Origin of the sequence: uncultured Roseobacter sp. (assembly GCF_947492555.1) — a bacterium.
In the GTDB taxonomy this organism is placed as follows: domain Bacteria; phylum Pseudomonadota; class Alphaproteobacteria; order Rhodobacterales; family Rhodobacteraceae; genus Roseobacter.
This window is the reverse complement of the sequence record NZ_CANLNE010000002.1, coordinates 682551-1139909: the sequence shown is the minus strand read 5'-3', so window position 1 is coordinate 1139909 and position 457359 is coordinate 682551. Positions and strand designations below refer to the sequence as shown.

The 457359-nt window shown below is 59.8% G+C and carries 446 protein-coding genes, 5 tRNA genes, 1 pseudogene and 5 riboswitches (2 of these 457 running past the window's edge); of the genes and pseudogenes, 186 read left to right on the top strand and 266 right to left on the bottom strand.

From position 1 onward, the window contains the following. The 5 genes from Q1A07_RS12635 to lpdA form a co-directional block, all read left to right on the top strand. Positions 1-779: the 3' portion of a 2-oxoglutarate dehydrogenase E1 component gene (locus tag Q1A07_RS12635; protein ID WP_299781206.1), read on the top strand. 2179 nt of this gene lie to the left of the window's left edge; only the last 779 of its 2958 coding nucleotides appear in the window; its start codon lies off the left edge, out of view; its stop codon occupies positions 777-779. 21 nt (positions 780-800) lie between these two features. Next, the gene (gene odhB / locus Q1A07_RS12630; RefSeq protein WP_299781204.1) at positions 801-2312 is read left to right on the top strand and encodes a 2-oxoglutarate dehydrogenase complex dihydrolipoyllysine-residue succinyltransferase; all 1512 of its coding nucleotides are present in this window, start codon (positions 801-803) and stop codon (positions 2310-2312) included. Positions 2313-2947: 635 nt separating this feature from the next. After that, positions 2948-3331, top strand: a complete 384-nt coding sequence (locus Q1A07_RS12625; RefSeq protein WP_299781202.1) for an MAPEG family protein — start codon at positions 2948-2950, stop codon at positions 3329-3331. Continuing rightward, positions 3328-3738 carry an MAPEG family protein gene (locus Q1A07_RS12620; protein ID WP_299781200.1) on the top strand — a complete coding sequence of 137 codons (411 nt, stop codon included), beginning with the start codon at positions 3328-3330 and terminating at the stop codon, positions 3736-3738. The genes Q1A07_RS12625 and Q1A07_RS12620 overlap by 4 nt, the downstream gene beginning before the upstream one ends. Positions 3739-3812: 74 nt before the next feature. Further along, positions 3813-5201, top strand: coding sequence for a dihydrolipoyl dehydrogenase (gene lpdA / locus Q1A07_RS12615; RefSeq protein WP_299781198.1), 1389 nt, complete (start codon positions 3813-3815; stop codon positions 5199-5201). Between the two features lie 85 nt (positions 5202-5286). Here the strand turns inward: lpdA and Q1A07_RS12610 are convergent, their stop codons facing one another. The 4 genes from Q1A07_RS12610 to Q1A07_RS12595 are packed head-to-tail and all read right to left on the bottom strand — an operon-like array spanning position 5287 to position 8198. Continuing rightward, the gene (locus tag Q1A07_RS12610) at positions 5287-5904 is read right to left on the bottom strand and encodes a pyridoxamine 5'-phosphate oxidase family protein (RefSeq protein ID WP_299781196.1); all 618 of its coding nucleotides are present in this window, start codon (positions 5902-5904) and stop codon (positions 5287-5289) included. After that, on the bottom strand, positions 5879-6619 hold the full coding sequence (locus Q1A07_RS12605) for a 1-acyl-sn-glycerol-3-phosphate acyltransferase (RefSeq protein WP_299781194.1): 741 nt from the start codon (positions 6617-6619) through the stop codon (positions 5879-5881). The genes Q1A07_RS12610 and Q1A07_RS12605 overlap by 26 nt, the downstream gene beginning before the upstream one ends. After that, positions 6619-7524: an FtsX-like permease family protein gene (locus Q1A07_RS12600; protein ID WP_299781192.1), complete on the bottom strand. Its 906-nt coding sequence runs from the start codon at positions 7522-7524 to the stop codon at positions 6619-6621. The genes Q1A07_RS12605 and Q1A07_RS12600 overlap by 1 nt, the downstream gene beginning before the upstream one ends. Beyond that, positions 7521-8198 carry an ATP-binding cassette domain-containing protein gene (locus tag Q1A07_RS12595; RefSeq protein ID WP_299781190.1) on the bottom strand — a complete coding sequence of 226 codons (678 nt, stop codon included), beginning with the start codon at positions 8196-8198 and terminating at the stop codon, positions 7521-7523. Before Q1A07_RS12595 ends, Q1A07_RS12600 begins: the two co-directional genes overlap by 4 nt. A gap of 165 nt (positions 8199-8363) precedes the next feature. Here Q1A07_RS12595 and Q1A07_RS12590 point away from each other — a divergent pair, with 165 nt between their 5' ends. After that, positions 8364-9260: a zinc-ribbon domain-containing protein gene (locus Q1A07_RS12590; protein ID WP_299781188.1), complete on the top strand. Its 897-nt coding sequence runs from the start codon at positions 8364-8366 to the stop codon at positions 9258-9260. Positions 9261-9269: 9 nt separating this feature from the next. On the opposite strand, the gene Q1A07_RS12585 is transcribed toward Q1A07_RS12590, so the two are convergent. The 7 genes from Q1A07_RS12585 to argH all read right to left on the bottom strand — a co-directional run bounded on the left by Q1A07_RS12585 (position 9270) and on the right by argH (position 16294). Further along, positions 9270-11882 carry a TIGR02302 family protein gene (locus Q1A07_RS12585; RefSeq protein WP_299781186.1) on the bottom strand — a complete coding sequence of 871 codons (2613 nt, stop codon included), beginning with the start codon at positions 11880-11882 and terminating at the stop codon, positions 9270-9272. A 40-nt stretch (positions 11883-11922) separates the two neighbouring features. Then, a complete protein-coding gene (gene lysA, locus Q1A07_RS12580; RefSeq protein ID WP_299781184.1) occupies positions 11923-13188 on the bottom strand; it encodes a diaminopimelate decarboxylase in 1266 nt (421 codons plus the stop codon). Between the two features lie 135 nt (positions 13189-13323). Next, positions 13324-14058, bottom strand: a complete 735-nt coding sequence (locus Q1A07_RS12575) for a VPLPA-CTERM sorting domain-containing protein (protein ID WP_299781183.1) — start codon at positions 14056-14058, stop codon at positions 13324-13326. 176 nt (positions 14059-14234) lie between these two features. Next, a complete protein-coding gene (locus Q1A07_RS12570) occupies positions 14235-14543 on the bottom strand; it encodes a DUF2834 domain-containing protein (protein ID WP_299781991.1) in 309 nt (102 codons plus the stop codon). Positions 14544-14553: 10 nt separating this feature from the next. Continuing rightward, a complete protein-coding gene (locus Q1A07_RS12565) occupies positions 14554-14712 on the bottom strand; it encodes a hypothetical protein (protein ID WP_299781181.1) in 159 nt (52 codons plus the stop codon). Continuing rightward, the gene (locus Q1A07_RS12560; RefSeq protein WP_299781179.1) at positions 14712-14885 is read right to left on the bottom strand and encodes a hypothetical protein; all 174 of its coding nucleotides are present in this window, start codon (positions 14883-14885) and stop codon (positions 14712-14714) included. Before Q1A07_RS12560 ends, Q1A07_RS12565 begins: the two co-directional genes overlap by 1 nt. After that, on the bottom strand, positions 14882-16294 hold the full coding sequence (gene argH, locus Q1A07_RS12555) for an argininosuccinate lyase (RefSeq protein ID WP_299781177.1): 1413 nt from the start codon (positions 16292-16294) through the stop codon (positions 14882-14884). Before argH ends, Q1A07_RS12560 begins: the two co-directional genes overlap by 4 nt. Before the next feature lie 24 nt (positions 16295-16318). Between argH and Q1A07_RS12550 the strand changes: the two genes are divergently transcribed. After that, positions 16319-16894, top strand: a complete 576-nt coding sequence (locus Q1A07_RS12550) for a TlpA disulfide reductase family protein (RefSeq protein ID WP_299781175.1) — start codon at positions 16319-16321, stop codon at positions 16892-16894. Between the two features lie 6 nt (positions 16895-16900). Here the strand turns inward: Q1A07_RS12550 and Q1A07_RS12545 are convergent, their stop codons facing one another. Then, on the bottom strand, positions 16901-17968 hold the full coding sequence (locus Q1A07_RS12545; protein WP_299781173.1) for a Hint domain-containing protein: 1068 nt from the start codon (positions 17966-17968) through the stop codon (positions 16901-16903). A 644-nt stretch (positions 17969-18612) separates the two neighbouring features. Between Q1A07_RS12545 and Q1A07_RS12540 the strand changes: the two genes are divergently transcribed. Next, positions 18613-19359 carry a penicillin-binding transpeptidase domain-containing protein gene (locus tag Q1A07_RS12540; RefSeq protein ID WP_299781171.1) on the top strand — a complete coding sequence of 249 codons (747 nt, stop codon included), beginning with the start codon at positions 18613-18615 and terminating at the stop codon, positions 19357-19359. A gap of 62 nt (positions 19360-19421) precedes the next feature. Next, the gene (locus Q1A07_RS12535) at positions 19422-20159 is read left to right on the top strand and encodes a MipA/OmpV family protein (protein WP_299781169.1); all 738 of its coding nucleotides are present in this window, start codon (positions 19422-19424) and stop codon (positions 20157-20159) included. A gap of 202 nt (positions 20160-20361) precedes the next feature. Here Q1A07_RS12535 and Q1A07_RS12530 read toward each other — a convergent pair whose 3' ends face one another. Then, on the bottom strand, positions 20362-21033 hold the full coding sequence (locus tag Q1A07_RS12530; protein ID WP_299781167.1) for a hypothetical protein: 672 nt from the start codon (positions 21031-21033) through the stop codon (positions 20362-20364). Positions 21034-21326: 293 nt separating this feature from the next. Between Q1A07_RS12530 and Q1A07_RS12525 the strand changes: the two genes are divergently transcribed. Together Q1A07_RS12525 and Q1A07_RS12520 are read left to right on the top strand one after the other, a co-directional pair. Then, complete coding sequence (locus Q1A07_RS12525; protein WP_299781165.1) at positions 21327-22544, top strand: AraC family transcriptional regulator; 1218 nt, start codon at positions 21327-21329, stop codon at positions 22542-22544. A 519-nt stretch (positions 22545-23063) separates the two neighbouring features. After that, positions 23064-23453: a hypothetical protein gene (locus tag Q1A07_RS12520; protein WP_299781163.1), complete on the top strand. Its 390-nt coding sequence runs from the start codon at positions 23064-23066 to the stop codon at positions 23451-23453. A gap of 464 nt (positions 23454-23917) precedes the next feature. Here the strand turns inward: Q1A07_RS12520 and Q1A07_RS12515 are convergent, their stop codons facing one another. Beyond that, positions 23918-24625: a TetR/AcrR family transcriptional regulator gene (locus Q1A07_RS12515; protein ID WP_299781162.1), complete on the bottom strand. Its 708-nt coding sequence runs from the start codon at positions 24623-24625 to the stop codon at positions 23918-23920. 126 nt (positions 24626-24751) lie between these two features. Between Q1A07_RS12515 and Q1A07_RS12510 the strand changes: the two genes are divergently transcribed. Both Q1A07_RS12510 and Q1A07_RS12505 read left to right on the top strand, forming a co-directional pair. Next, positions 24752-25858, top strand: coding sequence for an efflux RND transporter periplasmic adaptor subunit (locus tag Q1A07_RS12510; protein WP_299781161.1), 1107 nt, complete (start codon positions 24752-24754; stop codon positions 25856-25858). A gap of 2 nt (positions 25859-25860) precedes the next feature. Next, positions 25861-28932, top strand: coding sequence for an efflux RND transporter permease subunit (locus tag Q1A07_RS12505; protein WP_299781159.1), 3072 nt, complete (start codon positions 25861-25863; stop codon positions 28930-28932). 47 nt (positions 28933-28979) lie between these two features. Here Q1A07_RS12505 and Q1A07_RS12500 read toward each other — a convergent pair whose 3' ends face one another. Then, positions 28980-29945: a hypothetical protein gene (locus tag Q1A07_RS12500; protein WP_299781157.1), complete on the bottom strand. Its 966-nt coding sequence runs from the start codon at positions 29943-29945 to the stop codon at positions 28980-28982. 220 nt (positions 29946-30165) lie between these two features. Here Q1A07_RS12500 and Q1A07_RS12495 point away from each other — a divergent pair, with 220 nt between their 5' ends. Then, a complete protein-coding gene (locus Q1A07_RS12495; protein WP_299781155.1) occupies positions 30166-30891 on the top strand; it encodes a LuxR C-terminal-related transcriptional regulator in 726 nt (241 codons plus the stop codon). A gap of 497 nt (positions 30892-31388) precedes the next feature. Here the strand turns inward: Q1A07_RS12495 and Q1A07_RS12490 are convergent, their stop codons facing one another. Continuing rightward, the gene (locus tag Q1A07_RS12490) at positions 31389-31823 is read right to left on the bottom strand and encodes a YHS domain-containing (seleno)protein (RefSeq protein WP_366944094.1); all 435 of its coding nucleotides are present in this window, start codon (positions 31821-31823) and stop codon (positions 31389-31391) included. Positions 31824-32131: 308 nt separating this feature from the next. Between Q1A07_RS12490 and Q1A07_RS12485 the strand changes: the two genes are divergently transcribed. Continuing rightward, positions 32132-33421 (top strand): HAMP domain-containing sensor histidine kinase, encoded by a 1290-nt coding sequence (locus tag Q1A07_RS12485; protein ID WP_299781151.1) that lies wholly within the window; start codon positions 32132-32134, stop codon positions 33419-33421. Positions 33422-34000: 579 nt separating this feature from the next. Here Q1A07_RS12485 and Q1A07_RS12480 read toward each other — a convergent pair. The 4 genes from Q1A07_RS12480 to Q1A07_RS12465 all read right to left on the bottom strand — a co-directional run bounded on the left by Q1A07_RS12480 (position 34001) and on the right by Q1A07_RS12465 (position 40361). Then, complete coding sequence (locus Q1A07_RS12480) at positions 34001-34432, bottom strand: YHS domain-containing (seleno)protein (RefSeq protein ID WP_299781149.1); 432 nt, start codon at positions 34430-34432, stop codon at positions 34001-34003. 196 nt (positions 34433-34628) lie between these two features. Beyond that, positions 34629-35513, bottom strand: coding sequence for a LysR family transcriptional regulator (locus tag Q1A07_RS12475; protein WP_299781147.1), 885 nt, complete (start codon positions 35511-35513; stop codon positions 34629-34631). 892 nt (positions 35514-36405) lie between these two features. Next, entirely contained in the window at positions 36406-39117 is a 2712-nt protein-coding gene (locus tag Q1A07_RS12470) for a hypothetical protein (protein ID WP_299781145.1), read from the bottom strand. A gap of 452 nt (positions 39118-39569) precedes the next feature. Beyond that, positions 39570-40361, bottom strand: coding sequence for a helix-turn-helix transcriptional regulator (locus tag Q1A07_RS12465; protein ID WP_299781143.1), 792 nt, complete (start codon positions 40359-40361; stop codon positions 39570-39572). Between the two features lie 110 nt (positions 40362-40471). On the opposite strand from Q1A07_RS12465, the gene Q1A07_RS12460 reads away from it, so the two are divergent. The 8 genes from Q1A07_RS12460 to Q1A07_RS12425 are packed head-to-tail and all read left to right on the top strand — an operon-like array spanning position 40472 to position 50955. Continuing rightward, positions 40472-42451 (top strand): CocE/NonD family hydrolase, encoded by a 1980-nt coding sequence (locus tag Q1A07_RS12460; RefSeq protein WP_299781141.1) that lies wholly within the window; start codon positions 40472-40474, stop codon positions 42449-42451. Positions 42452-42472: 21 nt separating this feature from the next. Further along, complete coding sequence (locus Q1A07_RS12455; protein ID WP_299781139.1) at positions 42473-44035, top strand: ABC transporter substrate-binding protein; 1563 nt, start codon at positions 42473-42475, stop codon at positions 44033-44035. A gap of 18 nt (positions 44036-44053) precedes the next feature. Continuing rightward, positions 44054-44992, top strand: a complete 939-nt coding sequence (locus Q1A07_RS12450) for an ABC transporter permease (RefSeq protein WP_299781137.1) — start codon at positions 44054-44056, stop codon at positions 44990-44992. A gap of 13 nt (positions 44993-45005) precedes the next feature. Next, on the top strand, positions 45006-45884 hold the full coding sequence (locus tag Q1A07_RS12445; RefSeq protein ID WP_299781134.1) for an ABC transporter permease: 879 nt from the start codon (positions 45006-45008) through the stop codon (positions 45882-45884). After that, the gene (locus tag Q1A07_RS12440; RefSeq protein WP_299781132.1) at positions 45881-46858 is read left to right on the top strand and encodes an ABC transporter ATP-binding protein; all 978 of its coding nucleotides are present in this window, start codon (positions 45881-45883) and stop codon (positions 46856-46858) included. Before Q1A07_RS12445 ends, Q1A07_RS12440 begins: the two co-directional genes overlap by 4 nt. Beyond that, entirely contained in the window at positions 46855-47784 is a 930-nt protein-coding gene (locus Q1A07_RS12435) for an ABC transporter ATP-binding protein (RefSeq protein WP_299781130.1), read from the top strand. Before Q1A07_RS12440 ends, Q1A07_RS12435 begins: the two co-directional genes overlap by 4 nt. 10 nt (positions 47785-47794) lie before the next feature. Further along, positions 47795-49423 (top strand): amidohydrolase, encoded by a 1629-nt coding sequence (locus tag Q1A07_RS12430; protein ID WP_299781128.1) that lies wholly within the window; start codon positions 47795-47797, stop codon positions 49421-49423. Between the two features lie 5 nt (positions 49424-49428). Beyond that, positions 49429-50955 (top strand): M81 family metallopeptidase, encoded by a 1527-nt coding sequence (locus Q1A07_RS12425; protein ID WP_299781126.1) that lies wholly within the window; start codon positions 49429-49431, stop codon positions 50953-50955. Positions 50956-51440: 485 nt separating this feature from the next. Here Q1A07_RS12425 and Q1A07_RS12420 read toward each other — a convergent pair whose 3' ends face one another. The 3 genes from Q1A07_RS12420 to Q1A07_RS12410 all read right to left on the bottom strand — a co-directional run bounded on the left by Q1A07_RS12420 (position 51441) and on the right by Q1A07_RS12410 (position 54974). Continuing rightward, positions 51441-51776, bottom strand: a complete 336-nt coding sequence (locus tag Q1A07_RS12420) for a DUF1992 domain-containing protein (protein ID WP_299781124.1) — start codon at positions 51774-51776, stop codon at positions 51441-51443. A gap of 234 nt (positions 51777-52010) precedes the next feature. Beyond that, positions 52011-53813, bottom strand: coding sequence for a calcium-binding protein (locus Q1A07_RS12415; protein ID WP_299781121.1), 1803 nt, complete (start codon positions 53811-53813; stop codon positions 52011-52013). 426 nt (positions 53814-54239) lie between these two features. Continuing rightward, the gene (locus tag Q1A07_RS12410) at positions 54240-54974 is read right to left on the bottom strand and encodes a VPLPA-CTERM sorting domain-containing protein (protein WP_299781119.1); all 735 of its coding nucleotides are present in this window, start codon (positions 54972-54974) and stop codon (positions 54240-54242) included. A gap of 446 nt (positions 54975-55420) precedes the next feature. On the opposite strand from Q1A07_RS12410, the gene Q1A07_RS12405 reads away from it, so the two are divergent. Beyond that, a complete protein-coding gene (locus Q1A07_RS12405; RefSeq protein ID WP_299781117.1) occupies positions 55421-55864 on the top strand; it encodes a MarR family transcriptional regulator in 444 nt (147 codons plus the stop codon). A gap of 494 nt (positions 55865-56358) precedes the next feature. Here the strand turns inward: Q1A07_RS12405 and Q1A07_RS12400 are convergent, their stop codons facing one another. Then, the gene (locus Q1A07_RS12400; RefSeq protein WP_299781115.1) at positions 56359-56823 is read right to left on the bottom strand and encodes a hypothetical protein; all 465 of its coding nucleotides are present in this window, start codon (positions 56821-56823) and stop codon (positions 56359-56361) included. Positions 56824-57234: 411 nt separating this feature from the next. On the opposite strand from Q1A07_RS12400, the gene Q1A07_RS21935 reads away from it, so the two are divergent. Further along, positions 57235-57588, top strand: coding sequence for an EamA family transporter (locus Q1A07_RS21935; RefSeq protein ID WP_366944096.1), 354 nt, complete (start codon positions 57235-57237; stop codon positions 57586-57588). A gap of 323 nt (positions 57589-57911) precedes the next feature. Here Q1A07_RS21935 and Q1A07_RS21930 read toward each other — a convergent pair. The 5 genes and pseudogenes from Q1A07_RS21930 to Q1A07_RS12375 all read right to left on the bottom strand — a co-directional run. After that, positions 57912-58985, bottom strand: a pseudogene (locus tag Q1A07_RS21930) (ABC transporter ATP-binding protein); the annotation flags it as partial. Between the two features lie 894 nt (positions 58986-59879). Next, positions 59880-59956, bottom strand: a tRNA-Arg gene (locus Q1A07_RS12390). A gap of 124 nt (positions 59957-60080) precedes the next feature. Next, complete coding sequence (locus Q1A07_RS12385; protein ID WP_299781111.1) at positions 60081-61508, bottom strand: HAMP domain-containing sensor histidine kinase; 1428 nt, start codon at positions 61506-61508, stop codon at positions 60081-60083. Between the two features lie 13 nt (positions 61509-61521). After that, the gene (locus Q1A07_RS12380; protein WP_299781109.1) at positions 61522-62940 is read right to left on the bottom strand and encodes an FAD-dependent oxidoreductase; all 1419 of its coding nucleotides are present in this window, start codon (positions 62938-62940) and stop codon (positions 61522-61524) included. Between the two features lie 3 nt (positions 62941-62943). After that, positions 62944-63687, bottom strand: a complete 744-nt coding sequence (locus Q1A07_RS12375) for a VTT domain-containing protein (protein ID WP_299781107.1) — start codon at positions 63685-63687, stop codon at positions 62944-62946. A 311-nt stretch (positions 63688-63998) separates the two neighbouring features. Here Q1A07_RS12375 and rpmH point away from each other — a divergent pair, with 311 nt between their 5' ends. From rpmH to yidD, 3 genes are read left to right on the top strand one after another with little or no spacing between them, the layout of a single operon-like run. Further along, positions 63999-64133, top strand: coding sequence for a 50S ribosomal protein L34 (rpmH, locus tag Q1A07_RS12370; protein WP_037911188.1), 135 nt, complete (start codon positions 63999-64001; stop codon positions 64131-64133). A gap of 25 nt (positions 64134-64158) precedes the next feature. Further along, on the top strand, positions 64159-64572 hold the full coding sequence (gene rnpA / locus Q1A07_RS12365) for a ribonuclease P protein component (protein WP_299781105.1): 414 nt from the start codon (positions 64159-64161) through the stop codon (positions 64570-64572). After that, positions 64569-64811, top strand: a complete 243-nt coding sequence (gene yidD, locus Q1A07_RS12360) for a membrane protein insertion efficiency factor YidD (protein WP_299781103.1) — start codon at positions 64569-64571, stop codon at positions 64809-64811. The genes rnpA and yidD overlap by 4 nt, the downstream gene beginning before the upstream one ends. A gap of 8 nt (positions 64812-64819) precedes the next feature. On the opposite strand, the gene Q1A07_RS12355 is transcribed toward yidD, so the two are convergent. Then, on the bottom strand, positions 64820-65356 hold the full coding sequence (locus tag Q1A07_RS12355) for a DUF3833 domain-containing protein (RefSeq protein ID WP_299781101.1): 537 nt from the start codon (positions 65354-65356) through the stop codon (positions 64820-64822). 98 nt (positions 65357-65454) lie between these two features. On the opposite strand from Q1A07_RS12355, the gene ttcA reads away from it, so the two are divergent. The 9 genes from ttcA (at position 65455) to Q1A07_RS12310 (ending at position 74219) form a co-directional block, all read left to right on the top strand. After that, on the top strand, positions 65455-66279 hold the full coding sequence (gene ttcA, locus Q1A07_RS12350) for a tRNA 2-thiocytidine(32) synthetase TtcA (protein ID WP_299781099.1): 825 nt from the start codon (positions 65455-65457) through the stop codon (positions 66277-66279). A 117-nt stretch (positions 66280-66396) separates the two neighbouring features. After that, complete coding sequence (locus Q1A07_RS12345) at positions 66397-67941, top strand: bifunctional diguanylate cyclase/phosphodiesterase (RefSeq protein WP_299781097.1); 1545 nt, start codon at positions 66397-66399, stop codon at positions 67939-67941. A gap of 155 nt (positions 67942-68096) precedes the next feature. After that, positions 68097-69920, top strand: coding sequence for a membrane protein insertase YidC (gene yidC, locus Q1A07_RS12340; protein WP_299781095.1), 1824 nt, complete (start codon positions 68097-68099; stop codon positions 69918-69920). Beyond that, positions 69917-70648: an MOSC N-terminal beta barrel domain-containing protein gene (locus tag Q1A07_RS12335; protein WP_299781093.1), complete on the top strand. Its 732-nt coding sequence runs from the start codon at positions 69917-69919 to the stop codon at positions 70646-70648. The genes yidC and Q1A07_RS12335 overlap by 4 nt, the downstream gene beginning before the upstream one ends. Beyond that, on the top strand, positions 70645-71298 hold the full coding sequence (yihA, locus tag Q1A07_RS12330) for a ribosome biogenesis GTP-binding protein YihA/YsxC (RefSeq protein ID WP_299781091.1): 654 nt from the start codon (positions 70645-70647) through the stop codon (positions 71296-71298). The genes Q1A07_RS12335 and yihA overlap by 4 nt, the downstream gene beginning before the upstream one ends. A gap of 59 nt (positions 71299-71357) precedes the next feature. Further along, a complete protein-coding gene (gene argB / locus Q1A07_RS12325) occupies positions 71358-72221 on the top strand; it encodes an acetylglutamate kinase (protein WP_195819769.1) in 864 nt (287 codons plus the stop codon). A gap of 57 nt (positions 72222-72278) precedes the next feature. Beyond that, positions 72279-73073 (top strand): sterol desaturase family protein, encoded by a 795-nt coding sequence (locus tag Q1A07_RS12320; RefSeq protein WP_299781087.1) that lies wholly within the window; start codon positions 72279-72281, stop codon positions 73071-73073. Continuing rightward, on the top strand, positions 73070-73720 hold the full coding sequence (locus Q1A07_RS12315; RefSeq protein WP_299781085.1) for a ferredoxin: 651 nt from the start codon (positions 73070-73072) through the stop codon (positions 73718-73720). The genes Q1A07_RS12320 and Q1A07_RS12315 overlap by 4 nt, the downstream gene beginning before the upstream one ends. A 4-nt stretch (positions 73721-73724) precedes the next feature. Continuing rightward, positions 73725-74219: a histidine phosphatase family protein gene (locus tag Q1A07_RS12310; RefSeq protein WP_299781083.1), complete on the top strand. Its 495-nt coding sequence runs from the start codon at positions 73725-73727 to the stop codon at positions 74217-74219. Positions 74220-74246: 27 nt separating this feature from the next. Here Q1A07_RS12310 and Q1A07_RS12305 read toward each other — a convergent pair whose 3' ends face one another. The 14 genes from Q1A07_RS12305 to rpsM all read right to left on the bottom strand — a co-directional run bounded on the left by Q1A07_RS12305 (position 74247) and on the right by rpsM (position 87055). Beyond that, complete coding sequence (locus Q1A07_RS12305) at positions 74247-75017, bottom strand: amino acid ABC transporter ATP-binding protein (RefSeq protein WP_195819765.1); 771 nt, start codon at positions 75015-75017, stop codon at positions 74247-74249. 53 nt (positions 75018-75070) lie between these two features. Next, the gene (locus Q1A07_RS12300; RefSeq protein ID WP_299781080.1) at positions 75071-76369 is read right to left on the bottom strand and encodes an amino acid ABC transporter permease; all 1299 of its coding nucleotides are present in this window, start codon (positions 76367-76369) and stop codon (positions 75071-75073) included. Between the two features lie 5 nt (positions 76370-76374). Then, positions 76375-77589: an ABC transporter permease subunit gene (locus Q1A07_RS12295; RefSeq protein WP_299781078.1), complete on the bottom strand. Its 1215-nt coding sequence runs from the start codon at positions 77587-77589 to the stop codon at positions 76375-76377. 132 nt (positions 77590-77721) lie between these two features. Then, positions 77722-78738, bottom strand: a complete 1017-nt coding sequence (locus tag Q1A07_RS12290) for an amino acid ABC transporter substrate-binding protein (RefSeq protein ID WP_299781076.1) — start codon at positions 78736-78738, stop codon at positions 77722-77724. A gap of 204 nt (positions 78739-78942) precedes the next feature. Beyond that, the gene (locus Q1A07_RS12285; RefSeq protein ID WP_299781074.1) at positions 78943-79647 is read right to left on the bottom strand and encodes an ATP12 family chaperone protein; all 705 of its coding nucleotides are present in this window, start codon (positions 79645-79647) and stop codon (positions 78943-78945) included. Then, complete coding sequence (locus Q1A07_RS12280; RefSeq protein WP_299781072.1) at positions 79644-80318, bottom strand: HAD-IA family hydrolase; 675 nt, start codon at positions 80316-80318, stop codon at positions 79644-79646. Before Q1A07_RS12280 ends, Q1A07_RS12285 begins: the two co-directional genes overlap by 4 nt. Further along, entirely contained in the window at positions 80315-81358 is a 1044-nt protein-coding gene (locus tag Q1A07_RS12275; RefSeq protein WP_195819759.1) for an RluA family pseudouridine synthase, read from the bottom strand. Before Q1A07_RS12275 ends, Q1A07_RS12280 begins: the two co-directional genes overlap by 4 nt. Then, positions 81355-81735 (bottom strand): fluoride efflux transporter CrcB, encoded by a 381-nt coding sequence (gene crcB / locus Q1A07_RS12270; protein WP_299781070.1) that lies wholly within the window; start codon positions 81733-81735, stop codon positions 81355-81357. The genes Q1A07_RS12275 and crcB overlap by 4 nt, the downstream gene beginning before the upstream one ends. A gap of 31 nt (positions 81736-81766) precedes the next feature. Continuing rightward, positions 81767-83074: a replication-associated recombination protein A gene (locus tag Q1A07_RS12265; RefSeq protein ID WP_299781068.1), complete on the bottom strand. Its 1308-nt coding sequence runs from the start codon at positions 83072-83074 to the stop codon at positions 81767-81769. Between the two features lies 1 nt (position 83075). Next, positions 83076-84458, bottom strand: a complete 1383-nt coding sequence (locus tag Q1A07_RS12260; RefSeq protein ID WP_299781066.1) for a trypsin-like peptidase domain-containing protein — start codon at positions 84456-84458, stop codon at positions 83076-83078. A gap of 118 nt (positions 84459-84576) precedes the next feature. Then, positions 84577-84996, bottom strand: a complete 420-nt coding sequence (gene rplQ / locus Q1A07_RS12255; protein ID WP_299781065.1) for a 50S ribosomal protein L17 — start codon at positions 84994-84996, stop codon at positions 84577-84579. Between the two features lie 155 nt (positions 84997-85151). After that, positions 85152-86168, bottom strand: coding sequence for a DNA-directed RNA polymerase subunit alpha (locus tag Q1A07_RS12250; RefSeq protein WP_195819754.1), 1017 nt, complete (start codon positions 86166-86168; stop codon positions 85152-85154). Positions 86169-86281: 113 nt separating this feature from the next. After that, positions 86282-86671 carry a 30S ribosomal protein S11 gene (rpsK, locus tag Q1A07_RS12245; protein ID WP_159974560.1) on the bottom strand — a complete coding sequence of 130 codons (390 nt, stop codon included), beginning with the start codon at positions 86669-86671 and terminating at the stop codon, positions 86282-86284. A gap of 15 nt (positions 86672-86686) precedes the next feature. After that, positions 86687-87055: a 30S ribosomal protein S13 gene (gene rpsM / locus Q1A07_RS12240; RefSeq protein ID WP_195819753.1), complete on the bottom strand. Its 369-nt coding sequence runs from the start codon at positions 87053-87055 to the stop codon at positions 86687-86689. Between the two features lie 443 nt (positions 87056-87498). Between rpsM and Q1A07_RS12235 the strand changes: the two genes are divergently transcribed. Next, on the top strand, positions 87499-88305 hold the full coding sequence (locus Q1A07_RS12235; protein WP_299781064.1) for a hypothetical protein: 807 nt from the start codon (positions 87499-87501) through the stop codon (positions 88303-88305). A gap of 29 nt (positions 88306-88334) precedes the next feature. On the opposite strand, the gene Q1A07_RS12230 is transcribed toward Q1A07_RS12235, so the two are convergent. The 3 genes from Q1A07_RS12230 to rplO form a co-directional block, all read right to left on the bottom strand. After that, on the bottom strand, positions 88335-88982 hold the full coding sequence (locus Q1A07_RS12230; protein ID WP_299781062.1) for an adenylate kinase: 648 nt from the start codon (positions 88980-88982) through the stop codon (positions 88335-88337). After that, on the bottom strand, positions 88979-90346 hold the full coding sequence (secY, locus tag Q1A07_RS12225) for a preprotein translocase subunit SecY (protein WP_299781060.1): 1368 nt from the start codon (positions 90344-90346) through the stop codon (positions 88979-88981). The genes Q1A07_RS12230 and secY overlap by 4 nt, the downstream gene beginning before the upstream one ends. Before the next feature lie 121 nt (positions 90347-90467). Next, entirely contained in the window at positions 90468-90950 is a 483-nt protein-coding gene (gene rplO / locus Q1A07_RS12220; protein ID WP_299781057.1) for a 50S ribosomal protein L15, read from the bottom strand. Between the two features lie 365 nt (positions 90951-91315). Here rplO and Q1A07_RS12215 point away from each other — a divergent pair, with 365 nt between their 5' ends. Beyond that, complete coding sequence (locus tag Q1A07_RS12215; RefSeq protein ID WP_299781055.1) at positions 91316-91903, top strand: hypothetical protein; 588 nt, start codon at positions 91316-91318, stop codon at positions 91901-91903. 54 nt (positions 91904-91957) lie between these two features. Here the strand turns inward: Q1A07_RS12215 and rpmD are convergent, their stop codons facing one another. From rpmD to rpmC, 11 genes are all read right to left on the bottom strand, one after another. Then, on the bottom strand, positions 91958-92146 hold the full coding sequence (rpmD, locus tag Q1A07_RS12210; RefSeq protein ID WP_299734790.1) for a 50S ribosomal protein L30: 189 nt from the start codon (positions 92144-92146) through the stop codon (positions 91958-91960). Between the two features lie 2 nt (positions 92147-92148). Next, positions 92149-92727, bottom strand: coding sequence for a 30S ribosomal protein S5 (rpsE, locus tag Q1A07_RS12205; protein WP_299781053.1), 579 nt, complete (start codon positions 92725-92727; stop codon positions 92149-92151). Between the two features lie 173 nt (positions 92728-92900). After that, the gene (gene rplR / locus Q1A07_RS12200) at positions 92901-93260 is read right to left on the bottom strand and encodes a 50S ribosomal protein L18 (protein ID WP_299781051.1); all 360 of its coding nucleotides are present in this window, start codon (positions 93258-93260) and stop codon (positions 92901-92903) included. 11 nt (positions 93261-93271) lie between these two features. Continuing rightward, entirely contained in the window at positions 93272-93805 is a 534-nt protein-coding gene (gene rplF / locus Q1A07_RS12195) for a 50S ribosomal protein L6 (RefSeq protein WP_299781049.1), read from the bottom strand. Positions 93806-93815: 10 nt separating this feature from the next. Then, complete coding sequence (gene rpsH, locus Q1A07_RS12190) at positions 93816-94208, bottom strand: 30S ribosomal protein S8 (RefSeq protein WP_195819744.1); 393 nt, start codon at positions 94206-94208, stop codon at positions 93816-93818. A 12-nt stretch (positions 94209-94220) separates the two neighbouring features. Beyond that, entirely contained in the window at positions 94221-94526 is a 306-nt protein-coding gene (rpsN, locus tag Q1A07_RS12185; RefSeq protein ID WP_219505940.1) for a 30S ribosomal protein S14, read from the bottom strand. A 16-nt stretch (positions 94527-94542) separates the two neighbouring features. Continuing rightward, positions 94543-95106 (bottom strand): 50S ribosomal protein L5, encoded by a 564-nt coding sequence (gene rplE, locus Q1A07_RS12180; protein ID WP_299781045.1) that lies wholly within the window; start codon positions 95104-95106, stop codon positions 94543-94545. Further along, positions 95099-95410 (bottom strand): 50S ribosomal protein L24, encoded by a 312-nt coding sequence (gene rplX / locus Q1A07_RS12175; protein ID WP_299781043.1) that lies wholly within the window; start codon positions 95408-95410, stop codon positions 95099-95101. Before rplX ends, rplE begins: the two co-directional genes overlap by 8 nt. Positions 95411-95412: 2 nt before the next feature. Beyond that, positions 95413-95781 carry a 50S ribosomal protein L14 gene (rplN, locus tag Q1A07_RS12170; protein WP_011567679.1) on the bottom strand — a complete coding sequence of 123 codons (369 nt, stop codon included), beginning with the start codon at positions 95779-95781 and terminating at the stop codon, positions 95413-95415. 72 nt (positions 95782-95853) lie between these two features. Next, positions 95854-96093 carry a 30S ribosomal protein S17 gene (gene rpsQ / locus Q1A07_RS12165; RefSeq protein ID WP_195819740.1) on the bottom strand — a complete coding sequence of 80 codons (240 nt, stop codon included), beginning with the start codon at positions 96091-96093 and terminating at the stop codon, positions 95854-95856. Between the two features lie 11 nt (positions 96094-96104). Then, positions 96105-96311: a 50S ribosomal protein L29 gene (gene rpmC, locus Q1A07_RS12160; protein ID WP_195819739.1), complete on the bottom strand. Its 207-nt coding sequence runs from the start codon at positions 96309-96311 to the stop codon at positions 96105-96107. Between the two features lie 354 nt (positions 96312-96665). Here rpmC and Q1A07_RS12155 point away from each other — a divergent pair, with 354 nt between their 5' ends. From Q1A07_RS12155 to Q1A07_RS12145, 3 genes are all read left to right on the top strand, one after another. Continuing rightward, positions 96666-97154 (top strand): GNAT family N-acetyltransferase, encoded by a 489-nt coding sequence (locus Q1A07_RS12155; RefSeq protein WP_299781039.1) that lies wholly within the window; start codon positions 96666-96668, stop codon positions 97152-97154. A gap of 257 nt (positions 97155-97411) precedes the next feature. Further along, positions 97412-98032: a 2OG-Fe(II) oxygenase family protein gene (locus tag Q1A07_RS12150; protein ID WP_299781037.1), complete on the top strand. Its 621-nt coding sequence runs from the start codon at positions 97412-97414 to the stop codon at positions 98030-98032. Between the two features lie 43 nt (positions 98033-98075). Further along, complete coding sequence (locus Q1A07_RS12145) at positions 98076-98594, top strand: hypothetical protein (protein ID WP_299781035.1); 519 nt, start codon at positions 98076-98078, stop codon at positions 98592-98594. Positions 98595-98761: 167 nt separating this feature from the next. Here the strand turns inward: Q1A07_RS12145 and rplP are convergent, their stop codons facing one another. From rplP to rplB, 5 genes are read right to left on the bottom strand one after another with little or no spacing between them, the layout of a single operon-like run. Continuing rightward, positions 98762-99175, bottom strand: a complete 414-nt coding sequence (rplP, locus tag Q1A07_RS12140; RefSeq protein WP_219499988.1) for a 50S ribosomal protein L16 — start codon at positions 99173-99175, stop codon at positions 98762-98764. A gap of 13 nt (positions 99176-99188) precedes the next feature. Continuing rightward, the gene (gene rpsC / locus Q1A07_RS12135; protein WP_195819735.1) at positions 99189-99896 is read right to left on the bottom strand and encodes a 30S ribosomal protein S3; all 708 of its coding nucleotides are present in this window, start codon (positions 99894-99896) and stop codon (positions 99189-99191) included. Beyond that, complete coding sequence (gene rplV / locus Q1A07_RS12130) at positions 99896-100276, bottom strand: 50S ribosomal protein L22 (RefSeq protein ID WP_195819734.1); 381 nt, start codon at positions 100274-100276, stop codon at positions 99896-99898. Before rplV ends, rpsC begins: the two co-directional genes overlap by 1 nt. A gap of 3 nt (positions 100277-100279) precedes the next feature. Beyond that, entirely contained in the window at positions 100280-100558 is a 279-nt protein-coding gene (gene rpsS / locus Q1A07_RS12125; protein ID WP_067296663.1) for a 30S ribosomal protein S19, read from the bottom strand. Positions 100559-100561: 3 nt separating this feature from the next. Beyond that, positions 100562-101404: a 50S ribosomal protein L2 gene (gene rplB / locus Q1A07_RS12120; RefSeq protein ID WP_299781033.1), complete on the bottom strand. Its 843-nt coding sequence runs from the start codon at positions 101402-101404 to the stop codon at positions 100562-100564. Positions 101405-101717: 313 nt separating this feature from the next. On the opposite strand from rplB, the gene Q1A07_RS12115 reads away from it, so the two are divergent. Then, the gene (locus Q1A07_RS12115) at positions 101718-102434 is read left to right on the top strand and encodes a DUF533 domain-containing protein (protein ID WP_299781031.1); all 717 of its coding nucleotides are present in this window, start codon (positions 101718-101720) and stop codon (positions 102432-102434) included. 241 nt (positions 102435-102675) lie between these two features. Here Q1A07_RS12115 and Q1A07_RS12110 read toward each other — a convergent pair whose 3' ends face one another. From Q1A07_RS12110 to rpsJ, 5 genes are all read right to left on the bottom strand, one after another. After that, entirely contained in the window at positions 102676-103704 is a 1029-nt protein-coding gene (locus Q1A07_RS12110) for a hypothetical protein (protein WP_299781029.1), read from the bottom strand. 346 nt (positions 103705-104050) lie between these two features. After that, positions 104051-104347, bottom strand: a complete 297-nt coding sequence (locus Q1A07_RS12105; RefSeq protein ID WP_298974888.1) for a 50S ribosomal protein L23 — start codon at positions 104345-104347, stop codon at positions 104051-104053. Then, positions 104344-104961, bottom strand: coding sequence for a 50S ribosomal protein L4 (rplD, locus tag Q1A07_RS12100; protein WP_299781027.1), 618 nt, complete (start codon positions 104959-104961; stop codon positions 104344-104346). The genes Q1A07_RS12105 and rplD overlap by 4 nt, the downstream gene beginning before the upstream one ends. Then, positions 104958-105833, bottom strand: coding sequence for a 50S ribosomal protein L3 (rplC, locus tag Q1A07_RS12095; RefSeq protein WP_299781025.1), 876 nt, complete (start codon positions 105831-105833; stop codon positions 104958-104960). The genes rplD and rplC overlap by 4 nt, the downstream gene beginning before the upstream one ends. 18 nt (positions 105834-105851) lie before the next feature. Then, positions 105852-106172, bottom strand: coding sequence for a 30S ribosomal protein S10 (rpsJ, locus tag Q1A07_RS12090; RefSeq protein WP_195819727.1), 321 nt, complete (start codon positions 106170-106172; stop codon positions 105852-105854). Between rpsJ and Q1A07_RS12085 the strand changes: the two genes are divergently transcribed. Together Q1A07_RS12085 and Q1A07_RS12080 are read left to right on the top strand one after the other, a co-directional pair. Further along, a complete protein-coding gene (locus tag Q1A07_RS12085) occupies positions 106171-106824 on the top strand; it encodes a hypothetical protein (protein WP_299781023.1) in 654 nt (217 codons plus the stop codon). The two genes, rpsJ and Q1A07_RS12085, sit on opposite strands and share 2 nt — an antisense overlap. Before the next feature lie 195 nt (positions 106825-107019). Beyond that, positions 107020-107361: a hypothetical protein gene (locus Q1A07_RS12080; RefSeq protein ID WP_299781021.1), complete on the top strand. Its 342-nt coding sequence runs from the start codon at positions 107020-107022 to the stop codon at positions 107359-107361. A gap of 146 nt (positions 107362-107507) precedes the next feature. Here the strand turns inward: Q1A07_RS12080 and tuf (Q1A07_RS12075) are convergent, their stop codons facing one another. The 21 genes from tuf (Q1A07_RS12075) to Q1A07_RS11975 all read right to left on the bottom strand — a co-directional run bounded on the left by tuf (Q1A07_RS12075) (position 107508) and on the right by Q1A07_RS11975 (position 131210). Next, entirely contained in the window at positions 107508-108683 is a 1176-nt protein-coding gene (gene tuf, locus Q1A07_RS12075; RefSeq protein WP_299780988.1) for an elongation factor Tu, read from the bottom strand. 78 nt (positions 108684-108761) lie between these two features. After that, positions 108762-110879 carry an elongation factor G gene (gene fusA, locus Q1A07_RS12070; RefSeq protein WP_299781018.1) on the bottom strand — a complete coding sequence of 706 codons (2118 nt, stop codon included), beginning with the start codon at positions 110877-110879 and terminating at the stop codon, positions 108762-108764. 66 nt (positions 110880-110945) lie between these two features. Continuing rightward, the gene (gene rpsG, locus Q1A07_RS12065) at positions 110946-111416 is read right to left on the bottom strand and encodes a 30S ribosomal protein S7 (protein WP_195819724.1); all 471 of its coding nucleotides are present in this window, start codon (positions 111414-111416) and stop codon (positions 110946-110948) included. A 12-nt stretch (positions 111417-111428) separates the two neighbouring features. Continuing rightward, on the bottom strand, positions 111429-111800 hold the full coding sequence (rpsL, locus tag Q1A07_RS12060) for a 30S ribosomal protein S12 (protein ID WP_011570072.1): 372 nt from the start codon (positions 111798-111800) through the stop codon (positions 111429-111431). A 116-nt stretch (positions 111801-111916) separates the two neighbouring features. Beyond that, positions 111917-112099 (bottom strand): hypothetical protein, encoded by a 183-nt coding sequence (locus Q1A07_RS12055; protein ID WP_299781016.1) that lies wholly within the window; start codon positions 112097-112099, stop codon positions 111917-111919. Positions 112100-112216: 117 nt separating this feature from the next. Then, the gene (locus Q1A07_RS12050) at positions 112217-113083 is read right to left on the bottom strand and encodes a DMT family transporter (protein ID WP_299781014.1); all 867 of its coding nucleotides are present in this window, start codon (positions 113081-113083) and stop codon (positions 112217-112219) included. Between the two features lie 70 nt (positions 113084-113153). After that, positions 113154-114386 (bottom strand): biotin/lipoyl-binding protein, encoded by a 1233-nt coding sequence (locus tag Q1A07_RS12045; RefSeq protein WP_299781012.1) that lies wholly within the window; start codon positions 114384-114386, stop codon positions 113154-113156. A gap of 3 nt (positions 114387-114389) precedes the next feature. After that, positions 114390-114740 (bottom strand): hypothetical protein, encoded by a 351-nt coding sequence (locus tag Q1A07_RS12040; RefSeq protein WP_299781010.1) that lies wholly within the window; start codon positions 114738-114740, stop codon positions 114390-114392. A 197-nt stretch (positions 114741-114937) separates the two neighbouring features. Then, positions 114938-119182, bottom strand: a complete 4245-nt coding sequence (gene rpoC / locus Q1A07_RS12035; RefSeq protein ID WP_299781008.1) for a DNA-directed RNA polymerase subunit beta' — start codon at positions 119180-119182, stop codon at positions 114938-114940. 89 nt (positions 119183-119271) lie between these two features. After that, positions 119272-123408 carry a DNA-directed RNA polymerase subunit beta gene (rpoB, locus tag Q1A07_RS12030; protein ID WP_299781006.1) on the bottom strand — a complete coding sequence of 1379 codons (4137 nt, stop codon included), beginning with the start codon at positions 123406-123408 and terminating at the stop codon, positions 119272-119274. 285 nt (positions 123409-123693) lie between these two features. After that, complete coding sequence (gene rplL, locus Q1A07_RS12025; RefSeq protein ID WP_195819717.1) at positions 123694-124068, bottom strand: 50S ribosomal protein L7/L12; 375 nt, start codon at positions 124066-124068, stop codon at positions 123694-123696. A 73-nt stretch (positions 124069-124141) separates the two neighbouring features. Beyond that, complete coding sequence (gene rplJ / locus Q1A07_RS12020; protein WP_299781000.1) at positions 124142-124657, bottom strand: 50S ribosomal protein L10; 516 nt, start codon at positions 124655-124657, stop codon at positions 124142-124144. A 238-nt stretch (positions 124658-124895) separates the two neighbouring features. Beyond that, positions 124896-125594 (bottom strand): 50S ribosomal protein L1, encoded by a 699-nt coding sequence (rplA, locus tag Q1A07_RS12015; RefSeq protein ID WP_299780998.1) that lies wholly within the window; start codon positions 125592-125594, stop codon positions 124896-124898. Between the two features lies 1 nt (position 125595). Continuing rightward, complete coding sequence (gene rplK, locus Q1A07_RS12010) at positions 125596-126021, bottom strand: 50S ribosomal protein L11 (protein ID WP_299780995.1); 426 nt, start codon at positions 126019-126021, stop codon at positions 125596-125598. Between the two features lie 123 nt (positions 126022-126144). Further along, positions 126145-126678, bottom strand: coding sequence for a transcription termination/antitermination protein NusG (gene nusG / locus Q1A07_RS12005; protein WP_159978217.1), 534 nt, complete (start codon positions 126676-126678; stop codon positions 126145-126147). A gap of 209 nt (positions 126679-126887) precedes the next feature. Next, a complete protein-coding gene (gene secE, locus Q1A07_RS12000; RefSeq protein WP_195819712.1) occupies positions 126888-127085 on the bottom strand; it encodes a preprotein translocase subunit SecE in 198 nt (65 codons plus the stop codon). A 77-nt stretch (positions 127086-127162) separates the two neighbouring features. Then, entirely contained in the window at positions 127163-127726 is a 564-nt protein-coding gene (locus Q1A07_RS11995) for a hypothetical protein (RefSeq protein WP_299780993.1), read from the bottom strand. Positions 127727-127869: 143 nt separating this feature from the next. Continuing rightward, a tRNA-Trp gene (locus Q1A07_RS11990) sits at positions 127870-127945 on the bottom strand. A gap of 80 nt (positions 127946-128025) precedes the next feature. After that, a complete protein-coding gene (locus Q1A07_RS11985; protein ID WP_299780991.1) occupies positions 128026-128682 on the bottom strand; it encodes a CatB-related O-acetyltransferase in 657 nt (218 codons plus the stop codon). Positions 128683-129304: 622 nt separating this feature from the next. Continuing rightward, a complete protein-coding gene (gene tuf / locus Q1A07_RS11980; protein WP_299780988.1) occupies positions 129305-130480 on the bottom strand; it encodes an elongation factor Tu in 1176 nt (391 codons plus the stop codon). Positions 130481-130589: 109 nt separating this feature from the next. Beyond that, a complete protein-coding gene (locus Q1A07_RS11975; RefSeq protein ID WP_299780986.1) occupies positions 130590-131210 on the bottom strand; it encodes a hypothetical protein in 621 nt (206 codons plus the stop codon). 112 nt (positions 131211-131322) lie between these two features. On the opposite strand from Q1A07_RS11975, the gene Q1A07_RS11970 reads away from it, so the two are divergent. Next, on the top strand, positions 131323-132702 hold the full coding sequence (locus Q1A07_RS11970) for a cytochrome P450 (protein ID WP_299780984.1): 1380 nt from the start codon (positions 131323-131325) through the stop codon (positions 132700-132702). Positions 132703-132798: 96 nt separating this feature from the next. On the opposite strand, the gene parC is transcribed toward Q1A07_RS11970, so the two are convergent. Next, positions 132799-135102 (bottom strand): DNA topoisomerase IV subunit A, encoded by a 2304-nt coding sequence (gene parC / locus Q1A07_RS11965; protein WP_299780982.1) that lies wholly within the window; start codon positions 135100-135102, stop codon positions 132799-132801. Between the two features lie 204 nt (positions 135103-135306). Between parC and Q1A07_RS11960 the strand changes: the two genes are divergently transcribed. From Q1A07_RS11960 to Q1A07_RS11935, 6 genes are all read left to right on the top strand, one after another. Next, the gene (locus Q1A07_RS11960) at positions 135307-135909 is read left to right on the top strand and encodes an SH3 domain-containing protein (protein WP_299780980.1); all 603 of its coding nucleotides are present in this window, start codon (positions 135307-135309) and stop codon (positions 135907-135909) included. A gap of 58 nt (positions 135910-135967) precedes the next feature. Further along, positions 135968-136798, top strand: coding sequence for an SDR family NAD(P)-dependent oxidoreductase (locus Q1A07_RS11955; protein ID WP_299780978.1), 831 nt, complete (start codon positions 135968-135970; stop codon positions 136796-136798). Positions 136799-136878: 80 nt separating this feature from the next. Next, a complete protein-coding gene (locus tag Q1A07_RS11950) occupies positions 136879-137070 on the top strand; it encodes a twin transmembrane helix small protein (protein WP_299780976.1) in 192 nt (63 codons plus the stop codon). 18 nt (positions 137071-137088) lie between these two features. Then, positions 137089-137661, top strand: coding sequence for a cob(I)yrinic acid a,c-diamide adenosyltransferase (locus Q1A07_RS11945; RefSeq protein WP_299780974.1), 573 nt, complete (start codon positions 137089-137091; stop codon positions 137659-137661). A gap of 291 nt (positions 137662-137952) precedes the next feature. Further along, positions 137953-138711 (top strand): electron transfer flavoprotein subunit beta/FixA family protein, encoded by a 759-nt coding sequence (locus Q1A07_RS11940; RefSeq protein WP_299780972.1) that lies wholly within the window; start codon positions 137953-137955, stop codon positions 138709-138711. After that, the gene (locus Q1A07_RS11935) at positions 138711-139637 is read left to right on the top strand and encodes an FAD-binding protein (RefSeq protein ID WP_299780970.1); all 927 of its coding nucleotides are present in this window, start codon (positions 138711-138713) and stop codon (positions 139635-139637) included. The genes Q1A07_RS11940 and Q1A07_RS11935 overlap by 1 nt, the downstream gene beginning before the upstream one ends. A 63-nt stretch (positions 139638-139700) precedes the next feature. Here Q1A07_RS11935 and Q1A07_RS11930 read toward each other — a convergent pair whose 3' ends face one another. Then, entirely contained in the window at positions 139701-140537 is an 837-nt protein-coding gene (locus Q1A07_RS11930; protein ID WP_299780968.1) for a DUF6473 family protein, read from the bottom strand. Between the two features lie 157 nt (positions 140538-140694). Between Q1A07_RS11930 and Q1A07_RS11925 the strand changes: the two genes are divergently transcribed. Further along, on the top strand, positions 140695-141570 hold the full coding sequence (locus Q1A07_RS11925; RefSeq protein ID WP_299781989.1) for a 3-hydroxybutyryl-CoA dehydrogenase: 876 nt from the start codon (positions 140695-140697) through the stop codon (positions 141568-141570). Positions 141571-141574: 4 nt separating this feature from the next. Here the strand turns inward: Q1A07_RS11925 and Q1A07_RS11920 are convergent, their stop codons facing one another. Genes Q1A07_RS11920 through Q1A07_RS11890 form a run of 7 tightly spaced genes read right to left on the bottom strand, consistent with a single transcriptional unit; the run spans position 141575 to position 146960 of the window. Then, the gene (locus Q1A07_RS11920; protein WP_299780966.1) at positions 141575-142456 is read right to left on the bottom strand and encodes a lysophospholipid acyltransferase family protein; all 882 of its coding nucleotides are present in this window, start codon (positions 142454-142456) and stop codon (positions 141575-141577) included. Positions 142457-142498: 42 nt separating this feature from the next. Next, positions 142499-142768: an HPr family phosphocarrier protein gene (locus Q1A07_RS11915; RefSeq protein ID WP_299780964.1), complete on the bottom strand. Its 270-nt coding sequence runs from the start codon at positions 142766-142768 to the stop codon at positions 142499-142501. Then, complete coding sequence (locus Q1A07_RS11910) at positions 142765-143178, bottom strand: PTS fructose transporter subunit IIA (RefSeq protein WP_299780962.1); 414 nt, start codon at positions 143176-143178, stop codon at positions 142765-142767. The genes Q1A07_RS11915 and Q1A07_RS11910 overlap by 4 nt, the downstream gene beginning before the upstream one ends. A 4-nt stretch (positions 143179-143182) precedes the next feature. Next, positions 143183-144070 (bottom strand): RNase adapter RapZ, encoded by an 888-nt coding sequence (rapZ, locus tag Q1A07_RS11905; RefSeq protein WP_299780960.1) that lies wholly within the window; start codon positions 144068-144070, stop codon positions 143183-143185. Next, positions 144067-144525, bottom strand: a complete 459-nt coding sequence (locus tag Q1A07_RS11900) for an aldolase (protein WP_299780958.1) — start codon at positions 144523-144525, stop codon at positions 144067-144069. Before Q1A07_RS11900 ends, rapZ begins: the two co-directional genes overlap by 4 nt. 3 nt (positions 144526-144528) lie before the next feature. Beyond that, positions 144529-146217: a sensor histidine kinase gene (locus Q1A07_RS11895; RefSeq protein ID WP_299780956.1), complete on the bottom strand. Its 1689-nt coding sequence runs from the start codon at positions 146215-146217 to the stop codon at positions 144529-144531. A gap of 41 nt (positions 146218-146258) precedes the next feature. After that, entirely contained in the window at positions 146259-146960 is a 702-nt protein-coding gene (locus tag Q1A07_RS11890; protein ID WP_195819692.1) for a response regulator transcription factor, read from the bottom strand. Between the two features lie 324 nt (positions 146961-147284). Between Q1A07_RS11890 and Q1A07_RS11885 the strand changes: the two genes are divergently transcribed. Continuing rightward, positions 147285-148883: a phosphoenolpyruvate carboxykinase gene (locus Q1A07_RS11885; protein ID WP_299780953.1), complete on the top strand. Its 1599-nt coding sequence runs from the start codon at positions 147285-147287 to the stop codon at positions 148881-148883. A gap of 44 nt (positions 148884-148927) precedes the next feature. Here Q1A07_RS11885 and Q1A07_RS11880 read toward each other — a convergent pair whose 3' ends face one another. Next, complete coding sequence (locus tag Q1A07_RS11880) at positions 148928-149659, bottom strand: hypothetical protein (protein ID WP_299780951.1); 732 nt, start codon at positions 149657-149659, stop codon at positions 148928-148930. Positions 149660-149713: 54 nt separating this feature from the next. Continuing rightward, on the bottom strand, positions 149714-150646 hold the full coding sequence (locus Q1A07_RS11875; protein WP_299780949.1) for a LysR family transcriptional regulator: 933 nt from the start codon (positions 150644-150646) through the stop codon (positions 149714-149716). A gap of 154 nt (positions 150647-150800) precedes the next feature. Here Q1A07_RS11875 and Q1A07_RS11870 point away from each other — a divergent pair, with 154 nt between their 5' ends. The 5 genes from Q1A07_RS11870 (at position 150801) to Q1A07_RS11850 (ending at position 154208) form a co-directional block, all read left to right on the top strand. Next, a complete protein-coding gene (locus Q1A07_RS11870; RefSeq protein ID WP_195819689.1) occupies positions 150801-151160 on the top strand; it encodes a helix-turn-helix transcriptional regulator in 360 nt (119 codons plus the stop codon). A 117-nt stretch (positions 151161-151277) separates the two neighbouring features. Further along, a complete protein-coding gene (locus Q1A07_RS11865; protein ID WP_299780945.1) occupies positions 151278-151448 on the top strand; it encodes a hypothetical protein in 171 nt (56 codons plus the stop codon). Positions 151449-151459: 11 nt separating this feature from the next. Then, positions 151460-153145, top strand: a complete 1686-nt coding sequence (locus tag Q1A07_RS11860) for an acyl-CoA dehydrogenase family protein (protein WP_299781987.1) — start codon at positions 151460-151462, stop codon at positions 153143-153145. 137 nt (positions 153146-153282) lie between these two features. Beyond that, positions 153283-153804 carry a TetR/AcrR family transcriptional regulator gene (locus Q1A07_RS11855; protein WP_299780943.1) on the top strand — a complete coding sequence of 174 codons (522 nt, stop codon included), beginning with the start codon at positions 153283-153285 and terminating at the stop codon, positions 153802-153804. Continuing rightward, the gene (locus Q1A07_RS11850; RefSeq protein ID WP_299780941.1) at positions 153801-154208 is read left to right on the top strand and encodes an META domain-containing protein; all 408 of its coding nucleotides are present in this window, start codon (positions 153801-153803) and stop codon (positions 154206-154208) included. The genes Q1A07_RS11855 and Q1A07_RS11850 overlap by 4 nt, the downstream gene beginning before the upstream one ends. Here Q1A07_RS11850 and recO read toward each other — a convergent pair. From recO to folK, 12 genes are all read right to left on the bottom strand, one after another. Beyond that, positions 154192-154917: a DNA repair protein RecO gene (gene recO / locus Q1A07_RS11845; protein WP_299780939.1), complete on the bottom strand. Its 726-nt coding sequence runs from the start codon at positions 154915-154917 to the stop codon at positions 154192-154194. The two genes, Q1A07_RS11850 and recO, sit on opposite strands and share 17 nt — an antisense overlap. Beyond that, positions 154917-155246, bottom strand: coding sequence for a DUF1491 family protein (locus Q1A07_RS11840; protein WP_299780938.1), 330 nt, complete (start codon positions 155244-155246; stop codon positions 154917-154919). Before Q1A07_RS11840 ends, recO begins: the two co-directional genes overlap by 1 nt. 63 nt (positions 155247-155309) lie before the next feature. After that, positions 155310-156218 carry a GTPase Era gene (gene era, locus Q1A07_RS11835; protein ID WP_299780936.1) on the bottom strand — a complete coding sequence of 303 codons (909 nt, stop codon included), beginning with the start codon at positions 156216-156218 and terminating at the stop codon, positions 155310-155312. Next, positions 156215-156901, bottom strand: coding sequence for a ribonuclease III (gene rnc / locus Q1A07_RS11830; protein ID WP_299780934.1), 687 nt, complete (start codon positions 156899-156901; stop codon positions 156215-156217). Before rnc ends, era begins: the two co-directional genes overlap by 4 nt. Continuing rightward, positions 156898-157737 (bottom strand): signal peptidase I, encoded by an 840-nt coding sequence (lepB, locus tag Q1A07_RS11825; RefSeq protein ID WP_299780932.1) that lies wholly within the window; start codon positions 157735-157737, stop codon positions 156898-156900. The genes rnc and lepB overlap by 4 nt, the downstream gene beginning before the upstream one ends. Before the next feature lie 119 nt (positions 157738-157856). After that, positions 157857-158264 (bottom strand): holo-ACP synthase, encoded by a 408-nt coding sequence (gene acpS / locus Q1A07_RS11820; RefSeq protein ID WP_299780930.1) that lies wholly within the window; start codon positions 158262-158264, stop codon positions 157857-157859. Further along, positions 158261-158884, bottom strand: a complete 624-nt coding sequence (locus tag Q1A07_RS11815; RefSeq protein ID WP_299780928.1) for a LysE family transporter — start codon at positions 158882-158884, stop codon at positions 158261-158263. The genes acpS and Q1A07_RS11815 overlap by 4 nt, the downstream gene beginning before the upstream one ends. Continuing rightward, positions 158881-159630 carry a pyridoxine 5'-phosphate synthase gene (locus tag Q1A07_RS11810; RefSeq protein WP_299780926.1) on the bottom strand — a complete coding sequence of 250 codons (750 nt, stop codon included), beginning with the start codon at positions 159628-159630 and terminating at the stop codon, positions 158881-158883. The genes Q1A07_RS11815 and Q1A07_RS11810 overlap by 4 nt, the downstream gene beginning before the upstream one ends. Positions 159631-159644: 14 nt before the next feature. Continuing rightward, positions 159645-160316 carry a DUF2062 domain-containing protein gene (locus tag Q1A07_RS11805; protein WP_299780924.1) on the bottom strand — a complete coding sequence of 224 codons (672 nt, stop codon included), beginning with the start codon at positions 160314-160316 and terminating at the stop codon, positions 159645-159647. Between the two features lie 88 nt (positions 160317-160404). Then, positions 160405-162564 carry a bifunctional (p)ppGpp synthetase/guanosine-3',5'-bis(diphosphate) 3'-pyrophosphohydrolase gene (locus tag Q1A07_RS11800; protein WP_299780922.1) on the bottom strand — a complete coding sequence of 720 codons (2160 nt, stop codon included), beginning with the start codon at positions 162562-162564 and terminating at the stop codon, positions 160405-160407. A 32-nt stretch (positions 162565-162596) separates the two neighbouring features. Continuing rightward, positions 162597-162950 carry a DNA-directed RNA polymerase subunit omega gene (gene rpoZ / locus Q1A07_RS11795; RefSeq protein ID WP_195819676.1) on the bottom strand — a complete coding sequence of 118 codons (354 nt, stop codon included), beginning with the start codon at positions 162948-162950 and terminating at the stop codon, positions 162597-162599. A 98-nt stretch (positions 162951-163048) separates the two neighbouring features. Next, the gene (gene folK, locus Q1A07_RS11790) at positions 163049-163597 is read right to left on the bottom strand and encodes a 2-amino-4-hydroxy-6-hydroxymethyldihydropteridine diphosphokinase (protein WP_366944088.1); all 549 of its coding nucleotides are present in this window, start codon (positions 163595-163597) and stop codon (positions 163049-163051) included. 157 nt (positions 163598-163754) lie between these two features. Here folK and Q1A07_RS11785 point away from each other — a divergent pair, with 157 nt between their 5' ends. The 8 genes from Q1A07_RS11785 to Q1A07_RS11750 all read left to right on the top strand — a co-directional run bounded on the left by Q1A07_RS11785 (position 163755) and on the right by Q1A07_RS11750 (position 168796). Next, positions 163755-164309 (top strand): NYN domain-containing protein, encoded by a 555-nt coding sequence (locus Q1A07_RS11785; protein ID WP_299780919.1) that lies wholly within the window; start codon positions 163755-163757, stop codon positions 164307-164309. Positions 164310-164439: 130 nt separating this feature from the next. Further along, on the top strand, positions 164440-165390 hold the full coding sequence (gene ispH, locus Q1A07_RS11780) for a 4-hydroxy-3-methylbut-2-enyl diphosphate reductase (RefSeq protein WP_299780917.1): 951 nt from the start codon (positions 164440-164442) through the stop codon (positions 165388-165390). Beyond that, positions 165387-166001, top strand: coding sequence for a LysE family translocator (locus Q1A07_RS11775; protein WP_299780915.1), 615 nt, complete (start codon positions 165387-165389; stop codon positions 165999-166001). The genes ispH and Q1A07_RS11775 overlap by 4 nt, the downstream gene beginning before the upstream one ends. Beyond that, positions 165998-166654 (top strand): glutathione S-transferase family protein, encoded by a 657-nt coding sequence (locus Q1A07_RS11770; RefSeq protein WP_299780913.1) that lies wholly within the window; start codon positions 165998-166000, stop codon positions 166652-166654. The genes Q1A07_RS11775 and Q1A07_RS11770 overlap by 4 nt, the downstream gene beginning before the upstream one ends. 31 nt (positions 166655-166685) lie before the next feature. Beyond that, entirely contained in the window at positions 166686-167138 is a 453-nt protein-coding gene (locus Q1A07_RS11765; protein WP_299780911.1) for a DUF3429 domain-containing protein, read from the top strand. After that, a complete protein-coding gene (locus Q1A07_RS11760; RefSeq protein ID WP_299780909.1) occupies positions 167135-167728 on the top strand; it encodes a bifunctional 2-polyprenyl-6-hydroxyphenol methylase/3-demethylubiquinol 3-O-methyltransferase UbiG in 594 nt (197 codons plus the stop codon). Before Q1A07_RS11765 ends, Q1A07_RS11760 begins: the two co-directional genes overlap by 4 nt. After that, the gene (gene rnhA / locus Q1A07_RS11755) at positions 167721-168176 is read left to right on the top strand and encodes a ribonuclease HI (RefSeq protein WP_299780907.1); all 456 of its coding nucleotides are present in this window, start codon (positions 167721-167723) and stop codon (positions 168174-168176) included. Before Q1A07_RS11760 ends, rnhA begins: the two co-directional genes overlap by 8 nt. Continuing rightward, the gene (locus Q1A07_RS11750) at positions 168173-168796 is read left to right on the top strand and encodes a trimeric intracellular cation channel family protein (RefSeq protein ID WP_299780905.1); all 624 of its coding nucleotides are present in this window, start codon (positions 168173-168175) and stop codon (positions 168794-168796) included. The genes rnhA and Q1A07_RS11750 overlap by 4 nt, the downstream gene beginning before the upstream one ends. 395 nt (positions 168797-169191) lie before the next feature. Here the strand turns inward: Q1A07_RS11750 and Q1A07_RS11745 are convergent, their stop codons facing one another. From Q1A07_RS11745 to Q1A07_RS11735, 3 genes are read right to left on the bottom strand one after another with little or no spacing between them, the layout of a single operon-like run. Beyond that, a complete protein-coding gene (locus Q1A07_RS11745) occupies positions 169192-170214 on the bottom strand; it encodes a substrate-binding domain-containing protein (protein WP_299780903.1) in 1023 nt (340 codons plus the stop codon). Further along, the gene (locus Q1A07_RS11740) at positions 170184-171560 is read right to left on the bottom strand and encodes a sensor histidine kinase (protein ID WP_299780901.1); all 1377 of its coding nucleotides are present in this window, start codon (positions 171558-171560) and stop codon (positions 170184-170186) included. The genes Q1A07_RS11745 and Q1A07_RS11740 overlap by 31 nt, the downstream gene beginning before the upstream one ends. Continuing rightward, positions 171557-172225 carry a response regulator transcription factor gene (locus Q1A07_RS11735; RefSeq protein ID WP_299780899.1) on the bottom strand — a complete coding sequence of 223 codons (669 nt, stop codon included), beginning with the start codon at positions 172223-172225 and terminating at the stop codon, positions 171557-171559. Before Q1A07_RS11735 ends, Q1A07_RS11740 begins: the two co-directional genes overlap by 4 nt. 104 nt (positions 172226-172329) lie before the next feature. Here Q1A07_RS11735 and Q1A07_RS11730 point away from each other — a divergent pair, with 104 nt between their 5' ends. From Q1A07_RS11730 to Q1A07_RS11675, 12 genes are all read left to right on the top strand, one after another. Then, positions 172330-173298 carry a tripartite tricarboxylate transporter substrate-binding protein gene (locus Q1A07_RS11730; RefSeq protein ID WP_299780897.1) on the top strand — a complete coding sequence of 323 codons (969 nt, stop codon included), beginning with the start codon at positions 172330-172332 and terminating at the stop codon, positions 173296-173298. Beyond that, the gene (locus tag Q1A07_RS11725; RefSeq protein WP_299780895.1) at positions 173298-173786 is read left to right on the top strand and encodes a tripartite tricarboxylate transporter TctB family protein; all 489 of its coding nucleotides are present in this window, start codon (positions 173298-173300) and stop codon (positions 173784-173786) included. Before Q1A07_RS11730 ends, Q1A07_RS11725 begins: the two co-directional genes overlap by 1 nt. Before the next feature lies 1 nt (position 173787). Continuing rightward, complete coding sequence (locus Q1A07_RS11720) at positions 173788-175293, top strand: tripartite tricarboxylate transporter permease (RefSeq protein WP_299780893.1); 1506 nt, start codon at positions 173788-173790, stop codon at positions 175291-175293. A gap of 121 nt (positions 175294-175414) precedes the next feature. Continuing rightward, on the top strand, positions 175415-176770 hold the full coding sequence (locus Q1A07_RS11715) for an acyclic terpene utilization AtuA family protein (protein ID WP_299780891.1): 1356 nt from the start codon (positions 175415-175417) through the stop codon (positions 176768-176770). Continuing rightward, a complete protein-coding gene (locus tag Q1A07_RS11710; RefSeq protein ID WP_299780889.1) occupies positions 176763-177062 on the top strand; it encodes a DUF4387 family protein in 300 nt (99 codons plus the stop codon). The genes Q1A07_RS11715 and Q1A07_RS11710 overlap by 8 nt, the downstream gene beginning before the upstream one ends. Positions 177063-177220: 158 nt before the next feature. Beyond that, positions 177221-178171, top strand: a complete 951-nt coding sequence (locus Q1A07_RS11705; protein WP_299781983.1) for a glycosyltransferase family 2 protein — start codon at positions 177221-177223, stop codon at positions 178169-178171. Further along, positions 178171-178560, top strand: a complete 390-nt coding sequence (locus Q1A07_RS11700; RefSeq protein ID WP_299780887.1) for a GtrA family protein — start codon at positions 178171-178173, stop codon at positions 178558-178560. Before Q1A07_RS11705 ends, Q1A07_RS11700 begins: the two co-directional genes overlap by 1 nt. Further along, on the top strand, positions 178557-179330 hold the full coding sequence (locus Q1A07_RS11695; RefSeq protein WP_299780885.1) for a methyltransferase domain-containing protein: 774 nt from the start codon (positions 178557-178559) through the stop codon (positions 179328-179330). Before Q1A07_RS11700 ends, Q1A07_RS11695 begins: the two co-directional genes overlap by 4 nt. Positions 179331-179350: 20 nt before the next feature. Continuing rightward, complete coding sequence (locus tag Q1A07_RS11690) at positions 179351-180808, top strand: hypothetical protein (RefSeq protein ID WP_299780883.1); 1458 nt, start codon at positions 179351-179353, stop codon at positions 180806-180808. A 110-nt stretch (positions 180809-180918) separates the two neighbouring features. After that, entirely contained in the window at positions 180919-181887 is a 969-nt protein-coding gene (locus tag Q1A07_RS11685; protein WP_299780881.1) for an endonuclease/exonuclease/phosphatase family protein, read from the top strand. Positions 181888-182112: 225 nt separating this feature from the next. Beyond that, complete coding sequence (locus Q1A07_RS11680; protein WP_299780879.1) at positions 182113-182994, top strand: AEC family transporter; 882 nt, start codon at positions 182113-182115, stop codon at positions 182992-182994. A gap of 192 nt (positions 182995-183186) precedes the next feature. After that, a complete protein-coding gene (locus Q1A07_RS11675; protein ID WP_299780878.1) occupies positions 183187-183327 on the top strand; it encodes a hypothetical protein in 141 nt (46 codons plus the stop codon). 60 nt (positions 183328-183387) lie between these two features. On the opposite strand, the gene Q1A07_RS11670 is transcribed toward Q1A07_RS11675, so the two are convergent. The 3 genes from Q1A07_RS11670 to Q1A07_RS11660 form a co-directional block, all read right to left on the bottom strand. Next, positions 183388-183464 (bottom strand) — tRNA-Arg (locus Q1A07_RS11670). A gap of 42 nt (positions 183465-183506) precedes the next feature. After that, a complete protein-coding gene (locus Q1A07_RS11665; protein WP_299780875.1) occupies positions 183507-183977 on the bottom strand; it encodes a GNAT family N-acetyltransferase in 471 nt (156 codons plus the stop codon). After that, entirely contained in the window at positions 183965-184276 is a 312-nt protein-coding gene (locus Q1A07_RS11660) for an ETC complex I subunit (protein ID WP_299780873.1), read from the bottom strand. The genes Q1A07_RS11665 and Q1A07_RS11660 overlap by 13 nt, the downstream gene beginning before the upstream one ends. A gap of 197 nt (positions 184277-184473) precedes the next feature. On the opposite strand from Q1A07_RS11660, the gene radC reads away from it, so the two are divergent. The 5 genes from radC to Q1A07_RS11635 all read left to right on the top strand — a co-directional run bounded on the left by radC (position 184474) and on the right by Q1A07_RS11635 (position 189687). Continuing rightward, on the top strand, positions 184474-185268 hold the full coding sequence (gene radC, locus Q1A07_RS11655; protein WP_366523738.1) for a DNA repair protein RadC: 795 nt from the start codon (positions 184474-184476) through the stop codon (positions 185266-185268). A gap of 95 nt (positions 185269-185363) precedes the next feature. Beyond that, positions 185364-186092, top strand: coding sequence for a VWA domain-containing protein (locus Q1A07_RS11650; protein ID WP_299780851.1), 729 nt, complete (start codon positions 185364-185366; stop codon positions 186090-186092). An 81-nt stretch (positions 186093-186173) separates the two neighbouring features. After that, on the top strand, positions 186174-188381 hold the full coding sequence (gene uvrB, locus Q1A07_RS11645) for an excinuclease ABC subunit UvrB (RefSeq protein WP_299780849.1): 2208 nt from the start codon (positions 186174-186176) through the stop codon (positions 188379-188381). Beyond that, entirely contained in the window at positions 188382-189131 is a 750-nt protein-coding gene (locus Q1A07_RS11640; protein ID WP_299780847.1) for a hypothetical protein, read from the top strand. It abuts the gene before it with no gap. A 217-nt stretch (positions 189132-189348) separates the two neighbouring features. Continuing rightward, positions 189349-189687 carry an EamA family transporter gene (locus Q1A07_RS11635; RefSeq protein ID WP_299780845.1) on the top strand — a complete coding sequence of 113 codons (339 nt, stop codon included), beginning with the start codon at positions 189349-189351 and terminating at the stop codon, positions 189685-189687. Between the two features lie 17 nt (positions 189688-189704). Here the strand turns inward: Q1A07_RS11635 and Q1A07_RS11630 are convergent, their stop codons facing one another. Continuing rightward, positions 189705-189944, bottom strand: coding sequence for a zf-TFIIB domain-containing protein (locus Q1A07_RS11630; RefSeq protein WP_299780843.1), 240 nt, complete (start codon positions 189942-189944; stop codon positions 189705-189707). Between the two features lie 124 nt (positions 189945-190068). On the opposite strand from Q1A07_RS11630, the gene Q1A07_RS11625 reads away from it, so the two are divergent. Next, a complete protein-coding gene (locus Q1A07_RS11625) occupies positions 190069-190497 on the top strand; it encodes a hypothetical protein (RefSeq protein WP_299780841.1) in 429 nt (142 codons plus the stop codon). Positions 190498-190604: 107 nt separating this feature from the next. Continuing rightward, the gene (locus Q1A07_RS11620; RefSeq protein ID WP_299780839.1) at positions 190605-191276 is read left to right on the top strand and encodes a hypothetical protein; all 672 of its coding nucleotides are present in this window, start codon (positions 190605-190607) and stop codon (positions 191274-191276) included. 21 nt (positions 191277-191297) lie between these two features. Here Q1A07_RS11620 and Q1A07_RS11615 read toward each other — a convergent pair whose 3' ends face one another. The 3 genes from Q1A07_RS11615 to Q1A07_RS11605 form a co-directional block, all read right to left on the bottom strand. Continuing rightward, the gene (locus Q1A07_RS11615; RefSeq protein WP_299780838.1) at positions 191298-193022 is read right to left on the bottom strand and encodes a right-handed parallel beta-helix repeat-containing protein; all 1725 of its coding nucleotides are present in this window, start codon (positions 193020-193022) and stop codon (positions 191298-191300) included. An 86-nt stretch (positions 193023-193108) separates the two neighbouring features. Further along, a complete protein-coding gene (locus Q1A07_RS11610) occupies positions 193109-193510 on the bottom strand; it encodes a DUF4864 domain-containing protein (RefSeq protein ID WP_299780837.1) in 402 nt (133 codons plus the stop codon). 60 nt (positions 193511-193570) lie between these two features. After that, the gene (locus tag Q1A07_RS11605; RefSeq protein WP_299780836.1) at positions 193571-195154 is read right to left on the bottom strand and encodes a lysine--tRNA ligase; all 1584 of its coding nucleotides are present in this window, start codon (positions 195152-195154) and stop codon (positions 193571-193573) included. Positions 195155-195273: 119 nt separating this feature from the next. Here Q1A07_RS11605 and Q1A07_RS11600 point away from each other — a divergent pair, with 119 nt between their 5' ends. Continuing rightward, positions 195274-195696 carry a tellurite resistance TerB family protein gene (locus Q1A07_RS11600; RefSeq protein WP_195821663.1) on the top strand — a complete coding sequence of 141 codons (423 nt, stop codon included), beginning with the start codon at positions 195274-195276 and terminating at the stop codon, positions 195694-195696. A gap of 263 nt (positions 195697-195959) precedes the next feature. Then, positions 195960-196871, top strand: coding sequence for a VPLPA-CTERM sorting domain-containing protein (locus Q1A07_RS11595; RefSeq protein WP_299780833.1), 912 nt, complete (start codon positions 195960-195962; stop codon positions 196869-196871). A 72-nt stretch (positions 196872-196943) separates the two neighbouring features. Here Q1A07_RS11595 and dacB read toward each other — a convergent pair whose 3' ends face one another. The 5 genes from dacB to Q1A07_RS11570 all read right to left on the bottom strand — a co-directional run bounded on the left by dacB (position 196944) and on the right by Q1A07_RS11570 (position 201673). Further along, complete coding sequence (gene dacB, locus Q1A07_RS11590; RefSeq protein ID WP_299780831.1) at positions 196944-198482, bottom strand: D-alanyl-D-alanine carboxypeptidase/D-alanyl-D-alanine-endopeptidase; 1539 nt, start codon at positions 198480-198482, stop codon at positions 196944-196946. A gap of 89 nt (positions 198483-198571) precedes the next feature. After that, entirely contained in the window at positions 198572-199168 is a 597-nt protein-coding gene (locus Q1A07_RS11585) for a nicotinate-nucleotide adenylyltransferase (protein WP_299780830.1), read from the bottom strand. Positions 199169-199247: 79 nt separating this feature from the next. Then, a complete protein-coding gene (locus tag Q1A07_RS11580) occupies positions 199248-199712 on the bottom strand; it encodes an MOSC domain-containing protein (RefSeq protein ID WP_299780828.1) in 465 nt (154 codons plus the stop codon). 8 nt (positions 199713-199720) lie between these two features. Then, entirely contained in the window at positions 199721-201010 is a 1290-nt protein-coding gene (locus Q1A07_RS11575; RefSeq protein ID WP_299780826.1) for an alpha/beta hydrolase, read from the bottom strand. A 207-nt stretch (positions 201011-201217) separates the two neighbouring features. Next, complete coding sequence (locus Q1A07_RS11570) at positions 201218-201673, bottom strand: GNAT family N-acetyltransferase (RefSeq protein ID WP_299780824.1); 456 nt, start codon at positions 201671-201673, stop codon at positions 201218-201220. A 218-nt stretch (positions 201674-201891) separates the two neighbouring features. On the opposite strand from Q1A07_RS11570, the gene ettA reads away from it, so the two are divergent. The 3 genes from ettA (at position 201892) to cutA (ending at position 205053) form a co-directional block, all read left to right on the top strand. Beyond that, complete coding sequence (gene ettA, locus Q1A07_RS11565; protein ID WP_299780822.1) at positions 201892-203547, top strand: energy-dependent translational throttle protein EttA; 1656 nt, start codon at positions 201892-201894, stop codon at positions 203545-203547. A gap of 93 nt (positions 203548-203640) precedes the next feature. After that, positions 203641-204411 carry a DUF4145 domain-containing protein gene (locus Q1A07_RS11560; RefSeq protein ID WP_299780820.1) on the top strand — a complete coding sequence of 257 codons (771 nt, stop codon included), beginning with the start codon at positions 203641-203643 and terminating at the stop codon, positions 204409-204411. A 321-nt stretch (positions 204412-204732) separates the two neighbouring features. After that, complete coding sequence (gene cutA, locus Q1A07_RS11555) at positions 204733-205053, top strand: divalent-cation tolerance protein CutA (RefSeq protein WP_299780818.1); 321 nt, start codon at positions 204733-204735, stop codon at positions 205051-205053. A 73-nt stretch (positions 205054-205126) separates the two neighbouring features. On the opposite strand, the gene Q1A07_RS11550 is transcribed toward cutA, so the two are convergent. Further along, on the bottom strand, positions 205127-205603 hold the full coding sequence (locus Q1A07_RS11550; RefSeq protein ID WP_299780816.1) for a DUF2938 domain-containing protein: 477 nt from the start codon (positions 205601-205603) through the stop codon (positions 205127-205129). A 518-nt stretch (positions 205604-206121) separates the two neighbouring features. On the opposite strand from Q1A07_RS11550, the gene Q1A07_RS11545 reads away from it, so the two are divergent. The 3 genes from Q1A07_RS11545 (at position 206122) to Q1A07_RS11535 (ending at position 207607) form a co-directional block, all read left to right on the top strand. Next, positions 206122-206607: a histidine phosphatase family protein gene (locus Q1A07_RS11545; protein WP_299780814.1), complete on the top strand. Its 486-nt coding sequence runs from the start codon at positions 206122-206124 to the stop codon at positions 206605-206607. Between the two features lie 315 nt (positions 206608-206922). Then, entirely contained in the window at positions 206923-207177 is a 255-nt protein-coding gene (locus Q1A07_RS11540; protein WP_299780812.1) for a hypothetical protein, read from the top strand. Positions 207178-207400: 223 nt separating this feature from the next. Next, positions 207401-207607: a cold-shock protein gene (locus Q1A07_RS11535; RefSeq protein ID WP_007117950.1), complete on the top strand. Its 207-nt coding sequence runs from the start codon at positions 207401-207403 to the stop codon at positions 207605-207607. Positions 207608-207750: 143 nt separating this feature from the next. Here Q1A07_RS11535 and Q1A07_RS11530 read toward each other — a convergent pair whose 3' ends face one another. From Q1A07_RS11530 to Q1A07_RS11495, 8 genes are all read right to left on the bottom strand, one after another. Next, positions 207751-208005, bottom strand: coding sequence for a hypothetical protein (locus Q1A07_RS11530; protein ID WP_299781981.1), 255 nt, complete (start codon positions 208003-208005; stop codon positions 207751-207753). 129 nt (positions 208006-208134) lie between these two features. Continuing rightward, on the bottom strand, positions 208135-209124 hold the full coding sequence (locus Q1A07_RS11525; protein WP_299780810.1) for an ABC transporter substrate-binding protein: 990 nt from the start codon (positions 209122-209124) through the stop codon (positions 208135-208137). 22 nt (positions 209125-209146) lie between these two features. Beyond that, on the bottom strand, positions 209147-209989 hold the full coding sequence (locus Q1A07_RS11520; protein ID WP_299780808.1) for an ABC transporter permease: 843 nt from the start codon (positions 209987-209989) through the stop codon (positions 209147-209149). Then, positions 209986-210849 (bottom strand): ABC transporter permease, encoded by an 864-nt coding sequence (locus Q1A07_RS11515; RefSeq protein ID WP_299780807.1) that lies wholly within the window; start codon positions 210847-210849, stop codon positions 209986-209988. The genes Q1A07_RS11520 and Q1A07_RS11515 overlap by 4 nt, the downstream gene beginning before the upstream one ends. 237 nt (positions 210850-211086) lie before the next feature. Next, positions 211087-211881, bottom strand: coding sequence for an ABC transporter ATP-binding protein (locus Q1A07_RS11510; RefSeq protein ID WP_299781979.1), 795 nt, complete (start codon positions 211879-211881; stop codon positions 211087-211089). Positions 211882-211908: 27 nt separating this feature from the next. Beyond that, positions 211909-213369, bottom strand: a complete 1461-nt coding sequence (gene hydA / locus Q1A07_RS11505; protein ID WP_299780806.1) for a dihydropyrimidinase — start codon at positions 213367-213369, stop codon at positions 211909-211911. A gap of 83 nt (positions 213370-213452) precedes the next feature. After that, complete coding sequence (locus tag Q1A07_RS11500; RefSeq protein ID WP_299780805.1) at positions 213453-213776, bottom strand: hypothetical protein; 324 nt, start codon at positions 213774-213776, stop codon at positions 213453-213455. Next, positions 213773-215023, bottom strand: coding sequence for a Zn-dependent hydrolase (locus Q1A07_RS11495; RefSeq protein ID WP_299780804.1), 1251 nt, complete (start codon positions 215021-215023; stop codon positions 213773-213775). Before Q1A07_RS11495 ends, Q1A07_RS11500 begins: the two co-directional genes overlap by 4 nt. A 182-nt stretch (positions 215024-215205) precedes the next feature. On the opposite strand from Q1A07_RS11495, the gene Q1A07_RS11490 reads away from it, so the two are divergent. After that, positions 215206-215823 (top strand): TetR family transcriptional regulator C-terminal domain-containing protein, encoded by a 618-nt coding sequence (locus tag Q1A07_RS11490; RefSeq protein ID WP_299780803.1) that lies wholly within the window; start codon positions 215206-215208, stop codon positions 215821-215823. A gap of 116 nt (positions 215824-215939) precedes the next feature. Further along, positions 215940-216413, top strand: a complete 474-nt coding sequence (locus Q1A07_RS11485) for a hypothetical protein (protein ID WP_299780801.1) — start codon at positions 215940-215942, stop codon at positions 216411-216413. A gap of 14 nt (positions 216414-216427) precedes the next feature. Here the strand turns inward: Q1A07_RS11485 and preA are convergent, their stop codons facing one another. Then, entirely contained in the window at positions 216428-217729 is a 1302-nt protein-coding gene (gene preA / locus Q1A07_RS11480; RefSeq protein ID WP_299780798.1) for an NAD-dependent dihydropyrimidine dehydrogenase subunit PreA, read from the bottom strand. A 24-nt stretch (positions 217730-217753) separates the two neighbouring features. Continuing rightward, positions 217754-219085, bottom strand: a complete 1332-nt coding sequence (locus tag Q1A07_RS11475) for an NAD(P)-dependent oxidoreductase (RefSeq protein ID WP_299780796.1) — start codon at positions 219083-219085, stop codon at positions 217754-217756. 325 nt (positions 219086-219410) lie between these two features. Between Q1A07_RS11475 and Q1A07_RS11470 the strand changes: the two genes are divergently transcribed. Further along, on the top strand, positions 219411-219617 hold the full coding sequence (locus Q1A07_RS11470; protein ID WP_159977586.1) for a cold-shock protein: 207 nt from the start codon (positions 219411-219413) through the stop codon (positions 219615-219617). A gap of 55 nt (positions 219618-219672) precedes the next feature. Here Q1A07_RS11470 and Q1A07_RS11465 read toward each other — a convergent pair whose 3' ends face one another. Then, positions 219673-220290: an SOS response-associated peptidase gene (locus Q1A07_RS11465; protein WP_299780794.1), complete on the bottom strand. Its 618-nt coding sequence runs from the start codon at positions 220288-220290 to the stop codon at positions 219673-219675. A 1-nt stretch (position 220291) separates the two neighbouring features. Next, entirely contained in the window at positions 220292-220927 is a 636-nt protein-coding gene (locus Q1A07_RS11460) for an arylesterase (RefSeq protein ID WP_299781977.1), read from the bottom strand. Positions 220928-220979: 52 nt separating this feature from the next. On the opposite strand from Q1A07_RS11460, the gene Q1A07_RS11455 reads away from it, so the two are divergent. After that, positions 220980-221669, top strand: a complete 690-nt coding sequence (locus tag Q1A07_RS11455; RefSeq protein WP_299780792.1) for an ATP-binding cassette domain-containing protein — start codon at positions 220980-220982, stop codon at positions 221667-221669. Next, entirely contained in the window at positions 221666-224194 is a 2529-nt protein-coding gene (locus tag Q1A07_RS11450) for an FtsX-like permease family protein (RefSeq protein WP_299780790.1), read from the top strand. The genes Q1A07_RS11455 and Q1A07_RS11450 overlap by 4 nt, the downstream gene beginning before the upstream one ends. Before the next feature lie 221 nt (positions 224195-224415). On the opposite strand, the gene gcvP is transcribed toward Q1A07_RS11450, so the two are convergent. The 3 genes from gcvP to gcvT all read right to left on the bottom strand — a co-directional run bounded on the left by gcvP (position 224416) and on the right by gcvT (position 228833). Next, positions 224416-227259 (bottom strand): aminomethyl-transferring glycine dehydrogenase, encoded by a 2844-nt coding sequence (gene gcvP, locus Q1A07_RS11445; protein ID WP_299780788.1) that lies wholly within the window; start codon positions 227257-227259, stop codon positions 224416-224418. Positions 227260-227330: 71 nt separating this feature from the next. After that, positions 227331-227690 carry a glycine cleavage system protein GcvH gene (gene gcvH, locus Q1A07_RS11440; protein ID WP_299780786.1) on the bottom strand — a complete coding sequence of 120 codons (360 nt, stop codon included), beginning with the start codon at positions 227688-227690 and terminating at the stop codon, positions 227331-227333. 18 nt (positions 227691-227708) lie between these two features. Then, positions 227709-228833 carry a glycine cleavage system aminomethyltransferase GcvT gene (gene gcvT, locus Q1A07_RS11435; RefSeq protein ID WP_299780784.1) on the bottom strand — a complete coding sequence of 375 codons (1125 nt, stop codon included), beginning with the start codon at positions 228831-228833 and terminating at the stop codon, positions 227709-227711. 149 nt (positions 228834-228982) lie between these two features. After that, positions 228983-229071, bottom strand: a riboswitch (glycine riboswitch). Positions 229072-229168: 97 nt separating this feature from the next. On the opposite strand from gcvT, the gene Q1A07_RS11430 reads away from it, so the two are divergent. After that, complete coding sequence (locus Q1A07_RS11430; RefSeq protein WP_299780782.1) at positions 229169-229759, top strand: gamma-glutamylcyclotransferase family protein; 591 nt, start codon at positions 229169-229171, stop codon at positions 229757-229759. Here the strand turns inward: Q1A07_RS11430 and Q1A07_RS11425 are convergent. The 3 genes from Q1A07_RS11425 to Q1A07_RS11415 all read right to left on the bottom strand — a co-directional run bounded on the left by Q1A07_RS11425 (position 229706) and on the right by Q1A07_RS11415 (position 232972). Then, positions 229706-231106 carry an MATE family efflux transporter gene (locus Q1A07_RS11425; protein ID WP_299780780.1) on the bottom strand — a complete coding sequence of 467 codons (1401 nt, stop codon included), beginning with the start codon at positions 231104-231106 and terminating at the stop codon, positions 229706-229708. The two genes, Q1A07_RS11430 and Q1A07_RS11425, sit on opposite strands and share 54 nt — an antisense overlap. 68 nt (positions 231107-231174) lie before the next feature. Beyond that, positions 231175-232500, bottom strand: a complete 1326-nt coding sequence (gene gltX / locus Q1A07_RS11420) for a glutamate--tRNA ligase (RefSeq protein WP_299780778.1) — start codon at positions 232498-232500, stop codon at positions 231175-231177. Positions 232501-232561: 61 nt separating this feature from the next. Beyond that, positions 232562-232972, bottom strand: coding sequence for a DUF1801 domain-containing protein (locus tag Q1A07_RS11415; protein ID WP_299780776.1), 411 nt, complete (start codon positions 232970-232972; stop codon positions 232562-232564). Positions 232973-233075: 103 nt separating this feature from the next. Here Q1A07_RS11415 and Q1A07_RS11410 point away from each other — a divergent pair, with 103 nt between their 5' ends. Beyond that, entirely contained in the window at positions 233076-234002 is a 927-nt protein-coding gene (locus Q1A07_RS11410; RefSeq protein WP_299780774.1) for an MBL fold metallo-hydrolase, read from the top strand. Between the two features lie 42 nt (positions 234003-234044). On the opposite strand, the gene Q1A07_RS11405 is transcribed toward Q1A07_RS11410, so the two are convergent. Together Q1A07_RS11405 and Q1A07_RS11400 are read right to left on the bottom strand one after the other, a co-directional pair. Continuing rightward, positions 234045-234854 carry a prolyl oligopeptidase family serine peptidase gene (locus tag Q1A07_RS11405; protein ID WP_299780772.1) on the bottom strand — a complete coding sequence of 270 codons (810 nt, stop codon included), beginning with the start codon at positions 234852-234854 and terminating at the stop codon, positions 234045-234047. Positions 234855-234989: 135 nt separating this feature from the next. Beyond that, the gene (locus tag Q1A07_RS11400; RefSeq protein WP_299780770.1) at positions 234990-236648 is read right to left on the bottom strand and encodes an NAD+ synthase; all 1659 of its coding nucleotides are present in this window, start codon (positions 236646-236648) and stop codon (positions 234990-234992) included. A 183-nt stretch (positions 236649-236831) separates the two neighbouring features. Between Q1A07_RS11400 and Q1A07_RS11395 the strand changes: the two genes are divergently transcribed. Together Q1A07_RS11395 and Q1A07_RS11390 are read left to right on the top strand one after the other, a co-directional pair. Beyond that, positions 236832-238217, top strand: coding sequence for a 2-isopropylmalate synthase (locus Q1A07_RS11395; protein ID WP_299780768.1), 1386 nt, complete (start codon positions 236832-236834; stop codon positions 238215-238217). Positions 238218-238480: 263 nt separating this feature from the next. Then, the gene (locus Q1A07_RS11390; RefSeq protein ID WP_299780766.1) at positions 238481-240100 is read left to right on the top strand and encodes an EAL domain-containing protein; all 1620 of its coding nucleotides are present in this window, start codon (positions 238481-238483) and stop codon (positions 240098-240100) included. A gap of 396 nt (positions 240101-240496) precedes the next feature. On the opposite strand, the gene Q1A07_RS11385 is transcribed toward Q1A07_RS11390, so the two are convergent. Both Q1A07_RS11385 and Q1A07_RS11380 read right to left on the bottom strand, forming a co-directional pair. Further along, entirely contained in the window at positions 240497-242026 is a 1530-nt protein-coding gene (locus Q1A07_RS11385; RefSeq protein ID WP_299780764.1) for a cryptochrome/photolyase family protein, read from the bottom strand. Continuing rightward, positions 242020-242685, bottom strand: coding sequence for an SDR family NAD(P)-dependent oxidoreductase (locus Q1A07_RS11380; RefSeq protein WP_299780762.1), 666 nt, complete (start codon positions 242683-242685; stop codon positions 242020-242022). The genes Q1A07_RS11385 and Q1A07_RS11380 overlap by 7 nt, the downstream gene beginning before the upstream one ends. 286 nt (positions 242686-242971) lie before the next feature. Here Q1A07_RS11380 and Q1A07_RS11375 point away from each other — a divergent pair, with 286 nt between their 5' ends. The 7 genes from Q1A07_RS11375 (at position 242972) to Q1A07_RS11345 (ending at position 251425) form a co-directional block, all read left to right on the top strand. Beyond that, complete coding sequence (locus Q1A07_RS11375; RefSeq protein WP_299780760.1) at positions 242972-244540, top strand: 2-isopropylmalate synthase; 1569 nt, start codon at positions 242972-242974, stop codon at positions 244538-244540. Between the two features lie 278 nt (positions 244541-244818). After that, positions 244819-245859: a rod shape-determining protein gene (locus Q1A07_RS11370; protein WP_195819615.1), complete on the top strand. Its 1041-nt coding sequence runs from the start codon at positions 244819-244821 to the stop codon at positions 245857-245859. A gap of 73 nt (positions 245860-245932) precedes the next feature. Beyond that, a complete protein-coding gene (mreC, locus tag Q1A07_RS11365; RefSeq protein WP_299780758.1) occupies positions 245933-246835 on the top strand; it encodes a rod shape-determining protein MreC in 903 nt (300 codons plus the stop codon). Next, positions 246832-247371 carry a rod shape-determining protein MreD gene (locus Q1A07_RS11360; RefSeq protein WP_299780756.1) on the top strand — a complete coding sequence of 180 codons (540 nt, stop codon included), beginning with the start codon at positions 246832-246834 and terminating at the stop codon, positions 247369-247371. The genes mreC and Q1A07_RS11360 overlap by 4 nt, the downstream gene beginning before the upstream one ends. Before the next feature lie 31 nt (positions 247372-247402). Next, positions 247403-249346 carry a penicillin-binding protein 2 gene (gene mrdA, locus Q1A07_RS11355; protein ID WP_195819613.1) on the top strand — a complete coding sequence of 648 codons (1944 nt, stop codon included), beginning with the start codon at positions 247403-247405 and terminating at the stop codon, positions 249344-249346. Further along, a complete protein-coding gene (gene rodA / locus Q1A07_RS11350; RefSeq protein ID WP_299780751.1) occupies positions 249343-250482 on the top strand; it encodes a rod shape-determining protein RodA in 1140 nt (379 codons plus the stop codon). The genes mrdA and rodA overlap by 4 nt, the downstream gene beginning before the upstream one ends. Positions 250483-250492: 10 nt before the next feature. Next, a complete protein-coding gene (locus Q1A07_RS11345; protein WP_299780749.1) occupies positions 250493-251425 on the top strand; it encodes a glyoxylate/hydroxypyruvate reductase A in 933 nt (310 codons plus the stop codon). 1 nt (position 251426) lies between these two features. Here Q1A07_RS11345 and Q1A07_RS11340 read toward each other — a convergent pair whose 3' ends face one another. From Q1A07_RS11340 to Q1A07_RS11315, 6 genes are all read right to left on the bottom strand, one after another. Further along, complete coding sequence (locus Q1A07_RS11340; protein WP_299780747.1) at positions 251427-253442, bottom strand: M3 family metallopeptidase; 2016 nt, start codon at positions 253440-253442, stop codon at positions 251427-251429. 84 nt (positions 253443-253526) lie between these two features. Further along, positions 253527-254582 (bottom strand): molybdopterin-synthase adenylyltransferase MoeB, encoded by a 1056-nt coding sequence (gene moeB, locus Q1A07_RS11335; protein WP_299780745.1) that lies wholly within the window; start codon positions 254580-254582, stop codon positions 253527-253529. Next, entirely contained in the window at positions 254582-255034 is a 453-nt protein-coding gene (gene dut / locus Q1A07_RS11330) for a dUTP diphosphatase (RefSeq protein ID WP_299781975.1), read from the bottom strand. Before dut ends, moeB begins: the two co-directional genes overlap by 1 nt. Positions 255035-255056: 22 nt before the next feature. After that, positions 255057-256250 (bottom strand): bifunctional phosphopantothenoylcysteine decarboxylase/phosphopantothenate--cysteine ligase CoaBC, encoded by a 1194-nt coding sequence (gene coaBC, locus Q1A07_RS11325; protein WP_299781973.1) that lies wholly within the window; start codon positions 256248-256250, stop codon positions 255057-255059. Positions 256251-256321: 71 nt separating this feature from the next. Next, entirely contained in the window at positions 256322-257062 is a 741-nt protein-coding gene (locus Q1A07_RS11320; RefSeq protein ID WP_299780743.1) for a ChaN family lipoprotein, read from the bottom strand. A gap of 71 nt (positions 257063-257133) precedes the next feature. After that, complete coding sequence (locus Q1A07_RS11315; protein ID WP_195819608.1) at positions 257134-258012, bottom strand: RNA polymerase factor sigma-32; 879 nt, start codon at positions 258010-258012, stop codon at positions 257134-257136. Positions 258013-258031: 19 nt separating this feature from the next. Between Q1A07_RS11315 and cobU the strand changes: the two genes are divergently transcribed. The 4 genes from cobU (at position 258032) to Q1A07_RS11295 (ending at position 261542) form a co-directional block, all read left to right on the top strand. Beyond that, positions 258032-258631 carry a bifunctional adenosylcobinamide kinase/adenosylcobinamide-phosphate guanylyltransferase gene (gene cobU, locus Q1A07_RS11310; protein WP_366944086.1) on the top strand — a complete coding sequence of 200 codons (600 nt, stop codon included), beginning with the start codon at positions 258032-258034 and terminating at the stop codon, positions 258629-258631. Next, positions 258628-259209, top strand: coding sequence for a histidine phosphatase family protein (locus Q1A07_RS11305; protein WP_299780741.1), 582 nt, complete (start codon positions 258628-258630; stop codon positions 259207-259209). Before cobU ends, Q1A07_RS11305 begins: the two co-directional genes overlap by 4 nt. A gap of 60 nt (positions 259210-259269) precedes the next feature. Beyond that, positions 259270-259950, top strand: coding sequence for a glutathione S-transferase (locus Q1A07_RS11300; RefSeq protein ID WP_299780739.1), 681 nt, complete (start codon positions 259270-259272; stop codon positions 259948-259950). Between the two features lie 77 nt (positions 259951-260027). After that, the gene (locus Q1A07_RS11295) at positions 260028-261542 is read left to right on the top strand and encodes a YifB family Mg chelatase-like AAA ATPase (RefSeq protein WP_299780737.1); all 1515 of its coding nucleotides are present in this window, start codon (positions 260028-260030) and stop codon (positions 261540-261542) included. Here the strand turns inward: Q1A07_RS11295 and gshB are convergent. The 3 genes from gshB to rsmI all read right to left on the bottom strand — a co-directional run bounded on the left by gshB (position 261539) and on the right by rsmI (position 263789). Then, positions 261539-262474 (bottom strand): glutathione synthase, encoded by a 936-nt coding sequence (gshB, locus tag Q1A07_RS11290; protein WP_299780735.1) that lies wholly within the window; start codon positions 262472-262474, stop codon positions 261539-261541. The genes Q1A07_RS11295 and gshB overlap by 4 nt on opposite strands. Before the next feature lie 72 nt (positions 262475-262546). Next, a complete protein-coding gene (locus Q1A07_RS11285; RefSeq protein WP_299780733.1) occupies positions 262547-262927 on the bottom strand; it encodes a YraN family protein in 381 nt (126 codons plus the stop codon). Positions 262928-262931: 4 nt separating this feature from the next. After that, positions 262932-263789 carry a 16S rRNA (cytidine(1402)-2'-O)-methyltransferase gene (gene rsmI, locus Q1A07_RS11280; protein WP_299780731.1) on the bottom strand — a complete coding sequence of 286 codons (858 nt, stop codon included), beginning with the start codon at positions 263787-263789 and terminating at the stop codon, positions 262932-262934. Positions 263790-263873: 84 nt separating this feature from the next. Between rsmI and Q1A07_RS11275 the strand changes: the two genes are divergently transcribed. From Q1A07_RS11275 to murJ, 3 genes are read left to right on the top strand one after another with little or no spacing between them, the layout of a single operon-like run. Further along, the gene (locus Q1A07_RS11275; protein WP_299781968.1) at positions 263874-265055 is read left to right on the top strand and encodes a penicillin-binding protein activator; all 1182 of its coding nucleotides are present in this window, start codon (positions 263874-263876) and stop codon (positions 265053-265055) included. A 9-nt stretch (positions 265056-265064) separates the two neighbouring features. After that, entirely contained in the window at positions 265065-267842 is a 2778-nt protein-coding gene (locus Q1A07_RS11270; RefSeq protein WP_299780730.1) for a [protein-PII] uridylyltransferase, read from the top strand. Beyond that, positions 267839-269392, top strand: coding sequence for a murein biosynthesis integral membrane protein MurJ (murJ, locus tag Q1A07_RS11265; protein WP_299780728.1), 1554 nt, complete (start codon positions 267839-267841; stop codon positions 269390-269392). Before Q1A07_RS11270 ends, murJ begins: the two co-directional genes overlap by 4 nt. Here the strand turns inward: murJ and Q1A07_RS11260 are convergent, their stop codons facing one another. Further along, positions 269393-270079 (bottom strand): rhomboid family intramembrane serine protease, encoded by a 687-nt coding sequence (locus tag Q1A07_RS11260; protein ID WP_299780726.1) that lies wholly within the window; start codon positions 270077-270079, stop codon positions 269393-269395. A gap of 77 nt (positions 270080-270156) precedes the next feature. Here Q1A07_RS11260 and trpS point away from each other — a divergent pair, with 77 nt between their 5' ends. Then, a complete protein-coding gene (trpS, locus tag Q1A07_RS11255; protein WP_299780724.1) occupies positions 270157-271173 on the top strand; it encodes a tryptophan--tRNA ligase in 1017 nt (338 codons plus the stop codon). Here trpS and Q1A07_RS11250 read toward each other — a convergent pair. After that, a complete protein-coding gene (locus Q1A07_RS11250) occupies positions 271170-271712 on the bottom strand; it encodes a hypothetical protein (RefSeq protein ID WP_299780723.1) in 543 nt (180 codons plus the stop codon). The two genes, trpS and Q1A07_RS11250, sit on opposite strands and share 4 nt — an antisense overlap. A gap of 194 nt (positions 271713-271906) precedes the next feature. On the opposite strand from Q1A07_RS11250, the gene Q1A07_RS11245 reads away from it, so the two are divergent. The 4 genes from Q1A07_RS11245 (at position 271907) to Q1A07_RS11230 (ending at position 274896) form a co-directional block, all read left to right on the top strand. Beyond that, entirely contained in the window at positions 271907-272386 is a 480-nt protein-coding gene (locus Q1A07_RS11245) for a VOC family protein (protein WP_299780721.1), read from the top strand. Between the two features lie 98 nt (positions 272387-272484). Then, positions 272485-273585 (top strand): class II histone deacetylase, encoded by a 1101-nt coding sequence (locus tag Q1A07_RS11240; RefSeq protein WP_299780719.1) that lies wholly within the window; start codon positions 272485-272487, stop codon positions 273583-273585. A 16-nt stretch (positions 273586-273601) separates the two neighbouring features. Beyond that, positions 273602-274180 carry a nitroreductase gene (locus Q1A07_RS11235; RefSeq protein WP_299780717.1) on the top strand — a complete coding sequence of 193 codons (579 nt, stop codon included), beginning with the start codon at positions 273602-273604 and terminating at the stop codon, positions 274178-274180. Beyond that, entirely contained in the window at positions 274177-274896 is a 720-nt protein-coding gene (locus tag Q1A07_RS11230; protein WP_299780715.1) for an EI24 domain-containing protein, read from the top strand. Before Q1A07_RS11235 ends, Q1A07_RS11230 begins: the two co-directional genes overlap by 4 nt. On the opposite strand, the gene Q1A07_RS11225 is transcribed toward Q1A07_RS11230, so the two are convergent. Together Q1A07_RS11225 and mce are read right to left on the bottom strand one after the other, a co-directional pair. Beyond that, positions 274850-275146 carry a DUF1467 family protein gene (locus tag Q1A07_RS11225; RefSeq protein WP_195819591.1) on the bottom strand — a complete coding sequence of 99 codons (297 nt, stop codon included), beginning with the start codon at positions 275144-275146 and terminating at the stop codon, positions 274850-274852. The two genes, Q1A07_RS11230 and Q1A07_RS11225, sit on opposite strands and share 47 nt — an antisense overlap. A gap of 6 nt (positions 275147-275152) precedes the next feature. Next, complete coding sequence (mce, locus tag Q1A07_RS11220; protein ID WP_299780710.1) at positions 275153-275557, bottom strand: methylmalonyl-CoA epimerase; 405 nt, start codon at positions 275555-275557, stop codon at positions 275153-275155. 155 nt (positions 275558-275712) lie between these two features. Between mce and Q1A07_RS11215 the strand changes: the two genes are divergently transcribed. Beyond that, positions 275713-276432, top strand: coding sequence for a response regulator (locus tag Q1A07_RS11215; protein WP_299780708.1), 720 nt, complete (start codon positions 275713-275715; stop codon positions 276430-276432). 6 nt (positions 276433-276438) lie between these two features. On the opposite strand, the gene Q1A07_RS11210 is transcribed toward Q1A07_RS11215, so the two are convergent. The 7 genes from Q1A07_RS11210 to Q1A07_RS11180 form a co-directional block, all read right to left on the bottom strand. Further along, positions 276439-277164, bottom strand: a complete 726-nt coding sequence (locus Q1A07_RS11210) for a GNAT family protein (RefSeq protein ID WP_299780706.1) — start codon at positions 277162-277164, stop codon at positions 276439-276441. 51 nt (positions 277165-277215) lie between these two features. Next, complete coding sequence (gene aspS / locus Q1A07_RS11205) at positions 277216-278991, bottom strand: aspartate--tRNA ligase (RefSeq protein ID WP_299780703.1); 1776 nt, start codon at positions 278989-278991, stop codon at positions 277216-277218. A gap of 126 nt (positions 278992-279117) precedes the next feature. Beyond that, positions 279118-279987, bottom strand: a complete 870-nt coding sequence (locus tag Q1A07_RS11200) for a glycosyltransferase family 2 protein (RefSeq protein WP_299780701.1) — start codon at positions 279985-279987, stop codon at positions 279118-279120. 77 nt (positions 279988-280064) lie between these two features. Further along, a complete protein-coding gene (locus tag Q1A07_RS11195) occupies positions 280065-280790 on the bottom strand; it encodes a GntR family transcriptional regulator (RefSeq protein WP_299780699.1) in 726 nt (241 codons plus the stop codon). 66 nt (positions 280791-280856) lie between these two features. Next, the gene (locus Q1A07_RS11190) at positions 280857-282212 is read right to left on the bottom strand and encodes a tetratricopeptide repeat protein (RefSeq protein WP_299780697.1); all 1356 of its coding nucleotides are present in this window, start codon (positions 282210-282212) and stop codon (positions 280857-280859) included. A 188-nt stretch (positions 282213-282400) separates the two neighbouring features. Further along, positions 282401-283636, bottom strand: coding sequence for a 3-sulfinopropanoyl-CoA desulfinase (gene acdA / locus Q1A07_RS11185; RefSeq protein ID WP_299780695.1), 1236 nt, complete (start codon positions 283634-283636; stop codon positions 282401-282403). A gap of 95 nt (positions 283637-283731) precedes the next feature. Then, positions 283732-284580: a LysR family transcriptional regulator gene (locus tag Q1A07_RS11180; protein ID WP_299780693.1), complete on the bottom strand. Its 849-nt coding sequence runs from the start codon at positions 284578-284580 to the stop codon at positions 283732-283734. 272 nt (positions 284581-284852) lie between these two features. Between Q1A07_RS11180 and Q1A07_RS11175 the strand changes: the two genes are divergently transcribed. The 6 genes from Q1A07_RS11175 to Q1A07_RS11150 are packed head-to-tail and all read left to right on the top strand — an operon-like array spanning position 284853 to position 290815. Then, positions 284853-287723: a monovalent cation/H+ antiporter subunit A gene (locus Q1A07_RS11175; protein ID WP_299780691.1), complete on the top strand. Its 2871-nt coding sequence runs from the start codon at positions 284853-284855 to the stop codon at positions 287721-287723. 1 nt (position 287724) lies between these two features. Further along, complete coding sequence (locus Q1A07_RS11170; RefSeq protein WP_299780689.1) at positions 287725-288081, top strand: Na+/H+ antiporter subunit C; 357 nt, start codon at positions 287725-287727, stop codon at positions 288079-288081. Continuing rightward, the gene (locus Q1A07_RS11165; RefSeq protein ID WP_299780687.1) at positions 288078-289631 is read left to right on the top strand and encodes a monovalent cation/H+ antiporter subunit D; all 1554 of its coding nucleotides are present in this window, start codon (positions 288078-288080) and stop codon (positions 289629-289631) included. Before Q1A07_RS11170 ends, Q1A07_RS11165 begins: the two co-directional genes overlap by 4 nt. 1 nt (position 289632) lies before the next feature. Continuing rightward, positions 289633-290133: a Na+/H+ antiporter subunit E gene (locus Q1A07_RS11160; RefSeq protein ID WP_195819579.1), complete on the top strand. Its 501-nt coding sequence runs from the start codon at positions 289633-289635 to the stop codon at positions 290131-290133. Continuing rightward, complete coding sequence (locus Q1A07_RS11155) at positions 290130-290417, top strand: K+/H+ antiporter subunit F (protein WP_195819578.1); 288 nt, start codon at positions 290130-290132, stop codon at positions 290415-290417. Before Q1A07_RS11160 ends, Q1A07_RS11155 begins: the two co-directional genes overlap by 4 nt. Further along, the gene (locus tag Q1A07_RS11150; protein WP_299780683.1) at positions 290414-290815 is read left to right on the top strand and encodes a Na+/H+ antiporter subunit G; all 402 of its coding nucleotides are present in this window, start codon (positions 290414-290416) and stop codon (positions 290813-290815) included. Before Q1A07_RS11155 ends, Q1A07_RS11150 begins: the two co-directional genes overlap by 4 nt. 9 nt (positions 290816-290824) lie before the next feature. Here Q1A07_RS11150 and Q1A07_RS11145 read toward each other — a convergent pair whose 3' ends face one another. After that, complete coding sequence (locus tag Q1A07_RS11145; RefSeq protein WP_195819576.1) at positions 290825-291748, bottom strand: LysR family transcriptional regulator; 924 nt, start codon at positions 291746-291748, stop codon at positions 290825-290827. Positions 291749-291884: 136 nt separating this feature from the next. On the opposite strand from Q1A07_RS11145, the gene Q1A07_RS11140 reads away from it, so the two are divergent. Beyond that, positions 291885-293573 carry a BCCT family transporter gene (locus Q1A07_RS11140; protein WP_299780680.1) on the top strand — a complete coding sequence of 563 codons (1689 nt, stop codon included), beginning with the start codon at positions 291885-291887 and terminating at the stop codon, positions 293571-293573. Positions 293574-293642: 69 nt separating this feature from the next. Here Q1A07_RS11140 and Q1A07_RS11135 read toward each other — a convergent pair whose 3' ends face one another. From Q1A07_RS11135 to cbiE, 11 genes are all read right to left on the bottom strand, one after another. Beyond that, on the bottom strand, positions 293643-294491 hold the full coding sequence (locus tag Q1A07_RS11135; RefSeq protein WP_299780678.1) for a metal ABC transporter permease: 849 nt from the start codon (positions 294489-294491) through the stop codon (positions 293643-293645). Continuing rightward, positions 294491-295372: a metal ABC transporter permease gene (locus Q1A07_RS11130; RefSeq protein ID WP_299781965.1), complete on the bottom strand. Its 882-nt coding sequence runs from the start codon at positions 295370-295372 to the stop codon at positions 294491-294493. Before Q1A07_RS11130 ends, Q1A07_RS11135 begins: the two co-directional genes overlap by 1 nt. After that, the gene (locus tag Q1A07_RS11125; RefSeq protein ID WP_299781963.1) at positions 295372-296208 is read right to left on the bottom strand and encodes a manganese/iron ABC transporter ATP-binding protein; all 837 of its coding nucleotides are present in this window, start codon (positions 296206-296208) and stop codon (positions 295372-295374) included. The genes Q1A07_RS11130 and Q1A07_RS11125 overlap by 1 nt, the downstream gene beginning before the upstream one ends. Positions 296209-296362: 154 nt before the next feature. Then, complete coding sequence (locus tag Q1A07_RS11120; protein WP_299780676.1) at positions 296363-297265, bottom strand: metal ABC transporter substrate-binding protein; 903 nt, start codon at positions 297263-297265, stop codon at positions 296363-296365. Between the two features lie 103 nt (positions 297266-297368). Continuing rightward, positions 297369-298118 (bottom strand): precorrin-6A synthase (deacetylating), encoded by a 750-nt coding sequence (cobF, locus tag Q1A07_RS11115; protein ID WP_299780675.1) that lies wholly within the window; start codon positions 298116-298118, stop codon positions 297369-297371. A gap of 63 nt (positions 298119-298181) precedes the next feature. After that, positions 298182-298859 carry an energy-coupling factor ABC transporter permease gene (locus Q1A07_RS11110; protein ID WP_299780674.1) on the bottom strand — a complete coding sequence of 226 codons (678 nt, stop codon included), beginning with the start codon at positions 298857-298859 and terminating at the stop codon, positions 298182-298184. Positions 298860-298908: 49 nt separating this feature from the next. Further along, a riboswitch (cobalamin riboswitch) is annotated at positions 298909-299091 on the bottom strand. 35 nt (positions 299092-299126) lie between these two features. Next, positions 299127-299846 carry a uroporphyrinogen-III C-methyltransferase gene (gene cobA / locus Q1A07_RS11105; RefSeq protein ID WP_299780673.1) on the bottom strand — a complete coding sequence of 240 codons (720 nt, stop codon included), beginning with the start codon at positions 299844-299846 and terminating at the stop codon, positions 299127-299129. After that, positions 299843-301162: a cobyrinate a,c-diamide synthase gene (locus tag Q1A07_RS11100; protein ID WP_299780672.1), complete on the bottom strand. Its 1320-nt coding sequence runs from the start codon at positions 301160-301162 to the stop codon at positions 299843-299845. Before Q1A07_RS11100 ends, cobA begins: the two co-directional genes overlap by 4 nt. Beyond that, on the bottom strand, positions 301155-301949 hold the full coding sequence (gene cobM / locus Q1A07_RS11095) for a precorrin-4 C(11)-methyltransferase (protein WP_299780670.1): 795 nt from the start codon (positions 301947-301949) through the stop codon (positions 301155-301157). The genes Q1A07_RS11100 and cobM overlap by 8 nt, the downstream gene beginning before the upstream one ends. After that, positions 301946-302314: a cobalamin biosynthesis protein gene (locus Q1A07_RS11090; protein WP_299780668.1), complete on the bottom strand. Its 369-nt coding sequence runs from the start codon at positions 302312-302314 to the stop codon at positions 301946-301948. Before Q1A07_RS11090 ends, cobM begins: the two co-directional genes overlap by 4 nt. After that, positions 302311-303510: a precorrin-6y C5,15-methyltransferase (decarboxylating) subunit CbiE gene (cbiE, locus tag Q1A07_RS11085; RefSeq protein WP_299780666.1), complete on the bottom strand. Its 1200-nt coding sequence runs from the start codon at positions 303508-303510 to the stop codon at positions 302311-302313. The genes Q1A07_RS11090 and cbiE overlap by 4 nt, the downstream gene beginning before the upstream one ends. Here cbiE and Q1A07_RS11080 point away from each other — a divergent pair. Further along, on the top strand, positions 303509-304264 hold the full coding sequence (locus Q1A07_RS11080) for a cobalt-precorrin-6A reductase (RefSeq protein WP_299780664.1): 756 nt from the start codon (positions 303509-303511) through the stop codon (positions 304262-304264). The two genes, cbiE and Q1A07_RS11080, sit on opposite strands and share 2 nt — an antisense overlap. On the opposite strand, the gene cobJ is transcribed toward Q1A07_RS11080, so the two are convergent. The 8 genes from cobJ to Q1A07_RS11040 form a co-directional block, all read right to left on the bottom strand. Continuing rightward, on the bottom strand, positions 304237-304989 hold the full coding sequence (cobJ, locus tag Q1A07_RS11075) for a precorrin-3B C(17)-methyltransferase (protein ID WP_299780662.1): 753 nt from the start codon (positions 304987-304989) through the stop codon (positions 304237-304239). The two genes, Q1A07_RS11080 and cobJ, sit on opposite strands and share 28 nt — an antisense overlap. Continuing rightward, the gene (gene cobI / locus Q1A07_RS11070) at positions 304986-305714 is read right to left on the bottom strand and encodes a precorrin-2 C(20)-methyltransferase (protein WP_299780660.1); all 729 of its coding nucleotides are present in this window, start codon (positions 305712-305714) and stop codon (positions 304986-304988) included. Before cobI ends, cobJ begins: the two co-directional genes overlap by 4 nt. After that, positions 305711-306340 carry a precorrin-8X methylmutase gene (locus Q1A07_RS11065; RefSeq protein ID WP_299780658.1) on the bottom strand — a complete coding sequence of 210 codons (630 nt, stop codon included), beginning with the start codon at positions 306338-306340 and terminating at the stop codon, positions 305711-305713. Before Q1A07_RS11065 ends, cobI begins: the two co-directional genes overlap by 4 nt. Then, positions 306340-307473, bottom strand: coding sequence for a precorrin-3B synthase (gene cobG, locus Q1A07_RS11060; protein WP_299780656.1), 1134 nt, complete (start codon positions 307471-307473; stop codon positions 306340-306342). The genes Q1A07_RS11065 and cobG overlap by 1 nt, the downstream gene beginning before the upstream one ends. Then, positions 307470-310763: a cobaltochelatase subunit CobN gene (cobN, locus tag Q1A07_RS11055; RefSeq protein ID WP_299780654.1), complete on the bottom strand. Its 3294-nt coding sequence runs from the start codon at positions 310761-310763 to the stop codon at positions 307470-307472. The genes cobG and cobN overlap by 4 nt, the downstream gene beginning before the upstream one ends. Before the next feature lie 6 nt (positions 310764-310769). Continuing rightward, complete coding sequence (gene cobW, locus Q1A07_RS11050) at positions 310770-311828, bottom strand: cobalamin biosynthesis protein CobW (protein ID WP_299780652.1); 1059 nt, start codon at positions 311826-311828, stop codon at positions 310770-310772. Continuing rightward, positions 311821-312219, bottom strand: a complete 399-nt coding sequence (locus Q1A07_RS11045) for a DUF1636 domain-containing protein (RefSeq protein WP_299780650.1) — start codon at positions 312217-312219, stop codon at positions 311821-311823. Before Q1A07_RS11045 ends, cobW begins: the two co-directional genes overlap by 8 nt. 94 nt (positions 312220-312313) lie before the next feature. Beyond that, positions 312314-312522, bottom strand: a riboswitch (cobalamin riboswitch). Positions 312523-312592: 70 nt separating this feature from the next. Next, positions 312593-313054 (bottom strand): helix-turn-helix transcriptional regulator, encoded by a 462-nt coding sequence (locus Q1A07_RS11040; protein WP_299780648.1) that lies wholly within the window; start codon positions 313052-313054, stop codon positions 312593-312595. A 153-nt stretch (positions 313055-313207) separates the two neighbouring features. Between Q1A07_RS11040 and Q1A07_RS11035 the strand changes: the two genes are divergently transcribed. Both Q1A07_RS11035 and Q1A07_RS11030 read left to right on the top strand, forming a co-directional pair. Next, positions 313208-313879: a YqiJ family protein gene (locus tag Q1A07_RS11035; RefSeq protein WP_195819555.1), complete on the top strand. Its 672-nt coding sequence runs from the start codon at positions 313208-313210 to the stop codon at positions 313877-313879. A gap of 45 nt (positions 313880-313924) precedes the next feature. Continuing rightward, positions 313925-315634, top strand: a complete 1710-nt coding sequence (locus tag Q1A07_RS11030) for a flotillin domain-containing protein (RefSeq protein ID WP_299780645.1) — start codon at positions 313925-313927, stop codon at positions 315632-315634. Between the two features lie 109 nt (positions 315635-315743). Here Q1A07_RS11030 and Q1A07_RS11025 read toward each other — a convergent pair. Further along, a tRNA-Arg gene (locus tag Q1A07_RS11025) sits at positions 315744-315820 on the bottom strand. Positions 315821-315941: 121 nt separating this feature from the next. Between Q1A07_RS11025 and Q1A07_RS11020 the strand changes: the two genes are divergently transcribed. Next, the gene (locus Q1A07_RS11020; RefSeq protein ID WP_299780643.1) at positions 315942-316985 is read left to right on the top strand and encodes a LacI family DNA-binding transcriptional regulator; all 1044 of its coding nucleotides are present in this window, start codon (positions 315942-315944) and stop codon (positions 316983-316985) included. Further along, positions 316982-318196: a crosslink repair DNA glycosylase YcaQ family protein gene (locus Q1A07_RS11015; protein ID WP_299780641.1), complete on the top strand. Its 1215-nt coding sequence runs from the start codon at positions 316982-316984 to the stop codon at positions 318194-318196. Before Q1A07_RS11020 ends, Q1A07_RS11015 begins: the two co-directional genes overlap by 4 nt. Here Q1A07_RS11015 and Q1A07_RS11010 read toward each other — a convergent pair. After that, a complete protein-coding gene (locus Q1A07_RS11010; RefSeq protein ID WP_299780639.1) occupies positions 318190-318705 on the bottom strand; it encodes a winged helix DNA-binding protein in 516 nt (171 codons plus the stop codon). The two genes, Q1A07_RS11015 and Q1A07_RS11010, sit on opposite strands and share 7 nt — an antisense overlap. Before the next feature lie 204 nt (positions 318706-318909). On the opposite strand from Q1A07_RS11010, the gene Q1A07_RS11005 reads away from it, so the two are divergent. The 7 genes from Q1A07_RS11005 (at position 318910) to Q1A07_RS10975 (ending at position 325253) form a co-directional block, all read left to right on the top strand. Further along, positions 318910-319890 carry a TRAP transporter substrate-binding protein gene (locus tag Q1A07_RS11005; protein WP_299780637.1) on the top strand — a complete coding sequence of 327 codons (981 nt, stop codon included), beginning with the start codon at positions 318910-318912 and terminating at the stop codon, positions 319888-319890. 69 nt (positions 319891-319959) lie between these two features. After that, positions 319960-320484: a TRAP transporter small permease gene (locus Q1A07_RS11000; protein WP_299780635.1), complete on the top strand. Its 525-nt coding sequence runs from the start codon at positions 319960-319962 to the stop codon at positions 320482-320484. A 4-nt stretch (positions 320485-320488) separates the two neighbouring features. Continuing rightward, positions 320489-321796 (top strand): TRAP transporter large permease subunit, encoded by a 1308-nt coding sequence (locus tag Q1A07_RS10995; protein WP_299780633.1) that lies wholly within the window; start codon positions 320489-320491, stop codon positions 321794-321796. Further along, complete coding sequence (locus Q1A07_RS10990; protein WP_299780631.1) at positions 321797-322723, top strand: hypothetical protein; 927 nt, start codon at positions 321797-321799, stop codon at positions 322721-322723. Position 322724: 1 nt separating this feature from the next. Next, positions 322725-323456 carry a carboxyltransferase domain-containing protein gene (locus Q1A07_RS10985; protein WP_299780629.1) on the top strand — a complete coding sequence of 244 codons (732 nt, stop codon included), beginning with the start codon at positions 322725-322727 and terminating at the stop codon, positions 323454-323456. Further along, the gene (locus tag Q1A07_RS10980; protein WP_299780627.1) at positions 323453-324475 is read left to right on the top strand and encodes a biotin-dependent carboxyltransferase family protein; all 1023 of its coding nucleotides are present in this window, start codon (positions 323453-323455) and stop codon (positions 324473-324475) included. Before Q1A07_RS10985 ends, Q1A07_RS10980 begins: the two co-directional genes overlap by 4 nt. Positions 324476-324485: 10 nt before the next feature. Then, positions 324486-325253 carry a 5-oxoprolinase subunit PxpA gene (locus Q1A07_RS10975; RefSeq protein ID WP_299780625.1) on the top strand — a complete coding sequence of 256 codons (768 nt, stop codon included), beginning with the start codon at positions 324486-324488 and terminating at the stop codon, positions 325251-325253. An 18-nt stretch (positions 325254-325271) separates the two neighbouring features. Here Q1A07_RS10975 and Q1A07_RS10970 read toward each other — a convergent pair whose 3' ends face one another. After that, complete coding sequence (locus Q1A07_RS10970) at positions 325272-326813, bottom strand: ankyrin repeat domain-containing protein (RefSeq protein WP_299780623.1); 1542 nt, start codon at positions 326811-326813, stop codon at positions 325272-325274. 332 nt (positions 326814-327145) lie between these two features. Between Q1A07_RS10970 and Q1A07_RS10965 the strand changes: the two genes are divergently transcribed. Both Q1A07_RS10965 and Q1A07_RS10960 read left to right on the top strand, forming a co-directional pair. Continuing rightward, a complete protein-coding gene (locus Q1A07_RS10965; RefSeq protein WP_299780621.1) occupies positions 327146-329566 on the top strand; it encodes a methyl-accepting chemotaxis protein in 2421 nt (806 codons plus the stop codon). Positions 329567-329954: 388 nt separating this feature from the next. Further along, on the top strand, positions 329955-330257 hold the full coding sequence (locus Q1A07_RS10960; RefSeq protein WP_299781960.1) for a chorismate mutase: 303 nt from the start codon (positions 329955-329957) through the stop codon (positions 330255-330257). Between the two features lie 89 nt (positions 330258-330346). Here Q1A07_RS10960 and Q1A07_RS10955 read toward each other — a convergent pair whose 3' ends face one another. After that, on the bottom strand, positions 330347-331558 hold the full coding sequence (locus Q1A07_RS10955; RefSeq protein ID WP_299780619.1) for a serine hydrolase: 1212 nt from the start codon (positions 331556-331558) through the stop codon (positions 330347-330349). A gap of 93 nt (positions 331559-331651) precedes the next feature. Between Q1A07_RS10955 and Q1A07_RS10950 the strand changes: the two genes are divergently transcribed. Beyond that, positions 331652-332431, top strand: a complete 780-nt coding sequence (locus Q1A07_RS10950) for a LytTR family DNA-binding domain-containing protein (protein ID WP_299780617.1) — start codon at positions 331652-331654, stop codon at positions 332429-332431. Positions 332432-332507: 76 nt separating this feature from the next. On the opposite strand, the gene Q1A07_RS10945 is transcribed toward Q1A07_RS10950, so the two are convergent. The 5 genes from Q1A07_RS10945 to Q1A07_RS10925 all read right to left on the bottom strand — a co-directional run bounded on the left by Q1A07_RS10945 (position 332508) and on the right by Q1A07_RS10925 (position 336261). Then, positions 332508-332789: a hypothetical protein gene (locus Q1A07_RS10945; protein WP_299780615.1), complete on the bottom strand. Its 282-nt coding sequence runs from the start codon at positions 332787-332789 to the stop codon at positions 332508-332510. Beyond that, positions 332779-333825: a hypothetical protein gene (locus Q1A07_RS10940; RefSeq protein WP_366944084.1), complete on the bottom strand. Its 1047-nt coding sequence runs from the start codon at positions 333823-333825 to the stop codon at positions 332779-332781. The genes Q1A07_RS10945 and Q1A07_RS10940 overlap by 11 nt, the downstream gene beginning before the upstream one ends. Further along, positions 333822-334226 carry a hypothetical protein gene (locus Q1A07_RS10935; protein WP_299780614.1) on the bottom strand — a complete coding sequence of 135 codons (405 nt, stop codon included), beginning with the start codon at positions 334224-334226 and terminating at the stop codon, positions 333822-333824. Before Q1A07_RS10935 ends, Q1A07_RS10940 begins: the two co-directional genes overlap by 4 nt. After that, the gene (locus Q1A07_RS10930) at positions 334223-335710 is read right to left on the bottom strand and encodes an FAD-dependent oxidoreductase (RefSeq protein WP_299780613.1); all 1488 of its coding nucleotides are present in this window, start codon (positions 335708-335710) and stop codon (positions 334223-334225) included. The genes Q1A07_RS10935 and Q1A07_RS10930 overlap by 4 nt, the downstream gene beginning before the upstream one ends. Before the next feature lie 173 nt (positions 335711-335883). Continuing rightward, positions 335884-336261, bottom strand: a complete 378-nt coding sequence (locus tag Q1A07_RS10925; RefSeq protein WP_299780611.1) for a response regulator — start codon at positions 336259-336261, stop codon at positions 335884-335886. A 183-nt stretch (positions 336262-336444) separates the two neighbouring features. Between Q1A07_RS10925 and Q1A07_RS10920 the strand changes: the two genes are divergently transcribed. Continuing rightward, the gene (locus Q1A07_RS10920; protein WP_299780609.1) at positions 336445-338979 is read left to right on the top strand and encodes an HWE histidine kinase domain-containing protein; all 2535 of its coding nucleotides are present in this window, start codon (positions 336445-336447) and stop codon (positions 338977-338979) included. 22 nt (positions 338980-339001) lie between these two features. Here the strand turns inward: Q1A07_RS10920 and rpoN are convergent, their stop codons facing one another. The 14 genes from rpoN to Q1A07_RS10850 form a co-directional block, all read right to left on the bottom strand. Beyond that, a complete protein-coding gene (rpoN, locus tag Q1A07_RS10915; protein ID WP_299780607.1) occupies positions 339002-340255 on the bottom strand; it encodes an RNA polymerase factor sigma-54 in 1254 nt (417 codons plus the stop codon). A 64-nt stretch (positions 340256-340319) separates the two neighbouring features. After that, on the bottom strand, positions 340320-341780 hold the full coding sequence (locus Q1A07_RS10910) for a hypothetical protein (protein ID WP_299780605.1): 1461 nt from the start codon (positions 341778-341780) through the stop codon (positions 340320-340322). 4 nt (positions 341781-341784) lie between these two features. After that, complete coding sequence (locus Q1A07_RS10905) at positions 341785-342816, bottom strand: hypothetical protein (protein WP_299780603.1); 1032 nt, start codon at positions 342814-342816, stop codon at positions 341785-341787. Beyond that, positions 342816-344042 carry a hypothetical protein gene (locus Q1A07_RS10900; RefSeq protein WP_299780601.1) on the bottom strand — a complete coding sequence of 409 codons (1227 nt, stop codon included), beginning with the start codon at positions 344040-344042 and terminating at the stop codon, positions 342816-342818. The genes Q1A07_RS10905 and Q1A07_RS10900 overlap by 1 nt, the downstream gene beginning before the upstream one ends. Positions 344043-344054: 12 nt before the next feature. After that, positions 344055-345434 (bottom strand): hypothetical protein, encoded by a 1380-nt coding sequence (locus tag Q1A07_RS10895; protein ID WP_299780599.1) that lies wholly within the window; start codon positions 345432-345434, stop codon positions 344055-344057. A gap of 17 nt (positions 345435-345451) precedes the next feature. Continuing rightward, complete coding sequence (locus tag Q1A07_RS10890) at positions 345452-346483, bottom strand: hypothetical protein (RefSeq protein ID WP_299780597.1); 1032 nt, start codon at positions 346481-346483, stop codon at positions 345452-345454. A 21-nt stretch (positions 346484-346504) separates the two neighbouring features. Continuing rightward, positions 346505-348256 (bottom strand): hypothetical protein, encoded by a 1752-nt coding sequence (locus tag Q1A07_RS10885; protein WP_299780595.1) that lies wholly within the window; start codon positions 348254-348256, stop codon positions 346505-346507. A gap of 56 nt (positions 348257-348312) precedes the next feature. Next, a complete protein-coding gene (locus Q1A07_RS10880) occupies positions 348313-349761 on the bottom strand; it encodes a S8 family serine peptidase (protein WP_299780593.1) in 1449 nt (482 codons plus the stop codon). Next, entirely contained in the window at positions 349758-350585 is an 828-nt protein-coding gene (locus Q1A07_RS10875) for a hypothetical protein (protein ID WP_299780591.1), read from the bottom strand. Before Q1A07_RS10875 ends, Q1A07_RS10880 begins: the two co-directional genes overlap by 4 nt. Next, positions 350582-350830: a hypothetical protein gene (locus Q1A07_RS10870; protein WP_299780589.1), complete on the bottom strand. Its 249-nt coding sequence runs from the start codon at positions 350828-350830 to the stop codon at positions 350582-350584. The genes Q1A07_RS10875 and Q1A07_RS10870 overlap by 4 nt, the downstream gene beginning before the upstream one ends. Beyond that, the gene (locus tag Q1A07_RS10865; RefSeq protein ID WP_299780586.1) at positions 350827-351918 is read right to left on the bottom strand and encodes a hypothetical protein; all 1092 of its coding nucleotides are present in this window, start codon (positions 351916-351918) and stop codon (positions 350827-350829) included. The genes Q1A07_RS10870 and Q1A07_RS10865 overlap by 4 nt, the downstream gene beginning before the upstream one ends. 12 nt (positions 351919-351930) lie before the next feature. Further along, entirely contained in the window at positions 351931-356712 is a 4782-nt protein-coding gene (locus Q1A07_RS10860; RefSeq protein WP_299780584.1) for a papain-like cysteine protease family protein, read from the bottom strand. A 5-nt stretch (positions 356713-356717) separates the two neighbouring features. After that, positions 356718-357092, bottom strand: a complete 375-nt coding sequence (locus Q1A07_RS10855; RefSeq protein ID WP_299780582.1) for a DUF3467 domain-containing protein — start codon at positions 357090-357092, stop codon at positions 356718-356720. A 238-nt stretch (positions 357093-357330) separates the two neighbouring features. Continuing rightward, on the bottom strand, positions 357331-358269 hold the full coding sequence (locus Q1A07_RS10850) for a sigma 54-interacting transcriptional regulator (RefSeq protein ID WP_299780580.1): 939 nt from the start codon (positions 358267-358269) through the stop codon (positions 357331-357333). Positions 358270-358669: 400 nt separating this feature from the next. On the opposite strand from Q1A07_RS10850, the gene Q1A07_RS10845 reads away from it, so the two are divergent. The 9 genes from Q1A07_RS10845 (at position 358670) to cysG (ending at position 371771) form a co-directional block, all read left to right on the top strand. Continuing rightward, the gene (locus Q1A07_RS10845; protein ID WP_195819510.1) at positions 358670-359257 is read left to right on the top strand and encodes an ANTAR domain-containing protein; all 588 of its coding nucleotides are present in this window, start codon (positions 358670-358672) and stop codon (positions 359255-359257) included. Continuing rightward, positions 359254-360423, top strand: coding sequence for a CmpA/NrtA family ABC transporter substrate-binding protein (locus Q1A07_RS10840; protein ID WP_299780576.1), 1170 nt, complete (start codon positions 359254-359256; stop codon positions 360421-360423). Before Q1A07_RS10845 ends, Q1A07_RS10840 begins: the two co-directional genes overlap by 4 nt. Positions 360424-360692: 269 nt before the next feature. Then, positions 360693-362060 carry a CmpA/NrtA family ABC transporter substrate-binding protein gene (locus tag Q1A07_RS10835; RefSeq protein WP_299780574.1) on the top strand — a complete coding sequence of 456 codons (1368 nt, stop codon included), beginning with the start codon at positions 360693-360695 and terminating at the stop codon, positions 362058-362060. A 72-nt stretch (positions 362061-362132) separates the two neighbouring features. Beyond that, positions 362133-363215 (top strand): ABC transporter permease, encoded by a 1083-nt coding sequence (locus tag Q1A07_RS10830; RefSeq protein ID WP_299780572.1) that lies wholly within the window; start codon positions 362133-362135, stop codon positions 363213-363215. 5 nt (positions 363216-363220) lie between these two features. Then, the gene (locus tag Q1A07_RS10825) at positions 363221-364933 is read left to right on the top strand and encodes a nitrate ABC transporter ATP-binding protein (protein WP_299780570.1); all 1713 of its coding nucleotides are present in this window, start codon (positions 363221-363223) and stop codon (positions 364931-364933) included. Positions 364934-364938: 5 nt separating this feature from the next. Then, positions 364939-367371 (top strand): nitrite reductase large subunit NirB, encoded by a 2433-nt coding sequence (nirB, locus tag Q1A07_RS10820; protein ID WP_299780568.1) that lies wholly within the window; start codon positions 364939-364941, stop codon positions 367369-367371. Further along, a complete protein-coding gene (gene nirD, locus Q1A07_RS10815) occupies positions 367368-367697 on the top strand; it encodes a nitrite reductase small subunit NirD (protein ID WP_299780566.1) in 330 nt (109 codons plus the stop codon). Before nirB ends, nirD begins: the two co-directional genes overlap by 4 nt. Beyond that, the gene (locus Q1A07_RS10810) at positions 367697-370327 is read left to right on the top strand and encodes a nitrate reductase (RefSeq protein ID WP_299780564.1); all 2631 of its coding nucleotides are present in this window, start codon (positions 367697-367699) and stop codon (positions 370325-370327) included. Before nirD ends, Q1A07_RS10810 begins: the two co-directional genes overlap by 1 nt. A gap of 22 nt (positions 370328-370349) precedes the next feature. Further along, positions 370350-371771, top strand: coding sequence for a siroheme synthase CysG (gene cysG / locus Q1A07_RS10805; protein WP_299780562.1), 1422 nt, complete (start codon positions 370350-370352; stop codon positions 371769-371771). Between the two features lie 30 nt (positions 371772-371801). On the opposite strand, the gene Q1A07_RS10800 is transcribed toward cysG, so the two are convergent. After that, entirely contained in the window at positions 371802-371933 is a 132-nt protein-coding gene (locus tag Q1A07_RS10800; protein ID WP_299780560.1) for a hypothetical protein, read from the bottom strand. Between the two features lie 271 nt (positions 371934-372204). Here Q1A07_RS10800 and egtB point away from each other — a divergent pair, with 271 nt between their 5' ends. Both egtB and egtD read left to right on the top strand, forming a co-directional pair. Next, the gene (gene egtB, locus Q1A07_RS10795) at positions 372205-373464 is read left to right on the top strand and encodes an ergothioneine biosynthesis protein EgtB (RefSeq protein WP_299780558.1); all 1260 of its coding nucleotides are present in this window, start codon (positions 372205-372207) and stop codon (positions 373462-373464) included. A gap of 2 nt (positions 373465-373466) precedes the next feature. Beyond that, positions 373467-374432 (top strand): L-histidine N(alpha)-methyltransferase, encoded by a 966-nt coding sequence (gene egtD / locus Q1A07_RS10790; RefSeq protein WP_299780556.1) that lies wholly within the window; start codon positions 373467-373469, stop codon positions 374430-374432. A gap of 36 nt (positions 374433-374468) precedes the next feature. On the opposite strand, the gene Q1A07_RS10785 is transcribed toward egtD, so the two are convergent. After that, complete coding sequence (locus Q1A07_RS10785) at positions 374469-375383, bottom strand: LysR family transcriptional regulator (RefSeq protein ID WP_299780554.1); 915 nt, start codon at positions 375381-375383, stop codon at positions 374469-374471. Positions 375384-375470: 87 nt separating this feature from the next. Here Q1A07_RS10785 and Q1A07_RS10780 point away from each other — a divergent pair, with 87 nt between their 5' ends. Further along, entirely contained in the window at positions 375471-376454 is a 984-nt protein-coding gene (locus Q1A07_RS10780) for an aldo/keto reductase (RefSeq protein WP_299780552.1), read from the top strand. Between the two features lie 88 nt (positions 376455-376542). Here the strand turns inward: Q1A07_RS10780 and Q1A07_RS10775 are convergent, their stop codons facing one another. The 4 genes from Q1A07_RS10775 to Q1A07_RS10760 form a co-directional block, all read right to left on the bottom strand. After that, complete coding sequence (locus tag Q1A07_RS10775; RefSeq protein ID WP_299780550.1) at positions 376543-377316, bottom strand: hypothetical protein; 774 nt, start codon at positions 377314-377316, stop codon at positions 376543-376545. 148 nt (positions 377317-377464) lie between these two features. Beyond that, positions 377465-378991: a cytochrome c peroxidase gene (locus Q1A07_RS10770; RefSeq protein WP_299780548.1), complete on the bottom strand. Its 1527-nt coding sequence runs from the start codon at positions 378989-378991 to the stop codon at positions 377465-377467. A 129-nt stretch (positions 378992-379120) separates the two neighbouring features. Beyond that, complete coding sequence (locus Q1A07_RS10765; protein ID WP_299780546.1) at positions 379121-380446, bottom strand: NAD(P)/FAD-dependent oxidoreductase; 1326 nt, start codon at positions 380444-380446, stop codon at positions 379121-379123. Positions 380447-380473: 27 nt separating this feature from the next. Then, a complete protein-coding gene (locus tag Q1A07_RS10760) occupies positions 380474-381556 on the bottom strand; it encodes a methyltransferase domain-containing protein (RefSeq protein WP_299780544.1) in 1083 nt (360 codons plus the stop codon). A gap of 116 nt (positions 381557-381672) precedes the next feature. Between Q1A07_RS10760 and Q1A07_RS10755 the strand changes: the two genes are divergently transcribed. After that, positions 381673-382710: a helix-turn-helix domain-containing protein gene (locus tag Q1A07_RS10755; RefSeq protein WP_299780542.1), complete on the top strand. Its 1038-nt coding sequence runs from the start codon at positions 381673-381675 to the stop codon at positions 382708-382710. A gap of 35 nt (positions 382711-382745) precedes the next feature. Here the strand turns inward: Q1A07_RS10755 and Q1A07_RS10750 are convergent, their stop codons facing one another. Further along, positions 382746-383912: a hypothetical protein gene (locus tag Q1A07_RS10750; protein WP_299780540.1), complete on the bottom strand. Its 1167-nt coding sequence runs from the start codon at positions 383910-383912 to the stop codon at positions 382746-382748. 146 nt (positions 383913-384058) lie between these two features. Between Q1A07_RS10750 and Q1A07_RS10745 the strand changes: the two genes are divergently transcribed. Genes Q1A07_RS10745 through Q1A07_RS10720 form a run of 6 tightly spaced genes read left to right on the top strand, consistent with a single transcriptional unit; the run spans position 384059 to position 390605 of the window. Then, positions 384059-385240 carry a thiolase family protein gene (locus Q1A07_RS10745; protein WP_299780538.1) on the top strand — a complete coding sequence of 394 codons (1182 nt, stop codon included), beginning with the start codon at positions 384059-384061 and terminating at the stop codon, positions 385238-385240. Further along, positions 385237-385617 (top strand): hypothetical protein, encoded by a 381-nt coding sequence (locus tag Q1A07_RS10740; protein WP_299780536.1) that lies wholly within the window; start codon positions 385237-385239, stop codon positions 385615-385617. Before Q1A07_RS10745 ends, Q1A07_RS10740 begins: the two co-directional genes overlap by 4 nt. Further along, positions 385614-387284 carry an AMP-binding protein gene (locus Q1A07_RS10735; RefSeq protein ID WP_299780534.1) on the top strand — a complete coding sequence of 557 codons (1671 nt, stop codon included), beginning with the start codon at positions 385614-385616 and terminating at the stop codon, positions 387282-387284. The genes Q1A07_RS10740 and Q1A07_RS10735 overlap by 4 nt, the downstream gene beginning before the upstream one ends. Continuing rightward, a complete protein-coding gene (locus tag Q1A07_RS10730) occupies positions 387281-388753 on the top strand; it encodes an aldehyde dehydrogenase family protein (RefSeq protein ID WP_299780532.1) in 1473 nt (490 codons plus the stop codon). The genes Q1A07_RS10735 and Q1A07_RS10730 overlap by 4 nt, the downstream gene beginning before the upstream one ends. A 13-nt stretch (positions 388754-388766) precedes the next feature. Further along, complete coding sequence (locus Q1A07_RS10725; protein ID WP_299780530.1) at positions 388767-389513, top strand: GntR family transcriptional regulator; 747 nt, start codon at positions 388767-388769, stop codon at positions 389511-389513. 12 nt (positions 389514-389525) lie between these two features. Beyond that, positions 389526-390605: a nucleoside hydrolase gene (locus Q1A07_RS10720; protein ID WP_299780528.1), complete on the top strand. Its 1080-nt coding sequence runs from the start codon at positions 389526-389528 to the stop codon at positions 390603-390605. Here Q1A07_RS10720 and Q1A07_RS10715 read toward each other — a convergent pair. The 20 genes from Q1A07_RS10715 to Q1A07_RS10620 all read right to left on the bottom strand — a co-directional run bounded on the left by Q1A07_RS10715 (position 390598) and on the right by Q1A07_RS10620 (position 410771). Then, positions 390598-392019 carry a hypothetical protein gene (locus Q1A07_RS10715; RefSeq protein ID WP_299780526.1) on the bottom strand — a complete coding sequence of 474 codons (1422 nt, stop codon included), beginning with the start codon at positions 392017-392019 and terminating at the stop codon, positions 390598-390600. The two genes, Q1A07_RS10720 and Q1A07_RS10715, sit on opposite strands and share 8 nt — an antisense overlap. 10 nt (positions 392020-392029) lie before the next feature. Beyond that, positions 392030-392794 carry an SDR family oxidoreductase gene (locus Q1A07_RS10710; protein WP_299780524.1) on the bottom strand — a complete coding sequence of 255 codons (765 nt, stop codon included), beginning with the start codon at positions 392792-392794 and terminating at the stop codon, positions 392030-392032. Further along, positions 392795-393697: a tagatose 1,6-diphosphate aldolase gene (locus tag Q1A07_RS10705; protein ID WP_299780522.1), complete on the bottom strand. Its 903-nt coding sequence runs from the start codon at positions 393695-393697 to the stop codon at positions 392795-392797. 3 nt (positions 393698-393700) lie between these two features. Beyond that, complete coding sequence (locus Q1A07_RS10700; RefSeq protein WP_299780520.1) at positions 393701-394717, bottom strand: dihydroxyacetone kinase subunit DhaK; 1017 nt, start codon at positions 394715-394717, stop codon at positions 393701-393703. Beyond that, positions 394714-395235, bottom strand: coding sequence for a DAK2 domain-containing protein (locus Q1A07_RS10695; protein ID WP_299780518.1), 522 nt, complete (start codon positions 395233-395235; stop codon positions 394714-394716). Before Q1A07_RS10695 ends, Q1A07_RS10700 begins: the two co-directional genes overlap by 4 nt. Beyond that, positions 395232-396068 (bottom strand): sugar phosphate isomerase/epimerase, encoded by an 837-nt coding sequence (locus Q1A07_RS10690; RefSeq protein ID WP_299780517.1) that lies wholly within the window; start codon positions 396066-396068, stop codon positions 395232-395234. The genes Q1A07_RS10695 and Q1A07_RS10690 overlap by 4 nt, the downstream gene beginning before the upstream one ends. Continuing rightward, complete coding sequence (locus Q1A07_RS10685; protein WP_299780515.1) at positions 396065-396826, bottom strand: hypothetical protein; 762 nt, start codon at positions 396824-396826, stop codon at positions 396065-396067. Before Q1A07_RS10685 ends, Q1A07_RS10690 begins: the two co-directional genes overlap by 4 nt. Next, complete coding sequence (locus Q1A07_RS10680; protein WP_299780513.1) at positions 396826-397863, bottom strand: ABC transporter ATP-binding protein; 1038 nt, start codon at positions 397861-397863, stop codon at positions 396826-396828. The genes Q1A07_RS10685 and Q1A07_RS10680 overlap by 1 nt, the downstream gene beginning before the upstream one ends. Further along, entirely contained in the window at positions 397860-398684 is an 825-nt protein-coding gene (locus tag Q1A07_RS10675) for an ABC transporter permease (RefSeq protein WP_229884161.1), read from the bottom strand. Before Q1A07_RS10675 ends, Q1A07_RS10680 begins: the two co-directional genes overlap by 4 nt. A 3-nt stretch (positions 398685-398687) precedes the next feature. Beyond that, positions 398688-399545, bottom strand: coding sequence for an ABC transporter permease (locus tag Q1A07_RS10670; protein ID WP_299780509.1), 858 nt, complete (start codon positions 399543-399545; stop codon positions 398688-398690). 79 nt (positions 399546-399624) lie between these two features. After that, entirely contained in the window at positions 399625-400857 is a 1233-nt protein-coding gene (locus Q1A07_RS10665) for an ABC transporter substrate-binding protein (RefSeq protein WP_299780508.1), read from the bottom strand. Positions 400858-401638: 781 nt separating this feature from the next. Then, a complete protein-coding gene (locus tag Q1A07_RS10660; protein WP_299780506.1) occupies positions 401639-402088 on the bottom strand; it encodes a CoxG family protein in 450 nt (149 codons plus the stop codon). Between the two features lie 111 nt (positions 402089-402199). After that, on the bottom strand, positions 402200-402805 hold the full coding sequence (locus Q1A07_RS10655; RefSeq protein WP_299780504.1) for a nucleotidyltransferase family protein: 606 nt from the start codon (positions 402803-402805) through the stop codon (positions 402200-402202). Beyond that, on the bottom strand, positions 402798-403598 hold the full coding sequence (locus Q1A07_RS10650) for an XdhC family protein (protein WP_299780502.1): 801 nt from the start codon (positions 403596-403598) through the stop codon (positions 402798-402800). Before Q1A07_RS10650 ends, Q1A07_RS10655 begins: the two co-directional genes overlap by 8 nt. Further along, positions 403595-404776 (bottom strand): VWA domain-containing protein, encoded by a 1182-nt coding sequence (locus Q1A07_RS10645; RefSeq protein WP_299780501.1) that lies wholly within the window; start codon positions 404774-404776, stop codon positions 403595-403597. The genes Q1A07_RS10650 and Q1A07_RS10645 overlap by 4 nt, the downstream gene beginning before the upstream one ends. Further along, positions 404773-405648, bottom strand: a complete 876-nt coding sequence (locus Q1A07_RS10640) for a MoxR family ATPase (RefSeq protein ID WP_299780500.1) — start codon at positions 405646-405648, stop codon at positions 404773-404775. The genes Q1A07_RS10645 and Q1A07_RS10640 overlap by 4 nt, the downstream gene beginning before the upstream one ends. 48 nt (positions 405649-405696) lie before the next feature. Beyond that, a complete protein-coding gene (locus Q1A07_RS10635) occupies positions 405697-408126 on the bottom strand; it encodes an aerobic carbon-monoxide dehydrogenase large subunit (protein ID WP_299780499.1) in 2430 nt (809 codons plus the stop codon). Beyond that, positions 408123-408617: a (2Fe-2S)-binding protein gene (locus Q1A07_RS10630; protein WP_195819455.1), complete on the bottom strand. Its 495-nt coding sequence runs from the start codon at positions 408615-408617 to the stop codon at positions 408123-408125. The genes Q1A07_RS10635 and Q1A07_RS10630 overlap by 4 nt, the downstream gene beginning before the upstream one ends. 44 nt (positions 408618-408661) lie before the next feature. Beyond that, positions 408662-409516 carry a xanthine dehydrogenase family protein subunit M gene (locus Q1A07_RS10625; protein WP_299780498.1) on the bottom strand — a complete coding sequence of 285 codons (855 nt, stop codon included), beginning with the start codon at positions 409514-409516 and terminating at the stop codon, positions 408662-408664. 136 nt (positions 409517-409652) lie between these two features. After that, positions 409653-410771: an MHYT domain-containing protein gene (locus Q1A07_RS10620; protein ID WP_299780497.1), complete on the bottom strand. Its 1119-nt coding sequence runs from the start codon at positions 410769-410771 to the stop codon at positions 409653-409655. 335 nt (positions 410772-411106) lie between these two features. On the opposite strand from Q1A07_RS10620, the gene Q1A07_RS10615 reads away from it, so the two are divergent. Genes Q1A07_RS10615 through Q1A07_RS10595 form a run of 5 tightly spaced genes read left to right on the top strand, consistent with a single transcriptional unit; the run spans position 411107 to position 416626 of the window. After that, positions 411107-412732: a peptide ABC transporter substrate-binding protein gene (locus Q1A07_RS10615; protein ID WP_299780495.1), complete on the top strand. Its 1626-nt coding sequence runs from the start codon at positions 411107-411109 to the stop codon at positions 412730-412732. Positions 412733-412781: 49 nt separating this feature from the next. Beyond that, on the top strand, positions 412782-413705 hold the full coding sequence (gene oppB, locus Q1A07_RS10610) for an oligopeptide ABC transporter permease OppB (protein ID WP_299780493.1): 924 nt from the start codon (positions 412782-412784) through the stop codon (positions 413703-413705). A 4-nt stretch (positions 413706-413709) separates the two neighbouring features. Beyond that, positions 413710-414627 (top strand): ABC transporter permease subunit, encoded by a 918-nt coding sequence (locus Q1A07_RS10605; protein ID WP_299780491.1) that lies wholly within the window; start codon positions 413710-413712, stop codon positions 414625-414627. 29 nt (positions 414628-414656) lie between these two features. Further along, positions 414657-415625 carry an oligopeptide/dipeptide ABC transporter ATP-binding protein gene (locus Q1A07_RS10600; protein WP_299780489.1) on the top strand — a complete coding sequence of 323 codons (969 nt, stop codon included), beginning with the start codon at positions 414657-414659 and terminating at the stop codon, positions 415623-415625. After that, positions 415622-416626: an oligopeptide/dipeptide ABC transporter ATP-binding protein gene (locus tag Q1A07_RS10595; protein WP_299780487.1), complete on the top strand. Its 1005-nt coding sequence runs from the start codon at positions 415622-415624 to the stop codon at positions 416624-416626. The genes Q1A07_RS10600 and Q1A07_RS10595 overlap by 4 nt, the downstream gene beginning before the upstream one ends. A gap of 156 nt (positions 416627-416782) precedes the next feature. Here Q1A07_RS10595 and Q1A07_RS10590 read toward each other — a convergent pair whose 3' ends face one another. Continuing rightward, complete coding sequence (locus Q1A07_RS10590) at positions 416783-417331, bottom strand: heme NO-binding domain-containing protein (RefSeq protein ID WP_299780485.1); 549 nt, start codon at positions 417329-417331, stop codon at positions 416783-416785. A gap of 229 nt (positions 417332-417560) precedes the next feature. Between Q1A07_RS10590 and Q1A07_RS10585 the strand changes: the two genes are divergently transcribed. Then, a complete protein-coding gene (locus Q1A07_RS10585; RefSeq protein WP_299780483.1) occupies positions 417561-418325 on the top strand; it encodes a LysE family translocator in 765 nt (254 codons plus the stop codon). 193 nt (positions 418326-418518) lie between these two features. On the opposite strand, the gene Q1A07_RS10580 is transcribed toward Q1A07_RS10585, so the two are convergent. After that, positions 418519-420570 (bottom strand): NADH:flavin oxidoreductase, encoded by a 2052-nt coding sequence (locus Q1A07_RS10580; RefSeq protein WP_299780481.1) that lies wholly within the window; start codon positions 420568-420570, stop codon positions 418519-418521. 18 nt (positions 420571-420588) lie between these two features. Continuing rightward, complete coding sequence (locus Q1A07_RS10575; protein WP_299780479.1) at positions 420589-421401, bottom strand: alpha/beta hydrolase; 813 nt, start codon at positions 421399-421401, stop codon at positions 420589-420591. Between the two features lie 25 nt (positions 421402-421426). Between Q1A07_RS10575 and Q1A07_RS10570 the strand changes: the two genes are divergently transcribed. Together Q1A07_RS10570 and Q1A07_RS10565 are read left to right on the top strand one after the other, a co-directional pair. Continuing rightward, a complete protein-coding gene (locus Q1A07_RS10570; protein ID WP_299780477.1) occupies positions 421427-422068 on the top strand; it encodes an ABATE domain-containing protein in 642 nt (213 codons plus the stop codon). Between the two features lie 6 nt (positions 422069-422074). Continuing rightward, a complete protein-coding gene (locus tag Q1A07_RS10565) occupies positions 422075-423106 on the top strand; it encodes a GlxA family transcriptional regulator (RefSeq protein WP_299780475.1) in 1032 nt (343 codons plus the stop codon). A 236-nt stretch (positions 423107-423342) separates the two neighbouring features. Here Q1A07_RS10565 and Q1A07_RS10560 read toward each other — a convergent pair whose 3' ends face one another. Continuing rightward, positions 423343-423720: a VOC family protein gene (locus Q1A07_RS10560; protein ID WP_299780474.1), complete on the bottom strand. Its 378-nt coding sequence runs from the start codon at positions 423718-423720 to the stop codon at positions 423343-423345. 38 nt (positions 423721-423758) lie between these two features. Here Q1A07_RS10560 and Q1A07_RS10555 point away from each other — a divergent pair, with 38 nt between their 5' ends. Together Q1A07_RS10555 and Q1A07_RS10550 are read left to right on the top strand one after the other, a co-directional pair. Further along, positions 423759-424307, top strand: a complete 549-nt coding sequence (locus Q1A07_RS10555) for a winged helix-turn-helix transcriptional regulator (RefSeq protein ID WP_299780473.1) — start codon at positions 423759-423761, stop codon at positions 424305-424307. Between the two features lie 518 nt (positions 424308-424825). Next, positions 424826-426136 (top strand): phosphodiester glycosidase family protein, encoded by a 1311-nt coding sequence (locus tag Q1A07_RS10550; RefSeq protein ID WP_299780472.1) that lies wholly within the window; start codon positions 424826-424828, stop codon positions 426134-426136. A 320-nt stretch (positions 426137-426456) separates the two neighbouring features. On the opposite strand, the gene Q1A07_RS10545 is transcribed toward Q1A07_RS10550, so the two are convergent. The 10 genes from Q1A07_RS10545 to Q1A07_RS10500 form a co-directional block, all read right to left on the bottom strand. Beyond that, the gene (locus Q1A07_RS10545; protein ID WP_299780471.1) at positions 426457-427542 is read right to left on the bottom strand and encodes an ABC transporter ATP-binding protein; all 1086 of its coding nucleotides are present in this window, start codon (positions 427540-427542) and stop codon (positions 426457-426459) included. Then, positions 427539-428330, bottom strand: coding sequence for an ABC transporter permease (locus Q1A07_RS10540; protein ID WP_299780470.1), 792 nt, complete (start codon positions 428328-428330; stop codon positions 427539-427541). The genes Q1A07_RS10545 and Q1A07_RS10540 overlap by 4 nt, the downstream gene beginning before the upstream one ends. Then, positions 428327-429313 (bottom strand): ABC transporter permease, encoded by a 987-nt coding sequence (locus Q1A07_RS10535; protein ID WP_299780469.1) that lies wholly within the window; start codon positions 429311-429313, stop codon positions 428327-428329. The genes Q1A07_RS10540 and Q1A07_RS10535 overlap by 4 nt, the downstream gene beginning before the upstream one ends. Positions 429314-429392: 79 nt before the next feature. Continuing rightward, positions 429393-430499 (bottom strand): extracellular solute-binding protein, encoded by a 1107-nt coding sequence (locus tag Q1A07_RS10530; RefSeq protein ID WP_299780467.1) that lies wholly within the window; start codon positions 430497-430499, stop codon positions 429393-429395. A gap of 59 nt (positions 430500-430558) precedes the next feature. Continuing rightward, entirely contained in the window at positions 430559-431653 is a 1095-nt protein-coding gene (locus Q1A07_RS10525) for an NAD/NADP octopine/nopaline dehydrogenase family protein (protein ID WP_299780465.1), read from the bottom strand. After that, positions 431650-432237 carry a peroxidase-related enzyme gene (locus tag Q1A07_RS10520; protein ID WP_299780463.1) on the bottom strand — a complete coding sequence of 196 codons (588 nt, stop codon included), beginning with the start codon at positions 432235-432237 and terminating at the stop codon, positions 431650-431652. Before Q1A07_RS10520 ends, Q1A07_RS10525 begins: the two co-directional genes overlap by 4 nt. Then, positions 432234-432710: a hypothetical protein gene (locus tag Q1A07_RS10515; protein ID WP_299780461.1), complete on the bottom strand. Its 477-nt coding sequence runs from the start codon at positions 432708-432710 to the stop codon at positions 432234-432236. Before Q1A07_RS10515 ends, Q1A07_RS10520 begins: the two co-directional genes overlap by 4 nt. Next, positions 432707-434179: an NAD(P)/FAD-dependent oxidoreductase gene (locus Q1A07_RS10510; protein WP_299780458.1), complete on the bottom strand. Its 1473-nt coding sequence runs from the start codon at positions 434177-434179 to the stop codon at positions 432707-432709. The genes Q1A07_RS10515 and Q1A07_RS10510 overlap by 4 nt, the downstream gene beginning before the upstream one ends. A 37-nt stretch (positions 434180-434216) precedes the next feature. Beyond that, on the bottom strand, positions 434217-435554 hold the full coding sequence (locus Q1A07_RS10505) for an MFS transporter (protein WP_299780456.1): 1338 nt from the start codon (positions 435552-435554) through the stop codon (positions 434217-434219). Beyond that, the gene (locus tag Q1A07_RS10500) at positions 435551-437008 is read right to left on the bottom strand and encodes an aminotransferase class V-fold PLP-dependent enzyme (protein ID WP_299780454.1); all 1458 of its coding nucleotides are present in this window, start codon (positions 437006-437008) and stop codon (positions 435551-435553) included. Before Q1A07_RS10500 ends, Q1A07_RS10505 begins: the two co-directional genes overlap by 4 nt. A 107-nt stretch (positions 437009-437115) precedes the next feature. Here Q1A07_RS10500 and Q1A07_RS10495 point away from each other — a divergent pair, with 107 nt between their 5' ends. After that, on the top strand, positions 437116-437580 hold the full coding sequence (locus Q1A07_RS10495) for an Lrp/AsnC family transcriptional regulator (protein WP_299780452.1): 465 nt from the start codon (positions 437116-437118) through the stop codon (positions 437578-437580). Positions 437581-437825: 245 nt separating this feature from the next. Here Q1A07_RS10495 and Q1A07_RS10490 read toward each other — a convergent pair. Further along, positions 437826-437901: transfer RNA gene (locus Q1A07_RS10490), tRNA-Lys, on the bottom strand. Between the two features lie 106 nt (positions 437902-438007). On the opposite strand from Q1A07_RS10490, the gene dapF reads away from it, so the two are divergent. The 4 genes from dapF (at position 438008) to Q1A07_RS10470 (ending at position 441366) form a co-directional block, all read left to right on the top strand. Beyond that, a complete protein-coding gene (gene dapF / locus Q1A07_RS10485; protein WP_299780450.1) occupies positions 438008-438841 on the top strand; it encodes a diaminopimelate epimerase in 834 nt (277 codons plus the stop codon). Further along, the gene (gene mtaB, locus Q1A07_RS10480; RefSeq protein ID WP_299780448.1) at positions 438838-440091 is read left to right on the top strand and encodes a tRNA (N(6)-L-threonylcarbamoyladenosine(37)-C(2))-methylthiotransferase MtaB; all 1254 of its coding nucleotides are present in this window, start codon (positions 438838-438840) and stop codon (positions 440089-440091) included. The genes dapF and mtaB overlap by 4 nt, the downstream gene beginning before the upstream one ends. A 91-nt stretch (positions 440092-440182) precedes the next feature. Further along, entirely contained in the window at positions 440183-440545 is a 363-nt protein-coding gene (locus Q1A07_RS10475; protein ID WP_299780446.1) for an antibiotic biosynthesis monooxygenase, read from the top strand. A 146-nt stretch (positions 440546-440691) separates the two neighbouring features. Continuing rightward, positions 440692-441366 carry a Crp/Fnr family transcriptional regulator gene (locus tag Q1A07_RS10470; RefSeq protein ID WP_299780444.1) on the top strand — a complete coding sequence of 225 codons (675 nt, stop codon included), beginning with the start codon at positions 440692-440694 and terminating at the stop codon, positions 441364-441366. A 713-nt stretch (positions 441367-442079) separates the two neighbouring features. On the opposite strand, the gene Q1A07_RS10465 is transcribed toward Q1A07_RS10470, so the two are convergent. The 5 genes from Q1A07_RS10465 to Q1A07_RS10445 form a co-directional block, all read right to left on the bottom strand. After that, the gene (locus Q1A07_RS10465; RefSeq protein WP_299780442.1) at positions 442080-442868 is read right to left on the bottom strand and encodes a cytochrome c1; all 789 of its coding nucleotides are present in this window, start codon (positions 442866-442868) and stop codon (positions 442080-442082) included. 13 nt (positions 442869-442881) lie between these two features. Continuing rightward, positions 442882-444210, bottom strand: a complete 1329-nt coding sequence (gene petB, locus Q1A07_RS10460; RefSeq protein ID WP_299780440.1) for a cytochrome b — start codon at positions 444208-444210, stop codon at positions 442882-442884. 12 nt (positions 444211-444222) lie between these two features. Beyond that, a complete protein-coding gene (petA, locus tag Q1A07_RS10455) occupies positions 444223-444783 on the bottom strand; it encodes a ubiquinol-cytochrome c reductase iron-sulfur subunit (protein WP_195821297.1) in 561 nt (186 codons plus the stop codon). Between the two features lie 199 nt (positions 444784-444982). Then, complete coding sequence (locus tag Q1A07_RS10450) at positions 444983-445594, bottom strand: glutathione S-transferase (RefSeq protein WP_299780437.1); 612 nt, start codon at positions 445592-445594, stop codon at positions 444983-444985. 38 nt (positions 445595-445632) lie between these two features. Continuing rightward, positions 445633-446265 (bottom strand): FMN-binding negative transcriptional regulator, encoded by a 633-nt coding sequence (locus Q1A07_RS10445; RefSeq protein WP_299780435.1) that lies wholly within the window; start codon positions 446263-446265, stop codon positions 445633-445635. A 64-nt stretch (positions 446266-446329) separates the two neighbouring features. Next, positions 446330-446488, top strand: a riboswitch (FMN riboswitch). 82 nt (positions 446489-446570) lie between these two features. On the opposite strand from Q1A07_RS10445, the gene Q1A07_RS10440 reads away from it, so the two are divergent. Further along, the gene (locus tag Q1A07_RS10440) at positions 446571-447014 is read left to right on the top strand and encodes a 6,7-dimethyl-8-ribityllumazine synthase (RefSeq protein ID WP_299780433.1); all 444 of its coding nucleotides are present in this window, start codon (positions 446571-446573) and stop codon (positions 447012-447014) included. Between the two features lie 112 nt (positions 447015-447126). Here Q1A07_RS10440 and Q1A07_RS10435 read toward each other — a convergent pair whose 3' ends face one another. The 3 genes from Q1A07_RS10435 to Q1A07_RS10425 are packed head-to-tail and all read right to left on the bottom strand — an operon-like array spanning position 447127 to position 450315. Then, positions 447127-447819: an ATP-binding cassette domain-containing protein gene (locus tag Q1A07_RS10435; RefSeq protein ID WP_299780431.1), complete on the bottom strand. Its 693-nt coding sequence runs from the start codon at positions 447817-447819 to the stop codon at positions 447127-447129. After that, positions 447806-449362 (bottom strand): thiamine/thiamine pyrophosphate ABC transporter permease ThiP, encoded by a 1557-nt coding sequence (locus Q1A07_RS10430; RefSeq protein ID WP_299780429.1) that lies wholly within the window; start codon positions 449360-449362, stop codon positions 447806-447808. The genes Q1A07_RS10435 and Q1A07_RS10430 overlap by 14 nt, the downstream gene beginning before the upstream one ends. Next, entirely contained in the window at positions 449338-450315 is a 978-nt protein-coding gene (locus Q1A07_RS10425) for a thiamine ABC transporter substrate binding subunit (protein ID WP_299780427.1), read from the bottom strand. Before Q1A07_RS10425 ends, Q1A07_RS10430 begins: the two co-directional genes overlap by 25 nt. A 34-nt stretch (positions 450316-450349) precedes the next feature. Then, positions 450350-450451, bottom strand: a riboswitch (TPP riboswitch). Positions 450452-450543: 92 nt separating this feature from the next. Between Q1A07_RS10425 and aroC the strand changes: the two genes are divergently transcribed. Then, positions 450544-451644, top strand: coding sequence for a chorismate synthase (gene aroC / locus Q1A07_RS10420; RefSeq protein ID WP_299780426.1), 1101 nt, complete (start codon positions 450544-450546; stop codon positions 451642-451644). Positions 451645-451651: 7 nt separating this feature from the next. On the opposite strand, the gene Q1A07_RS10415 is transcribed toward aroC, so the two are convergent. After that, entirely contained in the window at positions 451652-452245 is a 594-nt protein-coding gene (locus Q1A07_RS10415) for a TetR/AcrR family transcriptional regulator (RefSeq protein ID WP_299780424.1), read from the bottom strand. A gap of 138 nt (positions 452246-452383) precedes the next feature. Here Q1A07_RS10415 and Q1A07_RS10410 point away from each other — a divergent pair, with 138 nt between their 5' ends. The 4 genes from Q1A07_RS10410 (at position 452384) to Q1A07_RS10395 (ending at position 455086) form a co-directional block, all read left to right on the top strand. Continuing rightward, the gene (locus Q1A07_RS10410; RefSeq protein WP_299780422.1) at positions 452384-452770 is read left to right on the top strand and encodes a DM13 domain-containing protein; all 387 of its coding nucleotides are present in this window, start codon (positions 452384-452386) and stop codon (positions 452768-452770) included. Between the two features lie 72 nt (positions 452771-452842). After that, positions 452843-453817, top strand: a complete 975-nt coding sequence (locus Q1A07_RS10405) for a DMT family transporter (protein ID WP_299781956.1) — start codon at positions 452843-452845, stop codon at positions 453815-453817. 17 nt (positions 453818-453834) lie between these two features. Further along, positions 453835-454434 (top strand): cob(I)yrinic acid a,c-diamide adenosyltransferase, encoded by a 600-nt coding sequence (gene cobO / locus Q1A07_RS10400; RefSeq protein WP_299780420.1) that lies wholly within the window; start codon positions 453835-453837, stop codon positions 454432-454434. A 40-nt stretch (positions 454435-454474) separates the two neighbouring features. Beyond that, positions 454475-455086, top strand: a complete 612-nt coding sequence (locus tag Q1A07_RS10395) for a DUF6434 domain-containing protein (protein ID WP_299780418.1) — start codon at positions 454475-454477, stop codon at positions 455084-455086. Here Q1A07_RS10395 and Q1A07_RS10390 read toward each other — a convergent pair whose 3' ends face one another. Further along, a complete protein-coding gene (locus Q1A07_RS10390; protein WP_299780416.1) occupies positions 455087-456655 on the bottom strand; it encodes an alkaline phosphatase D family protein in 1569 nt (522 codons plus the stop codon). It lies immediately after the preceding gene. Between the two features lie 134 nt (positions 456656-456789). Next, positions 456790-457359, bottom strand: partial view of a branched-chain amino acid aminotransferase gene (locus Q1A07_RS10385; protein WP_299780414.1) — the 3' portion only. The gene runs 300 nt beyond the window's last position; only the last 570 of its 870 coding nucleotides appear in the window; the start codon falls outside the window, past its right edge; the stop codon is at positions 456790-456792.

The window sequence follows — 457359 nt, the reverse complement described above, 5'->3', positions numbered from 1 at the left end:
ATTTCGCCAATGGTGCGCAGATCATGTTTGACCAGTTCATCTCCTCGGGTGAATCGAAATGGTTGCGCATGTCAGGGCTTGTCTGCCTGTTGCCGCATGGCTTCGAAGGGCAAGGACCGGAACACTCCTCCGCCCGGCTGGAACGGTTCCTGCAAATGTGCGGGCAGGACAACTGGATCGTGGCGAACTGCACCACGCCGGCGAATTATTTCCACCTCCTGCGGCGGCAGATCCACCGATCCTTCCGAAAGCCGTTGATCCTGATGACGCCAAAGTCGCTCTTGCGCCACAAACTGGCGATCAGCAAGGCGGAAGAATTCACCACCGGGTCGAGCTTTCACCGGTTGATCTGGGATGACGCGCAGCAGGGCAATTCAGACACCAAGCTGGTGGCTGACAACAAGATCAAGCGCGTGGTGATGTGTTCAGGCAAGGTCTATTACGATCTCCTGGAAGAACGCGACGCGCGTGGCATCGACGACATCTACCTGCTGCGCCTCGAACAGTTCTATCCCTTCCCCGCACAATCCGCGGTCAAGGAGCTGGAACGGTTCAAGCAGGCCGAGGTTGTCTGGTGCCAGGAAGAGCCCAAGAACCAGGGCGCCTGGACCTTCATCGAACCCAACATTGAATGGGTGCTGGGCCGCATAAAATCCAAGCACCCACGCCCGATCTATGCAGGCCGCGCCACGTCGGCCTCGCCTGCCACGGGTCTGGCCAGCCAGCACAAAGCACAACAAGCAGCGCTCGTGGACGATGCGTTGACGATCAAGAAATAAGCGCCGAAGGGAATAAGAGAAATGACCACCGAAGTTCGCGTCCCCACGCTGGGCGAATCCGTAACAGAGGCCACTGTGGCCACATGGTTCAAGAAACCCGGCGATAGTGTCGCCGTCGATGAAATGCTCTGCGAGCTGGAAACCGACAAAGTGACGGTGGAGGTGCCTTCACCCACCGCAGGCACGCTGGCCGAGATTGTCGCCGCAGAAGGGGAAACCGTTGGCGTGGACGCGCTGCTTGCCTCCATTTCTGAGGGAGAAGGCGCAGGTGCCGGGAGCGCTGCTCCCGCCGCTGCGCCGGCTGCGACCGCTGACGCGCCCGCAGCCACAGGCGGCACCGTCGACGTGATGGTACCAACGCTTGGCGAAAGCGTGACCGAAGCGACCGTCAGCACGTGGTTCAAGGCGGTTGGGGACACCGTGGCAGCCGACGAGATGCTGTGCGAGTTGGAAACTGACAAGGTTTCCGTGGAAGTGCCCGCCCCCGCTGCCGGAACACTGACCGAGATTCTGGCGCCCGAAGGCACCACGGTGGACGCGAGTGCAAAACTGGCCGTGATGACCCAAGGCGAAGGCGCGTCAGCGCCGACCACCCAGGCTCCGACCCCCACCGCCGCCGCAGCAGCACCTGCCAGCGACGGCAAGGACGTGGAAGACGCGCCTTCAGCCAAGAAAGCGATGGCCGAAGCGGGGCTGAGCCGCGATCAGGTCACCGGATCTGGCCGCGACGGGCGGGTCATGAAAGAAGACGTGACCGCCGCGATTGCCGCGGCCAGCACCGCACCTACTTCTGCTGCAGCCGCGCCGCGTGCGCCTGTGGCTGCGGATGATGCCGCCCGCGAGGAACGGGTTAAGATGACGCGCCTGCGCCAGACCATCGCCAAGCGCCTGAAGGACAGCCAGAATACCGCAGCCATGCTCACCACCTACAACGAGGTGGACATGACCGAGGTCATGGCGTTGCGCAATGAGTACAAAGACCTGTTCCTGAAAAAGCATGGGGTGAAGCTGGGCTTCATGTCTTTCTTCACCAAGGCCTGCTGCCACGCGCTGAAAGAGGTGCCCGAGGTCAATGCCGAGATTGATGGAACGGACATCGTTTACAAAAACTTTGTGCATATGGGTATCGCGGCGGGCACGCCCACGGGCCTCGTGGTGCCGGTCATTCGCGACGCCGATGCGATGAGCTTCCACGCGATTGAGCAGGCGATCGCCGAGAAAGGCGCGCGGGCGCGGGACGGCAAGCTCAGCATGGCCGAGATGCAGGGCGGCACCTTCACCATCTCTAACGGCGGGGTCTATGGCTCGCTGATGTCCTCGCCGATCCTGAACCCGCCGCAGTCGGGCATCCTCGGAATGCACAAGATCCAGGACCGCCCGATGGTCGTGAACGGCGAGATCGTGATCCGCCCGATGATGTATCTGGCGCTCTCGTATGACCACCGGATCGTCGACGGCAAGGGCGCTGTGACCTTCCTCGTCCGCGTGAAAGAGGCGCTGGAAGATCCGCGGCGTTTGTTGATGGATTTGTAACCATAAAACTGAGTGGTTTAACCACCATGGCAAGCCTTTCCGAACGCCAAAGAAGACATGGCCGGCTCGTGCAGTCCGATAAGTGGAAGAGGGCGCGTTTTTACTACGCTTGGCGCGGTCTTCTCTTTCTGTTTGGTTTCTTGCTGGTAGTCGGCGCCACTATTCCTGGCTGGGCTTTTACTGCAGGCATCACATCAGTGTTTTCGGGGCTATTCCTGGTTGTCTCATTCTGCATTGCGTATTGGTTCTCGAAACCAGTGTGGCTCGCGGCATTTGTGCGCCCCGAGAGAGACCGGTCTGTCCGCTCCGTACAGTTTTTCGGATTGTTCTGTGCAGCCGCTTACGCCGCGGAGAGTTGGAACTATTTGGATCCCACGCTGGCTCGATTGGTAATCGCGCTATCCGGTGGGGGCTTCTTTTTGGTACTAATGGTAGGTGCAGCGCGGGCTTTAGTGAATCCAACCGTTGGCTTACACATGCTAACACTGGCTCAAACCGCCAAAGCAGTGGACGTGGAAAGTGACAAGAGGCCTGCGATCCAACCACCGGACAAATAATTCACGAAGCTCCATCTTTCTCGCAACCAAACGCATTCCGCGTCGAGGAAACGCAATTTAACAAAAGAGCAGCTAGACATGACCGAAATCCAAATCCTCGCCCTCTACGGCCTTCTGGTCATCCTGACCCTGATCCTGCAGGCGACCGGCGGCCTCACGCAGCTCGGCATGGGCTACCTGCTGGGCTCCCGCGATGAGAACCGCACCGTCAAAGGCATCGCCGGGCGGCTCGAACGTGCGCTCAACAACTCCGTCACCGCCATGGTGCTCTTTGCCCCTGCCATTCTGCTGATCCACGTCACCGACAGCAGTACCAATGAAACGCTGCTCGCGGCACAGGCCTTTCTGATCGCGCGCCTCGTCTACCTGCCCTCCTACGCCTTCGGCATCGTCGGCCTGCGCAGTCTCGCGTGGACGGTTGGCATCGTGGCGACCATCGCGCTTTACCTGCTGGCACTGTGACGACCGAGCTCACCGTTCTGGCGCTCGCGGCGCTGTTGCAGGCCGTGCAATTCGTCCTGATGGCCGTGCCTGCCAATCTGGAACTGGCCCCCGGCCAGACCCTCAGCCCGCGCGACCGCGACCGCATGGGCGGCGACCTCGTCGACAAGCTTTCGCCCCGCACCGCCCGGCTCTACCGCGCGCTTACCAACCATTTCGAAGCGCTGATCCTCTTCACCATCGCCGTTCTGGTGGTAACGCTGGGCGCGCAATCCTCACCCCTCACCCAGACCTGTGCCTGGGTTTATCTGGGCGCCCGCATCCTCTACGTCCCGGCCTATGCCTTCGGTTGGGTGCCCTGGCGCTCGCTGATCTGGTTCGTGGGCTTCGGGGCGACCGTTCTGATGCTGCTTGCAGCTTTGGTCTAGGCGGGGCAACTATGGCGGGACCATTTTGCAAAAACCGACGTGATACAGACGTTACATTCTGAAGGATCTGACCCATGGCCAACTACGACGTGATCATCATCGGCTCCGGCCCCGGCGGCTATGTCTGCGCCATCCGATGCGCACAGCTGGGGCTGAAAGTGGCCTGTGTCGAGGGGCGCGAGACGCTGGGCGGCACCTGCCTGAACGTGGGCTGTATCCCGTCGAAAGCGCTGCTGCACGCGAGCCATATGCTTCATGAGGCCGAGCATAATTTCGCGGCCATGGGCCTGAAGGGCAAGAGCCCATCGGTCGACTGGAAGCAGATGCTCGCCTACAAGGAAAAAACCATCGGTCAAAATACCAGCGGCATCGAATTTCTGTTCAAGAAGAACAAGATCGACTGGTTGAAGGGGTGGGGCTCGATTCCAGAAGCGGGCAAGGTCAAAGTCGGGGATGATGTGCATGGTGCCAAGAATATCATCATCGCATCCGGGTCCGAGCCCGCATCTCTGCCCGGCGTCGAAGTGGACGAAAAGGTCGTGGTGACATCGACCGGCGCGCTGGAGCTTGGCAAGGTGCCAAAGAAGATGGTGGTGATCGGTGCGGGCGTGATCGGCCTGGAGCTTGGGTCGGTCTATGCTCGGTTGGGCTCGGAGGTAACGGTGGTGGAATTCCTGGATGTCGTCACGCCGGGGATGGATGCCGAAATCCAGAAAACCTTCCAGCGCACCTTGAAAAAGCAGGGGCTGACCTTCGTTATGGGCGCTGCCGTGCAAAAGACCGACGCATCGAAAACCAAGGCGAAGGTGACCTACAAACTGCGCAAGGATGACAGCGAACACGTGATCGATGCCGACGTTGTTCTGGTCGCAACCGGCCGCAAACCTTACACCGAGGGGCTTGGCCTCGATGCGGTCGGCGTCAAAATGACGGAGCGCGGCCAGATCGCGGTAAACGGAAAGTGGGAAACCAACGTGCCCGGCATCTATGCCATTGGCGACGTGATAGAAGGTCCAATGCTGGCCCACAAGGCCGAGGACGAGGGCATGGCGGCAGCAGAACAGGTGGCTGGCAAACATGGACATGTGAACTATGGCGTGATCCCCGGTGTCATCTACACACATCCGGAGGTCGCCAATGTCGGCGCAACCGAAGAGGAACTGAAAGAGCAAGGGCGCAACTATAAAGTCGGCAAATTCTCCTTCATGGGGAACGGGCGCGCCAAAGCGAATTTTGCCGGGGACGGTTTTGTAAAAATCTTGGCGGACAAAGACACGGACCGAATTCTTGGCGCTCATATCATCGGCCCGGCGGCGGGCGATCTGATCCACGAGATTTGCGTTGCCATGGAGTTCGGCGCGTCCGCCGAAGATCTGGCGATGACCTGCCATGCGCACCCAACCTACTCGGAAGCAGTGCGCGAAGCTGCATTGGCTTGTGGCGACGGTCCCATTCATATGTGACGAAGAGGTGGCCTGAAGCCCACCTTACCTGCTGGCAGCACCTTTTCGTCTGGCAGGTAAGGTGGGCTTCAGGCCACCTTCTGGCTCACCACATCGTTTTGGCGGCCCGTGCGCCCCAAGCCGCGTCATAGGGGGCTCCCCCCTCCTCGCCATTTGACACTTCGGCAAGTATCTGTCCGACCGTCGGTAAGTCGGGCGCCGCAGCTTTCGTTTCCCACACAGCGGCACGCATCAACGCACGAGCGCATTGCGTGTAGATTTCTTTGATCTCGACTATGATGACAGTCGTGGGCAGTCTGCGGTCTTTTTCAAAACGTTCCCGCATATCCATATCTGCGGTCAGATATGCACGCCCATTGATCCGAACCACATTGTTTGATCCCGGAACAATGAACATCAGCGAAACACGGCCATCCGCAACAATGTTGCGCAGTGAATCCAAGCGGTTGTTGCCGCGCCAGTCCGGCAGGGCCAGTGTGCTCGGATCAATCTCCTGTACCACGGGTCCGTCATCTCCCCGAGGGCTGCCATCTGTCCCCTCCGGGCCAACGGTGCTGAGCACGCAGAGCTTTGAGGACATGATCCATTTTCGGTAGAGCGGCGTCATGACAGGTGCGACCTTGCGCAGGGATGCCGCGCCCGGTGTGCCGTAAAGCGCCAACAGCGCCTCAAGCGTTTCAATCCGCGTGACTGTGTCCGTCATATGTGAACCCCGCTTCCGCCATCAAGGCATCCGACTTTTCTTCCACCATGGTTTCCAGTGTTGTCATGAAGGCGTCGCGGGTTTGCCCCGGCTCTATCACAGGCAGGAATTCCACCACTGCAACGCCGGGTTTTCGCAGCATGCCCCTTTTCGGCCACAGCACGCCCACGTTCGTTGCAACGGGCACGCAGGGCTGGCCCAGTTGCTCGTAGAGCACGGCAGTGCCGACCTTGTAGGGCAATCTGGCGCCTGGCGCGACGCGGGTGCCCTGTGAATAGATGATCAGTTGCCCGGCCTCCGCACGGCCCGCATTCACGTCCGACACCATCTTTTCAATCGCGGCGCCACGCTTACCCCGATCCACGGCAACACATCCCAACCGCCTTGCGTATTGCCCGATGATGGGCGTCATCAGGATTTCCTTCTTCATGATGAACTTGGCCGCGGGTAGCGCTGTGAAGATCATCATGATGTCCAGAAACGACTGATGCTTGGCCGCGATCAGTGCTTCCCCCTGCGGAACGGTGCCCCGGACTTCGCAGCGCATACCGACCATCCAACTGGCAGTCCAAAACACATAACGCGAGTAGGTTTTACACGCCGCATACGCCCCCCGGCGGCTGAACATCGCCCAGGGTGCAAATCCCAGACCGATGATGGGCATGGCGATGTACATTTGGGTGATGAAAATGACCGATCGAATATATTGGATCATCAGGCCAACCTTTTCAAAGCACGGTTTGCTGCGGTTCCCGTCGCGACAAAGGCCACGAAGGCCGAAAGCAGGGGGATCAGGAAGGGCAAAAACCAATGCCAGCCCTGGAACCCGAGACCTGTGAGGAATCCGGCTGTGTCAGAAGCTTTGGGCAGTAGGGAAACCGTCCCCATGGCAAGGACGGTGCCAATGATCGCACCCCCGAAGGCCCGAAGGGTAAAGCGGCGAATGAAGGCTTGTGCGATGTAGCGATCCGTGGCCCCCACCAGACGCAAGACCGCAATGACTTGCGCATTTGCAGCCAACGCAGTGTTCGCGGCCAACGTCACCATGACCGCCACGCTGGCGCCCAGAAGCACGGCGGAAATCCAGCCCAGGAGGCGCAGTCTGTTCGCAGCGGCGACCAGAGGTGCACGCCACCGGCTGTGGTCATCGAGAACAGCGCCTGGCACCTCCGCCGCCAACCGCAACCGCAACCCGGCCGCGTCAAAGCCGCTGTCTTCTTCGATCACCTCGATCAACTGGGGAACCGGGAGCGCCTGCAAGTCCAGCTCTGCGCCAAACCAGGGGGCCAGCAACGCCTGTTGTTCGGCATCGTCCAGGGCGCGCGCATAGGCCACACCCGCGGTGGTTTCGAGAATGCTCAGGGCTGCCTCGGTCTGGACCGGCCGCTGGTCCAGCGGCGCCACGATCCGAATGGTCGAGGACCGCGCAAGCTCATCTCCCCACCGGGCCGCAAGGCGACCGGATGCCAGCGAGAGTGCCATGGCAAAAACAGCCAGAAAAGCCATCGCGGCAGCGGCAAAAATCGTCAACTGCGCCGTGAAACCGGACGGCGGCACCACGCGATCGGCCTGCTTGTCACCAAGAACGAGGCGTTTGAGAGCGATGCGGGTCACCTTCACAGATCCGCGCCAGCGAGCTGTACACGACCGTTTGCTATGCGCAGAACCCGCGCTTGAATCTGGCTTTTGGCGGCTCGGATCAAGCTGAGATCGTGGGTGGCAATCAGCACGGTTTTGCCCATCTTGTTGAGTTCGACCAAAAGGCGCAGAAGCCTCTGCGACATCTCCCAGTCCACGTTACCGGTGGGTTCATCTGCCAGGACGACATCCGGCGACATGATCACCGCACGGGCAAGGGCGGCGCGCTGACGCTCTCCCCCCGAAAGCTCAGGCGGCACAGCCTCAGCACGGTGGGTCAGTCCCACCCAGGCCATGAGTTCGGTCAGATCATCCTGCCCGGCGCTCGTGGGGCGCCCGGACACGGTAAGCGGTAATGCGATGTTTTCCGAAACCGTCAGATGATCCAGAAATCGGCAATCCTGATGCACGACCCCCATGCGCCGACGCAACAGCGCGATGTCATCCCGCTCCAACCGGGAGACATCATCACCGAACAGCGTGACATCGCCGGAGGTCGGCAATAACGCGCCGTAACACAGCTTGAGCAAGGTGGTCTTGCCCGCACCGGAGGGTCCGGTCAGAAAGTGAAACGAACCCGGCGCCAGCTTGAGTGAAATCTCAGATAAAAGCGCGCCGCCCCCATAGCTGTAGGCGACATTTTCCAGCTCAAGCACGCGGCCCCCGTTTTTTTGTTGCGCTTTTGTGCCCCAGTGGCGGTCTGGTTTCAATGCATCACTTGCAAGCTTTGTGCACAGTTAACACTTTTCGCACGACCGGGATGTCAATATGGTGCAGAAAAACAATAAACGAAGCGGGGTAACCATGAAGCAGGACCTGACATGCGCTTGATTTGTCCGAATTGCGATGCGCAATACGAAGTGCCCGATGACGTCATGCCGCCGGACGGGCGGGACGTGCAGTGTTCAAACTGTGGCCAGACATGGTTTCAGGCGCATCCGGACGCAGAGCAGGAAGAACAGGAAGCGCTGAGCAAGACAGCCGAGGAAGATGAAGAAGTTGTCTTCCCTGAAGAAGACAACGCCCCGGAACCTGAGCCAGAGCCGGAACCAGCGCCCGAGGAAGTTACCTCCTCAGAGGACAATCCACCACCATCAGAGTCCAAACCTGAGGCGGAGTTCGACGAGATACCGCCATCCCCGACGCGCAAACCACTGGACCCCGCTGTAGCAGACGTTCTGCGAGAAGAAGCCGAACTCGAGAAAAAAGCGCGGTCAAATGAAACAGCCGGAGGTGTAGAGAGTCAGCCTGATCTTGGGCTGACGGATGCCGATGGCAGTGACGAAGCGCGCAAACGCGCGCGTGAAACCCGCGACCGGATGGCACGCATGCGGGGCGAACCGCCATCGCTGCCGGTGGTAGAAGCCACCGCCGTCTCCGGCTCTCGTCGGGACTTGCTACCTGATATCGAAGAAATAAATTCGACGCTACGATCCAACAATGAAAGATCTCCGGGCGATGACCCCGGGCAAACAGCCCAGGTCGAAGCCCGTGAAAAACGCAGCTTTGGGCGTGGTTTCGTCTTGATGGTGCTCTTGGCCGCCATTCTCGCCTTGCTCTATGTTTTTGCACCGCAACTGGCCGAAGCCGTGCCACAAGCCGATCCGTGGCTCAGCGCTTACGTCGGGATCGTGGATCAATGGCGGATGTGGCTCGACACCAAGGTCGAGGCTGTGTTGGGATGGCTGGATGCTACCGCTGCTTCCAGCGGACAGTAATGAGTGGCCCTAGAACCGGTCCAAAAGACGCTTGAGATAGTTGCGTTCTTCTTCGGGACGTGCGGTTTCACCTGACCGACGACGGATTTCATCCAGAAGCTCCCGCGCACGACCATAGGCATCATCGTTCAGCGCAAGCGGCCCGGTGTCCCCATCCGCACCGGAATTTCCGGATTCGCGCCCCAGCGGGTCGCGGTTGTCTGCCCTGCGATCCGACTGCTGTGTACCTTGCCCCGGCTGTTGGTTCTGTTGCTGTTGCGCCATCATGTCGCCAAGCGCGCGCATACCTTCACGCAGCGCTTCCATCGCCTGGCCCTGATTGTCGATGGCTTCGGCCAGGTCATTGTCGCGCAGAGCGTCCTCGGCCCCTTCCATCGCACGTCCGGCCCGGTCCAACGCGTCCCGTGCGGCATCGCCTTCCGGCGTACCCGCACCCGGCAGATTGCCCTGCTGGCGGCGCAACTCATCGCGCAAGGCCTGCTGACGATCGGCGATTGAACCTTCGCTGCCCGGTCGCGGATCACCTGCGGATCCATCACCGCGTTCCTGCGGTTGACCCTGTTGCTCTCCGCCACCCTCGCCCTGACCAGACTGACCCTCGTGGCTCTGGCCACGGCCCTGCCCGCCGTTGCGCCCCTCGTTACCCTGGCTCTCGCCTGCCTGGGCACCGGGGTTGAATTGCTCCTGCAGATCGCGGAAGGCCTGATCGGACAGACCTTGTTGTTCGCGCAGTGTCTCGGACAGGCCTTCCATCGCCTGCTCGCCGGGGCTCTGCCCGCCCTGCCCTTGCTGGCCTTGGGTGACGCGCATGTTCTCCATCATCTGCTGAAGCTCTTGCAGCGCCTGCTGCGCTTCAGCCATGCGGCCCTGTTCCATCAGTTCCTGAATGCGGTCCATCATGCGCTGCAGGTCATCCTGCGTCATGGTCATGGTGTTTTCGTTTTGCGGGCCGCCGTTTTCGTCGTTTTGCTGACGTTGGCGCTCGGCCTGCCGCATCATTTGCTGCAGATAATCGTCCGTGGCGCGGCGCAACTCCTGCATCAGTTCCGCAATCTCCTCATCCGACGCGCCATTGCGGATCGCCTCGTTCAGCCGTTCCTGCGCCCGGCGCATGCGTTCGGCGGCATCGGCCAGATCACCTTCTTCGAGGATGATCGCCAGATCCCACATCTCCTGTGCGAGATCCTCCTGCATGTCATCGCTGAGCCCGTATTTGGCAAAGGTCTCCAACTGGCGAATGACCTTGCGCAGCCGCAGCGCATCGGTCTGCTTGCGGAATAATTCCTCGGGCAGATAGGCCGCAGCGCGCAGGATCTGGCTAATCCGCTTGTTGTTCTCACGCGACCAGAGCAGATCACGGCGTTGTTCGATCACCGCAGCCGCGACCGGATCAAAGAAACGCCGACCGGGCAGCACCATCGCGCGCGGCTCTGTCTCATAGGTCTGTTCCGCGCCATCCAGCGCGGACAGGCGCACGAACACCGGCAAGTTGGCCCATGGGTGCTCCGAGAAGTCCTCAATCAGATTTTCTTCGAACGCCCGGCGGTCCCCGGCTATGGGAGTGGGCAAGGGCACGATCAGATCGGGGCGTGTCTCGGGCGCGATGGTCAGGCCATGATGGCGAGTGACTGCGGCGAGATCGAGTGTGAACCGTGCCTCGCCGGCCTCGACCCCATAATCGTCGCGGGCCTCGAACGGCAGTGTCGTTTCTCCAAGAGCAGAGGCGGAAGGATCCTCCAGCACGGCAATCTGGGGCGGGCTGTCCGGGATGACTTCAACTTGCCAGCTGCGCCCACCGGGGCCGTTGATCGCGACCGTGCCGTCCTGCACCACGGTGAAATCCTGTGCCGGATCGGACGCCGGTGGCACCTCTGTCCGGCCGGAGACGGTTTCAGAAAGGGTCAGGGCGCCGACCTCACCGTAAAGGCGCAGGGTGATCAGACTGCCAACAGGCACGCGGAGCGCGCCTTCGGGAATATCATTGAGGTAGATCGTTGGCCGACCGGTGTATCTGGGACTTTCCGCCCAGCCTTCCCAGACCGGACCAGCGGCAAGCCCGCCACCGCCGGGCGTCATATCCGTCACCGACCCTACCCGCCAGATGGAGCCAAAGAGCAGGGCGATCCCAAAGAGCAAAACCGCCAGATAGCGCAGAGCGTAGGGATCACGGTAGGCAACACGCAGATCTGCGGGTACCGGCTCGGCCTCGGCGGCGCGGGCGGCCATACGTGCCTGATGCGCCCGCCAGACGGCGGTGGAGGCGGCATCCGCGGCCCCGATGGTCTGCGTATCCAGCAGGGCCTGCAACGGACGTCCCGGCAGGCTGGCATCCAATCGGGCAATGGCCTGGTCCCGTGTCGGCAGCCGGAACCGCATGAAGGCATATCCAAGCGTCGTCAGCGCACTGATACCGGCGAGAACGGCCAGGCCCCAGACGACTTCGATAGCAACCGTGTCCTGCAGGCCCAGCATGAGTGCGGCCAGCACAAACAGGCACACCGTCATCAGCGGCCAGAGGCTCTGCACGAAAGCTTCGGCGATCATGCCCAATCGGGTCAGCCGAAGGGGCCAGCGCACGGCCCTGAGGCTGCGGTCCGCATCGTGCCGGGAAAATGACGCCATCGGTTTCACTCCGCTTGTCTTCAATCCCGGGGATACGGGGTCAAAGCCATTCTGGAATGGTATCGCGATTTATCATTTCGTCAAAGGTCGGACGTCGGCGAATAACCGCAAATTGATCCTTATTCACCAGAACTTCGGGAATCAGGGGGCGGGAGTTGTATTCGCTGCTCATAACGGCGCCATAAGCACCCGCCGAGCGGAACGCGACAAGCTCTCCTTCGGCCACTGGTGGCATGTCCCGCTGCTTGGCAAAAGTGTCCCCGGATTCGCAAACCGGCCCCACAATGTCATAGGTCGCCTGCTCGGCGCCAGGCACCGGCTCAACAACCGGGATGATGTCATGGTAGGCCTCATACATGGCCGGGCGGATCAGATCGTTCATCGCGCCGTCGATGATCAGGAAATCGCGGCCCTCGCCGGATTTCACATAAATCACCTCGGACACCATGAGCCCGGCGTTTCCAGCGATCAGCCGCCCCGGTTCGATCTCGATTTCGCAGCCCAGATGACCCAGGGTGCGCTTGACCAGCGCGCCATAGTCCACGGGCAGCGGCGGCGCCTGATTGTCGCGCGCATAGGGAATGCCCAACCCGCCGCCCAGATCGAGGCGGCGAATGGCATGCCCATCGGCGCGCAGCACCTCGGTCAGCTCGGCGACTTTCTGATAGGCCAGCTCAAAGGGTGCAAGATCGGTCAACTGGCTGCCGATGTGCACATCGATGCCGATCACTTCCAGACCCGGTAGCGAGGCCGCAAGCGCATAGACCTCGCGGGCCCGTGATATCGGGATGCCGAACTTGTTTTCAGATTTGCCTGTCGCAATCTTCGCGTGGGTCTTGGCATCCACGTCCGGATTGACCCGGATCGTGATCGGCGCAACCTTGCCCATCGCGACGGCGGTGGCGTTCAGCACCTCCATCTCGGGTTCAGACTCCACATTGAACTGGCGGATACCGCCTTCGAGCGCGAGCCGAATTTCAGCGGCAGTCTTACCTACGCCGGAGAACACAATGCGGTCACCGGGCACGCCTGCGGCCTTGGCACGCCTGTATTCGCCCCCGGAGACAACGTCCATGCCCGCGCCGGCTTGTGCAAGGGTTTTCAAGATAGCCTGATTGCTGGCGGCCTTCATCGCATAGCAGACCAGATGGTCGATTCCGTCCAAAGCATCATCGAAAAGATGAAAATGCCGCAATAATGTGGCTGTCGAATAGACATAGAACGGCGTGCCAACCGCTTTTGCAATGTCGCTCACCGGCACATCTTCGGCATAAAGCGCACCATCGCGGTAGAGGAAGTGGTCCATGTCTTTGCCCTTGTTGAACGAGCATGCCTCATACCAGACGCTTCAGTTTACGCAATCACCTCGGGGCAAAACGCGTGTAGAGACAAAAAAAGGGCGGCATCCGCCGCCCTCTTCCCTTTGGCTCAGCGCCTTGGGTCAGTTTTTGCGCAATTTGCGACGGCGCGCGACCAGGCCGAAGCCACCAAGACCGGCAAGCATCAGCGGCAGCGCCGCGGGCACCGGAACCGCCGTCATACCATCGTCGAAGACCAATCGATCAACCGCACCCGACCCTTCAAAGAGGATCGAGAAGGAATCGTTTTGCTGAAGAAACGGTGATTGCGTCGCGAAGGTAAGCTGTGCCGCTTCGCTGTCCGCAAGACCGGCGATCACACCCAGGACGAAGTCACCTTCGCTGCTGGTGCTTGAAGAAAACGAGAAACGCCCGTCATCGATAGCAGAGGCGCCAAGCCAGGACAGCGGTCCACCCGACAACAGAGTGAATGTGATGGACCCGGTATTGGCCCTGTCATTGGCAAGATCACCATCCGCGTCGCTATTGCGTTGGCGGATCAGAACGTTGCCGCTCACGCCATTTGAACTGCTTCCGGCCACACCGCCCGGTACGATGTCTTCGTCGTTCCCGCAGTCGCTCGTCGCGTTCGAACCGACAGGACAGTTCGTGTCGAAGATGTTCGCACCCTCGGTGCTTCCACCCGACCAAGAGATACCAAATGTCCGACCAGCAAACTCATAAGACGTCCACGCGCCACCATTGCCAAGGTTCGCTTCGAGGTCTTCAAAGTCCATAACGAGGGATGCGGCGCTTGCTGTCTGCGCACCCGTAATTGCCAAAACCGCGACCGCAGCCGCCCTGAAAAATCCGTTCATCCCCAACTCCTTTAGAATCACTCGAAAAACACATCGGCCAAAATTGACCAGTCACCCAGTTTCGGCGAATTTTTGCCACATTTTAACAAAGATTAACAGAGTCCAACGACTTCAAGATGAGAACAATTTGTAGTATTTTTGGAAACAACCCTTTTAAACAACACGTTAGGCGGGAATTAACTCTCCCGCCCGGATCTCAGGAAGAGGTACAACGGCAGGCCGCAGCTTACGCCGATGCAAAAAGTAGCCGGAATCGCCAGCAGGTCCAACCAGCGGCGGCGACTGATGGCCTCCCAAAGCACCCATATCGTCAGGGTCGCAGCTGCGATCGTCAGATCCCACACCAACCCGCTTGATGCCGCGTTCGCGTGCCAGGCATTGACCATCGCCATCAGGTCATAGCCGTTTTCGTTAAACCATTGCAGGAAATAACTCATCGGGTGGATCGTGCCCCAGATCGCCAGCGCAAGCCAGATAAGGCGCAAAGGGGTCACCCTATTGGTCCTTTACATAGCCGATGATCGCCGTGCCGGAGAGGCGGATGCTTGCGTTGCTGTCCTGGGGTTCCGAGGCCGCAGGTTTCGCCGCTTGATTATGAGAGCCGGTACAAGCCGCCAAGGCAAAGACACATCCCAGAATTGCAGTGCAGCGCATCACAGCCCTAACCAGACTGAGATCGGGCCTTTACCGACGCCAACAGAGGCGCTGGGATAGATGCCGTTTTGATTGATGGTCACACCTCCGTTGACCTGCGGCGTGACCGGCTCGCCATCGGCCCCGCAAGCCGCAAGCGCCGTACACAGCAACAAAAGCGTCAGGCGGGTCATGCGATCTTCTCCTTCCAGCGGGCGATCTGAATACGCACCTGCTCCGGTGCGGTACCTCCATAAGAGGTACGGCTATTGACGGAATTTTCAACCCCGAGCACATCGAAGACCTCGGCCGTAATCCCGGCATGTACCGATGCCATATCGTCGAGAGTCAGGTCCGGCAAATCGCAGCCCTTGCTTTCGGCCATAGCGACAAGGCTGCCGGTGATGTGATGCGCATCGCGGAACGGCAGACCGAGGACGCGTACCAGCCAATCGGCCAGATCGGTTGCCGTAGAAAAGCCTGATCCGGCAGCGGCGGCAAGGCTGTCGCGATTGGCGGTCATGTCGGATACCATGCCGGTCATCGCCGCCAGCGACAGCATCAGGTTGTCGGCGGCGTCAAAGACCTGCTCCTTATCTTCCTGCATGTCCTTGGAATAGGTCAGCGGCAGCCCTTTCATCACCATCATCAGCGCAGTATTGGCGCCGAAAATCCGCCCGACCTTAGCGCGGATCAGCTCGGCAGCATCAGGGTTCTTTTTTTGCGGCATGATGGAGGAGCCGGTGGAAAACCGGTCACTCAGGGTTACAAAGCGGAATTGCGCCGAGGACCAGATCACCAGTTCTTCGGCAAAGCGGCTCAGGTGAACCGCGCAAATGCTCGCGGCTCCCAGAAACTCCAGGGCGAAATCCCGGTCGCTGACGGCATCCAGCGAGTTTGCCGCGGGGCTATCAAACCCAAGCGCCTCTGCCGTCATGTGCCGATCAATCGGGAAAGAGGTCCCCGCCAGCGCCGCAGCCCCCAGAGGCGAGGTGTTCATCCGCGCCCGCGCATCCCGCATGCGGCTCAGGTCGCGGCCAAACATCTCGACATAGGCCATCATGTGGTGGCCCCATGTGACCGGCTGCGCGGTCTGCAAGTGCGTAAACCCCGGCATGACCCAATCCGCGCCCGCCTCGGCCTGCGCCAGCAGCGCCGTGATCAGCGCAATCAACCCGCCTTCGGCGGCATCCAACTGGTCACGCACCCAAAGCTTGAAATCGGTTGCCACTTGATCGTTGCGGCTGCGCCCGGTGTGCAACCGCCCGGCAGGTTCGCCGATGATCTCTTTCAAACGCGCTTCGACATTCATATGGATGTCTTCAAGTGCTGTGGAAAACTGAAACGTGCCGGCCTCGATTTCTGACAAGACTGTGAGCAGGCCTTCCCGAATGGCCTCAACATCGCTAGCTTCCAAAATGCCGGTTGCCCCGAGCATCGCGGCATGCGCACGTGAGCCCGCAATGTCCTGTGCTGCCATACGTTTGTCGAAGCCAATGGAGGCGTTGATCGCCTCCATGATCGCATCCGGACCGGCAGCAAAACGACCGCCCCACATCTGGTTCGAGGTGTTGGCGGCACTGGAAGCGGGTGTGTCTGTCATCGGTCTGAACCCTTCGGAGGGGAAATGAAAAGAATATTTGCTGCGCTCGTTTATACGGCCCTTGGCGCAGGCGCAATCTTGGCTCCGGTGATGGCGCAGGCGGATCTGGCCGAAGCCGCACTTTTGCGTGACGGCGATATGAAAAAACTGGTCTTTCATGAGGTCCCCGAGGCGACTTCAGATGCCGCGTATCAATTGGCTGACGGCGCGGGCGAAGAGACTCTGGAGGCCTACAAGGGTAAGTACATCCTGCTGAATTTCTGGGCCACATGGTGCGCACCCTGCCGCAAGGAAATGCCGCAGCTCTCAGAGTTGCAGGCAGAATTTGGTGGAGAAGATTTCGAGGTGGTCACTATCGCAACTGGACGGAATTCCCCCGAGGGCATCAAAAAATTCTTTGCGGAAATCGGTGTCGACAACCTGCCGCGCCATCAAGACCCGCGCCAGTCTCTGGCCAGCCAGATGGGCATCTTTGGATTGCCAATTACCGTGCTGATTGACCGCGAAGGCCGCGAAGTCGCCCGCCTCCGTGGTGATGCCGACTGGTCCAGTGACAGCGCCAAGGCGGTAATCGCAGCCGTCCTTGCTGCAGGCGGCTAGGCCTTTTCAGGCGGCGTGCTGCAGTATCGCCGCCTCTGACGTGGTGAGGTTGCGTCGCACGTATCCGCCGTAGGTATGCGGATCAAAGGCCAAATCGGGATGACGGGCCAGCAGCCGCGCCTTGTCCGAGCTTTCCAGGGTGTGAAACGCCGCATTCGCCGGATGGAAGCTTTCCGTCGCCACGCCATTGGCCCAAACCACATTGTGGGAGGGCAGCAGCAGATGGATATAGGTCACATCGCGCACATTCAGATCAGTTGAGATACGCTGCCCGTCGATCAGGTCCTTGGCTGCAACCAGGACTTCAGGCGTGTTGAACAGATCATCTGCAACGGCACCGGTGATCAACATCCGGTGCTCCGGCGATACCAGCAGTTCCTGATCGGGCCGCTCGACACCCAATGCACCCGTGCGTATGCGTACAGGACGCAGTCTCGGCATTGCGAACAACCGCGCGCCGGTCATGCGCCGACTGCCGATCCACTCTATGGGCTGCGGGCCATTGTCCTTTGTCAGAATGTGATCACCGACCCGCAAGTCTTCCACCAATTGCGGACCAGCAGGCGTGTTGATGCGCGTACCTTCGGTAAAACAGATGACACCGCCGCTATCAGCTTCGCGCCCGAATGCCGGTTTCACCCCAAGCGTGTGGTGCACAATCCACAAATCCGTACCCCGTGGCGGGAGTTCATCGAGAAACATCAGCAAGGGCTGCGCGCCCCGTCCGATGTTGATCACCGTCACGGTATAACTCTGTGCGCCGTCGGTGACGACAAAACTGCTATCTGCAAGCTTGCTGGTATCGGTATCCCGCGTGGGATCATCCACCGGGCTCGCCTCCAGCGCGGCACCAACCAGCCTGTGCACCATCTTGGCTGCGCGCCTGCGCAATGTTTGAGATCCGTCTGCCCGGTCCAGCCGTAGTACGCCGGATGGACCGTCCACCTGCACCGCATCCCCCCGCCATGCCCAGGCTGCACCTACACTCAAGGATTGTACCGGTGCTGCCTCTAGACCATCGACTTCTGTTTGCGACCAGGAGATGACGAACGTGCCTCGAAAGCCCGTTTTCATTTGCCTGTCTGCCTGCCTTTTTATTCTTGCGATTTTGGTACCAAGCAGACGACAGCCTGTGAACAATAATTTTTACGAGATTCCAGAGTGTTGCAATTCGATCTCCATTGAAAACACTCACAGGTAGTTCAATTAAACACACTACTCTCAATGCGGGAATTCGGCACCTCAACGCCTCCCATTTCAGCATTTTGTGGCAAGCACGGACAGGTCCCACGCAGCCAGCCCATTCATTTCAGTGTCCGCGCCCATTGGATCGGACGACCACGCGTACCGTTCTCACTTACCAGCAATTCATGCAGGGGCTTTCGTTCAAGGCGCCGGATTAGAGCAGGAGAAAACGGATGAGGCGAAGGGCAGTTGCAATTCCAATAGTTAAAATCACCGCGTGGCGGGAGCGTTTTCTTGCACCACATCGTGCATGTACTTGAGATGCTTTTTCCCAAACGACAGCGATTTGCTGCGGCAGGCAATGGGTGGGAGCGCCCAGCCTCGCCAACCCTTTCATCTGTGAGGCCGCGCAGCCAGTCACAGTCAAGATTTGGCGGCGCAACTCTGCGTAAAAGCAAAAGGTCAGGTTCAGTAAAATGGTAGTGTGTACAACGCTGACATCCGCATCACCGGCATCCGACAAGACAACGGATTTGTGTGACACCCTCTGGGACTTTGGAGTTAACATACGGGCATCGACGATCTTGGTCCGTCGCATAGGGGATGAGCACTTATGGATCAGTAATCCGGAGCGCGCCAGGCAGGGATTTGTTCCGGCGGCGACATCGGATATCCCGCATACTCTTGTCGCCTTGGAAACTGGGATAGCCGCACCTGATACGGCTGTTTCATGGGATGGCGTCACAGGGTTTGCCGACGCCTGGAACAGGGATCAGACCCTGACAGCAGCATTCAAGAGTTCTTCGGTCCGGGTGTATCAGGACATCGTTAGATCAGTTGGCCATGCAGAAATGACGTGGTGGTTGAGAGAACTGAGTTACGGGAACCAGATGACCGGAGCCCCCTCGGACCTGACAACCTACTGGTTGCGTGGTCCGCTGGAAATCTCAGCCCTTGAGCAGATCGCATTCCTGTCACGGCTTGTTTCGGGCGACCTCCCTTTGTCCCCGCGCACGTTCGCACAAGCCAAGGAGGTTATGCTCGCAGAGAGCAGACCTGGCTGCAAAGTCTTTGCCAAAACAGGGTGGGGTCTGCGCGGCAGGGTTCCTGATATCGGTTGGTGCGTCGGCTGGGTGGAACGGGACAGACCCAAAACTGAAACCTACGTCTTCGCGTTCAACCTGGACATGATCAGTCAGACAGATTGGCGCAAGCGGGAAGAGACTGTGCAACACGTCCTGACAAAGATTGGGGCCCTTCCAAAAAACTCGTGGCGCTAGCCAGTCAGCGGCACGTCAGACATCCAACAAAAATCATCAAAACACATCATTGGAACACCACTATGAAAAACAGCAAGATGCTGATTGCACAGGTATGTGCCGTCTTTGGTTTCACCTCGGCAGCAATGGCGGAGGGCAATTGGACCATCGGTTTTGGCCTCGGCACGGAAACGGAATTGTATCGAGACGATGACACCAGTCTCAGCGGATTTCCCTTTATCGCCTATGATACGGAGACGTTTCACATCGGATTTGACGGCCTGGCCTACAAGGTGGTCAATACCAGCAGATTTGGCTTCAATCTGAACCTTAGCCCGCGGGGAGGACCGGATTTCCCAGATACAGCTCTCTTTCAAGGGCTGGATCGCGATACGGCAATCGAAATCGGGTTTTCGGCCCGCCAAACCTTTGCAAATGATGTATACGTGCAGGCAGCGTTTCTGCACGATGTGTCATCAGCCCATGAGGGCTACGAAGCGCAAGCGCACCTCGGCACAAGCTTCTCTTCAGGATCGGTCAATTTCGATGCTTCCGTGGGCGTGAGATACCGCAACGACGACATGAATGCCTACCTCGTCGGCGTGTCCGGCGCCGAAGCCAACGGGTCACGCAGTGCCTACGCGCCTGGATCGACGCTGAGCCCCCTCGCCCAGTTTTCGGCAACCGTTCCGGTCTCGGATCGGGCGGCAGTCGTCGGCTCGCTGTCATATGAAAGATTTGGCGGTTCGTATGACAACAGCCCGTTGACGAAGAAGGGCAGCCAGGCGTCGGCAGGCGTCGCGATCATCTACAAGTTCTGACGTCAATGGCGCGGGGTGGCATGGCTTGCACGGCTGCCTCGTGCCGTTTCATACTCCTTGGAGCGGTAAAGGCCCCTCCCCTCTGCCCCTTTGCGTGAGCCGAGCCCGGTTTGCGAAGGCCCGCATCATGCTCGATCAAGTCTTTCGCCATGGGGGTTCGGCCGGTTGGCTGTACTAACCGCGCACAACCGGCCGACATCGATCAAGACGTCACGGGATCGCCAGCCTGTTCACAATACGCACCCGAGCGAACAGCGCCGTAGGCGATCAGCGAATAGCCAAGCAGTTCAAGACCTTCCTGCACAACCGTTTTGAAGGAGGTGTCGTATCCCTCGCCCATAACCGGTTGCCACAGCGAGCCTGTTCCAAAAAGGCGACTGAACACCAGCAACACCAGGAGACCAATGAAGATGAAGGTCGTTTCGCGAGTTTCGAAGTGATGCATAAACGGCTCTTTAATGCTGTCTCTCCAGAAATAGGCTGAAAAGCCGCCAAGCAGTGCAACGACCGCTACAGGAATAATCCAGAAGCCATGCTGAACATGATCGAGCATCCCATCGTTCTCTCTAATGAACATGCAGGCGAACAGTGTCGCACCGATAACCAGATACCCGCGTGATCTGGTCTCCCGCCGAGCGCGCATCGCGAAAACAAGCGCTGAAAAGATGACAAGCGCGCCTTGAAAAAACTCTGTCACGGAGTTCTCAGGCAGGGTGTTTCCCAGTAGCCTCACGTCGATCTGGATAACGAGGACAACTGCGACGACCAGCGCCACCGGCGCAAGGAACTCCGTTAGCAGGAAAAAGGGCGACCGCGTTTCGATGCTTTCACTAGCGTTGAACGTGGTGGGGACCGACGTGTTGATTGTATTCACTTCTACTGCTCCGGTTCTTATGATTTGCTTGAGTTCGGACACCCGAACCGGAGAAAGTATTCGCACTCATAAGGAATGCAGTCGTCCGCCCGTGTCGGTAAAAACAATTCGCGAACGCCCCACAGACGGCAGCAATTCTGACGGAAAACACCGACAAGAGGAGCGCTGTAATCCTGCCTTGCAGCCACTGTGACCGACGCCGCCTGGTTCTTGCCTGTACGCGAAAACCATTTACAGGGTGAGCAGCGCCCATACGACCGATATGAAGCTTTTACCTGTTAGAGGTCCAACGCATGTCCAGTGAAGAGTTACTCTATTTCGGCTTTTGCAGCTTCCTGCTGGGAGTGTCGCTCTTTTGCGCGAACGTTCTGCTTTTGAAAAAACAGCACCGACAGATCTATTGGCCGCTTGGCTTGTTCTTTGTCGCCGAAGCCGCATCCTCCGCTCCAACAATTCTGAATACAATCGGGACAGGGCATGGCTTCGATGGTCTGATCAAATTCCTGCTTCCGCTCAACTTGCCGTTTTCGATGATGTTGGCCCCCTTGTTCTGGCTCTATGTGCGTGGGCTCACAACCGAAGGCAGCTTTTCCGATCTCAGGTACAAGGTTTTGCATGCCATACCCGCCATCTACGGTGTATGCGTCGCGGTCTTGTTCCTGATCCTGCCAAACAGTGTCTACGAAGCATTGGAGGCCGAGGAGACGACGGATCATGCCCTGGTCCCGGTGATCATCTTTGCGATATGGGCGCTTACGATCCTCTTTTATTGCCAGGTTGGCTTTTATCTTGTCCTGATTATCCGGTTGCTCACCTCTTACAACACACGCCTGAAAGACCTGTTTTCGAGCACAGAGCACAGGGAACTCTATTGGGTCTGGTGGATCAGCATCGTTTGTGCCTGCTTCCTGATTTTCAATGTAGCAAACGTCATCGTGCAACTGTTCGGCGTACATCTTTTGCCGACCAGTGTTCTGGAGCAACCGCTTGTCGACGTGTTGGTCAATACTGCCGTTATCTGGGTTCTGGCGCTTTGGGGGTTCCGGCAAAAACCCGGTCTGGTCCGCGAAACCACATCCGATACACGCGATGAACAACCATCGGTCGTACTTGGGCAAAAATACGAACGATCCGCCCTTTCCGACGAACAGGCGCAGCGACTGGCCCGCAAGATCAGAGCGGCAATGCAGAATAGCCTGTTGTACCGCGACCCCAATCTGTCTCTTTGGGACCTGTCCAAGCACATCGGGGTTACGTCGAATTATCTTTCGCAGACATTGAACGAAACCATCGGCAGTAATTTCTTTGACTATGTGAACCGTTGGCGCATCGAAGACGCCGTCGAGCGAATAGAGAATTCCGAAGAGACCGTTCTGGCCATAGCCTATGATGTCGGCTTCAACTCGAAATCGTCTTTCTACAAGGCATTCAAGAAACAGGTGGGTATGACACCGTCGGCCTTGAGACGTTCGCGGACCAGCAACGAAAATGTCGCGGTAAAGATCACATAGGGACACGGGTTGGCATTGTAGGCGACCGGACAGGTATTTCACCCAATCAAGACGGGGCATGCTGCGGGTTAATGCCACCGGATATTGAGCGACTGCGGCGGGTGTCCGACCCGCCACATTCTTGAAGCCGAGGCAAGAGATTGTGTGCAGTTGCAGCTCCATCTTAAATCGTTCCTTTACGCTCCGGTCTCTTCGAATACGTTCAGGCGTCCGATCGTTTCGCCAAGGTCGGGGGCCGTTGATGAAATTCTCAGCACGCGCGGTAGTTGAAAAGTCCTTGCTGGGTTTGACCTCCACGGTGGCCTGTATCCGATCACCGGAAAGCTCAAAATCGTAGATCGGGGTGTCCGGATCGCCTGTTGGCTCTTCAATCGCGCCCCCACACAGACCGGCGACGCCGGTCTGGATAGGTCCGATACGAATATCCTGACAATTAAACGCTCTACACCGTGCAGCGCTCAGATGTTACGATGATGGACTGGATGAAAGGGAACGCCGCAAAGGAGAAGGAATACTTCCATGAGACAACTATTTTTGGCCGCATTGACTTGTGTTCTGACAACACAACCCGCGTTTGCCACCGGAGATGTCTACTGTACCGCTGTGGATGGATCAGACGCGACATTCGGTTATGGGTTTGGCCGTGTTCCGGGTCTCGCGATTATCAGCGCGACGATTTCGGTGGGGGGACAAGAATGGAGTATGGTTGAAGAGAAGGATGCTATCCCGATCAGAGTTGCACAAGGTGCGCATGACGGGCCACATACAATCATCGATTTCACAGATCTGGAGTATAGTGAGATCATTGCCTCAGTGCGCATCATCTCGGCAGTTGTGGGGGACGACTATCGCGCTGTCGGTCTGTTGCGGGTCCCCAATGTCGGCGTCTTTGGCATGACATGTGAGTGACGAGGCGCGGAGCCGGAAGGAAGGCGAAAGGCGGTTCAGTCCGCTGCCCCCCCAAAGGCCACCTCAGGTCAATGTCTGCTTCGGGCTGGCACCCGTCAACCGACCTAAACCGTGAGATTACCGCAGAGAGCCCAACCTATGAATTCGGTTTTCGCGCTGCGTGCGCTCGCAGCTTCAAAAATACTGCACGAGCAAAAAATCTGATGCCACCTGTGATGGAAAAGCCGCCATTCGTCCACCGATCAAGCTGGGGCAAATTCACAGGTTGCGCACAAACCGAGCTTTCGTTGCGTTTTTTGTTAAGGTCCGCTTTGCGCGGTTTGCGACAGCGGCAAAAAGTACCTCTACGGTAAGAGCGGCGCGACAATCCAATCCGGAGGTGGCAAACAAGTCGCCCTATTCTGCGCAATCATACCGTACAAGGCCGGTGCGATCCGGATGCGGACATCCAGGAATTCGACCGGCTATCTTTCCGCAAGCAATCCAAAAGTGACAGTGTCCAGATAGTCGTCGATCAGTTTGTCAGCGTCTAAGGTTTGCAGGTCGTCAAATAGGATATTCCAAACGCTGGTGTAAATCGGAGCGCCTACAAAGACGAGCGGATCGATGTCCTTCACGGTCTCACGGAACTCACCGGTCTTCACGCCATGATCCAACGTGGCTTTTATGTGTTCGGTACCCAGTTGGACAACTTTCTCGTAGTAAAATCTGACAACGGGCTGATGTTGGCGACCGCCTGAAATCATGTGTCGGAGAAGAATTGCCATTTCGGGTGAGGCCATACGCCTGGCGGCAATCCGCATCTGTCGCGCCAGACGCTCCCGCGCGGAACCAACATCGGCGTCTGCTGCGTCGCCGATCTTCTGAAGCGCAGGTAGGATGGTGGACACGATGACACCCTCCATCAGATCGGCCTTGGTGTCAAAATACAGATACAATGTGCCCTTTGCGACACCGGCTTCGTCGGCGATGTCTGCCATCTTCGCTGCTTCAAAACCGTCTCGATCAAAGATCTTAAGCGCGGCGTGAACAATGTCATCGTGCCGCCTTTGCTGTGACCGCGTCAAAGCCTTGGTTACTTTAGGCAGTTCTTCCAGTTCCGTTCTCCCCCGGCTCAGCATTCGCGTCAGAAAGAGATGCACAATCCACTGCGTCTCGGCAAGCGTTGACACTTGATGACCCATCGGTCAATTAATGACCAATTGGTCATTTTATGACTCGAAGGTCACTGAGCCTCCAACGGATACCCCCGTGCCGACCTCTGAACGGAGCCGTGCACAAAAAGACGGACGCCATCAATGCGCATTTTTTTACTCGTTTCGGTTTTGATGGCCCTTGGCGCCTGCAAAGAAGAAGAACAAGCGGGAGCACCGCCAATTCGCGGACTAAAGACGCACCTGGTTGCAGATTCAAAGGACTCCACCGTGCGCCGCTTCCCGGCTGTTCTCGAACCCACCTCCCTGAATACGCTATCCTTTGAAGTGGCCGGGAAACTCGAAAGCGTCACACTTGAGGTCGGCCAACGCGTCGCGCAAGGTGAGGTGCTGTTGAACCTCGATACGACTGCGTTCCAGATTCAGTTGGACAATGCCGAAGCCGGAATCAGGGAGGCCGAAGCCGCGCGGAACAATGCAGCCGACAATCTGGCGCGACAGGAGAAACTGTTTGAACAGGGAACGACGACAAAGGTTGTTCTCGACAACGCACGAACCGAAGCCGTTGCGAGCGAGGCGCGTTTAGAACAGGCCACGAAGGCAAGGGACAGTGCCCGCGAGACTTTGGAAAAGACATCCATCGCCTCCCCGGTGGATGGGATCATCAATTCGGTAGAGGCCGTGAGTTTCAGCACGGTATCGCCGGGTGTTCCCATGGTCTCGCTCTATTCTCCGGACGCGTTCGAAATCTCTTTCAGCGTCAATTTCGACACCGCATCCCAGTTGGTGGTCGGCACTCCTGCTTCTGTGCGCTTGGCTGACCTGCCTTCTGTAGCACTAGAGGCTGTCGTCAGTGAATTGGGCGCACGTGCTGATGCGGTATCCAGCTTCCCGGTCGTCTTGAGCTTGAAAGAGACAGACCCGGTCCTGAAGGCGGGTATGGCGGTTGAGGCCTCCATCGAGCTTCCGCTGCCCGCTGATCGCGGGTTCACTCTGCCGCTGAGCGCGATCCTCAAGAAAGGACAGATCGGCGTGCAGTCCGATCGCCCGGACGGTCCGGGGATCGCCCGGGTCTATGTCTATGATCCTGAGACTGAAACGGTCGCCGAACGTGAAATAGGTATCGGGGGCATCCGCGAAAACGCAGTTATCGTTGTTGAGGGGCTGGAGCCTGGTGATCTTGTCGCGTCGGCAGGTGTGTCCTTCCTTCGTGAGGGCATGCAGGTCAAGCTTCTGGATAGCAGCGAGTAGACATGGAGCAGTTGACGCGTTTCGGGCTCGAAAAGTCCCGCCTCACCATTCTTGTCATGATCGGCCTGCTGCTGATGGGGACCCTGACGTATATCGGGATCCCCAAGCGGGAGAACCCAGCCATCACTGTGCGCACGGCCATTGTCGCAGCCGAATTTCCCGGCATGGCGCCCGAACGTGTCGAGGACCTCATCGCCGTTCCTCTGGAGCGTGCCGCGCGCGAGATAGGAGAAGTTGAAGATATCGAAACCCGCGTCCTGACCGGAGCAGCCGTTCTGAAGCTGCATATCTATGATGCCGTGCCCGAAGACATGCTGGAGCAGGTTTTTCAGGATATTCGCAATAAGATGGGCGACAGCGCCGGAGAATTGCCCCAAGGCACGCTTGGCCCCTTGGTGAACACGAACTTCGGCGATGTGGCCATCGCAACGATTGCTGTGACGGGTGAAGATTTCACCTACGCCGAGATTTTTGACGCAGCCGACGACCTGCGCACCGGGCTCTACACGGTAGACGGCGTGACCAAAGTATCGATCTACGGCGAACAGGAAGAGCGGATCTGGCTGGAGATTGACACGCGCCGTCTGGCTGCCGTCGGTGTTCAGTTGGAACGTGTTCTCGGGGACTTGCAGGCACAGAACGTCATCTTGCCCGCGGGCGAGTTGAATTCAGCGGGCACCAACATCACGATGGAGGCGAACGGTGATCTCAGAACCATCGACGAGATTGAAGATGTTCTGACCAAGGTCCCAGGCCTCAACGGGTTCGTGCGGCTCAAGGATATCATGACTGTGCGGCGGGGCTTTGTGGACCCGCCAGAAAAGCCGGTCTACTTCAACACCCAGCCTGCTTTGATGGTCACGGTCGAGATGGCGAACGACCGCGACATCCAGCAGCTCGGGCGTGTCCTGAAAAAACGCATCACCGAGCTTGAGGGACAGCAACCAATTGGCATCAGCTACAATGTTTCGACCTTTCAGGAGACAAATGTCACGGTGGCAGTAAACGCCGCACTCTCCAATGTAGGGCAGACCTTTACGGTCGTTTTTGCGGTGATGATGATCTTTCTTGGACTCCGGCCCGCGCTTATTATTGCCAGCATCGTGCCCTTCACCGTGATGTTCGCGCTGTTGGTCATGATCAACATGGGCATCGATATTCAACAGGTCTCCATCGCGGCGGTGATCATCTCCCTTGGGCTGTTGGTCGACAATGGTCTGGTGGTCGTTGAAGACATACAGACAAAAGTTGACAAGGGGATGACGCCCCATGATGCGGCCATTGCCTCTTGCGGGCAGTTCTTCATTCCATTGGCAGTTGCCTCACTGACCACCATCGCAGCCTTCATTCCGATGTTGATCCTTGACGGCACCGAGGGTCAGTTTGCCTTCGCCATGGGATCGGTGGTGGCCTCGATGCTGACGGGCTCGTGGCTCGTGGCGCATTACATCTTGCCCTTCCTCGCGGCACGTCTGGTAACGCCAAAGAAGAAAAAGCAGAAAAATGCCGAGGCTGAAGGGGTCATGGTCCGCGTCTATGGCACGGTCACGCGCAGGTTGCTGCCCTTTGGCCTGCCTATCATTGTCGTCTGCTATGGGCTGGTTTTCGGCGCCGCAACAGTGTTTTCGCAACTGAAAGCCGAACTGTTCCCGCTGAGCCAGCGGTCCGATTTCCTCGTCTACCTCGACATGCCCAAGGGGACCGCGATTGAGGAAACACGGGCGCAGGCGCTTGCTGTTGAACAATGGCTGCTGGACACAACGGCTAACCCCGAGATCAGGGACACCACGATCTATGTCGGTGATGGTGGTCCGCGTTTCTATCTGGGCTTGGACCCGGCAGAAGCAGATCCTGCAAGCGCCTTCTTTGTGGTGAACACTGAAAGCCCCGAAGGTGCGGTCGCAATGGAAAAACGCGCCCGGCGCTACATTGCCGAGAATTTCCCAGCTGCACGGGCGCGGCTGACGCGGCTATCCATGGGTGGCAACGAGTCCGGTATTGTTGAGATCGAGATCACCGGACCTGATGCGGAGGTGCTTTTGGCTGCGGCAGAAAAGGTGAAGGCGGGATTTTCAGGCGTGCCCAACCTTGTTCGAAACGAGGATGATTGGGGCAACAAAACCGTCAAGATCATCATTGATGTCGCGCAGGACAAGGCGCGCGAACTCGGGATCACCTCGCAGGATATCTCGCGCGTGATGGATACGTTTTTTAACGGCTCGACCTATTCGACTTTCCGCGAAGGGACTGACGCGATCCCCATTGTGGCGCGGGCGCAAAGCTCTTTCCGCGACAGCTTGGAAGATCTCGCTAATCTTTCAGTACCTGCCAACGGCGGGCTGATCTCGCTGAACCAAGTCGCGGAATTCCGACCCAAGCTGGAATACGCGCAAATCCGTCGAGAGAACCAGGAGCGCATGATCACCATTTCGGGCAAAAGCGAAACGCTCGGCGCCACACAGGTCGAAGACATCCTTGCGCCAACACTTGCATCGCTCGACCTATCACAGGACTACAAAGTGACGATTGCAGGTGAAAGCGAACAAGGCGCGGAAATTCGCGGAAAACTTGCCGCCGGTGTTCCGTTTGCGTTGGCCGTCATGCTGGCCGCGCTGACCTTCCAGTTCAACTCAGCCCGTCGTGTGACCCTGACTTTCATGACAATCCCGCTCATCGTCGTGGGCGCACCGCTGGCACTGTCCGTTGCCGGAAGGCCGCTGTCGTTCTTCGCCATCCTGGGTCTGTTGTCCCTAATGGGTATCATCATCAACAACGCTATCGTGTTGATCGACCAGATCGACATCGAAAAACGGACCCACAGCCTCGACGACGCCATCGTGATTGCTGCCAAGAAGCGTGTAACGCCCGTAATGCTCGCCTCCCTGACCACAGTTCTCGGGCTGGTGCCCATGGCTTTGAACGGCGGGTCCTTGTTCGAGCCGATGGCGACACTCATGCTGGGCGGGCTTCTCCTTGCGTCGCCCCTAACCCTCTTCTTCGTGCCGCCAGTCTATCGCTTGTTATTCAGGCGCGAGCTGCAGAAGCGTCCAACGCAACCACAACCATCAACCTAACCGATGCGCTTATGTCGTGTACTTTCCGGCACATTGCCCGTCGAGGATCAGATTTTTGCAGCAAGTTCTGGCAATCGCTGAAATTCCTTTGCGCGCCTAAGGAGAGTTTCAACTGGTCTCGCAGCCCGCCTAGGATTGCCACGTACGGCAGAAAAAAAAGCATCCTTGGCGTGTGTTAGATACCATACTTCCGAGCAATGATCTTTCAGTACGGATGCTAAGCGATCAAAAACTTCCTCAGAAGCTCTTAGTTTTACTGCCCGATCAAGACGTTCGAACTCAATGTCCATCTTGCTGGCAAGATCACGTTCTCCCGAAAGTGCCTGCGTAAGCTCGGTTACGACTTCATTCGATTTCTTGGTGAGTGCCCCTAATGAGGTACGAGCACGCTCGATAAGTAGTCGGAAGTCGCGATCATGTCGCTTCATCCACTCATCGTCGCCGGAGAGTTGCGAACCTTGCCAATACTCCATTTCGGCGAGCGCGCAATGGATGTCGGAAAATGCCAACAACATGCCTTCGATTGCGCCGTCTGCGGCCGTGGCAACGGTCGTATCGCCCTTTATTTGGTCGACATTCAATAATGGGATTGAAAACCTTTTGTAGTCCAGCCGAGGCGGATCGCTCCAAAAGTACTGGATTCCTTTGCCGACAGCGAACATCCCGGCGCCGAGCAAAGCGACAACAAATCCCTCAAATGCTAGTGCACCTCCCCCGACCATCCCACTGATAGATGCGGCAAGGCCAATACCTGTCGGACCGGTCGAGATTAAGCTAACACCAACGCCCAATACGGAAATGCCGATACCCAAAATCGCAAGTCCGACTCCCAAGACGATCCCACCCCAGTCCTGAAGCTCATTTCCGAGGTCTTGCATTGAAAAGGCGCCGGAACTTCCCAAGAATCCGCCGGGACCCGGTTGGGTGACTGCAGGTTCACCATCTATGAGGGAAATTGGTGCAAATTCGATATCTTCGGGCGCGGAGGGTCCGGAGTACACTGGCAGCCCCATCGAAGTGAGCGCAAACAGGCTTGTACCGCCAAGGATTACGCTTCTACGACCTCTCAAATCGAAGTTCCGAGTCATTCTTGATCCATTCATAAAGCATATACTCTGAGATTTGAGTCAGAGCTTACCATACAGCCCGGGTCGGACCTCCCAGCCTCTTCGGAATTCCGAAGTCTTTGCTATGTTGGATTCCGAATTGTACTCATGGTAGTCTAACAAGGGTATGAAAGCCGCTGATCTCTTGCGTGAAATTTCTGCAGAGCAGGAAACGCTCGAAGAGTGCCTGTTCGAGCTGCGAGACCGCATGCGGCTAGGATGTACACACATCCTCATCTATGGATTTTTCGCTAGCTTAAAGGCGCGAAGCCGGAACGATTGCGTTATGTCTTCAACCGGGGGACCAGGACTCCTCAAGGCATTTCAAGCTATGGGCGGATCGGCATCGGATGTAATTGCAACCAACCTGGAGAATTTTACAGAAGTTAAGTCCTATGACATGCTGGCGATCAGCAAAGTCATGCACAAGCGGGGAGACTCTCGTCGAAGTTTCGGAGACCTGCTAATCTCGGCAGGTGCACGCATAGGCTGGATCTGTCCAGTTAATACTCGCGAATTAGTGGGCTATGCCGCCCTAAATCATTTCGTTGGTGCTGACACACCGAGATCCGTGATGCACAATGGTTTTCTACAAGAGCTTGCTTCAGGTTTTCATGCTGAGATGATCAAAGGAGGGCAACTGGCAAAAGAACTCAGCCTTACATCAAAAGAAATAGAGGCACTCACGTTGGTTGCGGGCGGCAAAACAGCGGCTGAGATTTCACTGCTAATCGACCTATCACAACGTGCGGTTGAAATGCGCTTGCAGTCTGCGCGCACCAAATTGCGCTCTCGAACTTCAGCTGAGGCGATCTTCAAAGCAATGGCATACGGAGCGATACCCAAACACTGAAGCCTTTCGGGATATCCCTGAGTAGTGAGGTATCCCATTTGGGTCAGTTTGCAATTTATCCTGTTTGGAATGCCAAATCATGTCATCAACTTTGCCATCGCCCCAATGCGGCGGGTAGTTGTCACGCAGGTCTTCGGCGAACTCGGCCGTGAGCAAAGCCCCCTCGGTGCTTTGTGTGAGCACGACGGAATCCGGTGATGGCGGTGTTGTCAGGATGGCAACAGATAGACGCGAAGGACAAAGCCGCTAGCGAGCATGGCAGTGTGCGCGCCGGCCAGGAACAGGATACGTTTCACGATTGGGTGTTCCTTCATGTTGTTGGACAAATTGCTCAGAGAGTTTCGAGAATCCGCACGATTGAATGGAAAGACGATGGACGCTTGGCGCGCTTAGCATGAAAGGGTAAGAGGTGAGCAATCCATCTTTCTGCACACCGGCATCCCCGGGTGCACAGAACATTTGCGATTGCAGCGCGCCGATCCCGGCGACATCAACGCTTACTCCAGCACCGAAGGCCAGTTCGCATCTGCCGAAGAAATTCGTCCGGGAATATCCCGCTCCCATCGACGTTGGATGCGACGCGAATAGTTCAAATAGAGCTTGCCATCAACGATTTTCCACGCGGTCGGGGTGGTTGATGCAGTATAGCCTTCGCTGATCGCATAGGCGCAGTATCCGCCGTATTGCGGCGCGTAGGAGTCCGGGTTGGCCGCAAAAGCTGCGCGGTTCTCCTCAGTCGAAAACTGCCAGGTGACACCCTTCCACACATGCGTCAGCGTTGGCTTGCCAGCAACCGGGCGGCCTTCGGTGAAATATGCGACGGCGTCGGTGCCGTCGATGGCAATCCCATCGTTGGCATAGACAGCAGGTGTCGTCGCAAAAGCCGCCGACGAAAGAACTGTAAAGGCAGGCAGTGCCGCGGCAAAGGTCAAGAATGAACGTTTAGTAACATGCATAGAAAACTCCGGAATAATTGCTGAATTCAGATTATGATTTAGTGGACTCTTGTGCCGATACTACAGCCCAAACAAAGTTGTCATTTGAACGTTATCTGCATACTTGGTTTCAAGGCCGAGTCACTAGGATGGTTTGCTTCTGCGAGGTGCACTAGGCCGTTTCAGATGAATAGAATGCCAAGCAATATATGAACGTTAGGCATGAAAGCGATTACTTTAGGTAACTAGATAGTTGCCAGTTGGCCACTAGGTGTAATCTCATAGGAAAAGTATGGGGATTGCGCATGCTAGATACGGACAATTCTGAAAATCAGAAGTTCGATTTCGACCTGTTTCGAAGCCTTTACGAAGCCATCGCAGGGGAGTTTGGAGAAGTCTTCATTGAGCGGCTTGTCCGTGCTCTGAACGATACACTGGATGCGGAGTTTGTCGCGGTCACGCGTGGCGAAGGCGACCCTATCAACCGAGTACGAACCATTTTTGCATGGGACAACGGCGGGTTTCGGTCCGATGTTTCTTACAAGCTCGAGCACACTCCATGCGCAGCCGTCTTTCAAGGTAGAGAGGTGGTAATTCCGTGTGACCTTGCAGCCCTTTTTCCGGGTGAAGATGGCCTTGAGAGTTATGTTGGAGTACCTCTTAGATCTTCAGCTGGGCACGTGTCTGGCCACCTGATGGTGGTTTCAGCGACCAAGCTCGGAAACAGTGAAGCCGCCGCCTCCATCCTACGTGTTTTTGCGAAGCGTGCTGAAGTAGAGTTGCAGCGCATCGACTATGAAGACGAACGCCAGAGAATGATCGGCGATTTGCAGTTTCAAACTGATCGCCTCCAGACTCTGTATAGGGCTGCACATGATGCAAATCTTTTCAAGACGCGACTGGTTGGTCTGATTGCGCACGATCTACGCGGCCCGCTCAGCACAATATCCGCGCAAGCAGAACTAGCGCAGGCCTTTATGCTACGCGATACCCCTGACAGCACCGCAAAAACGATCCGGGCTTGCGAAAAGATCAACCGCAATGTCGAGCGGATGTCCGAACAGATCGACGCTACTTTGGATCGTGTGCGCTCCGAATGCAGGATGATGAAGCCAAAGATAAAGTCAGGCGATATTGTGGAGATTGCGCGTTCTGTACTGGAGGCGAACAAGTGTGACGCCAAGAAAAAGTCAATCTCATTGCTGTTTCGCGCACCGCAGTCTTTGCGCGCGGCATTTGACGAAGCCCTCTTGTTTTCGGCCATCGATAATCTCGTAACCAATGCGATCAAATATACGCACCCCGGTGGATCAGCGACGCTAGAGGTGCGGGTTGACCAGCGTGGTGAAACCATCCTGGAAGTTGCCGATACGGGACAGGGTCTGTCGCGCGAGGATTGCGCTCGTGCCTTCCAAGACTTCCAGACGCTTTCAGCTAAACCAACCGGAAGCGAGAGTAGCACCGGCATGGGGCTCGCCAGTGTCAAAGCCATTGCGGAGGCTCATGACGGACGCGTAGCTGTGACCAGCGAGGGGATTGGATGTGGCGCATCGTTCAGCATCGTTATTCCGGACCGCTTCCATTCTCTAACATAGACAAGGCGGAGCAGATGTTGACAAGAAAACTCCTGATTGCCACCCCGATACTGCTTTGTGGTTGTGCAGAAATTATTCACGAAACGAATACCAGCGAGACCCTCCAAGGTGGCTTTGAAAGTGGTGCGACGTTTCAAGTCAGAACCCGTCTACTTCAGGATGATGACGGAGAATATACAGAAACATCAGCCGTTTATCGGGGTCGTGCCAGGGAGTGTTTGCCGGACCATCCTACAGATTGTGCGGACAGAGCCCGCGAGCTTGTGCGAGAGCATCAAAGAAGTGGAAATTGATTGGTCCCGAACACAAGATGATTTTCTAGGCGCCAAACAAAATGATATAGCAATCGAGCGTGAAATCATATCCGTTCAAGACAATCACTTAACTTAGGAGAAAGCCTATCGGTTGCGCTGCTTTTACGCGGATTACACAGTGAAGCTGCGAAGGATTTGCAATCAAATTCCACAAATTGTAGTCGCTTAAACCTGATTATTCTCTTCAGACGTTGCAACAGTTACTAGGTGAGTGTTTGGGAACCATCTGTACGACAGTTCCCATACTTTCCGTTGTCCGTCTGGTTCAAAACGGATGAATTCGGGGCCAGTTTTCATCACCTGAGACGATATGTGCCGGAATGTCGGCCTGCCACAACTCCTGGGCACGTTGGTGCACTTGAACATAAAGCGTCCCATCGACAATCTGCCAGAAATTCGGATCACCCGGCGCTTTGTACCCCTGGCTCGCCGCCCAAGAGCAATAACCGTCATATGCAGGGGCATAGTTCGCCGGATTTTCAGCGAATTTATCCCGATTTTCAGTTGTAGCAAAATACCAGATTGCGCCGTTCCAGAAATGGTTGACGCGTGCCTCGCCGACTGTTGGTGTTCCTTCGTGAAAGGATACAGCATCATATCCACTCAAACCGACAGCGAGCTGATTTCCCGCCTGTGCCGGCAGTGTGAGAAGGGCAATGCCAACAACGAACGCCCATACCGCCAATAGTTTTTTCATGAGGTGATTTCTCCAATCTGTTTAGATGTCCGCACGTGCGGATAATCTAATTTCTATAACAACTTAGATGATAAGACACATCACAAGATCGATGGCTTTTGTCATGACTTTTGAAGATCTTTCGTGCGGTTGAAATACGCAGTTATGCGCGCTTCTATGACCTTTGGACATGATAATTCACCAGCCAAAAAAACTATTAGAAAGGCGGGTTTCGCCACTGGTGCTTCTTGCACAGGCGGACAAAAAAATCAGTGGCCGGCGCATGTTTCCGGCCGCGTCTCGTCACGATGGAGATCGTCCGATAGACCTGTGGATCTACAAGTGGCCGTGTGTGCATTTCGGGTCTCTGAGCGAGGCCTTCAGGCATGATTGCGCAACCAAGTCCAGCAACAACCATGGCCTGCACCCAAGATTCATGCTCAGTTTCGAAACGATCATCTGTATCAATGCCGCCCTCAAATCCAGCTGCGTGAAAGATATCCAAATACTCGCAATTTATTCGATTAAGATACTGTTCGCCTGAAAGTTCTGCGACCGGCACCTCATCCATTTCACGAAATCGGTGATTTCTCGGAAACGCGACGACATAGCGTTCTTGAAACAGCCGATGGGCTGAAAATTCGTCGGGAATAGTCGGTAAAGCGGTAATCGCGGCATCAAGTTCGCCATTGAGTAATTTATGGGCAACCTCCCGGCCAGGCCCGTCATGGATGATCAAATTGAGTTGCGGGGCGTTCGTCGCGAATACTTCGATCAGGCTGATAAGGCACGCGGGCGCAATTGTGCACATACACCCCAGATCAAGCTTCGCTTTCTGAAGCTTTGCAAAATCCAAGGCTTCTTCCTGCGCAATCTCGGTGAGGGCCAGGATATCTTCGAACCTTGGATGCACGATGCGACCCAATTCCGTCAGATGAGTCAGTCGGCCTTCTCGTCTGAACAACGGGCCACCAAGATTTTTCTCGAGTTTGTGAATCGCTCTCGTCATCGCAGGTTGGGTAATCCCACAGCGCTCGGCAGCACGGGTGAAGTTTAGTTCGCGGGACATCGCCATGAAGTACTTGATCTGATGCAATTCCATAGGTGCCCTCTTGGCTTCTTGCTTCCAGTCAGTGCTTGTATATGATCCCACAAATTCCGGAAGTAACATGCAGAATGTTTATTGAAGCCATAACCATCGCTGTCTGTATTCGGGATGTAAGATCGCGATTATGGTGGGAAAAAATCCAAATTTTATCGGGCAGAAGTGCATCTAATCACGCCCCAAGTTCTGCGTCAGACTAAGGTCATCATGGCCAGCTTTCGAAGCAGATTGGGAAAGTTTTTTCGGACTGGTTTCCGCCTGGACGTGTTTGGCCTTCTATACAGCGCCTTGATTCCCATGACCTTCGTGGGCATGGTCATGTGAAGCCGCTCAGCAGTGACCCCCTTCTGTCAAGCTAGGTTATCCCTCTCCAAATGACCGGTTCTCTCGCTGCGCGGCGGCACTAAAGCTGTCGCCTACGTAACATTTCTTTTGCTGGATGCGCACGCAGGGAAAATAGCAATAGCGGAATTGAGCTCTCTGCAGACATCGGATGCGGCGCGGCATCATTGGGGATCGGCTCAGATCGCATCGACGAGAACGGCCCATGGACTAAGCCGCTCGCACGGCAATGGCGCTTGTCGTGAGTGTTTCGAGTGATACCAGATCTGGCCGCGTTTTGAGAGCTGCCAAACCTGTCTGAAGATTGAGGTTTCTCAATCTGATGACAGGAGAAACGCGACCTTTAGTCCATCGTCAGGTGCCGCGGCGCAGCTTAATCAGATCAGACATTCGCTACAGGCGCAAAGTCAGTCGATCAGCGAATTCATTGAACCCAACACCAACAGTGGTCGCACTCCCAATTTCAAGCAGCAGTTGGTGCAAAAACCTAAACAAACTAGAGCGTCTGGGGAATGGGAGCCCGCAGTCAGGGAGCCGCAGGGGGCCTTCACCGTGCATTGGGCCCGCAAAGAGGCTGGTCCTCTCCACCATAAGGATACGTCAGCGCATCAATGGCTAAAAAGGTCGATTGGGCAAGACGCCAACTTACCGTGAAATTAATGCGGGCAAGCCCGTCGATTTTTTCCTGTGAAGCGGAAAGGCCCTTTTTAGTTAGATCCAACGCTACCACACGGGGCTCAACCTGCAGACCAGGATTGCGATGTACCCAGCGTTCGCAGAACCGACTAACCGTAAGGTTCCGTCGCTGGTTGGTCGCCCGGACAACGCCTTTGAGCGGCGCACTCAGCGTTCCTGAGAGCGCTTCGGGTTCCGGGTCAGTCCGCACATCATAAGCCAGAACTTCAACAACGATGTTACGTCCTGCAATTTCCGGGTCACTCTCCATCGCCGTGAGAATATCGGAAATCGTTTCAAGCCCCGTATTGTCGAAATACCCCCCATCCGCAACCTGCCGCAACGACGTGTGGTGGCAAGCGGGATCAGTGCATAGGTGATAGCGCGCCGGAGGCGAGACTATGGGAAACCGTGCTGAAATGACCGTCGCATCCCCTACCGAAAGATCGCGGTTGTGACCGCTGCTGCTGGCTATGGACACACGCGTATCCGGTAACCCGTTGCGAGCAGAGTTCCGAGGTAGAAATGCAGTCAGTGGCGAGTGGATCACCCGCTCTCCAGTCGTTAGATCAGTCGTGTTGAAGAACAGCAAAGGCGTGCTCGCATCTCCGTCCCAGCTTTCCCGCAAGCCAAGAGAAAGTAGTTGATTGCGTTCTGTGCGCCGCGAGTTGATGATACGGATCAGGTCCAAGTACTCAGAAAAACTAAAGTTCTCTAGATCGAATGCCCCGGCCTCAGACTGCGAAATGCGTGACGTCAAATGCGTCGAACGCGTAATAGCATCGCTCAAGCGGTCTTGGAGTGTTGCGCCACGGTCGGTTGGTTTCGACCAGATCGCGGATAGAGGAAAGAACCCGTCGAAGTTGTCCTGAAAAAGAAGGTCATCCAAAACGGCGGACAAATAGTCACGGCCAAGGATTTCATGTGTCGTTTTCGCAAAACAAGCCGTTCCGGGCGTAGCTTCCCGGCAAGCTCCGCTTTTGCGAATAGCCCAAAAGGTAGTCGCCCCAACGGACCCACCCGACACCCCGCTAACGGCAAAAACGGACGCAGCAAAACCCGGATTCTCGAAATCATCTGCGCGTTTTGCCAGATCCATAGCCGCGAAATAGGCCGTAAAAAGACCACCCCCTGGGGAGGCAATCAACCGCACCCGCTCTGGTTCTTGATCATGGGTGGTTAACCAAGCTGAAAAGGCGGCCGGAACCGATTGATGTGAAGCGGCCACAGCATTTGGTGTGGGGGCGACCCCTTGAACAATGTGGCACCCTGTCAGCGTCGGACAATTATGAGACATCGCCTGATACAGTCCAGCCGATGCAGCCAACAGCCCGACTACAAACAGTAGCCTCCGAGTAACGAGCCTACCTGGAGCAATCCGACCCAATAGAAAGCCGCCTCCAGCGAACGCAAGTGCAGCTACCAGCGCAGACACCCAACCCGACCCGATAAGCCCGACTAGGAGGATACACACAGTGAGCGGAAAGTGCCCCGGGATCCGCTTGGATAAGACCGTCAGGTAGGCCAGAATGAAACAGGACCCAATTGCGAAGAAGGATGTGATGGTGATCGGGCCAACGAGTTCCGCGGCGATATCGCCTGCATGAAAAAAAGGGATAAACTCGCACAGCCAGATTAAGACATACCCAAACGCGATGCCATTCCCGAAGGGAGCAGCCCGCAGAAAGAAAGTTGCCTCCAGGGCACGGACTGAGCCAAGCCCTTGCGGTATACCGGCTGTCTCAATGATACTATCCAAAGTAACGGATTTGGTCCTGAACGCGAAGAATGCCAGAAGGCAAAAGGCAGCAAGGCCAATAAGAATAACAGCCTCCCGCAGTCCCGCCTCCTCTCCGAGTGCGGTACTCAGCAAGCCGACAAATGCGCCGAAAATTGGCAGCCGCCCGACCATGTAGAGCAGCCCACCATCAATATTGGCGGCGTTGGGCGTGAGGCGCACCGGCTTGGGCGCTGATTGCCGCCAGCCCGGACTGCGTAAACTACGAAGCGCTAATGCGGTGGATTGAAACAACGCAATAGGAACAAAGAAAAAGGACACGATGCTGAGGACAATCTGCAGCGGCAACCCAAGAGAAACTGCGCGCTGCTGCATATCCTTCAGATCAGCGGGAACCTCCGTGCCGTATCGTTCCGCGACGCTGATCCACAGACCCGGTCGTGTGATGTCATAGTTTAGGGACAACATCAAAAGTACAAAAAAAGTCAACGCGCCGCCAAAAGCAAAGAGGACAAGCCGCTGCGTTTGAAGGTCGCTGATTAGCCCTGCCAGCAGAGGGACAATAACCGTCGCAAGCGCTACAAAAACGACAACCAACACCAGATCGTTAGGAGAACTTAGCGTAAGCGCGATATCACTTGCTAGTCCCAACATAATCTCATGGGCTTGGTCTGCCAGTCCTAAAAATAGCGCAAAGATGACGGAAACTAGCAGCGGGCCGTACACATGCTCTATTGTGTCGACAAACTCCTGCCGGAACGAGTCTCCGTCGACAGTCGGCGTCGTTGGAACATCATAGCCGTGAATATCTGCCTTAGCCTTTGTAGTGCTTCGGTCGCCATTCATAAGATGTCCTCAGCAATTCAATTTGACTATACTGAAATTAACGCGAACCCCTTACTGTTTTTCGCTGCTGTCGCAAAGCGTGCAAATGCGGCCGTTCGTTCCGTGAGTGGCAACGGCAGGAAAGTCCGGTGTCCGCCGCCCGTTCTTCCGACTCATGGTTCAATGCTGCGTGTGTTACGATGGCAGCTCCGAGCCCATAGTGCGTGATGCTGCATCGTGCACAAACAACAGGGAACTGCAAAATACGGACATTGGGGTGCCCGTTGAGCCTAACATCGATTGCGAATCCGTTGACTGGATCGCGGTAGTGTTGCTTGCGCGGACGCATCCGGCAACGATTGAGGTGGCAAAACTCGCCCAACAGTCAAAACGCCTATAGGTTGCGAGGCATAAAGAACGGGCCTTGAAATATCAGAAGCCAACATTGCTCCTTTATTCATGGGAAAGGTCCGCTACTCCTCTCCCGTAAGGCCCGACTTTTCGAGTAGAAAGTTGCGCACGGTGGGATCAATGGCTTTATCGTCTATCCGATATACGCCACATTTTGCGAGAATTTCGCTCGCCATAGAAGTGGCTTCCGCGCGCTTCCAGATGACACGCGCGGAATAGGGCATGCGACGGGGCCGCCAGGATATGCCCATCGTCATGCCGCGCAAATAGGTGCGCTGTTGCCGGTGCGAGGGATACAGGATCATCTCGGTCAGGGACCCGTCCTGATCGCGTTCAAACTCAACAAGAAATATCCGGCTTCCGTGATAGCTTGCCTTACCATCATATCTGGTGCGCTGAAGCAGTTCCCGTTCCGGCCCGAGGCCGCGCTCAATGGTGCGGGTCATGATTTGCCCGTCTTGTTCATCCAGAAATGTTGCCCCGATCATCACGTTTCCTTGCCAGGATGGTGACAGGAAATGGATGTGATAGGCCCCCACAAAACCCCGCAACCGGGCAAGATCGCCGGGAAACGCGTTCGCAAAGGGATCTTTGCGTTGCGGTGATGCATCTTTGTTCAATTGTCCACGCAACGCCCTGAATGTCTTGTTGTCGGTCAGCAAGTCCTGTTCGTCGACATCAAAGTACAGGCAAATCCGGCGCAGGTTATGCGCCGATGGCATGCCCGCCCCAGACAAGTATCGATTGAACTGCTGCGGATTGATTCCAATTTCGCGGCACACCTGCGCGACCGACACGCGCTCAGCGCAGATGTAGCGGAGATTTTTGGAAAACTCAGAGCGTTCTTGGTTCATTTATAAGCGACCTTACGCAACATCGTACAATTTCGCTAAGATTAGCGTAATCTCGATTAATTGTCATGGCCCAGTGTTCCAGCTCAGACTTTCGTATCTTTGGGGGCCATGTGACACACATCACTGTAATAGAAAACGAATGGATCGTATTGCCGGACGGGCGACGTCTGGCGGCGCGCATCTGGGTTCCTGCGGGCCCTGGTCCGTTTCCTGCCATCCTTGAATACCTGCCCTATCGGAAGCGCGACGTCACCGCGCCGCGTGATCAGACGACCCATGGGATATTCGCTGCGGCGGGCTATGCCTGCGTGCGGGTCGACATTGCCGGAACCGGCGACTCAGACGGAGTATTCGATGATGAATATTCCGAGCAGGAGTTGAGCGACGGCGAAGCCGTGCTGGCCTGGATCGCAGCCCAGGATTGGTGCGATGCCAATATTGGCATGATCGGCATTTCATGGGGCGGGTTCAACAGCCTGCAATTGGCATATCGGCAGCCCCCCGCATTGAAGGCCGTGGTCAGCGTGGCTTCAACCACGGATCGCTATGCCGACGACATCCATTTCATGGGCGGGTGCCTGCTGAGCGACAACGCCAATTGGGCGGGCCAGATGTTTGCCTATCAATCGCGTCCGCCCGACCCATTGCTGCGCAGCGATTGGCGCGAGGTCTGGCTCGAACGGATGGAAAACCTGCCGTTCATGGCCGCCGACTGGCTGGCCCATCCAAGCCGGGATGGGTTCTGGAAACATGGTTCGGTCTGCGAGGAGTATGCGCGGATCAAGGTGCCGGTGCTGGCCACCACCGGCTGGGCGGACGCCTATGTGAATGCGCCGTCCCAACTGGCCGCAAATCTGAACGGCCCTGCCAAGGCACTTTTGGGACCATGGGAGCACCGCTATGCCCATATGTCAAAGCTGGGCGCGTCGGACTTCCATTCCGAGGTTCTGGGCTGGTTCGACCGCTGGCTCAAGGGCGAGGAAAACGGCGCAGAGGATCTGCCCGACTACCGCGTCTTCATGCAGGAGCATTTTGACCCCACCCAGACCAACAAACCGCGCAAGGGGCGCTGGATTGCGGAACAAGTCTGGCCGTCCGCGCATGTCGCGCCCAAAACCGTTTGGCTGGGTCAGGACGGATTGGCAGCGGCACCCGATGACGGGCAGCTAGATGTCTCGACACCGGCTCATGTCGGTCGGGCGAGCGGCGTGTTCTGTCCCGGCATGCGCATCGACAATGAGCTTGCTGGTGATCAGAGCGGCGATGACGCGCTCTCGGTTTGCTTTGATCTACCGCTGGATACCCCGATGGAACTACTGGGCCGTGCGGTGCTTAAGCTTTCGATTACTGTCGACAAGCCTGCCGCCCAGATTGTTGCGCGGCTGTGTGACGTGTCCCCGGGTGGCGTGTCGCAAAGGATCAGCTACCGCGCCTTCAATCTGACCCATCACGCCGGGCATGACCGGCCAGAAGCACTGGTGCCGGGCCAACGCTACGAGGTGGAATTTGCCCTGAACGAATGTGCGCACCATCTGCGCGCCGGTCACAAGCTGCGGCTTGCGCTGTCCAACAGCTATTGGCCGATTGTCTGGCCCGCCCCTACACAAACAACAATCAACCTTGAGTTGGCTGAATGTGCGCTTGCGCTGCCTGTGCGGTCTGTCACGGATGAGATTGACCCCTGTGCACCGGGCGCGCCGCAACCGGGGCTAACGTCTCATAGTGAAACTTTGCGCGCCGCCGATGCCAAGGCGTCAACGGTTACCCAAGCGGATGGCACCATAGTTCAGGAAACCTTTGACGATTTTGGCGCGACGCGCGATCCCGATCACGGGATGGAGGTCGGGAGCCACGTCACGACCCGTTACGCCATTCATCCATACGACCCGGCCACGGCCAATTTTCAATCGGCTTGGAATTTCGCGTTCAGACGCGAGGGCTGGCAGGTCGAAATCGACACCGAAAACACCATGACCTGCGATGCGCAAAATTTCTACGTGCATCGCAAGCTGCGCGCCACAGAGGGCGCTACCCGAAGCGAGGTTCTGACAAAGGAATGGTCGCAAACCATTCCCCGCGGACATCTATGAGCAACTCAAAGGAGAAACGAGATGAGAATTGAATGGAAAAAGGCACCCGTCGGAAGACGTGGTTTCCTGAAAGGGGCCACCGCACTGGGGGCCGCCGCCGCGCTGCCCATGGGCTTCGCCGGACGCGCAATGGCGCAATCCGATGGCGTTTTGCGGGTGCGCAACTACGGCGATCTCAGCACCATGGACCCCGCACATAGCGTTGGTGTCGTTGACGAGACCATCCACGCCGCCGTCTACAACAAGCTGATTCAGTACACGCCCGGCACCGAATGGGGCTGGAAACTGGACGCCGCAGCGATGATCGAACAGGCCGACCCAACCCACATCAAATTCGCCCTGCGCGATGACATCGGGTTCACCAATGGTCACGGCGCGATGACGGCAGAGGACGTGAAATTCTCGTTCGAACGCATCATCGCAGACGCCACTGAATCGCCCAACAAACCCGACATGGGACCACTCAGCCATGTTGAGGTCACCGGAGAGCGTGAAGGCACGATCGTGCTGAACGATCCCTTTGCTCCGCTCTGGACCATCGCGCTGCCCTATATCACGGGCAACATCGTATCCAAAGCCGCAACCGAAGCTGCCGGTGGCCGCATCGGCGTTGATCCCGTGGCCGAATCCGGCCCCTATCTGCGCACCAGCTGGGCCGCCAAGGAAAAGACAGTCCTGTCGCGCAACCCGGATTGGAAGGGTGAAGCACCTGTATGGGATACCATCGAAATCCTGCCGATTGACGATGAAAGCACCGCTGAAATCGCATTCGATTCAGGCGAGATTGATCTGACCCGCGTGTCGCTCGGTTCGGTTGAGCGGTATCGTTCAGACGTCCCGAACGGCGGGACATTGGTGGAAAACCCATCGCTGTTCTACGTCTGGCTGGGCATGAACCTGGATCACCCAAAGCTGCAGAACCAAAAGCTGCGTCAGGCCATTCAGCATGCGATTGACGTGCCGTCGATCCTTCAGGCGGCGTACTTCGGCGCGGTTGAACCCTCCACCGGCATCGTTGCGCCGGGCCTTGCGGGCAACCGCCCTGCCAGCCTTGTGCCACCGGCGGCGGACTTCGCGAAGGCGGCGGAACTGCTGGCGGAATCCGGGGAAACCAATGTCACCCTGATGTTGGATGTGCTGAACAAGAACGAGTTCACCACCGCCGCGCAAGTCATTCAGGCCACGCTGGCCTCCATTGGCATCACGGTCGAGATCAACCTGCTGGAATCCGGCGCGTTCTGGTCCAGCGGAGACAACGACGACCTGCAGCTTGTACTCAACCGGTTCTCCATGGCGCCCGACCCATCCTATGCGACAGCATGGTTCATCACCGAACAGGCGGGCATCTGGAACTGGGAACGCTTCAGCAACGAAGAGTTTGACAAGATCCACGCCATGGCCTCGCAGGAAACCGATCTTGAGGCCCGTGGCGAGATGTATCGCCGCGCGCAGGACCTGATGGAAGAAAGCGGGGCCTACCGCTTTATCACCCACGAAGCCACGCCGGTGGTTCATTCAGCGCGCATCACTCCGGGCCTGCGGCCTGATGGTCTGATGCTGCTGCGTGACTTTGGCAAAGCGTAAACAAACAGGAGCGTCGCAATGTTGAAATTCACTCTCAAACGTTTCGCCCTTGCGGCGCTCATCCTTGTAGTGGCTGTCACCATCATGTTCCTGATGATCCGTGCGGTCCCTGGTGATCCGGTGTCGATCATGCTGGGGCCACGGGCCACCCCTGAACTCAAGGAACGTCTGATCGCGGAAATGGCGCTGGACCAGTCGATCCCCAAACAGTTGCTGCTGTTTTTCGGAGGGCTTCTGCGCGGTGATCTTGGCGTTGATGTGTTCTCGGGGCGCGCTGTCTCCGAGATTGTCTTTGAACAACTGCCGCACACGCTCAAGCTGATCTTCTCAGCCATCGCATGGTCGGCCATTCTGGGTATCGCATTGGGCTGCTATGCGGCGGCCCACCCCAACACATGGATTGACCGCGTCACAGCGACGCTTTCGGTTAGCTGCATCGCGGCGCCCGCCTTTGTGGTCGCTCTGTTGTCGCTGCTAATCTTTGCGGTGCAGTTGCAATGGTTCCCGGCCATCGGCGTCGGCGAAGGGTTCTGGGATACGGCCTGGCACCTTGTATTGCCCTCCTTCGCCATCGGGCTCAGTTGGGTAGGCTATATCGCCCGCCTCGTGCGGGCCTCCATGCTGGAGGTCATGGGTGAAAGCCACATCCGCACCGCCCGCGCTTTTGGACTGAGCGAGCGCCGCATCATCAGCGTCTACGCATTGCGCATCGCGATCCTGCCGGTGGTCACCGTGATCGGTGTGGGCATGGGCTTCCTGCTCAGTTCCGCCGTATTCACCGAAATCGTCTTTGCCCGCCCCGGTCTGGGCAAGCTGGTAATCGACAGTATCACCACCCGAAACTATCCCATCGTGATGGGCGCAGTGCTGGTGTCCACCGGGCTGTTCGTCGTCTCAACCGCATTGGCCGATCTGATCAATGCACTACTAGATCCGCGCGCGCGGACGGCCACATAAGGGAGCCCTGATCATGACAGATGCAACAGCAGTCCCCACCAAAAGCAAATCCGAACTGGCCATCATCATCGCAGGCGTCGCGCGCGATCCCTTAGGATTGATGGGCCTGATCATCGTGGGTGCCATCGTTTTTTCCGCCATCTTCGCGTCCTGGATCGTACCCTATGATCCGGTTGCGATGAATATTCAGGATCGGATGCAGGGGCCGTCCGCCGCGTACCTGCTGGGCACCGACCAGCTGGGCCGTGATACCTTTTCGCGAGTGATCATGGGTGGGCAGGTCGCGCTTAAAGTTGCCCTGCCTGCGATCTTTGGCGCGATGGCGATTGGCCTGACGCTGGGCACGATTGCAGGCTACGGCCCGAAATGGCTCGATAACTTCCTGATGCTGCTCTTTGATACGATCCGGTCGTTTCCAACGGTGATGTTCGCCCTTGCGGTTGTCGCCCTTGTCGGCCCCAGCCTGCAAACGGTGGTGTTTGTCGTCATGGCCACCTCGATCCCGACCTATGGCCGGGTTGCGCGCACCCAGACGCTGACCCTGCGCAACAGTGAATTCATTCTGGCCGAACGCGCCATGGGGGCCAGCATGGCCCGCATTCTGGGGGTGCATATGCTGCCCAACATCATCGGTGTTCTCGCGGTGCTGGTAGCGATGGATAATCCCACCGTGATCGCTCTTGAGGCGGGCCTGAGCTTTCTGGGCCTTGGCGTGAAACCACCAACCCCGAGCTGGGGCGCGCTGTTGAAAGATGGCTATGCGCTGATCCGCCAGACCCCATGGCTGGTCGTGGGCGGCGGTCTGCCCATCGTGATCGCAACCCTTGGCTTTACCTTCCTGGGCGAAAGCCTGCGCGACGTGGTCGACCCAAAACTGAGGAAGAACAGATGACAGAGAAATTGCTCGAAATTGATAACCTCAGCGTTGATTATGAAACAGCACGAGGCGACCTGAAGGCCCTGCGCAACATCACCTTTGATGTGAACAAGCGCGAGATTGTCGGCATCGTGGGCGAAAGCGGATGTGGGAAATCTACGCTGATCTCGGCCATCTTGCGGCTGATTGCTCCCAACACACGGTTTCGCAACGGCGAAGTGCGGTTCAAGGGCGAGGACCTGCTGACCGCGTCGGAACGCCACATCCGTGATTTGCGCGGGGATGATATCTCTATCGTGTTTCAGGACCCGATGCAGACCCATAATCCGGTGATCTCCATCGGGCAGCAGATGGTGGATATTCAGCATCGTTCCAAGGCAAGCAAGGCAGAGAAACTGGCAACAGCGGCCAAGATGTTGGGGGCCGTGGGCATCCCCGATCCCGAAGCACGGCTGAGCCAGTTCCCGCATGAGTTTTCCGGCGGGATGCGGCAGCGGATTGCCATTGCCATGGCGCTGATGTCCGAGCCGGATTTGTTGATTGCGGATGAGCCGACAACCGCCCTTGATGCCACGCTGGAGGTGCAGATTATCGAGCGGCTCAAAGACCTGCAAAGTGACTTTGGCTGCGCGATCCTGTTCATCTCGCACCATCTGGGCGTCATCGCGGAGCTTTGTGACCGTGTCGTGGTTATGTACGCAGGCGCGGTTGTGGAAAGCGGCACCGTGCGTGAGATTTTCCACCATCCGAAACACCCCTACACCCGCCGTCTGATCGAATGTGACCCCGGCCACATCAAAGAACGCGCGCGCGTCTTGCCCACGATCCCCGGCGAAGTGCCCGATCTGACAGCCCTGCCCAAGGGCTGCATCTTCCGCGACCGCTGCGATCAGGCCTTTGCACGTTGCGCCGAAGTGCCGCCGCTGATGCGTCTGAGCGAGGGACAGAATGCCGCCTGTTGGCTGAACCATGCGGAGGAACCAGCATGAGCCCGATCCTGGATGTCGAAGACCTGCAAACCAGCTATGGCCGGGTGAATGTTCTGGCCGGTGTCAGCTTCTCCGTGGAACAGGGAGAAACCTATGCCATGGTGGGCGAAAGCGGATCGGGCAAGACAACCGTGATCCGCGCCATCGCCGGTCTCGCGCCCGCGCAGGCGGGGTCCGTCAAGTTCGACGGGCAGGAAATCCGCGGCATGAGCGAAAAGAACCTGCGCCCGCTGCGAAAGGACATCGCGATGATGTTTCAGGACCCCACCGGGTCTCTGTCGCCACGCTTGACAATCCGCAACCTGATCACCGAGCCCTACAGGATTCAGGGCATGAAGGATCGCGATCTGGATGCCGAGGCGAAACGCCTGCTAGAACTGGTGAACCTGCCCGCGCATTTCGCGGATCGTTATCCGTATCAACTCTCCGGCGGTCAGGCCCGCCGTGTCGGTGTCGCCCGTGCTTTGGCACTGGAGCCAAAGCTGATTCTGGCGGATGAACCCACGGCGGGGCTGGATGTGTCGGTGCAGGGCGAATTGCTGAACCTTCTGAATGACCTGCGCGAAAGGTTGGGCCTGTCGATGGTGATCATCACCCACAACTTGAACGTCGTGCGCCACGTGGCGGACCGCATGGGCATCCTCTATCTGGGCCGTCTGGTCGAGGAAGGCACTACGGAGGCGATCTTTGATCAGCCGCGCCATCCCTACACCAACTGCCTGCTCAGCGCGAACCCCGAACCCGACCCCGACGCGCGTCTGGAACGCATCGCCCTCAAAGGCGAGCCGCCCAGCCTGATCAAGCGCCCCTCGGGCTGCGAGTTCCGCGACCGGTGCCCTGTTGCCAGCGATATCTGCACGCAGGTGCCGCAATTCGAGGTAACAGATGGCCATGCGGTCCGATGTTTGACACCTTTGCACGTGTGAAGCTGCCTGCATGACCACCTCAACGCTGTACTTCAACGGCCTGATCCTGAGCATGGATGCGCAAGATTCCAATCCAGAGGCCGTGCTGACCGAAGGTGAGACGATTGTGGCCGTTGGACGCGAAGCTGATCTGCGCGCCCAGATGCCCGAGGGCACGGAGCTGGTCGATTTGCAGGGTCAGACGATGATCCCGGCGTTCATTGACCCGCATGGGCATTTCCCGGATTCCGGGTTTATCGACCTGTTTCGGGTCAACCTGTCGTCACCCCCCCTTGGCACATGCGTGGACATGGAAACCGCCCTGCGACGGTTGCGCGACCGTGCGGAAACCACACCAAAGGGCGAATGGATCATGGGCGTCGCCTTTGACAACACCGCTATCGCAGAGGCCCGCATGCCCACGCGCATGGAGTTGGACAGCGCGTCGTGCGATCATCCGATTTGGGTGATCCACGCTTCGGGTCACAACGGGGTGGCCAATTCCATGGCGTTGGAGCGGCAAGGGATTACCGCGGCAACGCCCGACCCTTTGGGCGGTCGTTTTGACCGTGATCCGGAGACAGGCGCGCTTACCGGGTTGATCGAAGGCATTTCCGCCATGGGTCCCTTGGGGGACACCACGTTTCTGATAGATGAATCACAATTTTGGCACGGGTTCGCCGCATCGAGGGACGAATACCTTTCACACGGCGTGACCTATGGTCAAAATGCCTGGGCGAACGCAGAATTGCTGTGCCGCTTTGACGGATTTCCCGCTGACAAGGACCCCGGGTTTGATTTGACCATCCTTCCGATTGCGGAACTGGAGCCCGACCTCAGTCAGGGCCCGGACGCGATGGCGGATTTAGAAAACCCCCATTTCACACTGGGCCCCCGCAAGCTGTTCTCGGATGGTGCGTTTCAACTTCAAACCGCCTTTCTGCGTGAGGAGTATCACCGGCCGATTGCCCCGGATACACCGCGCGGTGTGCCTTATGCGGCTGCGGAACACCTGACCGCCGAGGTTCGCAAACTGCACGATTTGGGGTTTCAAATCCATTGCCATTGCAACGGCGATGCCGGGTCCGACCTGTTTCTGGATGCGGTGGAAGCCGCTCAGAGTGCCAACCCGCGCACCGATCACCGCCATACGATCATCCACGGTCAAGTGCTGCATGAGGATCAGTTCGAACGCATGGCGCGGCTGGGCGTCACGGTCAGTTTCTTTTCGGCCCACATCTATTACTGGGGTGATCGCCATCGCGACACATTCCTCGGCCCGGACCGCGCCGCACGACTTTCTGCTGCTGCCTCCGCCCTGCGTCACGGTATCCGGTTTACCCTGCACAATGACGCCTCTGTCACGCCAACGCGGCCCATTCATCTGGCCCATTGCGCCGTCAATAGGCTGACCGCAACAGGGGACATGCTGGGAGAAGATCAGAAGATATCCGTTCTCTCAGCCCTGCGCGCGCAGACCATCGACGCCGCCTGGCAGGTCTTTCAGGAAGGGCGGCGCGGGTCCATTGAGGCCGGAAAGCTTGCGGATATGACGATCCTGTCGCGCAGCCCGCTCAAAGACCCGGCCCGCCTGCTGGATACGAAAGTCACGAAGACGATCCGCCGTGGCAAGCGCGTATTTCAATCCTCCGATGAGTAACTGAGATGAAACGACCAAGAATAGCAATTGCAGGGTTTCAGCATGAAACCAATTGCCATGGTCTGACACAGGCAGGATTGGCCGAATTCGAAATGGCAGATTCCTGGCCAGGAATGCTGCAAGGCCAACAGGTCCTTGCCCAGACGCGGGGCATGAATTTGCCCATCGCGGGATTTGCATCCGCGGCGGACGCTGCGGGTTATGAGGTCATCCCCGTTCTGTGGTGCGCCGCCGAACCTTCGGCCCATGTGACCGATCATGCATTCGAGACAATCGCGGGCATGATCCTGGATGGCCTGCACGCTGCCGGCCCGCTGGATGGCGTCTATCTTGACCTGCACGGCGCGATGGTCACCGAAAGCCTCGCGGATGGCGAAGGGGAACTGTTGCGCCGGGTGCGCGCCCAGATTGGGGAAGACACCCCGCTCGTGGTCAGCCTTGATCTCCATGCCAATGTCTCCGCCGAGATGTGCGCGCACGCCGACTATCTGGCGATTTTCCGAACCTACCCGCATCTTGATATGGCCGAGACTGGCGCGCGCTGTCTGCCTGTGCTGGTCCGGCTGCTGCGCGGCAAGGATCTGCACAAGGCCTTTCGCACTGTGCCCTATCTGATCCCTCTGCACGCGCAATATACCGGCACGCCGCCTTTCAGCACGCTGTACGGCTACCTGCCAGACTTGCAACAGCAGGGTGTTGAGGCAGATATCGCCCTTGGCTTCACGGCGGCAGATTTCCCAGACACCGGGCCGTCCTGCGTTGCCTACGCGAAAACCACAGCACAGGCCGAGGCTGCGGCAGATACAATCCTGTCGCACTTTCTGACCATAGAGGACCGCATAGATCGCACGCTGCTGTCACTGGACGCGGCGGTCCAACTATCCCATGAGCGCAGAGACAAACCTTTGATCCTCGCTGACGTTCAGGACAATCCCGGCGCGGGCGGCACGTCGGATACCACGGGGCTGCTAAGGGCTTTGATTGATGGCAAAGGCCGCGAAGTTCTAAGCGGCATGTTCCACGATCCTGAACTTGCACAAAAAGCGCATGCCGCCGGACCTTCCGCCCGGTTTCAGGGTGCACTTGGGGGCAAATCCGGCGTCCCGGGGCAGGCCCCGGTGACCGGATCGTTCGAGGTTCTGTCCCTCAGCGACGGCGACTGCCCCTACACCGGAGAAATGTACGGCGGCGGTATTGCGACCCTTGGGAAAAGTGCCGCCCTCAGGATCGTTGACGCCGATGCGCAGATCGATGTGGTCGTCACAAGCATCAGGAACCAATGCCTTGATCTGGCGCATTTCACGCATTTTGGACTGGATCCTGCCAATTACAAAACCCTCTGCGTCAAAAGCACTGTGCATTACCGGGCCGCTTTTGATCCGATCGCCAGCGAAGTGCGGTCTGTCGCATCACCCGGCGTATTTGCATGTGACCTCAAAAACGCAGACTATCATAACTTGCCCTCCGGAAAGAGAGTTGAAGCGTATGACAAATACCTAGTAATTCGGAAAACCGGAGGTGGCTCAAGCTAGGGATTTTCGGTTCTTGATCGTCTCTACAGCACGCAAATTAGCCTCTTCGCCGAAGGGTGCAGAATGAGTTGCTCATATGCGTTAGCCAAGATTGAGCCCTTGGACCAGTAACGAAAGCGCCGGCATTCAAAATTTACAGAAGACTGCAACGAATCAGCAGCGGAAGTTCGCTTCCACGCGCTGTGCTTTTCGCGGAGGTTGCAAAGCGGGCCAAGTGAGCCAAGTGAGCCAGCAGCGCAACGGCAACTTCGTCCCACAGGTCAGACCTCCAATAAACCCGAAATCGAGCGAGAGCAGCGAACGGCGGCTATGCGGGCTGCGACCGCAGCATCTGAAGGCCCCGCTCAAGGTCGGCTTTGGGCCGTTTTCAATAGGTATTGCTCGGTTTGAGTTTGGTTAGAAAATTCACCTTGAAAAACACCATTGGCTGTTCTCTGCTTACCCTTGAACAGGACGTGGGGGGCTAAACAGGACAAGACCGTTTGCTAGTGCCTCATAAACCTCTGCCGCGCTTCTCGGGCGATGTTGTAGCGAAGATCCAACCGCGAGATTTCTTTCATGACCTCCTGCCTTTCGTCTTCATCTACGATCGTCCGCAGGCGGGTAAAAAGCGCGTCTATCTTCTTCTTGATCTCGAACTCCTGGGGCAGGACGCCTGCCTGAGCCATAATGCGGAAACCCGCGGCTTCTGCGGCGTCTGTTTGCGTTTCCGCGGTTCTGTCAGGTAACGGTTTTCCTTCGCCTTCAAGGTTGTCCAACTGGCCCTGCAACTTCGCTTTCTGGATTTGACGCTCGATCAGGCTTCGAAAACTTCGGGTCATGTGTCAGACCTTTCATCGGGTGTGAGTGGTGGCTGGACTTAACTCGACCAGGTTGAAATCGTCCCGGGATGCCTGTCTTTGGGATTATGGCATTCCGGGATAAAATAAAATGCACTCTTTACGCACTGGAACTATTTGAACTGGCTGCTTGAGATGGCGGATTGTCTGCCATCTCAAGATTTAGTTGTTGATTGTTGGGTCGAGGTAAGCGTTTGCGCGTGTTCTCATAGACTCCTAGAAATGGAAGTTTTCTTCTACCAAAAGATAGGTATCTTGGATCGTGACCGCGCCCTCGGCAAAATTCATCACCAAGTCTTCGCCAACCCGCTCTATTTCGTCATCTGCAGCGCTTACGAAGCCATCTCCATTTGAGTCAAAATCGTCAAATGAGTCGTAGAGACCACCCGAGCCAACCCGATGTACGCCAATAAACCAAAGGTTATCCGCGGCTGATTTATTGTTGCTCACCATAAAGTCGGTGATGGTGTCATGGTCGAAATCCCCATTCTTGGCGTTGAAAACGAAGTAATCAGCGCCCTGTCCACCTTCGAGAAGATCATTGCCGCCTTCACCTGCGATATTGTCGACGTGCTCACTTCCGTATATCGAGTCTTCACCATCGCCCGCTCTGATCACCATTCGGCTTTCTGATTGCGCATTGCCGATAAAAATATCGTCGTGATCCGAGCCTTGCACCAACGACCCTGTATTGACATAGACAGTATCGGCACCGTGATAAAGACCATCGGCATCGTCGGCATACCAGACCACGTATCCATGGCTGTCGCTATCCAAAAACACATTCGCGTTTTCGACATAAAGCAATTCGTCCATTACTCCTGACTTGGAGATGTGGACGTTATCGCTCCCCTTGCCGCCGTAAATCTCTCCGGACGTGTTGGAGACATGGAACACATCCTTTCCATTCCCGCCATAGAACTTGCCGCTGGCATTGTGCAGGCTGAAGGTGTCGTTGCCATCGTCTCCGCTTAGCAACAGGTTTTGGCCCGATGCTATGAGCATATCATGCCCACCTTTGGCATAAACCGTCAGATCATTCATGTAGGGAATTCTGAAAGTTTCAGCGGATTCCGAGCCCAGGAAAACCTCGATATTCTTAAACTTCAGGAGAGCATCATCACCGATATACCCTTTACCTTCCTTCAACTCATATCTATCGATTTTGACCCCGTTTTTTGAAAGATCGAGCGTATCTTTGCCGCGCCCGCCATTGATCACATCGTTGAACCCAGCCACGATCATATCGTCACCACGCTCTAGATTGATTTGCTGGCGTACATGGTCCGAGCTGTCCACAATGTCGTCACCATGCGTCAGGTCAAACCGCTCGATGCCCTGAAACCGGTTGAACCCGATATCCAACTCCCCGCCGCGTGATTGCAAAGTGCCCTTTGTCACATCAAGCCATGCACCCTTGCCATCGGCAGGATCATAGTAATCGAGCATTAGCTTATCGAACCCGGCGCCGCCGCTGTAGAAATCATTTCCAGCACCTTCGATGAAAGTGTCATAGCCTTCGCCACCATAGGCTTTGTCATGTCCGCCACGCAGTCGGAAATAGTCATTACCACCCCCGCCATAGGCCGTGTTGGACGACGAATTGCCATACACGACATCCCGGTGGTTCGAGCCGATCACATTTTCGATGTAGTTGATCGTGTTGTTGCCGATATTGGCGCGATTATCTGTGGTTGAACGGACAAATCCAGCATTCAGGTCTACCGTCACGCTGTCTTCTGCATAGGCGAGGGAGACGTAATCTGACCCTGTGCCACCATGCAAATAGTCGTCGCCCGCAGACAGCACAAGGTTATCGTCGCCGCCACCACCGTAGACAGTGTCATCACCTCTGCCGGTGTAGATGACATCATTTCCGTAATAGCCGTAGATCAGATCGCCATAGTTGCTACCGACAACCTCGTCATTGCCGGAACCGGCGTGGATGTAGTGACTTCCCGGGAGCCAGGCACGCAGAAAATCGTGCCCGGATGTTCCTCTGAGTGTGTAGTCTGTCATGTCTAAATCTTTCACGTGTTAAAGGAGGTCTGCTCTGAGGCAGGCGTCAGGTTGGGAGCGGTGCAGCAAGGCGGTCCTCAGCCGTGACCGGGCTTTGGTTGGCCGGGGTCAAAGCACTGGATGCAAAGCTGCGTTTTTAGCAGGGACGATTTGAAACCGCGGTATCTTGATCTCGGGGGCAGGATGTCCGTTGTGCATCCCCAAACATGCCTGCACGCCGAAAACTGTCGTCGACCAGCGCGTTGTAATCGCTTCCCGGCATTTGCCGATCTGCCTTTGGTGACAGCGGCCGCGTCTCAAACCCTGCGTGTTTGACTCTGTCTACAATCAGATTCACGTCGTCCGGATCCACTTTGGCGTTTTGCGCCTCCGACAAGACTGCACCGCAGATGCAGAGGAACAGGGCGGAATTGATCACAAGGAGTTTCATGCTGCTTTCCGGTCTTGTGAGCTGGGGGAATTTAGATGATTTGATGCGCACGCCTTGAGCCGCCGAACGACGGCCAGCCCGCCCAGACCGGCCAGCAACAAGGGCAAACCTGCGGGGAGCGGAACAACCGATGGTGCCGATGCGGAAAAGACCTCGGTGCTGAAATCGAGGACGTATTCTCCTTCAAAGTTCTGAGTGGCATCGCCAGCCTCGTCCCCGATTAGACCCAGAATCCGTGACGTTGGCGTCGAGAGAATTCCATCGTCGTTGTTGAATATCCCGTTCGATCCTGTGGCCGCGTCAGCAGCAGTTTCGAATGCTGCGATATTGTTATCTCCCACACCTATAAAATATGTGCCGGCTACGAGGTCCAACGTCAGACATGCGTCGACCCGGCCAATTGGGTAAACAGTTTCGCAAGAAGAATCTCGGTTGTCGTTACCCGCAAGCCCTTGGCCTAAAATATTAAACAGCAACAAATTGGAATTGAAATCCACAGACAAGGCTCGCATCGTAAGGCGGGTTTGTTTGACCAGCCGGAAACTATAGAGGTCTACGTCCGAGATGGCGGTGTTTTCGATACGGCCGTTGATCGCGGTCGTGCCATCCTGGACATCATAGGCGGTCGCCATGGACCGCCCGGCATCGGTTAGTTCAGTAATAGTGCTCGCCGAAGCGACACTCGTGGACGCAGCAATCAGCGTTGCTGCTGCGATGGTGCAAAAGTTCATAATCTTAACTCTTTCGTTTCTGGTGTCAGAAACCCGCCGCCTGCGGTCTTAGCTTTCGATGTGTGCGGGAGAGGTCTCTGGATTGGGTGATGGTTTAGGGTTGCGTCTGACCACGTGCGCTGATGCCCGAGCCGCAGCCAGGCCGAGCACCCCTGTGCGATCGCATATGGATGCGGTGCCCGAGGCGCGGAGGTATTGAGAGCGGGCGCCAGCTGCTTTTGAAGGCCAAGACACAGCGGTACATTTTGTGTTCCTTCTGATCCTCTAACGAATTCATCAAATCGTGGATTTCGAGTTCAATTTTGGTTCTTGGATAGCTGATCAATTTGTCAACTAAGTTGACGTTTAGGTGATTCTAAACATTATGTCAACTGAGTTGACGATAACGACTTGCCTTACCCCTCAAGTACCTGCACCCTGTTGGAAAATTGGTAAGGACGTCCAAAGTGACCAATCTGACATCACAAGAGAAGCTCTATGCGGGCATTCAGATGACCCGCCCCTTGCTGAGATACATCACGTCACGCGTAGAAACGGATTTGAAAGGCACGGGCATCAGCGTGGGGCAGCGTGCAATTCTGGAGGTGTTGTTCGCCGTTGGCAAAGCCACGGCCCCGGAAATCACACGGTATCTGGATGTGAAACGACAATTCGTTGGTCGGGAAGTCAAGGAAATGGAGAACCTTGGCCTTGTCGATAGCGAGCCCAATCCAAACCACAAAAGCTCAAAGATCTACACACTGACCGCAAAAAGCCGCCCCATCATCGAGAGTATCCGTGCGCGGGAGGTCACTCAGATAGGAGCCTTTGCGGAACGCTTCTCAAAGGCTGAAATCAGCGCATTCCACAAAATTCAATCCGCGCTGCTGGCAGAATTTTCGCCCGATTGAATTTTGAGATTTGCGGAGCCCACACCTCCACAGCCTGCTTCCGTCGCCAAAAGCGAAATTTTGGCAAGCGCCACTTGTGGGTAGAAAATCTGTCGCGTGCCGCCATTAGTGCGCTTGCGATCAAAGTTCACTTTGTCCGCGATCTGTGAGTTCGACACTTCATTGGTTTTGCGTTCGCAGCGAATGGCCGGTAAGCGAGCTGCGTCCGCTGCATTCGGAGACCGTGCTCAAGGTCTGGTATGGGCCGTCCTCTTCGCTGCACGCTGTCGAATGGGTAAGCTGGGCTCTCAGCCGCCGACTACTGACGCAGCAAAGCCCTTGGCGCTGTCGTCACGGAACTGGTTGTCGATAGATCGAGCCAAGTCTTTGAAATTTTGCCGCTTCACTCAACGCGCGGTCGTTCACAAATCAGGAGTCGATGTTCGTGCTTCAGGCGGCGAAACCGGGCTGCGAGCCCAAGGCGGTTATTAAAGGTTTTTGAAGCGTAGCTTTGCTTATCGGCTTTCCGGAGCAGGTCCTACTGTCAGTATTCTGCCGTTGTTCCAAACAAGCGCTTCATAGCAGACCTCAGCGCCTGAACCGCCACACCAGCCACCATCGCGACCGATCAATAGAATCTGATCGGGACCCCATTCGATGAGCCTCCAGCCAGTTGCCTGCCACGCTCTGACCGTTCCGTCCACAATCAAATTTAGCATACAGCCGACGGTACCGCAGTAAAGTGAAGCAGCGGAAGAACAGGCATATTTGCTTTCATCAACAAGCTCCGCTTCTACGGTACCGAATTGCGAGCTAAGCCCTATCTCGGTCACCGCATCGCCCGCGTCAAACTCGCCATTTTCGAATGACCGGCAATCTGTAGCTGCGCGGTCGATCAACTCTTGCGCCTCAGGTGAGGCTGCGAATGCAAAAGTGGTGCTTAAGAAAACTGAAATAAATGCGCCAACCACTGCTCGCATTACGACTACCTCCTTGAAGAACTCTACCGTCATGTTGAGGCGGGTCTGCTACGAGCGCAAGTCTTGCGTCAGTCCCGGCCCGTCGCAGCGCCAGACCGGCGGGCCATATACTAAGTGTCTACCTGGTCCCGCAGATCACCAGTTCGCTGCCGGCTCGATTTCGCGGGTGCAGCGAAAGCCCGGTCTGACGGGCGGCACTGCGGCGTGGCCGGACCCGGTGAATGTCTCGTAGGGGCCAATCTCAACTGCGCAATTGAACCGATAGCTTACGATGCCGCGCTGCAGTTTTAGGTCTAGAAAGAGCCAAAGGTAGTGGTCAGGCCAATAGATGGCGCCAGCCTCGGTGCCAGGGCTGGCGGCCGACATGCAAACGGCTCATAAGGACAACAATCCCCAACCGATTGCCAAGATATGACAGAAGCCGCCCACAATACACCCACCCTCCGCAACTGGGCGGCCCTTTTGTTCCTCAGCTTCGTGTGGGGAGGCGCGTTCATGTCAATGGCTGTGGCGTTGGAGCAATACGGCCCATTCACCGTCGCAGCTGGACGCATCGGTATTGGCGCGCTAGCGCTTCTGGCAGTCGTCGCCGTCACTCGCCCCGCAGATCTGGCGATCAACGACCAGAAAACCCTGTGTTTCATCCTGCTTTTGGGTGTTCTGAACTTCGCTTTACCTTTCAGCCTTCTGGCCTGGGGGATACAGCGGGTATCCGCCAGCGGTGACCAGCTGTCGATATCGTGCGAAATCTCCTTGAGTCTTTGAAATCTAACCCATTCAGCGGCAAGATCATGTTCGAACACTATTCGGTTTCGGTGGTTCTTTCTTAAGGGTAAATACTGAGTCTTCTGCTGGAAAATTTGCGCGTCGGTGGCATCTAATTCACTTATCGCAAAGCTACGCTCAAAATTGGCCTCTCGCTCTGCAAGGCGGATTAAGAGGTTTTGTGGACCAACTTGACCTTCTGTCCAAAATTGCCAGATACCGTCGACAAACGCAGTGGGTATAGTTAGCTCATCATTGGCCTCATCAAACACTCCAGCCGCTCTCATTACCCAGCTTATTGTTTGCAGGTTGGTGAGAGCGGAAACTGCTTCCTCTCGGAACGAGAGCCATCTTAGCTCAGCGCTAGAACGAAGAGCTTCCTTGACTTCAGCTGGTTGAATCGTTGCTAAGGGGAGCGTGGTTTTGGAGTACTGTTTCAACTCCATTTGAACCCGCTCGCGCCAGGCTTCTGTCTGACAGACAACCACAATGCGCCAGAAGTCCCTTGGTTCACGTTCTGCTTGGTTCAAAAGCTCACCGATGAGCTTATTAGCGCGTGACAATGCATCCAGATCGAGTTTTTCGATCGCATCCAAAACCAGCACGTTGGCTCGGCTTCGTGCCGCCGTAAGGACACTGGCCAGATCGTGGACGACGCCCATTTTCCTGCGTCCCACTTCCGAAGTGAGTGCTTTGACATGCTCAGGGCCAAGCCATATCTGACTAGCGGTGGGGAATTTCTCATCAAGCGTACTTTTTACAAGGGCTGATTTTCCCGTTCCGGAATCTCCAACAACCACGGTCACTCGATGGGTTGCCAATAGGTCTCTAAGAGCGTCCTTTGCTACCGAACGTGGTAAGGAAAGGCCGGAGGGTAACTCACTTTGTATCCCGGCTTGGCTGTCTCGGGATAAGGCTCTCAACGAATCCCAAGAGCTTTCAAAGTTGGGAAGATCTTTCAGATCGTAGCTGAGACGAAACTTGTTCCAGACTTCACCGATGGCAATCGTTCCAGTGCCCACTCGAGTTTCCTCAGCGATCTGGACTAGTGCCTTCCAGACATCTTCTGCCTCTTGTTGTGTGCCGCTTTGAATTAACTGACGGCAACGGCTAACTGCCTCCGCCTCCGACGATGAATGATCCAGCTGGAAATCAAGTGGCACCACTGTTATCCGCTGTACCAATCGAAGCGTTTCATGATCTGTTGCCACAGCTGAACCGTTCGGGCTTTTGATACTGTCAAAAATGCTTGAGTGTATGCTGGTGGCTCTTATTCTAGACAGAGCGAGTTCCTCATCGGAGCTTTTCGCCCAGTTGGTAATATCTGCCCAAACAGGATCGAATGCGGGATGCCTCCCCCTAGTTACAAGACCCAAGCAGTCCGTGTTTCTTTGCATTAAGCCGTCGCCATTACTCCATTGTTTCCAGGCGAGCTCCACAAAATCCTTTGGCAATCCATTGCGCGACACTTGAACGTTACTCTTGCATGAGATTGCAAGATGACTGGCCCCGTCTTGAGTCGAAACCAAAAGGTCATCGATGATCCAGCCATTGAACTCGTCTGAGACTGCAAAATTGCGCCTTCCGTCCCGACACCTTGAAGCCTTTGTCCGAGCAACATCTTAGAAATTAACCAAGCAGAAGTTAGATCTTCGAAGTTGAAGCCCGGTCCGGCGGTTTGACGTGTGGTCGCAGGCATTGATGATCTCAACTTCTTACAAGTTCGTTCGAAAGGGCGAGTTAGCCTTTATGATAAAGTGCCCGACGTCGAAGCGCCATCAATCAGAGTAACTTGGTTCCCAAAATCAGATGGTTTCAGGATGCTGAATCAAACGTGTTCGATGTCGGCTTTTTCACTAAAACTGATCAGGATTGCCAACGCAGCGAACGTCCGCAATCCGCCCTCCGGACAGATTCTGTCGAGCCGATCTCAAGTGCAAGCAGCAGGCTCAGGGGATTTGGACAAGCCAAACGCCCTTCGCCGTTAGGGTGGAGGCGCAGCCTCCCCCCTCGGACAAGACAAATAGACAAGGCCGTGTCCTCGGCTTCGCCTGCGGGCCGCACCAACCTTGTCGATTTGTCCTGTCTCGCCCCCCTCCGCGTTCGCCACGTGGCAGATTTGCAGGAGCAGGCGGCTTCGCCGTCTGACCTTCAAATCACCCCCGATTTTCCGGTTAGGAAACGGGGTTAAGCGAAACAAGCGAGCCTACGGATGGGAAGCGGAGAACTTCAAAATAGGAAAGAGTTTGGCGCAATAGGAAAAACTATGTGTCGCCTCACAAAAATTAAAATGGCGGACCGAGGAGGATTCGAACCCCCGACCCCTTGATTCGTAGTCAAGTACTCTATCCAGCTGAGCTATCGGTCCACTGTCGCGCGGTTTAGTGCCGTGGGCCGGTTTATGCAAGCCCAATCAGTAGAAAATTCAGTTCACGTAGAGTTATGATTTCAGACATCGCTGGTCTTTACAAACGCACACCATCTCGGCAGCTCTAGGCGATGACTTCGGATTGCGCCTCTACCTTACCACTTGACGTCATCGTCCCGTCGCCTTTCGGCAGGCAAATCGTGAAACAGGTGCCATCCTGTCCGGTTCTGGCAAGCTCCAATGTCCCGCCGTGCCCGCGGATCAATTCCGCAGAAATCGCAAGACCGAGACCGGAGCCACCTTTGCGGGCGCCCCCCTGAAATGGCGTAAAGAGGTGCTCCTGCGCCTTTGCGGGCAATCCCGGCCCCGTGTCGGTGACATCAATCCACCAGGCTTCGTCATCTTCGCGCGCATCCACGCTGATCTCTCCAGCTGTCCCTGTTGACACCAAGGCCTGACGGGCGTTGCGGATGAGATTGGCCAGAACACGGTACAACTGTTCCGGATCCGCGCGCACCATCATTCCGAAAGGCACGGCACAAGCGAAACTGACATCGGCCTCGCCCACGGCGAGCCGTTCACTGTCGATCACCTCTTCGACCAGATCCGCCAGGGGCAACATGGTCAATGTGGGGCTTGGCTCTTCGGCTTTGCCGAAGGCAAGAGTACTTTCGCACAGATGCACGGCCCTCGTAATGCTGCTGACCAGCTTCGGAGCCATGCGTTTGACCGTCGGGTCTTCACTCATTTCGATCCGATCGGTGAAAAGCTGTGCGGAGGTAAGGATATTACGCAGGTCGTGACTGATCTTGCTGACGGCACTGCCCAGTTGCGCCAGCCGGTCTTTCTGCCGCAATGCCTGGGTCAGGTCGGTCTCCAGTGTTTGCAAGGCCTCTTCCGCCTCACGCAGTTCCGTCACGCTCGCCGACGGTGTAATGATCCGGCGCGCATCTTCCGGCGCTTGGGCATAGTTCTGCATGTGTCCAACCACGCCCTTGATGGGCTTCAGCAGCAAGGCACGCATCGCAATGAACAGCAAAAAGGCCGTGAAGATCGAAATCACCGCCGACAGGATCAGAATACGGATGCCGTAGTCGATCATCGCTTCCCGCAGGGGGGTGGTTTCCATCGTGATCTCGATCAGCAGCCCGGCATCGCGGACCGGCGCGCCAATCACGCGGATGACTTCGTTCTCGGGGGCGACAAAGCGGGTCAATGCATCGCGGATCAGAACGGCGGCCCCGTCCTCGCGCATGTCAAAGGTCTGTGAGATCGGTTGCGGCAGTTGCGAGGCGAGCATGAGTTGCCGCACCTGGTCACGGCGCAGCACTACGTTGAAGACGCCCGCGTTTTCCAGCAGCTCAGCCTCCAGCTCGCGGTCGATCATGTCGTCGGCCAACAGGGCCAATGATGCAATCTGTGCCCGTTCCAGCCGGTTCATCAGGTAGTCTTCGCGGAACCGTGCAATCGACGGCACGAAGATCAGGACCTCGGCCAACATCACGAAGATGGTGGTCAAGATAACCAGACGTCCTGAGAGCGAATTGAACATAGGCGTTAGCGTTTCACGGCACGAGGCGTTGAACAAGCCCTACAATCCGTTTGACCATGGGGCTGTCAAAGAGCCGCGGGCTGAAATAGGCCCCTGCGGCGCGCTTGTTGATCTCTCCGATCGTGGGATAGGGCGCGACCATCGCGGCGATCTGGCTCATCTTCATGCCGTTGGCCAGGGCAAGGGCCCAGAGGTTGATCAATTCACCTGCCTGATATCCGACGATGGAGGCCCCCACCGGGCGCCCCTTGACCACCATCACCTTGATGAACCCCTTGGTCTTGCGCTCGGCAATCGCCCGGTCGTTGTGATCGTAGTGAAAGCGCACAACCTCCAGCTTGCTGCCGTGCGCCTTCTTGGCGTCGGCTTCGGTCATGCCGACTTGCGCCAGTTCAGGATCGGTATAGGTCGCCCAAGGGATATGCGCCGTCTTGGCCCTGGAGGGCAAGGCAAACAGCATCGACCGGATGATGACCCCTGCGTGGTACCCCGCGACATGGGTGAACTGCAGACCGCCTGCCGCGTCCCCGATGGCATAGACCTTGCGGTTGGTCGTGCGCAGGCTGGCATCCACCTTCACGCCGGTTTTTGTGGTCTTTATGCCCGCCGCGTCGAGATTCAGCTTGTCGGTGTTGGTCTTGCGCCCCACCGCCATCAGCAGGTGGGTGCCCTTGATCCGGCGGCCGTCCTCCGTCACCACCTCGATGGCGCCGGGTTTGCCCCTGATCTCGGCGGCTTTCGCGTTTTCTTCGATCACGACGCCTTCGTCGCGCAGGCTGCTCAGCACCACCGCTGCCAGTTCAGGGTCGTCTTTCCCAAGCGCCTTGGCGCCTTCGATCACGGTGACCTTGCTGCCCAGGCGCACATGGGCCTGCGCCATTTCCATCCCGATCGGACCACCGCCGATGATCAGCAGGTGTTCGGGGGGCTCGCGCAGGTCAAACAACGTCTCATTGGTCTCATATGGCACATTTTCCAATCCGGGGATCGGCGGGACCAGCGGTGAGGACCCGGTCGCAATCACGATACGCCGCGCCGTGATCACCGTGTCGCCCGCCTGCACTTCGTTGGAGGAGATAAAATGCCCGAATTCCCGTATGACCTTGACGCCAAGCCCCTCGAACCGCTCCTGGCTGTCCACGGGTTCGATCTGTGCAATCACGTCGGCCACGTGATCCTTGGCCGCCGCATAGTCCGCCGCACCGGGCGCGTTCGCCACACCATACTGTTCGGCGTGGCGCTGCGCATAGGCGGCCTTGCCGCTCGCAATCAGCGCTTTGGACGGCACACAGCCATAGTTGAGGCAATCGCCCCCCATCTTATGACCCTCAAGCAAGACCACGTCGGCGCCCATCTGCACGGCACCGGCAGCAACCGAAAGCCCACCGGACCCCGCGCCAATGATCAGGATATCTGTCTTGAGACGGGTCATGGGTCAGAGGTCTTTCTTGCCGGTCACGGCCTTGATCATTACGGGCAGCAGGGACAACAGGCAAAGTCCCAGAATGGGCAGTAGGATGTGCGGTTCGAAGATGACGCCGAGGTTGGGGCTTTCCCCCCGCTCAAACACCGCCCCCAACCCGGCACCGACCGAAGAGTAGACCAGCGACCCCGGAATGATGCCCAGGAACGTGGAGATCACGTAGCGGTGCAGCGGCACAGCCAGAAACGCCGGCACCAGATTGGCAACGAAGAAGGGCACTACTGGTACGAGGCGCAGGAAAAAGAGCATCGACCACTGGTTCTCATCAATGCCCTCCTTGATTTTGCGCACTGTGCCCTGCGAGGCATCCATGCGCGCCTTGAGCTTCTCGCCCAGCCCGTAGCGCGCGGCCAGAAAGATCACCGTGGCACCAATGGTTGCCGCCGTCACACTCAGAGCGGAGCCGCCAAAGGTACCAAAGAGGAACCCACCGGTAAGGGTCGCGATCAGCGCCCCCGGCAGGGAAAACGCCACTATCACGATATAGGCCGCGAGAAAGCTCAGGGTCGTCAGCACAAAGTGGCTGTCGCGAAAGGCAATCAGCGCTTCGCGGTTGTCACGCAAGGCGTCGAAACTGATGTAGTCTTTCAGTGTGAATGCCCCGACTGCGGCAACACCGAGGATCACGATCAGGGGCAGATTGCGCATCAGTCCTGATTTGGACCCGGATTTGGGATTGTCCGTCATATCTGACATTACACTGTCCTCTCAGAGCGCGTGTTTCAATTCAATTGCTAGATGACGGCTTATGGCGCGTGGCGATAGGCCCATCACGGGCGCTTGATCGGCTGTGACGGTTTCGCCGCCCTAACCCCGCGAAACGGCTCTATTTGAAACAAGTTGATGCCTCCTTACCCTGCCTGGTCCAAAATTATTGCAATCTGCGGCAATATTCCCGCCTTCGGGGTTTGACTTGGGGCCAAGAGCGCTTTAGAGCACGGGCTTCGAATGACACCGGGCAGCCGCGCGATTCCGCGCCGCCGGGCAGCAGACATGGAGACGGAGCGATGAAACGCACCTATCAACCTTCCAACCTCGTGCGCAAGCGGCGCCACGGTTTCCGCGCGCGCATGGCCACCAAAGCCGGTCGCAAGATCATTAATGCGCGCCGCGCCCAGGGCCGGAAATCGCTGAGCGCCTGATCGCGCTACGGACAAGGTCGGGAACATGACACCGCCGCAAGCGTCTCCACCGGGCACAACCGCCTCCGGAGACCTGCTTCCGGCGGTTTCTTTACGTCTGGAGACGCTCAGGAAACGTGCGGACTTCCAGCGCGCGGCGCGGGCCAGGCGAATTGCGATGCCGGGCTTTATCCTGCAGATGCGCAAACGTCCTGACGGGGACGCGCAGGGTATACGGGTCGGGTACACCTGCTCCAAGAAGGTCGGCAACGCGGTGGCACGGAACCGCGCCAAGCGTCGGTTACGCGAAGCTGCACGGCTGGTCCTGACGCATCAGGGTCGCGACGGGATGGATTACGTGTTGATCGGGCGGCGCGAGCACACGACCGCCCTGCCCTTTGACAAGTTGCGGGCTGACCTCGAAACCGCCCTGCGCAAACTGCATGGTCCGGCCAGATGACACTCATGGCGCAGATCATGGCGCTGCCGATACGGGCCTACCGGCTGCTTTTCAGCCCTTGGGTCGGGCACAACTGCCGCTATCAACCGACCTGCAGTGCATATGCACTGGGCTGTCTGGAAAAGCACGGTGCGGTGAGAGGAGGCTGGCTGACGCTCCGGCGTATCGGGCGATGTCATCCCGGGGGCGCCAGCGGATATGATCCGGTACCAGAGACAAAATCAAAGGATGCTGGATAGACCCGCCGTCAGGATTGCTTTTCGAAAGTGATGATGACCTCTCCGATATCGATGCCATATCTCTTCATATACGCACGATTGAGCAGGCGGGTGTCGCTCAGCAACCACATCCAGTCATCGAAACGCACCCGCAACGCGCCATCCGGCACCGGCACCGGCAGGTCGATGGTGTATTGCCAGTTAAAGGTATCGCCCCGCTCCTCGCCCGTGGCATCGCCGATCACCCCCGGGGCGGTGCCGCGCCATGTCTCTGGTCCGGTCTTCTGCAGCCTCCAGACCCGCTGTTCCGTACTGCCATCTTCATAGGTAAAGTCCTCCACCAGTTTCAGCGTCTCTCCATCCCATGTGCCCTCAATTTGAACATCAAAGCGGCGTCGGACGGTCCCAAAGATATCCTGAAACTGGCCATATGCCACAACGCGTCCCTCAAAGAACTCTTCCAGGTTCAGTTGCCGGGACGACAGCGGCTCATCCTCCAGAGCGGGCTTTCCCACGCATGCGGACAACAGCCCGGCAAATGAAAGCGCGATAACAAGTCGGATCATGACGGCCTCCTCACCTGCAATTGAGTACGCGCAACAGGCGCTTTTGGTTCAACCACAATGCCGGTATAGAGGCACAAAACCCGATCAGGACGGCTTGCATGCTGGATACACCTCAGGACATTCATCCGCTTTTCAACGGCGCGCCGTCGACCACCGAGTTCAAGAAGTTGCGCAAGCGTATTGTGCGCGCGACCCGCGAAGCCATTGAACAATATGGCATGATCGAACCCGGCACGCGTTGGCTGGTTTGCCTGTCGGGTGGCAAAGACAGTTATACACTGCTGGCAGTGCTCTATGAACTGAAATGGCGTGGTCTACTGCCCGTCGAACTGCTCGCCTGCAATCTCGACCAGGGTCAACCGGGCTTCCCCGCGACGGTATTGCCGGCGTTTTTGGAGAAAATGGGTGTACCGCACCGCATTGAATATCAGGACACCTACTCCATCGTCATGGACAAAATTCCACAGGGTCGTACCTTTTGCGCACTCTGTTCACGCTTGCGCCGGGGTCATCTTTACAGGATCGCGCGCGAAGAAGGCTGCAGCGCGGTTGTTCTTGGCCACCATCGCGACGATATCCTGGAAACCTTTTTCATGAATCTCTTTCACGGCGGGCGTTTAGCAACGATGCCGCCCAAACTGGTAAATGAAGAAGGAGATCTGTTCCTGTACCGCCCCCTCGCCCATGTGGCCGAAGCCGATTGTGAGAAATTCGCCAAGGCAATGAACTATCCGATCATCCCCTGCGATCTTTGCGGCAGCCAGGACGGTCTTCAGCGTCAGCAAGTCAAAGCGATCCTCGATGGTTGGGAGAAAAACAGCCCCGGTCGCAGACAGGTCATGTTCCGCGCCCTTATGAACGCGCGCCCGTCTCATCTGTTAGATCCAAAGCTCTTCGATTTCGAAGGCCTGAGCCTGAAATAGACAGAATTTTAGTCAATCCCGCTACAATCAGTGTTTCTTTGTTAACGGGCGGGTCATGGGTACCAGCATATCTTGCACGGCAATGTGCTTTGTGCACGGGTCTGAAAGGTACGCAATATGGCAGGGGTCTTTGCCAAGAAAGCTGCGGGGATGCGCAGCAAGATTGCCGGAATTTTGACACGCCCCTTGGCGCTGGCCTGTCTACCCGCAATCTCCCTGGTCGTTTACTGGCTCGGCGGGGACACGGCGTTAATTGCGGTCGCTGTTGCAATGCCTCTTGTTTATGTCCTCATTGGCGGGAATGGCGCAGCCTCCCGGGCACCTAAAAATACCAGTCGCTCACCCTTGCAGGACAGGGACGCATTCGAGGAAACCGTGGCGCGTGTCTTCAAGCAGGTTCGCGAAACCTCACACTTTTCAGCGATTTTTAAAGTTGAGATCGACGAGACGGACGGCATCGTCGACCGGTATGGTCAAGCAGCAACTGATTTGATCGTCGCGCGCGCAGGCGAGCGTGTCGCATCCGTACTGCGCGATGGCGATGCGATTGCCCGAACCGGGGACTACAAATTCACCGCTTGCCTGAAACCGGTCAAGCAGCTCGACCTCGAACTCTGCATTCAACTGGCAGGTCGGCTGCAAACAGCGCTTGAGGAACCGATTTCCATTGACGGTACAACCGTGTACATCACTACATCCGTTGGGTTCTGCCAGCACACACGTGTGATCAACAAATCACCGCGCGCCTGGATTGAAGCTGCCCGCACAGCACTCCGCGAGGCGCAAGCTCACGGGCCCAATGCGATCCGTGCCTATTCCGATGAAATGAAGCGCCGAACCGAAACGCGCGCCGAATTGCGTCAGGAAGTCGCCAACGCGCTGGAGAATGGCGACATCAGACCTTGGTTCCAGCCCCAGATTTCGACGGATACCGGTCGCGTAACGGGATTTGAAGCGCTGGCACGCTGGAATCACCCCCAGCGCGGCATGATCTCACCCGCTGATTTTCTGCCTGCAGTCGAACAGTCCGACATGCTGGAGCGCTTGGCTGAGGTCATGATGTTCCACGCCTTTACCGCCATGAAAGCATGGGATGACGCAGGGGCCTCTGTCCCCCAGATCGGTGTAAACTTTGCAGGCCCGGAACTGCGCAACCCGCGACTCATCGACAAAGTCAAATGGGAACTTGACCGCTTTCACCTGACCCCGGAACGTCTGGCCGTCGAAGTGCTGGAAACCGTTGTCTCGAACGCGCCAGATGACATCATTGCACGCAATATCAATGGGTTGGGCGAACTGGGCTGCCGCATAGATCTGGATGACTTTGGCACGGGCCATGCCTCCATTGCCTCCATCCGCCGCTTCTCGGTCAGCAGGATCAAAATTGACCGATCCTTTGTGATGAAAGCCGACCGTGACCCCGAACAGCAACGCATGATCAGCGCCATCCTGACCATGGCCGAGCGTCTGTGTGTCGAAACGCTGGCGGAAGGTGTGGAAACTGTTGGCGAACACGCGTTGCTTGCGCAGCTTGGATGCGATCATGTTCAGGGCTTCGGGATCGGAAAGCCCATGCCCTTTGACGAAACACTCACATGGATTGCGAACCACAACACCAAGCTTAAGGATGTGCCGCGCATCTTGGGCAATCGCGCCAACTGACCTGAAAAGGGTACCACTAGCGTCGCAGCTGAAATGCCCCATCCATCTCTGTCTACCTGAGTGAAAACAGCCCAAAGACCCCGAATCCGCTTGACCTTTGGGGCTGCACTCTGTTGAACCCACGCTGATACAAACAGATCAGGTGGCTGTCCCAGATGGACGATCAAAACAAGAACCTTATTCTTGCAACAGCACTCAGTTTCCTCGTGATCCTGGTCTGGTTTATCCTGTTCCCCCCCCCTGAACCGGAGGTGCCGCTGGAAAGTCCATCAGCGGCACAAACCACGGGATCAGAGGGCACGGCTATTGCGACCGTCCCCTCTTCAACGGCTGAAACGCAGGCGGCGCCTGAAACGGAAACCCGTGAGGATGCCCTGGCCGACGCACCACGCGTCCCCGTCCTGACAGACCGGGTCAGCGGCTCCGTCTCCCTGCTTGGCGGGCGGATCGACGATCTGTCTCTTAATGACTACCGGGTCACCCAGGAAGAAGGCGCCGAAATCGTCAAGATGCTCTCTCCTGTGGGCACAGCCGACGCTTACTATGCGCTTTATGGCTGGGCGCCGGGTGCCGGGATGGATCCGTCTTCAGTGCCGGGGCCCAATACACTCTGGGCACTGGCCAGCGGTGAAACCCTGACAGTTGACAACCCGATTACGCTGACATGGGACAACGGTGCCGGCCAGCTCTTCACGCGCACGATTGCCATTGATGCCGACTATCTGTTCACGGTCACACAATCCGTTGCCAACACCGGCGCAGGACCCGTCAGCATGGCCCCCTACGGCGTTCTGGCACGCCACGGTGAACCTTCGGATCTGAAGAACTTCTTCATCCTTCATGAGGGTGTCGTCGCCATGGCAGATGGCGAATTGACCGAAACCGATTGGTCGGACATGCCTGATTTCGAATTCGCAGAACGCGAAGGCGCGCGTGCTGAGATCACACAGGTCGCCCAAAATGGCTGGATCGGGTTCACCGACCACTTCTGGATGTCCACGCTGATCCCCGCACCGGGCAGCGCCTTCAAGTCGGTCGCCAAATACGATGAGCGTCGCGATATCTACCAGGCGGAAACGGTGCAGCCGACCCAAACCGTGGCCCCCGGCACCTCCGTCACTGTGACCAGCCAGCTGTTCGCGGGCGCCAAGGAATGGGAAACCATCCGCAACTACCAGTCCGCGGGCGTTGAAGGGTTCATCGACAGCATCGACTGGGGGTGGTTCTTCTTCCTGACGAAACCCATATTCTGGCTGCTGCACGAATTGAACCAGCTGATCGGCAATATGGGCTGGGCGATCATCGGGCTGACCCTGATCATCAAGGCGCTGCTCTTCCCGCTGGCCTACAAATCCTATGTCTCCATGGCCAAGATGAAAGAGCTCCAGCCGCAGATGGAGAAACTGAAGGAAGAGGCGGGCGACGACCGGCAGAAGATGCAGCAGGGCATGATGGAGCTCTACAAGCGCGAAAAGGTGAACCCCGCCGCGGGCTGTCTGCCCATCCTCTTGCAGATTCCGATTTTCTTCTCGCTCTACAAGGTGATCTTCGTTACCATCGAATTGCGGCACGCGCCTTTCTTCGGTCCCTTTCAGGACCTCAGCGCCCCCGACCCCACCTCGATCATGAACCTCTTTGGCCTTCTGCCTTTCGCGGGTCCCGAACCGACCTCAATCATGGCACTGATCTTCATCGGTATCCTGCCGCTGCTGCTGGGTATTTCCATGTGGCTGCAGCAAAAACTGAACCCCGCGCCCACGGACCCGACGCAACAGATGATCTTTGCCTGGATGCCCTGGGTCTTCATGTTCATGCTGGGCAGCTTTGCCAGCGGTCTTGTGGTCTACTGGATTGCGAACAACACGATCACCTTCACGCAACAGTACCTGATCATGCGCAGCCAAGGCTACTCGCCTGATGTCTTCGGCAACATCAAGAGCAGTTTCAAACGCAAAGCTGCCGAGGACGCGGACAAGTGACCGTGATCCTCGCCCATATCTGGCGACACCCCCTCAAGGGTCTTGGCAGTGAGGCGGTGGAGCGGGTCGATCTCGACCCTGAACAAGCGGTTGTGGGGGATCGTGCCTGGGCTTTGCTGAATGCGGAAGCTGAGGACACTGACGAGTGGCAACCCCGGCGCAACTTTCTGCAGGTTGCCTCCGGTCCGCGATTGTCAGCCATCACCGCCGCAGAAACACCCGGTGGCGTGCGGCTGACACATCCGGATCGCGCACCGCTGGACTTCAGCCCGGCAAGCGGCACGGGCGTGCTGGCAGACTGGATCGGCGATCTATGGCCAGACAATCGCCCCGGTCCCGCCCGGCTGGTCAAAGCACCGGCTCAGGGCATGACCGATGTATCCTACGCCTCCGTCTCCATCGGCAATCTGGCCTCACTGCGTGCGCTCAGCCAGAAGGCGGGGATGGACGTCGATATGCGCCGTTTTCGGATCAACCTATGGCTCGACGGCCTTGCGCCCTGGGAAGAGATCGATCTGTTGAAATCCGACATCACGCTGGGCACCGCAACGCTCAGCCCGGTGGAACCCATCGAGCGGTGTCGCGCACCGGACGCGAACCCGGTGAAAGGCAGCCGTGATCTGGGCATGCTGCGGCTGTTGGAAGACGGATGGAATACACGGGACTTTGGCGTCTATTTCAAGGTGAGCAAAGCAGGCTCCGCCGGTGTCGGTGACGCACTGACATGAGTGCACTGCCCTTCCCCATTGCCGAGGAGCCCGATCCCCAAACGCTCGAAACCGGGCGGCTGCTCTTTGCAGGCGACACCGAATTCGTCAAAGGCGTGGTTGCGATGTCGGGCTTGCCGGAGCCTGACCGGCTGGAGGTGTGTTTTGCCGGGCGCTCCAACGTCGGGAAATCCTCACTGATCAATGCGCTGACCGGCCGCAAGGGATTGGCACGGGCCTCGAACACGCCGGGCCGCACGCAGGAGATCAACTTTTTCACCGCCGGTGAAGAGCACTATCTGGTCGATTTGCCGGGCTACGGTTTCGCCAATGCGCCGGTGCCGGTTGTCGAGAAATGGCAGCGGCTGCTGAAACAATATCTGTCGGGGCGTCAGACCCTGCGCCGCGCCTTTGTGCTGATCGACGCGCGCCACGGCGTCAAGAAAGTGGATGATGAGATCCTGAGCCTGCTCGACAGCGCCGCGGTCACCTTCCATGTGGTCCTGACCAAAGCGGACAAGGTGAAGGAAGCGGAACGCGCCAAGGTCCTGGATCAGGTGCGTGCCGCATTGGCCAAACATCCCGCCGCCTACCCGGAGATCATCGTGACCTCCAGCGAAAAGGGCTGGGGCATCCCGACTTTGCGATCTATCATCGCGACACTCGAGTAGACGGGCCCCTTGCGCGACGGCGGGCACGCAATCATAACGCCGCAACGGATGGCCCAAAGATGAAGACCCAAGACATGAACCGTGACTGGATCGCAACCGCAAGCACCCTCAACAAGGCCCTGCCGTACCTGCAGCGCTATGCCAATGCGACGGTGGTGATCAAACTCGGTGGTCACGCCATGGGCAGCGATGCTGCGATGGAAGAGTTTGCGCGTGACGTCGTCTTGATGCGGCAGGTCGGCGTGAACCCGGTGATCGTGCACGGTGGTGGGCCGATGATCAACGCGATGCTGGAAAAGCTGCAGATCAAATCGGACTTCGTGAACGGCAAGCGGGTCACGGATGCGGCAACCATGGATGTGGTGGAAATGGTGCTCGCCGGTCTCGTGAACAAGCGGATCGTGCAGGCGATTAACCGTCAGGGCGGGCGCGCCGTGGGGCTGTCGGGCAAGGATGCAGGAATGATCACCTGCACGCAAGCGGACCCGGATCTAGGGTTTGTCGGCGCGCCGCAAGAGGTCAATCCAAGGCTGCTGCGCGATCTGACAGAGAAGGAATACATCCCCGTCATTGCCCCGCTTGGCATGGGTCGTGAGGGCGAAACCTTCAACATCAACGGCGATACGGCGGCGGGCGCCGTGGCCGCCGCACTCAAGGCCGACCGGCTCTTGCTGCTCACCGACGTCGCCGGCGTGAAAAACGAAAGCGGCGAGGTGGTCACCGAGCTCAGCGCCGATCAGATCCGCGAGATGACCAGCGCCGGGACCATCGCTGGCGGTATGATCCCCAAGACAGAGACCGCGTTGGAGGCCATCGAGGGCGGCGTCCGGGCGGCGGTCATCCTCGATGGGCGTGCGCCCAATGCCTGCCTGCTGGAGCTTTTTACCGAGCATGGCGCGGGGTCGATCATCCGCGCGGGCTAACGCAGATGTGTCAAGCTGTCGCTTGGTCTGGACCGTGCGCTGCAGTACATGTGTGCCATGGAAAACGAAGTTGTCATCCGCCTGAGCATCTTTCTGGGCCTTTTCGCCGTTCTGGCCACGCTTGAGGCACTGGCGCCACGGCGTGTTCGCAGCCAGACAAGGCGTCGGCGCTGGACCACGAACTGGGGCATCACCATCGCCAACACGCTGACGCTGCGGGCGCTGGCTTTTGCGATGCCGCTGCTTGCCGTCGGGGCTGCCGTGGATGCGCAGGCCCAGGGCTGGGGTCTGTTCAATGCCCTTGGCTGGCCGGACTGGTTGGAGATCGGCATCGCCATTCTGGTGCTCGACTTCGCGATCTGGCTGCAACATCTGATCACTCACAAGGTGCCGATCCTCTGGCGGCTGCACCGCGTGCACCATGCCGATGTGGATATGGATGTGACCACGGCGATCCGATTTCACCCGGTGGAGATTGCCCTTTCCATGCTTTTGAAAATCGGCCTGGTCTACCTGCTGGGCCCGGCGGCCATTGCCGTCATCCTTTTCGAGATCCTGCTGAACGGCACGGCGATGTTCAATCATGCCAACATCCGCCTGCCGCTTTGGCTCGACGCGATTGTGCGGCGCGTGCTGGTCACGCCGGATATGCACCGGGTGCATCATTCCGTGCATCGTTCCGAGCACGACAGCAACTACGGGTTCGCCCTGTCAATCTGGGACCAGATGTTCGGCACCTATATCGCGCAGCCAGCGGCCGGGCATGATGACATGGAAGTTGGGCTGGAGTGGCAGGATGACCGGCCCAGCCGGTTCGGGTGGTCCATCGCCCTGCCCTTCGCCAGGAAATGACCCTGGAGGATATCTCAAGACTGGCAGCGCCCTTCGGGCTCTTTGTCATGGGCGCGAGACATGGAACACGGTCTGACACTGGCGACGCTGGCGAAACGCTGGTGCTGCTGGGGGCGGGCCGTGACTGCTGGGCTCATTTCACTGCCGCTGCGGAGTACCGCGACAACCGGCCGAACCCGCTGGATCGGTGGTCAAAGCGTGTAATCGGCGAGATTGCAAAGACGCTGGGTGGCGCGGCGGTTTTCCCTTCTGATGGCCCGCCCTACGCACCTTTCATCCGCTGGGCATTGGACACGGGACGCTTTTTTCAGAGCCCGACCGGCATGATGATCCATGACGACGCCGGGTTGATGATCTCCATCCGCGGGGCGCTGTGGATCGACGCAGTGTTGGACATCCCCGCCGCTGTCGCACCAAGCCCGTGCGACAGCTGTTCCGATCAACCCTGCACAACCGCTTGTCCGGTTGACGCCCTTGCGGCCACCCATGCCTACGATGTACCGAAGTGCAAAAGTTATCTGGAAACGGACCCGGGCCAGGATTGCATGCTGCAAGGGTGCAGGGTTCGGCGCGCTTGCCCCGTTTCGCAACGCTTTGGCCGCGCCCCGGCACAATCGGCCTTCCACATGGCCGCCTTCAAAGGATGACCCCGTGCTCAGACTGATCCTCATGCGTCACGCAAAATCGGACTGGAATCATCCGCATCTGAGTGATCACGACCGCCCGTTGAACACGCGCGGGCTGGCCTCTGCCAAGGCCCTTGGAAACTGGTTACGTACCAAGGGCTACCGGCCAGATCAGGTGTTGAGCTCGTCCTCCGAGCGGACAGGGCAGACGGTGCTGGGGCTCGCGGTGCCGGATGACGTACCTGTTACGTTCACCCGGGCACTCTACCTGGCCGAACCGGAGACCATGCTGGACGTCCTGCACACGGCAACGGGTCGCTGCGTTCTAATGCTGGGTCACAATGCAGGCATTGCCGAGATGGCAGAGCGGATCGTTGAGGTGCCACCCCAGCATAACCGGTTTGCCGATTTTCCAACCGGGGCAACACTGGTCGTTGATTTCGATGCAGAAGGCTGGAAGGCAATCGGCTGGCACGAAGGCCAGCCGATTGATTTCGTGATTCCGCGGGAGCTGGTGTAAAGGTGGCCTGAAAGCCCACCCTACCTGTCAGTGGCCCAGGATCTGGCTGAGGAACAGCTGTGTGCGCGGGCTTTGCGGGTTGTTGAAGAAGGCCTCTGGCTCGTTCTGTTCCACGATCTGGCCGGCATCCATAAAGATGACGCGGTTCGCCACCTGACGGGCAAAGCCCATTTCGTGGGTCACGCAGAGCATGGTCATGCCCTCTTCGGCGAGCTCGATCATGGTGTCGAGCACCTCCTTGATCATCTCCGGATCAAGGGCCGAGGTCGGCTCATCAAAGAGCATGATGCGCGGGCGCATGCACAAGGAGCGCGCAATCGCCACCCGCTGCTGCTGACCACCCGAAAGCTGGCCGGGATACTTCATCGCCTGATCGGGGATTTTGACCTTCTCAAGGAAGTGCATCGCCGTCTCTTCGGCTTCCTTCTTGGGCGTCTTGCGCACCCAGATCGGCGCCAGTGTGCAGTTTTCCAGGATCGTCAGATGCGGGAAGAGGTTGAAGTGCTGAAAGCACATGCCGACTTCGGAGCGGATCTTGTCGATGTTTTTCAGATCCGAGGACAGCAGCGTACCATCGACCTCAATCGACCCCTGCTGGTGCTCTTCCAGTGCGTTGATGCAGCGGATGAGCGTGGATTTCCCCGAGCCCGAGGGGCCGCAGATGACGATACGTTCACCGCGATTGACCGTGAGGTCGATGTCGCGCAGCACGTGAAACGTGCCGTACCATTTGTTCATCTTGGAGATGGTGATGGCGATCTCATCCGAGACCTGCATTTGAGTTGCGTGTTCAGCCATTGGTCAGGCCTTTCTTTTCTATTTCCCTGCCGCTTTCGCGAGGTGAGGGAAGATTAACGGTGGTCGGTCGCGAGGCGACGTTCGAGCCATTGCGAGTATTGCGAGATGCCGTAGCAGACGACAAAGAACAGCAGCGACGCAAAGCCCAAGAGCTCCCAGTAGACGCCATTCCACTCGGTCGAGGCGAGGATCGGCCCGCGGATCATGCCGAGAAGGTCGAACATGGAAATCACGGATACCAGGACAGTATCCTTGAAAAGCCCCACCGCCACGTTCACGATACCGGGGATGGAAATCTTCAGCGCCTGCGGCAGGATGATCAGCCGCATCGCCTGCGGGTAATCGAGCCCTAGGCTGTCCGCCGCCTCGTACTGCCCCTTCGGCAGGGCCGCGAGGCCGCCCCGGATCACCTCGGCGATATAGGCCGCCGAGAACATGGTGATCATGATCACCACGCGCAGGAACAGATCGACCGTGGAGTCGGGCGGGAAGAAATAGGCCAGCATCACCGAGGCCACGAAAAGCAGCGTGATCAGGGGCACGCCGCGGATGAATTCGATGAAGACGACACAGACCACCTTGATCAGCGGCATACTGGACTGACGCCCCAGTGCCAGGGCGATCCCGATGGGGATCGACAGCGACACGCAGGTGACACCCAACATCATGTTGAGCATGAACCCACCCAGATCACGGCTGGGCACCGGTGTCAGCATGGCGTTTTCGGATGCGCCATCCGGGATCAGCAGACCGCCGATGTACCAGATCAACAGGGCCGCTGCGATGCCCCCGAAGAATCCTGCGGCAAAGCTGCCGGTGACGAACCGCTGGTAGACGGCATACCCCCCCAGACAGCCTACAAGCGCCAGAATCGGCACGAAGATGGTGCCGCCCCAGATCAGGTAGTAGGCGATGAAAGGGAAGAGCCCGGTGAAGATCAGCAGCTTGCGCGGCAGATCGAAGAACAGCACCGGCGCTACGGCGACAAACAGCAGCACGAAGGCCAGTGATGGACGCCAGTAGAGCTCCGAAGGATATTTGAAGCCAAAGAGCAGCTGCGGCCAGCGTTCGGTCAGCACCGCGAAACAGGCGCCCGTCGCGCCCTGCAGGATCTCGCGGCACTCCGCGAGGCTGTTGGCGGTCCAGACCCCGTTCAGGATCCACGGCAGCGTGGGCGCGAGGATCAGATAGATCGCATAGGCGGCTACCACCGTCAGCAGTGCATTTGCCGGTGTCGCGAAAAGGTTCTCGCGCATCCATTTGACAGGCCCGGTGGCCGCATAGGGTGGCGCGGCTTCGGGGATTTCCGTTTCACGCACGAAGGCGACGGTTTGGGCATGTGTATCTGACATGGGCCTCAGCGCTCCTTCAGTTTCACGGAGTTATTGTAGACGTTCATGATCGCCGAGATCGACAGGGAGATCGTGAGATAGAACAGCATCAGCAAAAGCACGCACTCAATCGCACGGCCCGTCTGGTTGAGCGTGATGCCCCCCAGCGTCGCGGTGATATCCGCGTAGCCCACGGCAATCGCCAGCGATGAGTTTTTGGTGATGTTGAGATACTGCGAGATCAGTGGCGGGATGATGACGCGCAGCGCCTGTGGCAAGACCACGAGGTTCATGACGCGACCAGGGCGCAACCCCAGCGCAGATGCAGCTTCGGTCTGTCCCTTGCTGACCGCCTGGATACCGGCGCGCACATTCTCCGCGATGAAGGCCCCTGTGTAGACCGACAATGCGAACCACAGCGCGATCAGCGGACCGCCGACCTTGATACCGCCCTGAAAGTTGAAGCCTCGCAGCTCCGGGACATCCAGGCCGATCGGACGCCCCATGATGTAGAACATCAGGATGGTCGGCACGAAGAAGATCGCAAGGCTGGGCCATCCCATGGGTAACAGGCGACCCGTGGCATAAAGCAGATTGGTCGCGTAGCGCCGATAGGCGATGACGCCGATCACCGATGCGATGAAGGTCGCAACCACCACCATCGAACCCGGCCCCCAGACAGGGGCGGGAATGTAGATACCACGGTTGGTAAAGGCAAAAAGATCGAGAAGCATCGTCGACGTCGGATTGTCGCCACGGAATTCACGCGGCCCCGGCAGGACGGCAGTCATGATCGTGAAGATGATGATGATCCAGATCAGCACGGGGATGTTCCGGAAAATCTCCACGTAAAACGCCATGAGTTTGGAGACGAGCCAGTTGTTCGACAACCTCAGAACGCCCGCGATCACGCCAAAGACGGTCGCGGTGATGCAGGCCAGAAAAGCCACCAGCAGCGTGTTCAGAATACCGACAAGCGCCGCGCGGGCGTGGGTGGACTGGCTGTCGTACTCCACAAGCGTCTGGTTGATGTCATAGCCGGCCGGCGAGCCCAGGAAATCATAGGCGATGTTCAATCCAGCCGCAGCGAGGTTGGTGAGCAGATTATTCGTCAAATATGCAAATGCGATGATCAAGACCAGCAGCGCAATCGCCTGGAACGTGAGTGACCGATACCGCGTGTCATTGATCAGCATAGACAGGCGGAAGGACTCCCGTGGTGGGTCCGTCAGTGTCGTCATTGAATTTTTCCCCGTGGTTCCGGCCTTTGGTTTTTACGGACGCTTGGGCGTCTCTGTGGCCGGGTTTTCGTTTTGTGGGTCGTCATAAGGAAAGGGCGCAGGAGTGTCCCTGCGCCCTTGTCCGTTTCGTTCTTAGCGGAACGGTGGCGAGTAAATCAGACCACCATCTGTCCACTGGGCGTTCAGCCCGCGTGCCAGACCGATGGGCGTTTCTTCACCGATGTTCTTGGCAAAGACTTCACCGTAGTTACCGCCAGCGGCAATCGCGCGCTTGGACCATTCGGCGTCCAGACCGAGCATATCACCCAGCGTGCCTTCGGTGCCCAGCAGACGCGCCACTTCCGGGTTACCGGTGTTGGCTGCCATCTCGTTCACGTTGGCGGATGTTACACCCAGCTCTTCAGCTGTGATCAGCGCGTTCAGCGTCCAGCGGACAACGTCACCCCATTCGTCGTCGCCATGACGGACAAGCGGGCCCAGCGGCTCCTTGGAGATGATCTCGGGCAGCAGGACGTGGTCGCCCGGCGCTTCGAATGTCGCACGTGTCGCGGCCAGACCAGATGCGTCCGTTGTGTAGACGTCGCAGGCACCGGCAAGGTACTGCTGCTGCGCTTCGGCATTGGTCTCGATCGGCACCGGCTCGTAGCTGATGTTGTTGGCGCGGAAGAAGTCCGCGAGGTTCAGCTCGGTGGTTGTACCGGTCTGGATGCAGACGGTCGCACCATCGAGATCTTTAGCCGACGAAACACCCAGTGCTTTGGGAACCATGAAGCCTTGACCATCGTAGTAGTTCACACCCACAAAGGTGAACTTGAGGTCAACGTCCCGGCTGAAGGTCCATGTGGTGTTCCGAGCCAGAACGTCGATTTCACCGGACGCAAGCGCCGTGAAACGTGTTTTGCCCGTTGTCGGTACGAATTCAACGGCTGTCGGATCGTTCAGAACGGCGGCGGCAATCGCGCGGCATACCGCCACGTCAAAGCCTTTCCATTCGCCGTTCGCATCCGGTGCCGCGAAGCCCACGAGACCTGTGGTCACGCCGCAGTTGAGTTTGCCGCGCGCTTTGACGTCGTCCAACGTACCAGCGGCCGCAGCACCAGCCGACAGGCCAGCGACGGTTAGCGCGCCAAGGATTACTGATTTTTTCATTTTTACCTCTTCCTGATTTTCCGCCAGTTTAACGGCGGGTCGACCGGCACATGTTAGGCCGGAGGCGATATTGAAAGTTTTGACCTTCCAAGTGGGCGATATACTGGGCGAATTCACGCAATAACGTCAAGGGCAGGCATGGCAAAATCAGCCCGTCTTGCCGTTATGTTTTAGCTTTCCTCACGGTACGCGGGATTTTTGACCCTATGATAGGTCAAAAACTGTTTTGGCATGCTCAAACGCCGCCTGTTTTATGGCTGCAGCGGCCTCCGCTTCGTCATCCACGCCCCATTGCTCTGCCTGCCAGAGTTCATCCAGACGCGATATGTCCCAAAGCGCTTGAATAGTTTGCACATCTTGCGTGGCGGCGAAGCCCAGAATCAGGGAGCCCGACAGGCTGACGAGGTCATGGAAGGCCGCGAGCTGAAAATCAGATAGCGCGTGCACCCGTGCGGTAAGCGCTGCAAGCGCCTGCGCGTCCTGCGGCACATGCATCACGCCCGCCCGCGCTTCTAGTCGGGCCCCCAACACCTGTTCCGCCCAGGCCAGCAGTGGATCCCAACGCTCGGATTGACGCGCCACCAGTTCGGCAGGCTGCTCTGCCCGGTAGCAGAGCAAATCGCTATCGCCGTAGGCCGCCAGCATATCCGCAACCTCCGCATGTTGGATCGCCACCTTGTCTAGGGCGGCATTGGCGGTGCGGGTGAAGGGCATGCTCTGCGGGTCAATAAGCTCTTCCTGCGCCTCCCATTCCGCCACAACCGCTTGGGCAAAGCCGCGTGTGGGCACGAGAAGTGCCCGTTTCGCGGGTGTCTTCACCGGGCGTCCGTCGAGTTCGATCCCGAAGCCTTCCCGCACTTCGGCGATGTCAACCGCTTTCCAGAACCGCTTGGCTTTCCATTCGCTCATGCCGAGGCCCTCCACCGTGTTTGCAGCGCGCCTTCAAGGGCGGAAAACTCGTCCAGCACCAGTTGCGCGGCAGAGAGGGCGGAGACAGGGTGATACCCCCAGCTGACGCCAAATCCGGACACGCCAGCGGCTGCTGCCATCTCCATATCAAAGCTGGTGTCGCCAATCATCACCGTGTCCTGCGGTTGCACACCGGCCTCCAACATGGCCTGAAAAATCATCGACGGGTGCGGTTTGGACGGATGAAAATCCGCAACCTGCCGGGTCACGAATACATTCTCCAGCGCGTGTGCTTCGATCAGCTTGTCCAGCCCGCGTTTGGATTTACCGGTCGCGACCCCCAAAAGGACATCCGGCTCGGACTGTAACCGCTCCAGAGTCTCACGGGCGCCGGGATAGAGCGGCGACGACTGCGCGGCGCCAGTTTTTGCGCGAAGCGTCATGTAGGCGTCTTTGTAGGCTTGCACCATGCGAGCATGATCGGCTTCCGGGGCCAAGCGGGCCATCGCGACCTCAAGGGACAGGCCCACGATGCCCAGTACGGTTGCGCGCGACGGGCGCGGCAAATCAACCGCGTCAAACGCCTCCCCCATGGCCGCCAGAATATCACCCTGGCTGTCCACCAGCGTGCCATCCACATCAAAGATCACCAGCCGCAAGGCGCCGCTCATCCCAAGGCCTCAAAGGGGTCTTCCGCCGCAAGATCCTCGGTCCAACCGAAGGTCTCCCAGCTCTGCGCCATATGCTCCGGCAGATCGGCCGTCACTGTGATGGTCTTGCGTGTTTCAGGATGCTCAAAGCGCATCATCCGCGCGTGCAGATGCAGTTTCTTGGAAATTATGCCACCCAGCTGCGCGCCCCAACCATCACCCATGTTTTCCTGCCCGGAGCCGCCGTATTTGCCGTCACCGACAATCGGATGCCCGATCTCTGCCATATGTGCCCGGAGCTGGTGGGTCCGCCCCGTCAGCGGTTCCATCGCAACCCAGGCGGAGCGAGAACCGACACGGTAGAGCGTGGCATAAAGCGTATGCGCCCGCTTTGCCCCGGGGGTGTCATCGATGTCACGCGGGTGCAGCGCGATCATCTTTTCGCCCTCGCCGCCGCGCCCGTGACCCGGCGCCTTGACCAGCCCATACTTGATCTCGCCAAGGTACGGCGTCGGGACTCCGGCGACGAGCGCCCAGTAAATCTTGCGCGTCTCACGGTGCCGCATCGCTGCGGTCAGCGCCTTGGCCGCAAGCCGGGTACGGGCCAGCAGCAAGACGCCCGAGGTGTCCTTGTCGAGCCGATGCACCAGTCGTGGTTTTTCGTCAAAGCCGAATTTCAACGCCTCTGCCAGCCCGTCCACGTGGCGGGTCTGTTTCGACCCTCCTTGCGTCGGTAATCCGGCGGGTTTGTTCAGCGCAATGACGTGGTCGTCGCGATAAATCACGCAGGACTGGATCAGCTTGCTGTCTGCGTCCGAAACCGACGTGCGGGGTTCCGGCGGCGGTGCTGCCCTGTCCGGCAGGGGGGGCACCCGCACCTGCTGCCCCGCGTCCAGACGCGTGGCAGCCTTGACCCGGCCACCGTCCACGCGGATTTCACCCTTGCGACACATCTTCTCGATCAGCCCCTGGCTGATCTGGGGGAACTGACGGCGGAACCACCGATCCAGCCGCTGATCGGCATCCTCCTCGCCAACCGTCACTGTCTGAACCCGGCTCATAGCAGCACCCCGCGTGTCATCCAGAGGCCCAGCATCAAACCTCCAACGGAAAGGACGACGGAGAGCGCCATATAGAGCCCGGCGGCCCCAAGATCACCGCGCTCGATCAAGGTCACCGCCTCCAGTGAAAAGGCCGAGAAGGTGGTGAACCCGCCCAAAAGACCGGTCATCACAAAGGGGCTCAGATACGTCAGCCCCTTATGCGCTGCCAGCACCACGAAAACGCCCATAAGAAAGGAGCCCAGCACATTTGCCATCATGATCGCCACGGGGAAGTCGGATGGGCCGGTCACCCGCATCACGGAAACGCCCCAGAGGAACCGCAAAGATGCGCCAAGCCCGCCACCCGCGGCCACCAAGATCAGAGTTTTCATCATGCGCGGTCTGTCACGTACCCGCCTGTGATTGTCAAGTTTCGCGCTTTGCCCGCAGCTTGGCAAAGTAGTCCAGACGCTTTTTCAACTCACGCTCAAAGCCACGTTCGACCGGTTGATAAAGGCTCGGGCGAGCCATTTTCTCAGGAAAGTAGTTCTGCCCCGAAAACCCGTCCTCGGCGTCATGGTCATAGGCATAGCCTGCCCCGTACCCCTGATCCTTCATCATCGAGGTTGGCGCGTTCAGGATGTGTTTCGGCGGCGGCTCGGAGCCGGTTTGCTTGGCCGCGGCGCGCGCGCCTTTGTAGGCCACATAGGTTGCGTTGGATTTCGGGGCCAGCGCCAGATAGGCTAGGGCCTGCGCAAGCGCCAGTTCGCCTTCGGGGGAGCCCAACCGTTCGTAGGTTTCCCAGGATTGCAAACAGATCACCTGCGCCTGCGGGTCCGCCAGCCCGATGTCTTCCACCGCCATGCGGGTGATCCGCCGGGCCAGATAGCGTGGGTCTTCACCGCCTTCCAGCATCCGCGCAAACCAGTAGAGTGCGGCATCCGGGTCTGACCCGCGCACGGACTTGTGCAGGGCCGAAATCAAGTTGTAGTGGGCATCCCCGCCCTTGTCGTATTGCGCCGCCCGCCGCATCAGCCGGGCCGAGAGGGCCGTGGTGTCCAGCTTGCCTTCCACCTTCCACGCGGCCACCTGTTCGATCAGATTGAGCAGGGCCCGCCCGTCGCCATCGGCCATCTCCAATAGTGCCTCGCGCGCCGCCCCCTCCAGTGGCAAAGCGCGGTCCAGTTCCTTTTCCGCCCGCTGGGCCAGCAGCTCAAGGTCCTTCAGATCGAGCCGTTCGAGCACCATAACCTGCGCCCGACTCATCACAGCCGCGTTCAGCTCGAAGGATGGGTTTTCGGTGGTCGCCCCCACCAGCAGGATCGTGCCATCCTCCATATGCGGCAGGAAGCCGTCCTGCTGTGCCTTGTTGAAGCGGTGGATTTCGTCCACGAAGAGCAGCGTGCCCTGCCCGTTCTGCCGCCGGATTTTCGCCGCCTCGAACACCTTGCGCAAATCCGGAACGCCGGTGAAGATCGCGCTGATCTGTACGAAATGCAGGTCGGTCTCATGCGCCAGCAACCGCGCGATTGTGGTTTTTCCTACCCCCGGCGGCCCCCAGAAAATCAGCGAACTGAGCGTGCCGGAGGCCAACATGACCGACAGCGGCCCTTCCGGCCCCAGTATCTGATCCTGCCCGATCACCTCACTTAGGGTTTGCGGACGCAGCCGGTCGGCCAGCGGGCGGTGGCCGACCGGTTCTGGGACAGTTTCGCTGGCAAAAAGATCGGTCACGTCATACCCCAAACCGCAATTGGAGGCGCCGGTTTCCGCGGATCACGGTCACTGCATAGCCGCGCGCGCGGGCGCGAAACGCGGCCGCCACGTCACGCGGACGTGCCACACCCTGTTCGTTGATCCCCACGATTACATCACCGACCTGAAAGCCCACGCGTGCGCCAAAACGCCCTGTATCCGTCACTAGAACGCCTTTGCTCTCCAGCGGCAGGGTGTACTCCGAAATTACCGCGGGGTTCACCCGTACCAGCCCAAGCCCCGGCAAAATATCGGTATCCTGCAAAACCACAGGCTCGCGATCAGGTAAATCAGGCGCCGCGATCAGGCGTACCCCGGTGTTCCGCTCTTCACCATCCCGCAGAAAGGTAACCTGTGCGGTTTGCCCCAGCCCCGTGACGCTCATCCGGTACAGCATCTCGGGCGGCGTGTTGACCGGGTGATCATCCACAGCAACGATCACATCTCCCACGGCGACACCGGCCTGCGCAAAGGGGCTTTCCGCATGCATTGCTGAAATGATGATCCCGCCGGGACGGTCAAGGCCAAAGGCTTCGGCTATCTCGACATCCGCAGGCTGGCCTCCCATTCCGGCCCATGGCCGTGCGAAACTGGTGCGCCCCTCACGTGCCTGCGCCACGAAAGCGGCCAAAAGATCTGACGGGATCGCAAAGCCGATGCCATTGGATCCACCGGAGCGGGTCAGGATCGATGTATTGATCCCGACAAGCTCCCCACGCACGTCAATCAGCGCGCCACCGGAGTTGCCCGGGTTGATCGGCGCGTCGGTCTGAATGAAATATCCACGCCCCGATCCCGTAGCAGCGCCAGAACGTGCCAAGCCGGACACGATCCCGCTGCTCACCGTCTGGCCGACGCCAAAGGGGTTGCCGATGGCAAGGACAAGTTCACCGACTTCGACGGTATCTGAGGCGCGCAGCGGCAGATAAGGAAGATCTGCCACCCCTTCCAGCTGAAGAATGGCAAGATCGCTTTCCGCGTCTCCCAGCAAAACCCGCGCGGTAAATTCGCGTCGGTCCGACAAAACAACGCGAATATCGGTCGCCATCCCCACAACGTGGTAGTTCGAGACGATGATCCCGTCCTCGGACAGGATCACACCGGACCCCAGCGAGTTCTGCACCCGCGGCTCAGGTCGGCCAAAGCCTTCAAAAAACCCGTCAAAGAACGGGTCGTCCATAAAGGGCGTACGGCGGCGCGTTTCCGTCACGAAGCGGGCATAGATATTGACAACCGCCGGGGCCGTTTCGCGCACCAGTGGCGCAAAACTCAGCGTAATCTCAGACTGACTTTGCGGCACGCGTGTCTCCGCGCTCACCAGCGTAGGCAGCAGACAAAAAAGGAGAACTGCGAAACGTTTCATTGTTCCCAAAATATGCAAACGACCCGGTCGAATTGCAAGCAACCCCAAAGTTGCCCACCCGAACAAAAAAAGCCCCTGCATCCGCAGGGGCCCTTCAACCACATCCACCGGATGGGCCTTACTCTTCCGCAGCATCCTCAGCCGCAAGGCGTGCCTTATCAGCGGCACCTTTGGCGTCGCGATCGCGATCCACAAACTCGATGATTGCCATCGGCGCCATGTCGCCATAACGGAAGCCTGCTTTCAGGACGCGGACGTAACCGCCCTGACGGTCCTTGTAGCGCGGGCCCAGCACGTCAAACAGCTTGGTGACATATTGGTCCTGCTTCAGCTTGGCTGCGGCCTGACGGCGCGCGTGCAGATCGCCGCGTTTTGCCAGCGTGATCATCTTCTCGATGATCGGGCGCAGTTCCTTGGCTTTTGGCAAGGTTGTCTTGATCTGCTCATGTTCGATGAGCGAGCCGGCCATGTTTGCCCAGAGCGCCTTGCGGTGCTCATGTGTGCGGTTCAGACGGCGGTATCCACGTGCGTGACGCATTTTCTATCTCCTAAATGTGCCCTCTACGGGCGGTTTTGCTTTGTCTGACCGGGTGATGCGTGTCACCCGGTTCTCCTTGGGGCCTTGCGACCCGGTACGTCCCCGCCACCCGCGGGCATTGTCCCACCAGAGGCGGGTGTCTCCGTGAAGACCCCTTAGAAGGAATCTTCGAATTTCTTCGCCAGGTCCTCGATGTTGTCTGGCGGCCAGTCTTCGACGTCCATGCCGAGGTGCAGACCCATGCCCGAGAGCACTTCCTTGATCTCGTTCAGGGATTTACGGCCAAAGTTCGGCGTGCGCAGCATTTCCGCTTCGGTTTTCTGGATCAGATCACCGATGTAGACAATGTTGTCGTTTTTCAGGCAGTTGGCCGAGCGGACAGACAGTTCCAACTCGTCGACTTTCTTCAGCAGCAGCGGGTTGAACTCAAGACCATCATCCTCATCCGCGCGGGAGGCGGACTCAGGCTCGTCGAAGTTGACGAAGATGCCCAGCTGGTCCTGCAGAATACGCGCGGCAAAGGCTACAGCGTCGTCTGGCGTCAGCGAACCATCCGTTTCGACTTTCATGGTCAGCTTGTCATAGTCCAGCACCTGACCTTCACGGGTCGGCTGAACATCATAGCTGACTTTCTTGACCGGCGAATAGATCGCATCGATCGGGATCAGGCCGATGGGCGCGTCTTCGGGCTTGTTTTTCTCGGAAGAGACATAGCCTTTGCCCTGGTTGACGGTCAGTTCCATGTAGAGATCAGCGCCGTCATCGAGGTGGCAGATCACATGTTCGCGGTTCAGCACGTCAATGCCAGCCGATTCCGAAATATCGCCCGCAGTAACAACGCCCGGACCTTTCGCTGAAATCGACAGGCGCTTGGGCCCTTCGACTTCCATGCGCAGGGATACACCCTTGAGGTTCAGGATGATGTCGGTCACGTCTTCGCGCACACCGGCCACGGAGGAGAACTCATGCAGCACGTTGTCGATCTGAACGGAGGTGATCGCCGCCCCTTGCAGCGAGCTCATCAGCACGCGGCGCAGTGCGTTGCCCATGGTCAGACCAAAGCCGCGCTCCAGCGGTTCGGCGGTCACGGTTGCCTGCCGTGCCGGATCGTTGCCCGGTTTCACGTCAAGCTGTTGCGGCTTAATCAATTCAGCCCAATTCTTGTGGATCATGCGTCCCTCCATTCTTGCCGGCGCCCCATGTCCTAAAGGCGAAGACTCTCGAGGTTTCAAAAAAGCGGATGGGGGCCGCGAGAAATCCCGCAGCCCCGATAGTCAATTTCTGCTTAAACGCGGCGGCGCTTCGGCGGGCGGCAGCCGTTGTGCGCCATCGGCGTCACGTCGCGGATCGAGGTGATGTTGAACCCGGCAGCGGCCAAAGCACGCAGCGCGCTTTCACGGCCAGAGCCGGGACCCTGCACTTCCACTTCCAGCGTCTTGACGCCGTGTTCCTGCGCCTTGCGGCCCGCATCCTCTGCCGCCATCTGGGCCGCGTAGGGTGTGGATTTCCGCGAGCCTTTGAAGCCCATGGTGCCAGCCGACGACCAAGAGATCGCATTGCCCTGCACATCGGAAATCAGGATCTTGGTGTTGTTGAAAGAGCTGTTCACATGCGCCACACCGGCGGCGATGTTCTTGCTGGCCTTTTTCTTAACGCGTACTCTGTCACGTGCCATTGGTCAGACCCTCCCTTATTTCTTCTTACCGGCAATGGCCTTTGCGGGGCCTTTGCGGGTGCGAGCGTTGGTGTGGGTGCGCTGACCGCGGACCGGCAGGTTGCGACGGTGGCGCAGGCCCCGGTAGCAGCCAAGGTCCATCAGGCGCTTGATGTTCATCTGCGTGTCGCGACGCAGGTCACCTTCGACGGTATAGTTGGCGTCGATGTGCTCGCGCACAGCCAACACTTCAGCGTCGGAGAGTTCGTTGACCCGGCGGGTCGCGTCGATACCAACCGCTTCGCAAATTGCCTTTGCCGAAGTGTTGCCGATACCGGTGATATATGTGAGGGCGATGGGAACCCGCTTTGCAGTCGGGATGTTTACGCCGGCAATACGTGCCACGTGGTCTATTCCTTTTCGTTGCGGGTCCGTAGTTCCAGACCCTTTTTTCACAACGTAAGCCCGAGTCTTTTAAGAGCATCGGGCGTCAGCTGATCAGGTGATCTTGCCTCGCGGGAGCGACCGTTGAGACAAATTGATTCTCGTTAGAGATAGCGCGTGTTATGGGGTTTTGGCGCAGGCGTCAACCCGCCGATGCGATGTCATTTCAGGCAGCCAAACTTCGCCGGGTGACAACAGCCCACGCGAGTATAGACCCCTCAATACCTCTAGGCTAGGTTGTATCGTATCCGTTTGCCGTCAAGGGACCTTCGATGTCAAAACTCACCACCACCCGTCCTGCCTCCAAGCGTATGAAACATACATCCCCCCGCCCTGCTCAAGCCGGTGGCAAAGCCAGCCCTGCACTGGGCGCACTGCAGGCCAAAGCGGATGACAGCGCCGCTGTGACACAGCTGCGGCGGGTGCAGTCGCGGGCCAGCACCGTTGCGCAACGCGAAGTTGATACCTCCTCCAGCCCGTTCCTGCCCGACTATGGTCAGAACGAGACGCCTGCGTGGGCCACAAGCTCAAGCGTCCCGGAGTGGGCCGTGGAGGATTACAAGGAACAGTCCAAGGTCAAGCTCATCGCCAGCGTCAAGGACGGCCTGATCGGCAGCATTTACTTCGCAAACGGGCGGATCCGAACGACCCACGGCCATGGGCCGGAATTGAGCAAACATGACCCAAAGAAGACCGCGACGCACCAATTCAACATTGACATAAAGGTTGCGTTTAAACTGTTCAGTGACAGAAACAGGGGTCTGTTCAAACTGCTCTATGACGCGACAGACCCCAAAAAAGACAACGAGGAAAGGCGCAAAGAAGCATCAGATCGATACCGCCGCACCCGAAAATTGTGGCTTTCGAACTATTTGATCAATACGCCTGTCGACAAGCTGCCTGACTGGGTCACCCCGGTCCCGAGCCACGAAAGCGCCTTTGACACCGAGGCCGCTGATCCTCCCGACAACCTGACCCTCTTCGAGGTTTTCAAGAGAGTGAGTAATGGAAAGGTGCAGGGATGGCATCCGTCCCGGGGAATTGCCGCAAAATTCGAGACCAACAAGCAGGTGGTCTCCGTCCTCAAAGCCGCCATCCTGCATATTCAAGGCGTGACCGACACAAACGAGCGCAACACCAAGTTCTACGACTTTATCAAAAAGCGCCTACCTGACTTTGCAAAACAGATCAGAAGGCCCGATCAAGTCTAGCACAACGGAGTGCCAGTCGCCCCGGTTCGTCAGGATGCGTCGAGCGCCGCGCCGATTTCGCCCTGGACGGCATCAATGCTGCCCAGCCCATCCACGCGCGAGAGCATGTCTTTGGCATAGTAATACCCGATCAGCGGCGAGGTTTGCTTGTAGTATTCCATCAGGCGGGTCTTGAGGCTTTCTTCATTGTCATCCGCGCGGCGTTTGAACTCGGTGCCCCCGCAATTGGTACATTTGCCATCCGCCGGGATTGGCTTGGTGTTGTCGTTATAGACCTCACCGCACATCGCGCAGGTCGAGCGCGCGACGATCCGCGCCACAAGTGCTGCGTCATCCACACGCATCTCGATCACCGCGTCGAGGGTCTCATTCTGGCTCTCAAGCAGGTCGCCCAGGGCATCTGCCTGCGCCAGCGTGCGCGGGAAGCCATCAAAGATAAATCCGCTGGCTTTGACGGTCTGCAGCTTTTCCTTGATCAACCCGATTACGATCTCGTCGGTCACAAGCGCGCCGCGGGCCATGACGTCCGCCACGATGTTACCCATTTCCGTGCCGCTGTCCTTGGCCTCGCGCAGCATATCACCGGTGCTGAGCTGCACCATGCCGCGTGTGTCTACGAGGTGACGCGCCTGCGTCCCTTTGCCAGCCCCGGGAGGCCCCAGTAGGATAATATTCATCGGCGGACGGGGCTCCGTTTCTTGCGTGGTTTGCCGCCAGATTTACCGCGCAGCTGCGACTTTTCAAGCAAACCTTCGTATTGATGCGCCAAAAGATGGCTCTGCACTTGCTGGATCGTGTCCATGGTCACCGACACGACGATCAGCACGGACGTGCCCCCAAAGTAGAAGGGAATGGCGAACTGTCCACGCAGGATTTCCGGCAGCAGGCAGACCGCCGCCAGATAGCCTGAGCCCAACACCAGCACACGGTTGACCACGTATTCGAGATACTCGGAGGTCTTCTTACCGGGCCGGATGCCGGGCACAAAGCCGTTCTGGTTTTTCAGATTATCCGCCACATCGTCCGGTTTGAAGCTGACGTTGAAGGTGTAGAAGTAGGCGAAGAAGACAATCATCGCCACGAAGAACGTCAGGTAGAGTGGCTGTCCGGGACCAAAGTTCGCCAGCAACCAGGACATCAACGGGTTGGTAGAATTGCCCGAAAAGGTGCTGATGGTCACGGGGAGCAGCAGCAGGGAGGAGGCAAAGATTGCCGGGATCACGCCCGCCGGGTTCACCTTGACCGGCAGGTGGCTGGAGCCGCCGTCATAGACCTTCATGCCGACCTGGCGGCGCGGGTACTGGATGTGGATCTTGCGCAGCGCACGCTCCATGAAGACCACGAACATGATCGTAGCAATGACCATGATGATCACCCCGATGATCACTGCCGGGCTGATCGCGCCCGAGCGGCCGGAGGCAAAGAACTGCGCCAGCGCCGCGGGCACTTCAGCGATGATGCCCACGAAGATGATCAGCGAGATACCGTTGCCGATGCCACGCGCGGTGATCTGTTCGCCCAGCCACATCAGGAACATCGTGCCACCGACCAGCGTGATCAGGCACGACATGCGGAAGAAAAGGCCCGGATCGGTTACGATATCGCCTGCTTCGAGGCTCACAGCCAACCCGTAGGCCTGCAATGTGGCCAGCAGCACCGTGCCGTAACGTGTATACTGGTTGATCTTCTTGCGGCCCTGCTCGCCCTCTTTCTTGAGCTGCTCCAGCGACGGCACCATCGAGGTCATCAGCTGAACGATAATCGAGGCCGAAATGTAGGGCATGATCCCAAGGGCAAAGATGCCCATCCGTCCCAGCGCGCCCCCGGTGAACATGCTGACCATGCCACCGATGCCCTGCCCCGCCTGCTCCATGAACTCGCGCAGGGCCACACCGTCGATGCCCGGCACCGGGATGAACGTGCCCAGACGGTAAACGATCAGCAGACCAAGCGTGAAAAGGATACGATTGCGAAGGTCGGTGGCCTTACCCAGCGCGGACCAGCTGGTGTTGGCGGCCATGCTTTCGACAGCAGATACCATGAACGGGCTCTCTTTTGATACGGACACGCCGCCCGAGCCGTTTTCCGGCGGGCGGCGTTCGGGAAAACTTGAAAGACTATGTAAGCGGCGATGACGCCGCCCACAAGCCTGAACTAGGCCGTCAGGCCTCTGACGTTTCCGCGACCGGCGCCGCCACGGTCAGCGATCCGCCCGCTTTTTCCACCGCTTCGATGGCGGATTTGGACGCGCCTGTGACCGTCAGGTCCAGCTTTGCCGTCACGTCACCCTTGGCCAGAACACGGATGCCATCGCGCTTGCGACGGATCAGGCCGGACTCAATCAGAACGTCCTCGGTGATCGCTTTCTTGACGTCGATCTTCTTGGCGTCGATGAATTTCTGGATCAGGCCGAGGTTCACGACGGCATATTGCTTGCGGTTCGGCTTGTTGAAGCCACGCTTCGGTAGGCGTTGGTAGAGCGGCATCTGCCCGCCTTCATACCCGTTAATCGCCACGCCCGAGCGGGATTTCTGACCTTTGATCCCGCGGCCACCCATTTTACCGGTGCCGGAACCTGGGCCACGACCGACGCGCTTGCGTTTCTTGGTGGCGCCTGCGTTGTCAGACAGTTCATTCAGTTTCATTGTCGCTTCTCCTTTGGCCGGATGTACCCCCCAGCGACGGGAGCGGGCAAACACGGCGTTTCGATTCTCTGTCACCCCATTGGGTGATCGTGGGCGTATAGACGCCCTTTGGACGTGGATCAAGGGCCAGTTTGGCCAGAACGGAAGGGCAGCGCCCGACCGCGGGGCGAAGGCCGTCTTGCAAAAGGTCCGGGCGACCTTTTGAGGCCGCAGTGGGGTTGACCCCCGGGTGCGAAGCGCCCGCCCATAGGGGTGGTCGGGCGCTGCCCGTGATCGGGGATCACGGGCGTTAATCTCTTGTTCACCAAGTGCTCCGCAATGATTATCATATTCGCCACAAAACGAACAAACTGGAAAACTGTCAAATGCTAGTTGAGAGCAAAGAAAAATCAGCCGTCAAAGCAGTTCTGCAGCAGCAGCTGTCAGTGAATGACGGCGATGTATCATCGAAGCTGGAAGCCTTAGGATCGTATCTTTCATTTCCAATCATCGAAGTCGAAGAAGAAGAGCAAAAGTACGAAACACGATTCATAACCTTTGATAACACATTCAAGCCTGGTCGAATGAAGTCACGCAAGGTTGGCAACTTTCGTTTTAATCTAAAAAAGTTTTTGGACGAACTTGATATTGTCGGGGTCGCTTTGGAGACAGCACTTGACGGAGTCACGGGATATCTCATTGCCTACAAGATTGTGCGATTTGGTCTTGCTGGATCGACAGTAGATTTCGATGAGATAGAGACCCTTGTCTTTTACTCACTCTATGAAAGGTGCTCATTGCCGTCGGAAACTGGGGCTGCCTATCGAGTAACTTCAAATTATATTGAGCAACGGAGAGGTTCGCCTCTCTCAAAAGCTCAGTTTCATGAAACGCTAGACACTTTGGCAAGATTTCAAGTTATTCGAATTGAGGCTGACCAAATACACCAGAATGAGCTGGTGCTGAAAAGATAGAAAACGCCCCGCAGTTTCCTGCGAGGCGTAATCAATCTCAATAACGAGAGAAGCTCAGCCCTTCTCTTCCACGATCTCGACCATGTGGCTGATCGAGTTGATCATGCCGCGCACGGAAGGCGTGTCTTCGAGCTCGCGGGTCTTGTGCATCTTGTTCAAACCCAGGCCGATCAGCGTTGCACGCTGTTTGGCGGGGCGGCGGATCGGGGAGCCGATCTGTTTTACAACAATAGTCTTGGCCATGCTTATGCCTCCTCAGCCACTTGCGCGGAGGACTCTACGTTGTCTTCCCGCTTGGGCAGAATGTCCGCCACTTTCTTGCCGCGACGTTGTGCGACCGACCGTGGGCTGCTTTCTTTCCGCAATCCGTCCATGGTGGCGCGGATCATGTTATAGGGGTTCTGCGAGCCGATGGATTTGGAAACAACGTCCTTCACGCCCAGCATTTCGAACACGGCACGCATCGGACCACCGGCAATAATACCAGTACCCTCAGGCGCTGTGCGCATGACCACTTTACCGGCGCCATGACGGCCTTCCATGTCGTGGTGCAGGGTGCGGCCTTCTCGCAACTGCACGCGGATCATCTGGCGCTTGGCCTGCTCGGTGGCTTTGCGAATGGCCTCGGGGACCTCTTTCGCTTTACCTTTGCCAAAGCCGACGCGGCCTTTCTGGTCACCCACAACCACGAGGGCTGCAAACCCAAAGCGCTTACCACCTTTTACGGTTTTGGACACGCGGTTGATCGCGACCAGACGGTCGGCGAATTCCGGTGCTTCGTCACGATCGCGGCCTCTGCCACGACGGTTATCACGTTCTGCCATAGAGAACATCCTTTGATATCTGGGCAAGCGCCCGTTTGTCTCAACCCAAGTGAGCAGAATGCCCCCGGATCATCGAGGCGGCCATCACAGCCGCCTGCGCTTTCTCAAACAACGGCTGCCTGAAAGCCCACCTTACCCGCATGCAGGTAGGGTGGGCCTTGGGCCACCGTACCTTAGATTTTCAGACCGCCTTCGCGGGCGGCGTCGGCCACGGCCTTGACCTTCCCGTGAAAGAGGAACCCGCCACGGTCGAAATAGGCTTCTTCCACACCGGCTTTCTTTGCGCGCTCGGCAATCGCTGCACCCACCTTGGTGGCTGCTTCGATGTTGTTCTTGCCAACCACACCCAGCGCCTTTTCCAGCGTCGAGGCGGAGGCAAGCGTTGTGCCCGCCACGTCGTCGATCAGCTGTACGCTGATGTTCTTGCTGGAGCGGTGCACGGAGAGGCGCACGCGCCCCGCGTTTACCTTGCGCAGTTTGTTCCGAACGCGCAGGCGGCGCTTCAAGAACAGGTCTCTTTTGCTGTTTGCCATTGTTTGCGTCCTTACTTCTTCTTGCCTTCTTTGCGGAAGATGAACTCGCCCTTGTAGCGGATGCCTTTGCCCTTGTAGGGCTCGGGCTTACGCCAAGCGCGGATGTTCGCGGCAACCTGACCAACAAGCTGTTCGTCAATGCCTTCCACCACAATCTCAGTCTGTTTCGGAGCCGTCACGGTCACCCCTTCAGGCGCCGTGTAATCCACGTCGTGGCTGAGGCCGAGGTTCAGCTTCAGGGTATTGCCCTGCATCTGCGCCCGGTAACCCACACCCTGGATCTCCAGCTCTTTCTTGAAACCCTCGGTGACGCCGGTGACAAGGTTCGCCACCATCGTGCGGGACATGCCCCACTGCTGCCGCGCGCGCTTGGATTTGCCGCGTGGCTCGATGTTGATCACATTGTCCTCAACCTTCAGGGTCACATCATCCGTGGCCTTGAAGGACCGGGTCCCCTTGGGGCCCTTCACTTCGATGGTCTGACCGCTCACGGAGGCGGATACACCGCTGGGCAGGTCGACCGGTTTTTTACCAATACGAGACATGAGCCCCTCCTTAGAAGACGGTGCAGAGCACTTCGCCACCAACGTTGGCGCTGCGTGCTGCTTGGTCCGACATCACACCCTTGGGGGTGGAGACAATCGACACGCCGAGGCCCTGACGGACAACCGGGATGTCATTGACGCCCATGTAGACGCGACGACCGGGCTTGGAGACCCGCTTGAGCTCGCGAATGACAGGTTCGCCTTCGTAGTACTTCAGGCTGATCTCGATGGCCGGGTGGCCGTCGGCACCGGTGGTTTTCTCATAGCCACGGATGTAGCCCTCGTCCGCCAGCACATCCAGCACCCAGGCGCGCAGCTTGGAAGCAGGCGTGTGGACGGTGGATTTACCGCGCATCGAGGAGTTACGGATGCGTGTCAGCATATCTGCGATAGGATCGTTCATCTGATGCGCTCCTTACCAGCTCGACTTGACCATGCCGGGGATCTGGCCGTTCGAGCCAAGGTCCCGCAGCGCGATCCGCGAAATTTTCAGTTTGCGATAGTAAGCGTGTGGACGACCGGTCAACTGGCAGCGGTTGTGCAGACGCACGGCCGAAGAGTTGCGCGGCAGTTTCGCCAGCTTCAGGGAGGCGCGAAAACGCTCTTCCATCGGCTTTTCCTGGTCGTTCACGATTGCTTTGAGTTCAGCGCGCTTGGCAGCGTATTTCTTCACCAGAGCTTCGCGCTTCTTCTCGCGTTCGATCATAGATTTTTTAGCCATATCTATTCCCTCCCGATCAGCTGTTGAAAGGCATGTTGAAGGCTTTCAACAGGCTCTTTGCTTCAGCGTCGGTTTGCGCCGTTGTGGCGATCACAATGTCCATTCCCCAGTTCTCATCGATCTTGTCGAAGTTGATCTCCGGGAACACCAGATGCTCTTTCAGGCCCATGGCATAGTTGCCACGCCCGTCAAAGCTCTTGCCCGAGACGCCGCGGAAGTCGCGGATGCGGGGCATCGCAATGGTGATCAGACGGTCGAGGAATTCATACATGCGGTCGCCGCGCAGGGTCACTTTCGCACCCATCGGCATGTCCTCGCGGACCCGGAAGCCCGCGATGGACTTCTTGGCCGTGGTGGTCAGCGCCTTCTGGCCCGCAATCAGGGTCAGATCTTCGACCGCCGACTTGGCCTTCTTGCTGTCGCGCACCGCTTCCGCACCGCAGCCGATGTTCAGGACGATCTTGTCCAGACGCGGGATCTGCATGTCGTTCTTGTAGCCGAACTCTTCCTTCATCGCCGCGCGGATGGTGTCCTTGTACACGGCCTTCAGGCGGGGGGTGTAATTTGCCGTATCAAGCATCGATCACGTCTCCCGTTGTCTTGGCAAAACGGACTTTCTTGTCGCCGTCCATCTTGAAACCCACACGTGTCGCCTTGCCCTTGGCATCGACATAGGCGAGGTTGCTGAGGTCAATCGGCATCGCCTTGGGGATGCGACCGCCCTGGCTTTCCTGGGACTGACGTGTGGCGCGGATGGCGATGTTGACGCCGTCCACGATGGCCTTGCCGGATTTCGGGTCCACAGACGTGATGTTGCCTGTCTTACCCTTGTCCTTGCCGGCCAGCACGATGACCTTGTCACCTTTTTTCAACTTGGCAGCCATGATTACAGCACCTCCGGAGCGAGCGAGATGATTTTCATGAAGTTCTTGGCGCGCAGTTCCCGCACAACTGGCCCAAAGATACGTGTACCAATCGGCTCGTTGTTGTTGTTGAGGATGACGGCGGCGTTGCGATCAAAGCGGATCGCGGTGCCGTCTTCGCGGCGGACTTCCTTGGCGGTGCGCACGACGACGGCCTTACGGACGTCGCCTTTTTTCACACGACCGCGGGGGATGGCTTCCTTGACCGACACGACAATGATGTCGCCGACGGATGCGTATTTACGCTTGGAACCACCCAGAACCTTGATGCACTGAACACGGCGCGCGCCGCTGTTGTCAGCAACATCCAGGTTGGTCTGCATCTGGATCATTTGGTTTCTCCCGACCTTTGGGGGGCCGATGCGTGGCCTTCTTCCCCAGGGTTTCGATTAAGCGGTTGGTCCTCAGGCCTCAGCGGCTTCCAGCACTTCCCAACGTTTAGTTTTCGACTTTGGTGCACATTCGATGATGCGGACGCTATCGCCCACCTTGAACGTGTTCTTCTCATCGTGCGCCCGGTATTTCTTGGACTTACGGATGGTTTTCTTCAGAACCGGGTGCGTAAAGCGGCGCTCGACGGACACGGTAACGGTTTGTGCGTTGGCATCAGAGGTCACGACGCCGGACAGAATACGCTTTGGCATGGGTGCTCTCCTTACTCAGACGCAGCAGCGGAGGCTGCTTTTTGGTTCAAAACAGTCTTTACACGGGCCGCGTTGCGGCGCGCGGTGCGCAGTTGCGCAGGGTTTTCCAGCTGGCCGGTGGCCTGCTGAAAGCGCAAGTTGAACTGTTCTTTCTTCAGATTGGCCAGCTCTTCACGCAGCTGGTCCGGGGTCTTGTCATGCAATTCCTTGGCGTCCATCGCCTTATTCCTTTCAACATCACGAGAAGGCCGCTTGAAAGCGTCACCCTGATTCCCGTGGAGTTCATGATGAAGGGGCCGTATAGGCCCAACGGCCCTGCATCGCAACCCCTTTTGACAAAGAACAAAACGTCTTTCCCAATGCCAACGCCTAGTCCTCCGTTCCCTCTACAATTGCACCCGTGCCTGAGTCGAGAGGCGGATACAAATCGCCCTCCCAGTGGCGGAGGCTCGGGCGCTGCCTTCGCAAAGCCAAGGCATGGCTTGATGCTTTAAACTGACGTTCAGGAAACAAGATCCTGACAGCAGCACGGAGCCCATACCTAACGTGGGACGATCTGTTAGAGTGATCGAATGATTGCGACCAATCATTACAAATTTCGCAGAGCGACCTTGGAGGACCTTCCTGTGTTGAAGGCCTGGCGGTCGAACCCGCATGTTCTAGAGTGGTGGGAGTCAGATGAGCTTGATGATGAAAAGGACTTAGCTGATCCTCGGGTCGCTCGCTGGATCGTTTCATTCATCGAACGGCCCTTTGCGTTTATGCAAGACTACACAGTGCACGGATGGGAAAGTCACCATTTTGCCAGTCTTCCAAAAGGTTCGCGGGGAATCGATCAATACATCGGAGACCCCGAGATGGTCGGCATTGGACATGGATCAGCGTTTATCGAAATGAGAATGCAGGTTCTCTTCGATGAGGGCGCACATGTGATCGCAACCGATCCTCACCCAGACAATGAACGTGCGATAGCCGTCTACAAAAAGCTGGGGTTCAAACCGTCGGGGCCACCTCAAGAAACCGAATGGGGTTTGATCTTGCCAATGCTGGCGAGGCGGTAAACAGGACGCACTCAACGGCAACAAAGTCCGTTCAACCACCATTTTTCCCAAATCTTTATCCACGGTACGCCATCGTAATCTCGCAAATTCGTTCAAACACCTATGCGACCACCAACGTGATACCGACATCGAATTCACCATATTCCCTTTGGAAAAGGGCTCGAAGTCCCTGGCAGGACCCCAAGCCTGCTCCTCCTTTCCACACATGCCACGTTAACCCTCTCGCCTCTCGCCACCTGCTCGGCTAAGACGGAATCATGAGCACCATAGATTCCCTCTTTGTCACCCGCCTCTACCGCGCCCCTCTCTCCGAGAAAAAGCCTGCCATCGATACGGCCGAAGTCGAAGCCTCCTGCTGGTCCATCGCCGAAGATGATGAAGCAGGTCAGAACTGGTGTGATGAAAACGGCTATCCGGGCTACACAAGCTATGCCTCGCTGACCGACCTGCCCTACCGCTTCCCGATTTTCAAGGATCTGGTCAAGTGCCTCGACAAACACGTGAAAGCCTTTGCCACGGACCTCGCTTTCGATCTCGGCGACAGACCCCTGAAACTGGAAGATATCTGGATCAACATCCTGCCCCCCGGCGGCATCCACACCAGCCACATCCACCCGCATTCGGTGATCAGCGGCACCACCTATGTGGCCGTCCCGCGCGGTGCCAGCGCCCTCAAAGTCGAAGACCCGCGCCTGCCGATGATGATGGCCGCCCCACCCCGCCGCAAGAACGCGCCGTCGGAATTGCAAACCTTCACCTACATCACCCCTGAAGTAGGAGACGTCCTGCTCTGGGAAAGCTGGCTCCGCCACGAAGTCCCGCTGAACATGGCCGAAGAAGAACGGATTTCCGTTTCGTTCAACTATAACTGGACCTAGTCGGCGCCGTGCGTTTGCCTACACTTCAATTGGAAGCGCCACATTGACCGATCTAAGTATATATATCTGGTCTTTGGGCGGCGTCACCGCAGTACTTGCGTTTCTCGTTGCCTGGCTTTTGCACCACAAACGGAAAGTAAGTTCTGCAAAATCACTCATCATCGATGGTTCCAACGTGATGCACTGGAAATCGAACACACCAGATATCCAATCTGTTGTCGGAGTCATAGAGGCCCTCACGCGACAGGGCTTTTATCCGGGCGTGGTGTTTGATGCGAACGCCGGTTATCTGGTCGCGGGCAAGTATCGCCACCACGGCGACTTCGCCCGAATGCTCGGCCTACCCGAAAAGCGTGTAATGGTGGTACCAAAAGGCACCCCGGCCGATCCGATTATCCTCCAGGCCGCGCGAGATATGGGCGCGCGCATCGTGACAAATGACCGGTTCCGCGATTGGATTGAAGATTATCCGGAGATCCAAGATGACGGTTACCTTATCCGTGGCGGCTATCAGTCCGAACAAGTCTATTTCAGCCAGGCCTTAAAGGATGGCGTGCGCTAGTACCCTCGCGCGCGACATATGCGCGTCGAAGGCCTGTCGCTCCCCGAAAGAAAGCCCCCGTCGATCATTCGACGGAGGCTCCTGATTTGCACTGATAGCGTAATGCTTGTCTGCAAGCAAACACGCTGCCTCTGCTTCGTCATACCCGCAAAACGGAAACGACGGGGTTACCAGTCCTCGCGGACCACAACCCGTGTCTTGATCGGCAGTTTCATCGCCGCCAGACGCAGAGCCTCGCGGGCCACGTCATCATTCACGCCGTCGATCTCGAACATCACGCGACCTGGCTTGACCTTGGCCGCCCAACGGTCGACCGAACCCTTACCTTTACCCATCCGAACTTCGATGGGTTTGGCCGTGACCGGCACATCCGGGAAAATCCGGATCCAGACCCGGCCCTGACGTTTCATGTGACGTGTCATGGCGCGGCGTGCCGCTTCGATCTGACGGGCTGTGACCCGCTCGGGCTCAATGGCCTTGAGGCCATAGGTGCCGAAGTTCAGGTCAGACCCGCCCTTCGCCAAGCCCTTGATCGAGCCCTTGAACTGCTTGCGGAATTTCGTGCGTTTTGGTTGTAGCATCTGTCATTCCCCCTTAGCGACGACCGCCTGCACCGCGGGGTGCTGGGCCATCCTGGAGTTCCTGTGCCTTACGGTCACGCGCGGCTGGATCGTGCTCCATGATCTCACCTTTGAAGATCCATGTCTTGATCCCGATGATGCCATAGGCAGTCGTCGCTTCCACATGTGCGTAATCGATATCGGCCCGCAGGGTGTGCAAAGGCACGCGGCCTTCACGGTACCATTCGGTCCGCGCGATCTCGGCGCCGCCCAGACGGCCCGCGACGTTCACGCGGATGCCCAGGGCGCCCATACGCATGGCGTTCTGCACCGCACGTTTCATGGCGCGGCGGAAAGACACCCGACGCTCCAGCTGCTGTGCAATGCTCTCACCAACAAGGGCCGCATCCAGCTCGGGCTTGCGCACTTCAACGATGTTGAGATGCAGCTCGCTGTCGGTCATCTTGGCAATTTTCTGGCGCAGACCTTCGATGTCCGCGCCTTTTTTGCCGATGATGACACCGGGGCGGGCTGTATGGATCGTAACGCGGCATTTTTTATGCGGACGTTCGATGATCACACGGGCCACACCGGCCTGATGACATTCTTTCTTGATGAATTCACGGATTGCGAGGTCTTCCAGCAGAAGGTCCCCGTAATCTTTCGTGTCGGCATACCAGCGGCTGTCCCAGGTGCGGTTCACCTGCAGGCGCATGCCAATCGGATTGACTTTGTTACCCATTAGGCTTGCTCCTCTACCTGACGCACCTTGATCGTGATTTCCGAGAACGGCTTGATGATCTTGCCGAACCGGCCACGCGCGCGCGGACGGCCACGCTTCATGGTCAGGTTTTTACCCACATAGGCCTCTGCGACGACCAGCTCGTCAACATCGAGGTTGTGGTTGTTTTCCGCGTTCGCGATGGCGGACTGAAGGCATTTCTTCACATCCAGAGCGATCCGTTTCTTGGAGAAGGTCAGGTCCGTCAGGGCCTTGTCCACCTTCTTACCCCGGATCATCGCGGCGACGAGGTTCAGTTTCTGCGGGGATGTACGAAGCATGCGCAGTTTTGCCATTGCTTCGTTGTCAGCCACGCGGCGGGGATTTTTATCCTTACTCATGGCTTACTTCCGCTTCGCTTTTTTGTCGGCGGCATGACCATAGTAGGTCCGTGTTGGCGAATACTCACCAAACTTCTGACCGATCATGTCTTCGCTGACGTTGACAGGGATGTGCTTGTGACCGTTGTAGACACCGAACGTCAGGCCCACGAACTGGGGCAGGATTGTCGAGCGGCGCGACCAGATCTTGATCACTTCGTTGCGACCACTTTCGCGGGACGCTTCGGCCTTTTTCAACACGTAGCTGTCGACAAAAGGACCTTTCCATACTGAACGAGACATAAATTAACGCCCCTTCTTCTTGGCGTGCCGCGAGCGCAGGATGAGCTTGCTTGACGCTTTTTTCTTGTTCCGGGTTTTTGCACCCTTTGTCGGCTTGCCCCAGGGCGTCACCGGGTGACGACCACCAGAGGTCCGGCCTTCACCACCACCATGCGGGTGGTCGATCGGGTTCATCACGACACCACGCACAGAGGGGCGGATGCCCTTGTGGCGCATGCGGCCCGCTTTACCGTAGTTCTGGTTGGAGTTGTCGGGGTTGCTGACAGCACCAACGGTGGCCATGCATTCCTGACGCACCAGACGCAGCTCGCCGGAGCTCAGACGGATCTGAGCATAGCCACCGTCGCGGCCCACGAACTGGGCGTAGGTCCCGGCGGCACGGGCGATCTGACCACCCTTGCCGGGCTTCATCTCGATGTTGTGCACGATTGTCCCGATGGGCATGCCCGAGAAAGGCATCGCGTTGCCAGGTTTGATGTCTGCTTTTTGCGACGCAACCACGCTGTCACCCACGGCCAGACGCTGTGGCGCCAGGATATAGGCCTGTTCGCCATCGCTGTATTTCACGAGGGCGATGAAAGCTGTGCGGTTGGGGTCATATTCGATGCGCTCGACCGTGGCCGCCACATCCAGTTTGTTCCGCTTGAAGTCAACGATCCGGTAGAGGCGCTTGGCCCCGCCGCCTTTACGGCGCATCGTGATCCGTCCGGTATTGTTCCGTCCGCCGTTCTTGGTCAAGCCTTCCGTGAGGGCTTTGACCGGGCGGCCTTTCCAGAGCTCCGAACGGTCGATCAGTACCAGCCCACGCTGGCCCGGCGTCGTCGGTTTATACGACTTGAGTGCCATGTTGTCTGTCTTCCGTTTTGCTGTACGGCGCATCGCTGCGCCTATGGTATGAAGGCCCCCGTAGGTGCCCGACTTGGATGTCCATACGGACAAAGGCGAAGCCCCGGACGAATCCGGGGCCTTGCCGATGCGTCCGTTTAAGAGAGTGCGCTCCCGGGGTCAAGCATGGGGCCCGCTGAAAGTTCATATTTTTCAGGGTACCGGGACCACGTCTGGGCACCTATTCGCCACGCCCTGAGACACCTGATCTTCTGTCTTCCTAACTTTGCGGGGGAGATGCTACGCTCAAGTGGTCTTGGGTGGAGGGAATACCATGAGTTTTGTGAAAGCACTTGCCGCGGTCGCTGTCGGGTTTGCGGCGGCGAAAGGGATGGACAAGTACAAGCAGATGGGCGGCATGGCCGGTCTGCAAGACGCGATGCAGGGCGCAGGCGGCAGCAATATGGCGGATCAGCTGGGCCGCATGGCGGACCAGTTCGGCATTCCGGGAGGCTCAGCGCAGGTGAAGAACCTGTTCGGCCAGATGGGTCAGGCCACTGCCGGTGCGACCGAAGCAGGCGCTGCCGGTCTGGGTGGTCTGATGGCAAGCCTGCGCGGCGCCGCCGAAGCAGGCAGTCAGCAATCGGCCTCAATGATGGAGGCGATGTTCGGCAACACGCCGGTCGGCGACGCGATGGAGCAGCAGGCCAAGCTGATGATCCGCGCGATGATCCAGGCTGCGAAGGCCGACGGCGAGATCGATGCCCAGGAACAGGCCGCCATTGTCGACCGGCTGGGCGACATCAGCGAGGAAGAGCGCGAATTCGTAAAGGCAGAATTGCAGGCCTCGCCCGATTTGGCAGGTCTCGTGCGGGACGCAGGGACAATCAGCCGAGAGCAGGTCTACTCGACCTCGCTGGCCGCTATCCGTGTCGATAACGTCGCCGAGGCCAACTATATGCGCCAACTCGCATCGGGGCTTGGGTTGAGCGATGCTCAGCGTGATGCGATCCACGCCAGGATGGGGGTCCCACCGCTCGCCAGCCGATGACGATTGTCCCTCGCCGAAATCCCTCTTGCTCGGTCTAAAAACCGTATTCTCTGGAAGACACTTGGGCCGCCTGTAGCGACTGTCAGGCCGGTTGCTGGCCTCTAGAACCGTGGGAGCATCTGCTATCACGTTCCGTTTCACGAGCAATCGCGGAAACACGCCGGATCATTCTTCATGTGATTATCCAACGGCCCACCTTCAGCGACAAGTCGGAGAGCAATGCGTTACATCGGTTGGTTTTTCACCTCTGTGGATTAAACAACCGGGCGAAAAACCCAGTGCGGGGTTGCTGAGCCTCTTCTGATGGTCTTGGCCTTCCAGCGACCCAAACCTCGATCCGTTCGGCGTTCAATGCGTTTGCCGAAAAATCGCGGGCTTCCACACCAAGATCATTTGCAACCGTCTTGGCAACTGCGGCGGTCTCCGGGCTGTAGTATCGCAAATGGGTGGTCGAAACTCGAAACCTCTCACGTCCGATTTCGGCGACTGCGATCCCGGCGCTCTCAAGCTCGGCCACATAGCTTTGAAGTTTGTCATTGGGGATGCCGTCCGGCGCATGAATGAAGAACTGCAGGTCAGAGGCCTTGCTGTTCCCGTACATCATTTCTCCCGCACTCAAGCCAGGAATCTCCGGCAGCGACCGCAGCGTCGCAGCGATAGCCAGATCGGTGTCCGCACGCATGTATTGCACGGCTGAAATCTCCGGCAGACTGATCGCGTCAGCGCGAACCGATACCGGCGCGAAGAATCCGTCCGGCACGTCCACTTGCGGGGAACCCTGTACACCGTCGGAAGCAACAATGGTTCTGTCCGCCGGTGGGTCCACCACAGCTGTTACGGTCGCTACGTTTGATTGGCTGATGGTGTTGCCCTGGCTGGCTTCTGCAAGCGGATCAGACGTAACGGAGACCGACGCCCCAAACCCGATCAATGCGCCAATACCAAGCGTTATGCCCAGACCGAAACCAGCGGCGCCTGAAAACAGCATCAAAGCCTTCACCGCATCCGATGCATTCAACTGAGCCAAAGCACCACCTGTGTCTGCTTTGTCCCCTTCCGGTGCTCTGGCGTCGCCAATTTGATCAGGCTCAGGCAATCGAGATGGTGCCTTCGATGCGACCACTCCCCGCTCGGAAAGAAGCTTGGCGCGTTTTGCGCGTGCTTCGTTTAATCGCTCCTTCCAGCTTCCATCAAAGACCGGATGGTTAGAGGCCTCGGGATGTCTGCCCACGCTTAGTTGTGTAAAACCACTGGCTTCAATTTTCGACACGATATTGACCTCTCGAAGAGACGCAATTTCTACAATAGATGATCGTTTGAAAACGCTCCGCGGCGCGGCACTGGGAACAACCTGTCCACAAGCAATTAATATAGCACAAGAAAAAGGCCATTTGGTGGCCAGATTGCTACACTGGAGGTCGAAACAACATGCGCTGGACTGCTGGGGCCTGCGGATCGGGCATCTTCGGCAAGAAATCGCCAATAGAGCACCGCCCGCGTATCGATAATCGTGTTGAGAAGGATAGAAGGAGCACGCACCGCGAGATGGGTCGGCAAAAAAGCAAAACCCCGACCTTTTTCAAGGCCGGGGTTCCGTAAGACATCTGATCAGACTTTTAGAGACCGGTGGACACGTCAATCGTGTTGCCGGCTTCCAGCGTCACGTAGGCTTTCTTCACGTCCTTCCGCTTGCCGAGCTGGCCGCGGAACCGCTTTACTTTGCCTTTGGTGATCGTGGTGTTGACCGCTTTGACCTTCACACCAAAGAGCGCCTCTACGGCTTCCTTGATCTGGGGCTTGTTGCTGTCGATCGCCACTTCAAAGACAACCGCGCCGTTCTCGGACGACATGGTGGCTTTCTCGGTGATGATCGGCTTGCGGATCACATCGTAATGTTCTGCCTTGGCGCTCATTTCAAACGGGCCTCCAGTGCTTCGACACCCGCTTTCGTGATCACCAGGGTGTCACGCTTGAGGATGTCATATACGTTTGCGCCCATTGTCGGCAGGATATCCAGACCGTCAATGTTGCGCGCGGCTTGGGCGAAGTTCTCGTCCACAGATGCCCCGTCGATGACCAGCGCGCGTTTCCAGCCCAGGTTTGCAACCTGTTTGGCCAAAGCGGCGGTTTTGCCTTCGGAGGAAGCCTCGTCGATAATCACAAGCTCGCCCGCTTTCATTTTCGCGGACAGTGCGTGGCACAGACCCAGCTTGCGGAACTTCTTGGTCAGCTCGTGGCCGTGGCTGCGCACTTTCGGCCCCTTGTAGACGCCACCCCCGCGGAAGATCGGTGCAGAGCGCGCGCCGTGGCGTGCGCCGCCGGTGCCTTTCTGGCGATAGATCTTCTTGGTGGAGTAGTCGACTTCGGAGCGTGTCTTGACCTTATGCGTACCCGCCTGCGCGTTGTTACGCTGCCAGCGGACGACGCGGTGCAGGATGTCGGCACGGGGTTCGAGGCCAAACAAAGCCTCGTCCAAGTCTACCGAACCGGCCTTCTTGCCGTCGAGTTTGATGACATCGAGTTTCATGCGTCACCTTCTTTCTTGTCTTCGTCAGCCGCAGGCGCATCGTCCGCCTTGTCCGCTGCGATTTCAGCTTCTGCGGCTTTCAACTGTTCGGCTTCCGCAGCGGCTTGCTCTTCGGCCAGACGCTTGGCTTCGGCTTCGGCCTCGGCAGCAGCGGCAGCGGCAGCTTCTTCAGCGGCTTTGGCGGCTTCTTCAGCGGCAGATTTCAAAGCGGCAGGCAGGATCGCATTCTCGGGGAATGGTTTCTTGACCGCATCCTTGACCGTGACCCAACCCCCTTTGGAGCCCGGCACAGCGCCTTTGACCATGATCAGACCACGGTCTGTATCGGTGCGCACAACCTGCAGGTTTTGCGTGGTGACACGGGCTGCACCCATGTGACCGGCCATTTTCTTACCTTTGAAAACCTTGCCCGGATCCTGACACTGACCGGTGGAACCGTGCGAACGGTGAGAGATCGACACACCGTGCGTGGCACGCAGACCACCGAAATTGTGGCGCTTCATCGCACCGGCAAAACCTTTACCGATAGACGTGCCCGCCACATCAACGAACTGACCTTCAAAGTAGTGATCCGCGATGATTTCCTCACCAACACTGATCAGGTTTTCCGCATCCACACGGAACTCGGCAACCTTGCGCTTGGGTTCCACCTTCGCGGATGCGAAGTGGCCGCGCATGGCCTGAGAGGTCCGCTTGGCCTTGGCAACACCGGCGCCGAGCTGAACGGCCGTGTAGCCATCCTTTTCAACGGTCCGCTGGGCCACGACCTGCAGCTTGTCGAGTTGAAGAACGGTCACAGGGATCTGCTTGCCGTCTTCCATGAACAGCCGGGTCATGCCGACTTTTTTTGCAATAACGCCTGAGCGCAACATGAAATTACCCTCCTACGCTTATGATTGCAGTTTGATCTCGACGTCCACACCAGCGGCCAGGTCGAGCTTCATCAGCGCGTCCACGGTCTGGGGGGTCGGATCAACGATATCCAGCAGACGCTTGTGCGTGCGGATTTCGAACTGGTCACGGGATTTCTTGTCAACGTGCGGGCCACGCAGAACGGTGAACTTCTCGATTTTGTTCGGCAGCGGGATCGGGCCGCGAACGGAAGCACCTGTACGCTTGGCGGTGTTGACGATTTCTTGTGTGGAGGCATCCAGCACACGGTAGTCAAACGCCTTGAGGCGGATGCGGATGTTTTGGCTTTGAACGGCCATGAGCATCACCCTTTATATCAGGGTCCAGATCGGAGAGGAGGACGGGCGCTCATCGCACACCCTCATCGCGTCTTTTTATGAACTGAAAAAGGGCACGGCCAGCCGTACCCTCTCAGGACTTGGGCGTCTTAGGGGGAGTCGCAGGAAAAGGCAATGGGGTTTCCGAACGAATATGGGTGATATCTGCCGCGCATCCGGTATTGTCATTACAGAAACGCTGCTTTCAACAACAGTTCGTCCTTGCTGCCGCCCGATATTGCGGCAGAAGGAGGCTCTGAGCCCAGACGTACCGAATGCTGTACTCACCACCAAGGTCGACTATGCGGAAGCAGGCTCCGTGAAACTCTTGCCATATTCGCCGAGAAAAATGGTGTGGATCTTTTTGGTTTTTCGTATCTTAGCGGCAAGGTTCACGGGGGTAGCAGTGAGTGATCAGTTAGTCGAACAGCTTAGAGACGACATTAGGGCTCTGATTGACAATCTGACCGCCCCGAAGAACTTCGAAACATCTCGGATCCGAAATGTTTCAACCAGTATTTGCCGACGTTGGTTGATCGACAAAGGTCTGGTGAATTTAGCTTATTCACTGGGCGTTACGCCCACGCTACCTGCCCTGTACAACGCACCCCACGTAACGGACATCGAGAAGTAGAACCATGTTGAGTTCTATACGCTCGGTGGTGTTTCCCTAGAAGGACAACCGATAAATTCGATCTACAAAATTAGAACTGGGTTTCCCGGACACGCTAACTTTTCAATCCCCAAATATGTTGAATTCCCACCAGCCCGGTTTCTCCGCCGGAAGTGTACTTTCGGGCAGGACACTTGGTTCACGACTGAAAACATCTTGCGCCATATAGCTAACAAAGCCGGGGGCGTTCATTTTGATACTGCGCGGGAAAAAGTTATAGACGAGCGGATAGACGAAGTTCGCCAAAGCTACGTTATCAGCTCAAGTGCAGGTATTCCGAACACATGTGAACGAATAGGTGTTAACATAGAAGGCGATTTTAAAGAGCAGCTTGATTTTTGCTTTCTTGAGATGATGGCGATTGCTCAGTCCCTTTGCAATGTGCGGTTTGACGGGAAACGTGTCGTCCACATGATCAGAGTTGGCGACGACAACACTGGTATGGGTGATGATATTTTACTCGGCCATACTCACCACCTTAGGGTCGATCTGCCATAGACTTGAGGTCAAAGCAGACGTTGGTCTGTTTGTATCTAAAGGCAGCTTCGTCCGAAAAGCGACCGACACTGAACAAACGAAGGGCCGCTCAATTTGAGCGGCCCTTTTTTTCAAAATTGTGCGGAGCTTTCACCCCGCTTCCCGTGTTACTCGGTGATTTTGGACACCACGCCGGCGCCGACGGTGCGGCCGCCTTCGCGGATCGCAAAACGCAGACCGTTCTCCATCGCGATCGGCGCGATCAGCTCAACGCCAAAGCTCACGTTGTCGCCCGGCATCACCATCTCGGTGCCTTCGTTCAGCTGAACCGTGCCGGTCACGTCCGTCGTGCGGAAGTAAAACTGCGGGCGGTAGTTCGCAAAGAACGGCGTGTGACGGCCGCCCTCATCCTTGGTCAGGATGTAGGCTTCGGCTTCGAACTTGGTGTGCGGGGTCACGGAACCCGGCTTGCAGAGCACCTGGCCACGCTCGACCGCTTCCCGGTCGATGCCACGCAGCAGCGCGCCGATGTTGTCGCCCGCTTCACCGCGGTCCAGCAGCTTGCGGAACATCTCAACACCTGTGCAGGTCGTCTTCTGCGTGTCTTTGATGCCAACGATTTCGATCTCGTCGCCCACGTTGATCACGCCACGCTCGACACGGCCGGTCACAACAGTACCACGGCCGGAGATCGAGAAGACGTCTTCCACGGGCATCAGGAACGGCTGGTCGATCGCGCGCTCAGGCGTCGGGATCCACTCGTCGACGGCGGCCATCAGCTTCTTGATGGATTCCTCACCAATCTCCGGGTTGTTGCCTTCCATCGCCGCCAGCGCCGAGCCGGGGATGACCGGGATGTCGTCGCCGGGGTATTCGTAGGAGGACAGCAGCTCGCGGATTTCCATCTCGACCAGCTCGAGCAGCTCTTCGTCATCGACCTGGTCGACCTTGTTCATGTAGACAACCATGGTCGGGATGCCGACCTGGCGGCCGAGCAGGATGTGCTCGCGCGTCTGCGGCATCGGGCCGTCAGCAGCGTTCACCACCAGGATCGCGCCGTCCATCTGGGCAGCACCGGTGATCATGTTTTTCACGTAGTCCGCGTGGCCGGGGCAGTCGACGTGCGCATAGTGGCGTGCGTCGGTTTCATATTCCACGTGTGCCGTCGAGATGGTGATCCCGCGGGCTTTCTCTTCGGGCGCGCCGTCGATCTGGTCATAGGCCTGGAAATCGCCAAAATACTTCGTGATCGCAGCCGTCAGCGTCGTCTTGCCGTGGTCAACGTGACCAATCGTGCCAATGTTTACGTGCGGTTTAGTACGTTCAAACTTTGCCTTTGCCATGGTGGCCTCCTTAGGTGTTCTGGTGGATGGCTGCGCCACCCGGTGTTGGTTTTCGCCGCCCCTATCGGGGCGACTGAATTAAGCGAATTTTGCCTGGATCTCGTCAGAGATGTTCTGCGGAACGGGATCGTAGTGATCGAACTGCATAGTGAACTGTGCACGCCCCGAAGACATCGACCGCAGCGTGTTGATGTAGCCGAACATATTCGCCAGCGGAACGAAAGCGTCGATCGCAATCGCATTGCCGCGCGGCTCCTGCCCGGTCACCTGACCACGACGAGATGTCAGATCACCGATGACGTTGCCGGTATAGTCTTCCGGCGAAATCACTTCGACCTTCATGATCGGCTCGAGCAGTTTCGCGCCCGCGCCCTTCATGCCGTCGCGCATCCCCATGCGAGCCGCGATCTCGAAGGCCAGCACGCTGGAGTCCACATCGTGGAATTTACCGTCGATCAGCGCAACTTTGAAGTCGATCACCGGGAAGCCGGCAAGCGGGCCACTGTCCATGACGGACTTGATGCCCTTTTCCACGCCCGGAATGTATTCCTTGGGCACAGCACCACCAACGATACGAGATTCAAACGAATAACCTTCGCCCGGCTCAGTCGGCGTCAGGATCATTTTCACTTCCGCGAACTGACCGGACCCACCGGACTGTTTCTTGTGCGTGTAGGTGACTTCGTACTCTTTCGAGATCGTCTCGCGATACGCCACCTGCGGCGCACCGATATTCGCCTCGACCTTGAATTCACGCTTCAGACGGTCGACCAGAATGTCGAGGTGAAGTTCGCCCATACCCTTCATGATGGTCTGACCGGATTCCAGATCAGTTTCCACACGGAAAGAGGGGTCTTCGGCCGCCAGACGGGCCAGACCTTGCGACATTTTTTCCTGGTCGTTCTTGGTCTTCGGCTCCACCGCGATCTCGATCACCGGATCGGGGAAGGTCATGGTTTCCAGAACCACCGGATCATTCACGGCGCAGAGCGTGTCACCCGTTGTCGTGTCTTTCAGACCCGCCAGCGCGATGATGTCGCCCGCGAAGGCTTCTTCGATCTCTTCACGGTTGTTGGAGTGCATCATCATCATGCGGCCCACGCGCTCTTTCTTCTCCTTGGTGGAGTTGAGCATCGTGTCGCCCTTGTTCAGCACGCCGGAATAGATCCGTGTGAAGGTCAGCGAGCCCACGAAGGGGTCGTTCATGATTTTGAACGCGAGACCAGCGAAGGCCATGTTGTCGTCCGCACGGCGCGCAATGTTCCGGGTTTCCTCTTCATCGCCCGGTTTGAAGCCCATGTAGTCGACCACGTCGAGCGGGCTCGGCAGATAGTCAATCACGGCGTTCAGCAGCGGCTGCACACCTTTGTTCTTGAAGGCAGAGCCACCCAGAACCGGTACGAAAGCAATCTCCAGCGTGCCCTTGCGCAGCAGCGCGCGCAGGGTCGGCACGTCAGGCTCATTGCCTTCGAGGTACTCCATCATCGCGTCGTCGTCCATTTCGACGGCCGCTTCGATCATCTTGCCGCGCCACTCGTCAGCCATGTCTTTCAGGCTGTCGCGGATCGGGGCCTTGATCCAGGACGCACCCAGATCTTCGCCCTGCCACAGCCACTCTTCCATGGTCACGAGATCAATCAAGCCTTCCAGCTCGGTTTCGGCGCCAATCGGGATACCAACAGGCACGGCGCGCGCGCCGGTACGGTCTTCAACCATCTTCACGCAGTTGAAGAAGTCAGCGCCGATCTTGTCCATCTTGTTGACGAACACCATGCGCGGAACCTTGTAGCGGTCAGCCTGACGCCAGACGGTTTCGGTTTGCGGTTCAACGCCAGCGTTGGCGTCCAAAACACAAACGGCACCATCGAGAACCGCCAGCGAACGTTCCACTTCAATGGTGAAGTCCACGTGGCCGGGGGTGTCGATGATGTTCAGGCGGTGCTTTTCGGAGTCAGGCGTTTTGCCATCCTCTGTGCGCTCCCAGAAAGTCGTGGTCGCAGCCGAGGTGATGGTGATGCCGCGTTCCTGCTCCTGTTCCATCCAGTCCATGGTGGCTGCACCATCGTGCACCTCACCAATATTGTGGGACTTGCCTGTGTAGTACAGAATGCGTTCGGAACATGTAGTCTTGCCGGCATCGATGTGAGCCATGATGCCAAAGTTGCGGTAGCGGTCTAGCGGATAGTCGCGTGCCATGGGGCTGCTTCCTTGAAGTATCTGAAAACGAGTTGCCGCGCCCCCGGACGGGACGCGACGATTTGGTTACCAGCGGTAGTGGCTGAACGCTTTGTTGGCATCGGCCATCTTGTGGGTGTCTTCGCGCTTTTTCACCGCGGTGCCGCGGGATTGAACAGCGTCCAGAAGCTCACCGGCAAGGCGCTCTTCCATGGTGTTCTCGTTGCGCGAACGGGCGGCTTTGATCAACCAGCGGATCGCCAGCGCCTGACGGCGCTCGGGGCGCACTTCGACGGGCACCTGATAGGTTGCACCACCAACCCGGCGCGACCGGACTTCGACGGACGGCTGGATGTTGTCGAGCGCTTCGTGGAACACCTCGATGGGCGCGCGCTTGATCTTGTCTTCAACGCGGGTGAGCGCAGAGTAGACGATGCGTTCTGCGACCGACTTCTTGCCGTCGATCATCAGGTTGTTCATGAATTTTGTCAGCACCAGATCGCCATATTTGGCGTCGGGCAGGACTTCGCGTTTTTCGGCTGCGTGGCGACGGGACATTCTCTATTCCTCTTACTTCGGACGCTTCGCGCCGTACTTCGAACGACGTTGCTTACGGTCTTTGACGCCTTGGGTATCCAGAACACCACGCAGGATGTGGTAACGGACACCGGGAAGGTCTTTGACACGGCCGCCACGGATCAGAACCACGGAGTGTTCCTGAAGGTTGTGGCTCTCGCCCGGGATGTAGCTGATCACCTCGAAGCCATTGGTCAGACGGACCTTGGCCACTTTCCGCATCGCCGAGTTCGGCTTCTTCGGTGTGGTGGTGTAGACACGCGTACAAACGCCACGCTTCTGCGGGCATTCCTGCAGGTGCATGGACTTTGAACGTTTGATTTTAGGCTGCCGCGGCTTGCGGATCAGCTGTTGGATCGTTGGCATTCCGGTTCTTTCCCCGTGTTGCTCACATATGTGTGCACGAGGACGACCCCCATGCGGTTGAAACTCTCTCACAGACGCGTCCGCCTGCAATGCTCATGCGCCGATGGCGCTACGATTTACATGCGCCGATGGCGCAATACCAAAAGACCGCCACGTTTCCGTACCGAGGAAAACGACGCGGTGGGTTTACAGAGGATCGGGCCGATAGGGGGCCGGATCGTGACCACTTCAGTTCTGATTTCGGCGCGCAGGTTGAACCCTGCCGTCGAGATGAGCGGCGTATAGAAGGAGTCGCGCATGGTGTCAACAGGCGCACCCCTGTTATCCGGTGCTTGGCACCTCCCTGTTTTTGCCAGCGGAGAAGGCTGGACTTGCGGCTTGCAACAGACCGGTCCGAGCGCGCCGTCCACAGGCAGTCATCGCCGCATCTGGCTCCGCTCCCTGTAGAGCGTGAAGAGCCCCGTCGCCACGATGATGCCCGCGCCCAGAAGTGTCAGCGTACTGGGCCAGTCGCCAAACACCAGCCATCCCAGAACGAGCGCCCAGATCAGTCCTGTGTACCGGAAGGGCGCAATGAAGGAGACATCTCCCGCCCGCATCACCTGGACGCTGAAGTAGTACCCACCGACGATGAAGAGCGACGACGCAGCAATCAGCGTGCCCAGTTGTGTCGAAACCGGAACCCAGTCGATGGAAAGTGACGCAAGCGCTGCCGCCACCAGCACCATGAGAGATGCCGAGAAGGTCACGAGGAGCGAAGGCACGTGCGAGGACAGTCGCCGTGTGGAGAGATCGCGTGCCGTGACACAGAGCACGGCAATCAGCGCGTACAGCGACCATAGCGTGAACCCATCAGGCCCCGGGCGCACGATCAACAGCATGCCGCAGAACCCGATTGCAATGGCGCTCATCCGGCGCCAGCCCACGGCTTCGCGGAAAAACAGGGCAGACCCAAGTGTCACCGTCAGCGGCAGAACCTGCAGAATGGCCGTGATATTGGCCAGCGGCATATTCAGAAGGGCGGTGATGAAGAAATACGCCGCCCCGACTTCCGAAAGCGAGCGGAAGCCGATCCAGAACCAGTCTTGCGGTGCAACACGGGGCCGGAAAGCGCCGCGTGACCATGCCAGAAGTGCAATCAGCAAACTCGCCAGAACCCCGCGCAAAACCAGCAGCTGGAACAGCGGCAACGCCCCACCGGTCATTTTGATCAGCGCGTCGTTGATGGTGAAACAGGCCATCGAAGCCATCATCAACAGCGCACCAGCAAGGTTCGGCGACATGGTGCTCGTGTTTGATAGACCGGTGTTCAAAACCTTTTTCGCTCCCGGCGCCCAAGCGGCGCGCAGCTCTCTAGTGGCCGGTGAAAACCAATGTCTGCAACGGCAACAACAGCGACCTGATGCGCAGCCCTGCCGCATGCACCACGCCGACCGTATCGACCACATGCAGGAAGATGCGCCGCCCAAACCCGAGCTCGGGGTCTTCCAGCAACGCGTGATTGTAGGTGTAGGCGTTGGCAAGGCAGCGGCTGCCGGGCGGGATGTCGTCGGTTTGGCCGGGGTAGATCGGCTCCATGAACGCGGTGATCGTGCCGGGCGCGCCCATGGCCTGCGCATCGCCCAGCCGGTCCGACGGGCGCACCTGCCCCGCCGCGATCACGTCCTGTACCTCCGTGATAACCATCGGGATGACCGTGAAGGGTTTGGAGATGCACATGATCTCCGCCACCCCGCCTGCCTTGACCACCTGCGCGGAAATTTGCGGGAAGCCCGCCTGGAACCGGTTCCGGCCAGCCTCCGAGGGCACGAGAATGCCCGCCGGGCGCAACACCGGGCTCACGATGTCGCCGACCCGCAGCGTAAACTGTTCAATGGTGCCATCGACACCGGCATAGACGGTCAGCTTTTCGATTTCGTTTTGCGCCTGCGCGAGCGCCGCGTCCGCAGTCGCACGCTGTGCAGGCAGTTGAACGGTGATTTGCGCATCTACCGCCGCGACCCCGGCGCGCGCCGCATCGACCTCACCTTGCCGGGCGCCCAGCTCATTTTCCAGAAGCTCAACATCGCGGTCACTGACCGCGGCAGAGCCCTGGGCCCGCAAAGCGCGTCGGCGCTCCAGATCTTCACGGGTCTGTTCAAAGGCGGACATGGCCTGATCCAAAGTGCCGACAGCAGAGGCACGTTGCGCTTGCGCCAGCACAAGGCCCGCGTCGACCTCGGCGATCTGACGGCGCGCTGTTTCGGCGGCGGCTTCCTGGCTGCTGCTGTCGAGCTTGAAGATTGGATCACCCGCCGCGACCTCGGAGTTGATCTCGACATAGATGTCGGAGACCCGCCCGCCCTGCTCCGACAGGATTGTCACGGTGCGGAAGAAGGAGGCGACGTTGGACGTGCTGGGGTGGTAGTAGAAGACGATGGTGATCAGGCTGATCGTCAACATTGCGCAGAGAGTGATGCCCCAGCGCAGTTCGTACCAGACCGTGAAGAAATTGATCTGATCCCCCCAGCGCTTGCCCTGGAAGCGACGGCGCAGCAGGTAATCCGGCAGGATCGTGACGAGAGAGCACAGGATGACCTCTAGCATGGTCTATCTCTCCCGGTTGACGAGGTTTTGCAGGGACTGCGCCATGGAGTTGAGCGGGCTGACCAGATCGGGCGGCCGGAAGGCGGCTAGCACCAGTGCGATGATCCAGAAGAGGTTGTTGTGGGTAAAAAGCGCCAGCATCGCGAGGATGCTGATCAGCTGCAGTTGCGCGCTATTGCCCTTGTGCGCCATGCGCTCCGGCAGGGCGTGAAGGGTGAAGTAGGCGATACCCAGCAGCAAGATCAGCAAAAGCACAAAAATCACCATGACGGTAAAGAGGCTGTCGCCACCATCGGCTCCGGCGAAATAGGGCGGCAAGTGATGTGGCACCATCGGATGTTGCGTGTCGGCCATGGAACACCTTCTGAAGTCAAAATAGCGGGCGCTTTAGTCCCGTTCGCAATACTCGGGACGCTATCTGTGAAAACCGGTTTGAGCCACAGTTTTCTGATCCGCGCCCACCAGCCCGGCGCGCGGACCTTCCAGATGCGCGTAAAAAAGCCCCCCGGCGGTGCAAACTGCCGGGGGGCTTTGATTTCTTTCACATCGCGTCAGTCGCGGCTGTCGGGATCCGGTGTAATCACCTGATCGAAGACGTCGCCGCCGACCATGTCATCCTCCGCCGGCGCAGCAAGAGCGGCTGCCGCTTCCGCTTCTTCGCGGCGCGCCTCGATCACGACGTTATCGCGATCCTGCGCCACGCGACGAACCTTCATGGTCGCTCCACCGGTACCCGCCGGGATCAGACGGCCCACGATCACGTTCTCTTTCAGACCGACCAGCTTGTCTTTCTTACCCTGCACAGAGGCTTCGGTCAGAACGCGCGTGGTTTCCTGGAAGGACGCCGCCGAGATGAAGCTGCGGGTCTGCAGCGACGCCTTGGTGATACCCAGCAGGATCGGTTCGCCCTGTGCCGGACGGCCACCTTTGCTCAGCGCCTTCTCGTTGGCCTGATCGAACTCCTGCTTGTCGACGTGTTCGCCCTTAAGCAATGTGGTATCCCCAGAGTCCTGGATTTCCCACTTCTGCAGCATCTGGCGCACGATGACTTCGATGTGCTTGTCGTTGATCTTCACACCTTGCAGGCGATAGACGTCCTGCACCTCGTCGATCATGTAATCCGCCAGCGCCTCGACACCCATGATGGCCAGGATGTCGTGCGGGGCCGGGTTACCGTCCATGATGTAGTCGCCCTTGCTGACAAAGTCACCTTCCGCCACCGGGATGTGCTTGCCCTTGGGCACCATGTATTCGACCTTGGTGTCTGGATCTTCGGAGCTTTCAATCGCGATACGGCGCTTGTTCTTATAGTCCTTGCCGTAACGGACATAGCCGTCGATTTCCGCGATGATGGCGTGATCCTTCGGGCGACGTGCCTCGAAGAGTTCGGCCACACGCGGCAGACCCCCGGTGATATCCTTGGTCTTGGCACCTTCCCGCGGGATTCGTGCCACAACATCACCGGCCTTGATCTCGGACCCATCCTCGATGGACAGAACCGCATCGACGGACATCGGATATGTGACCGGATTGCCCGCATCGTTGCGGACCGGCTCGCCATCTGCGCCCACCAGGATGATCTCGGGCTTGAGCTCGTTGCCCTTGGCCGCCGAGCGCCAGTCGATCACGATCTTCTGGGTCATGCCGGTGGCATCGTCGGTCTCGTCCTTGACGGCGATGCCGCTGACCAGATCGACGAATTTCGCCGTACCCGACTTCTCCGCGATGATCGGCAACGTGTAGGGATCCCACTCAAAGAGCTTGTCACCCCGCACGATGTCCTGCGCATCCTTGACGAAGAGCTTAGAACCGTAGCCGACTTTGTGGCTGGCACGCTCTTCACCGTTTTCGTCCTGAATGATCAGCTTCATGTTCCGGCCCATGACCATGATCTCGCCAGCGGCATTCTCAAGGGTCTGCGCGTTCTCAAAGACGACCTTGCCGGTGTGGCTGGCTTCCAGGAAGGACTGCTGACCACCCTGCGCAACACCGCCGATGTGGAACGTCCGCATCGTCAGCTGCGTGCCGGGCTCACCAATGGACTGCGCGGCAATAATGCCCACAGCTTCACCGGTGTTGACCATGGTGCCGCGCGCGAGGTCACGCCCGTAGCACATGGCACAAACGCCCTCTTCCGCTTCACAGGTCAGCGGGCTGCGGATACGGGCCGAGGCCACGCCAGCCTCTTCGATGGCATCCGCCATGCGCTCGTCGATGAGTGTCCCAGAGGCGAGCATGACCTCATCGGTGCCCGGACGCAGGATGTCCTCGGCCACGACGCGACCCAGAACCCGTTCGGACAGGGACGACACCACCTCACCGTCATTCACCGCCGCAACAGCGGTGATCGACGTCTCGGTGCCACAGTCGGGCATGCGTACGATGCAGTCCTGTGCGACGTCCACAAGGCGGCGTGTCAGGTAGCCGGAGTTCGCTGTTTTCAGAGCGGTATCCGACAGACCCTTGCGCGCACCGTGGGTCGAGTTGAAGTATTCAAGAACGGTCAGACCTTCCTTGAAGTTCGAAATGATCGGCGTTTCGATGATGTCGCCGTTCGGCTTGGCCATCAGGCCGCGCATCCCGCCAAGCTGCTTCATCTGCGTCACCGAGCCCCGCGCACCGGAGTGTGCCATCATGTAGACCGAGTTCGGCTCCATTTCAGCACCGGCCTCGTCCTTCTGGCTGGCCGAGATCGAGCCCATCATGGCGTCGGTGACCTTGTCGTTACACTTCGACCAGGCATCGACCACCTTGTTGTACTTCTCACCCTGGGTGATCAGACCGTCCATGTACTGCTGCTCAAAGTCCTTCACCTGGTCGCGCGTCTCTTCGACGATGGGCCATTTGGTGTCGGGGATCAGCATGTCGTCCTTACCGAAGGAAATCCCGGCTTTGAACGCCTCACGGAAGCCCATGGTCATGATCTGGTCACAGAAAATAACCGACTCTTTCTGACCGCAATAACGGTAGACGGTGTCGATGACCTGCTGCACTTCTTTCTTGCGCAGCAGACGGTTGACCAGTTCAAACGGTGCCTTGGCATTGAGCGGCAGCAGCGCGCCGAGACGCACCCGACCCGGGGTGGTTTCAAATCGCTTCATGACCTCAAGGCCATTCTCATCGATCTGCGGCACACGTGCCGTGATCTTGGAATGCAGGTGCACCATACCGGCGTCCAGCGCGTGCTGGACTTCCTCGACGGAGCCGAAGACCATGCCTTCGCCCGGCATGCCTTCACGTTCCAGGGTCGTGTAGTAGAGACCCAGGATCATATCCTGCGACGGAACGATGATCGGCGCGCCGTTTGCCGGCGACAGAACGTTATTCGTGGACATCATCAGGACACGCGCTTCCAGCTGTGCCTCAAGGCTCAGCGGCACGTGCACGGCCATCTGGTCACCGTCAAAGTCGGCGTTAAACGCGGAACAGACGAGCGGGTGTAGCTGGATGGCTTTACCTTCGATCAGTACGGGTTCAAACGCCTGAATGCCCAGACGGTGCAGTGTCGGCGCACGGTTCAGCATCACCGGATGCTCGCGGATCACCTCATCGAGGATATCCCAGACTTCGGGGCGCTCTTTTTCGACCAGTTTCTTGGCCTGCTTCACAGTGCTGGAAAGGCCCTTGGCCTCCAGCCGCGAGTAGATGAACGGCTTGAAGAGCTCCAGGGCCATCTTCTTCGGCAGGCCACACTGGTGCAGCTTGAGCTCCGGCCCGGTGACGATGACCGACCGGCCCGAGAAGTCGACGCGTTTCCCCAGAAGGTTCTGACGGAAACGACCCTGCTTGCCTTTCAGCATGTCAGAGAGCGATTTCAGCGGGCGCTTGTTGGCACCTGTGATCACGCGGCCACGACGACCGTTGTCGAACAGAGCATCGACGGATTCCTGCAACATCCGCTTTTCGTTGCGGACGATGATATCCGGCGCGCGCAGCTCGATCAGACGCTTGAGACGATTGTTCCGGTTGATCACCCGACGGTAGAGATCGTTCAGGTCAGACGTCGCGAAACGACCGCCATCCAGCGGGACCAGCGGGCGCAGTTCTGGCGGAATGACTGGAATGACAGTCAGCACCATCCACTCCGGACGGTTGCCGGATTCAAGGAAGCTCTCAACCACTTTCAGACGCTTGATGATCTTCTTGGGCTTCAGCTCGCCTGTGGCCTCTTTCAGATCAGCACGCAGGGTTTCGGCTTCCTGCTCCAGATCAATCGCGGCCAGCATTTCGCGGATCGCTTCGGCGCCGATGTTCGCCGTGAAGGCGTCCATGCCGTAGGCGTCCTGCGCGTCCATATACTCTTCTTCGGTCATCATCTGACCGTATTGGAGGTCCGTCAGGCCGGGTTCGATCACCACGTAGTTCTCGAAGTAAAGCACCCGCTCCAGATCGCGCAGAGTCATGTCCAGCATGAGACCGATGCGCGACGGCAGCGATTTCAGGAACCAGATGTGCGCGACGGGCGAGGCCAGCTCGATATGGCCCATCCGCTCGCGGCGGACCTTTTGCAGCGTGACTTCGACACCGCATTTCTCGCAGACAACGCCGCGATACTTCATGCGCTTATACTTGCCGCACAGGCATTCGTAGTCCTTGATCGGGCCAAAAATACGCGCGCAGAAAAGACCGTCACGTTCAGGCTTGAACGTCCGATAGTTGATGGTCTCGGGTTTTTTGATCTCCCCGAAAGACCAGCTCAGGATGCGCTCGGGCGAAGCCAGAGACACCTTGATTTCGTCAAACACCTTCGGCGGTGTGAGCGGGTTGAACGGGTTGTTTGTCAGTTCCTGGTTCATTTTCAAATCCTTGAAAGGGGTGCGTGGGAGGATGGTGCCCTAAAGCCCACCTTACCCGCAGGCAGGTAGGGTGGGCCTTTGGGCCACCGTTACTCGTCCTCCTCCGCATCCAGGAGTTCCATGTTGAGGCCGAGGCCGCGGACTTCTTTGACCAGAACGTTGAAGCTTTCGGGCACGCCCGCTTCGAAGTTGTCCTCGCCTTTGACGATGCTTTCGTAGACTTTCGTCCGTCCGGCCACGTCGTCCGATTTCACGGTCAGCATCTCCTGCAGGGTGTAGGCGGCGCCATAGGCTTCGAGCGCCCAGACCTCCATTTCCCCAAAGCGCTGGCCCCCGAACTGCGCTTTACCGCCCAGCGGCTGCTGGGTGACGAGGCTGTAAGGCCCGGTCGAACGCGCGTGGATCTTGTCATCCACCAGGTGGTGCAGCTTGAGCAGATACTTCACGCCCACGGTCACGGGACGGGCAAATTGCTCGCCCGTGCGCCCGTCGAACAGCACCGATTGGCCGGAACTGTCGAAACCCGCGCGGGTCAGCGCATCATTCACGTCCGCTTCCTTGGCCCCGTCGAAGACCGGCGTGGCAATCGGCACACCGCGTGTGACGTTGCTGGCCGCTTCGATCAGCAAGTCTTCTGCCAGACCAGCAATGCCTTCGTCATAGACATCCTCGCCATAGGCATGATGCAGCGCGTCGCGCACTGGGGTCAGATCGCCGGAGCGACGGTATTCCTGCAGCGCCTCGTCCACATTGATACCCAGACCGCGCGCGGCCCAGCCCATGTGGGTCTCGAGAATCTGCCCGACGTTCATGCGCGAAGGCACGCCCAGCGGGTTGAGGCAGAAGTCGACCGGGGTGCCATCGGCGAGGAACGGCATGTCCTCCATCGGCACCACCTTGGAGATCACACCCTTGTTGCCGTGACGTCCGGCCATCTTGTCGCCCGGCTGCAGCTTGCGCTTCACCGCGACGAAGACCTTGACCATCTTCATCACGCCCGGGGGCAGATCGTCGCCACGGCGGACTTTCTCGACCTTATCCTCAAAGCGTGCATCAAGGGCACGTTTCTGGATCTCGTATTGCTCGTTCAGAGCCTCGACCACCTGCGCGTCGGCTTCGTCCTTGAGCGCGAGCTGCCACCACTGACCACGGGTCAGCATTTCCAGCAGATCCTCGGTGATCTCGGAGTTCGCGGACACGCCTTTCGGGCCTTTGACCGCAGTCTTGCCGAGGATCATGCCCTTGAGACGCGCATAGATGTTACGATCAAGGATCGCCATCTCGTCGTCCCGGTCACGGGCCAGACGTTCGACCTCTTCCCGCTCAATCTGCAGCGCACGCTCGTCTTTCTCCACACCGTGGCGGTTGAAGACGCGCACTTCCACGACCGTGCCGAAATCACCCGGCTTCACACGCAGCGAGGTATCGCGCACGTCCGAGGCCTTCTCACCGAAGATGGCGCGCAGGAGTTTCTCCTCCGGCGTCATCGGGCTTTCGCCCTTCGGGGTGATCTTGCCGACGAGGATATCGCCCGGCTCCACATCGGCACCGATGTAGACGATGCCTGCCTCGTCGAGGTTGCGCAGGGCTTCCTCACCGACGTTCGGAATATCGCGGGTGATCTCTTCCGGCCCAAGCTTGGTGTCACGCGCGGCGACTTCAAATTCCTCGATGTGGATCGAGGTGAAGACGTCGTCACGGGCAATCCGCTCGGAGATCAGAATGGAGTCTTCATAGTTGTAGCCATTCCACGGCATGAAGGCGACGACGACGTTCTTGCCGAGCGCCAGTTCCCCCATATCCGTCGACGGACCATCGGCAACCACCTGCCCCTTGCGCACCGTGTCACCCACCTTCACCAGCGGACGCTGGTTGATGCAGGTGTTCTGGTTCGAACGCTGGAATTTGCGCATGCGGTAGATGTCCACACCCGCATCGCCCAGTTCGAGGTCTTCGGTCGCGCGGATCACGATCCGGCTGGCGTCAACTTGGTCGATCACGCCGGCGCGTTTCGCCATAATCGCAGCACCAGAGTCGCGGGCCACAACTTCTTCGATGCCTGTCCCAACGAGCGGGGCCTCAGCCTGCAAAAGTGGCACCGCCTGGCGTTGCATGTTCGAGCCCATCAGGGCGCGGTTGGCGTCGTCATTTTCCAGGAACGGAATGAGCGAGGCCGCGACCGAAACCAGCTGTTTCGGCGAGACGTCGATCAGATCAACACTCTCGCTGGGTGCGAGCGTGTATTCCCCCGATTGGCGCGTGTTCACGAACTCATTGGTGAACTTGCCGCCCTCGTCGATCGAGGCGTTGGCCTGAGCAACGGTGTGCCGCTGCTCTTCGGTGGCGGACATGTAGTGTACTTCGTCCGTCACCTTGCCGCCTTCGACCTTGCGATAGGGCGTTTCGATGAAGCCGTATTTGTTCACACGCGCAAAGGTTGCCAGCGAGTTGATCAGACCGATGTTCGGGCCTTCCGGCGTCTCAATCGGGCACATCCGGCCATAGTGCGTGGCGTGCACGTCCCGGACCTCGAAGCCTGCTCGTTCGCGAGTCAGACCGCCCGGCCCAAGCGCCGAAAGACGACGCTTGTGGGTCACTTCCGACAGCGGGTTGGTTTGGTCCATGAACTGGCTGAGCTGCGAGGAGCCGAAGAATTCACGCACGGCGGCCGCAGCCGGTTTGGCGTTGATCAGATCCTGCGGCATGACCGTGTCGATTTCGACGGAGGACATCCGCTCCTTGATCGCGCGCTCCATGCGCAGCAGACCCACGCGGTACTGGTTCTCCATCAGCTCACCGACCGAACGCACCCGGCGGTTGCCGAGGTGGTCGATGTCGTCAATGTCGCCACGCCCGTCGCGCAGATCCACCAGCGCTTTGATGCAGGCAACGATATCCTCGCGGCGTAGCGTGCGCTGGGTATCTTCTGCATCGAGGGCCAGACGCATGTTCATTTTCACGCGACCAACGGCCGACAAGTCATAGCGCTCGCTGTCAAAGAACAGCGTGTCGAAGAGCGCTGAGGCAGCTTCGACGGTGGGCGGCTCGCCCGGACGCATGACGCGGTAGATGTCCATGAGCGCGGTGTCGCGGTTCATGTTCTTGTCCTGCGCCATGGTGTTGCGCATGTAGGGGCCGACGTTGACGTTATCAATGTCGAGCACGGGGATCTCGGTGATGCCTGCGTCGATCAACTCCTTCGCGGTGCCACCGATCAGCGTGCCGTCCTTGTCGTACTCCAGCGTCAGCTCATCCCCGGCTTCGACGTAGATGGCACCGTTTTCTTCGTTGATGATGTCCTTGGAGACGAACTTGCCCGCGATGTGCTCGTAGGGCAGCAAGAGTTCGGTCACCTTGCCGTCGTCGATCAACTGCTTGACCGCGCGCGGGGTGACTTTCTTGCCCTGCTCAAACAGCACTTCACCGGTTTTCGCATCGACCAGATCATAGGTCGGGCGGGTGCCGCGCACACGGTCCGGGAAGAACGGGGCGACCCAGCCCTTGTTCTTCTTCAGCTTGTAGGTGACGGTGTTGTAATAGGCGTCCATGATCGCTTCCTGGTCGAGACCAAGAGCGTAAAGGAGCGTTGTCACAGGCAATTTGCGGCGACGGTCGATGCGCGCAAAGACGATGTCCTTGGCGTCGAATTCAAAGTCCAGCCAGCTGCCGCGATAGGGGATGATGCGGCAGGCAAAGAGCAGTTTGCCGGAGGAGTGCGTCTTGCCCTTGTCGTGATCAAAGAACACGCCGGGGGAGCGGTGCATCTGGGAGACAATCACCCGCTCGGTGCCGTTCACGACAAAAGTGCCGTTGGGTGTCATCAGAGGCATGTCGCCCATGAAGACATCCTGTTCCTTGATATCCTTCACAGATTTTGCGCCGGTGTCTTCGTCCACATCGAATACGATGAGGCGCAGCGTCACCTTCAAGGGCGCGCTGTATGTCATGTCACGCTGCTGACACTCCTCCACATCGTATTTTGGCTTTTCCAGCTCGTACTTGACGTACTCAAGTACGGAGGTCTCGTTGAAGTCCTTGATCGGGAAGACCGACTGGAACACACCCGTGATGCCTTCGCCGTCCGTGGGGACGTCGGCATCGCCGGAGTTCAGGAAGAGATCATACGAGGATTTCTGCACCTCGATGAGGTTCGGCATCTCCAGCACTTCGCGGATTTTGCCATAATATTTACGTAGACGTTTCTGGCCAAGGAACGATTGAGCCATATCAGGTGTCACCTTTCAGAGTTCTCACCGGTCGAGGAGGCCGTCGGGCCACGGCACCTCGCCCATACGAGACGATACGTTTCGGTCTATTCGTGAGCACCGTCCCACCGGCGCCCTCCCGACCATTGAACCGCATCTTGGAAAAAGCCTTTGGGCAAAGGCCCTTTCCAAGACAGGTTGAGCCGGACCCGATTTTCCGGGTCCAGCTCGTTTCTTTCAGCGGGGTTTGCGGATTACAAAAATCCGACCGACAGCCTATGCTGCACAGCCCCCGGACACGACCCCTTAAGCCAGTTCGACCTCGGCACCAGCTGCTTCCAGCTTGCCTTTGATCTCTTCGGCTTCGGCTTTGTCGACGCCTTCTTTGATCTTGCCGCCCGCTTCCACGAGGTCTTTGGCTTCTTTCAGGCCCAGACCGGTGATGCCGCGCACTTCTTTGATCACGTTGATTTTCGACGCGCCTGCGTTTTTCAGAACGACGTCGAATTCTGTTTTTTCCTCTTCAGCGGCGCCAGCACCGTCTGCAGGACCAGCCATCATCACTGCGCCGCCTGCTGCGGGCTCGATGCCGTACTCGTCTTTGAGGATGGTTTTCAGTTCTTGTGCTTCAAGCAGGGTCAGACCAACGATCTCTTCTGCCAGTTTTTTCAGATCAGCCATGTTTAGCTCTTTCCGTTAACGATATGTGTGTTCCAACGTCGTGTATTAAACCCGACGCCGATTTGACGTTGCTTCAAGCAGCCGCCTTGTCCTCGATCGTGGACAAGATGGATGCGATGTTGCTTGCAGGTGCGCCAATGGCCCCGGCGATGTTCGATGCTGGTGCGCCCAACATGCCCGCGATCGTGGAGATAAGCTCCTCGCGCGACGGCATTTTGGACACGGCTTCGACACCGGCGACGTCCAACGCGTTCTCACCCATGGCGCCGCCGAGAATGACGAATTTGTCATTCCCTTTGGCATACTCCTGAGCAACCTTGGCCGCAGCCACGGGATCCTCAGAATAGGTCAGAACGGTCATACCCGACAGAAGGTCAGCAATGCTTGCGCATGGCTTGCCCTCAAGGGCGATCTTGGCGAGCCTGTTTTTGGCAACACGCACAGACCCGCCCGCTTCACGTGCTTTCGCGCGCAGGTCCTGCATTTCAGCAACTGTCAGACCGGCGTAGTGGCTTACCACAACGACGCCAGAGCTTTCAAAGATCTGGCCGAGCTCGTCGACCAGCTGTTCTTTTTGTGCTCTATCCACAGTTTCACTCCAAAATTGGGTAGGTTGCCCCACCCGGCTCAGTTTAGAGGGGCGATACTCTGCCCCTCGTTTCGGGTCCAATTCAGGGTCCCGAGACCAAAACCGCCCGAAGGCTGAATTCTCTCGTTTCCCATCTCAGGAAGGAATTATGTGAGTTCCCTCACACCCTCCGTCTCGGACAGAAGCAAGGCCGGTCTTCTGGCCTCGCCTACCTGGCGGGTTGCCCCGCCAAATCTCTTTACTCTGTGACGGCGTTATCGACCGACACGGAAACGCCAGGGCCCATGGTCGAGCTCAGCGCGATTTTCTTCATGTAGGTGCCCTTCGAGCCCGATGGCTTCGCTTTGGACACGGCACCGACGAAGGCGCGGATGTTTTCCACCAGTTTGGCTTCGTCAAACGACAGTTTGCCAACGCCTGCGTGCACAACACCGCCTTTTTCCGCCTTGAATTGCACTTCACCGCCCTTGGCGGCTTTCACGGCAGCTTCGACATCCATGGTCACGGTGCCGACCTTGGGGTTCGGCATCAGGTTACGCGGGCCCAGCACCTTACCCAGACGGCCAACGATGGGCATCATGTCGGGCGTGGCGATGCAGCGATCAAATTCGATCTTGCCGCTTTGCACGGTTTCCATCAGGTCTTCGGCACCAACGATATCCGCTCCGGCCTTCTCGGCTTCTTCTGCCTTGGGACCACGGGCAAACACTGCCACGCGGACGGTTTTGCCGGTGCCGTTGGGCAGACCGACCACACCGCGGACCATCTGGTCTGCGTGGCGGGGGTCGACGCCAAGGTTCATCGCGATTTCGACGGTCTCGTCGAACTTTACGCCCGAATTGCCCTTGATCAACGCAACAGCCTCTTCGACGGTCACGTTCTCTTTGCCAGCGAAAGCTTCACGCGCGGCGCGGGTTCTTTTTCCAAGCTTTGCCATCTTACTTCACCTCAATGCCCATGGAGCGGGCAGAACCCAGGATGATCTGCATCGCCGCTTCAATGGAATTGGCGTTCAGGTCTTTCATCTTCGCTTCGGCGATCTCACGCACCTGCTTGGAGGTCACGTGACCGACCACTTCGCGCGACGGTGTCTTGGCACCGGATTTCAGCTTGGCGGCCTTCTTCAGGTAATAAGACGCAGGCGGCGTCTTGATGTCCATGGTGAAGGACTTGTCCTGATAATAGGTGATCACGGTCGGGCAAGGGGCACCCTGCTCCATATCTGCGGTCTTGGCGTTGAACGCCTTGCAGAATTCCATGATGTTGATGCCGCGCTGACCCAGCGCAGGACCCACGGGTGGCGACGGGTTTGCCTGCCCGGCGGGCACCTGCAGCTTCATGCTGCCTACGAGCTTCTTGGCCATTGGCCTTCTCCTTTTCCAACCCCTCTCCGGCGCGCCGGATCAGGTCTTTGGCGGGGGACCCGCCGTTGTTGTCGTGGTTCGGTCCGGATGCCGCGGCACCCTCGCCTCCCACGCTTTGCGCACTCAGGTCTGTTTGTTGACCTGCGTGAATTCCAGCTCGACCGGGGTTTCCCGGCCAAAGATCGACACCGACACCTTCAGGCGCTGGTTTTCATCATCGACCTCTTCGATCATGCCGTCGAAGTCCTCGAACGGACCGTCAGCCACTTTAACCTTCTCACCCACTTCAAAGTGAATGAGCGTACGTGGCGCGTCTTCGCCTTCCTGAACCCGGTTCAGGATCGCGTTCACTTCCGCGTCGCGCATCGGCATCGGGCGGCCCTGAGGCCCCAGGAACCCGGTGACGCGGTTGATCGAATTGATCAGGTGATAGCCCTGATCCGACATTTCCATGTGCACCAGCACATACCCCGGCATGAAGCGACGTTCTGTTGTCACCTTCTTGCCGCGGCGCACCTCGATCACCTCTTCGGTCGGGACCAGCACCTCATCAATCTGCTCTTCCAGGCCCTGTTCGGTCACGGATGTACGGATTTGTTCCGCGATCTTCTTCTCGAAGTTCGACAGGACACTGACCGAATACCACCGTTTTGCCATTTGATCCCTGGTCCCTGTCTTGCCGTGCGCCACGTGCAGCGCGAAAATTCCACTGTCTTTCAGACACTTAGCCCGCTGACTTTAAACAAAAAATCGGCGCGCAACTCGAATCGCCGCACGCCCCCGTTCAGGTCAGGTGTGCGGCATACTCCGCACGGCCGAATGTTTCAAGGGGGGCGGCTGGGTTTTTTGAACGATCTCGTTCAGCCTTAGCCGAACATATTCAGGACAGCCTGCAGCCCACCACGGATAATGATATCCACGGTCGCAAAGAAGATCGCCGTAAGTGCTGCCAGGATAAAGACCATCACCGTGGTCAGCATCACCTCGCGCCGGGTCGGCCAGACCACTTTCGCGACTTCTGCGCGAACCTGCTGAATGAACTGGAGCGGATTGGTGGTGGCCATGGAGCATCTTTCTGAACTTGAGATGACAGCGACATAGCGAGGCCAGCCGAGGATTTCAAGAGCGCAGCGACCCGCCACTAGACGGCACCTTCATCGTGCAAACGGCTCAACCGATCCGCCACCGCCTCTGCATGACGCTTGTCTGCCCGGGCCATTGCTCGCAGATCGGGCGCACGCAGGCAGTCTTCCAGGCGGCCCGGCAGGCGTTCAAGCAGTCTGTCCCATTTCCGTGCGGCAAGCTCGCTGCGAATGCGCAGGCTACGTGCTGACGCCGGGAACCAGCGTGCGTAAAGGTTGAATACTGAAAGGAAGCGCCGCCAGAATGTCTCCGCCCCGAGGATCAGGAATGTTATCATCAGGCCGATGGCCACGATGAGTAACGTGCCGAGAACCAACACAGGCTGCAACAACAGCAGTAAAACCAGGCTCGTAGCGAGAACTGTTTTGGCATTTGGTCGATAACTCAGAATGCGCCGTCTTGCGGATTGCAGAACTGGCCTGAGCAACGGTTTTCGCGCTGGCGCAGGTGCAGCCGGTTTTTCAAATTGTTGTTGTGCTGGATGTTTGCCTTGCGCCATGCGGCGCGGCGAGGTGGGTTTGGCCGCTGGTACATCGGGCGCCTTGCTTTCTTCGGCGATCATAGCCCGGATGGCAGAAATATCCCGGTCTGTAGTCTGAGCCATATGTCAGTCCACCTGTTTCATCTCATCCCCAACGCGGCATTTGTGAGGGAGGATTCTGACCATTCGGTGGCGTAAAAATGGCGCGGATGTGACGGTAAGGCTGGCAGGGGCTGAGGGACTCGAACCCACGACCCTCGGTTTTGGAGACCGATGCTCTACCAACTGAGCTAAACCCCTATGCCGGGGGATGGCGTAGTCGGAAAAGCGGTCGGGTTCAAGAGGGATCGCAAGGTCAAACCTGAAAAAGAGGCGTGCGATTATCCTGCCACGGCTTCCAGCGCATCGATATCCGCGCCCGTAATCAGCGTCTCATGGAGCATGATCTTTTCGATGGGCCAATTCCACCATGCGAGATCCAGCAACCTGGTAATCACGTCAGGATCGAAACGCTGGCGGATCACCTTGCCCGGATTGCCCACTACCACGCCATAATCCGGGATCGTGCAGCCGACGACAGCCCCCGTGCCGATAATGACACCAGACCCGATCTGTGCGCCGGGCAGGATCCGCGCATCGGCTCCGATCCAGACATCATGGCCGACAACCGTGTCCCGCCCCTCCGGCAACGCACTTGCATAAGCACCGAAACGGTCGGGATCGTGAATGGCAAAGGGGAAAGTCGAAAACCCACGCATGTCATGATTGGCCCCGTGGGTGATGAACCGAACGCCGTGGGCAAACTGCCCGAACTTGCCGATGATCAGTCTGTCGCTGGACATCGGGAAGAGATACGGCGCGATCCGGCTCGCCCATCCAGACGGCTCTGCAGGTGGGTTAAAATCATTGGCGTAGGTGTACTCCCCGACCTCAATGCGCGGATGATCAATGACCGCCTTGAGAAAGACATTGTTGGGAAGCTTGCCGCCATCCGGCAGCGTGACGGGGTGGATTGTGTCTGGCGATGGAAAACTCATGAACTCACTCTGAAAAAGGTGCGTTGAGAGCCTTGTAGCGAATTGCACAGGCAAGAAAATCAACAAATCTTAAAAAAAACCCAATCAGTGTGATCCGCTTCACTGACGCTACGGCAGCCATCGGCAAATGTGGGGTCACGCAGCACGACGGACAGTACTGCCCAAGCGTTTCTACCGCGCATTCAACGACCCGCCGGAATTGGTGTCCCGGTATTTTTTAAGGACGATCATTATGCATATGAAATTCATCTCATTCATCGCCGGTGCCGGAATTATCCTGGCTGGCTGCGCGAACCAGAGCCAATACCCTCTCACTGGTGCTGCAATAGGCCCGGGGGACTCAGTCCAATTCATGGCCGCGCCCGACGTAGCGCGGTACTGACCTAGCAGGCTTCCGATACCGGACATAATCGGGACCTGGTGTTGCGCCTGACCTCGGAGGTTGCAGCACAAAAAAAGAGCCACCGTTTTGCCGGTGGCTCTTTTCTGTTTCTCAGGAGGGGCTGGGCCCGTTTTCCTGGATAGCGACCGGGTGTTGCGTCTCTGCTCCCGTTGATCCTGCGGACCATCTGCCTCTGGCGACACCCACGCGGTGTGCGGAGCTTTCACCCCGCCTGCCGTGTTACTCGGTGATTTTGGACACCACGCCGGCGCCGACGGTGCGGCCGCCTTCGCGGATCGCAAAACGCAGACCGTTCTCCATCGCGATCGGCGCGATCAGCTCAACGCCAAAGCTCACGTTGTCGCCCGGCATCACCATCTCGGTGCCTTCGTTCAGCTGAACCGTGCCGGTCACGTCCGTCGTGCGGAAGTAAAACTGCGGGCGGTAGTTCGCAAAGAACGGCGTGTGACGGCCGCCCTCATCCTTGGTCAGGATGTAGGCTTCGGCTTCGAACTTGGTGTGCGGGGTCACGGAACCCGGCTTGCAGAGCACCTGGCCACGCTCGACCGCTTCCCGGTCGATGCCACGCAGCAGCGCGCCGATGTTGTCGCCCGCTTCACCGCGGTCCAGCAGCTTGCGGAACATCTCAACACCTGTGCAGGTCGTCTTCTGCGTGTCTTTGATGCCAACGATTTCGATCTCGTCGCCCACGTTGATCACGCCACGCTCGACACGGCCGGTCACAACAGTACCACGGCCGGAGATCGAGAAGACGTCTTCCACGGGCATCAGGAACGGCTGGTCGATCGCGCGCTCAGGCGTCGGGATCCACTCGTCGACGGCGGCCATCAGCTTCTTGATGGATTCCTCACCAATCTCCGGGTTGTTGCCTTCCATCGCCGCCAGCGCCGAGCCGGGGATGACCGGGATGTCGTCGCCGGGGTATTCGTAGGAGGACAGCAGCTCGCGGATTTCCATCTCGACCAGCTCGAGCAGCTCTTCGTCATCGACCTGGTCGACCTTGTTCATGTAGACAACCATGGTCGGGATGCCGACCTGGCGGCCGAGCAGGATGTGCTCGCGCGTCTGCGGCATCGGGCCGTCAGCAGCGTTCACCACCAGGATCGCGCCGTCCATCTGGGCAGCACCGGTGATCATGTTTTTCACGTAGTCCGCGTGGCCGGGGCAGTCGACGTGCGCATAGTGGCGTGCGTCGGTTTCATATTCCACGTGTGCCGTCGAGATGGTGATCCCGCGGGCTTTCTCTTCGGGCGCGCCGTCGATCTGGTCATAGGCCTGGAAATCGCCAAAATACTTCGTGATCGCAGCCGTCAGCGTCGTCTTGCCGTGGTCAACGTGACCAATCGTGCCAATGTTTACGTGCGGTTTAGTACGTTCAAACTTTGCCTTTGCCATGGTGAGAGGCGCCCTTTTGCTTGCAGGGGGTCGTCGCAGACCCATTCTTCATATGGCGCGCGATGTATTGCGAAGCGACAGGAAAATCAAGCACGACGTTGACGCGGTGCTATTCGGTCGCTGTGACCAGTTTCTCTTCGATCACACTCGGCGAGGCTTCGCCGTTTTCGAGCGACGCCGTGCCGGGCACATCTTGGAACCAGCCCTCTTCAGCTTTCATCTTGACCAGGTAGTTTTCAATGGCCTGTGCCGTATTCCGCGACAGGTTCAGAAGCTGCGTCTCGGCTGACTGGCTCCAGCCCGTTCCGACGATGCTTTCCCCGTCCAGGGTCTCCAGCACGGTCAATTGCTCGGGCTCTTCGTTGAGCTTCACGCCCCGCGCATCGTCCCAGACCGTCAGACGGATGATCATCGCCGACTTGGGCGCGGCCACCACGGGAACACCCCGCTTGGCCAGCACATACCCTTCAATGCTGACGCCGAAGTGATAATCCTTGGTGCCCTCGTATCGATCAAACCGCTCGGCAATGGCGGACTGTAATGAGGCGACTAATTCTTCCTTGGGCACCTCGCGGCTCACCGCGGCGGTGGTCTGAACCTTGGGCGCGACGACCACATTGTGCCCAAGGCTGAAATCGCCAAGTGGGACAAGCGGCGCGTCAAGGTCCTTGGCACCTGTGCAGGCAGCCAGCGCCAAACCTGCCATGAGTAGTCCGATACGCCTGATCATAGTGCACCCCGATGCCTTTTTGTTGGCACCCTGCCTAGCCCAAGCCTTCCCAACGCGCAATCCATCCGGACCATTCGGTGGACCACCATGCGCCCGGCACTATCTATGCACCATGCACCTCCCAAAAGATATCCGGCACGATGAACATGTCCGCCTGCCCGTAAGGGTCGCGCTGGTGCGTGAAGAGTTGGGCGTGTTGCGCAGCTTTGCACGCATGCGCGAGAATATCCTGAACATCATTCCCGAGATTGCCACGCAAGAGCCTGTTGTGTCAGGCCGCACCGCCAAACGCTGGCATATGATCATGGACCCGCCTGCCATTCGACGGATGCTACTGGATCGGGTCGACGATTACCCAAAGTCAGTCGTCACCAAAAACCTGTTGCGTCCTGCAGTGGGCGAGTCGCTGTTCATCGCGGAAGGCGCGCACTGGCGCTGGCAACGACGCCTTGCGGCACCGGTTTTCTCCCATCGCAATGTCCGGAACCTCTCAGGTGTGATGACAGCCGCAGCCGAGCGCAGCGCGGAGCGCATCGGGCAGGCAGGCCCGCAGGCGGTCAATCTTTTGGACGAAATGGTCAAGGCCACCTTCGACGTCATCTCGGAGGTCACCTTCAGCGGCGATGGCAGTTTTGATCGTGCCGCCATTCACCGCGCAATCGATGCCTATATCGCCGATGCTGGACGCGTTTCGCTTCTTGATGTTCTGGGCGCACCGGATTGGATGCCGCGCCCGGCACGGGTTCTTTCCACCCAGTCAATGGAGCAGATGCGCCGCGATGCGGATGCCGCCATTGAAGCCAGGGCGGCGCGCGGGCCGGGCTCTCTACCCGACCTGCTGGATCTGCTCCTCGCCGGGGAAGACCCGAAAACGAAACGCCGCATGAATGTGGCTGAGCTGCGGGACAATCTGCTGACCTTCATCGTGGCCGGTCATGAGACCACCGCGTTGACGCTCGCGTGGTCACTCTACCTCTGTGCTTTCGACCAGGCGGTCCAGGAACGGGCCCGGGACGAGGCCAGAAACGTGCTGCAGGGACGCGCCGCAACAGGCGACGATCTGGATAATCTTCCCTATATCCGGCAGATCGTGGAGGAAGCTTTGCGGCTTTACCCACCCGCAGGTGTTGTGTCGCGCACGGCGCAAAAAGCGGATGATCTGAGCGGTGCCGACATCCGGCCCGGTGACACGGTGATGATTCCGATCTACGCGCTGGGACGGCACAAACTGCTTTGGAATGCCCCGGATGAGTTCGATCCCGACAGGTTCGCAGACCGAAAAGCCATCGACCGCTATGCCTATCTGCCGTTTGGAGACGGCCCGCGCATCTGCATCGGGGCGAGTTTTGCGATGCAGGAGGCGGTAATCATCCTCGCCACCTTGCTGTCGCGGTTTCGCTTCCGACCCGTGCCCGGCCGGGACCCGAAACCGGTCATGATCCTGACCCTGCGGCCCGAAGGCGGCGTCTGGCTCATGGCAGACCCGGTCTAGATTATGTCACCTGCTATCTGAGAGACTTTCGCTGCCTGTCGCCCGTGGCTCAAACGCAAAACCGATGCGTAAAAGCCCCGCCGAAAGCTGAGCGTTTCAGGTGAACTTGTTGTCGCGCGGGAAGCCGCGGGGCGCCATGCGACCGGCGCTGGCACGTTTGCCGGTCCACTCGTCTAACGCGGCCTCCGTTCTTGTCCGCCCTGCCGGATCCTGCCAACTCAGGCCTTCTGCACGCTCGAACGTGGCCGCATCGGACAGACCGCCGTCCTTGTACTTTTGCAACCGAACACCCTTGCCGCGTCCCATCTCGGGCAGTTCATCCAATCCGAAAACCAACACTTTGCGGTTTTCGCCCACAACCGCCACGCTGTCGCCCGTCACCGGCTTGCACACCAGCGCACGGGTCTCGCCGCGGACGTTGAGTACCTGTTTGCCACTGCGGGTCTGTGCCACGACATCATCTTCGGGCACCACGAACCCGTCCCCGGCACTCGACGCGACAAGCAATCTGCGACCCGACTGATGGGTCAGAATGGTCACGATCTCGGCCTCGTTCGGCAGATCGACCATCAGGCGCAGAGGCTCGCCCATGCCGCGACCGCCGGGCAGATTGGCGGCGGAGACCGTGTAGAACCGACCGTTGGAGCCAAAGACCAGCAATCGGTCCGTCGTCTCCGCGTGGAAAATGAAGCGGGGACCGTCGCCATCCTTGAACTTCAACTCGCGGTTCAGGTCGATGTGACCGGTCATCGCGCGCACCCAACCCATCTGCGAACAGACCACGGTGATGGGTTCGCGGTCGATCATCGCCTCGATGGGGACATCTTCGATCACAGCCCCTTCGGCAAAGGTCGTGCGCCGCGCGCCGCCTTCGTAGTCCTTGCCGAACTGTTTCTTGGTCTCGCGCAATTGCGCCGTGATGCTGTCCCACTGCAGGCCTGGGTTTTCCAGCAAATCCTCAAGGCCCGCACGTTCCTCCATCAAAGCGGATTGCTCGCGCAGCAATTCCATCTCTTCCAGACGCCGAAGGGACCGCAGACGCATGTTGAGGATCGCCTCGGCCTGCACCTCGCTCAACTCGCCCTCCCCCGGGGCCGGGGTCACATAATCGCTTTCATCGGTGGCACGCGTATGCGTCTTACCCCAATCCTCACGCATGAGGGCGGCCTTTGGATCGTCATCATACCGAATGATGTCGATGACCCGGTCGAGATTGAGGAAGGCAATGATGAAGCCTTCGAGCACTTCCAGACGGTGGTCGATTTTCTCCAACCGGTGCTCGGAACGGCGGATCAGGACTTCCTGCCGATGGTCGAGGAAGGCGCGCAGCACCTCCTTCATCGAGCAGACCTTGGGCGTCAGCCCGTCAATCAGCACGTTCATGTTGAGCGAGAACCGCACCTCGAGATCGCAGTTCCGGAACAGCATGCCCATCAGCACCTCAGGATCGACGGACCGCGACCGGGGCTCGATGATCATGCGCACATCATCGGCGGATTCGTCGCGTACATCGGCGAGGATGGGAATTTTCTTGGTCTGGATGATCTCCGCGATCTTTTCGATCAGCTTCGATTTCTGAACCTGATAGGGGATCTCCGTGACCACGATTTGCCATTGACCGCGGCCAAGATCCTCGACCTGCCAGCGGCAGCGCAACCGGAAGGAACCCCGCCCGGTACGATACGCCGTAGCAATGTTTTCAGGCGGCTCGACGATCACGCCACCGGTCGGGAAATCGGGGCCTGGCACGTAGTTCAGCAACGTGTCATCCCGCGCATCAGGCGTCTTGATCAGGTGAATGCAGGCGTCGCAAAGCTCTGCGATGTTGTGCGGCGGGATGTTCGTCGCCATCCCCACCGCAATCCCGGACGAGCCATTGGCCAGCAGGTTGGGAAACTGCGCAGGCAACACCACCGGTTCGGTTAGGGTGCCATCGTAATTCTCGCGGAAATCGACGGCGTTTTCATTCAGCCCTTCGAGCATAGCCTCGGCCACGGCGGTCATCCGCGCTTCGGTGTACCGACTGGCCGCAGGGTTGTCGCCATCGATGTTACCGAAATTCCCCTGCCCGTCGACCAGCGGGTAGCGCACGTTGAAGTCCTGCGCCAGCCGCGCCATCGCATCGTAGATCGCGGCATCTCCATGCGGGTGATAGTTGCCCATAACATCGCCGGAAATCTTGGCCGATTTGCGAAAACCGCCCGACGACGTCAGACGGAGTTCCCGCATCGCATAGAGAATACGGCGATGCACAGGCTTCAATCCATCCCGCGCGTCCGGCAGGGCCCGGTGCATGATCGTGCTGAGCGCATAGGTCAGATAGCGCTCCCCCAGCGCCCGACGCAGGGGTTCGGACACATCGGCGGGCGGGATGTCGGGAGTATCAATATCGTCGGCCATTGAGGCTGTGTAGCGCCCCGTTTGCGCCCGAACAAGCGCGTTGTGGCAGAAAAGGCGCGACCCCGATGTGACGACAGCGCAACAGTCTGAAAGTGAGGTTTTGCATCGCCATTTCCCACTCCCCGAAATCAAATTCGATTGTTATGGACCCAAATGGTGTCGAAATGTGTTAGACTGACAGAAGTTGTAACGAGGGTTTTTTCTATGAAGCGATTCATTTTCTTGAGTTTCGGGTTTTTGGGGTTCGCCTTCTATGAAATGAGCGGGGGGGCGGAATTTGATCCGATCGCTTCCAGAAATGCAGCAGTTCTCTCAAGAAGTGGCGCCGACATTTCCGCACAGGATATTCAGACTGCACAGGCGGAACCGGCAGGTCAGAGTGAAGAGGAAGTGACCCGTATGTCGCTGAACCTGACATCGCTCAGCACGGTGCTCGAAGAAGAAGAACCCGAAGCGCGCACATCATCTCGCAATGCTACTTCACTCACGGCACCCACTTCGGTGACCAATGTGACCTTCAGAAACCCATCCGATAGCGGCGTTCTGCTGCCGAGTATCATTTTCCCGGGCAATACTGCGCAGGCGTCCTCTGCCGCTGTCACGCAGACGCGGGATGTACGCTATGTCTCCGGTACGCTTGTGAATCTGCGCGGTGGACCAGGCACGGGTTTCGATGTCGTCGCGCAGCTGGACCAGGATACCGAAGTCGAAGTGCTGCAGGATGACGGCACCGGCTGGGTAAAACTGCGCCCTGTCGCGGGTGGTCCGGACGGCTGGATTGCAGAGTTCCTCCTGACAAGCGGATAGGGTTGCACCCCTCGCCCCAAGTTGCGATTGCTGAACCCGGAAATCGCAGAGGGGGCACATGGCGCAGAAATCCATACTCATCACCGGCTGTTCATCGGGCATAGGGTATTGTGCGGCCGTGGGCATGCGTGCCCAGGGGTGGCGCGTCTTTGCGGCCTGCCGCCAACCCGAAGACTGCGAGCGCCTTCAGGCAGAGGGGTTTGAAAGCCCTCTTCTGGACTACACCGACAGCACCACGATTGACGCCGCCCTTGCGGAGGTGCTCTCGGCAACAGGCGGCACACTAGATGTTCTCTTTAACAACGGCGCGCATGGAACACCTGGTGCTGTGGAAGACCTGCCCACGGACGCGCTGCGCGCAATCTTTGAGGCCAATTTTTTTGGCTGGCACCACCTGACCCGCGCTGTGATCCCCGTCATGCGACAGCAGGGCCATGGCCGCATCGTACAATGCTCCTCCGTACTTGGCTTTGTGACGATGCCCTGGCGAGGGGCCTACAACGCGACAAAGTTTGCGCTCGAAGGGCTGACGGACACGCTCCGGATCGAAATGCGCGACACGCCGGTCGATGTCATCCTGATCGAGCCGGGTCCCGTAACGTCCAAAATTCGCGAGAACGCGGTGATCCATTTTGAAAATTGGATCGACTGGCGCGCCTCTGCCCGCCGGACACAATATGAAAACGGGTTGAACAAGCGCCTGTATGAAAGCCGCGGGCCGGACCCCTTTGAACTGCCCCCGACGGCTGTCCTGGAAAAACTCATTCACGCCTGCGAAGCTTCCCGGCCACAGGCACGATACTACGTGACAGCGCCAACGTATGCTATGGGGCTGTTGCGCCGCGTGCTACCGACACGGGCGCTCGACTGGGTGCTGTCGAGAGGCTGACGCAGCACTTCGCGCAAAACCGGTTCGCTTTTCCCGCACACCCCTCTACATGTGCTGCTGGGACAGAAAAGGAAAATGCCGTGGGTGACCCATTATTCGTGCTGATCATACTCGCCTGCCTCGCCGTCGTCGTCGTCCTGATGCTCGGGCTTGGCGGCTTCGCGGGGGGTGGCGCCTTCAACAAGAAGAACGCCAACAAGCTGATGCGCTACCGGATTGGCGCGCAATTTGTCGCGGTGATCCTCATCGTGATCTATGTCTATCTGCGCTGAAAGGGAGGCTGACGTCACATGGTCGTTCTTAACAAGATTTACACCAAAACCGGCGATGCGGGCGAGACCGCGCTAGGCAATGGCGCACGTGTCGCCAAACACGCATCCCGCGTGACGGCCTATGGCACCGCTGATGAATTGAACTCCTTTGTTGGCGTGGCCCGGCTTGAAGCCACCGATGATGTCGATGACGCGCTGAGCCGCATTCAGAACGACCTTTTTGATCTGGGTGCCGATCTCTGTCGCCCGGACATGGAACAGGATGCAGAGGCGGAGTATCCTCCCCTGCGCATGGTCGACGCACAGGTGGCGCGGCTGGAATCCGAAATCGATGCGATGAACGCAAAGCTGGACCCCCTGCGCAGCTTTATTCTGCCCGGTGGCGCGAAACTTGCCGCGCATCTGCATGTGTGCCGGACCGTTGCCCGGAGAGCTGAGCGGCTAAGCGTTGAGCTGGCAACGATGGAATCCATCAACCCGGCAGCAGTGAAATATCTGAACCGGTTGAGCGACTGGTTTTTCGTCGCGGCCCGCATGGCCAACAACGATGGTAAGGATGACGTGCTCTGGGTTCCGGGTGCGAACCGCTAAAGTCGCCGGGGCTTCCGGTGGAAGCCAAAGCGACCGGACGGGCGGGCCAACGGCACAATTGGGCAGGTGCCATTCGCTGGTCCAGCACATGCTAAGGATGGCAGACACTCGCTCTGCCCCCTATCGGAAATTTTTGCGCTGAACGGTGGAAATCGATAGAAACGCGGCGTTCCTGCACCCAGGCGTGACGATTTTACACTGTTTCATGTGCCGAAGCTTGGGTAAACCACCCCTCAGACAACGAAAGGCTCACGGGGAGTGTGAGTCGCTAATCCAAGGAGAGAGACGCCAATGAAGGTTCTGGTACCTGTCAAACGCGTGATCGACTACAACGTGAAGGTGCGCGTGAAAGCGGACGGATCGGGTGTTGATCTTGCCAATGTGAAAATGTCGATGAACCCGTTTGACGAGATTTCCGTCGAACAGGCGATCCGCCTCAAGGAAGCGGGTCAGGCCGATGAGGTCGTCGTCGTTTCCATCGGTGTCAAGCAAAGCCAGGAAACCCTGCGCACCGCTTTGGCGATGGGCGCAGATCGCGCCATTCTGGTGATCGCTGCAGATGACGTGCATCAGGATATCGAACCGCTGGCCGTCGCGAAAATCCTCAAGGCCATCGTTGATGAGGAGCAGCCCGGTCTGGTGCTCTGCGGCAAACAGGCCATCGACAACGACATGAACGCAACCGGCCAGATGCTGTCTGCGCTGATGGGTTGGTCTCAGGCGACATTTGCCTCCGAAGTGTCCATCGAAGGCGATCACGCCGTGGTCAGCCGCGAAGTGGACGGCGGGATGCAGACCATCAAGGTAACAATGCCGACCGTCATCACCGTGGACCTGCGCCTGAACGAGCCGCGCTATGCCTCGCTGCCCAACATCATGAAAGCCAAGAAAAAGCCGCTGGATGAAAAGACAGCTGCCGACTACGGCGTCGATGTGAGCCCGCGCCTTGAGATCGTGAAAACCGTTGAGCCCGAAGCCCGTGCGGCAGGGATCAAGGTTGGGTCGGTCGAAGAGCTAGTATCGAAACTCAAAGAAGCGGGGGCTGTGTAATGGCTGTTCTACTCCTTGCAGAAGTAACCGATGGCGAACTGGCGATGGACGCGACGTCCAAAGCGGTGACCGCTGCCAAGATGCTGGGCGATGTGACCGTTCTGGCCGCAGGTGGCTCCGCCGCCGCAGCGGGTGAAGCGGCAGCGAAAATCGACGGTGTCAGTAAAGTTCTGGTCGCCGAAGACGCAACGCTGGGCCACCGCCTCGCGGAATCCACAGCGGCGCTCATCGTGTCTCTGTCAGGCGACTACGAGCACATCGTGGCGCCTGCGACAACCGACGCCAAGAACGTGATGCCACGGGTTGCGGCCCTGCTCGACGTCATGGTGATCTCCGATGCCTCCGGGGTGGTCGACGGCAACACGTTCGAGCGCCCGATCTACGCAGGTAACGCAGTTCAGACCGTCAAATCCGCGGACGCCAAGAAAGTCGTGACCTTCCGGACATCGACCTTTGACGCCGCGGGCGAAGGCGGATCTGCCTCGGTTGAAACGATCTCAGCTGCCGACAATCCGGGCCTCAGCGAATGGGTCGAGGACAAGGTAGCCGCAAGCGACCGTCCGGAACTCACCTCCGCTGGTGTGGTCGTCTCCGGGGGTCGCGGCGTCGGGTCCGAAGACGATTTCGCGCTGATTGAAAAGCTTGCTGACAAACTCGGGGCGGCTGTTGGCGCCTCGCGCGCGGCGGTCGATTCCGGCTATGCCCCGAACGACTGGCAAGTTGGTCAAACCGGCAAGGTTGTGGCCCCTGATCTCTATGTCGCGGTTGGCATCTCCGGCGCGATTCAGCACCTCGCCGGCATGAAGGACAGCAAGATCATCGTTGCCATCAACAAGGACGAAGAAGCGCCGATCTTCCAGGTTGCTGACTACGGGCTGGTGGCGGACCTTTTCACCGCCGTGCCGGAGCTGATCGAAAAGCTGTAATCGACGCACCGCAGTATCGCGAAAACAAAAAAGCCGCGCTTGCTCTAAGCGCGGCTTTTTTCGTTATACAAGTTCCTGAAGCACGGCCCCAAGCTCCTGCGCCAGCTCACCATGCGCTTTGGGGCCTAGCATCTCTGCCGCCGCCATTGCTTCCAGCTGACTGAACACCATACCCTCTGTACCTACCGAAGAGGCTTCCGGGGTGGCGACGACTTCGACAAATCTGGACGCATGGGGCGTCAGTTCCTCCAGCATCTCGCGTGTCACGAATAGAGGAGAGCGTGCCTTGGCAGGATCCAGCCCGGTAGGTTCCTGATGCAATGGCGCGTGGTCAGCAAACCAGACCAATACCGTTTCGCCGGATGCGCGTTTCAGTAACAGCTTCATACGTGCCAGCCACGCTGTCTGAACTTCGTTGCGCACGGCAGCAAATCGCTCATTCGAGACGTTAAAGAGCGAGCTAAGCATGTGTTTGGTGAAATGGAACTCCGCAAAATCCACTTCCGGAAAGATCGCCGTCAGCAAGGGAGACGCAGTAACAAAACGATCATTTCTACGCGGATGCACCGTGTAAAAGCGATTCGACAGGTTTTGCGCCCCAACGATCTGAACCACTGTCGCCGCCGCGCCCGTACAGGCCTCACCTAAGAAACTGTCATTCAACAGCACGTCAACACCGGCGTTCGCAACGCCAAAGTTCACACAGTTCACCCCAAGACCGCTTTCAACAAGCGCCGGAAACGGCGTTTTTATGAATTTCCCATAAGTCGCCGTACCGCCGAGGAAAGAAACGTAAGGCGCATCCAGGCGCCGCTCAGGCCCCCGGAACAGCAGTTTTGATTGGCCGTATCTGCACGGCATGTAATCGAGAGCCCCCGCCCCCAGTACGTCATAGGTCATAGAACCCACCTTTTTTCGTTCACCCGTGGATCACTTTGCATGGTGCATCCTTAGATTTTCTTAAACGGTCATTTTGAGCTGTATTTTAGACGGTGGATGGCCTTGCAGCCCATGCATCTGGCACCCTAAGGTGCGTCAAATCGAAAAGGGGCTGGCGATGGATATCAAGGCAATCGGGATTGTGGGCGCGGGCCAGATGGGCAACGGGATTGCGCATGTGATGTCGCTGGCCGGGTACGATGTTCTGCTGAACGACGTCAGCGAAGACGCGTTGACTGCCGCAATGAGCCTGATGACGAAAAATATGGATCGGCAGGTCAGCCGCGGCAAGATTACCGGCGAAGACCAGGCCGCGGCACTGGCCCGGATCAAGACGACAAAGACATTGACCGACCTGGGCCAGACCGACCTGATCATCGAAGCCGCAACAGAACGCGAAGCCGTCAAGCAGGCAATCTTCGAAGACCTGCTGCCGCATCTGCAACCCCATACTATCCTGACGTCAAACACCTCGTCTATCTCCATCACGCGGCTGGCAAGCCGGACCGACCGACCTGAAAAATTCATGGGTTTCCACTTCATGAACCCGGTGCCGGTGATGCAACTTGTAGAGCTGATCCGAGGCATCGCGACGGATGAGGCAACCTTCAAGACCTGCAAATCGGTCGTGGACCGGTTGGGCAAGACGGCGGCGTCGGCCGAGGATTTTCCTGCCTTTATCGTGAACCGTATCCTGATGCCGATGATCAACGAGGCCGTCTATACCCTTTACGAAGGGGTGGGCAGCGTGCAATCCATCGACAGCTCAATGAAGCTTGGGGCCAACCATCCGATGGGGCCGCTAGAACTGGCCGATTTCATCGGGCTGGACACCTGTCTGGCGATCATGAACGTGCTGCACGACGGGCTGGCAGATACAAAATACCGCCCCTGCCCGCTGTTGACCAAATATGTCGAAGCCGGTTGGCTGGGCCGCAAAACGCAGCGTGGTTTCTACGATTATCGCGGCGAGACACCGGTGCCGACGCGCTAGAGGACTAGTCTTTCAGCGACAGTGTATGGTCACGCAGCCAAGCCATGAACCCGCGCGGATCATCGTCCCATTTACGCAGATCTTCCTGATCCAGCGGGTGCCCGACAATCGGCGCCTGCGATTTGTTGAGCGAATACACGATCTCATGCAGCAAAAGGCCCTGCCGCAAAATCGGCGATACCTTGTTGGCGATTTGGTAGGCACGCGAATTCTGTCCGGGAAACTTGATCGGCAGAACCGTCGCCCCCGAACGGCGAATGAGCTTGGCGGTAAAGACATTCCATTCGCCCTCGATTGCCGGCCCGAAATAGGTCTCCGATGCGGCGACCCCGCCCGACGGGAAGAGCGCGACAACACCGCCGTCTTTCAGATGCTGCATCGCCTTCGCACGCATCTCAACGCCTTTGCGTTGTGCGTCCGGATCGTGCGGGAAGGGCACCGGGATCATGTAAGACCCCGCAACCTCGTCAATCACGGTCAACAACGAACGGGTCAGGATACGGTAATCAGGCCGCACCCGGCCAATGAGATCGGCGAAAATCATGCCGTCGACCATGCCGTGCGGGTGATTGGACACAACGATCACAGGGCCAGTTTTGGGGATACGGTCCAACTGCTCTTGCGGGGTCAGCAGATCGATGCCCATCACGTCCAGCGCTGCACGCCAGAACGCCTGCCCCTGCGGTGCGCCCCGCTGCTCGAACTTGCGCACGAGGCGCAGAATGGTCAGCTTGCCGGTCAGCGCCTCGATGATGCGAATAATCGTGGATTTCCAAGGATCCTCGAAGGTTGACGCGTAGGACAAACTTCTGCGGTCATATTTGCTGAAATTGACCGGTTCCGCCTTGCCGGCAGTCACATCGATGTCTTGTGAGCTTTCTACCAAGACCTGCTATCCTGTCTGGCGCCTGTCACAGCGCCGGTTTCTTCACTGACCTTCGCCGAATCTGTCAGAGACAAGCGTCGTCAGCGCCTCGGCCAATGCATCAGCATCCGGTCCGGAGGTCGTTATGTCAATAAAGCTTCCCTTGGACGCTGCCAACATCAAAAGTCCCATAATACTGTCTCCTGAGGCGGACAGACCGTCTTTGGAGACCTCGGCACTCGCGTCGAACCCCTCCACAACCTCAACCAGCTTGGCCGAGGCGCGGGCGTGCAAACCCTTCTCGTTCACAATCTTAAGCGTGCATTCCGTCATTGTCTTGATTGGGTATCCTGCTCTGGACTCACGTTTTGGCTGTCGATGTACTTTTTTCCGGCTTCCAATGCCAGACGCACAGCATCGGGCACAGCCTTCTGTCGACTTTTTGCCAGTTTTATCAACATTGGCAGATTTGCGCCATAAAGGATGCGACGGTCTCCCGGTCGGCACGCCATCAGGCTCAGGTTGGACGGCGATCCGCCATAAAGATCGGTAACAACGACAACGCCACTGCCCCGGTCCACTTCATCCGCCGCTATACAGATTTCCCGCTCCTTGGCGGCCCGGTCATGCACCGCGTCGATTGAGATCGCCCGGATCCCCGGCTGAACGCCGACAACATGTTCTACGGCTGCGAGATACTCCTTGGCCAACCCGCCATGGGCAACAATCACGATACCGATCACGGGCTCAAGCCTCTTCTTTCTTACGCAGGTCCAATTCGCGGTGCCTTATTGACACCTGCCAGCCTTCTTCCGCAAGGCGCAAACCATGCCTTTCGGCCATCACAACAGACCTATGTTTGCCGCCGGTACACCCAAAGGCGATTGACAAGTGAGACTTTCCCTCTTCACGATAAGAGGGCAGCAACAAAAGCGTAAGATCGAGCACTTTGTTCTCGAACTCGGCAAAGCTCGGATCAGCGGTCACATGGGCGGCGACGGCGTCCTGCCTGCCGTCCAGCGCCCGCAATTCTGCCACCCAATAGGGATTCGTCAGGAACCGGCAATCGAACACCATATCGACACTGCGCGGCAGACCCCGCTTGTAGGAAAAAGACTGAACTGAGACCGTCAGCCGACGGTGACCGCCCGGTGCAAACCAATGCTCTACTTCAGCGCGTAATTGATGAACGTTCAATTCACTGGTGTCGATCAGGACATCCGCACGGGATCGCAACGGCGCCAGCATGTCCAATTCGCGCATGATGCCGTCCGAAGGGCGGTCGTCAGGCGCCAGAGGATGGCGCCGGCGGGTTTCTGAAAACCGACGCAGCAAGACTTCGGTGCTACAATCGAGGTACAGAAGTTCCGGCGCCAGTCCGGGCACGCCGGTCAAGCGCCCGAGAAGGTCGATGATCGTGTTGGTGGAAAAATCCCGATTCCGGGGATCGATCCCCAAGGCCAACGCGCGCTCTGTGCCGGGACCTTCAAGGAGTGCGGGGAGCAGGCGCAGAGGCAGGTTGTCCACGGCCTCGAAGCCCGCGTCTTCAAGTACGTTCAGCGCGCTCGAACGCCCGGCCCCCGAGGGACCGGTGACAAATACAATCCTGCGCGCTGTCGGTTCTGCTTCGGTCATCCCGGATCTCTTCTGCCCGCCTTGAGATATTGCAAAATCGCCGCCGGGAAATAGGCACTGTCTACTTTGTGAAGGCAGGGTATCGGGACCCCGACTACGTGCGCCGTATGCACCGCTGGCAAACGAGCGGTTTCGGGCGTATCCAGATCGACGGTCAGAACCACCTCAGCGGATCCTGCATGTTCCGCGGTCAGAAGCCCCACGCCGCGGGCCTCAATCAATCCGGCCAACGCGCGCGGTGGCGCGGCATGGACGACACCCCCCGTTAGGGTAACTTCCGTACGGTCGTCAGCAATCAGGTCAGCGCCATATGCCATAAGCTGTAGTGCCAGGGCAGACTTTCCCCGACCGGATTCACCGAGGATCAGAACACCACGCCCTTGGTACGCAACGCAGCTGGCATGAATCGTCGTCGCCCCGGGACTTTCCGAGGTCTCGGTGTCCCCGCCTTCCATAACTCAGATGGGCAGACCAACGACGAAACGCGCACCTAACGGATCGGAGGTGATATCGGCTTCGGTGGGTCGAATATTTTCGGCCCAGATCACGCCGCCATGTGCTTCTACAATCTGTTTCGAGATAGCCAACCCAAGTCCCGAGTTGTTACCGAAGTGCTCATCGGGGCGCTGCGAATAAAACCGCTTGAAGATTTTCGCCAATGCCTGGTCAGGGATACCTGGGCCCGTGTCCTCGACCACGATCAGCACCCGGTTCTCTTTCTTGCGCGCCCAGATACGTATTGCGTCTCCGTCTTCGCAAAATGAAATCGCATTGGTAATCAGGTTGACGAAAACTTGCGCCAAACGCGCTTCCAACCCATGCACAACAATGGGGACATCCGGTAAATCAGTGATGAAATCGATCCCTCTGGATCGTGCATCTTCCCCCAGATACTGGCCCAGATTGGTCAGAGTGGCGAGCACGTTAAAGGGCTCTTCCTCTTCCTTGACCAGCTCGCTGTCCAGGCGGGAGGCATTCGAGATGTCACTGACCAGACGATCCAGGCGCCGCACATCATGATCGATCACATCGAGCAGCTTTTCGCGCTGATCATCACGTTTGACCATGCGCAGCGTCCCGACTGCGGACCGCAGCGAGGCCAGTGGGTTCTTGATTTCATGGGCGACGTCCGCGGCAAATTGTTCATTGCCATCGATGCGATTGTAGAGTGCCGAAATCATACCTCGAAGTGCGCCGCTCAGCCGACCGATCTCATCCGGACGCGCCGTAAGGTCCGGGATGCGGATGCGGCCAGGGTTCATCTTGCGTGCATTCTTGTCGCGCCCGAGTTCAGCCGCAGCGGACAAGTCCGCCAAAGGGTTGGCAATCGTCGATGCCAGAACAAGGCTGAGGCCAATAGATACCAGCGCTCCAATGACAAAAATCTGCAAGACGCGTTCGCGTTCCACACGTACAAGGTTGTCGATCTCGCCTGCTGCGGTGACCACGGCAACCGCCCCAATCGCCTGACCACTCTGCAAAATAGGCGTCACCACGGTCAGGAATGTGGCTCCTTCATCATCCAGTTCATACCGGATTTGGGTACCTTCCTGCAGACTGGTGCCGATCATTGGTTTGATCTTGTCGCTGAGCTCTGTCTGGTCGGTCACTTTGGTTTCGGCGAAGGGCGCAAAAAGCGTCGACCACAGCCAACTCAGACCGTCCATCAGATAGGTTTTTTCGGCGAATCCACCTGCAGTCTGATTTGTTGCCAATTGCCCTTCGATGTTCGCCACCAACAATTGGGATTGGTCGAAAACGAACACCTCAACGCCGTTGCGCAGGTCAAGTTCGTCCAGTGTCGCGGTTACGTCGACCCCATCACCTGTCGCGAGATTAACCGGGGCACCGGCGGGCAATTGCACTTCCAGTGTGTCGGCAATCAATTCCGCTTCCGAGTAGAGCGACGCAGCGCGCTGCTTTGCGAGGCTATCGCGAGAGGAGTTGAGGTACAAAATCCCCGATACGAAAACACAAATCGCGATCAGATTGAACGTGATGATCTTTCGCGTGAGTGGTGACCCACGCAGTGAAAGCCAGCCACGACGCTCGCGGTTCGCGCGCATCTCGTTCTCGGCGGTGCTTTCAGGAGCCACCCAGTCTTCACCCAGAACGACATCGCCGTCCCGTGACGGAGGAGGGGTCATGTCGCGCACAAAGTTCCTCTCGGCCAAGGCCATCTCTTCGGTTATTCCTCGTTATATCTGTAACCGATACCGTAGAGGGTCTCAATCGCGGAGAATTCGTCATCCGCAGTGCGCATCTTCTTGCGGAGACGTTTGATGTGGCTGTCGATGGTGCGATCATCGACGTAAACTTGGTCGTCATATGCGACATCCATCAACTGGTCACGCGACTTCACAAAACCGGGACGCTGGGCCAAAGCCTGCAGCAGCAGGAATTCGGTTACCGTGAGGGAAACGTCTTTACCCTTCCAGCTTACTGCGTGGCGCAACGGATCCATGCGCAGATCGCCACGTTCCATTACCTTGGTTTCTTCGCTGTCGGCGACAACATCCCCGGCAACCGCATCCTGACGGCGCAGGAGCGCGCGAATGCGTTCTACCAGAAGACGTTGAGAAAAAGGCTTCTTCACATAATCATCGGCGCCCATACGCAGGCCGAGCACCTCATCGATCTCATCGTCCTTGGAGGTGAGGAAGATCACCGGCATTGCCGTTTTCTGGCGCAGACGCTGCAGCAGATCCATCCCGTCCATGCGCGGCATCTTGATGTCGAGCACGGCCATATCCGGAAGCTTCTTGTTGAACGCGTCAAGTGCCGCCTGCCCGTCATTATACGTTTCGACCTCAAAGCCTTCAGCTTCAAGCGTCATGGACACGGACGTCAGGATATTCCTGTCGTCGTCCACCAATGCAATTTTAGACATTACCCGTTTCCTTGTACTGCTCGTTTATTAGATTTTTTGGGCTATTGACCACTTTTTAGCCCTGCGAATCAATCCTTAAGTGCGAATCAGCACAGCACTCCGCCACATTTTGGCCATAATTTGATTACCAATGGCTAAATTGCCGCACATTTGCGCTTTGCTTTCGACAAGGTCATGACGCCAAAGCAAGCATCAGATGAGCCCTCCCAAACAAAGTTGCACATGGTGGCGCTAACGACATGCAAGCTGCCTGTTCAACGATAAAAACGTCATGTTAAGAGGCACGGGCGCCACTTCCGGGTGCACACAACTAGGAGACGATGGATGACACATGGACGGGTAAACCCGGACTTTACGCTCGAAGATCAAGGGATCAAAGGGGCGGGCACCGTCTATTACAACCTCATCGAACCCGATCTTATTCAACTCGCCCTGGCCCGCGGCGAAGGCAATCTGGGCAAAGGCGGCGCGTTCCTGGTTACCACCGGGAAATTCACCGGACGGTCCCCCAAAGACAAGCACGTCGTAAAAACGGACAGCGTTGCCGATACCATCTGGTGGGAAAACAACGCCGCCATGTCGCCCGACGGATTCGACGCGCTGCATGCCGACATGCTTACGCACATGCAAGGCAAGGACTACTTCGTTCAAGACCTGACCGGCGGTTCCGATCCGAAACACGCGATCAACGTCCGCATGGTGACGGAACTGGCCTGGCACGGGCTGTTTATCCGCCACATGCTGCGCCGCCCGGACCGCGAAGACCTGGATGATTTCATTGCAGATTTCACGGTCATCAACTGCCCCAGCTTTCAAGCTGACCCGAAAAAACATGGTTGCCGGTCGGAGACAGTAATCGCGATGAACTTCGACAAGAAGCTCATCCTGATCGGTGGCACCGAATATGCAGGGGAAAACAAGAAATCCGTCTTTACCCTGCTGAACTACCTGCTGCCGGAGAAAGGCGTGATGCCGATGCACTGCTCGGCCAACCATGCCAACGGCAACCCGGTGGATACGGCCGTGTTCTTCGGCCTTTCCGGCACAGGCAAAACCACGCTCTCGGCGGATCCCGCCCGCACGCTCATCGGCGACGACGAACATGGGTGGTCCGACACCGGCACCTTCAACTTTGAAGGCGGTTGCTATGCCAAGACCATCAGCCTGAGCGCGGATGCCGAGCCCGAGATCTACGCGACCACTGAAAAATTCGGCACCGTGATCGAGAACATGATCTACGATGAAGAGACCAAGGAGCTGGATTTCGAAGACGACAGCCTTACTGCCAACATGCGCTGCGCCTATCCGCTACATTACATCTCCAATGCGTCTGCCTCGGCTCGCGGCGGGCATCCGAAGAACATCATCATGCTGACCTGCGATGCTTTTGGGGTGCTGCCTCCAATCTCGCGGCTGACGCCCGCGCAGGCGATGTACCATTTCCTGTCGGGCTTCACGTCCAAGGTGGCGGGAACGGAACGGGGCGTGACCGAGCCCGAGCCCACGTTCTCCACCTGCTTCGGTGCACCCTTCATGCCGCGTCGCCCGGAGGTTTATGGCAACCTGCTGCGCGAAAAGATCGCAACCCATGGTGCGACCTGCTGGCTGGTGAACACCGGCTGGACCGGCGGTGCCCATGGCACCGGATCCCGGATGCCGATCAAGGCAACCCGCGGCCTGCTGACCGCGGCGCTGGATGGATCACTGGCCGACGCAACCTTCCGCAAGGACCCAAATTTCGGGTTTGACGTGCCGGTGGATGTAAAGGGCGTGCCCAGCATCCTGCTCGACCCGCGCCGCACCTGGGATGACGCGGAGAGCTACGACCGACAGGCCGCAAAGCTGGTCAAGATGTTCTCGGACAACTTCGAACAGTATCTGCCGTTCATCGATGATGACGTGAAAGCAGCGGCAATCAGCTGATTGCCGCCAAGCACATGCATGACGTCTGACGCATATCTGTGGCGTCAGGCAGCTTTCTTCTGTGGTTGCGGCACATCGACGACATCGATGACGGGCATTTCCAGAAGATAGCGGGTGTCTTCGTTGCTCAGATAGCTGACGAACCCCTCAAAGGGCGTGTCTGATCCCTTGCGATACCATCTCAAGGCGCCAGGTTCGTTGTGCATGTAGCCCATGCGCTCGGCAAACCCCTTGAAGGCCACCGTACGCGCCATGAAACCGAAGATGTAGTCGGGGTTCCATCGGCACATTGCCTCATGAATACCGTAACGCGCAAGCACCGTTGAGAGACCCGTGCCACGGTACTGCCCTGTATCACCCATCCAGACTTCGCCATGATAGACCACTTGCCCCTTGATCCGATTGGCGCCGGGGCTGGCACGATAGCGCGACCGTTTCAGATCGAGATCAGGGATGGCCGGGGGGAAATCCCGGAACCTTTTGAGCATGTAGCCGCTCAGCGATTGATCTCCCAAATCAATCAACCGGGAGGCTTGCGTATGCATCATCATCCCGTCCACGTCCCGCGCAATCAACCAAAAGGCGTTCTGGTCATTCAGGTCGTGCACATCAGGATCAAAAGGCGCCCCCAGAACCTGCTGCGGACGTTCCGTTTTAAGAAGTGCTCGATACTTGAGGAAATTTGACCCAATCGTGACCGTAATTTGGTTTTGATGCAGGATATCGCGGCTGGTGGCCACGAATTGTGTCCCCGCATTCAAACTTTGAAAAGACATGCCAAAACTCCTTTGCACGAGCATCCTCATGCAAAGGTTAGACTAAATAAGTGCTTAACGCTCGAACTTTGCGTCAGCAGGATCGAAATTTACCATAATATCGGCAGAAGGTCGCACAATCTTGCCATGATCGAGCCCAGATATCTCAATATCGGACGAAGGCTCGACAAGGGAATAAAGCGCTAAGCTGCCGTCAGGGAATCGCCCCCCCAGCATTAGACGTTGATAGTTGACGGGTTTCAGGCCGCCCTCCGCTTCGGAGGGGACCAATGTGTAAACATGGTCCAAACGCAAACTTTGCGTGGTTTGAACCTCGTGAAAGGGCTCATCCAGCATGCGCGCAAAATCATCGCCACCGGGCATACGCCCGAGCGATCGACCAACGCTACTGCGGGCCTTTGCCCAACCGAACCATTTAACAAAAAACGACTCTTCGCCGAATTCGACACAAATCCATCCGGCGATCGTATGACGGTAGACGATGAGGTACGGGCGCACATGTTCCATGAAGGGTGATTCGATATCGCCCCCCGCCATGGCCCAGCTGCGCAGTGTTTCGCGTTGCAGACAGGACGGCGAATCCCAGACACGCCCCAGCGAATGCTGCTGCTGCCAGAAACACCAGCCGTCCGGCAGGACTGAACTGAAGAGCTGCAGCCCATGCACATGGCTGACGTTACTGTTCAGCCAGGCATTGCCCCGGGCAAGAATGCCAAGCGCTTCCGGCAGCGCACGCTCCCCGGCCTCTGTGAGGCCGTACTGCCGGTCCTCCACATTAAACAGCGCCTCACCCTTCGCTTCCTCGAGCTGCGCAATATGGCGACGCACCGTCTGGCGCGTACTGCCCAATTCTTTCACTGCGTGACTGAGGTTCAATGTCCTGGCGAGCGTCGTGAACGACCGAATCATCTCATGGAGCAAACCATGAGAGTCGGCGGCCTTTTTAACCGCTTCTGACGTATCAGACGGGTCTACGACTCGATTCATGAATCTAATGGTAAATAAATCACCCAGTAATGCAACATTTTTCACCCATCACCTGAACATTTTTAATCAAAAAAAGGAAAAAGGTACTCAGTTGAACGAGTCGCCGATTCCCGCGAAAAGTGAGAACAGTCACAACCAGAGGTGTTAAATAGTTATGTCCCATCCAGTTGATGTTCACGTTGGTCGCAAGTTGAAGCAGATCCGCACGATGCGCCGTTTGTCCCAGACAGATGTCGCCCGCGAGTTGGATTTGTCTTTCCAGCAGATCCAAAAATATGAAATCGGATCGAACCGGATTGCTGCCAGCAGACTTTACGAGTTATCGCGCATCCTTGATGTGCCCACGTCTTACTTCTTCGAAGGCCTTGATACGTCGGCAGAAAAATCTGAGCGCCGTGATCCGAGCCTCGAAATCGTCACGGCCCTTGCTGCCATCCGCGACGATACCATCAAGACACGCATCGTGACGTTCATCGAGGACGTTTCCGGTGTGACTGTGGCGCGTCAGGGCTGAGCCCCTGGTGACCGGCGCATCGGTAGACAGTTTCACCTGACTTCCGATGCGCCATATGTATCCCAAGAATCGTTAATGAGTTTGTGACTGATCAGCGCCGCGCCAGCGGCGTTTTTCATGTCTGCCAAGCCCAATTCCCCTCTCGGCAGACTGTTGCACCTGGGCAACGCACCCCGCAAAGGCAGGCACCCGAAGAAACGTCGCGAAACTTTCGACCAAATTGCCGCATCAGTTGGTATTTTTGTTGCGCTGCAACTGCGAAAGACCTACATCACCTTCAACCGATGAAGGATGTTACAATGCCCCATGATGGACAACCCGCACCGACACACAGCCCCGTGATTCTTGACGATCTGCTTGCCCTGACGTCCGCCGCCCTGCCCCCGGTGGACATCCTGCTTGCCAGCGCGACTGCGCGTGTGAAAACACTGGTCACGGATGGCGATCGGGTGTCAGGCGCTTTGATCGAGACCCATCAGACAGCGGCGCACGGATTGGCATGGCTTGCAACATATGCGCAAGCGCTGCGCCAGATGCAGAATTGGGCGGAGAAGTTGGAAGCCGAGGGCGCCTTTGGCGAGACCGAACAGTTGATCCACCAGATCGCCTTCGGCGAATACCTCTGGCAAATCTATGGTGGCATCCAGATGAACCAGGGTGAGATCCTGCGCCTGCAGGACCTTGGTCTTGACCAGTCAGACATGCGCGCGCTGATGGAGCCTGCGATCATGACGCTGACGCAGGGCGGCAACACGCAGGCTGCGCGGACCCGACTTGTGGAGTTGATGCAGGAGCATTCGGCAAATATCACGACCGGCGCCTCGGGTCTCGAAGAAGAACTTGAGATGATCCGTGAACAGTTTCGGCGCTACGCAGTCGAAAAGGTCGAACCCTATGCCCACGACTGGCACCTCAAGGACGAATTGATCCCCCTGGAGGTGATCGAAGAACTGGCAGAAATGGGCGTCTTTGGCCTGACCATCCCTGAAGAATACGGCGGGTTTGGCCTTTCCAAGGCCTCCATGTGCGTCGTCTCCGAAGAGTTATCACGCGGCTACATCGGCGTCGGCAGCCTTGGCACCCGGTCCGAGATTGCAGCCGAATTGATCATTGCGGGCGGCACCGAGGCGCAGAAAGAAAAATGGCTGCCGCGCCTCGCCTCCGCCGAAACGCTGCCTACGGCCGTCTTTACCGAACCGAACACCGGATCAGATCTTGGCAGCCTGCGCACCCGCGCGCTCAAGGATGGCGACGACTACAAGATCACCGGCAACAAGACGTGGATCACCCACGCGTCGCGTACCCACGTGATGACATTGCTGGCGCGTACCGATCCGGAAACGACCAACTACAAGGGCCTGTCGATGTTTTTGGCCGAAAAGACGCCCGGTGATGACGCAAATCCCTTCCCGACCGACGGGATGACCGGTGGCGAAATCGAGGTCCTGGGGTATCGCGGCATGAAGGAATACGAGCTGGCGTTCGACGGCTTCCACGTTAAAGGCGAGAACCTGTTGGGCGGCGAAGAAGGCAAAGGGTTCAAGCAACTCATGGAAACCTTCGAATCCGCGCGCATCCAGACCGCTGCGCGGGCGATCGGCGTGGCGCAATCGGCGCTTGATATCTCCATGCAGTACAGCCTTGATCGTAAACAGTTCGGCAAGGCACTGATCAACTTCCCGCGCGTCTCATCCAAACTGGCGATGATGGCGGTCGAGATCATGATCGCGCGGCAGCTGACCTATTTCTCTGCCTTTGAAAAGGATCAGGGACGGCGTTGCGATGTGGAAGCCGGGATGGCCAAGCTGCTCGGCGCGCGCGTGGCCTGGGCTGCGGCGGACAACGGCCTGCAAATCCACGGCGGCAACGGCTTTGCGCTGGAGTATAAAATCAGCCGCGTGCTCTGTGACGCCCGTATCCTGAACATCTTCGAAGGGGCGGCAGAAATTCAGGCACAGGTAATCGCACGACGTCTGCTGGGCTGACATCAGACGCCGCACGTCACACAGAAACGCGCGTATTGGCGCGCATCAAATACCCTCGGCACGCGGTTAAGTGCGGTTTACCGCGTGCGACCGTCTTCGCACTTGCAGCATGACATGCCGCTGCGTATGGCTAGATCATGTCAGCAAAGCGACTCACTCGCCAATCATGGATCGATGCAGGGCTTTCTGCCCTGGTTGCGACGGGCCCCGTGGCACTCGCGGCAGAGCCGCTTGCGCGCACTCTGGGGTCGACCAAGGGCTCGTTCTACTGGCATTTCAAGGACGTGCCAGCGCTGCATGATGCTGTGCTAAAAGACTGGCAATCGCGCGCGCTGTCGGAGATCGCGACTGCACTGTCCGAGAATGGCGCGGCCGAGCAACGATTGCGCACCTTCGGCAAACGGTTATTGAAAGACACGCAGGATCCTGCGTTTCGCGGATGGGCGCAGACGTCGCCAGCGGTCGCGGCTGTCGTGTCGGACGTGGATGCCGAGCGCCTGACCTATATGGCCAGCCTTCTGGCGCATCTCGGTGTGGGAAATCCCGAATTCGCCCAAAGTTGCCTGGCAGCGATCATCGGCTTGCCGCAACTGCAGGGTAAAGCCAAACCGGCGGAAGCCTACGACACCATGGTCGATCTGGTGCTTGCGTTGAAATGACCCGGGTCTGTCGGCTTGGTCTGGCCTGCCTCGTTGCCCTGCTGGCGCTCAGCGCGTGCCGCGGCGATGAAACTGTCACCGCCTACGGCGCAGCTGACAAAATCTGGCGCTTGGTCGAAATAGACGGTGCCTCCGCCCCTTTTGACGCGACCTTACGCTTTCCCGAAACTGGCCAGATTGCCGGTGACGCCCCATGCAACAGCTATTCGGGTGCGATGACGGTGCCCTATCCCTGGTTCGATGCGCAAGAGATCGTGGCAACGCAACTGGCCTGCCCAGACATCGACGCCGAGACAGCTTATCTGGCAGCGCTCACCGAGATGACGCTCTCCGAAGTGCTGGGGGATACGCTGATCCTGTCCACCGCCGAGGGGCGCAAGATGGTCTTCAAAGCCGACGGGTGAAGGCGTCAACAAACCGGGCGCGTGCTTCCGGCAAAGGCTTGTTCCCGAGGTCTTGCGCCAGATGGGCGCTCAGAAAATGCCCGGTGGTGACAAACGCCTGTGCGATCTCTTCATCACCTGCCGCACCAGCACCGCGCAAAACCTCCGGCAGCGGCAGGAGCCTGTCCGCCCAATCCCCTGCTGCCCCACGGGATACCGCGCGTCCAGATTTGGGCGATACATACGCCAGATCGTCGGTCTCTCCGGTGACGGCACAGGCCTCCAGCTCCAATGCATAGCCCATTTCCTCCAGCAGGCTGACCTCCCACCGCAAATAGGCCAGCGGCCAGACATCGGTCGCGTCAAGCAAGTCCAGTAACTGTTCGGACTGCAGGTAAAGTCGTTTATGCGGCTCCCGCTCTGGCAGGCAAAACGCCAGCAGGGCCGTCACCGCATTCAGGCCCGCCAAGGCCAGACGATCCCCTAGCGCCGCGGCGGCCCGACTGCGTACCGGCTCCACCTGAAAACTGCCGATGTGATCTTCAAGCCGCGCGCGCCAGGTTACATCCAGCTGCGCACCCGGCTGCAGGATGGGCGCGATCTTGCGGCTTGTTCCGCCCCGCACGACGCCGGCGTGCCGCCCATGCTCAGGCGTGAAAACTTCAATGATCGCGGAGGTTTCGCCGTGACGTCGGGTGCTGAGCAATATCCCTTCGTCACGCCACTCCATCAGTCCAACCCCGGCTGGTCGAGCATGTGACGCCCCCGCCGGTCCTCCACTTCAATCACCCAGACGTCCGGGTCGTACCCCTGTTGCCGCGTGATACTGGCATCCACATCCGCCTCCGTCCCCTGCTCCAGAATGGCCCAGGTGCGCGTGTCGTCCATCAGATTGTAGCTGCGCTGGTAGACCGTGGCCTGCCCGTCGAGCCGGTTCAGTTTCACCAGGATGCTGCCCGCCGTATCATCGCCATGGCTCACGATGAAAGCCGGGATGTCCTGCCCGCGCAGACGGGTCAGATAGGCGTCGATCCAGAAGCGCGCGGTCAGCCGGGCCATGACACTGCAGCCCTTGGGGAATAGCTCAAGGTTGGTTCGCCGGAGCAGACCAGAGCAACCGGGTCAGCTGTTGCCATCTTTAAACTCAAGCCCCATTTCCGAATATCTTTCCGCCTCGTCCAGCCAGTTTGGCCGCACCTTGACCTGCAAGAAGAGATGCACTCTACGGCCCAGGAACTCTTCCAGCTCTTCCCGGGCGGCCTTTGACACGGCCTTGATCGTCTCGCCCTTGTTGCCCAGGACGATCCCCTTGTGCCCGTCGCGCACAACGTAAATCAACTGATCGATCCTGGCCGATCCATCTTTACGCTCTTCCCAGCTTTCGGTCTCCACCGTGAGCTGATAGGGCAATTCCTGATGCAGGCGCAGGGTCAGTTTCTCGCGTGTCATCTCTGCTGCGATCATGCGCATTGGCAGGTCGGCGATCTGGTCTTCTGGGTAGAGCCACGGGCCTTCCGGCACTTCGGTTGCCAGCCATTGCCGCAGCGTATCCACGCCATGTCCCCGTTCCGCAGAAATCATGAAGGTATCGACAAAGGGGTAGCGGTCGTTCAGATCCTTGGAGAGGCCAAGCAACACTTCGGCCTGCACCCGATCAATCTTGTTGATGGCCAGCGCGACCTTGCGCCCCTGCCCGATATCGGCGAGGCCGTCCAGAATACGTTCCACCCCCTCCGTCACGCCGCGCTGCGCCTCGACCAGCAGCACCACGACATCGGCATCCGCCGCACCACCCCAGGCCGCCGCCACCATGGCCCGGTCCAGCCGGCGACGCGGTTGGAAAAGCCCCGGCGTGTCGACAAAAACGATCTGCGCGTCCCCTTCCATCGCCACGCCTCGGATACGGGCGCGGGTGGTCTGAACCTTGTGGGTCACGATCGACACCTTGGCCCCAACCATACGGTTGAGCAGGGTGGATTTGCCCGCGTTGGGCTCGCCGATCAGCGCCACGAAACCTGCACGGGTGCTCATTGGACCTTCTCCAGTTTTGCAAGCAGGTTACCAGCCGCCGCCTGTTCCGCCTGCCGTTTCGATCCAGCGGTCGCCTTCTCGTTCTCGCCGGTTTCTAACGCGGCGGCGATGGTGAAGACCGGGGCGTGATCCGGCCCCGAACGGCTCACTTCAGTATAGGAAGGTGGCGGCAAGCCGCGCGCCTGCGCCCATTCCTGAAGCGCGGTCTTGGCGTCGCGCGCATCGTCCTCGACATCATGCACCCGGTCCCCCCAAAGCGTCAGGATCAAGGCCTTGGCCACGTCGAAGCCTGCATCAAGATAGACCGCTGCAATCACCGCTTCGATCCCATCACCCAGCAGCGCTTGTTTGCGCCGTCCGCCCGACAGCATTTCTGATCGACCAAGGCGCAAGACGGCACCAAGATCGATCTGGCGTGCCACATCCGCACAGGTCTCTTTTCGAACAAGCGCGTTGAAGCGGGGGGCAAGTTGGCCTTCGGTTGCCCTTTTATCCAGAGCAAGAAGCGCCTCGGACATCACAAGCCCAAGCACCCTGTCGCCGAGGAATTCCAAGCGTTGATTGTCATCCCGGTTGGCCGAGGACATCGAGGCGTGTGTAACAGCCTGCGCCAACAGTTCAGGCCGTGAAAACTTATGGCCCAGACGGTCCTGGAAAGACCTAAGCTCAGCCGAGAGTTTCACTCGACCGCCTTGAAGAAACGATCACCGCGCCACGTCCAGAAGAACAGCATGGACCGCCCGCCGGAGGAAAACATGATGCGATCCGCCCGTCCGATCAGGTTTTCAAAGGGTACGAAACCGACACCCTGCACCTGTTGCGCCAGACGGCTGTCGGCAGAGTTGTCGCGATTATCACCCATGAAAAAGTAATGCTTTTCCGGAACACGGTATACGCCCGTGCGATCAGAGCTTTGCAACCCGATGTCCAGAACGAGATGCTGTGTTCCGCCCGGCAGCGTCTCTATCGCCCGCGCTTTCTGGCAAACACCGCCATCTCCCACAGGACCGTTCGAGCATCTGGGACGGCGGCCTTCCGGTCCCTGCGGTTCCATGATTTCTTCGAAGATGCCGGCAGGCTCCTGCGGCGCGGCCGTTCCATTGATGTAGACGACACTATCACGCATCTGGATGCTGTCACCGGGCATGCCGATCAGCCGTTTAATGTAGTCACGCCCGGATACTGGGTGGCGAAAGACGACAACGTCACCACGCTCAGGCTCGCCACCGAACAGCCTTTTGTTGTCCCCGTCGAACACCCCGCAGATGTCCCTCGCATCAATGTTCACACCAAAGCGCGGCATGATCAGACTGGGGCAGGACGCGTAGGAATAGCCATAAGCCATCTTGTTCACGAAGAGGAAGTCACCAACCAGCAAGGTTTCCTTCATGGAGCCGGACGGAATCCAGAATGGTTGGAAAAACAGGGTGCGGAAGACACCGGCAATCAGCAGCGCGTAGACAATCGTCTTGATCGTCTCGACAAAGGCGTTCTGCTTCTTTTCTTCTTTGGCGGCCATCGGGCGCTCCCACTCATTGGTTTGCGCCTAAATGCGGGTGCGACGGGGGCAAGTCAACCCGAGCGCACGCAACGTTCGGTGAGCCTCTGCTGGAGTTATCGGAAAACGGGTATCTGAGGTCATTTTCCAGGGATCGGCAGAGCTTCGATAACCACGAAGGCCTGTGCCCAGGGGTGGTCGTCGGTGAGGGTGACGTGGATCACCGCCTCATGCCCTTCGGGTGTCATTGCGGCGAGCTTTTCCTTGGCCCAGCCGGTCACATGCATGATCGGCTGGCCGCTGCGCAGGTTGCTGACCGACATGTCTTTCCACGAAATCCCCATGGCCAGCCCGGTGCCAAGTGCCTTGGAGCACGCTTCCTTGGCGGCCCAACGTTTGGCGTAGGTGCCTGCGGTATCCTTGCGCCGCTCCGCCTTGCGCTGCTCTGTCTCGGTGAAGACGCGATTGCGGAAGCGATCACCAAACCGGTCCAGCGTGCCCTGAATACGCTCAATATTTGCGAGATCTGTGCCGATGCCGAGGATCATTGCAAGCGCGCTGTCAGGATCTTGAAGCTGGCAAAGCCGAAAAACCCGGCAAAGGCGAGGTCGAACCAGCGCTGCGCACGGGCATAGGCGCGGACGACCTTGGCAGAGGAAAACAGCAAAGCATAACCGATGAAAATCAGGATGGAGCCGGCGTAAAGCAAAGCGAAGTAGCCAAAGAGCATCGCCGGTGTGGCATCCGGGGGGGCGACGATTGCGTAGATCGAGCCCCAGCTGAGAATGGCCTTGGGGTTGGTGATGTGGATGGCCGCACCTTTCATGAAGAGCGTGCGTCCGCTGCCCGAGAAAGGCGTGCCCATCGCGGCACCTTGCGGAGAGGCTGCCCGTCGCAGTGCCTTGAAGGCAAGCCAACCGAGGTAGAGTGCACCCGCATAGCGGATCATCTCGAAAATCCACGCGTTGGCGAGCATGATCGCCGAAAGCCCCAGCGCCGCTGCAATGCCCCAACTGGCGGAACCTGCAAGGATGCCCAGCGCGAAGGCCAGCGCTGACGTGCGCCCGGCGGACATGGCCGTCCCAGCGATACCCATGGTCGCTGGCCCGGGTGAGCCGCCCGCGAGCAGCCAGGCGACCCAGATCGCGGCGAACTGCACGGTGATCATGCGCGTGCCTCATCCATCAGGCGCCGCATTTCCTTGATCGCCGGTTCCAGTCCCAGAAAGATGCTCTCACCGATGAGGAAGTGGCCGATGTTGAGCTCGCGCACTTCCGGGAAAGCGGCGACGGGCATCACGGTATCGTAGGTGAGGCCGTGGCCTGCGTGCACCTCCAGGCCTAGCGAATGGCCAAATGTGGCCATCTCGCGCAGCGCCTCAAGCTCGTCATGATGAGTGTCGAGTTCCCCATCCGCATAGGCGTCGCAATATGCACCCGTATGTAACTCGATGACCTCCGCCCCGATGCGGTGGGCCGCTTCGATCTGGCGGCGGTCGGCGGCGATGAAAATCGACACGCGGCACCCGGCATCCCGCAGGGGTGCGATGAAATGCGCCAGCCGGTTTTCGTCGCGCGCGACGTCAAGACCACCTTCGGTGGTGCGCTCCTCGCGCTTTTCCGGCACGATGCAGACCGCGTGCGGCTTGTGACGCAGGGCGATTTTTTGCATCTCATCCGTTGCAGCCATTTCGAAGTTCAAAGGCACATGCAGCACCTCCATCAACCCTTCGATATCAGTGTCGGAAATATGGCGGCGGTCTTCGCGCAGATGCGCCGTGATCCCGTCCGCCCCCGCCTCTTCGGCAATGCGCGCCGCCCGCAGCGGATCGGGATAGGCCCCGCCGCGTGCATTGCGCACTGTTGCCACGTGATCAATGTTTACGCCGAGGCGCAGTTTTTCGGTATTGGCCATCAGACAGCCCCCATTTAGTCCCCGGTTGGATGTTCCGCTTTGCGTTTGACGTCTGCTTTTGCAGCAGCTTTGGCCTTGAGGGCATCGAACTTGTTTTTGATCATACCTTTGCGGCGCTTCTGGTAAACCCGAATAAGCGGCACGGAGAGATAGTAGCACAGGGAAGCGAAGAAAATGCCGGGCAGCACCCCGCCGACCAGATAGGGAAAGAAAATCTCGTCATAGAAAACCGACAGACGCGTCCAATCGGCACGGGCATCGGTAAAGATGGCAAGAAAATTATCTTTGAGATCCGCTGCGGCATCCGCAAACTTGCCCACGAAAGAGCGATGAATACGTTCATCCATATGATCGCCCAGCAGCCAGTGACCCGTCGAGAGCGCCGTCACACCGATCGGCACATAAGTCAGGGGATTGCCAAAAAACGTACCCATCAGTGAGGCCAGCACATTGCCGCGCATGACAAAGGCGAGGCCCGCCGCGATGAAGAAATGGAAGCCATAAAACGGCGTGAAGGCGGCAAAGACACCAGCCCAGATACCGCGCGCAATGCGCTCGGGGCTGTCGGGCAGACGACGCATCCGGTGTTTGACGTAGTGAAACGCACGCGCCCAGCCGCCACGCGGCCACAGCAACTCGACCAGGGCCCGGGGCCAGCTTTTGGGGTCGCGGCGTTTGAAAACCAACGGATGGGGTCCTTTTCCAGTTTGTCCCGGGCGTCTGCCCGCGCATGACACCCCGAAATTGTGACCTACAAATGGCCGGGTCGCGGCATCAGGCAGGTGTTTCTGCTGCCCCTTGTGCCATGTTGCGCAGACGCGAAATCTCAGCCACGTCGCCTTCAGCTTCCAGTGTCAGCATCAACGAATGCAAATGTGACACGTCTCTGAGCTCCACATAAATCAGAAGACGGTAAAAGTCAGGTTTCCTATCGATAAATTGCAAATCTGAAATATTCGCCCGGGTCTCTCCGATCAAGGTGCAGATGCGCCCGAGCGTGCCCGCATCATTGTTGAGCGTTACGTCAAGCGTCGCACCATATATCGCAGAATGCGGCCCTTCATGCCAGCGCAGGTCGATCCAGCGATCCAATTGATCTTCATAGGCGCTCAGCCGGTCGCAATCAATCGCGTGCACAACCACTCCGCGCCCCTTGAAGGTGATGCCGACGATACGCTCCCCCGGCAGCGGCTGGCAGCAAAACGCGCGCTCAAACGACTGGCCGCGCGCCAGCCCCACAACAGCCCGGCGCGCATCGACCTTGTCGCCGGTTTTCGGTGTCAGGTCAGGGTAGACCGCCTGCACCACTTCACGCCCGGTAATCTCGGCGCTGCCGAGGCGGGCCAGCAGATCGTCGCGCCCGTCAAAACGCATGTGCCGTGCCGCCGTCGACAAGGCCTTGTCCGTGGCCTTGCGACCCACGTGTTCAAAGGCGGAGCGCGCCAGTTCGCGGCCCAGTTTCACGAAGCGCGCGCGGTCCTCATCGCGCAGCGCACGGCGGATGGCGGAGCGCGCCTTGCCGGTCGTGGCAATATCGAGCCAGGTGGCCTGCGGGCTTTGACCCTCGGCGGTGATCACCTCCACGCTTTGCCCGTTTTTCAAACGGGTCCAGAGCGGCACGCGCATATGGTCGACCTTGGCGCCCACGCAGGCAGTACCGATGCGGGTGTGGATGGCAAAGGCGAAATCAATGGGCGTGGCGCCGCGCGGCAGTTTCACGACCTCCCCCTTTGGGGTGAAACAGAACACCTGATCGGAATACATCTCGAGCTTGACCGCCTCGAGGAAATCCTCGTGGTCTTCCTCGGCATCGAACTGTTCGGTCAGCGTGGTGATCCACTTGGCCGGGTCCACGGCAAAGGGGTTTTTCGACCGCACCCCATCGCGGTAGGACCAGTGCGCCGCCACGCCGGTTTCGGCGACGTCATGCATCTGGCCCGTTCTAATCTGCACTTCCACCCGCTTGCCGTCGCGCCCAGACACAGTGGTGTGGATCGAGCGATAGCCGTTCGATTTTGGCTGGCTGATGTAATCCTTGAACCGGCCCGGCACCGCACGCCATCGCTGGTGGATCGCCCCCAGGGCGCGGTAACAGTCCTCTTCGCTCTCGGTAATGATGCGAAACCCGTAGATGTCGGAGAGGCGGGAAAACGTCTGCTCCTTCTCCTGCATCTTGCGCCAGATGGAGTAGGGTTTCTTGGCGCGACCGAAAACCTCCGCCTCCACGCCCGCCTTATCCAGCTCCAGCCGCATGTCACCTGTGATCCGCTGGATCACATCGCCGGTTTCGCGCTGCAGGTTGATGAAACGGCGGATGATGCTGGCGCGGCCTTCCGGGTTCAGAACACGAAAGGCAAGGTCTTCGAGTTCCTCCCGCATCCACTGCATGCCCATGCGCCCGGCAAGCGGCGCAAAGATATCCATCGTCTCACGCGCCTTTTGCGCCTGTTTCTCGGGACGCATCGCCTTGATCGTGCGCATGTTGTGCAGCCGGTCCGACAGCTTGACCAGAATGACCCGCAGGTCCTTGGACATGGCCATGAAAAGCTTGCGAAAGTTCTCCGCCTGCTTGGTTTCCGTCGAATTGAGCTGCAGATTGGTCAGCTTGGTCACGCCATCCACAAGCCCGGCGACTTCGGCGCCGAACCGTCGGGTGACCTCCAGATACGAGGCCTGGGTGTCTTCGATGGTATCATGCAGCAGCGCGGTGATGATCGTCGCATCATCCAACTGCTGTTCGGTCAGGATCGCGGCCACGGCCACCGGGTGCGTGAAGTAGGGCTCGCCGGAATAGCGGGTCTGGCCCTCGTGCATCTCGCGGCCATAGTCATAGGCCGCGCGGATCAGTGCTTCGTTGGTCTTTGGATTGTATTTGCTGACAAGGCTGACCAGATCGTCGGCTGTGATGTCCATCTGGTCGTTCGTCGTGATCATCCGTCAGCCTCTGGGCTGGGGTCAGGCTGATGTCAGCTCTGCCCCTGCGCTGCCATCAGCTGCCGCAACAGCATCTCTTCGGACATGCTGTCTTCCTCTGGCTTGTCCTGCTCGGCCCCCATGAGAAGCGCCATGGCGTCCTCTTCGGGCTCATCCACCTCGATCTGGTTCTGGTTGCTCTCGATCAGGCGCTCGCGCAGCTCGTCGGCGCTTTGCGTTTCATCGGCGATCTCGCGCAGCGACACGACCGGGTTCTTGTCATTGTCGCGGTTCACAGTGATTGCAGCACCGGAGGAAATCTCACGCGCGCGATGCGCGGCAAGCATCACCAGTTCGAACCGGTTGGGAACTTTATCGACGCAATCTTCAACGGTGACGCGGGCCATGGAACACTCCATAAATCGGGGGGTAAGTCAGAAGTGCCTTATCTAGGCCCCTTTCAGCGGATTTACAAGCGCCTATTGCCGCTCTCTGGCCCTGTCCGTCAGAGCGCAACAACCTCCTGTTTTAAGGCCTCCGGCAAGGCCGCGAGCATATCTGTCACGCTCAGTCCAAGCGCCGGATGCTCCCAATCGGGCGCCACATCCGCCAAGGGTACCAACACAAAGGCGCGCTCCTGTACCCGCGGATGGGGGAGAATCAGCAGATCGGGCGCGCGGGTCATCTGTTCGTTGAGCGGCAATGCGCGCCAAATTGCGTGCGTTTCGGCATCCGGCAGCACTATATCGCCGACGCCGATCAGATCGAGATCCAGCGTACGATCCCCCCACCGCGTCTTGCGGGTGCGCCCCATCTGAGCCTCGATGTCGTGCAGCAGCTTGATCACCGCTTGCGGCGAATGATCGGTTTCGATGCAAACGGCAGCGTTGATATAGTCAGCCCCGCTGCCCGGCGGGAAGGCTGGCGTCTGGTAAAGCGGGCTCCGGGAGCGAATCACTTCGAAGCATTTCGCAAGTGCAGCAATCCCCTTTTCCACAACCTCTGCGGGGGTTCCTTCTTCCGACGAGCGGTTTGACCCAAGGGCAACCAGCACAATTGTCCGGTTTTGTGGCAGTTTTTCGCCGGATTCAGGTAAGAGTGTCTCTTGCGGCAAGATAAAAAAACCTTATTTTTGAACTGATCGGTTCGCCAAATAATTAATCATATTGTTTCGTGAGCACCAGCGGCCGGCCCCATCGGAAGGACCAAAAATGTTTTACAAGGACGAACGGCTTGCGCTGTTCATCGACGGATCGAATCTCTACGCGGCGGCCAAGTCTCTGGGTTTTGACATCGACTATAAACTGCTGCGTCAGGAATTCATGCGTCGGGGCAAGCTGCTGCGTGCGTTCTACTACACGGCCCTTCTGGAGAATGACGAGTATTCACCCATTCGCCCTCTGGTTGATTGGCTGAACTACAACGGCTTCACTATGGTCACGAAGCCAGCGAAAGAATACACCGACAGCATGGGCCGCCGTAAGGTCAAAGGAAATATGGACATCGAGCTCGCGGTGGATGCCATGGAGCTGGCGCCACGGGTTGATCACATCGTTCTTTTTTCCGGTGACGGCGATTTTCGACCACTGGTGGAGAGCCTGCAACGCCAGGGTGTTCGCGTATCGGTAGTATCGACCATCCGCAGCCAGCCACCAATGATTTCGGACGATCTGCGCCGTCAGGCCGACAACTTCATCGAACTTGATGAGTTGAAGGACGTGATCGGACGACCACCGCGCGACATGCCGGATGCTGCCAACGGCTGAGACCGGCCCTAGGGCGGCACCCGCCCGAATTTGCATATTTTTGGAACAATGAAAGCCCGGGCGGGCCCGCCTCTCTGGACGCTGGCTGTGTGAGGCGGTACTCAGGTTTCGAGCTGACGGGAGCCTTGTGATGACGAAGCCGCCGCTGACCCTTTACCTGGCCGCGCCGCGCGGGTTCTGCGCGGGCGTGGACCGTGCCATCAAGATTGTCGAGATGGCGTTGGAGAAATGGGGCGCGCCGGTCTACGTGCGTCACGAAATCGTGCACAACAAATTTGTCGTCGACGGTTTGCGCGACAAGGGCGCGGTGTTTGTCGAAGAGCTTGAAGAGTGCCCCGGCGACCGGCCAGTGATCTTTTCCGCCCACGGCGTGCCCAAGGCGGTCCCCGCCGCTGCCGCCGCGCGCGAGATGATCTATGTCGATGCCACCTGCCCGCTGGTCAGCAAGGTGCATATCGAAGCACAGCGGCATTCAGACAACGGCCTGCAGATGATCATGATCGGTCATGCGGGCCATCCAGAGACCGTGGGCACCATGGGCCAGTTGCCCGAGGGTGAGGTGCTGCTGGTGGAGACGGTAGAGGATGTGGCGCATGTCGCGGTGCGCGACCCCGAACGGCTGGCCTATGTGACACAAACGACTTTGAGTGTGGATGACACGGCAGATGTCGTTGCCGCCCTGCAGGCGCGGTTCCCCGCCATTGTTGGGCCGCATAAGGAAGACATCTGCTATGCCACCACTAACCGGCAGGAGGCGGTGAAGGCGATGGCCCCGAAATGCGACGCCATGCTGGTGGTGGGCGCGCCGAACTCCTCGAACTCCAAGCGGCTGGTCGAGGTTGGTGCGCGGGCGGGCTGCCAATATGCCCAGCTGGTACAGCGCGCGTCGGATATCGACTGGCGCGCGCTGGAAGGCATCCGCAGCATTGGCATTACCGCTGGCGCCTCGGCACCGGAGGTGCTGATCAACGAGGTGATGGACGCGTTTTCCGAACACTACGATGTAACGCGGGAGGTGGTCGAAACTGCGGTGGAGAACGTCGAATTCAAAGTTCCCCGAGTATTGAGGGTACCCGCATGATTTCGCTGCAATTTCTTCTGACCACCATCGTCGTTGTACTCGCGCCGGGCACCGGCGTCATCTATACACTGGCTCTGGGTCTGGGCCAGGGGCGCACGGCAGCCTTTTGGGCCTCCGTGGGCTGCACCTTCGGGATCGTACCGCACATGTTGGCGGCGACGCTGGGTCTGGCCGCGGTACTGCACACCTCCGCGGTGCTCTTTACCATCGTGAAGTTCGCGGGCGTCGCCTATCTGCTCTATCTCGCCTGGCAATCGCTGCGCTCCGGCGGCGCTCTGGCGATCTCTGCCGACCGCAAGGCGGAAAACGGCTGGCAGATCTCCCGGCGGGCTGCACTGATCAATATCCTGAACCCGAAGCTCTCGATCTTCTTTCTTGCCCTGCTGCCGCCCTTCCTGTCGGGCAATCCGGCGACCGCCACGCTGGAGATGACCGTGTTGGGCGGCGTCTTCATGGCGCTCACCTTCATCGTGTTCCTGCTCTACGGTCTTTTTGCCGCGCAGGCGCGCGCATGGCTGCTGGGCTCTGAGGCGGTGATGCGCTGGCTCAACCGCTCCTTCGCGGCGATTTTTACCGCCCTTGCCGGCCGCCTCGCGCTCGAAAGGGCGTGAATGATCTGACGCTCTACGGCCATCGGCCCTCCGTCTACACCCGCGTGACCCGGCTGGTCTTGGCCGAAAAAGGGCTGGCGTATGACTATCGCGAAGTAAATCCCTTTGATCCTGACGCCAAAGACGAGCAGCGCACGCCACATCCTTTCGCCCGTGTCCCCCTACTTGAGCATGGTAGCTTCAAGATCTACGAAACGGTTGCGATCTCGTGCTACCTCGACGCGGCTTTTCCGACACCGTCGCTGACCCCTGACGCCCCGCGCGCCCTGGCGCGGATGGCGCAGGTCATCTCCATCGTCGATGCCTATGGCTACTGGCCGCTGGTCCGGCAGGTGTTCAGCCAAGGCGTCTTTCGGCCCGCAGATGGGCTTGAGACCGACAAGACCGAATTCGCAGCGGGTCTTGCGGCGGCTGAGGGCGTGCTGGACGCGCTAGAGACCGTTGCGCTCGAAGGGTACGTGATCACCGGGGACACCCCAACACTTGCCGATTGCCATCTGGCTCCGATGATCGCAGCCTGCGCCGCCGCGCCCGAGGGTCGCGCAGCGCTGGCCCGACGCCCTGCCCTTTCGAAATGGTGGTCCAAGTGGTCCACCCGCTCCAGTATGCACCAAACCGATGCGGGCTTTGACGTGACGCACCCTCAGCCTTGACCTTGCCCGCCCACATGTCAAAAAGCAGTCTATGACCCGTATCCCCACAGCTCCCCTGATCCTTGGTCTCGCCGGGCTTATCCCCTTTGTCTGGGGCGCGGCCACGACGCTGAATGGTGCCCTGGCAAGCTGGGGCGCTGATGCGCTGGGGCCGCGGTTCATCGGTCCCTACATTCAGCTTTTCTATGGCTCGGTGATCCTCAGCTTCATGTCGGGCGTGCTGTGGGGTTTCGCCACCAAGACGACAGGCGGACGGGCGGCGACCGGCTACGCGCTGTCCGTCATCCCGGCCCTCTGGGCTTTCTTTATGACCGGCGGCGGGCCGACCACGGCCGGGTTGAATCTCATCTTCGGCTTTCTGGGGTTGCTAATGCTTGATTTCGCCTTCTGGCAGTGGGGGCTCGCGCCGCGCTGGTGGATGTCGCTGCGCATCCTGCTGACAGCCGTCGTGGTGCTGTGCCTCAGCGTAGGAGTATTTCTGTGAGCGATGATGAAACCCTGAAAGTCTATGCGAACCGGGCACAGGACTATGCCAAGCGCTTTAGCGACGATAGCAAGCAGAATGCCCACCTGATGGCGTTCATCTCGGCGCTGCCCACAGGCGGCCATGCGCTCGATCTGGGCTGCGGGCCGGGCCATGCGGCGGCGGCCATGGCAGATGCCGGGCTGCGGGTGACGGCGCTCGACCCGGTGCCGGAGATGATTGAACTGGCCGCGGCGCATGCGGGCGTCACGGCGCAGGTCGCCAGTTTCGATGACATCGCGGGGACCGATCTCTATGACGGCATCTGGGCCAATTTCTGCCTGCTGCATGCACCGCGCGCAGCCATGCCCCGCCATCTGGCCGCGCTGGCGCAGGCGCTCAAACCCGGCGGGCGGTTTCACATCGGCATGAAAACTGGGACAGGGTCGAAAAGAGACCCGATCGGGCGGCTCTACACCTATTACACCGATGCCGAGCTGAGCGGGCTTCTGGAAGACGCAGGCCTGACCGTCACGGAACGCACCACGGGCCGGGAGAAGGGCCTTGACGGGGTTCCGGCAGACTGGATATGCCTCGCCGCTCATGGCTGAGCTTTTTGCATATACAGACGGTGCCTGTTCCGGCAATCCGGGTCCCGGCGGCTGGGGCGCGCTGCTGCGCGCGATGGACGGTGACAAGGTTGTGAAAGAGCGTGAGTTGAAGGGCGGCGAGCCGGAGACCACGAACAACCGCATGGAACTGCTGGCCGCGATCAACGCGCTGGAGAGCCTGTCGCGGCGCAGCACCATCACCATCGTCACGGACAGCAATTACGTCAAAAACGGTATCACCTCGTGGATTTTCGGCTGGAAGAAAAACGGCTGGAAAAACGCCGCCAAAAAGCCCGTGGCCAATGCCGAACTCTGGCAACGGCTGGATGCGGCAAACGCCCGCCACGACGTGACGTGGGAGTGGGTGAAGGGGCACGCAGGCCACCCCGAGAATGAACGGGCGGATGAATTGGCGCGGGCGGGCATGGCCCCCTTCAAACCCAAATGACCCTGATCAGCTTTCTGGACTACGCTGCCGTCTTCATCTTTGCGCTTACCGGCGCGCTGGTGGCCTCGCGCCAGCAACTGGATATCGTCGGCTTTGCCTTTGTCGCCTGCCTCACGGCGGTGGGTGGCGGCACGGTGCGGGACGTGCTGCTGGACCGTAACCCGATTTTCTGGATCGCCCAACCTACCTACATTGGTGTGGCCTGTGCCGCTGCCCTGCTGGTCTTTCTGACGGCGCATCTCTTTGAAAGTCGTCTGAAAACGCTGATCTGGCTCGACAGTTTTGCCTTGGCCGTTGCGGTGCCTGCGGGCACGGGCGTGGCACTGGCGCTGGGGCAGCCGCTTCTGGTGGTGGTGCTGATGGGTACGATCACGGGGTGCATGGGCGGGCTCCTGCGGGATGTGGTGCTGGACGATGTCCCGCTGGTACTGAAACAGGGCGAACTCTACGTGACAGCAGCCTTTGCTGGCGCCACCGTCGCCGCTTTCACCCAGCCCTATTTCCCTGACGCGCTGGTGCCTTTGGTGTCCTGCGCAGCCGTCACATGGGCACTGCGCGCAGGGTCGCTCGCATTTGGCTGGCGCCTACCCGTCTATAAAAGTCGTCCCCCCCGGTCCTGAGAGGAAATAGCCTAGGTTGGACACTTTGTTTCCTAGGCCTGGAACCCTTCGCCGGTCGCAAGGCGATGCCTACGCAAGGCAGCGCACCGGAACCCCTCAAAACACGTGTGCCTTCGCGGATTTATCTCATCCTCAACGTGTCCGAGCCGATCAGTCCGGTCGACAGCGCAAGGCCCATTTGGGTCACTGCATGCAAAGAGCACTCGCGAAGCGCCGAGCAATGGCGGGAAGCTCAGGAGCACGCATGCGGCAAGCACCCATAGGGCTGTGCGTTGACTTGGCGGTTGCAAAACCAAGTACAGACCCCACCATGAGTGACTTCCGGACCCATCACTTAGGCAGACGTCCGGATGCCTCCCGACATACTGTACTTTGGGCTCACCGCGGTCACCGGTCTATTCCTGTTCAATCGAACTGACCCAGCTCCGCAGGAAGGTGTCGCGCCTGAGCCGGTCGAGGAAAACAAGCAGTCCGGGGCCCAGACGGATTGGCCGGATCACATTTTCATCCTCCCCGGCCCCGCTGACCACTGGGGGAAGGCCCGTTGCCGTCGCCAGATCCGGGCGTAGCCGCATTGCAGCAAGAAAATCGATCATCAGTCCAGCCGCCTGGGGCGCCTCTGCCGTCTGCGGAATCACTGCCGTTCGCAGCATCACCGAGACGAAATCATCCATCTCGACAATTACAATGCCGGGCGTATCCTGAAGCCGGGCTTGCGCATAAGAGCCAAGCACGTTGTAGGCCAGTGCTAACTCGCCGTGAGCCACCGCATTGATCATTTCCCCGGAACAACAGTAGAGCCGCGTATTGAGCCGCCCCATCACTTCCGTCAGCCGCCAGAAGCTTTCGGTATTGCGTGAATCCTGTGTCGCAAAAAGATACCCCAGCCCCGAGACGCGCACGTCATAGGTGCCGACGCGCCCGTCGAAAACCTGCGGATGGTCGCGTAGTAGGGCAATCAGCCCCTCGCGGTTCTTCGGGATGTCGAGCGCCTCGAAGGCTTGTGCGTTCAGTACCAGCACTGCCGGTTCCTGAGTAAATGCAAAGACCCGGTCACGCCATTTCGCCCAGGGCGGCAAGGCGGCGGTGGCATCCGAGCTGTAACGCTGTGCCAGCCCATCGTTGGCCAGTTTGGTCTGCAAATCCATCGCCGAGGAGATCGCCAGATCATAGGTCGCATTTTCGTCGTAGAGCGCTGTCATCACCTGCGCGGAACTGGCCACGTCATAGGTGATCGGAATGGGATGGAGAGCCTGAAAAGCCGCGATGATCGGCTCGAACACATCGGCATCTGCGGTCGAAAGGATGCGCAATTCGGTGCCACCTGGCGCCGGATATCTACGGCTTTCCTCTATCTCGAAGGCCTGAACCACGCCCGTGACAAGGCTCAGGAGCAGGGCAAGACAAGCGTGACGCATGCGCCGGGTCCTCTCTCATTGGGCGCGATCTCCAGCGCGCCGCAGTGGGCCTCGGCCACGTCGCGTACAATGGTGAGGCCGAGGCCGGAGCCCACCACATCTTCCACATTGGAGCCACGCGAGAAACGCTCGGGCATTTGCGCTACATCTTCAGCCACGAATCCCCGGCCTTGATCGCAAATCTCCAGACGGCAGGAGGGACCCGGGATGAGCCGCACCGCGATCTCGGTGTCGGCAGGCGAGTACTTGATTGCGTTGTCGAGGATGTTGCGCACTGCGTTTTGCAGCAAAATCGCGTCACCTTGTACGCGCAGAGCACTGTCCGGCAGATCGCGTGTTATCGTGATATCCTTCAGATCTGCAGTGGGCGAGAGCCGGTCCACCGCGTCGCGCAGCAACTCGGCGGGGTCGATCTCTTCGGTCTCCAACTGGTCCGAGCGCAGGGTGACCATCGCGTGATCCAGAAGCTGTCCCGCGGACCGCGAGCTTTCGTCCACGGCGCGGATCATCTGGCGCAGGGCGGTGCGGTTTTCGGGTTTCTCCATCTGCAGATGTACCATCTCTGCCTGCGTACGCACGGTGGCCAACGGCGTGCGTACGCGGTGCGCGGCCTCGACGATCAGATCCTCAGAGCGCGTCAACGCGGACCGCAGCCGCGCGATGAACCCGTTGAGCCCCCCTACCAGCGGGGCCAATTCGGTGGGTGTTTCCGCCGTCACTGGTCGCAGATCGCGCGGACCCCGCCGCCGCACCGCTTCTGCCAGGCGGCTAAGCGGGGCAAGGGCGTTTTGTGCGGCGAAACTGCTGAGCGCCGTGGCTGTCAGGAAGAACACGACACCAATGGCCGTCGCCGTGGTGGTGATGCGCGAGGAGATCGCCGCCAGCCCCAGCCGGGTCTGCGCCACCACAACCTCCACCCGGTGGATGCGGTCTGCGGCATTCAACGCCCGCCGCACCACGACCGCACGCACTGTGTCGTCACGGTAGAGATAAGTGCCAAAGCGCGGATCACGTCCCGCCCCGCGCACCTCCGGTACCGGTAAGTCGTCGTAGCCTGTCAGTGTCTGCCCATCGAGGATCACGTGATAGAACACCCGATCTTCGCTCACTGTCCCCAACATGGACAGCGCCGAATAGGGGATTTCGACGCGCACCACGCCTGCATCAGTATAAACTGCATCGGCGATGGAGGTGGCGGAGGCGGCAAGGATGTTATCCTGCGTCGCCTCCGTCGCGCGCTCGGCCACCACTCGCAGCGCAAAAAAGAACGCCACCGACAAAAGCGCTGCGACCAGCGCCAGTTGCACGACCAGACGGCGGCGAATGGAACTGGGCGTGCGAGTCATTCCCGTCGTACCATCCGGTACCCCAGACCACGTACGGTTTCGATGGTCGCCTGGGTCTCGCTGAGCTTGCGCCGCAGACGCCCTACATAGACCTCAATCGCGTTTTCGGAGACATCATCGGCGAAGGAAAACAATCGGTCCATCAGGTGCGACTTGGAGAAAATCTGTCCGGGTGCCGCAAAAAACACCTCCAACAGGCGCATCTCGCGATTGCGCAGCTGCTCGGAGCGTTCCCCCGTCGTAATCGTGCCCGCATTCGAATCGAATATGAGCCCCGCGAATTCCTTTTTATTGTCTGCGGCGCCGCCGAGGCGCCGCATGACGGCGCGCGCACGGGCCTCCAGCTCGGCGAAATCGAAGGGTTTGGTGATATAGTCATCTGCCCCCAAGTCAAGCAACCCGACCCGGTCTGACACCTCCGAGCGCGCGGTCAAAACAATCACAGGCGTGGGGTTATCCTGCGCCCGGTGACGGCGCAGAAACTCGCGCCCATCACCATCCGGAAGCATAATATCAAGCAAAATCAAATCGTAAGCCACCGTGCGCGTGGCCAGTTCCGCATCCGCCAGATTGCCCGCATGATCCACCACATGACCATCCACCGCAAAGCGTCCCGTCAGCGCGCGGGCCAGATCGACGTTGTCTTCAACTAGCAAAAATCTCATCTCGGGGCGGTGTTCTTCCTGCGTGACAGGTTGGTGTCAGGTTCCTACAGTCTTTTGACCACATGAAACGGGTGGAAACCCGTCAAGTCAAATGGGAGGAACCAATGACACAACGCTTTTTCAAGGCGCTCATGACGAGTGCCGTCTTGTCCGCAGGGCTGGCCGGCGGCGCGTATGCCGCGGAATGCATCGCGCCCGCGAACCCCGGCGGCGGCTGGGATTTCACCTGCCGCCAGATCGGCAAGATCATGTATGACATCGGCGCGGTCGACCAGCCCGTGCAGGTCACCAACATGCCCGGTGCGGGTGGCGGTCTGGCCTACAACCACGTGGTCAGTGAGCGTGCGGATGACAGCGATGTCGTCATCGCCGCGTCTTCGGCCACCACCACACGTCTGGCCCAAAACGCCTATGCGGGCATGACCGCCGATCAGGTGCGCTTCGTGGGTGCCATCGGCGCTGATCCGGGCGTGATAGCCGTGGCCGCAGACAGCGATTACCAGTCGCTGGGCGATCTGGTCGAGGCAATCAAGGCCGATCCGGGCTCTGTTGCCTTTGCCGGTGGCTCTGCCGTGGGCGGGTTTGACCACCTCAAGCCGCTGATGATCCTGAAAGAAGCGGGCTTCACCGATATCACATCGGTGAAATACATCGGTGTTGACGGTGGCGCGGATGCCATCACCCAGACCGTGGGTGGGTTCACCCAAGCCATGACCGGCGACATGTCCGAGATCGTGTCGTTCCTCGCCAATGGCGATATCCGCGTGATCGCGGTGCTGACCGAAGAGCGCGTACCGGGCTTTGACGACATCCCCACCGCCAAGGAGCAGGGCTTTGACGTGGTCGCGGTGAACTGGCGTGGCCTCTACGTGCCCAAGGACATCTCGGACGCCAAGTTCGATGAATGGGCCGGGAAGCTGCAGCAGGTCGCAGACAGCGACGAATGGGCCCAGGCGATGGCCGACAATGGTCTGGCGCCCTTCACCAAGGTGGGCGGCGATTTCCAGGCGTATGTTGATGGACTTGTGGCCGAGATCAACGCCATGTCCAAAGAGCTTGGGGTCCTTCAGTAATGGCCTCGGACCGGATTTTTGGTCTGGTCTGTCTGATCACGGCGGTCGCGTATATCGCGGCCGCCACCCAGATCCAGACGAACCTCTTCTCGGGTGAGTTTCTGCCCAAGCTCTTTCCGCTTCTGATCGGTGGTGTGGCGGCGCTCTGCTCGCTGACTATCATGTTCAAGCCTGACCCGGACCCTGATTGGCCGATAGGCCGCACATGGGCGGCGATGGGTGTGGCCGTTCTGGTGCTCTGCATCTATGCAGTGATGATCACGCCGCTGGGCTTCATCCTGCCCACGGCGATTGCAGCGGGCATCCTGAGCTACCAGATTTCGCCGAACGTGAAGCCTGCGATTGCAGCGGGCATCGGGTTGTCACTGGGGCTGTTCGTTCTGTTCAAATTCGCTTTGGGCTTGGGTAATATCGTCGCCTACAAGGTGCCGACGGCAGCCAAGCTCTGGGACGCGATCTCAATTCTCATTCCATTCGTGGGGCACTGACATGGATATCCTTGCCAACCTGGCGCTCGGGTTTTCCGTGGCGCTGTCGCCGTTCACCCTGTTCCTGGCGGTCTGCGGCTGTTTTCTGGGCACCATCATCGGCGCGCTTCCCGGTTTGGGCCCCTCCAATGGCGTGGCGATCCTGATCCCGATCACCTTCACGCTGGGTTTGGACGCGACCTCCGCGCTGGTGCTGATGACCTCAGTTTACTACGGCGCCATGTATGGCGGGCGGATCTCCTCGATCCTGCTGAACATCCCCGGGGACGAGCCTGCGCTTATGACCACGCTCGACGGCTACCCCATGGCGAAACAAGGCCGCGCGGGCGATGCCCTGGTGCTTTCGGGTGTTGCGTCTTTCGTGGGCGCGCTGCTGGCTACGGTGGGGCTGATGTTGCTCGCCCCCACGCTGGCACGCGTGGCCTTCTTCTTCGGCCCTGCCGAGTATTTCGCGCTTTATCTGCTGGCTTTCTGCACGCTGGGCGGCATGGCCTCGAACAACCAGGCCAAGGCGGCGCTGGCGGCCTGTATGGGCCTTGGCATCGCGATGATCGGGGTGGATTCATCCTCTGGTCTGCCGCGCCTGACCGGCGGCAACCTGCACCTCTTTGACGGGATCGATTTCCTTGTCGCCATTGTGGGGCTCTTCGCCATCGCAGAAGTGTTTTTCTTCATAGAAAGCCACGGCAAGGGCTCCTCCATCGGTGTGAAGCTCGACAAGGTACGCATCCCCTGGAAAGACATCATGGCGACCAAGTGGACCATGCTGCGCGCCTCCGGTGTGGGCTTCATCGCGGGTATTCTGCCGGGCGCGGGCGCGTCGCTGGGATCCTTTCTCGCATACATGACGGAAAAGTCGATCGCGGGTGAAAAGGGCGGCTTTGGCACGGGTGTGCCCAAAGGCGTGGCGGCCCCCGAGGCAGGCAATAACTCGGCAGCGGGCGGTGCATTGGTGCCCATGCTGACGTTGGGCGTGCCAGGGTCGGGAACAACGGCGGTATTGCTTGCGCTGCTGATGACCCTGAATATCACGCCCGGGCCCACGCTCTTTACGGAAAAGGCCGATGTGGTCTGGGGCCTGATCGCGTCTTTGCTGATCGCCAATGTGGTGCTGTTGCTGATGAACGTGCCCATGGTCAAGATCTTCGTGAAGATCCTCTCGGTGCCCGCCTGGGTGTTGTTGCCGGGCGTCACGATGATCTCCTTTGTGGGCATCTACTCGCTGTCGGGCAGTTACTTCGATCTGCTGCTGATGGTTGGCTTCGGTGTACTGGGTTATATTTTGCGCAAGCTCGATGTGCCCACGGTGCCCGTGATCCTCGGCATCCTTCTCGGTGGCAAGATGGAAGACGCCTTGCGCCGCGCCATGACCCTGTCTGACGGAGACCCCATCTACCTCTTCTCCAGCCCCATCGCGATCGGGCTGTGGGTGGCGGCGATTGCAGGGTTTGTGGCCCCGATGTTCCTGCGCGGCGTGCTGAAAAAACCACCGGCGGTAACAGACTGATGGACGGCGCAGCCGTCCTGCCCGGCTTTGCCGGGCATCGCCAGGGCGCAAGCGCGGGCGGGCCAAGGCCCGCCCGCGCTTGCGCCCTGGCCCACCGCCCCACCTCCACCGGGTGGCTGCTATGACCAGGGTTTTGATCCCTTCTGGCGCGCTCGGTCTCAACTATGACCCCGAGGCACTGGCCCGTGGCCTTGCCGCCAAGCCGGATATCATCGCCATCGACGGTGGATCAACCGACAGCGGGCCTTCCTACCTGGGACGCGGCGTATCGAAATACGCTCGCGCCTCAACCAAACTGGAGTGGGCCGGGTTGATGGCTGCCCGTGCCAAGGCGGGCGTACCTCTGGTCATTGGAACCGCAGGCACCTGCGGCACCGACAGCGCAGTGGACTGGATGCTCGACATCACTCGCGAGATTGCGTCAGAGCATGGCACAACTCTGAAAGTGGCGGTCCTGCGCTCTTCCCAAGACCCAGACCGCATCGCGCAGAGCTTCGAGGCCGGAGAAATAACACCTCTGCCGGGCGCCCCGGAGGTCAGCACGACAGACATCCGCGCCTGCGCCAACATTGTGGCCCTTGCAGGCATCGAGCAGATCGCCGCCGCTATCGAAACCGGTGCGGATATCATCATCGCCGGGCGCACCACCGACACTGCGATCATAGCCGCCTTACCGCTGATGCAGGGGTGTCACGCGGGCGGAGCCTGGCACGGCGCCAAGATCGGCGAATGCGGCGCGCTCTGCGCCACGAACCCGCAGTCCGGCGTCATTCTGATCGACTTCGACACCACCGGCTTCACCGTCACGCCCCTTGCGGACGGCGCGCATGCCAGCCCACACACCGTCTCGGCGCACATGCTCTACGAGAATTCCGACCCATTCATCCTGCATGAACCGGGCGGGCATCTGGACGTAACTGCGGCCAGCTACACCGCCCTCAATGACACTTCCGTGCGGGTCGAAGGTTCCAAGTGGGTGCCCTCGGACCGCTACACCGTCAAGCTCGAAGGCGCCCGGCCCGCAGGCGCACGCACTGTTGTCATGGCGCTTCTTCGAGACCCACGATACGTCGCAAATGCCGCTGCTTGGGCAGATGACATCGTAACGAAATGCACCGCCAAAGTGCTGGACCGAATGAACATCTGCGCCGAAGACTTCAGACTTGAGATACGGCTGATGGGCCAGTCTGCCAGTTTCGGCGCATTAGAGACCCGTACCGGCGATCCTGTCGAGATCGGCGTCATCGGCATCATCACCGCGCCGTCCGAGGCTCAGGCTGCTGAGATCGGCAAACTGCTGAACCCCTACCTGCTTCATCACCCGCTGACGCAGGAGGAGGAACAGCCTACATTTGCCTTCCTCTTTTCCCCGCCTGAAATGCACCAGGGCATCGTCTACGAATTCACACTGCATCACGTGTTGCACCTTGAGAATCCGATGGACGCGTTCCGACTGGAGGTCATCGACATTGGCTGAGCTAGGCACTCTCGTCACCAAGGTCCGCAGCAAGAACGCTGGCCCCTTCTGGCTGACCGTTGACATCTTCTGTGGCAACGCGGAGGTCTATTCCCGGGTTGTCCGCGACCTCAAGACAACGCAAATTGCCGACGTCTTTCATGCCGATAGTCAAACCATAAAGCGCTTCGATATGCCCAACCTGAACGTGGTTAAGTTTTCTTTACCCCGCCCCACAGTGCAAGGCGCGATCGGTGACCGCGACATGCACGGCGCGTCCTGGGCAGCTTTGGTAGGTGAGCTTGATATTTAAGGGTTTTTTACCTGTATGAGTATGGATTGGATAACAGTCTGTTCGCAATCACGCGACAATAAAGCCCCCTGATCTTCGTAGTTTCGAGCAAAAATTGCCATATTCCGACCGCATTGCGTTTGTAGTTTCTGGTGAACAGCGCAATACGCGAGGCACAAATGCACCTTTCCATCGTCGTTCCATGCATGAACGAGCAGGACGTCATCCCGGCACTGGTTGAACGTCTGGCTGCCGCCATTGAGCCGTGGAAAAAAGATGCCGAGATCATATTGGTTGACGATGGGTCCAGCGACGGAACGTGGGAAGCCATCCAGGATGCCTGTCTGCATTGCGCAAACCTCGTCGGCGTCAGGCTTTCGGCAAACCGCGGCCACCAGATCGCGCTGACCGCTGGCTTGGAAGCAGCGAAGGGCGAGCGGATCATGATGCTGGACGCCGACCTGCAGGATCCCCCGGAATTGCTTTCTGACATGATGCTGATGATGGATCGAGGGTATGACGTGGTCTACGGACGCCGGATCGAACGTCAGGGAGAGACCATCTTCAAACGCGCAACCGCCTATCTGTTCTACCGCCTCCTGAATACCATGTCCGATGTGCCGATCCCGCGCGACACCGGCGACTTCCGTCTGGTGAGCCGCAAGACGCTGGACGCGGTGCTGGCAATGCCGGAACGGTCGCGCTTTATCCGCGGTATGTTCGCCTGGGCCGGGTTCCGGCAGATCGGAATCGAATACACCCGCGCGCCGCGTACCATCGGTGAGACAAAATACCCCTTCCGCGCGATGATGCGCTTTGCCATCGACGCGATGACATCCTTCTCGACCAAGCCACTTAAGCTTGCCACGCGCCTCTCGTTCGCCAGCCTGGGCATTACCGCGCTGATGGCAATCTATGTCGCCTATTCGCTGATCCTCTACCAGACCGCCCCCGGCTGGGCTTCGGTGGTGCTGGCGATCAGCTTCTTCTCGGGTGTGCAACTGCTGACGCTGGGCATTATGGGCGAATACATTGGGCGGCTCTACGTGGAAGCCAAGAACCGCCCGCTGTACTTTGTCAGCGAAGAGCTGCGCGATGCCACTCCAGTCACCATGCGAAAGTCTGCGTAATGCACGTCCTTCGTTTTGCCCTGATCGGCGGACTCGTCGCCCTTGTTTACTTCCTGCTGTACCTCGGGTTCCTGCAGCTGGGGATGGCGCGCGGATTTGCCAACGGTCTGGCCTTCCTGCTGGCAATTTGCCTGCAATATGTTGGGCAGGCTGGATTCACATTCGGCAAACGGCTGGATGATCCGCAACAGGTGCTACGCTTCGTGGTGATGGTTGGCCTCGGCTTTGTTGCCTCCGGCCTGATCACCGGTGTGATTGGCCCCGCCCTTGGGATCGCCGATTGGGTGGCAGCTGCGACTGTCACGGTCGTTCTGCCCGTCCAAAACTACATTCTCATGACCATCTGGGTCTTTGCAAAACAACAGCACACCAAAGGAAACCTGTCATGACCCATGTCTACAACGACACGTTTTTCGACTACATCAATCAAAGCGCACGCGCCTCCGCACAAAGCTTCACCAAGCTTCTGTACCCGCTGTTACGCCCCGAAAGCGTTATTGATCTTGGCTGTGGCCGAGGCGTTTGGCTCAACGAATGGCAGCGCGCGGGCGCGACGGATGTACTGGGCGCAGACGGCGACTACGTCGATCCTGAAAATCTCGACATTGCAAAGGACGCCTTTCTGCCCACCGATCTGACTGCGCCGTTGAAAACCGACCGCCGGTTTGATCTGGCCCAGAGCCTCGAAGTGGGTGAACACCTGCCCGAGTCTGCTTCCGAGACGCTGGTGGACAGTCTGACCGCCGCTTCGGATCGTGTGCTGTTTTCCGCTGCCGTTGTTGGGCAGGGGGGTGAATTTCACATCAACGAACAGCCATTGTCGTACTGGCAGGCGCTTTTTGCCGCCCGCGGCTACCGCGCCTATGACTGCGTGCGACCCCATCTTCAGGACAATCGCGACGTGGCACCATGGTATCGCTACAACGCCATTCTCTACGTGAACGACGCCGGACGCGCAGGCTTGCCGCAGGAAATCTTGCGCCACGAACTGCCACAAGGACAGCGCGTTGAAAACGGGGGCGACACGATGTGGCGGTTGCGCTGTGCAATCGTGTCGCATTTGCCGCGCAACACCGTGACCCAGATCGCAAAGCTGCGCGCGGCAGTGCTCGCAGCCCGTGCACGGTTCGGCGGTCGTTCCGAACGCGCGTCAGCCTGATGACGATGGGGGGTACGGATATGGCACAGACCGGTGCGCCAGAGCGGTTCAGCATCGGGCCCGTCTTATGGATCTCGCTGGCGTTTATCTTTGTGATCTCTCTGCCCAATCTGATTGATCCGATGATCCGTCACGATGACTTCCCCGCTTTGCTGGGATACGGTGACGCCTTTTATCACAAAACACTCCATGAGGGGCGCTGGATCAACTACATCTGGCATCTGCGCGAGATCATCACACCCTCGTGGTTGAACTTCGCCGTCTACCAGATCTGCTGGGCCATCTTCGCAGCCAGCATCGCGGTATTGGCTGCGCCCGGACAGCGCATCACCCTGATGAGCGTATTGTTGGCGGCGCTGGTGCTGCTGACCCCGCCGGCCACCCTGATTTCGCTATGGTTCAACACGCTGCAATTGGGCATCGCCATCATCGCGATCTATGCCGTGATTGTCTGCAAATGCTCGGAACGGACATCGCGCATGCTGCTGCCGGTCTTCACCGTGCCTGCGCTGATGGCCTATACCACCTACCCGCTCCTGCTTCTGGCCCTGTGCCTGATGCGCACGCGCAACCGTTCGGTCCGGGATCTGTTCTGGCTGATGGTGCTGTTCGGCGCCAGTTTCGTCGGAGCGATCCTGATCACCTACGCCCTCAACTGGTACTTCCACGGTATCTTCGGCATTCCCTTGGCCGAGTGGCGACAAGCCGTCCCTGCGGGCAGCTTCTCTGAGATGTGGGGGAACCTGGGCGCCGCGCAAGAGACGTTCATCCTCTTCTTCGGCAAATCAAGCTTTGCATCCAACAGCGTGTTCTTTGCCCATGTCATCGCCCTTGTTCTGGCAACCGTCGTGCTCGCACAGCGCGCGCCGCTTGAGGTCCTGTATCTCTATGCCGGGCTGCTCACCGGTATTGCGCTCATCACCCTACAGGCCGTCAAGCTGGGGATCGTCGTGCCAGCACGTGCACTGATCTTCTTCTGGATCTTTTACGCAGTGATCGTCGTACGCGGCATCCAGGTATTGAACGACCGGGGAGCTTCAGCAGCCCGACTGGGTGTCGCTGCGATTGTGGTGGTCCTGTTCAGCTACGGTGCGCAGGCGCACAAGCGCTACACCCTCTATCATGAGTGGCAGGGGCAAACCCGGCAGAGCGCCGAGGATCTCGCCGCCCTTCCCGCCCCCTACTACGTCCTCGGCAGGGCCGTACACAGCGAGGCAGGGATGAGCGCCTCGATCCAGTCGAACTTTGCCCTGTTTTTCCGGATCACGCAGCTAACCGGTCAGGAGCCGCTGCTGTGCGACAGCGAGGGTGTGGATTGCTCAAACCTCGACAGGGCGGCTGCTCTGGCACAAGCCACGTCCGACTGGCACGTAGGTCAGATCGACGGCAAAACCGTCCTCGTGATCCGTGAGGTCGACGACCCGGGCGAGGTCGGTCTGAACGGTGCGACCACAGGTGCATGGACGCCGAACGGTTGATCCCTTTACATTTATGCTGCTCTCAGGGAACCAATAGCGTAAACCGCCGTTGAAAACACAGGGAGGCGCGCCGTGCTTGCCTGTCTTGCCGCAAACAGAGTACGCCCCGGATGCAACTGATCTTTGTCTTCCTTTTCTGGTTGCTCGCTGTTGCGGTGGTGTTCACTACCCTTGCACCGCTGACGAACGGCGCGCAGTGGTGGGTGCGGGGCTGGGATTTTCCGCGACTGCATATTGCCTGTGCGGCGGTTGTCGCTGCGGTTATCGGCCTGTTGCTTTTCAATACGTGGACACAGATTGCGGCAATCGTCCTGGTCGGTTGCGCAATCTATCAAGCAGTGCGCATTTACCCCTACAGTCCGCTTGCCAAAACCGAGATCGCTCTGACATCCGGCATACCGGAGGAAGATCGCGTTTCGTTGCTGTCCATCAACGTGCTGATGGAAAACACCGAGCACTACAAGCTCCGCCAGTTGATTGATCGTGAAGACCCGGATGTGCTTTTCCTGATGGAGACGGACGCGGTCTGGGCAAGCGCACTCGAAGAACAGCTTGCCCGTTACGAAACGGTTGTTCTGCATCCCCTGGTGAACCACTACGGTTTGATTTTCGCCACGCGCCTGCCCGCGCGCCGGGCTGAAACCGTCTTTTTGAGCGACGATGAAACCCCCACAATACTGGCCGAGCTCGAAACACCGACCGGTGGCTTTTTCTTTGTTGGGCTGCACCCCAGGCCCCCGGTTCCGGGCAACGACACCGAGGCGCGGGATGCCCAGATCAAGCGTGCAGCACTGCTTGCGGATCGTACCTACCTGCCCGTGGTGGCCATGGGAGATTTCAACGATGTTGCCTGGTCCTGGACGGCAGAACGGTTCAAGGAATATGGCAATTTCAGAGATCCGAGGGTTGGTCGCGGGATGCTTTCCAGCTTTGACGCGAACTCATGGCTGATGCGGTTTCCGATCGATCAGCTCTATCTGACAGAAGGCTTGGATCTTGCCACCTTCGACCGGCTGGAACACATAGGATCGGATCACTTCCCCATGAAAGCAGTCATCGCGGTCACGGCTGATAAATAGCCCGGCCCGTTTCCCGCCGGGAACGCAGCCCAGCCCAAAGCATTGGTGCCACGTTGATCGTGGTGCAGGATAATAGGCCAATGGGCAACGATGGCTTTGGCAAAAGACTCTACACTGCCTGCGGCATCCATTTCACCGCATTAACGTCCAATACCGGTTGCCATTTGCAAACGAACCAAACTAGGTCTGTCAGGCAGGTAGACCAATACTGGGAAAAACGGCGTCGTGGACTTGTTTCTGAAAGTTGTCGAAATTACCGCGCCGGTTTTCCTTCTCGCCGCAATTGGCTTTGTCTGGGTGAAACTCGGGTTTGAGTACCGGGTTCAATTCGTCACACGGCTATCAATGACGCTGGCAGTCCCCGCACTCATTTTTGTTGCCCTCATGGAAACGGAAATTCCAACGGATGCGCTGTCACGCATCAGTCTCGCGGCGATAGCTGGGTACGTGATCGCCACAATCGCCGCTTGGGCGATCGTGCGGCTGGCCAACCTGGAAATACGGACCTATCTGGCGCCGATCGTCATGGGAAACACCGGCAATATTGGACTACCTCTGGCCTTCTTTGCTTACGGAGATGAAGGTTTGGGATATGCTGTCGTCGTTTTTGCAGTGTCCGCAATCTACGCCTTTACCTTTGGCGTCTGGATTGTCTCGAAGGCGAGTTCACCCCTTGCCATGTTCAAGGAACCCATGGTCGCCGCAACGTTACTGGGCGCATTGTTTCTGTGGCAGGGCTGGCAAACGCCGGTTTTTGTCACCAACACCATTTCGCTTGTGGGTCAGATGGCGATCCCGCTGATGCTTGTCACCTTGGGCGTAGCGGTAGCCCGGCTGACGCCCAACAACCTTGGCCGTTCGTTCCTGATTGCCCTTACAAAAACCAGCCTCTGCGTCGTCATCGCTTGGACCATCGGTGTCTGGTTCGAACTGCCCGACGTTGCCTTTGGCATCTTGGTTCTCCAGCTTGCGGCCCCTGCCGCCGTCACCAGCTATCTGATCGCCGAGAAATATGGCGCTGACGCGCAAGCGGTTGCAGGTCTTGTTGTCGTATCAACATTGCTGTCGATCCTGACGCTGCCCGTGTTACTGAGCATCGTTTTGTGAGTTGCCTGAGTTGAAATCGAGCTGCATCATCCGGCTTGACCGCCTGAACCACAGACCCCAGTTTGATGTAGATAAGTGAGCGAAAGCGCGACGGTGCGAAATCTGGCGAAACCAACTGTTCTATTTGTTCTGATGGTCCTTTTTGCCGTCTCCTGCTTGGTCTTTTGGGAAACTCTGAAGGATTCTGGATTTATGGAGCGCGCCTTTCACGAGGACAGCGCGGGCGATGCCAATACCGTCGTTTTGACAATTGCTTTCGTGACAGCGGTTGTTTCGCTGATTGCCGCCTTGATCGGCCTGATTACAGCCATCCTGAATTTCGAGCGAAAATAGGTGTGCACCTGCTGCCTACCCTGATTACACCCGCGCGTCATGACTGGATACCCGGTTGAGTGGCGATCCCTGAAGGACTCGAACCCTCAACCTGCTGATTAGAAGTCAGCTGCTCTATCCAGTTGAGCTAAGGGACCGCTGTTGCCGTACATGCCGCAGCGCGCCGCATCGTGCAAGTCTTAGAGCGCGCGCGTCATGAAAACACTCAGCGGATCGTCAACGTAGTCGCCAAATGGCGGGCATTCTGAAAAACCGGCTTTCTCATAGAGCTTTCGAGCGGCCAGGTGCTCATCTCCGGATCCGGTCTCAAGGTTGAGGTGTTTCAACCCAAGTGCACGGGCCTCTTGCATCAGAGCCGCCACCATCGCCCGCCCCGCGCCGCGACCCCGTGCTTCTTGCGCGGTATGCATGGATTTCAATTCACCCCAGTCACCAAAACTGCGGAGAGCACCAATAGCAAGAATCTGACCATGATCCCTCAAGGCGAAAAGCGAGATATCATCAGCGGCGAGGTCTTCAGACGGCAAGACGTGACAGCTCTCGGCAGGAGACTGGGAGCGCATCAGCTCAAAGTGTCGGTCCAGTAGTGTGGCGACATCGCCCTCCGACACCTGCGCGCGGGCGATATCGAATCCCGTCAGTGTGTCCATGCGCCCCGTCGTCCGGTTGCGAAATTCTCACCATAGCCACCGGGACGAATGTTCGGACGCCGCTTCTTGGGTTCCTGTACATCCGCGTCGATACCATTTTCCTGCGCATATTCGACTGCGGCTGTCTTGGTCTTGAACCGCAGGCGCACCTGGCTTTGCGTGTCATCCGAAGAGGTCCACCCCATCAACGGATCAACTTCACGCGCCGAGGCCGGGGCGAATTCCAGCACCCATCCATGGGTCTTGGCGGTCCCGGATTGCATCGCCGTTTTGGCGGGCTGGTAGATGCGTGCGCGCATGGCCTGGCTCCTCATAGGTCTTGCCTTGTATATCGGAGATTTAACCCTCTGGAGCAAGATACCATTTCCGCCCCTGCCGTCAGATTGAGCACCAGTTGCAAACAATCTTCTCAAAAATCGTTGCGATTAAGATTTCGCTAACCTTGATTTCCCAACATCCGACTCACGTGGACGAGATGGGATTGATGTGTGCCGATATGAGACATGGGTTTTCTGAAGCTGCGCTGCGCGGGTTGGAGGAGTTGGAGCGTCGCATTCCAAGCGGTGTCGAAACCAGGCCGTTGAACCCTGGCGAATTTGCCGGGCATGGCGGCGGGCCGTCACCGCATTACATGGGGCACCGCGCGCGACTGCGCACCCGTTTTCTGACAGGGGGTCACGCCCCGATGCCGGAATACGAACTCCTGGAGCTGTTGCTGTTCAACGCGATTGAACGCATCGACGTGAAACCGCTGGCCAAAAAGCTGCTGGAAACCTTCGGTGATCTAAACGGCGTGGTAGCCGCCTCAGAGCACCGCCTGTTGCAGGTCCGGGGCACCACCAAGAAAGTCTATCTGCAACTTCGTCTGGTCGAGGCTTTTGCCCACCGTATGGCACAGGCAAAGGTGCTGAAACGCTGTGCCCTGTCGTGTTGGGAAGAGCTGATTACCTATTGTCGCACGACCATGGCGCATCGGGACACCGAACAATTCCGCATTCTGTTTCTGGACAACAAAAACGTTGTCATTGCGGATGAAGAACAGGCGCGGGGCACGGTCAATCACGTTCCGGTCTACCCGCGCGAGGTGGTAAAGCGCGCATTGGAACTGAACGCCTCGGCGCTTATCCTCGTGCACAACCATCCATCGGGCGATCCGTCTCCCAGCCAGGCGGACATCGCCATGACGGAACAGATCGTCATGGCCTGTCAGGCAATCGATCTGCGAGTGCATGACCATGTCATCATCGGCAAGACGGAAGAGACGTCTTTCCGAACGTTAGGGCTGCTCTGAACGCGGGACCATACTCCGCCGCAAGCGCCTGAACGTTGACAGAATGGCGTCAGCCCGGTGAGGATGGGTCACCCGGAACAGGAAAGGCGTGATCCATGCGGCTGCCCTTGCGTATCTTATCGACCCTTGCAGCAACGCTGCTGCCGGCGACGCTGCCCGCCTCGCAAAGCTGCACCGAAGATGCGATGATCGTCTTCGACGGGTCCGGGTCCATGTCGGAGATGGGGTTCAACCTGCTGGATGAGCCGCGCATTTTCGAGGCGCGCCGGGCAATCCATGACAGCATCCCGCAGATTGCGGCCGTGCGGCGCCTTGGCCTTGTGATCTACGGTCCCGGCCTGACAGCGACCTGCGGCAATATCGATCTGCGCTTTGGCCCGCGTGCTGAGGCCGCACGCCCAATTATTGATGCCGTCGACGGTCTGCAGCCCGCAGGCGAAACCCCTCTGACGGATGCGGTGGCGCAGGCTGCCGAAGTGCTCGACTACCGCGCCCGTCCGGGTGTCATTGTCTTGTTGACCGATGGCAAGGAAACCTGCAACGGCCAGCCCTGTGTCCTCGCGGCCACCCTGGCCGCAGATGCTCATGACCTCACGGTGCATGTGATCGGATTTAAGGTGCGCGACGATCATTTCGGTTGGGACAACCCGCAGGATGAAGGTTACGAACGGCGCGTAGCCGTCGCGCGCTGCCTTGCCGATCGCACCGGTGGCACCTATGCCTCCGCGGAGACGCTCGATGAGTTGACAGAAGCGCTGACCCGCACGCTGGGCTGTCAACTGATCGGGCTGCGGACCATCGACCGGAACCACCTGCCCACCTGACAATTTCTGTCATCAGGCGAGGCTGGCCCCTTGAACCCCCGACGTTTCATGACACTTTGGAGGTAACTCCAAGGAGCACCGATGCCCTACGCCCAGACCGATTCGTCCGAAGCCCCCGTGATCATGGCCAACCCGGCCCCAGACGTGCGCAGCCGTCCCAAGCTCGAGGGCGGTAGACAGTTCGTCATGGCCACGGAATTCGAGCCCGCAGGCGACCAACCGACCGCAATCGAAGAGCTCAGCACCGGGGTCCGCGATGGCGAGCGCGATCAGGTACTGCTGGGCGCCACCGGCACCGGCAAGACTTTCACCATGGCCAAGGTGATCGAGGAAACCCAGCGTCCCGCGATCATCCTTGCCCCCAACAAAACTCTCGCCGCCCAGCTTTACGGGGAGTTCAAAGGGTTCTTTCCGGATAACGCGGTGGAGTATTTTGTCAGCTACTACGACTATTACCAGCCCGAGGCCTATGTGGCGCGCTCTGATACCTACATTGAGAAGGAATCCCAGATCAACGAACAGATCGACCGGATGCGCCACTCCGCCACCCGGGCGCTGCTGGAACGCGACGATGTGATCATCGTGGCCTCTGTCTCCTGCATCTACGGCATTGGCTCGGTCGAAACCTATGGGGCGATGACGCAGGACTTGAAAGTGGGGTCGAGTTACGACCAAAGGCAGGTCATGGCCGATCTGGTGGCGCAGCAGTACCGCCGCAACGATCAAGCCTTCCAGCGCGGCAGCTTCCGCGTGCGCGGCGACAGTCTGGAGATCTTCCCCGCCCACCTCGAAGACCGCGCCTGGAAGTTGTCTTTTTTCGGCGAAGAACTGGAATCTATCACCGAGTTTGACCCGCTGACCGGTGAAAAAACCGACAATTTCGACCAGATTCGCGTCTATGCTAACAGCCACTACGTGACACCGAAGCCGACGATGCAGCAGGCGATCATCGGTATCAAGAAAGAGCTGAAGATCAGGCTGGATCAGCTTGTTTCTGAAGGAAAATTACTCGAAGCGCAGCGGCTGGAGCAGCGCACCAACTTCGATCTGGAGATGCTGGAGGCCACGGGCGTCTGCAACGGCATCGAGAACTACTCGCGTTATCTCACGGGCCGCGCGCCGGGCGAGCCGCCGCCCACGCTCTTCGAGTTCATCCCCGATCACGCCATCGTCTTCGCCGACGAATCCCACGTCTCCGTCCCGCAGATCGGCGGCATGTACAAGGGCGACTACCGCCGCAAGTTCACGCTCGCCGAACACGGCTTTCGCCTGCCCTCCTGCATGGACAACCGGCCCCTCAAGTTCGAGGAATGGGACGCGATGCGCCCGCAATCTGTCTTCGTCTCGGCCACGCCGGCGAGTTGGGAGATCGAACAGACGGGTGGCGTTTTCACCGAACAGGTGATCCGTCCCACCGGCCTGTTGGACCCGCAGGTGGAGATCCGCCCGGTCGAGATGCAGGTGGACGACCTTCTCGACGAGGTGCGTAAGGTCGCCGCCGACGGCTACCGCACGCTCTGCACCACGCTGACCAAACGCATGGCCGAAGACCTCACCGAGTATATGCACGAACAAGGCATACGCGTGCGCTACATGCACTCCGATATCGACACGATTGAGCGCATTGAGATCCTGCGCGACCTGCGGCTCGGTGCCTTCGACGTGCTCATCGGGATCAACCTGTTGCGCGAAGGTCTGGACATCCCCGAATGCGGGCTGGTGGCGATCCTCGACGCGGATAAAGAAGGCTTCCTTCGCTCCGAAACCTCGCTGATCCAGACCATCGGGCGGGCGGCGCGCAACGCCGATGGCCGCGTGATCATGTACGCCGACCGCATCACCGGCTCGATGGAGCGCGCGCTGGCCGAGACCGACCGCCGCCGCGCCAAGCAGATCGCCTATAACGAAGAGCACGGGATCACGCCCGCGACGGTGAAAAAGAACGTCGAGGACGTCCTCGCCGGGCTCTACAAAGGCGATACCGACCAGAACCGCGTGACCGCGAAGATCGACACCCAGATGGCGGGCGGCAACCTGCAAGCCGTGCTCGACGGGTTGCGCGCCGACATGCGCAAGGCGGCGGAGAACCTGGAATTCGAAGAGGCGGCCCGTTTGCGCGACGAGGTCAAACGCCTCGAAGCGGTCGATCTGGCCATCGCCGACGACCCCATGGCCCGGCAATACGCTGTCGAGAAAGCCGTTGACGACGCCAAGAAAGCCTCAGGACGCAGCACCATGGGCCGCGGCGGGATGCGGGGTGGCACACGGCGGAAGCGGAAGGGGCGGTGAGTGACCAATCCGAAAATCGCACAAACCTTCGAAAGTACTTTCAATAGATTTGTGCAAACGAGAATGGCCGGGTTCCGGCTGGAAGACTTTCTAGAGGAAGGAGTTCCGGAAGGACAGAAACACGCAGACTATGTATTCCCCGAGCAGCGGATAATCGTCGAACTCAAAACGCTAGTCAAAGATCATGGCGACCGCGCTTCGGTCACCCGACATGTGGCCGATGGCCTGGATAAGTACAAGTTCCCAAAGACTTGCCTAGGCCAATGGCTCTCGGGAAAGGCTCCTTTGCCCAGACAGGTCGCAAGATACGTTGATCGAAAGGTACAGAATTCAATAAAGGGCGCAGTCCGTGGTTCAAACGGCCAGATAAGGTCGACACAGCAGTTGCTGTCAGAACCACATGAGGGAATCCTCATGATTGCAAATTTGACGGAGACAATGTTCGGACCAGTAGAATTGCTCAAGAACTTCGCAAAACATGCCTTGGAGCGAAGGAGCCTTGCGATCGACGCAATCGTTCTGATCACGCCGGGCGTCGCTTACTCGGCTGAAGGAAGCCTGCCACAGCACTATCTAATGCCTGTCTATCGCGAAGGGAAAACTCATTTAGGAGATTTCGTAGAACCACTGTTAGAAAGCTGGATTGATTTCGAAGCCTTAGAGCTTGGTCAGGAGCCAGATGTAGAAATCGCTAATCAAATTGACGAAAAGAGCAAAAGTGCTCGTCCCAACCTGCGATATAGACCATAGACCCACCACGACGTGGAGTTAAGTCGGCTTACAGCGCCCGACCCTAGGGTGGGCGTGAAGCGCCCTCCCTGGGGGGAGGGTCGGGCGCTGCCGTGCAAAGCACGGCTGGGTTGGATGGCGGACCGCTCTCGCAAATGCAGCCAAAGATGCGCCCGACCGGGTTTTGTGCTACACTGCCCGCATTTCAAACCAAACCCTTTTTAAATCGCGAGTATTTATGACCCAGTTTGCCTTTGGCTATGCCTTCGCCCTTTTCACCGCGCTCATCGTCATTATCGGCGATTTCGCCATCAAAACCGCCGCCGACGCGGGCCACACGATCACCTCGACCTATGTCGCCATCGGCGTGGTTCTCTACGGCGTCTCCGCGCTCTTCTGGTTCTACGCCATGCAGCACGTCACGCTGGCGCAGGCGGGTGTGGCTTATTCCATGTTGACGCTCGTCGCACTCGCCCTCATCGGTGCCGTATGGTTCGGCGAGGCCCTGCACGCGCGGGAATACGCAGGGCTCGGCTGCGCGCTGCTGTCGATGGTGCTGATGAGCCGGCTGGCCTGAACCGTCAGCCCCGTCTCTTAGAAGTCGAAGATATCTTCGAGGAACCCCCCGCGCTTCTTCTTGCGATACCCGCCGCGGTCGCCCCGGTCGTCGTAGCCGCGCTGTTGCGGCGGCGGGGGTGCTGACGCGCTGCGGTCAATGATCTTGTCAAGCTCGCCCCGGTCGAGCCAGACCCCGCGGCATTCCGGGCAATAGTCGATCTCGACCCCGCTGCGATCGGTGATCACCAGCGTTGTTCCATCCACGGGGCATTTCATAGGGTGGTCTCCTGAGTTACGTTGCGTTCCCCTGCATATAGGGGCGCGGGCGGCGGTTTTCATCCGGTGCGCCGCAGAAACCGGCGGGGTTGGTCAACGGGGCGTAACGGCCTAGCTTTGCGCCATGAAGACCGTTCTGCCCGCCCTGATCTGCGCCGCCACCGCCGCACCCGCCTGGGAGTTCACCCCCGGCCTGCCCTGTCGCCTGACCCACGAGACGGCGGAGGTGCAGGTGGAACTGACCTATGATCCGACGCAACCGCTTTACACGATTACGCTGAAGCAAGCGGCGCCGTGGCCCGACGGGGCCGTCTTTTCGCTGCAGTTCACCGGATCGGCCCCGCTCACGATTTCCACGGATCGCCATCAGATCAGCCCCGACGGCACGACGCTGACCGTCACGGACCGCGGGTTTGGCAATGTCCTGAACGGCTTGCAGTTCAACAGCGTCGCAACCGGGCGGCTGGGCGACAAGGCTGTGTCAATCCCGCTGGCCGGTGCGGCCGAGCCGGTGGAGCGGTTCCGCCGTTGCGAGGTGGCTGCCGGGGCTTGATCCGGCAGATCCGGGGCTGTTGCGGATCGGCACCTGTAAACCGGCTCAAACCGCCGCGTAACCAATTGTTAACTTCCGTTAACCATGATCTTCGACGGGAGAATGGTATGATGCGGTTCATTGCGCTGGCCATAAGTGTTGTTCTGGCAAGCGCGCAGGCCGCGCCCGCAGGGCCGTGGCTGCGCGAAAAGGGCAAGGGGTTTGCCGCGATCTCCGGCAATATCACGCAGGAAAAGGACACCTCCGGCTCGGCCTATTTCGAATATGGTCTGCGCGAGACCATCACGGTGGGCGCGGACCTCTTCTATGGCATCGACCGGACGCTGCAACAGTCCGGCTCTGGCATCGTCTTCCTGCGGTTTCCGATCAGCGAACCGGACGCCACGCACAAATGGGCCTGGCATGTGGGGATCGGCGCGCGGTCGCAGAACACCGTCATCACCCCGGCGGTCGAGGCCGGGCTCTCCTGGGGGCGTGGCATCAAGATCGGCGAGCGCTACGGCTGGGCGGTGATCGACAGCAGCCTGAACATCCCCGGCTCGGACCTCGAAACCCGGATCAAGCTCGATGGCACAATCGGGCTTGGCTTCACCGATCACGTCAAGGGTATGGCGCAGGTCTTCATGACCCATCAGGGCGGCGAGATCTTTGCCAAATTCGCCCCCTCCATGCTGTTGGTGCCGGGCAAGAGCAGCTACACCATTCAGATCGGTCTGGAAATTCCCATCCAGGGGGAGGGGGACACGGAATTCAAACTGGGGCTCTGGCGGGATTTCTGACCTGTGCCGCAAAGGTTCCGCTCAGGAAAACAGGTTGCCCGGTGGCTCGATTGGCGTCGTTTCATCCCCAACGATAAGGGTACAGTTCTGAAAACGATTGCCGATGACACAAGCGGTCCCGCCCTGCGTCAGGATCAGACCGGGCGTGTCCTCTGCTGTCCCTTGCAGGTGGAGACCAGTGATCAATACCCCGTTGCCGATGATATGCGCAAAGGGGTGTGGCCCGCGCACATGGCAGTTCAGCAACCGTACTCCATCAGCATTCAAGTTGATCGCAACCGGGTCATTGTCCTCGATCCTGTTGCTAATGATGTCACACCGATCAAGCACCAGATTGGCGCAGCCTGCACCGGTGGACGTGAGCGCCCGGTTCCTCGCCCCTTGTATCATGCAATTCTGCAACCGCATGCCTGCGCCCTGCGGCGCAAGCATCACACCGCTGGCCACCCCATTACCCCGCAAATGCACGTTGGACAGAGTGAAATTGTTCAATTCCGCAATCTCGCTGAAATCGAGAAGATATGCGTACCGGGTAAAGGTCAGTGTCCGCTGGGCTGAACCATTCGCAAGAGGCCTACTCAACGTCACGGTCCCAGCCGCTGTATCTGTCGCGTGGACATAGGTTTCGCGGCGCACATCCGGGCCTGAAACAGCTGCGCCAACGGCAACCTTTTCCACATTCGCGACAGCTGTCAGCACGGTGGGGTGTTCGGCAGTCCACTGCCCCTTGGTTGTGATGGTATCGGCTTCCCAGCCGGGTCCATCAATGGCCGCCAGCTGCCCGTTGTGCACCCTCTTGCGGCTGCAGCTGTCCTCGTTGGGCTGCGCCATTTTCAGCATTAGAGGCTCGTGCAGTTCGATTTCGCATCCGCCAAGATCGAAGCTGTGGTGACTATCGGCCTGCATCAATGCTTGAAACCCCTTGCGCAAACCCACGGCATCATCACCAAAAGCCGCGCTGTAACTCGGTAAATCGAAGTTACGACGCAGATGCAGGGTCGCGTTACCCGGCATGAGCACGCGTCCCTGAAAGCAAACCGGGGCGTTAAGCGTCACGTCCTGCCCAAGATAGAACTGACCACGCGGCACCAATATCGTGCGGCCAAACGCCGCCGCATCCGCGGCCACGAACGCTGCCGCATCATCACTCTCCCCATCGCCCAGGGCACCGAAATCGCGCACATCCACCATAGCGACCAAATCGCGCAGAAAGGCCGACGTCACATCCTCGATTTCGAGACTTTCGATCCGCACTACCGATCCTTTGGGTCCCGTCACATCCAGTCCGAAATGCCCGTAAAGCGCGGCACCACCCCAGATCATATCGACGCCGATGCGCAGACCGGCACCCACGATCGCAGACACCTCCACAACCGCACCCAGCGCGGGCAGGCGTAGTGAAGGGCCAGTGGTCTGCGCACCCGGTGCCGGCTGACCTTCCGGCCCGCCCGCAAACCCGGCGATCCGGACTGATGGCAACGGGCCGCTGACCGCCTTGACGCGTGCGGAGATGCGCAAATAGCAGCCCGGCAAAAGTGGCGTTTCGCCCGTGTAGCGCAGGCGTTGCGTCCCTGCCGTCTTGGTGATCTCAAGGCAGGTGCCGAAATTTCCATCCCCGGTGACGAGCCGTCCGGAACCTTCAATGCCCTCGGATCCCGGCGTGCCGTCACCGCTTGAATAAGCACTCAGCGCCCGCGCAAAGGGCGGCGGCATCAGGTGCGCGCCATCGGTGATCGCCTTGTTCATCGGGTATCCTTTTTCGCAGGGGCTGACAGAAGATCAGGCCTATCGGCAAAGGATTAAGGGCGGCTCACACCACCGTGACGGTCAGGTCACGCGCTGAAATCGGAACTGTCGAGGATCTGAACCCCGTTGATGCGCCAGCCGTCGCCGGTTTCCAGCATCCGGTAGTCAAGAATATGCACGCGCCCACTCTGGTCGGTGATCATCACGCGTTGCCAATGGGTGTCGCCCTGCTCACGCAGCTCCAGATAGCGCACCTCGCCCGGGCGCCAGACCATCGGGTAGCCTTGCGTGACCATGCGCTGGAAATTCTCCGGCGTCTGGAAAAGGCGTTGCAGGTTCGGGCTGGCGAATTCAAAGGCCGCGCCGAAGTCATCGACCTGGAAGGCCTGCAGCTGGTTGTCTATGGTGGCCTGAATATCCGCCTCCTGCGCGGGCAGCGCCGTACTGAACCCCAGCCAGATCAAAAGCCCAAAAACCGCGCTGCGCATGACAATACCCCCTTTTGCTCTGGGCAAAGGGTAAGGCGGATGGTCCGCCCGGCAAGGGGGTCAGGCGTCAGACACCAACTCGCCCGCCAGCGCCTGATCGATCAGCGCGATGGTTTCCTGGATGCCGTAAAGCGCAATGAACCCGCCAAAACGCGGTCCCTGGCTGGCGCCGAGCAACACCTCGTAAAGCGCTGTGAACCACGCGCGCAGCGGTTCGAACCGCTCACGCCCACAGGCATAGACGATGGATTGCAGCGCCTCGTCCTCGACCGGTCCATCGTAGGCCTTGAGCTGATCGCGCAGATCGGTCAGCGCCTCCCGCTCCAGCTCGTTGGGCAGGCGGTAAGTCTTCTTCGGCTTCACGAAATCGTTGTAATACCGCACGGCAAAGCCTGCCGCCGCATCCATGTCTGGATTATTTTCCGCTGATGTATCAGGGGCATAGCGTTGGATGAACCCCCAGAGCTGGGATTTGTCCTCCGCCGCCGACACGCTCGCAAGATTAAGCAACATGGAGAACGGGACCAGCATGTTCGACGTCGGTACATCGCCGGAATGAATGTGCCAGACAGGATTGTTCAATCGTTGAACTATATCCTGTGTCTCGTAAGCGCGTAGCTGCTGGTGGTATTCATCCACCGCCTTTGGGATCACATCGAAATGCATCCGCTTCGCTGTTTTGGGCTTTTGGTACATGAAGTACGACAGGCTCTCCGTGCTCGCATAGGTCAGCCATTCGTCGATACTGACGCCGTTACCGGAGGACTTGGAAATTTTCTGGCCGTTCTCGTCGAGAAAGAGTTCGAAAACGAAATGCTCCGGCGGCCGATGGCCGAGGATACGACAGATTTTGTCGTAGATCGGCGTGTTGGTGGAATGGTCCTTGCCGTACATTTCGAAATCGACGCCGAGTGCCGCCCAGCGGGCCCCGAAATCCGGTTTCCACTGCAGCTTCACATTGCCGCCGGTGACCGGCAGCGTCATCTCTTTGCCGTTTTCGTCATCGAAGGTGATCGTGCCGGCCTTGGCGTTCACCTCTTTCATCGGCACATACATGACCCGTCCGGTTTCGGGATGGATCGGCAGAAAGATTGAATAGGTCTGCTGGCGCTCCTCGCGCAGCGATTTTAACATGACCGCCATGATCTCATCGTATTTCTCGGCGGCGCGCAGCAGCACCTCATCGAACTTACCGGTTTTGTAAAACTCGGTCGCCGAGATGAACTCATACTCGAACCCGAAGGTATCCAGAAAGCGCCGCAGCATCGCGTTGTTATGCGCGCCAAAGCTGTCATGCGTACCAAAAGGGTCCGGCACGGAGGTCAGCGGGCGTTGCAGATGCTCATGCAGGCTCTCGGAATTCGGCACATTGCCCGGCACCTTGCGCATCCCGTCAAGGTCGTCGGAAAAGCAGACCAGCCGCGTCGGGATATCCGAGATCTGCTGAAACGCGCGCATCACCATCGTCGTGCGCGCCACCTCGCCAAAGGTCCCGATATGGGGCAGCCCACTGGGACCATACCCGGTCTGGAACAGCACATACCCCTTCTCGGGCGGCGCCTTCTCATAGCGTTTGAGCACCCGGCGCGCCTCTTCGAAAGGCCATGCTTTGCTGGTCATTGCGGCGTCGCGGATCTGGGACATATCTCACCTGGCAGGCTGAATACCGGCACCCCATGCGCCGGGTTTCGCCCGTCCCTATTGCGTTGCAGCATTGGCGTCAATAATCTGCCCCGAAACACCTCATTGAAAGAACCCTGCCTGTGCAAGATGATGCCCCCCACGCGTTCAGCGCCCAAGACAGTCTTGTGGCGCTGATGATCGCCGTTTCCGCCTCGGATGAGGACATCCGCACCGCGGAGCTGGTCAAGATTCAATCCGCCGTGCAGATGTTGCCGATTTTTGCAGGTTACGACGAGGATCGGCTGACCGTCATCAGCCAGACCGTTTTTGACCTCTTTGAACAGGAAGACGGGCTTGACGCCCTCTTTGGTCTGATCCGCGAAGGGCTGCCCGAGCGGCTGTTCGAAACTGGCTACGCGCTGGCGTGCGATGTGGCCGCTGCCGACGGCACGCTGGACGAGGCCGAATTGCGCCTGTTGGAAGAAATCCGCTACGAGTTGAATCTCGACCGGCTGCACGCCGCCGCCATCGAACGGGGTGCGCGCGCCCGGCATCTCACCTGATCCGAATCGCTTTTTTTAGTGGCTTTCACGGGGAGTGCGCGCTCGCATTCCCGGGTAAAATCACTCGGAATCTGACGTGCATCCGTGCGGGCCCAGTTCCACAGTGGTACCAAAAACCCCCTCAAAACAATCGCTATAGTAGAATAATGTTAGCGTTAAAGTAGAATTTTCACAAAAATGTGAGCAAATAGAGTAAGATAGCTCCGTGCCCGGGGCCTCGCGTCAATTTTTCACGGAGCATGTATTTTAACCAGGAGTTATTCATGAAACCAATTCTTTATGGCGGCATCATTTCCGCGCTTTCCCTTATCCCAGTACAGGCAACCGCGGTGACAATCGACGTGCTCTGGACATCGGGCAGTACTTCTCACAACGACGGGATCACCACGCTTGCCAGCGGTGCTGGCAGCTTCGATCCGGGCAGCAACGGATCACTCGACTGGAACTTGACCTTCTGGGACGGCACCTCCGATCCGGGTTTTGACGCATACGATGTCTTCGTCATCAGCTCGACCTGCAACTACTCAATCGGTGGCAACTGCGCCGGCAGCGGCTTTTACGGCAACGGTGTCAGCGCCGATGGCGTGATCAGCTACGGCTCAGAAATCGCCGCAGCCCGGGGCAACCGGACCTTCCTGTCTGGACAGGACGCCGACTACCATTACCTCTATGACGGCTCTCCCGGCCCCGTGGTCGACGACGGCCCCAAGGGGTTCATCATCAACGCGGTCAATTGGGCGGCCTCCGGCACCGGGTTGGGTATCGTTTCGATGACCGACCGCATCAGCAACGACTTTGGCTGGTGGACCGCAGATGGCAGCTTCCTCAAGGATGAGCTTGGCTCATCGCCGTTCTATCTCAACAAGGAAGACGTAGACATTGGCCCCGGTCAAAACGGCTTTCCCATCAACGAAGGCCTGACAGATGCCGGTCTGTCCAACTGGGGCACGTCATCGCACGCCTGTTTTGGTGATGTGGATGGCTATACCGCCATCAACCTCGCGGGCAGTGGCAGTGGCGCAGGCTGCGGCGTCACCATTGTGACCAGCAAATCTGCCGGCGGCGACACCGATGGCGGCGACACCCCGGATCTCGACGTTGTGCCACTGCCCGCAAGCATGTGGCTGCTGATCGCAGGCGTCGGCGGTTTGGGTGCGATGCGCCGACGCCGGTAACCTGCGGCCTCGGACGCGCAACAGGGGCGGCGCGATCAGCGCCGCCTTCGCGTGCTTTTTGTCTACTCGAAGTCAGAGTTGTTCTGGTGCCACGCGTGCATCGCGGATCGGCGCCGCGCCGTTGAACACCTTGCCCCAGCGCATCAGGAGCTGACTTTGCAGCCGCCGTGCACGCGACGCCCAGGGTCGCGCACCCTCTGGGCGCTCACGGTGGGCGCGGGGAATGGTGGCGCGAATGTCCTCATCAGCGCAGAAAATCGCAAACACCATCTCACGCCCGTCTGGCGCCGTGATGTAGCCTGCAAGACCCGAGACGAAATTCAGCGTGCCGGTCTTGGCGTCCACCTTCACCGGGTGATCCTTGACCGGGCGACCTCTCTTGTCGCGCAGGGTCACCGGCTTCAGGATCGGGCGCAGCACCGCATCGCGGTGTACTGCGGACAGCCCGCGCACCATATCCTGCGGGCTTACCCGGCTCAGGCCACCCAACCCGGAATGGTCCACGAATGCCGGGTTCTCCATACCCAGCGTCTCGATGGCCCAGAGATTCATTTGCCGGGCAGAGGCGGCCAGCGTACGGGCGCGTCCCGCGCGGACACGGGTGGCCGCCTGCCCAACCATTTCCGCCGTCAGGTTGTTTGAATACTTCAGCATGCCCTGCAGGATTTCGCGCAGCGGCGGGCTGTGCACCGTGGCCTGCACCGCGCCGTCCGGCATCTCTTCGATCAGCTCCGCAGAGTTCAGCACGATGCCGTTTGACCGGGCCAGCGTGGAAAAGACATCGCCCGCGTAAAGCCCCGGGTGACGCACTGGCAGCCAGCGCGCGCCCTCCTTACCCAATGCCCGCTTGGCCACCGTCCACCGGTCGTACGCGCCCTCGTTTTCATAGGTGTAAACCGGCACCGACCGGTCCACGATCTGCATGCGCGCCATACGCACCTCGGGGCGGAATCCCGCGGTGCGGGCGTCCATCGTGATCCTGTATTTCGCCGCCTCCCGCTTCCACTCGAAATGCACGCGGTTGTAGTTGAGAGCGATGCCCGACACGGCCGGACTGTAACCCAGGTGATCAGGTTGTTCCGGATCGATGGAGCGCAAAGGGTGCAACGCGTTTTCAAAGACGAGGAACCGGCCCCGCACCTCGCGCAGGCCAGCGTCTTTCAACTGGGAGGCCAGATCGGCCAGCCCGCGGGTGTCCAGTGTCGGATCGCATCCCCCCACAAGCACCAGATCACCGTCCAGCACACCGTCCGTCACGGGACCGGCAGCAACAACCGTGGTGGCGAAACGATGCCCCGGACCCAGGACATCAAGCGCATAAAGCGCCGTGATCGACTTCGTCACGCTGGCGGGGGCAAGACCGGTCGCTACATTGTGCCCTTCCAGAACATCGCCGGTTTCGGCATCCGCCACCGCAAAGACGACGTCACCGGAAACCCGCGCCTCGCGCAACAGGCTTTCAAAGCCGCTGGGCTCAACAGGTTTTGCGCCGCGTATGCGTGGGCGCAGCGAAACGGCGGGAACATCGGCAAATGCGGGACTTGCCGCACTGGCCAGAAGACCGGCCATAAACCCGCGTCGTGAAACCTGATGGACAGAGGCATTTTTCATAAAGGCAACTAAACCCCAGCGCTGTTACGGAAACAACAGCTTCGATACACCCTACGCCTTAAAATTGCGTGATGTTGCTCAGTTCAGCGTTACCAGCCGCCAGCCGCGCGGATTGCGCTGGAGGATTGTGACACCATCGGCACGTTCACGAAACACCACGCCGGGGCATCCGCGCGTCCCAGTAGGGCAGAGGCGCGACCTGCGATCCGTGCCGGTGCGAAAAGCCGCGCCGCCGGGCTCATTCGGGCCGAAATCCGGTCGCCCGGGCGGGCCAAAACCCCCACCGGGACCGACTGCATGATGCCCCGCCAGTCCTGCCAGTGGTGCAGCTGTGCCAGATTGTCTGCACCCATCAGCCAAATAAACCGGACACCGGGATAACAGGCGCGCAGGCGGGTCAGCGTCTCGGCGGTATAGCGCGTGCCCAGATGCGCCTCGATATCGGTGATCTCAACGCGCGGGTGCTGCATAACCGCCCGCGCGCGGGCCATGCGGGTTTCCAATGGGGCGGGACCTCGGGCTTTGATCGGGTTGCCGGGGCTGACCAGCCACCACACCCGCATCAGGCCAAAACGCTTGAGCGCCTCGCGGGTGATATGCACATGTCCTGCGTGCGCCGGGTCAAAGGACCCACCCAGCAATCCAATCACCTCTCCCGAACGCGCGAGGGGAAAGCCCTGTCTCACTGCTGTCTCGCCTCCCGCTTCTTCATCGCACCCTTGAAAAGCCGCCGTCGCCGGTTGTCAATGCCAGCCAAACGAAGGGTCAGAGCGGTGCCACGGCGTCCTGCAAGGTGACGACGCCGCCTGTGACCACCCGGGCGCACCATCCACCGTGGCCCCGCACGGCGGAGTATCCACCATGCCCCAACGCTTCCTCCATTCGGCTACAAGGAGCACAGATGCCAGTGATTTCCAGCACGGCTTCGCCGATCAGAACCTGACGCCCTTTCAGAGCCGCGAGGTTCAGACCGGAAACCACCAGATTGCGCCGCAAGAGGGCCGCCTCCACGCCACGCTCCAGCATTGCGCCGATGACCGGTAGATGCTCCGCCTGGATCATCGTCACCGCGCGTTTTTCGGATGTCCCGTGATCGCCCTCTAACCCGCTCGGACCCAGCGACACCTGTTGCACCGGCACCATCTCTGCCCTCCGTGCCGGGCGCAACCCAATCCAGTCCACTCGCCCGGGCTTTGCGTATCTGTCGATCAGCTCTTTCAGGCTCTGCATTGCACGCCTCAGCGGTCGCTGCCTTCGATCCGCAAGTCGGGCAAGCGCCCGAGCGGATAGTTCGGGTGCAGTTGCCAGAACCCATCTTCGCTCAATTCCAGAGGGCGTAGCGTTCCCCCAGGGAAGGCACGCGTTCGCAGTGCCAGCACGATGTCCGACAGAACCGCGGGGTTGTCACGGAAGTACGAATGCCCCCTCCCCCTCACGCTCTCGACTCGAATGAAATGTACCAGTTCGGACTTCTTCAACCGCTCGATCTCATCGACCATCAACGCATCGGACGTCGCGGAGCCCAAACGCGGCGCGTTGGTCAGGATCGAGGACAGGCGCAAGGCGCCGTCGCTTGGATTGACATAGATGTTGATCTGCTCGAAAGCCTCCGACACCCGCTCGGCCTGGAGCCGCTGTTCCACCACACCGGTGTCCAGATCTGCCGCCGCCATGATCAAGGTGCCGGTCTTCATCGCCGTCTTGGGGTGCACGCCCCGCCCGCGATGATAGATCACCAACTCACGCAGGGCCGCCGACATCACATCCGTTCCCCGCGAATGAGCGACGATATCAATGTCCTCAACCTCCGGGATTTCTGCCAGCAAGCGCAGGAACTCCTTGGCATGATAGACACTGAAATCTCCTGCCTCGCGGTCCCGGAAATAGGAGAGCAGTCCGCGATTGCCAGCCGGCCAGGTAAAGGCAATGGGAATGCTATCGCGCCCTTCGTAGTGCCACAGGTTGGCCAGTGTCGCGATGGCCCGGTCAAAATCATTCCGGACGCCGTGTGTAAAAATGAGAACGCGGCCATTGCCAGTACGTATGATTTCGTCCCTCAGGGCTTCTTTGAAAGCTGCCGCTCCCGAGTCATACTTGGCCAGTGCGTCGGGGTCGAAAATCAATCCACCATCCGTGCGTTGCGTGGGTAAGGGTACATCGACAAACCGCACAAGCTCCGAAGGTTCTTCAACGTTAAGCTGGGAAATCCGCCGACCACCATCGGTGGACGTACGCTGCACAAGATCAGCCCAGTCTTCGGCGCCGAAGCGCACGCGCACGGCACCCAATGCCATGGAGTTGGACCTGTCCGTGTTATAGATCAGCACGCCGTTGCCATTCTCGGCCACCGCACGGTCTGTTACGTAAAACATGCGCGGATCAACGTTGCGCAACACCAAGGGCACCCGATCGTCGGGATAGTTGTTGCCTTCCAGATAAAGGTTCGGCGGCGGCGCCAGCACCACCTCGCGGACCGCGCACCCCACCAACAGCATCGTCAGCACCGCCAAACCCGTGATAATCCGCACCTTGCGTGCCCCGCTGATGTTCCGATCCCTTTCAGCGCTAACACGGGTTCGGGAAAAATCAAATCACAGCTTGTGAGACAGGCGAATAGTGCCCGACTATCGCAAATGCGCCACGCCCTTGACACCTGACGGCTGGTATTCAGGGTTCATCCCGGATCGCAACCTGTGGCGCGTTAGATATCACACGCTCGGTATCGGTGGACCCGATCAGACATCGAAGCGCTTGCAGATCAAGTCTTTCGGTCTGCGATAAGTGCGAAAGCCCATCGCCTCATAATACGCCAGCGCCTCTGGGTTCGTGGCCGCAATGGATGCATCGATGTAAGATAAACCGGCGTCGCGCGCGGCTGCCCGCGTGTTTGCAAAAAGCGCGCGGCCCACGCCCCGGCGGGCGGCGGCTGGTCTTATGTGCGTGCCAATGATACCCCATCCTGGCGCGACACCCCATTTGTTGCCGGCCTGCGCACGCTGTAGCGACTGAAATCCAAGCACGACGCCATCCTCCTCAGCCAGTGTGCAACGGACTTTATGCGGGTCCTCAATGTAATACGTCCGTACAAAGTCTTCATCGTCGGGGCTCACCCTCTTGCCTGACTTTGTTAATTGCCGAAGAAATGCACTCATCTGCTCCACATCATCGACAGTAGCGTCCCTTAGTATCATCGTCGGCCCCCAAGTTTCTCTCGCGATCATCTACGCAGATTGCCCGCAACCTCAAGGGAAAGCGGTTGGGCACAGCGCCAAAGGCGCTATTTACTCAGCATGCAACCTCTGACGAGCGGGGTTCGCCCAGCACATATCGCTGCGCAAACGCATCGCGCATTGCTCCCCCGCGCGCGCCCCGGTATCAGAGGCAAACCAAACGCAACAGGAGCACTTCCATGGCCGCCTACCAATACGTCTATCACATGTCCGGCGTCTCCAAGACCTACCCCGGCGGCAAGAAGTGTTTCGAGAACATCCACCTGAATTTCCTGCCCGGCGTGAAGATCGGCGTCGTCGGCGTGAACGGCGCGGGTAAGTCCACGTTGATGAAGATCATGGCTGGGCTCGACACGGAATTTCAGGGCGAGGCCTGGCATGCCGAGGGCGCGACCGTTGGCTACCTGCCGCAGGAGCCCAAGCTGGACGAGAGCCTCACCGTGCGCGAAAATGTCATGCTCGCCGTAGCCGACAAAAAAGCGATCCTCGACCGCTACAACGAGCTAGCGATGAACTATTCAGATGAGACGGCCGACGAGATGGCGCAGCTGCAGGATCAGATCGACGCGGACAACCTCTGGGATCTGGATTCCCAAATCGACGTATCGATGGAAGCGCTGCGCTGCCCGCCCGACGATGCCGACATCAAGACCCTCTCGGGCGGGGAAGCCCGGCGCGTGGCCTTGTGCAAACTGCTGCTCGAAGCGCCCGACATGCTGCTCCTCGACGAGCCCACAAACCACCTCGACGCCGAAACCATCGCCTGGCTGCAGCAGCACCTCATTGACTACAAGGGCACGATCCTGATCGTCACCCACGACCGCTATTTCCTCGATGACATCACCGGCTGGATTCTTGAACTCGACCGCGGCAAGGGCATTCCCTACGAGGGCAACTACTCCGCCTGGCTCGAACAGAAAGCCAAGCGCCTCGCCCAGGAAGCCCGCGAGGACAAGTCCCGCCAGAAGACCCTCGAGCGCGAGCTGGACTGGATGCGCCAGGGCGCCAAGGCGCGGCAGGCCAAATCCAAGGCCCGCATCAACGCCTATAACGAAATGGCCGAAACCTCTGAGCGTGAAAAACTCTCCCGCGCCCAGATCGTCATCCCTAACGGCCCGCGCCTGGGCGACAAGGTCATCGAGGTCACCGGCCTTGCCAAACACATGGGCGACAAGCAGCTGGTCGAAGGGCTCGACTTCTCCCTGCCCCCCGGCGGCATCGTCGGCGTGATCGGCCCCAACGGGGCGGGTAAATCTACGCTCTTCAAGATGCTCACCGGGCAGCTGGAACCGGATGCGGGCAGCATCGAATACGGCGACACGGTCGATCTGTCGTATGTCGACCAGTCCCGCGACGACCTCAACGCGAATGACAACGTCTGGGAAGCGATCAGCGGCGGGGCCGAACTGATCCAGCTGGGCGACGCCGAGGTCAACTCCCGGGCGTACTGCTCCTCGTTCAACTTCAAGGGCGGCGATCAGCAGAAGAAAGTGGGCCTGCTCTCAGGCGGCGAACGCAACCGCGTGCACATGGCGCGCCTGCTGAAATCCGGCGGCAACGTTTTGTTGTTGGACGAACCCACCAACGATCTGGACGTCGAAACCCTGCGCGCTTTGGAAGACGCCCTCGTCGATTTCGCGGGTTGCGCCGTGGTCATCAGCCACGACCGCTTCTTCTTGGATAGGATTTGCACCCACATCCTCGCCTTCGAAGGCGAAGCCCATGTGGAGTGGTTCGAAGGCAACTTCGAGGATTATGAAGAGGACAAGAAGCGGAGACTCGGCGCGGACGCGCTTGAGCCAAAGCGGTTGAAGCACAAGAAGTTTGTCCGTTGAGTTTTACGACGTAGAACTCAACGAGGGCGCGGCAGCGGGTGCGAAGCACCTGCGTGCGCACTCCGTTGTTTTTTGAAACAGACGAGAGGTGGAATGAAGAAATTTGCGAAAAACTGGGCTTGCCCGCACTGCGGGCAGTTTCAAACAGCTACTAGTGAAGACTTTGCCACTGAGAGCATGGATTTCTACATGACGGAATCGGCATTGGGTCACATAAGGGTCGAAGGGATGGCAGCTTGTTGCGCCAATCCGGGGTGCAAGATGCCGATGGTGCATATTGCCATAGGAAAAGCACTTACCAATCCACAAAATGGCAGAAGATATATGGCAAAGGGGGAGCCCTACGTAAACCAAAGAATGATTCCTGACAGCAGCGCAAAGCCTCAACCGGATTTCATTCCCGCGCCACTCCTGGAAGACTACTATGAGGCATGCAAGATTCGCGATTTGAGCCCAAAAGCCTCCGCCACACTAGCCAGACGTTGCTTGCAGGGTATGATCAGAGATTTTTGCGGTATCAAGGGCACATCTCTTTTTAAGGAGATTGTTGAACTTCGCAAAAAGGTCGAAACAGGCACTGCACCTTCCGGCGTACTAATTGATAGCGTCGATGCGATAGATCACGTTCGCAGCGTCGGCAACATCGGCGCGCACATGGAAAAAGACATCAACCATATTGTTCCGGTCGATCCTAACGAAGCCCAACTTCTGATCGAGCTGGTCGAGTCGCTTTTCGAAGAATGGTACGTGTCTAGAAACCGAAGAGACGAAAGACTTCGGAAGATCAAAGATGTGGCGGAAAGTAAGAAGTTATTGCTTGAAGAGAAACGGTCTCAAGTTTCACCTACGAACGAAGAAGAATAGCACCCCCGACCGCGGGTCGGAGGCCGTCTCGCAATCGCTCCAGTGGAGCGATTGAGGCCGGAGAGGGCGATAGCCCCGGGGGTGACACAGTCGCCCCCGCCCAGGGGGGCGGTCGGGGGCGGCGCATAATCGGGGATTATGCGCGGATACAAAAAAATCGTTGGAATAGCGGTCGAGCCTCTCGCGCATTGCTGCGCAATGCACTGTCGGCTTTCGCACCCGGCTACGCCGGGCACTGAGGGGCGGCGAAAACGCGGGGCGTTTCCGCGGTGAACAGCTCAGAGGTTGATGCAGGGTGAACCGAAGCGTTAACGTCTGCCCATGCCCATCATCGACATCCTCGTGAATTGCCCCTCCACCCAAACAGCCGACGCCATCAGCGCGGCGCTCATCGAGCAACGCCTCATCGCCTGCTCCAACCGCTACCCCGCGATCCAGAGCAGCTACCGCTGGCAAGGCAAACTCGAACACGAGGAAGAACACCCGCTGCTGTTGAAAACCCGCGCAGCACTCGCCCAACAGGCCGAAGACGCCATCCGCGCCCTGCATCCCTATGACGTCCCGCCGATCATTCGCCTCAACATCGACGGCGCGAACCAGGACTATATCGACTGGGTCTACAGCGTCACGCGCGCGGGGTAAGACGAGAGGGCCTCTCGCTCATTGCTGCGCAATGTACTGTCCGCCGACGCGCCCGGCTATGCCGGGCACTGGGTCAGAGCAATGCGCCCAGCCACAGGCCCACCCCAAAGACCGTATGCGCGGCCAGCCCCAGCCCCCGCGCGCGCCACGGATTGGGCGTGTTCGACGCGGCCCAGCCCAGCCCCATCCCGGGCTGCATTACGAACCAGCCAAAGCCGATCGTCAGCATCGCGAAGATCCACGCAGGCCAGAACGTCGGCGCGGCCAGCCAGCCCGCGCCCATGATCACCGCCAGCGCCACGCCGTAGACAATGCCCACCGCATAGTGAAACAGCCAGCCAATCGCCAGTTCTCCCGGCACTGCGTCCGCTGCACCAATCCCATCGTGCACCAGCTGCCCGCGCGGCATATGCGCCACCCAGCGCCCGACCATGGCCCAATTGGGCGCCGGCAGCCCGGCGAGCCGGTGTAAGAGCTGCGCCCAGATATCCATGGCCACCGTCGCGACCACGCCCATCACCACGCCGCTCATCAAAATGCTTTCGGTCATACCAGCGCCCTACCCCTATCTACTCTGCCGCAGGTCTGGCACCTCCGGGGGGCGTTTACCAGACGACATTATCTTGGGGGAACAAAAAAACGGGCCGGTGAAACACCGACCCGTCAGGGAAAGAGGAAGCGCAGGGGGAGAAGCTGCGTTCCTTTGGTTAGAGAGCAGCCCAGTCGGTGAAACGCCAAGTAGAGGGGCATTTCGGACCGGGACGACGGTTGACTGGGCTGCGCCCCGTTGCACGCCAGGAAGAGGTGCGCGGAACCGGGGAGATATCCGGAGAAATGCCCCGGGGGTCGTCATCTAAATCAGGTACTCTGGTCACAATCGTTACTCCACTTCCGAGGAGGTAAATCACCCCGGCTCACACCTCTATCTAGCGGTATTTTCTACTCCAGGTATGTGATCCGGTTCACACTTGTCGTATCTTTTTCGGAATTTCTTAACTTTTTACGGTTCCGAGCAATCGAACGGATCAAAACAGTTGAAACGCAGGCGCCTCGTGGCAAACTACGGTCATGATACGCCGCGCTTTTCTCACCGGCCTTGCTGCCTGTGCTGTTCTGACAGCCTGCACGCCGCAATCCATCCCTTCTTCAGCCCGGACAACCGTCATCCTGGTGCGTCATGCGGACAGGGCAGGTGATATCCTCAGCATGCAAGGACTGGCGCGCGCGGCCAATTTACCCCAGGCGTTGGTGGGTTACGAACTGGATGCCATTTATAGTCCGGATATCGCCCGCAATGTGCAAACGGCCGAGCCGCTATCCGAGGCACTGGATTTGCCGGTCACGATTATAGCAAAGGAACGAGCGGGGGCCAAAATGTCGCGCGCGCATCCAAACGGTACTGTGATCTGGATTGGCAACAAGGGTAATCTGCGTGCGATCTGGGCAGAGCTGGGGGGCACGGGTGAGGCACCGCAGGCCTATGGAGAAATAGGTGTTATCACCCTGCAAAGCATGGGCAGACGTGAGGTGAAACGGTTGGAAGTGACGCCGTAAAGTCGGCCTGTGCATTTGTTTTACAGATGATGTCTCAAAGACCCACGGGCGGTCCCCGATTGTCAAAGAGCTTAGTCAAATTCAAACCTCCAGGTGAACGGTGAATTCGCGACCTCGTGCGAGGCGCACAACATCCGGCATCGCGGTTACCCGAAACCAAGATATGCACCTAGGCTTGAGACTCTGGAGCACGGTAATCCCTGGATAGGGTCCGTCACCGGTTCACAGAAAATGTCCTTTGATGCCTCAAATTCGCCCTCACATTAACATTTGATCAACCTACTGTTTGGTACAAATGCTGAGGAGGATTAGGAAATGGCAATCATTTCTACCCTGATCGGAGGCGTCTGCGGTTTTCTCGCCTTCGTATCCGCTTTGGTGTTTTTCAAGGTGAGCTTCCTGACAGCTTTGGGAGTTTACGTTCTCGTCGGCCTCGGGCTGACCGCAACTCTGATAATTGCAGGCGTGACTTGGCAAGCCATAGTAAAATCGCCGTCGCCACGCCCGACGATGGTGCCTTACTCTGCGCGCATCTCCGCAGGAAGTCCACTAACCAAACAGCGTGGGTGACCCTGTTTCCGGCGGAATTTCGTTCGAGTAAACCGGAGCTTATCGGCGCCGTGCGTATCCGGTTTCTCTTGCCAGTCCGACTCCTATCTGTCATACGCCGCATCGCAAACGTTATTCTTTTTCGACCTGCTGTCTCCTAATCGGGCGGTCAGTCTTCGATCCAGACCGACCTCGCCAGGCCATCGCACACACGCGGATGGCACTTTTAAAGGAGACCACGGATATGGCCACAGGCACCGTGAAATGGTTCAACACCACAAAAGGCTTCGGCTTCATCGCACCCGACGGCGGCAGCAAAGACGTGTTCGTACACATCTCTGCAGTTGAGCGCGCAGGCCTCACAGGTCTGGCGGACAACCAGAAAGTGACTTTCGACATCGAAGCAGGCCGCGACGGCCGCGAAAGCGCGACAAACATCGCGCTGGCATAATCTTGCCGACCAAAGCAAAAGAAAAACCGGCCTGCTTCAGGCCGGTTTTTTTATTGATCGACGTCGCATTTTGATCGGTGAATAATTCGGGATCAGAAAGTGCTTCGGTCCCGCGCCGACCCACACTAGCCACCGCGGCAAGTTCAGAGCAAGACACTCCAGATCAGCAGACTTGGCACCAGCATTGCGAACAGGATGCAGAACAGCTTTGCGGCATGGCTGATCTTACCAAAGGCTCCGTCTCCCGTCGCCCCTTCTCCATAACTGAGGGCGCTCGCCATGACTGCGTAGCCGCTGGCTTCGCGTTTAAGTTTGGCGGACTTGATGGACGCTAGTGCCGTTTCATTCACGCGCGCTTGGCGTTCTTTTTCCGTCAACTGGCTTTCGAGACTTTCCATATTGCTCACGTTCCAACTACTCCCCTGGCTTGGGGCTTCAAATGGCGTTCCGGGTCACAAAGTCCAGTGCTGGAAATGCAAAAAAGGCCGGCAGAACACCGGCCTTCCCGCACATCTGCACAAAACCGCTTAGTTGAGCGCTTTGTCAGTGATCATATGCGTCCAGGCCCCTTCGGGCGCCTTGGTGATGACCGGGTCCGATCCCCCCGACAGCAGGGACGCCACGGTCCGTTCATAGTCCGCCGGGTCAAGCGCGCCATTGCTACCCGCCGTCAGCTTGGCAATCTCACCCATCATACGCTTTTGATGCTCCTCGGTCTGCGCACCGCTGGCGTCGTTGTCGAGCACGATTTCAGCCGCCTCGTCCGGGTTCGCCTCGGCGTATTTCCAGCCTTTCATCGACGCACGCACAAAGCGCACCATCTTGTCCTGAAACGCCGGGTCAGCAAGGTTTTCTTCCAACGCATAGAGCCCGTCTTCAAGGGTCGCGACACCCTGTTCTTCGTATTTGAAGACGGTAAGATCCTCCGGGGTCAGACCCGCATCAATGACCTGCCAATACTCGTTGTACGTCATCGTGGACACACAAGCAGCCTGCCCTTGCAGCAGCGGATCGACGTTGAAACCCTGCTTGAGAACCGTCACGCCGTTGTCAGATCCGTCGGTCGGAATATCGAGCTTGCTCATCCAGCTGAGGAAAGGGAATTCATTGCCAAAGAACCAGACGCCCAGCGTCTTGCCAGCAAAGTCATCTGTACTTGCAACACCGGCATCCTTCCGGCAGGTCAGCATCATGCCCGACGATTTGAAGGGCTGAGCGATATTGACCATGCCCAGACCCTTTTCACGTGCGGCCAGTGCTGCGGGCATCCACTCCACGGTCACATCAGCGCCGCCGCCTGCCAGCACCTGGGTCGGCGCAATGTCCGGCCCGCCCGGTTTTATCGTGACGTCCAGGTCTTCCTCTTCGTAAAAGCCCTTGTCGAGCGCGACGTAATAGCCTGCGAACTGCGCCTGCGTGACCCACTTCAACTGCAGTGTCACATCATCGGCAGCCTGCGCGGCCATCCCCCACACCCCAAGTGCGGCCCCCGCTGCAAGTGTTGTTATCGTTTTCATCATACTCTCCTTGTTTGGTCTTTTATGAGTGTCTTTGGGACGGATGCCAGAAGGTCACCGTCCGTTCGATCAGCGCAACGATACCGTAGAACGCCGATCCCACTACCGCTGCGACAACAATCTCCGCCCAGACCAGATCAAGCGCAAGCTGTCCCACCGATGTGGAAATCCGAAACCCCATTCCACGTATGGGGGAGCCAAAAAATTCGGCAACAATGGCCCCGATAAGCGCCAGTGTACTGGCGATTTTCAAGCCGTTGAAGATAAAAGGCATCGCGGCAGGCAAACGGAGTTTTAACAGCGTCGTCCAATAGCCTGCAGCGTAGGTGCGCATCAGATCGCGCTGCATTGCCGAGCTGTCTGCCAGACCTTGAACCGTGTTGACGAGCATGGGGAAGAACACCATCACCACAACGACGGCGGCCTTGGATTGCCAGTCAAAGCCGAACCACATGACCAGAATGGGCGCCATACCGATGACCGGCAGGGCAGCAACAAAGTTTCCCACCGGCAGGAGCCCCCGGCGCAGAAAATCGAACCTGTCCACAAGGATCGCGACCAAAAAGGCTGCCCCACAGCCCAAGACATAGCCGGTCAGCGCGCCCTTGATGACGGTTTGAACGAAATCCTCCCAGAGAATCGCGGTCGACGCGGCAAAGCGCGCTGCAATCATGGAAGGGGCGGGCAATAAAACAGCGCTGATCTCGAGCCCGCGCACGACACCTTCCCAGATGGCGATCAACGTAAGGCCAAAAATCAAGGGGACGACCAGGCGGGTAACCCGTGTGCGCGGCAAAGCTGACAGTCGAGCATTCACCCACCACCCCAGGACCCAGGCGCCAAAGGCGAATACCAGCCACATCATGCCATGCCCATCCGTTTCAGGGTCATGCGCTGAACGAAGCCGATCAGTGCCACCAACGCCGCTGCCAAGGCCGCCGCCATGATGAGGGCCGACCAGATCTGAATTGTCTGGCCGTAGTAACTGCCCGCCAACAACCGTGCGCCCAGGCCCGCAACCGCGCCCGTCGGCAGTTCACCAACAATGGCCCCGACCAACGATGCCGCCATGGCAATTTTCAGAGACGTAAAAAGGAAGGGCATCGAAGATGGCAAGCGAAGCCGCCAGAACATCTGGGCAGCGCTCGCATTCCACGTGCGCATCTGATCCAATTGCATCGCATCCGGACTGCGCAGACCTTTGACCATCCCGACCACCACAGGGAAAAAGGACAGGTACATCGAAATCATTGCCTTGGGCAGCAGCCCCGATATCCCCACTGCGTTCAGCACGACAATGATCATGGGAGCGATCGCCAGTATCGGGATGGTCTGACTGGCAATGACCCAAGGCATCACCGACATATCCATGGTGCGATTATAGACAATCCCAACGGCAAGGGCGATGCCGAGCCCCGTCCCCAGCGCAAATCCAAGTAATGTCGCGCTCAACGTCACCCAGGAATGATAAATCAGCGATCTTTTGGAGGTAATTTTCTTTTCAACAGTGGTCTTCCAAATCTCTGTTCCCACCTGATGCGGCGCCGGTAGCTTCGGCTTCTCCTGTGACCACGTATCGGCAACCAGAGTCTGCGCGGTCAGCACCTCGCCGCTTCGGGTCGCCTTGTCGTGCGCCCACGCAGCATTCAGGAAGATTGCGGCTATGTACCAAAGCAGGAAAATCGCCAGAACTACAGTCAGAACAGGTAGTGTATTTCGGCTCATGACAGAGCCTTCCCTTCATTGTTCTGTAAATATGCATATTCAACTTCGGCAGTCTGGCAAAAATTTCTGCATATTTTAAGAACAATGAAAGAGACAACTGATCTGATCTCCACACGGTACAGGCAGGCATGCCGATGACCGTGAACGATGAAAAGGGAGCCCGCCTCCCTACACAAACAGCGGATCGGACCCGGGCGGGTGGTACAAGAATTACGCGCCCGGGCCGTTTTCAAGATATCACTCATCGCTGTGACCCGCGCGCAGGCCTTCGCGTACTCTATGTGCCACTTCCAAGAATTCCGGCGTATCGCGGATATCCAGAGGCCGATCCGGCGGCAACGGGCTGTCTATAACATCCGTAATGCGTCCGGGACGGGGTGACATCACCACAATCTTTGTGCTGAGGTAAACCGCCTCGGGGATGGAATGGGTAACGAACGCAATTGTTTTCTGCGTCCGCGCCCAAAGCTTCAGCAGCTGTTCGTTCAGATGATCACGGACAATTTCATCCAACGCGCCGAAGGGCTCGTCCATCAGCAGAATGTCTGCGTCAAACGCCAAGGCGCGGGCGATAGACGCGCGTTGCTGCATACCGCCAGAGAGTTGCCAGGGGAATTTGTTCTCGAACCCGGTCAACTCTACCAATTCCAATACGCGCGCCACACGCTCAACCTGCTCAGCTTTTGAATAGCCCATGATCTCAAGCGGCAAGCGGACGTTGCCCCCAATGGTCCGCCATGGATAGAGACCTGCTGCCTGAAAGACATAGCCGTAGGCGCGGGACCTGCGCGCCTCTTCCGGGCTCACGCCGTTGATCGTGATCTCCCCGCCTGTCGGGTGCTCCAGATCGGCCATGCAGCGCAGGAACGTTGTCTTACCGCAGCCCGACGGCCCGATAAAGCTGACGAACTCTCCTTTTGCAACATCAAGTGATACGTCCTTGAGCGCATGCACCGGACCATCATTGGTCTGAAACGTCAGATCCAGGTGGTGCGCGGAAATCACTCTCTGCCCGGGCACCGTATCGGGCATTTGCAGCGCAGCCTCTTGCATAAATCTCTAGATCCCCGCTGGAATGTTCATTGGATCGCGCTTGATCATCTTGGGGGCGGTCAGAGCTTTCCACTTGCTCAACGCCTCGGAGGCAGAGGAAAATGCTGGCCGCGGGATGAAGCGTCCGCGACCGGGGTTCGGCTGTGAATTCTGCCCCCAAGCCCAGATGACCTCGCCCCGGTTCAGCGTATATCGGCTCTGTGCCTTCACCTCGAACCCCTCGAAGACGTTGTAATCCAGCACCGAATGATGATTGCTGGGGGAAATCGTCTTGGTGATCTTCGGATCCCACACCACGATATCGGCATCCGCTCCTTCGACAATTGCACCTTTCCGTGGGTAGATGTTCAGGATTTTCGCCACATTGGTCGAGGTTGCGGCGACAAATTCATTCGGTGTCAGGCGGCCCGTCTCCACCCCTTCGGTCCAGAGCACGGCCAGACGTTCTTCCAGCCCGTTCGACCCGTTGGGTATGATCCGGAAATCATTGCGACCCGCACGTTTCTGTTCGGTGTTAAAGGCTGCGTGATCCGTTGCCACGACCTGCAAAGACCCGGCCTGCAACCCGGCCCACAGACTGTCCTGATGGTCTTTCGACCGGAACGGCGGCGACATTACCCGCCGCGCCGCATAGTCCCAATCCGTATCGAAATAGACGCTTTCATCCAGCGTCAGGAATTGAATGAGCGGCTCCCCGTACACCCGCATACCTTTCTGACGGGCGCGCCGGATCGCCTCATGGGCCTGCTCACAGGACACATGCACGATGTACAATGGCACGCCTGCCGCATCGGCGATTGTGATCGCCCGATTGGCGGCCTCGCCTTCGAACTCGGGCGGACGCGAATAGGCGTGCCCTTCTGGTCCGGTAATCCCCTGGTCGAAATACTTCTGCTGCATCTCGGCCACCAGATCACCGTTCTCGGCGTGCACCATGGGCAGCGCACCCAGTTCAGCGCAGCGCTTGAAGGAGGCAAACATTTCGTCATCCTCGATCATCAAGGCCCCCTTGTAGGCCATGAAGTGCTTAAAGGAGTTCACTCCCATGTCGACGGCGTCCTTCATTTCATTGAAGACACTCTCATCCCATCCCGTGATCGCCATGTGGTAGCCCACGTCCGAACAGATCTGCGGGGCGGATTTTCGGTGCCACTCGTTGATCGCATTCTTGATCGACCCGTCCTCGCCGGGCAGGCAGAAATCCACCACCATCGTCGTCCCGCCAGCCGCTGCGGCCCAAGTGCCGGATTCGAAGGTTTCCGCCGCCGTTGTTCCCATGAACGGCATTTCGAGATGCGTATGCGGGTCGATCCCGCCGGGGATCACATAGGCTCCCTCTGCATCGATGTACTCATCGCCTGTGAGGTCTTCGCCGATCTGGCTGATCGTTTCGCCCTCGATCAGCACGTCTGCTTGCCACGTCCGGTCCGCCGTGCAAACCATGCCGCCTTTGATCACCTTGCTCATGTCATGTCTCCCATCTCAGTGGCCATGTTTCTTCTGGCCTTAAATATCACGGGTGAGGCCAAAGGCCGAGGGCAGCGCCCTTTTCAGACCGAACCGAAACACCCCAACGCGGACCCGTGCACGCCAATGTCCAGTGGCCCGAAATCGCTCTCCACACAGAGCGAGAAATACCCCGCAACCGGCATGTACACCACCCGGTAGTCGCCGTCGCCCCGCGTCACACTCCAACACTCCTGTGTCAGTCCGCCAGAGAAATTCACCCTCACCTTGCGCGGCGCGCACAAAGCCACGCGCATCGCCTCTGCCGTCTTTTGCAATATGACATCGGCCCCTGCAAAAGCGTCATCAAGTTCCGCATCCACCAACGCCGAGACACGTTCTGCTATCGTCAGATCGGGCGAAATCACCCAACAATCTCCGCAGTCTCCACCACAGCATGCAGCAATACATCCGTGCCCGCCATGGCCCAGTCCTTGGAAATCTCTTCCGCCTCATTGTGGCTCAACCCGTCGACGCAGGGACACATCACCATCGCCGTCGGCGCCACACGGTTGATCCAGCAGGCATCGTGTCCCGCGCCGGAAATCAGGTTCATATGGGAATACCCCAACCGTTCAGCAGCAGATCTCACGGCTGTCACACAGCCTTCGTCAAAGGCCACCGGATCAAAACCGCCCACCTTCTCAAAGGCAATTTCCAACCCCATGTCGTCGGCGATCTTCTGGCCCTCGACGCGCAGCCGCGCTTCCATATCCTCGATCACGCTCAAATCGGGCGAGCGGAAATCCACCGTGAAAACCACCTTGCCCGGGATCACGTTGCGTGAATTCGGATAGACGTCGATATGCCCTGCAGCGCCCACCGCATGGGGTTTGTGGCTCCAGGCAATCTCGTCGACCTTCTCCAGCACCCGCGCCATGCCCAGGCCTGCGTTCTTGCGCATCGGCATGGGGGTCGAGCCGGTGTGACTGTCCTTGCCGATGATCGTCACTTCCGTCCAGCTCAACCCCTGCCCGTGCGTCACGACACCGATGTCTTTTGCTTCAGCTTCCAGAATGGGTCCCTGTTCGATGTGCAGTTCGAAAAACGCGTGCATCTTGCGGGCGCCAACTTCTTCATCGCCGCGCCAACCGATCCGTTTCAATTCGTCACCGAACTGTTTGCCCTCGGCATCCACCCGCGCATAAGCCCAATCCTGTGTATGAATGCCTGCAAAAACACCCGACGACAGCATCGCAGGTGCGTAGCGCGTGCCCTCTTCATTGGTGAAGTTCGTCACCACAATCGGGTGCTTGGTCTGCACATTCAGATCGTTCAGCGTCCGGATGATCTCGAGGCCCCCAAGCACACCGAGAACACCGTCGTATTTGCCGCCAGTAGGTTGCGTATCGAGGTGGCTGCCCACATAGACCGGCAGCGCATCGGGGTCCGTGCCCTCGCGGCGCGCGAACATGTTGCCCATCTGGTCGAGCCCCATCTCACAGCCCGCCGCCTCACACCACTTTTGAAAAAGCGCGCGCCCTTCGCCGTCTTCATCCGTCAGCGTCTGGCGATTGTTGCCGCCCGCCACGCCGGGACCGATCTTGGCCATCTCCATCAGGCTGTCCCAGAGCCTGTCTGGATTGATCTTCAGGTTCTGTCCGGGCGCGGGCATGGCTGGGGTCCTTCCTGGCGGTGCATATTTTTTGACCAGTGGCAATTTTTACCATTTGGTAAAGACACGATTGCGATTAGGGTGAGCCAAGTCAAGGCTTCCTTTTACGCCTTTCTCATGTGAGCCTGTGAACATCTTTTACACTGCCCGATTTTGCAGCAGCCCTTTGGAGGGAGACGCCCGTGCCCGACGGCGCCGATAAAAAGCCCAGCCGCATTCAGCAACGCAACCGTGGGCTTATCCTCGATGCCGCGCTTGATGTTTTTTCCAAACACGGCTACCGCGGCGCAACCCTTGATCAGATTGCCGAGGCCGCCGGACTCAGCAAGCCGAACATTCTTTACTATTTCGATGGTAAGGAAGAGATCCACGTCACCCTTCTGAACCAGTTGATGGAGACGTGGCTGGACCCTTTGGTAACACTTGATCCGGACGGCGACCCCCTGCAGGAAATCCTCGGCTACGTGCAGCGCAAACTCGACATGGCGCGGGACCTGCCGCGCGAAAGCCGTCTATTTGCAGGTGAGATTTTACAAGGGGCACCACGCATGGCGCCGCATCTGGTCACCGATTTGCAACCGCTCTTTGATGAAAAATGCGCGGTGATAAGGGCTTGGATGGAAAAAGGCGCCCTGGCGACGGTTGATCCAAGACATCTGATCTTTTCGATCTGGGCGACCACACAGCACTACGCTGATTTCGATGCTCAGGTTCAGGTGCTGCTCCGCGACGATCCCGACCGCCACGGCGGGGCCGCCGAATATCTGGCAACGATGTTCACCAAACTCTTGAGACCTTAAGGCTTCAGTAACCTTCTTGCAAAATACACCTGCCCTTTAACACCCGATTAGTATTCATATTGCTTTAATGGTTTGTGGGTGGCGGCTTCAGACTGTGAACAAGATTGGAGCGAGAAATGAGTGCAATATCTTTTAATGCCCCATATGCGCCACAGCCGGTGGCCCCTGCACAAAACGACGCACAGGTTGCAGGCATTCAGGCGGGCCAGCCGCCCGCGAAATCCGCATCCGGCAACGGCACCAACATGGCATCAGATCATTCCGGACAAGGGGCCGGGAATGGAACCGGAACCGGCGGTGCACATCTGGCCAGCTTGCTGAAACGGGGGCGGGTGGCGATGTTACCGGTTGAGGCGACGCCGAAATCCGTGATCGACGCGCAAGCCGACCAGCCTGCTGAAAACGAATATCTGGTGCAACAGGCCAAGCTTCGCGCTGAGTCGAAGGCTCTGCAGGAGGCGCGCGATGCGGCGCGTGCCGCAGACAAGGCCGCCGCTGCAGCGCAGGCAGCAGCGGAAGCCGCTAAACCAGAATTCAAACCCCCAAACCCGTTGCCGACCGCACCCATTCTCGACCGCGGTGACGGCTAACTAAGGCACCACTGCTACTCTGCAGCCTTGGATGCCGGATTGTTCGGATGGGTGGTCCAGTTGGCATAGTCCGGCTCGACCACTTTTCCCGTGCGCGGGTCAACGAGCCCCGGCGCCATCGCCTCCATGGTGATGCAGTCCTCAACCGGGCATACGTTGACGCAGAGGTTGCAGGCCACGCATTCCTCATCGATCACGGTGAAGGTGCGGTCCGCAGACATGGCAATCGCCTGATGTGACGTGTCCTCGCAGGCAGCAAAGCAGCGCCCGCAGGAGATACACAGATCCTGATCAATCTTGGCCTTGGCCACGTAGTTCAGGTTCAGATGCTGCCAGTCGGTGACATTCGGCACCGCGCGTCCCACGATCTGATCCACGGAGGTCAGCCCTTTGCTGTCCATGTAGTCCGACAGGCCACTGATCATCTCCTGCACGATCTTGAACCCGTAGGTCATGGCCGCCGTGCAGACCTGCACATTGCCAGCACCCAATGCCATGAATTCCGCCGCATCACGCCAGGTTGTGATCCCGCCGATGCCGGAAATCGGGATCTGCCCCAGGCTCGGGTCCCGCGCGATCTCTGCCACCATATTCAATGCAATCGGCTTGACCGCAGGACCGCAATAGCCGCCATGGGCCCCCTTGCCGTCAATCGTCGGCTCCGGCGCAAAGAGATCAAGATCCACGGAGGTGATCGAGTTGATCGTATTGATCAGCGAGACCGCATCCGCCCCGCCTTTCATCGCGGCCTCGGCGGGCTTGCGGATATCCGTGATGTTCGGCGTCAGCTTCACGATCACCGGCATGCGCGTGTTGGCCTTGACCCAGCGCGTCACCATCTCGATGTATTCGGGCACCTGCCCCACAGCGGAGCCCATGCCCCGCTCTGACATACCGTGCGGGCAGCCGAAGTTCAGCTCGACCCCATCGGCACCAGTCTCCTCAACCTGCGGCAAAATGAACTTCCACGGCTCTTCCTCGCAGGGCACCATGAGCGAGACGATCATCGCCCGATCCGGATAATCTCGTTTTACAACCTTGATCTCATCCAGATTGGTCTGCAGGGGCCGGTCAGTGATCAACTCGATGTTGTTCAATCCCAACAACCGTCGGTCGGCGCCGTAGATCGCGCCATAGCGCGGGCCGTTCACATTGACCACATGCGGATCAAGGCCCAGTGTTTTCCAAACCACACCGCCCCAGCCCGCGCCAAAGGCGCGGCGCACGTTGTATTCCTTGTCCGTCGGCGGCGCAGAGGCCAGCCAGAACGGGTTCGGGCTTTTGATGCCTACAAAGTCACTTGTTAAATCAGCCATATCGGTTCCTCCATCGGGCGGGCGTTACGCCGCAGCCCCTGTCAGTGCCTTGTGAATATCCATTGCCGCGTCGCGCCCTTCGGCCACGGCCGTTACCGTGAGATCGTCACCCCCTGCGGCGCAATCACCACCGGCCCAGACACCTTGCAACGATGTCCGGCCCGCGTCATCAACCTTGATCTTGCGGCCTTCCAGCGCCGGCAGGCCCTCTCCCACCAGCGACTGACCGATTGCGCGGAACACCTGATCCGCCGCCAGCCTCAAGGCCTGACCGGTCGGCGCCATCGCCTCATCGACATAGTCGAATTCAATCTCACGCACAGCACCGTTGCCAATGACCGCGCGCGGCACGGCGTGCGTCACGATCCTGACGCCCTTGCTTGTGGCCAGATCCTGCTCAAAGACGCTCGCATTCATCCGATCACGGCCCCGGCGATAGACCAGCGTGACATTCAAGGCACCCAACAGCCTGGCCTGAACGGCGGCATCAATGGCCGTCATCCCACCGCCGATCACCACCACATCGCGGCCCACAGGCACCTGTGCCAGATCATCCGCCTGCCGCAGGTCGGCGATGAAGTCGACCGCGTCCAGCACGCCCTCCTTGTCCGACCCCTCGGCCTCCAATGCATTCACGCCGCCCAGACCCATGCCGAGGAAGACAGCGTCATGCCCCGCGCGCAAGCTCTCGAGCGTCTCTTCGCGGCCCAGTGCCTTGCCGAATTCGATGCGGATGCCACCGATCTGCAAGAGCCAGTCCACCTCGGCCTGCGCAAAGCCCTCAACCGTTTTGTAGGTTGCGATCCCGTATTCGTTGAGCCCCCCGGCTTTTGGCCGGGCGTCATAGACCACGACGTCATGGCCCAGCATCGCCAGCCGATGTGCGCAACTCAGGCCCGCAGGCCCCGCCCCCACCACGGCAACCGTTTTACCGGTCGCCGCAGCTCGGGAGAAAGGGTGAACGCCCTGTTCCTGCAGATGATCGGTCGCATAGCGCTGAAGCTGTCCGATCAGAACCGGCTTGCCCTCGGCCAATTCGCGGACACAGGCCTCTTCACACAGCTGTTCCGTCGGACAGACCCGCGCGCACATCCCACCCATAATGTTCTGGCTCAGAATGGTTTTTGCAGCAGCATCCGGCGTGCCCGTCGCGATTTGCCGGATGAACAGCGGAATATCGATGTCGGTCGGGCAGGCGGTGATACAAGGCGCGTCATGGCAAAAATAGCACCGATCCGCCGCCACCAATGCTTCATGCGCATCCAGACGCGGGTGCAGATCCGAAAAATGATCCGCATAAGCTTCGGCCTCCAGACGGGCCGGCACGATACCTGGTGTGAATGCGTCGCTGGACATGGATTTTTCCCCATTCTGGCTTGTTCAATTCAAAAAAGCTGTCACGGAATCATTTTTTTATCAACTGGTAAAATTTGTTTCTCTCAGAACAGCCGCTTCACTGCTGAAAAAATACGCAATACACGGCTGGCGGGAATTCGCCGACCTCGTGTAAGTAAGCGCTATCATTGGAATTTGACTTGCTTTTGCTCTGACCACCCCCAATATCGAAGACGCGACGCGACAAACTATCGACCACTGCTCCTTCCGGCCAGTCATTCGATCTGCTTTCGACCGAGCCAGGCTGCCGCATTCCGCGGGCAGCACAAGACAGGAGACACGGGGAATGGCCACTGGCACCGTGAAATGGTTTAACACCACAAAAGGCTACGGCTTTATCGCCCCCGATGGCGGCGGCAAAGACATCTTTGTGCATATTTCTGCTGTTGAACGCGCAGGCCTCACAGGTCTGGCAGACAACCAGAAAGTTACCTTCGACGTGGAAGCGGGCCGTGATGGCCGCGAAAGCGCGGGCAACCTCGCACTGGCCTGATTTCAGGCATTTACACGATTTGCAAACGGGCGCCGCGGTGCCCGTTTTTGTATTTTCAGGGCGCGTCCCAATTCACGTCATCTGCCTTCTCGACCTGTAATCGTCCGTCGGGCCAGGGACGCAGCAACGGTGCGACCTGCTCTTGCGGGCCGCCGAGCCATAGATCGATGTCTTCAGGATCGAGGATCACACCCATCCGGTGATGCACGTCGATCACGTCGGCAGAGGGCGGGCAGGTGAGCGTCGCAACCTGATCCACCTCTATGCCGCCGGGCCCCTGCCACCGATCCGTGATTGCGGCAAAATACAGAAACCCTCCGGAACGTGGCGTGATCCGCCACGGTGTCTTGCGCCGCTTCTCTCCCGTCCATTCGTACCAGCCGTTCAGGGGCACAACGGCCCGCCCGGTCCCGGTGAAAGCGGATTTGTCAAAGACCGTTTCGCTGCGCGCGTTCACGATGGTTTCCATCACCGGGCGGCCCCGCGCATTGACCCGCCCGACCGGAATGATGCCCCACCGCATCCGCGACAGCCCGGCATCGGTCAGCACAACGATTTCCTGCCCAGGGGCGATATTTCGGCGCGCAGGCTCATCCGCGACCTGTGCCGCATCCTGCTTCAGGGCAGCGGCAAGGTCCGTCATCGGCGAGGTCAGAAAAAACCGTCCCGGCATGTCACTGCTCCACGCGGGCGATCAAATCCAATGCATAGGGCCCGAGCGCTTCCACGATCCGGACCACGCCATCGGCATTGGGATGAATGCCATCGGGCTGCATGAAGGCACGGACCGACGCCGGATCGCCCTCCTCGATGCGCAGCCCCTCAAAAAAGCTGGGGGCAAAGAGCGTGCTGTACGTCTCGGACAACTCAGGATACATCGCGTCAAAAGCCTGCTTGTACGCCGGACCGTAGTTGCCGGGCGCTTGCATGCCGACCAGCAACACCTCGACCTCCGCGGTGGCGGCGGCCTGAAGAATACCCTCAAGATTGGCACGGCTGACGTCGGGATCAATCCCCCGCAAAAGATCGTTGCCGCCCAGTGCGACGATCATCGCATCCACCTCCGGGGTAAGCGTCCAGGCGGCCCGACTCAGCCCCCCGGCAGTTGTGTCGCCGGACACACCCGCATTGATCAGCTGTACGTCGGTACCTTCCGCCTCCAGCCATCTTTGTAGTTGCGGCACAAACCCTTCGGTCTCGACAAGTCCGTAGCCCTGCGTGAGACTGTCGCCCAGCGCCGCGATCACCACCTCCTCCGCCTGTCCTGCCACGGGGCAGAACAGCGCCAAACACATCACAACCTTGTGCATCTTGATCCAGCCTCCATATGCCACACGTATACCCGCCAAAGGTTTTTCACGCATGACAGATCCAGTCTTCTCTCTCAAAGATGCGACTTTATCGCTGGATGGCAATGCTGGCCGGGTTGATATCCTGCACGGCATCTCGCTTGAGGTACACCGGGGGGAGAGCCTTGGACTGATCGGCCCCTCCGGCTCCGGCAAATCCTCACTGCTGATGCTTATGGGTGGGCTGGAGCATGCGACATCCGGGACCGTGATGGCGCTGGGGCAGGATCTCACGCGCATGTCCGAGGACGCGCTTGCCCGGTTCCGCCGTGATCACATGGGTGTGGTGTTCCAGTCTTTTCACCTGATCCCGACGATGACGGCCCTTGAGAACGTTGCAACTCCGCTGGAGCTTGCAGGTGACGCCGATGCTTTCGCAAAAGCCGAGGCAGAGCTGGCCGAGGTCGGTCTGGCACAGCGGGCCAATCACTATCCTTCGCAACTGTCCGGCGGCGAGCAGCAACGGGTGGCCCTCGCCCGCGCCTCCGCCCCGCGCCCCGATATCCTTCTGGCGGATGAACCCACCGGCAACCTCGACGGTGCCAATGGGGCTGCGATCATCGACCTGCTCTTTGGACTGCGCGATCGGCACGGCGCCACGCTGGTCCTTGTGACCCACAGCCAGAGCCTCGCTGCCCGCTGCGACCGTGTGATCCGCCTCGGCGATGGCCGTGTGGTTCCCATGGAGCGCGCGGCGGAATGAGTCTTTCCCTCGCAGCCCGGTTTGCCAAGCGCGAGCTGCGCGGCGGTCTTCAGGGCTTTCGCATTTTCCTCGCCTGCCTCGCCCTCGGCGTGGCTGCCATTGCTGCCGTGGGCTCCGTACGTTCCGGCATCGAAGCAGGTCTTACCCGCGAAGGTGCCGCCCTTCTGGGCGGCGATGCGGAGATGGATTTCACCTACCGCTTTGCAACCGACGAAGAACGCGCCTGGATGGCGCAAGTCGCTGAAAACGTCTCGGAAATTGTCGATTTCCGTTCCATGGCCGTGGTGGGTGAGGGCGACACCGCCGAGCGCGGCCTGACCCAGATCAAAGCCATCGACACGGCCTACCCGCTGATTGGTACAGTGGATCTGATCCCCGACATTCCGCTCGATCAGGCGTTGGCTGTTGAAAACGGCCTGCCTGGCGCGGTGATGGAACGCGTATTGATCGACCGGCTGGGCCTTGCTATCGGCGACACCTTCCGCCTTGGCACCCAAGCGTTTCACCTGAGCGCCGAACTGGCCCGGGAGCCCGACAGCGCGGCAGGCGGCTTTGCCCTCGGGCCCCGCACAATTGTGACCACCGAAAGCCTCGCCAACGCGCAACTGCTCGCACCCGGCACCCTCTTTTCCACGAAATACCGCCTCGACCTGCCGCCCGACGCCGATGTCGCCGTCCTTGCCGAAGCGGCACGCAGCCGGTTCGAAGACACCGGTCTGCGCTGGACGGATGCGCGCAACGGCGCGCCGGGAATTTCCGAATTCGTGGACCGCCTCGGCGCCTTCCTGATCCTCGTGGGACTCTCCGGCCTCGCGGTGGGCGGGGTCGGTGTCTCTTCCGCCGTTCGCGCCTATCTTGCGGGCAAGACCAGCGTGATCGCCACACTGCGCACGCTGGGGGCAACCCGCCGCGTGATCTTTCAGACGTACTTCATTCAGATCGGCGTGCTGTCCCTCTGTGGCATCGCGATCGGCGTGGTTCTGGGCGGGCTTGCGCCGCTGATCTTCGCACCGCTGATCGAGGCGCGCCTGCCGATCCCCGCGGCCTTCGCGCTCTACCCTGCCCCGCTGATCGAAGCGTCGATTTATGGGCTGCTCACGGCCTTCCTCTTCACCCTCTGGCCGCTGGCCCGCGCCGAAGAGATCAAACCCGCGACGCTCTTTCGCGATGCGCTGATGTCGGCCCGCGCCCTGCCTACTCCGCGCTATCTTGCCGCCACCGCGCTCGCGCTGGCGCTGCTGCTGGGCCTCGCAGGCTGGTTCTCCGGCACCTGGTGGCTGACATTCTGGACCGCAGGCGGCATCTGCGGCGCGCTGCTTCTGCTCGCAGGGGCCGCCCTGCTGATCCGTCACCTCTCGCGCCGGGGCGCCCACCTGGCGCGGGGCATGCCCCGCGCCAGGTGGGCGCTCGCCGCCATCTCCGGGCCTCGCGAAGGCGCCACATCGGTGGTGCTTTCTTTGGGTCTCGGCCTGTCGGTCCTCGCCGCCGTTGGCCAAATCGATGGCAACCTGCGCGGCGCGATCACTGGGAACCTGCCCGAAGTGGCACCCTCCTACTTCTTCGTCGACATCCAGAAAGATCAGATGACGGGCTTTACTGAAAGGCTGTCAAACGACCCTGCGGTCGAGCGCGTCCAATCCGCCCCGATGCTGCGGGGCATTATCACCAGGATCAATGGCCAGCCCGCGCGTGAGGTTGCGGGTGACCACTGGGTTCTGCAAGGCGACCGCGGTGTGACCTACTCAGAGGCCCTGCCCGAGAACACACGCATCACCGCTGGCGACTGGTGGGCCGCGGATTATACCGGGCCACCTCTGATCAGCTTCGCCGCCGAAGAGGCCGCCGAGATGGGTCTTCAGATCGGGGACGAGATGACCGTGAACATCCTGGGCCGTGACATCACCGGCACCATCGCCAGCTTCCGCGAGGTGGATTTCTCCACCGCCGGTATCGGCTTTATCCTGGCAATGAACCCCGCGGCCCTCTCCGGCGCCCCGCACAGTTTCATCTCGACCGTCTACGCAGAGGAAGAGGCCGAAGCGCAAATCCTGCGCGATCTCGCAGGCCAATACCCCAACATCACCGCCGTGCGCGTCCGCGATGCCATTGACCGCGTTGTTGACGTTCTGGCCGGGCTGGCCGCAGCCACCTCCTATGGCGCGGCCGCCACGCTATTGACTGGCTTTCTCGTGCTGATTGGTGCGGCGGCGGCTGGCATCAATGCGCGCATCTACGAAGCCGCCGTCCTGAAAACTCTCGGCGCGCCGCGCCGCCACATCCTGACCAGCTTTGCCCTGCGCTCCGCCTTGCTGGGTCTCTGCGCAGGTATCGTAGCGCTTGCGGCTGGGATCACCGGTGGCTGGGCCGTGAGCCGCTTCATCATGGATACGGACTTTTCGGTGATCTGGCTCTCCGCCCTGCCGATCATCCTCGGTGGTATCCTGACGACGCTGGTGGCCGGTCTTCTCTTTGCCTGGGCGCCACTTAATGCGTCACCCGCTCGGGTGTTGCGGGCCCGGGAGTAAGAGTTTTCTTGCCTCCGGCGGGGATACTTGTTGCCAGAAGAAACAACGATTTCTTAACCAATGTCCGCTGGAATGAAGACGCGGTACAGGCGGGGACGCCGATGACCGCGCCAGGAGAAGCCAAAACGCTTCTTGATCGGGGAGCAGTTTGAAAACCGCTCCCCGTTTCTTCTGGCCTCAAATATCCCGGGGGAGGCCCGAAGGGCCGGGGGCAGCGCCCCTTATTCGGCAGCCTCTGCGTAGTCCTCCATCGGTGGGCAGGTGCACACAAGGTGCCGATCACCATAGACATTGTCGACGCGGTTCACCGGTGGCCAATACTTGTCGACGCGGAAAGCGCCCGGCGGGAAACACCCCTCTTCCCGGCTGTAGGGTCGATCCCAATCACCCACCAGATCTTCGACCGTATGCGGTGCATGTTTCAGCGGGTTATTCTCGGCATCCATTTCGCCTGCTTCCACCGCAGCAATCTCGGCCCGAATCGCCAGCATCGCATCACAGAAACGGTCGAGTTCCGCCTTGGTCTCACTCTCTGTCGGCTCGACCATCAGTGTGCCCGCTACCGGCCAGCTCATGGTCGGCGCGTGAAATCCGCAGTCGATGAGTCGTTTTGCGATATCTTCCACGGTCACGCCCGCACTCTCATCAAAAGGCCGCACATCGATAATGCACTCATGCGCCACCCGCCCCGTTGGTCCTTTGTAGAGCACGTCGTAGGCACCTTCCAAACGCTGCGCGATGTAGTTCGCGTTCAGGATGGCGACCCGCGTAGCTTGAGTCAGCCCATCTCCGCCCATCATCAGGCAATAGGCCCAGCTGATCGGCAAAAGCGATGGAGAGCCGAAGGGGGCCGCCGACACCGCGCCCGCACCGGCAACTGGCGATCCCGGCAAATGCGGCACCAGATGCGCTTTCACGCCAATCGGCCCCATGCCCGGACCGCCGCCGCCATGTGGGATGCAGAAGGTCTTATGCAGGTTCAGGTGGCTCACATCGCCGCCCAGATCACCGGGGCGCGACAGGCCCACCATCGCGTTCATATTGGCCCCGTCGATATAAACCTGCCCGCCATGCGAATGGGTGATCCTCGTGACCTCCGTGACCGTCTCTTCGAAGACCCCGTGGGTGGACGGGTAGGTGATCATGCAGCCTGCGAGGTTCTCCGAGTGCTGTTCCGCTTTGGCCCGGAAATCCTCCAGATCGATGTCGCCGTTGGCCGCGGACTTGATCACCACGACCTTCCAACCCACCATCTGGGCGCTCGCCGGGTTCGTTCCATGCGCACTCATCGGGATGAGACAGATGTTGCGATGCTCCTGCCCTTGCGCGCGGTGATACCCGGCGATGGATAAAAGCCCCGCGTACTCCCCCTGTGCGCCCGAATTGGGCTGCATCGAAATCGCATCGTAGCCGGTGATGTCGCACAGTTTGGCACTCAGATCGTCGATCATCTCGGCATACCCCTGCGCCTGATCGGCGGGGGCATAGGGGTGGATCAGCGAAAACTCCCGCCAGCTCACCGGCATCATCTCCGCCGCCGAATTCAGCTTCATCGTGCAGGACCCCAGCGGGATCATCGCCCGGTCCAACGCCAGATCGCGATCCGCCAGCCGCCGCATATAACGCATCATCTCGGTCTCGGCCCGGTTCATATGAAAAATCGGGTGGGTCAGATAGGCAGACGTGCGCAGCATCTCCTCGGGGAAGCGATAGTCGGGCCGGAAATCCGCGTCCTTGCGGGTAATCCCGAAGGCCCGCCAGACCGCCTCCAGCGTGGCAGGCTTGCAGCGCTCATCCAGCGTGATCCCCACACGGGCCTCTCCGACCGCGCGCAAGTTTATCCCCTCATCCACGGCGGATTTCAGCACTGCCGCCTGCAAGGGCCCCACATCCACGGTGATCGTGTCGAAACAGGCCTTGGGGTCCACCTTGAACCCTGCCGCTTCCAGTCCCTTGGCCAACCGCACCGTCTTGCGGTGAATGCGCTGCGCGATGGCCTTGAGCCCCTCGGGCCCGTGGAACACGGCATACATCGACGCCATGACGGCCAGCAACGCCTGCGCGGTGCAGACGTTCGAGGTCGCCTTCTCGCGCCGGATATGCTGCTCGCGCGTCTGCAACGACAAACGATAGGCCCGGTTGCCATGGGCATCGACCGACACGCCAACAATGCGCCCCGGCATCGCGCGCTTCATGGCATCGCGGCAGGCCATATAAGCCGCGTGCGGCCCGCCATAGCCCTCGGGCACCCCGAACCGCTGGGTCGAGCCCACGGCGATATCGGCACCCATTGCGCCGGGTTCCTTCAACAGCGTCAGCGCCAGCGGATCGGCAGACACAATGCCCACCGCACCATGCTCATGCAGCGCCGCCATGTGGTCGGTGAAATCATGCACATGGCCGTAGGTGCCCGGATACTGGAAAATCGCCCCGAAGACGGCAGAGGCATCCATCTTCGCCGGATTGCCCACGATCACCTCGATCCCCAGCGGCGCGGCCCGCGTCTGCATCACCGCGATGTTCTGCGGATGGCAGTCGCGGTCAACAAAGAACGCCTTGGCCTTTGACTTCGCCACCCGCTGCGCCATGGTCATCGCCTCGGCACAGGCCGTCGCCTCATCCAGCAGCGAGGCATTGGCGATCTCCAGCCCGGTCAGATCGCTGACCATGGTCTGGAAGTTCAACAGCGCCTCCAGTCGTCCTTGCGAAATCTCCGGCTGATAGGGCGTATAGGCCGTGTACCACGCCGGGTTCTCCAGAATGTTCCGCTGGATCGCGGGCGGCGTGACCGTGCCGTGATACCCCTGCCCGATCAGCGAGGTCAGCACCTTGTTCTTGGCGCCTGTCTTGCGCATATGCTCCAGCACCTCGCGCTCGGACATCGCCTTGCCGAAATCCAGCGGCTCTTTCTGCCGGATCGCGGGCGGCAGCGTGTCGTCGATCAGCGCGTCGAGCGAGGCTGCACCGACAGTGTCCAGCATCTCCGCCATCTCCACCGGAGACGGCCCGATATGCCGCCGGTTGGCAAAATCATATGGCAAATAATCAGTTGGCTTATACACCATCACATTGCTCCTCTCGCGCACGCTGCGCTTCACCCTTCGTCAAATACTCACATTCCCGACGGTCCACCCGCTCAGGCAATGAATTTCTGATAGCCCGCTTCATCCATGAATTCGTCCATCTGGCTGGCGTCACTCACGCTCATCTTGAAGAACCACGCCTCACCCTGCGGATCCTCGTTCACCATCCCGGGATTGTCCGTCAGGGCTGAATTCACCTCGACGATCTCGCCATCGACAGGCGCCAGAATATCACTGGCCGCCTTTACGCTCTCGATCACCACGACCTCGTCGTCCTTGCTGACCGTAATGCCATCATCCGGCAGTTCGACGAACACCACGTCGCCCAGCTGCTCGGCCGCATGGGAGGTGATGCCCACCACCATCAAACCGTCTTCTTCGCGCAGCCACTCGTGCTCTTCGGTGAATTTCATATCTTGGTCTCCTGTTGATTATCTCTTGAAATTGGCAGGCACAAACGGCAGCGCCGCGACGTCCACGGCCAAGCGCTTGCCCCGCACTTCGCCCCAAATCCGTGTGCCGACCTCGGCGTGCTCTGTGGTCACATATCCCATGGCCACCGGCCCCTCGACCGTGGGGCCAAACCCACCTGACGTGACAGTGCCGATCTGCGCGCCGCCCTCTTTGGCATCGAAAAGCTGCACGCCCTCGCGCATCGGCGCGCGGCCCTCGGGACGCAACCCGACCCGTTTGCGCGCCACGCCATTGGCAAATGCGTCGAGAACAACATCGGCACCGGGAAAGCCCCCCGCCCGCGCGCCACCGGCCCGGCGCATCTTTTGCACCGACCAGGTCAGGCCCGCCTCGACCGGTCCGGTCATCGCGTCGATGTCATGTCCGTAAAGGCATAGGCCGGCCTCCAGCCGCAGGGAATCCCGCGCGCCCAGGCCAATCGGGGCGACACCGTGATGTGTCAGCAGACTGCGGAGCAGCGTTTCCGCCTCATCCGCCGCCACGGAAATTTCAAACCCATCCTCGCCGGTGTAGCCGGAGCGCGAAGCCCAGACGGCATGGCCACAAAGAGCCAGATCAGCCACATCCATGAAGCGCATTTCTGCGGCACGTGCATCCTGGTCCTCGATCACCGCCGCCGCCTTTGGGCCCTGCAGCGCGATCAGCGCGCGGTCCGTCAGCTCCGTCACGGTGATCTCGTCGGGCAGGCCCGCCCGCATCCGCGCCACGTCCTCCGTCTTGCAGGCTGCGTTGACGACAACAAAAAGGTCATCCCCGCGCCGCGCGAACATCAGGTCATCCTCAATCCCACCGGCGTCGTTGGTGAAGAGACCGTAGCGCTGCCGCCCGTCCTCCAGCCCCAGCACATCCATCGGGACCAGCGCCTCAAACGCCAGCGCCACCGCCTCCCACGAGGGTCCGGACAGGATCACCTGCCCCATATGGCTGACGTCGAACAGCCCCGCCGCCGCGCGCGTGTGCAGATGTTCCTTCAACACGCCCATGGGATATTGCACCGGCATGTCGTAGCCAGCAAAGGGCACCATCTTTGCGCCCAGCTCCACATGCAGCCCGTGTAACGGCGTTTTCGCCAACTCAGTCATCCGACCTCTCCCTCAAAGCCGGTTCTGCGTGAGAATGGACCGGCATCAGATACACGCAAAATGCGCGCCCTAGATGCCCCCTCTGTCTTTTCGCCTGAGATCGTTATCCCTTCGGCGGATGCCACGCGGCACCTCTCTCCAGAGTTCTGCGATCCCGCACGGTCCGGTGGCCTGAGAGTTTCCGGGGCGGTTGCTCCTTCGGCACCGGCTTTGCAGCCGGTTCTCCCGGGCGGGATGTGTCGGGACGGTATGCCAGCGTATGCGGTCTGGTCAAGATGTCTTGTGCCGCCCGCACCATAATGTTTGAGTGCGCGGGACTGCGCGAAAGACATACGATGAGCGATCCTTATTTCTTTGGCTATGGCAGCCTGGTGAACACCAAGAGCCATAGCTACCCCGACCCCCATCCCGCCACGCTGAAGGGCTGGCGCCGCGCCTGGGTCGCCACGCCGCGATTCGGCGTGGTGCTGCTCACCGGTGTGCCCGCCCCGGGTCACAGCATTCAGGGTCTCATCGCCGCTGTGCCGGGCGCTGATTGGGCAGCACTTGATGCCCGCGAAAGCGGCTATGCCCGCGTGCCTGCCCATGACAATATCGACCACGCGCATCCCGCCACACCCGAGATCGCCGTCTATGCGGTGCAGCGGGAAAACATGCTCAGGCGCAGCAATCAGATGATCCTGCTCAGCTATCTCGACGTGGTGGTGCAGGGGTTCCACGACGTCTTTGGCGAGGCCGGGGTGCAGGGGTTCTTTGACAGCACAGATGGCTGGGACACCCCGATCCTGAATGATCGGTCAGACCCCGTCTATCCACGTCACCAGCAGCTGACCGAGCTGCAAACCGGGCTGGTGGATGACCACCTGACCCGGTTATCGGCGCAGGTGAAAGAGCGACATGAGGCGCCCCTGCCGCCCGAATTCTGACTTTTCGATCGGGCCAAGGTCTGCGGCAGCCTCGCGCATCACCCGCCGCGCCAGCGCCCAGGCGATCACACCAAAGATAACGCCCGCCACGGCCTGCCCGATCAGCACGCCGGCAGGCCCGTACGCCCATGCGCCCAGCAACACCAGGGGCACCATCCCCACCGTATTCCGCCCCCAGTTGAGGAAGGTCGAATAGAAAGGTCGTCCCATGTTGTTGAAGGCGGCATTCCCAACAAACAGCACACCATTAAAGAAAAACAGCAGCGACAGCGGCCCGCAAAAGAGGAATACCAGTTCGCGGGTCACACCCGTTGCATCGAAGAGCGCTGCGATCTGGCTGCGTAGGCAGAAGAGGATGACCGAGACCAGCACGATCACCATGGCCGTGAACAATACCGCGTCGTTGAAGCCGCGCCGCACGCGGTCATGATCCCGGGCGCCGAAATTCTGCCCGAGAATGGGGCCCACAGCGCCCGAGAGGGCAAAGATGATCGCAAAGGCCAGCGGGGTCAGTCGCCCCACGATGGCCATGCCCGCCACCGCCGCCTCGCCGAATTGCGCCATAGTCCGCGTCACAATCGCCTGGCCGACCGGTGTGGCGATCTGGGTAAGGATTGCGGGCGCCGCAATCGCCAGAATGGGCCCCAGATCGCGCAGCATCGGGCCCAGCTGAGGCCGCCCCAGCCCGCCGTAAAACCGAATGATCGGGCGCAACGCCATCACCGCGATCGCCACATTTGCGGCGACCGAGGCGAGCGCGGCACCCGTCAGCTCCAGCCCCAGCCCGAAGATCAGGATCGGGTCCAGTACCGCATTCACAAGTCCGCCCCAGATCGTGGCCATCATTGCACGCCGCGCATCTCCATGGGCCCTCAGGATGGCCCCGCCGATAATGCCGATCATCAGAAAGGGCAGCGCGGGCACGGTGATCCGTAGGTACGAGAGCGCCAGATCCGCCGTCTCTCCGGTCGCGCCCATGAGCGACACGAGCCAAGGCAAGTTCACCCAGACCGCAGCGGCAAAACAGATCCCGAAGATCGCGCCATAGGCCAGCGCGTGGGTCTTGCGCGCCTCGGCCCTGGCGTGGTTGCCCTCCCCCAGGGCGCGCGCCACCAGCGCACCGGCGGCAACCGCCATGCCAATACCAAAAGACGTGTTGAAAAACAGGATCGCGGCGGCGTAGCCCACGGCGGCAGCCAACTCCTCCTTGCCCAGCATCGCGATAAAGATCATGTCGATGAAATCGACGGCAAAGACCGCCATCAGCCCGATCGAAAAAGTCGATGCCATGACGGAGATATGGACAAAGAGATTGCCGGTCAGGAATTTGGCCTGCGCTTCAGCCATGGCGCCGCGCCCGTTTCATTGTTCGCCAAATATGCAAACCCAACCCGATCCAAATGCGGGCCAGACTTTCATTCGCGGGCCTTCACCACCTGCAAAAGCGGCATCAGCGCCGACATATCCGGCCCATGCGCCTGGCCCGTGAGCGCCTTGCGCAGCGGCATGAACAGCGCACGCCCCCTGCGGCCCGTGGCCTCTTTCACCGCTCCGGTCCAGCCGCTCCACGTCTGGTCGTCAAACGGCCCTTCGGGCAGCAACGCCATGGCCTGCATCACGAAGTCCGCGTCTTCTGCGTCGATGTCCGGCTCTGCGCCGTCACGCATCATCACCCACCATGGGGCGAGGTCCTGCAACGTCGTGATGTTCTCACGCGTGACCTCCCAGAACTGAGCGGCTTTCTCTTGCGGCACGCCTGCGTCGGAAATCGCTTGTGACACGCCCTCCAATGGCAGCCCCGCCAGATGCCGCGCGGTCAGCGGGAAGAGGTCCTGCTCATCGAATTTTGTCGGGGCCGAGCCGAACCGCGTGATGTCAAAACCATCGATCAGCTCCGTCATCTCGGCGCGCAGTTCTACCGGGTCCGAGGACCCCAACCGCGCCATCAGGCTCAGCAGCGCCATCGGCTGCACTCCTTGCGCGCGCAGGTCGCGCAGCGAGAGCGTGCCAAGGCGTTTGCTGAGCGCTTCGCCCTGTGGGCCGGTCAGCAGCGAATGATGCGCAAACTGCGGCACCGCGCCGCCAAGCGCCTCGATGATCTGGATTTGCGTGGCCGTATTGGTCACGTGGTCTGATCCACGCACCACGTGGGTCACGCACATCTCGGTATCGTCGACCACGGAGGCCAGCGTATAGAGCACCTGCCCATCGCCACGGATCAACACCGGGTCAGACACGGAAGCGGCATCAATCGAGATGTCGCCCAGAATGCCATCGGCCCACTCGATCCGTTGCTGGTCCAGCTTGAAGCGCCAGACACCATCGCCCCGCTCCGCCCGCAGCGCGTCCTTCTCCGCATCTTTCAACGCCAGCGCCGCACGGTCATAGACCGGCGGTTTGCCCATGTTGAGCTGCTTCTTACGCTTCAGGTCCAGCTCCGTCGGCGTCTCAAAGGCCTCGTAAAAACGACCGATCTCGCGCAGCTGATCTGCGGCGGCGGCATATCGATCCAGCCGCTCGGACTGCCGCTCCACCCGGTCCCAGTGCAGCCCCAGCCACTCCAGGTCCTGCTTGATCCCATCGACATATTCTTCCTTGCTGCGCTCCGGATCGGTGTCGTCAACGCGCAGGATGAAGGTGCCGCCCGCCTTGCGCGCGATGAGGTAGTTCATCAGCGCGGTGCGCAGGTTGCCGATATGGATGTGCCCGGTGGGCGACGGGGCGAAACGGGTGGTGGTCATGCGTGTCTCCTGTTGGCCTGCGGGATGTCATAGGTGCACAGATTTGTCCAGCAAGGGGGCCCTAGGTGGCGTTGATGGGCCAGCGGCTGGCGAGATCGTCGAGACCCGCACGCACGAGACGTTTCAAGACCTCCGTGTCCACATCCTCAAGCTTGTTGACATAGAGGCAGGATTTCCCCGTCTTGTGTTTGCCCAAATCCGCGAGGATTGCACTGAAATCCGCGTATCCTGGCATGATGTAGACCGACAACCTTGCCTTGCGCGGTGCAAAACCCGTGGCGAAAAACGTGCCCGACCGACCCGAGGCATAAGTGTAGTCATAAGTGCCATAACCCAGCATACCTCCCGACCAGAGCCGCGGTGCCCAGCCGGTCACTTCGCGAAAGAGGCTGTCGAGCACGCTGGCTTCCCCGTGCCGACGTTCGGGCGTTACCGCCGCCAGAAAAGTGGCCACCTCCACCGCCTCACTCATGATGCCTCCTCGCAAAAATATGATTGGCCGCAAACAGTTTTTCATGGGCACGTCGCATGTGCATACTACCTCAGAGAGCATCCAACAGGAAAGGAAAGTGATCATGTCCGATCAGATCAAAGTCTCCCGCCGTGCGGCCCTTGCAGGCGCCGCCGCCCTGCCACTCGCTGCTGCCGCCGGTGCCACGCGCGCCGCGGCACCCATGATGGGGACCGCCATGTCACCTTTTCATCGCATCAAGGTCGGTGGTTTTGACGTCACAACCCTGCTGGCCGGTACCCGCGCCGTCGAAGGCCCACACAACATATTCGGATTGAATGTCGATGCGGATACTTTTGCTGCTGTCTCCGCTGAAGCCAATCTGCCCACCGATGTATCGCAGTTCTTCTTCACGCCCACCGTGGTCAATACCGGGTCAGAGCTGGTGCTTTTCGACACCGGGCTTTCGGGGGCCGGCACAACGGCAGCGCTGGAGGCTGCGGGGTACACGGCGGACCAGATCGACGTGGTGGTCATCACGCACATGCACGGCGACCACATCGGCGGCATGACGCTGGAAGATGGCAGCCTGACCTATGGCAATGCGCGCTATGTGACGGGCCGTGCGGAGTTTGATGCCTGGGCTGCGCAAGACAATGACAATTTCAAGGCCAAGATCGCGCCTTTTGCCGAACAGTTCTCCTTCCTTGAGGACGGCGGTTCGGTCGCGTCCGGCCTGACCGCTATGGCAGCCTTTGGCCACACGCCGGGCCATATGACCTATATGGTCGAGGACGGTGGCACCCAACTGGTGCTTGGGGCGGATTTCGCCAATCACTATGTCTGGTCGCTAGCGCACCCGGATTGGGAAGTGAAGTTCGACATGGACAAGGCGGCAGCGGCGGCGACCCGGCGACGCATTCTCGATATGATGGCGGCGGACAAGACGGCCTTTGTCGGCTACCATATGCCCTGGCCTGGGATCGGCTATGTCGAGAAAGCCGGAGATGGCTTTGCCTATGTGCCGCACAGCTATCAGCTGATGTTGTGATGCGCTGCGGGGCGGTGGCCTGAAAGCCCACCTTACCTGCTTTCAGAGCCGCCCCACTTTTTCCAACTGTTCCCAGCCAAATCGAACGAATTCCGTGCGGAAGGAATGGCCGCCCTCGAACAGGCAGAACTTGAGCGTGTCACCGGCGAGGTTGTCTTCTTCGGAGCATTCCAGATCACCGTAGGTGGCCTGCGCCAGAGGTTCGAATTTGCCGTAGTCGCGATACATCTCCAGCGCCGCGCTGACCTCGCCTTGATGGGTCGGCCCGATAGGCCGCCCGTTCAGCGGCACGGTCCGGTCTGATGTGCCGTGGATATGGATGATACTGGCCACGGGTCCTGCGCAGGTTTCCGGCGGCTCCAGCCAGAAGGTGCCCGAGATCGGGATAAACCCGGCAAAGCGGTCACTCATGGAACAGGCGAGGTTCCAGACCATCATGCCGCCTGCACTGAACCCGCTGGCCACGATGCGGCTCTCGTCGATTGCAAAGCGATCTGTCGCATCCTCCAGCATCGCCGCAAAGTAATCGAACTCCTCAGCGCCATCAGTATCCATATGCCGCGGCGCGTTTGGAATGACCCAGTCGTCATCCTTTGATTTCACCGCAATCAGCGCAACACCCATCTCCGATGCCATACGCCGAAGCGATCCATTGCGCATCACCCCCTGTGCAGATCCGCGATAGCCGTGGGCAAACACCAGTGCCGGGACAGCTGTCGAGCCGTCGTATCCGTCTGGCATGGCAATACGGTAGTGACGGTCCCCAAGCGTACAGTCGGTATCTGGCCCACATGCGGCGGCAACTGTGCCGCTCGCAGCCAATAGAGCCCCGCTCACAAGAAATGCCCGCATCCTTACCTCCTCACAACATGGTCTGACGGGTACTCTGAGCGAGGCACCGGGCAGGCTCAAATCACAAGCATGAGATCACACTGGCACAGCAGCCCCAGCCAGCAGGTAAGGTGGGCTTTCAGGCCACCCCTTGCCTCACGATGGATCGCGCCAGCGGTTCACGATGGGATAGCGGCGATCCAGCCAGAAGGCGCCCTTGGTCAGCCGCGCGCCGGGCGCGGACTGGAAACGCTTGTATTCCGAAATATAGATCAGATGCTCGACCTTCTTGGCCACCTCCCGGTCAAATCCAGCCGCGACACAATCCTCGATGGAGCCCGCCTGATCCACCAAAATCTCCAACATCGCGTCCAGCTCCGGGTAGTCCGGCAGGCTGTCACTGTCCTTCTGATCTTCCCGCAACTCGGCTGAAGGCGGCTTGTCGATCACCCGCGCCGGGATCACCTCACCCCCTGGGCCTTTCATCCAGTCGCGATGGTTGGCGTTGCGCCAGCGACAGGTTTCAAAGACGCGCGTCTTATAGAGGTCCTTGATCGGATTGTACCCGCCCGCCATGTCGCCGTAGATCGTCGCATACCCGACGGCGACCTCGGACTTGTTGCCGGTGGTCAGCAGCATCTCACCAAACTTGTTCGACAGCGCCATCAGCAGCAGCCCGCGCAGCCGCGACTGGATGTTTTCCTCGGTCAGATCCGGCTCCAGCCCCTCAAAGAGCGGCGCCAACGTGTCGGTGATGGCGGCGCGCCCTTTAGAGATCGGCACGGTGTCGTAGCGACAGCCAAGCGCCGTTGCGACAGCTTTGGCATCGTCTAGAGATGCCTCCGACGTGTACTCCGACGGCAGCATCACACAGCGCACATTCTCTGCCCCCAGGGCATCCACGGCGATTGTCGCCACAATCGCACTGTCGATCCCGCCCGACAGCCCAAGCAGCACCTTGCCGAAGCCAGTCTTGGCGCAATAATCCCGCAGCGAGGTCACCATCACCCGATAGTCCTGCTCCCAGACGTCCGGATGCGCGGCCTTCTCGCCCTCGACGATGCGCCAGCCCTCCGCCCCACGTTCCAGATCGACGTGGGTGATCACCTCGTCGAGCACCGGCAGCTGCACCGCCAGCGCGCCGCCGGGGTTCAGCGCAAAGCTCGCCCCGTCGAACACCTGATCATCCTGCCCGCCCACCATGTTGAGGTAGATCAGCGGCAGCCCCGTCTCGACCACCCGCGCAACCATCAGGTTGAGCCGCGTCTCGAACTTGCCCCGGTAGTAGGGCGACCCATTCGGCACCAGCAGGAACTCTGCGCCTGTCTCCGCCAGCGTCTCGGCCACATCCTCGTGCCAGGCATCTTCGCAGATCGGGCTGCCAACACGCGAATTGCCGACCGAATAGGGCCCGCCCATCGGCCCCGCATCGAAAATCCGTACCTCATCGAACACGGTTTCATTCGGCAGATGGTGCTTGAGCACCTGGCTCGCGATCTTCCCGCCCTTAAGGATGAGATACGCGTTGTAGAGCTTGGTGCCCTCCACCCAGGGTGCGCCAATCGCCAGAGCCGGCCCGTCTGCGCAATCCTGCGCCAGTTGCGCGATCACATCCGCTACATCCAGCTGAAGGGCCCGGCGCATCACCAGGTCCTGCGCGTTGTAGCCAGTGATGAACATCTCGGGCAGGGCCACCAGATCGGCCCCGGCCTCGCGCCCCGCCGCCCAAGCCTTGCGCGCCAAGGTTGCATTGCCACGCAGATCGCCAACCGTTGGGTTGAGCTGCCCCAGTGTAATTCGAAATCTGTCCGACATAGGCCCAGCCCTTTTTGCCCGCTTTACAGTCATGTAGCAGATTGCGCAGGCGTGAAAAGCCTATCCCGAGCCAATGTCACAAAAGAAGATTGCCCCCAAAGCAGCCATTGCATAAGTTCCTGCAAAGGGCCGTTCGGGGGTTCGGCCTTGCGTCTTATCTCTACGGCAATCCCAAGGGGTCTCATGTCTCTTCGCAGTCTTGTCTTTTGCTTCGCTTTCCTGCCGATACCGTTGCTTGCCCAGGACGGGCAGGTGCTCACCAAGCAATACGATGACGGTGGTGTTTACGAGGGCACATTCCGCGGCGGCGTGCAGCACGGAACAGGCACCTATAAACTGCCGAACGGATACGAATACAGCGGGCAATGGGTCGACGGAGAGATCAAGGGCGAAGGCATCGCGCGCTTTCCCAATGGCTCCGTTTACGAGGGGCTTTTTGCCAAGGGTAAACCGGATGGGTTTGGCAAGATTATCTTTGCCGACGGCGGCACCTACGAAGGCGAATGGCAGGCGGGTGCGATCATGGGATCTGGCATTGCGCTTTACGCCAATGGCGTGCGCTACGAAGGCCAGTTCCGCAACGCCAAACACCACGGCAAGGGCACGATGCAGAGCCCCGGCGGATATGAATACAAGGGCGACTGGATTGATGGTGTGAAAGAGGGCATCGGCACCATCACCTATCCGGACGGCGCAGTCTACGAAGGCGAAATCCGGGCGGGCAAGCGGGCAGGTCAAGGCACGCTGACCATGCCGGACGGTCTGGTCTATGTCGGCCTCTGGCGGGACGGTCAGATCGATGGCACCGGCAAGCTCACCCAGGCCAATGGTGACGTCTATGAGGGTCAGTTGGTCGCCGGTCGCCGCGAAGGTGTCGGCAAGGTGCTCTACGCCAACGGTGACACCTACGAAGGCGAGTTCACCAACGACCTGCGGGACGGTCAGGGCACGTTCACCGCGCAGGACGGCTATACCTACACCGGATCCTGGGTCGCCGGTGAGATCGAAGGCCAGGGCCGCGTCACCTATCCCGACGGCTCCGTCTACGTGGGCAGCTTCTCGGACGGCCTGGCGGATGGCGAAGGGCTGATCACCTACCCCGATGGCTCCACCTACGAAGGCGACTGGAAAACCGGTGTGATCGACGGCATTGGCAAGGCGACCTATACCAATGGTGTCGTTTATGAGGGGGGTTTCAAGAACGCCCGCAACCACGGGCAGGGTGTGATGACCTATGCCGATGGCTACAAATATGATGGCAACTGGGTTGACGGTCAGCGCCAGGGCACCGGGACAGCAACATACCCTGACGGTACCATTTATGTCGGCGATTTCGAAGATGGCCAACGCCACGGTCAGGGCAAGATCACCATGCCCAGCGGCTTTATCTACGAAGGGGCCTGGATCGAGGGCGAGATCGAGGGTCAGGGTGTGGCCACCTACGCCAATGGCGATGTCTATGAAGGCATGTTCAAGGCTGGCAAGCGCCAGGGCACCGGCACCATGCGCTACGCCACAGGTGAAGAAGCCACAGGTGATTGGGAAAACGGCGCGCTGACCGACGGCTGAGGCTTTTCTCTCAGGTATCCCTAGCGGTCGCGTACCCCTCTATTGGCCGCGATGCGCAGAAAGCAGACTTTGCAGAGTGTCGGCGCGTAGCAGCTTCGAGACAATAATTCTCTAGCTCCTACTTATTGCAAATGGCCGTCATTTTATCATTTCCAAACTCAGCCACTTGCTAAATTTCTAAACACATTTTGCGCCGTTCGTTCATCAAACTCTGATGAGCATTCAGTATCCCGTAATGACCTGTCCGCTTCCAAGAGTACAACATGACTTCAAGTTCTCCGTTTTCATTCCGTGACCTTGTCAAGGCGACTGGCATACCCGTCGCATTTTTTGTTACTGCAATTGCCACTTGGTTCCTGTTGGCTGAGATGGAGTTGTTCGAACGGTTTTACGAATACAGTCGAGCTCATGAAGACTGGGATCTGGACGAGTTGGCATTGCTTATCGTGAACTTGACGATTGCCCTGTTGTTCTCAGTCTTTTTCCAGTGGCGCAGGTTGAAAAAACTCACAACTGAACGCGAGTTCCAACGCCAACGCGCAGAAAAAAATGCCAGCCATGATCCGTTGACCGGGCTATTAAACCGTCGGGCGTTTTCGTCCCTACTTGAAGAAATCGAAAATGAACATCGAGCGCCAGACGAACTGGTCGTCGCGATGGTCGATCTTGACAGGTTTAAACCTGTAAACGACTTGCACGGTCATGCGGCGGGGGACGTGACACTCCAAACAGTTGCCCAAAGACTCAAGAAAGAAGTCAATGGTGTTGGTAACCTCGCCAGGCTTGGAGGCGATGAGTTCGCAGTTGTCTTTGAGAGCGCAGTCGACGCGAAGAGCGCAGAACGTGCAGTTCGACGCATTCTGCACGCCATGGAAGAGGCTGTGGATTTTGAAGGCAGTCAGATTTTCATCAGCAGTAGCATCGGACTGGTAATGTGGAACACTGCAACGCCTTATGCCGAGGCAATGCGCCGAGCTGACAAGGCATTGTACATGGCAAAGAGCGAAGGCAGAGGTCAGTTTGCCTGGTATGATGCGGAGTTGGATAAACAGTCTCATGAGCGGGCAGAAATCGAAGCTGACCTTCGGGAGGCTATTCAGAGGTTAGAAATCGAACCTTGGTTTCAACCAATCATCCAAATTGAATCGAATAAACTCGTTGGATTCGAAGTTCTGGCACGATGGACCCACAAAACACGCGGTAACATCCCCCCCAATGTGTTCATTTCGATCGCAGAAGACAGCGGCCAGATCGGAAATCTTGGCATCAGCATATTACAGCAGGCCTGTATGTCAGCGAAGAAGTGGGATCCAAGTCTTCTGATTTCTTTCAATGTTTCTCCCTACCAATTCCATGACCCCAAACTTGTCGATCAGATCAAAGACATCGTGGAAAGCTGCAATTTTGATGCGAGGCGGCTGACAATAGAAGTCACCGAAAGCTCTGTTATCCATGATTTTGAGGTAGCGCGGGAAAAACTGAATGCGTTGAAGAAACTGGGTGTCTCGGTGGCGCTTGATGATTTTGGCACTGGATATTCCAGTCTGGCAAGTCTTCGGCAACTGCCTTTTGACAGGATCAAGATTGACCGGAGTTTTGTAACAAACATCGCGATGGAACCGCAAAACCAGAAAATTGTCACCGGTATTATGGCGCTGGCAAACGGGCTTGAGCTTGACGTGACCGCAGAGGGTATCGAATCGTGCGACGATCTTGGATATCTTCAGTCGCTCGATTGTTCACTGGGTCAAGGCTTCCTGTTCGAAAAGGCGATTCCCGCCGAGCAAGTTGGTTGGTTGTTGGAAACCAAATGGAGCGATCAGCAAGTCGATCCGCTAAGGGAGGATACCGAACCGCGCAAAGACATGCGTGACGCGGGCTAAGGCTCCTCGCGCTCTTCATCAAGAAGCGGACGGTGGGCTGACGCCTCCTTTGTTTCGACAGGTTACCTCAGAATGAAGTCATCGGTGTCTGCGACGAACTCCGTCGGCCACACTTGTAGCAGCCAATACGAACCTTTGGCTCGATCATGGCGAAAAGCAGAAGGGGCCCGCCTTGGGCTGAAACCCGCGAACGCGGCAATCGAACCCATAGCGGAGGGACTCGCGCACTACCTCACCTGTGCTCAGATCAAAGGGGTAAGACCGCCCTGTTAACCCCGGCAGCCACACGTCCGAACCGACGCAATACCGACAAAACACCGACGTCGCTTTTGCAATGAAACGCAGGCCTTACGCCTGATCCGGTCGATGACGGCCAAGACCGACCGCGCGTCACCTTCAGACCTTTTCGCCGGCCTCCAGCCGCCGCAGGAAATCACCCGCCTCCGCAATCACCGTCTCGCGCCGGTCCGCGTCCATCCGGTCCCACGTGCGATACATGTTGCCCATGCGCGCATTGTCCTTGAACCGCTCCCGATGCCGGTCGAGGAAATGCCAATAGAGCAGGTTGAACGGGCAGGCCCCTTCTCCGGTTTTCTGGCTCACTGAATAGGCGCAGCCTTTGCAGTAATCCGACATCCGGTTGATATAGGCACCACTCGACACGTAAGGCTTTGATGCGATGATCCCACCATCGGCGAACTGGCTCATACCAACGGTGTTGGGTGCCTCCACCCATTCGAAAGCGTCCATGTAGACGGCCAGATACCATGCGTGCACCTGATACGGGTCAATCCCGGCCAGCAATGAAAAATTCCCCGTGATCATAAGACGCTGAATGTGGTGCGCGTAGGCCTCCGCCCGGGTCTGCTCCACGGCTTTAGACAAACACCGCATCCGCGTCTCGCCGCCCCAGAAAAGCGCAGGCAGATCGCGATCATGTCCCAGCACATTGCGGTCCGGATAGTCGGGCCCCTCCAGAAAGTAGATGCCCCGCATGTACTCACGCCAACCGATGATCTGGCGAATGAACCCCTCGGCGGCATTGATGGGGACATCACCAGCATCATAGGCCTCCGCCACCTTTTCGCAGACCTCCAGCGGGTCCAGCAGACCAATGTTGATATAGGCAGAGATTACCGCGTGATAGAGAAACCGATTGTCAGCCAGCATCGCATCCTGATAGTCGCCGAACTTTGGCAGAGCGTTTGAAATGAAATGGCTCAGCGCCCGCCGCGCCTCTCCCTGTGTGGTCGCAAACCAGAAGGGGTGCAGATCGCCGAAGTGCGCTTCAAAGCGCGCCTCCACCAGTGCCAGGACCTCCTCGACCACCTCATCCGGTGTGAACTGCATGGGTCCCCCAAAGGCCACATCGTCCGGCGCGGGTTTGCGGTTTTCGTGATCAAAGTTCCACTTGCCGCCAACCGGTTTGTCCCCGTCCATCAATAACCCGGTCTTGCGTCGCATTTCGCGGTAAAAATACTCCATGCGCAGCTGCTTGCGCCCTTCGGCCCAGTGTTCGAACTCCTGATGTGAGGCGATAAACCGATCGTCCTGCAGAATGTGGGTCTTGATAGGCGCATGTTTGAGTTTTTCGATCAGGCGCCACTCACCGGGCTCGGTCACAAGCACTTCTGCCGCCCCAGTCTCCTCAGCGCGCCGCAGCAACTCGCCAACGATGGAGCCCGCGTTCTGACTGTCGTCCAACTGGCTGTAACGCACGTCCCAGCCCTCTTCCCCGAGGGTCGCTGCGAACTTGCGCATGGCAGCAAAGATCAGCGCGATCTTCTTGGGATGGTGCTGGACGTAATCGGTCTCCTCGGCGACCTCGGCCATAACGACCACGTCACGTGAACGATCTGCCTGTTGCAGCGCACTGAGGCCAGCGGTCAACTGATCCCCCAGCACCAAAACGAGACGGCTCACCATGGTACCGCCTCTCCTGCCCAATCGAAAAATTGACCGCTCTGCGCAGGTGTCAACGTATCCATCACACCCAGCAGGTTCTCCGCGGCAGCCTCCGGTGGCACAGAAGGATGCCGCCCCAAATACTTCTCGGTAAAGGGCGTAGCCACGGTGCCGGGATGCAGTGAGACACAAATGGCGTGGCTGTGCGTGCGCGCCAGTTCGATGGCCGTTGTGTGCACGATCTGGTTTACCGCTGCCTTGGCGCTGCGGTAGCTCACCCAGCCGCCGATGCGGTTGTCACCGATGGACCCGACCCGTGCGGACAGCACGGCAAAGACCGATTTTTTATCGCGGGGCAGTAAATCCGCCGCGTGCCGCAACACCAACGCAGGCCCCAGCGCATTTACAGCGAACTGATCCATCATCGCCTTTCCGGTGACCGCCTTGATGGTTTTTTCCGGCGCGGCACCATCGATTTCCAATGCGCCGGTGGCAACAATCACCATATCGAACGGGCCGGTAAGTTGCTCCAAATGGTGGTTCACGACGCGCTCATCCGTGATGTCAAAGCCGTCCACCGAGCGCGACAGGCCTGCCACATCATGGCCGCGCGCCGTGCAGGCTGTGGCAAGCGCCTGTCCAATTCCGCCGGAGGCGCCAATAATCAATACTCTCTTCATCGTCGGCGACCTAGTCGGGTAGATCGGCACTTCAACCCCGTTCAGCGCCCACAGTGCACTTGGGAGGATAAGCGACTTCTCAAAAAACCACCTTCCCATTTACGTCTGGCTGCGTATAACTACCGGCAATGGCACCTGCTGCTCATATCATTTGCCCGCGCACTTCCTTGCGCCCTGCCGCCGCTCTGCTGCTGCTAAGCCGCCTCTGAGCGTGCCCTTCGGCGCGCCCGCTCAGAGGGATGTGTCGCGCGCCAGGGAACATAGCAGAAAATCGAAAGAACCAGACATGAAAGATAAAGCCAAACAGGACCGCGTCCTGATTTTCGACACCACATTGCGTGACGGCGAACAAAGCCCGGGCGCGACGATGACCCACGCCGAGAAGCTCGAGATCGCCGGACTGCTGGATGAGATGGGTGTTGATATCATCGAAGCCGGCTTTCCGATCGCCTCCGAAGGCGATTTCGCCGCTGTCTCCGAGATTGCCAAACTGGCCCGGACCTCTGTGATCTGCGGGCTGGCGCGCGCGCAGTTCGGCGACATTGATCGGTGTTGGGAGGCGGTGAAACACGCCAAGGCGCCGCGCATTCACACGTTTATCGGCACCTCACCCCTGCACCGCGCGATCCCAAACCTCGACATGGACCAGATGGCCGAACGGATTGAACAGACGGTTAGCCACGCGCGTAATCTTTGCGACAATGTACAATGGTCCCCGATGGATGCGACACGGACGGAAGAGGATTACCTCTGCCGTGTCGTCGAAATTGCCATCAAGGCCGGGGCGACCACGATCAACATCCCCGATACCGTTGGTTACACCGCGCCGCGCGAGTCCGCCGAATTGATCAATATGCTGCTCAATCGGGTGCCGGGCGCCGATGAGATTACCTTTGCCACCCATTGCCACAACGATCTTGGCATGGCGACGGCGAACTCCTTGGCCGCGGTTGAGGCCGGTGCCCGCCAAATCGAATGCACGATCAATGGGTTGGGCGAACGCGCGGGCAACACCGCACTCGAAGAGGTGGTAATGGCGCTGAAGGTGCGCAACGATATCATGCCGTTCCAGACCGGCATCGACAGCACCAAGATCATGAACATCTCGCGCCGGGTCGCCGCTGTCTCGGGCTTCCCGGTGCAGTTCAACAAGGCCATCGTGGGCAAAAACGCCTTTGCCCATGAAAGCGGCATTCACCAGGACGGCATGCTCAAGAACGCGGAGACCTTTGAGATCATGCGCCCCGAGGATGTTGGGCTGTCCGAGACCAACCTCGTTATGGGCAAGCACTCCGGCCGCGCCGCATTGCGGTCGAAGCTCGAGGATCTGGGGTTCGAGTTGGGGGATAACCAGCTCAAGGATGTCTTTGTGCGGTTCAAGGAACTGGCCGACCGCAAGAAGGAAATCTACGATGACGATCTGATTGCGCTGATGCGCACGTCGTCTGACCCGGAGAACGACCGGATCAGGCTGGTGTCGCTCCGGGTGGTGTGCGGGACCGATGGCCCGCAGCAAGCCGATCTGGTCATGCAAGTCGATGGCGAAGAAAAGTCCACGACACAAACCGGCGACGGACCTGTTGACGCCTCCTTCAACGCGATCAGGGCGCTGGTCCCGCATACCGCGCGGCTGCAGCTTTACCAAGTGCACGCGGTGACCGAAGGCACGGACGCGCAGGCCACGGTCTCTGTCCGGATGGAAGAAGACGGGCGTATCGTGACAGGACAATCCGCTAATACGGATACGGTTGTTGCCTCGGCGCTGGCCTACATCCACGCCCTGAACCGGCTGCTTGTCCGCCGCGAGAAAGGCGGCAAGGACAAGCGCGAGATCAGCTACAAAGACGTCGGCTGATCAGGAAGATACGAGGACGCCTGCGCGACCAGCGAGGCAGGCGTCTTCAAATATTCGACAAACAGACACGCCCAGGCGAACTTGCGGCGGTGTTCGGGGAAATCAGGCGTATTTGCTCGAATGGTGTTTTGCGAGGCACACTCCGCACGTAAAAGCAACATGCCGCCTGCATCATCGTTAACGCCCCTTTCACCCTTTAGCGCCTATGCCTATAAAGGGTTAAAAGCCCGCCTCCCTGGAGTCGCGGGCCAAGAGAAATTCGGGCAAGGTATCAACGCATGTTTGACAAAATCCGCGGGCTGTTTTCATCGGACATGGCCATCGATCTGGGAACCGCCAATACATTGGTCTATGTGAAGGGGCGCGGCGTGATCCTGTCGGAACCTTCCGTCGTCGCCTATCATGTCAAGGACGGCGTGAAAAAGGTGCTGGCCGTGGGCGAAGACGCCAAACTGATGCTGGGCCGCACACCCGGCAGTATAGAGGCCATCCGCCCGATGCGCGAAGGCGTGATCGCGGATTTCGATACCGCCGAGGAAATGATCAAGCACTTTATTCGCAAGGTGCATAAACGTTCGACCTTCTCTAAACCCAAGATCATCGTCTGTGTGCCGCATGGTGCCACGCCGGTCGAGAAACGCGCGATCCGCCAGTCGGTGCTGAGCGCGGGCGCGCGGCGCGCTGGTCTGATTGCGGAGCCGATTGCGGCAGCCATCGGGGCGGGTATGCCGATCACCGATCCGACCGGCAACATGGTCGTGGACATTGGCGGCGGCACAACCGAAGTGGCCGTGCTCAGCCTGGGTGACATCGTCTATGCGCGCTCCGTGCGGGTCGGTGGCGACCGGATGGACGAGGCGATCATCAGCTACTTGCGCCGACAGCAGAACCTTCTGGTCGGGGAAACCACAGCGGAACGGGTCAAGACGTCCATTGGCACGGCGCGCATGCCCGATGATGGCCGCGGGACATCCATGCAGATTCGTGGGCGCGACCTGCTCAATGGCGTCCCCAAGGAGATCGAGGTCACACAGGCCCAGATTGCCGAGGCGCTGGCGGAACCCGTACAGCAGATTTGCGAAGCGGTGATGACCGCGCTGGAAACCACGCCGCCCGATCTGGCGGCGGATATTGTGGATCGCGGCGTCATGCTGACTGGTGGTGGCGCGCTTCTGGGCGATCTGGATCTGGCCCTGCGCGAACAGACAGGGCTGGCGGTATCCATTGCGGATGAATCCCTCAACTGCGTGGCCCTTGGAACCGGTAAGGCCTTGGAATACGAGAAACAATTGCGTCACGCCATCGACTATGACAGCTAAACCCATCGCAAGATAAATCCCGATCAGCGGCAGGTTTGCCCTGCCAGCTTGAGGGGCAGGAGACGGCCAGAATATGGCGAAAGAGCGATCCAGCAGCAGCGAATACACCGGCCCGGTCCGCCGGTTACTGCTCAGTGTGATTGTTCTTTGCCTGCTTGCGATCTTTCTGGTTTGGCGCATCGACAGCCCGCGGGTGGAGCGGTTTCGTGCACAGGTAACGGACACATTCGTGCCGCGCCTTGATTGGGCCATGGCTCCGGTCACCGGCGCGATCAACCTGTTGAAAGACTTTCAGAGCTATCAGCGACTGGCGGACCAAAACCGCGAATTGCGATCGGAGTTGCGCCGCATGCAGGCGTGGAAGGAGGCGGCCCTGCAACTGGAGCAGGAAAACGCCCGGCTGCTGGATCTCAACAACGTACGCCTCGATCCGCGTCTGACCTATATCACCGGCGTTGTTCTCGCCGACAGCGGCTCCCCGTTCCGCCAATCCGTGCTGCTGAATGTCGGCGCGCGGGACGGCGTTGTGGACGGGTGGGCCACGATGGACGGCATCGGCGTCGTTGGGCGGATTTCCGGTGTTGGCGAAAACACCGCCCGCGTGATCCTGTTGACCGATGCGTCCAGCCGTATCCCCGCAGTGATCCAGCCATCGGGTCAAAGGGTCATCGTCTCTGGTGACAACTCCGCAGCACCCCCAATCGAGTTTCTCGAAGATAGCGATCTGGTCCGCCCCGGCCACCGGGTGATCAGTTCCGGCGATGGCGGCGTCTTTCCGGCCGGTCTGCTGATCGGGCAAGTCGCTTTGGACCCGACCGGTAAATTGCGGGTCCGGCTTGCGGCTGACTATCAGCGCCTCGAATTCCTGCGTGTCTTGCGTCATCATGGAACCGACCCTGTTTCGGACACGGCACAGATCATCGGACCTCAGTTGCCCGCCCAGCCCGTCGTTGCGCAAGAGGAGGTCAGCCAGTGAGCGAGCTTCCACAGGCCCGGCTCTGGAGCATGCGGATCGCTTTTGCGTTTCTGGTCTGTGTGATCCTGTTTTTCCACCTGCTGCCTCTGGAAACCACGCCCCGCCGGTGGGTTGGACCGGATCTGTTGCTTGGGTTTGCCTGCGCGTGGTCTCTGCGGCGACCGGAATTCGTGCCCACCCTTGCGCTGGCCGGACTTTTCTTGCTGGCAGATTTGTTGCTGCAGCGGCCCCCCGGGCTCTGGGCGCTTCTGGCGCTGTTGGGATGCGAAAGCCTGAAACAGCGTGCGCGCAGTCTGCGGGACACCGGATTTCCCGGCGAGTGGCTCGCTGTTTGTGCTGTCATCATCATGATCACTGTCGCCTATCGCGCGGGATTGATGATCACCCTCGTCGATTTGCCCCCCTTTGGCTTGACGGTCTTCGAGGCCATCATGACAATACTGTTCTATCCGCTTGTCGTTGCCATCACCCACGGCTTCATGGGGGTGCGTAAGGCTACGCCGGGCGATGTAGATGGATCCGGAGGCCGCATATGACCTGCCCTGACGTCCCAGCGGGAGAGCGAGCATGAAAAAGACCCGCGCCGAAACAGATTTCAGCCATCGCCGGATCTCGCGGCGTGCTGCTCTCTTGGGCGGTGCGCAGCTGTTGTTCATCGGCGGCCTGGCCGCACGCATGCGGTTTTTGCAGGTGGATCAGGCGGATCAGTTCCGGCTGCTGGCAGAAGAGAACCGCATCAACGTCCGGCTCATCCCACCGTCGCGCGGCGAGGTCTTTGACCGCAACGGCACGCGACTCGCCCAAAACGCGCCGTCGTATCGGATCGTGATCGTGCGCGAAGATGCGGGCGACACGGACGAGGTTCTGCATCGTCTGTCCCAGATCATTCCACTGGCGCCCGAGGATATCGAGCGCACGAAGGACGAATTGAAACGCTCGCCGTCCTTTCTCCCCGTCACCATCGCCGAGGATGTGCGGTGGGAAGACATCAGCCGCGTCTCGGTCAACGCACCGGCTCTGCCCGGTGTCACACCGGAAGTGGGCCTGAGCCGTGTCTATCCGCAAGGATCTGATTTCGCGCATGTTTTGGGGTACGTCGGCCCGGTCTCGGACTACGACCTGGAAAAAATCGCCGACCCCGAGCCGGTGCTGCGCATCCCGCGGTTTCAGATCGGCAAAGTGGGGGTCGAGACCAAGCTGGAGCCCGTGCTGCGCGGCAAGGCCGGCGCCAAACGTGTCGAGGTCAACGCCGCCGGACGGGTCATGCGCGAGCTGGACCGGCGCGAAGGAACGCCCGGATCCGATATCCAACTGACAATCGACGCCAAATTACAAGGCTACGTGCAGGCGCGGCTCGATCAGGAAAGCGCCAGCGCCGTGGTCATCGACTGTGAACACGGGGATGTCTTGGCCTGTGCGTCCGCCCCCACCTTCGATCCCAACCTCTTTGTGCGCGGTATTTCGGTCAAGGATTACAGCTCGCTGACGGGAAACAAGTATCGTCCGCTCGCCAGCAAGACGGTGCAAGGCCTCTACCCGCCCGGATCGACGTTCAAAATGGTCACCGCCATGGCCGCGCTGGAAGCGGGGCTGATCGGCCCGGATGAGACGGTCTATTGCCCCGGCCATCTGACCGTCTCCGGGCGTCGCTTTCACTGCTGGAAGCGCGCGGGCCACGGGTGGGTCGATCTGCAGACCTCGCTCAAACGGTCCTGCGACGTCTACTACTATGATCTGGCGATCAAGGTCGGCATCGAGAAGATTTCCGACATGGCACGGCGCTTTGGCCTCGGCATCAAGCATGACGTCCCGATGTCCGCCGTGGCCCAGGGGCTTGCGCCCAACATGGAATGGAAACAGCAAACCTACGGGCAGAGCTGGCGCGTCGGTGACACGGTCAACGTTTCCATCGGTCAGGGCTTCATGCTCGCCTCGCCGATGCAGCTGGCCGTCATGTCCGCCCGCATCGCGACCGGGCGCGCGGTCGAACCGCGTCTGATCAAATCTGTTGACGGGGTCGAACAACCCTCGCGCGGCGGCGAAAGCCTTGGGATGAACGAAAACAACCTGCGCAAAATGCGGCGGGCGATGAATGCGGTGGTCAATGACCGGCGCGGGACGGCCTATGGATCGCGCATCATCGAGGATGCGATGCGCATGGCCGGCAAGACCGGCACAAGCCAGGTCCGTAACATCACCGCCGCAGAACGGCGTGCAGGCGTCATTCGCAACGAGGATCTGCCGTGGGAGCGGCGGGATCACGCGCTTTTTGTGAATTTCGCGCCGATTGAAGCGCCGAAATATGCCGTGGCCGTCGTGGTCGAACATGGCGGTGGCGGGTCCAAGGCCGCAGCCCCCATTGCGCGCGATATCACCCTGCAGGCGCTCTATGGTGGGCAGCCCCCGCTTGAGGCCTATCCCGCCAAAGACCGCGAGCGCATCGAAGAACAGCAGGAAAAGCTGCGCGGCATGGAACCACAGGCCTCCTTTGTCGGGCGGGATCAGGCATGAGCTACCTCGAATATGCTGTCAAAAGCGCACCTACAGGGTTTCGCAAGATTTTCCACCTGAACTGGCCGGTGGCACTTTTGCTCGCATCCGTTTCCGGCGCAGGCTTCCTGATGCTTTATTCTGTCGCGGGCGGGTCGTTCAGCCCCTGGGCCGAGCCGCAGATGAAGCGCTTTGCCATGGGCTTTGCGCTGATGATCGGCGTGGCCATGGTGCCCATCTGGTTCTGGCGATCGCTTGCGGGCGTGGGCTATCTGCTCACGGTCGCCCTGCTCGTCGCGGTGGAGCTGTTCGGCACCGTCGGCATGGGCGCGCAGCGGTGGATTGATCTCGGCTTCATGCGGCTGCAACCCTCGGAACTGATGAAAATCACGTTAGTGATGTTCCTTGCGGCCTACTATGACTGGTTGCCCGCTAAACGCACGTCCCACCCGTTCTGGGTGCTAATCCCGGTGATTGCGATCATCATCCCCACGCTGCTGGTTCTGCGGCAACCTGATCTCGGCACGTCAATCCTCCTGCTGGCGGCGGGCGGCGGTTTGATGTTTCTGGCGGGCGTACACTGGGCGTATTTTGCCGCGGTTCTGGCCAGCGTCATCGGTCTGGTGACAACCGTTTTCCAATCCCGCGGCACCGAATGGCAGCTGATCAAGGACTATCAGTTCCGGCGGATCGACACTTTCCTTGATCCCAGTACGGACCCGCTGGGCGCGGGTTACCACATCACCCAGTCAAAGATTGCCCTTGGCTCTGGCGGCTGGACCGGGCGGGGTTTCATGCAGGGCACCCAAAGCCGACTGAATTTTCTGCCGGAAAAACACACCGATTTCATCTTCACGACCCTGGCGGAGGAATTCGGGTTTCTGGGCGGCATATCGCTTCTGGGGCTCTATGCGCTGATCATCGTTTTCTGCATCTGGTCCGCCCTGACCAACAAGGATCGCTTTTCCTCGCTGCTCATTCTCGGGATCGCGCTCAACTTCTTCCTGTTCTTCGCGGTGAACATGTCGATGGTCATGGGGCTGGCACCGGTCGTCGGCGTGCCCCTGCCGATGGTCAGCTACGGCGGGTCCGCCATGCTGGTGCTGATGCTTGCCTTTGGCCTGATGCAAAGCGCCCATGTGCACCGGTTGAGATAGCCGACCTGATATGACCGTGAATGTCCTTTTTGCCGCCCATGCGGATCGCTGGGCCACCTACGAGGCGCCTCTCAACACCGCTTTTGAAGCGAAGGGGATAGCTGCTCACCTCTCCTGCGATTTTGCCTCGGCGGACGTAGACTATATTGTCTACGCGCCGAATTCACCCTTGCAGGATTTTACACCCTACACCCGTGCCAAGGCCGTTCTGAACCTCTGGGCCGGTGTCGAGGGTGTGGTAAAGAACCCGACCCTGAAGATCCCGCTCGCGCGTATGGTCGATCCGGGCATGACCAAATCCATGACCGAATGGGTGGCCGGGCATGTGATGCGCTACCATCTCGGAATGGACCGGCACATCGTGAACCCGGATCAGGCGTGGGCGCCTCATACCCCACCGCTGGCCTCTGAAAGGCAAGTGTGCATTCTGGGGATGGGCGCGTTAGGCAGCGCGGTCGCAGCCACGCTGACCGGCCTGGGCTTTCACGTCAATGGCTGGAGCCGCAACGCTAAGGACGTGCCCGGTGTTTCCATGCACCACGGCACAGATGGGCTGAGCACTGCGCTGAAAACGGCCGAGATTCTCATCCTGCTGCTGCCCGACACACCGGCAACGCAAAACACGCTGGATGCGCAGGCCCTTGCGCAATTGCCCAAGGGTGCCTTTGTCATAAATCCCGGACGGGGCCCATTGATTGACGATGACGCGCTTTTGGAGGCTCTGGATCAAGGGCGTGTGGCAGGCGCGACGCTGGACGTCTTCCGTGTCGAACCACTGTCACAAGAGCATCCGTTCTGGGCCCATCCAAAGGTCACCGTGACGCCACATGTGGCGGCAGAGACGCGGCCCGTGACCGCAGCCGAAGTGATTGCCGAGAACATTCGCCGGGGTGAAGCGGGCGAACCCTTTCTGCACCTGGTTGATCGCAGCAGCGGCTACTGATTTACACCGCCGCCAGACCACGTCCTTTCAACAAGGCCTCCACGCCGGGCAGTCGTCCACGGAATGCCGTGTAAAGTTCAGCCGCATCCTGGCTGCCGCCCTTTGAAAGAATATGCTCTTCCAGCGCCGCAGCCCGGTCGGGATCAAATGCGCCCCCCGCTTCCTCAAAGGCCTGAAAGGCGTCGGCATCCATCACTTCCGACCACATGTAGCTGTAGTATCCGCTCGAATAGCCATCCCCGGCAAAGACATGGGCGAAATGCGGCGTGGCGTGACGCATGGTGATTGCCGCCGGCATGCCCAACGCCTCAAGCACGTCGCGTTGGCGCGCCATTGGGTCAGACGGCGCAGCCCCTTCGTGGAAATCAAGATCGACAAGGGCGGAGGCGACATATTCGACGGTCTGGAAGCCCATGTCATAGGTTGCGGCCTCCAGCACCTTGTCCAACAGCTCTTGCGGCATGGGCGCGCCGGTATCCGCGTGTGTGGCGAATTCCCCCAGAACCTGCGGCACGTCCAGCCAGTGTTCATAGAGCTGGCTGGGCAGTTCGACAAAGTCCCGCGCCACCGACGTTCCCGAGATGCTCTCATAGGTCACATCGGACAGCATCTGGTGCAAGGCATGGCCAAACTCGTGAAACAGGGTGCGCGCGTCGTCGTAAGACAAGAGCGCCGGATCACCCTTGGCAAAGTTGCAGACGTTGATCACGACCGGCGCCTGCACCTTGGGAAACTTTGCCTGCCCGCGCATTGCGGAACACCACGCGCCGGACCGCTTTGAGCCCCGCGCGAAATAGTCACCGATGAACACCGCCACATGCTGGCCGTCGCGGGTCACCTCCCAGGCACGGCAATCGGGATGATAGAGCGGGATATCTAGCGGTTTGAAGGCGAGCCCAAAGAGCCGCGTGGCACAGGCAAAAGACGCCTCGATCATGCGCTCCAGTTGGAAGTAAGGCTTGAGCGCCGCCTCATCCAGATCGTGCTCGGCCACCCGTCGTTTTTCGGAATAATAGCGCCAGTCCCAGGGCGCCAGCGGGCCATTCACACCGTCTTCCTGCATCATGCGGGTCAGCACGTCGGCATCTGCTTCTGCCTGCGCCCGCGCCGGTGTCCATACTGCCATCAACAGATCGCGCACCGCCTCCGGCGTCTTGGCCATTTCTGTTTCGAGCTTGTAGGACGCAAAGCTTTCGTACCCGAGCAGACGGGCACGTTCCTCGCGCAGGCCAAGGATTTCGGCGGCAATGGCCCGGTTGTCCGTCTCGCCGCCATTGGCACCGCGTGCCGTCCAGGCGTTGAAGGCGATCTCACGCAGATCGCGCCGTGGAGAGAATTGCAGAAACGGCACGATGAGCGAACGCGACAAGGTGACAACCGGCCCGCCCGCATCTTTTTCCTCACCTGCTGCCCGCGCGGCGCGGATCACAAAATCCGGCAGGCCTTCAAGATCAGCATCGGCCAGTGGCATGAACCAGTCCCGCTCATCCGCAAGAAGGTTTTGTGTAAATTCCGTGCCCAGCACGGCGAGGCGGCTTTTGATCTCTTTCATGCGGTCTTCTTCATCGCCTTCCAGCGCCGCACCAGCCCGTACGAAATTGCGGTGCGTCAGCATCAGGACCCGTTCCTGCTCTGCCGTCAGATCCGCCTCTGCCCGCGCCTCCCAGACCGCTGCCACACGCGCGAAAAGCGCCTTGTTGCCCGAAATCTCCGCGAAATGCGCGGCGAGCTTGGGCGAGAAGTCGCGCTGCAACGCCTCGCGTTCCGGATTGCTGTCCGCGCCCGCCACCGCAAAAAATACGCCCAGGACCTGATGCAGCGCATGCCCTGCCGCCTCCAGCGCCTCAATCGTATTGGCGAAATCCGGCGCGTCGTCGGAGCCAGCAATCGCGTCGATTTCGGCACGATGTTCCGCCAGAGCCGTCGTCAGCGCCGGGGCAAAATCATCGTCTGAAATCCGGTCGAACGGCGCAATCTGAAACGGCGTGGTCCAATCCTGCAGCAGGGGGTTTGTCATTGCGGCTCTCCTTTGTCCTTGAAGCTAGGTTTGCGGGCAGGGATGCACAAGCCGCGCCCTCGCAATCGGCGCGGATTCTGCCGATCATCCCTCCGCAGCGTTCCCACAGATCGGACAGTCAGCGCGGCGCGCAATCGAGATTGTGCGGCTTTCCCCGTAAAGCCCATCATAGATCACCATCTGCCCCCGCAGGACGGTGCCCGCCCCGGTGATCAGTTTGATGGCCTCAGAAGCCATCATCGCCCCAATCACGCCGGGCAAGGGGCTCAGCACGCCTGCCTCGGCACAGGAGGGCGCAAGTTCCGGTGCGGGCGCCTGCGGGAAAATACACTGGTAGCAGGGCGCGTGCTGCGCGGGGTCAAAGACGCTCAACTGCCCTTCCCATTGGCTCAGCGCTCCGGAAATCAGCGGTAATTTCTGGGCCACCGCCACCCGATTGGCCAGGTATCTGGTGTCGAAGTTGTCGGTGCCGTCCAGTACCAGATCGTAGTCGGCAAAGAGATCAGCCGCGATCTCTTCGGTCAGACGGCGGTGGTAGGGGCGCACGATCACATGCGGGTTCTGTGCGGTCATCTCCGCCTGCGCGGAAAACACCTTGGGCGTCCCAATGGCCGCATCCTTGTGAATGACCTGCCTTTGAAGATTTGCGTTCTCCACCGCGTCATCGTCGATCACGCCGATGGTGCCGACGCCTGCTGCCGCCAGATACTGCAGAGCCGGGGCACCAAGACCGCCCGCGCCGATCACCAGCACCTTCGCCTCTTTCAGCCGCTTCTGACCGGGCCCGCCAATTTCACGGAGCACGATATGCCGGGCGTAGCGGTTCAGTTCCGCCTCGCTAAATCCCGGTTTTGGGGCTGCCTCCATATCGGGTGCCTGCGTGATCTCTGCCCGGCGGCGCAGCGCCAGCAGGATACGGCGATACGCGAAAACCAGAACAGCAAAGCCGCCTAGGATGAGCCAGAGAGCAGCGCTTTCTCCCGTCGCCATGCGCAACGGACTGCCGTCCGGCAAGGTCAGATGAATGATCAGGACACCGACGTAAAGTGCCCCGATCATCGTCAGCCGGGTCGTACGTGGGGCGCCCATCGCGCCGCCGATCCCCCAGAGCGCTGCCGCCATTGCGAGAACCAGCAGCATCAGTGCCCCCCTGTCGACCCAAAGCCACCCGCGCCCCGCGCGGTTTCGCTGAACGTCTCACTGCGGGCAAAACGCACCTGCACAACCGGGGCCACCACAAGCTGGGCGATGCGCATGCCGTGCGTGACCAAAAAAGGCTGTTCTCCCGCGTTCAGAACGATGATGCCCACCGGGCCGCGGTAGTCGCTGTCAATGGTGCCCGGGCTGTTGACCAGCATCAGCCCGTGTTTCAGCGCAAGCCCGGATCGCGGGCGCACCTGCACCTCGAAACCGGGCGGGATTTCCATGGACAGCCCCGTTGGGATCAGAACGCGGGCACCGGGTGTGATTTCGATCTCCCCCTCTGGCAGGTTCGCCCGAATGTCCGCGCCCGCGGCACCTGTCGTTTCATATGACGGCAGGGGCACGGTGGTGTCCGCGCCTTCGCCATAGGTCACTTTCACCTGAACCATATCAACAGCTTCCGTCACGAACTCAGCCCAACGCCGCCGCAATGCGCTCTGCCAGACGGCGCGCGACGTCAGATTTACTCAAGGTGGGCCAGCTCTCCGTGCCACTGTCATCGATGATCACAACGGTATTCTCCGCCCCCCCCATCACGCCGCTGGCCTCAGAGACGTCATTGGCCACGATCCAGTCGCAGCCCTTGCGCGCTCGTTTGGCTGTCGCATTCTCCACCACGTCATCTGTCTCGGCGGCAAAGCCGATGACCAATCCGGGACGCCCTTTCTTCATCTGGGCCACCTGCCGCAGAATGTCCGGGTTCTCTGCAAACTCAAGGCGCGGCAAGCCGTCCTTGCTTTTCTTCAGCTTGCGGGTGCTGGCCCCATCCACCCGCCAATCCGCCACGGCGGCCGCAAAAACTGCCGCATCCGCAGGCAGAGCGGCTTCCACGGCGGCCTGCATTTCCCTTGCCGTCTGCACACGGATGACCTCCACGCCGCCCGGTGGCTGCACATCCGCCGGTCCGGTCACGAAAACCACCTCAGCGCCCTGCGCCGCAAGCGCGCGGGCAATCGCCGTCCCCTGTGCGCCGGAGGAGCGGTTGGCGATATAGCGCACCGGGTCAATCGGCTCATGCGTCGGGCCGGATGTCACGATCAGCCTCTTGCCCGACAGCGGGCCATTCGCGACACGTGCCTCTATCGCCGCCACGATCTCCAGCGGCTCTGCCATACGTCCGGGGCCAAACTCACCACAGGCCATGTCGCCGTCATTGGGCCCGACAACGGACACACCGTCCTGCAACAGGGTCGTCAGGTTACGCTGGGTGGCAGGATGCTGCCACATGCGTACGTTCATCGCAGGCGCCACAAGCACCGGCGTGTCGGTGGCCAGTAGCACCGTGCTAGCCAGATCATTTGCCAGGCCACCGGCCATCTTGGCCATGAGGTCAGCGGTTGCCGGAGCCACGACCACCAGATCAGCAACCCGGCTGAGCTGGATATGCCCCATCTCCGCTTCGTCCGTCAGATCGAAGAGATCGCGGTAAACCTTCTGCCCCGCCAGCGCAGAAACAGAGAGTGGCGTGACAAATTCTTCCCCCGCCTTGGTCAGCACGGGGGTGACTGACGCCCCTCGCTCACGCAGCCTGCGGATCAGGTCCAGCGATTTGAAAGCCGCTATGCCGCCGCCAATGATCAGAAGAATGTGTTTTCCGGCCAGCATGATGCGCCCTTTCCGGGTGGAATTCTTTCCGACCATATGCCGCGTATGACGCGACCGCCAGCCCCTGCAGATCAGTTAAAGGCATCGCAGGGGTCGCCCCGATCCACGCCCGGGCCATCCGCCGTTGCGTCGAATTGACCTGGCGGGACCGAACCCTCCTCACCCTGGGCCAGAGAAAACACCGCAAGATCGGGTGCGGCATGACGCAGGTAGACCGGCGCCCCCCAATCCGCGCGTGCATGCCCGTTGCCGGTGATGACGACGACAGGTCCGCCCGCGCGCTCATAAGCCCCGAGTGCGGCCCGCGCCAGCGCCGCATCCCGCACCCGCTGCACAGACACCATCATTGGCAATAGGTTCTCGGGCAACGCATCGCAATGCGCCTCTGCCTGCAGGGTTTCCCGACGCACCTGCTGATCCGCCTCAAGCGGTCGATCAAGTCCAAACCGTGCCGCGTCCGCTGCGCCGAACACCTGCGTCACCTCCTGCTGCATCAGGCCACGCACCTGATCGCGTGGAACCCCCGCACCGTAAATCGCAGCCTCAGGCGCGGCACCAAAGATCGGAAAATACATCGCGAAGTCAGGCCAGCCGCTCTCCTCCCATTGCAACGCACGGTTCAGGGTGTCTTCAGAGGTGCGATTGTCATCGGTGACCAAAGCCGCCTGCGCGGGCGTGAGCATTTCGAAAACCAACGCTTTGGGGGCAAGCGCTCCGACCCACGCGGCCTGCAACGCATGATGGGCCGGGTTGTCATGCTGTTCCCCGATGAACACAACGTCGGCGACCTCTGCTGCCGGGGGTGGTACCACGTCTGCATACGCGAAAGGAGCGGCCAAACCGACCGCCCCCGAGAGTATAATTTTTGAGAATTTTCGCCAGATCACATCAAGAAGTGATGCACTTCGCGTGACTGGTTTTCAAGCGACTTGCGCATTTTTCCGAAGGCCGCAGCCTCCAACTGGCGGACACGCTCTTTGCTGAGGCTCAACTCCTGACCGAGGCTTTCGAGCGTACGGGGCTGGTCACGCAGCTTGCGTTCCCGCACGATGAACCGCTCCCGGTCATTGAGATCTCCCATGGCTTGCAAGAGCCATTCGCGCAGCTGTTCGGTGTCATGCTGATGCTCGACCGTTTCGGCAGCCTGCGTGCTGTCATCTTCCAGCGCGTCAATCCATTCACGCCCCTCGTCCTCGGTCGACTGGGTAGCGTTCAGCGAATAATCCGAGCCCGAAAGACGCCCCTCCATCATCTCCACGTCGTGCAATGGCACGCCAATCTCAGTCGAGATCATCTGGCGCAGCTGGTGCCGATCCAGCACTTCGCCCGCCGCAGCGCTCTCACGCTCCAGCCTCGCCTGGACACGGCGCATGTTGAAAAACAACGATTTCTGCGAAGAGGTCGACCCCGTCCGCACCATCGACCAGTTGCGCATCACATAGTCCTGAATGGACGCCTTGATCCACCACACCGCGTAAGTAGAAAAGCGCACGCCTCTGTCGGGGTCGAACTTATCAGCCGCTTTCATCAGCCCCAGACCTGCTTCCTGAATCAGGTCGTTCATGGGCGCGCCATAGCGTTTGAACTTGGACGCCATAGAAATGGCGAGCCGCATGTAGGCTGTAATCAACCGGTGCAGAGATTTCTCACATCGCTCATCGCGCCAGGCATAGGCGAGACGCAACTCCGTCTCCGCGTCCAAAAGTTCCGCCTTCATCGCTGTTCGAGACAGTGACATATCTCTTGCAGTATCCAAAGCCATAGCGACATCTCCCAGTCAGATGAAGCACACCTTGCCGTGCACAGTTGATATAGATACGCACCATACACCCGATTGGTTCACCGCAAAGGTTGATAAAATGTTGCCAAAATTGACCTTCGTGCTAGGTGGCGCCGCGTCCGGAAAATCGCTTTGGGCCGAAAACCTTTTGTTAAGCAGTCATTTAGCTCCTGTTTACCTTGCCACCTCGCGCATCTTTGATGACGAAATAAAAGTGCGCGTCGAGGTCCATAAATCGCGCAGAAGTGACCGGTGGGTGAATTTTGAGGCACAATTAGAACTCGGGCCCGTTCTGAGGGAGCTGGAATCGGGTCAGGGCGTGCTTATCGACTGTGTGACGATGTGGTTGAGCAATCACATGCTGGATGAAAATGACATCGATGCCGCACAGAGGCGATTGCTGTCGGACCTCACGTCCTGTGATGCGCCCTGCGTGGTTGTTTCCAACGAGGTGGGTCACGGAATTGTCCCAGACAACGCGCTCGCCCGGCGGTTTCGCGAGGCTCAGGGCAGGTTGAACATCGCGCTCGCTGCGCAAGCTGATCTGGTGGTCTTTGTGACGGCTGGCCTGCCCACGGTATTGAAAGGGCAACTGCCATGACGGTCTGGCATTGGGTGCGACACGGACCGACACATGAAAAAGCGTTTGTCGGGTGGCGTGATGTGCCCGCCGACCTGTCGGACAGGGCGCGCATCAGTCGGTTGCAAAACCACCTGCCAGAGGAGGCGCTGTTGGTTTCATCCGATCTGATCCGCGCCTCTGCAACAGCGGACGCAGTTCAGCGACCGTCACACCATCGGCTGCCCAGCGAGCCCGAGTTGCGGGAGTTCAACTTCGGCCTGTGGGACGGGATGCATTTCAGCCAGGTGGCAGAAGAGCACCCGGCGCTCAGCCGCGCCTATTGGGAAACGCCCGGCGACGTGAAGCCGCCGGAAGGCGAGAGCTGGAACATGGCGGCGGCCCGCGTGAACGCCCGTGTGGACGCACTCAACGCCGCCCATCCCGCTGCGGAGATCATCGCAGTGGCTCATATCGGCGTGATCCTCACGCAGGTGCAACGCGGTCTGGGGGTCACGCCCTACAAGGCGCTGTCCCATGAGATCGACAACCTTTCCTGCACGCGCATCGTCTGGTCAGGCGGAACGCCGACGGTAAGCCAGATCAATCACTGTCCGTGATCCGACGCGTCACAAGAGTTCGTTTGATCCTGGCACTGCCGAACAGATAACGTCATCACCATGACGTATGACTTGTACATCGGCGATCGCACCTTCTCCAGCTGGTCCCTCAGGGGTTGGTTGATGATGGAAAAATTTGGCCTGCCTTACCGGACCCATCTGGTAGGGCTTTACAGCGGCACGATGGCGTCGGACCTTGCGCCGCTGTCACCGGCGCGGCTGGTGCCGGTGCTCCAGACGCCGGATGGCGATATCATCGGCGAGACACTCGCGATGGCCGAAACGCTGGCGGAGCGGCACCCGGAGGCCGGATTCTGGCCAGCTGAGGCGCATCTGCGGGCCCGCGCGCGCTGGATCAGCGCGGAGATGGCATCGGGCTTTGCGGCCCTGCGTGACGCCTGTCCAATGCAGCTGCAGCATGTCAACAAAGGCTTTGAAGCCTTAGACGCCGTGATGGCCGATCTGGACCGCCTTGAGGATATCTGGTCCTCTGCCCGTGCGCTCTCAGGGGCGCAAGACGGATGGCTGATGGGCAACTATTGCCTCGCGGATGTATTCTACGCCCCCGTTGCCGCGCGGATCATTGGCTATGACCTGCCGGTCTCCCAGGCCAGCCGCGCCTATTGCATGAAAGTGATCGACGATCCTGCCTTCAAGACCTGGCGCGCCGACGGGTTGAAGACCAGATACAATCCGTTTCCCTACCCAATGGGTGTGCCTTTGGCGGACTGGCCCGCGTAACCGGACCAGCCACACCCATTAACCTTTCGTAAACACCCGTCACGTACCGATTAACCACGTCGGAATGGAGGGGTGTTTTGGTCTCGGTGGCACATTCGGTTGCATTTCGCGGGGTAGAAGCCTGCCTTGTCGAAGTGCAATGTTCGCTCGCACCCGGTTTGCCGGGGTTCAGCATCGTCGGCCTGCCCGACAAGGCCGTTTCCGAAGCCAAAGAGCGCGTGCGCGCCGCTCTCTCCTGCATGGCCATCGCCTTTCCGTCCAAAAAGGTCACCATCAACCTCAGCCCGGCAGATTTGCCGAAAGAAGGCAGCCATTTCGACCTGCCGATTGCTGTCTCGCTGCTCGCAGCACTTGAGATCATCCCGCGCGACATCACGCAATCCGTCGTGGCCTTGGGGGAATTATCGCTGGACGGCAAGATCGTGCCCGTCACTGGTGCATTGCCCGCCGCCATGACGGCCGCCGCCGAAGGGTTCGGCCTGCTTTGTCCCGAAGAGTGCGGAAAAGAGGCCGCATGGGTCAGCGACGCCAGGGTAATTGCTGCAAAGTCACTCGGCGATGTGGTGCGTCATTTCACCGGACAGGTGCCGATTGCGCAAGCTAAACCGGGGGAAGTCGCAGCTTCTGCGTTGACCAAAGACCTGTCGGAAGTCAAAGGGCAGGAGCGCGCCAAACGCGCGTTGGAAATTGCCGCCGCCGGGTGCCACCACCTGATCTTCATCGGCACACCGGGGTCCGGCAAATCCATGTTGGCGCAACGCCTGCCGGGCATCCTGCCCCCGATGACAGCGCTGGAGGCGCTGGAAACCTCGATGATCCATTCTGTTGCCGGGCTGCTGGACGAAGGCGGCATCACCCGCGACCGCCCCTTTCGCGATCCGCATCACACGTCGTCCATGGCGGCGATCATCGGCGGCGGACGCCTGGCGAAGCCGGGTGAGGTGTCGCTCGCCCACAACGGGGTGCTCTTCATGGATGAATTTCCCGAATACCAGCGAAACGTCCTCGAAACACTACGCCAGCCGATTGAGACCGGTGAGGTCATGATCTCCCGCGCCAATGCACATGTCAGGTATCCCTGCCGGTTCATGCTGGTGGCAGCGGCGAACCCTTGCAAATGCGGCTACCTCTCTGACCCGGAACGCGCCTGCGCCCGTGTCCCGCAGTGCGGAGAAGATTATCTTGGGCGCATTTCCGGGCCGTTAATGGACCGGTTCGATCTGCGGATCGATGTGCCACCTGTCGCCTATACGGATCTGGACCTGCCCGCCAATGGCGAAAAGTCCAGCACCGTCGCCGCACGGGTCGCAGCGGCTCAGGTGGTGCAACAGGCCCGGTTTGGCGACAGGCCGGACATGCGCTCAAATGCCGATGCCGCAGGCGAGGCTTTGGAGGAAATCGCAACACCCGATGCGGAGGGCCGTGACTTGCTGTTGCGTGCGGCAGAAAGGTTTAAGCTATCGGCGCGCGGATACCATCGGGTCATGCGTGTCGCGCGTACCATCGCCGACCTGGAAGGAGCCGACACCGTGCAACGCCCGCATATCGCAGAAGCCATCAGCTTCCGGCTCGTGAGTCCGGCCGACGCCTAGGCCCGACGCGCCTCGATGGCATCCCAAATCTTTGCGGCAATGTTAACACCATCAAATCGCTCCAACTCCTGGATGCCGGTGGGTGAGGTGACGTTAATCTCGGTCAGATAATCCCCGATGACATCGATCCCGACAAATATCTGACCCTTTTCTTTCAGCAACGGCCCGATGGCCGCGCAGATCTCCTGATCCCGCGCCGTCAGCCCGATCTTTTCAGGCCGCCCGCCGACATGCATGTTGGAGCGGGTCTCCCCCGCTGCAGGCACCCGGTTGATGGCACCGACCGGCTCACCGTCCACGAGGATCACCCGTTTGTCGCCCTTCGACACCGCCGGCAGGAATTTCTGCACGATCAGCGGCTCGCGCGAGAACCCGGTGAACAGCTCATAGAGCGATGACAGGTTACGGTCGTTCGCATCCAGGCGGAAAACACCCGCCCCGCCGTTGCCATAGAGCGGCTTGAGGATGATATCGCCGTGCTTTTCCTTGAAGGCCTTGATCGTCGTCAGATCGCGCGCGATGCTTGTCGGCGGCGTCAGGTCGGGGAAGTCGAGCACCAGCAGTTTTTCCGGATAGTTCCGCACCCAGAACGGATCATTGACCACCAGAACTTCTGGCGTTAGCCGGTCCAGCAAATGGGTGGAGGTGATGTAATGCATGTCAAAGGGCGGGTCCTGGCGCAGCCAGATCACGTCGAAACCCGCCAGATCAACCTCGCGGGCATGCCCCAGTTGCGCGTGCTCTCCCTGCACCCGCTGCACCCGCAGATCATGGCCGCGCGCCGTGATGCGTCCTTCCTGATAGGCAAGATGGTCGGGCGAATAGAAGAACAACTCGTGCCCGCGCGCCTGGGCCTCTTCGGCAAGCCGAAAGGAGCTGTCGGCGTTGATGTCCACGTCCCCGATCGGGTCCATCTGAAAGGCGATCTTCATGGCGGCTCCTGCATTGCTCGCCTTTAAATGACCCAGCCGCAGGAAAGGTTCAATGCCTATGCAGGCAGAAGATCAACTCTCGCCAAAGGCGTTTTCAAGGATTTGCACTTCACCCATGCCGTTCACAAGTGCGGCGTCAAAACGGGCCTCCGTCAGCGATCCCATGGGCAGCGTGCCCAGATATTCCGCAGCCGAGGCAAATATACGCGCGCGCTGCCGTTGCGTGATCCGAAGGGCAGCCGCCTCGAAACTGCGGCTTTGTTTCACTTCAACAAAGATCACCTGATCGGGGTCTTCCACGATCAGGTCGATTTCACCGCCCGCGCCGCGCCATCGTTTTTCGGCCACCCGGAACCCCAGCGCTTCATAGTGACGCGCCACGGCACTTTCGGCGGCGGCGCCCGCGTGATGCGCCATCTCGCCCCGAGAGGCACGCTGCGTGGGAGAAAACATGTCGTCACCCTTTCGAAAGCGACAGTGCCATCTGGTAGACCTGCCGGCGCGGAACATCATGCGCCTTGGCCACCATATCCACCGCGTCCCGCATGGACATGGACTGCAAGGCCCGGCTCAGATCTTCTTCTAGGCCATCTTGGCTAACAGTTTCTGAACGGTTCCGGTCGATCAGCACGACAATCTCGCCCTTGACGCTTGTCCCCGCGTAGGCATCGGCCAGCTCCGCGAGGGTTCCGCGCCGCACCTCTTCGAACTTCTTGGTCAACTCGCGGCACACCGCGGCCTGCCGCTCAGCCCCCAGGGTATCACGCGCATCGGAGAGCATCGCGGCCAGTCGCTTGGCGGATTCGTAAAAGACCAATGTGCCGGGCACCTCTCTCAACGCATCCAATGCCCCCCGTCGCGCCGCCTTGGCGTTGGGCAGAAACCCGGAAAAATGGAATGCATCCGTGGGCAGCCCCGCCAGAACCAGCGCCGTGAGGATCGCCGAAGGCCCGGGTGCGCAGGTCTGCATCACCCCCGCCTCTCCCGCGGCCCGGCTCAATTCGAAGCCTGGGTCCGCGATGAGCGGCATCCCCGCCTCGGATGCATAGGCAACAGATTGGCCCTCCGCCACGGCGCTCAGCAAGCGCTGCGTCACACCATCCTTGCTGTGATCGTGCAGCGCCACCAGCGGCCTGCTCTCCAGCGGAATACCATGAATATCCATCAGGCGGCGAAGACTGCGGGTATCTTCGGCCGCCAAAACATCCGCCGATGCCAGAACATCCAGCGCCCGCAGGGTGATATCGCGCGCCGTTCCAATCGGCACACCCACGAAATACAGGCCCGCGCGCAAAGGCACCTTTTGGTAATTCAACGCTGGACCCGCCTTTCCTGACGTCTATGATTGCCGCAACCGCGCTTCCGAGCGCCTGAATTCTGATTGCTGGAGTATCCGCATATGTTTGCCGTTTTCCCATCCGCCCGCAAGGTCGTGCAGCTGATTGCCCTGCCCTTTGTCGCTTTGGCACTCGCGGCCTGTGACACCATTCCGGGCGGCGGCTTTGGTGGCGGGCCCAGCATCAACACCGGCGACGCGGTGCCGGTTGCCCTGCTGGTGCCTGGCGGCTCAGGCCTTACAACGGACGAATTGCTGTCACAAAGCCTTGAAAACGCAGCGCGTCTCGCCATGCGGGACCTCAACGGTGCAACGATCGATTTGCGAGTGTATCAGACGGCAGGAGATGCAGGAACAGCCGCCGCGCGGGCACAGCAAGCGGTTGATGACGGCGCAAAAATCATCCTCGGGCCGGTCTATGCAGCGTCCGCCAATGCCGTGGGGAACGCGGTTGCAGGTGACAATGTCGCCGTACTCTCGTTTTCGAACAACGCTGCCATTGCGGGCGGCAATGTTTTCGTGCTTGGGCCAACCTTTCAGAACACCGCCAACCGTATGGTTGGTTATGCGCGGTCCCAGGGCAAGCAACGGTTCGTCGTCGTGCATGGGCAGGATTCTGCTGGCAACCAGGGCCGGGATGCCATTTCCAGCGCAGTGACGGCACAGGGCGCGTCTGTCGTCGGCACGGTCGGCTACGCTCTGTCACAACAGGACGTGATCGCAGCCATTCCGCAGATTAAATCCGCCGTGGAAGGGAACGCGGCGGATGCCATCTTCATGACCACTGACACGGCCAGCGCGCTGCCGCTGCTCTCCCAACTCCTGCCCGAGGCCGGTGTGACGTCGGAGACGTCGCAGTTCATCGGATTGACCCGCTGGGATATTCCCGCCCAGACGCTCAGTCTGCCCGGGGTGCAGGGTGGCTGGTTTGCGGTACCCGATCCTGCAGCCTCAGCAACCTTCAGCGCGCAGTATCAAGGGGCCTATGGTGGTGTTCCGCATCCCATCGGCGGATTGGCCTTTGACGGGATTGCCGCCATTGGTGCGCTGGTGAGCCAGGGCAACGCTGATGCGCTCACCGGGGCAGCCCTGACACAGGGCGCCGGCTTCCGGGGCGCCAGCGGTATCTTCAGGCTGCGTGCAGACGGCACCAATGAGCGCGGCCTTGCGGTGGCCACGATTACCGATGCCCAGGTGACCATTCTCAGCCCCGCCCCGCAGTCTTTCGGCGGCGCAGGTTTCTAAGGCAGGCTCATGTCCCTTCCAGTTCAGCAGGTCGATGCCCCTTTGGTGGAGGGATTGATCTGTGCTCCAGACCTGATCTTTGACAAGGCCTCTTTCAATGAGGAGCTGACGTCGGCGCTTGCCGGCCAAACCACCCCCGGCGATATCCGAACCGTCGCCGTGAACCTGTTGCGCGGCCGTCAGAAAGAGGCGCGCGCGCGCATCGCAGCGGCCTTTGCCGAACACCCCTTTGACGCCCGTCCGATGACGCGGGCCTATACCTACCTCACCGACCAACTGGTGACATCCGCGCTCTACGTGGCGCGCGAGGTCCTGCACCCCAAACCCAATCCGACGGCCAGCGAACACCTCGCGGTGATTGCAGTCGGCGGGTATGGGCGCGGAGAAATGGCGCCCTTTTCGGACGTCGATCTGCTGTTCCTGACACCCTACAAGATCACCGCCTGGGCGGAGAGCGTGATCGAATCCATGCTCTACATCCTGTGGGATCTGAAACTGAAGGTCGGCCATGCCAGCCGGACGGTCAAAGAATGCCTGCGTCTGGGAGCCGACGATTTCACCATCCGCACCGCGATGTTGGAACAACGTTATCTGGCAGGTGATCGGGCGCTGGCGGAAACGCTGGCGCAACGGCTGCGCACGGACCTCTTTGCCGGGTCCGAACGTGAATTCATCGAGGCCAAGCTGGCCGAACGCGAAAGCCGTCACATCAAGCAAGGGCAACGCTACGTGGTCGAGCCCAATGTGAAAGAGGGCAAGGGCGGGTTACGCGATCTGCAATCGCTCTACTGGATCGCGAAATACGTGCATAACGTGCGGGACGTCGCTGATCTGGTGAACCTCGGCGTCTTCACCGAAGACGAATTGCGCGGTTTTGCGGCTGCGGAGGATTTCCTCTGGGCGGTGCGGGGTCATCTGCACCTGTTGTCGAAACGTGCCTCTGAACAGCTGACCTTTGACATGCAGGTGCAGGTTGCCGATGCGATGGGATATGAGGACACTAGGGGCCGTCGCGCGGTCGAGGTGTTCATGCAGCATTACTTCCTGCATGCCACGGAAGTGGGTGATCTGACCCGCATCTTCCTGACCAAACTGGAAGCCGACCACGTCAAGGCGGAACCCATTCTGGAGCGGATTTTCAGGCGACGCCCCCGGGTCAAAGCCAATTACATGGTGGTCAACAACCGCATCGCGATCAAAGATGACACTGTCTTTCTCTCCGACAAGCTGAACCTGCTGCGCCTCTTCGAGGAAGCGCTGCGCACCGGCATGCTGATCCACCCGGATGCCATGCGGCTTATCAAATCCAACCTGCATCTGATCGACGATGAGGTGCGGACCGCCCCCGAAGCACGGCGGATTTTCTTTGATCTGCTGTTGAAACACGGCAACCCGGAACGCGCGCTCAGACGGATGAACGAATTGGGCGTGCTCTCGGCCTTTGTGCCGGAGTTTGAGCCCATCGTAGCGATGATGCAATTCAACATGTATCACAGCTACACCGTGGATGAGCACATCATCCAATGCATCAAGAACCTGGCGCAGATCGAACGGGGTGAGCTGGAAGAAGACCTGCCGGTCGCCTCCTCGATCCTCAAACGCGGCGTGGATCGCAAGGTGCTTTACACCGCGCTGCTGATCCATGACATCGGCAAGGGGCGGTCCGAGGACCATTCCATTCTCGGCGCCCAAATGGCCCGCAAGATCGCCCCGCGCCTTGGCCTGAACAAGGCCGACACCGACACGGTAGAGTGGCTGGTGCGCTATCACCTGCTGATGTCCGACATGGCGCAGAAACGCGATATTGCCGATCCGCGTACGGTGCGCGACTTTGCCAAGGCGGTGCAGACCGTGAAACGGCTCGATCTGCTCTGTGTGCTGACGGTCTGCGACATCCGTGGCGTGGGGCCGAATACCTGGAACAACTGGAAAGCCGTGCTGATCCGCGCCCTTTACCGCCAGACGCAACGTGCGCTGGAGACCGGCCTTGAGGACCTCAACCGCGAAAACCGCGGTACAGAGGCGAAACGCGCCCTGCGCGAGGCGCTCAGCGACTGGCCCCGCAAGGAACTGCAGGCCGAAACCGCGCGCCACTACGACCCCTACTGGCAGGCGTTGCATGTCACCGCCCATGTGGTCTTTGCCAAGATGCTGCGCGATGTGAAAGACGGCGAGATTCTGATTGACCTGCACCCGGACGAAGATCGCGACGCCACCCGCGCCTGTTTCGTGATGGCGGATCATCCGGGCATTTTTGCCCGCCTTGCCGGGGCCTTGGCTCTGGTGGGGGCGAATGTGGTCGATGCGCGCAGCTACACCACCAAGGACGGGATGGTGACCGACGCCTATTGGATCCAGGACGCCGACGGGAATCCCTATGACGCTGCCCGCCTGCCCCGCCTGCGCCAGATGATCGAAAAGACCCTGCGTGGCGAGGTTGTCGCGCGCGATGCGCTGAAATCCCGCGACAAGGTCAAGAAACGCGAACGCGCTTTCAAGGTGCCGACCCATATCACCTTCGACAATGAAGGCTCGGAAATCTACACGATCATCGAAGTCGACACGCGGGACCGCCCCGGTCTTCTCTATGATCTGGCGCGGACGCTGGCCACCGCCAATGTCTACATCGCCAATGCCGTGATCGCGACCTACGGCGAACAGGTGGTCGATACCTTCTATGTCAAGGATATGTTCGGGCTGAAGTATTACGCGACCAGCAAACAGCGCACGCTGGAGAAAAAGCTGCGTCAGGCCATTGATGATGGCGTTGAAAGGGCCCGCGAGTGAAGCCCATCCGCCTGATCTCGGGCCTGTTCACCGTCGGCGGCTGGACATTGATGAGCCGCATCCTCGGCTTTGTCCGGGATGCGATGATCCTTGCCCTGCTCGGCACCGGCCCGCTCTATCAGGCCTATGTCGTTGCCTTCCGTCTGCCCAATATGTTCCGCCGCTTCTTTGCCGAAGGGGCATTCAACATGGCTTTCGTGCCGATGTTTTCCAAACGGCTGGAAGGCGGGGACGATCCGAATGGCTTTGCCTCTGACGCCTTTGCAGGACTGGCCACGGTTCTGATCGGTCTGACGCTGGTGGCGATGGCCGCGATGCCCTGGCTGATCTACGCGCTGGCCTCGGGGTTTGCGGGGCAGGAGCAGTTTGGCCTGTCGGTCGAATTCGGACGGATCGCCTTTCCTTACGTCCTGTTCATCTCGCTTGCCGCCCTTCTGTCGGGCATGTTGAATGCCTCCGGTCGGTTTGCGGCGGCTGCAGCGGCCCCCGTCCTGCTCAATATATTCCTGATCAGTGCGATGGCCGGGGCTGCATGGCTGGGCGGCGATGTGGCGCGGGCACTGATCTGGGCCATTCCGGTCGCCGGTGTTGCGCAATTCATGCTGCTGTGGCGAGCGGTGCGCAAGGCGGGCTTTGCCGTAAGACTGCAATGGCCGCGCCTGACCCCGGCCATGCGCCGGTTGATCCGGGTTGCCATCCCGGCGGCTCTGGCGGGGGGCGTGGTGCAGGTCAATCTGCTGGTCGGCCAACAGGTCGCCAGCTATTTTGACAAGGCCGTGGGGTGGCTTTTCGCGGCGGACAGGCTCTATCAGCTCCCGCTTGGCGTGGTGGGCATTGCCGTGGGGGTTGTGCTGTTGCCGGACTTGTCGCGCCGTCTGCAGGCCCGCGATGACACCGGCGCGAAATCCGCGCTCAGCCGGGCAGCGGAAATTTCGCTGGCGCTGACGATCCCGGCAGCGGTCGCGTTGATGATCATTCCCTTCCCGCTGGTCTCCGTCCTCTTTGAACGGGGCGCCGCAACCGTGGACGATACCGCCGCCATCGCCGTGGCTGTGGCAATCTACGGACTCGGGCTGCCCGCCTTTGTTCTGCAGAAGATCCTGCAGCCCCTGTTTTTCGCGCGCGAGGACACCCGGCGGCCCTTTTACTACGCGGTTGTGTCGATGGTCGTGAATGCGCTGCTGGCCATTGGGCTGGCCCCCGTGGTGGGCTGGATTGCGCCCGCCATTGCGACAACCGTTGCCGCCTGGGTGATGGTGGCCCTTCTGCGCGTCGGTGCAAAAAGCTACGGCGATGTGGCGCAATTCGACACCCGTTTTCGCAGTCGCATCTGGCGCATGGTTGTCGCCTCGGCGGTCATGGGGGCGGCTCTGTGGTTCAGCAACGTGACCCTGAGCCCGTTCCTCGGCATCCCTTGGTGGCGAGCATTGGCGTTGATGGTGCTGATCGGGATTGGCATGATCAGCTATTTCGGCACTGCACATCTGATCGGCGCGATCAGAATTGGTGAAATCCGTCAGGCACTTGGTCGGTCTCGCAGCGGCACTTGATCAGTCGCGGCGCAACGCTGCCAGAACCCGCGTGATCCCACCGGGCACCAGCGCAGCCGAGGCCCCGAACCCGAAGAAGAAGGCGGCAAGGTCGGCAACCCAGCCATTGCCCACATCAAAAAAGACGCCCCAGATCAGTTGCAGCCCCATCAGCATCGCGATCAGGCTGAAGGCGCGCAGCTGTTCCTCTCCCTTCGCCGCAAGGCTCTGCCACATCACGAAGGAATAGCCACCGATGAGGCCATATACCGCCGGAAAGCCCCCGATCAGCCAGTTGGGATCGTTGAGCAGCAGAGCGTAGACCAGCGCGCCGAAGATCGCGCCGCCGAAGAACAGAACCAGCACGGCCAGTTGCCCCATCGTCTCGCCCACAAGCTTGCCAAGCGCCAGCAGCAGCACACCGGCGAAAAGCGTCGAGGTAAAGCCGGAATGGACAAAGGAATAGGTCAAGAACCGTTGCAGGTGCTCTGGCAACCAGCGGCCATTGGTGACCATCCAGTCAAAGATATCGCCCGAAAATGCGTAAGTCTCTACAGCCGCCAACCGCCAGCCCACAGCCTCGGCACCCCCGATCAGACCACGCGCGCCAAGGCTGAACGCAACCTCCGGTAAGGCAATGGCCAGAAACAGGATCACGACCACGGGCGGCAAGGGATTGACCGGGGAGGCTTCTTTGTGGTCGTGCATGGGCTCATTCCTTGACGCTGCTCTGACCCATGGGTAAGGCACCTCAAACTGCTTTTCCAGCGAGAACGGAGCCCACCATGACCACCCCGACTTTTACGCCGCGTGTCTTTTCCGGCATTCAGCCATCGGGCGGGCTGACGCTGGGCAATTACCTGGGTGCGATCAAACGGTTTGTCAGCATGCAGGACGAGGCGTTCGAGACGATCTATTGCATGGTTGATCTGCACGCCATCACGGTCTGGCAGGACCCGGCGGACCTGCGCCGCAACACGCGCGAGCTTGCGGCTGGGTTCATCGCAAGTGGTATCAGCCCGGAGAAATCCATCCTGATCAACCAGAGCCAGGTGCCCGAGCACGCGCAGCTGGCGTGGATTTTCAACTGCGTGGCGCGCATGGGCTGGATGAAACGGATGACCCAGTTCAAGGATAAGGCTGGCAAGAACGCCGAGGCCGCCTCGCTGGGCCTCTTTGGCTACCCGGCGCTGATGGCGGCCGACATTCTTATTTATCATGCGACCCATGTGCCCGTTGGCGAGGACCAGAAACAGCATCTGGAACTGACCCGCGACATCGCCGCGAAGTTCAACCACGACTACGACGTTGACTTCTTTCCGCTGACCGAACCGGTGATCGAAGGGGCGGCCACGCGTGTCATGTCGTTGCGTGATGGGTCCAAAAAGATGTCCAAATCCGATCCGTCAGATGCATCGCGGATCAATATGACTGATGACGCCGACACGATTGCAAAGAAGATTCGCAAGGCCAAGACTGATCCGGATGCGCTACCCTCAGAAGCTGAAGGGCTTGCCGACCGGCCCGAGGCGCGCAATCTGGTCAACATCTACGCCGCGTTGAATGATCAATCGGTGGCTGAGGTGCTGCGGGATGTCGGAGGCCAGCAATTCGGGGCCTTCAAGCCGCTGCTAGCAGAGTTGGCCGTCTCAAAGCTCTCCCCGATCTCAAGCGAGATGGCACGGCTGATGGCCGACCCGTCAGAGATTGACCAAATCCTGAAACGTGGCGCGAGACAGGCGCGGGACATCACGGCGCCTATTCTTGAGAAGACTTACGAGATTGTCGGCATGGTGCGTTAAGCTTCGGACCACAGACCGTGCAGCAAAGACCTGCTTTTTGTCGCGCTTACAATTGACGCTTCTTTGCGCCAGAGCATGGCCTGTTCCGCAGAGCAGGTGCTCAATTTGATTTTGGCATCCTCGATACGCAGGCTGCTCAGCACAAAGTATGATGCACTGAAAACAAACAAGCCGTTTGCGAGACTTTTGCAGATAAGGCTGAAAACCACCTGATCTTCTGTCGTGTATATGCCTTGCAAAAACATAAGAACTGCAGCGGCAAAAGCACCTCCGCTCACCCAAAGATCGAACACAAAACGCCGCACACCAAACACTTTGGCAATCGTCAGCGCCGGGTTCTCTTTCTTGCAGCGCTGGTTTGCCCGGTGCGCAAGCGCAGCACCTACCAAGCCTGCTCCGATCACAAAGAAGAAACCCGTCCAGAGGATTGCGACAACGAGCAGCAACGTAAGACAAAAGCAAAACAACGCCATCCGCTTGAGCCCAACGGACTGCAGGTAATTACGGCCTGACATCAGGAAATCTTCGATGCGTTTCATACGGTTATCCTCACCCGAACCATAGGATGCTACCATAGGTGGCAGAATGAGTCTCATTCAGGCTCCCGCAACTAGCGAATTCTTGCCGATGCATCTGCTGATGCTCCGCACAGGTGATGCGCAAATGCGCAGCTGGCGTATGAAATCAGCGGTTCGTAGACAAGGACAGAACCTAACCAAGAGAGATCTGATAGATGAGAGAACAACAGGCAGCCTGCGTCGGACATGTGCATCTGAAAGTGGCCGATCTTGAGCGATCCATCGCGTTTTACCGGGATATTCTGGGGTTTAAAGTGACTCAGCGCTATGGCGAGGCAGCCGCCTTTCTGGGCGCGGGGGGCTACCATCACCACATCGGGTTGAACACGTGGCACAGCAAGGCATCAAATCCACCTCCGGACGGCCACACAGGTCTCTATCACGCGGCTTTCCTGTACCCGGATCGCAAGAGCCTCGCCAATGTCCTGAAGCGCGTGGTCGACGCAGGCGTGGACCTCGATGGTGCGGCGGATCACGGTGTCAGCGAAGCCGTCTATCTGCGCGATCCTGATGGCAACGGCGTAGAACTCTACCGGGACCGTGCGCCTGAAGACTGGCCCCGGGATGCGCAAGGCGATCTTGCCATGGTCAATGTACCGCTTGACGTGCCTGCCCTGCTCGCAGAGGCAGACTGACTTTCCGGCAAAAATTGAAGAAACGGATTTTGGGCCGCATGGACAATCGGTCACCGCTACGCCACTTTCACAGCAACAAGAGGCAAGCGGATTTGGATATGGCAACCGGGTTTTTCTGGGACGAAAGATGCTTTTGGCACGCAGGCGGCAGCTATGCTTTCACGCTGCCCATCGGGGGTCACGTGCAACCGCTGTCCGCCGGGGGATTGCCCGAAAACCCCGAGACCAAGCGCCGCTTGAAAAACCTGATGGATGTTACCGGCCTGTCAAAGGAACTGGACATGCGCACGGCACCGGAAGCCACGCGCGATATGCTGTTACGGGTGCATCCGCAAAGCTATCTTGATGCCTTCAAGGAGATGTCGGATGCGGGGGGCGGTGAACTTGGTCGGCGCACCCCCTTCGCGTCAGGTGGGTATGAGATCGCGGCCCTGTCCGCCGGGCTGGCGGTTGCGGCGGTTGATGCTGTCCTGACCGGGGCTGTCGGCAATGCCTATGCGCTGTCGCGCCCGCCCGGCCACCATTGCCTGCCCGATTTTCCCAACGGTTTCTGCCTCCTGGCCAATATCGCCATCGCGATTGAAGAGGCGCAATCCAAGGGCATGGCGAAACGTGTCGTCGTGCTGGACTGGGATGTGCACCACGGGAACGGGACCGAAGCGATCTACTACGACCGCGACGATGTGTTAACGCTTTCGCTGCATCAGGAAGGCAACTACCCGCTCGATACCGGTGCCTTTGCAGACCGTGGACGCGGCGCAGGTGAGGGCTGCAACCTCAACCTGCCGCTCCCCGCCGGGACCGGGCACACGGCCTATTTGCACGCAATGGACACAATCATCTTGCCGCAGATCGAGGCATTCAAGCCCGACCTGATCATCGTTGCCTGCGGATTTGATGCCGCCGCGATTGACCCATTGGCGCGCATGCTGGCCACGGCGCAGACCTTCCGCGAGATGACACTGAAGGTGAAAGACGCCGCCGAGCGGCTCTGCGACGGGCGGTTGGTGCTGGTGCATGAGGGGGGATATTCCGAAGTCTACGTGCCCTTCTGCGGCCATGCCACGCTGGAAGCTTTGTCTGGCAGTCGTATCACCGCTCCAGACCCGCTGGCGGCGGCACTAGATGTGCGCCAGCCGGGGCCCCGTTTCGACGCCTTTCTCAAAGGCGAGATTGACCACTTCGCACAGCAGCTCTGACCTCGGGACCTCTTTCATGCCTCTACCAAACCCGGATGCCTTCGACTTTCTGACCACCCGCCGATCCCGCCCGGCCAAGACGCTGGCAATGCCCGTGCCATCGGCAGAGGAGCTGATGCCGCTGCTGCAGGCGGCCGCACGGACGCCGGACCACGGCAAGCTGGAGCCATGGCGCTTTATCGTGATCGAAAAACCCGCCATGGCACGACTGGCCGACGTGGCACAAAAGCGGGGTGAAACCCTTGGCCTGGACAGCGACCAGATCGACAAGGGGCGTGGGCAATTCGATCAGGGTTACCTAGCTGTCGCCGTGGTCGAAGTACAGAAACCTTCCGAGAAAATCCCCGCGCTGGAACAAACCTATTCCGCAGGATGTGTCTGTCTGGCGCTGCTGAATGCCGCGCTCGCTTCTGGCTGGGGGGCCAACTGGCTGAGCGGCTGGCCCAGTCATGACCGTGGTTTCATGCAGGATGCTCTGGGGTTGGCTGATCATGAACGCATTGCGGGTTTCATACACATCGGCACCGAGAGCTCGGCGCCGCCGGACCGACCCCGTCCGGATCTTCACGCCATCACGACCTGGGTGCGGGCATGATCCTCACCGCCTTTTTCGCAGCACTCGGGCAGATGACCGACCCGCGCTTTCGCCGCGTCCTGCTGTTGGGCGTGGCCCTGACCCTTGCCCTGCTCATCGCCGCCTCTGCCGGGTTTGTCTGGTTGCTGGGCAGCCTGGTGGGGGATCAGACAACCCTGCCGTTCATCGGTGAAGTGACCTGGCTCAACGATCTGGTCAGCTGGGGCTCGGCCCTGCTGTTGGCGGTGCTGTCGGTCTTCCTGATGATCCCGGTGGCCTCGGCCATCACTTCGATGTTTCTCGACACTGTCGCGCAGGCAGTGGAAGATGAACACTATCCGCATCTGCCCGCTCCGACGCCCGTTCCGTTTGGTGATGCCCTGCGCGACACGGTGAATTTTCTCGGCGTACTGATCGGGGCGAATGTTCTGGCGCTTCTGCTCTATCTCATACTGATCGCCACCGTAGCACTGGCGCCTGCCGCCCCCTTTGTCTTTTGGGGATTGAACGGGTTCCTGCTCGGCCGGGAATACTTCACGCTCGCCGCGATACGCAGGGTGGGCCGGGCCGAGGCAAAGCTGCTCAGATCACGCCACACCGGAACAATCTGGATCGCGGGTGTTCTGATGGCGATCCCGTTGACGATCCCGATCTTGAACCTGATCATTCCAATTCTGGGCGCCGCAACCTTTACCCATCTGTTCCACTTGCTGGCACCGCAGGCGCCCCGCGATTGAACCAGTCAAGATCGCGTACGGTGATGACCTCGAACAGGATGATGAATGTGATCACCGCCCAGAGCACGAGGCTGATGGCCGTGGTGATCCATGCTTTCTTTTTCAGGTTGTGAACCTCGGGCGCACCGGCATGGGTACCGGGCACGATCTTTCCCAGATCCCCTTGGGTCTTCACCCGGATCGGCAAGACGATGAGGAAGGTCATCGACCAGATCACCGCAAAGAGAACAAGTGCTGATGTAATGCCCATGGGGTGTCAGACCTGTTCAAGTTCGACAAGGCAGCCGTTGAAATCCTTGGGATGCAGGAACAGCACCGGCTTGCCGTGGGCGCCGATCTTTGGCTCACCCGTGCCCAGCACCCGTGCACCCGTTTTCAGCAGGTGGTCGCGCGCGCTCAGGATATCGTCGACCTCATAGCAGACGTGATGGATACCGCCCGCCGGGTTCTTGTCCAGAAAGCCCTGGATGGGGCTGTTATCCCCGAGCGGATAGAGCAATTCGATCTTGGTGTTCGGCAGCTCGATGAAGATGACAGTCACGCCGTGGTCGGGCTCATCCTGCGGTGCGCCGACATTGGCCCCCAGGGCCGTGCGATACTGATCTGCGGCCGCCTCAAGGTCGGGAACGGCAATGGCGACGTGGTTGAGACGACCAATCATGTGAACTCTCCGCTATATAGGCTTTTGTCTGCTTATGCGGGGAGGTTTTGGCGGATGCAAGGGACGCACCGCCGCAGGCCCCGGGGGCCATTAACGTGCTGTTAGCCATATGTGCGCCATGCTGAGTCGAAACCCGAGTCACCCCGGAGACGATCATGGATAAAACGGACCCTTTTGCAGCGACGATCCCCGCGCCCACGGCTTCACGGCCTTTGCTGGGTCTGACCGTCCTTGTAATCGAGGACAGCCGCTTTGCCTGTGAAGCGATGCGACTTTTATGCCTGCGCAGTGGGGCGCGAATCCGGCGGGCCGATTGTCTGCGCTCGGCGCGGCGGCATCTGCAGGTCTATCGTCCCTCCGTCGTGATTGTCGACCTTGGTCTGCCCGATGGGAACGGTGTCGACTTGATCACCGAGTTGACCCAATCTGAACCCCGTGTAGACGTTGTGCTGGGCACCTCCGGTGACCCAGATGGAGAAAATCAAGCGCTGACTGCCGGTGCGGATGGATTTCTGGAGAAGCCCATCAACTCGCTCGCTGTTTTTCAGCAAGCCGTCCTATCCAACCTGCCGGCAGATCGCCAGCCGACGGGCCTGCGCGAGTTGCCTGATGAAATCATCCATCCCGACCGCATGGCTTTTCAGGATGACATGGCGCATATCGCGGACGTTCTGGAAGATCCGGCGGACGACCGTTCGCTCGACTACGTGGCGCAGTTCCTTGGAGGTGTCGCCCGTTCGGCGCAGGATCGGGTGCTTGAAAAGGCAGCGGCTGCACTGGCACAAAAACGCGCGGCAGGCGAACCGGCCGGGATCGAGACTGCGGAAATTGCCGGTTTGATTCAGCAACGGCTCACGCAGAAACTGGCGATCTGAACAAGTTCAGAGCGCGGGGTCCCCCGCGACGCGCACCAGTCTCGTGAGATCGCCAAGGCGTTCTTTCTGTCGGCCATCAGGATCGAAATTGCTCGGATCCAGCCACGCCTCGAATGCCGCCTTCAAGGCTGGCCATTCCTTGTCAATCATGGCAAACCAAGCAGTGTCCCGGTTGTGCCCCTTTGCAATTGCAGCCTGTCTGAAGATACCTTCGTAGCTGAACCCATAGCGTTGGGCCGCCCGGCGCGAGCCCATGTTAAGCGCGTTGCACTTCCACTCAAAACGCCTGTAGCCTTGGGAAAACACCCAGTCCATCATCAGGAAGATTGCTTCCGTGGCCGCACGTGTCCGCTGCAATGACGGGCTGAAATTGATATGTCCCACCTCAATGGATCCATTTGCGGGATCAATGCGCAGGAAACTTGCCACACCTTCCCAATAGCCGCTTTCAAGGTTGCGCACCGCGTAAAAGAAATGCGCGGGATCCTGCACCAGCTCGCGAACCCAGCGGTGATAAAGGGCCGATGAAGAAAAAGGTCCGTAGGGCAGATAGTCCCAGACGTGGTCCTGACCTTCATACGCCCGGTAAAGAAGGGCCGCGTGACGATCCGCGTCCAAAGCCTCCAGTTCGGCATAGCGCCCGTGCAATGGCGCACCGTCAGGAGCTGGCCTTGGGCTCCATCCTTTCACCGGCTCTCCGAGATCCGGAGCAGGGGCATCTGAAGTTGTCATGCGCAGACGTTAGATCGCGCTTGGCAGAGAGCCAAGTGCAATTCGTTTCGTTCAATCCTGAGGAATGACGCGCAAGCCAAGCTCCATCAATTGGTCACTTGTAGGGTCGGAGGGTGCCGCCATCATCAGATCTTCGGCCCGCTGATTCATCGGGAACAGGATAACTTCGCGAATGTTGTTTTCGTCCGCGAGCAACATCACGATCCGGTCGATGCCTGCAGCACAACCACCGTGCGGAGGCGCGCCGTATTGGAAGGCGTTGACCATACCGCCAAAACGCTTGCGCACCTCGTCCTCGCCGTATCCCGCGATCTCGAACGCCTTGAACATGATCTCGGGCTTGTGGTTCCGGATCGCACCCGACACCAGCTCGTAGCCGTTGCAGGCCAGATCATATTGGTATCCCAGCACGTCGAGCGGATCGCCCTCAAGCGCCGCCATCCCGCCTTGCGGCATCGAAAAGGGGTTGTGCTCGAAATCGACCTTGCCGGTCTCTTCGTCCTTCTCGTAAATCGGGAAGTCCACGATCCAGGCAAAGGCAAATCGGTTTTCATCCGTCAGGCCAAGCTCCGAGCCGATCACGTTGCGCGCCTTGCCGGCAATGGTTTCAAAGGTCTTGGGCTTGCCACCGAGGAAGAAGGCTGCATCGCCCACCTCCAGACCCAGTTGCTGGCGGATCGCCTCGGTGCGTTCCGGGCCGATGTTCTTGGCCAGCGGCCCCGCGGCCTCCATGCCGTTGCCCTGATCCCGCCAGAAGATATACCCCATCCCCGGCAAACCTTCTTTTTGTGCGAAGGCATTCATGCGGTCACAGAATTTACGGCTACCGCCACTCGGTGCCGGAATTGCGCGAATTTCCGTGCCTTCCTGCTCCAGCAGCTTGGCAAAGATGGCAAATCCCGATCCGGCGAAGTGCTCGGACACCACCTGCATCTTGATCGGGTTGCGCAGGTCCGGTTTGTCGCTGCCGTACCAGAGCGCTGCATCCTTGTAGGAAATCTGCGGCCACTCCTGATCGACCGATTTACCGCCGCCGAACTCCTCGAAGATACCGGTGAGCACCGGCTGGATCGTGTCGAACACGTCCTGCTGCTCGACAAAGCTCATCTCCAGGTCAAGCTGGTAGAAGTCGGTGGGTGACCGGTCGGCCCGCGGATCTTCATCGCGGAAACAGGGCGCGATCTGGAAATACTTGTCGAAGCCCGACACCATCAGCAGCTGCTTGAACTGTTGGGGCGCCTGAGGCAGCGCGTAGAACTTGCCCGGGTGCAGGCGCGACGGTACGAGAAAGTCGCGCGCGCCTTCCGGGCTGGAGGCGGTGATGATCGGGGTTTGATACTCGCGGAACCCGCTGTCCCACATGCGGCGGCGGATCGAGGAGACGACGTCCGAGCGCAGCGCCATATTCGCCTGCATCTTTTCGCGCCGCAGATCGAGGTAACGGTACCGCAACCGTGTCTCCTCGGGGTATTCCTGATCCCCGAAGACCTGCAACGGCAGTTCAGCGGCAGCCCCCAGCACTTCAATGTTGCGAACGTAGACCTCAATCGCCCCGGTGGGGATTTTGGCGTTCACCAGCGACGCATCGCGGGCCTTGACCTCGCCATCGACGCGGATGCACCATTCCGCGCGCACTTTCTCGACCTCGGCAAAAACGGCACTGTCGGGGTCACAGAGCACCTGCGTCATGCCGTAGTGGTCGCGCAGGTCGATGAACAACACCCCGCCGTGATCTCGCACGCGATGCACCCAGCCCGACAGACGAACTTTTTCGCCCACGTTGTCAGCGGTCAGAGCGGCGCAGGAATGGCTGCGATAGGCATGCATAAGGGGATTCCTTCGGGGTCAATTTTCGCGCCAGATACACCGTTTGCGCACAGGGAAGTCAAGGCGTCAGGCCAAGAACCTCCGGGGGGCAGAGTGCGGTGGCCACACCGGTGGGCTCTGCGGCGGTCACGGCATGTAGTCGCCATCGATGTAGCGCTGCATATCAAAGCGCCGCGTGCCCTTCAGATAGGCAAGCGCCTGTGCCCGTTTGCGCGCCGAAAGCAAGGTCAGTGGCGACAGCAGTTTTGCGATCGCCCGCAGCGCGGCACGGGCGCGCGGCATCGAGACACCGTGACGGCGTTCGACATAGATGCGGGACTGCGCGATGAAATAAGCCTTGAGCGCCGCGCCGGAAATGGCATTACCGGAAGATTTGCCACCCAAATGGGTGACCGTGGCACCGTGTTCGATCCGCAATGTCCAGCCCGCCTGCCGCATCCGGTACACCAGATCGTCATCCTCGTGATAAAGGAATATCCGCTCGTCAAAGCCGCCTACTTCGTCAAAGGCCGCCTGACGGCAGAAAAGCGCAGCCCCTGTCAGGATATTCACCTCGACGCTGTCCTTGTTGCCGGGCTCGGCATAGCGACGGTCGGTAAACTCCGCCCGCGAAATCAGCGCCGACCGGCGGTTCAGCCGGATCGCTCCTTTTCCGTTCAGGATCGCCGGGTTCATCGCCCCCGCCTTTGGATGCCGATCCGCCGCCTCGATCAGCAAATCACAGCAGTCCGGCGTGAGCGTGGAATCCGGGTTGCAGAAAAAGACGAAGTCTTTTTTGTTTCCTTCAGCACCGCGATTGCAGGCCGTGCCAAACCCAAGGTTCCGGTCCAGCACGATAACGCGCGCCCCATGATCCGCCGCAATCTCGCGCGAGGCGTCCCGGCTGTTGTTGTCCACCACAACAACTTCGATGCCCGGCGGCACACTGGCAAGAAAGTCGCCGATCACCTCCGCACTATTATAGGAGACGGTCACAATTCGAAGACGGTTGTGCATGGGTACCTGAAAGAATGAGGAATTGGGAGCGCTCACACTACCGGGAAACCAAAGCCAATGCCAGCCCCGCCGCGGCGTCAGAGGGCCCGCAGGCGATGACGTTCCAGAAGATCGACCAGCATTTCACGGGCCTGCTGGCGATGCGCCCGATGTGCTGCCCGCGCCATATCCGCATCCCCCTGTTCGATGGCCTGATAGACCCGGCGATGCGCTTCGTTTGACTTGAGCGGCATGGGCCGCATGAACAGCGTCGTGGTGCGTGCCCGCCGGACTTGATCCCGCATCATGCTGACGATCATCTCGATACGGCGATTGCGTCCCAGGCGCACCAGCTCGGCGTGAAACCGGTCGTCCGCCGCCGCCCAACGCTCCAGATCTTCGGCCATGACAGCCACTTCCATATCCTCGATGGCGCGCGCCAGATCTTCAAGATCATCCGGAGCATAGCCTTTCTGCGCAGCCTGTTCAGCAGCGAGGCTTTCCAGCTCTGTCAGCACATCGTAGATTTCGCGCATATCCTCCGGCGACACCGGCAGGATGCGGACACCCTTGCGCGGTTTCAGCTCCAGCAGCCCCTGCCCTTCGAGCATCAGAACGGCTTCGCGCACCGGTGTGCGCGACATGTCCAGCATCGCGGCGAGTTCGGATTCGAGGTGATTGGAACCTGCCGCCAGTTGTCCGGTGAAAATCATGTCGCGCAGTTCATGCAGCGCGCGTTGGACGTTGGATTGCGGTTTGGAAGATGTCTCGTTCAAGGGCGTTCCGATGCGAAGGCTGGGCAGCCGCAGCCGCCCGTCACCCATCAAGAGGCCCCAAAGTCCGCAGCAATGCAAGGTATGGGTGCAAAAACGCTGCGTATTCGTGGCGGATCAAGCCGCGATCAGGGACTGCGCCTTGGCCGTGGCGCGATCCGCCTGCCCCTGATCCCCCAGACCTTTGAAAGCACGGGCCACCGCGCGCCAGTTCTGGGCCGAGGTCGGTTTGATCCCCGTCCGCTCATTTGCCAGTGCCAGCGCCAGATCGAACCGACGCGCCCGCAACGCCGCCTCCAAAAGGGTCCAGCCGATGATGTCGCGCTGCGCGTAGCTGCCCCCCAACCGGTGGGTCATATATCGGATAGGCAGCAGGCGCTCAACGCAGCCTGCGTAGTTCTCTTTCTTGAAATCCTGCATGGCCAGACAAAAAGGCAAACCGATCTCGCGGGTCATAGCGACATTGGCATCAGAGGCGTTTTCCAGATACCGCTCGTTCGCGGACAAAAGTGCCTTTTGCGCGTCTTCGCGACCATCTGACACGAAGGTCAGCATCGCATGCACGTCGTTGAAAGCATAAAGTGTATCCTGCGCCGCAGGCTCCCATTTATTCGCCAGATGGGTCCAACGGTCCCCCCCATCCTGCCCCACGAGGTTCATGCGCCACAGCAAGGCTGCGGCATCCAGTTCCTCATACTTGTGACCATCCTTGTTGCGGGAATCGAGGTGGGTGTCGAAAATATCGTAGACCTGATCGTATTGTTCGAGGTCGAGGTGATAGAGCCCGGTGTGCCACCAGAGGTGATTGGCAAAGTTGGACGTTCCCCACATGCCCGCATGATCACGCATGAAGCGGATACCACCCGCCTGCCGCCCGCGCATTTCCATTACATGGCTGACGGTATGCACGGCGTACGGGTTGTCGGGCCGGATCGCCAGCGCCTGGCGCGCTAGCTCTTCGGCGCGCGCGAAATCGCGGTTCTCCTCCAAACCGAAGGAATAGAACCCCAGCACGAATTCATAGCCGGGAATGCTCTCGTCCCACAGGTTGAACACCCGTGCGACCACATCGCGCTGCCCCGGCACGTCACCCAGCAGAACCATCGTGTAGTGGATCAACTCCAACGCAAGCAGGTCCATGGGGTAGCGCGTCAGCACGGCTTCCCATTTCTGCACAGCACCAAAGAAATCACCGTGAACCCAGGCCTTGATTGCCTCGTGGTGGCCCAACTCCCGTTCATTGCAGCCCGGCAGTAGCCGCTCCGACTGCGCAAGGCACTGCAACATCGTCTCGTAGACGCGAGTTTCCATTGCCTGCGTCAGCCATCCCGCCTTGAAAAGCCAGCCCATGATGAAATCAGGATGCTCTGCCAGAACGGCGTCAATCTCCGCATCGGCATCCCCGCGGAAAGAGAGCGACATCAGGATCGCGCGCTCCAACCCGTCGATAGCGCCCCAGTCGCGGTAGGACACGGGTACGCCCCTGATATCCGTAAATGACGTTGCAGATTTCGAAGCGGTATCGGCGCACATCCTGGGTCATCCTTTGCGACAGCGGCACGGGGTTACAACTCCCTTCTATCGCAAATTTTGCGAGGATCGAGTGTCTCACGAAAATTCTATCTGGCGTTAGCAGCGGTTTGTCGCGCCCTGCCGAAACCCTAACCGCCTGGACGCGCCTCGACCGTGTATCCGTCCCGCGTCTGCGGCGTTTTCATATCGAGCACCCGGCCTGCGATCAGATTGCGCAGCATCTGGGCGGTTCCCCCGCCAATCGTGAACATCCGCGCATCCCGAACCAGCCGTTCAACAGGGCTGTTGCGAGAGTATCCGCTGGCACCGTGCAACTGCAAAGCGTTGTTGGTGACCTTCACGGCCATTTCCGAGGCAAAGACTTTCGCCTGTGCGGCAAGCAATAGATCGGGAAAACCAGAGGGCTGAGCCTCAGCACTTTTTGCCGCCCGCCAGATCATCATGCGCGCTGCGTCGATCTGTGTGGCCATGTCAGCCAGCATCCATTGCAGACCCTGGAATTCTGCAATCGGGCGGCCGAATTGTTCGCGGGTCTTGACGTGGCTGCAGGCCGCGTCGAAAGCCGCCTGCGCGAGGCCAAGCGCCACCGTCGCCGCGCCGACACGCTGAGCATTGTAGGCATTCATCAAGCCAGCAAAGCCCCGTTCGATCCCCTCTGGCGGCGTGATCAGACGGTCGGCTGGCAGGTGCAGATTGTTGAACCGAATAGTTGTCTCCGGGATGCCACGCAGGCCCATCGTGGGTTCACGCGCCCCAATCTCCAGACCGGGCTCATCAAGATACGCGATGAATCCGCCGATCCCCGTGAACGCGCCGTCTTCAATCACCCGCGCGAAAATCAGGTGCAGCCGGGACACGCCCCCGCCGGTGATCCAGTGCTTGGTGCCGTTCAGCACCCAGCCATCGCCCGTTCGTTCCGCCGTTGTGCGCATCTCAGTTGCGGCACTGCCTGCCTGTGGCTCGGTGATGCAGATGGCGGGTTTGTCTCCCGCCAATACGTGTTTCGCCGCGGTCTCGCGCTGCGCCTGCGTGCCATACGCAAGGATTGCGCCCACGGCGCCCATGTTGCCTTCGACCGCAATCCGCCCGGACACGCCACAGCACCGCGCGAATTCCTCGACCACCAGCGCGATGTCGAAACAGCTCAACCCAAGGCCCCCCAAGTCTTCAGGCACGCACATGCCCATGAACCCGGCGTCGGTCATCTGCCGGACCACCTCCTGTGGATATTGCTCTGTCGCGTCGGTCTGTGCTGCCAGCGGAAGGGCAACGTCGCGCGCCAGATCCCTTGCGCGCGCCTGCAACGCAATCTGGGCCTCATTGAGAAAGAAGGAGGGAGGGTCCTGCACCTGCCGATCAAACATGAGAGCGCCTTTGACTGTGGGTAGACGCAGTCTAAATCATGATGATCTCAAAGCATATCGAGATATTCTTGCATTTTTCATGAGATTTACTGATGCTAAAGCGCAGCCAAAAACGTCGCGATCAGTGGATCATGCGGAGGATCATCCAAGAGCAACGCGCCGACGTCGCGCGCAAACGGCGGATCACCAAAGGAGACCGAGCGTAATCCGGGCCAGATCCCATTACTACCCCGGCAGACCGGCACAATCGACACCCCCAACCCCTCGCGCACCATGGATTCGATGGCATCCAGTGAATCGATTTCCATGATTGCGGTGACGGCGATATCCCGTTTGTTCAGATGCGCCTCTATCGCGCTGCCCGCCCATGTTTTGCGGTTGAACCAGATAAAGGGCAGAGACGAGAGCAGCGTTTTTTCGTCACCCGCCGCTTCTGCGGGCGCGATGACGACCAGCGGCTCATGCGCGATGTGATGCCATTCCAACCCCTCAATGGGCGTTGGTGGCTTCGTGCAGATTGCGATGTCGAGGGCACCTTGCTGCAAGCGCCCGGCCAATTGGTCGGAACTGCCACTGTGCACATCAATGGAAAGATCGGGGTGCTGCAGGCGCAGTTCCGCAAGCGCGGGGGGCAGGAAGCTGCTCAACACGGTAGGGACCGCGCCGACACGCAGCCGGCCCCGGATCATCTGCCCCATGACCACATCTTCGGTCGCGTCGAAAAGCTTGATCACCTTGCGGGCATGATCTGCCAGCGCGCGTGCTTTGCCCGTCGGTGCGGGCGGGCGCACGACACGGTCAAACAGGAGAACGCCCAACTCCTCTTCCAACGCCTTGACCTGCAAGCTGATCGCGGAGTGAGAGCGGCCAATAGCGTCACCAGCAGCCGCAAACGATCCTTCGTCTATCACCGCGATCAGGATACGCATTTGCTGGATGTTCATGGAAAGGGCCGGGGTTCAGGGGAAAGCGCCACGCGCTGAGGATCAGGCAAAGCCTAGTCGATCCTCACAAGCAGGTCCATCTTGCGACCGCCTATCCGAGCGAGGGGAGCACCAGCCGCCACCATCGCTTGCCTGAACAATCGGCACTGCAGATGCGACCAATTAACGTCAAAGCTGCCTTTTGTAACAATTTTTGACGGTTTCGCTTGAGAACAGGCGCATTCTGGCACAGATAATGGAGAACTTTTCAGACCAAAAGACTAGGAGTTCGCGTGTCCCTCTTCCTGATCGTCGCATTACCATTCTTCGGCGCGCTGCTTCCTGGACTGATGAATTCCGCAGGCAGGCAGGCCTGCGCCGGGATCACCTTTACCGTCTCACTGGCGGCGTTCATCGGGCTGCTGACCAACCTGCCCGCTGTGCTTGCCGGCGATCTGGTGACCGCCCGGGTAGATTGGATTCCCTCGCTGGGCATGAACTTCACGCTGATGCTGGATGGGCTCGGGTTTTTCTTTGCACTGCTGATCCTAGGTATCGGCCTCTTGATCATTGCCTACGCCCGCTCGTACCTGTCTCGCGATGACAACATGGGCGAATTCTTCACCTACCTGCTGCTGTTTCAGGGCGCGATGGTGGGAATCGTGCTCAGCGATAACATCCTGCTTTTGCTTGTCTTCTGGGAACTTACCTCGCTCTCCTCCTTCCTGCTGATCGGCTATTGGAAGCATCTGCCCGAAGGCAGGCAAGGCGCCCGCATGGCCTTGACCGTCACCGGCATGGGTGGTCTGGCCATGATCGGTGGCATGCTGATCCTCGGCCAAATCGCGGGCAGCTATGATCTGAGCGTCATCCTGCAGAACCGCGAGTTGATCCAGGCCGATCCACTTTATGTTCCAGCGCTGCTGCTGATCCTGCTGGGGTGTTTCACCAAGTCGGCGCAATTCCCGTTCCATTTCTGGTTGCCGCACGCCATGGCGGCGCCGACACCCGTTTCTGCCTACCTGCACTCAGCAACAATGGTGAAAGCGGGCATCTTCCTGATGGCCCGCATGTGGCCGGTGTTGTCGGGCACGCCGGAATGGTTTGTCATCGTCACGACCGCCGGTTTGATCACCATGGTGTTGGGCGCGATCATCGCCCTTTTCAAACACGATCTCAAGGCACTGCTGGCCTTTTCAACGGTCAGTCACCTCGGGCTGATCACCATGCTGCTGGGCACCGGCACCGCATTCGGGGCGATGGCGGCGATGTTCCACATTCTCAACCACGCCACCTTCAAGGCGGCGCTCTTCATGTCCGCAGGGATCGTCGATCACGAGACCCATACACGCGACATTCGCCGCCTTGGCGGGCTGCGTCACCTGATGCCGATCACCTTTATCATCGCGACGCTGGCCGCGCTGTCTATGGCCGGTATCCCGCTGCTGAATGGCTTTCTATCGAAAGAGATGATGCTGGAGGAAGCCAATCACACCGTGCTCTTTGGTGCGCCCTGGTTGGTGCCCGCACTCGCGACCTTTGGGTCCCTGTTCTCTGCCGCCTATTGCTTCCGCCTGATCGGTCACACCTTCCTCGGCCCGGTGCGCGACGACTACCCGGCCAAGCCGCATGATCCCGGCGCGGGCATGTGGCTGCCGCCCGCCATTCTGGTTGTGCTGGTGGTGATGATCGGTGTTGCCCCCTTCCTGGCAGAGCCCTTTGTGAAAATGGTGACGGCCTCCGTCCTGGGGGACACTGCGGAGGTGCCCAAGGCCTACTTCAAAATCTGGCATGGCCTTGTGCCCGCCCTCTTCATGTCGGTCATTGCCGTCGTGGGTGGCTTGCTGATGCTGGCCATCTTCAATCCCGCCCTGCGCATGTGGGACACGACCCCACGCCCCGAGGCCAAGACGATTTTCGAAGCGCTGATCGCTGCAATTGTTGCGTTGTCCCAGCGCTTTATCCACGGGCTGCACAATGGTGCTTTTACCCGCTACGGCGCGATCATGGCCGTCACGGTCATCGTCGCAGGGTTTTACGCCTGGAGCACAGGCACCGTGGGCCCCGCCAGCCGAGAGATGCAGCCCGTCACCCCCGTCGCCTTTGCAGGCTGGGTTATGCTGGTGGCGGCAACCATCGGTATGGTGTTCCTGCATCGCAACCGCCTGATGTCTCTGATCCTCATCGGTATTGCCGGGCTGATGGTATCGGTCGGCTTCGTCTATTTCAGCGCGCCCGACCTCGCGATGACGCAGATCACCGTCGAGGTGGTCACCATCATCCTGCTGCTGCTGGCGCTGAATTTCCTGCCCAATCACACCCCGATCGAAAGCACCGCGATGCGGCGGACACGCGATACCGCCATCGCCCTTGCTGGCGGTTTGGCGACCATGGGCATGGCCTGGCACTTCCTGGTGCGTGACGCCATCGCAACGCCGATCTCGGAATTCCACCTCGCCAACTCCTACAAGGGCGGCGGCGGCACCAATGTCGTCAACGTGATCCTCGTCGATTTCCGGGGCTTTGACACCTATGGTGAGATCATCGTGCTGGGCATCGCCGCCCTGCTGATCTACGCGCTGACCGAAACGCTGTTGTCCGGTCCCGTTCGCGCTCGCCTGCTGAACCGCAAGCCGGATCAGCCGCGTGCGGGCGACATGCACCCCACGATGATGGTGGTGCTGACCCGCGTGATCATGCCCGTGGTGCTGATGGTGGGCTTCTATATTTTCCTGCGCGGGCACAATGAACCCGGCGGCGGCTTCATCGCCGGGTTGGTCGTCTCTATCGCGGTGGTAATGCAATATATGGCCAGCGGGTTCAGCTGGGCCTCCGCGCGGCTGCGCTATCCCTATCACGGGGTGATCGGCGCGGGCGTGCTGATCGCCGGTCTCACGGGCATCGGGTCGTGGTTTGTCAGCAAGCCGTTCCTGACGTCGGATTTCACCTATGTGCGCATCCCGCCGTTTGAGAAGTTCGAACTGGCAACAGCGGCGCTCTTTGACCTCGGCGTGTTCCTCGCGGTGGTCGGCGCAGTGATGCTTTCGCTGGAGAGTTTCTCGCGGCTGGCGCGCCGGGCCCATGTGCCCGATACCGAACACCCGATGGATATTGATCCCTCACGTGACGATCCGCCCACGACACCAGCGCAGGAGGGCGTGTGATATGGAACTGCTTGTCGCATCCGCCATCGGCATTCTCACGGCAGGGGGCATCTACCTGATGCTGCGCCTGCGTACCTTCCCCGTGATCCTGGGCATTTCGCTGCTGACCTATGCGGTCAACGTGTTTCTCTTTGCCTCCGGTCGTCTGAGCGTAGGCGCGCCGCCCATCCTGCGCGATGGGGTCGAGGTCTACACCGATCCGCTGCCACAGGCGCTGGTGCTCACCGCCATCGTAATCTCCTTCGGGATGACCGCCGTGGTGGTGATGATCGCCCTTGGTGCCTATCTGGGGTCAGATGACGATCACGTGGATGACGCCATTGACGAACCTTCTACGGGTACGGGAGACGCGACATGACCCATTGGATCATTGCCCCCGTCGTGCTGCCCGCTCTGCTGTCCCCGTTCATCGTGCTGGCCGCGCGGTATCACATCGGCATTCAGCGCGTCTTCTCCGTCGCAGGCGTTCTGGCCCTGATTTCCGTGGCCGCAGGCCTTGCTTGGCAGGCCTCGGATGGGACCATCACGCTCTACCAGCTTGGTGACTGGGCCGCGCCCTTCGGGATCGTGCTGGTTGCCGACAGGTTGTCTACCCTCATGGTGCTGCTGACGGCCGTGCTGGCGCTCTTCGTGCTGCTCTATGCCATCGGATCGGAATGGGACAACCGCGGGCGGCATTTCCACGCGCTGTTCCAGTTCCAGCTGATGGGGATCATGGGCGCGTTTCTGACCGGTGACCTCTTCAACCTCTTTGTCTTTTTCGAAGTGCTGCTGATTGCCTCCTACGGTCTGATGATCCACTCCGGCGGCAACGCGCGTCTGCGCGCGGGCGTGCAATATGTCCTCTTCAACCTGCTGGGATCGACCCTTTTCCTCTTCGCTCTCGGCGCGATCTACGCCGAAGCCGGGACGCTGAACATGGCGGATCTGGCCCAGCGTGTGCGCCTGATCGACGGCGCGGAAACCGTTGGCATTCGCCTTGCCGCTGTCCTACTCCTGCTGGTCTTTGCGATCAAGGCGGCAGTGCTGCCGCTGCACTTCTGGCTACCCTCGAGCTATGCCGAAGCGCCCGCGCCGGTGGCCGCGCTCTTTGCGATCATGACCAAGGTGGGGGCCTATGCGATCATCCGCGTCTACACGATGATCTTCAGCCCCGATCTGGACGTCACCGCCGGGCTGCACACCACATGGCTAATGCCTGCCGCGCTCGCCTCGCTCGCCATCGGCATGATCGGCGTTCTGGCTGCGCGTCATCTGGACCGGCTGGTAGCCTTCGCCGTCATCGGGTCGATGGGGATGGTGATGGTGGCGATCTCGCTCTTTACACCGACAAGTATCACGGCAGCGCTCTATTACACCGTGCATTCGACTCTGGCCGCAGCCGCCCTTTTCCTGATCGTCGATCTGGTCAGAACCGGACGCGCGGACCTCAACCTGATCGCCCAGCCTGTCGTGCCGGGGGCCGCGCTGACCTCCGCGCTGTTCTTTCTGGCGGCCATTGCCATGGCCGGTCTGCCGCCGCTGTCGGGCTTTGTCGGCAAGCTGCTGGTCCTCGATGCGGCCTTTTCCACCTCGGCAGCCGCATGGATCTGGACCGTGGTCCTGTCGTCCAGCCTGATCTGCGTCGTCGGTTTCTCCCGCGCGGGCAGCACCCTCTTCTGGAAAGCAAAGTCTATGCCGGTGACCGAAGAGGCGGCAGAGTCCCCCGCCGCCACACCCGCGCCTGCGACGCTGTCCTATGTGGCGGTGGGCGGGTTGCTGGCGCTGCTGGTGGCCCACACGGTCTTTGCCGGACCGGCGACCGCCTACATGGCGGATATCTCTGACCAGCTCTTCAATCCGGAACCTTACATAGAGACCGTGCTGGACACACCCGGTAAGCTCAGCACACCAAAGGAGGGATATTGACATGATCAAGGCATACCGCTGGCTCCTGCCACACCCCCTTGTCACCCTGCTGCTCGCGGTGGTCTGGACCCTGCTGCAAAATGAAATCTCGGCAGGCATGGTGGTCTTTGGCGTGATCCTCGGGATAATCATCCCCTGGGGCACCTCGGTCTGGTGGCCGGATACGCCCCGTGCCTTTCACGTCAGCCGCATGGTGACCTACAGCATCATGGTAATCTGGGACATCATGGTCGCCAACGTGCAGGTTGCCTGGATCGTACTGACCAAGCCCAACTCAAAACTGCGCCCCGCGTGGATCGTGGTCCCGCTGGAATTGCGCCAGCCCGAGGCCATTACCATCCTCGCCGGCACCATTACGCTCACCCCCGGCACCGTCTCGGCCGATCTGTCGGACGAAGGGCACAGCCTGCTTGTGCATGTGCTGCACACGGAGGATCCCGACGCCGTGCGTGACGAAATCAAAACCCGCTACGAGCGCCGCCTGAAGGAGATTTTCGCATGAGTTTCGCGACACAGCTGATGGACATCGCGCTCATCGTGACTTTCGTCGTCATCGCTCTGGCGCAGGCCATGTCGATGATCCGGCTGGTGATGGGGCCGTCGACGGGTGACCGCATTCTGGCGCTCGACACGATGGTTGTGAACGCCATCGGCCTGATTGTTTTGCTCGGCATTGCACAGGGGGTGCGTATCTACTTCGAGGTGTCGCTGATCATTGCCATGCTGGGGTTTGTCTCAACCGTCGCCTATGCGCGATTTGTTCTGCGGGGGGATATCATCGAATGACCGCTGAGATTATCGGAACCTACGCCGTTGCCATTTGTCTGCTTGTCGGGGCGGGCTTTGCCATGGTGGGCGCAATTGGCCTGCTGAAGTTCAACGACTCGATGACCCGGCTGCACGCGCCCACAAAGGTTGGCACGGTTGGGATCGGTGCCTTGCTGCTCGCGTCCATGATCCATTCCTTTACCGTTGGAGATGGCTCGCTGCACGAGCTTCTGATCATGTCGTTCCTCTTCGTGACCGCGCCGATTTCGGCGAATTTCATGGCGAAGGTCAACATTCATCGCCGCGCCTGTGACACCCCGCCAGAGCCGCCACAGGATGACACATGGTCAACCCTGAACGTGCCCGAAGCGGATCGCGAAATGGCGTCTCCGTCAGTGCAATCTCCGAAAGCCTGACCCGCAGTCCTAGGCCTGGTGCGCCGCAACAAGGCAATTGAGGAACTCTTCGGTCTTCCGGGTCGGCTCCGGTTTTCGTCGGACGATGGCGGCAAACGTGCTGCTGTAGCCTGTGTCCTGCGCGGCAACGGGGCGCACGGCACCTTTGCGCAGGAATGTTTCCGCCACGTGATCCGCCAGATATCCCAGGTAGCGACCCGATTGAATAAGCAAGGATAACGCCTCTTCCTCCTGCACGCGCGCGGCGCGGCGAATACCCAAGGACTGCCCCGCCTTCATATTCGGGGAGTTGAACGCGTAGCCCGCATATTTGTACTGCGCGAGGTTCAGAGCATCGGCGCGCGCCGTTTCCGGCACGTCAAAGAGTGGATGCCCTTCACCGCAATAGAGCGTCATATGCTCCTGATAGAGCGGTGTATACTGCAGAATGGAGGATTGCCGGTGGATCGGCACGATGGCGATGTCAAGCGTGCCATCGGTGACCCGCGCCTCCAACACGCCCGGCGGATCCAACGCAATCTCGAAGGCCACATCCGGGGCGGAGGCATCGAACGCCTGAATGGCCTTGTGGACCCGCGCCTCAGGGTTCGTCGTCGACTGATCAAAGAGCCCGAGCCGCAAGGTGCCCGTCAGATGGATATGGATATTGTCGATATGGGCCTGGAACCCGTCCAGCGACGCCAACAGGTCATGGGCCGCCTCCAGCACCTGTTCGCCCTCCGGCGTCAGGGAAAATCCGGCAGGGCCCCGATTGCAGAGCTTCAGCCCGATGCGCAGTTCCAGATCGGAGATATGTTTCGAGATCGTCGAGCGGCCAATGTTCAATTCCAGCTCTGACGCGGCAAAGCCGCCGCACTCCGTCACGGCGATGAAAACCCGGATCAACCGGATGTCCACATCGCTCAAAGACCGCAAGAGTGCGCGTTTAGCCATCTAAGGTTTCCTAATTATCAAACTATAGTCGACAATGTTGCCACTTATCAAACACTATACAACCTTTACTGTTACCCCTACCATGACACGCGCTGGCATCTCCGATGCGCGCCAACAGGGAACAGGGAGACAATAAATGTCCATAAAACCCCCACTATCTGATCTGCCGATCAAGACCGCCGATAGCGGTTTTTATCGGGGGTTCAGCGTAAACGTGACCGTCATCAGTAAGATCATCATCAGTATGCTGGTGGTTTGGTGTATCGTCTGGCCTACCCAGGCGGGCACCGTTCTGGGCAACTGGAACACTGCAATTCTTGCGCAATTCGCGGCCTGGTACATCTGGGTTGTGACCGCCTTCGTGATCGTCTGTATCGGTCTGGCCATCTGGCCGACGGCCGGGCGGCTGAACCTGGGCACCGATGGCGAGAAGCCTGAATTTTCGAATTTCTCATGGTTCTCGATGATGTTCGGCGCCGGGATCGGCGTGGGCATGCTGACCTGGGCCGTGGCGGAACCGGTGGCACATTTCAAAAACAACCCGTCGGTTATTCAGGGTGTCACAACCGCATTGGATGCCAACAACGTGCGCGAGGCCTATGTCTGGTCTTTCCTGCACTGGGGTCTGGGCGCTTGGGCATGTTATGCGGTTGCCGGTCTGGCACTGGCCTTCTTCAGCTATCGTCGCGGTCTGCCGCTGACCATCCGATCCTCGCTGACCCCTCTTTTCGGCAAATCGCTCTCCGGTCCGTTGGGGCATCTGATCGACATCGTTGCCGTTGTGGCCACCATTCTTGGTGTGGCGCAGACGCTTGGCTTCGGTGTGGAGCAATTCGTCGCTGGTCTGACACGGATCGGCATTGGTGGTCTCGCGCTGGAAGACGGTTCTGCGACATCATTGGGTATCGTTGTTGCCCTGCTGGTCATCATGGGGGCCTCGACGCTCTCGGCTTTGTCCGGTGTTGGTAAAGGCATCAAGTGGCTGTCCAATATCAACATGGTGCTGTCGATTTTCCTCCTGAGCTTCTTTATCATCTTTGGCGCGACATTCTTTGGTGCGGCGGCCTTCTTCGTAGGTATCTGGGACTACCTGATCGCGTTGCCATGGCTAAGCTTTAACGTTTACAGCTCTGATGGTGTTGAAGGATCCGAAGCCTTCCTGCTCACGCAATGGCAGGGCTGGTGGCCAGTGTTCTACTGGGCCTGGTGGATCGCGTTCGCACCCTTTGTGGGCCTGTTCCTCGCGCGTATTTCACGTGGTCGAACCATCCGTGAATTCGTTCTGGGTGCGATGATCGTACCATCGCTGATGTGCTTTGTCTGGTTCTCCTGGGCCGGGGGTACCGCGATTGATCTTGAACTCAATGGTGGTGCGGGCGGTCTGATCCTTGACGCGGCCAACGGGGACAAGATCTTTGCGATGACCGAGTTCATGCTGGCGCCTATCGCGCAGGTACTGGCCTGGGGCATGGCGGTTGTGATCGTGGTCCTGTTGATGACTTTCCTGGTCACTTCTGCTGACTCTGCGGTTCTGATCGTGAACACCATCAACGCCGCTGGTGACGAAGGTCCAAAGGCACGTCCTCACATCATCTTCTGGGGTGCTGCTCTGGCGTTGGTGGTTGGCGGTTTGCTGATCTCTGGCGGCACGGGTGCCATTCAGACCGCGATGGTCATCGGCGCGCTGCCGTTCTCCATCGTCATGGCGCTGATGTGCATCGCGCTGATCAAGGCGATCTGGAACGATGGTCGTCGTGAGGCGGCCGGGGTTCCGACCACCTTTGATCAGATCGACGACGACATGTCGGCAAGCCCTGCTGAATAAGCGGACCTTATAAAATCGGAAAAGCCCCGCTTAACGCGGGGCTTTTTTAGGTGCTCCTGAACGTGGTGTTCAGCTCTCCACCACCCGACGCATGGACGCATGCCGCGCCAGAATCTGGCGTCGTGCAAAAGCAACGAGAAAGACGGCCGTCAGGATCAGGATGATGGTCGGGGCCGGTGCGCTGTCGAGGAAAAAGCTCGCGTAGGTGCCCAGCAGCATCGAAACCATACAGACCAGCACGGACACCCAGAGCATGGTAGAGAACTTGCGCACCAGCAAAAAGGCAATCGCGCCCGGCGCGATCAGCAGGCCAATCGCGAGGATCAAACCGGCAGCGGAAAGCGTAGCCACGATGGTCAGGGACAGGGCGGCCAGCAAGCCGTAGTGCAGCCAGTTGACCCAGAGCCCGGAGGCCTGTGCCTGCGCCGGATCAAAGCTGTGCAGCAGCCAGTCTTTCCATTTAAGTACCAGCATCAGCCCCACACCGACCGAGATGATGCCAGCGGTCCAGAGCTCAGACGCGTCCACCCCGAGCATATTGCCGAACAGGATGTGATCGAGATGGGCATTTGTTTCCACCGAGACATAGAGAACGATGCCCACACCAAACATGCCGGAAAAGACCACCCCCATCACCGTGTCCTGTTTCACCCGGCTGTTGTTGGAGAGATACCCCGTTGCCAGCGCACAGGTCATGCCCGCCGCAAAGGCCCCGATGATGAGCGGCAAACCAAGAATGTAAGCCAGCACGATGCCCGGCAAGACCGCATGACTGACGGCGTCGCCCATCAGGGCCCATCCTTTCATCACGAGAAAGCAGGACAGCAAGGCGGTGGGCACCGACACGATGATCGAGATGAGAAATGCGTTCTGCATGAAGCCGAAGGTGAAGGGCATCAGGAGGGTCTGTATATCCATCAGGCAACCTCCTCGACCGGGATGGGCGGGCCGTCTCGCAGGGCAATCCTGGCCTTGCGCCGCGCCGCCAGCAGCCCGTGTGTGGGGGCAAAGACGAAGGCCAGCAAAAAGATCAGCGTCTGTAGAGTGACGATGATACCGCCCGTGGCGCCATCGAGGAAATAGCTGATGTAGGCCCCGGCAAAGCTGCTGCCTGCGCCAATGGCCACGGAGGTCGCGATGAGGCGTGGGAAGCGGTCACAGAGCAGGTAGGCCGTGGCCCCCGGTGTGACGACCATGGCGATCACCAGAAACGCGCCGACAGTCTGCATCGCAGCCACGACAGAGGCGGACAGGAGCACGAAGAAGACCGGCTTGAGCACACCGGGGTTCAGCCCGATGGCCCGCGCGTGGTTTTCGTCGAAGAACGTGACCATCAGGTCTTTCCATTTCGCCAGCAGCACAGCAAGCGACACAAACCCGATCAGCGCCAGTTGCAGCGTGTCCTCTGGCGTGATGGCGAGGATATTGCCCATGGTGATGGTCTGGATCGACACCGACATCGGGTTGAGCGAGACGATAAAGAGGCCCAGGCCAAAGAAAGAGGTGAAGATCAGCCCGATGATCACGTCGACTTTGAGACCGGAGCGTTCGGACAGGAACAGCATGGCCCCCGCCGCCAGCCCACCCGCGATGAAGGCGCCAAGCGCGAAGGGCAGACCGAGGATATAGGCCCCCGCGACGCCGGGCACGACGGAATGGGACAGCGCGTCGCCGATGAGCGACCAGCCCTTGAGCATCAGGTAGGCCGACAGGAACGCACAGACGCCCCCCACCAGCGCGGAGACCCACATGGCGTTTGTCATGTAGGTGTAGGCGAAGGGTTCTGCGAGCGTCTCGATCACTCCCGCGGCTCCGTCCGTTGGGTCTTGTCGCCGTATTGAACAAACGGGCGTTCATCGTCGGTAAAGATCGTGACCGCGCGGGCGTCTTCATCGTCGTGCAGCGTGTCGCCGCCAAGGGTGAAGTGCCGCAACACGCCACCAAAGGCTTTTTCGAGATTTTCGCGGGTGAAGGTCGTTTCCGTGGGGCCGTGACAGAGCACGGTGCCCTTGACCAGAACCGTTCGGTCACAGAATTCCGGCACGGAGCCGAGGTTGTGGGTCGAGACCAGCATCACCCGGCCTTCGTCCCGCAGCGACCGCAACAGCCCCACGATCTGCTCTTCGGTTTTCACATCGACACCGGTGAAAGGCTCGTCCAGCAGGATGACCTGCCCGTCCTGCGCCAGGGCGCGGGCCAGAAAGACACGTTTGCGCTGGCCGCCGGACAGCTCCCCGATCTGGCGGTGGCGGTAGTCCTGCATGTTGACGCGTGCAAGCGCCTGATCGACGGCAGCGTGATCGGCGGGTGCGGGGCGGCGCAAGAACCCCATGTGCCCGTAACGCCCCATCATCACCACGTCTTCGACCAGCACGGGGAAGGCCCAATCGACCTCCTCGGATTGCGGCACATAGGCGACGAGGTTCTGGCGCAGCGCGTCGCGCACGCTTTGACCCAGAATGCGGATTTCCCCCTTTGAGGCCGGGACAAACCCCATGATTGCCTTGAAGAGCGTCGATTTACCTGCACCGTTCACGCCGACCAGTGCCGTCACCGTACCGCGCGGGATTTCAAAGCTGGCGTTCCACAAGGCGGTGTGACCATTGCGATAGGTGACCGTCACATCCTGCGCCATCAGGCCGCTGGTGCGGGCATCGCCGCCCGAAAGCCCTTGTGGTACTGGCAGATCATCGCGCATTCGGTCGTCCTTGCCTTGGAAAGCATGCGTGATCTCGATCAACCACACATGCCGTTTCATCGCCCGCAAATAGGGCGCATCTGACCATTAATCAATTGGTCGCCTCCGTCAGCCCCGTGGCCACGGTTCCCGCTGTCACCTTCAGCAGGTCGAGATAGGTGGGCACGGGACCGTCCGCAGTGCTCAGCGAATCCACATAAAGGACACCGCCGTATTGCACACCGGTCTCCCGCGCGACCTGCTTGGCCGGTGCCGTATTCACGGTGCTTTCGCAGAACACCACCGGGATGTCGTTGGCGCGCACCGCGTCGATAACACCGCGCACCTGCTGAGGGGTGCCCACCTGGTCGGCATTCATCGGCCAGAGGTACAACTCCTTCATGCCGAAATCACGCGCCAGATAGCTGAAGGCCCCCTCGCAGGTGACCAGCCAGCGGGCATTCTGCGGTATTTGTGCGATGGCCGCACGCAGCGGTTCGATCGTGGCCCGCAATTCGTTTTTGTAGGCAGCCGCATTTGCCGCGTAGGTATCTGCGTTTTTGGGATCCTGTTCCGCAAAGGCACTGGCGATATTATCGATATAGATCAATGCATTGTCGAGCCCCATCCACGCATGCGGATTGGGTTTGCCGGTATAGCTGCCAGCGGCAATCGGGATCGGGTCGATACCATCGGTGAGTGTTGCCGACGGGACATCCCTGAGATTGGAGAGGAACTGTTCGAACCACAGCTCAAGGTTCATGCCGTTCCACAGTATCAGGTCGGCATCTGACGCGCGCACGATGTCCTGTGGCGTTGGTTCATAGCCATGAATTTCGGCGCCCGGTTTGGTGATGGAGACGACATCAGCCGCATCCCCGGCGACATTTGCCGCCATATCGGCAAGCACGGTGAAGGTTGTGACCACCTTCATCTTGTCTTCTGCGTAAGCATTGGTCGCGAGTACAGCTGCCAAAGCGGCGCAGGACGTGGATTTGATCAGCGAATGCAGCATAGGATTCTCCGGGATGACTATAAGACCTGGCAATCTGTAAATGCAAATCACTCGCAACTGTCAAGATATTTGAGAACGGCTCGCAACTAACGGCAATCAACTTTCAGTGTGCGCCCTGCGACCTGCCTAAAAGATAGGTATCCATGATCCAGCCATGGCGGGCACGCGCGGTCTCTCGCGTCGCAATGATTCTGGCGCTCGCATCGGGCAAAGGTCCATGATCCAGAATTTGTTCTGTCATGCCCAGGTAAGCCCCCCACCAGATCATCAAGTCGGACTGATCCAGATGCTGAAAGCTTGCTTCCCCGTCCAGCATGACCACAAGGCGCTCCGCACCGCCCGGCCATCCATGATCACGCAGACGGCGCCCCGTGGTGATCTGAACGGGGCCATTTACCTCATTCAGCGGGATGCCATGGGCCGCCGTCAGGGCCTGAATTGCGGTGATGCCCGGCACAACCCGCAGCGCCGGGCGCGGGGTGATGCGCCGGGCAATGCGGATCGTACTGTCATAAAGGGAGGGGTCCCCCCAGACCAGCAGAGCGACTGGTCCGGATGCGCCCGCATCCGCCAGCGCGGCCTGCCAGCGCGCGGCAATCTCGTCATGCCAACGCTCGACACGCTCCAGATAGGGCAAGGCGGGATCGCGGACCGGATAGTCAAAGGACACGACCCGCGCCGTTGATCCGGCAGCAGCAATGATACCATGCCGCAAAGAGGCAAGATCATCCTTCCCCGCGCCCTTGTGCGGGACCAGAACAACCGATGCCTCGCGAATGGCCTGCATCCCCTCCATCGTGACATGGGCGGGTGACCCGGTACCAATCCCGATGAGCCAGAGCGTGTCGATCATAGGAAAAATCCACGAAAAAGCCCGGATCCCGCGCAGGGACCCGGGCTATTGATGTCAATCGGATCAGGCCGCGTTATAGAGGCGTCCCGCGAAAAGCCCCGACAGCTTGTCCGACCGTAGCGCTTTGGCCCCGGCCAGCACCGCCAGATCGGCAATCGGTTCGATAATGACCACCAGCATGTAGGCGGCACCGAAAGTCAGCACGGATTGCGCGGTTTCCACCCCGATGCCCTGACCGTAGAAAGCCCAGAAAGCAACCCAGGCGACAACACCGCCCTGGTACATCGCAGAGAGCTTGAAGACATCTGCGTAGGCGAGATCGACATACGCCTTATCCTGCGGGATGAAGCGGTTGGCGAGCGCCGAGATCGCAAAGAGCGGCACCAGAAGCGTCGTGACGTTGACGAAAAACATCGGCAGATCGCTGGGCGCAAAGAACATGCCCTGCACCAGCAGGCCAAGGGCCAGACCAAGGGCGGCAGGTGCCGCGCCCATCAACAGGAACAGCGTGGTGCCCAGAATGAAGTGTACTTCGGAGACACCAACGGCGAAATGCGGCAGCACTTCGAAAAAGATGAAGGTGCCCACGGTGGCCATCACCGTGCGCAGCGCAAAGGAAGCGGCGTTGTGGCTCTTGAGGTCTTCGAAAGCGAGTTTCGCGGTGTAGCCGGCGGCGCCTGCTGCGGTTGCGTAGGCAAAGGCCATCTTGGCCCCATCCACGACACCTGGTTCGATATGCATGTGCTGTCCTTTCTGTCCTGCCCCTCCGGCAGGTAATGGTCCGTGCAGGCACGGCGTTGCGTTGTGCGGCAGGTCTCCTGACTTGCGGGTCGCGGCACTCAGGTCCTTCCCAGCCTTCGGGCCAGTGGGTCATCCATCGCGCTCACCGCTTACAGTTGCGGGGGCAGCCTGAGACTTTCACTCAGTTCCCTTTTCAGCCACAAAACGTGGCACCGTGCCTTAGTCCTATCCCCGATGTTCGCGCCCGAACAAGCATAAAAGCGACTTTCAGCCCTCGGCAAACGGCCCGAAGAGGATCAAAGCGGGTTTATCACCGATTTCCTGCGCCAATTGCTCGGCCAGTGCCGCCACCGTTGTACGCTGGATGCTCTGCTCCGGACTGCTGACGCTTTCGGCGAGAATCGCCGGTGTCTCGGGTGGCAGGCCTCTTTCGGTCAGCGCGTCGAGCAGCTTGGGAAAGGTCCGCTTGCCCATGAAGACAACTGTAGACGCAGTCGGGTCCGCGAGCGCCTGCAGGTCCAGATCCTGCGGCAGCTGCCCGCTGACATCATGCCCAGTCACGAATTGCACGCGCCGTGCGGTCAGACGGCGCGTCAGCGGTATACCCGCCGCGGCCGCCGCAGCGCAGGCGGAGGGGATACCCGGAATAATCTCGTAAGGGATGCCGGCCTCGCGCAACGCCACCAGTTCTTCTTCCAAACGGCCAAAAAGCCCGCTGTCGCCCGATTTCAGGCGCACCACGCGCTGATCCATCTGGGCATATTCCACGAGCAAACGGCTGACATGATGCTGTTTGGGGGATGGGCGGCCTGCCCTTTTACCGACGCCGACCAGATCTGCGCCCGATCGCGCATGGCTGAGGATCGGCCCCGAGGAGAGATCGTCAAACAGTACGGCATCGGCGCGTTTCAACCGGTCTACAGCCTTCAGCGTCAAAAGCTCGGGATCGCCGGGACCGGACCCCACAAAGCTGACGAAACCGGTCACGCGTTTTCCTCTGCGGTGATGAAGTGGAAAAACGTGCCGGAAACGTGATCACGGTGCGATCCGGTCTCGGGCACGGAGTTGCCGTCAGCATCTGCGACGTCGGCCAGCGCCGCATCGGGTTGTTCGAGAATGGTAGAATAGTGGAATTCATGCCCCCGCAAAGCAACACCCGGCCCATACCCCGGCAGCGGGGCCGTCAGCACCGCCCGCCGATAACCCAGATGGAACTTGCGTTTCTCGTAGCTGGTGACAAGACCCAGCAGCCCTGCCATCTGGTGCCGGGTGCCTTCCTTGTCGATCAACGCTTCTCCAAGGGCCATGTAGCCCCCGCACTCCCCATGCACGGGCCGCGTCTCTGCGTGTTTCCGCAAGCCGGTTTGAAATGTGGTGGCTGAGGCCAGCACGCCACCATGCAGTTCCGGATAGCCCCCCGGCAGCCAGACCAAATCGGCGCTTGCATCCGGGGCCTGATCCGCCAGCGGGGAAAAGGGCAGGATTTCCGCCCCCGCCTCGCGCCAGCCCTTGAGCACATGCGGATAGGTAAAGGAAAACGCCGCATCCCGCGCCAGGGCGATACGCTGAGCCGGTGGTGTTGGCAGCTTGGCGCTGTCGAGGGGTGTGATCTGGCCCTTGGCCGCTGCACGAATGGCCGCGATGTCGACATGGTCGCGCAGAAACTGCGCATAGCCTGCAATGGCGGCCTCCAGATCGGGATGTTCAACTGCCTGGATCAGCCCCAAATGGCGTTCCGGCAAGGTCAGGTCCCCCCGGCGTGGCAGGACGCCCAACACGTTCAACCCGGCGTTTTCCATGCCCAGACGCGCAAGGCGTTCATGGCGCGGCGAGGCGCAGCGGTTCAGGATCACCCCGGCAAAGGGGACATCCGGGTTGTAGGCCTGAAATCCGAGCGCCGTTGCCGCCGCCGATTGCGCCTGCCCGCTGACATCCACGACCAGAACCACGGGCCAGCCCATGCGCTGCGCCGTCTCAGCGCTGCTGCCAAATCCGCTCTGCCCCCGGGTGGCCACACCATCATAGAGGCCCATAGACCCTTCGGCGACACAGATATCGGCACCCGTCGCCTCGGCGGATATTGCAGCCAGCAAATCCGGCCCCATCGCCCAGCTGTCTAGGTTGAAGGACGCGCGTCCACTGGCCGCATGGTGAAAGGCCGGGTCGATGTAGTCCGGCCCGGATTTGAAGGGTTGCACCCGCAGCCCGTCTTCTGCCAGCGCGCGCAGCAGCCCCAGCATCACCGTTGTTTTCCCTGTCCCCGATGACGGCGCAGAGATCATGATGCCCGGCATATCAGTCATCGCCATGGCTCCAGCTTGCCCAGGGGCTTTCCGCGCTTTGCGGGCGGTAGCGCCTGTCGTAATCCGTTGAATAGAGGCAGCTTTCGTCAAACCCCTCCGCTGCCAAAGCCGGTCCAACGAGGATCAGCGCCGTGCGCGCAATCCCGGCATCCAGTCGCGTGGCAATGTCCGAGAGCGTACCCCGAATAATCTGCTCATCCGGCCAACTGGCACGATAAACCACCGCCACCGGGCAGTCGGCACCATAGGCGGGCGTCAGATCATCGATAACCGTATCAAGGTTCTGAATGGACAGATGGATGGCCAGGGTTGCACCGGTCGCGGCGAAATTCGTCAGGGTTTCGCCTTCCGGCATCGAAGAGGCCCGGCCCGGCGTGCGGGTCAGCACCACCGATTGCGCCAGCCCGGGCAGGGTCAGCTCCGCCCCCAAGGCGGCGGCGGCGGCCGAGAAGGAAGGCACGCCGGGCGTGACCGACACCGGGATACCGGCCGCGCGCAGGCGGCGTATTTGTTCGCCCATCGCGGACCAGACGGACAGGTCACCTGAATGCAGCCGCGCAATGTCCTTGCCCGCCGCATGTGCGGATTGGATCGCGGCCATGATGTCATCCAGCGACATCGAGGCGGTGTTCACGATCTCTGCCTCCGGTGGACAATGCGCAAGGATCGCCTCCGGCACGAGGGAGCCTGCGTAGAGGCACACAGGACAGGACGCAATAAGATCACGTCCGCGCAGGGTCAGAAGATCGGGGGCGCCCGGTCCGGCGCCGATGAAATGGACGGTCATGATGTCTCTCTGATGGCAAGCGCACAGGTCGCAAGCTTGTCTGCTGAAATATGTCTGAGGGTCAAGAGGCGGGCGTCCGGGCCAGCTGCGGCAAGGGCTGCGGCCTCGGCGACCGATCCGGTGCCATGGACCTTTTGCGAGGCCTCAGACTGGGTTGTGGTGGATTGCTGCTGCAGGATGTCGGCGGGCACGGCCTTCACTGGTATTCCGATCTTTTCCGCGAAGAGACGAAATGTCTCTGCGGTTGCCTTATCTTCCGGTGTTGCCAGCACATCCGGCTGCACGGCCTCGCAGGCACGATCAAGCGCGTCCTGCAAACTGCCGACGGAGGCCGTTTTGCGAAAGCCGAAGCCAGCGGCAATCATAGGGACACGCTCCATTGAACAATCGGGTAGCTGGTTTTCCACCCGCGTTTCGGCCCCAGCGGCTCGGCGCGCGCCACCTCAAGCCGGATCAGCGTGCCGCCCAGGCGGCGGTGGGCGTCAACAACAAGTGCCTCGGTTTCGAGTGTTACGGCATTCGCCACCAACCGCGTCCCCTTGGCAAGACTGCTCTCCAGCCACTTCAGCAGCTCAGCGGTCAGCCCCCCGCCGATGAAAACCACCTGCGGCTCTTTCTGCCCAACCAACGCATCTGGTGCTGCACCGGTGACGACCTTCAGACGGTCGACCCCAAGCCGCGCGGCATTTGCACTGATCCGGGCGGCACGGTCCGGGTTAGGCTCGAAGCTCGTGGCCTCAAGTGTCGGATGCGTCAGCAACCATTCGATCCCGATGGACCCGGAACCTCCGCCGATGTCCCACAGATGGTCAAAGGGCCTTGGGGCCAGCGCGGAGAGCGTCATCGCGCGCACCGGTTGCTTGGTGATCTGCCCGTCCGTTTCAAACCACTCGTCCGGACGACCGCTGGTCAGCGGCAAGGCACGCCCACCCCCGGCAACCTCAACGGCGACGCAAAGGGGATGCTGAAAGCTCTCCGCCGTCATCGCATCAGCGCGTAGATGCGTCACCCGCTCGCGCGGCCCGCCCAAGGCTTCAAGCACGCTCAAAGCAGAGGCCCCAAACCCAGCATCGCTCAAATAGGCCCCCAACGCCCCAACGGCATCACCGTCGCGGAGCAGCGCGATGATTTTCACATCGGGTGCCAAATGAGGCCGCAAGCGCGTCAAGGGAGCCGCATGCAAGCCGAGGCAAACCGTCCGCTCCAGCGACCAGCCCATGCGATTGGCCGCAAGGGAAAAGCTGGAGGGACCGGGGACGGAGCACCACTCTTCCGGATCCAGATGGCGCGCCAGCGTGGCCCCTGCGCCGAACCAGAAAGGATCACCCGATGCCAGCACAACCACGCGTTTGCCCCGCAGGCCCAACAGGATGTCGATGCCGTCGGCAAAGGGAACCGGCCAGCGTCGCGTCTCGCAGGGCAAATCACCCACCAGCGCCAGATGCCGTGGGGGGGCCATGACGATTTCCGCACCCTCAAGGGCGGTTCGACTTGCGGGACCGAGGCCTTTGAGGCCATCTTCGCCCAATCCGATGATGGTCAACCACGGGGTCTCAGACATGGAGCCAAACCTGCTTGTTCTTGGCGGCACGACCGAAGCCACCGCGCTCTGTCGCGCCCTGAGCGATGCAGGTGTGCGGGGCACGATCTCCTTTGCCGGTCGCGTGGCGCGGCCGGTTCGACAACCGCTGCCGCAGCGGGTTGGCGGGTTCGGCGGTGTTGCGGGGCTGGTGGACTATCTGCGCGCCGCCGGTATCACCCATGTGGTTGACGCCACGCACCCCTTTGCCGCGCAGATGAGCCGGAATGCGATTGCCGCCTGTGCAGAAACCGGCGTGCCGCTCACCGCGCTGACCCGCGCCCCTTGGACGCCGGAACCGGGGGACAATTGGACCCATGTTGCGGATATCGACGGTGCCGTCGCCGCGCTGGACCGGCCCGCCGCGCGCGTCATGCTGGCCATCGGGCGTATGAACCTGCCCGCTTTCGCCCCGCGACCACAGCATTTCTACCTGCTGCGTCTCGTCGATCCGCCCGAAACACCGCCTGCCCTGCCCGACCATCATGTCGAGGTCGACCGTGGCCCGTTCAGCTTTAACGGTGACCTCGCACTGATGGGCCAGCACGCAATTTCGCTGGTTGTGTCGAAAAACTCCGGCGGGACAGGGGCTTATGCCAAAATCCGCGCCGCGCGCGCACTGGGGCTGCCGGTCATCATGATTGCCCGCCCGGATTTGCCCCCCCGGCATGAAGTGCATGATACCCATGCCGTATTGGACTGGGTGGGTCATGCCTCCACCGACCTCGGCGTATAGACAATTGGCGCGCCATCCCGTTCGATCACGCGGGTGGTCGAGGAGCCGACAATCACCATCGTGCGCATATCCGCCATATCGGGCGTGGCCTGCGACAAGGGTACGATACGGATGCTTTCCTCCTGTGTGGAGACGGCCCGCGCAAAGACGATGGGGCGGTCATCGCGGCAGACATCCTTGAGGATCGACAGCGTTTTTTCAAAGCCTTCGGGGCGCGATTTCGACCGTGGGTTATAGAACGCCATGGCAAAATCGGCTTCTGCCGCCAGTCGCAGACGTTTTTCGATCAGCGCCCAGGGTTTGAGATTGTCGCTGAGGTTAATCGCACAAAAATCATGACCCAGAGGCGCGCCCACCCGCGCCGCAGCGGCCAGCATCGCCGTGATCCCGGGGGCAACCCGTATGTCCAGAGTGCGCCAATCTTTCGGCCCGGCCTCGACGGCCTCGAAAACCGCCGCCGCCATGGCAAAAACGCCCGGATCACCGGACGACACCACCACAACGCGCCGCCCTGCCGCAGCCATTTCCAGCGCGTGATTGGATCGGTCGATTTCCACACGATTGTCGCTCGGATGCAGGCGCAGGCCTTCGCGTTCGGGCACCCGCGCCACATAGGGAATATAGCCCACCACATCCGTCGCCTCGGCCAGCGCAAGGCTCACCTCCGGGGTGACAAGGTCCGGGTCACCCGGCCCCAACCCGGCGATGATCAGCCAGCCGCTCATGGCCTGCGCCCCTGCCCGTGCACCACGATGATCGAGAAATAGGGCGTTATCTTGGCACCTGCGTCAGCCAATCGCTGCACCGTCTGGTTGGGCATGCTGGCGTATTCCACCAGCCAGGCCGTATCGAACTTGCCTGCCTGTTTCAGCGCCGATTTCACCTTTTCAAAGTGTCTGCCGATCTTCATGACAACAACGGCATCGCTGCGCTGCATCGCGTCAGCCAGCATGTCCTCTGGCAAGGTCCCCATCAGCACGGTCAGGATATCATCTCCCCAAGTGACGGGTTGGCCGGTGGCCGTCCAGGCTGCCGACATGCCTGTGATCGCGGGCACGACCTCGACCGGCACCACATCTTTCAACCGGGTATAAAGATGCATGAAGGACCCGAAAAAGAAGGGATCACCTTCGCACAGTACCACGACATCCTCGCCCGCTTCGGCCAGCTCGCGCAGGTGATCGGTGCATTCGGTGTAGAACGCAGACAGGGCCGCATTGTAGCCCGGATCGGTCACGGGGATTTCCGTGGTCACCGGGTATTCCATCGGGAATTCCACGGCCTCCGCATGCAACATGCCGTTGACGATGCGCCGGGCCTGCCCGGCCCGGCCCGCCTTGCGGAAAAACGCCACATGCCGCCCGGTCCGCAGCAGCCTGTCCGCCCGCACGCTCATCAGATCCGGGTCACCGGGACCCAGACCAACGCCGTAGATCGTACCAACGCTCATTCCGCGCGGCTCGCGATGGCATTCACAGCGGCAACGGTGATCGCACTACCACCCAGTCGCCCTTGCACGATGCAACAAGGCACCGGCTGATCCGCCCAGAGCGCATCCTTGCTCTCGACAGCGCCGACAAAACCAACCGGGCAGCCGATGATCGCGGCGGGGCGCGGACAGTCTGGCTCCTGCAACATATTGAGCAGATGGAAAAGGGCGGTAGGCGCATTGCCAATAGCGACCAGCGCGCCGGCCAGATGGGGTCGCCACAGCTCAAGCGCCGCAGCTGAGCGCGTGTTTTGCATTTCTGCAGCCAATTCCCGAACGCCGTCATCGTGCAAAGTGCAGATCACCTTGTTTCCTGCAGGCAGCCGGGGGCGCGTGACTCCTTCGCTGACCATGCGCGCGTCACAGAGGATCGGGGCGCCCGCCTCCAAAGCACTGCGCGCGGCTTGGGCGAATTCGGTGGAAAACCGGACATGCTCCTCCAGACCAACCAGTCCGGCGGCATGGATCATACGCACGGCAATCGGCTCTTCGTCCGCAGTAAACCGCTCCAGCTGCGCCTCTGAGCGGATCGTCGCAAAGGACTGCTTGTAGATCGCGGCCCCGTCGGTCTCATAGGTATAGGTCATCAATGGCTCTTCACTTCCGCCAATAGGTCATTGGGCGCCAGCCCGGATTTCTCGGGGGCATCCCATGCGCATCCCTGCCGGACAAGGTCAAATCGTCCCCCACGCCCGACAAAGGTCCCATCCGCAGGCTGGCTGCGGGCGCACCCTTTGGCACATCCCGACACATGCAGCGTGCCCGATATCTCCTGCGCCAGTGTCCGTGCAAGGTCTCGCGTCTCGACGCTGGCGCTGTCACAGAAAGGCGCACCGGGGCAGGCATCCGCGTGCAGCAACGGGTCATCCGGAGCCGAAACAAAATGCGCGTCGGTGATCGCTGAGACCCCCTCCAGCACAAACATCCTCCACGGTGTGATCCGCAGGGCGCGCGTACCAGACGTATCGACAACACGCGCCAAGGCCCCGGCATCCAATTGGCCAAAGGCGGCGCCCAGGATCATTCCAAGCGGGTGCGGCCCCGGCGTGGGCTGCGTTTGAGGTACCATGGGCGCCGCGGTTCTCCATCTCTGTGGCAATGAAACGCGCGTCAACAGGTTCCGCATACGCCGTTCTTGCGGCTGACGCTTTGCGGCGAACCACGCGGCAAGCTCTACGATTTTGTCGACCATCGCGTCCAGGGGCACTGCATGACCACGCGCAGCGCCATCAGCCCGCACGACCAACCCCTCGGCACTCCGCTCCACCCGGATGTCTGCCGAGGCATTCTGCAAAAGCGGCGATGGCCCAGTATCGATGGCAAATCCGAATTTCGCAGGCAGGTCCGGCAAGGCAGTCAGCGCGTCAAGCAGATCAGTGACGATCCGGTGTGTGTCATCACCGGCCTTCCAAAAGGGAGAGACCAGAATGTTGCGCCGTGCCTCCAATTGTGGTTCCGCGTCCAGCAGCTCCAGATCGTTCAAAGCCGACAGCAACGGCTCGAACCCGTTTTCTGATACACCTCTGATCTGCAGATTGGCGCGGTTGGTCAGGTCCAGAAACCCGTTGCCGTAGGTCTGTGCCAGGTCGCACAGGCCCAGCACTTGCCTGCGATCAAGACGGGCATGAAACGGGCGCACCCGCACGATCAGCCCGTCGCCGGACATCATGGGTTTGAACGCCCCGGGGCACCACCCTTTCACGCTGGGCTGTACGCTCATTGCGCCGCGTCCAGCTGGGCGAGGATGGAATTGCGCCGGGTCTGCCACAGACCGGCGGCGTGCAACTCGGCAAACCGCGCCAGCATGGCCGCATGCGCGGCCGGGTTGGCGTCCTGCAAAAACTGATCCGTCTCCGCATGGCCCAGCGTCGCATCGTGGTAGAGATCAAAGAGATGCGGCGGGACGGCCCCCGCCAGATGGGCAAAGGCGGCCATGTGATCCAACGTCGCCGCAATCTCTGCCGCGCCGCGAAAGCCATGTGCGCGCATACCCGCGACCCAATCCGGATTGGCGGCCCGCGCCTGAACCACACGGGCGATTTCCTCGGGCAAGGCCCGCGCGCGGGGGCGGCCGGGGTCGGTATTGTCGAGATGATAGAGCGCCGCCTGCCCGCCCGTGATCGCCTGTGCCGCCGCAAATCCGGCCTCATGCGCGGCGTAGTCAGCCGCCAGCAGCAGATCCGTTTCGGGCAGGTCCTGCGCATGCACAAAGGTATCCGCCTCGGCCACGCGCGCCCGAATACCGTCTTCGTGCCGCGCGACCTTGTCACCGTCCAGGCTCCAAGCGCTGGCGTTGAGCCACGCTTCACCGGCTTTCCGGCGACCCTCGACCGTGTAGGTTTCCGCCGCATCCGCCATACCAACGCCAAAACGCCCCGGGGCCGGGCCATAGACCCGCGCCAGATCACTGCGCCCGACATAAGGGTTCCAATCCGCCGCTTCGTCCCGTGCGGCCAGCGCTCGAACGGCCTGACCAAAGAGCGCCGACAAGGTCGGGAAGACATCGCGGAACAGCCCGGAGACTCGCAACGTCACATCAATCCGCGGGCGGTCAAGGTCGGTGATGGGCAGGACCTCGATGCCCGACACGCGTTCGGAACCCGCATCCCATATGGGCCGCGTGCCCAGCAGATGCAGCGCCATGGCAAAGTCTTCGCCCGCCGTGCGCATTGTCGCCGACCCCCAAAGGTCCACGATCAACCCGCGCGGCCAATCCCCCGCGTCCTGCAAGTGGCGGCGCACCAGTTCCTCGGCCAGCTTTACGCCCTGCGCATAGGCGGCTCTGGTCGGGACGGCGCGCGGGTCTGTCGTGTAGAGGTTGCGCCCGGTGGGCAGCACATCGGTCCGCCCACGATAGGGGGAGCCGGACGGCCCGGCGGCAATGCGTCGGCCATCCAGCGCATCAAGCAGGGATTGCCGCTCTGCCGCGGTTGACGATGCCGTCTCGAAGGTAGTCTCCGATTTGACCGGACGTCCCCAGATGTGCAGCCCCTCGCCAAACTGGCTTTCCTTGATGTCACAAACAAAGCGGTCAATCCGCGTGATCGCCTCGGCGTCACACCCGGCACGGTCGAGCCCGAGGTCTTCCTCTACGCCCAGTGCCTGCGCTTCGGCGCGGATATCTTCCTGCAATCGATCCCGGCGCCGAGGGTCCAGCCCGTCTGCGTTCGAGAACTCATCCAGCAGCGCTTCCAGGCGCACCAGCCGGTCCGGCGTACCGCTTGCGCGCAGGGGCGGCGGTACGTGGCCGAGCGTCACCGCCCCGATCCGCCGTTTGGCCTGTGCCGCTTCGCCCGGATCGTTCACGATGAAGGGGTAGATCACCGGCAGCGCCCCGGTCAGCGCCTCTGGCCAACAGGTCTCGGACAGGGCCACCGATTTGCCGGGCAGCCATTCCAGCGTGCCATGCGCGCCGATGTGCACAAGCGCATCCACATGAGATTGGAGCCACAGGTAAAACGCCACATAGGCATGGCGCGGCGTGCGCGAGAGGTCGTGGTAGTCGTCATCGCGCTGTGTGTGATTGCCCCGCTCGGGCTGCAGCGCCAGAACGGCCGACCCTTCACGCAGAACAGAGAAATGGAATGCCCCATCGTGCACATCCGGATCATCTGCAGGTGACCCCCAGGCCTCGGTCAGGTCACGCCGCAGTTTTTGCGGCAGTCGCCCAAGTGCAGCCTCGTAGTTCGTGACGGGCCAGGTTTCGCTTTGCCCGAGCAGCTTTTGCGACAGATCATCCACAACCGGGGAGACATCATAGCCTTCCGTGGCAAGGTCGCGCAGGATGGCGCGCGCCGATTCCGGTGCGTCAAGGCCCACCGCATGGCCCATGTTCCAATCCTTGCCCGGATAGGTCGAGAGCACCAAGGCCACGCGGCGTTCGGCAACAGGGGTGCTTGCCAGCGTGAGCCAACCGTGCACCCGGTCCGCAATTGCGTCGATCCGACCGTCATCCGGCGCATGGGCGAACCGGGAATATTCCAGATCAGCGTCGCGGACACCGGGTTCCTTGAACGACGCCACACCGCCCATGATCCGCCCATCTACCTCTGGCAACACCACATGCATGGCCAGATCGGCAGGTGACAAGCCCCGCTCTGCTTCGGCCCAGGCATCGCGGGTCGATGTGGCCAGAGCGACCTGAAACACCGGCACTTCGCCCGCATCCAGCGGCGATGTGCCATCTTCGCCTTTGCCACTGAAGGCGGTCGCGTTGACGATCGCCGCCGGTTTCAGAAACGTCACTTGCCTGCGCAACCATCCAGCGGCTTCAGGAGCCTTCAGTGAGGGCACGAACAGCCCCGTCACCTCATACCCACGCGCCCGGAAGGCCGCAAAAAGCTGTGTGATCGGTGCAAGGTCGGCAGAGACCAGATACGACCGGTAAAACGCCACCAGAATACGTGGTTTGCATCCGGGCGTCTGCGCGACGACCGGGCAGGTGACGCCATGCTCCGGGGTCCACGCCCCGAGGGATGGCAAAACCTTCGCCCCCTTGACCGGCCCCGCGTAAAGACCTGCCGCCAGAGACAATTGGGCAAGTGCCGCCTGTGCCGCCACCACGCCGCCCGTGTCGCAGAGATGCCCCAGCCTGCGCAGGGTGGACACCGGCAGCGTGCCGTAATCGTCGAGCCGTGTGTCCACGCGGCCATCCGCGGGCAGGACCGCCAGCGCGATGCCGTTGCGCTCGGCCAGCGCGCGGACCTGTTGCAGCCCGTAAGACCAATAGGGCACGCCGCCGATGAGACGGATCAGGATGCCCTTTGCGCCATGCAGGGTTTGCTGCACATAGGTGTCGACCGAGAGCGGGTGTTTGAGCGCCACCAGATTGGCCAGCCGCAGCGTGGGCAGCTTGCCCTCGGGCCCGCCCCCGCGTCGCCAGGCCGCCGCGAAAGCGCCGAGATCGCTGTCAGAAAAGGAGAGCACCACCAGATCGGCGGGGCTTTGCCCCAGATCCATTGGTGTCTCGGTCTCTTCTAACCCGTGGCTTTCGCGGAAGACGACGTGCATGGCAGGTTACTCAGCCGCCTCGACAGCCTTGACGCCCAGAACCGATGTGATGGTGTCCGTATTGATGTCGTCATGCTCTGCGATCACGACCAGACGGCCCTGGCGCGCTTCATCCGGTTGCCAGGGGCGGTCATACTGATGCCGCACGCGGGCGCCGACAGCCTGCACCAGCAGGCGCATGGGCTTGCCGGTGACGGCGGCGTAGCCTTTGACCCGCAGGATATTGTGATCATTGGCCAAGGCTTCTACCGCGCGGACGAGATCGGCAGGATCCGCCTGTTCGGGGATATCGACAACAATGCTTTCGAAGTCATCATGCTCGTGATCATCATGACCATCGTGATGGGAGGGGCGTGCCGCCATGTCGTCTTCGGCGGCGGCCTCAAGCCCGAGGATTACACGGGGATCAACCACACCTTCGGCCACTTCGACCACAGGCAACGGGCGGGGGGCTTCGGCAGCGATGATCGCCTTTGCCTTGGCCACGCCTTCAGGGCCCGCAAGGTCAGGCTTGGTCAGCAGGATGATGTCGGCGCAGGAAATCTGATCCTCGAAAACTTCCGACAGCGGGGTTTCGTGGTCGATGCTCTCATCGGCTTCGCGCTGCGCATCCACTGCGGCCACATCCGGGGCAAATCGGCCTGCGGCCACGGCCTCGGCATCGGCCAGCACAATCACGCCGTCCACGGTGATTTTTGAGCGAATATCCGGCCAGTCGAACGCCTTGAGCAGAGGTTTCGGCAACGCCAGACCCGACGTTTCGATCAGGATGTGATCGGGGCGCGGCTCCAGCGCCATCAGCGCCTCGATGGTCGGAATGAAATCATCGGCCACGGTGCAGCAGATGCACCCGTTGGCGAGCTCCATAATGTTCTCGGCCGGACAGTCGGGAATGGCGCAGCTTTTTAGGATGTCGCCATCCACACCCACATCGCCGAATTCATTCACAACCACGGCGAGGCGTTTGCCGCCCGGGTTCTGCATCAGTTCGCGCACCAGCGTGGTTTTGCCCGAGCCTAAAAAGCCGGTGATGACGGTCACGGGGAGTTTTGCAAGATCAGTCATGTTCGTTCTCCAGCGGCGGGATGCGCGCGATACAGTTGCGTTTAAAATGTTCGGGGCGTTCGCGCCACGGGATCAACCCATCCTGCGTGGCGTTGTAGCGGGCGGCCCCATCGATAAGGATGTCCGGATGCGACACTTCGTCGATGTTTCCGTAGATATATGTCCACCGGTCCCCGCCCCGCAGGGCAATGGTGCAGCCATAGTCGCAGTTTTGCAGGCATTCGACCGGTTTGATGCGAATCCCCGGTGGCATGTCGCGTTGCGCCAGAGTGTCGTAAAGCCGTTGTCCCGGGCGGCGTTCATCCTCCGGAATGTCGAGGCCGCGCCTGCATTTGACACAGACCAGCAATTCTGTGGTCTGACCGTCAGGCGCCGTGGCGTTGGTCGTCATGAGGTTATGTCCCATATGTCATGGGACGTGGGTCAGATGACGAGATGGGCCTGATTGCCTCAGGACTTTTCCCGACACCGGAACACCCCGTCCGGTTTCTTCACGCGTTGCTGGCAGGTCTCCCGGCTCACGGATTTTGGCGTCTGCCTGCGGTCTGCCTGCCTTCCCGGAGCATGGCTCCAGTGGCTTTGGCGGACCTTTCCGTTCACGGTCGCGGGGGCGGCTGTGCTTTGCCAAAAAGAGGTCCGGCTGCACATTCCCTTTTCACTTGCCTGAGCAAGCACCAACAGGAAAGCAGTTGCTTCGGAATGTGGGGTGATGTCAAGCGCAACTGGTGGTGCGCTGGCAGGATCAGAAGGTCACATTGCCCGGCCTATTGTGTTTCCTGCGCCGGAGCATGCCAGAAATCGACGGGCATGTCCTGCAACAGTTGTGCGGCACAATCCTCGATCCAATCCTGCTGTTCCTCAGCAGACCAACCGTCAAAGCCCTTTTCCCGCGCTGACAATCTTCGGGCGTTCCGCAATGCCTGCTCGTACTTCAACGCCTCAATCGGCTTGTCGGGCACAATCGCGTAAACGAATTTACCCCCCATCGACCGGGCAAGCCGGTCCATCTGCTTGAGCGAGATGGAACCTTCTTTTTCGCTCCGTTCCGCCTGGTAAATCGCATTTCGGCTGACACCCTTGCGCGCGGCCACATCCTCGGCAGACATGAACAATGCCTGACGCATTGTCGAAATCCATCCCTTTTCCGGCGGAGACAAATCAGCGACAAGATCGGCACTACGGTCAAGAAACCGCGCCCACCTGCGTCGTCGCATGAAGTCCGGCATGTCACGTCCTTGGCCAAGGTTTCGCTGAATGTTTGATAAAATATAGGGTGAAGATCGCTAGATACAAGATATGATCACTTTTTTTAGAAAAATGCATATATATAACTAACAATCATGTGATCCAACTCCTATGTATTTATTGAAAGGACTTTTATGATTGATCTGTTTCTTGCCGCGCAGTCTTTGCCATTCGCAAGCGCCCTTGCCGTCGTGTTCGGGTTGTTCCTGCTGGAAATTCTGAGCCTTCTGTTGGGCAGCACGGTTCTGGGTTTCGGCGGTGAGGCGCCCGATCTGGATGCAGACATGGACGCGGATTTCGATTTGTCCTCTGATCTGGAGGCGGAAACGCCGGGTCTGAGTGACACAGATGTCAGCAGTCCTTCCGGCCTGCTGGGCTGGCTGGGCATCCGCGATGTGCCCTTTCTGATCTGGCTGGTGTGCTTTCTGACCATGTTCGGCCTCTCCGGCCTGATCCTGCAGTCGGCAATTGGCAGTATTTTTGGCGCTCCGCTGCCCGCGCTGATCGCGTCAGGGATTGCCCTGATACCTGCCGCGGCGCTCACACGGTTTCTGACCGGTTGGGTCGCCGCCCTGATGCCAAAGACCGAGACAAGCGCCATGCGCAAACGGTTTCTGGGCGGGCATCGCGGCGTCATCTCACAAGGCACCGCCACACGTGGAAAACCCGCGGAGGCAAAGATCAAGGATCGGTTCGGCAATACCCACTACCTGAGGGTCGAACCGCTTTATGACGGTGATGTCTTTCCCCAGGGCAGCGACATCACGCTCATTCGCAAACGCGGCGATCAGTTCTTTGTCATCTGACGCCATCTTGGAATTACCCCGTTCTCACAACTTGAGGAGTTTACTATGACGTTCACACCTATTCTCACGATTGCCGCAACGATTATCGGGCTTCTCCTGTTCGTCGCCCTGATCATGGCGCGGCTCTACAAACGGGCGACCCGCGAAACCAGCCTCGTGAAAACCGGCTCTGGCGGGCGCAAGGTCATCATGGATGGTGGCACAATCGTGGTGCCCTTCCTGCACGAAATCTCCAAGGTCAATATGAAGACCCTGCGCCTCGAAGTGGCGCGTGTGAACGAGCAGTCGCTGATCACCAAGGACCGGATGCGGGTGGATGTGGGCGTGGAATTCTACGTTTCCGTCAACGCGACCGAAGATGGGATTTCGCGTGCGGCCCAGACGCTGGGCGACAGGACGTTCCATGTGGATCAGCTGCGTGAGATGATCGAAGGCAAGCTGGTGGATGGTCTGCGGGCAGTTGCTGCGCAGATGACCATGGATGAGTTGCATGAAAACCGTGCCAGCTTTGTACAGGAAGTGCAGAATGCGATTTCCGAAGACTTGCTGAAGAATGGTCTGGAGCTGGAAGCGGTTTCGCTGACCGCGCTCGACCAAACACCGTTCGACTCGCTGGATGAGAACAACGCCTTCAACGCGGTTGGCATGCAAAAACTGGCGGAGGTGATTGCGACCTCGCGCAAGAAGCGCGCTGAAATCACCGCCGAAGCAGATGTCTCCGTGGCGCGGTCCGAGATGGAAGCCGAGAAGATCAAATACAACATCGATCGGGAGCAGAAAGAAGCCTCAATCGATCAGATCCGTGAAATCCAGACCTTGCAGGCCAAGCAGGAGGCGGAGATTGCGCGCAATCAGGAAGCCTCCGACCAGGCCAAGGAGCAGGCCCGGATCGAGCGGGAGCGCGCCGTGCGTGCCGCGGAGATTGAGCGGGAGCGGACCATCCGCGAAGCAGAAATCGCCAAGGAGCGTGAATTGGAAGTTGCCGATCAGGAACGTCAGATCATCGTGGCACGCAAATCCGAAGAAGAAAGCCAGGCCCGTGCGTCAGCTGACAAAGCGCGTGCCGAGGCCAAGAAATCGTCCGAGGCCATCGAGACCGCCCGCGCCGTCGCCGAGGCGGAACGTCTGAAAAGCATCGCGATTATCGAGGCGCAGAAGGAAGCGGAGCGTCAGGCAACCGCTATTCGTCTTGCCGCCGCGGCGGAGAAAGAAGCCGCCAGTGACAGGGCTGCTGCACTGTTGGAGGAGGCGCAGGCCGACGCGGATTCCGTGAAGGTTCGCGCCGAGGCCAAGCGCGCCGATCTGCTGGCGACGGCGGAAGGCCAGACTGCCATCGCGAACTCTGAAAATGAGCTGAGCGCTGAGATCATTGCAATGAAAGTGCGCCTTGCACAGCTGGAGGCGATGCCTGCGATCATTGCCGAGATGGTTAAACCCGCCGAGAAGATCGACTCGATCAAAATCCATCAGGTCACTGGAATGGGTGGCGGCGCAGGCACACAGAGTGAAGCAGGCGGTACACCGGTCAACCAGGCGCTGGACTCCGTGCTTGGCATGGCCCTGCAAATGCCGGCGATGCAGGCTCTCGGCAAAGAGCTCGGCATCAGCCTTGAAAATGGTATTGCCAATGTCGCCAATGGCACGATTACAGCACCGACGGCAAGCCTGCCAACGGATGAGCCAGCAGAGACGCCGGAAATCCAAGAGATGATCTCAGAGCCAGCGCAGACTGAGGAAACACCGGCGGTCCAGTAACCCATATCGTCAGATTTACGCATCCCCTGGGCTCGCACTTTGTGCGGGCCTTTTGCTTTTGAAGGGTCCCGACTGGTGCGCTAGAGACCAGAACGGATGTAGTGGTTAATGGCGACCCCGGCAGGATTCGAACCTGCAACCTGCCCCTTAGGAGGGGGCTGCTCTATCCAGTTGAGCCACGGGGCCGACAGGTTCGGGTCTAGAACAACTTCCGGCGCTTGTCATCGATATTCAGACCTTGACGAACCGTGCTTGATAGGGAGGGTTCACCTGCGCTACGAAGGTGCAACAACATAGGGAATTCAGAGTGACAAGACCCAAGCAGCGCCCGTTGACCCTCCGCGATGTATCAGAGGCCTGCGGCGTATCGGAGATGACCGTCAGCCGGGTTTTGCGCAACAGGGGTGATGTATCCGCCGCGACCCGCGAACGTGTGCTGCAGGCAGCAAAGTCCCTTGGATATGTGCCCAATCAGATTGCCGGGTCGTTGGCCTCACAGCGGGTCAACCTCGTCGCCGTGATTATCCCGTCCCTGTCGAACATGGTCTTTCCCGAGGTACTGACCGGGATCAACCAGACCTTCGAAGACACGCCGCTGCAACCGGTGGTCGGCGTGACGGATTACATGCCTGAAAAGGAAGAACAGGTCCTCTACGAAATGCTGTCCTGGCGACCCTCCGGTGTCATCATTGCCGGGCTTGAGCATTCAGACGCAACGCGTGCGATGCTGCAGAATGCCGGGATACCAGTTGTCGAGATCATGGACACCGATGGCAATCCTGTGGACGCCATGGTGGGTATTTCGCACCGCCGCGCGGGCCGGATGATGGCGGCGGCGATCCTCAAGGCAGGCTACACGCGGATCGGGTTCATGGGCACGAAAATGCCGCTCGACCACCGTGCGCGCAAACGGTTCGAGGGGCTGACCGAAGGGCTGACCAAAGCCGGTATCGAGATTGAGGCGCGGGATTTCTATTCCGGCGGCTCGGCGCTCGCAAAGGGGCGCGAGATGACGCAATCCATGCTGGAACGTGCGCCTGATCTGGATTTCCTATATTATTCCAACGACATGATCGGCGCGGGCGGTCTGCTGTACCTGCTGGATCAGGGGATCGATGTGCCGGGACAGATCGGTCTCGCCGGGTTCAACGGTGTGGAACTGTTGCAGGGGCTGCCGCGCAAGCTGGCCACGATGGATGCCTGCCGGTCGGAAATCGGCGCCGCCGCGGCCAAGATCATTCTTGATCGCAGTGCGCAACCCGAAGACGCGGACCCCGGTGAGCCTGAGCGTATCACCCTGACCCCCACGATCACCTACGGGGATACGCTTCGCCGCAACCAGCGCGGATGAACACCGCCGTCCTCAGCAACAAAGCTGCGCGGCGGCTGTTTCTGGAGCGCCACGGGCTGAGTGAAGCGCCACAGGGCGAGGCGCACGGCGCAGCGCTTTTGTCGCTCATAGAACGCCTTGGTTTCGTGCAGCTCGACAGCATCAACACCGTCGCCCGCGCGCATGACCTTATCCTCTTTGCGCGGCGACCGCGTTATCGCCCCAAGGCGCTCAAGCGGCTCTATGAACAGGATCGCGCCCTGTTTGAGCACTGGACGCATGATGCTGCGGTGATCCCCATGGGCTATTACCGCTGGTGGCAGCTGCGCCGGGAAAGGGATGCGGAAAAACTGCGGAAGCAATGGCGGGACTGGCGACGTGACGGGTTCGAAGCGCAGTTTCAAACGGTGCTGGATCAGATCCGGGATCAGGGTCCTCTGTGCTCCTCGGATGTCGGGGCCGGGGAGAAACGCGGCTCAGGCGGCTGGTGGGACTGGCATCCGTCGAAAACGGCGTTGGAATATCTGTGGCGCAGCGGTGCGCTTTGCGTGGTCGGGCGCGATGGGTTTCGCAAGCGCTATGACCTGACCGAGCGGGTGATCGACGAGGGCCTCTGCCATCCTCTTGAAGAGGAGGAACATGCCGCGACTATCGATTGGTGCTGCGCGGGGGCGCTGGACCGGCTGGGTTTTGCAACGCCCGCGGAAATCGCCGCTTTCTGGGACCACATCACCCTTGCGGAAGCCAAGGACTGGTGCGCCGAGGCACTTGCTCAAGGGGCGCTTCAGCCGATTGAGATCACCAGTGCCGATGGCACAAGGCGCAGCTCGTACGCAAGGCCCGACGTCATGGGCGACCCCGCGTTGGATACCGAGCCCACGCAGCGCTTGCGCGTTCTCAGCCCGTTTGATCCGGCCCTGCGCGATCGCAAACGGGCCGAGCGCCTCTTAGGTTTTGACTACCGGATCGAGATTTTCGTGCCGGAGGCCAAGCGCAAATATGGCTACTATGTCTTCCCCATTCTGGAAGGGGACAGGCTGGTCGGTCGGGTGGACATGAAAGCCTTTCGGGACCACGATGTCCTGCGGGTCCGCGCACTCTGGCCGGAACCAAAAGTGCGGTGGGGCAAGGGGCGGGTCGCTGCATTCGAAGGGGAGTTGAACCGATTGATCCGGCTTGCCAATGTCAGCAAGGTCCAGTTCGAGGATGGTTGGCTAAGGGCAGCTCAGTAAGTTGTGGCAGCCCGGGCCGCCTGATCATACTGCCCCGACATCAGACGCAGAAGCGAGGCCGCACGGCTGACCTGCTCGGGCTCAAGCCCGAGCTCGCCCACTGCCCGCAGCAGCAGACCTTCGCGGATTTCGCGATACCGCACACAGGTTTCGGCGCCTTTTTCCGTCGCGGCGACAGTCTTTTCCTTGCCCTGGCGTCCGTCTTTCACGAGGCCCGCCTTGATCAGTTTCTTGATCGCATAGTTGACCGTGTGGGTATCTTCGATGTTCAGCACAAGACAGATATCGGCAAGTTTCTTCGGCCGTTCGCGGTGGTACACGGAGTGCAGCACCAGCACGTCGAGCGCGCCAAGCTCCGGGTACCCCGCCATGGCAATCGCACGGACCATCCAGCGCTGGAACGCGTTGTTGGCAAGGGTCAGACCAAACTCCAGCTCCGATATCTCTGCAAACGAGCCGCTTGCAAGATGGGCGGAGGACACAACGGGGCCAAGAAATCCATCAGACATGGGTACCAGATTGCCCGATATCGACATTTTGTCAACATTTTGTTGACGTGTTGTAAAAGTTAGGCAGTATTGATGCTAGGGAATCAGCCTTTGCAGGGTCCGTGGTGTATTGAACCGCGCCAGTTGCTCAAAGGATGATCTGCAGACGACGGGGGACAAACCTCTGCGCTGAACAATAATTTGAAGTCCAATACGGAGAGACACATGAGACTGACACAAAACCTGATGGCCGGGGCGGCCACTGTCGCGCTGACGACGGGAACGGCCTTCGCGGCAGAGAAATGGGACATGCCGATGGCCTATTCCGCCTCGAACTTCCACTCCGAGAACGGCGTGACCTTCGCGGAATGCGTAGGCGCCGGCACCAATGGCGAGATCACCATCGAGGTGCATGCCGGCGGCTCGCTCTTTGCCGGGGCCGACATCAAGCGCGCAATCCAGACCGGTCAGGTGCAGATCGGCGAGCGCCTGCTCTCCGGGCACCAGAACGAAAGCGCTGTTTTCGGCTTCGACAGCATTCCCTTCCTCGCGCCGTCCTTTGACGACAGTGTAAAGCTCTACGATGCCGCCAAGCCGAAAATCGAAGCGTTGCTGGATGAGCAAAACCTGGAGCTGCTCTATGCCGTGCCATGGCCGCCGCAGGGCCTGTACTTCAAGAAGGAAGTCAACAGCGTGGCTGATATGTCCGGCGTCAAGTTCCGGTCCTACAACAACACGACCAGCCGGCTGGCTGAACTGACGGGCATGCTGCCGGTCACGGTTGAAGCCGCCGAGATCAGTCAGGCCTTTGCCACCGGCGTGGCCGAATCCATGGTCTCCTCAGGCGCCACGGGCTATGACCGCAAAGTCTGGGAGAGCCTGACACACTTCTACGAGGTCGACGCCTGGCTGCCGCGCAACTACGTGATGGTCAACCAGGACGTCTGGGCCGATGTGTCCGACGCCAACAAGGCCGCGATCATGGCCTGTGCCAACGAGGCCGAAGCGCGCGGGCTGCAGGCCTCCAAGGACTACACCCAGTTCACCATGGACGGTCTGGCCGCGGGTGGCATGACGGTGCAGCCGGCGGGCGATGCGTTGATGGGCGAGCTGCGTGAGATCGGTGCGACAATGACCGCCGAATGGCTCGAGGCCGCGGGCGATGATGGCAAGGCGCTCGTCGACGACTTCAAGGCGATGCAGTAATCGCACCGGGCGGCCTCACGATTCCGAGGCCGCCCCCCTTCTACCTTCCATGAGAACAGGGGTGCGCTCGTGACTGCGATCCGCAAGACGCTTGATTTTCTATACCTTGCCTCCGGCGTGGCGGCGGCCCTGTGTCTGATCGCGATCCTGGTGCTGATCGTGGCGCAGATGGTGGCCCGCTGGACCGGCGAGATTTTCCCCGGCGCGCCGGATTACGCAGGTTACGCGATGGCCGCGGCAAGCTTTCTCGCCTTTGCCAATGCGCTCAATCGCGGGGCGCATATCCGCGTATCGATCCTACTCAATGCAGTAGCGCCGGGCCCCAAACGGGTGTTGGAAATCTGGTGCTTCGCCATCGCCGCCGCGGTGGCCTGGTATTTCACCTACTACGCCTATTGGTTTGTCTATTGGTCCTGGAAGTTCAACGAGGTCAGCCAGGGGCAGGACGCGACGGCCCTTTGGATTCCCCAGTCCGTCATGGTGATCGGCGGTGGGCTGATGGCCATCGCCCTCACCGACAATCTCATCCATGTGATCGTCAAAGGCGACCACCGCATCGTGCGCGATAGCGTCGACCAGAGCCACGGGGAATGACATCATGACCGAACTTTATGCGATCGTCCTCTTTCTCGTCGTCCTTTTCCTGCTTTTGGGCACCGGCGTCTGGGTGGGCCTGGCGCTGATGGGCGTAGCCTGGGTGGGCATGGAGCTTTTCACCACGCGCCCTGTCGGCGACACCATGATCACGACGATCTGGGCCTCCTCCTCAAGCTGGACACTCACCGCCCTGCCGCTCTTCATCTGGATGGGTGAGATCCTCTATCGCACGCGACTATCAGAGGACATGTTCAAGGGGCTCTCCCCCTGGCTGGCGCGGATGCCGGGCGGGCTGGTGCACACCAACATCGTCTCTTGCACGATCTTCGCTGCTGTTTCAGGTTCTTCGGCAGCGACGCTCACGACCGTGGGCAAGATGGCCATCCCCGAGCTGCGGGCCCGCAACTATCCCGAAAAGATGGTGATCGGCACGCTGGCCGGTGCAGCCACGTTGGGGCTGATGATCCCGCCGTCGATTGCGCTGATCGTCTATGGCGTGACGGTGAACGAGAGCATCACCAAGCTCTTCTTTGCGGGCGTCTTCCCTGGCCTGATGCTGGCGGCGATGTTCATGGCCTATGTTGCCGTGGTGTCCAAGACCTCGCCCTCGTGGAACCCGACGATGGAAACCGGCATGAGCTTTGCGGAAAAGCTGCGTAACTCGCGGTTTCTGGTGCCTGTGCTGGCCCTGATCTTCGTTGTCATCGGCTCGATGTACGGCGGCTATGCTACGGCCACAGAAGCGGCGGCCATTGGCGTGATCGGCGCGCTGACACTCGCGGCGGCGCAAGGCTCGCTGACACCAACCTCCTTTCGCGAGAGCCTGATGGGGGCGATGCGCACCTCGGCGATGATCGCGCTGATCCTTGCGGGGGCAGCCTTTCTGAAGCTGTCGATGGGGTTCACCGGCCTGCCCCGCGCGCTGGCCGATAACATCGCCGCAATGGAGCTGGGACGGTTCGAGCTGTTGATGGCGCTCTTGGTCTTCTACATCATCCTCGGCATGTTCCTCGATGGCATCTCGGCGGTGGTCCTGACCATGGCGATTGTCGAGCCGATGGTGCGCGAGGCAGGCATTGATCTGATCTGGTTCGGCATCTTCGTCGTCGTGGTGGTCGAAATGGCGCAGATCACCCCACCCATCGGGTTCAACCTCTTCGTTCTGCAGGGCATGACGCAGCACGAGATGGGCTACATCACCAAGGCCGCGCTGCCGATGTTCGCGATCATGGTGCTGATGGTCTTCGTCCTGATCTGGTTCCCGGGAATCGCCACATGGCTGCCGGAAAACATCAGAAACACCCCCTAGATGACAGGTGCCTTTGGCTTATGTGCCTCCTACTCCCGCAGCCTGCTGATTCTTGGTCTTCTGGCCGGTGTCGGACTGCCCGGCCTGGCCGCCGCGATGGCGCCATGGCTGCCGGAAATGGTGGCAATCCTGCTGGTGGTCACCGCCTTTCGGATTGGTCACCGTGCTGCCTTTGGCGCGCTCAGCGACCTGCGGTGGAGCCTGCCTGCGGTGCTGATCCTGCAGCTGGCACTGCCGCTTGCGCTGGTCGCGGTGCTCAAGGGCGCCGGACTTGCGGGCACGCCACTGACCCTTGCGCTTGTGCTGGCCTGCGCCGCGCCAACGATTTCGGGCGGGGCCTCTTTGGCGATTATCCTGCGGCAGGACCCGGCCCGGATGATGCAGTTCCTGATCCTCGGTACTGCGATCTTCCCCCTTACCATCGTTCCGGTTCTGATGGCGATACCGGTAGCCGTGGATATCGGGTTCCTCGCAGGCATCGCGCTACGCGCTCTGGTGATCATCCTTGGGGCCGCCGCCTTGGGCTTTGCGCTGCGCCACTGGACACTGCGAACGCCGAACGCGCGACAGATCAAGGCGATGGATGGCGCGTCGATCCTCTTTTTCGCGATCATCGTCGTGGGGTTGATGGCTGCCCTCGGGCCGATGCTGCGCAGCGACCCGGTAACCGCGCTGCTCTGGGCGGTGGCGGCGTTTGCACTGTCTTTCGGTTTGCAGGCCATGACGCTCTTGCTGTTGCGCCGCTCCGCCTTGGCCCCTGTGAGCGGCCCTCTCGCACTGGCGGCAGGCAACCGCAACATCGCCCTTTTCCTTGTCTCCCTGCCAACAGAGGTCATGGCGCCGGTGATGATCTTTGTCGCCTGCTGGCAGCTGCCCATGTACCTGACGCCGATCCTGTTGCCGCGGCTTTACAGACTGGCGGGCTGAGATGACGCAGCCACCCTGCATCCGACGTGTCGGCCTCTCCGGTCTGCTGGTCAGCTTTGGCGATGCCATGAGCGAACCGGCCAACCGCGCCGCCCTCGCCTTTCGCGCGGTGCTGGAAGCCGAGGTCTGGCCGGAAGTGACCGAGACCATGATGTCGCTGGTGTCAGTCTTTGTCGCTGTCGATCTGGTCGACGTCTCAGCCGATGAGATCGAAGAGCGGCTACGGGCCTTGCTGGCCCGGCAGGACTGGTACGCGGCACCTCTGCCCAAGGGCCGCACTCTCTGGCACGTCCCAACGGTCTATGGAACGGATCTGGCCCCGCAGTTGGAGGAGGCCGCAGGTGTTGCAGGTCTTGATCCGGACGAGGCCATTGCGCAGCTCTCAACCACGCGTGTCCGTGTCCTTACCATCGGGTTCGCGCCCGGTCAGCCTTACCTGGGCGAATTGCCCGAAGTCTGGAACATCCCGCGCCAGCAGGGGCTGACCAAGAGCGTCCCATCCGGTGCGCTTGTGACTGCCATCCGGCAGCTGATCATCTTCACAGCTCCCACGCCCACCGGCTGGCGGCATGTGGGGCAAACCGCGTTTCGCAACTTCAACCAGCTGGCAGAAGACCCCTTTGCCCTCGTCCCCGGGGATGAGTTGATTTTCCCGGCCATTGACCGCAGTGCGTTTGACAAACTGGTTGCCAAACACAGCTATGGCGCTGCTGAGCGTGAGGCGATTTCATGAGGGCCGCGCTGCGCACCCTGTCGGCGGGTCCGGCGCTGAGCCTGCAAGATATGGGGCGGACGGGGTATCTCGCCCACGGGCTGACCCGCAGCGGCGCTGCCGACGTGCTCGCCCTGTACGAAGGTGCGGCGCTGCTGCGTCAAAGCCCAAACTGTGCGGCCATTGAGATGATGGGCATGGGCGGCAGTTTCGAGGCCACCACCGATACGGTGATCGCCCTCACCGGTGCGCGGATGACGGCCACGCTGGACGGCGCGCCCCTGATCTGGAACGCAAGCCACACCCTCCCCGCCGGTGCGAAGCTGGTCATTGGCGGCGCGCAATCCGGCACCTATGGGTATCTCCATATCGCGGGTGGTTTCGAGACACCGATTGAGATGGGCGCACGCGCCGCCCATCTGGCGGCTGGGATTGGCGCTCTGCTGAAGGAAGGCGACGCGCTGCCCATTGCGCCCGACCCGCAAACGTCGCCGGGCGTTTTCCTGACCCCGCAAAACCGACTCAGCGGTGGTACCGTGCGCATTGTGGACTCCTTCCAGTCCACGTTTTTCTCGTCGGACACCCGGGCGCGTTTCACCCGCACGGAGTTTCGGCGCGACCCCCGCGCCAACCGTCAGGGGGTCCGGCTGGAAACGGATGCGGAGGGGTTTCACGCCGAGGGCGGGCTCAGCATCGTTTCCGAAGTTATCACCACCGGCGACATCCAGATCGCAGGCGACGGCGCGCCCTATGTGCTGATGTGCGAAAGCCAGACCACCGGCGGGTACCCCCGGATCGGCACGGTGATCCCGGCGGACCTGCCTCTTGTGGCGCAGGCGCCGGCGGGTGCCCCGCTTCGTTTCGAGACCGTCACGCTGGAAGAAGCCATCGAGATCGAAAAACGTGTACAGGCCGAGGTCAAGGCCCTGCCATCACGCGTTGAACCGCTTGTCCGCGATCCGCATGACATCGCAGACTTGCTTAGCTACCAACTGGTCAGCGGCGCCGTGTCGGCCACCGCCGACCCATTTGCCCCCTGAAGGAGACCCCATGACCCGCGTAGACCTGAATGCCGATATGGGAGAGAGTTTTGGCCCGTGGAAAATGGGCGATGACGCCGCCCTGCTGAAAATCGTGACCTCGGCCAATATCGCCTGTGGCGCGCACGCGGGGGACGCGCAGGTGATGGCGACCACCATGGGCATTGCGATGGAAAACGGCGTGGGCATCGGCGCGCACCCCGGCTTTGCCGACCTGCAGGGGTTTGGGCGGCGGCGCATGAACATACCGCGTGGCGAGCTTCAGAATTCCATTCGCTACCAGGTGGCGGCCTCGGTCGGAGTCGCGCGCGCGATGGGCACCAAGGTGCGGCATCTGAAACTGCACGGGGCGCTGGCGAATATGGCCTCGGAAGACGAACAGCTGGCGCGGGACTGCTACGAGGCCGCGCTCTCCGTTGATCCCGACCTGATTGTCATGGTGCTCTGTGCCACGGCGCAGGAAGCCGCCGTGCGGGCGCTCGGGTGTTCTTGTGCGGGCGAAATCTTTGCGGACCGCGCCTACAACGATGATGCAACGCTGGTGGACCGCAGCCTGCCGGGTGCGGTGATCCACGATCCGGAGGTCGCGGGCCAGCGCATGGTCGAGATGGTACAGGCAGGCGCGATCATCACAGCCTCTGGCAAGCAGATCAAAACCGATATCGACACGATCTGCCTGCACGGAGACACGCCAACGGCCGTGCAGATCGCCGGCTCCGTGCGGGGGGCTTTGGAGACAGCGGGGGTAACCGTCACGCAGTTTGACGGTCGCCGCTGATCAGGGCCTTTCTGAGGATCAGAGCGGCCCGCCGTCCACCACCTGCTCCGGGTGGCGGTCCACCCAATCTGCAAGCAGATCGGCCAGCGCCGGATCACCAGCCGCATCCGGCGCGCGTCGTGGCACGGGCACACCTGCTTCCAGCGCCGCCATCAGGCAAGCCGCGTGATCACGCTCTGCCCGTTGCGGGCAATTCTCGGAACCGTGCAGGATCGTCGACAATAGTGTACCGCCATAGCCGTTCTGATGATCCAGATCGGCACCGATTTCGATGAAGTACGTCATCAATTCGGGCAGGCCTTCCCAGCCTGCAACATGCAGCGGGGTCAGGCCCTCCGCATCAGGCGCATCGAAAGGGACCCCCAGTCCGACCAGACGTTTGATGTGATCGCCCTTGCCCGGCAGATGCAGGATCATGCGGATGATATCCCGGTAGGCTCCGGGCAACTGTGCGGGATCGATCCGTGCGTCACCCACATCCCCGCCTGACGCCGCGTTGGCAAGCAGCTCCTCTACCGGGCTCAAACGTGGCGCAGTACCCTTTGCCTCGATTGCATCCGCCAGAACCTGATTGCCGAACACACGCGCGTAAGCATAGGCCGAATGCCCTTCGTAGGTGTCCGCGGGGTCCGCCCCCGCCTCAAGCAGAAGCTCGATCATCTCACGGTCGGACATCCGGCGCGCGGCCTGATGCAAGGCTGGAATGACCCACGGGCGCTCTCCGCCCACATGGGTGCCATCGAATTCATTGGGTTTCGCGCCTGCAGCCAACAGCAGCCTGACCGCCTCGACATCGTGAAAATCCATGGCCCGCAGCAGCGCATTCGTGCCGCGCGGATCGGCTCCGTGTTTCAACAACAGCCGGAGCCCCTCGTGGTGTCCAAGTTCCGTCGCGTGGTAGAGCGACTCGTCATCATTCGGGTCCGCACCGCGTTCCAGCAGCCACTTCCCGAGCATCATGTTGTTCGCGTGACCTATGGCGCCATAGAGAGCGGATAGCGGGTGATCATTGTCCGGTGCCACCGGCATGGAGTCATTCACAGACGCCCCATGGGCCACAAGCAGTTCGGCAACGGCGATCATGTCGTCCGCACGGTCAGGGCGGTGATGGATGTACCGGGAAAAGGCCAGATGACACATGGGTGTCCGCGCACCATGGGGGCGGACGGCGACCTGCGGATCGTCCGCCAATGCCGTTTTCACAGCTGCCAGATCATATAATGCCACCTGCAATCCGAACAGCCCCTCCGCCAAATCAGGTGTATCGGCGAGCAAGCGTTCAATTACATGATTCTGACCCTGAAAGATCGCGATCTTGAGGCGTTGTTGCCGGGCCGCGCGATCAAGCCCCTGAAGCTCGGCGGCGAGCTTCAGGGCGGGCCAGCTTTCAAACTGATTTTCACGGGCGATGACATGCAGGAAATCAGCATGTTTCAGCAGGGTGCCATCGGGGCGCGGCGGGTGGTTGGCAACACGGTGCCGGGCATAGGTTTCGCCCGCTTCATAAGCCCTGCGCAAAGCCTTTGCGTCACGTCGCAGTTGATCAAGGGATTTTGTCATGGGTTTCCTCATATCCTGCCCTTCGGTCCGCTGGATCGGGCATGAGAAACACCAAAGTGTTCTAAGCGATATGAAAGGGCGCCGATGACGGCTTTCCGCGGACCTGGGTGCCGCCCTCAGTCGGCTAGAACAGACTACCCCAACACCCCGCTTCATGCCAAGAGGGAAGGCATTCGGGCCACCAGTTTCACCGGTTCTGCCACGCAACACATTCTGATCTTTGAGGTTTTTCCGAGTATGCAAAAAAGTGCAGATTTTGCCTCAAAGCTAACCGGTTGTTAGGGTATCCCAAGGCATACAGATCGGGACCGACCACTCGTTAGGAGGCCGACATGTTACCGGAATCACTCAAAAATACCTCGCTTGATACTCTTTTTCGCATGATCGTCGCGGCACTGACATCTGCGGGCTTGCTGTTGACGGCCTGTGCTGCCGTCATCGTCTATCTTTTGATGGAATCCGAACGCGATGCAGGCATCCTGTCGCATTCTGCCGACCCGGTTGGCATTGAGTTGGGCGAGGTCATTACGTCGGTCGGTTACGGCGGTTTGATCCACTCCTTCAAGAACTATGTCCTCAGAGGCACGGAACGGCATTTCGACGATATCTCTGATGACGCCCATGCTGCGACAATTGCGCTGGAGCGGCTGGCCAGAACCAGCCCCGAAAACAAGGTACACGCAGAGAACATCACCGCCGTCGTTGCCGCCTATCTGGCAAAATCCAAAGACGTCAAAGCCATGGTGGAGGCAGGGGCTACGCCGGAGGACATTGATGCCGTCGTCAAGATTGACGATTCCCCAGCACTCGACGCTCTTGCCGCCATCGCCGCCGTTCAACAGCTTGCGTATGTGGAGGCCACAGGCCTCTCTGCGGAAGAAGGAAGCAAGAGCAAATCCGGACTGTTGAGCGACCTGCGAAGCGCACTTGGCTATGGCGGCATGATCCACCATTTCAAGAACTACGTGTTGCGCAAGGACGCCCCGCGCGTCGAAAAAATCACGGCATCACTGGAGCGTGCAAAGCTTGATATCGAACTCTACGCATCCCTATCCAACAATGCCACCGAGATCGCAGCACTCGACGCCTTGAGAGAAGTTGTTTCAGAATACGAACAAGGCTTGGAGCAAGCCCGAAGAGCGGTGGCGGAAGGTCTTTCAGCATTGGAGATCGACGCGCTCGTCAAGGTGTCGGACGGCCCGGCCCTGGAGGCGCTTGCACAGCTTGATTCGACAATCGACGTGAGCCTCTACGAACAAACCAGGGACCTGGATAACGACATACGTTCCTCGAAATACATCGGGATGGTCATTGCATCGGCAACCGCATTGATCTGCGCTGGCTTAGCGCTCGGAATCGGGCGCATACTCAAAACCTCTGCCGTTGCACCGGCAAAAGATCTTTCTGAACGTATCTCGGCATTGTCGCAGGGCAACACCGCCGTGACCTTCAGCGACCTGGCAGGAGAAACAGAAATTGGCTCTATCGCCGAAGCGGCCAGCGCCTTTCGATCCTCGCTGATCCGAAATCTTGAACTGACGGAAGCGGCCGAAAAGGCTGCAGAAGAGCATCGCGCCATGGCAGAAGAGCAAATGAGAATGCTCGCCGAGCAAAAGGCACTCCATGAGGAGCGCGAGCGTGCCGCAGCAGAAGCAGCGCAACGGCAGAAAGAGCAGGATGCCTTGCAGGAGCGGATCGGTCAGGTATCGCAGGCTGCAGGTAATGGAGATTTCTCGACACGTGTGTCCATGTCATCCAAACATAAGGATCTTGCTCTGGTCGGACGCCATGTAGATGACTTACTAGAGACCGTGGAGACAGGCCTTGAAGCGATCTTCAGGGTCACGGGCAAGATGCATGACGGCGACCTGAGCGCGCGTATGGACGGTGATTTCAAAGGCGCGTTCCTCGATTTGCAAAAATCGTTCAATGCTTCGCTGATGCAGATCGCGAAACTGGTAGATGCTGTGCTTGAAAACGCGCAAGCGATCGATGCTGATACGGATGCGATAGCCAATGCCACCCAATCCTTGGCCAAACGCACCGAGTCGCAGGCGGCGTCTTTGCAGGAATCGTCCAGCGCGGTGGCGGAACTGTCGGCATCGGTCGACTCTGTTTCGGCGCAGGCCGGCGAAGCACGAGATCTGACCAATGAAGCGTTGGATATCGCCAACAAGACCGGGGATGTCGTGAAGCGGGCCGTGGCATCAATGGCTGCCATTGTGCACGCCTCCAAAGAAATCTCGAAGGTCACCTCACTGATCGACGATATCTCGTTTCAAACCAACCTGCTTGCACTCAACGCCGGTGTTGAAGCGGCCAGAGCCGGCGAAAGTGGACGTGGCTTCAGTGTCGTCGCTTCGGAGGTCCGCGCACTGGCGCAGCGCGCGGCAACCGCTGCAAGCGAGATCAACACCCTGATCGAAACAAGTGAAATACAGGTAACCAAAGGCGCCAAGCAGGTGGATGAAACCGGCGATGCGATTTCCAGGATTTCCGACTTTATTGAAGGTCTGAACGAAGCCATGCATTCCGTTGCCAATGCGACGGTTGAGCAAACGGCGGCCCTCACACAGGTGAGTGGCGCAATGAATGAATTGGATGGCGTCACCCAGCAAAATGCTGCGATGTTCGAGGAAACTGCCGCATCGACCGCCGCGCTCAAGGTGAGAACCGACGCGCTTATCGAAACCAGCGGGTGCTTCAAAACAGGTGCTGGCGCCGAAACGCATGCGCAAGCGGCAGTGAACTGAACACAACCAAACCAAATCATGTACCGTGCACCCGTTGCGCGGTACCATCATTGAAAGACGCGAAACTGTTTGTCTCTCAGGTCGCACGGTTGCATCACCTCAAACAAGGATTTTGCGATTGTTGTGCGTCGACTTCTGCGCGAGATCGTATCCACGCCTCCTTCTTTGGGGCTGCATTCCCAGTGAGTACGACAACCTTTTCGAAAAGCATTCAGATGACCCGCGGCCAGAGCCATCTCAACTCCACTTCATATCAGGGGCCAAGGGACAAGAGGCCGCACAGTGCCGTCTTGTGATTTCGGGAGGTACAAATATATCTGACGGACGAAAGCGAAAACCGCCGATGGGCGAGCACGTCAGACCTCAAAATCACAAAGAAGGAAGCGCGATGACCATCCGAAAACCGCCACATCTCTGCGAAAAGATGCAGGATCTTCGCGTTGAAATAGATGCTATTGATGCCGATCTGATTGATCTTCTTGCGGAGCGCAGCCGGTACATTGATCGCGCTGTCGTCCTCAAAGAAGCAGAGGGCTTGCCCGCACGCATCACGGACCGGGTTGAAGAAGTCGTAAGCAATGTCGCAACCCGCGCCCGCGCACAGGGCTTGGATCCGGTCCTTGTAGAGAGCATTTGGCGCGGCTTGATCGAGTGGTCTATTGACCGTGAAGCGGAACACCTCGGCGCGTGACTCTGTTACGTTGCGGCTTCTTGCAAGACACAAGGTCAGCAGACCATGGGAAGCCATGTAAGATGGAATATAACTCCATCCGGCCAAGGCTATCGACCATCAGCGATGCTCTTTGAGATCGCTCGGAAAACAGCGACAGTCTCATGATCACGGGTGTCAAAATCAGGATCGGCGCTGGATTTTATGATCACGATCCGCCGAAAACGATCAACATAGATGTACTGCCCCCAAATCCCAATCGCGAGAAATTCATCTTCAGGCGCCTCGGGGATCCACCAGTGATACCCATACCCAAAGGTCCAGGAAGATGCCGGGTTTTCGCCCGGCTCAAGATGCGGCCCGATTGGTCGCGTTGAGTAGGTGACCCAGTCGCTGGGTACGATCTGATGAGAGCCGCGCCTGCCGGACATCAGGTAGAGGCGGCCAAAACGCGCGTAGTCGCGCAATCGCGCATTCAGACAGCAAAACGGCAGAACGGCACCCGCGCGCCCGGTGCTCCAGAACGCATCGCTTTCGGCGCCCATAGGCGTCCAGAGGCGCGCCTCCAGATATCTATCCAACGGCATACCTGTTGCTGCCTCCAGCATCAGACCAATCGCGATGCTGTCTGAGCTGACGTAGTTGTTATAGGTGCCGGTCGGTCTGTCATTGACCAAAGTCACCAGCGTGTCCCGCATGTCGGCACCCGCAGCGAGCTTGAAAAACAGCATGTTCACGTCCGAAAACGGATTGCCATAATCTTCATCGAAGGACACGCCGGAAGACATGGTGAGCGCGTCTTCAATCGTGACACCATCATATCCCGACCCCACCAGTTCAGGCACGTATTGGTCGATGCGGTCGGCCAGACTGCCGATATGCCCCTCCTTGAGGGCTATGCCGACCAGTGCGGACAAAACCGATTTCGCCATAGACCAAGAGGTGAAACGTGAAGTCCCAGTCGCGCCCAGCCGGTATTCCTCATGGCTGATTACGCCGTCATGAACCACAATCAGTCCGGTCGTTTGAGTCTCGTCGAGGAACGTCGCGGTGTCGCGGAGCTCACCATTGTACCTATAAGTTTGCGGTAACGGGCGGGGGTCGGACGTAAACGCCCAAACCGACCCGCTAGCCGCAACATCGCGATAGGGGAAAACCCGTTCCATGGTTCGGAAATTCTCGACCCGCTTACCGTCAGAGAAAAGCGTGATGCCCGCCCAATATGGCGAGGTCCAGAGCCATAGAAAGCCACCGCCCCCTGCCAAGACCAGCAAGATCAGAATTCCCAAGGCGATGCGCATAAGACGGCTTGCAATCCTCATCAAAGATGTCCTCGTATGGTCACAATTGCCGGTGTGCTAGCCCGACATTGTGCAGGGCTGAAGCACCGTGTCGCCAACGTCAGGTATTTATTCGTGAACGACACCCCATTTGCCTTTGCGCTGGCCGAAGCGCGCGTGCTTGCGGCCAGTTCACGGTTTTGGCTCATCTTTCTGGCGATAACGGCACTGGTCTTTGCCACCGGGCCCTTCGGCACATTCAACAGTTTGGTTCTGGGCGTACGCATCGTTTATTGGAGCCTGGTCAGCCTGGGGAGTTTCTGGCTGGGCTTTTTGACATCGATGACGTGTGCCAGCCACGCAGAGGATTGGGACCTGTCCCCGCGGGTGTCAGTCGTCTTGGGAGGCATGATTGCGGGCGTTCCAATCGCCCTGTTTGTCGCGGCGCTGGATGTAGCATTTTTTGCCGAACCTTTTTTGTCGTCAGTCCGGATGCTCACGCCTTACGCATCATTCGTCGCTGTGATCGTCGGTTTGATTTACGAGGGCTTTGGGACTGCGGCGCGTCACAAGACCGAAGTGACCGATGCGGGACAGAACTGGCTGAACAAACTGCCGCCGGAAGTTGGCCGAGAGATTTTGTGGCTGCGGGCACAGGATCACTATGTTCTGGCCCGCACGCGCTTGGGCGAAGCCCTGATCCGGGGTTCCCTGTCAGAAGCTGATGCCGCCTTGAGAGGATATGGCCTGCGTGTGCACCGATCCTGGTGGGTTGCGCAGGACCAGATGGACCGATTGACCCATTCCGGTGGGGCCGGAAAACTGTTCCTGAAAAGCGGGGAAACTGTGCCCGTCGGACGAGCCTTCCGCAAAGAGGTACGCGCGGTGCTGTCAGCGCAAAAAGCTGATACGTAGAGTGACCTTCTGGGTTGGTGTTTCGGAGGCCGCCCCAAATGCGGGTGTTTTGCGCGTCTCGCGCAACTCTTCTGGATCAGGTTAGCGGGGCACAGCCCATCAACCCCGCCGGCAGCACGACAACAGCCCCCGCCCGGTAGAGTTGGGCGACAAAATCCGCATCGTCGCTCACAAGCACCGTGCCAAGCGCCGTGGTGTCTGTAATCGAAATATGGTCCGGCAACGCATCGATAAAATCTGCTGTCGCAAGCGGGACCAACGCCGCAGGCGCGTCGCTCGACAGCAGCATCACCGAGGCCAGAAGCGCAAGCCAACCGGTACCAAGAACACCCAATCCCATCAGCCATTTAATAGTCATGGATGTGCTCCACGGTCACGCCCGTCGCCAGAAAGGCACGAAGCCGATCTCCAAGATCACGCACCTTGAGCCCGACCAGATGCCGATAGTCGCCGTACCCCTGCCGGCGCATAGAACTGCGGGCACCTTCAAATTGGGCAGTATCGGCAAGAACCGTCAGCATGATGTCATCATTTCCTGCAATCTCCACAAAATCCGTACCGTCCTGCGCCATGCTCAGCATCAGTTCAGTCAGCACGCGATACCGCGGCGTTTCAAGTTCCGTGCCTTCATCGCGTTGCGCAACCACGGTGACACCTTCCGGCGCGGCCCCAGCATAGCCTGTCACGATCATACGCAAGGTTAACGCATCGGCGCCGACATTCTCGACTGCAGCGCTGATAGCCCCGGCATAGGCTGCCTTCGTCCGATACTCCAGACCAAGGGCTATTTGCCGTTCACGGTCCCGCAAACCTGTCGCGGCGGCGGCCTCCAAGGCCGCGGCATCGGAGAGAAAGTCCCACCGGTACCACGGCACCTGCTGCAGAAAGGTCGCATATCCGCGCGCCTGTTGTGCGGAAAGATCGTCCAGCGGAGCGCGTGTCGGCCCACGAAACCAAACCACGGCGCGCCCAACGGTCTCCTCATAGGCGGCCTTGAACATCAATTCCACTGTGAAACTGATGCCGATCACATAGACCATTTGTTTGGTCTCCCAGGGAAATCCGCCATGCTGACCTGAAATCTTGGACAGATCGCACAGCGAGGCCCAGAACCCGTGAATACCCTGCAGAAATCCAAAATCATGTGGATCACCGGTTGCGATGACCTGCGCGTAGTCGTCGTAGGCATGCACGATATGCCATTCGGGATAGGTCAGATACGTGCGGCTCTCGGGGCGGTGATGCTCTGCTGGCAAGATCGCGGTGTAGTCATTGGGAATGCTTTCGCCCCGGCAGGCAATCTCGTTATGGGCAACCGGAATCAGCAACACAACGACAAGCAGCAGCAAAAGAAGGATCGCGCCTCGGATGATGCGCCACAACAGGGATATCACGCGCGATCCAGTTTCAGACCGGCCCAAAGCGCGACCCCACCCAACAGCAAGTGCGGAACGTTCGCTGCAAGCCGCAGGAAGGTGAATGACAGTCCAGCAGAAGCGTTGGTGAAGATGCCCAGATCAAGATAGCCATAGCCGGTGAAGAACCCGAAGACGCCATCACCCAGGTAGAGCGCGCCGAACACGATGAGAAAAAACTTAGCGGATTGTTTGGACCAGAGCGCTGCAAAAAGCGCCCAGAGCGCGGAGGCGACATGCAGGGCGTCGTCGAAGATATCGAGCGCAAAGATACCAAAGGCCAGCCCTTCCGCGTCCGTCAGCCCGGGGATGTAGTTGAGCGAGGCCGCGGCCAGCAGCACGGCGACATAGACAAGGCAGATCTTTTGCAGAAGGCTCATAGCGGCTCCAGATAAGTGTCCCAGAACGCGCTGCGATAGAGCCCGCCCGGATCCAGCACGCGTTTTGCCGTCGCGAACTCCACGGCACGCGGGTAGGCGTTTTGAAATTGCGCCAGGGTCGGATGCGGACGGTAGGGCAAATAGTAACTGCCGCCGATTTCGGTGATCGCCCCGACAAGGGCCCGGGTCATCCGCTGCATGTCGGCTTCTCCGCGGGCTGTTTTCTCCTGACTGAAGGACATCACCGCCGCAATGCGGGGCACGGTCGCGTAACTGAGCCAGCTTTCGGGATCGCGATCCACGAAGCGCAACGTGACATTGAGAAACTCCTGGTAGGAGGCCGGGATGATGTCGCGGCAGGCCTGCAGGAACTCCGGGAACCGTTCAGGGGCCACGAAGTATTCGTGCAGAATGTCGACACGGTGGGGATTGCGATCATCCAGCGTGACCACCGGCTCATTGATCAGGGAGTTGCGCGTGGTTGGCCCGCCGCCGACCATCGGCCCGAGTTTTGTTTCAAAGGCCCATCGCAGGGCTTTGCCCGGTTCACTGCCCAATTGCGCGCGATAAACGCGGCTGGCCAGATGAGACACCGCGCCGGAACCGGCAGCGGCCGGTAGATCGGATTGATCGGCGGAGGGGCTATAGGTGACCAGAAATGCCTCTTCGAAAAAGGTGCCGTGATCCACGTTCAACCTGCCATAGGCCATGTTCACCTGCGGATCGTTGACCACCTGAGCGAAGACCTCGCCAAATGTCTCTGCGGGCATGCGTTCAAATGACGGTTCAAGCCTGAGGTTCGGCTCCGCCGCCACCTCCATTGCAACGATGGCACCGGTGAGCCCATAGCCCCCCATGCTCATGGCAAAAAGCTCCGGGTTTTCCTGCCGGGAACAGCGCACCAGGTCACCATCCGGCAAAAGCAGATCAATGCTCCGCACGGTAGCCCCCATCGGGCCAAAGGGCACCGCCCAGCCATGAGCATTCACGCAAAAGGTCGCCGCAACGCCAAAGTCATGGTTGGACTGCATCACCTGCGGCGAAAACCCCATGGGATCGAGTGCTGCGATCACCTGCGACCAGCGCGCCCCGGCATGGACACGGTAGGTTTTTGCCGCGCTGTCGAGGTCGACCATTCCGTTGTCGAATGTAACTGCGTGACCACCCGTTGGAATGGCCTGCCCGCCCATGGAATGCCGCGCGGCACCAATATTGATCGCTCGCCCCCCGCTTTTGGCCTCGGCCATTTCAGCGCGCAGACGGTCAACCAGGGCGTTGGTCGGGTCTTCTGTCATCGTGATGTGACGGTAAACTGGTGTCGCGCTCAACTCACTGGCGTCGTTCAGCATCAGGTCCGAGGACGGCATGTCGGTCAAGAGGCTATCGGTGATCGGCGTCAGGTTCGGATGCAGGTAACGGGTGGCCAAAGCGCCTACCGCAGCGCCGGTTCCCAGCAAAAGGGCGCGCCTTCCAAATGTCTTCATGCCCATTCCTTTCCGGAACGCGTTGTTTGTGTCTTTCTACCCAAGATTATCCGTGAAAATCAAAAAGGTCTAAATGGATCGTATCTGCGAGACATAAAAAATGAGGCGTACAAATCAGCAATCAGCCGCAAGTTGGTCGTAAGCAGACACAGCTAAGTGCCTCGCACTTCCCATCATCCGGATGTTAGAAAGTCAATTTCTTCAAGGATATGGTCAACGTCAACCGGCTTCTCGATACCGACATCTGCGCCGACCTGACGGGTGGTCGACAGGATGTGTTCCATACCGGGAAACTTGGCGGTACCAGTAATCGCAATGATTGGAATGGTGCGACATTTCTCTGTCCGCCGAACCCACGAAATCAACCCAATACCGCCGTCAGGCACAGATCGACCATCCACCTTCACAATGACGTCGGTAATCAGCAGATCGAACTCTGCGCGCCAAAGCTCCTCCTGTGCGGCGGAGGCCGTACTGCAGGTCTGAACATGGTGACCTGCCTCTTTCAGGTTCTGCGACAACTGAAAGCTTAGCGCCAGGTCATCTTCCATCAGAAGAATTCGTGCCAATTTTCCCTCCATTGGCTGGCTGATTTTTCGCCCCTAGCGTGTATTTATGCACTACGCTAGAACAAGTGGGAAGAGCAATATTGGACCGTTCGAGACATAACCGCCCGTAACTTATGGGAGATTTGTGTATGTACACGCAACGCGTTAGCCAAGCAGGGAAAACAAATGAATCGGCGTTTGACTGAGGCGGAATTGCAGCAAGCACTCGACAACTGCGCCACAGAGCCCGTGCACATTCCCGGTATTGTACAACCCTTCGGACATCTTCTCGCCTATGATCCCAAAAGCAGTCTGATTTGCTATGCGAGCGAAAACTGCTCTGATGCACTGGGGAGGCCTCTGCGCGACCTGCTTGGTACGTCGGCCAAAGAGGTTTTGGGCTCTGAAATCTGGCACGATTTGCAAAACGCCGCCTCACGCACTGAGTTTTCGAGAGAAAATCTTTCGGTTTTCAACCACGAACTGAACGGCACACTCTGCGCCATCAGCGCCTTTGAAAGCGGGGGATTTCACGTTGTGGAATTCGAACAGGCGCACACCGACATTCTGAGTGGAGCCGAAGCATTCCGGTCCATGAACTTCCTCATGACGCAGATTCACGGATGCGAGGAAAGACAGGAATTGTTGCAGCTGACCGTTGATCTCATGCGGCATTTCACAGGGTACGATCGTGTCATGATCTACCAATTCGACCATGAGTTTAACGGTGAGGTTATCACCGAGACGTGCAGGCCCTCTATGCCGACCTTTCAGGGGTTGCGCTTTCCGCATTGGGATATTCCCGAGCAGGCGCGCGCGATAATGAAAAAAGTACCCGTCAGGGTCATTGAAGACGTTGAACAGGTGCCGATTCCTCTGGTTGCCGCCCACGAGGATTTGCCTCCACTGGACATCACTCTCGCGGCCTGTCGCGGCGTGTCGCCCGTTCACATGGAGTATTTGGCCAACCTCGGCAGTCAGGCGACAATGACCCTGAACGTTGTTGTTGAGGATCGCCTGTGGGGCATCATTTCACTACATAACCGCACCCGAAAAGTGCCCCCGGCAATGCTCCGCGAGGTGTTGAAGAGCTTTGTGCCCGTGTTTTCGGCAAAACTTCTGGCCATTCGGAACGATGAAACGCTTGGTCGCATCAGAAGGCTCGAAGAGAGCATCGTAAGCAACCACACACAGGATTTCCGCATGGAAAAACTGCTGCCCGAGATTGCCCCACTGGTGATGGAGGTGATCGGTGCTGACGGGATCGCAGCCATCAGCGGCGGCACAGATTACTCTTTCGGCGTATCACCCCAACCGGAGTTGCTACGGCGGCTTCAGCGCCACGCAGGCGAGCAAACCGGGACCGTGATTGCAATTGATAACCTGGGGGATGCTTTTCCCGACCTGGGGGAAGCGACGAATGGCTGTGCCGGCGCCCTGCTCGCCAGCATTCTGCCAGATAGCGCGATCTGCATCTTTCGCCGGGAAGTCGCACAGGAGGTAGCTTGGGCGGGCAAGCCGGACAAACCCATCACCGAAATTGACGGAAAGCTTCGTCTGTCCCCCCGTGGATCGTTTTCCGTCTATATCGAAAACGTCGGAGGCCGCAGCAAAGCCTGGTCAGAAGACGACAAGTACTTCATCGGGCATGTTCGAACACTGTTGCATGCGTCTGAACGCCAGACCCTGATGAACAAGATGAACCAACAACAATCCTTGATGATCGACGAGCTGAACCACCGGGTGCGCAATATCCTCGCGCTGGTACGCTCCGTCTCGCGTCAGTCGCGCAGGCGATACAACTCGATCGATGGCTACGCCGACGCAGTCGAAAGCCGCATCCGCGCCCTTGCCGCATCGCACGAGTTGAACGCGCGCTCGCTGACAGGCCCAGTATCGATCAAAAGCCTGATCAAACGGGAATTCGATCCGTACAAGGAAATTGCAGGCGCCCGACTTCACCTCGAAGGACCAGACCGAAACCTGCTGGTCCAGATCGCTCCAATATTCTCGCTGGTCGTGCATGAGCTGGCGACCAATGCTGTCAAACACGGCGCGCTGAGCACCCAGAAGGGAGAGGTGAGCATTACCCTGGAGCGTCTGCCCGGCGCGATGCAGGTCACCTGGCAGGAACGCGGTGGGCCACCGGCAAGCAAACCCGCCGACACGGGTTTTGGTACAGCAATGATTGAGCATGCCGTGCCTCATGAGCTTGGCGGGACAACTCAGCTAGTGTTTGAACCGGCCGGTGTAAAAGCGGTATTCACCCTGCCTGATCAGCATTTCGACGATACCGCAGCCTCACCCGACACTGAAAACGCTGCTGATTCCGATGTCGCGGATGCAGACAGTTTTTCCGGCGAGGCATTGTCCGGCACCGTTCTGTTGCTGGAAGACAACTACCTCATCGCCAAAGAAATGAGCGATCAAATGCGAGAGTTCGGTTTTGCCGAGGTAGAAATTTTTGCAAATTCAGCGGATGCACTCAACTTTCTGGACATGGAAGCCGTCGCGCTGGCCATTCTGGACGTCAACCTGGGCAAAGACAAGGACAGCATCGACGTTGCAATGAAACTGCATGAAATGAGATTGCCGTTCTTTTTTGTAACGGGTTATGGGAAGAGTGCCGCCCTCCCCGACACGCTCAAAGACGTACCTCTGTTGACCAAACCGGTGTCAAACCGCGAGCTTCAGGATCAGCTTTTCAGGCTGCTGGACTAGTCATTGCCTGAGCGTATCGGTGTCAGATTGAACTTGCGCCGATATGTATGCGCATTGGTGATCCTGGAATGCCAAGAGCCTGCCGATACTTTGCCACAGTCCTGCGTGACACCATGGCCGCGCCTTCGGAAAGCGTTTTAGCCAGCATTTGATCGGTCAGAGGGTTGTCTGGATCTTCAGCGGCAATCAAATCGCGCAATAGCGTCTTCAGCTTGCGGCGCGATGCCGTCGGCCCACGTTTACGCCCAAGCGCACGGGAAAAGAACCGTGTCAGTTCAAGCATCTGGACAGGTGTCTGCACCAGCAATCCCGTGGCAACCCGGCCCACTGTGCTTTCATGCACGCCCAGTCGATCAGCCACGTCGCAGCGTCGCAGCGGTTTCAGCCCACGCACGCCGCGTTCAAGAAATCCCACCTGGTGACCGATCACGACCCGCGCTACATCGAGCGTCATCTGATTGCGCAGGCGCACCGCGTTGACCAGCCAACGTGCATCACGGCGCAGCTTGGCGAGCTTCGGGTCAACTGCATTGCCAGTATTTGCCAGATTGACACTCGGCATTGTCGACCGATCCAGCTCGATCTGCCAGCCGCCCGCCTCCTTGCGCACGATGATATCCGGGCGTCGGCCCAGGCTGGGATCTTCGTGTTGAAACGCAGCGCCAGGTTTGGGATCACACGCTCGGATCGCGGCCAGCGTGTCGGCGACGACGCCCGGCGCAAGATCCGTGGCATCGGCCAAGGCGTCGGCCCCACCCTCGAGCATGATGCCCAAATGCGCGACAACAATCGCAGCCGCGTCATCCCAATCCCCCCGGTCGATCAGTTGCAGGCGCAGACAATCCGCAAGATCACGGGCGAACAACCCGGTTGGTTCAAAGTCCTGCAGACGCGCCAGAACGGCCTCCGCCTGCGGCACGGTCACGTCCGCGTGTTCAGCAATGGATGCCACCGGCTGGCCCAACCAGCCGCTGGGTTCAAGCGCCTCAACAAAGGCCTGCGCAATGCGCATCTGCAACGGGTCATCGAATGCCACGCTGATCTGGCTCAGGACATGTGCATAGAGACTGGCCTCGGCGGCAACAACCGGCGCTTCATATGCATCACCCCCGCCCTGCCTGCCCGGCGCAAGGTCGAGCAGCGGATTGCGCGTAGCCATGTCAGCGACATGGCGGGTCAACTCGTCGTTGTTCATGCGCAACAATCCGACCATGCCGCACAACCGCGCACTGACATGGAGCGCTGGTTTGGGCACAAGGCGAAGGTCTGGTTGCATCATGATCGTCCTCTTGCGGACCGCTCCAGTCTAGGACGGCAATTCGTTTGGGTCGAGGGGCAAGTCACGCGGCTTCCTCGGCGGTCTCACCACCTTCCTCAGTGGTGCCCTCCTCCGTGGGCTCAGCGTCGCCGCCACCCTCGCCCTCGTTGGAAGATTCTTCGCCGCCGCCACCTTCGTCGGCTTGCTCGCCGCCGGTTTCTTCAACGTTGGCGGCTTCTTCGCTTGCCCCTTCTTCCTCAGTTCCAGTTGGATCCGGCACCTCCAACTCTTCACCACCCTGCGTAAACTGCGTCGGTTGCAGGCCTTGGTTCAGGTCTTGGCTGCGTTGGTTGCGTTGGCTGGTGCGCCGCGTTTCTCGGGCCGTTCTGCGTTCCTCGGCAAAACGGCGCTCTTCGGTGGGATTCAGCGCGTTCACCCGAATGCGGTTCACATCGCCGGTGCCTGCCAACCGCTCTAGTGGCACGTAGTCGGTGCGGAAAATCAGCTCGACCGCACTGTCGAGCTCGAGGTCCGCATTGACCTCCTCTTCGGTCTGCGTGCGCTCGGTCGAGACATAGCCGATGGTGTTTTTCATCTTCGCGGACGCGCCCCACGGCCCGAACTGCGCCTTTACACCCGCCTGCAATTCGTTGCGGACATCAAAACGGGAGCCGCGGTCATCAGAGGCGGCACTGGAGGCGTCGATATGGAACCGCATCGAGGCGTTGAGTCGCCCGGAATCGATCACGATGCGCTGCATACCCATCATTACCATGGTCGCCAGCATCTGCTGTTTGTTGCGCGCCAAAAGCGCCCGCACCGGACCGACCAGTGCCTCCGGGTTGCCCGACGGCAGCGATGACCCGCGCGGCGCGCCCAACGCCGTGCGCAACGCATCCTCGGACGGCATCTCGGCGCCGGGACTGAGTTCAAGCCGCTGGTTCGCCGCCCGCTCGGCCATCCATTCGGCCCGTTCGTCAGCGCTCATCTCCTCGGGGTTGTCAAACCCTTCATCGCTGTCGCCCTCAATGCGAAACGTGCCGGGGAACCGTTCCATCAACCACTGGCGCGCGCCCATATCTCCGATATTCGCGTCGGCAAAACCATCTGTACTCGCAGCTACGTTGCGGATCAGCTCCACATAGCTTTCCAACTGCTGTTCGTTCGATTCATTCATCGCCTTGAACACGCCGGTGATCAGCTCACCGACGAAACGCGGGAAGGACACCGCATTCAGAATGCGCTCCGTCTGGGGGGCGATCTGGTCGATGGCGGTGCCGGAATAGGCGCGCCCGGCGGACTGTCCCTCTGCCAAGGGCGCGCGGCGTTTGCGGGGAATCGGCGAGGGCGGATCGGATCCCGCCTCCTCGGCCAGTGTCAGCGCCGTTGAGGAAATACGCACAAGCGATTTGGCCACATCCTGACGGGTCTGGGGATCGAGCGTGTCAAACCCTTCGGCAGCGGTCAGCAGGGCGCGGACACCGTGGCGCACATCATTGCGGGGCCGGTTCGGCGCTGCGTGGATGGCGGCGACCGCGGTCATGGCGTCACACCCCCAGGTCGGCCCAATCCGACGCCGGCGAGGTGTTCCCCTGACCCCAGAGCCCCCCTTGTCCGGGCGGTGGCGGTGCAGGTGCCTGGGTCCGCGCATGCAACTCGCTGATCGTCAGCGAGGCCTGCAACCACTCCACCGCGGCCGGGATGACCGGATCGCCGCGCCCGACAATCGGTTGACCATATTGCCGCAACCTTTCTGCAGCATCGGCCAGCCAGACAATAATCGTCATGCCAGCACGACCCCGATCCACGAACATGCGCGGATCGCCCCCTGTCATCCGCGCGCGCCTGCGAATACCAGCGATCACATCCCAGACGTCGCGCGCCGCAAAGAGGCCGCGCAAATGGGGGTGTTTGAGGATCGCAAGCGCTTCCTTGAGCGCCGCCATGAGTTCTGTAGCCATAAAGGGCGTAATGCCACCACCCGCACGGGACAGGTTGCCCAACATGCCGCGTGCCGCGGATCGGATACGCGCCGTATTGGCAGAGGGCGCATCGTTCGAATAGCGCGCCTGTTGTTCGTCCAGCCGGTAGATTGCCTCGCAGAGCTCCAGCATCCGCGCCTCGAACGCCATGTTCGCCACACCATCCGCCGGGATCGGACCGTAAGAGACCCCAAAAAGACGGGCATAGAAGGCGTTGCGCTCGGACGGATCAGGCCGCTGGTGACGCTTGCGCCAGAAGGCGTGCAGGGGTCCCGCCACAGGGCCAAGATCAATCCCAAGCGCCCCGGAGGAGGCAAGAGACGACAGCGTTTCCGCTGAAGAGATAATGCCCGCAGGCTCCAGATCCGCCGCCAGATAGAGCGCCCCGAGTGCCCGCATCTGCGCACGGTCGACTTGTGTTGCGGCACTTGGGGGCAGCTCGATATCGCCGAGCATATCCAGACCGACCGCGAAGACGGAAGCCTGTGCTGCGGCTGCGTGGCGACTGCCGTCTTCCAGAAGCTGGTCGAGCACCTCTTCCGGCGCGGGTGGCGGTTGGGTCGCATGCACATGGGCAAAGAGCGGTTGATGGATCATCACGCGCCTCCCTCGGCTGGGTCTGCATTGGGATTGAACGGGCTGGAATTGCCCTGAATGGTAGAGATCATGCCCGGCGTCGCCATTTTTTCGAGCGGCAGGTAGTCGGATTTGAAGTTGACCCGCACCTCACCCGACAGCCGCGATTTGACCTCGGCCTTGGATTCCGATGTCTCGTCCACGGCGGAGCCGACGGTGGCAACATGTTCGCTGCTGGTCGAGGTGCCGATGGAGCCGGAGACCGGCGAATACCATGACCCATACCCGGCCCGCGCACTGAACGAGGAGGCATCGGTTTTCTTGTCATGCATCGATGCCGTGTATTGCCGCCCGGCAGTGTCATGGGCGCGCATGTCAAAGATGACTTTCGCGCGGATCGACCCGTCGGTCACGACAATGCGGTTGATGCCCAGCATGACCATCGAGCTCAGCAGTTGCTGGCGGGACTGGGCCATCTCCAGCCGGGCTGCCGTGACCAGCCGCAGCTCCGCATCAGCATCCGATATGTCCGATATCGGCGGGTTGACGTTCATCTCCTTACTGATCCGGGCAAGCGAGACCTCCGGGTCTTCGCCACGCGCTTCCAGCCGCGCCTGCGTCTCGGCACCGGCCTCTTCGCCCCCTTCGGCGAAGCTGTCCGCGCTGGAGAAGAAACCCACGCCCAACTCGCCGGGGTACTTTTCGGCCAGATAGTCACGCCCCGCTGCCTGACCGATGTTGTCCGCCATAAACTGATCGACCGTTTTGCTGACATTCGCGATCAACTCGCCATAGGCGCGCATCTGTTCGATGCTGGCCTCGACCATCGCCTGAAAGACATTGGTGATCAGCCCGCCGACGAATTTGGGGAAATCCACCTTCTGGATCAGCTCGCCGTATTGCTCGACGCCCTGCTCCACCGCGCCGGCAACAAAATCCTGACCGGCGAAACCTGGGCTCTCAGACAATGCCTCTTTGGTGGCATTCACCGCCGCATCCGATAGGGCCGCGGCGGGTGGCGATCTGTCGGGCGGTGGTGCTACATCGCCGTCACCGATTTCCGACAACACACCATCGGGGTCGGTCATATAGGACAGAACCTTGGCCGTGTTCCGGGCCATTGCCTGCTTCTCGGTCTGGCTCAGCGCCTCGTAGTTGGGCATTGCCTCCAGAAACGCACGGGTTTGCCGCCGCGCGGCATCCAGCGCTTCGGCGCTTGTCCAATCAGGAGGATGTGCGGGCTGCATCACCTGGCCCCTTTAAGATGGTGGTGCCGGGAGCGTCCCGGTGCCTGGTGTGGTCTGCCCTGAGTTGGCGGTCTCGCCCGAGGCGGGTGCCACCTGTCTGGCCGAGGGCAGAACGTTCGGATCAACCGGTGACGAGTTGCCCTGGATCGCAGCGATCATGCCCGGCGTCGCCATCTTCTCCAGCGGCAGATAGTCGGATTTGAAGTTGACGGAGACATTGCCCGCCAGCTGCACCTTGGTCTGGATCTGTGTCTCCGATCCGGTCATGGCGCTGGCCGAGGCGGTGATCACCGGCTTGTCCTGATACTTGTGCTTGCCCTTGAGATAGAACTCGGCGTTGCGCGTCCCGCCTTCGGAGCCGCCATCGCCATCATAGCTCCGGCCCCGCCGCTCGCTGCTGGAGTCGATTTCCATTTCGCTTTCACCGGACCTGACCGTCTGGACATTGCCGTCCGCATCGCGGGCCACATCCATCGCCGTCGCCGACCGACGTGAAATCTGACGGTCCCCGGCGCGGAAATCATAGAGGATTTTCGCCGAAATCCGACCGTCGGTCACCACGATCCGGTTGATCCCCATCAGGATCAGCGAGGCCATCATCTGCTGGCGCTGCTTGGCCAGTTGCAGCCGGGCATTGTGCACCAGCGCCTTCTCGACGTTCTCATCGCTCAGATCGAGCGTCTTCAGCTCGCCATTTTCAAAGCTGATCGAATTGTTGACCTTGCGCAGGGCCGCATCTTCCTCAACCCCCTCGCGCAGCTTGAGTTTGGGTTGTGCGGGGCCGTCGTCAAAACCGCCCCAGTCATCCATGCCGATTTCGAACAGATCGGGGAACTTGTCGACCATATGGTCGCGACCCTGATTTTCGGACACATGCTGATCCATGAAGGAATCAAGGCTTTGCGCGACAGAAGCGATCAGTTCCTGATATTGCTCCATCTGTTCCATGGACGATTGCACGATACTCTGGAAGACATTCTGGATCAGCCCACCAACGAAATCATCGAACCGAACCTGGTCGAGCAGCAGCCCGGCAACTTCGGCACCTTCACGGGCGGCTTCGGCCCGGAAGGGACCTGCGGCCACGTCTTCCACCGCGTCCATGCGTTCCTGAAAGGTCGCCTCCTGCACCGGTTGCGGATCGTCCTCAAGCGCACTGGCCGTGGTGCCCATCCCACCGGGAATGGTATTGCCGGGAACCCCCATCGGGCTGGCGAGGAAATCGGCCACCTTCGTCATGTTGTTCGCAAAGGTCTGGCGTTCCTTGTCATCCAGCGCCTGAAAAGCCTCAGACTTCTCCAGTAGATCGCGTACTTTGCGGCGCACATGGATGTTCGGTGCGTTACCTTTCTGAAGGGCGGCGGCAGGAGCCGGTGGGGCAATATTAAACATGGGACGCGCTCCTTATGTCAGGCGGCTGTCTGCTCGGGCGTGGGAAGTTCGAATTCCGCGGGGCGCAGGTAGAGGCTCACGCGCGGCGGGCTGACGCGGTTGGTCCGCAGGCTGATGATCGAAAAACGCCCCGGCCAATAGTCATCCTCGGGAGTCAGCGCGCCCATCCAGCGCTCCAGCGCCCGCAGGGATCTGGGCCGTTCCGCCAGCCCCATTGTCAGCAGGCTTAGAAAGCTGGGCGGCACATCGTCGATGGCACTCAGCAGCACGTAGATTTCAAAATCCGGCCCCGCAGGCCCGTGGCCAAAGGCCAAAAGCGTGCTGTGCGCGGGCAGGTCGAACTTGCCCCCCAGAACCAGACCCAGCGTCTGCATGATACTGCCCAAACGGTGCCCCAACCCCAGCACATCCAGCGTCGGCTGCAAATCCGATAACTTCAGCGGTGTGGTGCAGGCGAAAGTCAGGCGCTGCTCGCCCGCATCACGGCGCGCGGCGATGGTGGTAAAGAGCGGCTTGAGGCCCGGAATGCCCTGCAGCGCGGTCATCACAACCCGCACCAGATTAGGCGGTAGCCCGTCGATGGCCCCCTGCCCCTCCGGCGTCTCATAGTAGACCTTGGTGGTGTGCAGCCCGTTGCGGTCATGCGCGGTGCCAAAGAAAGCACCATAGTTCAGCGCGGCGTTGCCATGAAACCCGCGGTGCGGTTCCGAGGCCTGATCGAACCAGCGCACCGCCTCGCGCCCCGCCAGCCCGTTAACAAAAGACCGCATGGCCGCCGTGACCGTGTCGCGCCGGTCGATCCCCGGCGCTTCGGGCGGCAGCGGCTGGAGCGTGATGCGCATTTTGTCCGGCTGATCCTCCGCAAAGGACGGCTCAACCGGCAGGGCCATGGGCATCAGCATGTTGCGCCCGTAAGCAGCGGGGTCATCCCGCACGAACGTTCGTTCAAGCAGCGGTTCCAGGTCGCCCGCCGGATTGGCCGTGTTCAGATGATCGGCCCATCGCGACAGCTTGTGTTTGACCCGGTTGGCCAATGGATGCGTAAACATAACATGTCTCCTCTCTGGGCTTCAGTGACGGCTCAGACCGATGCCAAGGTCGCCAATGTCGCCCACGATCTCCTGCACAACAGAGGGCATTTGAATGGGCCGGGACGGTTGCTCTTCTGCAGCACGCATCGCGGCATACTGGTTGGTCTCCGTATCCGGGATCGCGTATTCCGACAGGTAAAGCTCGCAGGCATTCACGAAGTCGAAATCATTGGGATGGGTGATCGCCTTCTGACCGGGCGGATAGGGTGACGGATTGCGCACCTCACCCATGTCCAGAAGCTGGCCCGTGCTCGACATGATGTGATGGGCGTTATTGGCCAGCCAGGCGGTGATGATCGTCCCACAGGTCGCAAGCGTCTGATATTTCAGCGTGTTTTTCGGTCCACCCGGCAGATGCAGCGTGTTGATCTGGTCACAGACCTGCCACATATCCCGCGCCCCGAAGTTTGCACGGATTTCCGGATGGCTCAGCACATCGATCACGAAGTTCAGCTGTTTCTGCAACTCGCCTGCGGCGTAGTAGGCCATGCCGTAGCCGTGCAATGACAGGTTCGCCGCCAGATCGCGCGCGGCCTTGCGGGCGCGTTGCTGGAAGATGAACGACACGTTTTCCGCCTCGCGGTACTGGGTGATCAGCTTCGAGACGTTGCTGCAGAGATGCAGCATCAGCGGTTGCGCATTTTCATTGCGCGAATACCCCGGCTCGCCACCCGGCACACCGATGGTCTGCGACAGGAACGTGCGCCGCTCCAGATCGCTCAACCGGTTGGGCGCGTCACGCCAGTAGTTGAACAGCCACTGGCCCACGTCGTTGTTGCCGACAAGGACAATCTCGCCCCGCTGGCTGGCCTCGACACAGTAGTCAAGGCATTGGAATGCCCGGATTTCATCGAACATCGCCGAGACGAACATGACCCCCATCAGCCGGATGTTTTCCGGCACGAGGTTGTAGCGGTCCAGTGCTTCCAGATCGGGCGGGTTGATGCCGTTGTCGCGGGTGGCGACGCGGGTATAGGGCCCGGCCTCGTCGATATGCTGAAAGCGGTTCAGCGCCTCGTTCACGCGGCGGCGCAGTTGGATTTCATCCGCCGACACGCCACGCCGTACCAGTTCGCGCATGATCTCCGCGAACTCGCGGACCATCACCTCTGGGTCACGACCGCCGCGACCGTCCGCATTACCCTCCTCTGCAAGGATCGGCAGCACCAGACGGGCAAGGTCTTCCATGCCCTTGGCTTCGCCCAAAGCTGAATAAAAGGCCTGCGAGACGCTGTTCCAGCGCGTGTCCGACCGGTCCGGGACAATGCAGAACCCTGCAGGCACCGGGCTGGACGCCGCGATGATCTGTGGCGCCTCTGTGCCTTCCAGCTCCAAGATGCCAAGGGTCAGGGCCGCCAGAACGATGTTCTCATCCTTGGGCGATGACACCGCGGACATCTTGGGCGTCTTGGAACTGTCGGATGCCAGTTTCGCAAACTTCAGCCTGCCGTCATCATGCGCGACAAGCGTTTCCTTGTTGGCGCAATCCTCGTCCTGCATCAGGTAGCGGAAGGCGGCGAACAGCGGGTTGGCGGTTTCCTTGGGGTCCGTGGCCGCGTCGATGACCTTCAGCACCCTGTTGATGCGGTCGAGCTCTTCCTGCTCAGTCTGCGCCAGTTGCAGCTTGTCTGCGATCTTCTTGTCCAACTGCGCTTTGCGGTTGGTCAGTTTGAGGTGTTCCTTGATCTCCCGCAATGCAATATCGCGGAAACGGGTTTTGTAAAGTGCCATGTCAAGTCTCCTTGATTGTGCTCGATGGCGGGATCGGACGGGGGAACAGGATCAGCTCAATGCACATGCTGTCCTCCCATCTCTCCGGGTGAATGGACGATCATCTCGTCCAGGGTGGTCAGCGCGGCGGCGGCATCGAGAATACCCGCCCCCGCACCGGAATGAGGCGCCCCGCCGGGAAACGGCTGGCAGGAACGGATGAGAATGTCGCGCACCTGCCGGCCGTCCAGCGGGCGCGACATGCGCGCGGCACGCGATACCAGCAAGGCGGCGGCACCGGCGACAAAGGGCGCGGCAAAGCTGGTGCCCGTGGCATATTGGTAGCTGCCCAACGACGTCGTCAGGATGCGCGCGCCAGGTGCTGACAGCGTCACGTGATCGCCGCGGGTGGAAAAGGCGGCAGGCTGGCCCGTGGCATCCACGGCTCCGACGGTGATGACCTCCGGGTAGGCGGCGGGCCAGAAGCGTTCCTCGCGCCCGGAATTTCCCGAGGCCACGACAATCACGCATCCCCGCGCCACCGCATATCGGATCGTATCCTCATGCGGACGCGGGCTGTTCGGGGCCAGCGCGGCATCGCTGGTGCCAAAGCTGAGGTTCAGCACCTTGGCGCCCAGATTGACCGCCAGCGTGATCGCCAGGTCGAGATCCGACAGCGCGCCGAGCCCCACGGGCAGAACCTTGTCCGGTAGCTTCGCCGCCCCCAGCGCGCGCATCGGCAGCACGCGACACTGCCCCGCAAGACCCGGCGGCATATCAAGGCCAAGGGCGGCAATGATCCCAGCGCACCCCATGCCGTGCCCGACGAAATCATCCACCGGATGCGGGTCGTTCTCGGTGTAGTCGCCCAGCAGATGCACCCCCGGGGCCACATCGGTGCTGTGCAGTTTGACGGTATCAAATCCACCCTCCCGCACACGGCCCGCCAATTCGGGATGCCCCTGCGCCAGACCGCTGTCGATCACCCCGATCAGGATGCCCGGATCGCCGGGCTCGTGCTCCAAAGCCTCCGCAGCGCCCACCATGTTACGCGGGTGCCATGCGGTCGCGTCATTGGTCGCGCGCGGTCGCTCCAGCCCCGGTTCAACATCCATGCTCTGCGCGGTCACGTAATTCGGCGTGACCGCTTCGACGGCGGCAATCTGGCGCAACCGGTCGCATATACGTGCAATCGGGGCGCCGCGCGGCACTTTGATGAAGAACGTGCGGGCCACGCCGGTCATCTGCTCAACGTCGTCATAGCCGTGATGTCGATGGCCGCGATGGTACTGGCTGCAGGCCGCACAATGCAGCCGCGCGGCGCGGACCGCCCCGGCATAGCGCGAGAGGATGCGATCAATGGGGCCGCGATCCAGATGATGCGCGGGATCATGGCAGCAGTCATGCACATCCAGAAGCGCCGGCGCATGGTCGGGCGCCTCCCCCAGCCGCATCTTGACAAGCAGGCTGGTGGGAGAGGAATACACCCGGTCATCGGGGTCGGCCCAGGGCATCAGAAGGTTCATGACACGCCCTCCGGTGCTGGTGGCAGGGTCCCTGCCGAGCCATTCGGCGGCGATGAAACAGGTGCCACGGGTGTTGAAAAGGCCGACAGGTCAAAACTCATGGAGGTGGCCAGGTCCGGTGCTGCTTCCACCTGCATCTCGCCCGACCATTGGTCTGCCTCGGGTGCCAGCAGGATCTCTCGCGGTGTTGCCTTGAGGATCGGCGTGGGTCGTCCGTCGATGCGGACGGCAGGCGTACGCCCCTCCTCGGTCAGGTTGCGGCCCCGGACCCGCAGGATGCGGCGCAATTGACCGGGAGTGTCATCGTCACGATCCACCGGCGATACATCCTCAACCATCGGCGAGGCAGCGCGGCGCAGCGCCTTGCGCAACCGGTCCACGGGCAGGTTGGTGACTCGCCCAATCTCGCCGCCAATGCCCTTGCGTTCCAATTCGCGCAGCTTGCCCACGGTGCGCACGCCGACCCATTCCAGCTTGCGCCGCTCTTCCTCGGTCAAATCCTCATCGAGCGTATCCAGCGCCTGATCATCGGGGTCCGTGGCGAAGGCGGCGGCGTTTTCCTCGATCATCGGGCGGGTGATGGCCGTGAACACGATGTGAAACACGCTGGCTTCTTTCTCATCCGCGCCCGCAGGCCGTATGCGGATTTCCCCCGCAGCGAACTCCACATGCGCCCGCAGATCAAGGTTGATGTCCTTGATGGCAAAGGTCATCGGCAGGTTCAGGTTGCGCGCTTTGACGGCCATGGCCGATTGCGCCTTGTCCAGCTGGCTCTGCACCGCCTGGATGAAGTTTTCGAGCGGGAGGGTCGCCTGCGCGTTCATACCGGCGCCTCCCCTAGCGTGATGGTCAGCTGTGCGGGTTCCGGATCAAATGCCGTGCGACGCCGGAACAGCGGGAAATCAGCCTGAAAAACACCCTCATCCCCCGCCCAGCGGACATCCAGCGGCACGGACATTTCCAACGAGGTGACCCGCAGTGGCAAATTGCCCGCCGCCACCAGCGTTTCGGTCATCGCACCATCGGCGATATCCGTCAGGGTTTCGTGCAGGGGACGCAGAAGGCTCATGATCCGCCGCCTCCCTGCGGGTTAGGCGCGGGTGGGAGCGCCGCAGGGGCCGGTGCGACCGGTTGTGGTGCCACTGGTGCAGGGGCGGCGGCTGGTGCCGGTACCGGTGCAATCGGCTGCTGTTCGGCCCGCGCGATGGCGGCCCGGTTGCGGGAGTGGCGCTCCAGAATAGCCATTTCCGCCTGATCCATGAAGCGGTCGAGCGGCAGGGTCTCGGAGGCAAAGTTGATTTTTACATCGCCATAAAGGCGCGCTTCCAGCTCGGAATCCGACTGCGCGTTGACGTCGATGGTCGACACTTTGGTCACGGCGGACCCGCGCTGTGTGCCGCGCCGCCCCCATTGCGTCTGCCCGGATGCGGGATCGTTCGAGGTCGCGAAATCCAGCGCAACGCTGTCCGAGGCGGCGGCGCGGAACCGCAGCCGCGCGCCAATGGTGCCGTCCTTGACCACGACGCGGTTCATGCCGGTCAACACCATGGTCGCCAGCGTTGACAGCCGTTGTTGCGCCACCCTTTCGCGCGCGGCGGGCAGCACGGATTGTTCCAGAAACTCGCCCGACAGCTCATTGCCGTCCAGACCGAAATCCGCCAGCCAGCTGGGCGGTTCGGTGAACTCCTCCTCGGAGGCACCGCGTGGTGTTAGTTGGTATTCATTGCCGGTGTTCACCAGCTGCACGTCACCGGGATACTGTTCTGCCAGCCAGTCCCGCGCCTGATTGCGGGTCACGTTTTCGCGGGCAAACTGGTCCAGCGGCTTGGCAACAGCGGCCACCAGATCGGCGTAGGCTTCCATCTGCCGGATGGCGCTGTCGGTGATACCGTTGAAGGTGCCGTCAACGAGGGAGGCGACAAAGGCCGGGAAGTCGATTTCGTCAAGCAACGCGCCCGTGCGCCGCCCCAGCGCATCGGTGGCCTTTTCGCGGGGCGGTTTCTTCTCCGCGGCCGGGTCCTGAAAGGGTTGCTGCGGCTGCGCGCCGGGCTGTGGCGGGATTTCATTGCCAAAGATGTCCCGTGCCAGCGGTGCAGCCACCGCCCGTGCCGGAGCAGGCGGTGGTGGGGGAAGTCCCTGATGATATTTACCGGTCACGCGCGTGGCTCCCTATGCCATGGCCGGTTGCGGGGTGAGGCTCTCATCCGCGTGGCTGACCTCATGCTTGCCGGAGCCGCAAAGGATCACGTGGCACACGCCGGTCCGGGTCTGTTCCCCCTGTTTGGTGAAGGTCGTGCGGACGGTGACCTGCAGCTTGGTCTCATCGGAATCCGATGGCCCAGGTCCTACGTCCGTGGTGACGGCCACGGCCCATCCATCGTGGACAGCCGGGCTGCCGGGGGCCGTCCGGACATTGCCCACGGCGCCACCGCCGTAGGACCAGTCGAGCACGACGCCGCCCTTGCTGCGGCCCGATGCCCCGTCAAGATAGGGCCAGTCGTCCAGCACGACCTGTTGCCCCGGTATCAGCGGCTGCGCAACGGCGGGCGGCATGTCGGGATATACGCTGCCGTCCATCAGGAAGAGCGCATAGCGCACGCCGTTGCGGTCCACGTCCGATCGGTGGATCGTCACGCCCGGCGGCGGGAAATCACCGTCGGGATGCGGGGTTGGCTGCGGTGGCATGATCGGTGGTTCGATGGGGGGCGGCACCGGCTGTCCGGGCAGGGGCGGCATCGCGCCATTCTGCGGGCCGGGTGCGGGCGTGCCCGCGCTCGCCTGCATCATTGCAGCCAGGGCTGATGCAGCCGCTGGCGGGACGGCGGGCGTCGCTGCCGCCCCATTGCCCGGGTGCTGCGGTGCCGCCTCGACTACCGGGGGTTGCGCCACGGGTGCTGCGGGCGCGGGCACGGCAGGTACCACGGGTGCAGGGGCGGGCGCAGCCGCCGCACTTGGCGTAAACGCGGTGGTGACAGCCGTTGAGATTGCCTCGATCCGGTCTGGCAAGCCCGGGCCTGCGACAAGGCGCATGGCAAGCGCCAGCGGCATGTCAGAACCATCAAGCAGCACGGCACCGGTCACCTGGGTATCCGTTGCGAACGAGCGTGCCTTGGCCCATTGCGTGAAGAGTTGCGGCTCCCCTTCGGCAATTGTCACCAGCAGCTTGGCCGGGTCCGTAGCGCTTGCCGCTGCAGCAGCGGGATCGCCGCCATAGCGGAAGATCGTACCACCGGGGGCAACGCCTACACCCGGCGCGGCGTAGCTTTGTGGGGTGTCGAGCCCCACGGCGATGGTCCAACCGCGTGTGGCCGCCAATGCCGGAAGCTGCGCAAGCGCCGCGACTTGGTCGGCACCCAATATCTCCGTCACGGCGGTGGTCCAGCGTGTCTCGGTCGGCACACCGTTCGGACCGCTTACGGGGATCACGGCGGCGGGCGCAATCGGCGCGGCTTCCTCCGAAACCGTGACAGCAATCGCTGCAGGCGTCGCCGCACCGTTGGGTGTTGGCGCTGCGACGGCAGGCGGCGGAGATGCGGTATCCTTCATCAGTGCAGCCGCATAACCCGGAGGCGGCGCCTGCGTGCCCCGGTTCAGCGTATGACCATGGTGCCCGCCCGCATGCAGTATCTGGAAGGACCGCCCGGTGGTCGACGCCCCCATCAGCTCGTATTCCTGCTGGAAGGCGGGCCATGTCATGATGTAGCGGCTGCCGGTGAGATGGGTGGATTTGTGACTGCCCGGCGTGCCCGGCGTGCCCACGATCCGATCCCAAGGGTCCGTGATCCGCACCATCAGGTCACCATTTTCATCGTTGTACATGCCGGTCACGACAACCGCGTGCAGCGACCCGGGCAGCGCCACGCCAACCCAAAGCGGGCCATTGTCTTCCAGCAGATCGCGGAACCCCTGGGCAGTGAAGCTTTGTCCCGCCACTGCGGTCAGCTCCAGTGCTTCTGCAAGGTCCTGTACGTTGTCCGGGTTCAGACCTTTTTTGATCGGCCTGCCCGCGATTTCCGCAACCATGCTCGGCGACAGGCTGATCTTGTCGCGCCAGCCGACGACCATGGCCGCCGCCGCTGCCCAGCAGCTTGCGTTGGTGGGCTGCGCCACCTTATCCACATCGTCCCAGTTGATCGTGAAACTCTCGTTGATCGCAAGCGCCTGCGCGCTCGACCCGGGACGCGCGACGGTGACCCAGCGCGTGTTGACCTCGGTGTCCCCCCACCCGGCAAGCGAGCTGGGACCGTTCCCGGCGGCAACCGGGTCATAGCGATAGATCGACCGGCCATTCACATAAAGCTCATGACAGGGGAAGCCGTCATGCCGCCCGCCAGCCCTGACCTGGATCTGACCGTTGTGCATGCGGATAAAAACGGCAACATCGGCGTCGATGTCGGGGGCGACACGCGACAGCGGCATGGCCCCTTCGGCCTTCACGCTGACAACGGAGGCATTCTCCAGCGCCGCCTGTATCGCCCAGCGCCCGGAGGTGCCCATCTCGACGTTCAGATTGTCGTCATCGGCCCGCAGGGTCTTGCGTTCGGTCGGCGTGGCACCTGACCGTTTGCCCAGCCACCAGTCCGGTTTGCCATTGACCGCATAGGTATCATCGCTGTCATAGGCTTTGGATTCGCCCCAGTGGCGGCGCAGAACGCGCAGGCGTTCAATGCCCATGCCACGGGTCAGCTTGACCGACGCCACGATTTCGCCCCGGCTGCTGCCCTGATCGTAGGAGAACCCACGCCCGTCCCCGCCGTAATCATCGCTGAACGGTCCGGTGATCGCCGGGGAGGGAATGAACATGCGGTACTTGATTTCGAGCGTGTAGGGATCGTCGTTCGCGCTCAAGGCCTGCGACCCGCTGCGGCCCGAGCCCGCCAGCGCGCGCGTGGTATCGCGCCAGGAGAAGTGCCGCCGGAACGGGGTCAACACGCGGGCCGATCCGCCGTTGCGATTGACGTGTTCGGCCACCTTTTCCTGGAAACTGCGCCACAGCCGTTCCGCCACGGCGAAAGCAGGTGTTTCAAGCGCACCCATTGCGCTGGGATAGGTGAACCGATCCGCACCGCGGGTGTAGATGATATAGCCGTCGTCATCCGTTTCCCTGATGCCGAATTCGCGGTGACCGGAGACGGGATGCGTGCCCGTTGCCGGTGTTTCGATGGTGGTAAAGCGCCATTTGCGCGGCTCCACCTTGGAGGCCACAACCGCCGCGTTGTCGCCGGGGATACGCAGGTTGAACATGGTGCCTTCGGGGCTCGACCCGCTCCATTTGCGCGAATCCGCTGCGGAGAAGAAATCGAACCGGGTCAGCGTCGGATTGACGAAACGCGCCATGTTGATACGGATATGCCGGATCAGGTCTTCGGCAGACTGACCGGACGGCAGGCGGTTGACCTTCACTTCCAATAGATCAAGGTTCAGGTCACCGCGCGCGCTGGCGAAGGTCTGGATACTGAACCCGCGTCTGCTGACTTCCGAACGGATGGCGGAGGGCACGCGCCAGCGCAGCAGATGCCGCCACCGGGGCGCGTAGCGGCGCGCATCGGCGCTGCTGTCGCGGAGCATCGGTTCGGCCAGAACCGGATTGGCCCCGAAAGCCGCCGCAAAACCAAGGCTCTGGGACACCCCGCGCTGCACGCCCGCATAGACATCCAGGGGCGAGCCAATGCCGAGACCTATCTCGACAGATACGCCGATGAACTCGTTGTTGGTATCGAAGATCGCGGCACCGCCGCCCACAATACCTTCTCCGGCGGAGAAACCAGCCACGTAAGTGATCCCTTCGAAGGCCGAGACACCGCCGTTCAGCACCGTCATCTGGATGGTGCCGCTGATCGAGAAGATCGCCCCGAGATCAAGCTCGCCCACGCCGTAGACACCCAGCTTGTTACCCGGCGCAAAGATGACACCGGTGCCCAGGGCCCCGCCAGCGGCGAACCCGCCTGAAACGGCGATGCCCAGACCGACGGACAGGCCCTGTGCATTGGCAAGTCGAATGGCCGCAACCGTGGTCGCCAGAGGAGGATTGGCGATGATTGCCGCGTCGAGGGCAAGCTCCAGCGCTGTGCCCATCGGACTCGTTTCAGGTGCCTGTGCCGCGATTTTCTCACCAACCCGCACGTCGCGCACAGCGGGCTGCGTATCGCCCAGTGCTGCCGCGATCGCCGCGTCTTCGGGAGGGGTTTCCTCCTCCGCTTGAATCTCGGCTTCTTCTTCGACGCTGACGTCGTCATCCTCATTCTCAGCGACATCTTCGGCGTCGATCTCTTCCTCCGGTCCGGGCACGACACGCGCGGCAGGCGGTGCGTCCTCCGGCAATGGCGGCAGATCACCAAATCCATCATTGTAGGGCGCAGGTTTGGCCGCCGGTGCGCCATTGCCGTTCTGACCGCTGGGCGGCTGCGACGCCTGCCCGTTTTGCCCATTCTGCCCGGTACGACCGTTCTGCGGGGTCTCCACCTCATCCGTGCTGGGTTGTGCGGTATCTCCCGCCCAAGTCAGACCCGCCTGACCATTGCTGCCGTATCCCGGCAGCTGCTGTGCCCGGTTCGGGAACATCCGCACACGCCGCAGGCTGCGCCCGGTCAACCCCGCAAGCGTGATGTAAACGCTGTCGGCATCCGGCATGACCTGCACCTGATACCCTGTGCTTTGATCCGCAGGGCGCGTGGCCAGCGCAAAGTAGAGCTTCTCCTTACCGACAAAACGCGCCAGCACCTCAGCGGGCACAATGTAGACGGCCTCGCTCTCCAGGATCTGCAGCGGCCCCATCGACGCGGTGGAGAAGAAGTTATCAGGGGACCGTTTCTCCGCATTCCGAAACAGGGCCGGATCGGTTGCCAGCGTGACTTCTGCAAGTTGCGGCATCCCGTGGCTTCGGATGGTGAAGCCGAGCATGGGATAGCGGTCGCTGATCGAAATACGGTTCGGGCTGATGTCTGAGCGCATGGGTGTCACCTGTCCTTGGGATCGTCGAGAGCGGATCCCGACCCTGTGGATCGGGGCTTGCGCCGAGCCGCAGCAGCTCGGCGTTCAAAATCGGGGGAAATGTCGAGAATGCTGGCCAGCGGGTCGTCCTCGCGAACATCCGCAATCGCGCCAAAGTCACGTTCGAACTGTTCGACGGAGCGCGACAACAGGCGCATCAGCAATTTCGCATGGGTCGGGCCAAGCGCCAGCCGACTGTTGATTGTTGCAGTGCCGCGCTGCGGGTCGATCTGACCGAAATCGATCAGGAACTCGTAAGGGTTGTGCCCCACTTCGAAGTAGTTCGCATATCCGGCGATAAGAGTTCGCCCGTCACTCGGAGGCGCATGACCGTCAGCCATTGGCAGTTCTCCCGCTGTTCCCCCTCTTATGTGCAAGAAACGTGCCACGGCCTCATTTTCGAAGAATTATATTGATTACAAAAGGTTATACTTTCGAACACCTGTCACATCCGTCACAGGCATGTGTCACAGCGCGACGCTGAGGGTGTGACAGATTTGGCGAAACAGTCGATTTTTGAGAAGACCACGCGGGATCGGTGTTGTTGCGCGTGCGGAGATGCGGCCGAAGGGCGCAAGGTTACCGGGGCGCAAGCGGGCTGCGCGCGATACGGTATTTTTCGATCTTCCGGTAGACGCTCATGCGGGACATGTTCAGCAGACGCGCCGCTTCTGCCTTGTTCCACTTGGTGCGGTTCAACGCCTCGATCAGGTCATCCTTTTCAGTGGACAAGACGGTGCGGTGGCCGGAAATCAAGGTCTGGAACGCGGGTGGCAAATCCGCAATCGTGATCTCGCCCTCGGGCGGATCAATGAACACCGCCTCAATCATATTGCGCAATTCTCGCACGTTGCCGGGCCAGGCATAACCTTCAAAAAGACGTGCCAGCTGCCGGTCCGGGCCTGCGACCGCACAGCCATCGCGTCTGTTCAGCTCGTGGATGAAGCCCTCCGCCAGGACGCCAATATCGTCGGGTCGCGCCCTCAAAGGCTCCACCTCGATCCGCGCCACGTTCAGCCGGTAGTAGAGATCCGCGCGAAAACGGTGATCGGCCACCAGTTCTTCCAGCGCCTGATTGGTGGCGGCGACAAAACGCACATCCACCGTGGTTTCCTGCGTAGCACCAATCCGGTCGATCTTGCCCGCCTCCAAAAAGCGCAGCAGCTTGGCCTGACCGGTCAGGCTCATCTCGCCGATCTCATCCAGAAACAGCGTGCCGCCATCCGCCTGTGCGGCCCGGCCATCATAGCGGGTCACGGCACCGGTAAACGCGCCACGCTCGTGACCAAACAACTCGGTCTCGATCAGACCTTCGGGCAGAGCCGCACAGTTTATCGCCACAAATCGGTGCCGCCTGCGCGGGCTCAGATCATGCACGGCCTGTGCAATCCGCTCCTTGCCGGTCCCGGTTTCTCCGGTGATCAGAACGGGCGCCTGACTGCGCGCCACCTTCGGAAGATAGGTCCGCAGCGTATCCGCCCACGAACTCTCCCCCTGAATGGCGGCTAAAGCATCCATCGAAGTGTCCCTCAAATCCGAGCGGGAATGGCGCGTTTTTCGGTTTAGATGGGTGGGTAGGTGCTACCCGACAACGACGCTTGGCAGGGCTTTGCGCCCCTTTTGTCCAGACGATGTTGTGCGCTTCTATGTCCCCGTCGCAAGAATGTTAGTCTAATGTTTGAAATGAATTTTCAATCCTAGCACGAAACATAACGCTTTTGAGGAATTCGTTAACGCGACACTACGGGCGGCAAAGGTCCGCTTAGTCGGCGCATTCTCTCCTGTTGTTCGGTTTCCGGACATGCGCAGACGGAATTTACCTCTTTGGGTGATCAAAAATTGTGCGCCTGACTAAAAATGCGAAGGGGCATTCGTGTCCAGGATTTCCAATCCCGGTGAAACGCCCCTAACTGTCCGGATGTCAGACGCGCTTACGATCATTGTTGTCGAACCGAGCAAGGATCGCGCCTTGCAGATCGTCGATGGCCTGCGCGAGGCGGGCATTGATCATATGATCCATGTGGTGGCTGAACCCAGCAGCCTGACGCGGCAAATCGAGGTCTTGCAGCCCGATGTCGTGCTGATCGATATGGCCGATCCGTCCCGCGACATGCTGGAGGAACTGGCGCTGGCCTCCGGCCCGACGGAACGCCCGGTGGCCATGTTCGTGGACCAAAGCACCGAAGGCCTGACCGCGCTGGCGATCGAGGCCGGGTTTTCCGCGTATGTCGTGGACGGCTTGCAGCCCGACCGCCTCAAGCCCGTTCTGGACGCCGCCCTTGTGCGCTTCCGGATGATGCAGCGGATGCGCAACGAGCTGGCGGAAACCAAGCGCGCCCTTGAAGAGCGCAAGGTGATCGACCGCGCCAAGGGCATCATCATGAAATCGCGAGACCTGACGGAAGACGAGGCCTATGCGCTGCTGCGCAAGGCAGCGATGGACCAGAACAAACGGCTTGCCGATGTGGCTGGCGCGCTGGTCAGCACCGCAGGGCTTTTGTCATGAGGACGGTGACCCTGACCGCGGGGTTCATTCCGCTGGTGGATGCGGCCCCTTTGATCGTGGCGCATGAGATGGGCTTTGCCGCAGAGGAAGGCATCGCGCTCGACCTCAGGCCCGCGCCGTCATGGTCGAGCCTGCGCGACATGCTCAGCTTCGGCCAGGTGGATGCAGCACATATGCTGTCACCCGTGCCCATTGCGGCGTCGATGGGGCTGGGGGGCGTGGGTACTGCCCTGGCGGCGGTTTCTGTCATGTCGGTCAACGGCAATGTCATTGGCGTAAATGACCAGCTGGAACGCAAGCTGCGTGATCTCGGGCATGATTTCGACTTTCGCGATCCGCACGTCGCCGGGGCCGCGCTCTTCAAGGCCAAGACGGGCAGGCTCAGGATCGGTGTGCCGTTCCCCTTCTCAATGCATTGCGAACTGGTGAGCTACTGGCTGGAATCGCTGGGCTGGGATCTGTCGGGCGACCTCGACATCCGCACCGTACCGCCGCCGCTGATGGGGGATGCCATCACGGCGGGCGAGATCGACGCCTTCTGCGTGGGCGAACCCTGGGGGTCCCGCGCGGTCGATCAGAACGGCGCCGCGCTGCTGTTGCCGGGATCGGCCATCTGGAATTTCGCGCCGGAAAAGGTGCTGGCGGTTCGCACCGAATGGGCGGAGACTGAACGGTCGCTCTTGTTCCGCCTGATCCGTGCGGTCTGGCGCGCGGGCCGGTGGCTGGCCCAGGACGGAAGCGCCCTGCTCGCCGCTGAAATGCTGAGCCGCACCGGATACCTGAACCTCTCGGCAGAAGTGCTGGAGCGGGCGCTGTCCGGTCAACTGGTCATCTCGCGCAAGGGCGAAGAACGGCACGCAGATCGTTTTGTGGAGTTCCACAACGGGTCGGCCACCTTCCCATGGCGCAGCCAAGCCGCGTGGATCGCGGACAGACTGGCGCGCCGGTCCGGGAAATCGCCCGAAATCGCACGCGCGGCCGCATCAGTGTTTCGCCCCGATCTCTACCGTCAGGCGATGCACCACACGGAGGCCGATCTGCCCGGCGCATCCGGCAAGGTCGAAGGCTCCCTGAGTGCCGATACCGCCGTGGCCTCTGCCGAGGGGCGTGTGATTCTCTATCGGGATTCGTTCTTCGACGGACGCATCTTTGAGCCACAGGAATAATTCTGCCGAAAATTTGTGCGGCCGCAGCAATCAAGCGCCGCGTCGCAGCATTCTTTATCGGATTTCCACTCTTAAGACTTGGCAGATCGCGAAGCACATCGGAATGTATCTGTACAGACAGGCAACGGTGCCCGTCCCAGGAATTCTCCCTAAGACAGGGAATACCCAGAGCAAGGCCGCTCGACCTTTTCACCTCCTCCCGGTGAACTGCGTCGGCGGTCTTTTTTTGTTGCCCGAACCCCGGGCCACGCACCGAAAGGATACTCATGATGAAAAAGCTTGTACTTGCAGCTTTGGCGTCCACGGCGCTGACCTCTCCGGCCTTTGCAGAGGCGTTGGAGCTGGAAAAGGATGAACTGACATTCGGGTTTATCAAATTGACCGACATGGCCCCGCTGGCGGTTGCCTACGAGCAGGGGTACTTCGATGACGAAGGGCTGTTTGTCACCCTTGAGGCCCAGGCCAATTGGAAAGTGCTGCTGGACGGCGTGATCGACGGGCAGTTGGACGGGGCCCATATGCTGGCCGGGCAACCGCTGGCAGCCACCATCGGCTACGGCACCAAGGCGCATATCATCACGCCCTTCTCGATGGATCTGAACGGCAACGGGATCACCGTGTCCAACGACGTCTGGGAAGCGATGGGCCCGCATGTGCCGTCTATGGAAGACGGTCGCCCGCAGCACCCGATCTCTGCCGAGGCGCTCAGACCGGTGATCGAGGACTATAACGCCAAGGGCAAGCCCTTCAACATGGGCATGGTTTTCCCGGTCTCGACCCACAACTACGAACTGCGCTATTGGCTGGCGGCTGGCGGGATCAACCCCGGTTACTACGCGCCGGACAACATTTCCGGCCAGATCGGCGCCGAGGCTCTGCTTTCCGTGACGCCACCGCCGCAGATGCCCGCAACGCTGGAGGCCGGCACCATCTACGGCTATGCCGTGGGTGAGCCGTGGAACCAGCAGGCCGTCGCCAAAGGCATCGGTGTACCGGTGATCACCGACTACCAGCTGTGGAAAAACAACCCAGAAAAGGTCTTTGGCATCACCCAGGGGTTTGCCGAAGAAAACCCCAACACGACCCTCGCCGTGGTCAAGGCGCTGATCCGCGCGGCGATGTGGCTGGATGAAAACGACAACGCCAACCGCGAGGAAGCGGTCGAAATCCTGAGCCGCCCGGAATACGTTGGCGCAGATTTCGATGTGATCGCCGCCTCCATGACCGGCACATTCGAGTTTGAAAAAGGCGACATCCGCGATGTGCCCGATTTCAACGTGTTCTTCCGCTACAACGCCACCTACCCTTATTACTCTGATGCGGTCTGGTACCTGACGCAGATGCGCCGCTGGGGGCAGATCGCCGAGGCCAAGCCCGACAGCTGGTACGACGAAGTGGCCAAATCCGTCTACAAACCAGAAATTTATCTCGAAGCCGCCCGTCTGCTCGTCGATGAAGGGCTCGCCAATGCGGACGACTTCGATTGGGACAGCGATGGCTATAAGGCCGCGACCCCGGCCGAGGATATCATCGACAAGATCGGCTATGACGGCAAAACCCCCAACGCCTATCTCGACAGCCTGCCCATCGGGCTAAAGGGCGAGCAGCGCGTCATCGGTAACGAAGTCCAAGGGTAACGGTCGCTCGGTCTGGTTCCGTCGCAATGCGACCAGACCGAGTTCTCCCTCCAGATCACAAAGGTGCGTCCCATGACCGCGATTGATCCCACAACTCTGAATGACGAAGCCCGCGCCGCGCGCAAGGCCCGCCTCTTCACCCGCATCAATACGGCCGACAAGTGGTTCCAGGTGCTGGGGCTGAGCTGGATGACGCCGCTGTTGAAGGCCGCCGCCGGGGACAACCCGCGCGCGCAGCTTTCCGAGATTTGGCGACTGCTGGTCGTGCCCCTGCTGGCCATCAGCGCGTTTTTGGTGATGTGGGCAACCCTTGCCCCGCAGGTGCAGACCTCGCTGGGTGCGATCCCGGGACCAGCCGCCGTCTGGGCAGAAGCCAAGAACCTGCACGGGGACGCGCAGGCCAAGGCGGAAAAACGCGCCAAACATGAAGAGCGGGTTGAAAAGCGCAACGATCGTTTCATTGCCAACGGCCAGCCGGAAAAGGTCAAAGACATCCCCTTTACAGGCGCGCCCTCCTATTACGCGCAAATCGCGACCTCGATCAAAACCGTCTTTTTCGGATTTCTGATTGCGAGCGCCGTGGCCATTCCACTGGGCATCGCGGCGGGCCTCTCGGCCACTGCGAATGCTGCGCTGAACCCGCTGATCCAGATTTTCAAGCCGGTCTCACCGCTGGCGTGGCTGCCGATTGTCACGATGGTTGTCAGCGCCGTCTACGTCACGCAGGACGGCTGGTTCGCCAAGTCCTTTCTGGTCTCTGCAATCACCGTCACGCTCTGCTCGCTCTGGCCAACGCTGATCAATACCGCCCTTGGCGTGTCGAGCATCGACAAGGATCTGGTGAACGTCTCCAAGGTGCTGAAAATGAACACCTGGACCAAGATCACCAAGCTGGTGCTGCCCTCAGCGCTGCCGCTGATCTTCACCGGGCTGCGTCTGTCGCTGGGTGTCGGCTGGATGGTCCTGATTGCCGCGGAGATGCTGGCGCAGAACCCGGGGCTGGGCAAATTCGTCTGGGATGAATTCCAGAACGGATCGTCCCAATCGCTGGCCAAGATCATCGTCGCCGTGCTGACCATCGGGATCATCGGCTTCCTGCTCGACCGGGTGATGTATGCGCTGCAATCGCTCTTTACCTTCACGAACAACCGGTGAGCGGCATGACCCTTCTCAGTCTGAAAAACTGCTCCAAGAGTTTTGGCACCGGCACGGCGCAGTCGGATGTGCTCCGGAACATCGACCTTGATGTGCAGACCGGTGAATTCCTGGTGATCCTCGGGTTTTCCGGCACCGGTAAGACCACGCTGATCAACCTGATGGCGGGGATCGAAACGCCGACCGAAGGCAGCGCCACCTTCAAGGGAGCGCCGATCACCGGACCCGGACCGGAACGGGGCGTGATCTTTCAAAGCTATTCGCTGATGCCGTGGCTGACAGTGACGGGCAATGTGCGCCTCGCCGTCGACACGGTCTTCCCCAGGCTGTCTAAAGCGGAGCGGACAGAGAAAACCGCGCATTACGTCAGGATGGTGGGCCTCAGCCATGCCGCCAGCCGCCGTCCGGCAGAACTCTCCGGTGGCATGCGGCAGCGGGTCAATGTGGCCCGTGCGCTGGCGATGAACCCCGAGATGCTGCTGCTGGATGAGCCGCTCTCGGCGCTCGACGCGCTGACGCGGGCCAATCTTGCGGATGAAATCGAACGCATCTGGGAGGCGGACAAGAAGACCTGCGTGCTGATCACCAACGACGTGGATGAGGCGATCATCCTCGCCGATCGCATCATCGCGCTGAACCCCGATGGCACCCTTGGCGCAGAGTTCAAGGTCAACATCGCGCGGCCCCGTGACCGCATCGCGATGAACCATGACGACAGCTTCAAGCGCCTGCGCGCCGATGTGACGAAATACCTGATGGATGTGGGGATCGAGGCCAAGGTCGAAGGCGCGCGCCTGCTGCCGGATGTGACGCCCATTCACGGTGTGCCCACCGCCGTCGCGGATGCGCAAAAGGGGCTGATCGACAACCGGTTCCTCGATTTTTCGCAACTGCACAAGGTCTATCCGACCCCCAAGGGGCCGCTCACCGTTGTCGAGGATTTCGAGCTCAAGGTCGACCGGGGAGAGTTCATTTCCCTGATCGGGCATTCGGGCTGTGGCAAATCCACGGTGCTGACCATGGCGGCGGGCCTCAATGAAATCTCCAAAGGGGCAATCAAGCTCGATGGCCGCCATGTGGAAGGTGCCGACCCGGAACGCGCCGTGGTTTTTCAGTCGCCGAACCTCTTTCCCTGGCTGACGGCCAAGCAGAACGTGGCCATCGGCGTGGATAAGGTCTACCCCTCCGCCACTCGGACGGAACGCCAGGAAGTGGTAGAATACTACCTTGAACGGGTGGGGCTGGCCGATGCAATGGACAAGCCCGCGAGCGATCTGTCGAACGGGATGAAACAGCGGGTCGGCATCGCGCGTGCCTTTGCGCTCAGCCCCAAGCTTTTGCTGCTCGATGAACCTTTTGGCATGCTGGACAGCCTGACGCGCTGGGAGTTACAGGAAGTGCTGATGGAGGTCTGGTCCCGTACCAAGGTAACCGCCGTCTGCGTGACCCATGATGTGGACGAGGCCATCCTTCTGGCGGACCGCGTGGTGATGATGACCAATGGCCCGCAGGCGACCATCGGCAAGATCGTCGATGTGCCCCTGCCCCGCCCACGCACACGCAAGGCGCTGCTGGAGCACCCGGACTACTACGCCTACCGGCAGGAAGTGCTCGATTTCCTCGAAGAATACGAACACGGCGCCAAACCAACCCCGAAACCCACCGCAGGCACGCCTGTGAACACCTCACGATCCCCCAAAGCGGTCGCAGCGGAGTGATGAAGATGAAGCAGAAACTGGTCGTCATCGGCGCGGGCATGGCCTCTGGCCGGGTGCTGGAGCACCTGACGGATGCGGACCCGGATGCCTACGACATTACGATTTTCAACGCCGAGGCACGCGGCAACTACAACCGGATCATGCTCTCCCCCGTGCTGTCGGGGGAAAAGACCTATGAGGAAATCGTCACCCACGACGATACCTGGTACGCGACACGCAACATCACCTGCCGGTTTGGCGAACATGTGGTGGGCATCGATCATGACGCAAAAACCGTCACTGGTGAAAACGGCACTGTCGCCTACGACAAGCTGCTGATCGCCACCGGCTCTGCGCCCTTCATCATCCCTGTTGAAGGCAAGGACTTACCCGGTGTGATCACCTACCGCGATCTTGATGACACCAATGCGATGATCAAAGCCGCCAAGAATGGCGGCAAGGCCGTTGTCATCGGCGGCGGTCTGCTGGGCCTTGAGGCGGCGGCGGGATTGGCCGAACGGGGCATGGATGTGACCGTGCTGCACCTGATGGGCCACCTGATGGAGCGTCAGCTGGACGAAGCAGCGGGGTATCTTTTGCGCCGCGATCTGGAAAAACGTGGCATCAAGATCATCACACAGGCCTCCACCGCAGCCATTCTGGGCGAGGACCACGTCGAAGGCGTCATGCTGGAGGACAACACCGGGCTGGAGGCTGATCTGGTTGTCATGGCCGTGGGAATCCGCCCGGAAACGCGGCTTGCCACGGATGCGGGCCTTGAGGTTGCGCGCGGCATCGAGGTCAACGCGCAGATGCAATCCAAGACCGATCCGGATGTCTATGCCGTTGGCGAATGCGTGGAGTTTGACGGGCATCTCTTTGGTCTTGTCGCGCCGCTCTATGATCAGGCGAAGATCGTGGCGCAAGGGCTTCTGGGTGAAACCGGCGCCTTCGTGGTGAAAGACGTGGCGACCAAGCTGAAGGTCACCGGGTGTGACCTTTTCAGCGCGGGCGATTTTGCAGATGCCGAAGGGCGGGAGGATATCGTTTTCCGGGACCCGTCGCGCGGCATCTACAAACGCCTCGTGATCGAAGACGACAGGCTGATCGGCGCTGTCATGTATGGCGATACGGCAGACGGCACCTGGTTCTTCGGGCTGATTAAGGACGGTACCGAAATCGACGAGATGCGCGAAACGCTGATCTTTGGCCCGGCCTATCAGGGGGGCGATACCGCGGACCCGCTCTCAGCCGTTGCAGCATTGCCGCCTGAGGCGGAGATCTGCGGCTGCAACGGCATTTGCAAAGGCACCATCACCGACGCCATCGCAGAGGGCGCAACCGATCTGGGCAGCTTACGCGCCAAGACCAAGGCCAGCGCCTCCTGCGGCACCTGCACCGGGTTGGTGGAACAACTGCTTCAGGTCACTCTGGGGGATGATTTCCAGATGCCGGCGCCGCAACCGGTATGCGGCTGCACCGATCTGACCCATGAAGACGTGCGGCGGCTGATCAAGTCGCAGGCGCTCAAATCACAGCCCGCCGTCTGGCAGGAGTTGGGATGGACGACGCCCAACGGCTGCCATGTATGCCGCCCGGCGATCAACTTTTACCTGCTGGCCGATTGGCCGATTGAGTATAAGGACGACCCGCAAAGCCGTTTCGTGAACGAACGCAAACATGCCAACATCCAGAAGGACGGCACGTTCAGCGTTGTCCCGCGCATGTGGGGCGGGATCACCAACGCGGATGAGCTGCGCGCCATCGCCGACGCGGCGGACAAATACAATGTGCCGACCGTCAAGGTCACGGGTGGGCAGCGGATCGACCTGTTGGGCGTCAAGGGCGAAGATCTGCCGCATATCTGGTCTGACCTCAACAAGGCCGGTCTGGTCTCCGGGCACGCCTATTCAAAGGGCCTGCGCACCGTGAAAACATGTGTTGGCACAGATCATTGCCGCTTTGGCACGCAAGACAGCACCGGTCTGGGGATCAGGCTGGAGAAACTCCTTTGGGGGTCCTGGACGCCCCATAAACTCAAGCTTGGCGTGTCGGGATGCCCGCGCAACTGCGCCGAGGCGACCTGCAAGGACATCGGCATCGTCTGCGTCGACAGCGGCTTTCAGATCGGCATTGGCGGGGCTGCGGGCATGGACGTCAAAGAGGTTCAGCCGCTCATTCAGGTCCCGACAGAGGAAGAGACCATCGCCGTGGTGCTCGCCGTCACCCAGCTTTACCGCGAGCATGCCAAATATCTGGACCGCATCTACAAATGGATGGCCAAGGTTGGGCTTGAGTGGATTCAGGAACAGATCGGTGATCTGGACACGCGCCGCGCCTTGATCGAGCGGTTCGAGCTGAGCCAGTCGATCTACCGCAAGGACCCTTGGGCAGAACAGGCCAAGGAACCTCCGAAATTTGCGCCCCTGGCGGATTTGACATTGGAGGCTGCAGAATGAACTGGATTGACGTTGGAGGCATCGAGGATGTCCCGCTGCGCGGCGCCCGATTGGTGAAAACCCCGGTGGGCTGCGTGGCGCTTTTTCGTACGGATGAGGCAGAGGTCTTTGCCGCCTCGAACAGGTGTCCGCACAAGGGCGGGCCACTCTCGGAAGGCATCATCCACGGGCAAAAGGTGACCTGCCCGCTGCACAACTGGGTGTTCGACCTGAACACCGGCGCTGCCCTGGGCGAAGACGGGCAGATCGAGACTTTCCCGGTGCGGGTCGAGGCGGGCCGCATTCTGCTCGATGGGCATGCGGTCGGCAAGAGGAGCGCTGCCTGATGGACGGCAGCGGCCTGCCCGAGACACGGTCCACCTGCCCCTATTGCGGTGTGGGCTGCGGGGTTCTGCTGCGCACGGACGGTCAGGGCGGGCTCGCCGTGCGCGGGGATCCGGACCATCCGGCCAATCAGGGGCGACTTTGTTCAAAAGGCACGGCATTGGGACAGACCGTTGGCCTGGAACAGCGCCTGCTGCACCCGCAGATCAAAGGACAGCGCGCGTCTTGGGACACAGCGCTTGATCTTGTCGCGGACACGTTCAAATCGGCCATCGCAACCCATGGCCCGGACAGCGTGGCCTTTTACGTCTCCGGGCAATTGCTGACCGAAGACTACTATGTCGCCAACAAGCTGATGAAAGGCTTCATCGGGTCGGCCAACATTGATACCAATTCACGGCTGTGCATGGCCTCGACCGTGGTCGGGCACAAACGTGCCTTCGGCGCGGACACGGTGCCCGGCACCTATGAAGATCTGGACACGGCGGATCTCGTCGTGCTTGTCGGCTCCAACCTGGCGTGGTGTCATCCGGTGTTGCACCAACGCCTGCTTGCGGCGAAGTCAAAACGCGGCACCCGGATCATCGTCATTGATCCGCGCAGGACAGCCGCCTGCGAAGGCGCCGATCTGCACCTGCCCCTCGCGGCGGGCAGTGATGTCGCGCTCTTCAATCACCTGCTGGCAAAGATCGCGCAGGAAGGCCGGATAGACGTGGACTACCTGCGTCATGTCGAGGGCTTCAATGCTGCACTCGCGGCGGCACAGGCGGATGATGTGGCGGCCACCGGCCTGTCGCACGACCAGATCGAGGCCTTCTGCCGCCTCTGGATTGACACCCCCAAGGTGGTCACCGTGTTCAGCCAGGGGGTGAACCAATCCACCTCCGGCAGCGACAAGGTCAATGCTATTCTGAACTGTCATCTCGCCACCGGGCGGATCGGCACAAAAGGGTGCGGCCCGTTCTCCGTCACCGGCCAACCCAATGCCATGGGAGGGCGCGAAGTAGGCGGGCTCGCCAATACGCTTGCCAGCCATCTGGAGATCGAGAACGCGGACCACCGCGCGGCGGTGCAAGACTTCTGGGCTGCGCCAGCAATGCCCGAAAAGGCGGGCCTCAAGGCCGTAGAGCTGTTTCAGGCCGTGGCTGCGCGCAAGATCAAGGCGCTCTGGATCATTCACACGAACCCGGTTGTTTCGATGCCTGACGCGGATGCCGTGCGCGACGCGATTGCGCAATGCGACTTCACCGTGGTGAGTGACATCACCGCGCGCACCGATACTGCGCAGCTGGCGGATGTGCTGCTGCCCGCCAGCGCCTGGGCGGAAAAAAGCGGTACGGTCACTAATTCCGATCGGACGATCAGCCGCCAGCGCGCCGTGCTTGCCGCCCCCGGTGAGGCACACCCCGATTGGCAGATCCTCTGCGAGGTTGGCCAGCGCATGGGCTGGGAACAGGCCTTCGCCTATCCCTCCCCCGCAGAGATTTTCAAAGAACACGCGGCTTTGTCCGGGGTTGCAGGCGCAATGGGCCGCGACTTTGACATCTCGGGTCTGCGCGACCTGACAGATGACGCCTATGACGCCTTGCCGCCGACCCGCTGGCCGGTCAGCAAGAGCAAAACAGGTGGCCGGTTTTTTAAGGATGGCGGGTTTTTTCACCCGGATGGCAAAGCAAGGATGCTGCCTGTCACTTGGCGTGCGCCGGCGGCGCGGGTTACGGACCAACATCCCTTCGTTCTCAACACCGGGCGCAACCGGGACCAGTGGCACACGATGACACGGACAGCCCTGTCGCCCCGCCTCTCGGCGCATCTGGCAGAACCTTACGTGGATATTCACCCGCAGGATGCGAAACGTCTGGGTGTGTCAGCCGCCGATCTGGTGGCGCTGGAAAACGCGACCGGGCGCGCCATTCTGCGCGCGCGCCTGACGGAGGCGCAGCAACCGGGGACGCTTTTCGCTCCGATCCACTGGACCGGTCAAACTGCCCCGGCGGCCCGGATTGACGCGCTGGTGCCCGCCGCAACGGACCCGTTTTCCGGCCAGCCGGAGAGCAAGGCGGCCCCCGTTTCGGCCAAAAGATTTGCGGCGGCCTGGTACGGGTTTGCGATTTCCCAAACCGAAATGACCCCGAACGCCGCCTATTGGGCGCAAGTGCGCACGGATGCGGGATGGCGTAGCGAACTGGCTGGGCGGAACCCGGTGACGGATTGGGAAGGCGAAGCGCGCCCACTCTTCGGGCTGCAGGATGCAGAGCTGCAGATGTTGCAGGATATCAGCAAGGGAACCGCGCGACTGGCCTTTTCGGACAACGGTGTGCTCAAGGCCGCGCTTTTCATCAGCCCGCACCCCGTGGCGGTCATGCGCGACTACCTTGCGACGCTGCCGGGGTCCGAGACCACCGCGACGCTGACCGGGCGGGCACCCGTCGGGCGGATCGATCCCGGCCCCACGATATGCGCGTGTTTCGGGGTGGGGCTGAACACCATCGCCACCGCCATCGAAAGCCGGAACCTCATGACGGTCGAGGCGATTGGCGAGGCGTTGCAGGCCGGCACGAATTGTGGCGCCTGCCGTCCGGAACTCACCGCACTTCTACCCCAGACATTCAACCTGCAGGCCGCCGAGTGATCTCAAGGAAGGGAACCACCCCATGAAGAGCTTTCCGATGTTCATCAAGACCACGGGGCGGCGCGTGGTCATCGCAGGCGGTGGCGAACAGGCGGCCCAGAAGGCGCGGCTGATCCTGAAAACCGACGCCCGGATCGTGCTGGCCGCCCCGGAGATCGAGGAAGAGCTGGCCGCGATGGTGCGCAGCGGCAAGGCCACATGGCACAAAGACCCGATTGATGCCGCCCTCTTCGAGGGGGCCGCCATGGCGTTCGTCGCCACCGGCTGTCCCGGGTCGGACACAGCCCTGCATGCGCTGGCCAAGGCGGCACGCTGCCCTGTCAACGTAGTAGATCAACCGGAGCTTTGCGACCTGACGACCCCCTCTCTGGTGGATCGTGATCCGGTGGTCGTGGCTATCGGCACGGAAGGCACCGCCCCGGTTCTGGCCCGCCAGATCAAGACCGGGGTCGAACAGATGCTCGCCCCCAACCTCGGCGGGCTGGCCGCTTTTGCCGGGCGATTGCGCGGCGCGGTTGCCGCCCGTGTGCCGCGTGAGCACCGCCGCGCCTTCTGGCGCTGGGTCTTTGCGGAAGCACCGCGCAACGCCTGGACCAGAGGGGCCGAAAGCCACGCCATCGGCCTTGTCAAACAAGCGCTTCATGCGGGGCGCGCGCCGGATACCGCGGGGACAGGCAGCATTGCCCTGGTCGGCGCGGGGCCGGGCGCGCGCGATCTTTTAACCTTGCGCGCCGTGCAGCGGCTGCAGGAAGCCGATGTGATCTACTACGACCGCCTCGTTGACCCGGAGGTGCTGGAGCTGGCGCGGCGGGATGCAGAGCGTGTCTTTGTCGGAAAGGTCGTCGGCGCGCATGCCTGGCCGCAGGACCGCATCAACGATGTGATCATCGCAGCGGCGCGGCAGGGCAAACGCGTGGTTCGGTTGAAATCCGGCGATCCATCCGTTTTTGCCCGCGCCGGTGAGGAAATTGCCGCAGCAGAGGCTGCTGATATACCGATCGAGGTTGTGCCGGGCATCACCGCCGCCTGCGCCATGGCTGCAGCCACAAAACGCCCGCTGACCGAACGCGGGATCAGCGACAGCCTGATCCTGACCACCGGGCAATCGCAGGCGGGAGATGGCGTGCCCGATAGCACACGCCTCTGCCTGCCCGGCACCACAACCGCCTTTTACATGTCAGTCGGGCAGGCCGCGCGGATACAATCCGACCTGCTGGCGCGGGGTGTAAGCCCGGATCAGGCTGTGCAGATCGCTGCGGATATTTCCAAGGCGACCGAGCGCCATGTGGACACGACGGTCGGGCACCTCGCGGATGACGTTGCAAAGAGTGATCTCTCAGGATGTGCCGTGATCATGCTGACCTGGCCCAAGACCCGGGCCGCGCGGGCCATGCTTCCAGCCAACATGGCGCGAAACGAGAAAGCTATTTCTTACGCCGGATGAAACGGCGCGCGCCTCAGGCTGGATACGGCGTCAATCAGAGAGGATGATCGAGCGGGTGGCCAAGAGACGGCAGCCCGGTATCACTTGATCCAGGATCGACAGGCGGAATCCCAAACCAATCGGCAAAGTCACGCGCAGATCACGCAGCGTTGAACATTTCATGCGCGTTTGGCCTTGCTGACGCAAGTGCGGCAACCAACATTAGAGGCTCACGAAACGGGGCCCTGATGAGCGACACAGCAATCACACCGGCCGAAGATGCGACCCATTACCCGAGTGGTGTTCGCCTGCCTGCTACGCTGTCCCAAACCCTCCGTGACCCAAAATCCCGCACCACCGCGTTCCAAGTGACAAGAACTGACAGCAGCCATGCCCATGGTCAGAGTTCCGACTTATCCGTTCCGCGCCACGGCGCCCGCAAGGAAAATGCCCCATGAATCTCTCTCCCGCCCCACTGCCCCCGCGCGATGCGCTGATGCTCTTTGAACGCACGCGGATGCGTACTGACGCACTGGTCGCTCCGCTCACCCCGGAGGACACGATGCTGCAAAGCATGGAGGATGCCTCCCCGGCGAAGTGGCATCTCGCACACACGACCTGGTTTTTTGAGGAGTTCATCCTCAAGCCGCGCCAGCCTGGATATGTCTCGCCCGATGACCGTTTCGCGTTTCTGTTCAACTCCTACTACACGCAGGCCGGGCCACGCCATGCGCGGGACCGCCGGGGGCTGGTGTCCCGTCCGGGCGGCGAGGCGGTGCGCGCCTATCGCGCCCATGTCGAGGATGCTCTGGCCACGCTGATGTCGGCGGGACGCGATGACGGTGATGATATCGCTGCGCTGGTGGAGCTTGGGTGCCACCATGAAATGCAGCATCAGGAATTGTTGGTGACCGACCTGCTGCATGGTCTCAGCTTCAACCCCCTTCTGCCTGTCTACAAGGACCCCGAGCCGCTGCCCGTTACAGCGGAAGTCACGCAAGGCTATACACGTCACGAAGGCGGGTTGGTGGATATCGGCCATGGTGGCCCAGGGTTCGCCTATGATTGCGAGGGGCCACGGCACAAGACGTTTTTGCAAGCCTATGACATCGGCACCCGCCCGGTCACCAACCGCGACTGGATCGCCTTTATGGAGGATGGCGGATATGCCGACCCGCGGCACTGGTTGATGGAAGGCCATGATGTTGCCCTGCGCGAAGGGTGGGAGCATCCGCTCTACTGGTGGCAGGCCGATGGGGAATGGTGGACCTACACGCTGCGCGGCCCGCAGCCTGTCGCACTCGAGGCACCGGTTGTGCATGTCAGCTACTACGAAGCGGATGCTTTTGCCCGCTGGGCCGGGGCGCGCCTGCCCACCGAAGCCGAGCATGAGGTGGCATTCAGGGATCACGCGATCACCGGGAACCTGATGGGCGATGCTGGCGCCACAGGGGCCCTGCGCCCGCTGCCCGGGGACGGGGTCTGGGGCGATGTCTGGGAATGGACGGCGTCGGATTTTGCGCCCTACCCCGGGTTCCAGGCGCCCGAAGGCGCATTGGGGGAGTACAACGGCAAATTCATGGTCAATCAGCGCGTTTTGCGCGGTGGATCCTGCGCAACGCCCAGAGACCAGATGCGGCCCACGTACCGCACATTCTTTTATCCCCATCAGCGGTGGCAGATGATGGGCCTGCGGCTGGCAAAGGACGTCTGATCATGGGACATGCAGAACCGATCACCGCAGGAGACATCGTCACCGCCCCCGCGTCAGACTTCCTGCGGGATGCTTGGGCGGGTCTGGGCGGGCCTGAAAAGTCCATCAATCCCAAGTGGTTGTATGACCAGACCGGCAGTGCGCTCTTCGAGCAGATCACGACCCTGCCCGAATACTATCTGACACGCACCGAAATCTCGATTTTGCAGCGCCATGCTAAGGACCTTGCACAGCTGGTGCCGACGGGTGGTGCTCTTGTCGAACTGGGCTCGGGCGCGAGCGTCAAGACGCGCACCCTGCTGGATGCCGGGCGACATCTGTCGGCCTATGTGCCCATCGACATCTCCGCCGCGTTCCTGAACCTGACCGCGGACGACCTGCGCGCGCGTTATCCCGATCTGTCCGTGCGCCCGATTGTCGGCGATTTTCTCCAACCTGTCGCCCTGCCGGACGATATGGCCTCGCGGCCCAAGGTGGGGTTCTTTCCAGGCTCGACCATCGGGAACATCACCCCAACGGATGCAATTGACCTTCTGTCCCGCGCGCGGGTATGGCCCGGAATGGAAGCCTTCATTCTGGGGGTCGATCTGGTCAAGGCACCGGGCGTGCTTGTCGACGCCTATGACGATGCAGCAGGCGTCACCGCGCAGTTCATCACCAATGTGCTGGTGCGGATGAACGCGGAACTGGGCGCGGATTTCAACATTGCCGATTTTATGTATCAGGCAATATGGAACGCGCAGGATGCCCGCATCGAGATGTCTTTGATCTCCGGCAAGGCCCAAACCGTTGACCTGGCGGGCAGGCAGATTTCTTTCGCTGAGGGTGAATCCATTGATGTCAGCATGTCGCGAAAATACACCGTGGAAAGCCTGACACAGCTGGCGCAGGCCTCCGGATGGGCGGTCAAACAAATGCACTGCGATGACGCAAAGCAATTCGCGGTCGCCGTTCTGACCCCTATGTAGCGGGGTTTGATCATCATACGCGGAGAGGCCCGGAGCTCACCTGAGTTTTTCGGCACGCGCCTGTTTCAATCGGTCGCCGTTCTGCCGAAATATCTCCACAAGGTGATCGGCAACAACACGGACGCGTTGCGACGCGGAGAGGTCGCTGTGCAGAACCAGCCAGATCGGCTGATCGAGCCCCAGTTCGATGGGCAAGGGCTGCAGCCCCGCCTCCCGCGCCAGAAAATGCGGCAGAACAGCAAGCCCGATGCCCGCTTGCGCCGCGGACATCTGCGCGGCAAGCGTCGAGGCCATCAGCACCGGCGCCCTGCCCCGCAGGGCCCTTTCGATCCATTGCGCGGCCGGGAGTGTGTTTTGCCGCTCCGACCACCCGATGACGCGGTCGTTCTCCAGCAGCCCCTCCTCCGGGCGTGCCCGGCGCGCGGCCATGTAGCCGGGTGATCCGTAAAGTCCGAACCCGATCGTCCCGATCCGGCGGATCGTGACATTCCCGCCGGTCGGGCGCACCATGCGCACGGCAAGATCGGCCTCGCGCCGGTGCAGGTTCGCGGTTGCCACATCGGTGATCACGTCCAGCGTGAGATGAGGGTGCCTGTCCAGAAGCGCGGGCAGGGTCGGAATGATGATCGGGTTGGCGAGGTTCTCCGCCGTGGCCAGCCGCACGTGCCCCGTGACCTCTGCCTCTGCCGTCACACCCGCCCGAAAGCTGAGCATCGCCTCCTCCAAGGCTTCGGCACGCGGCAGCAACGCCGCCCCCTCATCCGTCAGCTTATAGCCCGTCTGATGATGCACGAAGAGCGGCATGCCCAAAGCCTCCTCCAGCCGCTGAATGCGGCGTGAAACGGTCGCAATACCTGTGCCGAGCATATCGGCGGCCCCGGTCAGGGTCCCGCTACGCGCCACGGCCAGAAAGACCGGTGCATCGTCCCACTTGAGGCGTACATCTTTCATTTTCGGAAAATAGCATTCCAATCGTAGGTATTTCTACTGCCTTTTCGGAAAACTATCTTGGGGGGGGTCCAATGAATGGAGCAACAGATGCAACAACGATCCCTGTCCCCGACCCTCACCGTCTCTGCGCTTGGCCTTGGCTGCATGGGTATGAGCGAGTTCTACGGCCCCCGCGACGATGACGTATCCCTGAAAGTCCTGAACCGTGCCGCGGATCTCGGCGTAACCTTCTTTGACACCGCCGACATGTACGGTCCGCATCACAACGAAGAGCTGATTGGCCGCTTTTTGAAGGAACGCAAACCAGATGCAGTGATTGCCACCAAGTTCGGCATTGTCCGCGCACCCGGCGAATATGCCAGAACCCTCGACAACAGCCCGGACTACGCCCGCACCGCCTGTGAAGCGTCCCTGCGGCGGCTGGGCGTCGAACGGATCGACCTTTATTACGTACACCGGGTCGACCGCAATCGCCCGATAGAGGAGGTCATGGGCGCGCTTTCCGCACTGGTCGAGGCCGGTAAAATCGGTCACATCGGGCTGTGCGAGGTCAGTGCTGACACCCTGCGCCGCGCCCATGCCGTGCATCCGGTGACGGCGGTGCAAACCGAATACTCGCTGTGGTCACGCGAGGTGGAACAGGATGTCCTGCCCACGTGTCGCGCGCTTGGTATCGGCTTTGTGCCCTACTCGCCTTTGGGTCGGGGTTTCCTGACTGGCAGTTTCAGCAAGGGCACAACATTCGGGGAGGGCGATTTTCGTGCCAACCTGCCGCGCTTTTCGCCGGACAACATTGAAACCAACGCGACGATCCTGGATGTGGTCCAGCACCTTGCCGCGTCAAAGGGTTGTACACCCGCGCAAATCGCTCTCGCCTGGCTGCTGGCAAAAGGCGAGGACATCGTGCCGATCCCCGGCACCAAACGGTTGAAATATCTCGAAGAAAACACCGCCGCGCAGGATATCACGTTGGCACCGGCAGAGGTGCACGCTCTTGAGGTGGCGATTTCCCATCTCGAGGTGGCAGGCGCGCGCTACACCGAGGAGGGGATGAAAGGCCTGAACGCCTGAGCAGCTGGGGGGCTCAAGCTGCAACCGCATGGCCCATAATCTGGCAAAAGAACCGGGACGGTGCAACTGCCCGCCCCGGTTCAACCCATCACATGCCCGCGCGCTTTGGCAGGCCCACGTACATCTGCACATGGGTCACCGTGGAAAACTCACCGGTCAGCGGACCATAGGTCTTGCCATCCGAATGCCATGCCACGGCGAGATCGGCCATCAGATGTTCGCCTGTCAGCTGCAGACAGGGTGATATGGTGCGAACAAACTCGGCCGACCCGTCCGCATCGGCAACAAACACATTTTCGGATCCGTCGCGCGCGCCGAAGGGCAGGTCATATGTGCCGATGAACGGGTCGGTCGGCGGCCAGACCATGAAGTCGTGCCACATCGTATAGACGCCATCGGGCATGAGGTTTTCAAACGAGAAGTCCACCTTGCCCACGCCGTTCTCGCAGGTGTAGGTGCCGTTGCCCTTGGCGGCAAACCACTCCCCCAGCGTCAGGCCGAGCGCGCGACCCTTTGGATAGGGCCCGGTGTCTTCGGTATCGAGGAAATTATGCGCCACAGGAACCGCTGGCGCATAGAGCGGCGCGTCCATGTCCCGCGTGGCGGCTGTGGGCCGGAAGACCTCGCCCGACCCTGGGACCTTTTCATAGAAGACGTCCTGCTCCGCCATCCCTTCATCGATGTGGAAGATAAAGTTCAGCGTCATATGTTCGGGCGCATCCGCGGCGGCTGGGGTGGCCGAAGTATTGGCCACATTGCCCACGGGAACGCCGGAATCGAATTGCACCTCCTGCGTCTCCGCTGCCACGGTCGCAGCGCCAAGAACCATGGACACTGCCGTTGAAACTAGAAATTTGGTCATTTTTCAGTCCTTTAGATTGAAAGCAAATATGCTTGGTTGGAAATTCAGGTTTCGGATGGGGAAACCGTTAGGGAAGGCTGCAGCACCGCACGCGCGGCGCTGGCAGCGGATCTCGATCGATACGGTGGTCAGCGAAGACACCGGAGTGTTATCCTCCCCGCGCGCGAGCCCCTTGACGTACCGGCTGCGGCGGCAAACCGGAGGGCACAGTGTCCGGGATCAGATGACTGCGGTCGACAGCCGTCGGATCGGTCAGGCTGTGCAGGAAGGCCAGCAGGGCATCGACCTCACGGTCCGACAGAGACACCGGCGCCAGTTGGGAGGCCTCCGCAATACGGTCCCGCAGAGCCTCTGAGCGATGCACCCATGTATCGCGCAAATCAAAGGCAGCGCGCTGGGGGCTGCTGAGGAGGGGAAAGAGTAGTTTGGAGCCTTCCCCTTTGGGTTCGATCACCCGATCCAGCGGCAGCAGATCGATGGCGCTGGCGTCATAGGCATTCAGCGACGCAACGCTGTCCAGATGATGGCGCACCATCGCCTCCAGATCGTCAAACGCGCCGTTGTGACCCCAGGGACCGGTCAAGGCGACATTGCGCAGACTGGGCGTGCGAAAGGCAAAGAGGTCCGCATCGTCAAAGGTCACACGGTAGCGCCCTTCGTCCTCCAGCCTGTCTTTAAAGCCGGAGGCGCGCCAATATCCCGTGTCCGCACCGTGGCCCTTTCCGGGGCCGATCTGCGGCACGGCGATCGCGTGAAAACCATGATCCGTCAGCAGACTGCCGGAATGGCAGCCGCCGCATCCCGCTTTCCCATGGAAGAGGGCAAAACCGCGCCTCTGCACTGCGGTCAGAGCGGTCTGATCGCCGGCCACCCAGCTGTCAAACGGGCTTTGATCGGACCGGAACGCAACGGTCTGGAAGGCCGCAAGCGCGCGGGCCGCCTGCACGAAGGAAACCGGTGTATCATCGCCCATCTCGGGAAAGGCATCGCGAAAGCGGGTCCGGTATTCCGGGACAGCATCCAAACGCGCCGCCAGCAGGTCCCAGGCATCGCCCACCCGGTCTTCGGCAACTGCGGTTGCAACCGGGTTTTCCCCTTTTTGCCCCGCCATTTCAGACGCGGACAAGACCGGGAACATCGCCTGTGCTGCCAGCAACGTGTCGAGACCCTCCGGCAGGTCTTCCCGTGCAGGGCTCCAATATCCGCTTTGGAAAATCCTGTGTGGATCAGGCTCCAGACGGCCATCATGAAACATCGATACGTATTCCCGCGCACCGATGTTCCAGAGCGCCTGCGCGTTGCGGGGAATCCGCTGGGTGACGCCCTGCGCCGTGCGTCGTTCCGGGCCGAACCCGGTGCCGCCCTCGCCGATGGACAAGGCAACGCCATCGCTGCTGCCGCGTGCCGGATCATGGCAGGTGCCGCAGGAGATATTGCGGTTTCCAGACAAAATCGGATCAAAGAACAGGGCACGGCCCAGCGATACCATCGCCTCTGGTGGTGCGCCGTCATAGAGAAAATCTGTGTCGGTCAAGGGGGCCGGCAGCACCTTTTGTCCGGCATCGGCCTGAAATACGCCGCCGACGGACATGGCCACCAAAGCAATGGCACTGGCCGTGACCGCCAGACGTCCCAGAACTGTCCGGGTGCCCTGGTTTCTGTAAAGCTTCTGCATCGGTTATCTCGCTTTTCGAGGTGGGTCTATCTGCGAAATCAGCGCCAGTAATCCTGGCCAAACCGGTTACGTTCCGCGCGGGTCAGGTGTTCCAGCCCCATGTCCCGCAACAGGTAGTCGGGCATGTCATCAAGCCTTCTCAACGCGCGTTTCTGGCGTAGAGCGACGCGCCATTTCGTCAAAATTCCGTGCAGGCTCGGACTGTGCCGACCCCGGCGATTCATCACTGTTATAATCATCGTTAACTCCATTCACTTTCAGCGCCTTTTGAGCGATCTCGCCCGTGCCGTATGTGACGCTGTTCACGGTGGGCAAACATTTTTCCAATCGGCTGATGGCCGTCGCGATGCGCGTCGCACTTTCGCCTGCAGTGTGGAAAAATCCTTTTAATTTAGGTGCATATCCGGTGAACCACAGACCGGGATTGCTGGGATCTGGCTCGCCAGTCGGGTGCAGCGGCTGGCCCGCATCGCTAAGAACTCCGAATTCCTTGAACAGGGGGTCGAGGCCCGTCTGGTATCCGGTGGCGCAGATGACCACATCTGCCTTCACCGCGCGCCCATCCATCAGCTGAACGGCATCGGCAGTGAATCCAACCGTTTCGGCAACCGCCTCAACCCGGCCCGACTTCAACGCGGCGACAAAGCCGTCATCCATCGCAAAGGTCACCCCTTCGGTCATCATGCGGGTATTGCCACCAAGTTTGTGCCGCCGCAGGCCGTGCCGTCGCAGGTTCCCGAATGCAGCCCATTGGGTTGCGGCAAAGAGTGGATCAAGCGACCACTTGGGAAAGCGCAGAAACAGACCCGCCAAGCGGTGCAGCGGAAAGCCAAGGATACGGGTCGGCAAAATCGACGGGCCATGCCTGAGCGATACCCAGACCTTTGCGGGGGCCGTCCGCGACAGGTGGTTCAGGACATCGGTGCCGGAGTTTCCGGCGCCAACAACAAGCACGTTTTTCCCGTCATATGCGCGAACATCCTCAAAGTCTGCCGCATGAATGACCGTTCCGCCAAAATCGTCCAGACCCGGCCAGATTGGCAGGCTCGGCTGCTGTTCCCGACCGGTGGCGACAATCAGATGGGCGGCCGACAATACGCCCGTGTTCGTGACCACCCGCCAGCCGTCGGCCGCACGCGCCACCCACTGCACCCGCGTTCCGAAGTGGATCGGCGCATCGAGATCGCGTGCGTAGTCCTCCAGGAACTCGACAACCGTATCCCGGCGCACAAAGACCCCATCCTTGCAGGTCATCTTCTTGCCGGGCAGGGACGCATAGTGACGGTGTATGTTGAGCCGCAACTGCGGATGCCGTGACCGCCAAGGGCTGGCGATCTGGTCCTTGGCCTCCAGCACGGTGACCGGAATGTTTCGAGCGCGCAGCTCGTATGCGGCGGCCAGACCAGAGAGGCCTGCCCCGATGACGATGACGCCGTTTGTAGAACTCTGTGACATCAAAACTCTCCGCTCACAAAAAAGGCATCAGGGCCGGGCGACAAAGTAGGCGTTGATCGGATCATGCGGCAGGCGCAGCATCTCGATCTGCCCAAACCCGGCGCGGGTCAGAAACTCCTGCGCGGTTTCAACGCCCCACATCGCGCCCAGGCCGGGCCCGCCCTGGCCGACAGAGATCGGCGTGCAGTGCATGAGGGAGATGGTGTAAATAAGCGGCGCAAAGGGGTTCTGGATATTGACCTGCAAATCCCGCGACCCGCCAATCTCCTGCATCAGGAAAACGCCCCGTTCGTTCAATGAATTGAACACGAGATCCAGCGCCCCTTGGGGGTCCTTTTGATCGTGTATGGCGTCAAAGGCTGTCACCAGATCGAAAGTGCCAAGCTGCTCAACCGTAGACAGATCCTGTTGCTCGTAGGTCAGGTTGCTCAGACCCTTTTGTCGGGCCTCGGCCTGCGCCACATGAAACGCATCCGCACAGAGATCGACACCGGTGAACCTGCTGGCGGGAAAGGTTTCGGCCAGATGTAGCATGGCCCAGCCTCCACCACACCCTATGTCGACGACATCGATCCCCTCTTCAAGCCGTTCGCGCAGGCCCGGAACGATGGGCAGGATGTGATCGACCAGCGCCGCCACCACGGTCTGAGCGCTGTCTTCGCCCATAACCTCGTGGAACCGGTCATAGTGATGATAATGCGTGCCCGCTCCATCCTGAAACCGCGCCAGCATCTCTTCTTCGACGCCAGCCGCAACACCGATGAACTGGCTGGTCACGGCGATATTGTTGGGACTGGCGGCGCGCGTCAGGAAAGCAGCGTGTTCGGGTGGCAGCCGGTAGGTCTGGGCGATTGGATCATAGGTGACCACCTCCGAGGTGACCATCACGCCGAGCCATTCCCGCACGTAGCGTTCCGCCAGATTGGCCTTGTCCGCAAGGGCCTGGGAAGTGGCGCCGGGCAGGTCGGCAAGTACGTCGAAAAGCCCGCTGCGATGCCCCAGCGATGTCATCAGGGACAATGCGCCCGCGTTCAGCGCGCCCACCAGACGATTTGCAAAGGCTTCTGCCTTGGCCTCGTCAAACGGCGAGAGGGGGGTGTGTTCTGTCATGATCTTGCTCCACGTCATGAGGCGGGATGCCTCTGTGCCTGCAGTGCTATTGCCGGATGCTTGCGAGTCGTGATATGCGGCGAACAGATCAAAGCGGTGAAAATCGGACATATCGCATGACCTCTTCTCCAACCGCCTGCCGAACTGCCGTTCTGGCCATGCCCTGCGTCGGCACTTCCACTGTTTTCGGCATTCTCGATGTCATGGGTTCGGTCGGGCGCGACTGGCAGATGTTGCATGGCGCGCAACCGAACCCCTCGGCCTTCGACGCAAAGCTTCTATCGGTCGATGGTGCCTCCTACCGGGATGTAAATGGCCGGGTCATCACGCCCGACGGCGCGCTGAGCGATTTTGATCGACCGGATGTCGTGATTGTCCCGGATCTGCATCTCGCCCCTTCCAGTCCGATGCCGGATGAATTTGTTGAAATGTCGACCTACATCCGCACTGCCCACGCCCGGGGTGCCGTCATTACATCGGTATGTTCGGGATCGGTCCTTCTCGCGGCCACGGGGTTGCTGAACGGGCTGGAGGCGACCACGCACTGGGGGTTCGGTGATTTCATGACGCGGGAGTTTCCGGATATTCAGTTGCGGCGGGAGCGCATTCTGGTTCCTGCAGGTGAAGGGCACCGTGTGGTGACGGCAGGCGGCGCGTCCGCCTGGGGCGATTTGATGCTCTACCTGATTGGTCGCTTTGCAGGCGAGGAAGAGGCCAGACGCATGGCAAAGATCTACCTGCTGCAACCCCATACTGAAGGGCAATTGCACTATGCCTCGCTGTTGGCCGGACGACAGCATGAAGACGCGGTAGTGGCCGAGGCACAGGTCTGGGCAGCGGATAACTACGCGGTGCCGCGACCGGTTTCCGCCATGGCCAAGCGCACCGGATTGACCGAACGCAACCTGTTGCGACGGTTCCGCCGTGCCACAGGGCAATCACCCGCCGATTACATCCAGACCCTGCGCATCGAAGAAGCGAAACAGATGCTGGAGACAAGTGACACGCCCATCGAGGAGATCGCCAGCGAGGTCGGCTACACGGAGACGTCGAGTTTCAGAAATGCGTTCAAGCGCCATGTTGGCATGTCCGCCTCAGCCTATCGCAAGAAACGCCTGCCGGGGGTGGCGCAATTTTCCGCCGCGTCACAGTGACGTGGTGTCGGCATCCGCTGTGCGGGTGCCCTTCGTCAAGGATCAGAGAGACCCTTCAAAGTGGCACGGCGTGGCAGCCGCACCGACACCCAGCCACACACAAGTGCGGCCCCCATCGCGCATAGCAATGGCAGCATGAAGCTGTCGCGCATGTCGAACATCACTCCACCCGCCCAGGGGGCGAGAAACCCCGCGACCCCCCACGCGGAAAACACCACGGAGAAGCGTTTGGCAAAGTCATCCGCCCCAAAGGCGGCTCTGGTCATGACCGGAACCGTCGAGGCGACGACCCCGTAGCCCGTGGCCACCAGGATCAGGGCGACGCACAGCATCACCGGGTTGAGGTGAAAAGCGGCCGTCGCCAAGCCAGCCAGCGTCAGGCCCATCGCCATCAGCATGCAGGTCTGCGGCTGTAGGTGCTGGGTCAGCAGGGCAACGGACAACCGGCCCGAGGTGTTGCCAAGCGCGATACCGGCAAGGCCGAGACTGCCCAGGGCGACGCCGGCACCGGCGACATCCATCATCTTGGAGGCCAGTCCAAGCACCATCAGCCCGCCGAACGACCCGAAGGCAAAAATGGTCCAGATCATGGCCAGTACCTGTGTCGACTGCCCCGGGCGGGCAGGTGTGACGCGTTCTGCACGCGGCGTGCTGCGCATGGGAAAGCCAGGCTTCGACGTAAGAGCCACCAACACAGAACAGCCGCCGAGGCCAGCAGCCAACAGCAGCAACCCGTCCAACCCATAGCCCTCTGCGTCCATCACCCGCCATAGCGGTCCGAAAACGGCACCGCCGGTGCCGAAGGCCGCGACCATGGCCGGGGTGGCGATCTTATGCGCAGGCGATGAGGCGGCAACGCCAAGGGCGGCGATATAGATGCCCCCGCTGGCGGCGCCGAAGCCTCCACTGAACCACAGCAGGAAAAATCCAAACTCCGGCATGCGCGCCGCTGCAAGAACGCCCATGGCACCGAACAATCCGAAACAGGCCACGGCTCTTGGGGTCGACGTCTGCACGGGAAGGCGGGGCGCGAGGATAACGGCGACGGTAAAGCTCACGATTGCCAGAGAGAAAATCAGGCCCGTCTGGGCCGTGGTGACGCCGTAAGCGGCCTGCACCGGCGCAATGAGAGCGCTCCATCCATAGAGACCACCTGCGCAGAAACAGACCAGTCCGGATGTCAAAAGCGACCTCAAACTCAAAGCGAAATCCTCGCCAGCCCATCACGGTGACGCCGAAACCGGCATACGGCGGCCCTGCGCGTTCATCTTCAAAATCAACTTGTATCTACAAATATGTTAGGTCAAAGTATCCCGGTGATCCAGCCAAATGTGAGCACCGTTGAAAGATGAAAGTCAGAGACGTCACAGTCACCGGCGCTGCCCTGACGCCCTTCAACCGGCGCAAGGACGGGACCGGCTTTCGCGACTGGGCCCTCTCGGCCTTTGAAATGGCCCTGGAACGGTCCGGCTTGGAACGGTCGGATATCGACGCGCTTTACGTCGCCTCCGAGAGCGATTTTTTCCATCTGCAGCTGAACCCGGCCTCCGTTCTGGCAACGGAGTTTGGTCTGACGGGGGTTGCCGCCACGCGCTGTGAAGGTGGCGGCGCGTCAGGTCAGGTTGCCGTGCACACCGCCGCCCGCGCCATTCAGGCCGGGGCGGCAAAACATGTGGCTGTCATCGGCGTCGATCCCTCCGCCTCCTCATTGTCAGGCGATGCGATCCGCACCCTTTACGGGTTTTCCTTCGACGCCTGGACAGATGGTATGACGGGCCTGACCTCGACGGCGCTCTATGCGCTGTCCTTTCAGGCTTTTGCAGCGGAACATGGGATCACGGAGGCGGATCTGGCGACCGTGACCCTCCAGAATCGCAGCAATGCGTGCCACAACCCCGGTGCGCATTTGCCACGCAGGGATAGCCCACAGGACATCGCCGACAGCCCGGCCATCGCTTCACCCTACCGGCGCCTGCACTGCTCACCATTGTCCGATGGGGCCGCGGCGATCATCCTGTCCCGAACCGATGCGACACCCCGCAGGCGTGCCGGAGCAGCCAGAATTGCCGGGATGGGGACCGCGACGGATCACATGCATCTTGGCGCGCGGGCCGATCCGGGGTTTTTCACCGCAAAACAGATAGCGATGCAGCGGGCCTGTGCCGAAGCAGGCGCGACCCCGGCGGAGATCGGCCTTGCCGAACTCTACGACGCCTATGCGGGAACGCAACTGCAGTCCATTGCCGCCTTGGGGTTGAGCGAGGATGTGTCGCGCGACCTGAACAACGGAGCTTTTGCGCCCACCGGCCGCTGCGCGATCAACCTGTCTGGCGGATTGATGGGGCAAGGCGCGCCCGTGGGCGCAACGGGCGTCGGGCAGACGGCAACCTGCGCGCTGCTCCTCGAAGGCAGGTACCACCCCTCCCTGCAGCCCGACACGCTGCCCCGCTATGCGCTGGCGGACACCCACGGCGGGGTCTGTACTCTCTCGGCGGTCACGATCCTTGAGCGTGCGGAGAAAGCGGCATGATTTCAAATCATATTGGCCTCGACTACGCATTGAACCCAGGCTGGATGGCGCCCTATGTCGCTGGGCTGTCGGTTGGCAAAGCAAGAGCCCGGCGCTGTCAAAGCTGCGCCGCAACCAGCTTTCCACCCTTGCGGGTTTGCACCTGTGGCTGCTTGGAGGGGAACTGGACAGACTTGCCCGGCACCGCGCAGATCCTGTTTCGCACAACCGGGCTGGACGGCGATTTCGGTCTCGTGCACTTCGACGGGGCCACAACGAAAACCACGCTGCGGCTGCAAGCTATTCCCGCAACGGAGACGCGGGGCATCATCGCCGCATCCGGGGACAATTTGCCCGTGCTGTGTCTGACAGCCCTTACCGGGGAGCGGGACGGGTGAGCGCAAAAATCAACATTCCCCACGACCTGCATGCCGGGCTCAATCTGACCGAAGTCGGTGATGGCTACGAGATCAGGTGGCCGGAAGGCGCAAACATCTTTCACATGACGGTGGGCAAGCACCTCGACCCCGCCACACGTGACAACCCGGCCATGATTTTCGAGGACAGTGCTGGCGTCACACATGTGCAAAGCTTTGCACAGGTCGACCGCGCGGCGACCAACCTCGCCGCGCAGCTGAGGCAATTGGGCTATGGACGCGGCAGCCTGATCGGCCTGCACACCGGACAGCATCCCGATACCGCCATCGCCCATATGGCAGTCTGCAAGCTGGGCGGTACCGCCGTGACGCTGTCGCAGCTCTATGGTCCCGACACGCTGCGCCATGCAATGAACGATTGCGAACTGCCCGTCATCCTGACCGCAGCCGACGCCTGGGCGCCGATGCGTCGGGCGACCCGAACCGATTTCCCGCACCTTAAACATGTCCTCTGCCGCGACCCGCAGGACGGTGATCTCGATCTGGCCGCCGCCATGGACACCGACGCGCCTGACTTTGCGCCGGAGTACACAGGCGCCGATGATCCCGCCCTGCTGATGTACACCTCCGGGTCAACCGGCAAGCCCAAGGGCATCCTGCACGGGCATCGGATACTGGCGGCCTATACGCCGTCGATCAACCTGTTCTTCAACCTCGCGATGGAGGACGCGGATGCGGTCTATTGGTCCCCGTCGGACTGGGCATGGGTCGGCGGTCTGCTGGACATGCTGTTCCCCGCATGGATGGCGGGGCGACCCATCGCCACCTCGCTGGAACGGTTCACAGCCGATTACGCCTATGGCTTCATGAGCCGCCAGCAGGTGACACACAGCTTCCTCGCACCCACGGCAATCAAACGTCTGGCGCAGACGCCTGACCCGCGCGCGGTGCATGATCTGGCCCTGAAAGTCATCTGTACCGGCGGGGAAGCGCTTGCCTCTGAAACCCTGAATTGGGCGGAGACGAAGCTGAAGGTCGTGTGCAACGAGTTTTATGGCATGACAGAGGTGAACCACCTGATCGGGAATTGCGCCGCTCTCTACCCGCGCAGACCAGGCTCCATGGGCCGCGCCTATCCGGGGCATCAGGTTTTTCTGGTGGACGCAGACGGCGAAGAAGTCGCAGACGGTGAACCGGGTGAAATCGTAACCTCGCAAAACTCTCCCACCCGGTTTCTGGGCTATCTGAACAATCCCGAAAAGACGGCGGAGATGGCGCTGGGGCCGTACCTGCGCACCCATGATCTGGCGGTGCGGGATGAGGACGGCTATTTCTGGTACAAGGGCCGGGCCGACGATCTGATCAAATCCTCCGGCTTCCGGATCGGTCCCGCAGAGATCGAGGAATGTCTGCTCGCCCACCCCGGTGTGGCCGAAGTTGCGGTAATCGGCAAACCGGATGCGGATCGGGGGGCCATCGTGAAAGCGGTTATCAAGCTGAAACAGGGCTTTTCCGGCGATGTGGCGCTGTCTGAGCAGCTGCGCGCGCATGTCAAAACCCGGCTGGCAGGCTACAAGGCCCCGCGTGAATTTGCCTATGTTGGCGGGTTCGAGATGACCTCGTCCGGCAAGATCAATCGTCGTGCGCTGCGCGAAGCTGAGAAAGCGGCGCAGGGAGACAAGTCATGAAGATGACCCCGCTCTTGCCAGAGGTTGCCGCCTTCATCGAGGCCAAACAGGCGCTCCGGATCGGGGGCAAGCGCTGCGATACCGCGCAAACACTGGCGGTGATCAACCCGTCGACCGGGCGTCCTCTGGCCGAGGTGGCGCGGGCAGGATCGCCGGAGATTGATCTTGCGGTTCAGGCGGCGACACGGGCCTTTGAGGGCGGGCCATGGGGCCGGATGATGCCCCATGACCGGGGTCGCATTCTGTGGCGACTGGCCGATCTGATCGAAGAGCGCGCACCGATTTTCGGGCAGCTCGACGCGCTCGACAACGGAAAACCATACGCAACCGCACGGGATGTTGATGCGCATTGGTCTGCGCGTCACTTCCGGTATTTCGCGGGCTGGCCGGATAAGATCGAAGGCGCGACAATCCCGGTCAGCACACCCGACCGCTTGAATTACACACGCATTGAGCCGGTGGGTGTCTGCGGGTTGATCACCCCATGGAACTACCCTTTGCTGATGGCCGCCTGGAAACTCGCGCCCGCCCTGGCCGCAGGCAACACCATCGTGCTGAAACCCTCAGAAGAAACACCGCTCTCGGCGCTCTATCTGGCCGATCTGGCATTGGAAGCGGGCCTGCCGGAAGGCGTTTTGAACGTCGTGCCCGGCTATGGCCATGATGCGGGCGCGGCACTGGCAGCGCATAAAGACGTCGCAAAAATCGGATTTACCGGCAGCACGCGCACGGGCCGCGAGATCGTCAAGGCCTCTGCCGGCAATCTCAAAAAGCTTTCGCTGGAACTGGGCGGCAAGGCGGCCAATATCATCTTCCCGGATGCCGATCTGTCCCGCGCCATTCCCGGTGCCTTCTGGGCGAATTTCGGCAACAACGGGCAAAGCTGCACGGCGGGGGCGCGACTCTACGTGCATGACAGGGTGTATGATCAGGTGGTGGATGGTCTGACCGCGCTGGCGCGAGAAGTCAGCGTTGGACCCGGCCTTGAAGAACCCGGCCATGATCTGGGCCCGGTGATCAGTCAAAAACAGATGACCATGATCCTTGGCCATGTCGAGACCAGCCAACAGCAGGGCGCGACGGTGCAGATCGGCGGCGCGCGGGCGCAGGGCGAGGGCTGGTTCATCCCGCCGACGCTGATCACCGAGGTTGAGGATAGGATGACCATCGCGCGGGAAGAAGTCTTTGGCCCTGTCCTGTCGATTTTGAAGTTCACCGACGACGCCGACGTGCTGGCCCGGGCCAACAAGTCGGACTACGGGCTGGCGGCGGGCCTTTGGTCGCAGGATGTGACGCGCGTCAGGCGGTTTGCCGACGCCCTGCAGGCTGGAACGGTCTGGGTAAACTGTTGGGGGGAGACGGATGCCGCCTCGCCCTTTGGCGGTGTGAAACAATCAGGCTACGGGCGCGAAATGGGCAAGGACGCCATCGCGCTCTATAGTCAGACCAAAAGCGTCTGGGTCGGATAAGGGGATGGTATCCATGCAATCAGAAACGCAACCGAAGTACGAACATGCGTACCGCGTGATCCTCCAGCGTCTCAAGGCGGGGCGGTACCCTGTGGGCGGGCGCATGCCGACCGAAAGCGAACTGGCCACGCATTTTTCAGTGAGCCGCGTGACGATCCGACGAGCCTTGGACATGCTGGTGCAGGATGGCTACGTCGAAAGCAAGCAAGGCAGCGGCTACCGGGTGCTGACCCTGTCGCCCGCCTCCGACACCTGCCTGACATCTTTCACCGATGCGATGCTGCGCGCGGGGCACGACCCCTCCTCCCGCTTCATGTCGCTGGATCACTTTGCCCCCGGCGCGCCGGAAACCGCAGACCTGCCCAAGGAGATGCAGGGCACCGAAATCAGCCGCGTGGTCCGCCTCCGGCTGGTCGATGACAAGCCAAGCATGCTGGTGATGACCTATGCCCCCCGCGCGCTGCTCAAGGATGCCAAGCCCGAAGACTTCCCGGAACGCGGCCCCGAACAATCCATCCTACGCATCCTCAGCGCACGTTTCGGGTTGGACTGGTCTGCGGCTTGCGAAGACATCAGCCCCATTCTGGCCGATGACACCATGGCGGAGACCTTCCAGATCGAGCCCGGACAGCCCCTGTTGAAACAGGCCTGTTCTGCCTTTGATGACACCGGGCGCATGGTCTTTCACGAAGACGTCTTTCGCGCCGGGTCCGTCAGTTTCAACCTGTCCCAATCCGCCCGCACGCCACGCCACGTCTGAGGAGACCCGCCCATGAGCTTTTCACCGCTCCCCCCCGCCTTTATGCAGGATCGCCTGTCACTGCCACACGGCGGGCCGGTTCGGTTGCTGATCGACACCGATGCCGCCAATGAAATCGACGACCAGTTCGCGATTGCCTGGGCGCTGCTGTCGCCGGAGCATATGATGGTTGAAGCGGTCACGGCCGTGCCGTTTTCCTTCGCCCACCATCAGCCGGAGCTTTTGGCTGCGGAGCGGGCCCTGGAAGAAGGCACGGCCCGCGACGAGCATCTGGTGGGCGGGTTTCAGGGATGGCTCGACCGGTTGCATGGGCAAGGTCGGCGCGCCGCGGATCTGGCATTTGTCGGGCCTGCAGAAGGTATGGATCTCAGCTATGCAGAGATTTGCACCATCTACGAAAAGCTTGGGATTTCCGCAGAGGGCAAGGTCTTCAACGGTGCGCAACGCTATATGCAACATCCGGAGGACGTGGTGGACTCCGATGCCGTCGACACCATCATCCGCCTTGCCAAAACCGGTGATGCGCCGCTTTACATCGCGGCCATGGGTTGTGTGACGAATATCGCAAGCGCGTTGCTGAAAGCGCCGGAGATACGGGAGCGTATTGTTGTGATCTGGACATCGGCCTACCCCTCGTCGGCCCCGCATTGCAACCGTCCGTCGCTGAACCTAGTACAGGACGTGCATGCCTCGCGCATCATTTTCGACAGCGGCGTGCCGCATGTCTATCTGCCCGGTTATCACGTCGGCGCGCAGCTGAAGATTTCGCGGCCAGAGATGGCGCAGTTTGTCAAAGGGCGCGGGGCGATTGGCGATTACCTGTATCACATCTACACCCACAACCCGCTGCACGACATGTTTGCGATCTCGGACAGGGAACGGCGCACCTGGGTGATCTGGGACATCATCAACATTGCCTGGCTGATCAATCCGGACTGGGTGCCGACACACCTGACGCAGTCGCCTATTCTGGACGCCGAATTGTATTGGCAAAGGGATGCAAACCGTCACCAGATGCGCGAAGCGCACGACGTGCAGCGCGATGAGATTTTCCTCGATTTCTACGACAAGCTTGCCGCGGCAGCTACGTAAAGTCGCGCCTGTCCAGATGCCCGCGCATCGGGACCCGTCCCAATATGTCCATGCCCGTCCACGACGCGAATTCCGTCAGGATGCCCACGACATTGCCGGGCACCAGTACGAAATGATGCTCCAACCCATGCGCCATCACGCTGGCCACGACATCTTCCAGATCCGCATCTTGCCCGTCGATCTCGAAACTGTCCAGCCACCCGCGACAGCCTGTGAAGCCACTCGGATCACGACCCGAGACCTGCGCGGTCATGCCAAAGAAGGCGCTTGCGTTCCGCGCCACCCGAAATACCGTGACGGGTCCGTCGCGGAAGACCAGATCGCTGATCGCGCCATAGACCGGGCCAACCTCCGTGCCGCGCCCGATCATCGGGTGATTGATCCATTGCGCCCCCGCCTCATCAGCCAGATACAAGGGGCCGCCACCGCCATGCCACATCAAAAGCTGTCCGCTCTCCAGATCAGGCTCCGTCATGTCCAGCAGGTAGCCAACCCGCCCTGTCACAGATGTGGCGATTAGCTGTGTGACCGCGCCCAGCACGTCACCTTCGGACGCGACGGGCAGGTTGTGACGTTCCTCCAGCCACGTAAACGCAGCCCCGGGGTGCATGCCCGGGTCATCCTGCAACGCAGGCCAGTCACTGACCGCTAGCGCCGAATATCCCCCCGCCTCGGCCATCTCCGCAAGCGCCAGGGCCGCGCGAGCCGTGAGCGCCATCTGATCCTCGGACACGCCGGAGACTTCGGCGGCGCTGGCCATCTCTGCCACCTCAGCGGCGACAAGATCTGGGTCCAACGTGGCCATCCGCGCGGTCAGTTCATGCATATCATGGTGGGCGACATCGACGCCAAGTCGCGCGCGCAGTTCCGATGTCGACACCTCCATGTTGTAGAACGTCATGGCCAACCCGCCAATCACGCCGATCCGCGCGCCTTTCAGAGACTGCGCCGCCTTGAGCGCCCGCAGCGTGCAGCGCAGGCGATCTTGCAAAGCGGCACTTTCCGGCGCGCCGTGGTACCATTGCACAGGCCGGGCAGAGAGGTCGCGCACCTGGCGCGCAATCGACATCGACATGTTGAGCGAGACGAAGTTGTTAAGCTGCACATCTCCGGTGCGCACCGGTTCCGGCACCGACCAGAAGCCACAGCGGAATTCGGATGCCGCTACCGTGCGGGCGACATCGCCCATGGTGAAACCGCCATGCAGGAGCAGAACAAAATCAACCCCTTGCGCCCTGCATGCGGCAAGGGCCCTGTCCGTATCCCGCGCATCCATGGGCGTGTCGGCATGCACGTAAATCTCGGCACCTTCATCGGCACATAGGGTTGTCAGGGCGGTTTCAGCAGCGGCCCATACCCCGTGTTTTTCGGGAAAATAGCTCGGCAGGGACGCGCGGATCAGACCAAGTTTCATGATTTTGCCCTCAGATTCTCAGGTACCCGCCATCCACAACCAGTGACGTGCCCATCACATATTTGGCCAGATCGGAGGCGAGGTAAATGCAGGCATCCGCGACTTCTTCGGGCTCGCCCCAGCGTCGGGCCGGGATCATGTCCAGATATCCTTCGCCGGTCTCCGTCCCGATCACCGGATCATCCTCGATGTTCATCTGCGTGCGCATGATGCCAGGGTTCACGTTGTTCACCCGGATGCCCATCGGCCCAAGCTCATCAGCCAGTGAGTAGGTCAACAGACGTACAGCCCCCTTGGACATATTGTAGTGCGAAAAGCCGCCAGTGCCCCGCATCCCGGCAATCGAACACATGTTGATGATCACCCCGCTTTTACGTTTCACCATGGCCCGCGCCGCCATCTGGGAGCCAAAGAAAACGCTTTTGACATTCACGTCCTGCATGCGGTGAAAGGTTGCCTCGGTCGCTTCCAGAATGGGTTCCTTTTGCAGGATACCGGCGTTGTTCACCATGATATCCAAGCCGCCCCAGGCTTCGGCCTCCGCCACCAGAGCTTCCAGCTGATCGACCTTGCTGACATCGCAGGCGACGAACTTTGCCATGGCCGGGAATTGCGCATTGATGGCCTCTGCGGTGGGTGCGCCACCCTCCCGACCGACCTCATCCAGATCCGCGACGATCACCCTGGCCCCTTGACGGGCGAACCCTTCAGCGATGGCGCGGCCATTGCCGCTGGAGCCGCCGGTAACGATCGCAATCTTGCCGTTCAAAAGCATCTATCCCTCCTCCAAAGCCGTAATCAGCCGATGCAGACGCATCCTGCCGGTGTCCTGCAACCACGCCCGCAATGCGCCCTCGCCCTCGGCGCCAAAAATCGCGACGCCATCCGACCAGATCGCCCGCCCGCACATGAACCCGGAAAAATCGACACCCGCCTCCACCGCCAGTTTCAAGGACGCCTCGAACCAGTCAAAGGACACGCCCGCGCTGAGGTATACAAGATCAATCCCGTTTGCCGCCACGGCGGCATTGCGGAACGCCTCCAACGCCTGTGCACGTGTCATCTGTGCCGTGCCAAAGCCCTCCACAAAAGACAGATCCACAGGAATTTCGACTTTCAGAACGTCCACTTGAAATCGAGGGTCCGCAAAAACGTCCGTCGCGCGCCGCACCAGATCGGGTTTTTGCGCGGCGTATTCCGCAGTGCCCGCCGCAAGGTCCGGGTGATACACCAGCGGCTCCATCAGATACCGGATGCCCGCCGCGCGACATCGGCCCCCGATATCGGCCACAAGATCCTGCTTGCGGGCGTTCAGCTCCGGGTCATCATCCGGCGCGTAATACATGAAGAATTTCAGCTGCTCCACGCCCATTGCCGGATAGTCATCAACAATGAAGTTGCGGGGTAATACCGTGATCCGGTCCGCGTCCGAAATGTGATAGACGTCCGCCTCGAAGGCCAGCATCCGGGCGCAGCCATCGGGATAGCTGTGCAGCAAATCAGGCCCGCAGGTGGCGTCGACCAGAACCGTCGTGGCATCCGGCCCCAGGGTTTCCAGTACGGCCCGTTTGAACGTCAGCAAATCGTCGGGCTGGGCGCGGGGGCCGCGCGCCTCACGAATGCTGGCCTCCAGCCCGCTTCCGGCATCGACCGCCACGCCATGAATCCTGTCCGCCATGGTTCAGCCCCCCTGTGCGGTGATGTGCGGAAAATGAGGCGCCTTATGCGGGGCGCGCCACAGCGCGAGCATCTGCGGTGTTGGCGTAAAGAGTGAGATGGAGAACCCGCCCATTTCCTGCGTGGTGGAATAGGACCCGATCATGGGAGAGACAGGTTCAATCCCCTTCTCGCCCAACTGCCTGTGCACCTCGCCATAGATCGTCAGCAGTTCCATCATCGTGGTACCTCCCGCGCCGTTGACCAGAACGACCGTCGGCGTGCCTGCCTTGATCGCGCGATCCTCCAGCAGTTCACCCAGCATATAGGCCACAAGGTCCTTCACTGGCCCGACCTTCCGGCGACCGACGCCAGGTTCGCCATGCACCCCCATGCCGATGAAGACCTCATCCTCGGGCAGGGTAAACATCAACTCGCCGGTCAGCGGCGACACACCGGGCGAGACAGCAGCACCCAATGTCCGCGTGGCGGAGCGAACCTCGGCGCCAAGGGTCATCAGATCATCGATCCCCATCCCCTCTTCTGCCGCAGCCCCAAGGATTTTATAGATGAACATGGTGCCCGCAGCACCGCGGCGCTCCTCCTCCTGCCCTTTGGGTGCTGACGAAATATCGTCATACATCAGCAAGGGCTGCACGTTCAGCCCATCATCCTGCGCCATCAGGGAGGTGGCATTGCCGTTGATCACATCGCCTTCGTGGCGCGAGATCAGCAGGACGGCGCCCGCATCGCCGCAGACCTCTTCGATCCCTTCAAGGATCGCATCGGGCGATGGGGCTGCGAAAACATCGCCGACAACATTGGCGTCCAGCAAACCATCCCCCACAAACCCCATGGCGATGGGTTCATGCCCGCAGCCATTGCCGATGAGCAACGCGACCTTGCCTTCCTTCGTGCGCAGGTTTTTACGGCGTACCACGCGCGGGTCATCCCCCCGGCACACGATATCCGGATAGGCCATGACAAAACCGTCGATCATGTCGTCCGGCATCCGCTCCCTGGTGTTGAAGAGTTTCTTCACATGCGCCTCCATTCGGCAAAAATCGCCAGCAGCTCGGCCACTGAGGTGGCACCGGCATCAATGTGGCCAACGCCTGCGCCCTCCACATATCTGGCGCGGCCCCGTTTGGCGGGCATATCCCGCGTGGCATCCCGGCCTGTGGCGGCGGCTTGCGCAGCCTCATCAGGGGAGGTCGCCCCGGCAGCGGGGATCAGCGCGTCCAGCATTGTTTTTTCCCCCGGTTTTGCCTGCCCCAGCATCGCGATCCGATCCGCCGCCTGCGACAGTGCCTCACCCAAAGATGTGCCGTCGGCCGCCTTTTCCAACGCCGCGATGATCTGCGCAAAGAGCGAGCCGGACGCACCGCCTGCCGCCTTGCGAAACGCCTTGTCTGGCGCACCGTCGACTGCTGCTGCGGCGCGCAATCCCTTCAGGATGGTCGTCCCGTGATCCCCATCGCCGGTGGCCGCATCAAGCTTATTCAACTCCCGCTCAAGCGCTTCAAACCGGGTGACGCAGAGGGCGAGAAACTCTTTCATCCGAAAGTACTCTTCATGAAGGCCAGCGCACGACGGGCCGCATCCGTTGCATCGGGTTCAATGTGCCGCCAGATGTTCAGATCCGCACTGGCGGGGTTGCCCGCGATCACGAACATCTCTGCGACGATCCAGTCCTTATAGCCCGCGTCTTCCAGACCGGCTTTGACCCGATCCCAGGGGATATGGCCCGATCCCGGCACGCCACGGTCGTTGTCGGACACATGGAAATGCACCAGCTTTCCCTTGGCGCTGGCGATGGCCGCCCGGATATTCTTTTCTTCGATGTTGAGGTGGAAAGTGTCCAGCAAGACGCCCACCCGGTCGGACCCTGACGCATTGGCAATGCTGACGGCTTCTGCGGCTGTGTTGACCAGATCCGTCTCGAACCGGTTGAGCATTTCAATTCCGAGCGTAACATCCTGCGCCACCAGGGTTTCGTGCAGAGATCCCAACGCCTCGGCGGATCGGGCGGCCCGCACAGGCTTGTTCAGCGGATCGAACTGGCCCCAGGGCGCAAACACCACCCCCGCCAATCCGTGGGAGCCAATTCGGGCCGTGGTTTCAATGGCCCATTTCAGGTAGGCGACCCCCGCCGCGCGGGCATCGGCATCCTCAGAGGTGATGTCCTTATCTGGCGCCAGCCCATCGGAGCAGGTGACCTCCAGCCCGTGATCCCGTACCGCCTTACCCAGCGCCACGGCCTTTTCATCCGTCATCCCCAAGAGCGACACCTCGATGCCGTCAAACCCGAGATCAGCCACGATTTTCAGGATCGGGGTAATCTCGTCCGTCCATCGGGCCTGCCAGAGACCGGCGTGAATACCGTATTTCATGTCACTTCCTCCGTCAGCTTAAGGGCTGCGGCAAACACCGCTTCATTGCTGATCTCCAGCTCGGCCAGCGCCTCTGGCGTCATCGGGTCCATGAACCTACGCCCGGCGGTCAACTCGTCCCAGACCACAACCATCGAGACACCGGGCACACCGTATTTGGCCGCTGCGGCCAGGGTCGCCGCGGTCTCCATCTCAACGCTGAGCAGCCCGTCCTTGTGCCAGGCCTCATACATCTCAACGCTTTCCGCGAAGAGAGATGAGAAGGTCACATGCGGACCGATATGGACAGCGCGGCCCTGCGTTTGCAGCGCACTTTGAGCCCGTGCAATCCAATGAGGCGCAGCGTTGATCGTGGCGCCGTCGACGTAGTGTTCCGCCACACCGTCCTCGCAGCGGATGACATCGGGAACAATAATGTCACCCGGCGCCAAATAGGATTGCAGCCCGCCACAGGTGCCGATCTGTATGACCAGCTTGCACCCCAGTTGCGCAAAAATCTGGCTGACCTCCACCGCACGGGGCGCCCCGTAAGCCATACAGAACACGACTTTCTTGTCGCCATGCCTGCCCCAGAAGATGTCTGGGAACCCCAGTTCGCGCACATCTGTCAGGTGTTGCAGACGCGTTGCCTGCCTTTGGGCGCGCCACCAGGACCCTTCGAGGATGACGACATCCGGAATCTCGTCCTCTATGATGCCAAGCCCGCCCAGCCATTCCGCGCGGGTCACTTCGAAAATGGATCTGAAATTCACACTCATCAGATCACCCACAGCGTTGCGCTTGGCAGGTGGATCGGCAGCGTATCCCCAACTGCGTAGCTTTCGATCTCGTTGGGGTTCACCACCGCATCCACCTCGGTTTCTCCGACCCGCAGTTTCAGCCGCGTTTGTGTGCCCAGATAAATCACTTCGGCAATTGTCGAGGTCAGGGCATTTTGTGCGTCCGGTCCCGCGCCGATCCGTACATTTTCCGGCCGGAAGGTAAGCTTGCCAGCGCCGGTCGTGGCTCCCTCCGGTAGCGACAGCTTGCCAAGCGCACAGTCAAAAACATGACCGTCCGATGTGCCGGGAATGAAGTTATGCCCGCCAAAGAACCGCGCTGTCGCCTCGTCGATGGGGCGTTTGTAGAAGACATCGGCCCGGTCGTATTGCTTCATCTGACCATCGAGGATCAGCGCCACGCGATCGGCAAGGACCACCGCCTCTTCCTGATCATGGGTCACGAAAATCGTCGTGATGCCCATTTCCTGTTGAAGCGAACGGATCAGGTCGCGCATTTCAAACCGCAGGTGCGCGTCAAGGTTCGACAGCGGTTCATCCAGCAGCAGCACATTGGGCTGGACGATTAGCGCGCGCGCCAGTGCGACCCGTTGCTGCTGCCCGCCAGAAAGCGCGCTTGGCTTGCGATCTCCCAAATCCGGCAGTTTGACCAGCTCCAGCATCTCGCCCACGCGACGTTTGATCTCTGCGGGATCTTTTTTGCGCATCTTCAGACCAAAACCGACGTTGTCGGCCACGCTCATGTAGGGGAACAGCAGGTAGTTCTGGAACACCATGACCACGCCCCGGTCCTCGGGCTTGTCGCGGAGCACGGAACGGCCATCAAAAGTGACATCGCCGGAGGTCGGCTCCAGCAGCCCGGCGATCATCTTCATCGTCGTGGTCTTGCCGCAGCCGGACGGACCGAGAAGAGCGGTTAACTCGCCGGTGGGTATCTCCAGGGACAAGCGGTCCAGCGACGGGGTGGTCGCGCCGGGATAGACCTTGGTCAGCTCTTTGATCGAAACATGGGTCAAATCTGTCCAAAGCCTCCGACAGCGCCACTGCGACCCGAGAGGTGTTTGGCGGTGAGCAACAGGATGATAATGCCGGGCAGGATGTAGATCATGCCGATGGCACCGGTGATGTCATTGCGGCCTGCGGTCGCGAAGTTGAAGAGCAGGAGCGGCAGGGTTTCCACGCGCCCGCCACCGATCAGCAGGGTCAGGATGTACTGGCTCCACGACACCAGGAAGGCAAAGAGCCCACCGACGATGATACCGGGACGGATGGCGGGTAGCGTGACGTACCAGAAGGTCTTGAGCGGCGAGGCCCCGAGGCTGCGCGCCTGCGCCTCGAACGCCGGATCGTAATTGGCGAAGATGCCCGACATGACCAGCACCATATAGGGCAGCGTCGGGATCAGATGCACGAGGATCACGCCCCAGACGGTATTGTTCAGTCCCATCGAGATAAAGACCGAATGGATGCCCAGAACGACGGCGATACCGGGGACAATCGTGGGCGCGAGGATCATCAGTTCGACAATCTCCTTGCCCCGGAATTTATACATCCCCAGGGCGCGTCCGGCGGGTACACCGACCAGAATGGATAGAACCGTCGCGGCTAGTGAAATACCGATTGTCAGCCAAAGGCTGTCGAGCACCCCGGCGGTGTCGGACATGGCGTATTCCCACGCCCGCAGGGTCCAGGTCTTGGGCAAAAGATCGGGATAAAACCAGCCGCGCGCGAAGGACCAGATGGCCAGCGGGATCAGGGGCAGGACAAGCCAGGTGATCAGAACAACGCCGGTCAGAACCCGGAAGCTGCGCATTGGAATGCTCTCGGCGGTGCTCATGCGTTATCCCCTGATCCGGCGGCGCGAATAGCGCACGTAGAAATAGATCATCACGGCGGAGAGCAGCGCGATCACAATGGCCATCGCCATGGCCTCGGGCCGGGCGGCGAGGTCCACATCGGTGTATTTGCGGTAGGCGAGCACCGGCAGTGCAGCGGGGAAATTCGCGCCCAGAATGGCCGGGATTTCATAAGCGCCGAAGGTAAAAGCGAAGACCATCACGCTTGCAGACAGAACGCCCGGGAAAATAAGCGGCAGCAGGACATAGCGAAAGGTCTGCCATTTGCTGGCGCCCAGTGAGCGGGCGACACTTTCATAGTCTTCCCCGATGGATTGCATATTTGCCAGAACGATGACGCCAATAAAGGGGATTTCCTTCCACACGTATTGCAGAATGATCCCAATGGCATAGGGGTCGAAAACAAGGGCGGGGAAATCGCTGGGCCGGGCGATCATGCCGAACTCATGCGCGAGACGCGCGAAGCTGCCGGATTGCGAAAAGAGATAGAGCATCCCGATGGCACCCACCAGATGCGGCACCGTCAGGTTGAGCTGGAACAGGAAGTTCACGATGCTGCGGCCGACGAAACTGCGCCGCAAAAGCAGGGCGGCGCCGATGGCGAGGATCGAGGAGATCACCGTGGAAGTGAAGGCGATGTGGAAGGTCAGCAGGAAGGAGAGGTAGAATTCCCGATCCGTGAAGACGGAAATATAGGCGCTCAGGTCCGGTTCGGTCAGCCCGATCACCGGCATGTAGTTGAAGCTGCGCATCAGTCCGATCATCAGCCCGCCAAAGAACAGCACGACGATGATGAACATGGCGGGCAGCAGCAGCAAAAAGATTTTCGTTCGGTCTGACAAATGCCCGACTTCCATTTGAATCCGTTAGGGGTGGCGGCCCCACGACGCGGGCTGCGTCGCGGGACAGGTCAGCGGGAGACTACTGACCGACGTTTTCCAACCATCCCTTTTCGATGGCGGAAATCCACGAGGCTTGCAGTTCAGGCAGGGCTGCCTTGGCCAATTCATCCGCCGGAACCACATTGGGATGCGCCACGATAGTGCCAAAATCCGCCTGCACCGCCTCGCTGGTGCGGGAAACCTCGATGGCCGGAGCAGCGCCCCAGACGTCCGGGCGGGCTTTTTGATACTGTGCCTCACCCGACAGCAGCAGGTTTTGCAGAACAAGGGCGGCTGCTTTGTTGGGCGAGTTAAACGGAATGATCGTGTAGTTGGTGTTCCCGATCGTACCATCGCTTAGGCCATAGCCTTGTGTGGTCGGCGGGAAGACCCCGTTTTCGATGTTCAGCCCCACGCCCGACGGTTCATAGTTAAACGTCAGATCCACCTCGGAATTTGCATAAAGCTGTTCCATGGCGGAAATTGACGCGGGATAGGTTTTCCCTTCGCGCCACAGGTAGGGTTCCATGTCGTTCAGGATGTCCCATGTCTTGGCCGCTACTTCGTCGAACTTGGCCTGGTCGAAATCGCCAAGCAAGGAGTCCACCCCGCCTGCTGCATGGTAGAACACATGACGGACAAAAACCGAGCCGTTAAAGTCCGGCGGTGCGGGATAGGTGAAGCGACCGGGGTTTTCCCGCACCCAATCAATCAGTTCACCGATGGACCGCGGCGGGTTGTCGAAACGGGCCGTGTCATAGGCAAAAGCGAACTGCGCCTTGGACCACGGCACTTCGCACCCCTCCACGGGAACGCCAAAGTCATTGGCAATCGCTGGATTGGTCCAGTCCACAAAGGCGTTGTTGGGCAGAATGTCGGTGTAGCCGCAATAGGCAAGACCGCCCTGTTTCATGGTGCGGAAATTTTCGCCGTTGATCCAGATCATATCGACGGATCCGGCATCCATGACACCGGATTCCTTTTCGCCCAGAACGATGTTCACCGCCTCGACCGTATCGCTCAAGCCCACACGGTTCAGCGTGATGCCGTACTCCTCTTGCAGCCGACCGCCGATGTATTCCGATACGTATTGATTGATGTTGTCGGAGCCGCCCCAGAGGAACCAGTTCACCTCGCCCCCTTTGGCAAGATCAACAACTTCGTCCCAGGTCATGCTGTTCAACGCATCGCCATCCGCGGTATCCGCGAGGCCAACTGCAGGTGCCAGCAACAGGCTCGACGCCAGAAGTGCCGCTTTGATTTTCTGTTTCATTTTCTCTCCCTTAGCCTCGTCGGCTTTTCCTGATCGACCGTTGGCGGGGCATGCGCGCAAGTGTCTTTGAATGGCTTCTCTGATCCCGAAACCGGCGACGCCCCACCTCCCTATCGCCAATGGATTCCTTTTGATGCGCGTCCCCCAAATTTCATCCATCAAGAATTTGTATGTACAACTTGATAGTAATGACTCTGACCTGTCAAGGACGACTTTGAGCGAACCCCGAGCTCTTTCCAGATCAGTCGGCTTTATCTCGTTGGCCACGAGAATTGCAGATGGGCCCGACCCGTCGGCACCTTCTACAACGGATTTGTCTGCTTTGGATGTCACGCTTGTGCGATCAGACGTGTTTAATCACCCCATACTGCGCTTTGATTTCTGAGAAGACACAGGACAGCGCCGTCGACGACGTCGGGCGGCAAACCGGCGTTGCCGTCTAAATGCTCTTTGGGCCTGCTGCGATCCAGAGCATCCCGTAATCTCCATCCCGCGCCCCGGCGAGACCATGCCTAACTGAGTGTCTGACGGGCGCGGAAACGTATCCCTTCGCGGGTGGTCACCGAGGTTTGGCCACGCAGGTCGGGGGCCCGTGGGTCAATTCAAAAGACGTCGAACCCGCAGAAATCACGATACAGCCAAGCGCCTAGCCCTCTCCCGCTTTCGGAAGGGTGTGGCAATTGGCTCGACACCTGTCCACCGGGGAATACCGCGTATCGGCGCCAATACATACCATGTCCTGGGCACGCAGCCGCACTCCATAAACCGGTGGATACCGCGACTAAGCTTCCACCGTATCGACAATTTCGGCGAACTTGGCAAAGAACTTTGCTGCGAGTTTCTTGGCCGTGCCCTGGATCAGACGCGACCCCAATTGCGCCAGCTTGCCACTGACATCAGCCTTGGCGGTGTAGGTCAGCACCGTCACGCCGGCCTCTTCTTCCAGGGTCACGTCAGCACCGCCTTTTGCATGACCAGCCGCGCCCCCATTGCCTTGACCGGACAATGAAAACGCATCCGGCGCACCGGCGGTATCCAGCACGACATCCCCTTTGAACTTTGCCTTGACCGGTCCGACCTTGAGCACGACTTTCGCCTCCAACTCAGTATCCGAATGCTTGATCAGCTCTTCACATCCGGGGATGCATTGCTGCAGGATTTCCGGATCGTTCAGGGCTCTGTACACTTGGTCCTTGGGGGCATTGATGGTGATCTGATCGCTGAGTTCCAAAGGGTTGTCCTCCTTAACAACATGGGAATTTGATGGTAGCCAGCAGGTCGGCCTGTTCTTTGGTTGGCGCGGTGCGCGCGCAGTGGCACAGCAAACGGCTGAGCAGGCGCTTCATTCGCTCAGCTCCTGCTGGTGCTGGAAACCGGCAAGATCTTCCGCAGTATCGATGTCGCGAAAGAAGGCCGGGTCCGCTGTCTCGGCGCAGTGCACATGCTCGGGATGGGCCCGGGTGAAAGACCGGCACCCTGGATCGCGCGGGTTCGCCAAAAGAAGCGGCTGAAGTGCTCTGGGGATCACCAAGGGATTGCCGCGCACCGCACCGTTCACCGGTACGGTGATCCTGCGCGGGGCCTGCGCCCGATGTTGAGCAAGCAACCAGATCAGATGTTTGGGAGACAGCAAGGGCTGGTCACCGAGCATCATCAGCGTGGCCTCTGCCTCGGCAGCGGCTTCAAGTCCGCAGGCGACGGATGATTTCTGCCCGCGCTCAAAAGCCGGGTTGTGGACGAATGTGACCGGAAGACCTGCAAGCGCCGCCTCGATGTCCTCACGCTGATGCCCGGTCACAACCGTCACGGATCCATCGCAGATCTCGGCTGCCACCCGCACCACCCTGCGGATCATCGGGATGCCGTCGATCTCGATCAGCAGCTTTTTGCGCGCGTCCATCCGGCGTGAAAGCCCAGCGGCCAGAATGATTGCACCGCAGTCAGCCATGGTCACCCTCGGTCCTTTGATGGCGACGGCGTACTTCGGTCAATTGCGCAAGGATGGAGAGGGCAATTTCGTCAGGCGTCACCGCACCGATTGCCAAGCCTGCGGGCGCTTGGACGGCTGCAACTGCCTCTGCCGGCACGCCCGCCGCGATCAGCTTTTGCGACAAGGCGGCAAATTTCTTGCGGCTGCCGACAAAGGCGGTGAAATCGGCCGTCGCGTTCAGAGCGGCCTGCAAACAAGCCAGATCGTTCTTGCCCTGCGTCGCGACCACGATCATCCGGGTTTCGCCCGCGGAGACCGGAGCCACCTCCCGATCCACGGCACCGGTCACGACCGACCACTGGAACTGCGCAGCCAAGCGTGCGAGCGATTGCGCGACGGGCGCTTCGCCGTAGATGATCAGCTGCGGCAAGGGCAGGATGAGCTCCACAAAGATGTCCATTGAGCCTTTGGAGGGACAGCCGTTACGCGCGAATTTGACACCTTCGACATCGTCGCCCGGCGCGATGCCCTTTTCATCCAGCAAATCCTGCGGGTGCAGCGAAATGAGTTGCGGCGTCCCTTCAAACATCGCGCGGCGCGTGGCCTGGGCAATGGCACCGCGCACACAACCACCCCCGATCCAGCCCTGCAGGATTGTGCCATCCGCGGTCACCAGCGCCTTTGCGCCCGGCTTGGCAGCGGTGGCTCCCAGCGTGCGAATGACGGTGGCGATTGCAAAGGGCTCACCGCGCCCGCGCATGTCTTCGGCCAGTTCGGCAATGTCAGCATCGGTCAGCTCTGCCGGGGTCATAGGCGCACTAGCTCCCGGTCGAGCGCGGCCAGATCAGCCAGCGTGTTGGCAGGGCTGAAGAGGTCCAGATGCGGCATCGCAGCTGCCATGCCCTGCGCAACCGGTTCATAGCCATCCCATCCCTTGAGCGGGTTTAGCCAGATGATCTTGCAGCCACGCTTTTTCAAAGCGGCCAGAGCGCCGCCGATCTGATCGGCGCTCTCTGTGTCGTATCCATCCGACAAGATCAGCACGACCGTGCGTCCATCGACGAACCGCCGCGCATAGCCGCGCGCAAATTGCATCAGCGACGCGCCGATCCGCGACCCGCCACCAAACCCATCCGCCAGCAACGACAGTCGCGCCAATGTCCGCATGGCGTCCCGGTCCCGCAAGGCGTCGGCGATGCGCACCAAGCGCGTGTGAAAGAGATAGGCATCGGTCGTCTCATCCGCTCGCATCATCCCGGCGATGAAGGCCAGAAAAACCTGCGCATAGGTCGTCATGGAGCCTGATACATCGCAGAGTGTCACGATCTTCAGTGGACGGTCCGGGCGGTGCTTGCGCGGCAACCGTATCGGCTCACCACCGGTCGACAGGCTTTGGCGGATCAACTTGCGGAAATGGATCTGGTCGCCCTTGCGGGCCTGCCTACGGCGGCGCGACCGACTGTCCCGCAGGGCGGCACCCAGCCGTTCCGCGACCTGCTGCGCCTCGGCGATATCTTCGTGCTGCACCAGATCGCGCAGGTCCTTTTTCATGCGCGCGTCGTTCAAGGTGGCCAGAAGCCTGCCGTCTCCGTCCGCGTCCGCCGGATCATCGCCCGCATCAGGTGTCGTTGGGGCCCCAGCGGTCCCCTCCGCCTCCTGGCCTTGGGCCTTCCGCGAAGAATGAACGTGGTCAGAGGCTGGCGCCGTCACTGGTGTCGTTTTCGGGGCAACCCGTCCACCGTTCATCCAGAACGCATCGAACAGATCATCAAACCGCGCGGTGTCTTCGGCGGAGCCGCAACAAACCGTCCGCAGGGCATGGCGCACCTCTGTGGGCGCGCAGGGGGCAACATGGGTCAGGGCTGTCAGGGCCAGTTCCGCCTCGCCAACCCCCAAGCGAAGACCGTTGTCCCGCAAATGCGCGATAAACCCACCCATGCGCGCGGCGGGACCGGGATCGCGCGCGGCAAATCTTGTTACCCGGCTCACGCGGCTTTCCCCGCCAAGCGCTGCGCAACCTCGGTGGTGATGTTGTCGCGATCCGTCTGCGTTTTCAAAAGGGTGGCCAGCGTGGCCTGCAGGACCACTGGGTCCCGCGTCAGATCGGCAATCCCAAGCCCCATCAAAGCCGATGCAAAGTCGAGCATTTCAGCAATGCCCGGTTGCTTTTCAAGGTCCTCCTTGCGCAGGGACTGCACGAAACCGACGATCTGACCCGCCAGCTTGGCCTCGATCCCGGCACAGCGGGACTTCAGTATCGCAAGCTCTGTCTGGCGGTCAGGGTAAGATACATGGGCATAAAGACACCGGCGGCGCAGCGCATCGCTGAGATCGCGCGTGCCGTTGGCTGTCAGGATGACAATCGGGCGAGAGGTGGCCACCAGCGTGCCCAACTCCGGCACGGTGATCTGAAACTCCGACAGGACCTCCAGCAGATAGGCCTCGAACTCCTCATCGGCCCGGTCGATCTCATCAATCAACAGGACCGGGGGTTCGGGCTGGCGGATGGCCTTGAGCAAAGGCCGCTCCAGCAGGAATTCTTCGGAGAAGATACGCTCTTCGACACTGCGCCCGGTTTCGCCGTCCTCAGCAGCGGCGCGGATCGACAACAGCTGCCGCTGGTAGTTCCATTCATAGATCGCCTGCTGCGCGTCGAGCCCCTCATAGCACTGCAGCCGGATCAGCTGAGTGTCCTGCACGGCGGCCAGCACCCGGGCGATGTCGGTCTTCCCTACCCCAGCGGCCCCTTCCAGCAACAGCGGCCGACCCAGCGTCAGCGACAGATGCACCGCCATCGCCAGATCGTCACCCGCGACGTAGCCCTGTTCCGCCATCGCGGTTTGAAGCGTTGTCCAATCCATCTTAACTTCCGATCCAATCAGGGGGGCAGACAGCCCCCCCCTGCGGTTTCAGTCGTGCAACCCGAGCTCATTGGCGGTCTTCCAGATCCGCCAGTGATCATGGGGCATGTTCGTCTGACGCAGGCCAAACGCGCGGAAAGCGTCATGCACCGCATTGGAAAAACAGGGCACGCCGCCCACATGCGGGCTCTCACCCACGCCCTTTGCCCCGATGGGGTGGTGCGGCGACGGGGTCACGGTGTGGTCGGTTTCGTAATTCGGCACCTCCCAAGCCGTCGGCAGGAAGAAGTCCATCAGCGTCCCGGTCTTCACATTCCCCATGTCGTCATAGGCAATCTCCTGACCCAACGCGACGGCGAGCGCTTCGGTCAGACCGCCATGCACCTGCCCTTCGATAATCATCGGGTTGATCCGCGTGCCGCAATCGTCCAGCGCATAGAAGCGGCGGATTTCGGGCACGCCCGTATCCACGTCGATGTCCATGACGCAGACATAAGCGCCAAAGGGGTAGGTCATATTGGGCGGGTCGTAGTAGCTGACCGCCTCCAGCCCCGGCTCGATCCCCGGGATTGCCTGGTTGTACGCGGCAAAGGCGATTTCCTTCATCGTTTTGAACTTCTCGGGCGCGCCTTTGACCACAAAGCGATCCACGTCGAATTCCACATCGTTGTCATGGACCTCCAGCAGATAGGCCGCGATCATCTGCGCCTTGGCGCGGATCTTGCGGCCCGCCATCGCGGTCGCCGCCCCTGCCACGGGTGTGGAGCGAGAGCCATAGGTGCCCAATCCATACGGTGCCGTATCCGTATCACCCTCTTCGATGGTAATGCTGTCGGCGGGCAGGCCGATCTCCGAGGCGAGGATTTGCGCGAATGTCGTGGCATGACCCTGCCCCTGCGAAATCGTGCCCAACCGCGCGATTGCAGAGCCGGTGGGGTGGATGCGGATTTCACAGCTGTCGAACATGCCAAGACCCAGGATATCGCAGTTCTTGACCGGTCCGGCCCCCACGATTTCGGTGAAGAAACTCAATCCCACGCCCATTAGCTTGCGGGTCTTCCCGGCCTTGAAGTCCTCGACCCGCTGCGCCTGCTCCGCGCGCAGCCCATCATAATCGACGCTTGTCAGCGCCTTGTCCCAGGCAGTGTGATAATCCCCGGAGTCGTATTCCCAACCAAGCGCGGCCTTGTAGGGGAACTGCTCTTTCTTGATGAAGTTGATCCGCCGCAGCTCTGCTGCATCCATGCCCAGCTCAATCGCCAGAACCTCCACCATCCGTTCGATGAAATACACCGCCTCCGTCACGCGGAAGGAGCAACGATAGCTTACCCCGCCCGGCGCCTTGTTGGTGTAGACACCGTCCACCTCCAGAAAGGCCGTCGGGATGTCGTAGGAGCCGGTGCAGATGTTCATGAACCCTGCGGGGAATTTCGTGGGGTCAGCGCAGGCATCGAAACCGCCATGATCAGCGGTCACATGACAATGCAGCCCGGTGATCTTGCCTTCCTTGGTGGCGGAAATCTTGCCCGTCATGTGATAGTCGCGCGCGAAGGCCGTGGTCATCAGATTGTCCATCCGGTCCTCTATCCATTTGACCGGCTTGCCCGTCACGATGGAGGCCACGACCGAACAGACATACCCCGGATAGGCGCCTACCTTGTTGCCAAAACCACCGCCAATGTCAGGCGAGACGACCCGGATATTGTGCTCTTCAATGCCGGAGATTAGCGACACCACCGTGCGGATCGCATGCGGTGCCTGAAAGGTGCCCCAAAGCGTCAGCTTGCCGTTGACCTTGTCCATCGACGCCACGCAGCCGCAGGTTTCCAGCGGGCAGGGGTGCGTCCGGTGGTAGTACATGCTCTCCTCGACAAGCACCTCCGCATTGTCGAGCACCTGCTCGGTCGCTTCCTTCTCGCCCGCCTCCCAGGTGAAAATATGGTTGGGGTGCGTACGCGGCCCGTGCGCGCCATCAGGGATAGAACCATCCTGCGCAACCAGATCTTCGCGCAGAACCACATCCGTTTTCAGCGCTTCGAACGGGTCGACGATCACGGGCAGTTCTTCGTAATCAACCTCAACAGCCTCGATGCCGTCCGCCGCCGCGAACCGGTCTTCGGCCACCACAAAGGCCACTTCCTGCCCCTGAAACAGCACCTTGCCGTCAGCCAGCACCATCTGCTTGTCCCCCGCCAGCGTCGGCATCCAGTGCAGGCCCAGCGGCTCCAGATCCGCCGCCGTCAGAACGGCCAGCACGCCGGGGACCTTCAGCGCCTCTTCCGCGTTGATATTGGTGATCCGCGCATGCGCATAGGGAGAGCGCACAAAGTCGCCAAAGAGCATGCCATCGAGTTTGATGTCATCGACATAGTTGCCTTTGCCTTGCGTGAACCGGGCATCTTCGACCCGCTTGCGCGAACAGCCCATACCTTTGAGGTTGGCGACGCGATCGTCGCGGCTTTCCACTTCGTCCTTCATTCCGCGGCCTCCTTTGCAGCATTCATCTCGGCCGCAGCGGCGAGGATGGATTTGACGATATTCTGATACCCGGTGCAGCGGCAGAGGTTGCCCGCCATACCAAAGCGTATGTCTTCTTCGGAAGGGTTCGGGTTCTCTTCCAGCAGCTTGGTGGCCCGGGTGATCATCCCTGGCGTGCAATAGCCACACTGCAGCCCGTGGTGTTCCTTGAACGCCTCCTGCAGGGGGTGCAGGCTGTCGGGCGTGCCGATGCCCTCAATGGTGGTGATCTCCTTACCGTCCGCTTGCGCCGCGAACATGGTGCAGGATTTCACCGACTTTCCGTCGATGGTCACCGTGCAGGCACCACAATGCGAGGTTTCGCAGCCGATATGCGGCCCGGTGATATTGAGCCGCTCGCGCAGCGTGTAGATCAGCAACTCTCGCGGCTCGGCCAGAAACTCCTCATCCTTGCCGTTGACGTTCAACTTGATGTGCATCTTCTTTGACATGATTTTCCTCTCTGCCCTGTCTTTTCGCTCCGTGAGGACAAGCCTCAGGCACGCGACCAGGCACGCTCGATCGCGCGGGCCAGGATGACGCCGGCAACGTGTTTCTTGAAAGCAACCGGGCCTCGATTGTCTTCCGTGGGATCAATATTGCCAAGCATGGCCGCCTTGGCCGCGTTGAGTGCGGCGGCGTCAACGGCTGTGCCGACAAGTGCCGCACCGGCATCGACGGAGTAGATCGGCGTATCGCTCAGGTTGGTCATGGCGATGGAGGCTGCCGTGCATTTGCCGTCCTCCTTGACGATCTGAACCGCCGCCGCTGCCGTGGCATAATCCCCGATTTTGCGCTTTTGCTTTTCATAGGCGTATCCGCCCTGCGGCGCGGGGATCGACACCGAGGTCAAAACCTCTTCATCCTCGCGCGCGGTCATATAGGCCGCCTCATAGAAGTCGCGCGCCGCAACGCTGCGTTCCCCGTCGGGACCGACCAGCGCGAACGTCGCATCGAGGCACTGCATGACACCGGGCATGTCATTGCCGGGATCGCCATTGGCAACATTGCCACCCACGGTCCCCATGTACCGCACCTGCGGGTCCGCGATCTGCAGTGCGGCTTCGCGCAGGATCGGTGCCGCCGCTTCCAGACCGGCGTGGTTGATCAGATCGTGTTGCGTGACCATGGCCCCGATGGTGATCTGCCCGTCCTCGATGGAAATCTCGTTCAGACCGTCAATGGCCTGCAGATCGATTAGATGCGGAATCTCCGCCATGCGCAGTTTCATCATCGGGATCAGGCTGTGTCCGCCCGCCATAACGCGCGCATCATCGCCATGCTCCTGAAGTAGGGCGATCACGTCATCCATCTTCGTCGGACGATAGTAATCAAACGCTGCCGGTATCATGAGTGTCCTCCCTGCCATGACCTTGAGTAGCTGGCTGGGAGCATGAGGCTGCGGCCCCGTGAACCGCACATGGATTTAAGTCGATCGAGAGGTTTTCTGCACGAAATGCGCCATGGATCGCACGAAATGCGCGGCGCTAGACACCCAGCGCGTCGCGCACATCCCGCAATCGAGACCGGCTGACCGGAACCTTTTTCAAATGCGTCACATCGAAATGGCACACGCCATTGTCCTTGAGCCGCTCGAAGCCGGTGACGAAAGCCGGGTTGACCAGATAGCTGCGATGCACCTTGATCAGCGGCCCCTGCGCCAACCGCTTGGTGGCTTCGGTGATCGACCAGACGCAAAAGAGCTTGTCCGTGGCCGTATAGAGATGGGTGTAGTGACCTTCTGCCCGGATGGCGGCAACCGCGTCGGTATTCACGAAGAGGGTTCGGCCTTCCTGCTCATAGGGAATCTGAGGGGGGACGGTTCCTGCGGGGGCCGATTTCTCTGACTCAGGGGCGGGCTCTGGATGCGCCGGCACCCCGCGACTTCTGGTGGAAGGGGCAAGCACTGTAACCCCGGTGAGTAAAAAAGCACCGCATAAGACAAAACTGCTCAACACGACGCCAATGGCCAAGACCTCGTTGCTGATCAGCGGGCCAACCTCGGTCAGCACATCGACCTCGACAAAGCTGGTGCCGCTGATGGCGATGAAATGCACGGCAAAAACTGCGAAGCCAAAGAAAAGCGTGCCGACAACGATGCCACGCTGCGACCTGTTGCCGTAAGCGATGGCGAAGGCCGCGATGTTCAACACGCAGGAAGAGATCACCGAAAGGGCAATACCCAGAGGCGTGTAGAGCGCCTGGCACAATTCCATCGCCGACATACCGAGATAGTGCATCGCGAGTACGCCAAGCCCGACCGTCGTGCCTGCCAGCACAAGGGTGGTCTTGGTGCGTTTCCAGAAATGCAGGATCAACAGCGCGAGGCCCACGACCAGGATCGCGACAAGAGCCGACGCCAGCGTGATTGCGGCGTCATAGTAAAAGAGGATTGGGAGCTGCAGGCCGAGCATTGCGACGAAATGCATCGACCAGATGCCACCGCCCAGCGCAATGGCGGCCAGCACGATAAGGATTTTGCGCTGCTCGATGCTCCGCTGAGACAGGCCTTGGGTCAGCGACAACCCGGTGAATCCAGACATCAGCGCCACGAACAAGGATGCAATGACCAGCATCGGGCTGTGAGAGAAATCCAACGGCTCCATAGGGTATCCCTAGCCCATTGCACAAATGCCCCGCAAGTCGGGGCCAGTGGATTGAAACGAAAGGGGATTGAGGACGGTTGGGTGAACATTGGCGCTGCCGGTCGGGCAGTCCACGTCCTAGGAGACGCGCAGAATAGGCAGGCCACAGAATTCGGTACCCACACCGCCGCTCAATTGACCCTGCGCAGTCAGTATCGGAATTTTGTCGCCGATCTTTCGCCCAAACCCAAAGTTGTTGGTGTACAATCCCTGCTATTCCGCCAATTCTTGCAACCATATGGCGAAACAGGTTGCGCCTGTCAGATGCCACATCAAAAAACATAAGGGAGATAAAAATGACCAAACATCGAATTTTGGCTACCTCGACACTTGTTTCACTCGCTCTTTGCCAGCCTCTTTGGGCGGCGGACACCCATCCGGTCACCGGCGAGCCGCTGGCCGCAGATCAGACCTTTCAGTATCGCTTGCTGGACCAGTTTCCCTCCATCGATCCGCAATTGATCGAGGAAACCGTTGGCGGCCATCTGGCGCGCCAGTTGTTCGAGGGGCTTTTGACGCAGAATGCCGATGGCACCCTGCGCCCCGGCGTGGCCGAGGAATGGTCCTCCGAAGACAACCAGACCTGGACCTTCAAGCTGCGTGAGGATGCGCGCTGGTCCAATGGCGATCCGGTGACAGCACAGGATTTCGTCTTTGCCTGGCGCCGTGCGGCCGACCCGGCCACGGCCTCTGAATACGCCTGGTATGTGGAGTTGAGCCAGATCGCCAACGCGGCGGCGGCGATTGCCGGCGAGGCCAGCACCGAAGAGCTTGGCGTGCGCGCCATCGACGACCTGACGCTGGAGGTCACGCTGGCCCAGCCCCTGCCCTATTTCCCGCAGATGACGGTGCACTATACCTTCATGCCGACGCATCAGCCCACGGTTGAAGCTCATGGCGCGGCCTGGACGAACCCGAAGAACATCGTGTCGAACGGGGCCTACAAGCTGGACGATATGGCGACGAACGAATTCGTGCGTCTGGTTCAGAACCCGGAATACTGGGGCGCGGACGATGTGATCATTACCGAGATCACCGGCTTTGTGATCAATGACGCCAATCAGGCGCTGACCCGCTTTCAGGCGGGCGAGTTCGACATGATGGACGACCTGCCCGCCGGCAGCTACCCGCGTCTTGAGGAAGAGACCCCCGATGTGGCGCATTCCGTGCCGCGGCTCTGTTCCTACTATTACACCGTGAACCAGTCCGAGAGCGGCCACGAGGCGCTGCAGGATCCGCACGTGCGCACAGCCCTCAGCTATATGATCAACCGCGAGGTGATCACCGATCAGGTGCTGAAAGCCGGTCAGGCCCCCGCCTTCAGCTTCACCCATTGGGCCACGGCTGATTTTGAGCTGCCCGCGATCGACTATTCGCTCTGGAGCCAGCACGAGCGCATGGAAAAGGCTGTGGCGTTGATGGAAGAGGCGGGCTATGGCCCGGACAACCCCATCGAGCTGAACCTGATCTACAACACCTCCGAAAACCACAAGCAGATCGCGACGGTGGTCAGCCAGATGTGGCGGCCCCTGGGCGTCACGACGGTGCTGAACAACTTCGAATGGCAGTCCTATCTGGACATTCGCGGCAATCAGAACTTCGACATTGCCCGCTCGGCCTGGTGCGGGGATTACAACGAGGCCTCGACCTTCCTTGATCTCCTGACGTCTAACAACGCCAACAACGACGGCAAATACGTCAATGAAGAGGTCGACCGTCTGATGGCCGAGAGCGTCACCATGTCCGACCCGCAACCCGTCTATACGCAGGTTGAACAGATCCTCGCCGAGGATATGGCGATCCTGCCGATCTATCACTACACGCAGAACTTCGTGCTCGACCCGACCATCAAGAACTGGCCGAAGGAGAACGTGGAAAACAACTGGTACGTGAAAGACATCTACCGCGTTGCACCAGAGTAAGGCGCAGCGGAGCGGGTGACTTCGCCCGCTCCAGCGCTACATTCCAAAGATGGTAGTTTACATAATCAAACGCCTGCTGATTGCGATCCCGGTTCTGCTGATCCTGATCGTCAGCACGTTTATCCTGATGTATGCAGCCCCCGGCAGCCCCTTTGCGACGGAACGCGGCATCCCGCCCGCGGTGCTGGCCAACCTTCAGGCGCAATACGGGCTCGATCAGCCATTCCACATCCAGATCTGGCGGTATGTGGTCGGCGTGGTCACCGAATTCGACTTCGGCCCCTCCTTCATCTATCGCGATCAGGATGTGAATGACCTGATCGGCCAGGGCTTTCCCGTGACGCTGACCTATGGGTTCTGGAGCTTTCTGGTCGCGGTGATCGTCGGCGGCAGCCTGGGCATCCTCGCCGCCGTGCGCCACAACACCTGGCTCGACTATCTGGCCGTTGGTGTCTCCATCGGGGCGCAGGTGCTGCCGAACTTCGTGCTGGCGCCGATCCTGGTACTGACCTTCACGCTCTGGCTCGGCTGGCTGCCGGGTGGTGGCTGGCAGGGTGGCCAGTGGCAATTCGTGATCCTGCCCGTCATCGCGCTCTCGACCAGCTTCATGGCCTCGATTGCGCGCATCTCGCGGGCCTCGATGCTCGAAGTGCTGACCTCGAACTACATCCGCACCGCGCGCGCCAAGGGCCTTCCGATGCGCCGGGTGATCTTCCGCCATGCGCTCAAACCCGCGCTGCTGCCGGTGATCTCTTACCTAGGCCCCGCCTTCGTCGGCATGATCACCGGCTCGGTCGTGATCGACATCTATTTCTCCACCGGTGGCATTGGGCAGTTCTTCGTCGCCTCCGCCCTCAACCGCGACTACGGCGTGATGATGGGCATCACCATCCTGCTGGGCGCGCTCACGATCTTCTTCAACCTTCTGGTCGATGTGCTCTACGCCTGGATCGACCCGAAAATCAGGTATTAGGCCGATGTTCGCAACCAAATCCGTCGCTGACGATCTGGCGGGCGCGGCCCCTGTCAAAGGCCGCTCGCTCTGGGCCGATGCGCGGGCACGCTTCCTGCGCAATCGCGCTGCGGTCGCCGGGCTGATCGTGCTGCTGCTCGTTGCCGCCTTCGCGCTCATCGGGCCACTCATCGCGCCCTGGAACAACGAGGACATCGACTGGAACGTGCTCGGCAACGTCGCCCAGGGCGGGCGCCCCTCGCTGGAGACGGGCCATTGGTTCGGCACCGACGCGCTTGGCCGAGACCTCTTTGCCCGCACCGTGCAGGGCACGCAAATCTCACTGCTGGTGGGCATCGTCGGTGCGCTGATCTCGGTGATCGTTGGCACGCTCTACGGCGCGATCGCAGGCTATTTCGGCGGACGAATCGACAATGTGATGATGCGGATCGTCGATGTGTTGATGTCGATCCCCTACATGTTCGTGCTGATCCTGCTGCTGGTGGTCTTTGGCCGCTCGCTGCTGATGCTCTTCATCGGCATCGGGCTGATCAGCTGGCTTGATATGGCGCGCATCGCCCGCGGCCAGACGCTGACCCTGAAGGGCAAGGCCTATATCGAGGCCGCCGTCGCCACCGGGGTCCGGCCCTTCACCATCATCCTGCGCCACATCATCCCGAACCTGCTGGGCGTGGTGATCGTCTACGCCACGCTGCTGGTGCCCTCGATGATCATCTATGAGAGCTTCATCAGCTTTCTGGGCCTTGGCGTGCAGGAACCGCTCACAAGCTGGGGCGCGCTGATCAACGACGGCGCCTCCGAGATGAATAACGGCACGCTCTGGATGCTGCTGGCCCCGCTTTTCTTCTTCGTGATCACGCTCTTCGGCTTCTTCTTTGTCGGCGACGGCCTGCGCGATGCCCTCGATCCGAAGGATCGGTAATGATGCATTTTCCGAAGGACCGGTAAGTTATGGCACTTCTCGACGTCACCGACCTCACCGTCAGCTTCGACACTCCCGACGGGACCGTGAAAGCCGTTAATGGTATGACACTCTCGCTCGATCCCGGCGACAGCCTCGCCATCGTCGGCGAAAGCGGGTCGGGCAAGACCCAACTGGCCTTTGCCATTCTCGGCCTTCTCGCCAAGAACGGCACCGCCGGCGGATCGATCCGCTTTGACGGTCAGGAAATCCTGAACCTGCCGGAGTCCAAACTGAACGCAATCCGCGCCAATGAAATCGCGATGATCTTTCAGGATCCGATGACCTCGCTGAACCCCTATCTCCGCGTCGGCGATCAAATGGCCGAGGTACTGATGCTGCACAAAGGGGCGTCCAAGCGCGACGCCTTCGCGGAAAGTGCCAGGATGCTCGACGCCGTACGCATTCCGGACGCCCGTGCCCGGCTCAGGATGTATCCGCACGAATTCTCGGGCGGCATGCGGCAGCGGATCATGGCCGCCATGGCGCTGCTCTGCCGTCCGAAACTGCTGATCGCGGATGAGCCGACCACAGCGCTGGATGTGACTGTGCAGAACCAGATCATGGAGCTGATGGCCGATATCCAGCGTGATTTCGGCACAGCCCTGATCCTGATCACCCACGATCTGGCCATTGTCGCAGGCTCCTGCGTCAAGACGCTGGTGATGTACGGCGGGCGGGTGATGGAAACGGGGGCCACCGATGATGTCTTCGCCGCCCCGTCGCACCCTTACACGCGCGGTCTTCTGAACGCGGTCCCCCGTCTCGATGTCCCGCAGGAAAAGCTTGAGACCATACCGGGTGATCCGCCCGATCTCACGGCGCTGCCTGCCGGGTGCCCCTTCAGCCCCCGCTGCCCGGCCAGTCATGAACCTTGTGCGACGACCATGCCGGTGCAGGAGGCGTTTGGAGCTGGACGTCTGCGCGCCTGCCACGCGGCGCGGGAGGCAGTGGCATGAGCGCCCCGCTGCTGGAAACCCGCGACCTGAGCGTCACCTTCAAGGTCGCCCGGCAAGGGGGATGGCCCTGGAGCCCGCCACGCGAATTGCAAGCGGTCAAGCAGGCCTCGCTGAGGCTGGAACCGGGTCGAACCCTCGGACTGGTCGGGGAAAGCGGGTCGGGAAAGTCCTCGCTGGCCCGAGCGATTGTCGGCACGGTGCCGGTCAGTGACGGGCGCGTGCTCTGGCGTGGCGAGGACATCGTGAGCATGGACACAGCCGCGCAACGCGCGCATGGGCGCCATGTGCAGATGGTGTTCCAGGACCCGCTGGACGCGCTGAACCCGCGCATGACCGTTGGCCAGATCGTGGCCGAACCGCTGCGGACCCACTTCCCCGACCTCTCAAAAGAGCAGGTCCGTGCCAAGGTGGGCCAGATGATGGAGCGCGTAGGCCTCTTGCCTGCTCTCATCAATCGCTACCCGCATGAATTCTCCGGCGGTCAATGCCAGCGCATTGGTATCGCCCGCGCATTGATCACAGACCCGGAGCTGGTGGTCTGCGACGAGCCTGTCAGCGCCCTTGACGTCTCCGTGCAGGCGCAGGTGGTGAACCTGTTGCAGGAGCTGCAGCGCGAGATGGGGCTGGCCCTCCTGTTCATCGCGCATGATCTGAGCGTGGTACGCCATATTTCGCACCGGATCGCGGTCATGTACCTGGGCCGGATCGTCGAGGTCGCCACCGCATCCGAGCTGATCGCAAACCCCCGTCACCCGTATACGAAGGCCCTGATTGCGTCGGTGCCGATCCCCTCGCCCAAGGCGGAGCGTGCACGCCACCGTCCGGTTTTAGAAGGCGAGTTGCCCTCTCCGATGTCCCCGCCCTCGGGTTGCGTTTTCCGCACCCGCTGCCCCATCGCAAGGGCCGACTGCGCGGACGCGACACCAGCTGTCATGAACATTGGAAACGATCATCTCGTCTCATGCCCATATCATTCAAGCACAGAAGCATCGCCCTTATGAAGCTTTCAGCAAGAGGAAGAAGACCACGCCCGCTTGTGCGCACCGCCTGCGACCATCAGGTGTAACAACTGGCGACAGACCACATCACCCACCGATATTTGTGGGGAGCGAAATGACGGGTTTTACGCCCACCACCAGTTCCCAAACCGTTGGTCATCAGTTGACTACGGCAATCTCAAACACACTATGATCAACGGTATCAGATTTTTCGGCAATCTGATTGACCTTGATCTTCTCGCCCGTCTCTTCTGCCATTCCATACAGCAGTCCGACGACCATCGAGTCCAGGCCGGTTCGCTGGGAAAAGTAGTGTAAACGGTACGTTCTGTCGGCCACTTCCTCGAGCTTGAAGGATGGCGGTTTCAGATTTGGCATTGAAAGCTGAATACGGGCATGCATGTCGTCCAGGCCATTCAACCGCTCCAGAAAACTGTCGCCCGCAACCTTCATGAGATTGCCGAACCTGGATTCTCCGGCATAGTCGACCCAGTGAGATCCAAATTTGGTCAAGACCTCGCCCGATGACAGACCGGTGTGTTCGGAAATGGCGCCCACCAGCTGATAGGTGATACCGTCATCGTAACTTTTCATGCCATCAAACTGTTGGTCGCCGACAGAGGCCTTTTGGCAAATCGCCTCCCAGGTTTCTTTATCGTGGTGTTTAAGGATGAAGGCGCGAATGCCTTCATTTATCATGCCGTACATTTTCATTTCCTCGCAAACTGGATGAACCCGTCAGGGAGAGAGCCGGCAAAAGAATTGTCGCGACACCCCATCGGAACGAACAGCCCGGAGCATCAGTCTCCGAACGCTTGGAAATTCAGTAAATGCACGATGCAGCCTGGAAAACCCGAACAGCTGCAAGAGGCTCTTGCGAGGATGCACAACCAAGGATCACATGAACGTACAACCGTTTCGGCGCAATGCGATTTGAATGACGCGCTTAGTTTACTCAGAGCACCAGGCGATCTACGATTTAGCCAACGTCAAAAGCAGCATGGTGTGGAGATCACTGATGGATTGGAGTTTGGTTCTATTGATGGTTGGAATCCACGCGCTGATGTTTCTGACGCCTGGTCCTGACAGTATCGTCGTAGTCTCGCGGGCAACCTCCCAGGGCATGCGACACGCTCTTGCTGCGATCTTTGGCGTTATCTCCGCGGGCTTTGTCTTTGTGCCAGCAATTGCGTTTGGGATGGATTTCATCAACACCCTCTCGCCCGCGATATGGATGGCAGTCCGCGCGGCGGGCGCTGTCTATTTGATCTACGTCGGTTACAGAATGCTCCGCGCTTCGTTCGCTTTTCGCAAAAACCACGATCCAGCGACGCATACAGCATTTGTACCGTCCGAGGAGCCGCTTTTGGCTGCATATATCCAAGGTCTCCTCACCAATCTTGGAAACCCGAAGATGATTGTTCTGCTGACGTCCTTCCTTCCCCAATTCGTAGCGGTAGAGATGGGGAATATTAGCACCCAGATCCTGGTTCTTGGCCTTCTTATGTACTTGAATGGCTTGGTCTGTTTTACCGCAATTGCGTTCGGTGCCGTCATGCTAAAAACACAGATCGTCAAGCGTTTCGGATCAAACAATCTCTCTTTCTGGGGCGGAAACCTGGCGGGAGGGACGATGTTCAGCGTCGGGGTATGGATGCTCATCTCGCCTGTCAGGTTCATGCTTGGCGCGCGAAACACCTGAGCATCGTTCCATCTTAGGACGCCGTCTTTCATTGTCGCTGTGTCGCGCGGCAGACTGAGCTCGAACCGGGTTGGCCAGTTTACAGGCTCCACCGATGGCACGGACCCATCAAAGTGATTCCCGGCGAACTACTTACTCCGGCGAACCGTCGCGAACAGCGTGCCCGATAGCGGCAACGTCTTTCGTTCGGTGTTTACACCTGGAGCCCTTGCACAAGTCTGTTCGCATCGAATAGAGCAGCATGCAGGTTCCTGCTGGCGACCGCGTCCCCAAGCCTGACCAACGCAAAGCCGCTGTCTGAATGCGCGCTTGGAAACTCTACAATGCCCCTGGCAAACTTCCTGAGATCAAGTTGGCCTGCGTTGCTTGATTGACCGACGAGGTCGAAATAGAGATCGTCCATTGGTTTGCAGCCGGTCTCGAACACCACGTGATCGAATACTTGGCGCCAAGTCGCACCGGTCAGCGTATTGAGCAAAGTGACAGCCTTGCGGTTTCCGTCTCGTTCGATCCGCTGCACCTCCGTATTCGGTATGAAACTCACCTCTCGCTCATAGAGGTTTTTTAGAGCTACCGATTGTGTCGTGGGACCCAATTCGGTCAGAGGACGGGTATCTGGCGTCGCAAAGACCAACTGGGCAGAATGATCAGACATGTAATCCGCCGTCACCGCTGCTGGCTGATCCCCCAACATGTCCCACAACAACACATCTCCCGAAACGCGAACATTTCCGCCGAGAACATCCCAGGAGGACACGGTGAGATCACCGCCGGGGCAGTCCGGCTCGGAGGGCCATCCACCCGTTGCGAGAACTACAAGGTCGGGCCTCAGCGCCTTGATGTCTTCAGCTTCCGAATAGGTGGAGAGATACAGGGTCGCTGGCGAGTGTGTGACTTCCTGTACCAGCCAATCCAGAACGCTTTCCATCTGCCGCCGCACGGTTCCTTTGCTTGCCAAAGCAAGTTGGCCACCAAGCCTGTCAGAGGCTTCGAAAAGGTGCACGTTGTGACCTGCGGCGGCGGCCAGACGTGTTGTCTCCAGCCCGCAGGGGCCGCCTCCAACCACGACAATGGTTTTCTTTTTGGCAGCCTGCGGAAGGCGATGGCTCAGAAAGCCCTCGCGGCCTGTCACTGCATTCTGTCCGCACACCGCATCCTTGCCTTGGTTCACGCGGTCTACGCAGTAGCCAAGACCAACGCAGGAGCGGATGCGGTCTTCCTGCCGAATGCTGATCTTTTTGACCAGATACGGGTCGGCGATATGGGCGCGCGTCATACCGATCATATCCACCATACCCTCTTGAAGGGCGTACCGGGCCGTCGCCAGATCATTGATCCCGCCAGCATGGAAAATCGGTAAATCGACGGCAGATCTGATCCGCCCGGCAACCTTCAAATCCCGGGCAGATGGCACGCCCATCGGCGGCACCCATCCCGCCAACCCCAGATCATCGTAGGGCGCTCCGGCAAGGATGTTGAGAAAGTCGACCTGTTCACTCTGCGCCAACCGTTTGGCAATCTCTACGCATTCATCGGCAGTGAGCCCACCCGTTGACAACTCGTCTCCGGTGATGCGCATTCCCACGACGAAGTCGGGACCCACCTTGGATCGCACGGCGTCCAGCACCTCGAACGTCAGACGCAAGCGATTTTCCAGCGAACCGCCGTAGTCGTCCTCCCTGTCATTCACCAGAGGCGATAGAAACTGGCCCAGAAGATGGGAGTGAGACAGGATTTCAATGCCGTCGAATCCACCATCCTGACAGCGTCGCGCGCCTTCGGCGAACTCCCACGCGATCCGTTCAAGATCCATGTATTCGGCTGTTTTCGGCATCGATCTATGCGCCTGCTCGCGTCGCCCCGATGGGCCAATGACGGGCAACCAGTCACCCGTATCCCAGCCGGTGCGACGCCCCATATGCGTGATCTGGCACATGACGGCCGCACCATGAGACTTCACACCGGCGGTCAGCTTTTCGAACCACGGGATGATGCTGTCATCCCCTGCGTAGAGCTGACCAAAGACCGAAGGACTGTCCGGCGCTACATTGGTTGATCCGCCGATCATGGTCAGCGCCAAACCGCCCTTGGCCTTTTCCTCATGATAGAGGCGATAGCGATCCTTGGGGTGACCATCTTCTGCATAGGCAGGAGCATGTGCTGTGCTGATGACACGATTGCGCAGATGCAGATGTTTCAGCCGAAAGGGTTGAAGGAGGGGGTCTGAGGAAATCTTGTCATCCATCACGTCACTCCTGCCGGATTATGTGCTGTGCTGAAACATGGCCGCAACAATAGCCTCTGGCGCATCCTCTTGAACAAGATGACCTGCATTGGGGATTACTTTCATCGCACCCCCGGTCAGCATACCGGCCAGCTTGTGACCGCGCTCCAAGGGGATCCACTCATCCTTCTCACCCCAAAGCAAAGTAGTGGGGCAATCGAGCGGTGCATATTGGCTCTCGACCTCATCCGTAAACTTCTGATCCATCTGTGCGATCTGACGATAGAATGCTGGCTGACCGACGTCTCCTTGCCAGGGTTTCATATAAACTTGCAATGCCTCCTCGGTCAGCGTCTTGTATGCCGCGCTTTGCAGATAGGCGCGCAAAAGTGCATCGTGCGCATAGGCAGGCAGACCTGCAAAAGCAGCTTCATACTGCCTGACATGCGCCACGAAGGGCGACCCCCAGGGTGCGACCGCGACGGGATCAAAGATCGTCATTCGCTTGTAGCGCAGATCGTTGAGGTAGTAGGCCCGCAAAGCTGTCGCGCCGCCAAAGTCGTGACACAGTATTTCAGGGCGCTTCAACTCCCAGTGCGCACATAGGGCGGCCAGCAGATCATTCTGCACGGCCAATGACACGTCTTGCCCATCTTTCTTTTCTGACTGACCATAGCCAATCAGATCGAAGAAATAGACGGTCCAGCGTTCGGCCAGAAGGGGCGCGATTCTGCGCCAGACCTGTGACGAGAACGGTGTTCCATGCACCAGTACCAGGGGGTCACCAGAGCCCAACTGCCCCCATGCAATGGACTGCCCCTTGTGATCGTAGCGTTCCGGTAGCGACAGCATGGCGTTTCTCCTGTAATGCTTTATAGTGATTATATGGTTACATCACTTCTCGCGATATGTAACCATAAAAATTAAATATGAGGTTACCATGTGGATGAGTGACAATTTTGTAGGGGGGCATCTTGCGCTGGATTTTCTCAACACCGTTGGCGACACCGACAAATCCCGCACGGACAATCGTCTGACGTCACCGGATGATCTTCTTTCCTGGCTTGCGGCGAGCGGTAATGCAGGGGAACACGTGGGTCAGGCACATCCAACGCAATATGATGTCGATGCCTTGGTCAACTTTCGGGAAGCCACATATCTTGTGCTATCCGCATATAGCGGGAGACAGGCAGTTGCGCCTGAACATCTTCAGACTTTCGAAAACTATACGAAGGCTGCCTTGCAACGTGCTGAGTTGAACCTCTCCAGCGCGCCTTCACCTTGGAAAGCGACCGGCGGCACGGCGGCCTACTATCTCGACAGCTTCGTACTGCTGGTGGAGGATCTGCTGAGATCTCCCGAAATCGAAAAACTCCGTCAGTGTGAACGGTGCAGCTGGTTCTTTCTGAACGCAGGCAGGGGGCGAGGCAGACGATGGTGCAACATGTCCACCTGCGGAAACCGTCACAAGGTGGCGGCTCACCGACAGCGCCGCCAGACCAACGTTGCAGGGGGATGATATCTCATGTCAGGTAAAACGACGTGCAACGGGATCGCAAAAGCACCGATCAAGGTACCGAAAGGAGCGCATTCTCATCCGGTAGCTCAAGATGTTGATCCCATAGACTACGTGTTCGTTCTGGTTCCGGCATTCTCAATGTTGGCCTTCACATCCGCCGTGGAGGTTCTGCGCGTCGCAAACCAATTGGCCGGACGCGGCCTCTACCGATGGACTGTGCTGTCCGAAACCGGAGAACCCGTTGCCAGTTCGAACGGGCTGTCCATTGGCTGTCACGGTCGTCTTGCCTCCGACATTGGGGGCAGCCGGATCTTCATTTGCGCCGGGGTAGAGCCGAACAAGAGCATCTCGAAAGCTGTCTGGAAGTGGGCGGCGCGGCAATGGGCCTTCGGCGCTCAGATGGGCGGGTTGTGTACCGGGGCGTTCGCACTTGCAAAAGCGGGTATATTGTCGTCCGCAGAATTTACACTGCATTGGGAAAACATCGATGGGTTCCGTGAGCTATTCCCGACGCTAACCCCCACAGACAAGGCTTACGTTGTTGACGGGCGTGTCAGTACATCCGCAGGGGGCGCAACAAGTGCAGACTTGTTTCTCACGGTGTTACAGCAAGATTTTGGCTCTGAATTTGCAACAATCGCGCGTGAAATGATGAACATAAGTGACGTTAGAGGCCCTGATACCAGTCAGGCAGCATCCCGCGCCGTTACTTTGAACAGCCGGAACAAGCGTCTCATAGAAATCATCGGATACATCGATACCAATCTTGAGGCCGACCTGGCGCTGGATGACCTAGCTGAGCAATTCTCAATCTCGCGCCGCCAGATGGAACGGTTGTTCGCGAAATATCTCAATCGAACGCCCAGGCAGTACATTTCGAATGCCCGGCTCGCCAAGGGACGCAGACTTTTGATCGAAACCGACCTTTCGGTCATGGATGTCGCAATTGCCTCTGGATTCAACTCCGCTCAGAATTTTTCCAAGCTATTTCGTCTGAAATTCGGGACGTCACCGAGTCGATTGCGCGCTGGTTCTTAGATATGGCGGGCAAATCGAATACAGTGTTTTGGAAATCATCCGCAAAGTAGAATACGGCAGACTATGAAGGGCATGGGGTACAGGAAAAAACCCCTTTAACAATCGTCATGGTATCCGCTTTGCCACCTCACCAATCAGGGCTGCGTGGCTGTTGAATGGTCACGACACGGTGACTGTGTAAAGAATGGTCGGGACAAACATCACGATAAAGCCTCTCGATGGGGTGATGCCTGCCATCATGCGCTTTTTGTCAAATCTTCGGCGAGCATGAGCGCATTCCCGTCCGGGTCGTAGAAAGTTGCTGTCTTGACCATCCCTTCAACTGTATCGGTTTCGCCGTCAAACCTTACCATTGCCTGTTCAAGTGCACGCCGGGCGCGATCCAGATCGGTAGTCCCAAAAACAGGAACGCAATTACCCGGTGCGGGTTCGGTTTGCTCGCCGAGGCCGATTGTTACACCGCTGGTCTTGGTCTGCAGTTCCGACCAACCTACTTCATCCGCGTGATAGAGTATCTCAAATCCCAGCATGTCATTGTACCATTTGGCGCTTGCGTGCCGATCCGTGACCGACAAAGCAATGGTGATGGTGTCTTCCAACGAAACAAGCGACATGGCTTTTCCTTTTTACGAAAATATACTAACTATACTTTATGGACATTCAGGTTTTTGTCAACTTGACTTCAAGGGCATGGGCCCTTCCCATTCTATCAAGTCTACAAGCCGGCACCGCTGGGCGGCAGGCGACGCTTCTGGCCGCAACTGGCGCAAGCAGGACGGCCTTTTCACAAAGCATTGATCATCTTATCAAGATGGGTCTTGTTGAAAGAAATCCGGGTTATGGCCATCCGATACGTCCGGAATTCCGGCTTACGCATCTTGGAAAATCAGCCGCTAAAATCGCACGCAGAATTCAACATGTTTCCGGGGCCGCAGATCAGGATCTGCTCCGGCGTACATGGACCTTGCCAATTCTGACATCGCTTCATGAGCCAAGACACTTCAATGACATAAAGAGAAATCTGCCGACAATAACCGACCGTGCGTTGTCTCTATCTTTGAGATCAATGGAAGACAGAGAGTGGGTACAGCGCTGTGTCAACGAAGCGGCCCGCCCACCGAGATCCATCTACACAGCGATCAACACAGGCGAAAAGGTCAGCAAGGTCATTTTACCTGAAATCACTGTTGGCCAAGGCTAATCACGTGTGGCCATACGGTTTTCAGACGCAAGGCTCGGAGCGTCTGCCATCGCGGAGAGTTGGGTGCCTTGCTGCGCTTCAGCTCGGTCAATGGTTATGGCGACTTGGGTCAGCCCGGTGGCCGCGCTGTCGGGGGCTTTATCTCTGCAATAACTTCGGCGTTCCTGAAGATCGACTGCTTAAACCACTCAAGGTCACCCGAATGGTATACTGGTGCCATTAAAGGCAAATGGAACCTTGCCTGCAGTATAATCCCCTTTTTGCAAATCAATGGAGCTGATCACTAATCAGTAGCAGTTGGCTTTGAGTTGCAGACAGGTCCAGCCCATCGTCCGGCGGGTTTGGCTGCATTCAATTCGTTTGGGTATCGCTGACAGTCAATTCGTGCCATACTTTGCGGCAAGCCAATTGGAATACGGGACCGGAATTGTCGACCACGTTCCAGTGCACGTGGCTTCGCGTATTGACTGAGGTTTTCGCTGAATGAATTGGCGCTTGTCAGTCGGGGGTTGCTTTATATGATCAAACTGACCGAGCGCCAGCACAAGAAGAACGTCATTACGTCTCACGGTACGACAAGAAAGGTCGGAAAAGGTAGTGCAACTGCCTCTCCTGCTCAGCCTTCGGCAAGCACTACGAAATTGCAGCTCTTGCAGCAGATGGCCGATGCCAGCCTAAACGTAGAGGACCTGCAAAATGTTCAGGAAGCCGCCGACAACCATGTGCAGCCCAAGTCACAAGCGCCGGCACGAGTTGTGCAACGATACACTGACAAGGACATTGAAAATATCACCAAAATGCAGGCGCTTATAAGGCGCCGCAATGTGCAAAAGCAAATTCGCGTGCAAAGCGAAGGTAAAGGTATAGTAGGGACCCGCATTAAAAAACCCGCAGAAGGCACCGCATCCGTCGCTGGCCAGGGATCGCCTCTGCGCACCATTCAAGACAACCTCGATCAATCATCGGTCTACAATCAGATGCGGGTGCTAGGCGGAGCAAAGATGGGCGGCGTCGTTGGGACTGGAGAAAAGGAGAAACCTCAACCTGTTGCATCGCTTTCTGCCGATCTGCCAGAGGGCACCGCCGTCATAAATGGCGGGTTCTTTGCCCATCAGTCGAACATGCGCAGCGAAGAAGGATGGGACCCAAAGACAGCTCAAAGTAGTTCAATTCCTGACCCCGTTGGTGCGTACTATAAGCACGATGAGCTGAAGGAAGTCGGACAAGAAGGAGTTGGCAGGCCAGTTGGACCAACCAGTACTCGATCAGATCACCTGCCGATCCCATCGGAATACCAAGACTACTATGGTCAATTGAATGTTGGCGCAGAGGTGGGTTTGAGCAGCGGCCCCCTCCTCGCATTGGATGGAACAGCAACCGATATTCCGGACCCTAAGAACGATGACAGATTCAAATACAGATTGGGTCCCGTCGGGGAACAAGAAGAAAACCCCCGCAACAAGCAAGTTGGTGTAATGACCCACGCGGAAGATCGAAATGCGCGCGCAGCCATCTCGGTCAAGGGCGATGATGCCATAATGCACACGGTTACGCCTACCGCGATGCGACCCAACGAGGGCGTCACCATGGATCAGTGGCAGCAGATTACCATGGCTGGCGCCGGAATTCGACAAGAGGGGGGCAATCCAGCGAGCGGGTCCACTCTTAACCTTGATGGTGGCGGGTCGGTTTACATGGGCGTGACAGGTGAAAGCCCTGAGGAAATGCGGGCAATTGCCAAGGGACAACGGTTGGGCGAAGAGAAAGAACGGCCAGTCGGGAACATAATTGCGAGTTTGCCCGACGCCAAAGTCAGAAAGGACGAATAGCCCCGCTGTTTTGTCCTTGAAGGTGATGCCTCCCATTGCTTGCCACAAGGCAGTATGCTGATCGGTGGACATTTACCGCCAACTTTGGGGATTGATGAAAACCTGATGCGTTCGGGACTTACGCCGACGCATACTGCCAAGCGCAAAGCGCTTTGGGAAACGCGTATCAGTGGGGCAAGTTGTCCCGGAAATTGGCGTCGAGGTCAGCCAAAACAGTTTGCGCAAGATACAGCAGATAATACCGGCATGGTTAAGCGTGGCATCAGGGACTCAGACAGAGGTCCGTAAGGTTGTAGAAGCGACCGGACCGATTTGACGCTTCAGTCTCTGAGAACGGCCATGTCCTTACTGTCCCAACCGATCCAGATAGGGTCCGCTCCGAAAGCGCTTCCGGTCTCGGCATCCACAAAGGCACGCAGAATTGCGCCCTCGGTCTGATCAACCGCCAAATCCACGGCCATGCGGCTTCCCAGAAAAGTCTTGGCCACGACCTTGCCCTGCACAGCATTTTCGGCGGAGGGGCGCTCGGCAGACAGACCGAGTTTTTCCAGTCTAACCGACGCCGTGATGTTACCCCCCACCGCCGACGTGAAACCCGGCGCGAGGCCCGTCAGGTTCTGACCAAACCAATCTATCACGATCTTGTCACCGTCCTGGCCTCGCAATGTGCCGGACAAAAGATTGGTGTCACCAACAAACTCCGCCACGAAGCGCGAGGCCGGGTGAAAATACAACTCTTCCGGCGTGCCGTCCTGTTCGACACGGCCCTTGTTCATCACGACGATCCGGTCGGACATGGTCAGCGCCTCCTCCTGATCATGGGTCACGAAGAAGAAGGTCTTGTGGGTGCGGCGCTGGATGGATTTCAGCTCCAACTGGACCTGCCCGCGCAGCTTGGCATCCAGCGCCCCTAAAGGTTCATCCAGCAGCAAGAGCGCGGGATCCGGTGCCAGAGCGCGCGCAAGAGCGACGCGCTGCCGCTGACCGCCTGACAATTGCCCGGGGTAGCGGTCGACATAGGTTTCAAGTTCGAGAAAGGCCATGATCTCGTCGGAGCGTTTTCGGATCGCAGTCTTGTCCATGCCTTTCAATTCCAGACCGAAGGAAATGTTCTGGCGGACGGTCATATGCGGAAACAGCGCATAGTCCTGAAACACCATGTTCACATGACGTTTCTCAGGCGGTTGAAGGGTCACGTCTTCACCATCCAGAACAACACGGCCCGAGGTCGGGCGTTCAAACCCCCCCAGAATGCGCAGCGTGGTGGACTTGCCGCACCCCGACGGCCCAAGGAAGGTCACGAACTCACCGCGCGCAATGTCCAGTGTCAGATCGTCAAGGGCTACCGTATTACCGAAGTGTTTGGAAACGCCTTCAAGAAGAACAAGCGAGGCTGGGGCGGTCATGGGTTTGTGTCCTTATTCGTGCGGCGCGTAAAACGTTCGGCCCAGATGCCGATGGCGGCCGTCAGCACCAGTGCGACGGTCGCAATTGCATTGATTTCGGGGGACATGCCCGATCGCAGCTTTGCGAAGATCAGGACAGGCAGCGTTGGCTCGTACCCGCCCAGGAAGAACGAGCGGACAAAGTCGTCAAAGCTGAGCAGCAGGCAGAAGATGCTGGCGCCCAGAATGGCAGGGATCAGGTAGGGGAATGTGATCCTGAGAAAGGCGATGATGGGGTCAGCACCCAAGTCCCGTGCCGCTTCGATCTGGCTTTTGGGAAGGGTCGATAGCCGGGCCATGACGACAAGGGCGACAAAGGGGACGTTGTGCACCGCATGCGCCCAGATGATGGCGCCCATGCCCGGCTCTATCCCCAAGAGGCGGGCATAGATGCGAAACGCGATGGCCGAGATGATGCCGGGCACCAGTGCGGGCAGAATGGTCAGCCCGAAGATGGCCGCCCGTCCAAGGAACTTGCGCCCTTCAAGCAGCACCGCAATCCATGTGCCGACCACCACCGAGATCAGGGTCGAGAGCACCGCGATGACGACGGAATAGGTCAGCGTCGATACGACTTCGGCGTCGGCGAAAACGCCCAGGTACCAATCCAACGTCCAGGATTTGATCGGGAATCCGATGAATTTGCTATCCTTGAAGCCCATCAGGATCATCAGCATCAGCGGCACGAAGACGTAAAGCACAAAGGCCCAATAGATGCAGGACAGAAGGATGCGATTGCCGCGGGTCATTTCGTGTCCCCTTTGCGCAGGGCGTACATCAGTTTCTGGAATACGCCCGTCAGCAGCATCGCGGTGACAAACATGATCGTGGCAAAGGCCGCGCCTGTGGGCCACTCATCCCCCGCCACGTGAAAGAACCCGGCGATGGTTTCAGAAAATACCGTGGTGGAAGGTCCGCCCAGCAAAACCGGCGTGGCGTAAAACCCGGTGGAGATCAGGAAGACCAGCGTGCAGCCCGAGGAAATCCCCTCAAGCGTCAGCGGCAGGGTCACGCGGCGGAACCGTGTCCATGCCCCTGCGCCGAGGTCAGCGGCGGCCTCGCCATAGCTTTTGGGTAGTTTCTCGAGTGCGGAATAGAGCGGCAGCAGCATATAGAGCGCGGTCAGGTAGACGATGCCTATCCCCATTGAAAAGCTTGTATACATGAAGGGGATCGGCCGGTCGATCAGGCCGAACCATTTCAGCACGAGGTTCACGGCGCCGGTGTTCCCGAGAAGGATCATGATGGCATAGGTGCGGACAATCTCGCCGACCCAGAACGGGATCAGCAGCAACAAAAGCATCAGCAACTGGTTCTTGCGGCTGACATGGCGGGCCAGGAAATAGGCCACCGGGAATGTCAGGATCAGGGTACAGAAGGTAAGCGTTCCGGCAAAGATCAGCGTCCGGAAAAATGGCTGCCAGAAGATGCGCTCGCCAAAGAACCGCGCATAGTTATCGAGCGTGAAGTGCTGTTCGACCCCCGGAGCCACGGGGTAGGCATCAATCAGGCTGACCCGCAGCATCTGCAGCATGGGGCCAAGGTGCTGGGTCAGGACCCATAGAATGGGAAAGGCGGCAAGGATGACAAACTGCCGCCGCGGCGATGTCGTGACCAGCTTCATCAGCGCGGTGTAGGGCGTCCAGACGGACAGCCACCCCCAAAAGGTGCGGTCAGACTTCTCCGGCGCGACGCCAGCGCTTTTGGTGCGCGTCGTAGTATCATTGCTCATGCAGAACTTCCTGGGTCAGCCGGGCCGTGTCCTCGCCCATTCGTGGACGGGCAAGGACGGGTTTACATGCCGCCAGTGATCAGGCGGCTTTGACCGCTTCCACGGCCGGGTCAACAAGGCTGTACTTCATCTCATTCGCCTCGGCACGGAAGAACTGCAGATTTGCCAGTTGTTCTTCCGGGAAGGACGTCGATGCCTTTTCAAGGTCGGTCAGATAGTTCGACGCATCCTTGTAGGTCGAGATGAAGCCCGATGCCTTGGTCATCGATGCACCGATTTCGGGTGACGCAAGGATCGCATCAAGGAACTGATAGGCGTTGTCGACGTTCGGCGCGTTGTTGGCAATGTTATAGGTATAGACAAAGCCATATGAGCCTTCTTTCGGGATCGACATTGCCAGCGGGAACCCATCGTTGATCAGCGCTGCCGCCGGTCCGTTCCAGCTATGTCCCAGGGCGATGTCCTGGTTGACGAACATCTGCTGCACTTCCGCGCCACTGTCATAGTACTTGCGCACCAGAGGCTTCTTGGAGATCAGAAATTGCTTGGCCTCCTCAACAATGGCGGCAGCCTTTTCCGGATCATCCATATACGCGACCATATTGCCATCGTAGCCCAGCTTAAGCATGACAATCGACATCATGTCCTGGATGATATAGGCGGTCTGGCCCTTGTATTTCTCCGAGAACAGAACATCCCAGCTTTCGGCCTCTTCGGCGCTGACAATGTCAGTGTTGTAGGACAAAACTTCCATACCCGACAGGATGGGAGCGCCCCATTTGTTGCCGTTGATCGTGGACCAGTCGCTTTCCGAGAAGGTCGGGTTGATGTTGCCCCAGTTGCTCAGGCGGCCGGTGTCCAGCGGCGCCAGAAGGTCGCTGTCTATGAACTGCAAAAAGCGGTGACCAGCCACGGTCATGATGTCCACGGTCGGGTTCGGCGCTTCAGCGGCCAGCAGGTTGAACTGCTTGCCCTGATCATCGACGAGCCGCACGTTGACCTTGATGCCGGTATCGGCCTCGAACTGTTCTTTGAAGGCCTTGGGGACAAAGTCGTTGTAGGTCCAGATATTTACTTCTCCGCCAGCGGCTTTCGCGTGACGCAGGTAAACCGGGCTGGCCAGCGCCGCACCAGTCATGGCGGCGGTGCCGAGGAAGCGGCGTCGGTTGAATGATAGTTTGGTCATATCGGGCGTCTCCTTGTTGATTCAGTTTTGTCCGTATCATTGTTTGGTCGCGACACCGCTCAGGGCGTCGGCTGCAGCAACCCGGTACGGGCGGCCTGTTGCAGGTCGTCAAGGCTGAAACGGTCAAGTTCCAGCGCATTCAGGATTTCATTTTCGGCTGGGAAGTCGCGGCCGTACATGGCCGAGAATATCTTGATCCCGGCTTCGTGCAATGTCGCAGGTTGGCCGGTCAAACGGCCCAGAACCGCAGTCAGTTGCAACCCATATGGCACGTCTTCGGTAACATAGCGGCTGTCGGCGGTCGCGGGGCCGGTGCCGCCATTGCCTTGCGCGTGCATTTGCTGGTTCATCTCGGAAATCGACGCCATGGGGACGTGGAAGCTAAGGTGGAAGTGCTCGAAAATCGTCTTCACGTCGAGGCCAAGCGCCTCGGCAATGGCCAGCCGTTCGAGATCAAGCTGTTCCAGCAACCGGCCAATTTTGGGCGTCACGTTCTGGCCTTGGCTCCAGGTCTCGCCCCGTTCCATGCGTGTGATGTTACCCAGGGCGATGCCGAGATGGTTCTGCGGGTTCAGATTTGACAGCGAAATCGCCAGTAACCCGTCGCGCGTCTGAAAACGGTCTCCGAATAAATTGCGGCAGAGGTTCAGAGCAGCATCGGTGTCTGCCTTGGGAACCGAACACATGTCGACACGGGCGCGGACGGTGTTGACCTGCACCGCAGCTCCGTCCTGCCTTCGCCCGGTGACAACGGTGGTGCCCCAGGCAGTGATCGGGGCCTGGACGCCACGCGCTGCCAATAGCTGCATCAGATAGACCGCCCCAAGCGAGGCGTGGGACGAGATGATAACCTGTTGACCCTCCCGAATATGCGGGGCCAGCGCGTCCATCACGGTCTTGTGCCCGTAGGCTGGCAACGCGATCAACAGCGCGTCGGTGTCTTCGGCAAGTTGTTTTGCAGAGTTGGCGATGGCTGGCGTGAATTCCGCCTCAATAGCGCCCGAGGCGGAAAGGGGTGCCGCCTCCAGGGCCGCGGTTCCCGCCCCCGACGGCGACCACAGCATAGGTACATGACCTTGCTCGTGCAAAAGTGCTGCCGTGCCACAGGCGATCGAGCCAGCGCCTGCGATCCCTATGCGCATCGGTGCGCTCATGCGCCGGTCTCCTTGCGGACGGGGTCGCCCAGCACATGCATCAACCGATTGGCCCATCCGAACAAGGCAGCGGACAGGATCAGGTCAAGGATTTCTGCGTCTGACAGACCGGCATTCCGCAGCGCATCCATATCGGCCGGTCCCGCAGCGGGCGGCGCTTCAGCGGATTTCCGTGCGAAGTCGAAAATTGCACGGTCCCTTGCGGTCAGATCGGCGTTCTCGCCCTTGGCGAAAAGTTCATCCGTAACGGTTGTGTCTTTTTCAAGCTGGGCATGACGGTCGGCATGCACGGCAGCGCAATAGATGCAGCGGTTGACCATCGAGGCCGCAAGCGCCCCAAGCTCGCGTTCCGCGCGCGACATGCCGCCCGGGTCGTACATGATCGCGTTGAAGAGCGGCGAGCGGACCGCAAGGCTCTCGACATCATGGGCCAGCGTCAGGACATAGTCCGACACCTTGGTGTTCGAGGGGGTGACCTGAAGCGCTGTTAGCTGTTCAGGTGTCGCCTCGTCCAGTTTCACAGGCGTCACCCGAGGCCGCCAGCCGGGCACGTTACGGGTAAATTTGTGGAGGACGCGGCTCATCCGGCGGTGCCTTGCATCAATCGCAGGCCCGCGATCACCCGGACCTGATAGGCGAGGAAGGCAACAAGTTCGCACAGACGAACGACATCGGCATCCGAAACGCCCGCAGCCTGCAGCCCGGAAATGTCCTCCGCCGCGACGTCGCGGGTCTGGTTGGCAGTTTTGTCGACGAAGGTCAGCACATGCCCCAACCCCGAATCATACGCGCCCGGATCAGCAAGTGCGACCTTGTCCCCGGCAGCTGTTGCATAGTGGTCTGCCAGTGCGTGCTCTCCGGCGTGATACGCGACGCGTGCAGCCAGGGCTGCCCGCAGATCGTGGCCGAAGGCACCGCAGTCTTCCGGGCGCAAAACGGCTTGTTCCGCAGCCTGACTCATATTGAAAATGTTCGCCCTGCTTGACGTGGCAGCTGCCAACCGACTGTCCGGCGTCAAACCGGATGTGTTCAGAATCGTCGTATCAAATAGCGTCATGCCACCCGACCTTCCCGCGTTTTCGTGCCGGCCTCAAGGTCTGTTGCCTCCCATTCGTCGCCCAAAAGCTCGGGCTTGTCGTAGTCCTGCATGCCCTGCCAGTGCGTTTCGATGTCCTCGGAGTACAGCGTGGCGGCAATCGCGCGCGACAGCCATGCAGCCCCGTCGCTGATGCCTGGAATATCGCCGCTGACCTTACCAAGACTGGCCGAGGCGCCGTAGTTGAAACAGTAGACATTGCTGAGCCAGGGGGCCTGTCCCGGCGTTTTCTCACGGAATGTGAAGTCGGCATTCAGATAGGGAAAACGCCCCAGATCGCCGGATTCTTCGCCTTCGGGCGGGGTGTAGACATCCCGCCACAGCAGGATTTCGCCCGCCGTGTCGCCAAATTCGGTGCGGGCCATCGGGTCGATGATGAAACCCGTGCCAAGGATCACGAAATCGGCGTCGTAGGACGTGCCGTCCGCGAAATGGACGGTCGCGCCATTGCCCTTGGGGTCGATGCGCGTGGTCGCCTTGCCGAAGTGAAAGTAGGCATTGGCGTGACGGCTGACCCGCAGGGTCGAGCCGCGCGGCGAAGGTGTTTGTGTCGCAAAGCTGTATTGCATGAAACGCCAACGCCATTCGTCGCTCATCCCGGCGAACCCGGCGGTGAAGCCAAAGCTGCCAATCCCCATCATCTTGTTGACGGTCGGCATTTCCTTGCGCCGGATCAGATGGCGCACTTCAGCGGCCCCGTGTTCAAGCGCTTCTGCCGAATTATCGACGGCTGACGCGCCGACACCGATAACGGCGACGCGCTTGCCCTTGAGACTTGCAAAGTCAATCTCGTCGGCACTATGCGCCCACAGATGACCGGGCAGATCCCTGATGAACCCGGGAATATTCGGGCCTCCCGTACCATCGCGCCCGGTGGCAAATACGAGTTTGCGGGTCAGAATGGTTTCACTCGTTGCGCCCGAAACCGTCAGGCGCAACAGATCGCCTTCTGGCTCGACATGGTCGACCGAGATGCCGTTTTCGACTGGAACACCCAGGACATCGCGATACCAGCGAAGATAATCCATCCACATGGTGCGCGGTATCTTGTCGAGTTCGTCCCAGGCTTTCGCGCCGAACTGGGCACGATACCAGGCCTGACATGTCAAAGAGCCGTGCCCGAAGGCAGGACCCGTCAAGGTCTTGGGAGAGCGCAGGGTCTCCATTCGCGCATAGTCAAGCCAGGGCCCTTCGCGGCCCCTCTCTGCGCGATCCAGCACGCGCACATTCCTCATGCCGCCGGTGGCCAGTGCAAACCAGGCCAGCGTGCCACACATGCCGCCACCGATAATCACCACGTCCGACACGCCATCGCGTGGTGGTACCCAATCTTTTCCGGGGTAGCAGAGAAACTCCAGATCCTCTTTCAGCCGCGCCTCAAGCGCAGACAGGCCCTTGGCGTCGATGGGCGAAAGGTCGTCGTTACTCATTGTCGTGATCCTTTCAAGGCATTGTTTTGGGGCGACATCAGATTGTCCGTTGCGTCCACGTCGGATGCAACTCGTCGATATGGAAGTCATGGATGTGGCGGTGATGCGGTCCGCTGGCGGGGACCAGTTTCAGGTGTGGATGATCCGCGGGAAGGTCGGGATGGGAGTGATCGCGCCTCAGGGGATCATCGGCTGGCCAGACTGACATGCCGACTGTTGCGACGACAGTGCCCACGACCGACAGGATCAACAGCGACGTTTCAAGCGAGGCCATCCCCCCCAACCACCCGGCCAGAGGATATGCCACCAGCCAGCCTGCATGGCTGAGCGAGAACTGCGCCGCAAACACCGCCGCGCGATCCGCGCTGACGGCAGATCGTGTAATGACCAGGCCACCAGGTGTCAGAACCAGAGAGGAGGCGACCCCGAATGCGGCCCAGATCACGGCCAACGCTAGGAACGGCATGGGCGGCAAGAGCGCAAAGACGGCACCGGCAAGGGCAAAGCCATAGGCCCCCATCAACATGACCGAACGTTCGCTCGTCAGCTTCAGCAACCGAGGGACAACGATGGCCCCGATCCCCGCCCCGAGCCCGTAAAAGGCCATGAGCATCGGAAAAAACCGTTCGGCATCGCCCAGTCTTTCACCAGCGTAGACGACCGAGTTGACCAACACCCAGGCCAGCGTCAGCGATAGCGACAGATTCAACAGGAACAGGCCGCGCAAGCGCGGCGTCCGCGCATAGATCTGTAACCCCAGGCTCGCCCGTTTCATGAATGGCCCCTTGCGATCGGCAGTTTCCCGGACCGGGAAACTTGTGACAAGCAAGGCCACGACCGACCCCAGAAATGACAGGGATGCCACAAGAAAAAGCGTCTCGCCGCTGGCCAGGTTCAGCAAGGCCGCTGCGATGACGGGACTCAGAACGGCCTCCAGCGTGTAGGCAACGCGTGACCAGGCCAGTGCCTTGGTATAGGCTTCTTCCTCGGGCAGGACGTCCGGAATGGTGGACTGAAACAAGGGCGTAAACCCCGCCGACAGAACAAAAAATGCAAACGCAAGTGTGGCGACGGCCCAAGTCTCGGTGACAAAAGCCATGGGCACAAGCAGCAGCATCCGCCCCAGATCCAACCCCACCATTGCACGTTTTCGCGATACGTTGGCCAGAACGGTCTCAGCCAGAGGCGCCAGCACGACATAGGCGACCATCTTCAGCGCCAAAAGCATGCCCAGCATCTGTCCGCCCGCCTCGGCTCCGCCGATCCGGTAAGCCGCGAGCGACAAGGCAACTGTCAGCAGGCCGACCCCCAGAAGCGAAAAAATCTGGGCCGCAAACAGTCGGCGGAACGATCTATTCGCCAATGGGCTGGTCACGACACAAGACTTCCTTCGGCTTCTGGCTTAGGGGAAAAGCGCGCGGTCGCGGGATCCGCCCCATAACAACCCTGGTATCTTGCAGCGTCTGCCGCCAGATTGTCCACTGCCGCGATAATCGCATCCGCCTTCTCATCTGTCAGCAGTGCTGAAAAATTCAGCCGGACCCAGCCAGGTTTTTCAAGTTCTTCGCCGCGTGCGATGGCGACACGGATCGCCTCGGAACTGCCCCTGTCCATTCCAAGTAACCTGTGGGCATAGGGGCCGGCACAGGCGCAGCCGCCACGCGCCTGCACACCGTGGACATCGCTAAGCAGTCGCGTGAAGAACTGGTGATGCACATGGCCGCCCGCTCCGTCCGCTATCCGCAGGGAAAATATTGGCAGGGCGGGGGCATCCTGCACACCCAATATCTCGATCCGGGAATTCTTTTTCCAGACGTCGAGCGCGCGCGTGCGCAGAGCCACGTGCCTCTCGTTCATCCAGTTTTGCCCGAGGGCTTCTTTCACGAGCATGCACAGGGTCACCCGGATGTCTCCGGTGACATTCGGGGTTCCGCCTTCCTCCCTTTCGCAAAGCTGCGACGCATAGGTATGCCCCCAGGGCGAGACGAAACTGACCGTGCCCCCGCCTGGCAGAGTTGGCGTCTGTTGGCGTGCCATGGCGTCACGCAGGATCATCACCCCCGAAGACCCCGGCCCGCCAGGAAACTTATGCGGGGAAAAAACGATCGCGTCCTTTGCCGCATCGCTGCCCGCACGCATCTCCATTTGCACATAAGGCGCGGCACAGCCATAGTCCCATATGGCCAGCGCGCCTTGTTGTTTAAGCAGCCGTGTCACGCCATCAACATCCGTTAGAATGCCCGTGACATTGGACGCGGCCGAGAAGGCACCCACAACCAGATCGGCGTCCTTAACAGTTTGCAACACGCGCCGAAGCGCCTCGAAATCCGGGCCGCCATTTGGACCTTCCGCAACCTCGATCACCTCGGCACCGCTTTCGCGCCACGGCAGGATGTTCGAGTGATGCTCGTACGGCCCGATGATGACTACCGCGCGGCCGGTCTTTGCGACGGTCCGAATATCAAGCAGCCCGACCAACCGGTTGATTCCGGAAGTCGACCCTGACCCGGTGAAGACAACGCTGATCCCATCCGCTGCACCAACCAACCGGGCGATTTCGGCCCTTGCTGCTTCGCGCAGCCGCGTGATGAATGCCCCGCAGTAGGAGGCTTGAGTGTGGCTGTTGGCGTAAAAGGGCAGCACTTGATCGCGGATGAAGTCCTCCACCTGCGTCAGTGCCCGGCCCGACGCGACATAGTCAGCATAAAGCAGTGGCCGGGGACCGAAAGGCCCTTTGATTTCGATCCCGTCGCCAATCAACCCCGCCCTGATGTGGTCAATGACATCAGGGCGCGCCAGTGATGCCTTGAAGTCATCCAGAAGTGACATGAGTGCGATCCGTATGGTTGGCTTCTGCCTACTTTGACACAGGAAATACGAAATAAATCATTCGTTTTTGGGTGTGACGCCGCAAAATTTTTGATAATGATTGATGAATGGCAATAAAATTAGATCAAATTGACCTTCGCATTCTGGAAGAACTGCAGCGGGACTCCGGGCAATCGCAACGGGCGCTAAGTGATCGGATCGGACTTTCGCAGAATGCGTGCTGGAGGCGGCTGAAGGCCCTGGAAGCCAACGGTGTCCTTGCCAAGCGCACCGTTGTTTTGGATCGCGCACAATTGGGCATGGGTCTGGTGGTCTTTGTCATGGTGAAAACGCGCCACCATTCCGCCAGCTGGCTAAAGCAATTTCGTAAGCATGTATCGACGATTCCCGAGGTCATCGACTTCTTTCGTATCGGCGGTGAATACGACTATCTGCTCAAGATCGTGACGCAGGACATGCATGGATATGACCACGTGTACAAACGTCTGATTGATGCGGTCGAACTGGAAACCGTGACCTCGTACTTCGCGATGGAAGCGATTGAGGAACAGCGCCCGATCCCTTTGACCTGATCTGGCTTGGCAGCTGATGCACACCTGAATTTTCGGCGCAACTATTCCCTACTGTCTTCTGTTCTGAAGATGCTCTGCTGATCATCCGGGCAACGATGAGCCTTTGGATGAGGGTGAAGACGTTCGAGAATCAGGATCCTTCAAACAGACAACGTTCAAAAGGACAAAAAGTATGAGTGGAAAGGACAGCAACGTGACGCCAGAGTCCAAAAGGACCGACTGATCACATCTAGTATTTTGTTAAGTGGTGAGCCGTGCAGGATTCGAACCTGCGACCCACTGATTAAAAGTCAGTTGCTCTACCAACTGAGCTAACGGCCCACTAGGGCGCTTACTTAGAAAGGCGCCGGGGGAGGGTCAAGCCCTTATTTGGTGTTTTGGCAAGGACATACTGGATAGTTTTGCAGCATCAGCTTATATGGCCGAAATGCGCAACGATGATCATACCGGATTGCCCTTCATGAAGATGCACGGGCTTGGCAACGACTTTGTCGTGCTGGACGCACGCGCGCAGGAAATCGACGTCACGCCAGAACTCGCGCGGGCGCTCGGCGACCGGCATCGCGGGGTCGGATTTGACCAGCTCGCGGTGATGACAAACGGTGCCGACGCGCTGCATCTGACCTTTTTCAACGCCGATGGATCGGGGGCCGCCGCCTGCGGAAATGCCACCCGCTGTGTTGCCCATCATGTCATGCGGGAAACCGGTCAGGACAGGTTGCGTCTGATAACCGAGCGCGGCCCGCTGGAGGCGCAGGACATGGGCGATGGCCTGACCTCGGTGAACATGGGGCACCCGCAGCTGGAGTGGGCGGATGTGCCCCTCGCACGGGCGATGGATACGCTCTCCTTACCGATGGATGGTGCGCCGGTCGCCACGGGCATGGGCAATCCGCATTGCACCTTCTTTGTCGAGGATGCAGAGCTTATCGATCTGGCCACTTTCGGCGCCGCGCATGAACACCACCCGCTCTATCCCGAACGCACCAATGTACAGGTGGCGCAGCTGGTAGGCCCCGACCACATTCGCATGCGCGTCTGGGAGCGTGGCGTCGGCATCACCCTGGCGTCGGGTTCGTCAAGCTGCGCCACAGCGGTCGCGGCGGCCCGCCGCGGGTTGACAGGGCGCTCGGTGCGGGTCGATCTCGATGGCGGCACCCTCCATATCGATTGGCGCGACGACGGTGTCTGGATGACCGGGCCCACAACACATGTTTTCAGCGGGGTTTTGACCCCGGAATTCCTGGCCTCCCTATCATGAACGCACCCGTTTTCTCCACCATGGGTTGCCGCTTGAATGCCTATGAAACTGAGGCCATGAAGGAGCTCGCCTCCGCCGCTGGTTTGAGCGATGCCGTTGTTGTGAACACCTGCGCCGTGACGGCAGAGGCTGTGCGCAAGGCCCGTCAGGACATTCGCAAGCTGCGTCGCGCTCATCCTGACGCCCGGCTGATCGTCACGGGGTGTGCCGCGCAAACCGAACCGGAGACCTTTGCGCAGATGCCCGAGGTCGATGCGGTGATCGGAAATACCGAGAAGATGCAGGGCGCGACCTGGCAATCGCTGGCGGCGGATTTCATTGGCGAGACTGAAGCTCTGCAGGTCGACGACATCATGTCGGTGACCGAAACGGCTGGCCACCTGATCGACGGCTTCGGCACACGCAGCCGCGCTTACGTGCAGGTCCAGAACGGCTGCGATCACCGCTGCACCTTCTGCATCATCCCCTACGGACGCGGCAATTCGCGGTCGGTGCCTGCTGGCGTGGTGGTCGATCAGATCAAGCGGCTGGTCGATAAGGGTTACAACGAGGTTGTCCTGACCGGCGTGGATCTGACGAGCTGGGGGGCAGATCTGCCCGCCACGCCGAAACTGGGGGATCTGGTCATGCGCATCCTGCGCCTTGTGCCGGATCTGCCCCGCCTGAGGATCAGTTCCATCGACAGCATCGAGGTGGACGAGAACCTCATGATGGCCATCGCCGCCGAGCCGCGCCTGATGCCGCACCTGCACCTTTCCCTGCAGCATGGGGACGATATGATCCTGAAACGGATGAAGCGGCGACACCTGCGGGATGACGCAATCCGCTTTGCCGAAGAGGCACACAAGCTGCGCCCCGATATGACCTTTGGGGCGGATATCATTGCGGGCTTTCCGACCGAGACAGAAGCGATGTTCCAGAATTCACTGGCGCTGGTGAGCGAATGCGATCTGACGTGGTTGCACGTCTTCCCCTACTCCGCCCGTCCCGGCACACCCGCCGCGCGCATGCCCGCGGTTGACGGAACCGTGATCAAGCAACGTGCCGCGCGCCTGCGGGCGGCTGGCGCGGCGCAGGTCCAGCGTCACCTGCAAAGCCAGACCAACCGACAACATCACGTGCTGATGGAAAGCCCAACCATGGGGCGCACCGAACAATTCTGCCCGGTCGAGGTCGCAACTCCGCAGGTCGAAGGGAGCATCGTGACGCTGACAATCACCGATCACAGCACGGACGCGCTCCTGGCCTGATCCGGACATCCGGCTCTCTGCGACACTAGAATTCTCGTGACAACACGCCGGGATGCTCGCTACTCTGGGAACACCTTGTGGGAGAGGTGTATTGGAAGATCACATTGAATGGGTCCTGGAAATGACCATCCAGGACGGCATGTATGATGGTGTCCAGCCATTGATTGACGAAATGGTTGCCGCGACGCAGGCCAATGAGCCCGGTGCGCTGGTCTATGACTATCATCTGACGGAGGATGAGACCCGGTGCACAGTGCTGGAGCGCTACGCAGACAACGATGCCGCACTGCTTCACTTGCAAAACTTCGGGGCACATTTTGCGGAACGGTTTCTGGCCACCTTCGCGCCGGAGCGCTTTACAGTCTACGGCCCGTCCAATGATGCATTGCGTGGCGCACTTTCCGGGTTTGGGGCAACTTTTGACACCCGGATTGGGGGCTTTTGTCGCGTGTGACCAGCACGGATCGATCATTCACATCAAACCCGCAGGAACAGCATTTTCATCATTGACGGGGGCTCCCGTTTTGATTGAAAGGCTCCACGTGGCAAGGTACGCTTGGCTGTTCTGAACACCAGGCGTCAGGAAAGAAAGAGACCTCGATGGACACAGTCACATTGCCAAAAACCGGGTTCCTGGCCCATGCGTCTCAGGACTTGTCCGACCTGATGGCCTCTGTCGCGACCGAAGTGTCCCTGGCCGAAGGCGAGGTTCTGTTTGAGCAGGGCGATATCGGCGATACGCTCTACGCCATCGTTTCAGGCTCCCTTGAATTCAGCGTGCTGTCCCGCGAGGGGCGTAAGCTATCGCTGGACGTGATGCGGCCCGGGGCGCTCTTTGGCGAGATCGCTCTTTTTGACCCCGGCACGCGCACCGCCACGGTGACCGCTCTGGAGCCCACGCGCCTGCGCGGCGTCAAAAACGCCGATATGCTGCGCGCGATCCGCAAGGCGCCCGATCTGGGCATCGACATGATCCAACTGGCCGGGGAACGGATGCGATGGATGAGCAGCCAACTCAACGAACAGGTATTCCTGCCAATGCCCGCGCGACTGGCCCGGAAGATCCTCTATCTTACGGTGGACGGATCAAGGCAACTGACCATCCTGCCTCTGTCGCAATCGGAACTGGCCGAATTTGTCGGTGCCACCCGCGAAGCCGTTTCCAAGACCCTGTCCCTGTGGAAACGCGCCGGGGTGATCGAAGCCTCGCGCGGCGGCGTGCGGGTGCTTGACCGGGACGCTTTGCAGGTCATGGCAGATCTCCATCAGATTTAATCGTCCCATGTGAACGGCTTCACAGACCCCGATTCGATTTTGCTGCATCTTGAGGGCAGGTTGGGACAGAAGGTCCTGATCTGACACCGCCGGGACTCCGGGGGTGTACGGCAAAAAGGGGCTTTCAGATGACACGCCGCAGTGAAAAACAGACCGATCGTGCGAAGGTTACGCCTTCGACGTCTCCAGTCAGGATAATGCTTGCCTGGCTGGTAGAGGCGGACCGCGAATTTCGCGCGGCCCAGTCCATGGTCGAAAAATTTCACCGTCGCTTCTGAGAGTGGTGAGGTTGAAATGGCTGTAACACTGACAATCAAGATGGGATCTGCGGTGACACAGGCCCGGCTGGGTGCGTTTTCCCGGACGCAACCGCACAACAAATCCCAGGCCGAAATCGCCCAATGTGATCCAGTTCACATACAGCGATTCCCGATTAATGTATTGTTAACTTATTAGTGGTGACCGGTAGCGAGTAACTGCTCTGAATTGCGGGGCACACAGTAGGTACGGAAAGAATTCAACGGTACGGGACAGGAATGAGATCACGGCGAAAGACGCGTTCAGCTGCCAACTAGCTGTGAGACTTCGGACCACCCAATTCTGACTCTCCCCAGGGTCTGTCATTAGCCTTCCCAGTGAAGGTGCAGACGGAAAACCCCCCGCGCGATCTCGCACGGGGGGTTTTTTAACGTCCGTAAGTCAGGCAGTCGACGTTAGCCGATGTCCTTGCCCTTAACCGGCGCCCAGAGACGTTTGTTGGTCAGGTAGAGCAGGACAGACAGTAGTGTCAGCAACAACACGCCCGCAAAACCCGCTTGCTTGCGTGCCATCATCTTTGGCTCCGCCGTCCACATCAGGAAGGCCGAAACATCCTCAGAGATGTGATGAAGGTCGTTCTCATGTCCATCGGCAAATTCGACATCCTCGCCATAAAGCGGCGGTGCCATGGAAATCCATCCTCCGGGGAAGGCTTTGTTCTCATAGAGGATCACACCTGCTTCTTCTTTCTCCTCACCAGTGTACCCGGTCAGCAGAGAGGCAATGTATTCAGGTCCGCCGATGCCTTTGAAGAACTGGTTGATCCCCAGACCATAGGGTCCGTGAAAGCCAGCACGTGCCTTTGCCATCAGGCTCAGGTCCGGTGCGTTTTCCAGGCCAGACGCGGGAAAGTGATCTGAAGGTCTTGCGGGCCGAAAATCATCCAGTTCGGGATCAAAGACCTCAAAGTTTTCCGCATAAGCGCGCACCTGGTCCGCAGGCAGCGAGGGGCCGCCCTCTTCAGCCAACGACCGGATCGGCACGAATTTCAATCCGTGGCAGGCAGCACAGACTTCCGTATAGACCTGCAGACCGCGTTGCAGCTGGTTTTGGTCATATGTGCCAAACGGACCCTCGAACGAGAAATCGAAGTCTTCGATATGCGTGTCATAGGCGCCAGCCGCCAGACCGGCTGTGGCCAGACCGAAGGCCGCCACAGCACTAAGAGTAAGAGTTCTGAACATGATCTTTGGTCCTTTATTCAGCAGGCGTGGCGTCCGAAGACTTCGGATAATGCGAGGTGAAGTCTTCTTCGATGGTGGCCGGTTGCGCGACCGGTTTCTCGATCACGCCAAGAAGCGGCAAGATGATCAGGAAGTACGAGAACCAATAGGCTGAGCCAATCAGAGCGATGATCGGGTAGATACCCTCGGCAGGCATCGCACCCACCCACATCAGGACGAAGAAGTTCACGACAAACAGCCAGAACCACCACTTCAGCATCGGCCGATACCGTGCGGAACGTACCGAAGAGGTATCCAGCCAAGGCACAAGCGCCATGACGGCGATCGAGCCGAACATCGCCAGCACACCGAAGAACTTGGCGTCGATGATCCCACCGGTGATGAAGGAGGCGAACTGCACTGCCCAGACTGTATCATCAAAGGCCCGCAGGATCGCGTAGAACGGCAGGAAGTACCATTCGGGCACGATGTGTGCCGGCGTCGCCAGAGGGTTCGCTTCGATGTAGTTATCCGGGTGCCCGAGGTAGTTCGGCATGAAACCGACAACAGCGAAGAACACCGCCAGAATAACCGCCAGGGCAAAGAGATCCTTGATCACGAAGTAGGGCCAGAACGGCAAGGTATCTTTCTCGGCTTCTTCCTTCGACGTACGGCGCACCTCGACCCCGGTCGGGTTGTTGTTGCCGGTGGTGTGGAAAGCCCAGATGTGAACGACGACGAGGCCGAGGATCACGAAGGGCAGCAGGTAGTGCAGCGAGAAGAAGCGGTTCAGCGTGGCATTGTCCACCGCTGGCCCACCCAAGAGCCACGTTTGCAAGGCTTCGCCGATGAACGGGATGGCACCGAAGAGGCCGGTGATCACGGTCGCACCCCAGAAGGACATCTGCCCCCAGGGCAGTACGTAGCCCATGAAGGCTGTGCCCATCATCATCAGGTAGATCAGCATTCCGATGATCCACGTGATCTCGCGGGGCGACTTGTAAGACCCGTAATAAAGACCGCGCAGGATGTGCGCATAAACCGCCACAAAGAACAGGGAGGCGCCATTCTGGTGCATATACCGCAGCATATAGCCGCCGTTCACGTTGCGCATGATGTGCTCAACGGACGAGAACGCGAGGTCGACATGTGGGGTGTAGTGCATCACCAGCACGATGCCGGTCACGATCTGCAGCACCAGCACGAAGGTCAGAACGATGCCCCAGATCCACATCCAGTTCAGGTTCTTCGGTGTGGGGATCATCAATGTATCATACATGAGCCCGACAATCGGCAGGCGGCTGTGCAGCCACTTTTCACCGCCGGATTTTGGCTCGTAATGGTCGTGAGGAATTCCAGCCATCAGGTTTCTCCCTTAACCGAGTTTGATCGTGGTTTCATCCACGAATTCTGCTGTTGGTACCGGCAGGTTCGTTGGTGCCGGGCCTTTACGGATACGGCCTGCGGTGTCGTAGTGCGACCCGTGGCAGGGGCAGAACCAACCGCCAAAATCGCCGGCGTCGCCCAGAGGCACGCAGCCAAGGTGCGTACACACACCCATCATCACCAGCCATTCACCAGTTTCATCCAGTGCACGGTTTTCGTCCGACGCATCTGCGTCCGCAGCGATGTTCGCGTTCTCGGCGCCCTGATCCGGCAGATCGCTCAGCTCGACATCGCGCGCGGCCGAGATTTCCTCTTCGGTCCGGCGACGAATGAACACCGGCTTGCCGAGCCATTTCACGGTCAGCTGCGTGCCGGGCTCGACCTCGCTCACATCGACACGGATCGAGGAAAGGGCACGCACGTCAGCGGAAGGGTTCATCTGATTGACCAGCGGCCAGACAGCTGCACCTGTGGCGATAACGCCGGCGCCGCCTGTGGCATAGTAAAGGAAATCCCTCCGGGTGCCTTCGTGATCTTCTGCGTGGGACACGGCTTTGCTCCATTTCCAGGGCCGGGGACCGGCCAATAATCCGTTTGGCCGCGCAAAGCACAGCCTTTCTCCAGCGGGTATGTAGCGCCGTGCTTCCGTGGCGTCCAGTAATCAAAACCGCGCAAAGGGTCGCAGGCGCAACCACTTTCAGCGTTTTTTAGGCTTATCTTCCACGAAAGTCGTTAATCCCCACAAGATTTCAGCCCGCAGGCGGCTGGGTCGCCTGCATGGACGCCCGCGAATCAAACTGTGCATGCCAGGCTGCCAGAGCCTCATTGCCAGCCTGCCAATTGCGCGCGCCATGGCGAAAATCGACGTACGACAGGGCACAGGCAACCGAAATATGTCCCATGTCGATGGGTCCTGACAGATGGCTCATCCAGCGGGCGTTCAGCACGGATATCGCACGCGCCACCTTGGCCCACTGTGCTTCGATCCAGTCGCCATACTGCATCTCTTCCGGGCGCAGGCGCATCTCATAGGCCATGGAGACGGCGCAATCCATGATGCCATCCCCTGTCGCCTCAAGCGTCAGGGTTTCCCAGCGGGAGCTGCCCACAGGATACATCTTGCCGCCATAGAGATCGTTTAGGAAGGCGGTGATCACCCGGCTGTCATAGAGCGTGGTGCCGTTATCACGGACCAGCGCGGGCAGTTTGGCCAGCGGATTACTAGCGGCCAGAGCGTCGTCTGAGGCAAAGGCCGTCGATGTCACACCTGCCAGCTCGACCTCATCCGCCTTGTCCAACTCGTGCACCAGAACAACGACCTTGCGCACAAATGGTGATGCGGGGGAATGAAAGAGTTTCATGAGCCTATCCTTTTCCGGTTATGCGGACCCTAGCAGAGCTATGCGCCCTGTCCATTGGCCCCGCGCATCAAGGCCGCCAGAACGGTCAGGTCGGTCCCGATGCCGCAGGCTTCTACATAATCGGCCGCATGCATCCGTACGTCGTCGGGCTTGTTCTGGTTGAGCTTCCATGTGCCGTCCACGCTGGTCACGCGCATCCGGCAGGGCACGATCGCGCGCATCATCCGCTCCATCACACCCTCAGACATTTTCGACGGCGTCCACGGCGTTTTGGGCAAGAGGCGGTCTTCGAAAAATGCGGACTGGCGATCAAGCAGATCGTGCAATTCATCCTGCGGGCGCAGCTCCAATGTGCCAGTCAGATGCACGGCCACATAGTTCCATGTGGGCACCTGATCGGCGACGTCGTACCAGTCCGGCGACACATAGCTGTCAGGGCCAGACACCGCGATGCGGGCAGCGGCAGGTCCGTCTTTCAACGCGCGCGCAATCGGATTGGACCGCAGCAAGTGCAGCCACAGCGTGTCGCCCGCCTCCTCCAGCAGGAAAGGGATGTGCGACATCCATGGCCCCTCTGCCCCGCCGACCGCCAGAATGCCAAAGGCGCGATCACGGGCATAGGCGAGGTTCTCGGCTTCTTCATGGGTATGAAAAACGGGATTGGGGTGCATGTGCTCCGGCCTTCGAAGAGGGTATGATTCCTCTTGCAGGCTTTCCGACATATTGGCAAGCTCGGCGCATTCTCAGGGCGGGGTGGAATTCCCCACCGGCGGTATGAAGGATTTTACCTTTGAGCCCGCGAGCGCATCGGGTTTCCTACGGAAATCCCTTGGTCCAGCAGATCTGGTGAGAGGCCAGAGCCGACGGTTACAGTCCGGATGAAAGAGAATGCACGCGGGCGGCGTGGCCGGGTAGGTCATGTGGTCGTGCGTGTGATCGCCTTGGGTGGACGTGTCTGAACCTAAAGGAGATCAACATGACACACACCCGTTTCGCCTTTGTCAAAGCGCAGTGGCACGCCGATATCGTGGACCGCGCCTATGACAGTTTTACCCAGACCATGCCCCCCGCACAGGTCGATGTCTTCGACGTGCCGGGCGCGTTCGAGATGCCGCTGATGGCGCGCGACCTGGCCCTCACCGGGACCTATGCCGCTGTTGTCTGTGCGGCCTTCGTCGTGGACGGCGGCATTTATCGCCACGATTTCGTGGCCCAATCCGTCGTCGATGGTCTGATGCGCGTGGGCCTCGATACCGGCGTGCCCGTGCTGTCGGTCTCGCTGACCCCGCATCAGTATCAGGAGACCGAACACCACAATGCTATCTATCGTGCGCATTTCCTCCAGAAGGGGCGCGAGGCCGCAGAGGCCGCACTTGGGATCCTGAAGGCCCGTGCAGCGCTGCGAGCAGACGCGGCCTAAGACGTCAGACCGCGCACAATGTCGGGGGAGAGAAGCGCCCTTGCCCCCATCGAAGGGGCACGGGCGCTGCCCGGCACATGTGCCGGGCGGTGGCGCCTGACAGCAGACGACTCTATCCCAAATAGGCGCGCAAGGCGGGGGGTGGATCCTCCAAAAGCGACTTGGCGGGTTGTGGGGCCGCAGCCCGCCCACCTTCAACAAAAATCACATCATCCACGATCCGCCGCACGTCTGCGGGGTCGTGAGTGACCATGAGCAACGTCGCCTCTGCCTCCGCGCTCAATTCCTGCACCAGATCGAGCATTTCCTGCCGGAGTGCAGGGCCGAGGGCGGCAAAGGGTTCATCCAGCAGGATCACCGGGCGATCCTGAACCAGCACCCGCGCAAGGGCGGCGCGGCTTTGCTGGCCACCCGACAATTCCCCCGGTCTACGCGCGGACATGCCCCCCAGACCGACCCGCTCCAGTGCAAGATCAACACGCGCCTGGTCTTCCGGCGTCAGCTTCAGATCAGGCCGGATGCCCAAGCCGATATTCTGCGCAATACTGAGATGCGGAAAGAGATTGTTATCCTGAAACAGCATCGCAATGGGCCGCTGCCCCGGTGGCGTGTGGGTGATATCCCGGTCTTGCCACCACAGCCGCCCCGACGCGAGCGGCAGAAAGCCCCCGGTAGCGCCCAGCAAGGTCGATTTACCCGCGCCGGAGGGGCCAATCACCGCAGTCTTGCGTCCCGGCGTGATCTCGAAATCCGCCTCTAGCGCGAAATCGCCCTGGGCGATCCTTATGCTTTCAAGCCTCAGCACCCCAGCGGCCTCCTTTGTCGCATATCCAGAAAAGCCCCAGCGCCATGGCAAGCAACAGCAGCGCCGCCCCGGCAGCCGCCTCGGTCCTGTAAGCCCCCATCAGGCGATACATCTGTAATGGCAAGGTCGCGCGATCCGGGTCAGCAAAGAGGGCAATGACCCCCAGATCCCCAACCGACAGCGCGCCGGTCAGGCCCGCTGCAAATCCGATCTGTGCGCGCAAGCGCGGCAGCACCAGCCAGCGCCACGCAGGCCAACCTTGCAGACCCAGTGACCGGGTCAAGCGGTCATAGGTTGTCAGCACATCGCGCAGGGGCGGCACGAGGATGCGCAGCGCGAAAGGCAGAGCCATCAGCGCATTGATCAGCGCGGTAACCGGCAAAGCCAGCGGCACCGGGTCGGCAACCGGATTGATCAGAATGAACCAGCCGGTGCCGATCATCAGCGGTGAGGCGGAGAGACCAATCAGGCCAATCGCTTCCGCCCCCCCTGCCCGCCGCGTACTGATCCAGCCCGCCATGGGCAGGGCAATCGCCAGCAGCACCGCGATGCTCAACACCGCGACGCCCAGTGAATTGCCTGCCGTCTTCCAGACAACCGAGGGCATCTCTGGCAGTCCCTGCAGACCCGCCAATAGAATGGCCATCAAGGGCAACAGCAGAAAGGCGCTGCCCAAGGCGATGATGCCCGTGTCCAACGCCCGTTGCACCCCGCCGCGCGCATCCCAGCGGCGCAGCTTTCGATCCAGCCCGGCGGTCAGCGGGAAGTCCGGAATGATCCAAAGCGCGATCAGCGCCGCACTCCCCGCCAGCACCAGCTGGATGATGGAAAGCAACGACGCGCGGGCGAGGTCGAAATCGAAGCGAAAGGCCTGGTAGATGGCCAGCTCAATGGTGGTGGCACGCGGGCCCCCGCCGAGCGTCAGCGCCACGGCAAAGCTGGTCAGGCAGATCACGAAGATCAGGGCCGCCGCACCGGGCACAACCTGCAGCAACAGGGGGTATTCCAGCGTACGACGGATCATCGCCGGCGGCAGATCAAGCTGGGCGGCAAGGCGGAACCGTTCCGCAGGGATGCTTTGCCATCCTTGCAACAAAAGGCGCGTGGCCAGCGGCAGGTTGAAGAAAACATGGGCCAGTACCACGCCATGCAGCCCGTAAATCGACAGGCCAGGAAGCCCAAGGACTCCCAGCACCTCATTCACCCACCCGGTCCGGCCAAAGACGGTGAGAAGGCCAAGGACCGCCACAATGACTGGCAAGATGAAGGGCGCGCCCAGAAGCGTGATCAGCGCCCCCCGCCCCCAGAACCGGCGGCGGGCCAGTGCGCGGGCCAGCGGGATTGCACAGATGACGGAGATCACCGCCGACCATGCCGATTGGACCACCGTGAACCGGATCGCCGCCCATTCCGACGGGCCAAGCCCACGGCCCACTTCGGCGCGCAGCCCCAGCCCGACAAAGGACAGCACGACCACTGCAACGACAAAGCCGCCGGCGACGATCCCTGTGGTGCCGATTACTGGCTGAGCGCGGTGCGCCATGTCTCGATGGCCTGATCTTTGCGACTTTCAGCTTCTTCTTCCGAGTAGAAGAGGACCTTTTCCGGCAGCGGCAGTTGTGCCCACCCCTCTGGCCACTGATCTTCGGGCAGGGCCGAAGGCAAGGACCAGTTGGCCGTCGGGATCATTTGCTGAAAATCCGTGGAGAGCACATAGGCCATGAAGGCGTCTGCCAGTTCCGGCGCGTCGGTCTTGGCAATCTTGCCCACGGTTTCAACCATGAAGTAGTGACCTTCCGGGAAGATCGCCGCCTTTTTCGTGAAATCCTCTTCGGCAAACATGTGATAGGCGGGGGATGTCGTGTAACTCAGCACCATATCCACCTCACCATCGGTGAACATGCCGTAGCTGGCGGACCAGTCCTTGGTCACGGTCAGGATTTTGGGCGCGAGTTTGGCCCAGACATCCGCGGATTTATCGCCGTAGACCGCCTCGACCCAGAGTACGAGCGCCAGGCCCGAGATCGAGGTGCGCGGGTCCTGGATGACCAGTTTGACGTCGTCGTCCATCTCCAGCAGCGCATCAAAGCTGGCGGGCGGGGCATCCATCATGGTTTCATTGTAGATGAAGGCAGTGTGCCCGTAGTTGAAGGGCAGGAAGGTGTCATCGGCCCAATCAATCGGCAGCGTCAGGGCAGCATTATCCTGCCCATGCGGTGCAAAGAGGCCTGTGGCGCGTGCCTTGGCGGTCACGTCAGAGGTCAGGCCGATCACCACATCTGCCTTGGTCCGCTCGCCTTCGAGCAAAAGCCGCGGCAGCAGATCGCCCGTGGAGAATTGCAGGTCGCAGTTGCAGATCTCTTCGAAACCCGCTTCGATCTTGGGGCCCGGGCCCCATTCCGACGTAAAATAGTCGCCTGCATAGACGGTCAGCACCGAGGTATCGGCCCCGGCCTGCGTGGCCAGCAGCGTTGTTGCAAGTAAGGTTCTCCGCATGATCAATCCTTTCAAATGCGACGAACGGATGAGAGGATGATCAGCTCACCTTCCCTCCGCCGGTCTTAACCGGTTCAGGTTCTACGGGTCCGCGATACATCGCATCTCAGCCGGATAGGCCCCCCGAGGTACGCTCAGACGTAAAGCCGCATCCAAGGATTGGCAAGCGATAAGCTCTTGAGGCGATCCGTCCGCCCCGCTAAGCACGCGGGTCAAAGGAGCCGCTCAATGTCGATCAACAGCTTTGGCCATCTTTTCCGCGTGACCACATGGGGCGAGAGCCACGGGCCTGCCCTGGGCGCGACGGTGGATGGTTGCCCGCCCGGCGTGGCAATCGACGCGGCGATGATCCAGCAGTGGATGGACAAGCGCAAACCGGGGCAAAACAAATACACCACGCAGCGACGCGAGGCGGATGAGGTGAAAATCCTCTCTGGTGTGTTCGAGGGGCAGACCACGGGCACGCCCGTGCAGCTGATGATCGAAAACACCGATCAACGCTCCAAGGACTATGGCGACATCAAGGACAAGTTTCGCCCCGGGCACGCGGACATCACATATTTCCAGAAATATGGCATCCGCGATTATCGCGGCGGCGGCCGGTCAAGCGCGCGCGAAACGGCAGCGCGTGTTGCCGCCGGTGGTCTTGCGCGCGCGGCAATTGCAGCGCTTGTCCCAGGCGTTGAAATCAAGGGGTACATGACGCAGATGGGGCCGCATCAGATTGATCGGGACCGGTTTGACTGGGAGCAGATCGATGCGAACCCTTTCTGGGTACCGGATGCGGTGGCTGCCGAGGAATGGGCCGCTTACCTTGATGGGTTGCGCAAGTCCGGCAGTTCCGTGGGCGCCGTGATCGAGGTCGTCGCGCGGGGGGTGCCCGCAGGTCTGGGCGCGCCCGTCTATGGCAAGCTGGACACGGATCTGGCCGCCGCGATGATGAGTATCAATGCCGTCAAGGGTGTGGAAATCGGTGAAGGCATGTCCGCCGCCATGCTGACGGGCGAATTGAACGCGGATGAGATCACCATGGGCCCGGAGGGGCCGGTCTATTCCTCAAACCACGCCGGTGGCATTCTGGGCGGCATCAGCACCGGGCAGGACATCGTGGTGCGCTTTGCCGTCAAGCCAACGTCCAGCATCCTGACCACGCGCCGCACAATCACCAAATCCGGGGAAGAGACGGAAATCATCACCAAGGGCCGTCACGACCCCTGCGTCGGCATCCGTGCGGTGCCGGTGGGGGAAGCGATGATGGCCTGTGTGCTGCTGGATCACATCCTGCTGCACCGCGGTCAGGTGGGCGAGAACCGTGGACACATCGGCTGACCGCTGATCACGCCGGTTCCATGTCCAGCAGCCGCGCGACGCTCTCCACACTCTGTTCCAGAATGCCCAAGGGCATGCGGGACCGCGCCAGAACCCGCAGACCGATGTACTGAGTCAGAAGAACGTTGGCGAGGGCCTTGCGCTCTGCGTCGGGCAGTGCGCGATGGGTTGGTGACGCACGCAGGGCGGCTTCGAACCCATCCCGAATCCCTCTCATCCCTTTCTCAACCGCCCCGGCAATCTCCGGATCGGACATTTCGAAACCGGCAGCGGCGGAGCAAAGCAGACAACCACGCGTGTCCCCGGCCGTAACGGCTGCACAAAGCGCGGCAAAGAGGCTGATAATACGTTCGCGCCCGTCCGGCACATCCGCATCGGTCAGCCGTGCCTTGGCGGCGCCTACCGCCTCCTCTTCATAGTGCTCCAGCACCAGTAGAAAGAGGTTCTTTTTGTCCTTGAAAGCCTTGTAAAGGCTGCCGCGAGTCAGGCCCATCCCGTCCAGCAAGTCAGGCAGGGAAGACTCCAAAAAGCCCTTCTCCCAAAAGACAGCTGTTGCTCTTTTGATTGCGTCGTCAGTATCGAACTCTCTGGGACGTGCCATCCGGATCTCCTGCTTGCGTGTAATATAGTTCGGAACCATCTGTTACACAACTCACGCAGACGTGTATTGTACTGAATGGTTCCAAACTCTAGATTGGCGTCGAGATCAACAACCCAACTGCAAAAAAGGACCAGCCCCATGAAAAATATCCTCTCCGCTCTTCTCGTTGTCGGCCTGACCGCCCTCGCCACATTCAGCGCAGTTGCCGGCACCACCCAGCAGTCCACCTTCACCGGCAAAAGCGATCACATCACCACCGGCGGCGTGACCATTGTCAAAAACGCCGATGGCACAGCAACCGTCACACTTGAGGACGACTTCTCTCTCGACGGCGCACCCGACCCGCGTGTGGCCTTTGGCAAGGACGGTGCCTATGTGCCTGCCGGCGACCTGGGCGAGCTGAAAAAGCTGAACGGCAAGCAGGTCTATACCGTGCCCGCCTCCGTCAACATTGATGACTACAATGAAATCTACATCTGGTGTCTCAAATTCTCGGTGCCGCTGGGTGTTGCCCCGCTGAGCTAACAGCACTGCATGGATCGAGCGGGCCGTGCAGGCGCGCTTGATCTTTCCAGCCCGGAGGCGCAAGAGGGCCATATGGCCCAGGACATGACCCAACACAGACCTGGCCGCGCAATTGCATTGAAGCTCTGCGCGGTCTTTCTGTTTATGGTCATGGCGGCCATCATCAAGAGCGTATCAAGCGAGGTGCCTCCGGGCGAAGCCGTCTTTTTCCGCTCCCTCTTTGCTATTCCGATCATTGCCATATGGCTGGCGCAGCGGGGGCAACTGCGCGAAGGGCTCGTTCCGTCGAACCTCATGGGCCATGTCTGGCGCGGCGTCTTTGGCACCTCGGCCATGGGGCTAACCTTTGCGGGGCTCGGGCTACTCCCTCTGCCGGAGGTGACCGCCATCGGCTACGCAACGCCGATGTTTGCGGTGATCTTTGCCGCCCTGTTTCTGGGCGAACGCATCCGCCTGATCCGCCTCTCTGCCGTGGCACTCGGACTTGTCGGTGTGATGATCGTGATTGCCCCGCGCCTCAGCATCGGGGCCGATGAGATGTCCCGCGCTGCCACCTTTGGGGCAATCCTGGTGCTGATCGCGTCGGTTCTGCGCGCCCTTGTTCAAATCCACGTCCGTCGCCTGGTGCAAACAGATCACACCGCGGCCATCGTCTTTTACTTCTCCGTCACCGCGACCTGTCTTGCCATGTTGTCCGCGCCCATAGGATGGGTTGTCGATCACCCTGCCTTCGTCTGGGTCTGGCCGGAGCACTCTGTCGTGCTGTTGCTGATCACTGCCGGGCTGATCGGCGGTGTGGCCCAGATCATGGTCACGTCTTCTTACCGCTTTGGCGGCGCCTCCATGCTGGCGCCCTTCGACTATGCCTCGATGATCTTTGCCAGCCTCATCGGCTATGTTGCGTTTAACGAGGTGCCGACGGGCCCAATTCTGCTCGGTTCTGCCCTTGTCATTTCCGGCGGTATCCTGATTATCTGGCGCGAACGCCAGCTGGGGCTCGACCGCAGCAAGTCCAAACCCAATCAAACGCCTCCAGGCACCCCCTGACACCAAGGAATAACCTCATGTCGGACACGCAGGACCACAAAGAGAAGATGAAGGCCGTGCAGGCCAAGCAGCGCGCCAAGGTAGCAGAGGCGCAGGACCCCGAACGTGGGCTTGTCCTGGTGCATACCGGCAAGGGCAAGGGCAAATCCTCCAGCGCCTTTGGCGTTGTGATCCGGGCGCTGGGATGGAAGCAGAAGGTTGGCGTCGTCCAGTTCATCAAGGGCAAGTGGATCACCGGCGAGAAACGGTTTTTCGATCAGCTGGGCGACGTGACCTGGCACACGATGGGCGAAGGCTTCACCTGGGACACTCAGGACAAGGACCGCGACATCGCTGCAGCCGAGGCGGCCTTTGCCAAGGCGGTCGAGATGATGGAAAGCGGCGAGTTTGACCTGATCGTGCTGGATGAGATCAACATCGCGCTGCGGTACGACTATCTGGATGTGCACAAGGTGATTGAGAGCCTGAAGGGTCGTGACAAACGCACCGGGGTGATCCTGACGGGCCGCGACGCCAAGCCTGAATTGATGGACTACGCCGATCTGGTGACCGAGATGACGGAGGTCAAACACCCGTTTCAGGCGGGCATCAAAGCCCAGCGCGGGGTGGATTTCTAAGCCACCCGGAACATGTTGCGGGTCACAGAGAGGACCCGTGATGCCAAAAACACGCGAAAATCGACCCGAAATCACAACCGTCACCAACGGCACAGAACTGCAACGCTGGTATTGGACCAAGTCCGAACTGGTGGCGCAGGCCAAGACGCTCGGGCTTCGGGCCACCGGCGGCAAGTTCACCATCCTCGACCGGCTCGCACATTACCTCGACACCGGCGAGGAAATCTGGCCGGATGACATCCGCAGCAAGCCCCCCTCAAAATTTGATTGGCATAGCGCGGAACTGAAACCAGAGACGGTCATCACCGACAGCTATCGCAACAGCCAGAACGTCCGGCGTTTTTTCAGGGCGCACGCCGGGGACGGTTTCAAGTTCAACATCGCCTTCATGACATGGATGAAGGACAAAACCGTCAAAACGCTGGCGGATGCTGTAGAAGAATACCTTCGCCAGAGAGCCGAAGCGGCACAGCCCGGCTTTCAAAGCGAAATTGCCCACCACAATCAATTCAACCAGTACACGCGTGATTTCCTGGCCGACAATCCAGACAAAACGATGAAGGACGTGCGGAAATTCTGGGCTCTGAAACGCGACATGCCGTCCGAGGATGGACGGCATGTCTATCACAAGTCTGATCTGGACCTCGACTGATTAAAGACTGGTGCCTTTCGGGTCCAGCGTCACCGTGTAAAGCTCAGTATCTGCGCGGTCCATCAGCCGGACCTTCATCTGCTGCGTCTGCGCATCGATATCGACAAGACCAAAGAACTGCAGCCCGGCGCTGGGTGGCAGGTTGATCCCCTGCTCTTCCGTCGGCGCTTTGACGTATTTCACCTCGGCGCCAAAGGTCATGTCCATCGCATTTGGCCCAAAGGTCCCCGCGTGCAGCGGGCCGGAAACGAACTCCCAGAACGGCTCGAAATCCTGGAACTGCGCCTTGTCTGGGTTGTAGTAATGCGCTGCCGTGTAATGCACATCAGCGGTGAACCAGACGGTGTTGTCGATCCTGGCCGTCTTGATGAACCGCAAGAGCTCCGCCACTTCGACCTCGCGGCCCATCGCAGGTCCGTTCACGCCATCCGCGATGCCTTCGGAGCCTGCCTGTTCACGGAAGTTGTCCCAGACAATCAGCCCGATCGGTTGGTCAGATGCGATCACTTTCCATGTGGCCTTGGAGGCGACCAACTCGCGCTTGAGCCAGGCCATCTGCTCCGCCCCCAGCACCCTCTGGTCGTCGGTCAGTTCCGTGGTCATCTCCGCCGTATTCGGCCCGCGATAGCTGCGCAGATCGAGGAAGAAGACATCCAGCATCGGGCCGTAATTGATCCTGCGGTAAACGCGGTTTGGCTCCTCCGGTGTGATCCGCAGTGGCGTCATCTCGTGGAAGGCACGGGTGGCGCGGGCCTGCAGCACATGCACCGATTTCTCCGAATAGCGATCATCGCCCAACAGGTCCTTGCTGTCGGACCAGTTGTTCACGACCTCATGGTCGTCCCACTGCATGAAGGTGGGCACGGCGGCATTCATCGCGCGCACATGTTCGTCCAGCATGTTGTACTTCCACTGGCCGCGGAATTCATCCAGCGTCTCGGCCACCTTGCGCTTTTCGTCCGGCAGAACGACGTTCTTCCAGATCACCGCGCCGTCTTTCTCAACCTCGTCTTTCATCGGGCCATCGGCATAGACCGTGTCGCCGGAATGGATGAAGAAATCCGGCTGGTGCTGCGCCATGGTCGTATAGGTCGCCATGCCGTCCTCATCGATCCCCCAGCCCTGACCGGCGGTATCACCGGACCAGGCGAACCGGATGTTACGCCGCGCGGTCGGCGCGGTCCGAAAGCGCCCGATCAAGGGTTCGGAAACAGCATTTATGTCGCTCAGATCGGCGGCGACGAAGCGGTAAAAGATATCCTGATCGGAGGGCAGCCCGCTGACCAGCCGCTTGATCGCCATATCGCTGGACGGGATGGCATCCATCGACGCAAGACGCCGCACGTTTGCAAAGCTCTCGGTGGTGGAGACTTCCATGGTCACGCGCGCCGGGCGATCCGTCCGGGTCCAGATCATGCCCGAAGACGTGTCGACATCCCCTGACTGCACACCGTGGGTAAAAACGGGCCGGGAGGCCGCGCGGCTGAGGCTCGGCAGCGCGAGGCTGGCGGCAAAAGCGGTGGAGCCTGCCAGAACAGCGCGGCGGGTCGGGCGGATAAGTCGTGTCACAAGAATCCTCCATGTGGCGATTGGCTACCGCGCTATGGAACAGGTCTTGTGTAACAAATGCCCGACACCCGCGTAACGGGAAAGGCAAAAGATTGTGACGGGCGACAAATGGCCGCCCCGTCACCTTGTCGGTGTCAGGTGCGTACCAGCGTCTCGTAGCCTTGCGCGATATCGCGAGTGATGCTGCCAACCTCGAAATTATAGTCGCCGATCTGACCCACGGGCGTGACTTCGGCGGCAGTGCCAGTCAGCCAGCACTGCTCGAACCCTTCCAGTTCTTCGGGCATGATGTGACGCTCGTGCACCTTGATCTGGCGATCTTTCAGCATGCCGATCACGGTCTGCCGCGTGATCCCGTTGAGGAAACAATCCGGGTCCGGCGTATGCACTTCACCGTCTTTGACAAAGAAGATGTTGGCGCCCGTCGCTTCGGCCACATAGCCGCGGTAGTCGAACATCATCGCATCCGAACAGCCTTTGGCCTCTGCCGCGTGTTTGGACATGGTGCAGATCATGTAAAGGCCCGCCGCTTTGGCGTGGCTTGGGATGGTCTCGGGGCTTGGTCGTTTCCACTTGGAGATGTCGAGCTTGGCGCCCTTCATCTTTGCATCCCCGTAGTACGCCCCCCATTCCCAGGCCGCGATGGCCAGTTGCACCGGATTGCGTGCGGAGGCGACCCCCATATCCTCACCCGCGCCGCGCCA

Bases quoted from the DNA above. Each gene is read 5' to 3' on its own strand.
- Q1A07_RS12355 (WP_299781101.1), bottom strand. From the start codon at position 65,356: ATGATCCGACTTGTTATCGCGCTTTCATTTGCCGGGCTGTTGTCCGCA.
- Q1A07_RS11225 (WP_195819591.1), bottom strand. From the start codon at position 275,146: ATGGGCATTACATCAGCACTTGTTCTCTTTGCGGTGATCTGGTCGATG.
- Q1A07_RS11155 (WP_195819578.1), top strand. From the start codon at position 290,130: ATGAGTTTCGCGACACAGCTGATGGACATCGCGCTCATCGTGACTTTC.
- Q1A07_RS10970 (WP_299780623.1), bottom strand. From the start codon at position 326,813: ATGACAAAATCCCTTGATCAACTGCGACGTGACGCAAAGGCTTTGCGC.
- Q1A07_RS12575 (WP_299781183.1), bottom strand. From the start codon at position 14,058: ATGAACGGATTTTTCAGGGCGGCTGCGGTCGCGGTTTTGGCAATTACG.
- Q1A07_RS12525 (WP_299781165.1), top strand. From the start codon at position 21,327: ATGTCCAGTGAAGAGTTACTCTATTTCGGCTTTTGCAGCTTCCTGCTG.
- Q1A07_RS10530 (WP_299780467.1), bottom strand. From the start codon at position 430,499: ATGACCAAACTATCATTCAACCGACGCCGCTTCCTCGGCACCGCCGCC.
- oppB (WP_299780493.1), top strand. From the start codon at position 412,782: ATGGTAGTTTACATAATCAAACGCCTGCTGATTGCGATCCCGGTTCTG.
- Q1A07_RS10620 (WP_299780497.1), bottom strand. From the start codon at position 410,771: ATGGAGCCGTTGGATTTCTCTCACAGCCCGATGCTGGTCATTGCATCC.
- Q1A07_RS12590 (WP_299781188.1), top strand. From the start codon at position 8,364: ATGCGCTTGATTTGTCCGAATTGCGATGCGCAATACGAAGTGCCCGAT.
- Q1A07_RS11240 (WP_299780719.1), top strand. From the start codon at position 272,485: ATGGCAACCGGGTTTTTCTGGGACGAAAGATGCTTTTGGCACGCAGGC.
- uvrB (WP_299780849.1), top strand. From the start codon at position 186,174: ATGCCCTACGCCCAGACCGATTCGTCCGAAGCCCCCGTGATCATGGCC.
- Q1A07_RS10830 (WP_299780572.1), top strand. From the start codon at position 362,133: ATGACCGCGATTGATCCCACAACTCTGAATGACGAAGCCCGCGCCGCG.
- Q1A07_RS11870 (WP_195819689.1), top strand. From the start codon at position 150,801: ATGTCCCATCCAGTTGATGTTCACGTTGGTCGCAAGTTGAAGCAGATC.
- lysA (WP_299781184.1), bottom strand. From the start codon at position 13,188: ATGGACCACTTCCTCTACCGCGATGGTGCGCTTTATGCCGAAGATGTG.
- rplN (WP_011567679.1), bottom strand. From the start codon at position 95,781: ATGATCCAGATGCAGACCAACCTGGATGTTGCTGACAACAGCGGCGCG.
- Q1A07_RS11890 (WP_195819692.1), bottom strand. From the start codon at position 146,960: ATGTCTAAAATTGCATTGGTGGACGACGACAGGAATATCCTGACGTCC.
- Q1A07_RS11430 (WP_299780782.1), top strand. From the start codon at position 229,169: ATGAGCGATCCTTATTTCTTTGGCTATGGCAGCCTGGTGAACACCAAG.
- Q1A07_RS11860 (WP_299781987.1), top strand. From the start codon at position 151,460: ATGCCCCATGATGGACAACCCGCACCGACACACAGCCCCGTGATTCTT.
- rnpA (WP_299781105.1), top strand. From the start codon at position 64,159: ATGACACCGCCGCAAGCGTCTCCACCGGGCACAACCGCCTCCGGAGAC.
- Q1A07_RS10650 (WP_299780502.1), bottom strand. From the start codon at position 403,598: ATGACCCCGGCAGAGCTGACCGATGCTGACATTGCCGAACTGGCCGAA.
- cutA (WP_299780818.1), top strand. From the start codon at position 204,733: ATGCCCATCATCGACATCCTCGTGAATTGCCCCTCCACCCAAACAGCC.
- Q1A07_RS12450 (WP_299781137.1), top strand. From the start codon at position 44,054: ATGTTGAAATTCACTCTCAAACGTTTCGCCCTTGCGGCGCTCATCCTT.
- Q1A07_RS11215 (WP_299780708.1), top strand. From the start codon at position 275,713: ATGGATAAAACGGACCCTTTTGCAGCGACGATCCCCGCGCCCACGGCT.
- Q1A07_RS11150 (WP_299780683.1), top strand. From the start codon at position 290,414: ATGACCGCTGAGATTATCGGAACCTACGCCGTTGCCATTTGTCTGCTT.
- Q1A07_RS10900 (WP_299780601.1), bottom strand. From the start codon at position 344,042: ATGCAGCCCGCACATCCTCCTGATTGGACAAGCGCCGAAGCGCTGGAT.
- Q1A07_RS10695 (WP_299780518.1), bottom strand. From the start codon at position 395,235: ATGAAAGAGTTTCTCGCCCTCTGCGTCACCCGGTTTGAAGCGCTTGAG.
- Q1A07_RS11470 (WP_159977586.1), top strand. From the start codon at position 219,411: ATGGCCACTGGCACCGTGAAATGGTTTAACACCACAAAAGGCTACGGC.
- Q1A07_RS11885 (WP_299780953.1), top strand. From the start codon at position 147,285: ATGACACATGGACGGGTAAACCCGGACTTTACGCTCGAAGATCAAGGG.
- rplD (WP_299781027.1), bottom strand. From the start codon at position 104,961: ATGAAACTCGATGTCATCAAACTCGACGGCAAGAAGGCCGGTTCGGTA.
- Q1A07_RS11610 (WP_299780837.1), bottom strand. From the start codon at position 193,510: ATGCGCAGCGCGGTTTTTGGGCTTTTGATCTGGCTGGGGTTCAGTACG.
- mtaB (WP_299780448.1), top strand. From the start codon at position 438,838: ATGAACGCACCCGTTTTCTCCACCATGGGTTGCCGCTTGAATGCCTAT.
- Q1A07_RS10825 (WP_299780570.1), top strand. From the start codon at position 363,221: ATGACCCTTCTCAGTCTGAAAAACTGCTCCAAGAGTTTTGGCACCGGC.
- gcvH (WP_299780786.1), bottom strand. From the start codon at position 227,690: ATGAAATTCACCGAAGAGCACGAGTGGCTGCGCGAAGAAGACGGTTTG.
- parC (WP_299780982.1), bottom strand. From the start codon at position 135,102: ATGGCCGACGATATTGATACTCCCGACATCCCGCCCGCCGATGTGTCC.
- Q1A07_RS10430 (WP_299780429.1), bottom strand. From the start codon at position 449,362: ATGGCGCACCGCGCTCAGCCAGTAATCGGCACCACAGGGATCGTCGCC.
- Q1A07_RS10910 (WP_299780605.1), bottom strand. From the start codon at position 341,780: ATGACCGCGGTCGCCGCCATCCACGCAGCGCCGAACCGGCCCCGCAAT.
- Q1A07_RS10785 (WP_299780554.1), bottom strand. From the start codon at position 375,383: ATGAAAGATGTACGCCTCAAGTGGGACGATGCACCGGTCTTTCTGGCC.
- Q1A07_RS11915 (WP_299780964.1), bottom strand. From the start codon at position 142,768: ATGACGGAATGCACGCTTAAGATTGTGAACGAGAAGGGTTTGCACGCC.
- Q1A07_RS10980 (WP_299780627.1), top strand. From the start codon at position 323,453: ATGAGGGCCGCGCTGCGCACCCTGTCGGCGGGTCCGGCGCTGAGCCTG.
- Q1A07_RS10500 (WP_299780454.1), bottom strand. From the start codon at position 437,008: ATGTCACTTCTGGATGACTTCAAGGCATCACTGGCGCGCCCTGATGTC.
- Q1A07_RS10845 (WP_195819510.1), top strand. From the start codon at position 358,670: ATGTCAGACGCGCTTACGATCATTGTTGTCGAACCGAGCAAGGATCGC.
- Q1A07_RS10895 (WP_299780599.1), bottom strand. From the start codon at position 345,434: ATGTTTAATATTGCCCCACCGGCTCCTGCCGCCGCCCTTCAGAAAGGT.
- Q1A07_RS12305 (WP_195819765.1), bottom strand. From the start codon at position 75,017: ATGGCTGAACACGCAACTCAAATGCAGGTCTCGGATGAGATCGCCATC.
- Q1A07_RS11705 (WP_299781983.1), top strand. From the start codon at position 177,221: ATGCACCTTTCCATCGTCGTTCCATGCATGAACGAGCAGGACGTCATC.
- Q1A07_RS11725 (WP_299780895.1), top strand. From the start codon at position 173,298: ATGGCCTCGGACCGGATTTTTGGTCTGGTCTGTCTGATCACGGCGGTC.
- Q1A07_RS12520 (WP_299781163.1), top strand. From the start codon at position 23,064: ATGAGACAACTATTTTTGGCCGCATTGACTTGTGTTCTGACAACACAA.
- Q1A07_RS11120 (WP_299780676.1), bottom strand. From the start codon at position 297,265: ATGCTGCATTCGCTGATCAAATCCACGTCCTGCGCCGCTTTGGCAGCT.
- rpsS (WP_067296663.1), bottom strand. From the start codon at position 100,558: ATGTCTCGTTCAGTATGGAAAGGTCCTTTTGTCGACAGCTACGTGTTG.
- Q1A07_RS10945 (WP_299780615.1), bottom strand. From the start codon at position 332,789: ATGACTATTAAATGGCTGATGGGATTGGGTGTTCTTGGTACCGGTTGG.
- Q1A07_RS11800 (WP_299780922.1), bottom strand. From the start codon at position 162,564: ATGATCACGACGAACGACCAGATGGACATCACAGCCGACGATCTGGTC.
- Q1A07_RS10550 (WP_299780472.1), top strand. From the start codon at position 424,826: ATGATCAAACTGACCGAGCGCCAGCACAAGAAGAACGTCATTACGTCT.
- Q1A07_RS12470 (WP_299781145.1), bottom strand. From the start codon at position 39,117: ATGAATGGCGACCGAAGCACTACAAAGGCTAAGGCAGATATTCACGGC.
- Q1A07_RS12420 (WP_299781124.1), bottom strand. From the start codon at position 51,776: ATGACCCGAAGTTTTCGAAGCCTGATCGAGCGTCAAATCCAGAAAGCG.
- Q1A07_RS11135 (WP_299780678.1), bottom strand. From the start codon at position 294,491: ATGGATATACAGACCCTCCTGATGCCCTTCACCTTCGGCTTCATGCAG.
- Q1A07_RS11090 (WP_299780668.1), bottom strand. From the start codon at position 302,314: ATGATTGCCGCTGGCTTCGGCTTTCGCAAAACGGCCTCCGTCGGCAGT.
- Q1A07_RS11250 (WP_299780723.1), bottom strand. From the start codon at position 271,712: ATGAAACGCATCGAAGATTTCCTGATGTCAGGCCGTAATTACCTGCAG.
- Q1A07_RS11615 (WP_299780838.1), bottom strand. From the start codon at position 193,022: ATGAACAAGGCGATCACCGATGGCGCGCACCTGATGCCGCCGCCCTTT.
- Q1A07_RS12605 (WP_299781194.1), bottom strand. From the start codon at position 6,619: ATGATCCAATATATTCGATCGGTCATTTTCATCACCCAAATGTACATC.
- rpsN (WP_219505940.1), bottom strand. From the start codon at position 94,526: ATGGCTAAAAAATCTATGATCGAACGCGAGAAGAAGCGCGAAGCTCTG.
- Q1A07_RS11530 (WP_299781981.1), bottom strand. From the start codon at position 208,005: ATGGAAAGTCTCGAAAGCCAGTTGACGGAAAAAGAACGCCAAGCGCGC.
- Q1A07_RS11395 (WP_299780768.1), top strand. From the start codon at position 236,832: ATGTCTCTTCGCAGTCTTGTCTTTTGCTTCGCTTTCCTGCCGATACCG.
- Q1A07_RS10640 (WP_299780500.1), bottom strand. From the start codon at position 405,648: ATGGATTGGACAACGCTTCAAACCGCGATGGCGGAACAGGGCTACGTC.
- Q1A07_RS11235 (WP_299780717.1), top strand. From the start codon at position 273,602: ATGCCTCTACCAAACCCGGATGCCTTCGACTTTCTGACCACCCGCCGA.
- Q1A07_RS11510 (WP_299781979.1), bottom strand. From the start codon at position 211,881: ATGCCCGATACGGTGCCCGGGCAGAGAGTGATTTCCGCGCACCACCTG.
- Q1A07_RS10590 (WP_299780485.1), bottom strand. From the start codon at position 417,331: ATGTACGGCATGATAAATGAAGGCATTCGCGCCTTCATCCTTAAACAC.
- Q1A07_RS12380 (WP_299781109.1), bottom strand. From the start codon at position 62,940: ATGACCCGTCTCAAGACAGATATCCTGATCATTGGCGCGGGGTCCGGT.
- Q1A07_RS10635 (WP_299780499.1), bottom strand. From the start codon at position 408,126: ATGAAGGACGAAGTGGAAAGCCGCGACGATCGCGTCGCCAACCTCAAA.
- rpsJ (WP_195819727.1), bottom strand. From the start codon at position 106,172: ATGGCCGTTCAAAGCCAAAACATCCGCATCCGCCTCAAGGCGTTTGAC.
- Q1A07_RS10935 (WP_299780614.1), bottom strand. From the start codon at position 334,226: ATGAGCCTTCTGCAAAAGATCTGCCTTGTCTATGTCGCCGTGCTGCTG.
- cobG (WP_299780656.1), bottom strand. From the start codon at position 307,473: ATGAGCGTACAGCCCAGCGTGAAAGGGTGGTGCCCCGGGGCGTTCAAA.
- Q1A07_RS10465 (WP_299780442.1), bottom strand. From the start codon at position 442,868: ATGTTCAGAACTCTTACTCTTAGTGCTGTGGCGGCCTTCGGTCTGGCC.
- Q1A07_RS12300 (WP_299781080.1), bottom strand. From the start codon at position 76,369: ATGTCAGATACACATGCCCAAACCGTCGCCTTCGTGCGTGAAACGGAA.
- Q1A07_RS12275 (WP_195819759.1), bottom strand. From the start codon at position 81,358: ATGAGCCGGGTTCAGACAGTGACGGTTGGCGAGGAGGATGCCGATCAG.
- dut (WP_299781975.1), bottom strand. From the start codon at position 255,034: ATGGTTCAGGTGAAAGTGACCTATGGCGAAGGCGCGGACACCACCGTG.
- Q1A07_RS11695 (WP_299780885.1), top strand. From the start codon at position 178,557: ATGACCCATGTCTACAACGACACGTTTTTCGACTACATCAATCAAAGC.
- Q1A07_RS10600 (WP_299780489.1), top strand. From the start codon at position 414,657: ATGGCACTTCTCGACGTCACCGACCTCACCGTCAGCTTCGACACTCCC.
- Q1A07_RS12485 (WP_299781151.1), top strand. From the start codon at position 32,132: ATGCTAGATACGGACAATTCTGAAAATCAGAAGTTCGATTTCGACCTG.
- cobI (WP_299780660.1), bottom strand. From the start codon at position 305,714: ATGAGCGTTGGTACGATCTACGGCGTTGGTCTGGGTCCCGGTGACCCG.
- Q1A07_RS11700 (WP_299780887.1), top strand. From the start codon at position 178,171: ATGCACGTCCTTCGTTTTGCCCTGATCGGCGGACTCGTCGCCCTTGTT.
- secY (WP_299781060.1), bottom strand. From the start codon at position 90,346: ATGGTATCTGCTGTCGAAAGCATGGCCGCCAACACCAGCTGGTCCGCG.
- Q1A07_RS11260 (WP_299780726.1), bottom strand. From the start codon at position 270,079: ATGCACGACCACAAAGAAGCCTCCCCGGTCAATCCCTTGCCGCCCGTG.
- Q1A07_RS11970 (WP_299780984.1), top strand. From the start codon at position 131,323: ATGCACCTCCCAAAAGATATCCGGCACGATGAACATGTCCGCCTGCCC.
- Q1A07_RS11165 (WP_299780687.1), top strand. From the start codon at position 288,078: ATGACCCATTGGATCATTGCCCCCGTCGTGCTGCCCGCTCTGCTGTCC.
- Q1A07_RS10575 (WP_299780479.1), bottom strand. From the start codon at position 421,401: ATGCTGTCGCTACCGGAACGCTACGATCACAAGGGGCAGTCCATTGCA.
- Q1A07_RS12625 (WP_299781202.1), top strand. From the start codon at position 2,948: ATGACCGAAATCCAAATCCTCGCCCTCTACGGCCTTCTGGTCATCCTG.
- Q1A07_RS11985 (WP_299780991.1), bottom strand. From the start codon at position 128,682: ATGAGTTTTCCATCGCCAGACACAATCCACCCCGTCACGCTGCCGGAT.
- Q1A07_RS11740 (WP_299780901.1), bottom strand. From the start codon at position 171,560: ATGACTCGCACGCCCAGTTCCATTCGCCGCCGTCTGGTCGTGCAACTG.
- Q1A07_RS11405 (WP_299780772.1), bottom strand. From the start codon at position 234,854: ATGCGGGCATTTCTTGTGAGCGGGGCTCTATTGGCTGCGAGCGGCACA.
- cobO (WP_299780420.1), top strand. From the start codon at position 453,835: ATGTCGGACACGCAGGACCACAAAGAGAAGATGAAGGCCGTGCAGGCC.
- Q1A07_RS11545 (WP_299780814.1), top strand. From the start codon at position 206,122: ATGATACGCCGCGCTTTTCTCACCGGCCTTGCTGCCTGTGCTGTTCTG.
- Q1A07_RS10410 (WP_299780422.1), top strand. From the start codon at position 452,384: ATGAAAAATATCCTCTCCGCTCTTCTCGTTGTCGGCCTGACCGCCCTC.
- Q1A07_RS10585 (WP_299780483.1), top strand. From the start codon at position 417,561: ATGACGCGCTTAGTTTACTCAGAGCACCAGGCGATCTACGATTTAGCC.
- Q1A07_RS11110 (WP_299780674.1), bottom strand. From the start codon at position 298,859: ATGCATATCGAACCAGGTGTCGTGGATGGGGCCAAGATGGCCTTTGCC.
- Q1A07_RS11065 (WP_299780658.1), bottom strand. From the start codon at position 306,340: ATGACCTATACCTATGAGACCGACGGGGCCGCGATCTACAAGCAGTCC.
- Q1A07_RS11855 (WP_299780943.1), top strand. From the start codon at position 153,283: ATGTCAGCAAAGCGACTCACTCGCCAATCATGGATCGATGCAGGGCTT.
- moeB (WP_299780745.1), bottom strand. From the start codon at position 254,582: ATGCTGCTGGTTCTCGCAATGGCGGCAGCGCTCTGGGGGATCGGCGGC.
- rnhA (WP_299780907.1), top strand. From the start codon at position 167,721: ATGGCTGAGCTTTTTGCATATACAGACGGTGCCTGTTCCGGCAATCCG.
- Q1A07_RS11650 (WP_299780851.1), top strand. From the start codon at position 185,364: ATGCGGCTGCCCTTGCGTATCTTATCGACCCTTGCAGCAACGCTGCTG.
- Q1A07_RS11960 (WP_299780980.1), top strand. From the start codon at position 135,307: ATGAAGCGATTCATTTTCTTGAGTTTCGGGTTTTTGGGGTTCGCCTTC.
- Q1A07_RS11460 (WP_299781977.1), bottom strand. From the start codon at position 220,927: ATGCACAAGGTTGTGATGTGTTTGGCGCTGTTCTGCCCCGTGGCAGGA.
- Q1A07_RS12440 (WP_299781132.1), top strand. From the start codon at position 45,881: ATGACAGAGAAATTGCTCGAAATTGATAACCTCAGCGTTGATTATGAA.
- Q1A07_RS10880 (WP_299780593.1), bottom strand. From the start codon at position 349,761: ATGAACCTTCTGATGCCCTGGGCCGACCCCGATGACCGGGTGTATTCC.
- Q1A07_RS12495 (WP_299781155.1), top strand. From the start codon at position 30,166: ATGAAAGCCGCTGATCTCTTGCGTGAAATTTCTGCAGAGCAGGAAACG.
- Q1A07_RS11010 (WP_299780639.1), bottom strand. From the start codon at position 318,705: ATGTCTGATGGATTTCTTGGCCCCGTTGTGTCCTCCGCCCATCTTGCA.
- secE (WP_195819712.1), bottom strand. From the start codon at position 127,085: ATGGCCACCACCAATCCGCTCCAGTTCATTCAGCAGGTTCGCGCAGAA.
- crcB (WP_299781070.1), bottom strand. From the start codon at position 81,735: ATGATGAAAACTCTGATCTTGGTGGCCGCGGGTGGCGGGCTTGGCGCA.
- acdA (WP_299780695.1), bottom strand. From the start codon at position 283,636: ATGTTTGATCGGCAGGTGCAGGACCCTCCCTCCTTCTTTCTCAATGAG.
- Q1A07_RS12610 (WP_299781196.1), bottom strand. From the start codon at position 5,904: ATGACGGACACAGTCACGCGGATTGAAACGCTTGAGGCGCTGTTGGCG.
- mreC (WP_299780758.1), top strand. From the start codon at position 245,933: ATGGCGAAAGAGCGATCCAGCAGCAGCGAATACACCGGCCCGGTCCGC.
- Q1A07_RS11685 (WP_299780881.1), top strand. From the start codon at position 180,919: ATGCAACTGATCTTTGTCTTCCTTTTCTGGTTGCTCGCTGTTGCGGTG.
- Q1A07_RS11815 (WP_299780928.1), bottom strand. From the start codon at position 158,884: ATGATCACCGTGCAGTTCGCCGCGATCTGGGTCGCCTGGCTGCTCGCG.
- Q1A07_RS10395 (WP_299780418.1), top strand. From the start codon at position 454,475: ATGCCAAAAACACGCGAAAATCGACCCGAAATCACAACCGTCACCAAC.
- Q1A07_RS11340 (WP_299780747.1), bottom strand. From the start codon at position 253,442: ATGACAAACCCCCTGCTGCAGGATTGGACCACGCCGTTTCAGATTGCG.
- cobJ (WP_299780662.1), bottom strand. From the start codon at position 304,989: ATGAGCGGCTGGCTGATCATCGCCGGGTTGGGGCCGGGTGACCCGGAC.
- Q1A07_RS11775 (WP_299780915.1), top strand. From the start codon at position 165,387: ATGATTTCGCTGCAATTTCTTCTGACCACCATCGTCGTTGTACTCGCG.
- Q1A07_RS10690 (WP_299780517.1), bottom strand. From the start codon at position 396,068: ATGAAATACGGTATTCACGCCGGTCTCTGGCAGGCCCGATGGACGGAC.
- gltX (WP_299780778.1), bottom strand. From the start codon at position 232,500: ATGACCACCACCCGTTTCGCCCCGTCGCCCACCGGGCACATCCATATC.
- Q1A07_RS10920 (WP_299780609.1), top strand. From the start codon at position 336,445: ATGAATCGGCGTTTGACTGAGGCGGAATTGCAGCAAGCACTCGACAAC.
- Q1A07_RS10540 (WP_299780470.1), bottom strand. From the start codon at position 428,330: ATGACCCGCGGCAATCGCATCCTTCTGTCCTGCATCTATTGGGCCTTT.
- Q1A07_RS12455 (WP_299781139.1), top strand. From the start codon at position 42,473: ATGAGAATTGAATGGAAAAAGGCACCCGTCGGAAGACGTGGTTTCCTG.
- Q1A07_RS12465 (WP_299781143.1), bottom strand. From the start codon at position 40,361: ATGAACCAAGAACGCTCTGAGTTTTCCAAAAATCTCCGCTACATCTGC.
- Q1A07_RS11345 (WP_299780749.1), top strand. From the start codon at position 250,493: ATGACCGTGAATGTCCTTTTTGCCGCCCATGCGGATCGCTGGGCCACC.
- Q1A07_RS10520 (WP_299780463.1), bottom strand. From the start codon at position 432,237: ATGAGCCGCGTCCTCCACAAATTTACCCGTAACGTGCCCGGCTGGCGG.
- mrdA (WP_195819613.1), top strand. From the start codon at position 247,403: ATGAAAAAGACCCGCGCCGAAACAGATTTCAGCCATCGCCGGATCTCG.
- Q1A07_RS10770 (WP_299780548.1), bottom strand. From the start codon at position 378,991: ATGCAGAAGCTTTACAGAAACCAGGGCACCCGGACAGTTCTGGGACGT.
- cobW (WP_299780652.1), bottom strand. From the start codon at position 311,828: ATGACTGATCTTGCAAAACTCCCCGTGACCGTCATCACCGGCTTTTTA.
- fusA (WP_299781018.1), bottom strand. From the start codon at position 110,879: ATGGCACGCGACTATCCGCTAGACCGCTACCGCAACTTTGGCATCATG.
- Q1A07_RS11245 (WP_299780721.1), top strand. From the start codon at position 271,907: ATGAGAGAACAACAGGCAGCCTGCGTCGGACATGTGCATCTGAAAGTG.
- Q1A07_RS11425 (WP_299780780.1), bottom strand. From the start codon at position 231,106: ATGGCTGAAGCGCAGGCCAAATTCCTGACCGGCAATCTCTTTGTCCAT.
- Q1A07_RS11300 (WP_299780739.1), top strand. From the start codon at position 259,270: ATGACGTATGACTTGTACATCGGCGATCGCACCTTCTCCAGCTGGTCC.
- Q1A07_RS11390 (WP_299780766.1), top strand. From the start codon at position 238,481: ATGACTTCAAGTTCTCCGTTTTCATTCCGTGACCTTGTCAAGGCGACT.
- Q1A07_RS11930 (WP_299780968.1), bottom strand. From the start codon at position 140,537: ATGACCTATGACGTACTGGGGGCGGGGGCTCTCGATTACATGCCGTGC.
- Q1A07_RS11580 (WP_299780828.1), bottom strand. From the start codon at position 199,712: ATGCAGAGCCTGAAAGAGCTGATCGACAGATACGCAAAGCCCGGGCGA.
- Q1A07_RS11660 (WP_299780873.1), bottom strand. From the start codon at position 184,276: ATGCGCGCACGCATCTACCAGCCCGCCAAAACGGCGATGCAATCCGGG.
- ispH (WP_299780917.1), top strand. From the start codon at position 164,440: ATGACGAAGCCGCCGCTGACCCTTTACCTGGCCGCGCCGCGCGGGTTC.
- Q1A07_RS12415 (WP_299781121.1), bottom strand. From the start codon at position 53,813: ATGACAGACTACACACTCAGAGGAACATCCGGGCACGATTTTCTGCGT.
- Q1A07_RS10965 (WP_299780621.1), top strand. From the start codon at position 327,146: ATGTTACCGGAATCACTCAAAAATACCTCGCTTGATACTCTTTTTCGC.
- Q1A07_RS12290 (WP_299781076.1), bottom strand. From the start codon at position 78,738: ATGAAAAAATCAGTAATCCTTGGCGCGCTAACCGTCGCTGGCCTGTCG.
- Q1A07_RS10840 (WP_299780576.1), top strand. From the start codon at position 359,254: ATGAGGACGGTGACCCTGACCGCGGGGTTCATTCCGCTGGTGGATGCG.
- cobN (WP_299780654.1), bottom strand. From the start codon at position 310,763: ATGCACGTCGTCTTCCGCGAAAGCCACGGGTTAGAAGAGACCGAGACA.
- Q1A07_RS11995 (WP_299780993.1), bottom strand. From the start codon at position 127,726: ATGATCGCCGAAGAAAGCAAGGCGCCCGATGTACCAGCGGCCAAACCC.
- Q1A07_RS10630 (WP_195819455.1), bottom strand. From the start codon at position 408,617: ATGTCAAAGAAGATGCACATCAAGTTGAACGTCAACGGCAAGGATGAG.
- Q1A07_RS11270 (WP_299780730.1), top strand. From the start codon at position 265,065: ATGTCCCTTCCAGTTCAGCAGGTCGATGCCCCTTTGGTGGAGGGATTG.
- rplX (WP_299781043.1), bottom strand. From the start codon at position 95,410: ATGGCTGCCAAGTTGAAAAAAGGTGACAAGGTCATCGTGCTGGCCGGC.
- Q1A07_RS11305 (WP_299780741.1), top strand. From the start codon at position 258,628: ATGACGGTCTGGCATTGGGTGCGACACGGACCGACACATGAAAAAGCG.
- Q1A07_RS10850 (WP_299780580.1), bottom strand. From the start codon at position 358,269: ATGGATGCTTTAGCCGCCATTCAGGGGGAGAGTTCGTGGGCGGATACG.
- Q1A07_RS11515 (WP_299780807.1), bottom strand. From the start codon at position 210,849: ATGAGCCGAAATACACTACCTGTTCTGACTGTAGTTCTGGCGATTTTC.
- Q1A07_RS10545 (WP_299780471.1), bottom strand. From the start codon at position 427,542: ATGACCGCCCCAGCCTCGCTTGTTCTTCTTGAAGGCGTTTCCAAACAC.
- Q1A07_RS10990 (WP_299780631.1), top strand. From the start codon at position 321,797: ATGACAGGTGCCTTTGGCTTATGTGCCTCCTACTCCCGCAGCCTGCTG.
- odhB (WP_299781204.1), top strand. From the start codon at position 801: ATGACCACCGAAGTTCGCGTCCCCACGCTGGGCGAATCCGTAACAGAG.
- Q1A07_RS11620 (WP_299780839.1), top strand. From the start codon at position 190,605: ATGATGCGGTTCATTGCGCTGGCCATAAGTGTTGTTCTGGCAAGCGCG.
- Q1A07_RS11850 (WP_299780941.1), top strand. From the start codon at position 153,801: ATGACCCGGGTCTGTCGGCTTGGTCTGGCCTGCCTCGTTGCCCTGCTG.
- Q1A07_RS12445 (WP_299781134.1), top strand. From the start codon at position 45,006: ATGACAGATGCAACAGCAGTCCCCACCAAAAGCAAATCCGAACTGGCC.
- Q1A07_RS10655 (WP_299780504.1), bottom strand. From the start codon at position 402,805: ATGGCTGACTGCGGTGCAATCATTCTGGCCGCTGGGCTTTCACGCCGG.
- dacB (WP_299780831.1), bottom strand. From the start codon at position 198,482: ATGAAAAATGCCTCTGTCCATCAGGTTTCACGACGCGGGTTTATGGCC.
- Q1A07_RS12045 (WP_299781012.1), bottom strand. From the start codon at position 114,386: ATGCTAGAGGTCATCCTGTGCTCTCTCGTCACGATCCTGCCGGATTAC.
- Q1A07_RS11495 (WP_299780804.1), bottom strand. From the start codon at position 215,023: ATGCCCGCGCCCGGACAGAACCTGAAGATCAATCCAGACAGGCTCTGG.
- Q1A07_RS11210 (WP_299780706.1), bottom strand. From the start codon at position 277,164: ATGACAACTTCAGATGCCCCTGCTCCGGATCTCGGAGAGCCGGTGAAA.
- coaBC (WP_299781973.1), bottom strand. From the start codon at position 256,250: ATGCTGGCCGGAAAACACATTCTTCTGATCATTGGCGGCGGCATAGCG.
- nirD (WP_299780566.1), top strand. From the start codon at position 367,368: ATGAACTGGATTGACGTTGGAGGCATCGAGGATGTCCCGCTGCGCGGC.
- Q1A07_RS12115 (WP_299781031.1), top strand. From the start codon at position 101,718: ATGAGTTTTGTGAAAGCACTTGCCGCGGTCGCTGTCGGGTTTGCGGCG.
- argB (WP_195819769.1), top strand. From the start codon at position 71,358: ATGAAGACCCAAGACATGAACCGTGACTGGATCGCAACCGCAAGCACC.
- Q1A07_RS12040 (WP_299781010.1), bottom strand. From the start codon at position 114,740: ATGGCCGACACGCAACATCCGATGGTGCCACATCACTTGCCGCCCTAT.
- Q1A07_RS10425 (WP_299780427.1), bottom strand. From the start codon at position 450,315: ATGCGGAGAACCTTACTTGCAACAACGCTGCTGGCCACGCAGGCCGGG.
- ettA (WP_299780822.1), top strand. From the start codon at position 201,892: ATGGCCGCCTACCAATACGTCTATCACATGTCCGGCGTCTCCAAGACC.
- cobF (WP_299780675.1), bottom strand. From the start codon at position 298,118: ATGATCGACACGCTCTGGCTCATCGGGATTGGTACCGGGTCACCCGCC.
- Q1A07_RS10720 (WP_299780528.1), top strand. From the start codon at position 389,526: ATGAGCTTTTCACCGCTCCCCCCCGCCTTTATGCAGGATCGCCTGTCA.
- aroC (WP_299780426.1), top strand. From the start codon at position 450,544: ATGTCGATCAACAGCTTTGGCCATCTTTTCCGCGTGACCACATGGGGC.
- lepB (WP_299780932.1), bottom strand. From the start codon at position 157,737: ATGGCCGCCAAAGAAGAAAAGAAGCAGAACGCCTTTGTCGAGACGATC.
- Q1A07_RS10885 (WP_299780595.1), bottom strand. From the start codon at position 348,256: ATGGCACTTTACAAAACCCGTTTCCGCGATATTGCATTGCGGGAGATC.
- Q1A07_RS10775 (WP_299780550.1), bottom strand. From the start codon at position 377,316: ATGACCAAATTTCTAGTTTCAACGGCAGTGTCCATGGTTCTTGGCGCT.
- gcvP (WP_299780788.1), bottom strand. From the start codon at position 227,259: ATGGTGTATAAGCCAACTGATTATTTGCCATATGATTTTGCCAACCGG.
- Q1A07_RS12375 (WP_299781107.1), bottom strand. From the start codon at position 63,687: ATGTCAGATATGACGGACAATCCCAAATCCGGGTCCAAATCAGGACTG.
- hydA (WP_299780806.1), bottom strand. From the start codon at position 213,369: ATGAGCAAGGTGATCAAAGGCGGCATGGTTTGCACGGCGGACCGGACG.
- Q1A07_RS11180 (WP_299780693.1), bottom strand. From the start codon at position 284,580: ATGAACATCCAGCAAATGCGTATCCTGATCGCGGTGATAGACGAAGGA.
- Q1A07_RS11145 (WP_195819576.1), bottom strand. From the start codon at position 291,748: ATGGCTAAACGCGCACTCTTGCGGTCTTTGAGCGATGTGGACATCCGG.
- Q1A07_RS10800 (WP_299780560.1), bottom strand. From the start codon at position 371,933: ATGAAATGTTCAACGCTGCGTGATCTGCGCGTGACTTTGCCGATTGGT.
- rplV (WP_195819734.1), bottom strand. From the start codon at position 100,276: ATGAGTAAGGATAAAAATCCCCGCCGCGTGGCTGACAACGAAGCAATG.
- rpsG (WP_195819724.1), bottom strand. From the start codon at position 111,416: ATGTCCCGTCGCCACGCAGCCGAAAAACGCGAAGTCCTGCCCGACGCC.
- Q1A07_RS10595 (WP_299780487.1), top strand. From the start codon at position 415,622: ATGAGCGCCCCGCTGCTGGAAACCCGCGACCTGAGCGTCACCTTCAAG.
- Q1A07_RS10495 (WP_299780452.1), top strand. From the start codon at position 437,116: ATGGCAATAAAATTAGATCAAATTGACCTTCGCATTCTGGAAGAACTG.
- Q1A07_RS10810 (WP_299780564.1), top strand. From the start codon at position 367,697: ATGGACGGCAGCGGCCTGCCCGAGACACGGTCCACCTGCCCCTATTGC.
- Q1A07_RS12285 (WP_299781074.1), bottom strand. From the start codon at position 79,647: ATGAGCGAATGGAAAGCCAAGCGGTTCTGGAAAGCGGTTGACATCGCC.
- Q1A07_RS10870 (WP_299780589.1), bottom strand. From the start codon at position 350,830: ATGAGCCTTCTGCGTCCCCTGCACGAAACCCTGACGGATATCGCCGAT.
- Q1A07_RS11200 (WP_299780701.1), bottom strand. From the start codon at position 279,987: ATGCACAACCGTCTTCGAATTGTGACCGTCTCCTATAATAGTGCGGAG.
- petB (WP_299780440.1), bottom strand. From the start codon at position 444,210: ATGGCTGGAATTCCTCACGACCATTACGAGCCAAAATCCGGCGGTGAA.
- Q1A07_RS11750 (WP_299780905.1), top strand. From the start codon at position 168,173: ATGACCCTGATCAGCTTTCTGGACTACGCTGCCGTCTTCATCTTTGCG.
- cobU (WP_366944086.1), top strand. From the start codon at position 258,032: ATGAAGCACACCTTGCCGTGCACAGTTGATATAGATACGCACCATACA.
- mce (WP_299780710.1), bottom strand. From the start codon at position 275,557: ATGATTGGTCGTCTCAACCACGTCGCCATTGCCGTTCCCGACCTTGAG.
- yihA (WP_299781091.1), top strand. From the start codon at position 70,645: ATGAGTGCACTGCCCTTCCCCATTGCCGAGGAGCCCGATCCCCAAACG.
- Q1A07_RS11080 (WP_299780664.1), top strand. From the start codon at position 303,509: ATGGAGCCAAACCTGCTTGTTCTTGGCGGCACGACCGAAGCCACCGCG.
- Q1A07_RS10515 (WP_299780461.1), bottom strand. From the start codon at position 432,710: ATGACGCTATTTGATACGACGATTCTGAACACATCCGGTTTGACGCCG.
- Q1A07_RS12565 (WP_299781181.1), bottom strand. From the start codon at position 14,712: ATGCGCTGCACTGCAATTCTGGGATGTGTCTTTGCCTTGGCGGCTTGT.
- Q1A07_RS10415 (WP_299780424.1), bottom strand. From the start codon at position 452,245: ATGGCACGTCCCAGAGAGTTCGATACTGACGACGCAATCAAAAGAGCA.
- yidD (WP_299781103.1), top strand. From the start codon at position 64,569: ATGACACTCATGGCGCAGATCATGGCGCTGCCGATACGGGCCTACCGG.
- rpmH (WP_037911188.1), top strand. From the start codon at position 63,999: ATGAAACGCACCTATCAACCTTCCAACCTCGTGCGCAAGCGGCGCCAC.
- gcvT (WP_299780784.1), bottom strand. From the start codon at position 228,833: ATGACTGAGTTGGCGAAAACGCCGTTACACGGGCTGCATGTGGAGCTG.
- Q1A07_RS10705 (WP_299780522.1), bottom strand. From the start codon at position 393,697: ATGGCGGACAGGATTCATGGCGTGGCGGTCGATGCCGGAAGCGGGCTG.
- Q1A07_RS10450 (WP_299780437.1), bottom strand. From the start codon at position 445,594: ATGAAACTCTTTCATTCCCCCGCATCACCATTTGTGCGCAAGGTCGTT.
- Q1A07_RS10580 (WP_299780481.1), bottom strand. From the start codon at position 420,570: ATGGATGACAAGATTTCCTCAGACCCCCTCCTTCAACCCTTTCGGCTG.
- Q1A07_RS11630 (WP_299780843.1), bottom strand. From the start codon at position 189,944: ATGAAATGCCCCGTGGATGGAACAACGCTGGTGATCACCGATCGCAGC.
- Q1A07_RS11140 (WP_299780680.1), top strand. From the start codon at position 291,885: ATGTCCATAAAACCCCCACTATCTGATCTGCCGATCAAGACCGCCGAT.
- Q1A07_RS11865 (WP_299780945.1), top strand. From the start codon at position 151,278: ATGTCTGCCAAGCCCAATTCCCCTCTCGGCAGACTGTTGCACCTGGGC.
- Q1A07_RS12085 (WP_299781023.1), top strand. From the start codon at position 106,171: ATGAGCATCACCCTTTATATCAGGGTCCAGATCGGAGAGGAGGACGGG.
- Q1A07_RS11925 (WP_299781989.1), top strand. From the start codon at position 140,695: ATGGATATCAAGGCAATCGGGATTGTGGGCGCGGGCCAGATGGGCAAC.
- Q1A07_RS11015 (WP_299780641.1), top strand. From the start codon at position 316,982: ATGAACACCGCCGTCCTCAGCAACAAAGCTGCGCGGCGGCTGTTTCTG.
- Q1A07_RS11410 (WP_299780774.1), top strand. From the start codon at position 233,076: ATGTCCGATCAGATCAAAGTCTCCCGCCGTGCGGCCCTTGCAGGCGCC.
- Q1A07_RS12150 (WP_299781037.1), top strand. From the start codon at position 97,412: ATGAGCACCATAGATTCCCTCTTTGTCACCCGCCTCTACCGCGCCCCT.
- Q1A07_RS11735 (WP_299780899.1), bottom strand. From the start codon at position 172,225: ATGAGATTTTTGCTAGTTGAAGACAACGTCGATCTGGCCCGCGCGCTG.
- Q1A07_RS11940 (WP_299780972.1), top strand. From the start codon at position 137,953: ATGAAGGTTCTGGTACCTGTCAAACGCGTGATCGACTACAACGTGAAG.
- Q1A07_RS11840 (WP_299780938.1), bottom strand. From the start codon at position 155,246: ATGGCCCGGCTGACCGCGCGCTTCTGGATCGACGCCTATCTGACCCGT.
- Q1A07_RS12505 (WP_299781159.1), top strand. From the start codon at position 25,861: ATGGAGCAGTTGACGCGTTTCGGGCTCGAAAAGTCCCGCCTCACCATT.
- Q1A07_RS10925 (WP_299780611.1), bottom strand. From the start codon at position 336,261: ATGGAAGATGACCTGGCGCTAAGCTTTCAGTTGTCGCAGAACCTGAAA.
- Q1A07_RS10725 (WP_299780530.1), top strand. From the start codon at position 388,767: ATGCAATCAGAAACGCAACCGAAGTACGAACATGCGTACCGCGTGATC.
- Q1A07_RS11595 (WP_299780833.1), top strand. From the start codon at position 195,960: ATGAAACCAATTCTTTATGGCGGCATCATTTCCGCGCTTTCCCTTATC.
- Q1A07_RS10615 (WP_299780495.1), top strand. From the start codon at position 411,107: ATGACCAAACATCGAATTTTGGCTACCTCGACACTTGTTTCACTCGCT.
- Q1A07_RS12155 (WP_299781039.1), top strand. From the start codon at position 96,666: ATGATTGCGACCAATCATTACAAATTTCGCAGAGCGACCTTGGAGGAC.
- Q1A07_RS10565 (WP_299780475.1), top strand. From the start codon at position 422,075: ATGTCAGGTAAAACGACGTGCAACGGGATCGCAAAAGCACCGATCAAG.
- Q1A07_RS11485 (WP_299780801.1), top strand. From the start codon at position 215,940: ATGAGTGCAATATCTTTTAATGCCCCATATGCGCCACAGCCGGTGGCC.
- Q1A07_RS11385 (WP_299780764.1), bottom strand. From the start codon at position 242,026: ATGGTGAGCCGTCTCGTTTTGGTGCTGGGGGATCAGTTGACCGCTGGC.
- Q1A07_RS11100 (WP_299780672.1), bottom strand. From the start codon at position 301,162: ATGACTGATATGCCGGGCATCATGATCTCTGCGCCGTCATCGGGGACA.
- Q1A07_RS12560 (WP_299781179.1), bottom strand. From the start codon at position 14,885: ATGACCCGCCTGACGCTTTTGTTGCTGTGTACGGCGCTTGCGGCTTGC.
- aspS (WP_299780703.1), bottom strand. From the start codon at position 278,991: ATGCATGCCTATCGCAGCCATTCCTGCGCCGCTCTGACCGCTGACAAC.
- yidC (WP_299781095.1), top strand. From the start codon at position 68,097: ATGGACGATCAAAACAAGAACCTTATTCTTGCAACAGCACTCAGTTTC.
- Q1A07_RS10605 (WP_299780491.1), top strand. From the start codon at position 413,710: ATGTTCGCAACCAAATCCGTCGCTGACGATCTGGCGGGCGCGGCCCCT.
- Q1A07_RS10745 (WP_299780538.1), top strand. From the start codon at position 384,059: ATGAAAGTCAGAGACGTCACAGTCACCGGCGCTGCCCTGACGCCCTTC.
- rpoC (WP_299781008.1), bottom strand. From the start codon at position 119,182: ATGAACCAGGAACTGACAAACAACCCGTTCAACCCGCTCACACCGCCG.
- Q1A07_RS10855 (WP_299780582.1), bottom strand. From the start codon at position 357,092: ATGGCTGACGGTCATGCGCCTCCGAGTGACGGGCGAACTCTTATCGCC.
- Q1A07_RS11230 (WP_299780715.1), top strand. From the start codon at position 274,177: ATGATCCTCACCGCCTTTTTCGCAGCACTCGGGCAGATGACCGACCCG.
- Q1A07_RS11315 (WP_195819608.1), bottom strand. From the start codon at position 258,012: ATGGCTTTGGATACTGCAAGAGATATGTCACTGTCTCGAACAGCGATG.
- rplB (WP_299781033.1), bottom strand. From the start codon at position 101,404: ATGGCACTCAAGTCGTATAAACCGACGACGCCGGGCCAGCGTGGGCTG.
- Q1A07_RS12055 (WP_299781016.1), bottom strand. From the start codon at position 112,099: ATGCGCGACTCCTTCTATACGCCGCTCATCTCGACGGCAGGGTTCAAC.
- rpmD (WP_299734790.1), bottom strand. From the start codon at position 92,146: ATGGCCAAGACTATTGTTGTAAAACAGATCGGCTCCCCGATCCGCCGC.
- Q1A07_RS11465 (WP_299780794.1), bottom strand. From the start codon at position 220,290: ATGCCGGGACGGTTTTTTCTGACCTCGCCGATGACGGACCTTGCCGCT.
- Q1A07_RS11785 (WP_299780919.1), top strand. From the start codon at position 163,755: ATGTTTTACAAGGACGAACGGCTTGCGCTGTTCATCGACGGATCGAAT.
- Q1A07_RS11690 (WP_299780883.1), top strand. From the start codon at position 179,351: ATGGCACAGACCGGTGCGCCAGAGCGGTTCAGCATCGGGCCCGTCTTA.
- Q1A07_RS11955 (WP_299780978.1), top strand. From the start codon at position 135,968: ATGGCGCAGAAATCCATACTCATCACCGGCTGTTCATCGGGCATAGGG.
- Q1A07_RS11455 (WP_299780792.1), top strand. From the start codon at position 220,980: ATGACAGATCCAGTCTTCTCTCTCAAAGATGCGACTTTATCGCTGGAT.
- rpsK (WP_159974560.1), bottom strand. From the start codon at position 86,671: ATGGCACGTGACAGAGTACGCGTTAAGAAAAAGGCCAGCAAGAACATC.
- Q1A07_RS10995 (WP_299780633.1), top strand. From the start codon at position 320,489: ATGACCGAACTTTATGCGATCGTCCTCTTTCTCGTCGTCCTTTTCCTG.
- Q1A07_RS10510 (WP_299780458.1), bottom strand. From the start codon at position 434,179: ATGAGTAACGACGACCTTTCGCCCATCGACGCCAAGGGCCTGTCTGCG.
- Q1A07_RS11895 (WP_299780956.1), bottom strand. From the start codon at position 146,217: ATGACCCCTCCTCCGTCACGGGACGGCGATGTCGTTCTGGGTGAAGAC.
- rplO (WP_299781057.1), bottom strand. From the start codon at position 90,950: ATGAAACTGAATGAACTGTCTGACAACGCAGGCGCCACCAAGAAACGC.
- rapZ (WP_299780960.1), bottom strand. From the start codon at position 144,070: ATGACCGAAGCAGAACCGACAGCGCGCAGGATTGTATTTGTCACCGGT.
- lpdA (WP_299781198.1), top strand. From the start codon at position 3,813: ATGGCCAACTACGACGTGATCATCATCGGCTCCGGCCCCGGCGGCTAT.
- Q1A07_RS10440 (WP_299780433.1), top strand. From the start codon at position 446,571: ATGACACACACCCGTTTCGCCTTTGTCAAAGCGCAGTGGCACGCCGAT.
- Q1A07_RS12385 (WP_299781111.1), bottom strand. From the start codon at position 61,508: ATGTTCAATTCGCTCTCAGGACGTCTGGTTATCTTGACCACCATCTTC.
- argH (WP_299781177.1), bottom strand. From the start codon at position 16,294: ATGACAGACACACCCGCTTCCAGTGCCGCCAACACCTCGAACCAGATG.
- rpoZ (WP_195819676.1), bottom strand. From the start codon at position 162,950: ATGGCCCGCGTCACCGTTGAAGATTGCGTCGATAAAGTTCCCAACCGG.
- rplF (WP_299781049.1), bottom strand. From the start codon at position 93,805: ATGTCTCGTATTGGTAAAAAACCGGTCGACCTGCCCAGCGGTGTATCC.
- Q1A07_RS10835 (WP_299780574.1), top strand. From the start codon at position 360,693: ATGAAAAAGCTTGTACTTGCAGCTTTGGCGTCCACGGCGCTGACCTCT.
- Q1A07_RS10560 (WP_299780474.1), bottom strand. From the start codon at position 423,720: ATGTCGCTTGTTTCGTTGGAAGACACCATCACCATTGCTTTGTCGGTC.
- Q1A07_RS11450 (WP_299780790.1), top strand. From the start codon at position 221,666: ATGAGTCTTTCCCTCGCAGCCCGGTTTGCCAAGCGCGAGCTGCGCGGC.
- rplP (WP_219499988.1), bottom strand. From the start codon at position 99,175: ATGCTACAACCAAAACGCACGAAATTCCGCAAGCAGTTCAAGGGCTCG.
- Q1A07_RS11160 (WP_195819579.1), top strand. From the start codon at position 289,633: ATGATCAAGGCATACCGCTGGCTCCTGCCACACCCCCTTGTCACCCTG.
- radC (WP_366523738.1), top strand. From the start codon at position 184,474: ATGAGACATGGGTTTTCTGAAGCTGCGCTGCGCGGGTTGGAGGAGTTG.
- era (WP_299780936.1), bottom strand. From the start codon at position 156,218: ATGAGCACCCGTGCAGGTTTCGTGGCGCTGATCGGCGAGCCCAACGCG.
- rpmC (WP_195819739.1), bottom strand. From the start codon at position 96,311: ATGGACGCCAAGGAATTGCATGACAAGACCCCGGACCAGCTGCGTGAA.
- Q1A07_RS11935 (WP_299780970.1), top strand. From the start codon at position 138,711: ATGGCTGTTCTACTCCTTGCAGAAGTAACCGATGGCGAACTGGCGATG.
- Q1A07_RS10675 (WP_229884161.1), bottom strand. From the start codon at position 398,684: ATGAGCACCGCCGAGAGCATTCCAATGCGCAGCTTCCGGGTTCTGACC.
- Q1A07_RS11540 (WP_299780812.1), top strand. From the start codon at position 206,923: ATGGCAATCATTTCTACCCTGATCGGAGGCGTCTGCGGTTTTCTCGCC.
- Q1A07_RS11170 (WP_299780689.1), top strand. From the start codon at position 287,725: ATGGAACTGCTTGTCGCATCCGCCATCGGCATTCTCACGGCAGGGGGC.
- Q1A07_RS11005 (WP_299780637.1), top strand. From the start codon at position 318,910: ATGAGACTGACACAAAACCTGATGGCCGGGGCGGCCACTGTCGCGCTG.
- tuf (WP_299780988.1), bottom strand. From the start codon at position 108,683: ATGGCAAAGGCAAAGTTTGAACGTACTAAACCGCACGTAAACATTGGC.
- Q1A07_RS12545 (WP_299781173.1), bottom strand. From the start codon at position 17,968: ATGAAAACGGGCTTTCGAGGCACGTTCGTCATCTCCTGGTCGCAAACA.
- Q1A07_RS12550 (WP_299781175.1), top strand. From the start codon at position 16,319: ATGAAAAGAATATTTGCTGCGCTCGTTTATACGGCCCTTGGCGCAGGC.
- rpsQ (WP_195819740.1), bottom strand. From the start codon at position 96,093: ATGCCAAAGCGTATTCTGTCCGGCGTCGTGACCTCTGATGCCAACGCA.
- Q1A07_RS10760 (WP_299780544.1), bottom strand. From the start codon at position 381,556: ATGACAGAACACACCCCCCTCTCGCCGTTTGACGAGGCCAAGGCAGAA.
- Q1A07_RS12475 (WP_299781147.1), bottom strand. From the start codon at position 35,513: ATGGAATTGCATCAGATCAAGTACTTCATGGCGATGTCCCGCGAACTA.
- Q1A07_RS11045 (WP_299780650.1), bottom strand. From the start codon at position 312,219: ATGACGACCAACGCCACGGCGCCTGACGGTCAGACCACAGAATTGCTG.
- Q1A07_RS10780 (WP_299780552.1), top strand. From the start codon at position 375,471: ATGCAACAACGATCCCTGTCCCCGACCCTCACCGTCTCTGCGCTTGGC.
- rplA (WP_299780998.1), bottom strand. From the start codon at position 125,594: ATGGCAAAGCTTGGAAAAAGAACCCGCGCCGCGCGTGAAGCTTTCGCT.
- Q1A07_RS11875 (WP_299780949.1), bottom strand. From the start codon at position 150,646: ATGAATCGAGTCGTAGACCCGTCTGATACGTCAGAAGCGGTTAAAAAG.
- Q1A07_RS12410 (WP_299781119.1), bottom strand. From the start codon at position 54,974: ATGAACTTTTGCACCATCGCAGCAGCAACGCTGATTGCTGCGTCCACG.
- rpoN (WP_299780607.1), bottom strand. From the start codon at position 340,255: ATGCAACCAGACCTTCGCCTTGTGCCCAAACCAGCGCTCCATGTCAGT.
- Q1A07_RS11745 (WP_299780903.1), bottom strand. From the start codon at position 170,214: ATGCGTCACGCTTGTCTTGCCCTGCTCCTGAGCCTTGTCACGGGCGTG.
- Q1A07_RS11675 (WP_299780878.1), top strand. From the start codon at position 183,187: ATGGAGCGCGCCTTTCACGAGGACAGCGCGGGCGATGCCAATACCGTC.
- Q1A07_RS10445 (WP_299780435.1), bottom strand. From the start codon at position 446,265: ATGCACCCCAATCCCGTTTTTCATACCCATGAAGAAGCCGAGAACCTC.
- Q1A07_RS10765 (WP_299780546.1), bottom strand. From the start codon at position 380,446: ATGTCACAGAGTTCTACAAACGGCGTCATCGTCATCGGGGCAGGCCTC.
- Q1A07_RS12050 (WP_299781014.1), bottom strand. From the start codon at position 113,083: ATGTCGCCGAACCTTGCTGGTGCGCTGTTGATGATGGCTTCGATGGCC.
- Q1A07_RS12230 (WP_299781062.1), bottom strand. From the start codon at position 88,982: ATGAATATTATCCTACTGGGGCCTCCCGGGGCTGGCAAAGGGACGCAG.
- Q1A07_RS10975 (WP_299780625.1), top strand. From the start codon at position 324,486: ATGACCCGCGTAGACCTGAATGCCGATATGGGAGAGAGTTTTGGCCCG.
- Q1A07_RS11665 (WP_299780875.1), bottom strand. From the start codon at position 183,977: ATGGACACACTGACGGGATTCGATATCGCCCGCGCGCAGGTGTCGGAG.
- acpS (WP_299780930.1), bottom strand. From the start codon at position 158,264: ATGATCCTCGGCATCGGCACAGATCTCGCAAATATTGAGCGTATTCAG.
- Q1A07_RS12280 (WP_299781072.1), bottom strand. From the start codon at position 80,318: ATGAGCGGCGCCTTGCGGCTGGTGATCTTTGATGTGGATGGCACGCTG.
- rodA (WP_299780751.1), top strand. From the start codon at position 249,343: ATGAGCTACCTCGAATATGCTGTCAAAAGCGCACCTACAGGGTTTCGC.
- Q1A07_RS11415 (WP_299780776.1), bottom strand. From the start codon at position 232,972: ATGAGTGAGGCGGTGGAGGTGGCCACTTTTCTGGCGGCGGTAACGCCC.
- Q1A07_RS11275 (WP_299781968.1), top strand. From the start codon at position 263,874: ATGTTTGCCGTTTTCCCATCCGCCCGCAAGGTCGTGCAGCTGATTGCC.
- rplK (WP_299780995.1), bottom strand. From the start codon at position 126,021: ATGGCCAAGAAGCTCGTAGGCAGCATGAAGCTGCAGGTGCCCGCCGGG.
- Q1A07_RS11380 (WP_299780762.1), bottom strand. From the start codon at position 242,685: ATGAAGAGAGTATTGATTATTGGCGCCTCCGGCGGAATTGGACAGGCG.
- rpsC (WP_195819735.1), bottom strand. From the start codon at position 99,896: ATGGGTAACAAAGTCAATCCGATTGGCATGCGCCTGCAGGTGAACCGC.
- Q1A07_RS10535 (WP_299780469.1), bottom strand. From the start codon at position 429,313: ATGAGCAATGATACTACGACGCGCACCAAAAGCGCTGGCGTCGCGCCG.
- Q1A07_RS10405 (WP_299781956.1), top strand. From the start codon at position 452,843: ATGGCCCAGGACATGACCCAACACAGACCTGGCCGCGCAATTGCATTG.
- Q1A07_RS11030 (WP_299780645.1), top strand. From the start codon at position 313,925: ATGACGTTCACACCTATTCTCACGATTGCCGCAACGATTATCGGGCTT.
- Q1A07_RS11945 (WP_299780974.1), top strand. From the start codon at position 137,089: ATGGTCGTTCTTAACAAGATTTACACCAAAACCGGCGATGCGGGCGAG.
- Q1A07_RS10685 (WP_299780515.1), bottom strand. From the start codon at position 396,826: ATGAGTGTGAATTTCAGATCCATTTTCGAAGTGACCCGCGCGGAATGG.
- rpsE (WP_299781053.1), bottom strand. From the start codon at position 92,727: ATGGCAGAACGTGATAACCGTCGTGGCAGAGGCCGCGATCGTGACGAA.
- Q1A07_RS12295 (WP_299781078.1), bottom strand. From the start codon at position 77,589: ATGACGACACTGACGGACCCACCACGGGAGTCCTTCCGCCTGTCTATG.
- Q1A07_RS12400 (WP_299781115.1), bottom strand. From the start codon at position 56,823: ATGCGAGCAGTGGTTGGCGCATTTATTTCAGTTTTCTTAAGCACCACT.
- Q1A07_RS12260 (WP_299781066.1), bottom strand. From the start codon at position 84,458: ATGAAACGTTTCGCAGTTCTCCTTTTTTGTCTGCTGCCTACGCTGGTG.
- Q1A07_RS11560 (WP_299780820.1), top strand. From the start codon at position 203,641: ATGAAGAAATTTGCGAAAAACTGGGCTTGCCCGCACTGCGGGCAGTTT.
- tuf (WP_299780988.1), bottom strand. From the start codon at position 130,480: ATGGCAAAGGCAAAGTTTGAACGTACTAAACCGCACGTAAACATTGGC.
- cbiE (WP_299780666.1), bottom strand. From the start codon at position 303,510: ATGTCTGAGACCCCGTGGTTGACCATCATCGGATTGGGCGAAGATGGC.
- Q1A07_RS12435 (WP_299781130.1), top strand. From the start codon at position 46,855: ATGAGCCCGATCCTGGATGTCGAAGACCTGCAAACCAGCTATGGCCGG.
- Q1A07_RS10860 (WP_299780584.1), bottom strand. From the start codon at position 356,712: ATGCGCTCAGACATCAGCCCGAACCGTATTTCGATCAGCGACCGCTAT.
- Q1A07_RS10525 (WP_299780465.1), bottom strand. From the start codon at position 431,653: ATGAGCGCACCGATGCGCATAGGGATCGCAGGCGCTGGCTCGATCGCC.
- egtD (WP_299780556.1), top strand. From the start codon at position 373,467: ATGGGACATGCAGAACCGATCACCGCAGGAGACATCGTCACCGCCCCC.
- Q1A07_RS10960 (WP_299781960.1), top strand. From the start codon at position 329,955: ATGACCATCCGAAAACCGCCACATCTCTGCGAAAAGATGCAGGATCTT.
- Q1A07_RS11370 (WP_195819615.1), top strand. From the start codon at position 244,819: ATGTTTGACAAAATCCGCGGGCTGTTTTCATCGGACATGGCCATCGAT.
- Q1A07_RS11535 (WP_007117950.1), top strand. From the start codon at position 207,401: ATGGCCACAGGCACCGTGAAATGGTTCAACACCACAAAAGGCTTCGGC.
- Q1A07_RS12320 (WP_299781087.1), top strand. From the start codon at position 72,279: ATGGAAAACGAAGTTGTCATCCGCCTGAGCATCTTTCTGGGCCTTTTC.
- Q1A07_RS10875 (WP_299780591.1), bottom strand. From the start codon at position 350,585: ATGAACGCGCAGGCGACCCTCCCGCTCGAAAACTTCATCCAGGCGGTG.
- cobM (WP_299780670.1), bottom strand. From the start codon at position 301,949: ATGACCGTCCATTTCATCGGCGCCGGACCGGGCGCCCCCGATCTTCTG.
- rplL (WP_195819717.1), bottom strand. From the start codon at position 124,068: ATGGCTGATCTGAAAAAACTGGCAGAAGAGATCGTTGGTCTGACCCTG.
- ttcA (WP_299781099.1), top strand. From the start codon at position 65,455: ATGCTGGATACACCTCAGGACATTCATCCGCTTTTCAACGGCGCGCCG.
- Q1A07_RS11765 (WP_299780911.1), top strand. From the start codon at position 166,686: ATGACCCGTATCCCCACAGCTCCCCTGATCCTTGGTCTCGCCGGGCTT.
- Q1A07_RS10555 (WP_299780473.1), top strand. From the start codon at position 423,759: ATGGACATTCAGGTTTTTGTCAACTTGACTTCAAGGGCATGGGCCCTT.
- Q1A07_RS10470 (WP_299780444.1), top strand. From the start codon at position 440,692: ATGGACACAGTCACATTGCCAAAAACCGGGTTCCTGGCCCATGCGTCT.
- dapF (WP_299780450.1), top strand. From the start codon at position 438,008: ATGCGCAACGATGATCATACCGGATTGCCCTTCATGAAGATGCACGGG.
- Q1A07_RS11715 (WP_299780891.1), top strand. From the start codon at position 175,415: ATGACCAGGGTTTTGATCCCTTCTGGCGCGCTCGGTCTCAACTATGAC.
- Q1A07_RS10710 (WP_299780524.1), bottom strand. From the start codon at position 392,794: ATGCTTTTGAACGGCAAGATTGCGATCGTTACCGGCGGCTCCAGCGGC.
- Q1A07_RS10740 (WP_299780536.1), top strand. From the start codon at position 385,237: ATGATTTCAAATCATATTGGCCTCGACTACGCATTGAACCCAGGCTGG.
- nirB (WP_299780568.1), top strand. From the start codon at position 364,939: ATGAAGCAGAAACTGGTCGTCATCGGCGCGGGCATGGCCTCTGGCCGG.
- gshB (WP_299780735.1), bottom strand. From the start codon at position 262,474: ATGAAGATCGCCTTTCAGATGGACCCGATCGGGGACGTGGACATCAAC.
- Q1A07_RS12480 (WP_299781149.1), bottom strand. From the start codon at position 34,432: ATGAAAAAACTATTGGCGGTATGGGCGTTCGTTGTTGGCATTGCCCTT.
- Q1A07_RS10905 (WP_299780603.1), bottom strand. From the start codon at position 342,816: ATGATCCATCAACCGCTCTTTGCCCATGTGCATGCGACCCAACCGCCA.
- trpS (WP_299780724.1), top strand. From the start codon at position 270,157: ATGACCACCCCGACTTTTACGCCGCGTGTCTTTTCCGGCATTCAGCCA.
- Q1A07_RS11880 (WP_299780951.1), bottom strand. From the start codon at position 149,659: ATGTCTTTTCAAAGTTTGAATGCGGGGACACAATTCGTGGCCACCAGC.
- Q1A07_RS12430 (WP_299781128.1), top strand. From the start codon at position 47,795: ATGACCACCTCAACGCTGTACTTCAACGGCCTGATCCTGAGCATGGAT.
- Q1A07_RS21935 (WP_366944096.1), top strand. From the start codon at position 57,235: ATGACAGAAGCCGCCCACAATACACCCACCCTCCGCAACTGGGCGGCC.
- rpsH (WP_195819744.1), bottom strand. From the start codon at position 94,208: ATGAACGATCCTATCGCAGATATGCTGACACGCATCCGTAACTCCTCG.
- Q1A07_RS11570 (WP_299780824.1), bottom strand. From the start codon at position 201,673: ATGATACTAAGGGACGCTACTGTCGATGATGTGGAGCAGATGAGTGCA.
- egtB (WP_299780558.1), top strand. From the start codon at position 372,205: ATGAATCTCTCTCCCGCCCCACTGCCCCCGCGCGATGCGCTGATGCTC.
- Q1A07_RS12250 (WP_195819754.1), bottom strand. From the start codon at position 86,168: ATGATCCACAAGAATTGGGCTGAATTGATTAAGCCGCAACAGCTTGAC.
- Q1A07_RS10625 (WP_299780498.1), bottom strand. From the start codon at position 409,516: ATGATACCGGCAGCGTTTGATTACTATCGTCCGACGAAGATGGATGAC.
- Q1A07_RS11730 (WP_299780897.1), top strand. From the start codon at position 172,330: ATGACACAACGCTTTTTCAAGGCGCTCATGACGAGTGCCGTCTTGTCC.
- Q1A07_RS11900 (WP_299780958.1), bottom strand. From the start codon at position 144,525: ATGGAAGGCGGGGACACCGAGACCTCGGAAAGTCCCGGGGCGACGACG.
- Q1A07_RS10715 (WP_299780526.1), bottom strand. From the start codon at position 392,019: ATGAAACTTGGTCTGATCCGCGCGTCCCTGCCGAGCTATTTTCCCGAA.
- Q1A07_RS10930 (WP_299780613.1), bottom strand. From the start codon at position 335,710: ATGAAGACATTTGGAAGGCGCGCCCTTTTGCTGGGAACCGGCGCTGCG.
- Q1A07_RS12345 (WP_299781097.1), top strand. From the start codon at position 66,397: ATGGCAGGGGTCTTTGCCAAGAAAGCTGCGGGGATGCGCAGCAAGATT.
- Q1A07_RS11125 (WP_299781963.1), bottom strand. From the start codon at position 296,208: ATGGCGCAGGATGTGACGGTCACCTATCGCAATGGTCACACCGCCTTG.
- Q1A07_RS12215 (WP_299781055.1), top strand. From the start codon at position 91,316: ATGCTAGTTGAGAGCAAAGAAAAATCAGCCGTCAAAGCAGTTCTGCAG.
- Q1A07_RS10985 (WP_299780629.1), top strand. From the start codon at position 322,725: ATGACGCAGCCACCCTGCATCCGACGTGTCGGCCTCTCCGGTCTGCTG.
- rplC (WP_299781025.1), bottom strand. From the start codon at position 105,833: ATGTTGCGCTCAGGCGTTATTGCAAAAAAAGTCGGCATGACCCGGCTG.
- Q1A07_RS12500 (WP_299781157.1), bottom strand. From the start codon at position 29,945: ATGGGGCTGCCAGTGTACTCCGGACCCTCCGCGCCCGAAGATATCGAA.
- Q1A07_RS11625 (WP_299780841.1), top strand. From the start codon at position 190,069: ATGAAGACCGTTCTGCCCGCCCTGATCTGCGCCGCCACCGCCGCACCC.
- Q1A07_RS10730 (WP_299780532.1), top strand. From the start codon at position 387,281: ATGAAGATGACCCCGCTCTTGCCAGAGGTTGCCGCCTTCATCGAGGCC.
- Q1A07_RS10665 (WP_299780508.1), bottom strand. From the start codon at position 400,857: ATGAAACAGAAAATCAAAGCGGCACTTCTGGCGTCGAGCCTGTTGCTG.
- Q1A07_RS11605 (WP_299780836.1), bottom strand. From the start codon at position 195,154: ATGTCCCAGATCCGCGACGCCGCAATGACCAGCAAAGCATGGCCTTTC.
- Q1A07_RS10755 (WP_299780542.1), top strand. From the start codon at position 381,673: ATGACCTCTTCTCCAACCGCCTGCCGAACTGCCGTTCTGGCCATGCCC.
- rplQ (WP_299781065.1), bottom strand. From the start codon at position 84,996: ATGCGTCACGCACGTGGATACCGCCGTCTGAACCGCACACATGAGCAC.
- nusG (WP_159978217.1), bottom strand. From the start codon at position 126,678: ATGGCAAAACGGTGGTATTCGGTCAGTGTCCTGTCGAACTTCGAGAAG.
- Q1A07_RS11525 (WP_299780810.1), bottom strand. From the start codon at position 209,124: ATGAAAACGATAACAACACTTGCAGCGGGGGCCGCACTTGGGGTGTGG.
- preA (WP_299780798.1), bottom strand. From the start codon at position 217,729: ATGGCTGATTTAACAAGTGACTTTGTAGGCATCAAAAGCCCGAACCCG.
- Q1A07_RS11375 (WP_299780760.1), top strand. From the start codon at position 242,972: ATGAAAGATAAAGCCAAACAGGACCGCGTCCTGATTTTCGACACCACA.
- Q1A07_RS12535 (WP_299781169.1), top strand. From the start codon at position 19,422: ATGAAAAACAGCAAGATGCTGATTGCACAGGTATGTGCCGTCTTTGGT.
- Q1A07_RS11810 (WP_299780926.1), bottom strand. From the start codon at position 159,630: ATGGCCAATACCGAAAAACTGCGCCTCGGCGTAAACATTGATCACGTG.
- Q1A07_RS11475 (WP_299780796.1), bottom strand. From the start codon at position 219,085: ATGTCCAGCGACGCATTCACACCAGGTATCGTGCCGGCCCGTCTGGAG.
- Q1A07_RS11285 (WP_299780733.1), bottom strand. From the start codon at position 262,927: ATGTTTTCTCCCACGCAGCGTGCCTCTCGGGGCGAGATGGCGCATCAC.
- Q1A07_RS10890 (WP_299780597.1), bottom strand. From the start codon at position 346,483: ATGTTTACGCATCCATTGGCCAACCGGGTCAAACACAAGCTGTCGCGA.
- Q1A07_RS12510 (WP_299781161.1), top strand. From the start codon at position 24,752: ATGCGCATTTTTTTACTCGTTTCGGTTTTGATGGCCCTTGGCGCCTGC.
- rpsL (WP_011570072.1), bottom strand. From the start codon at position 111,800: ATGCCAACGATCCAACAGCTGATCCGCAAGCCGCGGCAGCCTAAAATC.
- rpoB (WP_299781006.1), bottom strand. From the start codon at position 123,408: ATGGCTCAATCGTTCCTTGGCCAGAAACGTCTACGTAAATATTATGGC.
- Q1A07_RS12315 (WP_299781085.1), top strand. From the start codon at position 73,070: ATGACCCTGGAGGATATCTCAAGACTGGCAGCGCCCTTCGGGCTCTTT.
- cysG (WP_299780562.1), top strand. From the start codon at position 370,350: ATGAAGAGCTTTCCGATGTTCATCAAGACCACGGGGCGGCGCGTGGTC.
- Q1A07_RS12425 (WP_299781126.1), top strand. From the start codon at position 49,429: ATGAAACGACCAAGAATAGCAATTGCAGGGTTTCAGCATGAAACCAAT.
- Q1A07_RS11040 (WP_299780648.1), bottom strand. From the start codon at position 313,054: ATGCCGGACTTCATGCGACGACGCAGGTGGGCGCGGTTTCTTGACCGT.
- rplR (WP_299781051.1), bottom strand. From the start codon at position 93,260: ATGGCAAACAGCAAAAGAGACCTGTTCTTGAAGCGCCGCCTGCGCGTT.
- Q1A07_RS12105 (WP_298974888.1), bottom strand. From the start codon at position 104,347: ATGAGCGCCAAGGCAGAACATTACGATGTGATCCGCAAGCCGATCATC.
- Q1A07_RS10955 (WP_299780619.1), bottom strand. From the start codon at position 331,558: ATGAGGATTGCAAGCCGTCTTATGCGCATCGCCTTGGGAATTCTGATC.
- Q1A07_RS11720 (WP_299780893.1), top strand. From the start codon at position 173,788: ATGGATATCCTTGCCAACCTGGCGCTCGGGTTTTCCGTGGCGCTGTCG.
- recO (WP_299780939.1), bottom strand. From the start codon at position 154,917: ATGGAGTGGCGTGACGAAGGGATATTGCTCAGCACCCGACGTCACGGC.
- rplE (WP_299781045.1), bottom strand. From the start codon at position 95,106: ATGCTTGATACGGCAAATTACACCCCCCGCCTGAAGGCCGTGTACAAG.
- Q1A07_RS11635 (WP_299780845.1), top strand. From the start codon at position 189,349: ATGACCCAGTTTGCCTTTGGCTATGCCTTCGCCCTTTTCACCGCGCTC.
- Q1A07_RS11550 (WP_299780816.1), bottom strand. From the start codon at position 205,603: ATGACCGAAAGCATTTTGATGAGCGGCGTGGTGATGGGCGTGGTCGCG.
- Q1A07_RS11195 (WP_299780699.1), bottom strand. From the start codon at position 280,790: ATGGGTGACGGGCGGCTGCGGCTGCCCAGCCTTCGCATCGGAACGCCC.
- Q1A07_RS11035 (WP_195819555.1), top strand. From the start codon at position 313,208: ATGATTGATCTGTTTCTTGCCGCGCAGTCTTTGCCATTCGCAAGCGCC.
- Q1A07_RS12585 (WP_299781186.1), bottom strand. From the start codon at position 11,882: ATGGCGTCATTTTCCCGGCACGATGCGGACCGCAGCCTCAGGGCCGTG.
- Q1A07_RS11975 (WP_299780986.1), bottom strand. From the start codon at position 131,210: ATGATCAGGCGTATCGGACTACTCATGGCAGGTTTGGCGCTGGCTGCC.
- Q1A07_RS11400 (WP_299780770.1), bottom strand. From the start codon at position 236,648: ATGTCGGACAGATTTCGAATTACACTGGGGCAGCTCAACCCAACGGTT.
- Q1A07_RS11520 (WP_299780808.1), bottom strand. From the start codon at position 209,989: ATGATGTGGCTGGTATTCGCCTTTGGCGCCTGGGTCCTGGGGTGGTGG.